This is a genomic window from Halopenitus salinus (assembly GCF_055397165.1).
Genome location: NZ_AP043853.1, coordinates 224,139 through 663,556, shown reverse-complemented (window position 1 = coordinate 663,556; position 439,418 = coordinate 224,139). Strand labels below are relative to the sequence as shown.

The 439,418-nt window shown below is 66.6% G+C and carries 441 protein-coding genes, 4 tRNA genes, 1 other RNA gene and 10 pseudogenes (2 of these 456 cut by a window edge); 225 read left to right on the top strand and 231 right to left on the bottom strand.

What is annotated here, in order from left to right; translation table 11 throughout:
• Positions 1-723, bottom strand: the beginning of a protein-coding gene (locus ACZ5YD_RS05110; RefSeq protein ID WP_379744826.1) for an acyl-CoA mutase large subunit family protein. Its footprint begins 960 nt before the window's first position; 723 of the gene's 1,683 nt are visible here — the first part of the coding sequence; its start codon is at positions 721-723; its stop codon lies beyond the left edge, outside the window.
• A 143-nt stretch (positions 724-866) separates the two neighbouring features.
• On the opposite strand from ACZ5YD_RS05110, the gene ACZ5YD_RS05105 reads away from it, so the two are divergent.
• Both ACZ5YD_RS05105 and ACZ5YD_RS05100 read left to right on the top strand, forming a co-directional pair.
• On the top strand, positions 867-1,259 hold the full coding sequence (locus ACZ5YD_RS05105; protein WP_379744829.1) for a nascent polypeptide-associated complex protein: 393 nt from the start codon (positions 867-869) through the stop codon (positions 1,257-1,259).
• On the top strand, positions 1,256-1,999 hold the full coding sequence (locus tag ACZ5YD_RS05100; protein WP_379744832.1) for a 50S ribosomal protein L11 methyltransferase: 744 nt from the start codon (positions 1,256-1,258) through the stop codon (positions 1,997-1,999). The genes ACZ5YD_RS05105 and ACZ5YD_RS05100 overlap by 4 nt, the downstream gene beginning before the upstream one ends.
• A gap of 61 nt (positions 2,000-2,060) precedes the next feature.
• Here ACZ5YD_RS05100 and ACZ5YD_RS05095 read toward each other — a convergent pair whose 3' ends face one another.
• Positions 2,061-2,387, bottom strand: a complete 327-nt coding sequence (locus ACZ5YD_RS05095; protein WP_379744835.1) for a transcription factor S — start codon at positions 2,385-2,387, stop codon at positions 2,061-2,063.
• Positions 2,388-2,489: 102 nt separating this feature from the next.
• Between ACZ5YD_RS05095 and ACZ5YD_RS05090 the strand changes: the two genes are divergently transcribed.
• The 3 genes from ACZ5YD_RS05090 (at position 2,490) to ACZ5YD_RS05080 (ending at position 7,762) form a co-directional block, all read left to right on the top strand.
• Positions 2,490-4,598, top strand: a complete 2,109-nt coding sequence (locus ACZ5YD_RS05090; protein WP_379744838.1) for a hydantoinase/oxoprolinase family protein — start codon at positions 2,490-2,492, stop codon at positions 4,596-4,598.
• Complete coding sequence (locus ACZ5YD_RS05085) at positions 4,595-6,262, top strand: hydantoinase B/oxoprolinase family protein (protein ID WP_379744841.1); 1,668 nt, start codon at positions 4,595-4,597, stop codon at positions 6,260-6,262. Before ACZ5YD_RS05090 ends, ACZ5YD_RS05085 begins: the two co-directional genes overlap by 4 nt.
• Positions 6,263-6,454: 192 nt before the next feature.
• The gene (locus ACZ5YD_RS05080) at positions 6,455-7,762 is read left to right on the top strand and encodes an MFS transporter (RefSeq protein WP_379744844.1); all 1,308 of its coding nucleotides are present in this window, start codon (positions 6,455-6,457) and stop codon (positions 7,760-7,762) included.
• A gap of 57 nt (positions 7,763-7,819) precedes the next feature.
• On the opposite strand, the gene ACZ5YD_RS05075 is transcribed toward ACZ5YD_RS05080, so the two are convergent.
• Positions 7,820-8,224: a CBS domain-containing protein gene (locus tag ACZ5YD_RS05075; RefSeq protein WP_379744847.1), complete on the bottom strand. Its 405-nt coding sequence runs from the start codon at positions 8,222-8,224 to the stop codon at positions 7,820-7,822.
• Between the two features lie 126 nt (positions 8,225-8,350).
• Positions 8,351-9,124 carry an enoyl-CoA hydratase/isomerase family protein gene (locus ACZ5YD_RS05070; protein WP_379744850.1) on the bottom strand — a complete coding sequence of 258 codons (774 nt, stop codon included), beginning with the start codon at positions 9,122-9,124 and terminating at the stop codon, positions 8,351-8,353.
• Positions 9,125-9,321: 197 nt separating this feature from the next.
• Between ACZ5YD_RS05070 and ACZ5YD_RS05065 the strand changes: the two genes are divergently transcribed.
• Positions 9,322-9,828 (top strand): DUF5797 family protein, encoded by a 507-nt coding sequence (locus tag ACZ5YD_RS05065; protein ID WP_379744853.1) that lies wholly within the window; start codon positions 9,322-9,324, stop codon positions 9,826-9,828.
• Between the two features lie 48 nt (positions 9,829-9,876).
• Here ACZ5YD_RS05065 and ACZ5YD_RS05060 read toward each other — a convergent pair whose 3' ends face one another.
• From ACZ5YD_RS05060 to ACZ5YD_RS05050, 3 genes are all read right to left on the bottom strand, one after another.
• Positions 9,877-10,869 carry an ornithine cyclodeaminase family protein gene (locus ACZ5YD_RS05060; RefSeq protein ID WP_379744856.1) on the bottom strand — a complete coding sequence of 331 codons (993 nt, stop codon included), beginning with the start codon at positions 10,867-10,869 and terminating at the stop codon, positions 9,877-9,879.
• Between the two features lie 82 nt (positions 10,870-10,951).
• Positions 10,952-12,136, bottom strand: coding sequence for an MFS transporter (locus ACZ5YD_RS05055; protein ID WP_379744859.1), 1,185 nt, complete (start codon positions 12,134-12,136; stop codon positions 10,952-10,954).
• 7 nt (positions 12,137-12,143) lie between these two features.
• A complete protein-coding gene (locus ACZ5YD_RS05050; protein WP_379745602.1) occupies positions 12,144-13,358 on the bottom strand; it encodes a M24 family metallopeptidase in 1,215 nt (404 codons plus the stop codon).
• 153 nt (positions 13,359-13,511) lie between these two features.
• On the opposite strand from ACZ5YD_RS05050, the gene ACZ5YD_RS05045 reads away from it, so the two are divergent.
• The 4 genes from ACZ5YD_RS05045 to ACZ5YD_RS05030 all read left to right on the top strand — a co-directional run bounded on the left by ACZ5YD_RS05045 (position 13,512) and on the right by ACZ5YD_RS05030 (position 18,450).
• Entirely contained in the window at positions 13,512-13,904 is a 393-nt protein-coding gene (locus ACZ5YD_RS05045; RefSeq protein WP_379744862.1) for a winged helix-turn-helix transcriptional regulator, read from the top strand.
• Between the two features lie 269 nt (positions 13,905-14,173).
• Positions 14,174-15,139, top strand: a complete 966-nt coding sequence (locus ACZ5YD_RS05040; RefSeq protein ID WP_379744865.1) for a transcription initiation factor IIB — start codon at positions 14,174-14,176, stop codon at positions 15,137-15,139.
• 164 nt (positions 15,140-15,303) lie between these two features.
• Positions 15,304-15,780, top strand: a complete 477-nt coding sequence (locus tag ACZ5YD_RS05035; protein WP_379744868.1) for an NUDIX hydrolase — start codon at positions 15,304-15,306, stop codon at positions 15,778-15,780.
• Between the two features lie 177 nt (positions 15,781-15,957).
• The gene (locus tag ACZ5YD_RS05030; RefSeq protein ID WP_379744871.1) at positions 15,958-18,450 is read left to right on the top strand and encodes a DUF7527 domain-containing protein; all 2,493 of its coding nucleotides are present in this window, start codon (positions 15,958-15,960) and stop codon (positions 18,448-18,450) included.
• A gap of 129 nt (positions 18,451-18,579) precedes the next feature.
• Here the strand turns inward: ACZ5YD_RS05030 and ACZ5YD_RS05025 are convergent, their stop codons facing one another.
• Complete coding sequence (locus ACZ5YD_RS05025) at positions 18,580-18,885, bottom strand: hypothetical protein (RefSeq protein WP_379744874.1); 306 nt, start codon at positions 18,883-18,885, stop codon at positions 18,580-18,582.
• 125 nt (positions 18,886-19,010) lie between these two features.
• Positions 19,011-19,532, bottom strand: a complete 522-nt coding sequence (locus ACZ5YD_RS05020) for a DUF7523 family protein (protein ID WP_379744877.1) — start codon at positions 19,530-19,532, stop codon at positions 19,011-19,013.
• 160 nt (positions 19,533-19,692) lie between these two features.
• On the opposite strand from ACZ5YD_RS05020, the gene ACZ5YD_RS05015 reads away from it, so the two are divergent.
• Entirely contained in the window at positions 19,693-20,565 is an 873-nt protein-coding gene (locus ACZ5YD_RS05015) for a CbiX/SirB N-terminal domain-containing protein (RefSeq protein ID WP_379744880.1), read from the top strand.
• 4 nt (positions 20,566-20,569) lie between these two features.
• The gene (locus tag ACZ5YD_RS05010; protein WP_379744883.1) at positions 20,570-21,877 is read left to right on the top strand and encodes a DR2241 family protein; all 1,308 of its coding nucleotides are present in this window, start codon (positions 20,570-20,572) and stop codon (positions 21,875-21,877) included.
• 18 nt (positions 21,878-21,895) lie between these two features.
• On the opposite strand, the gene ACZ5YD_RS05005 is transcribed toward ACZ5YD_RS05010, so the two are convergent.
• Entirely contained in the window at positions 21,896-22,480 is a 585-nt protein-coding gene (locus ACZ5YD_RS05005) for a DUF7524 family protein (protein ID WP_379744886.1), read from the bottom strand.
• Between the two features lie 139 nt (positions 22,481-22,619).
• Here ACZ5YD_RS05005 and ACZ5YD_RS05000 point away from each other — a divergent pair, with 139 nt between their 5' ends.
• Positions 22,620-24,044, top strand: coding sequence for an APC family permease (locus ACZ5YD_RS05000; RefSeq protein ID WP_379744889.1), 1,425 nt, complete (start codon positions 22,620-22,622; stop codon positions 24,042-24,044).
• Complete coding sequence (locus ACZ5YD_RS04995) at positions 24,044-24,784, top strand: universal stress protein (protein WP_379744892.1); 741 nt, start codon at positions 24,044-24,046, stop codon at positions 24,782-24,784. The genes ACZ5YD_RS05000 and ACZ5YD_RS04995 overlap by 1 nt, the downstream gene beginning before the upstream one ends.
• A gap of 54 nt (positions 24,785-24,838) precedes the next feature.
• On the opposite strand, the gene ACZ5YD_RS04990 is transcribed toward ACZ5YD_RS04995, so the two are convergent.
• From ACZ5YD_RS04990 to ACZ5YD_RS04960, 7 genes are all read right to left on the bottom strand, one after another.
• On the bottom strand, positions 24,839-25,984 hold the full coding sequence (locus ACZ5YD_RS04990; RefSeq protein WP_379744895.1) for an ABC transporter permease: 1,146 nt from the start codon (positions 25,982-25,984) through the stop codon (positions 24,839-24,841).
• Positions 25,981-26,643, bottom strand: a complete 663-nt coding sequence (locus ACZ5YD_RS04985) for an ABC transporter ATP-binding protein (RefSeq protein ID WP_379744897.1) — start codon at positions 26,641-26,643, stop codon at positions 25,981-25,983. The genes ACZ5YD_RS04990 and ACZ5YD_RS04985 overlap by 4 nt, the downstream gene beginning before the upstream one ends.
• Positions 26,640-28,142: a COG1361 family protein gene (locus ACZ5YD_RS04980; protein ID WP_379744900.1), complete on the bottom strand. Its 1,503-nt coding sequence runs from the start codon at positions 28,140-28,142 to the stop codon at positions 26,640-26,642. The genes ACZ5YD_RS04985 and ACZ5YD_RS04980 overlap by 4 nt, the downstream gene beginning before the upstream one ends.
• Positions 28,143-28,716: 574 nt before the next feature.
• A tRNA-Ala gene (locus ACZ5YD_RS04975) sits at positions 28,717-28,788 on the bottom strand.
• Positions 28,789-28,872: 84 nt separating this feature from the next.
• Positions 28,873-29,451, bottom strand: coding sequence for an SRPBCC family protein (locus ACZ5YD_RS04970; RefSeq protein ID WP_379744903.1), 579 nt, complete (start codon positions 29,449-29,451; stop codon positions 28,873-28,875).
• Between the two features lie 121 nt (positions 29,452-29,572).
• Positions 29,573-29,803, bottom strand: a complete 231-nt coding sequence (locus ACZ5YD_RS04965) for a hypothetical protein (protein ID WP_379744906.1) — start codon at positions 29,801-29,803, stop codon at positions 29,573-29,575.
• A gap of 41 nt (positions 29,804-29,844) precedes the next feature.
• Positions 29,845-31,101, bottom strand: a complete 1,257-nt coding sequence (locus ACZ5YD_RS04960) for an LEA/WHy family protein (protein ID WP_379744909.1) — start codon at positions 31,099-31,101, stop codon at positions 29,845-29,847.
• Between the two features lie 209 nt (positions 31,102-31,310).
• Here ACZ5YD_RS04960 and ACZ5YD_RS04955 point away from each other — a divergent pair, with 209 nt between their 5' ends.
• The 4 genes from ACZ5YD_RS04955 (at position 31,311) to ACZ5YD_RS04940 (ending at position 33,212) form a co-directional block, all read left to right on the top strand.
• The gene (locus tag ACZ5YD_RS04955) at positions 31,311-31,493 is read left to right on the top strand and encodes a DUF7525 family protein (RefSeq protein WP_379744912.1); all 183 of its coding nucleotides are present in this window, start codon (positions 31,311-31,313) and stop codon (positions 31,491-31,493) included.
• 66 nt (positions 31,494-31,559) lie between these two features.
• Positions 31,560-31,790, top strand: a complete 231-nt coding sequence (locus tag ACZ5YD_RS04950; protein WP_379744915.1) for a DUF7123 family protein — start codon at positions 31,560-31,562, stop codon at positions 31,788-31,790.
• Positions 31,791-31,838: 48 nt separating this feature from the next.
• Positions 31,839-32,303 (top strand): CoxG family protein, encoded by a 465-nt coding sequence (locus tag ACZ5YD_RS04945; protein ID WP_379744918.1) that lies wholly within the window; start codon positions 31,839-31,841, stop codon positions 32,301-32,303.
• Between the two features lie 90 nt (positions 32,304-32,393).
• Positions 32,394-33,212 (top strand): nitrilase-related carbon-nitrogen hydrolase, encoded by an 819-nt coding sequence (locus ACZ5YD_RS04940; RefSeq protein WP_379745605.1) that lies wholly within the window; start codon positions 32,394-32,396, stop codon positions 33,210-33,212.
• Positions 33,213-33,898: 686 nt separating this feature from the next.
• Here the strand turns inward: ACZ5YD_RS04940 and ACZ5YD_RS04935 are convergent.
• From ACZ5YD_RS04935 to ACZ5YD_RS04925, 3 genes are all read right to left on the bottom strand, one after another.
• Entirely contained in the window at positions 33,899-34,978 is a 1,080-nt protein-coding gene (locus ACZ5YD_RS04935) for a transcription initiation factor IIB (RefSeq protein ID WP_379744921.1), read from the bottom strand.
• A gap of 290 nt (positions 34,979-35,268) precedes the next feature.
• A complete protein-coding gene (locus ACZ5YD_RS04930) occupies positions 35,269-36,519 on the bottom strand; it encodes an asparagine synthase C-terminal domain-containing protein (protein ID WP_379744924.1) in 1,251 nt (416 codons plus the stop codon).
• Positions 36,516-37,199, bottom strand: coding sequence for a PHP domain-containing protein (locus ACZ5YD_RS04925; RefSeq protein WP_379744927.1), 684 nt, complete (start codon positions 37,197-37,199; stop codon positions 36,516-36,518). Before ACZ5YD_RS04925 ends, ACZ5YD_RS04930 begins: the two co-directional genes overlap by 4 nt.
• Positions 37,200-37,387: 188 nt before the next feature.
• On the opposite strand from ACZ5YD_RS04925, the gene ACZ5YD_RS04920 reads away from it, so the two are divergent.
• The 4 genes from ACZ5YD_RS04920 to ACZ5YD_RS04905 all read left to right on the top strand — a co-directional run bounded on the left by ACZ5YD_RS04920 (position 37,388) and on the right by ACZ5YD_RS04905 (position 42,978).
• Positions 37,388-37,699 (top strand): hypothetical protein, encoded by a 312-nt coding sequence (locus ACZ5YD_RS04920; RefSeq protein ID WP_379744930.1) that lies wholly within the window; start codon positions 37,388-37,390, stop codon positions 37,697-37,699.
• 128 nt (positions 37,700-37,827) lie between these two features.
• The gene (locus ACZ5YD_RS04915) at positions 37,828-39,255 is read left to right on the top strand and encodes an FAD-dependent oxidoreductase (protein ID WP_379744933.1); all 1,428 of its coding nucleotides are present in this window, start codon (positions 37,828-37,830) and stop codon (positions 39,253-39,255) included.
• Positions 39,256-39,355: 100 nt separating this feature from the next.
• Entirely contained in the window at positions 39,356-41,599 is a 2,244-nt protein-coding gene (gene purL, locus ACZ5YD_RS04910; protein ID WP_379744937.1) for a phosphoribosylformylglycinamidine synthase subunit PurL, read from the top strand.
• A 149-nt stretch (positions 41,600-41,748) separates the two neighbouring features.
• Positions 41,749-42,978 (top strand): ABC transporter ATP-binding protein, encoded by a 1,230-nt coding sequence (locus ACZ5YD_RS04905; RefSeq protein WP_379744940.1) that lies wholly within the window; start codon positions 41,749-41,751, stop codon positions 42,976-42,978.
• A 131-nt stretch (positions 42,979-43,109) separates the two neighbouring features.
• Here ACZ5YD_RS04905 and ACZ5YD_RS04900 read toward each other — a convergent pair whose 3' ends face one another.
• Positions 43,110-43,256, bottom strand: a complete 147-nt coding sequence (locus ACZ5YD_RS04900) for a DUF7550 family protein (protein WP_379744943.1) — start codon at positions 43,254-43,256, stop codon at positions 43,110-43,112.
• A 121-nt stretch (positions 43,257-43,377) separates the two neighbouring features.
• Between ACZ5YD_RS04900 and ACZ5YD_RS04895 the strand changes: the two genes are divergently transcribed.
• Entirely contained in the window at positions 43,378-44,103 is a 726-nt protein-coding gene (locus ACZ5YD_RS04895) for a uracil-DNA glycosylase family protein (protein WP_379744946.1), read from the top strand.
• 31 nt (positions 44,104-44,134) lie between these two features.
• Here the strand turns inward: ACZ5YD_RS04895 and cyaB are convergent, their stop codons facing one another.
• Positions 44,135-44,734, bottom strand: a complete 600-nt coding sequence (gene cyaB / locus ACZ5YD_RS04890) for a class IV adenylate cyclase (protein ID WP_379744949.1) — start codon at positions 44,732-44,734, stop codon at positions 44,135-44,137.
• A gap of 183 nt (positions 44,735-44,917) precedes the next feature.
• Between cyaB and ACZ5YD_RS04885 the strand changes: the two genes are divergently transcribed.
• The 3 genes from ACZ5YD_RS04885 to ACZ5YD_RS04875 all read left to right on the top strand — a co-directional run bounded on the left by ACZ5YD_RS04885 (position 44,918) and on the right by ACZ5YD_RS04875 (position 47,319).
• Positions 44,918-45,889, top strand: coding sequence for an FKBP-type peptidyl-prolyl cis-trans isomerase (locus ACZ5YD_RS04885; protein ID WP_379744952.1), 972 nt, complete (start codon positions 44,918-44,920; stop codon positions 45,887-45,889).
• Positions 45,890-46,012: 123 nt separating this feature from the next.
• Positions 46,013-46,273, top strand: coding sequence for a hypothetical protein (locus tag ACZ5YD_RS04880; RefSeq protein ID WP_379744955.1), 261 nt, complete (start codon positions 46,013-46,015; stop codon positions 46,271-46,273).
• A gap of 2 nt (positions 46,274-46,275) precedes the next feature.
• On the top strand, positions 46,276-47,319 hold the full coding sequence (locus ACZ5YD_RS04875) for a sodium:calcium antiporter (protein ID WP_379744958.1): 1,044 nt from the start codon (positions 46,276-46,278) through the stop codon (positions 47,317-47,319).
• A gap of 44 nt (positions 47,320-47,363) precedes the next feature.
• Here ACZ5YD_RS04875 and ACZ5YD_RS04870 read toward each other — a convergent pair whose 3' ends face one another.
• From ACZ5YD_RS04870 to ACZ5YD_RS04850, 5 genes are all read right to left on the bottom strand, one after another.
• The gene (locus ACZ5YD_RS04870; protein WP_379744961.1) at positions 47,364-47,993 is read right to left on the bottom strand and encodes an RAD55 family ATPase; all 630 of its coding nucleotides are present in this window, start codon (positions 47,991-47,993) and stop codon (positions 47,364-47,366) included.
• A 23-nt stretch (positions 47,994-48,016) separates the two neighbouring features.
• Positions 48,017-48,775, bottom strand: a complete 759-nt coding sequence (locus ACZ5YD_RS04865) for a MinD/ParA family ATP-binding protein (protein WP_379744964.1) — start codon at positions 48,773-48,775, stop codon at positions 48,017-48,019.
• Positions 48,776-48,849: 74 nt separating this feature from the next.
• Positions 48,850-49,620, bottom strand: coding sequence for a creatininase family protein (locus tag ACZ5YD_RS04860; protein WP_379744967.1), 771 nt, complete (start codon positions 49,618-49,620; stop codon positions 48,850-48,852).
• 47 nt (positions 49,621-49,667) lie between these two features.
• On the bottom strand, positions 49,668-50,042 hold the full coding sequence (locus tag ACZ5YD_RS04855) for a YlbF/YmcA family competence regulator (RefSeq protein WP_379744970.1): 375 nt from the start codon (positions 50,040-50,042) through the stop codon (positions 49,668-49,670).
• A 79-nt stretch (positions 50,043-50,121) separates the two neighbouring features.
• On the bottom strand, positions 50,122-50,802 hold the full coding sequence (locus tag ACZ5YD_RS04850; RefSeq protein ID WP_379744973.1) for an alpha/beta hydrolase: 681 nt from the start codon (positions 50,800-50,802) through the stop codon (positions 50,122-50,124).
• Between the two features lie 128 nt (positions 50,803-50,930).
• Here ACZ5YD_RS04850 and dph2 point away from each other — a divergent pair, with 128 nt between their 5' ends.
• Positions 50,931-51,974 carry a diphthamide biosynthesis enzyme Dph2 gene (gene dph2, locus ACZ5YD_RS04845; protein ID WP_379744976.1) on the top strand — a complete coding sequence of 348 codons (1,044 nt, stop codon included), beginning with the start codon at positions 50,931-50,933 and terminating at the stop codon, positions 51,972-51,974.
• Positions 51,975-52,044: 70 nt separating this feature from the next.
• Here dph2 and ACZ5YD_RS04840 read toward each other — a convergent pair whose 3' ends face one another.
• The 4 genes from ACZ5YD_RS04840 to ACZ5YD_RS04825 form a co-directional block, all read right to left on the bottom strand.
• Entirely contained in the window at positions 52,045-52,509 is a 465-nt protein-coding gene (locus tag ACZ5YD_RS04840; RefSeq protein ID WP_379744979.1) for an SLOG cluster 4 domain-containing protein, read from the bottom strand.
• A gap of 66 nt (positions 52,510-52,575) precedes the next feature.
• Complete coding sequence (locus ACZ5YD_RS04835; RefSeq protein ID WP_379744982.1) at positions 52,576-53,208, bottom strand: DUF7504 family protein; 633 nt, start codon at positions 53,206-53,208, stop codon at positions 52,576-52,578.
• Positions 53,209-53,283: 75 nt separating this feature from the next.
• Positions 53,284-53,661, bottom strand: a complete 378-nt coding sequence (locus tag ACZ5YD_RS04830; RefSeq protein ID WP_379744986.1) for a DUF5798 family protein — start codon at positions 53,659-53,661, stop codon at positions 53,284-53,286.
• 120 nt (positions 53,662-53,781) lie between these two features.
• The gene (locus tag ACZ5YD_RS04825) at positions 53,782-54,378 is read right to left on the bottom strand and encodes an AsnC family transcriptional regulator (protein ID WP_379744990.1); all 597 of its coding nucleotides are present in this window, start codon (positions 54,376-54,378) and stop codon (positions 53,782-53,784) included.
• 121 nt (positions 54,379-54,499) lie between these two features.
• Between ACZ5YD_RS04825 and ACZ5YD_RS04820 the strand changes: the two genes are divergently transcribed.
• A complete protein-coding gene (locus ACZ5YD_RS04820) occupies positions 54,500-54,703 on the top strand; it encodes a heavy-metal-associated domain-containing protein (protein WP_379744993.1) in 204 nt (67 codons plus the stop codon).
• Between the two features lie 51 nt (positions 54,704-54,754).
• Here ACZ5YD_RS04820 and ACZ5YD_RS04815 read toward each other — a convergent pair whose 3' ends face one another.
• Complete coding sequence (locus ACZ5YD_RS04815) at positions 54,755-55,270, bottom strand: macro domain-containing protein (protein ID WP_379744996.1); 516 nt, start codon at positions 55,268-55,270, stop codon at positions 54,755-54,757.
• 119 nt (positions 55,271-55,389) lie between these two features.
• Here ACZ5YD_RS04815 and ACZ5YD_RS04810 point away from each other — a divergent pair, with 119 nt between their 5' ends.
• Together ACZ5YD_RS04810 and ACZ5YD_RS04805 are read left to right on the top strand one after the other, a co-directional pair.
• The gene (locus ACZ5YD_RS04810; protein WP_379744999.1) at positions 55,390-56,550 is read left to right on the top strand and encodes a thiolase family protein; all 1,161 of its coding nucleotides are present in this window, start codon (positions 55,390-55,392) and stop codon (positions 56,548-56,550) included.
• Positions 56,547-56,987 carry a PhlB family protein gene (locus tag ACZ5YD_RS04805; protein ID WP_379745002.1) on the top strand — a complete coding sequence of 147 codons (441 nt, stop codon included), beginning with the start codon at positions 56,547-56,549 and terminating at the stop codon, positions 56,985-56,987. Before ACZ5YD_RS04810 ends, ACZ5YD_RS04805 begins: the two co-directional genes overlap by 4 nt.
• Positions 56,988-57,005: 18 nt before the next feature.
• Here ACZ5YD_RS04805 and ACZ5YD_RS04800 read toward each other — a convergent pair whose 3' ends face one another.
• The 3 genes from ACZ5YD_RS04800 to dpsA (ACZ5YD_RS04790) all read right to left on the bottom strand — a co-directional run bounded on the left by ACZ5YD_RS04800 (position 57,006) and on the right by dpsA (ACZ5YD_RS04790) (position 59,748).
• Positions 57,006-57,938, bottom strand: coding sequence for a DUF7547 family protein (locus ACZ5YD_RS04800; protein ID WP_379745005.1), 933 nt, complete (start codon positions 57,936-57,938; stop codon positions 57,006-57,008).
• Positions 57,939-58,002: 64 nt separating this feature from the next.
• Positions 58,003-59,085, bottom strand: a complete 1,083-nt coding sequence (locus ACZ5YD_RS04795; RefSeq protein ID WP_379745008.1) for an NADH:flavin oxidoreductase/NADH oxidase — start codon at positions 59,083-59,085, stop codon at positions 58,003-58,005.
• A 114-nt stretch (positions 59,086-59,199) separates the two neighbouring features.
• A complete protein-coding gene (gene dpsA / locus ACZ5YD_RS04790; protein WP_379745011.1) occupies positions 59,200-59,748 on the bottom strand; it encodes a DNA starvation/stationary phase protection protein DpsA in 549 nt (182 codons plus the stop codon).
• A 199-nt stretch (positions 59,749-59,947) separates the two neighbouring features.
• Here dpsA (ACZ5YD_RS04790) and ACZ5YD_RS04785 point away from each other — a divergent pair, with 199 nt between their 5' ends.
• Together ACZ5YD_RS04785 and ACZ5YD_RS04780 are read left to right on the top strand one after the other, a co-directional pair.
• Positions 59,948-61,285 carry a HEAT repeat domain-containing protein gene (locus ACZ5YD_RS04785; RefSeq protein WP_379745014.1) on the top strand — a complete coding sequence of 446 codons (1,338 nt, stop codon included), beginning with the start codon at positions 59,948-59,950 and terminating at the stop codon, positions 61,283-61,285.
• A 276-nt stretch (positions 61,286-61,561) separates the two neighbouring features.
• The gene (locus ACZ5YD_RS04780) at positions 61,562-63,145 is read left to right on the top strand and encodes a phospholipase D-like domain-containing protein (RefSeq protein WP_379745017.1); all 1,584 of its coding nucleotides are present in this window, start codon (positions 61,562-61,564) and stop codon (positions 63,143-63,145) included.
• Here ACZ5YD_RS04780 and ACZ5YD_RS04775 read toward each other — a convergent pair.
• Positions 63,142-65,232: a DHH family phosphoesterase gene (locus ACZ5YD_RS04775; protein WP_379745020.1), complete on the bottom strand. Its 2,091-nt coding sequence runs from the start codon at positions 65,230-65,232 to the stop codon at positions 63,142-63,144. The two genes, ACZ5YD_RS04780 and ACZ5YD_RS04775, sit on opposite strands and share 4 nt — an antisense overlap.
• A gap of 159 nt (positions 65,233-65,391) precedes the next feature.
• Between ACZ5YD_RS04775 and ACZ5YD_RS04770 the strand changes: the two are divergent.
• From ACZ5YD_RS04770 to ACZ5YD_RS04750, 5 genes and pseudogenes are all read left to right on the top strand, one after another.
• Positions 65,392-65,871, top strand: a pseudogene (locus ACZ5YD_RS04770) (Mov34/MPN/PAD-1 family protein); the annotation flags it as partial.
• Between the two features lie 140 nt (positions 65,872-66,011).
• Positions 66,012-66,509: an FAD synthase family protein gene (locus ACZ5YD_RS04765; RefSeq protein ID WP_379745023.1), complete on the top strand. Its 498-nt coding sequence runs from the start codon at positions 66,012-66,014 to the stop codon at positions 66,507-66,509.
• Positions 66,510-66,554: 45 nt separating this feature from the next.
• A complete protein-coding gene (locus ACZ5YD_RS04760) occupies positions 66,555-67,994 on the top strand; it encodes a heme o synthase (protein WP_379745026.1) in 1,440 nt (479 codons plus the stop codon).
• Between the two features lie 96 nt (positions 67,995-68,090).
• Complete coding sequence (locus ACZ5YD_RS04755; RefSeq protein WP_379745029.1) at positions 68,091-69,191, top strand: ABC transporter ATP-binding protein; 1,101 nt, start codon at positions 68,091-68,093, stop codon at positions 69,189-69,191.
• On the top strand, positions 69,188-69,943 hold the full coding sequence (locus tag ACZ5YD_RS04750; protein WP_379745032.1) for an ABC transporter permease: 756 nt from the start codon (positions 69,188-69,190) through the stop codon (positions 69,941-69,943). The genes ACZ5YD_RS04755 and ACZ5YD_RS04750 overlap by 4 nt, the downstream gene beginning before the upstream one ends.
• A 70-nt stretch (positions 69,944-70,013) precedes the next feature.
• Here ACZ5YD_RS04750 and ACZ5YD_RS04745 read toward each other — a convergent pair whose 3' ends face one another.
• The 3 genes from ACZ5YD_RS04745 to ACZ5YD_RS04735 form a co-directional block, all read right to left on the bottom strand.
• Positions 70,014-71,726 (bottom strand): PH domain-containing protein, encoded by a 1,713-nt coding sequence (locus ACZ5YD_RS04745; RefSeq protein WP_379745035.1) that lies wholly within the window; start codon positions 71,724-71,726, stop codon positions 70,014-70,016.
• Positions 71,723-72,187 (bottom strand): PH domain-containing protein, encoded by a 465-nt coding sequence (locus tag ACZ5YD_RS04740; protein WP_379745038.1) that lies wholly within the window; start codon positions 72,185-72,187, stop codon positions 71,723-71,725. Before ACZ5YD_RS04740 ends, ACZ5YD_RS04745 begins: the two co-directional genes overlap by 4 nt.
• Positions 72,188-72,263: 76 nt before the next feature.
• On the bottom strand, positions 72,264-72,692 hold the full coding sequence (locus ACZ5YD_RS04735; protein WP_379745041.1) for an EamA family transporter: 429 nt from the start codon (positions 72,690-72,692) through the stop codon (positions 72,264-72,266).
• Positions 72,693-72,873: 181 nt separating this feature from the next.
• Between ACZ5YD_RS04735 and ACZ5YD_RS04730 the strand changes: the two genes are divergently transcribed.
• Positions 72,874-73,290: a DUF7548 family protein gene (locus ACZ5YD_RS04730; protein ID WP_379745044.1), complete on the top strand. Its 417-nt coding sequence runs from the start codon at positions 72,874-72,876 to the stop codon at positions 73,288-73,290.
• Positions 73,291-73,364: 74 nt separating this feature from the next.
• Positions 73,365-73,677: signal recognition particle sRNA (gene ffs / locus ACZ5YD_RS04725), an RNA gene on the top strand.
• A gap of 59 nt (positions 73,678-73,736) precedes the next feature.
• Here ffs and ACZ5YD_RS04720 read toward each other — a convergent pair.
• Positions 73,737-74,045 carry a hypothetical protein gene (locus ACZ5YD_RS04720; protein ID WP_379745047.1) on the bottom strand — a complete coding sequence of 103 codons (309 nt, stop codon included), beginning with the start codon at positions 74,043-74,045 and terminating at the stop codon, positions 73,737-73,739.
• Positions 74,046-74,260: 215 nt separating this feature from the next.
• Between ACZ5YD_RS04720 and ACZ5YD_RS04715 the strand changes: the two genes are divergently transcribed.
• From ACZ5YD_RS04715 to ACZ5YD_RS04695, 5 genes are all read left to right on the top strand, one after another.
• A complete protein-coding gene (locus tag ACZ5YD_RS04715; RefSeq protein WP_379745050.1) occupies positions 74,261-74,539 on the top strand; it encodes a zinc ribbon domain-containing protein in 279 nt (92 codons plus the stop codon).
• A gap of 62 nt (positions 74,540-74,601) precedes the next feature.
• On the top strand, positions 74,602-74,919 hold the full coding sequence (locus ACZ5YD_RS04710) for a DUF7111 family protein (protein WP_379745053.1): 318 nt from the start codon (positions 74,602-74,604) through the stop codon (positions 74,917-74,919).
• A gap of 53 nt (positions 74,920-74,972) precedes the next feature.
• Complete coding sequence (gene gatC, locus ACZ5YD_RS04705) at positions 74,973-75,308, top strand: Asp-tRNA(Asn)/Glu-tRNA(Gln) amidotransferase subunit GatC (RefSeq protein ID WP_379745056.1); 336 nt, start codon at positions 74,973-74,975, stop codon at positions 75,306-75,308.
• The gene (gatA, locus tag ACZ5YD_RS04700) at positions 75,309-76,589 is read left to right on the top strand and encodes an Asp-tRNA(Asn)/Glu-tRNA(Gln) amidotransferase subunit GatA (protein ID WP_379745059.1); all 1,281 of its coding nucleotides are present in this window, start codon (positions 75,309-75,311) and stop codon (positions 76,587-76,589) included.
• A 79-nt stretch (positions 76,590-76,668) separates the two neighbouring features.
• Positions 76,669-77,223 carry an OsmC family protein gene (locus ACZ5YD_RS04695; protein ID WP_379745062.1) on the top strand — a complete coding sequence of 185 codons (555 nt, stop codon included), beginning with the start codon at positions 76,669-76,671 and terminating at the stop codon, positions 77,221-77,223.
• A gap of 28 nt (positions 77,224-77,251) precedes the next feature.
• Here ACZ5YD_RS04695 and ACZ5YD_RS04690 read toward each other — a convergent pair whose 3' ends face one another.
• From ACZ5YD_RS04690 to ACZ5YD_RS04680, 3 genes are all read right to left on the bottom strand, one after another.
• The gene (locus tag ACZ5YD_RS04690; protein WP_379745608.1) at positions 77,252-79,813 is read right to left on the bottom strand and encodes a heavy metal translocating P-type ATPase; all 2,562 of its coding nucleotides are present in this window, start codon (positions 79,811-79,813) and stop codon (positions 77,252-77,254) included.
• A 178-nt stretch (positions 79,814-79,991) separates the two neighbouring features.
• Positions 79,992-80,780, bottom strand: a complete 789-nt coding sequence (locus tag ACZ5YD_RS04685; protein ID WP_379745610.1) for a sulfite exporter TauE/SafE family protein — start codon at positions 80,778-80,780, stop codon at positions 79,992-79,994.
• Between the two features lie 66 nt (positions 80,781-80,846).
• Positions 80,847-81,290: a cupredoxin domain-containing protein gene (locus ACZ5YD_RS04680; RefSeq protein ID WP_379745065.1), complete on the bottom strand. Its 444-nt coding sequence runs from the start codon at positions 81,288-81,290 to the stop codon at positions 80,847-80,849.
• A 216-nt stretch (positions 81,291-81,506) separates the two neighbouring features.
• Here ACZ5YD_RS04680 and ACZ5YD_RS04675 point away from each other — a divergent pair, with 216 nt between their 5' ends.
• The 5 genes from ACZ5YD_RS04675 (at position 81,507) to ACZ5YD_RS04655 (ending at position 87,322) form a co-directional block, all read left to right on the top strand.
• A complete protein-coding gene (locus ACZ5YD_RS04675; protein WP_379745068.1) occupies positions 81,507-82,271 on the top strand; it encodes a protein sorting system archaetidylserine synthase in 765 nt (254 codons plus the stop codon).
• Between the two features lie 135 nt (positions 82,272-82,406).
• Positions 82,407-83,834, top strand: coding sequence for a glycerate kinase type-2 family protein (locus ACZ5YD_RS04670; protein WP_379745071.1), 1,428 nt, complete (start codon positions 82,407-82,409; stop codon positions 83,832-83,834).
• A gap of 102 nt (positions 83,835-83,936) precedes the next feature.
• Positions 83,937-85,457, top strand: a complete 1,521-nt coding sequence (locus ACZ5YD_RS04665; protein WP_379745074.1) for an aldehyde dehydrogenase family protein — start codon at positions 83,937-83,939, stop codon at positions 85,455-85,457.
• Positions 85,458-85,569: 112 nt separating this feature from the next.
• Positions 85,570-86,772 (top strand): methionine adenosyltransferase, encoded by a 1,203-nt coding sequence (locus tag ACZ5YD_RS04660; protein ID WP_379745077.1) that lies wholly within the window; start codon positions 85,570-85,572, stop codon positions 86,770-86,772.
• A gap of 97 nt (positions 86,773-86,869) precedes the next feature.
• Positions 86,870-87,322: a DUF5804 family protein gene (locus ACZ5YD_RS04655; protein ID WP_379745080.1), complete on the top strand. Its 453-nt coding sequence runs from the start codon at positions 86,870-86,872 to the stop codon at positions 87,320-87,322.
• Between the two features lie 56 nt (positions 87,323-87,378).
• Here ACZ5YD_RS04655 and ACZ5YD_RS04650 read toward each other — a convergent pair whose 3' ends face one another.
• The gene (locus ACZ5YD_RS04650; protein WP_379745083.1) at positions 87,379-88,311 is read right to left on the bottom strand and encodes a PLP-dependent cysteine synthase family protein; all 933 of its coding nucleotides are present in this window, start codon (positions 88,309-88,311) and stop codon (positions 87,379-87,381) included.
• A 116-nt stretch (positions 88,312-88,427) separates the two neighbouring features.
• Between ACZ5YD_RS04650 and ACZ5YD_RS04645 the strand changes: the two genes are divergently transcribed.
• On the top strand, positions 88,428-88,817 hold the full coding sequence (locus ACZ5YD_RS04645) for a thioredoxin family protein (RefSeq protein WP_379745086.1): 390 nt from the start codon (positions 88,428-88,430) through the stop codon (positions 88,815-88,817).
• A gap of 25 nt (positions 88,818-88,842) precedes the next feature.
• Here ACZ5YD_RS04645 and ACZ5YD_RS04640 read toward each other — a convergent pair whose 3' ends face one another.
• Positions 88,843-90,096, bottom strand: a complete 1,254-nt coding sequence (locus tag ACZ5YD_RS04640; RefSeq protein WP_379745089.1) for a Glu/Leu/Phe/Val family dehydrogenase — start codon at positions 90,094-90,096, stop codon at positions 88,843-88,845.
• Between the two features lie 123 nt (positions 90,097-90,219).
• Positions 90,220-91,131, bottom strand: coding sequence for an HpcH/HpaI aldolase/citrate lyase family protein (locus ACZ5YD_RS04635; RefSeq protein ID WP_379745092.1), 912 nt, complete (start codon positions 91,129-91,131; stop codon positions 90,220-90,222).
• Between the two features lie 96 nt (positions 91,132-91,227).
• Here ACZ5YD_RS04635 and ACZ5YD_RS04630 point away from each other — a divergent pair, with 96 nt between their 5' ends.
• Together ACZ5YD_RS04630 and cdd are read left to right on the top strand one after the other, a co-directional pair.
• Entirely contained in the window at positions 91,228-91,704 is a 477-nt protein-coding gene (locus ACZ5YD_RS04630) for a MaoC family dehydratase (protein ID WP_379745096.1), read from the top strand.
• A 72-nt stretch (positions 91,705-91,776) separates the two neighbouring features.
• Positions 91,777-92,190 (top strand): cytidine deaminase, encoded by a 414-nt coding sequence (cdd, locus tag ACZ5YD_RS04625; RefSeq protein WP_379745099.1) that lies wholly within the window; start codon positions 91,777-91,779, stop codon positions 92,188-92,190.
• Positions 92,191-92,224: 34 nt separating this feature from the next.
• On the opposite strand, the gene ACZ5YD_RS04620 is transcribed toward cdd, so the two are convergent.
• The 3 genes from ACZ5YD_RS04620 to ACZ5YD_RS04610 form a co-directional block, all read right to left on the bottom strand.
• A complete protein-coding gene (locus ACZ5YD_RS04620) occupies positions 92,225-93,187 on the bottom strand; it encodes a mechanosensitive ion channel family protein (RefSeq protein WP_379745102.1) in 963 nt (320 codons plus the stop codon).
• A gap of 142 nt (positions 93,188-93,329) precedes the next feature.
• Positions 93,330-94,457, bottom strand: a complete 1,128-nt coding sequence (locus ACZ5YD_RS04615; protein ID WP_379745105.1) for a pyridoxal phosphate-dependent aminotransferase — start codon at positions 94,455-94,457, stop codon at positions 93,330-93,332.
• A gap of 130 nt (positions 94,458-94,587) precedes the next feature.
• Positions 94,588-96,447 carry an SLC13 family permease gene (locus ACZ5YD_RS04610; protein WP_379745108.1) on the bottom strand — a complete coding sequence of 620 codons (1,860 nt, stop codon included), beginning with the start codon at positions 96,445-96,447 and terminating at the stop codon, positions 94,588-94,590.
• 242 nt (positions 96,448-96,689) lie between these two features.
• Between ACZ5YD_RS04610 and ACZ5YD_RS04605 the strand changes: the two genes are divergently transcribed.
• Positions 96,690-98,060, top strand: coding sequence for a geranylgeranyl reductase family protein (locus ACZ5YD_RS04605; RefSeq protein ID WP_379745111.1), 1,371 nt, complete (start codon positions 96,690-96,692; stop codon positions 98,058-98,060).
• 47 nt (positions 98,061-98,107) lie between these two features.
• Here ACZ5YD_RS04605 and ACZ5YD_RS04600 read toward each other — a convergent pair whose 3' ends face one another.
• Positions 98,108-99,403: an amidohydrolase gene (locus tag ACZ5YD_RS04600; protein ID WP_379745114.1), complete on the bottom strand. Its 1,296-nt coding sequence runs from the start codon at positions 99,401-99,403 to the stop codon at positions 98,108-98,110.
• A gap of 140 nt (positions 99,404-99,543) precedes the next feature.
• Here ACZ5YD_RS04600 and ACZ5YD_RS04595 point away from each other — a divergent pair, with 140 nt between their 5' ends.
• From ACZ5YD_RS04595 to ACZ5YD_RS04570, 6 genes are all read left to right on the top strand, one after another.
• Positions 99,544-101,343: a histidine kinase N-terminal 7TM domain-containing protein gene (locus ACZ5YD_RS04595; RefSeq protein WP_379745117.1), complete on the top strand. Its 1,800-nt coding sequence runs from the start codon at positions 99,544-99,546 to the stop codon at positions 101,341-101,343.
• A gap of 49 nt (positions 101,344-101,392) precedes the next feature.
• On the top strand, positions 101,393-101,599 hold the full coding sequence (locus tag ACZ5YD_RS04590) for a DUF5800 family protein (RefSeq protein WP_379745120.1): 207 nt from the start codon (positions 101,393-101,395) through the stop codon (positions 101,597-101,599).
• A gap of 116 nt (positions 101,600-101,715) precedes the next feature.
• Complete coding sequence (locus tag ACZ5YD_RS04585; RefSeq protein WP_379745123.1) at positions 101,716-102,903, top strand: redox-regulated ATPase YchF; 1,188 nt, start codon at positions 101,716-101,718, stop codon at positions 102,901-102,903.
• 136 nt (positions 102,904-103,039) lie between these two features.
• Entirely contained in the window at positions 103,040-103,849 is an 810-nt protein-coding gene (dacZ, locus tag ACZ5YD_RS04580) for a diadenylate cyclase DacZ (RefSeq protein ID WP_379745126.1), read from the top strand.
• Complete coding sequence (locus tag ACZ5YD_RS04575) at positions 103,849-104,736, top strand: mechanosensitive ion channel domain-containing protein (RefSeq protein ID WP_379745129.1); 888 nt, start codon at positions 103,849-103,851, stop codon at positions 104,734-104,736. Before dacZ ends, ACZ5YD_RS04575 begins: the two co-directional genes overlap by 1 nt.
• A gap of 65 nt (positions 104,737-104,801) precedes the next feature.
• Positions 104,802-105,065, top strand: coding sequence for a DUF8106 domain-containing protein (locus ACZ5YD_RS04570; RefSeq protein ID WP_464384462.1), 264 nt, complete (start codon positions 104,802-104,804; stop codon positions 105,063-105,065).
• A gap of 74 nt (positions 105,066-105,139) precedes the next feature.
• On the opposite strand, the gene ACZ5YD_RS04565 is transcribed toward ACZ5YD_RS04570, so the two are convergent.
• The gene (locus ACZ5YD_RS04565) at positions 105,140-105,733 is read right to left on the bottom strand and encodes an acyltransferase (RefSeq protein ID WP_379745134.1); all 594 of its coding nucleotides are present in this window, start codon (positions 105,731-105,733) and stop codon (positions 105,140-105,142) included.
• A 142-nt stretch (positions 105,734-105,875) separates the two neighbouring features.
• On the opposite strand from ACZ5YD_RS04565, the gene ACZ5YD_RS04560 reads away from it, so the two are divergent.
• Complete coding sequence (locus ACZ5YD_RS04560; protein ID WP_379745137.1) at positions 105,876-106,886, top strand: DUF7544 domain-containing protein; 1,011 nt, start codon at positions 105,876-105,878, stop codon at positions 106,884-106,886.
• 63 nt (positions 106,887-106,949) lie between these two features.
• Here ACZ5YD_RS04560 and ACZ5YD_RS04555 read toward each other — a convergent pair whose 3' ends face one another.
• The gene (locus ACZ5YD_RS04555; protein WP_379745140.1) at positions 106,950-107,207 is read right to left on the bottom strand and encodes a hypothetical protein; all 258 of its coding nucleotides are present in this window, start codon (positions 107,205-107,207) and stop codon (positions 106,950-106,952) included.
• A 91-nt stretch (positions 107,208-107,298) separates the two neighbouring features.
• On the opposite strand from ACZ5YD_RS04555, the gene ACZ5YD_RS04550 reads away from it, so the two are divergent.
• Complete coding sequence (locus tag ACZ5YD_RS04550; protein WP_379745143.1) at positions 107,299-108,231, top strand: hypothetical protein; 933 nt, start codon at positions 107,299-107,301, stop codon at positions 108,229-108,231.
• A 155-nt stretch (positions 108,232-108,386) separates the two neighbouring features.
• On the opposite strand, the pseudogene ACZ5YD_RS04545 reads toward ACZ5YD_RS04550, so the two are convergent.
• The 3 genes and pseudogenes from ACZ5YD_RS04545 to ACZ5YD_RS04535 all read right to left on the bottom strand — a co-directional run.
• Positions 108,387-108,608, bottom strand: a pseudogene (locus tag ACZ5YD_RS04545) (DUF7539 family protein); the annotation flags it as partial.
• A 69-nt stretch (positions 108,609-108,677) separates the two neighbouring features.
• The gene (locus tag ACZ5YD_RS04540) at positions 108,678-110,147 is read right to left on the bottom strand and encodes an MATE family efflux transporter (protein ID WP_379745146.1); all 1,470 of its coding nucleotides are present in this window, start codon (positions 110,145-110,147) and stop codon (positions 108,678-108,680) included.
• Between the two features lie 266 nt (positions 110,148-110,413).
• Positions 110,414-110,845, bottom strand: a complete 432-nt coding sequence (locus tag ACZ5YD_RS04535) for a VOC family protein (protein ID WP_379745149.1) — start codon at positions 110,843-110,845, stop codon at positions 110,414-110,416.
• A gap of 108 nt (positions 110,846-110,953) precedes the next feature.
• Here ACZ5YD_RS04535 and ACZ5YD_RS04530 point away from each other — a divergent pair, with 108 nt between their 5' ends.
• Together ACZ5YD_RS04530 and ACZ5YD_RS04525 are read left to right on the top strand one after the other, a co-directional pair.
• On the top strand, positions 110,954-111,421 hold the full coding sequence (locus ACZ5YD_RS04530; protein ID WP_379745152.1) for a DUF5799 family protein: 468 nt from the start codon (positions 110,954-110,956) through the stop codon (positions 111,419-111,421).
• 82 nt (positions 111,422-111,503) lie between these two features.
• Positions 111,504-112,901: an eIF2B alpha/beta/delta subunit family protein gene (locus ACZ5YD_RS04525; RefSeq protein WP_379745155.1), complete on the top strand. Its 1,398-nt coding sequence runs from the start codon at positions 111,504-111,506 to the stop codon at positions 112,899-112,901.
• Between the two features lie 48 nt (positions 112,902-112,949).
• On the opposite strand, the gene ACZ5YD_RS04520 is transcribed toward ACZ5YD_RS04525, so the two are convergent.
• Positions 112,950-113,099, bottom strand: coding sequence for a DUF7557 family protein (locus tag ACZ5YD_RS04520; RefSeq protein ID WP_379745158.1), 150 nt, complete (start codon positions 113,097-113,099; stop codon positions 112,950-112,952).
• A 43-nt stretch (positions 113,100-113,142) separates the two neighbouring features.
• A complete protein-coding gene (locus ACZ5YD_RS04515; RefSeq protein WP_379745161.1) occupies positions 113,143-113,640 on the bottom strand; it encodes a metal-dependent hydrolase in 498 nt (165 codons plus the stop codon).
• Between the two features lie 115 nt (positions 113,641-113,755).
• Between ACZ5YD_RS04515 and ACZ5YD_RS04510 the strand changes: the two genes are divergently transcribed.
• Positions 113,756-115,372: an HTTM domain-containing protein gene (locus ACZ5YD_RS04510; RefSeq protein WP_379745164.1), complete on the top strand. Its 1,617-nt coding sequence runs from the start codon at positions 113,756-113,758 to the stop codon at positions 115,370-115,372.
• Positions 115,373-115,552: 180 nt separating this feature from the next.
• Positions 115,553-116,869 carry an MFS transporter gene (locus ACZ5YD_RS04505; protein ID WP_379745167.1) on the top strand — a complete coding sequence of 439 codons (1,317 nt, stop codon included), beginning with the start codon at positions 115,553-115,555 and terminating at the stop codon, positions 116,867-116,869.
• On the opposite strand, the gene ACZ5YD_RS04500 is transcribed toward ACZ5YD_RS04505, so the two are convergent.
• Positions 116,844-117,986 carry an acyl-CoA dehydrogenase family protein gene (locus ACZ5YD_RS04500; RefSeq protein WP_379745170.1) on the bottom strand — a complete coding sequence of 381 codons (1,143 nt, stop codon included), beginning with the start codon at positions 117,984-117,986 and terminating at the stop codon, positions 116,844-116,846. The genes ACZ5YD_RS04505 and ACZ5YD_RS04500 overlap by 26 nt on opposite strands.
• A 146-nt stretch (positions 117,987-118,132) precedes the next feature.
• On the opposite strand from ACZ5YD_RS04500, the gene ACZ5YD_RS04495 reads away from it, so the two are divergent.
• A complete protein-coding gene (locus ACZ5YD_RS04495) occupies positions 118,133-118,999 on the top strand; it encodes an RIO1 family regulatory kinase/ATPase domain-containing protein (RefSeq protein WP_379745173.1) in 867 nt (288 codons plus the stop codon).
• 49 nt (positions 119,000-119,048) lie between these two features.
• Here the strand turns inward: ACZ5YD_RS04495 and ACZ5YD_RS04490 are convergent, their stop codons facing one another.
• Complete coding sequence (locus ACZ5YD_RS04490; RefSeq protein ID WP_379745176.1) at positions 119,049-119,408, bottom strand: acylphosphatase; 360 nt, start codon at positions 119,406-119,408, stop codon at positions 119,049-119,051.
• Positions 119,409-119,460: 52 nt separating this feature from the next.
• On the opposite strand from ACZ5YD_RS04490, the gene ACZ5YD_RS04485 reads away from it, so the two are divergent.
• The 5 genes from ACZ5YD_RS04485 to ACZ5YD_RS04465 all read left to right on the top strand — a co-directional run bounded on the left by ACZ5YD_RS04485 (position 119,461) and on the right by ACZ5YD_RS04465 (position 123,146).
• Entirely contained in the window at positions 119,461-121,029 is a 1,569-nt protein-coding gene (locus ACZ5YD_RS04485) for a phosphohexomutase domain-containing protein (protein WP_379745179.1), read from the top strand.
• 79 nt (positions 121,030-121,108) lie between these two features.
• On the top strand, positions 121,109-121,561 hold the full coding sequence (locus tag ACZ5YD_RS04480; RefSeq protein WP_379745182.1) for a hypothetical protein: 453 nt from the start codon (positions 121,109-121,111) through the stop codon (positions 121,559-121,561).
• Positions 121,562-121,648: 87 nt separating this feature from the next.
• Entirely contained in the window at positions 121,649-121,927 is a 279-nt protein-coding gene (locus tag ACZ5YD_RS04475; RefSeq protein ID WP_379745185.1) for a ribonuclease P protein component 4, read from the top strand.
• Positions 121,928-122,007: 80 nt separating this feature from the next.
• On the top strand, positions 122,008-122,256 hold the full coding sequence (locus tag ACZ5YD_RS04470; RefSeq protein ID WP_379745188.1) for a YhbY family RNA-binding protein: 249 nt from the start codon (positions 122,008-122,010) through the stop codon (positions 122,254-122,256).
• A complete protein-coding gene (locus tag ACZ5YD_RS04465) occupies positions 122,253-123,146 on the top strand; it encodes a mechanosensitive ion channel family protein (RefSeq protein WP_379745191.1) in 894 nt (297 codons plus the stop codon). The genes ACZ5YD_RS04470 and ACZ5YD_RS04465 overlap by 4 nt, the downstream gene beginning before the upstream one ends.
• 52 nt (positions 123,147-123,198) lie before the next feature.
• On the opposite strand, the gene ACZ5YD_RS04460 is transcribed toward ACZ5YD_RS04465, so the two are convergent.
• Both ACZ5YD_RS04460 and guaB read right to left on the bottom strand, forming a co-directional pair.
• Positions 123,199-123,810 (bottom strand): response regulator transcription factor, encoded by a 612-nt coding sequence (locus tag ACZ5YD_RS04460; RefSeq protein ID WP_379745194.1) that lies wholly within the window; start codon positions 123,808-123,810, stop codon positions 123,199-123,201.
• Between the two features lie 154 nt (positions 123,811-123,964).
• The gene (gene guaB / locus ACZ5YD_RS04455) at positions 123,965-125,461 is read right to left on the bottom strand and encodes an IMP dehydrogenase (protein ID WP_379745197.1); all 1,497 of its coding nucleotides are present in this window, start codon (positions 125,459-125,461) and stop codon (positions 123,965-123,967) included.
• A gap of 365 nt (positions 125,462-125,826) precedes the next feature.
• Between guaB and ACZ5YD_RS04450 the strand changes: the two genes are divergently transcribed.
• From ACZ5YD_RS04450 to ACZ5YD_RS04440, 3 genes are all read left to right on the top strand, one after another.
• Positions 125,827-126,021 carry a hypothetical protein gene (locus tag ACZ5YD_RS04450; RefSeq protein ID WP_379745200.1) on the top strand — a complete coding sequence of 65 codons (195 nt, stop codon included), beginning with the start codon at positions 125,827-125,829 and terminating at the stop codon, positions 126,019-126,021.
• Complete coding sequence (locus tag ACZ5YD_RS04445; RefSeq protein WP_379745203.1) at positions 126,022-126,933, top strand: DUF5794 domain-containing protein; 912 nt, start codon at positions 126,022-126,024, stop codon at positions 126,931-126,933. It abuts the gene before it with no gap.
• A gap of 90 nt (positions 126,934-127,023) precedes the next feature.
• Positions 127,024-127,776, top strand: a complete 753-nt coding sequence (locus ACZ5YD_RS04440) for a DUF7289 family protein (RefSeq protein ID WP_379745206.1) — start codon at positions 127,024-127,026, stop codon at positions 127,774-127,776.
• Positions 127,777-127,803: 27 nt separating this feature from the next.
• On the opposite strand, the gene ACZ5YD_RS04435 is transcribed toward ACZ5YD_RS04440, so the two are convergent.
• Positions 127,804-130,923 carry an FAD-binding and (Fe-S)-binding domain-containing protein gene (locus ACZ5YD_RS04435; RefSeq protein WP_379745210.1) on the bottom strand — a complete coding sequence of 1,040 codons (3,120 nt, stop codon included), beginning with the start codon at positions 130,921-130,923 and terminating at the stop codon, positions 127,804-127,806.
• 119 nt (positions 130,924-131,042) lie between these two features.
• Positions 131,043-131,303: a UPF0058 family protein gene (locus tag ACZ5YD_RS04430; RefSeq protein ID WP_379745213.1), complete on the bottom strand. Its 261-nt coding sequence runs from the start codon at positions 131,301-131,303 to the stop codon at positions 131,043-131,045.
• Between the two features lie 198 nt (positions 131,304-131,501).
• On the opposite strand from ACZ5YD_RS04430, the gene ACZ5YD_RS04425 reads away from it, so the two are divergent.
• The 7 genes from ACZ5YD_RS04425 (at position 131,502) to ACZ5YD_RS04395 (ending at position 140,903) form a co-directional block, all read left to right on the top strand.
• The gene (locus tag ACZ5YD_RS04425) at positions 131,502-133,394 is read left to right on the top strand and encodes a 2-oxoacid:acceptor oxidoreductase subunit alpha (RefSeq protein ID WP_379745216.1); all 1,893 of its coding nucleotides are present in this window, start codon (positions 131,502-131,504) and stop codon (positions 133,392-133,394) included.
• A 2-nt stretch (positions 133,395-133,396) separates the two neighbouring features.
• Complete coding sequence (locus tag ACZ5YD_RS04420; RefSeq protein WP_379745219.1) at positions 133,397-134,335, top strand: thiamine pyrophosphate-dependent enzyme; 939 nt, start codon at positions 133,397-133,399, stop codon at positions 134,333-134,335.
• 101 nt (positions 134,336-134,436) lie between these two features.
• Entirely contained in the window at positions 134,437-134,865 is a 429-nt protein-coding gene (gene lrpA1 / locus ACZ5YD_RS04415) for an HTH-type transcriptional regulator LrpA1 (protein ID WP_379745222.1), read from the top strand.
• 73 nt (positions 134,866-134,938) lie between these two features.
• Positions 134,939-136,324 carry a DNA polymerase Y family protein gene (locus ACZ5YD_RS04410; RefSeq protein ID WP_379745225.1) on the top strand — a complete coding sequence of 462 codons (1,386 nt, stop codon included), beginning with the start codon at positions 134,939-134,941 and terminating at the stop codon, positions 136,322-136,324.
• Between the two features lie 36 nt (positions 136,325-136,360).
• Complete coding sequence (locus ACZ5YD_RS04405; RefSeq protein WP_379745228.1) at positions 136,361-138,040, top strand: hypothetical protein; 1,680 nt, start codon at positions 136,361-136,363, stop codon at positions 138,038-138,040.
• 84 nt (positions 138,041-138,124) lie between these two features.
• On the top strand, positions 138,125-140,293 hold the full coding sequence (locus ACZ5YD_RS04400; RefSeq protein ID WP_379745231.1) for a helicase HerA domain-containing protein: 2,169 nt from the start codon (positions 138,125-138,127) through the stop codon (positions 140,291-140,293).
• 133 nt (positions 140,294-140,426) lie between these two features.
• Positions 140,427-140,903, top strand: coding sequence for a VOC family protein (locus tag ACZ5YD_RS04395; protein ID WP_379745234.1), 477 nt, complete (start codon positions 140,427-140,429; stop codon positions 140,901-140,903).
• Positions 140,904-140,911: 8 nt separating this feature from the next.
• Here ACZ5YD_RS04395 and tpiA read toward each other — a convergent pair whose 3' ends face one another.
• The gene (gene tpiA / locus ACZ5YD_RS04390) at positions 140,912-141,556 is read right to left on the bottom strand and encodes a triose-phosphate isomerase (RefSeq protein ID WP_379745237.1); all 645 of its coding nucleotides are present in this window, start codon (positions 141,554-141,556) and stop codon (positions 140,912-140,914) included.
• Between the two features lie 111 nt (positions 141,557-141,667).
• On the opposite strand from tpiA, the gene ACZ5YD_RS04385 reads away from it, so the two are divergent.
• Positions 141,668-142,396, top strand: a complete 729-nt coding sequence (locus tag ACZ5YD_RS04385; protein ID WP_379745240.1) for a DICT sensory domain-containing protein — start codon at positions 141,668-141,670, stop codon at positions 142,394-142,396.
• An 82-nt stretch (positions 142,397-142,478) separates the two neighbouring features.
• Here the strand turns inward: ACZ5YD_RS04385 and ACZ5YD_RS04380 are convergent, their stop codons facing one another.
• Complete coding sequence (locus ACZ5YD_RS04380; protein WP_379745243.1) at positions 142,479-143,021, bottom strand: multiprotein bridging factor aMBF1; 543 nt, start codon at positions 143,019-143,021, stop codon at positions 142,479-142,481.
• A gap of 128 nt (positions 143,022-143,149) precedes the next feature.
• On the opposite strand from ACZ5YD_RS04380, the gene aroA reads away from it, so the two are divergent.
• Together aroA and msrB are read left to right on the top strand one after the other, a co-directional pair.
• Complete coding sequence (gene aroA / locus ACZ5YD_RS04375) at positions 143,150-144,475, top strand: 3-phosphoshikimate 1-carboxyvinyltransferase (protein WP_379745246.1); 1,326 nt, start codon at positions 143,150-143,152, stop codon at positions 144,473-144,475.
• A 69-nt stretch (positions 144,476-144,544) separates the two neighbouring features.
• Positions 144,545-145,039 (top strand): peptide-methionine (R)-S-oxide reductase MsrB, encoded by a 495-nt coding sequence (msrB, locus tag ACZ5YD_RS04370; RefSeq protein WP_379745249.1) that lies wholly within the window; start codon positions 144,545-144,547, stop codon positions 145,037-145,039.
• 43 nt (positions 145,040-145,082) lie between these two features.
• Here msrB and ACZ5YD_RS04365 read toward each other — a convergent pair whose 3' ends face one another.
• Complete coding sequence (locus ACZ5YD_RS04365) at positions 145,083-145,805, bottom strand: MBL fold metallo-hydrolase (protein WP_379745252.1); 723 nt, start codon at positions 145,803-145,805, stop codon at positions 145,083-145,085.
• Positions 145,806-145,885: 80 nt separating this feature from the next.
• Positions 145,886-147,655 carry an ATP-dependent DNA ligase LigA gene (gene ligA, locus ACZ5YD_RS04360; protein WP_379745255.1) on the bottom strand — a complete coding sequence of 590 codons (1,770 nt, stop codon included), beginning with the start codon at positions 147,653-147,655 and terminating at the stop codon, positions 145,886-145,888.
• A gap of 95 nt (positions 147,656-147,750) precedes the next feature.
• On the opposite strand from ligA, the gene ACZ5YD_RS04355 reads away from it, so the two are divergent.
• The gene (locus tag ACZ5YD_RS04355) at positions 147,751-149,301 is read left to right on the top strand and encodes a glutamate-cysteine ligase family protein (RefSeq protein WP_379745258.1); all 1,551 of its coding nucleotides are present in this window, start codon (positions 147,751-147,753) and stop codon (positions 149,299-149,301) included.
• Between the two features lie 24 nt (positions 149,302-149,325).
• Here the strand turns inward: ACZ5YD_RS04355 and psmB are convergent, their stop codons facing one another.
• Together psmB and ACZ5YD_RS04345 are read right to left on the bottom strand one after the other, a co-directional pair.
• Complete coding sequence (psmB, locus tag ACZ5YD_RS04350; RefSeq protein WP_379745261.1) at positions 149,326-150,045, bottom strand: archaeal proteasome endopeptidase complex subunit beta; 720 nt, start codon at positions 150,043-150,045, stop codon at positions 149,326-149,328.
• Between the two features lie 65 nt (positions 150,046-150,110).
• Positions 150,111-150,272 (bottom strand): hypothetical protein, encoded by a 162-nt coding sequence (locus ACZ5YD_RS04345; protein ID WP_379745264.1) that lies wholly within the window; start codon positions 150,270-150,272, stop codon positions 150,111-150,113.
• A gap of 372 nt (positions 150,273-150,644) precedes the next feature.
• Here ACZ5YD_RS04345 and ACZ5YD_RS04340 point away from each other — a divergent pair, with 372 nt between their 5' ends.
• Complete coding sequence (locus ACZ5YD_RS04340; protein ID WP_379745267.1) at positions 150,645-151,004, top strand: DUF555 domain-containing protein; 360 nt, start codon at positions 150,645-150,647, stop codon at positions 151,002-151,004.
• A 101-nt stretch (positions 151,005-151,105) separates the two neighbouring features.
• Entirely contained in the window at positions 151,106-151,645 is a 540-nt protein-coding gene (locus tag ACZ5YD_RS04335; RefSeq protein WP_379745270.1) for a CBS domain-containing protein, read from the top strand.
• Positions 151,646-151,826: 181 nt separating this feature from the next.
• Here ACZ5YD_RS04335 and purM read toward each other — a convergent pair whose 3' ends face one another.
• From purM to glmU, 6 genes are all read right to left on the bottom strand, one after another.
• Entirely contained in the window at positions 151,827-152,822 is a 996-nt protein-coding gene (purM, locus tag ACZ5YD_RS04330; protein ID WP_379745273.1) for a phosphoribosylformylglycinamidine cyclo-ligase, read from the bottom strand.
• Positions 152,823-152,905: 83 nt separating this feature from the next.
• On the bottom strand, positions 152,906-153,574 hold the full coding sequence (locus ACZ5YD_RS04325; protein ID WP_379745276.1) for a zinc metalloprotease: 669 nt from the start codon (positions 153,572-153,574) through the stop codon (positions 152,906-152,908).
• Positions 153,571-155,328 (bottom strand): TraB/GumN family protein, encoded by a 1,758-nt coding sequence (locus ACZ5YD_RS04320; protein WP_379745279.1) that lies wholly within the window; start codon positions 155,326-155,328, stop codon positions 153,571-153,573. The genes ACZ5YD_RS04325 and ACZ5YD_RS04320 overlap by 4 nt, the downstream gene beginning before the upstream one ends.
• A 109-nt stretch (positions 155,329-155,437) precedes the next feature.
• Positions 155,438-157,270, bottom strand: a complete 1,833-nt coding sequence (glmS, locus tag ACZ5YD_RS04315; protein WP_379745282.1) for a glutamine--fructose-6-phosphate transaminase (isomerizing) — start codon at positions 157,268-157,270, stop codon at positions 155,438-155,440.
• Positions 157,270-158,511, bottom strand: coding sequence for a sugar phosphate nucleotidyltransferase (locus ACZ5YD_RS04310; RefSeq protein ID WP_379745285.1), 1,242 nt, complete (start codon positions 158,509-158,511; stop codon positions 157,270-157,272). Before ACZ5YD_RS04310 ends, glmS begins: the two co-directional genes overlap by 1 nt.
• Before the next feature lie 75 nt (positions 158,512-158,586).
• On the bottom strand, positions 158,587-159,774 hold the full coding sequence (glmU, locus tag ACZ5YD_RS04305) for a bifunctional sugar-1-phosphate nucleotidylyltransferase/acetyltransferase (RefSeq protein WP_379745288.1): 1,188 nt from the start codon (positions 159,772-159,774) through the stop codon (positions 158,587-158,589).
• A gap of 158 nt (positions 159,775-159,932) precedes the next feature.
• Here glmU and ACZ5YD_RS04300 point away from each other — a divergent pair, with 158 nt between their 5' ends.
• Entirely contained in the window at positions 159,933-161,093 is a 1,161-nt protein-coding gene (locus ACZ5YD_RS04300) for a pyridoxal-phosphate-dependent aminotransferase family protein (RefSeq protein WP_379745291.1), read from the top strand.
• A 100-nt stretch (positions 161,094-161,193) separates the two neighbouring features.
• The gene (locus ACZ5YD_RS04295; protein WP_379745294.1) at positions 161,194-161,307 is read left to right on the top strand and encodes a zinc ribbon domain-containing protein; all 114 of its coding nucleotides are present in this window, start codon (positions 161,194-161,196) and stop codon (positions 161,305-161,307) included.
• A 241-nt stretch (positions 161,308-161,548) separates the two neighbouring features.
• On the opposite strand, the gene ACZ5YD_RS04290 is transcribed toward ACZ5YD_RS04295, so the two are convergent.
• Positions 161,549-161,622 (bottom strand) — tRNA-Lys (locus ACZ5YD_RS04290).
• A gap of 191 nt (positions 161,623-161,813) precedes the next feature.
• On the opposite strand from ACZ5YD_RS04290, the gene ACZ5YD_RS04285 reads away from it, so the two are divergent.
• A complete protein-coding gene (locus ACZ5YD_RS04285; RefSeq protein WP_379745297.1) occupies positions 161,814-163,280 on the top strand; it encodes a DHH family phosphoesterase in 1,467 nt (488 codons plus the stop codon).
• An 85-nt stretch (positions 163,281-163,365) separates the two neighbouring features.
• Here ACZ5YD_RS04285 and ACZ5YD_RS04280 read toward each other — a convergent pair whose 3' ends face one another.
• Positions 163,366-163,659 (bottom strand): PRC-barrel domain-containing protein, encoded by a 294-nt coding sequence (locus ACZ5YD_RS04280; RefSeq protein ID WP_379745300.1) that lies wholly within the window; start codon positions 163,657-163,659, stop codon positions 163,366-163,368.
• A 194-nt stretch (positions 163,660-163,853) separates the two neighbouring features.
• Between ACZ5YD_RS04280 and ACZ5YD_RS04275 the strand changes: the two genes are divergently transcribed.
• Positions 163,854-165,692, top strand: coding sequence for a MutS-related protein (locus tag ACZ5YD_RS04275; protein WP_379745303.1), 1,839 nt, complete (start codon positions 163,854-163,856; stop codon positions 165,690-165,692).
• Positions 165,693-165,767: 75 nt separating this feature from the next.
• Here the strand turns inward: ACZ5YD_RS04275 and ACZ5YD_RS04270 are convergent, their stop codons facing one another.
• On the bottom strand, positions 165,768-165,962 hold the full coding sequence (locus ACZ5YD_RS04270; RefSeq protein WP_379745306.1) for a cold-shock protein: 195 nt from the start codon (positions 165,960-165,962) through the stop codon (positions 165,768-165,770).
• Between the two features lie 225 nt (positions 165,963-166,187).
• Here ACZ5YD_RS04270 and ACZ5YD_RS04265 point away from each other — a divergent pair, with 225 nt between their 5' ends.
• The 3 genes from ACZ5YD_RS04265 (at position 166,188) to ACZ5YD_RS04255 (ending at position 167,717) form a co-directional block, all read left to right on the top strand.
• A complete protein-coding gene (locus ACZ5YD_RS04265; RefSeq protein WP_379745309.1) occupies positions 166,188-166,382 on the top strand; it encodes a DUF7501 family protein in 195 nt (64 codons plus the stop codon).
• Between the two features lie 111 nt (positions 166,383-166,493).
• Positions 166,494-166,892: a methylmalonyl-CoA epimerase gene (gene mce, locus ACZ5YD_RS04260; protein WP_379745312.1), complete on the top strand. Its 399-nt coding sequence runs from the start codon at positions 166,494-166,496 to the stop codon at positions 166,890-166,892.
• Positions 166,893-167,066: 174 nt separating this feature from the next.
• Positions 167,067-167,717 carry a phosphate ABC transporter permease gene (locus tag ACZ5YD_RS04255; RefSeq protein WP_379745315.1) on the top strand — a complete coding sequence of 217 codons (651 nt, stop codon included), beginning with the start codon at positions 167,067-167,069 and terminating at the stop codon, positions 167,715-167,717.
• A gap of 63 nt (positions 167,718-167,780) precedes the next feature.
• Here ACZ5YD_RS04255 and ACZ5YD_RS04250 read toward each other — a convergent pair whose 3' ends face one another.
• The gene (locus ACZ5YD_RS04250; RefSeq protein WP_379745318.1) at positions 167,781-168,638 is read right to left on the bottom strand and encodes a 3-hydroxyacyl-CoA dehydrogenase family protein; all 858 of its coding nucleotides are present in this window, start codon (positions 168,636-168,638) and stop codon (positions 167,781-167,783) included.
• Between the two features lie 132 nt (positions 168,639-168,770).
• On the opposite strand from ACZ5YD_RS04250, the gene ACZ5YD_RS04245 reads away from it, so the two are divergent.
• The 3 genes from ACZ5YD_RS04245 (at position 168,771) to ACZ5YD_RS04235 (ending at position 171,203) form a co-directional block, all read left to right on the top strand.
• Complete coding sequence (locus tag ACZ5YD_RS04245; protein WP_379745321.1) at positions 168,771-169,391, top strand: DUF7409 domain-containing protein; 621 nt, start codon at positions 168,771-168,773, stop codon at positions 169,389-169,391.
• Positions 169,392-169,473: 82 nt separating this feature from the next.
• Complete coding sequence (locus ACZ5YD_RS04240) at positions 169,474-170,292, top strand: class I fructose-bisphosphate aldolase (RefSeq protein WP_379745324.1); 819 nt, start codon at positions 169,474-169,476, stop codon at positions 170,290-170,292.
• Positions 170,292-171,203, top strand: coding sequence for a class 1 fructose-bisphosphatase (locus tag ACZ5YD_RS04235; protein WP_379745327.1), 912 nt, complete (start codon positions 170,292-170,294; stop codon positions 171,201-171,203). The genes ACZ5YD_RS04240 and ACZ5YD_RS04235 overlap by 1 nt, the downstream gene beginning before the upstream one ends.
• Positions 171,204-171,212: 9 nt before the next feature.
• Here ACZ5YD_RS04235 and ACZ5YD_RS04230 read toward each other — a convergent pair whose 3' ends face one another.
• Genes ACZ5YD_RS04230 through ACZ5YD_RS04220 form a run of 3 tightly spaced genes read right to left on the bottom strand, consistent with a single transcriptional unit; the run spans position 171,213 to position 173,198 of the window.
• On the bottom strand, positions 171,213-172,034 hold the full coding sequence (locus ACZ5YD_RS04230) for a fumarylacetoacetate hydrolase family protein (protein ID WP_379745330.1): 822 nt from the start codon (positions 172,032-172,034) through the stop codon (positions 171,213-171,215).
• 37 nt (positions 172,035-172,071) lie between these two features.
• Positions 172,072-172,416, bottom strand: coding sequence for a cupin domain-containing protein (locus ACZ5YD_RS04225; RefSeq protein WP_379745333.1), 345 nt, complete (start codon positions 172,414-172,416; stop codon positions 172,072-172,074).
• Positions 172,413-173,198, bottom strand: a complete 786-nt coding sequence (locus ACZ5YD_RS04220; RefSeq protein ID WP_379745336.1) for an SDR family oxidoreductase — start codon at positions 173,196-173,198, stop codon at positions 172,413-172,415. The genes ACZ5YD_RS04225 and ACZ5YD_RS04220 overlap by 4 nt, the downstream gene beginning before the upstream one ends.
• Before the next feature lie 177 nt (positions 173,199-173,375).
• Here ACZ5YD_RS04220 and ACZ5YD_RS04215 point away from each other — a divergent pair, with 177 nt between their 5' ends.
• The 5 genes from ACZ5YD_RS04215 to ACZ5YD_RS04195 all read left to right on the top strand — a co-directional run bounded on the left by ACZ5YD_RS04215 (position 173,376) and on the right by ACZ5YD_RS04195 (position 179,264).
• Positions 173,376-174,593, top strand: coding sequence for a mandelate racemase/muconate lactonizing enzyme family protein (locus ACZ5YD_RS04215; RefSeq protein WP_379745339.1), 1,218 nt, complete (start codon positions 173,376-173,378; stop codon positions 174,591-174,593).
• Positions 174,594-174,717: 124 nt separating this feature from the next.
• Complete coding sequence (locus ACZ5YD_RS04210) at positions 174,718-176,511, top strand: acyl-CoA carboxylase subunit beta (protein WP_379745342.1); 1,794 nt, start codon at positions 174,718-174,720, stop codon at positions 176,509-176,511.
• A gap of 112 nt (positions 176,512-176,623) precedes the next feature.
• Entirely contained in the window at positions 176,624-177,538 is a 915-nt protein-coding gene (locus ACZ5YD_RS04205; RefSeq protein ID WP_379745345.1) for an MOSC domain-containing protein, read from the top strand.
• A 33-nt stretch (positions 177,539-177,571) separates the two neighbouring features.
• Positions 177,572-178,378 (top strand): SDR family NAD(P)-dependent oxidoreductase, encoded by an 807-nt coding sequence (locus ACZ5YD_RS04200; protein ID WP_379745348.1) that lies wholly within the window; start codon positions 177,572-177,574, stop codon positions 178,376-178,378.
• A 4-nt stretch (positions 178,379-178,382) separates the two neighbouring features.
• Complete coding sequence (locus ACZ5YD_RS04195; protein WP_379745351.1) at positions 178,383-179,264, top strand: amidohydrolase family protein; 882 nt, start codon at positions 178,383-178,385, stop codon at positions 179,262-179,264.
• Between the two features lie 7 nt (positions 179,265-179,271).
• Here the strand turns inward: ACZ5YD_RS04195 and ACZ5YD_RS04190 are convergent, their stop codons facing one another.
• Positions 179,272-180,102, bottom strand: a complete 831-nt coding sequence (locus tag ACZ5YD_RS04190; RefSeq protein WP_379745354.1) for an ATP-binding cassette domain-containing protein — start codon at positions 180,100-180,102, stop codon at positions 179,272-179,274.
• A gap of 234 nt (positions 180,103-180,336) precedes the next feature.
• Here ACZ5YD_RS04190 and ACZ5YD_RS04185 point away from each other — a divergent pair, with 234 nt between their 5' ends.
• On the top strand, positions 180,337-181,269 hold the full coding sequence (locus ACZ5YD_RS04185; RefSeq protein ID WP_379745357.1) for an ABC transporter permease: 933 nt from the start codon (positions 180,337-180,339) through the stop codon (positions 181,267-181,269).
• 200 nt (positions 181,270-181,469) lie between these two features.
• Positions 181,470-182,528: a substrate-binding domain-containing protein gene (locus ACZ5YD_RS04180; protein ID WP_379745360.1), complete on the top strand. Its 1,059-nt coding sequence runs from the start codon at positions 181,470-181,472 to the stop codon at positions 182,526-182,528.
• A gap of 15 nt (positions 182,529-182,543) precedes the next feature.
• Here ACZ5YD_RS04180 and gfo6 read toward each other — a convergent pair whose 3' ends face one another.
• Positions 182,544-183,626, bottom strand: a complete 1,083-nt coding sequence (gene gfo6, locus ACZ5YD_RS04175; protein WP_379745363.1) for a D-xylose 1-dehydrogenase Gfo6 — start codon at positions 183,624-183,626, stop codon at positions 182,544-182,546.
• A gap of 140 nt (positions 183,627-183,766) precedes the next feature.
• On the opposite strand from gfo6, the gene ACZ5YD_RS04170 reads away from it, so the two are divergent.
• The 3 genes from ACZ5YD_RS04170 to ACZ5YD_RS04160 all read left to right on the top strand — a co-directional run bounded on the left by ACZ5YD_RS04170 (position 183,767) and on the right by ACZ5YD_RS04160 (position 184,701).
• Positions 183,767-183,991, top strand: coding sequence for a DUF5795 family protein (locus ACZ5YD_RS04170; RefSeq protein WP_379745366.1), 225 nt, complete (start codon positions 183,767-183,769; stop codon positions 183,989-183,991).
• A gap of 140 nt (positions 183,992-184,131) precedes the next feature.
• A tRNA-Trp gene (locus ACZ5YD_RS04165) sits at positions 184,132-184,304 on the top strand.
• 211 nt (positions 184,305-184,515) lie between these two features.
• Positions 184,516-184,701, top strand: a complete 186-nt coding sequence (locus ACZ5YD_RS04160) for a DUF7333 family protein (RefSeq protein WP_379745369.1) — start codon at positions 184,516-184,518, stop codon at positions 184,699-184,701.
• A gap of 162 nt (positions 184,702-184,863) precedes the next feature.
• Here the strand turns inward: ACZ5YD_RS04160 and ACZ5YD_RS04155 are convergent, their stop codons facing one another.
• Entirely contained in the window at positions 184,864-186,204 is a 1,341-nt protein-coding gene (locus tag ACZ5YD_RS04155) for a cytochrome P450 (RefSeq protein ID WP_379745372.1), read from the bottom strand.
• 158 nt (positions 186,205-186,362) lie between these two features.
• A complete protein-coding gene (locus ACZ5YD_RS04150) occupies positions 186,363-186,815 on the bottom strand; it encodes a hypothetical protein (protein WP_379745375.1) in 453 nt (150 codons plus the stop codon).
• Between ACZ5YD_RS04150 and ACZ5YD_RS04145 the strand changes: the two genes are divergently transcribed.
• Entirely contained in the window at positions 186,816-187,022 is a 207-nt protein-coding gene (locus ACZ5YD_RS04145; protein ID WP_379745378.1) for a hypothetical protein, read from the top strand.
• Between the two features lie 23 nt (positions 187,023-187,045).
• Here the strand turns inward: ACZ5YD_RS04145 and ACZ5YD_RS04140 are convergent, their stop codons facing one another.
• The 4 genes from ACZ5YD_RS04140 to ACZ5YD_RS04125 form a co-directional block, all read right to left on the bottom strand.
• Positions 187,046-187,468: a hypothetical protein gene (locus tag ACZ5YD_RS04140; protein WP_379745381.1), complete on the bottom strand. Its 423-nt coding sequence runs from the start codon at positions 187,466-187,468 to the stop codon at positions 187,046-187,048.
• Between the two features lie 107 nt (positions 187,469-187,575).
• The gene (locus ACZ5YD_RS04135) at positions 187,576-187,767 is read right to left on the bottom strand and encodes a methytransferase partner Trm112 (protein WP_379745384.1); all 192 of its coding nucleotides are present in this window, start codon (positions 187,765-187,767) and stop codon (positions 187,576-187,578) included.
• A gap of 45 nt (positions 187,768-187,812) precedes the next feature.
• Entirely contained in the window at positions 187,813-189,165 is a 1,353-nt protein-coding gene (locus ACZ5YD_RS04130; RefSeq protein WP_379745387.1) for an adenylosuccinate synthase, read from the bottom strand.
• Between the two features lie 95 nt (positions 189,166-189,260).
• Positions 189,261-189,842: a GNAT family N-acetyltransferase gene (locus ACZ5YD_RS04125; RefSeq protein WP_379745390.1), complete on the bottom strand. Its 582-nt coding sequence runs from the start codon at positions 189,840-189,842 to the stop codon at positions 189,261-189,263.
• Between the two features lie 208 nt (positions 189,843-190,050).
• Here ACZ5YD_RS04125 and ACZ5YD_RS04120 point away from each other — a divergent pair, with 208 nt between their 5' ends.
• Entirely contained in the window at positions 190,051-191,199 is a 1,149-nt protein-coding gene (locus ACZ5YD_RS04120; protein WP_379745393.1) for a mandelate racemase/muconate lactonizing enzyme family protein, read from the top strand.
• Positions 191,200-191,470: 271 nt separating this feature from the next.
• Positions 191,471-191,872, top strand: coding sequence for a type IV pilin domain-containing protein (locus ACZ5YD_RS04115; protein WP_379745396.1), 402 nt, complete (start codon positions 191,471-191,473; stop codon positions 191,870-191,872).
• An 89-nt stretch (positions 191,873-191,961) separates the two neighbouring features.
• Here ACZ5YD_RS04115 and ACZ5YD_RS04110 read toward each other — a convergent pair whose 3' ends face one another.
• Both ACZ5YD_RS04110 and coaBC read right to left on the bottom strand, forming a co-directional pair.
• Entirely contained in the window at positions 191,962-192,708 is a 747-nt protein-coding gene (locus ACZ5YD_RS04110) for a hypothetical protein (protein ID WP_379745399.1), read from the bottom strand.
• A gap of 35 nt (positions 192,709-192,743) precedes the next feature.
• Positions 192,744-193,970 (bottom strand): bifunctional phosphopantothenoylcysteine decarboxylase/phosphopantothenate--cysteine ligase CoaBC, encoded by a 1,227-nt coding sequence (gene coaBC, locus ACZ5YD_RS04105; RefSeq protein ID WP_379745402.1) that lies wholly within the window; start codon positions 193,968-193,970, stop codon positions 192,744-192,746.
• A gap of 153 nt (positions 193,971-194,123) precedes the next feature.
• On the opposite strand from coaBC, the gene ACZ5YD_RS04100 reads away from it, so the two are divergent.
• Positions 194,124-194,345 carry a PLDc N-terminal domain-containing protein gene (locus ACZ5YD_RS04100; RefSeq protein WP_379745405.1) on the top strand — a complete coding sequence of 74 codons (222 nt, stop codon included), beginning with the start codon at positions 194,124-194,126 and terminating at the stop codon, positions 194,343-194,345.
• A 52-nt stretch (positions 194,346-194,397) separates the two neighbouring features.
• Here the strand turns inward: ACZ5YD_RS04100 and ACZ5YD_RS04095 are convergent, their stop codons facing one another.
• From ACZ5YD_RS04095 to ACZ5YD_RS04055, 9 genes are all read right to left on the bottom strand, one after another.
• Entirely contained in the window at positions 194,398-195,267 is an 870-nt protein-coding gene (locus tag ACZ5YD_RS04095) for an FAD-binding protein (protein WP_379745408.1), read from the bottom strand.
• 178 nt (positions 195,268-195,445) lie between these two features.
• The gene (gene psmA / locus ACZ5YD_RS04090) at positions 195,446-196,258 is read right to left on the bottom strand and encodes an archaeal proteasome endopeptidase complex subunit alpha (RefSeq protein WP_379745411.1); all 813 of its coding nucleotides are present in this window, start codon (positions 196,256-196,258) and stop codon (positions 195,446-195,448) included.
• Between the two features lie 6 nt (positions 196,259-196,264).
• Positions 196,265-196,744, bottom strand: a complete 480-nt coding sequence (locus tag ACZ5YD_RS04085) for an Rpp14/Pop5 family protein (RefSeq protein ID WP_379745414.1) — start codon at positions 196,742-196,744, stop codon at positions 196,265-196,267.
• Positions 196,741-197,508 carry an RNase P subunit p30 family protein gene (locus ACZ5YD_RS04080; protein ID WP_379745417.1) on the bottom strand — a complete coding sequence of 256 codons (768 nt, stop codon included), beginning with the start codon at positions 197,506-197,508 and terminating at the stop codon, positions 196,741-196,743. Before ACZ5YD_RS04080 ends, ACZ5YD_RS04085 begins: the two co-directional genes overlap by 4 nt.
• A gap of 88 nt (positions 197,509-197,596) precedes the next feature.
• Complete coding sequence (gene folP, locus ACZ5YD_RS04075) at positions 197,597-200,209, bottom strand: dihydropteroate synthase (RefSeq protein ID WP_379745420.1); 2,613 nt, start codon at positions 200,207-200,209, stop codon at positions 197,597-197,599.
• Between the two features lie 48 nt (positions 200,210-200,257).
• Positions 200,258-201,799, bottom strand: a complete 1,542-nt coding sequence (locus ACZ5YD_RS04070) for a TrkH family potassium uptake protein (RefSeq protein WP_379745423.1) — start codon at positions 201,797-201,799, stop codon at positions 200,258-200,260.
• A 145-nt stretch (positions 201,800-201,944) separates the two neighbouring features.
• Complete coding sequence (locus tag ACZ5YD_RS04065; RefSeq protein WP_379745426.1) at positions 201,945-203,480, bottom strand: TrkH family potassium uptake protein; 1,536 nt, start codon at positions 203,478-203,480, stop codon at positions 201,945-201,947.
• Complete coding sequence (trkA, locus tag ACZ5YD_RS04060; protein WP_379745429.1) at positions 203,481-204,821, bottom strand: Trk system potassium transporter TrkA; 1,341 nt, start codon at positions 204,819-204,821, stop codon at positions 203,481-203,483. It lies immediately after the preceding gene.
• Between the two features lie 108 nt (positions 204,822-204,929).
• Positions 204,930-205,082: a hypothetical protein gene (locus ACZ5YD_RS04055; RefSeq protein WP_379745431.1), complete on the bottom strand. Its 153-nt coding sequence runs from the start codon at positions 205,080-205,082 to the stop codon at positions 204,930-204,932.
• Between the two features lie 343 nt (positions 205,083-205,425).
• On the opposite strand from ACZ5YD_RS04055, the gene ACZ5YD_RS04050 reads away from it, so the two are divergent.
• From ACZ5YD_RS04050 to ACZ5YD_RS04030, 5 genes are all read left to right on the top strand, one after another.
• Entirely contained in the window at positions 205,426-205,893 is a 468-nt protein-coding gene (locus ACZ5YD_RS04050; protein WP_379745433.1) for a 30S ribosomal protein S15, read from the top strand.
• 37 nt (positions 205,894-205,930) lie between these two features.
• On the top strand, positions 205,931-207,196 hold the full coding sequence (locus ACZ5YD_RS04045) for an exonuclease RecJ (RefSeq protein WP_379745613.1): 1,266 nt from the start codon (positions 205,931-205,933) through the stop codon (positions 207,194-207,196).
• Positions 207,193-207,570 (top strand): KEOPS complex subunit Pcc1, encoded by a 378-nt coding sequence (locus ACZ5YD_RS04040; protein ID WP_379745436.1) that lies wholly within the window; start codon positions 207,193-207,195, stop codon positions 207,568-207,570. Before ACZ5YD_RS04045 ends, ACZ5YD_RS04040 begins: the two co-directional genes overlap by 4 nt.
• Entirely contained in the window at positions 207,567-208,208 is a 642-nt protein-coding gene (locus tag ACZ5YD_RS04035; RefSeq protein WP_379745438.1) for a 30S ribosomal protein S3ae, read from the top strand. Before ACZ5YD_RS04040 ends, ACZ5YD_RS04035 begins: the two co-directional genes overlap by 4 nt.
• A 128-nt stretch (positions 208,209-208,336) precedes the next feature.
• Positions 208,337-208,615 (top strand): DNA-directed RNA polymerase subunit L, encoded by a 279-nt coding sequence (locus ACZ5YD_RS04030; protein ID WP_379745441.1) that lies wholly within the window; start codon positions 208,337-208,339, stop codon positions 208,613-208,615.
• Between the two features lie 158 nt (positions 208,616-208,773).
• Here ACZ5YD_RS04030 and hisF read toward each other — a convergent pair whose 3' ends face one another.
• On the bottom strand, positions 208,774-209,589 hold the full coding sequence (gene hisF, locus ACZ5YD_RS04025) for an imidazole glycerol phosphate synthase subunit HisF (protein ID WP_379745444.1): 816 nt from the start codon (positions 209,587-209,589) through the stop codon (positions 208,774-208,776).
• A gap of 96 nt (positions 209,590-209,685) precedes the next feature.
• Positions 209,686-210,162 carry a DUF5793 family protein gene (locus tag ACZ5YD_RS04020; RefSeq protein ID WP_379745447.1) on the bottom strand — a complete coding sequence of 159 codons (477 nt, stop codon included), beginning with the start codon at positions 210,160-210,162 and terminating at the stop codon, positions 209,686-209,688.
• A gap of 120 nt (positions 210,163-210,282) precedes the next feature.
• On the opposite strand from ACZ5YD_RS04020, the gene ACZ5YD_RS04015 reads away from it, so the two are divergent.
• From ACZ5YD_RS04015 to ACZ5YD_RS03995, 5 genes are all read left to right on the top strand, one after another.
• Positions 210,283-210,795, top strand: a complete 513-nt coding sequence (locus ACZ5YD_RS04015) for a DUF7549 family protein (protein ID WP_379745450.1) — start codon at positions 210,283-210,285, stop codon at positions 210,793-210,795.
• 147 nt (positions 210,796-210,942) lie between these two features.
• Positions 210,943-212,568 (top strand): type II/IV secretion system ATPase subunit, encoded by a 1,626-nt coding sequence (locus tag ACZ5YD_RS04010; protein WP_379745453.1) that lies wholly within the window; start codon positions 210,943-210,945, stop codon positions 212,566-212,568.
• A gap of 10 nt (positions 212,569-212,578) precedes the next feature.
• Positions 212,579-214,738 (top strand): type II secretion system F family protein, encoded by a 2,160-nt coding sequence (locus tag ACZ5YD_RS04005; protein ID WP_379745616.1) that lies wholly within the window; start codon positions 212,579-212,581, stop codon positions 214,736-214,738.
• Between the two features lie 60 nt (positions 214,739-214,798).
• Positions 214,799-215,218, top strand: coding sequence for a hypothetical protein (locus tag ACZ5YD_RS04000; RefSeq protein ID WP_379745456.1), 420 nt, complete (start codon positions 214,799-214,801; stop codon positions 215,216-215,218).
• Positions 215,219-215,301: 83 nt separating this feature from the next.
• Positions 215,302-215,628, top strand: coding sequence for a hypothetical protein (locus ACZ5YD_RS03995; RefSeq protein ID WP_379745459.1), 327 nt, complete (start codon positions 215,302-215,304; stop codon positions 215,626-215,628).
• Positions 215,629-215,659: 31 nt separating this feature from the next.
• On the opposite strand, the gene aglJ is transcribed toward ACZ5YD_RS03995, so the two are convergent.
• The 4 genes from aglJ to ACZ5YD_RS03975 form a co-directional block, all read right to left on the bottom strand.
• Entirely contained in the window at positions 215,660-216,577 is a 918-nt protein-coding gene (aglJ, locus tag ACZ5YD_RS03990; protein WP_379745462.1) for an S-layer glycoprotein N-glycosyltransferase AglJ, read from the bottom strand.
• A 104-nt stretch (positions 216,578-216,681) separates the two neighbouring features.
• Positions 216,682-218,634 (bottom strand): threonine--tRNA ligase, encoded by a 1,953-nt coding sequence (gene thrS, locus ACZ5YD_RS03985; RefSeq protein WP_379745465.1) that lies wholly within the window; start codon positions 218,632-218,634, stop codon positions 216,682-216,684.
• 132 nt (positions 218,635-218,766) lie between these two features.
• On the bottom strand, positions 218,767-220,443 hold the full coding sequence (locus tag ACZ5YD_RS03980; RefSeq protein ID WP_379745468.1) for an aldehyde ferredoxin oxidoreductase family protein: 1,677 nt from the start codon (positions 220,441-220,443) through the stop codon (positions 218,767-218,769).
• 109 nt (positions 220,444-220,552) lie between these two features.
• The gene (locus ACZ5YD_RS03975; protein ID WP_379745471.1) at positions 220,553-221,698 is read right to left on the bottom strand and encodes an acyl-CoA dehydrogenase family protein; all 1,146 of its coding nucleotides are present in this window, start codon (positions 221,696-221,698) and stop codon (positions 220,553-220,555) included.
• Between the two features lie 157 nt (positions 221,699-221,855).
• On the opposite strand from ACZ5YD_RS03975, the gene ACZ5YD_RS03970 reads away from it, so the two are divergent.
• The 3 genes from ACZ5YD_RS03970 to ACZ5YD_RS03960 all read left to right on the top strand — a co-directional run bounded on the left by ACZ5YD_RS03970 (position 221,856) and on the right by ACZ5YD_RS03960 (position 223,809).
• Entirely contained in the window at positions 221,856-222,923 is a 1,068-nt protein-coding gene (locus ACZ5YD_RS03970) for a phytoene/squalene synthase family protein (RefSeq protein WP_379745474.1), read from the top strand.
• A gap of 92 nt (positions 222,924-223,015) precedes the next feature.
• Positions 223,016-223,231, top strand: coding sequence for a DUF1918 domain-containing protein (locus tag ACZ5YD_RS03965; protein ID WP_379745477.1), 216 nt, complete (start codon positions 223,016-223,018; stop codon positions 223,229-223,231).
• Positions 223,232-223,344: 113 nt separating this feature from the next.
• A complete protein-coding gene (locus ACZ5YD_RS03960; protein WP_379745480.1) occupies positions 223,345-223,809 on the top strand; it encodes an RNA-binding protein in 465 nt (154 codons plus the stop codon).
• A 51-nt stretch (positions 223,810-223,860) separates the two neighbouring features.
• On the opposite strand, the gene ACZ5YD_RS03955 is transcribed toward ACZ5YD_RS03960, so the two are convergent.
• A complete protein-coding gene (locus ACZ5YD_RS03955) occupies positions 223,861-224,424 on the bottom strand; it encodes a thioredoxin family protein (RefSeq protein ID WP_379745619.1) in 564 nt (187 codons plus the stop codon).
• A 172-nt stretch (positions 224,425-224,596) separates the two neighbouring features.
• Here ACZ5YD_RS03955 and ACZ5YD_RS03950 point away from each other — a divergent pair, with 172 nt between their 5' ends.
• Both ACZ5YD_RS03950 and ACZ5YD_RS03945 read left to right on the top strand, forming a co-directional pair.
• Positions 224,597-226,156: a uracil-xanthine permease family protein gene (locus ACZ5YD_RS03950; protein ID WP_379745483.1), complete on the top strand. Its 1,560-nt coding sequence runs from the start codon at positions 224,597-224,599 to the stop codon at positions 226,154-226,156.
• A gap of 2 nt (positions 226,157-226,158) precedes the next feature.
• The gene (locus ACZ5YD_RS03945; RefSeq protein ID WP_379745486.1) at positions 226,159-226,710 is read left to right on the top strand and encodes a hypothetical protein; all 552 of its coding nucleotides are present in this window, start codon (positions 226,159-226,161) and stop codon (positions 226,708-226,710) included.
• 36 nt (positions 226,711-226,746) lie between these two features.
• Here the strand turns inward: ACZ5YD_RS03945 and hflX are convergent, their stop codons facing one another.
• From hflX to ACZ5YD_RS03925, 4 genes are all read right to left on the bottom strand, one after another.
• A complete protein-coding gene (hflX, locus tag ACZ5YD_RS03940) occupies positions 226,747-228,090 on the bottom strand; it encodes a GTPase HflX (RefSeq protein WP_379745489.1) in 1,344 nt (447 codons plus the stop codon).
• Positions 228,087-228,404: a DUF2209 family protein gene (locus ACZ5YD_RS03935; protein WP_464384461.1), complete on the bottom strand. Its 318-nt coding sequence runs from the start codon at positions 228,402-228,404 to the stop codon at positions 228,087-228,089. The genes hflX and ACZ5YD_RS03935 overlap by 4 nt, the downstream gene beginning before the upstream one ends.
• A gap of 108 nt (positions 228,405-228,512) precedes the next feature.
• Complete coding sequence (locus tag ACZ5YD_RS03930; RefSeq protein WP_379745492.1) at positions 228,513-229,376, bottom strand: SMP-30/gluconolactonase/LRE family protein; 864 nt, start codon at positions 229,374-229,376, stop codon at positions 228,513-228,515.
• A gap of 121 nt (positions 229,377-229,497) precedes the next feature.
• Positions 229,498-230,136, bottom strand: coding sequence for a hypothetical protein (locus ACZ5YD_RS03925; protein ID WP_379745495.1), 639 nt, complete (start codon positions 230,134-230,136; stop codon positions 229,498-229,500).
• A gap of 154 nt (positions 230,137-230,290) precedes the next feature.
• On the opposite strand from ACZ5YD_RS03925, the gene fdhF reads away from it, so the two are divergent.
• Positions 230,291-232,447, top strand: a complete 2,157-nt coding sequence (gene fdhF / locus ACZ5YD_RS03920; protein WP_379745498.1) for a formate dehydrogenase subunit alpha — start codon at positions 230,291-230,293, stop codon at positions 232,445-232,447.
• 12 nt (positions 232,448-232,459) lie between these two features.
• On the opposite strand, the gene moaC is transcribed toward fdhF, so the two are convergent.
• The gene (gene moaC / locus ACZ5YD_RS03915; RefSeq protein ID WP_379745502.1) at positions 232,460-232,966 is read right to left on the bottom strand and encodes a cyclic pyranopterin monophosphate synthase MoaC; all 507 of its coding nucleotides are present in this window, start codon (positions 232,964-232,966) and stop codon (positions 232,460-232,462) included.
• The gene (locus ACZ5YD_RS03910) at positions 232,959-234,482 is read right to left on the bottom strand and encodes an NAD(P)H-hydrate dehydratase (protein WP_379745505.1); all 1,524 of its coding nucleotides are present in this window, start codon (positions 234,480-234,482) and stop codon (positions 232,959-232,961) included. The genes moaC and ACZ5YD_RS03910 overlap by 8 nt, the downstream gene beginning before the upstream one ends.
• A 127-nt stretch (positions 234,483-234,609) precedes the next feature.
• Here ACZ5YD_RS03910 and ACZ5YD_RS03905 point away from each other — a divergent pair, with 127 nt between their 5' ends.
• Both ACZ5YD_RS03905 and ACZ5YD_RS03900 read left to right on the top strand, forming a co-directional pair.
• Complete coding sequence (locus ACZ5YD_RS03905) at positions 234,610-234,993, top strand: DUF5658 family protein (protein ID WP_379745507.1); 384 nt, start codon at positions 234,610-234,612, stop codon at positions 234,991-234,993.
• A 110-nt stretch (positions 234,994-235,103) separates the two neighbouring features.
• Positions 235,104-237,479: an ATP-dependent DNA helicase gene (locus ACZ5YD_RS03900; RefSeq protein ID WP_379745510.1), complete on the top strand. Its 2,376-nt coding sequence runs from the start codon at positions 235,104-235,106 to the stop codon at positions 237,477-237,479.
• On the opposite strand, the gene ACZ5YD_RS03895 is transcribed toward ACZ5YD_RS03900, so the two are convergent.
• Entirely contained in the window at positions 237,464-238,201 is a 738-nt protein-coding gene (locus tag ACZ5YD_RS03895) for a 2,5-diamino-6-(ribosylamino)-4(3H)-pyrimidinone 5'-phosphate reductase (RefSeq protein WP_379745513.1), read from the bottom strand. The genes ACZ5YD_RS03900 and ACZ5YD_RS03895 overlap by 16 nt on opposite strands.
• 138 nt (positions 238,202-238,339) lie before the next feature.
• Between ACZ5YD_RS03895 and ACZ5YD_RS03890 the strand changes: the two genes are divergently transcribed.
• From ACZ5YD_RS03890 to ACZ5YD_RS03875, 4 genes are all read left to right on the top strand, one after another.
• Positions 238,340-239,668 (top strand): Single-stranded DNA binding protein, encoded by a 1,329-nt coding sequence (locus ACZ5YD_RS03890; RefSeq protein ID WP_379745516.1) that lies wholly within the window; start codon positions 238,340-238,342, stop codon positions 239,666-239,668.
• Entirely contained in the window at positions 239,665-241,500 is a 1,836-nt protein-coding gene (locus tag ACZ5YD_RS03885; RefSeq protein ID WP_379745519.1) for a hypothetical protein, read from the top strand. Before ACZ5YD_RS03890 ends, ACZ5YD_RS03885 begins: the two co-directional genes overlap by 4 nt.
• An 8-nt stretch (positions 241,501-241,508) precedes the next feature.
• Entirely contained in the window at positions 241,509-242,270 is a 762-nt protein-coding gene (locus tag ACZ5YD_RS03880) for a metallophosphoesterase (RefSeq protein ID WP_379745522.1), read from the top strand.
• Between the two features lie 200 nt (positions 242,271-242,470).
• Positions 242,471-245,443, top strand: coding sequence for a DEAD/DEAH box helicase (locus ACZ5YD_RS03875; protein WP_379745625.1), 2,973 nt, complete (start codon positions 242,471-242,473; stop codon positions 245,441-245,443).
• On the opposite strand, the gene ACZ5YD_RS03870 is transcribed toward ACZ5YD_RS03875, so the two are convergent.
• From ACZ5YD_RS03870 to ACZ5YD_RS03850, 5 genes are all read right to left on the bottom strand, one after another.
• Positions 245,440-246,324 (bottom strand): hypothetical protein, encoded by an 885-nt coding sequence (locus ACZ5YD_RS03870; protein WP_379745525.1) that lies wholly within the window; start codon positions 246,322-246,324, stop codon positions 245,440-245,442. The two genes, ACZ5YD_RS03875 and ACZ5YD_RS03870, sit on opposite strands and share 4 nt — an antisense overlap.
• Positions 246,325-246,412: 88 nt before the next feature.
• Entirely contained in the window at positions 246,413-248,713 is a 2,301-nt protein-coding gene (locus ACZ5YD_RS03865; protein ID WP_379745528.1) for an AAA family ATPase, read from the bottom strand.
• 81 nt (positions 248,714-248,794) lie between these two features.
• Positions 248,795-249,496: a hypothetical protein gene (locus tag ACZ5YD_RS03860; RefSeq protein WP_379745531.1), complete on the bottom strand. Its 702-nt coding sequence runs from the start codon at positions 249,494-249,496 to the stop codon at positions 248,795-248,797.
• Positions 249,497-249,585: 89 nt separating this feature from the next.
• Complete coding sequence (locus ACZ5YD_RS03855; RefSeq protein WP_379745534.1) at positions 249,586-249,864, bottom strand: UPF0058 family protein; 279 nt, start codon at positions 249,862-249,864, stop codon at positions 249,586-249,588.
• A gap of 134 nt (positions 249,865-249,998) precedes the next feature.
• Positions 249,999-250,214 (bottom strand): DUF7120 family protein, encoded by a 216-nt coding sequence (locus ACZ5YD_RS03850; RefSeq protein WP_379745537.1) that lies wholly within the window; start codon positions 250,212-250,214, stop codon positions 249,999-250,001.
• Positions 250,215-250,392: 178 nt separating this feature from the next.
• On the opposite strand from ACZ5YD_RS03850, the gene ACZ5YD_RS03845 reads away from it, so the two are divergent.
• Positions 250,393-250,986 carry a sulfite oxidase-like oxidoreductase gene (locus ACZ5YD_RS03845; protein ID WP_379745540.1) on the top strand — a complete coding sequence of 198 codons (594 nt, stop codon included), beginning with the start codon at positions 250,393-250,395 and terminating at the stop codon, positions 250,984-250,986.
• A gap of 32 nt (positions 250,987-251,018) precedes the next feature.
• Positions 251,019-252,398, top strand: coding sequence for an isochorismate synthase (locus ACZ5YD_RS03840; RefSeq protein WP_379745543.1), 1,380 nt, complete (start codon positions 251,019-251,021; stop codon positions 252,396-252,398).
• Positions 252,399-252,445: 47 nt separating this feature from the next.
• On the opposite strand, the gene ACZ5YD_RS03835 is transcribed toward ACZ5YD_RS03840, so the two are convergent.
• Positions 252,446-253,186: a proteasome assembly chaperone family protein gene (locus tag ACZ5YD_RS03835; protein WP_379745546.1), complete on the bottom strand. Its 741-nt coding sequence runs from the start codon at positions 253,184-253,186 to the stop codon at positions 252,446-252,448.
• A 169-nt stretch (positions 253,187-253,355) separates the two neighbouring features.
• On the opposite strand from ACZ5YD_RS03835, the gene ACZ5YD_RS03830 reads away from it, so the two are divergent.
• The 5 genes and pseudogenes from ACZ5YD_RS03830 to ACZ5YD_RS03810 all read left to right on the top strand — a co-directional run bounded on the left by ACZ5YD_RS03830 (position 253,356) and on the right by ACZ5YD_RS03810 (position 258,543).
• Positions 253,356-254,285, top strand: a complete 930-nt coding sequence (locus tag ACZ5YD_RS03830; RefSeq protein ID WP_379745549.1) for an RsmB/NOP family class I SAM-dependent RNA methyltransferase — start codon at positions 253,356-253,358, stop codon at positions 254,283-254,285.
• Positions 254,282-254,839, top strand: coding sequence for a DUF7122 family protein (locus tag ACZ5YD_RS03825; RefSeq protein ID WP_379745552.1), 558 nt, complete (start codon positions 254,282-254,284; stop codon positions 254,837-254,839). Before ACZ5YD_RS03830 ends, ACZ5YD_RS03825 begins: the two co-directional genes overlap by 4 nt.
• 68 nt (positions 254,840-254,907) lie before the next feature.
• On the top strand, positions 254,908-255,810 hold the full coding sequence (locus ACZ5YD_RS03820) for a cation diffusion facilitator family transporter (protein WP_379745555.1): 903 nt from the start codon (positions 254,908-254,910) through the stop codon (positions 255,808-255,810).
• 108 nt (positions 255,811-255,918) lie between these two features.
• Positions 255,919-256,668, top strand: a pseudogene (locus ACZ5YD_RS03815) (ribonuclease H-like domain-containing protein); the annotation flags it as partial.
• A gap of 150 nt (positions 256,669-256,818) precedes the next feature.
• Positions 256,819-258,543: a flippase activity-associated protein Agl23 gene (locus tag ACZ5YD_RS03810; RefSeq protein WP_379745558.1), complete on the top strand. Its 1,725-nt coding sequence runs from the start codon at positions 256,819-256,821 to the stop codon at positions 258,541-258,543.
• Positions 258,544-258,673: 130 nt separating this feature from the next.
• Here ACZ5YD_RS03810 and ACZ5YD_RS03805 read toward each other — a convergent pair whose 3' ends face one another.
• Complete coding sequence (locus ACZ5YD_RS03805) at positions 258,674-259,624, bottom strand: transcription initiation factor IIB (protein WP_379745561.1); 951 nt, start codon at positions 259,622-259,624, stop codon at positions 258,674-258,676.
• Between the two features lie 183 nt (positions 259,625-259,807).
• Between ACZ5YD_RS03805 and ACZ5YD_RS03800 the strand changes: the two genes are divergently transcribed.
• The 3 genes from ACZ5YD_RS03800 to ACZ5YD_RS03790 all read left to right on the top strand — a co-directional run bounded on the left by ACZ5YD_RS03800 (position 259,808) and on the right by ACZ5YD_RS03790 (position 262,018).
• Positions 259,808-260,808 (top strand): IS630 family transposase gene (locus tag ACZ5YD_RS03800; protein WP_379801110.1). Its coding sequence is split into 2 segments (ribosomal slippage): positions 259,808-260,300 and positions 260,300-260,808, totalling 1,002 coding nucleotides; the frame shifts between segments, so codons are not numbered across the junction.
• A gap of 147 nt (positions 260,809-260,955) precedes the next feature.
• The gene (locus tag ACZ5YD_RS03795; RefSeq protein ID WP_379741804.1) at positions 260,956-261,357 is read left to right on the top strand and encodes a DUF7961 family protein; all 402 of its coding nucleotides are present in this window, start codon (positions 260,956-260,958) and stop codon (positions 261,355-261,357) included.
• A 1-nt stretch (position 261,358) separates the two neighbouring features.
• The gene (locus ACZ5YD_RS03790; protein WP_379741801.1) at positions 261,359-262,018 is read left to right on the top strand and encodes an METTL5 family protein; all 660 of its coding nucleotides are present in this window, start codon (positions 261,359-261,361) and stop codon (positions 262,016-262,018) included.
• A gap of 25 nt (positions 262,019-262,043) precedes the next feature.
• Here ACZ5YD_RS03790 and ACZ5YD_RS03785 read toward each other — a convergent pair whose 3' ends face one another.
• Positions 262,044-263,825 carry a rhomboid family intramembrane serine protease gene (locus ACZ5YD_RS03785; protein WP_379741798.1) on the bottom strand — a complete coding sequence of 594 codons (1,782 nt, stop codon included), beginning with the start codon at positions 263,823-263,825 and terminating at the stop codon, positions 262,044-262,046.
• A gap of 245 nt (positions 263,826-264,070) precedes the next feature.
• On the opposite strand from ACZ5YD_RS03785, the gene ACZ5YD_RS03780 reads away from it, so the two are divergent.
• Entirely contained in the window at positions 264,071-264,595 is a 525-nt protein-coding gene (locus ACZ5YD_RS03780) for a TrmB family transcriptional regulator (RefSeq protein ID WP_379741795.1), read from the top strand.
• Positions 264,596-264,711: 116 nt separating this feature from the next.
• Complete coding sequence (locus tag ACZ5YD_RS03775; protein WP_379741792.1) at positions 264,712-267,426, top strand: PAS domain S-box protein; 2,715 nt, start codon at positions 264,712-264,714, stop codon at positions 267,424-267,426.
• 21 nt (positions 267,427-267,447) lie between these two features.
• Here the strand turns inward: ACZ5YD_RS03775 and ACZ5YD_RS03770 are convergent, their stop codons facing one another.
• Positions 267,448-269,664 carry a hypothetical protein gene (locus ACZ5YD_RS03770; RefSeq protein WP_379741789.1) on the bottom strand — a complete coding sequence of 739 codons (2,217 nt, stop codon included), beginning with the start codon at positions 269,662-269,664 and terminating at the stop codon, positions 267,448-267,450.
• A 169-nt stretch (positions 269,665-269,833) separates the two neighbouring features.
• Here ACZ5YD_RS03770 and ACZ5YD_RS03765 point away from each other — a divergent pair, with 169 nt between their 5' ends.
• Together ACZ5YD_RS03765 and ACZ5YD_RS03760 are read left to right on the top strand one after the other, a co-directional pair.
• The gene (locus ACZ5YD_RS03765) at positions 269,834-271,723 is read left to right on the top strand and encodes a hypothetical protein (protein ID WP_379741786.1); all 1,890 of its coding nucleotides are present in this window, start codon (positions 269,834-269,836) and stop codon (positions 271,721-271,723) included.
• Between the two features lie 172 nt (positions 271,724-271,895).
• Positions 271,896-272,654 (top strand): DUF7847 domain-containing protein, encoded by a 759-nt coding sequence (locus ACZ5YD_RS03760; RefSeq protein WP_379741783.1) that lies wholly within the window; start codon positions 271,896-271,898, stop codon positions 272,652-272,654.
• Positions 272,655-272,671: 17 nt separating this feature from the next.
• Here the strand turns inward: ACZ5YD_RS03760 and ACZ5YD_RS03755 are convergent, their stop codons facing one another.
• Positions 272,672-273,310 carry an RraA family protein gene (locus ACZ5YD_RS03755; RefSeq protein WP_379741780.1) on the bottom strand — a complete coding sequence of 213 codons (639 nt, stop codon included), beginning with the start codon at positions 273,308-273,310 and terminating at the stop codon, positions 272,672-272,674.
• A gap of 131 nt (positions 273,311-273,441) precedes the next feature.
• On the opposite strand from ACZ5YD_RS03755, the gene ACZ5YD_RS03750 reads away from it, so the two are divergent.
• The 4 genes from ACZ5YD_RS03750 to surE all read left to right on the top strand — a co-directional run bounded on the left by ACZ5YD_RS03750 (position 273,442) and on the right by surE (position 275,696).
• The gene (locus tag ACZ5YD_RS03750; RefSeq protein WP_379741778.1) at positions 273,442-273,636 is read left to right on the top strand and encodes a hypothetical protein; all 195 of its coding nucleotides are present in this window, start codon (positions 273,442-273,444) and stop codon (positions 273,634-273,636) included.
• A gap of 160 nt (positions 273,637-273,796) precedes the next feature.
• Entirely contained in the window at positions 273,797-274,048 is a 252-nt protein-coding gene (locus ACZ5YD_RS03745; protein ID WP_379741775.1) for a type IV pilin domain-containing protein, read from the top strand.
• Positions 274,049-274,384: 336 nt separating this feature from the next.
• Positions 274,385-274,756 (top strand): type IV pilin domain-containing protein, encoded by a 372-nt coding sequence (locus tag ACZ5YD_RS03740; protein ID WP_464384460.1) that lies wholly within the window; start codon positions 274,385-274,387, stop codon positions 274,754-274,756.
• Positions 274,757-274,835: 79 nt separating this feature from the next.
• The gene (gene surE, locus ACZ5YD_RS03735) at positions 274,836-275,696 is read left to right on the top strand and encodes a 5'/3'-nucleotidase SurE (protein WP_379741769.1); all 861 of its coding nucleotides are present in this window, start codon (positions 274,836-274,838) and stop codon (positions 275,694-275,696) included.
• Position 275,697: 1 nt separating this feature from the next.
• Here the strand turns inward: surE and ACZ5YD_RS03730 are convergent, their stop codons facing one another.
• A complete protein-coding gene (locus ACZ5YD_RS03730) occupies positions 275,698-276,441 on the bottom strand; it encodes a nucleotide exchange factor GrpE (protein WP_379741766.1) in 744 nt (247 codons plus the stop codon).
• 151 nt (positions 276,442-276,592) lie between these two features.
• Between ACZ5YD_RS03730 and menD the strand changes: the two genes are divergently transcribed.
• Positions 276,593-278,437, top strand: a complete 1,845-nt coding sequence (gene menD, locus ACZ5YD_RS03725; RefSeq protein WP_379741763.1) for a 2-succinyl-5-enolpyruvyl-6-hydroxy-3-cyclohexene-1-carboxylic-acid synthase — start codon at positions 276,593-276,595, stop codon at positions 278,435-278,437.
• Positions 278,438-278,481: 44 nt separating this feature from the next.
• On the opposite strand, the gene ACZ5YD_RS03720 is transcribed toward menD, so the two are convergent.
• Both ACZ5YD_RS03720 and ACZ5YD_RS03715 read right to left on the bottom strand, forming a co-directional pair.
• Positions 278,482-279,549 (bottom strand): NAD(P)/FAD-dependent oxidoreductase, encoded by a 1,068-nt coding sequence (locus tag ACZ5YD_RS03720; RefSeq protein WP_379741760.1) that lies wholly within the window; start codon positions 279,547-279,549, stop codon positions 278,482-278,484.
• Between the two features lie 135 nt (positions 279,550-279,684).
• On the bottom strand, positions 279,685-280,479 hold the full coding sequence (locus tag ACZ5YD_RS03715; protein ID WP_379741756.1) for a sulfurtransferase: 795 nt from the start codon (positions 280,477-280,479) through the stop codon (positions 279,685-279,687).
• A 285-nt stretch (positions 280,480-280,764) separates the two neighbouring features.
• On the opposite strand from ACZ5YD_RS03715, the gene ACZ5YD_RS03710 reads away from it, so the two are divergent.
• The 3 genes from ACZ5YD_RS03710 (at position 280,765) to ACZ5YD_RS03700 (ending at position 282,723) form a co-directional block, all read left to right on the top strand.
• Positions 280,765-281,631, top strand: coding sequence for a sulfurtransferase (locus tag ACZ5YD_RS03710; protein ID WP_379741753.1), 867 nt, complete (start codon positions 280,765-280,767; stop codon positions 281,629-281,631).
• A gap of 48 nt (positions 281,632-281,679) precedes the next feature.
• Positions 281,680-282,315, top strand: coding sequence for a rubrerythrin family protein (locus ACZ5YD_RS03705; RefSeq protein ID WP_379741750.1), 636 nt, complete (start codon positions 281,680-281,682; stop codon positions 282,313-282,315).
• A 123-nt stretch (positions 282,316-282,438) separates the two neighbouring features.
• A complete protein-coding gene (locus ACZ5YD_RS03700) occupies positions 282,439-282,723 on the top strand; it encodes a DUF357 domain-containing protein (protein WP_379741747.1) in 285 nt (94 codons plus the stop codon).
• Between the two features lie 103 nt (positions 282,724-282,826).
• Here ACZ5YD_RS03700 and ACZ5YD_RS03695 read toward each other — a convergent pair whose 3' ends face one another.
• From ACZ5YD_RS03695 to ACZ5YD_RS03685, 3 genes are all read right to left on the bottom strand, one after another.
• On the bottom strand, positions 282,827-283,381 hold the full coding sequence (locus ACZ5YD_RS03695; RefSeq protein ID WP_379741744.1) for a DUF2062 domain-containing protein: 555 nt from the start codon (positions 283,379-283,381) through the stop codon (positions 282,827-282,829).
• A 70-nt stretch (positions 283,382-283,451) separates the two neighbouring features.
• Positions 283,452-284,993, bottom strand: coding sequence for a cysteine--tRNA ligase (cysS, locus tag ACZ5YD_RS03690; protein WP_379741741.1), 1,542 nt, complete (start codon positions 284,991-284,993; stop codon positions 283,452-283,454).
• A gap of 81 nt (positions 284,994-285,074) precedes the next feature.
• Positions 285,075-285,758, bottom strand: a complete 684-nt coding sequence (locus tag ACZ5YD_RS03685) for a haloacid dehalogenase type II (protein ID WP_379741738.1) — start codon at positions 285,756-285,758, stop codon at positions 285,075-285,077.
• 236 nt (positions 285,759-285,994) lie between these two features.
• On the opposite strand from ACZ5YD_RS03685, the gene ACZ5YD_RS03680 reads away from it, so the two are divergent.
• From ACZ5YD_RS03680 to ACZ5YD_RS03670, 3 genes are all read left to right on the top strand, one after another.
• Entirely contained in the window at positions 285,995-286,345 is a 351-nt protein-coding gene (locus ACZ5YD_RS03680; protein ID WP_379741735.1) for a hypothetical protein, read from the top strand.
• A gap of 122 nt (positions 286,346-286,467) precedes the next feature.
• The gene (locus ACZ5YD_RS03675; RefSeq protein WP_379741732.1) at positions 286,468-286,965 is read left to right on the top strand and encodes a hypothetical protein; all 498 of its coding nucleotides are present in this window, start codon (positions 286,468-286,470) and stop codon (positions 286,963-286,965) included.
• Between the two features lie 217 nt (positions 286,966-287,182).
• On the top strand, positions 287,183-288,292 hold the full coding sequence (locus ACZ5YD_RS03670) for an MFS transporter (protein WP_379741815.1): 1,110 nt from the start codon (positions 287,183-287,185) through the stop codon (positions 288,290-288,292).
• Between the two features lie 39 nt (positions 288,293-288,331).
• Here the strand turns inward: ACZ5YD_RS03670 and ACZ5YD_RS03665 are convergent, their stop codons facing one another.
• From ACZ5YD_RS03665 to ACZ5YD_RS03655, 3 genes are read right to left on the bottom strand one after another with little or no spacing between them, the layout of a single operon-like run.
• Positions 288,332-288,637: a DUF6360 family protein gene (locus ACZ5YD_RS03665; protein WP_379741729.1), complete on the bottom strand. Its 306-nt coding sequence runs from the start codon at positions 288,635-288,637 to the stop codon at positions 288,332-288,334.
• Between the two features lie 9 nt (positions 288,638-288,646).
• Positions 288,647-290,440 (bottom strand): nitrite/sulfite reductase, encoded by a 1,794-nt coding sequence (locus ACZ5YD_RS03660; protein WP_379741726.1) that lies wholly within the window; start codon positions 290,438-290,440, stop codon positions 288,647-288,649.
• A gap of 47 nt (positions 290,441-290,487) precedes the next feature.
• A complete protein-coding gene (locus ACZ5YD_RS03655) occupies positions 290,488-290,838 on the bottom strand; it encodes a DUF8134 family protein (protein ID WP_379741723.1) in 351 nt (116 codons plus the stop codon).
• A 216-nt stretch (positions 290,839-291,054) separates the two neighbouring features.
• Between ACZ5YD_RS03655 and ACZ5YD_RS03650 the strand changes: the two genes are divergently transcribed.
• The 4 genes from ACZ5YD_RS03650 to ACZ5YD_RS03635 all read left to right on the top strand — a co-directional run bounded on the left by ACZ5YD_RS03650 (position 291,055) and on the right by ACZ5YD_RS03635 (position 294,137).
• The gene (locus ACZ5YD_RS03650) at positions 291,055-291,180 is read left to right on the top strand and encodes a hypothetical protein (protein WP_379741720.1); all 126 of its coding nucleotides are present in this window, start codon (positions 291,055-291,057) and stop codon (positions 291,178-291,180) included.
• Positions 291,177-291,413 carry a hypothetical protein gene (locus ACZ5YD_RS03645; RefSeq protein WP_379741717.1) on the top strand — a complete coding sequence of 79 codons (237 nt, stop codon included), beginning with the start codon at positions 291,177-291,179 and terminating at the stop codon, positions 291,411-291,413. Before ACZ5YD_RS03650 ends, ACZ5YD_RS03645 begins: the two co-directional genes overlap by 4 nt.
• Positions 291,414-291,750: 337 nt before the next feature.
• On the top strand, positions 291,751-292,182 hold the full coding sequence (locus ACZ5YD_RS03640) for a type IV pilin domain-containing protein (protein WP_379741714.1): 432 nt from the start codon (positions 291,751-291,753) through the stop codon (positions 292,180-292,182).
• A 113-nt stretch (positions 292,183-292,295) separates the two neighbouring features.
• The gene (locus ACZ5YD_RS03635) at positions 292,296-294,137 is read left to right on the top strand and encodes an SLC13 family permease (protein WP_379741711.1); all 1,842 of its coding nucleotides are present in this window, start codon (positions 292,296-292,298) and stop codon (positions 294,135-294,137) included.
• Positions 294,138-294,160: 23 nt separating this feature from the next.
• Here the strand turns inward: ACZ5YD_RS03635 and ACZ5YD_RS03630 are convergent, their stop codons facing one another.
• Entirely contained in the window at positions 294,161-295,261 is a 1,101-nt protein-coding gene (locus ACZ5YD_RS03630) for a two-component system sensor histidine kinase NtrB (protein ID WP_379741708.1), read from the bottom strand.
• Positions 295,262-295,443: 182 nt separating this feature from the next.
• Between ACZ5YD_RS03630 and ACZ5YD_RS03625 the strand changes: the two genes are divergently transcribed.
• Positions 295,444-296,826: an MEDS domain-containing protein gene (locus ACZ5YD_RS03625; protein ID WP_379741705.1), complete on the top strand. Its 1,383-nt coding sequence runs from the start codon at positions 295,444-295,446 to the stop codon at positions 296,824-296,826.
• A 72-nt stretch (positions 296,827-296,898) separates the two neighbouring features.
• On the opposite strand, the gene ACZ5YD_RS03620 is transcribed toward ACZ5YD_RS03625, so the two are convergent.
• Complete coding sequence (locus tag ACZ5YD_RS03620) at positions 296,899-297,675, bottom strand: GTP cyclohydrolase III (protein ID WP_379741703.1); 777 nt, start codon at positions 297,673-297,675, stop codon at positions 296,899-296,901.
• Between the two features lie 142 nt (positions 297,676-297,817).
• Between ACZ5YD_RS03620 and ACZ5YD_RS03615 the strand changes: the two genes are divergently transcribed.
• Positions 297,818-298,621 (top strand): HAD-IIA family hydrolase, encoded by an 804-nt coding sequence (locus tag ACZ5YD_RS03615; protein ID WP_379741700.1) that lies wholly within the window; start codon positions 297,818-297,820, stop codon positions 298,619-298,621.
• 92 nt (positions 298,622-298,713) lie between these two features.
• Here the strand turns inward: ACZ5YD_RS03615 and ACZ5YD_RS03610 are convergent, their stop codons facing one another.
• Positions 298,714-299,112, bottom strand: coding sequence for an OsmC family protein (locus ACZ5YD_RS03610; RefSeq protein WP_379741697.1), 399 nt, complete (start codon positions 299,110-299,112; stop codon positions 298,714-298,716).
• Positions 299,113-299,231: 119 nt separating this feature from the next.
• Complete coding sequence (locus ACZ5YD_RS03605; protein WP_379741812.1) at positions 299,232-299,951, bottom strand: metal-dependent hydrolase; 720 nt, start codon at positions 299,949-299,951, stop codon at positions 299,232-299,234.
• A 206-nt stretch (positions 299,952-300,157) separates the two neighbouring features.
• Here ACZ5YD_RS03605 and hisC point away from each other — a divergent pair, with 206 nt between their 5' ends.
• The 4 genes from hisC to ACZ5YD_RS03585 all read left to right on the top strand — a co-directional run bounded on the left by hisC (position 300,158) and on the right by ACZ5YD_RS03585 (position 302,749).
• Positions 300,158-301,252 carry a histidinol-phosphate transaminase gene (gene hisC, locus ACZ5YD_RS03600; RefSeq protein WP_379741694.1) on the top strand — a complete coding sequence of 365 codons (1,095 nt, stop codon included), beginning with the start codon at positions 300,158-300,160 and terminating at the stop codon, positions 301,250-301,252.
• Complete coding sequence (locus tag ACZ5YD_RS03595; RefSeq protein WP_379741691.1) at positions 301,252-301,785, top strand: adenylate kinase family protein; 534 nt, start codon at positions 301,252-301,254, stop codon at positions 301,783-301,785. Before hisC ends, ACZ5YD_RS03595 begins: the two co-directional genes overlap by 1 nt.
• Before the next feature lie 56 nt (positions 301,786-301,841).
• On the top strand, positions 301,842-302,444 hold the full coding sequence (locus tag ACZ5YD_RS03590; RefSeq protein WP_379741688.1) for a CDP-alcohol phosphatidyltransferase family protein: 603 nt from the start codon (positions 301,842-301,844) through the stop codon (positions 302,442-302,444).
• A 68-nt stretch (positions 302,445-302,512) separates the two neighbouring features.
• Positions 302,513-302,749 (top strand): DUF7120 family protein, encoded by a 237-nt coding sequence (locus ACZ5YD_RS03585; RefSeq protein ID WP_379741685.1) that lies wholly within the window; start codon positions 302,513-302,515, stop codon positions 302,747-302,749.
• Positions 302,750-302,787: 38 nt separating this feature from the next.
• Here the strand turns inward: ACZ5YD_RS03585 and ACZ5YD_RS03580 are convergent, their stop codons facing one another.
• The 3 genes from ACZ5YD_RS03580 to ACZ5YD_RS03570 form a co-directional block, all read right to left on the bottom strand.
• Positions 302,788-303,111 (bottom strand): hypothetical protein, encoded by a 324-nt coding sequence (locus ACZ5YD_RS03580; RefSeq protein WP_379741682.1) that lies wholly within the window; start codon positions 303,109-303,111, stop codon positions 302,788-302,790.
• 156 nt (positions 303,112-303,267) lie between these two features.
• A complete protein-coding gene (locus ACZ5YD_RS03575; protein WP_379741679.1) occupies positions 303,268-303,876 on the bottom strand; it encodes an RAD55 family ATPase in 609 nt (202 codons plus the stop codon).
• A 181-nt stretch (positions 303,877-304,057) separates the two neighbouring features.
• Positions 304,058-304,906, bottom strand: a complete 849-nt coding sequence (locus ACZ5YD_RS03570; RefSeq protein ID WP_379741676.1) for a geranylgeranylglycerol-phosphate geranylgeranyltransferase — start codon at positions 304,904-304,906, stop codon at positions 304,058-304,060.
• A 100-nt stretch (positions 304,907-305,006) separates the two neighbouring features.
• Between ACZ5YD_RS03570 and ACZ5YD_RS03565 the strand changes: the two genes are divergently transcribed.
• Positions 305,007-305,081: transfer RNA gene (locus ACZ5YD_RS03565), tRNA-Arg, on the top strand.
• Between the two features lie 328 nt (positions 305,082-305,409).
• On the opposite strand, the gene ACZ5YD_RS03560 is transcribed toward ACZ5YD_RS03565, so the two are convergent.
• From ACZ5YD_RS03560 to purD, 5 genes are all read right to left on the bottom strand, one after another.
• Entirely contained in the window at positions 305,410-306,168 is a 759-nt protein-coding gene (locus ACZ5YD_RS03560) for a DUF4013 domain-containing protein (RefSeq protein WP_379741674.1), read from the bottom strand.
• 112 nt (positions 306,169-306,280) lie between these two features.
• The gene (locus tag ACZ5YD_RS03555; RefSeq protein WP_379741671.1) at positions 306,281-307,276 is read right to left on the bottom strand and encodes an alpha-ketoacid dehydrogenase subunit beta; all 996 of its coding nucleotides are present in this window, start codon (positions 307,274-307,276) and stop codon (positions 306,281-306,283) included.
• On the bottom strand, positions 307,276-308,316 hold the full coding sequence (locus tag ACZ5YD_RS03550) for a thiamine pyrophosphate-dependent dehydrogenase E1 component subunit alpha (RefSeq protein WP_379741668.1): 1,041 nt from the start codon (positions 308,314-308,316) through the stop codon (positions 307,276-307,278). The genes ACZ5YD_RS03555 and ACZ5YD_RS03550 overlap by 1 nt, the downstream gene beginning before the upstream one ends.
• Before the next feature lie 182 nt (positions 308,317-308,498).
• A complete protein-coding gene (locus ACZ5YD_RS03545) occupies positions 308,499-309,764 on the bottom strand; it encodes a mandelate racemase/muconate lactonizing enzyme family protein (RefSeq protein ID WP_379741665.1) in 1,266 nt (421 codons plus the stop codon).
• A gap of 114 nt (positions 309,765-309,878) precedes the next feature.
• Positions 309,879-311,162, bottom strand: coding sequence for a phosphoribosylamine--glycine ligase (purD, locus tag ACZ5YD_RS03540; RefSeq protein ID WP_379741662.1), 1,284 nt, complete (start codon positions 311,160-311,162; stop codon positions 309,879-309,881).
• 178 nt (positions 311,163-311,340) lie between these two features.
• Between purD and ACZ5YD_RS03535 the strand changes: the two genes are divergently transcribed.
• Together ACZ5YD_RS03535 and ACZ5YD_RS03530 are read left to right on the top strand one after the other, a co-directional pair.
• Positions 311,341-313,509 (top strand): thioredoxin domain-containing protein, encoded by a 2,169-nt coding sequence (locus ACZ5YD_RS03535; protein ID WP_379741659.1) that lies wholly within the window; start codon positions 311,341-311,343, stop codon positions 313,507-313,509.
• A gap of 117 nt (positions 313,510-313,626) precedes the next feature.
• The gene (locus ACZ5YD_RS03530) at positions 313,627-314,937 is read left to right on the top strand and encodes an HAD family hydrolase (protein ID WP_379741656.1); all 1,311 of its coding nucleotides are present in this window, start codon (positions 313,627-313,629) and stop codon (positions 314,935-314,937) included.
• Between the two features lie 42 nt (positions 314,938-314,979).
• On the opposite strand, the gene ACZ5YD_RS03525 is transcribed toward ACZ5YD_RS03530, so the two are convergent.
• The 4 genes from ACZ5YD_RS03525 to ACZ5YD_RS03510 all read right to left on the bottom strand — a co-directional run bounded on the left by ACZ5YD_RS03525 (position 314,980) and on the right by ACZ5YD_RS03510 (position 317,910).
• Positions 314,980-315,852, bottom strand: coding sequence for a glycoside hydrolase family protein (locus tag ACZ5YD_RS03525; protein ID WP_379741652.1), 873 nt, complete (start codon positions 315,850-315,852; stop codon positions 314,980-314,982).
• A gap of 306 nt (positions 315,853-316,158) precedes the next feature.
• On the bottom strand, positions 316,159-316,629 hold the full coding sequence (gene pyrI / locus ACZ5YD_RS03520) for an aspartate carbamoyltransferase regulatory subunit (protein ID WP_379741649.1): 471 nt from the start codon (positions 316,627-316,629) through the stop codon (positions 316,159-316,161).
• Positions 316,626-317,543, bottom strand: a complete 918-nt coding sequence (gene pyrB, locus ACZ5YD_RS03515) for an aspartate carbamoyltransferase (RefSeq protein WP_379741646.1) — start codon at positions 317,541-317,543, stop codon at positions 316,626-316,628. Before pyrB ends, pyrI begins: the two co-directional genes overlap by 4 nt.
• Before the next feature lie 40 nt (positions 317,544-317,583).
• A complete protein-coding gene (locus ACZ5YD_RS03510) occupies positions 317,584-317,910 on the bottom strand; it encodes a 2Fe-2S iron-sulfur cluster-binding protein (protein WP_379741643.1) in 327 nt (108 codons plus the stop codon).
• Positions 317,911-318,027: 117 nt separating this feature from the next.
• Here ACZ5YD_RS03510 and mvaD point away from each other — a divergent pair, with 117 nt between their 5' ends.
• Positions 318,028-319,020, top strand: a complete 993-nt coding sequence (mvaD, locus tag ACZ5YD_RS03505; RefSeq protein WP_379741640.1) for a phosphomevalonate decarboxylase MvaD — start codon at positions 318,028-318,030, stop codon at positions 319,018-319,020.
• Between the two features lie 91 nt (positions 319,021-319,111).
• On the opposite strand, the gene ACZ5YD_RS03500 is transcribed toward mvaD, so the two are convergent.
• Positions 319,112-319,474, bottom strand: coding sequence for a hypothetical protein (locus ACZ5YD_RS03500; protein WP_379741637.1), 363 nt, complete (start codon positions 319,472-319,474; stop codon positions 319,112-319,114).
• 258 nt (positions 319,475-319,732) lie between these two features.
• Here ACZ5YD_RS03500 and ACZ5YD_RS03495 point away from each other — a divergent pair, with 258 nt between their 5' ends.
• Entirely contained in the window at positions 319,733-321,073 is a 1,341-nt protein-coding gene (locus ACZ5YD_RS03495) for a DEAD/DEAH box helicase family protein (protein WP_379741634.1), read from the top strand.
• 47 nt (positions 321,074-321,120) lie between these two features.
• On the opposite strand, the gene ACZ5YD_RS03490 is transcribed toward ACZ5YD_RS03495, so the two are convergent.
• A complete protein-coding gene (locus ACZ5YD_RS03490) occupies positions 321,121-321,522 on the bottom strand; it encodes a hypothetical protein (protein WP_379741631.1) in 402 nt (133 codons plus the stop codon).
• Positions 321,523-321,639: 117 nt separating this feature from the next.
• Between ACZ5YD_RS03490 and ACZ5YD_RS03485 the strand changes: the two genes are divergently transcribed.
• Positions 321,640-323,142: a DUF790 family protein gene (locus ACZ5YD_RS03485; RefSeq protein WP_379741628.1), complete on the top strand. Its 1,503-nt coding sequence runs from the start codon at positions 321,640-321,642 to the stop codon at positions 323,140-323,142.
• Positions 323,143-323,325: 183 nt separating this feature from the next.
• Here the strand turns inward: ACZ5YD_RS03485 and ACZ5YD_RS03480 are convergent, their stop codons facing one another.
• The 6 genes from ACZ5YD_RS03480 to ACZ5YD_RS03455 form a co-directional block, all read right to left on the bottom strand.
• Positions 323,326-324,360, bottom strand: coding sequence for a tyrosine-type recombinase/integrase (locus ACZ5YD_RS03480; protein WP_379741625.1), 1,035 nt, complete (start codon positions 324,358-324,360; stop codon positions 323,326-323,328).
• Complete coding sequence (locus ACZ5YD_RS03475; protein ID WP_379741622.1) at positions 324,353-324,754, bottom strand: DUF5805 domain-containing protein; 402 nt, start codon at positions 324,752-324,754, stop codon at positions 324,353-324,355. Before ACZ5YD_RS03475 ends, ACZ5YD_RS03480 begins: the two co-directional genes overlap by 8 nt.
• 1,275 nt (positions 324,755-326,029) lie before the next feature.
• Positions 326,030-326,875: a phosphogluconate dehydrogenase C-terminal domain-containing protein gene (locus ACZ5YD_RS03470; RefSeq protein ID WP_379741619.1), complete on the bottom strand. Its 846-nt coding sequence runs from the start codon at positions 326,873-326,875 to the stop codon at positions 326,030-326,032.
• Between the two features lie 52 nt (positions 326,876-326,927).
• On the bottom strand, positions 326,928-328,094 hold the full coding sequence (locus ACZ5YD_RS03465) for a C45 family autoproteolytic acyltransferase/hydolase (protein WP_379741616.1): 1,167 nt from the start codon (positions 328,092-328,094) through the stop codon (positions 326,928-326,930).
• A gap of 249 nt (positions 328,095-328,343) precedes the next feature.
• Positions 328,344-328,997 carry a lactate utilization protein gene (locus tag ACZ5YD_RS03460; RefSeq protein WP_379741613.1) on the bottom strand — a complete coding sequence of 218 codons (654 nt, stop codon included), beginning with the start codon at positions 328,995-328,997 and terminating at the stop codon, positions 328,344-328,346.
• 212 nt (positions 328,998-329,209) lie between these two features.
• Complete coding sequence (locus ACZ5YD_RS03455) at positions 329,210-330,250, bottom strand: NAD(P)-dependent alcohol dehydrogenase (protein WP_379741611.1); 1,041 nt, start codon at positions 330,248-330,250, stop codon at positions 329,210-329,212.
• 112 nt (positions 330,251-330,362) lie between these two features.
• On the opposite strand from ACZ5YD_RS03455, the gene ACZ5YD_RS03450 reads away from it, so the two are divergent.
• Together ACZ5YD_RS03450 and ACZ5YD_RS03445 are read left to right on the top strand one after the other, a co-directional pair.
• Complete coding sequence (locus ACZ5YD_RS03450; RefSeq protein WP_379741608.1) at positions 330,363-331,424, top strand: amidohydrolase family protein; 1,062 nt, start codon at positions 330,363-330,365, stop codon at positions 331,422-331,424.
• A gap of 2 nt (positions 331,425-331,426) precedes the next feature.
• Positions 331,427-332,260, top strand: coding sequence for a metal-sulfur cluster assembly factor (locus tag ACZ5YD_RS03445; RefSeq protein ID WP_379741605.1), 834 nt, complete (start codon positions 331,427-331,429; stop codon positions 332,258-332,260).
• Between the two features lie 45 nt (positions 332,261-332,305).
• Here ACZ5YD_RS03445 and ACZ5YD_RS03440 read toward each other — a convergent pair whose 3' ends face one another.
• The 4 genes from ACZ5YD_RS03440 to ACZ5YD_RS03425 form a co-directional block, all read right to left on the bottom strand.
• Positions 332,306-332,458, bottom strand: a complete 153-nt coding sequence (locus ACZ5YD_RS03440; RefSeq protein ID WP_379741602.1) for a hypothetical protein — start codon at positions 332,456-332,458, stop codon at positions 332,306-332,308.
• A gap of 123 nt (positions 332,459-332,581) precedes the next feature.
• Positions 332,582-333,487 (bottom strand): hypothetical protein, encoded by a 906-nt coding sequence (locus ACZ5YD_RS03435; RefSeq protein WP_379741599.1) that lies wholly within the window; start codon positions 333,485-333,487, stop codon positions 332,582-332,584.
• A gap of 68 nt (positions 333,488-333,555) precedes the next feature.
• Positions 333,556-334,983, bottom strand: a complete 1,428-nt coding sequence (locus ACZ5YD_RS03430) for a hypothetical protein (RefSeq protein ID WP_379741596.1) — start codon at positions 334,981-334,983, stop codon at positions 333,556-333,558.
• A 155-nt stretch (positions 334,984-335,138) separates the two neighbouring features.
• A complete protein-coding gene (locus ACZ5YD_RS03425; protein ID WP_379741593.1) occupies positions 335,139-335,969 on the bottom strand; it encodes an MBL fold metallo-hydrolase in 831 nt (276 codons plus the stop codon).
• 172 nt (positions 335,970-336,141) lie between these two features.
• Between ACZ5YD_RS03425 and ACZ5YD_RS03420 the strand changes: the two genes are divergently transcribed.
• Positions 336,142-337,122 (top strand): PLP-dependent cysteine synthase family protein, encoded by a 981-nt coding sequence (locus ACZ5YD_RS03420; RefSeq protein WP_379741590.1) that lies wholly within the window; start codon positions 336,142-336,144, stop codon positions 337,120-337,122.
• Between the two features lie 33 nt (positions 337,123-337,155).
• Here the strand turns inward: ACZ5YD_RS03420 and ACZ5YD_RS03415 are convergent, their stop codons facing one another.
• A complete protein-coding gene (locus ACZ5YD_RS03415; RefSeq protein ID WP_379741587.1) occupies positions 337,156-337,626 on the bottom strand; it encodes a cupin domain-containing protein in 471 nt (156 codons plus the stop codon).
• A gap of 101 nt (positions 337,627-337,727) precedes the next feature.
• On the opposite strand from ACZ5YD_RS03415, the gene ACZ5YD_RS03410 reads away from it, so the two are divergent.
• Positions 337,728-337,949 (top strand): hypothetical protein, encoded by a 222-nt coding sequence (locus ACZ5YD_RS03410; protein ID WP_379741584.1) that lies wholly within the window; start codon positions 337,728-337,730, stop codon positions 337,947-337,949.
• Between the two features lie 35 nt (positions 337,950-337,984).
• Here the strand turns inward: ACZ5YD_RS03410 and ACZ5YD_RS03405 are convergent, their stop codons facing one another.
• The 3 genes from ACZ5YD_RS03405 to ACZ5YD_RS03395 form a co-directional block, all read right to left on the bottom strand.
• A complete protein-coding gene (locus ACZ5YD_RS03405; RefSeq protein ID WP_379741581.1) occupies positions 337,985-338,401 on the bottom strand; it encodes a CoA-binding protein in 417 nt (138 codons plus the stop codon).
• 91 nt (positions 338,402-338,492) lie between these two features.
• Positions 338,493-339,428, bottom strand: a complete 936-nt coding sequence (ddh, locus tag ACZ5YD_RS03400; protein ID WP_379741579.1) for a D-2-hydroxyacid dehydrogenase — start codon at positions 339,426-339,428, stop codon at positions 338,493-338,495.
• Positions 339,429-339,508: 80 nt separating this feature from the next.
• Positions 339,509-339,928 carry a metal-dependent transcriptional regulator gene (locus ACZ5YD_RS03395; protein ID WP_379741576.1) on the bottom strand — a complete coding sequence of 140 codons (420 nt, stop codon included), beginning with the start codon at positions 339,926-339,928 and terminating at the stop codon, positions 339,509-339,511.
• A gap of 377 nt (positions 339,929-340,305) precedes the next feature.
• Here ACZ5YD_RS03395 and dpsA (ACZ5YD_RS03390) point away from each other — a divergent pair, with 377 nt between their 5' ends.
• Genes dpsA (ACZ5YD_RS03390) through dpsA (ACZ5YD_RS03380) form a run of 3 tightly spaced genes read left to right on the top strand, consistent with a single transcriptional unit; the run spans position 340,306 to position 341,999 of the window.
• On the top strand, positions 340,306-340,851 hold the full coding sequence (gene dpsA / locus ACZ5YD_RS03390; RefSeq protein WP_379741573.1) for a DNA starvation/stationary phase protection protein DpsA: 546 nt from the start codon (positions 340,306-340,308) through the stop codon (positions 340,849-340,851).
• Positions 340,852-340,863: 12 nt separating this feature from the next.
• Positions 340,864-341,439: a DNA starvation/stationary phase protection protein DpsA gene (gene dpsA / locus ACZ5YD_RS03385; protein ID WP_379741570.1), complete on the top strand. Its 576-nt coding sequence runs from the start codon at positions 340,864-340,866 to the stop codon at positions 341,437-341,439.
• A gap of 2 nt (positions 341,440-341,441) precedes the next feature.
• Positions 341,442-341,999 (top strand): DNA starvation/stationary phase protection protein DpsA, encoded by a 558-nt coding sequence (gene dpsA, locus ACZ5YD_RS03380; RefSeq protein ID WP_379741567.1) that lies wholly within the window; start codon positions 341,442-341,444, stop codon positions 341,997-341,999.
• Positions 342,000-342,051: 52 nt separating this feature from the next.
• Here the strand turns inward: dpsA (ACZ5YD_RS03380) and ACZ5YD_RS03375 are convergent, their stop codons facing one another.
• Positions 342,052-342,237 (bottom strand): hypothetical protein, encoded by a 186-nt coding sequence (locus tag ACZ5YD_RS03375; protein ID WP_379741564.1) that lies wholly within the window; start codon positions 342,235-342,237, stop codon positions 342,052-342,054.
• Between the two features lie 86 nt (positions 342,238-342,323).
• Between ACZ5YD_RS03375 and ACZ5YD_RS03370 the strand changes: the two genes are divergently transcribed.
• Complete coding sequence (locus ACZ5YD_RS03370) at positions 342,324-343,628, top strand: acetamidase/formamidase family protein (protein WP_379741561.1); 1,305 nt, start codon at positions 342,324-342,326, stop codon at positions 343,626-343,628.
• 6 nt (positions 343,629-343,634) lie between these two features.
• Here ACZ5YD_RS03370 and ACZ5YD_RS03365 read toward each other — a convergent pair whose 3' ends face one another.
• Complete coding sequence (locus ACZ5YD_RS03365; RefSeq protein ID WP_379741558.1) at positions 343,635-343,895, bottom strand: ubiquitin-like small modifier protein 1; 261 nt, start codon at positions 343,893-343,895, stop codon at positions 343,635-343,637.
• Between the two features lie 134 nt (positions 343,896-344,029).
• On the opposite strand from ACZ5YD_RS03365, the gene ACZ5YD_RS03360 reads away from it, so the two are divergent.
• Entirely contained in the window at positions 344,030-344,791 is a 762-nt protein-coding gene (locus tag ACZ5YD_RS03360) for a LamB/YcsF family protein (RefSeq protein ID WP_379741555.1), read from the top strand.
• A gap of 65 nt (positions 344,792-344,856) precedes the next feature.
• On the opposite strand, the gene ACZ5YD_RS03355 is transcribed toward ACZ5YD_RS03360, so the two are convergent.
• Entirely contained in the window at positions 344,857-346,362 is a 1,506-nt protein-coding gene (locus ACZ5YD_RS03355; protein WP_379741552.1) for an amidase, read from the bottom strand.
• A 151-nt stretch (positions 346,363-346,513) separates the two neighbouring features.
• Between ACZ5YD_RS03355 and ACZ5YD_RS03350 the strand changes: the two genes are divergently transcribed.
• Positions 346,514-347,098 (top strand): NAD(P)/FAD-dependent oxidoreductase, encoded by a 585-nt coding sequence (locus ACZ5YD_RS03350; RefSeq protein ID WP_379741549.1) that lies wholly within the window; start codon positions 346,514-346,516, stop codon positions 347,096-347,098.
• A 34-nt stretch (positions 347,099-347,132) separates the two neighbouring features.
• Here the strand turns inward: ACZ5YD_RS03350 and ACZ5YD_RS03345 are convergent, their stop codons facing one another.
• The 7 genes from ACZ5YD_RS03345 to ACZ5YD_RS03315 form a co-directional block, all read right to left on the bottom strand.
• Positions 347,133-347,396 carry a lipoyl domain-containing protein gene (locus tag ACZ5YD_RS03345; RefSeq protein WP_379741546.1) on the bottom strand — a complete coding sequence of 88 codons (264 nt, stop codon included), beginning with the start codon at positions 347,394-347,396 and terminating at the stop codon, positions 347,133-347,135.
• Positions 347,393-348,448 (bottom strand): alpha-ketoacid dehydrogenase subunit beta, encoded by a 1,056-nt coding sequence (locus ACZ5YD_RS03340; protein WP_379741543.1) that lies wholly within the window; start codon positions 348,446-348,448, stop codon positions 347,393-347,395. Before ACZ5YD_RS03340 ends, ACZ5YD_RS03345 begins: the two co-directional genes overlap by 4 nt.
• Positions 348,445-349,461 carry a thiamine pyrophosphate-dependent dehydrogenase E1 component subunit alpha gene (locus ACZ5YD_RS03335; protein ID WP_379741809.1) on the bottom strand — a complete coding sequence of 339 codons (1,017 nt, stop codon included), beginning with the start codon at positions 349,459-349,461 and terminating at the stop codon, positions 348,445-348,447. Before ACZ5YD_RS03335 ends, ACZ5YD_RS03340 begins: the two co-directional genes overlap by 4 nt.
• A gap of 174 nt (positions 349,462-349,635) precedes the next feature.
• Positions 349,636-350,190, bottom strand: coding sequence for a DoxX family protein (locus ACZ5YD_RS03330; RefSeq protein WP_379741540.1), 555 nt, complete (start codon positions 350,188-350,190; stop codon positions 349,636-349,638).
• 109 nt (positions 350,191-350,299) lie between these two features.
• Positions 350,300-351,376, bottom strand: a complete 1,077-nt coding sequence (locus ACZ5YD_RS03325; protein ID WP_379741537.1) for an AAA family ATPase — start codon at positions 351,374-351,376, stop codon at positions 350,300-350,302.
• Positions 351,373-353,598 (bottom strand): acetate--CoA ligase family protein, encoded by a 2,226-nt coding sequence (locus tag ACZ5YD_RS03320; RefSeq protein WP_379741534.1) that lies wholly within the window; start codon positions 353,596-353,598, stop codon positions 351,373-351,375. The genes ACZ5YD_RS03325 and ACZ5YD_RS03320 overlap by 4 nt, the downstream gene beginning before the upstream one ends.
• A gap of 112 nt (positions 353,599-353,710) precedes the next feature.
• Complete coding sequence (locus ACZ5YD_RS03315; RefSeq protein ID WP_379741530.1) at positions 353,711-354,388, bottom strand: helix-turn-helix domain-containing protein; 678 nt, start codon at positions 354,386-354,388, stop codon at positions 353,711-353,713.
• 99 nt (positions 354,389-354,487) lie between these two features.
• On the opposite strand from ACZ5YD_RS03315, the gene ACZ5YD_RS03310 reads away from it, so the two are divergent.
• From ACZ5YD_RS03310 to ACZ5YD_RS03295, 4 genes are all read left to right on the top strand, one after another.
• Positions 354,488-355,126 carry a methyltransferase family protein gene (locus ACZ5YD_RS03310; protein WP_379741527.1) on the top strand — a complete coding sequence of 213 codons (639 nt, stop codon included), beginning with the start codon at positions 354,488-354,490 and terminating at the stop codon, positions 355,124-355,126.
• Between the two features lie 77 nt (positions 355,127-355,203).
• On the top strand, positions 355,204-355,374 hold the full coding sequence (locus ACZ5YD_RS03305) for a hypothetical protein (RefSeq protein ID WP_379741524.1): 171 nt from the start codon (positions 355,204-355,206) through the stop codon (positions 355,372-355,374).
• A 37-nt stretch (positions 355,375-355,411) separates the two neighbouring features.
• Positions 355,412-356,665 (top strand): M20 family metallopeptidase, encoded by a 1,254-nt coding sequence (locus tag ACZ5YD_RS03300; RefSeq protein ID WP_379741521.1) that lies wholly within the window; start codon positions 355,412-355,414, stop codon positions 356,663-356,665.
• Positions 356,634-356,900, top strand: a complete 267-nt coding sequence (locus ACZ5YD_RS03295; RefSeq protein WP_379741518.1) for a DUF1641 domain-containing protein — start codon at positions 356,634-356,636, stop codon at positions 356,898-356,900. The genes ACZ5YD_RS03300 and ACZ5YD_RS03295 overlap by 32 nt, the downstream gene beginning before the upstream one ends.
• A gap of 26 nt (positions 356,901-356,926) precedes the next feature.
• On the opposite strand, the gene ACZ5YD_RS03290 is transcribed toward ACZ5YD_RS03295, so the two are convergent.
• Both ACZ5YD_RS03290 and ACZ5YD_RS03285 read right to left on the bottom strand, forming a co-directional pair.
• Entirely contained in the window at positions 356,927-357,499 is a 573-nt protein-coding gene (locus ACZ5YD_RS03290; RefSeq protein ID WP_379741515.1) for a DsrE/DsrF/DrsH-like family protein, read from the bottom strand.
• Between the two features lie 2 nt (positions 357,500-357,501).
• Positions 357,502-357,747 (bottom strand): sulfurtransferase TusA family protein, encoded by a 246-nt coding sequence (locus ACZ5YD_RS03285; protein ID WP_379741512.1) that lies wholly within the window; start codon positions 357,745-357,747, stop codon positions 357,502-357,504.
• A gap of 249 nt (positions 357,748-357,996) precedes the next feature.
• Here ACZ5YD_RS03285 and ACZ5YD_RS03280 point away from each other — a divergent pair, with 249 nt between their 5' ends.
• The 6 genes from ACZ5YD_RS03280 (at position 357,997) to ACZ5YD_RS03255 (ending at position 363,003) form a co-directional block, all read left to right on the top strand.
• Complete coding sequence (locus ACZ5YD_RS03280) at positions 357,997-359,190, top strand: MBL fold metallo-hydrolase (protein WP_379741508.1); 1,194 nt, start codon at positions 357,997-357,999, stop codon at positions 359,188-359,190.
• Between the two features lie 8 nt (positions 359,191-359,198).
• On the top strand, positions 359,199-359,756 hold the full coding sequence (locus tag ACZ5YD_RS03275) for a YeeE/YedE family protein (RefSeq protein WP_379741505.1): 558 nt from the start codon (positions 359,199-359,201) through the stop codon (positions 359,754-359,756).
• Positions 359,757-360,215, top strand: coding sequence for a YeeE/YedE family protein (locus ACZ5YD_RS03270; protein WP_379741502.1), 459 nt, complete (start codon positions 359,757-359,759; stop codon positions 360,213-360,215). It begins immediately after the preceding gene.
• 25 nt (positions 360,216-360,240) lie between these two features.
• Complete coding sequence (locus tag ACZ5YD_RS03265; protein ID WP_379741499.1) at positions 360,241-361,431, top strand: inorganic phosphate transporter; 1,191 nt, start codon at positions 360,241-360,243, stop codon at positions 361,429-361,431.
• A gap of 347 nt (positions 361,432-361,778) precedes the next feature.
• Positions 361,779-361,931 carry a DUF7512 family protein gene (locus ACZ5YD_RS03260; protein ID WP_379741496.1) on the top strand — a complete coding sequence of 51 codons (153 nt, stop codon included), beginning with the start codon at positions 361,779-361,781 and terminating at the stop codon, positions 361,929-361,931.
• 64 nt (positions 361,932-361,995) lie between these two features.
• A complete protein-coding gene (locus ACZ5YD_RS03255; RefSeq protein ID WP_379741806.1) occupies positions 361,996-363,003 on the top strand; it encodes a sulfite exporter TauE/SafE family protein in 1,008 nt (335 codons plus the stop codon).
• Positions 363,004-363,060: 57 nt separating this feature from the next.
• Here the strand turns inward: ACZ5YD_RS03255 and ACZ5YD_RS03250 are convergent, their stop codons facing one another.
• The 3 genes from ACZ5YD_RS03250 to ACZ5YD_RS03240 form a co-directional block, all read right to left on the bottom strand.
• Entirely contained in the window at positions 363,061-363,663 is a 603-nt protein-coding gene (locus tag ACZ5YD_RS03250) for an LURP-one-related/scramblase family protein (RefSeq protein WP_379741493.1), read from the bottom strand.
• 293 nt (positions 363,664-363,956) lie between these two features.
• Entirely contained in the window at positions 363,957-364,769 is an 813-nt protein-coding gene (locus ACZ5YD_RS03245; RefSeq protein WP_379741490.1) for a nucleoside phosphorylase, read from the bottom strand.
• Complete coding sequence (locus tag ACZ5YD_RS03240; protein WP_379741487.1) at positions 364,766-365,026, bottom strand: glutathione S-transferase N-terminal domain-containing protein; 261 nt, start codon at positions 365,024-365,026, stop codon at positions 364,766-364,768. The genes ACZ5YD_RS03245 and ACZ5YD_RS03240 overlap by 4 nt, the downstream gene beginning before the upstream one ends.
• Positions 365,027-365,248: 222 nt before the next feature.
• On the opposite strand from ACZ5YD_RS03240, the gene ACZ5YD_RS03235 reads away from it, so the two are divergent.
• Entirely contained in the window at positions 365,249-368,125 is a 2,877-nt protein-coding gene (locus ACZ5YD_RS03235) for a PAS domain S-box protein (protein WP_379741484.1), read from the top strand.
• Between the two features lie 43 nt (positions 368,126-368,168).
• On the opposite strand, the gene ACZ5YD_RS03230 is transcribed toward ACZ5YD_RS03235, so the two are convergent.
• A complete protein-coding gene (locus ACZ5YD_RS03230; RefSeq protein WP_379741481.1) occupies positions 368,169-369,491 on the bottom strand; it encodes a divalent metal cation transporter in 1,323 nt (440 codons plus the stop codon).
• Positions 369,492-369,601: 110 nt separating this feature from the next.
• On the opposite strand from ACZ5YD_RS03230, the gene ACZ5YD_RS03225 reads away from it, so the two are divergent.
• Both ACZ5YD_RS03225 and ACZ5YD_RS03220 read left to right on the top strand, forming a co-directional pair.
• Entirely contained in the window at positions 369,602-370,042 is a 441-nt protein-coding gene (locus ACZ5YD_RS03225; protein ID WP_379741478.1) for a universal stress protein, read from the top strand.
• Between the two features lie 118 nt (positions 370,043-370,160).
• Positions 370,161-371,264, top strand: coding sequence for an AI-2E family transporter (locus ACZ5YD_RS03220; RefSeq protein WP_379741475.1), 1,104 nt, complete (start codon positions 370,161-370,163; stop codon positions 371,262-371,264).
• 66 nt (positions 371,265-371,330) lie between these two features.
• Here ACZ5YD_RS03220 and ACZ5YD_RS03215 read toward each other — a convergent pair whose 3' ends face one another.
• From ACZ5YD_RS03215 to ACZ5YD_RS03205, 3 genes are all read right to left on the bottom strand, one after another.
• Entirely contained in the window at positions 371,331-372,503 is a 1,173-nt protein-coding gene (locus ACZ5YD_RS03215) for an MFS transporter (RefSeq protein WP_379741472.1), read from the bottom strand.
• Entirely contained in the window at positions 372,500-372,628 is a 129-nt protein-coding gene (locus tag ACZ5YD_RS03210; RefSeq protein ID WP_379741469.1) for a hypothetical protein, read from the bottom strand. The genes ACZ5YD_RS03215 and ACZ5YD_RS03210 overlap by 4 nt, the downstream gene beginning before the upstream one ends.
• A gap of 154 nt (positions 372,629-372,782) precedes the next feature.
• A complete protein-coding gene (locus ACZ5YD_RS03205) occupies positions 372,783-373,622 on the bottom strand; it encodes an NAD-dependent epimerase/dehydratase family protein (protein WP_379741466.1) in 840 nt (279 codons plus the stop codon).
• A gap of 115 nt (positions 373,623-373,737) precedes the next feature.
• Here ACZ5YD_RS03205 and ACZ5YD_RS03200 point away from each other — a divergent pair, with 115 nt between their 5' ends.
• Positions 373,738-374,901, top strand: a complete 1,164-nt coding sequence (locus ACZ5YD_RS03200) for a mandelate racemase/muconate lactonizing enzyme family protein (protein WP_379741462.1) — start codon at positions 373,738-373,740, stop codon at positions 374,899-374,901.
• Between the two features lie 286 nt (positions 374,902-375,187).
• Positions 375,188-376,012: an SDR family oxidoreductase gene (locus ACZ5YD_RS03195; protein WP_379741459.1), complete on the top strand. Its 825-nt coding sequence runs from the start codon at positions 375,188-375,190 to the stop codon at positions 376,010-376,012.
• Between the two features lie 552 nt (positions 376,013-376,564).
• On the opposite strand, the gene ACZ5YD_RS03190 is transcribed toward ACZ5YD_RS03195, so the two are convergent.
• Entirely contained in the window at positions 376,565-376,930 is a 366-nt protein-coding gene (locus tag ACZ5YD_RS03190; RefSeq protein WP_379741456.1) for a sensor histidine kinase, read from the bottom strand.
• A gap of 182 nt (positions 376,931-377,112) precedes the next feature.
• Here ACZ5YD_RS03190 and ACZ5YD_RS03185 point away from each other — a divergent pair, with 182 nt between their 5' ends.
• Complete coding sequence (locus tag ACZ5YD_RS03185) at positions 377,113-377,490, top strand: YccF domain-containing protein (RefSeq protein WP_379741453.1); 378 nt, start codon at positions 377,113-377,115, stop codon at positions 377,488-377,490.
• Here ACZ5YD_RS03185 and ACZ5YD_RS03180 read toward each other — a convergent pair.
• Both ACZ5YD_RS03180 and ACZ5YD_RS03175 read right to left on the bottom strand, forming a co-directional pair.
• Complete coding sequence (locus tag ACZ5YD_RS03180; RefSeq protein WP_379741450.1) at positions 377,487-378,482, bottom strand: M48 family metallopeptidase; 996 nt, start codon at positions 378,480-378,482, stop codon at positions 377,487-377,489. The genes ACZ5YD_RS03185 and ACZ5YD_RS03180 overlap by 4 nt on opposite strands.
• 381 nt (positions 378,483-378,863) lie before the next feature.
• A complete protein-coding gene (locus ACZ5YD_RS03175; RefSeq protein WP_379741447.1) occupies positions 378,864-379,373 on the bottom strand; it encodes a hypothetical protein in 510 nt (169 codons plus the stop codon).
• 424 nt (positions 379,374-379,797) lie between these two features.
• Here ACZ5YD_RS03175 and ACZ5YD_RS03170 point away from each other — a divergent pair, with 424 nt between their 5' ends.
• The 3 genes from ACZ5YD_RS03170 (at position 379,798) to ACZ5YD_RS03160 (ending at position 382,316) form a co-directional block, all read left to right on the top strand.
• Positions 379,798-380,463, top strand: a complete 666-nt coding sequence (locus ACZ5YD_RS03170; RefSeq protein ID WP_379741444.1) for an AIM24 family protein — start codon at positions 379,798-379,800, stop codon at positions 380,461-380,463.
• Positions 380,464-380,760: 297 nt separating this feature from the next.
• Entirely contained in the window at positions 380,761-381,597 is an 837-nt protein-coding gene (locus ACZ5YD_RS03165) for a hypothetical protein (RefSeq protein WP_379741441.1), read from the top strand.
• Positions 381,597-382,316, top strand: a complete 720-nt coding sequence (locus tag ACZ5YD_RS03160) for a hypothetical protein (RefSeq protein WP_379741438.1) — start codon at positions 381,597-381,599, stop codon at positions 382,314-382,316. Before ACZ5YD_RS03165 ends, ACZ5YD_RS03160 begins: the two co-directional genes overlap by 1 nt.
• Here ACZ5YD_RS03160 and ACZ5YD_RS03155 read toward each other — a convergent pair whose 3' ends face one another.
• The 4 genes from ACZ5YD_RS03155 to ACZ5YD_RS03140 form a co-directional block, all read right to left on the bottom strand.
• Entirely contained in the window at positions 382,317-382,562 is a 246-nt protein-coding gene (locus ACZ5YD_RS03155; RefSeq protein WP_379741435.1) for a PRC-barrel domain-containing protein, read from the bottom strand.
• A gap of 60 nt (positions 382,563-382,622) precedes the next feature.
• Positions 382,623-383,651, bottom strand: a complete 1,029-nt coding sequence (locus ACZ5YD_RS03150) for a hypothetical protein (RefSeq protein WP_379741432.1) — start codon at positions 383,649-383,651, stop codon at positions 382,623-382,625.
• Positions 383,652-384,028: 377 nt separating this feature from the next.
• Positions 384,029-384,757 (bottom strand): hypothetical protein, encoded by a 729-nt coding sequence (locus tag ACZ5YD_RS03145; RefSeq protein WP_379741429.1) that lies wholly within the window; start codon positions 384,755-384,757, stop codon positions 384,029-384,031.
• A gap of 423 nt (positions 384,758-385,180) precedes the next feature.
• The gene (locus ACZ5YD_RS03140; RefSeq protein ID WP_464384459.1) at positions 385,181-385,321 is read right to left on the bottom strand and encodes a hypothetical protein; all 141 of its coding nucleotides are present in this window, start codon (positions 385,319-385,321) and stop codon (positions 385,181-385,183) included.
• Positions 385,322-385,449: 128 nt separating this feature from the next.
• Between ACZ5YD_RS03140 and ACZ5YD_RS03135 the strand changes: the two genes are divergently transcribed.
• Both ACZ5YD_RS03135 and ACZ5YD_RS03130 read left to right on the top strand, forming a co-directional pair.
• Positions 385,450-385,776, top strand: a complete 327-nt coding sequence (locus ACZ5YD_RS03135; protein WP_464384458.1) for a hypothetical protein — start codon at positions 385,450-385,452, stop codon at positions 385,774-385,776.
• A 54-nt stretch (positions 385,777-385,830) separates the two neighbouring features.
• Positions 385,831-386,382 (top strand): hypothetical protein, encoded by a 552-nt coding sequence (locus ACZ5YD_RS03130; RefSeq protein ID WP_379741423.1) that lies wholly within the window; start codon positions 385,831-385,833, stop codon positions 386,380-386,382.
• 9 nt (positions 386,383-386,391) lie between these two features.
• Here ACZ5YD_RS03130 and ACZ5YD_RS03125 read toward each other — a convergent pair whose 3' ends face one another.
• A complete protein-coding gene (locus tag ACZ5YD_RS03125) occupies positions 386,392-386,898 on the bottom strand; it encodes a GbsR/MarR family transcriptional regulator (protein WP_379741420.1) in 507 nt (168 codons plus the stop codon).
• Positions 386,899-387,034: 136 nt separating this feature from the next.
• On the opposite strand from ACZ5YD_RS03125, the gene ACZ5YD_RS03120 reads away from it, so the two are divergent.
• Positions 387,035-387,373: an ArsR/SmtB family transcription factor gene (locus ACZ5YD_RS03120; RefSeq protein ID WP_379741417.1), complete on the top strand. Its 339-nt coding sequence runs from the start codon at positions 387,035-387,037 to the stop codon at positions 387,371-387,373.
• 32 nt (positions 387,374-387,405) lie between these two features.
• Here the strand turns inward: ACZ5YD_RS03120 and ACZ5YD_RS03115 are convergent, their stop codons facing one another.
• The 3 genes from ACZ5YD_RS03115 to ACZ5YD_RS03105 all read right to left on the bottom strand — a co-directional run bounded on the left by ACZ5YD_RS03115 (position 387,406) and on the right by ACZ5YD_RS03105 (position 390,325).
• Positions 387,406-387,825: a hypothetical protein gene (locus ACZ5YD_RS03115; RefSeq protein ID WP_379741415.1), complete on the bottom strand. Its 420-nt coding sequence runs from the start codon at positions 387,823-387,825 to the stop codon at positions 387,406-387,408.
• A complete protein-coding gene (locus ACZ5YD_RS03110; RefSeq protein WP_464384457.1) occupies positions 387,818-389,047 on the bottom strand; it encodes an outer membrane protein assembly factor BamB family protein in 1,230 nt (409 codons plus the stop codon). The genes ACZ5YD_RS03115 and ACZ5YD_RS03110 overlap by 8 nt, the downstream gene beginning before the upstream one ends.
• A gap of 168 nt (positions 389,048-389,215) precedes the next feature.
• The gene (locus ACZ5YD_RS03105; RefSeq protein ID WP_464384456.1) at positions 389,216-390,325 is read right to left on the bottom strand and encodes a hypothetical protein; all 1,110 of its coding nucleotides are present in this window, start codon (positions 390,323-390,325) and stop codon (positions 389,216-389,218) included.
• Between the two features lie 354 nt (positions 390,326-390,679).
• Here ACZ5YD_RS03105 and ACZ5YD_RS03100 point away from each other — a divergent pair, with 354 nt between their 5' ends.
• Positions 390,680-391,807: a DUF8173 domain-containing protein gene (locus ACZ5YD_RS03100; RefSeq protein ID WP_379801127.1), complete on the top strand. Its 1,128-nt coding sequence runs from the start codon at positions 390,680-390,682 to the stop codon at positions 391,805-391,807.
• Positions 391,808-392,024: 217 nt separating this feature from the next.
• On the opposite strand, the gene ACZ5YD_RS03095 is transcribed toward ACZ5YD_RS03100, so the two are convergent.
• Complete coding sequence (locus ACZ5YD_RS03095; protein WP_379741402.1) at positions 392,025-392,633, bottom strand: hypothetical protein; 609 nt, start codon at positions 392,631-392,633, stop codon at positions 392,025-392,027.
• Between the two features lie 179 nt (positions 392,634-392,812).
• Positions 392,813-393,913, bottom strand: coding sequence for a PQQ-binding-like beta-propeller repeat protein (locus ACZ5YD_RS03090; protein ID WP_379741399.1), 1,101 nt, complete (start codon positions 393,911-393,913; stop codon positions 392,813-392,815).
• Between the two features lie 273 nt (positions 393,914-394,186).
• Here ACZ5YD_RS03090 and ACZ5YD_RS03085 point away from each other — a divergent pair, with 273 nt between their 5' ends.
• On the top strand, positions 394,187-394,708 hold the full coding sequence (locus tag ACZ5YD_RS03085) for a hypothetical protein (RefSeq protein ID WP_379741396.1): 522 nt from the start codon (positions 394,187-394,189) through the stop codon (positions 394,706-394,708).
• 127 nt (positions 394,709-394,835) lie between these two features.
• Here the strand turns inward: ACZ5YD_RS03085 and ACZ5YD_RS03080 are convergent, their stop codons facing one another.
• The 3 genes from ACZ5YD_RS03080 to ACZ5YD_RS03070 all read right to left on the bottom strand — a co-directional run bounded on the left by ACZ5YD_RS03080 (position 394,836) and on the right by ACZ5YD_RS03070 (position 397,669).
• Positions 394,836-395,201, bottom strand: a complete 366-nt coding sequence (locus tag ACZ5YD_RS03080) for a hypothetical protein (protein ID WP_379741393.1) — start codon at positions 395,199-395,201, stop codon at positions 394,836-394,838.
• A 78-nt stretch (positions 395,202-395,279) separates the two neighbouring features.
• The gene (locus tag ACZ5YD_RS03075) at positions 395,280-396,896 is read right to left on the bottom strand and encodes a hypothetical protein (protein ID WP_379741390.1); all 1,617 of its coding nucleotides are present in this window, start codon (positions 396,894-396,896) and stop codon (positions 395,280-395,282) included.
• On the bottom strand, positions 396,893-397,669 hold the full coding sequence (locus ACZ5YD_RS03070; protein WP_379741387.1) for an ABC transporter ATP-binding protein: 777 nt from the start codon (positions 397,667-397,669) through the stop codon (positions 396,893-396,895). Before ACZ5YD_RS03070 ends, ACZ5YD_RS03075 begins: the two co-directional genes overlap by 4 nt.
• Before the next feature lie 226 nt (positions 397,670-397,895).
• Here ACZ5YD_RS03070 and ACZ5YD_RS03065 point away from each other — a divergent pair, with 226 nt between their 5' ends.
• Positions 397,896-398,759 (top strand): halocyanin domain-containing protein, encoded by an 864-nt coding sequence (locus tag ACZ5YD_RS03065; protein ID WP_379741384.1) that lies wholly within the window; start codon positions 397,896-397,898, stop codon positions 398,757-398,759.
• A gap of 293 nt (positions 398,760-399,052) precedes the next feature.
• Here ACZ5YD_RS03065 and ACZ5YD_RS03060 read toward each other — a convergent pair whose 3' ends face one another.
• Together ACZ5YD_RS03060 and ACZ5YD_RS03055 are read right to left on the bottom strand one after the other, a co-directional pair.
• Complete coding sequence (locus tag ACZ5YD_RS03060; protein ID WP_379741381.1) at positions 399,053-399,829, bottom strand: CPBP family intramembrane glutamic endopeptidase; 777 nt, start codon at positions 399,827-399,829, stop codon at positions 399,053-399,055.
• Between the two features lie 208 nt (positions 399,830-400,037).
• A pseudogene (locus ACZ5YD_RS03055) lies at positions 400,038-400,834 on the bottom strand (alpha/beta fold hydrolase).
• 339 nt (positions 400,835-401,173) lie between these two features.
• Between ACZ5YD_RS03055 and ACZ5YD_RS03050 the strand changes: the two are divergent.
• On the top strand, positions 401,174-401,860 hold the full coding sequence (locus ACZ5YD_RS03050; protein ID WP_379741378.1) for a helix-turn-helix domain-containing protein: 687 nt from the start codon (positions 401,174-401,176) through the stop codon (positions 401,858-401,860).
• A 60-nt stretch (positions 401,861-401,920) separates the two neighbouring features.
• Here ACZ5YD_RS03050 and ACZ5YD_RS03045 read toward each other — a convergent pair whose 3' ends face one another.
• Together ACZ5YD_RS03045 and ACZ5YD_RS03040 are read right to left on the bottom strand one after the other, a co-directional pair.
• Positions 401,921-402,349: an RDD family protein gene (locus ACZ5YD_RS03045; RefSeq protein WP_379741374.1), complete on the bottom strand. Its 429-nt coding sequence runs from the start codon at positions 402,347-402,349 to the stop codon at positions 401,921-401,923.
• A gap of 62 nt (positions 402,350-402,411) precedes the next feature.
• Positions 402,412-404,187 (bottom strand): hypothetical protein, encoded by a 1,776-nt coding sequence (locus ACZ5YD_RS03040; RefSeq protein ID WP_379741371.1) that lies wholly within the window; start codon positions 404,185-404,187, stop codon positions 402,412-402,414.
• 64 nt (positions 404,188-404,251) lie between these two features.
• Here ACZ5YD_RS03040 and ACZ5YD_RS03035 point away from each other — a divergent pair.
• Positions 404,252-404,383: pseudogene (locus ACZ5YD_RS03035) on the top strand (TRAM domain-containing protein); the annotation flags it as partial.
• 76 nt (positions 404,384-404,459) lie between these two features.
• Here ACZ5YD_RS03035 and ACZ5YD_RS03030 read toward each other — a convergent pair.
• The 4 genes from ACZ5YD_RS03030 to ACZ5YD_RS03015 form a co-directional block, all read right to left on the bottom strand.
• Positions 404,460-404,696: a DUF8066 domain-containing protein gene (locus tag ACZ5YD_RS03030; protein ID WP_379801217.1), complete on the bottom strand. Its 237-nt coding sequence runs from the start codon at positions 404,694-404,696 to the stop codon at positions 404,460-404,462.
• A gap of 109 nt (positions 404,697-404,805) precedes the next feature.
• The gene (locus ACZ5YD_RS03025; protein WP_379801125.1) at positions 404,806-405,252 is read right to left on the bottom strand and encodes a DUF8162 family protein; all 447 of its coding nucleotides are present in this window, start codon (positions 405,250-405,252) and stop codon (positions 404,806-404,808) included.
• A 121-nt stretch (positions 405,253-405,373) separates the two neighbouring features.
• Positions 405,374-405,577, bottom strand: coding sequence for a helix-turn-helix transcriptional regulator (locus ACZ5YD_RS03020; RefSeq protein ID WP_379741364.1), 204 nt, complete (start codon positions 405,575-405,577; stop codon positions 405,374-405,376).
• 5 nt (positions 405,578-405,582) lie between these two features.
• A complete protein-coding gene (locus ACZ5YD_RS03015; protein ID WP_379741361.1) occupies positions 405,583-405,900 on the bottom strand; it encodes a DUF2178 domain-containing protein in 318 nt (105 codons plus the stop codon).
• Between the two features lie 472 nt (positions 405,901-406,372).
• On the opposite strand from ACZ5YD_RS03015, the gene ACZ5YD_RS03010 reads away from it, so the two are divergent.
• The gene (locus ACZ5YD_RS03010; RefSeq protein ID WP_379741358.1) at positions 406,373-407,185 is read left to right on the top strand and encodes a DUF3267 domain-containing protein; all 813 of its coding nucleotides are present in this window, start codon (positions 406,373-406,375) and stop codon (positions 407,183-407,185) included.
• A 188-nt stretch (positions 407,186-407,373) separates the two neighbouring features.
• Here ACZ5YD_RS03010 and ACZ5YD_RS03005 read toward each other — a convergent pair.
• Positions 407,374-407,799: pseudogene (locus tag ACZ5YD_RS03005) on the bottom strand (DNA-binding protein); the annotation flags it as partial.
• A 1,167-nt stretch (positions 407,800-408,966) separates the two neighbouring features.
• Between ACZ5YD_RS03005 and ACZ5YD_RS03000 the strand changes: the two are divergent.
• The 3 genes from ACZ5YD_RS03000 to gdhB all read left to right on the top strand — a co-directional run bounded on the left by ACZ5YD_RS03000 (position 408,967) and on the right by gdhB (position 411,498).
• A protein-coding gene (locus ACZ5YD_RS03000; protein WP_379801110.1) for an IS630 family transposase occupies positions 408,967-409,967 on the top strand; the annotation gives its coding sequence in 2 pieces (ribosomal slippage) (positions 408,967-409,459 and positions 409,459-409,967; 1,002 coding nt in all).
• A 77-nt stretch (positions 409,968-410,044) separates the two neighbouring features.
• Complete coding sequence (locus ACZ5YD_RS02995) at positions 410,045-410,188, top strand: rubrerythrin-like domain-containing protein (RefSeq protein WP_379746577.1); 144 nt, start codon at positions 410,045-410,047, stop codon at positions 410,186-410,188.
• A gap of 2 nt (positions 410,189-410,190) precedes the next feature.
• Positions 410,191-411,498, top strand: a complete 1,308-nt coding sequence (gene gdhB, locus ACZ5YD_RS02990) for a glutamate dehydrogenase GdhB (protein WP_379801123.1) — start codon at positions 410,191-410,193, stop codon at positions 411,496-411,498.
• 154 nt (positions 411,499-411,652) lie between these two features.
• Here the strand turns inward: gdhB and ACZ5YD_RS02985 are convergent, their stop codons facing one another.
• The 4 genes and pseudogenes from ACZ5YD_RS02985 to ACZ5YD_RS02970 form a co-directional block, all read right to left on the bottom strand.
• The gene (locus tag ACZ5YD_RS02985) at positions 411,653-412,486 is read right to left on the bottom strand and encodes a bile acid:sodium symporter family protein (protein WP_379801163.1); all 834 of its coding nucleotides are present in this window, start codon (positions 412,484-412,486) and stop codon (positions 411,653-411,655) included.
• 256 nt (positions 412,487-412,742) lie between these two features.
• Entirely contained in the window at positions 412,743-413,036 is a 294-nt protein-coding gene (locus ACZ5YD_RS02980) for a hypothetical protein (protein ID WP_379746198.1), read from the bottom strand.
• Between the two features lie 170 nt (positions 413,037-413,206).
• Positions 413,207-413,501: pseudogene (locus ACZ5YD_RS02975) on the bottom strand (hypothetical protein).
• Positions 413,502-413,726: 225 nt separating this feature from the next.
• Positions 413,727-414,148 (bottom strand): annotated as a pseudogene (locus ACZ5YD_RS02970) (hypothetical protein).
• Positions 414,149-414,303: 155 nt separating this feature from the next.
• Here ACZ5YD_RS02970 and ACZ5YD_RS02965 point away from each other — a divergent pair.
• The 6 genes and pseudogenes from ACZ5YD_RS02965 (at position 414,304) to ACZ5YD_RS02940 (ending at position 420,517) form a co-directional block, all read left to right on the top strand.
• A pseudogene (locus tag ACZ5YD_RS02965) lies at positions 414,304-415,195 on the top strand (mechanosensitive ion channel family protein).
• A gap of 911 nt (positions 415,196-416,106) precedes the next feature.
• A complete protein-coding gene (locus ACZ5YD_RS02960; RefSeq protein WP_379746201.1) occupies positions 416,107-416,892 on the top strand; it encodes a DUF7847 domain-containing protein in 786 nt (261 codons plus the stop codon).
• On the top strand, positions 416,889-417,560 hold the full coding sequence (locus tag ACZ5YD_RS02955) for an SdpI family protein (RefSeq protein WP_379746204.1): 672 nt from the start codon (positions 416,889-416,891) through the stop codon (positions 417,558-417,560). Before ACZ5YD_RS02960 ends, ACZ5YD_RS02955 begins: the two co-directional genes overlap by 4 nt.
• The gene (locus ACZ5YD_RS02950) at positions 417,557-418,393 is read left to right on the top strand and encodes a hypothetical protein (RefSeq protein ID WP_379746207.1); all 837 of its coding nucleotides are present in this window, start codon (positions 417,557-417,559) and stop codon (positions 418,391-418,393) included. The genes ACZ5YD_RS02955 and ACZ5YD_RS02950 overlap by 4 nt, the downstream gene beginning before the upstream one ends.
• Before the next feature lie 330 nt (positions 418,394-418,723).
• Positions 418,724-419,176: a hypothetical protein gene (locus ACZ5YD_RS02945; RefSeq protein ID WP_379746209.1), complete on the top strand. Its 453-nt coding sequence runs from the start codon at positions 418,724-418,726 to the stop codon at positions 419,174-419,176.
• A gap of 144 nt (positions 419,177-419,320) precedes the next feature.
• Positions 419,321-420,517 (top strand): DUF6498-containing protein, encoded by a 1,197-nt coding sequence (locus tag ACZ5YD_RS02940; protein ID WP_464384455.1) that lies wholly within the window; start codon positions 419,321-419,323, stop codon positions 420,515-420,517.
• A gap of 92 nt (positions 420,518-420,609) precedes the next feature.
• On the opposite strand, the gene ACZ5YD_RS02935 is transcribed toward ACZ5YD_RS02940, so the two are convergent.
• Together ACZ5YD_RS02935 and ACZ5YD_RS02930 are read right to left on the bottom strand one after the other, a co-directional pair.
• Positions 420,610-422,271, bottom strand: a complete 1,662-nt coding sequence (locus tag ACZ5YD_RS02935; RefSeq protein ID WP_379746215.1) for a sensor histidine kinase — start codon at positions 422,269-422,271, stop codon at positions 420,610-420,612.
• 623 nt (positions 422,272-422,894) lie between these two features.
• Positions 422,895-423,767 (bottom strand): SDR family NAD(P)-dependent oxidoreductase, encoded by an 873-nt coding sequence (locus ACZ5YD_RS02930; RefSeq protein ID WP_379801117.1) that lies wholly within the window; start codon positions 423,765-423,767, stop codon positions 422,895-422,897.
• Positions 423,768-423,887: 120 nt separating this feature from the next.
• Between ACZ5YD_RS02930 and ACZ5YD_RS02925 the strand changes: the two genes are divergently transcribed.
• On the top strand, positions 423,888-424,487 hold the full coding sequence (locus ACZ5YD_RS02925; RefSeq protein WP_379746221.1) for an LURP-one-related family protein: 600 nt from the start codon (positions 423,888-423,890) through the stop codon (positions 424,485-424,487).
• A gap of 21 nt (positions 424,488-424,508) precedes the next feature.
• Here the strand turns inward: ACZ5YD_RS02925 and ACZ5YD_RS02920 are convergent, their stop codons facing one another.
• The 3 genes from ACZ5YD_RS02920 to ACZ5YD_RS02910 all read right to left on the bottom strand — a co-directional run bounded on the left by ACZ5YD_RS02920 (position 424,509) and on the right by ACZ5YD_RS02910 (position 426,764).
• A complete protein-coding gene (locus ACZ5YD_RS02920; RefSeq protein WP_379746224.1) occupies positions 424,509-425,348 on the bottom strand; it encodes a DUF7847 domain-containing protein in 840 nt (279 codons plus the stop codon).
• A 62-nt stretch (positions 425,349-425,410) separates the two neighbouring features.
• Positions 425,411-425,863, bottom strand: a complete 453-nt coding sequence (locus ACZ5YD_RS02915; protein ID WP_379746227.1) for an ArsR/SmtB family transcription factor — start codon at positions 425,861-425,863, stop codon at positions 425,411-425,413.
• Positions 425,864-425,954: 91 nt separating this feature from the next.
• The gene (locus ACZ5YD_RS02910) at positions 425,955-426,764 is read right to left on the bottom strand and encodes a DUF7847 domain-containing protein (RefSeq protein WP_379746230.1); all 810 of its coding nucleotides are present in this window, start codon (positions 426,762-426,764) and stop codon (positions 425,955-425,957) included.
• 311 nt (positions 426,765-427,075) lie between these two features.
• On the opposite strand from ACZ5YD_RS02910, the pseudogene ACZ5YD_RS02905 reads away from it, so the two are divergent.
• From ACZ5YD_RS02905 to ACZ5YD_RS02895, 3 genes and pseudogenes are all read left to right on the top strand, one after another.
• Positions 427,076-427,710: pseudogene (locus tag ACZ5YD_RS02905) on the top strand (IS6 family transposase).
• A 58-nt stretch (positions 427,711-427,768) separates the two neighbouring features.
• Positions 427,769-428,707: a dihydrodipicolinate synthase family protein gene (locus ACZ5YD_RS02900; protein WP_379746233.1), complete on the top strand. Its 939-nt coding sequence runs from the start codon at positions 427,769-427,771 to the stop codon at positions 428,705-428,707.
• Positions 428,708-429,124: 417 nt separating this feature from the next.
• Positions 429,125-429,496, top strand: coding sequence for a cyclophilin-like fold protein (locus tag ACZ5YD_RS02895; protein ID WP_379746236.1), 372 nt, complete (start codon positions 429,125-429,127; stop codon positions 429,494-429,496).
• Positions 429,497-429,520: 24 nt separating this feature from the next.
• On the opposite strand, the gene ACZ5YD_RS02890 is transcribed toward ACZ5YD_RS02895, so the two are convergent.
• The 12 genes from ACZ5YD_RS02890 to ACZ5YD_RS02835 all read right to left on the bottom strand — a co-directional run.
• Positions 429,521-429,655, bottom strand: a complete 135-nt coding sequence (locus ACZ5YD_RS02890) for a DUF7128 family protein (RefSeq protein WP_379746239.1) — start codon at positions 429,653-429,655, stop codon at positions 429,521-429,523.
• 44 nt (positions 429,656-429,699) lie between these two features.
• A complete protein-coding gene (locus tag ACZ5YD_RS02885; protein ID WP_379746242.1) occupies positions 429,700-430,785 on the bottom strand; it encodes a mandelate racemase/muconate lactonizing enzyme family protein in 1,086 nt (361 codons plus the stop codon).
• A 53-nt stretch (positions 430,786-430,838) separates the two neighbouring features.
• Positions 430,839-431,885 (bottom strand): mandelate racemase/muconate lactonizing enzyme family protein, encoded by a 1,047-nt coding sequence (locus ACZ5YD_RS02880; RefSeq protein ID WP_379746245.1) that lies wholly within the window; start codon positions 431,883-431,885, stop codon positions 430,839-430,841.
• 30 nt (positions 431,886-431,915) lie between these two features.
• A complete protein-coding gene (locus ACZ5YD_RS02875; protein WP_379746248.1) occupies positions 431,916-432,854 on the bottom strand; it encodes a 1,4-dihydroxy-2-naphthoate polyprenyltransferase in 939 nt (312 codons plus the stop codon).
• Between the two features lie 180 nt (positions 432,855-433,034).
• Positions 433,035-433,346, bottom strand: a complete 312-nt coding sequence (locus tag ACZ5YD_RS02870) for an AzlD family protein (RefSeq protein ID WP_379746347.1) — start codon at positions 433,344-433,346, stop codon at positions 433,035-433,037.
• Positions 433,339-434,076 (bottom strand): AzlC family ABC transporter permease, encoded by a 738-nt coding sequence (locus ACZ5YD_RS02865; protein WP_379746251.1) that lies wholly within the window; start codon positions 434,074-434,076, stop codon positions 433,339-433,341. Before ACZ5YD_RS02865 ends, ACZ5YD_RS02870 begins: the two co-directional genes overlap by 8 nt.
• Positions 434,077-434,195: 119 nt before the next feature.
• Entirely contained in the window at positions 434,196-434,594 is a 399-nt protein-coding gene (locus tag ACZ5YD_RS02860) for a DUF7347 domain-containing protein (protein ID WP_379746254.1), read from the bottom strand.
• 97 nt (positions 434,595-434,691) lie between these two features.
• On the bottom strand, positions 434,692-435,603 hold the full coding sequence (locus tag ACZ5YD_RS02855) for a 1,4-dihydroxy-2-naphthoyl-CoA synthase (RefSeq protein ID WP_379746257.1): 912 nt from the start codon (positions 435,601-435,603) through the stop codon (positions 434,692-434,694).
• 67 nt (positions 435,604-435,670) lie between these two features.
• Positions 435,671-435,901: a hypothetical protein gene (locus tag ACZ5YD_RS02850; RefSeq protein WP_379746260.1), complete on the bottom strand. Its 231-nt coding sequence runs from the start codon at positions 435,899-435,901 to the stop codon at positions 435,671-435,673.
• A gap of 60 nt (positions 435,902-435,961) precedes the next feature.
• A complete protein-coding gene (locus tag ACZ5YD_RS02845) occupies positions 435,962-436,990 on the bottom strand; it encodes a PhoU domain-containing protein (RefSeq protein WP_379746263.1) in 1,029 nt (342 codons plus the stop codon).
• A gap of 195 nt (positions 436,991-437,185) precedes the next feature.
• Entirely contained in the window at positions 437,186-438,307 is a 1,122-nt protein-coding gene (locus ACZ5YD_RS02840; protein ID WP_379746266.1) for an ATP-NAD kinase family protein, read from the bottom strand.
• Positions 438,308-438,406: 99 nt separating this feature from the next.
• Positions 438,407-439,418, bottom strand: partial view of a mandelate racemase/muconate lactonizing enzyme family protein gene (locus tag ACZ5YD_RS02835; protein WP_379746269.1) — the 3' portion only. Its footprint extends 158 nt past the window's final position; only the last 1,012 of its 1,170 coding nucleotides appear in the window; its start codon lies beyond the right edge, outside the window; it ends in the stop codon at positions 438,407-438,409.

The window sequence follows — 439,418 nt, the reverse complement described above, 5'->3', positions numbered from 1 at the left end:
GATCGAGATCGTGTTGAAGTTCGGGGTCTCCGCGGCGCAGAACTCGAAGACGTCGGTGATGAGCCGCATCGAGGGCTCGGGCGGGTAGATGTAGAGGTTCCGGGCGATGTACTCCTTCATGATGTCGTTTTGGATGGTCCCGCGAAGCTGCTCGCGGGGGACGCCCTGCTGGTCGCCGATTGCGACGTACATGGCCAACAGGACGGCCGCGGGCGCGTTGATCGTCATCGACGTCGAGACCTCGTCGAGGGGGATCCCCTCGAAGACGCGCTCGAAGTCGTCGAGGGTGTCGATCGCGACCCCGGACCGGCCGACCTCGCCCTCGGCCATCGCGGCGTCGGAGTCGTATCCCATCTGCGTCGGGAGGTCGAACGCCATCGACAGTCCCGAGGACCCCTCCTCGATCAGGTAGTGGAACCGCTCGTTCGTCTCGCTCGCGGTTCCCATGCCCGCGTACTGGCGCATCGTCCAGAGCCGTCCGCGGTGCATCGTCGAGTAGACGCCGCGGGTGAACGGCTCCTCGCCGGGAAAGCCGAGATCCTCCTCGTACTCGAGGTCGGCGACGTCGTCGGGTGTGTAAAGCGGGTCGATCGGCTGGCCCTCGGTGTCCGTCTCGAAGGCGTCCTCGCGCTCGCCGAAGCGGTCGACGGTGGGTCCGTAGGTCTCCTCCTCCCACTCGTCTTTCGCCTCGCGGATCGCCTCCAGCTCGTCCGGATCGTACATTACCGATCCCTCGGCGCGTTCGGGACTTAACTCTTGGAGGGTGAGGGATCGCCCCCGGTTCCGGCTCGAGGCCGAACGATCGGGCTCGAGGTCGAACGATCCGGTCCGTCACCCTTTTCCAATCAGGCGTCGACTCTCGGCGTATGCTTGGAGGCGGCGGGATGAACCCGCGGAAGATGAAACAGATGATGAAACAGATGGGGATCGACGTCACCGAACTCGACGTCGAGGAGGTCGTCATCCGGACCGACGAGGAGGACCTCGTCTTCGACGGCCCCCAGGTCACCCGGATGGACGCCCAGGGCCAGGAGACCTACCAGGTCGTCGGCGAGCCCGAGTCCGTCGAGGCCGGAACCGGCGGAAGCGGCGGATCCGCTTCCGGTCCCGACGGAGACGACGAGGGTGACGCGTCCGCGATCCCCGCAGACGACGTGGCGATCGTCGCGGAGCGGGCCGGCGTCCCCGAGGAGGACGCGATCGAGGCGCTCGAGGCCGAGGACGGAGATCTGGCCGCCGCGATCGCCCGTCTCGAGTGACCGACCCGGCCTACCTCCTGGTCGGCGACGGCCGGGAGTACCTGCTCGAACCGGGCGCGGAGTTCGGCACCGACCTCGGCGTCATCGAGGTCCCGGAGGACGTCTCCGGCGGCGACGTCGTCGAGACCCACCTCGGCGAGACCTTCGAGGTCCGCGAGCTCCGGCTCGCCGACCTCTTCGACCACCTCGATCGGACTGGGGCGCCGATGATGCCCCGGGACGTCGGGCTCGTGATCGGCCACGCCGGGATCGGCCGTGGCGACCGCGTCCTCGACGCCGGAACGGGGACCGGAATCCTGGCCGTCGCCATGGGGCGTGCGGGCGCCGAGGTGACGACCTACGAGCGTGATCCCGACTTCGCCGACGTCGCCCGCGAGAACATGCGTATCGCCGGGGTCGACGACGTGGTCGACGTTCGAACCGGCGATCTGACCGCGGAGGTCGACGCGCTCGTCGAGTCGGAGCCCGACTTCGACGTGCTCACGCTCGATACCGGCGACGCCGCGGACGTCGTCTCCCGTGCGCCGGAACTGCTCGTTTCCGGCGGCTTCCTCGCCGCCTACTCCCCGTTCGTCGAGGGGACGCGCTCGGTCGTCGAGACCGCCCGAGAGGCGGGCCTCGAGGGAGTGGAGTCCCTGGAGACGATCCAGCGGGAGATGGACTTCTCCGAACGCGGCTCGCGCCCCTCGACGGCCGGCGTCGGTCACACGGGCTATCTCACGTTCGCGCGGCGGCCCTGAGTCGGAGTCGGTTGGCCCTGGGGCCCGGCGTCCGGATTCTCGCGACGCGGTCTCGATCGCCTCAGTGGTCGTCCTCGCGCCACTTGTGTTCGCACTCGGTACAGACGAAAAAGCGCGTCTCCGACTCGTCGGCCGACCGGATCTGCTGCATGTACCAGTAGGCGGTGTCGTTGCCGCATTCGGGACAGTGCGCGGTGGTCGTCGGCAGCCCCTTGTCCTCGGCGTCGCTGACGTCGACGATCTCCGAGGACTCCTGGCCCTGGGTCGTGACCATCGTGGCCTCGGCCTCCTCGTCGCGCCCCTTCTCGAACCCGCAGGACGAACAGACCCAGTGGTCCTCGCCCTCGCCGGCCTTCATCATCGATCCGCACTCGTCGCAGAACTCCATGCCCGGTGAAAGCCACGCCAGGGTATATAAACGACGGGATCGTCGTGTGCGTCGTGACCCGGACGCAAGCAGCCATCGACTCGACCACGCGCGGGAGCCGACATGGTTCCTGAGGGGGCGACTCGATCGGACGCCACCGAGGGGTCGGAGCCCGACGGCTCGCGGCGGATCGGCGTCGACGTCGGCGGCACGTTCACGGACGTCGCGCTCGCGGTCGACGGCCGGCTCGTCACCGCCAAGGTGCCGACGACGGACGATCAAAGCGTCGGCGTCATCCGCGGCATCCGCGAGGCCTGCGGTCGCGCCGGAATCGAGCCGGAGTCGATCGACGAGTTCGCCCACGCGATGACCGTCTCCGTCAACGCCCTCCTGGAGCGAGCCGGCGCGCGGACCGCGCTCGTGACCACGGAGGGGTTCCGCGACGTCCTCGAGATCGGAAGACAGGACCGCCCGGCGCTGTACGACCTCGACGCGGAGAAGCCGGAGCCGCTCGTCCCCCGCGATCTGCGTTTCGAGATCGACGAACGGGCGACGCCTGAAGGCGTCCTCCGACCGGTGGATCCGGAGGACGCGGCCGACCTCGCCGGGACGCTTCGCGAGCGGGGGATCGAATCGGTCGCGATCTGCCTGTTGCACGCCTACGCGGACCCGGAGAACGAGCGCGTCCTCGCGCGAACGCTGCGGGAGGAACTCGACGTTCCGGTCTCGACGTCCCACGAGGTCCTCGCGGAGTTCCGCGAGTACGAACGGACCGCGACGACGGTCGTCGACGCCTACGTTCGCCCCGCGATCGACGACTACGTCGGTCGGCTCGTGGAACGCGCGCGTGAGATCGGCCTGCCGACTCCGCGGATCATGCGGGCCAACGGTGGAACGGCCGCCCCCGAGACGGTTCGGAACCGGGCGGTTGCGACCACGCTCTCGGGCCCCGCCGCGGGCGTCGTCGGCGCGGCGGCGACCGTCGATTCGGGATCGGACGGTAGCGGCGATGACGAGGATGATTCCGTCCCCACGGACGACGTGGATCCGCGTTCGGGACTGATCACCTTCGACATGGGAGGGACCTCGAGCGACGTGAGCCTCGTTCGCGACGGCGAGGTCGAGCGGACGACGGACTCCGCGATCGACGGCCACCCGATCCGGACGCCGATGGTCGACGTCCACACCGTGGGCGCCGGCGGCGGGTCGATCGCGTGGGTCGACGCCGGCGGCGCCCTTCGCGTCGGCCCGCGCTCCGCGGGCGCCACTCCCGGTCCCGCCTGCTACGGTCGCGGCGGAGCGGAGCCGACCGTCACCGACGCGAACGTCGTGCTCGGATACATCGGCCCGAACGCCTCGCTCGGCGGCGAGGTGGATCTCGACGCCGACGCCGCCCGCGAGGTCATGGCCGACCTCGCCGAGTCGGCCGGCCTCGAGGGTCCGATGGAGGCGGCTCGCGGCGTCCATCGCGTCGCGAACGCGACGATGACGCGGGCGATCCGGACGGTGACCGTCGAGCGAGGACACGACCCGCGGACGTTCTCGCTCGTCGCCTTCGGCGGGGCGGGACCGATGCACGCGACGGCGCTCGCGGATGATCTCGGCGTCGATCGCGTCGTCGTTCCGCGCTCGGGTGGAGTGCTTTCCGCGTTCGGCCTGCTCGCGGCCGACGAGACCTACGACGCGGCCCGGACCGTCGGGACGAAACTGGACGGGGCGGATCCCGGATCCCTGGAGGCCGTCTACGGGGAACTCGAGGAGGTGGTCCTCGCGGACGCCTCGGCGGGAGCCCGGACCGAGCGCGCCGCCGACTGCCGCTACGTCGGACAGAGCTTCGAACTCACCGTCCCGGTCGATGAGCCGGTCGATCCGGCCGCGATCACGGAGCGGTTCCACGAGGCCCACGAGCGCGCTCACGGCTACGCCCTCCCGGAGACGATCGAGATCGTCACCCTCCGAGCGACGGCCACCGTTCCGGGCGAGACGCCCGGGCTCCGGCACGAGGGCGGAGGTGATCCACGGATCGGAACCCGGGCGGTTCGGTTCCCGGACGCCGGGCGATGCGAGACCGACGTCTACGACCGAAGCCGACTCGCGCCCGGCGCGTCGATCTCGGGGCCGTCGATCCTCGAACGCGGCGAGAGCACGACGGTCCTGCCGCCCGGGTGGGGAGGCGAGATCCTCGCCGACGGCGCTCTCGTGGCGACTCACGAGGGGGTGGACGAACGATGACGGATCGATCGGAGCCGGGGCGAACGGAATCGGAACGATCGGCGTCGGAACGGATCGACCCGGTGACCCTCGAGGTGTTCCGAAACCGCCTCGAGGGGATCACGGAGGAGATGGGCCGGACCCTGATCCGCGGTGCCTACTCGCCGAACATCAAGGAGCGGCGCGACTGCTCGACGGCGCTCTTCGACGCCGCGGGACGGATGGTCGCCCAGGCCGAACACATCCCCGTCCACCTCGGCGCGATGCCGGCGGCCGTCGCGGCGGTCCGCGAGCGCGATCCGGCCCCTGGCGACGTCTTCGTGCTCAACGACCCGTTCACGGGAGGGACCCACCTGCCGGACGTGACGCTGGTGTCTGCGCTCGCGCCCGGGGCCGGAGAGGAGATCGTCGGATACGCGGTCTCGCGGGCCCACCACGCGGACGTGGGCGGGATGACGCCCGGAAGCATGCCCGCCGGCGCGCGGGACGTCCACCAGGAGGGGCTTCGGATCCCGCCGATACGGCTCGTCGCGGACGGGGAGATCCGAGAGGAGGTGCGGTCGCTCGTGTTGGCCAACGTCCGAAACGCCCGCGAGCGGCGCGCGGATCTCCGAGCCCAACTCGCCGCGAACGAGCGCGGCGAGCGCCGCCTCGGCGACCTCATCGAGGAGTACGGCCGCGAGGTCGTCTCGGCCGGATTCGACGCCGTGATCGACTACTCGCGCGACCGGATCGAGGCGGCGATCGCCGAGCTGCCGGACGAGACCTACGAGGCGACGGACGTCCTCGAGGGCGACGGCGTCACGGACGAGGACGTCCCGATCCGGGTCGCGGTCACGATCGACGGCCGGTCGATCGAGGTCGACTTCGCGGGGACGGCCGGACAACTCGAGGGGAACCTCAACGCGCCGAGCGCGGTCGCTCACAGCGCGGTCTACTTCGTCGTCCGGTGTGTCACCGATCCGGACGTCCCGCCGAATCAGGGCTGTTACGACCCGGTCTCGGTCCGGATTCCGGATGGATCGCTTCTCGATCCCGAGCCCCCGGCGGCGGTCGTCGGCGGCAACGTCGAGACGAGCCAGCGGGTCACGGACGTCGTGTTCGCGGCGCTCGCGAGGGCCGCACCGGACCGCGTTCCGGCCCAGGGCCAGGGGACGATGAACAACCTCACCGTCGGCGCGCGCGACGGCTCGTTCGCCTACTACGAGACGATCGGCGGCGGGTTCGGCGCCCGTCCGGACCGCGACGGAATGGACGGCGTTCACGTCGGCATGACGAACACGCTCAACACGCCGGTGGAGTCGATCGAGAACGAGTATCCGATGTCGGTCGAGCGGTACGCGCTCCGGCCCGGAAGCGGCGGCGACGGCGAGTTCCGCGGGGGGCTCGGGCTCGAGCGTGTGCTCAGACTCGAGGCCGACGCCACCGTCTCCGTTCTCTCGGAGCGTCGCCGTCGCGCTCCGCGAGGGGTCGCGGGCGGCGCGGACGGCGCCGTCGGCGAGAACCTGATCGACGGCGATCCGGTCGCCTCGAAGACGACCGTGGAGGCCGACGCCGGCACGACGGTGACGATCCGGACGCCCGGTGCCGGCGGACACGGCGACCCGGCGGATCGGGACCCGGATATGACGGCGAGGGATCGACGCGAGGGGAAGACCGAGGAATCGGCGGATCAGAACTCCTAACGTCCGCGGTCTGATCCGGTCGACCTCCACGGTCCATCCGCGTTCAACCGTCGGCCGTTGCGCCGCTGCGGCGCTGCGCTGTTTCGACGATCCGTCCGTCCTCGCCGTTTCGACGGGCCCCGTCCTCGCCGCTTCGACGAGCCGCGTTCGGTCCAGAAGGCCCTTTAGGTCGACACCCGAACCCGACCGTAGATGGGTTCGTTGGGAGCGGCGACGTCGGCGATCACCGACGCGGACAGGCGCGTGATCGTGCTCGCGCTGGCCCGGATGGTCGGCGCGATCGGCAACTCGTTTTTGATCGTCGTCCTCCCGTTGTACATCGCGAGCGGCCTCGTCGACGTCGAGGCGTTGCTGGGAACCCGCGTCGGGATCGCCGGCGCGTCGATCGCGGTCACGGAGCCGCTCCTCATCGGCGTCGTCCTGTCGCTTTTCGGCTTCCTCAACAGTCTCTCACAGCCCTGGACCGGTCGCCTCTCCGATCGGACCGGCCGTCGAAAGCCGTTCGTCCTCGCCGGGATCGCGCTTCTCGGAACCGCGAGCGGCCTGTACGTCCTCGCGAGCGAGTACTGGATGCTCGTCGTCCTGCGTGCCGCCCAGGGACTCGGCGCCGCGTTGACCATCCCCGCCGTCGTCGCGCTCGTCAACGAGTACGCCGCGAGCCCGAGCGAGCGCGGCGGGAACTTCGGCGTGTTCAACACCTTTCGCCTGATCGGCTTCGGATTCGGGCCGATCCTCGCCGGGATCATCGTCGAGCGGGGACCCTACGATCTGGGCGTCGTCGGCCTCGACGGAAGCCTCTCCGGATTCGACGCGTCCTTCGTCGCCGCGTGTGCGGGTGCGTACCTCTCGTTCGCGTTAGTGTACCTCCTCGTCTCCGACACCGAGGAATCGGCGCGAGCCGCCGGGACCGACGTGTCGATCCGGATCCGCGGCGAGGACCGGCTCCTCGATCCGGTCTTCGTGCTCGGGCTCGCGACCGTCGCGATGGGCGTGTGCATCGCCCTCTTCGCCACCCTGCAGAACCAGGTCAACGTCCGGCTCGACCAGGCGCCGGTCTGGTTCGGCACCCAGTTCGCGGCGGTCACGATCACGAACGTGATCCTCCAGGTCCCGGTTGGGCGGGCCTGCGACCGGTTCGGCCGCCGGCCGTTCCTGCTCGCCGGGTTCGTCCTGCTCGTCCCCTCGACGCTGTTTCAGGGGATCGTCCTCACTCCGGAGGCGATGCTCGTCGTACGGCTGATTCAGGGGGTCGCGGTCGCGCTCGTGTTCGCTCCCTCCCTCGCGCTCGCCGGAGACGTGGCTCGCGAGGGTGAGTCCGGATCCACCCTCTCGATCCTCACCATGGGGTTCGGATTCGGCATCGCTCTCGGCCCGCTCACCTCCGGGATCCTCGTGAGCTACGGCTTCGTCGTTCCCTTCGCGGTCGGCGCGTTCCTCGGGGTCGTCGCGCTGGTCATGGTGATCACGCAGGTCGAGGAGACGCTCGGCCACGCGACGTGAGCGCGGTCGTCGGGGTGGCGACCCGGAACGGGAATCGAACGCACCGTGCGGTCCGCCTCAGACCGTCCGCTTCGTCTCCAGACCGGAGAGGTACTCCGCCAGGTCGGTGGTCGAGACGATCCCGATGACCCCGCCGTCGTCGTCGACGACGGGCAGGTGGTGAACGCCGAGGTCGACCATGCGATCCGCGACCTCGATGATCGGGTCCTGGGCGCTCGCCGTCGTCACGTCCGTGCTCATGTACCGCTCGACGGTCGTCTGTGCCTTCGGCTTGCTCGCGGCGACGATGGCGACGAAGTCGGTCGAGGTGAGAATTCCCTCGAGACGCCCGTCGTCGTCGACGACCACGAGCGATCCGACGCCCCGTTCCAAGAGCAACGAGGCCGCCTCCTCGACGAAGGTGTCCGGGTGGACGGTGATCACGTCGCTCGTCATCACGCGGCCGACGAGGATGTCTTCCATGTCCGTTCGCATGCCATCGGCTCGCATAAGGGTGTCGGGAGCGCGTCGCCCCGGTCGATCAGGTGGGTTCGGTCGGTCCCGTCGATCCGTTCGATCCGGCTCGATTGCGTGTCGTCGTCCCGGCCCTCACTCGAAGTCCGGATCGCGCTTCTCGAGGAAGGCGCTCATGCCCTCGCGCTGGTCGTGCGTGCCGAACAGCCCCGACCAGGTCCGACGCTCGAACCGCAGGCCGGACGCGAGGGGCTGTTCGTGGACCGCATCGAGCGCCCGTTTTGCGGCCGCGAGCGCGAACCGCGGCTTCGAGGCGAGTTCCGCGGCGATCTCGGCGACGTGTTCGTCGAGTTCCGCGTGGGCGACGACCTCGCCGACGAGCCCGATCTCGTGGGCGTCCGTCGCGTCGAGTCGGTCGCCGAAGAACACGAGTCTGCGGGCGGTCTCGTCGCCGACGATCCGCGAGAGCCGCTGCGTGCCGCCCCAGCCGGGGATGATCCCGAGGTCGATCTCCGTCTGACCGAGGGTCGCTCGCTCGGAGGCGACCCGAAGGTCGCACGCCAGCGCGAGCTCGCAGCCGCCCCCGAGGGCGTGTCCGTTGATCGCGGCGATCGTCGGGCCGGGAAACGACGCGATCGCGTTCGTCACGCGATGGCCCAACTCGGCGTACGCCTGCGCCTCCGGCGTCGTCAGATCGCGCATGTATGAGATGTCCGCGCCGGCCACGAACGCCGTGTCCCCGGCGCCGGTCACCACGAGGACGCGCGCCTCGGAGTCCGCCGCCTCGTCGAGCGTGGTCTCCATCGCCTCCAGCGTCTCGACGTCGAGCGCGTTGAGCGCGTCCGGGCGATCGATGGTGAGCGTTGCCACGCCGTCCTCCCGCTCCAGCCTGATTGTCTCGTCCGCCATGGATACCGTCTCTCGCGGCTCGGTCAAAACCGTTCCCCAGCCGCGCGGCCGTTGTACCCGTTCCTCGATCCGGCGGGATCGTCTTCGATCCCACCGAGGCGCCTCGATTCCCTCGGGCGCTTCGATCTCGTTGAGGCGCTTCGATCCCACCGAGGCGTTTCGGAACGTCCTTACAGACGCGAACGATACCCCACCCCATGAGTCTCACCGACGAGGAGTTGGCCCGGCTGGCCGACGTCGTGCGGTTACAGCCGACGAAGAACGCGGCGCTGCAGGAGGCGTGGGACATGGAGTCGGGAAGCGAGGTCCACGGCTACCTCGAGTCCCACCTGAAGGACCACTACTACCGCGACGACGACAGTCTCATCCGCGCAACGCCCGAGGCGGCCGACCTCGTCGACGTCGAACCCGGGATCGAGGCGGACGCGAACGATCCGAACGGCACGCCGAGCGTCATCCGCGTCCCCGAACTCGAGGCACGCGTGTTCGACGTCGTCGCCGGACCCGACGAGCGCTCCGAGTCGGTCGTGAGCGTCCTGCGAAAGGTCCGCGAGGAGTTCGACCTCGATCCCGACGTCGAGGACGTCCGACGCGCGCTTCGGAGCCTGGAGCGCAAGAACGTCGTCGAGACGGTCTACCGGACCGTGCCGACCTTCCGACTCGCCGTCGAGCGTGCGGAGATCGACGTCGAGATCGCGGAGTAGGAGGATCGACGCCGCTTCTGGCCACCGCGCGTACGTCGCGAGCTGAGACTACAGCCCGATCTCGGTTCCGACGCCCGCCGAAAGCGCCGCCTCGTGGAGGTGTTCGGCCGCGGCGGCATCGAGCACCGCGGTCCCGACGGACTCGACGACGATGACCTCCGAGTCCGTCTCGCGTCCCGCCGCTCCCGACAGCGCCGACGAGAAGGGGATCAGCTCGTCGGCGAACGCCGACGGCACGTCGCCCGTCTCGGCCGCCTCCGAGGGGACGTCCGCGAAGATCCGGTCCGCGCGGCGCATCGTCCGCTCGTCCAGTTCGCGCATGGACTCCGTGTAGGCACCGATCGCGACCACGAGCGCCCCGTCCCGCAGATCGCGGCCGTCGAACACCGAACTTCGCGCCGTCGTCGCGGTGACGACGACCGTGGCGTCCGTCACGGCCGCCGCGGCCGACTCGACGGGGACCGCGTTGATGCCCTCCGCCTGCAGGTCGCTCGCGCACGCGACTCGCGAGTCGCTCGGGGAGTACACCCGAACGCGCTCGAGGTCGGTCGCGGCGTCGATGGCGCGCGCCTGCCACCGCGCCTGCTGGCCGGCCCCGATCAGCCCGAGCGTCACCGGCCCCTCCGGCGCGAGCGCCCGTGCCGCCAGGCCGCCGATACAGCCGGTTCGGGCGTTCGTCACCCGAGATCCGGCCATGTAGGCGACCGGCTGCCCGGTGGCCGCGTCGGTCACCGCGATCGTGGCGTTGACCGTGGGGAGTCCCCGCTCCGCGTTCCCCTCGTGGACGCCCACGAGCTTCGTGGCGTAGGTGTCCGCGCCGTGGATGTACGCCGGCATCGCCAGCCCGGTCCCGAGCGGCTCGTCGCTGGCCGCGCCGTCCGGATCTCCCGGCGGGACGAGCCCCTTCCCGACCGGGAAGTGCGGGCGTTCGGGACGTTCGACCTCGCCGCGACCCTGACGCTCGAAGGCCTCCTCGACGACCGCGAGCAGCTCCGTGAGATCGAGCACCGACTCGACGTCGGAATCGGAGAGTACGCGCATACCGTCCCCACGGACGGGGCCGAAATAACGCTCCCGGCCTCACGGTCCGCCTCCCGGCACGTTTCGTCCCGGATCGCCCACCTCACAGTCCGAGTCTCCCAATCCGGTTGATCGCGAGCGCGGCGAGGCCGAGCCCCATCACCGCGGCCAACAGGCCGAACGCGGCGAGCCAGCCGGAGAGATCCGAGACGGTGCCCACGATCACGCTCCCGCTCGCGCCGAGGATCATGTAGACCGTGCGGACGAGCCCGAATCCGGCCCCCCGCTCGGCGTCCCCGAGGAGGTCCATGAACCGCGACTGGATGGGCGCTCCCCACGACATCGCCACCCCCAACACGATCGTCGACGCCACGAGCACCGGCGGTCCGGCATCGTTCGCGGCCGCGTACACGAACCCGCCGAATCCAACCACGCCCGCGCCCATCGTGACCGTCGCCGTCACGTCGCGTCCCCACCGGTCCGAGAGAGCGCCCGTCAGGGGCTGGGTCCCGCCGTGGACGAGGAAGTACAGCGAGAACAGCAGGCTCGCCGACGCCGTCGAGAGCCCGGCCGCGTCGGTCAGGAACGCCGGCAGAAACGACGCCGTCGCCTGCCAGCAGAAGGCGCCGACCATGGAGAGTCCCGTCGTGTAAGCGATCGACGGGCGGGAGAGCAACTCGAGGAGCGGTCCGAGCGCGAACCGCTCGCGGATCGACTGGTCGGGACGGAGCGGCTCGGTGGGCCGAACGCGCCGGGCGAACAGGACGAACACGGGGATCGCGACGACCGCGCCGAGTCCCATCGCCCACCGCCATCCGTAGCGGGCCCCGACGATGGCGGCGGCGGGGGGCGCGAGCAGTCCCGCGATCGGGCCGCCGGACACGTGGACGCCGATCGCGCGTCCGATGTCGTCGAACTGCCGGGCGAGAAGCGTCGTCGCGACCGAGTAGTGCAGTCCCGCACCGGCTCCCAACACGACCGTGAACGCGATGAACGCCGCGATCGTCGGCGAGATCGCGAGCAGAACGGCGGCGGTCGCGGTGGCGCCGACCGCGATCAGGATGAGCCGTCGCTCGCCGTATCGCTCGCCGAGAACGCCGGAGGGGAACTGCGAGAGCGCGTAGGCGGCCCACATCGCGGACAGGGCGAGGCCGATCGTCGAGTAGCTGACGCCGAAGTCCGCCGCGATGAGGGGGACGACGGGGCTGATCGCGAGCCTCGCGACCATCGTCGCCGCGAACGCGAGCGTACAAAGCGAGAGGACGGTGTGCTCGTACCGCCAGTTCACCGCACGTCTACACCTCCAGTTCGATCGGATAGTCGGTGAGGGTCTCACACCCGTCCTCGGTGACGACGAGGAGGTTCTCGATGCGGACCCCGCCGACGGCCGGATCGTACAGCCCCGGCTCGACGGTGACGACGTGACCGGGTTCCAGTTCGCCGGCGCCCGGCGACAGCCGCGGGAGTTCGTGGATATCGAGCCCGACGCCGTGGCCCGTGGAGTGGATGAACCCCGTCTCCGTGTCCGGATCGCTTCGAAGCGTCGGGATCCCGGCCGATTCATACACCGCACAGGCGGCCTCGTGGACCGCCTCGCCCGTCACTCCCGGTTCGACCGCGTCGGTCGCCTCCCGAAGCGCCTCGTGGGTGAGATCGTGCCACTCGCGAACCGTCCCGTCGGCCTCGCCGCGCAGGAACGTCCGGGTCATGTCCGCGAAGTACTTCGTCGCCTTGTCGCGCGGGAAGACGTCCACGATGATCGGTTCGCCGGCGAAAAGCGGGCCCGATCCCCGATCGTGCGGGTCGGCGGCCTGCGAGCCGCAGGCCACGATCGTCTCCTCGAGCGCACAGCCTCGTTTCAACAGCGCGATCTCGATCGCCGTCTTGACGCGCTCGCTCGTGAGCGGCTCGCCGTCGTGAACCAGCGTCCCGGGCTCGATCGCCTCCTCGTCGGACCCGATCCGGGTCCTGGAGTCGTCTCCGTTCCCGTCGGTTCCCGCGATCGTCGACGACGCGATCAGGTCCTCAGCGGTAGCCATCGCCTCCTCGGTGGCTCGCTGGACCGACCGGACGTTGTCGATCTCCGCGTCCGTCTTCACCGCTCGAAGCTCCTCGAGGACCCCCGTTCGGTCCACGACGACCTCGATACCCCGTTCGCGCAGCCCGTCGGCGGTCCCGATCGGCCCTCGGGGGGGCATCGACACCGATCCCACCTCCCGACGCTCGAGGAAGGCGGCGTACATGTCGAGGCGGTCATCGCGGTCGCCGTAGTCGTACCCGTAGTCGGCGTATCGCTCGACGACGTCGGCACGCGACCGTCGACTCGCGCGTCCGTACTCGAGTCCCGAGACGAGGAGGTGGGTCCGCCCGTCCGCGTACAGGCTCAAGAACGGGTCCGGCCCGGTGAACCCCGAGAGGTAGAGCTGGTCGGGATCGTCCTGGGAGGCGTCGATCAAGTACCCGTCGGTCCCTGCCTCCGACAGCGCGTCCGCGAGCCTCGACGCGTCGATCGCGCGGTCAGCGGTCATGGAACGACGTCCGTCGGCATCCGGTATAGTGGTTGGCTTCGCGGAGAGTCTGCTCTCCCTCGGCGTCCCGGATCACGTGTCGCCACCCGGAGTTCGCACGTAATCGTTATCGATCTACGGGTTCAATTCGGGAATATGAACGACCGCACGCAACGATCGGAGGAGATCGGGGAGCTCGAGGTCTGGTGTGCGGGCGAGGAGTGGTGTCCGGTGACGACGACGTCGTCGCTCATCGGCAAGAAGTGGCACCCGGTGATCATCCACCGGCTCCTCGATCACGGCCCGAGCGGGTTCAACGAGCTGCAGACCGCGGTCGACGGCATCTCGAGCAAGGTCCTCTCGGACAGCCTGGAGGACCTCGAGGAGAAGTCGCTCGTCGATCGCGAGGTGATAAGCGACAAGCCGGTCCGCGTCCGGTACTCGCTCACCGACCACGGGCGATCCCTGCAACCGGTGATCTACGCGATGCGTGACTGGGGGCTCGAACACCTCGCGGACCCATCAGAGACCGATTCCCCGCGGGAGTGACGGGTCGGAGTGTACCCGAACCTCGAAGATCCACGGTCACCGATCCGTAACCATTATATACTCGTCGCTGGCCATCGATCGGCCGATCGATAAGAATCCCGGATCGATCGAATGCTGGATGATCGAGGCGTATCAATCCATTTTCCGATCTGAATAGTACAGAAAATTACCGATATGCTTATATGTCTCGGGCCCCTACATTATGGTGAAGGACGCGGGATCGAGACGCATCTCTCGGAGCCGATCGACGCCCGCCCGGTCACCAGCCAATGAGCGAAAACCTACGAAACGAGACCCGCGATCGAACCGAGAAGGAACGCGAGGAGGACGACGAGACCCTTCGCTGTCCCGAGTGCGGGGGCCACCTCGAGACAGACACCGAACACGGCGAGACCGTCTGTTCGGACTGCGGCCTCGTCGTCGAGTCCGACGAGATCGACCGCGGTCCCGAGTGGCGCGCGTTCGACTCGCGCGAGAAGGACGAGAAGTCGCGCGTCGGCGCCCCGACGACCGAGATGATGCACGACAAGGGCCTGTCGACGAACATCGGCTGGCAGGACAAGGACGCATACGGCCGGTCGCTGTCGAGCCGCCAGCGCGAGAAGATGCAGCGGTTGCGGACCTGGAACGAGCGGTTCCGCACCCGCGACTCCAAGGAGCGCAACCTGAAACAGGCGCTCGGCGAGATCGACCGCATGGCCTCCGCGCTCGGCCTCCCCGAGAACGTCCGCGAGACCGCCTCCGTCATCTACCGGCGGGCGCTCGACGAGGATCTCCTCCCCGGACGCTCCATCGAGGGCGTCGCCACCGCGTCGCTTTACGCCGCGGCCCGCCAGGCCGGGACGCCGCGAAGCCTCGACGAGATCGACGCCGTCTCGCGGGTGGAAAAGGACGAGATAGCCCGGACGTACCGCTACGTCGTCCGCGAGCTCAGCCTCGAGATCCAGCCGGCCGATCCGGAGAGCTACGTCCCCCGGTTCGCCTCCGACCTCGGCCTCTCCGACGAGGCCGAGATGCGCGCCAGGGGGCTGCTCAAGACGGCGAAGGAACGCGGCGTCCACTCGGGGAAGTCGCCGGTTGGACTCGCCGCCGCCGCCGTCTACGCCGCCGCGCTGCTCACCAACGAGAAGGTCACCCAAAACGAGGTGAGCGAGGTGGCGAACATCAGCGAGGTCACGATCCGAAACCGGTACCACGAGCTGCTCGATGCCGAAGAGGACGTCGCGATGCCGTGACGTCCGGTCGGATCGTCGCCCCCGACTTCATCGGCCCCGACTTCGCCGCCATCACTTCATCGGCCCCGGCTTCGCCGCCATCACTTCATCGCACCCGAGTTGATCACCATCGACTTCGCCTCGCCGATCGCGGTTTCCAAATAGCTCCCCGCCGAGGCGACGGTATGGAGACGACCCGCCACTTCACCGCGACCGTCTACCTCGTCAACGACGGCGCGACGGCTCTACACCGACACGACCGGCTCGGGATCCGCGTTCCGCCGGGCGGACACGTCGACCGGGACGAGCTCCCCCACGAGGCCGCGATCCGGGAGGCCCGCGAGGAGACCGGCCTCGAGGCCGATCTCGTCGCCGACGTGACCCCGATCGAGGGGCCGAACGGACGCGGAATCCCCGAGCCGGCCCACCTCATGCTCTACGACATCAACGTCGATGCCGACGGCCGGGTCGGCCACCAGCACGTCGACCACCTCTATTTCGCCCACGCCGACGCGAGAGAGGTCGACCCGACCGGCGACGACGAGGTCGGCGCCGACGGGTGGGCGTGGTATACGCCGGCGGACCTCCGTGCGGGTTCGTTCGACGACGACGTCGTCGAGCTCGGTTGTGAGGCGATCGAGACGGTGATGGCGACGCGATGAGGCGTCGCCGGCCGGGATAACGCACCCCCGCCGGTCGGGATAACCCACCACCGCCGACCGACGCGATGATTCGGCGACCCGTATTCCACGAAAACGGCCGATCCACGCGGGCAGGCGTCAGACGAGCGTCGTTCGCCTCCGGAAACTATTTGCCTCGCCTCCGGTGACGTATCGCCAATGGATGCCGACCGTATCGACGTCGTGACCGAGTGGGAGGGCGAGACCATCTCGGACGGCTACGCCGGGCTGCGGCGCCTCGCCGACCGCGGGTTCTCCGGTGTCGTCACCGACGGCGCCGCCTGGCTGTTCATGTTGAACGGCCGCATCGTCGGCGTTTCCGACGGCGACCTCTCGGAGTTCGAGGACGCCTCCGGGACGGCCTACGAGGCCCCCCACGAATCGCTCCCGCTGCTGTTCGCCATGCAGGAGCGCGGCGGCGAGGTGCGAACGAAGTACTACACGAACGACACGCCCGTTTCCGAGGCCGACCGAACGCTCTCGGCCGGCAACTTCACCGGGTACATCGAGCTCTCGGAGAACGTGCTGTCGGGGGACTACTACGTGGCCTACTACGGCGGCGAGTCGCTGTCGGCCGCCTTCGTGGGCAACGCCCGACAGGTGAAGACCGGATCCGAGGCGTTCGAACTCGCCGACGACGAGGTCGGGATATACACGGTCTACGAGGTCGACCTCGACGTCAGGGAGGTTCCCGAAGCGAACGGGTCCGGGCCGGGTGGCTCCGCCGCCGCGGCCGGAGCGGCCGGAGCGGCCGGATCGACCGCGGCGGCCGGATCGGTCGACGAATCCGACTCGAGCGGATCCGAAGGCGGGATCGAAATCGGCGGAACGGACGCCGGGACCGATCCGGGCGGCGCCGATCGGGGCGATTCCGCTGATCCGCCCGACACCGGACCGTCGAGCGACGTCGACGAGTCCGCCGCGACCGATCCGGCCGAAGCCGATGAACCGGCCGGAAGCGACGACGTGCGCGACGACGCCCACTCCACCGCGTCGACTTCCGCCGAGGCATCTCCCGACGCCGGCACGAACGGTTCCGATCCGGCTGAGGAGGTCGAAAACACCGGGGAAGAGGACGTCGCGAGAGAGGAGAACGTCGCCGGAGAGAAGGACGTTGCGGGTGAGGGAGAAGATCCCGATCGCGCGGATTCGACCGGCGACTCGACCGGCGATCCCGCCGCTTCGACGCCCGATCGATCCCGGAACACGTCCGGGACTTCGCGGCAGACGCGAGCCGGATCGGATTCCGAACCTGACCGGGCACCCTCCGATTCCAAATCCGACCGGGCTCCATCCGGCTCCGGGCCCGACCGAAACCCCGGAACGCGGGCACGGTCGGGCGACGACTCCGATGTGCCGGACGACGAGGACGTCTTCTCGGAGGAGGCGGAGTGGCGGGAGGCGAAGTCCATCCCGTCGCTCGATCCCTCGGAGTCGCGACCACGTCCGCCGGAGGACGCGCGATCGGGGTCGGGCGGAAACGGCGAGCGTGGCGGCCGCTCGACGAGCGCGAGCGCCGCATCGGGAGCGACGTCGAGATCGGAGTCGAAGTCGGGATCGGAGACGAAGTCCGGATCGCGCTCGGGGAGCTCCGATCGGTCCTCGACGAGCGGGGACGAGCCGTCCCCGCGGACGACCTCGACCGCCGAGGAGCCGAGAGAGGGCGCGGTGACGGAGCGCGATCGGCCCTCGGTCGAGCGGAACCGACTGAACCGCGAGATCAATCGCCTCGAGAGCGAGCTCACGCAGGCGACGGAGGAGCGTGACGAGCTGGCGGCGGAGCGCGACCGGCTCGTCGAGGAACGCGACGATCTCGAAGCGGAGACGCAGCGTCTCGAGGAGCGCGTCTCGGAGCTCGAGGAGGAGCTCGATCGGGTTCGAACCGAGCTCTCGAACGCCCGCTCCCAGCTCCCGGAGGGGGAGCGAGTCATCTCCGCGGAGGAGGCCATCGCGGAGACGAACCTCTTCATCCGGTACGACTCGAAAAGCGGCGCCACGCTCCAGAAGGTCCACGCCGGCGAGGCCGACCGCGACGAGCTCGTCTCCAACCTCCGGATCGAACACCACACGAGCTTCGAGGACGACGACGTCGTCGTCGAGGGACAACCCTACCGGGAGTTCCTGACCTCGACGATGGAGTACGGGTTCACGAACTGGCTCGTCACGGAGCTGCCCTTCGAGATCCGCGAGACGGGCGCGATCGGCGGCCTGCAGGACCTCTATGAGGTGCTTCCGGAGATCGACCGCAGCGAGATCGGCGGAACCGTCTCGGTTACCTTCACCGAGAACGGGGAGGAACACCGCGAGCAGCGGACCTTCGATCTCGTCTTGCGCGACCGGATGGGCAACCCCCTCATCGTCGCTGACCTCAACGACGGTCGGGATCCGACCGTCGAGAGCTCGCTCAACGACCTCGTCGAGAACGGGAGTCGGATCGCCGAATCGAGCGAGGAGTTCGCCGCCGGCTTCGGGGTCACCTCGAGCTTCTTCGAGCCCGAGGCGTTGGAGGCGGCCGGCGACGCGACCGGCGGCGGATTGTTGAGCCGATCGAAGAAGCGAAGCTACGTCAAGATATCCAGAAAGCGCGGGTTCCACCTGTGTCTGGCCGAGTCGCGCGACGGCGGGTTCCACCTCACCGTTCCGGAACTGTAGATCGGCTCGTCCGGACACCAACCCTCGAGATCATCGCATTCTCGCGAACGCGGTCTCCTTGTGAGTACGGTACGGCGGCTCTTCGTGCCCCCGAGTCGTCGGACGTAGAAACGAACCGTCGCTGCCGTGTCAGTTCTCGACTTCGGCCGCGGAGTCGATCCGCATCTCGCCGAGCTTGTCGACGATGTCGTCGAGCTTGTCGTCGAGCTCGTCGACGAACTCCTGGGTGCGCTCGGTCGTGATCGCTCCCTGGCTCGACGGCTCGATGAGGTTCTCCTCCTCGAGCACGCGAAGGGAGTACCGGACCTTGTGATGTGGGTATCCCGTCTCGTTAGACATCTTCACGATGCCGATCGGCTCGTTGCCGATCACCATCTTGAGCACCTGCAGATGTCGTTCCAGCATGTCGACTTCCTTCTCAAGTCGGTCTATCATGACACATGTTAACTTGTCATGCCCCGATTTAAAAGTTGCTGTCCGAGGCGGAACGGGGTGTGTTGCCACGAACTACCACGCACGAGGTCTTAACCGTTCCGTTCGGATCGATCCCGATCGACGGTTCACGACCCGACGACCGACGGAACCGCCTCGATCGCGTCCTCGATCGTCCGGAGGGCGGACACGCCCTCGCGGCGGCCGACGAGCACCAGACACGTGCCCTCCGCGATCCCGGCCGCCTCGACCTCGATCCCGTCGATCGCGAGCCGGCGGAGGACGTACGCGAGCGCGTTCGCGTCCAGGTCGCCGTCGGCGACGATCGCGGTCGCGGAGCCGCCGCGCTCGAGGCCGATCCCGGCGATGGAGAGGACGTCGCCGTCGGAGTCGTCCCCCGAATTCGCCACGGAGACGCCGCTTCGCATCGAGACGCTGGCGGACGTCGGGACGCGGTCGTGCTCCGGGAGGTCGGCCTCGAACCGCCGCAGCGCGGTCGCGACCGCCTCCGGCTCGTCGGGGAGGTCGAGTTTCGGATCGTCGATCAGCCACGTCGCGGCGGCGGCGTAGTTGAGCACGCCGGCACACAGCCCGGCGTGAACGAACGGCCTGGCCCGGACGGCCTCGCGAGCGTCGGCAGCGAGCGACATGTGAAAACACGGGCGTCCGTGAGGTATAGGTCTTCGCGGTCGTCCTCGAACGCGGGGCGCGGCTGCGGTCCTCGCCGTCGTCCCCGCGGCCGCCACGACCGACGCGAGAACCGTCGTCGTCTCCGAAGTCCCTAAGGCCGACGCGGCCCCAGATCGACGCATGCAGTCGCTGGTCATCGTGGCCCACGGGTCACACCTCAATCCGGACTCGAGCGCGCCCACACACGACCACGCGGACACGATACGCGAGGTCGGCGCCTTCGAGGAGGTGCGAACGGGCTTCTGGAAGGAGGAGCCCCACCTCCGCGAGGTGCTTCGAACCGTCGAGGGCGAGGAGGTGTACGTCGTCCCGCTTTTCATCTCGGAGGGCTACTTCACGGAGCAGGTGATCCCCCGCGAGCTTCGGCTGTCCGGATGGGACGTCGACCGCTGGGGATCCGACGGGCTCTCGGCCGACCAGGCGACGCTGGCCGCCGCCGACACCGGACAGACGGTCCACTACTGCGGCCCGGTCGGGACCCACGAGGCGATGACCGACGTGTTGGTTCGACGCGCCGAGACGGTCACCGGGGATCCGGACGTCGGCGAGGGATTCGCCCTCGCCGTCGTCGGCCACGGGACCGAACGCAACGAGAACTCCGCGAAGGCCATCGAGTACCACGCCGACCGGATCCGCGATCTCGACTGCTTCGAGGAGGTGCAGGCCCTCTATATGGACGAGGAGCCGGAGGTCGACGACGTCACGGACCACTTCGAGACCGAGGACGTCGTCGTCGTCCCGCTGTTCATCGCCGACGGCTTCCACACCCAGGAGGACATCCCCGAGGACATGGGGCTCACCGACGACTACAGAACGGGCTATTCGGTCCCCGCCGAGGTCGACGGCCACCGGATCTGGTATGCGGGCGCGGTCGGGACGGAGCCGCTTTTGGCCGACGTCGTCCTCGAGCGCGCCGCCGACGCCGGCGCCGACGTCGGCGACTCGCTTTCGGCCGTCCGCGAGACCACCCGCGTCGCGACGGGGGATGACTAGCCCGATGGACGCGCGTACCGACGCGAACGCCGACGGCGATGCCGGCGATGAACGTCCTCACGATGAACGCACTGGCGACGACACGCCGAACGACGTGCCCGCCGTCGCCCTCCCCGACGCCGCCATCGACGCCCTTCGGGCGGCGGTCGACGCGGAGGAAGGCGATGACGCTACCACCGCCGATCGTGGTACGACGCTCGTGGCTCCTGGCTTCCGCCTGGCGCGGACCGCCGACGGATACACCCTCGAGATCGACGGGGACACGCACGCGGACCTCTCGGCCGACGAGTTGACCGACCTCGCACGCGATCACCCGATTCCCGTCTCCGACTGGTACTTCCACGAGCGGATCGTCGACGACGCGGGACCCCGCGGATCGTTTCTCCGGTGGCTCGAGGGGGTCGATCCGTTCGACGATGATGTCGATGGGGGTGACGACGGCACGGGCGGCGGGACGCGGGACGATCACGCGGGAGCCGCCGAGGTGCTCCGCGACCGCTACGCGGCGCTTGCCGACGGCGTGGTCCGCGAGTGGGGGGAGCTTCGGATCGGGACGACCCTCGAGAGTGACGGCACGCGCCGGTACGAGATCCGCCACGTCGACGCCGCCGACCTCGAGCGCGAGCATCTCGAGGCCCACCACGATCCGCTTGCGGCACGCGGTATCGCGACCTACGACGAGGACGATCGATACCGGCCGCTCAAGACCGCCCCGTCGCTTCCGACCGGCTGGGTCTTTCCGGACCTCGAGGCCCGCGACTGCTATGAGACGGTCGAGACGTTCTACCCCGCCACGATCGCGAACTGGTACCGGGAGGGTCGAGGCGAGCTGGACGTCACCCACTGGCACGAGGCGATCGAACGTCAGACCGGGATCTACGGCGTCATCGAGACCTGGGACCGCGGCGCGGGCCACGAACACGTCGAGTGGGTGGCGGAGACCTGCTGTGTTGACTCCCAGTGTCTCAAGCGGCGCGAGTGGGACTACGACGCGGAAACGCCGCTCGACGTCGACGGCGGCGACGGCGCGTTCCCGTGCCGTGAGCCGTGCTCGCTCGTGATCTCGGCGGCTCGACAGTGGACGAAACTGGAGGGCGAGCGGGAACGCACCTACGAGTTCGATCTCACGCCGAGCGAGAAGGAGCAGGTCGAAGCGATCATCGACGCGGTCGCGGACGGACGCGTTCCGGAGATCCGCGAGGCGGACGTCTACGAGGGCGCCAACCGATATCGGACGCGGTTCCTGCGCGCGAAGCGGTTCGACGAGGACGGCAACCTCTGTGGCGTGGAGACGGATCCGGACGCGGAGTGATCGACGGTCGGCTTCGGCCTATCGGAACAGGACCACCGTCGCGGCGACGACCGCGACGAGCACGACCGCGGCCCCGAGGATGACCGCCGGCGTCTGGACGGTCACGCCGACCGCGACTGCGACGATGGCGGCGATGGCGGCGACGACGATCGCGGGGAGGATGCTCCCGTCGAGCGTCGAGTCGACCGTCCCGGCCGCGCGTTCGACGGCGGAGGGTTCCGGATCGCGGTCGGGGGGCTCCGCGAGGGACTCGTCGACCACGACGGACCGCTCGCGCTCCGGCGGCGGCTCGACGATGACCGTCACGTAAGTGCTTCCGGATCCGTGGCCGACGACGAGCTTGAGCTTCCCGCGCACCGTCGTCTCCGGTCGGTCGGGGTCGACGTCGACGTGGACGATCCGCCGCGACTCCGCCTCGAGGTAGTGGTTCGTCGTCGCCACTCCCGCCACTCGCGAGAGGTCGTCGTCGACGTTGAGGTGGACGTGTGCGGCCTGTCCGCGGTTGTCGATGGCGACCTCGAAGGGACCGTCCGTGGTGATCCGATCCGGTGCGTCGATCGAATGGACCCCGTCGCCGTTCACCTCGACCGGGAGCGTCTGCACGCACACACCTGGGAGGCCACGGTAGAAAAAGGTTGACGCCGATGGGCGCTCGTTCCCGGTCGACGAGGGCGCGAGCGAGACGGAACCGCGTTCATTTTCCCGCAGCTATTTGTCGACTGGCCGTGAGGTACGCTCCCGTATGAGCGACGAACCGGGCGGGACCAACATCGAGGGGGACGCTCCCGTCGTCGAGACCGTCGTCGAAACCGATTCGGCGACGATCACCGACGATTCGGAGCTCGAACGGACGCTCGGGTTGACCGGCGGGCTCGCGATCGGCATCGGGACGATGATCGGCGCGGGGATCTTCGTCTTCCCGGGGCTCGCGGGCGCCGCGGTCGGCACGGCCGCGACCGCCTCGTTCGCGGTCGGCGGGGTCGTGGCGCTGCTCGTCGCCCTACCCGCCTCCGAGCTGGCGACCGCCATGCCGAAAAGCGGGGGCGGCTACTACTTCATCTCCCGCGGGCTCGGTACGCTCGCGGGGACCGTCGTCGGGCTCTCGCTCTGGCTCGGGCTCGTGTTTGCGACCGCGTTCTACCTGGTCGGACTGGGGTTTTACGCGCTGGATGCGCTCTCCATCGTCGGGATCTCCGTCGGGGCCGATCCCGGCGTCCTCGTCTCGGTGATCGCCGTCCTGTCCGGGATCGGCTTCACCGTGGTGAACCTCACCGGGACGGAGAACGCGGCGCGGATCCAAAACGCCATCGTGGTCCTCCTCCTGTCGATGCTCGTGGCGTTCCTCGTGTTCGGCTTGCTCGACGTCGCGGGGTTCGTCGGCGACGAATCGACGGGCGGGACCGAGGCCGATCGCTGGACGGTCTTCCCGATACTCTCGACGGCCGCGCTCGTGTTCACGTCCTACCTGGGGTTCGCCCAGATCGCGACCGTCGCCGGCGAGATGAAACGCCCCGGTCGGAACCTCCCGCTGGCGATGATCGGGTCCGTTCTGGTCGTCACGGTCATGTACGTGTTGACGATCCTCGTCGCGACGAACGTCTTCGATCGGACGCAACTCGGCCAGCTCGGCGAGACGGCGATGGTCGAGATCGGCCGCGAACTGCTCGGCGTCGGGGGCGCCTTCGTCATCGTCGTCGGCGGACTGCTCGCCACGATGTCCTCGGCGAACGCGTCGATCCTGAGCACCTCCCGGGCCATCTACGGCGTCTCGAAGGACGCGCTCCTCCCGCGGTGGGCCAGCCGGATCGACCTCCGGTACGGGACGCCCTCCGTCGCGCTGGGAATGGCCGGCGGCCCGATCATCGTGCTCGCGGCGACCCGACAGGTCCAGCTTCTCGCGGAGGTCGCCTCGTTTCTACATCTGGTGTTGTACGGGCTGATCTGCGTCTCCTTGGTGGCGATCCGCAGGGACGCCCCCGAGTGGTACGACCCGGACTTTCGCGTCCCCGGCGGACCGACGATCCCCGTCCTCGGCGCGATCGCGAGCTTCGGACTCATCGCGTTCATGGATCCGGCCTCGATCGGCGTCGGCCTGTTCGTCATCGTCGGTTCCGCCGGGTGGTACCTCTATTATGCCCGCGACGTGACTCTCAAGGGGGTCCTGTAATGACACGCGTGCTTGTTCCGGTGGCGGTTCTCGAGGGGGAGGCGGTCTCTCCCGGCTTGATGTCGCTTCTCGGGAGCGTCGACGTGACCGTGCTCGGCTATCACGTGTTGCCCGAACAGACGCCGCCGGATCAGGCCCGCCTCCAGTACGAGGACCGAGCGACGGACGCGCTGGTGGATCTGAGCGAGGAGTTCCGATCGGCCGGCGGTGCCGCCGACCATCGACTCGTGTTCACACACGATCGCGAACGGACCGTCGAGCGGGTCGCCGAGGAGATCGACGCGAACGCCCTGGCGATCACGGGAGTGACCGGGGACGTCGACCGGCTCCTGGTCTCGATTTCGGGCGACGTTTCCATCGACCGCGTCATCTCGTTCGTCTCGGATCTCGTCGATGGCCGCGACATCGGCGTAACGCTGTTTCTCGCCGCCGACGAGGCCGAGGCGGGGACCGCCGACGAACGGCTCCAGTCGGCCGCGGCACGGCTCCGAAGCGAGGGGATCGACGTTCGGACGTCGCTCGCGATCGGAGCGTCCCCGATCGAGGGCCTCCTCGGCGAGGTGTCCGGACACGACGCGATCGTCATGGGGGAAACGGCGCCGTCGCTCAGCTCGCTCGTCTTCGGGGACGCGTCCGAGCGCGTCGCGTCGGCGTCCGTCGGACCCGTGCTCGTCGTTCGAAACGACGGGACCGTTGACGACGGGACTATTGACGACGAGGGCGTCGACGACGGGGCGTAACGACACCTCGAGGGGAGGACCCGCTCACCCGACTCGGGCCGATCGCCCGATCCGCTAATCGCGAAGCAGCTCCACCGGCCGCTCGTTTGCGGCCTTCCAGGCCGGGTAGAACCCGCTCAGCAGGCTCGCGACGATCGCGAACCCGAATCCGTAGACGAGGTATCGAAACGCGTTCCACTCGAGAACGAGGGTCGCGTCCTCGAGGAGGACGTGATTCAACACGAGTCCGACCCCGAAGGAGACCACGACGCCGACTGCGCCGCCGATGACGCCGAGGAAGACCGACTCGGCGAGGATCATCCGCAACACCTCCCCCCGCCGGATCCCGACGGCTCTGAGCACGCCGATCTCGCCGCGGCGCTCGATCGTGCTCATCAACATCACGTTGAGGATCGCCACGCTCGCGACGACGAGCGAGATGGACCCGATCCCGAGGAGCGCGAGGTTGAGCGTGTTCAAAAACGAGTCGACGCTCTCCTGGATGCTGGCGGGGGTGGTGGCGCTCACCATCTCCTCCCCGCGGTCGTTGATCTGCGTTTCGATCGTTTCCGCGAGTCGCTGTGCCGTCTCGCCGTCCTCCGCGAGAACGGTGACGCTCGTGTAGTACTCCTCCTCGCGCAGCGCGTCGATCGGCACGACGACCTGGCCGCCACCTCCCGGACCGAACCCCTGTTCGGACTCGAGGATCCCCCGAATCCGGTAGAGTCGGCCGTCGTACGAGATTGGATCGCCGATCTCGAGCCCGAGCTCGTCGGCGACGTCCGCGCTCACCAGCGCGCCGGCGGTGAGCCGGTCGGGTACCTCCCCCTCCTCGGCGTCGTAGAGCGCGTCGGCCCGCTCGACGCCGGTCACGCTCACCCGCGCACCCTCCCCGTTCGCCTCGAGGATCGTGTCGCTCGACTTCCGGGGAATCACCGCCTGGCCGGCCACGACCGTCTCGATCTCGCGGACCTGCGCGTCGGTGAGGCCGTCCTCGAGGTTGTCCTCGCCGGTCGTGACGGTGACCTCGTTCGTCAGGCTCCCGAGGTCCTGTGTCGCCTGGTACTGGATGGCGGCGCCGGCCATCCCGAGCGAGGCGATCGCGATCACGCCGATGGCGATCCCGAGCGCCGCGAGTCCAGTCCGGACGCGATTTCGACCCAGGTTCCGCCACGCCATCAACACGCTCGGGAACCGCCAGAGCCGTTCGATCGGGTTCATCGTATCTCCCCGTCGACGAGGTTGACCGTTCGGTCCGCGTACTCGACCAGCTGTTCGTCGTGTGTCACCGCCACGATGGCGACGTCCTCCTCGTTTTTGAGCCGGGTGACCTCGTCGAGGATCGTCGCCCCGGTGTCACGATCGAGGTTCCCGGTCGGCTCGTCGGCGAGCAGCAGGTCGGGTTCGTTGATGAGCGCCCGGGCGATGGCGACGCGCTGGCGTTGTCCCCCCGACAGCTGATCCGGCGTGTGTCGGAGCCGGTCGCCGAGTCCGACGCGTCGAAGCAGATCGATCGCCCGGTCGTGGCGGTCGACGTCCGTCTCCCACATCGACGGGAGCTCGACGTTCTCGACGGCGGTGAGCATGGGAAGCAGGTGGAAGTCCTGGAAGACGAACCCGATCTCCGATCGCCGTTCCTCGGTGAGCTCGTCCCCGTCGAAGTCGGTCACGTCGCGTCCGTCGATCCTGACCGTCCCCGAGGTCGGCGTGTCGAGCAGGCCGATCACGTTCAACATCGTGCTCTTCCCGGACCCGGATGGGCCGATCACCGTGACCATCTCCCCGCGGTCGCCGTGGAAGTCGACCCCCTTCAGCGCCTCCACGGTCTCCCCGCCGCTTTCGTACCGCTTTCGCACGTCCGTGAGTTCGACGACGCTCATCTCGACTCGTCGGATGAGCCGCCGCGTCGTCGCCAGATCACGGCGCCGATCCCGATCGCGGCTACGAGGGCGACCGCTGCGAGGGCCGGCAGGCCGATACCCGGCGGCCCGCCCGAACCGGACCCCTCGGAGTCGGCGGCCTCGGCCGCCCCGGGATCGCCGACGTCGACCTCCACGATCCGCGAGAACTCCTCGCCGTCGACGGCGTACTGGACGCGAATCGGGAGCGTCTCGACGCCCGCGGAGGCGTTCGCGGTGAGTTCGAAGGTCCCGAACTCGCTCGCGTCGATCGCGCCGATGAAGTACTCGCGGTTCGGCGGGACCGGGCGGACGCCCTCGGACCCGACCACCTCGACCCGCACCGACCGTGCGTCGCCGCTCCCGACGTTCGCGGCGTCCCCGGAGACGACGAGCGTCGACTCCTCGCGGTCGAACTCGAGGCCGGAGAGGACCACATTGGACGCGGATTGCGGGGCGTACCGCATCGTCTCACTCGTCGTTCGCCGCTCGCCGGCGGCCGTGTAGTCGGCCTCGATCGACACCTCGCCGGGCGGCACGTCGTCACCGGGAAGGACCGCCGTTCGCGACTCCTCCGCGGGCACGTCCTCAAGGAGGGCCCGCTCGACGGTTCCTCCGTCCGCGACCGCTCGGAGCCGTACGTCGCGGAGCTCCGCGTTCCCGTACTCCGCGAGCGTGGCCTCGATCACGGTGCTTCCGTTTTCGACCCCGATCGACGTCGTCAGATCGGCGTCGACGGTCGCCGGCTCGACCTCGGTCGTGATGGTCCGGTTCGCCGTCCGAGTCGTCCCGCCGGCGACGTCGTACGCGAGGGTCGCATCGAGCGTTCCGGTTCCCGAGTCGGGATACGTTACACGATAGGTGTAGGTGACCTGCGCTCCCGATTCGACGGTGGCCGCCACCCGTTCTGCGTTCTCGACGCGTGCGTCCCCGCCGACTTCGAGCCGCGCGTTCGAGATGGCGCCCGACCCGCCGTTGGAGACGGTGACGTTCATCTCCGTCTCCTCGCCCGCGACCGGGTCGACCTCGTCGGGGTCGGCCACGGAGAGGACCACGTCGTCCGGCTCGGAGACGTCGACGTAAAGCGGGAACCGCGCGTGGCTCGGGCTCCCGTTTTCGGTCCGTCCGATGGCGTGGACGGTCAGACGCTTCTCGCCGCGCTCGTCGATCCGGACCGGAAGCGGAACCCGTATCGACTCGCCGGGCGAGATCGCGCCGACGTCCTCGGCCCTGGCGTACTCGGTCGCGCTGTCCGTCTTCCGTATGTAGACGTCGGTCACCGCGACGGCCTTCCCGTTGCCCTGTGGATTTGCCACCTCGGTGGTCACCGTGAACGTCTCGCCGGGCGCCGGTTGGTCGATCGAGGCGTTCGCCGACCGGATCGAGACGTCGGTCGGTGCGGACCCGGCGACGCTCGCACCAACCGAGATCGAACCGACCACGAGGATCGCGGCGATCGCGAGCGGGACGGTTCTGGTCATCGCGATCGCGGCGAGACGTCGGTTCGTGGCGCCGGACCGTTCGGCCGTCGATCGCTCGAGGGAGGATCGTCCGTTCCGCCGGGGCGTCGCGGGAACCGTGGAGGGGGTGTCGTCGTCACGTGTTCGGACACGGTCCGTAGGTACTTATCGGTGACCGTGGGGCCAATCGAGTCTCAACGGGTGATCCCTCCAACGAGAACCGCCGGGATCTCCGAAACCGCAACGGAACGATTGTGAGACGTCGGATCACAGTTCCGGCATTCGTCGGAGACGTTGGCCCCCATCTCCATCATGGGTGGCGCCTCCCCTCGTCGAGGGCGGGACAACGATCGAGATCCCTGCCGATCGGACGTCCACAAAATTCACAGCATACCGGCTTTATGACGGCGTTTTCGGATTCCGTCATCGCAGATCTTCCCTTAGACGACCGCCGTACGGCGACGACCCGCGTTCGGATCCGAAAGCTAATCGGTTAACTGTGGGGAAGATCTCGAAATTCGATTCTGCCGATAATTGGGCGTACAGAGGATTTACCGTTGGTTTAACAATAATCGACACGACAGATGAATCGGGATGGACTCGCCGGGATTTGAACCCGGGGCCTCTCCCATGCCAAGGGAGTGATCTACCACTGATCTACGAGCCCGCTCCGCGACCGATCGTATCCCCGGTTCCATCATAAGGGCTTCGAATCGGCCGTCTCCCGGGAGTCCCTCACACGGCGATCGCCTCATAGCCGTTCGGAGTCGATCGTGACCTCGAGATCGACCTCGCGTTCGCGCCCCTCCAGGTCCGCCACGGCACGCTCGACGATCCGAACCGCCTCCTCGCGCACGAGCGGGATCACCCGCCGGAGGACCCACTCCACGGAGACGAACCGTGGAAGATCGAGCGCGTCGGAGTTCGCCGAATCGGGATCGAAGCGGACCGAGAACTCCACCTCGCAGACGTCGGCGTGGGCCGCGGTGTCGTCCTCGTCCGTGACATCCACGCCCGCGGTGTCGGCCTGCTCGACGTCCCCCTCGATCGCCGTGATCCCCCAGTGGCCCGTCGCGTCGATTCCCTTGCGGATCGCCCAGTTGATCCGCTCCGGCGGGGCGATCTCGGTCACCTCCGAGCGAACCGTGTAGGTGAGCCGCCACCAGCCGAAGGTCAACGCGTACCGGGTTCCCGGCCCGCCGTCGCCGTCGATCCGGCGAACGTGTTCCAGGTGTTCGGAGTAGCGGGCGTACCGCGGGAAATCCACGAGAAACTCATAGACCGCCTCCGGCTCGGCATACACCGTCGTCCGGACCACGAGTTCGTCCACGGACGTCGTTACCCCGGACGAGTCTTAAAACCGGCCGTCGAACGAACGGGACGCCACGACCTCGGTGTGCGGCCCGTCGCCCATCACTTGGGCGGCCCGACCGCCTTCCACCGACCGCGTTCTACGTCTGCTCGCGTGAGCCGATCTCCCGGTAGATCCACATGGCGGCGAGGTAGGACGCCACGAAAAGCAGGAATCCGACCACGAACCCGAACAGCCGGCGACGGCCCAGCCCGCCGGGGACCAGGTACGCCAACCCGGCGAGCGCGATCAAAAAGACGAGGACGCTGAAGGCTCCCGAGAGGAGATAGACGCCGAGATCGGAATCGAGTCGGTCGCGCAAATCGCTCACGAGGAAAGGTTCGCCGGGCGTCCTCAAAACCTCCCCGGTCCTCACGTCGTCCGGGCGTCGACGGCCTCCAGTTCGAGGAGCCCGTCGTCCTCCGTTTCGGTCCCCGTTGGCGTCTCCGTCTCGGTGGCTGTTTCCGTTTCGGTAGTCGCCTCCGTCTCCGTCTCGGTGGCCGTCTCCGTTTCCGTTCCGATGATCGGGTCCTCCGTTTCGGTCGGTGTCGGCGTTGCCGTCTCGGTCGGCGTGTCGGTCCCGTCGCTCGTCCCGGTCTCGCCGCCGGACGTTGTCGTGCCCGTGGGCGTTTCCGTCCCGTTCGTTCCGCCGCCGTCGGTCCCGCTCTCCCCGCTCGCGTCCTCGCCGAAGATGTCCGTCTCGATGGTACGCTCCATCGTGTCGAGGGGGATCCGGACCGTCGATCCGCCGCCGTCAGACAGGTTGACGCGCAGGTAGAAGTCGGCTTTGAGCGTCGTAACCTGTTCGTTCTGGAGGTGGCTGACCCACCACTCGTCGAGGTGCTGGTTGTCGAGGCGGAAGGTGGCGTCGATCGTCTCCTCGCCTCCCGGCGGAATGACGTAGGGACCCCCGCTTTCACCGCTTCCCATGTCGATCCCGTTCATCCCGATGTCGTAGCCGATCGAGGAGATCGTGACCGGGAACGACCGCGGGTTGTACACGACGAACTGCATGCGGATCTCGGTCTCGTTTTCGGTGACCGTTCCCCACTCGCCGCGGGTCTCGCGCACGATCAGTACGGGATCGGGAACGATCGCGCTATCGGCGTTCAACTCGCGGTCCTCGTCGGAGTTGAACGCCTCGATGAGGTCGGTCTCGATCTGCCGTTCGACTGCCGGCGCGTCGAAGGACCGGCCGAGAAGCGAGGAGTGGACGTCGGCGTGAACCGTGAGCGTCGTCCGCTCGTCCGCGCGCAGGTGGCTCACCCACCATGCCGGAATGCGCGTGTTGTTCATCTCCGAGGTCGTAGAGAGCGTCGAGTTTCCGCCCTCGATCGAGACGCCCTCGCGGGTTCCGTTGGCCATCGGAATGTCGTTCAGACGGACCTCGTAATCCACCGTGAGCCCGCCGGCCGTCACGCCGATCGGGTTGGGGTTGTGGAGGTGGATGTCGGTCTCGATCTCCGTCACGTTCTCGGTGACGTTGCCGAACCCGTTGTCCACGCCGGTCACGCTCGGCGTCCCGAGAATGCCGAGGGCGACCGCGCCCCCGACCAGAAGCACGATGCCGCCGATGCCGACGAGGAGGAGCCGCCGCCGGCCGACCGATGGGATCCAACTCGGTGCCATGCTGTCGTACGCGGAGGTTGCGGCGGGACCGTATAAAGGTGGTCGACGCGTGACGGTCGAAGGACGGGGCTGACGGTGAGCCGGGACGGGACTAGCGGCCGAACCAGGACGGGACTATCGATCGAACGGGACGGAACCGACGTCGAACCGAGACGGGATCGACGGCCGCGTTGAGACAGGACTAAGTGTCGCGCCGCGAACGTCCGAGCATGACGGCTGGTATCACCGGATCGGACAAGGGACTCGGCGTCGGACTGGCGTTCGCGGCGATCGTCGTGCTCGGAGCGGTGCTCATGTACGTCGGACCGTCACAGATCAACCGTGCGGCCGGCTTCGGCGTCGCGATGGTCGCGGCGATCATCGCGGTCTCCGCGTTCCACCTCTTCGAGTGACTCGGCGGGAGCGATCGGTCGCCCCGCCTCGTTCCGTTTAAATATCGCCGACACGTAATGTCGACAATGACGGAGTATACGGAGGAGGAAAAACGGATCCTCGCGTACCTCCACGATAGCGTCTCCCGCGGCGAACAGTACGTTCGCTCGAGGACGATCGCCGACGCGATCGGGCTCACCGCCAAGCAGGTCGGCAGCCGGCTCCCGAACCTCGCCGAGAAGTCCGAGGAGGTCGACATCGAAAAGTGGGGCCGCGCCCGCTCGACCACCTGGCGGGTCACCCAGTCCGCACCCTGAGCCCCGGGATCCACCCTTTTTTAACCATCCCCTCGCGTAGCGGTGAATATGACCGTCCGTGTCTCGCGGACCTTCGAGTTCGACGCCGATCCCGACGACGTGTGGGCGTTCATCTCGGATCCGGGCAAACGAGCCGACGTGATAAGCGTCGTCGAGTCCTACGACGTCCACGACGACCGACGCGCCACCTGGCACATCAGCCTCCCCATCCCGATGGTTCGATCCACGATCGACGTCGAGACGAGGGAGGTCGAACGCGACCCGCCGACCCGGGTGAAGTTCGTCGGGAAGTCCCGCGCGCTTCGAGTCACCGGCGAACACACGATCGAGGCCATCGAGGGCGGCTGTCGGCTGCGAAACGAGTTCGTCGTCGAGGGGGCGCTCCCCGGCGTCGAGACGTTCTTCAAGCGCAACTTCGAGGCGGAACTCGACCGGCTCGAGCGCGAGCTCCGCTCGGATCTCGGCCTCCCCGCGGGCGCCGAAAGCGACACCCCATCCCGGACCGACGGCTGATCCGACCCGATGACTGAACGCGATTCACCGACCGCTCCCGCCGCGGACGCCCGGTCGACCCCGATCGATCCCGGAGCCGAGGCCGACCCGATGCGGATCGCCTGCGTCCAGCTCGCGATCGAGGGCGGGGACGTCGCCGGGAACCTCGAGCGCGCGCTCGCCGCGGTCGATGACGCGGCCGATCGCGGCGCCGACCTGATCGCACTCCCCGAGCTCTTCGACGTCGGATACTTCGCCTTCGACGCGTATCCCCGTGCCGCCGTGAGCCTCGAGAGCGAGCGGCTCGAACGGTTCCGCGCGCGGGCGGCGGAGCACGGCGTCGCCGTCCTCGCGGGCACGATCGTCGAGGACCTCGGCGCCTCCGCCGAGGCGGGACTCGCGGTCCCGGACTCGACGGGGCTGGCCAACACGGCCGTGCTGTTCGATTCGACCGGCGAGCGGCGGCTCGTCTACCGCAAACACCACCTGTTCGGCTACGAGTCCGCGGAGGCGGAGCGGCTCGTGCCCGGCGAGCGGCTCACGACCGCGGAGCTGTCGGGCGTCCGGATCGGCGTCACGACCTGCTATGACCTCCGGTTTCCCGAGCTGTATCGACGGCTCCTCGAGGAGGGCGTCGACCTCGTGATCGTGCCGAGCGCGTGGCCCTACCCGCGGGTCGAACACTGGCGCACGCTCGCACGAAGCCGTGCGATCGAGAACCTCGCGTACGTCGCCGCCGTCAACGGCAGCGGGAGCTTCGACGGCGGCGACACCCTCCTCGGTCGCACGACCGTCTACGACCCCTGGGGAACGCCCGTTTCCACGACCGACGACGCCCCGGACGTGGTCTACGCCGACGTCGATCCCGGCCGAGTCGCCTCGATACGCGAGGACTTCCCCGCCCTTCGCGATCGACGCAGCGATCGGTGAGAAGTACGAGCTGACCGTGAGGGGAAACGCGAGGTGGCCCGGGAAGGAAACGGCGCGACGGACGGAGAAGGAAACGTCCAGACGTATCCTCGGTTCCATACATTTATTCGGGAGCACGCAGTAATACCCCTCGCCGGTGTTTCGGCGCTTTTCTCGTCGAAACGTCGGTATCGATCCGCTCCCGTCCCGACCGTCGGGTGATGTGGACGGACCGTGGCTGGATCCGCCACGTCCGTCCCGCCCGCGCACATCACCCGTCACCGCTCCCGTCGTTCGTGAACGAACGCCGACGCTCGAGACGTATCCCCGCGATTGGAGAACTAATTCACGATCATCGTCATACGTCCGTGAAATTGATCGAAAGACGTGAATCAGTCGGCATCTCCGCATCGATATTCACTCATCGAAAACTTCGATGGACGTCCGTCGCTAGTTTTGACGCGAAGAGGCCGGTTATATCGCCTCGAGCGATGATCATCTATCGGCGTCCGCGTTCCGCGATCGACGCCGACCGTCGGACGCCGCCTGTGGACTAGTGCTCCCACAGTGGCTTGGTCAGTCACCGGCCCGATCGATCGTTCGCTCGCCAGGAGCGAACGATCGTTTGTGTACGTCGTAGCTGGACTTTGTACGCCGTGGCTGGACTCGGATCCGATCTCCGTCAGAACACGTCAGTCGGTACGCGATCAGACGCCGGCGGCCTCGGCTTCGGCCTCCGCGTCACCCTCGGCGAACCCGGGGAATCGGGCCTCCTCGGCCTCGAGCAGCTCCTGATACCGGTTTCGGATCGTGACCTCGCTCATGTCCGTCGCGTCGCTCACTTCACTTTGGGTGAGATCGACGTTCGTGAGCTTGCCGGCGGCGTAGATCGCGGCGGCCGCGAGCCCGACCGGCGACTTGCCGCTGTGGACGTTCTGCCGTTTGCCCTGTTCGAGCAGCTGGCGGGCGTACTGTTCGGTCTCGTCGGGCACCTCGAGCTCGCTGGCGAACCGGGGCAGGTACTCGACCGGGTCGGCCGGCTTGATCTCCAGTTTGAGCTCGCGGTTGATGTAGCGGTAGGCCCGCTTGAACTCCTCGGCGTCGACGCGGCTGACGGCGGCGATCTCGTCGATCGACCGCGGCACCTGCTCCATCCGGGCCGCGGCCTGCAGGCTCGCCGTGGCGATCCCCTCGATGGATCGGCCGGGGAGCATGTCGTTGTCGAGCGCCTGCCGATAGATGACGGAGGCGGTCTCGCGGACGTTCTCGGGGAGGCCGAGCGCGGAGGCCATGCGGTCGATCTCGCCGAGCGCCTGTTTCAGGTTGCGCTCCTTGGAGTCGCGGGTGCGGAACCGCTCGTTCCAGGTCCGGAGCCGCTGCATCTTCTGGCGCTGATTCGAGGAGAGCGCGTTGCCGTAGGCGTCCTTGTCCTGCCAGCCGATGTTCGTCGACAGGCCCTCGTCGTGCATCATCTTCGTCGTGGGGGCGCCGACGCGCGACTTCTGGTCGCGCTCGCTCGAGTCGAACGCGCGCCACTCGGGACCGCGGTCGATCTCGTCGGACTCGACGACGAGTCCACAGCCCGAACAGACGGTCTCGGCGCCGTCGTGTTCGAGCCGGCTCCCGCACTCGGGACAGGTCGTCTCGGATTCGGTCTCCGTCGTCGATTCCGACTCGGCCGTGGCTCGCTCGCCGGTGGTCCTTCGCTCGTCGGTGGTCCTTCGCTCGTCGGTGGTCGATTCCTCGTCGGTCGTGCGCCGGTGGGCGCGGAAGGTGGTCTTACTCATGTGTTGAACTGAACGGACGTCGTCGCCCTGTACGGGCCGCGATGAGGAGGACGAAAGCGATATAAAATCCCGACCTCGCTCGTTCCTTCACTCCGAGTTAGGAACTAAGAGTATATAAATATGTCGTGGTATGATATCACAATCGAATGTACGATGTCTCTAACCGGGGTTTAGAGAACCAATATCATCCATTTATATGACGTTCGTTCGCCCTCCGACTTGGGTCGCCCGCGATCATCGTTTCACCGGGGTCCGGCGTCGATCCTTCACCCGAATCCGACGTCGATCCCTCATCCGGGTCCGGCGTCGATCCCGGCGTCCTCGAGAAGCGACGCCACGTACTTGCCGACGTGGTCGTCCATTCGCCGTTTGAATCCGGCTCGACGTGCGAGCCGGTCGAGCTCCCGCGAGACGTAGGTGCCGTACTGGAGCGCCTTCTTGTCGGCTTGCCGAACCGGATCGGGGACGAGTCCCGACGCCGCCCGCCTGAGCGCGATCTTCCGCTCGTCCGGCGTCGCGAGCAGTTCACCCGGAAGTCGGAGCGCGGCGTCGACGACCGGGTCGGCCAAAAGCGGCGTAACGGGCTCGATCCCGGCCACGCGGATCGCGGGGACGTCCCGCGCGAGCTGGCCGGGAAGCGACCCCACCGTCTCGTCGCGTGCGCCGCGTACCGTCTCCGCCTCGACCCGGTGGTCGTCGGCCGGCTCGACCACCTTGCTGTATCCGCCGAACAGCTCGTCCGCGCCCTGCCCGAGAAGGAGCCGATCGTGTCCGTCCGCGGCCGCCGCACGACCAACGAGGTAAAGGGGGATGGCGATGGAGAGGTCCATCGCGTTCGTCCGCCCCGTCGCGGCGACCAGCCCCGGGACGGCCTCGACGAGGTCGTCGTGTGTCACCTCGACGATCCGCAGGTCGTCCTCGCGTCCCATCGCCCCTGCGGCCTCCCGGGCCGCCTCGACGTCGTGACACCCCTCGAATCCGGCGACGTAACACGGCGCGTCCGGGGCGCCGCTCGCGACGAGCGCCGAATCGATCCCGCCGGAGAAGGCGACGGCGACGTCCCCGCCTTCCACACCGAATTTGCCCCCGCTATCGGTTCCAGGGTCGCCGGAGCGACCGATCGCCGCCCGAACGGCGTCGTCGACCGCCGCCTGCGCCGTCTCCGGGGGAGCGGGGGCCGGCTCCGGGAGCGTCCAGATCGTCCGACTTCCGGACGCGGTCACGACGCTGCCCGCCGAAACCGGAACGGGCGACTCGAGCGCCCGTCGATCGAACGCCCACGCTCCCTCAGCCGTCGGATCCGGGCACTCCGCCTCGACGAACAGGGGTTCGCGTCCGAGGACGTCGCGGACGAGCGCGGGTTCCTCCGCGCCGTGTTCGTCTCCACGATCCGTTTCGGGCTTCAGGACGAGCCGGCCCGCGAACCCCCTCCCGCCGGGGAGCGGGTCGGCGTCGTCGATGGCGTCCTCGATCGCCTCGGCCGTGGCGCCGCGAAGCCGGGCGTCGTCGGAGCCGGTCGGTCGGTCGGCGTGTGCCGTCATCGCACCGACCGCAGTCGGCGGAGCACGCGGCGTTTCGCCCCGCCGGCCGCCTGCCGGAAGGAGACGTGCCAGGGCGTTCGGCTCCCGACCACGCTGGTTCGTCCCTCCGCGATCGCCTCGAGGATCGCCTCGGCGGACGGCTCGTCGGCGTCGACCTCCGTGACCGCCTGTCCGACCATCTCGGAGATGTGTGCGTCGCTGCCGGCGGTCTGCGGAAGGTCGTGTTCAACCGCGAACCGCTCGGCCTTCCGATTGGCCCGGCCCGTCAACAGCCGCGAGTTGTACACCTCGATCGCGTCCGCGCTCGCGAGCTGTTCCTCCGTGACGTGGGCTGCGACCCCGTGACGGGTCTTCTGGAAGGGGTGAGGAACGACCGCGATTCCCCCCTGGTCGTGGATACGCGCGAGGGTTTCGTCGTAGGAGAGCCCCGCCGGAATCGCACGGTCGATGCCGAACGCGAGCACGTGGCCGGCCGCACACGTCACCTCCATCCCGACGATCCCGACGAGTCCGTGTTCGGCGGACAGCTCCGCCGCGGCACGGGAGGCGTCGATCTCGTCGTGGTCCGTGACGGCGAGGGCGTCGAGGCCGACCGCCGCCGCCTGCTCGACGAGGAGGTCGACCGGATCGCGGCCGTCGTGGGACAGCTCCGAGTGGGTGTGCAGCTCGACCGATAACACGCCCGACCGTACGCGAGTGGTCCACAAAAGAACCCCGGTCTCCTCACCGAGGGCATCGCCCCGGTCGTCGATGCCTTCGGTCTCCCCACCGAGGACATCGCGGTCTCCCCACCGAGGACATCGATCCTGTCGTCGACGTCTCCGGCCCCGCCGGTACGATTATGCCCCGCGACGTAGTCGGGCCACACATGACGGACGTCGATGACGCGCTCGCGGACCGGACGGTCGGGTTCGAGGCGGCGTTCGCCTACGCGTTGAGCCCCGACATGCGCCGGCTGATCGTCGTCTTCCTGTTCGGCTGGCTGCTGTTGCCCGTCGGGCTCGCGGTCTTCTTCTCGCCCGAGTTCCTCGTGGGATTCAGCGGGACGATCCGGGAGGCGACGGGGATGGTCATCGGGCTCGTCGTGGTGGTGATCGCCGGGGCGCTGCTCTTCGGCGGGCTGATCGGCGCCCTCTTCAAGACCATCGCCGACGCGAACCGATACGCGAAGGAGACCTGATCGCCCCTCGAACCGGAGTCGGATCGATCCTCAACCCGGAGTCGGATCGAACTGAAATCGAAGCCGAACGGGGCGGTTAGTTCGGGGTAACTCGAACAGTTAGGTGACGGGGGTACGAACGTCCGGGCATGGCCGATCCGTTCGTGATCGTCGGCGGTGACGCGGCGGGGTTGAGCGCCGCGAGCAAGTTCAAACGCGAGGCACCGGACCGCGAGGTCGTCGTTCTCGAGCGGGGGCGATGGGTGTCGTACGCCCACTGCGGGATGCCCTACTACGTGAAGGGCGAGGTCGAGTCGCTGTCGGATCTGCTGTCGCTGTCGCCGGCGGAGATCGTAGAGCGGGGGATCGACCTCAGGCGGGGGCACGAGGTCACGGGCGTCGATCCGGACGCGAAGACCGTGCGCGTTCGAACCGACTCGGAGCGGTACGATCAGGCGTACGGCGACCTGCTCGTCGCGACCGGCGCGCGCGCCGTCGACGGACCCATCGACGGGGCCGACCTCGAGGGCGCGTTCACGATGCACGACATGGACGCCGCCGCGGCGGTTCGGGCCTTCCTGACGCCGCCGGCGGAGATCGATCCCGACGCCGTCGACGGCGAGTACGTCGATCGCGACCGCGTCGAGACGTACGCGACCCGCGAACCTCCGGAGGCCGTCGCGGTCGTCGGCGGCGGATACGTCGGCGTCGAGATGGTGGAGGCCTTCGAGGCGTACGACCTCGACGTCCACCTCCTCCAGCGGCCGGATCGCCTGTTGCCCCCGTTCGGCGAGACGGCCAGCGAGCGGGTGATCGAAACGCTGCGCGAACGGGGAGTCCGTGTACGCCTCGGTACCGCGGTCGACGAGATCGTCGGCGACGGGCGAGCGGAGGCCGTCGTCGCCGGCGACGAGCGGATCCCCGTCGACCTCGCGCTGATCGGGATCGGGATCCGACCCAACACGGGGCCGATCGAGGATGCCGGCGTCGAACTGGGGGACTCCGGCGCCATCGCCGTCGACGACTACGGGCGGACGAACCGGGAGCACGTCTACGCCGCCGGCGACTGCGCGGAGATGTGCCACGCCGTCACCGGCGAGCCGGAGTGGGTCCCCCTCGGGCTGACCGCCAACCGTGCCGGGCGTGCGATCGGTGCGACCGTGGCCGGCGACCCGACCCCGGTCGGGGAGATCGCGGGGACGGCCGCGGTGAAGGCCTTCGAGACCGAGTGCGCTCGAACCGGGATCGTCGACCGCGACCGGGCGCGCGAGGCCGGGTTCGATCCGGTCTCCGAGACGATCACGGCTTCCTCGCGGTCGGGATATTACCCCGGCGCCGCCGAGACGGCGGTCACGCTGGTCGCCGATCGGGAGACGGAACGACTCCTCGGCGGAGCGATCGTCGGAACCGACCGTGCCGCGATACGCATCGACACGATCGCGACGGCGCTCGAGGCCGGGATGACCGTGGCGGACGTGGAGCGGCTCGACCTCGCGTACGCGCCGCCGTTCAGCCCCGTCTGGGACCCCGTGCTCGTCGCGGCCAAGGTTCTCAACGGGTCCCTCGACGCTCCGTGAGGGTCCGATCGCCGTCTACGGCGTGCTTCCACTGCCGGAGCCTATCCACGTACGTGCACATGAAAAAGCATTAGAACGCACCAAGTGACCATACAGGTGAATGAGCCTGTCCGATCCGGACGCCGATCTCGTCCGCGCGGAGCTCGGCCGCGATCCCACCCCGGCCGAGGCCGCGCTGTTCGAAAACCTCTGGAGCGAACACTGCGCGTACCGGTCCTCGCGGCCGCTGCTCGGCGCCTTCGAGAGCGAGGGAGACGCCGTCGTCGTCGGTCCGGGCGACGACGCCGCCGTGTTGGCCCTGCCGACCCCCGAGGCCGCAGACGACGCCCCCGGCGACCGCGACGCCGACGACTACGGCGACACCTACGTCACCTTCGGGATCGAGAGCCACAACCATCCCTCCTACGTGGATCCCTTCGACGGCGCGGCGACCGGCGTCGGCGGGATCGTCCGCGACACGATGAGCATGGGCGCCTATCCGATCGCGCTGCTCGACTCGCTGTACTTCGGCGCGTTCGACCGCGACCACACGAAGTACCTGCTGGAGGGCGTCGTCGAGGGCATCTCCCACTACGGCAACTGCATCGGCGTCCCGACCGTCGGCGGCAGCGTCGCCTTCCACGACGGCTACGAGGGCAACCCGCTCGTGAACGTGGCCTGCGTCGGCCTCACGAACGAGGACCGTCTCGTGACCGCGGTCGCGGAGGAGCCGGGCAACAAGCTCGTGCTCGTCGGCAACGCCACCGGACGGGACGGCCTCGGCGGCGCCTCCTTCGCCTCCGAGGACCTCGCGGAGGACGCGGAGACCGAGGACCGGCCCGCGGTGCAGGTCGGCGACCCCTACGCGGAGAAGCTGCTCATCGAGTGCAACGAGGCGCTCGTCGACGAGGACCTCGTCCTCGCCGCCCGGGATCTGGGCGCGGCGGGCCTCGGCGGCGCCTCCTCGGAGCTCGTCGCGAAGGGCGGACTCGGCGCCCACATCGAGCTCGAGCGCGTCCATCAGCGCGAGCCGAACATGTCGGCGCTCGAGATCCTCCTCGCGGAGTCCCAAGAGCGGATGTGCTACGAGGTCGCCCCCGGGGACGTCGAGCGTGTCCGCGAGCTGGCCGACCGGTTCGACCTCGGCTGTTCGGTCATCGGCGAGGTGACGGAGGGGAACTACACCTGTACCTTCGAGGGCGAGACGGTCGTCGACGTTGACGCGGAGTTTCTCGCGGACGGCGCCCCGATGAACGACCTCGAGTCCGAGCAGCCTTCGGAACCCTCCCGCGATCTCCCCGACGTCGAACTCGAGGCGGCCTTCGAGGCCGTCGTTGCGGCGCCCTCGACCGCGAGCAAGCGGTGGGTCTACCGCCAGTACGACCACGAGGTCGGCACCCGGACCGCGCTGCGTCCCGGCGACGACGCGGCGATCATGGCGATCCGGGAGGCGGCCGGCGACGCCGGTGCGGACGACGACGTCGGAGCCGGCGATGGCCCCGATTCGACCGACGACGCCGAGGGCGCGGGCGTGGGACTCGCGCTCTCCTCGGGCGCCAACCCCGACTGGACGGCGGCCGATCCCCACGGCGGCGCCCGCGCGGTCGCCCTCGAGAACGCGACGAACCTCGCGGCGAAGGGCGCCGTCCCGCTCGCGGCCGTCGACTGTCTCAACGGCGGTAACCCGGAGAAACCCGACGTCTACGGCGGTTTCGAGGCGATCGTCGACGGATTGGCCGAGATGTGCGACTCCCTCGAGACTCCCGTCGTTGGCGGGAACGTCTCGCTGTACAACGACAGCGTGGCAGGACCCATCCCGCCGACGCCGACGCTCGCGATGATCGGCACGAAGCGCGGCTACGACGCCCCGCCGGCCGCGCTCGATGCGGACGTGGCCGAGGAGTCCGATCTCCTGCTCGTGGGCGAGGGCGGCGGTGCGCTCGGCGGGTCGCAGTATCTCGCGCGAGCCGGCGGAAGCGACCGTTTCCCGGCGCTGTCGGAGAACCCGGCCGATCTCGTCGACACGCTCGCGCGGATCGCGCGCGCGGACTCGACGGTCGCCGCCCACGACGTGAGCGACGGCGGGCTCGCCGTCGCCCTCGCCGAACTCGTGACCGACGACGCGGGCGTCGACGTCGAGCTGCCGGACCGCGTGGCCGCCTTCGAGGAGACGCCCGGCCGGCTCGTCGTCCAGACAACGGACCCCGAGGCGGTCGCCGAGCTCGCCGGGGACGTGCCCGTCCTCCGGCTCGGATCGGTGACGACCGACGGACGACTCGCGTTGACCGTTGGCGAGGACCGCCTCGAGGCGACGGCCGAGTCGATCCGGAGCCGACGCGACGTGCTCGAGCGCGAGATCGCGTGAGGAGACTCGGAGACTGGTCGCCGATTCGACCGACTCCGCCGCGTCCGTGCGCTCGCCGCGGATTCGTTGACCGCGAGCGACACGTTTTTAGGGTTTCCTAAAAGATCTTCGGGCAACGACCACGCGGATTCCGTGGTGGGAACTCGTCCATGTCACAGCAAGGGTCACGAACTCGCGGGGCAGTCGACGCCGACGTCGCCTCCTCGTCGAAACCGGACGCCGGGTCGAGTTCGAACGCCGCATCGAGTGCGACCTCGACCGCGGGATCGGAGCCGGCGGGAGCGGGCTCGGAGACCGCGTCCCGACCGATCGCCGCCGGCAGCGAGACGGTGTTGGCCCTCGATGGGGTCCACAAGCGGTTCGGGTCCGAATCCGCGGTTTCGGGCGTCGATCTGGCCGTCCGTGACGGCGAGCTGTTGACCCTACTCGGACCCTCCGGCTGTGGAAAGACCACGACGTTGCGGCTCATCGCCGGACTGGAGACGCCGAGCGAGGGGCGGATCACGATCGGCGGCTCCCGAGTGGCCGACCCCGACCGCTGCGTCGATCCGGAGGACCGCGACGTCGGGATCGTCTTTCAGGACTTCGCGCTGTTCCCGCACCTCTCCGTGCGCGAGAACGTCGCCTTCGGCCTCACGGACGCCTCGAGCTCGGCGACCGAGAGGCGGGTGGACGACCTGTTGGATCTCGTGAACATGTCCGATCACGGCGAAAAGACCCCCGATCAGCTCTCGGGGGGCCAGAAACAGCGCGTCGCGCTCGCCCGATCGCTGGCTCCCGAGCCGGACGTCCTGCTCCTCGACGAGCCCTTCTCGAACCTCGACGTCCGGCTCCGCGTGGAGATGCGCGAGGAGGTCCGCCGCATCCTCAAGGAGGCCGGCGTCACCGCCGTCTCCGTCACCCACGACCAGGAGGAGGCGCTCTCCATCTCCGATCGGATCGCCGTGATGTCCGACGGGAAACTCGAGCAGATCGGCACCCCGGAGTCGGTGTTCGAACAGCCGGAATCGAAGTTCGTCGCCTCCTTTTTGGGCCGGGCGGCGTTCCTGAAGGGCCACCTCCGCGACGGCGCCGTCGAGACCGGCGTCGGCCGGTTCAACGCCGCCACCCTCGAGGGGTACGACACGGTCTACGACGGCGCGCCGGTCGACGTGCTCGTTCGACCCGACGACCTGCGAGCCTCGCCCACGAGCGAGGAGACGGCCGACGGGACGGTCGTCTCCAGGCAGTACGTCGGTCCCTCGTTCATCTATCGCGTCGAGTTGGACTCCGGCGAGTCCGTTCACTGTCTGCACAACCACTCCGAGGAGTTCGACCTCGACGAGTCCGTCACCGTCGATCTCGTGGCCGACCATCCGCTCGCGTGGTACCCGCGATAGTGGGGAAACGGCGTGGTTCGGATCGCGGTAGGGAGAGCCGTAGTCGTTCGGGTCTCGGTCCTCGGGAGACGCGTCGTTCTCGGGAACGTCGACTCAACGCGGGGGCGTCGGCGTCGCTCGGACGCCCGGGCTCACAACAGAAGCGCCGGAACGAGGTAGGCGACTGTCAGTCCCACGAGCAACACCACGAGCCCGGTCGTGACCTCCGTGCGGCCGAACTCCTGCATCGGGGAGGTCACGCGCGCGTTCGGGTCGGGTTCGTCGGAGTGATCGGTCATGTCCCGAGGTTGCGAGCCGACACACAAAAGCGCTCCCGATCCGCCGCGATCGCTTCCGGCTCGCGATCGCGTCCAACCCGCGATCGAACCGGTTTTGGCGTCCGGTCGCCTATTCGCCCGCGTGAAGAACGTCACCGACCGAACGCGAAACCCCTTCGGGATGACGCCCGACTGCCCGGCGTCCGTTCCGGGGTTCGGCGACGCCAACGCCGACTTTCACGTCGTCGGCGACCACCCGGGCGTCCACGGCGGAACCGCGACCGGCGTTCCGTTCACCGGGGAGCCCTGGTCGTCCGCGTTCCTCGAGGCCCTGGCGGAGGCGGGACTGATCCGGTCGATCGACGACGGGAAAGCGGCTCCCGCCGGAACAACGGTCGACGACCCGACTCCCGCCCAGACGACCGACGGCGGCGTGTCGACTCCCTCACACGACGGCGACGACCCGTTCGTCGTCGACCGGACGTTCCTGTCGTACCTCCACATGTGCGTGTCCGACGGGGAGCCGACCGAGGACGACTACGCCGGGATGGAGCCCTTCTTCGACGCGGAGCTTCGGGCGATCGCCGCCCACGTGCTCCTTCCGGTCGGCAGGCGGGCGACGGAACACGTCCTCGAAGAGTACACCGCGCGGGCGCGCTCGATCGACCTCGAGATGGACGCGCTCCACGGAACGGAGATCCGCGGCTCCGGCTGGCTCGTCGTGCCGGTCAAGGACCCTCGCGAGTGGACCGATTCGGACGCCGAGCGGCTGGTGGCCGGGCTTCGCGAACTCCGGCGCACCGACTACCGCCGCGTGACGGATCTCGGACGGTTCATCGCCGGCGACGACCCCTATCTCGTTCGGTGAACACGGACGGGACGCTCGCCGTTTCGACGAACTACTCCCCCTCCTCGGTGTTCCTCGAGGCGAGCAACAGGCCGAGGTAGGACGTCCGGATCTGCTCCTCCGGGTCGAGTTCGAGCGTCTCGAGGATCGCCTCGGCACTCTCGCGGGCCGGTCCGACGTCGGATTCCGCGGCGACCTCGCGTTCGATCTCGATGAACTCGCCGACGTCGCGAACCCGGTCCAGCGTGAGCGTGTACCCCTCGAGCGCGTATCGTTCCCGGCGCTTTTCGACCGTCGCCGCGGACGTGTATCCGAGCCCCTCGAGAATGGCCGCCGCCTCCGTCCCGTCGTCGACGCCCGTCTCGTGTTCCTCGCGGCTCTTCGAGCCCGCGTCGATCAGCGGACCCTTGTAGGTCATCCGGACGGACTCCTCGGCGTCGGATCGATGGTCATCTTCGGAGGAATCGGGGTCCTCGAGGGGACGTTCCACGCGGATCCGAAGGGCCTCGTCCGTCTCCGCGAAGTCCCTGTCGGGTGCGTCGTAGTAGGTGTCGACCTGTCGGACCGTCTCGAGCCGTTCGGCCCCCCGTTCGCGAAGCCGCGAGCGCGTCCTCGCGGCGTCGACCGCGACCTTCAACTCGACCTCGTACATGTCCCATCGAGCGCCTCGACGGCGTAAAAACGCGCCGCTCGTCGACGGGCACCCGCGAACTCGGCCTGCTCGGCGGCCGAACGTGACCGCGAGTCGAGACGGCGGATCCTCGGACGTGAACGGCTCACACGCGAACGAGGTGGAACCGTGCGCCTTAAGGGTGCAACGGGAGATGATTCGGGCATGAGCGATCACGAGCAGGCCGACGAGACGGGAGCCGACACCGAGGCCGACGCGACCGACGCCGAGGCCGTCGAGGCCGACGAGCAGGACGGGGACGCGGCCGGCCTGCAGGACGCCGATTTCGTCCGCATTGCCTACACGATCCGGACGCTCGACGACGGACAGGTCATCGACACGACCGACGAGGAGACGGCCGAGGAGGCCGACATCGACACCGACGAGTACGACTTCGAGCCGCGGATCATCGCCGTCGGCGCCGGCCACGTCTTCGCGACCGTCGAGGACGCGCTCATCGGCGCCGAGGTCGGCGACGAGGGGACGGTCGAGATCCCCGCCACGGAGGCCTTCGGCGAGTACGACCCCGACGAGGTCGAGACGGTGAAGGCCGACAAGATCGGCGAGGACGAGCGCTACCCCGGCGCCCAGATCCAGATCGACGGCCGCCAGGGTCGCCTCGAGACGATCATCGGCGGCCGCGCACGCGTCGACTTCAACCACCCGCTCGCGGGCGAGGACCTCGAGTACGACTACGAGATCCTCGAGATCATCGAGGACCGCGGCCAGAAGGCCCAGGGACTCCTCGGGATGTACCTCCAGGAGGAGCCGGAGGTCCGGATCGAGACGGTCGAGGAGGACGAGGAGGTTCCGGCCGACGACGAGGACGGAGAGCCCGAGACCGAGACGGTCGAAAAGGACGTCCTCTACATCGAGGCCTCCCCCGGCATGCAGATGAACCAGCAGTGGATGTTCCAGAAACAGCAGGTCGCACAGGACCTCATGGACCGGCTCGACCTCGACCGCGTCGTCATCGAGGAGGTCATCGAGGGCGGCGGCATGGGCGGTCTCGGCGGCATGATGGGCGGCATGGGCGGCGCCGGTGCCGGCGACATCGAGGACGCCCTCGAGGACGTCGACGTCGACGCCGACGAGCTGGCCGAGGAGCTCGAGGACGTCGAGGCCGACGAGGCGTAGACGCCCGGACCGACCGAGCTTAGACGCAAAGAGATCCGGTTCGAACCCGGATCGAATCCGACTCGAACTCGGTTCGAACCCGAAACCGGGATCTTTTGATTCCTCGCGCGCCCAGCACCGGGTATGGACCTCGACGACGCTCGCGAGGACGTGACCGTGGCCGCGACCGTCGCGGTCGCGACCGTCGGCGTCACCCTCCTCGTTCGATTCACCGCGGTCCCCGACCCCGGAACGTTCCACCGGCTCTCGCCGATCGCCGTCTACCTCGCCTACCTGTTCACCCGGCGGGGCGGACCCTACGGCGAGCTGGACACGACGCGAAACTGGGCGATCCTCGCCGTCGTCGTCGCGGTCGCGACGATCGCATACGCGCTTTTGGGGTGACCATGGCGTCCGAGGGACTACTTTTGGGATCGACCGCGGGCGCGCTCGTTCTCATCGCGCTCGCGACGGGTGCCATCTGGATCGCCAGCGGGTGGCTCGAGCGGTCCGCGGACGCGCTCGCCGGGTACTACGGCCTTCCGCCGGTGATCCAGGGATCGATCGTCGTCGCGGTCGGCTCAAGCTTCCCCGAGTTCTCGAGCGTGGTCTTCACCGCGCTCGCCGGCACCTTCGACATGGGCGTCGGCGCGATCGTCGGCTCCGCGATCTTCAACGTGCTCGTCATCCCCGCGCTGTCGGGACTCGCCGCCGACGGCGACCTCGAGGCGAACCGGGAGATCGTCTACAAGGAGGCCCAGTTCTACATGATCGCGGTCTCGGCGCTCGTCGTGACCTTCGCGCTCGCGGTCATCTACGCGCCGGCCACCGGCGAGACGGGCACGACGCTGGTCGGAGAGATCACGCGCCCGCTCGCGGCCATCCCGTTGGCGCTGTACGGCCTGTACCTGTTCATCCAGTGGCAGGACGTCGAGGACCACGAGGTCGTCCCCGACCGGGAGGGGGTCTCGGTCCGTCGACAGTGGATGCTGCTTTTCGCCGGGCTGTTCGCGATCCTGGTCGCCGTCGAGCAACTGGTCGCGGGCGTCGAGTCGATGGCCGCGACCTTCTCCGTCTCGGAGTTCCTGGCCGGCGTGACGATCGTCGCGGCCGCGACCAGCCTCCCGGACGCGATCGTGAGCGTCCGGTCGGCGCGGGCCGAAAACGGCCTCACCAGCCTCGGAAACGTCTTCGGGTCGAACACGTTCGACCTCCTCGTTGCGATCCCCGCCGGCGTCCTGATCGTCGGGACCGTGACGGTGGATTTCGCCGTCGCCGCGCCGATGATGGGGGTCCTCACGCTCGCGACGGTGTTCCTCTTCGCGCTCGTCAGGATGGATCTATCCGTGAACGATCCGGAGTCCTACGCGCTGTTGGCGGCCTACGGGCTCTTCGTCGCGTGGGTCATCGCGGAGACGGTCGGCGTGACCTCGCTGTTGCGGCCCGCGTGATGAGGCGGGTGATGAGGCGCCTTATCGGCCGTCGCCCCCGTGGTTCACGCGATGTCGCGGCTCGTGTCGATCGTGACCGATTCGGCGAGCTTCAGCTTCACCGGCTCCTCGAGTGCCGATCCGCCGCGGAACTTGGGTACCGCGAGCCGGTTTATCACCTCGTTCGACGTGACCTCCGTGTGGAGGTCGAAGACGACGTCGGCGACGTGTTCGGTCAGATCCCTGTTTTGGGGAACGTCCCGCCCCTTCATCGCGTGGAGGACGGCCACGCTTCCGGTGTTCATCATGTGGGTCTGCAGCGAGTTGAGGAACCGTCGGTATCTCGAGGTCTCGTGGCGCTCGAGCGGGTCGACGGCGTCGACGACGAGGTTCGCCTCCTCGGGCAGCGTGCCGATGAGGTCGTTGGCGTGATCGAGATCGAGAGCCGTATCGCCGCCGATGTCGCGGATCGTCGGCGATCCGACCTGCGTCGTGGTTCGATCGAGTCCGTCCCTGACGGCCTCCTCCGAACGGATCGTCGTCAAGTACAGCGTCCCGCGGGCCGCCGTCAGCTCGTAGAGGAACAGCTCTGCCTGGCTGGCCGGCCGCGCGGTGAGCGCCACGATGCTTCCGCTCGGGATCCCGCCGCCGAGCTCGCGGTCGAGCACGGAGATTCCCGTCGGAAGCCTGGCCATACGTTCCACGAGGCGTCCCAGCGTTAATTGCTTATCGGCGAAGCGCGCCCCTTTCGGCCGGTACGTCCGTCGGACGTCGGCCGTGCGTCATGCGTCCGGGATCCGGTCGCTTCCGTGGTCTCGATGGCGTCGGGGGTTTCGATGACGTCGACGATCCGACTCGCGACGGATCGATACGCCTCACGGACGCGGGGATCGCTCACGACCGGCGGCGCCACGGCCGGAACCGTCCCGAGAACCGGCACGTCGAGGACCGCGGCCGTCCCCTCGGGTGCGTCGCTCGCGCGTGTGACGGCCACGCCGAGCGGGGGCGCCCCGAGGCGTCGCGCCATCGCCGCCGTCTTCACCGTATCACACAGCGCCGGCGGCGAGAGCGTCGTCACCAGAAGCGTCCGGTCCGCGACCGCAAGCGGCGCGGCGGCGTCCGGGCTCGCGCCCGCGGGGGCATCGATCAGCACCGTTTCTCGCGGTCGGTTCGCGAGACGGGCGAGGTGGCATCGGGGATCGGAGTCGAGCCGTTCGGTCCCGGAGGTCGTGGGAACGGAGGCGATCCGAACGTCCCACCGCGTCTCGATCGGGATCGTTCCGTCCCGGCTCTCCCCGGTGGGATCGCGTTCGCGTGAGACGCCCGCGAGCGCGTGGAGGTTCGGCAGGTCGCGATCCCCGTCGATCGCGAGGACTCGCCCGGGGAGCGCGCGTGCGAGCGCGAGCGTGGTCGTCGTCTTCCCACAGCCCCCCTTTCCGCCGGCGACGGCGATCGTGGGACGTCGAGGTCGGCTCACGGGTCAGCTGGGTCGGAATCGGATAAAAGGGTTCGCGACCCGTGGGGCGTGAGTACCCTGGTTCGGGTCCCGACTTACACGTGGTCTCTCGGCAGCAGATCCTCGAAGTCCCGACCGGCGAGCCACTCCGCGAGTTGGACGAGCTGGTCCGTCGCCGCCTCGAAGAGCCGTTCTCCCTTCTCGGCGGTCGCGTCCGTCTGGTCGCCGAGGACGCCGTTTTCGGTGTTGTCGGCCGCATCGAAGAACGTCCGCGACCCGTGTTTGACCGTCTCGGACGCCTCGACGCTCGCCACGCCGCCGTCGCGTGCGTCCTCCAACCGGTCCTCGTGGACCAACTGCGGGTCGAGATACTGGATCATCGACGTCTCCTTCGGCCCGCCGTGCGGGCCGTTCTGCTCGAAGAGATCGTCGACGAGGTCCGGAATGCTCTCGTCCCACATCCACTCGATCGCATACAGCACTTCGTCATCACGCAGTCGCCTCCCGACCTCACGGAGATGCTCGACGTTCCCCCCGTGGGCGTTGACGTAGATGACCCGGTCGATGCCGTGGTACGCCAGATTTCGCGTTATCGACTCGACGTAGTCCCGAAAGACGGGAGCGTCCGCCCACATCGTCCCGTGGAACTGCTTGTGGTGAGGACTCACGCCGACGTTGATCGTCGGTGTACAGAGGTAGCCGGTCCTGTCGGCGGCCTCCCGTGCGAAGGCCTCGGCGATGAGGTGATCCGTGGCTTCCGGGAGGTGCGGACCGTGCTGCTCGGTCGAGCCGAGCGGGACCAGGGCCAACGACTCCGTTTCGAAGTACTCCTCGAGGTCCGGCCAGGCGACGTCTCCGAGGTACATCGTACTACCCACTCACGCGGGAGGCCAAATACGTTATCCGGTGGTGATCAATCGTGACAGCAGCCGCCGGCCTCGCCGCCGAAGTCGACCGCGAGGGGCTCGGAGATCGCCTCGTTGATGCGCTCGAGCCGGTCGGAAAGCGCCGACTGCGCCGCCAGGTACTCCGCCATCGCCGGCATCGAGTGGAGCTCCTGTTGGGCGCGTTGGACCTTCTGGAGCCCCGTCTTCGTCGCCTGGTCGGTCTGGCGTGCGGCCGTGAACTCCTGGCGGAGCCGCTCGAACTCGTCGATCTTCTCTTGGACCGCCTCGTCGTTCTCGACGGCGGTGCGGGCCTCGTCGAACCGCTCGTACTCCGGAAGCTCCGCGATCCGCTCGCCCAGTTCGCGACCGAGATCCTCGATGGACGCCGATTCGACGCTCATGGTTCTCCCTTCGGCGCGAGTCGGTTTCAACCTGCCGGACGCGGCGGCGGGAGGCGGCTTTTCGATCGCCTCGACCCCCTCACCGATTCGACTCGAGGAACGCGACGACGTCGGAAAGCTCCCCGCGACCGACGCCGTGGCCGCCGGGGTAGCTCCCGTAGGTGACGTCCGCGCCGATCGCTTCCAGTCGGTCGGCCGCCGCCCTCGAACGGGACTCCGGGATCACCCGATCGCCGGCGCCCGCGCCCACGAAGACCGGCTTGTCCGCGATCCCGTCGGGCTCGAGGTCGGCGTGCGACTCCGGAAGGTAGCCGTGTAAGGCGACCACCCAGGCGAACCGCTCCGGCTCCTCGAGCAGGAGGCTCATGCTCGTGATGGCGCCCTGGCTGAACCCCAACACCCCGATCGCGTCGGGGTCGAGGTCGTAGGCGTCGATCGCGGCCTCGACGCTCTCGTCGATCAGATCGAGGCTCCGACGGAAGTCCTCGGCGTCCGGCTGGCTGTTCTCGAGCCCGCCCGCGGACAGATCGAGCTCGTACCAGGTGTAGCCACCCTGTAACGGATCGGGCGCGCGCAGGCTGATCACGTGGCGGTCGTCGCCGAGTTCGTTCGCGATCGGGAGGAGGTCCTGCTCGTCGGCGCCGCGACCGTGGAGGACGAAGACCGCCGGCGCGCTGCCGGCGTCGCTGTCGGCGGAGCCGTCCGAACCGGCTGGCTTCTCGGGTTCGATGTGGACGTGTTCGAGCGGAAGATCGGCCATGGGGACCGATTGGCCGCGACACGGGATGTGCCTATCGGCTCGCGACGGGCGATCCCGTGGGGAACGTCGAACCGGCGCGTCGCCGTCGAACGCGCGATTTAACCGTCGTGGGGCGCTATCGAGCGAACATGAGCGGCGGGTCAACGGAGGGCGATCTCACGCGGACCGGGATGGCTCTCAAACACGATCGGGAGTGGGACTACGAGCTCGAGCGCGTCATCGACGCGATCGAGGAGCGGGACGCCTCGAAGGTCGGGCTGCAGTTCCCGGAGGGGCTCAAGCGTCGCGGTCCGCGGGTCGCCGACGACCTCCGCGAGCTGGCCCCCGACGACGTCACCTTCATGATCTCGGGCCAGCCGTGTTACGGCGCCTGCGACCTCGACACCTACCTGATGCGGCGGACCGACGTCTTCGTCCACTTCGGCCACACGCCGATGAAGGAGTCGGACCAGATCATCTACGTTCCCCTGTTCTCGAACGTGGACCCCTTCGACATCATGGCGGAGTCGCTCGAGGAGCTCGCGGACCCCGCCGAGGACCCCGACGTCGGGCTCGTGACCACCGCCCAGCACATGAATCGGTTCGAGGAGATGACCGAGTGGCTGGAGGCCCGCGACTACGAGGTCCACACGCGTCGCGGCGACGACCGGCTCACGAAGGAGGGACAGGTCCTCGGGTGCAACTACGCGTCCGCGGACATCGACGCCGATCAGGTCCTCTACGTCGGCGGCGGCAAGTTCCACCCGCTCGGGCTCGCGATGGAGCATCCGGACAAACGCGTCGTGATCGCGGATCCGGTGAACAACGTCGTGAAGATCGCGGACCACGAGAAGTTCCTCAAACAGCGGTACGGCGCGGTTCACCGCGCGATGGACGCCGACAACTGGGGCGTGATCTTCTGTACGAAGATCGGCCAAGGTCGCTGGGAGCGGGCCCAGGAGATCGTCGACGCGAACGACGACGCCTACCTCATCACCATGGACGAGGTGACCCCGGACCGCCTGCGCAACTTCGACATGGACGCGTTCGTCAACACCGGGTGTCCCCGGATCACGACCGACGACGGCCCACAGTTCCACAAGCCGATGTTGACGCCCGGCGAGTATGAGGCCGCGATCGGCGAGCGGCCGCTCGACGAGATCGAGTTCGACACGTTCCACGGAACCTGGTAGCCCGCCTCCGGCTCGCCGCGGTCGGAAGGGACGCTCCCTCCCGGGCGTACTTTTCGTCTACGCCTCCCGCCTACGCCTTCCTCGAGTTCCCCACCGCTTTCTCCAGGAGATCGACTGCCGCGACCGGCGTTTCGACCGCCTCGACCCACGCCACCTCGTGTGTCCCGATCCCGGCGATCGGCCTGTCGTAGACCGCGCCCATTCCGATCTCGGAGAGGGTTCCCGGACCCCCGTCGAGGGCGACGATCGCGTCCCCATTCATCGCCACGAGGGCGTTTCTCGCGTGGCCGATCCCGGTCGCGATCGGCGTCGTGACGAACGGGTTCGCCGCGTCCCGGCGGTCGCCCGGAAGGATCCCGATCGTCTCCCCCGGGTCGTCCGCCGTCCTGGCGCCGCGACAGACCGCCTCCATCGTTCCGCCGAGCCCGCCACAGACCACCGTGTGTCCGCGATCGGCGATCTCGCGGCCGACCGCCTCGGCCGTCGACTCGGCCCGCTCGTCGATCGAACTCCCCCCGATGACGCTCACGCGCATGCCCGGCCTCGACGTGCGCGCGGCTTAGCCTCTTCGACCCGGATCATCGTCGTCGGTCGTCCTGGGTCATCGTCTTCGAACCGTCCACTCCCCGTCGGCCACCTCGAAGAGCGCATCGAAGAGGCCGTAGAGCCGCTCCAGCGTATCCTCGTCGTGGGCGTCCGCCGCCAGGTGGTACCACGCAAGCGCGTCGACGGCGACACACCGTCCGGTCACCTGGTCGAGAAACCGGCAGGTCCGATCGAGGTCGACGTACTGCAGGAGCGTCGAGATCGACTCGAAGCGGACGACGATGGGGACGTCCTCGTCGTGCCACTCGCGTAGCGCCTCGGTGATTCGCACGCCGAGAGTCGTCAGGTCGCCGACGGACCGGACGGTCACGACCTCGAAGGGCGATTCGTCGACGATCGGATCCGGATTGTCGATCCCGTCGCGCTTCGGGGTCACGATCCGACCCGCCTTCGGTTCGAACTTGAAGGTGTCATTCCACTGCTCGATGCACGCGCGCGGCGTTCGAACGAGGGAGACCCAAAGAACGTGCGCGTCGAGCGGAGTCGACGACGACCACACGTCGGACGGTGGCGAGGAGGGCGGGCGGGCGTCGACCGGCGGATCGACGACCAGCGCGTTCTCGCCGGGATCGATACCCGGCGCACGCGTTCGTTCGTCGGGTCCGCCCGGTTCGGAGTCGGGGGACATGGTTACACATCGAGCCCGAACGGTAAGAAACGGATCCCGTTCGGCCCGCCACCGCCCGCCCGGTCCGCGGCTCGCTCAGGCGCCGTCTCCCGTGTCGTCGGCCGGTGTGTCGGTAGCTGTTGTGCCGTCAGCCGTCGTGTCTCCTGCAGTTCCGGTCGATTTCGGCGTGTCGGCGCCGTTCTCCGCTTCGTTCGTCGGCTCCTCCTCGGCCTCGTGGATGTGTGCGTCCGTGCTGACCGCCTCGAGATCGACGCCGACCTCCTCGGCGACGGCGTCCAGGACGGCGCGCTGTTCGGCCATCTCGGTCTCGAGGTGACCGACCCGCTCTGCGGTGTCGGTCACCGTCCGTTGGGTCTCCTCGACCTCGTCGCGCAGGTCGTTGAGTCGCTTGTACGTCTGTTCGGCCTTGTCCGCCAACGTCTGGATCTTCTTGGCCGTGCCTCCGAGTCCCATACCCACCGATGTTCCCGAGGCCTTGAGTGCGTTTCCGTTCTCGAAGGCGGTGGTGAGACGGCTCGCGACCCACCGATCACGTGGGTCTCGAAGAGCGGGTCCTCTCCCTCGGTCGCCGACTTAGGCCCCCTCCTCGATCCGCTCGAAGCGCTCCTCGAACCGCGAGCGACACGAGCCACAGCAGAAGTGGTACAGCGTCCCGTCGATCCGAGCCGACTCGCCCTCGCTCGTGACCGTGTTGCCGCACTCCACGCAGTCGATCGCGAGTTCCACGTCCGAACCGATCGTCGAGTCCCACGCTCGCGAGGCGAGCAGTTGTACCTCGAGTTCGCGAATCGCGTCGGGATCCGAAAGCGCCTCCGAGAGCAGCCCGTCGACGGACCCGGGGTCGATCGTCGCCGAACAGACGACCTCGCCGTCCGCGGTCTCGAAGGCGTGTTCGACCCGATCGTGGTCCGCGAGCCCGCGGTAGGCGTCCTCCGCGACCGAGATCGGCAGGTCGATCCGGAGGAGGACGCCGATCCCGCTCGAGAGCGTCCCGTGATCGACCCGGATGGTGAACCCCTCGATGACGCCCATCTCCCGGAGTCTGTCGACGCGGTCGGAGACGGCGGGCGCCGAGAGGCCGACGCGATCGGCGACGTCGCTGAAGGGGCGGCGTGCGTCCTCGCTCAACAGCTCGAGTATCTCGCGGTCGGTCTCATCGAGCGTGCGCATACCGCGGTTTCGACCCCGTGGCTGATAACGGATCCGACGACGGGGATCCGAATCCTCCCCCCACATCGTCTTTCGAATCGAAAGGGAAATTCGGATGAACCGGGGGTGCCTACGAACACACATGGTGGAACTGAACGTCGACGGCATGGCGTGTGACGGGTGTGAAACCGCGGTCGTCGAGGCGCTCTCGGAGGTACCGGGCGTCGAGGAGGCGTCAGCCGACCACGAGCGAGGGATCGCTACGGTGAGCGTGGCCGGAGGGACCGATCGCGAGGTGCTCGCGGCGGCGGTCGAGGAGGCCGGCTACGAGGTCGTCGACGACTGAGGGTCTCGAGCCCACGGATCCGTATCGTCGACCGTCGCTCCACGCCCGCGATCACGGCTCCCCGGAACGAACGTCCTCGGCGACGCGTCGAACGGTCTCCGCCTCGGACTCTCCGTAGGCGATGAACCGGACGTCCGCGAGCGACTCGGGACGGAAGGCGTCGATCTCCGAGGCGATGAGACGTGCGCCCCGTTCGAGATCGAAGCCGGCGACCCCACAGCCCAGCGCGGGCATCACGAGCGAACGGTATCCCTCCCGATCGGCACGCTTGAGCGCGTTATGGGCAGCGAGCCGGACGCTCGCGGCGGTGGCCTTTCCGTCGCCGTAGTGGGGCATCGCGGCGGCGTGGACCACGATCTCGGCGTCGAGATCGTAGGCATCCGTGACGGCTGTCCCGCCAAGATCGACGGGGCCCTTCGAGACGGCCTCCTCGTTGATCGCGCGGCCGGCGCCGCGCCGGAGCGCGCCGGCGACGCCCGAGCCCATCCGGAGGCTGGTTCCGGCCGCGTTGACGAGCACGTCGGCCGACCGTGCGGCGATGTCGCCCTCGATGACGTCGAACTCCATGGCCGATCCGACGGGGGCGAGGGTCATGAAGGGACGTGCCGCATGCGGCGATCGCGCAACGCGAGACGGGAAAACACGAAAAGGGGAAGGTATACGACGGGGGCGCCGCATCCACGGGTATGGAACGCGTCGCGATCATCGGCGCCTCGATGACGCGGTTCGGCGAGCGCGAGGGGTGGGTGCTCGACCTGCTCTCGGAGGCCGGCGAGGCCTGCCTCGCGGACGCCGGCGTCGAGGCGAGCGATCTCGATCACCTCTACGTGTCGAACATGGCCAGCGGCGAGTTCGAGGGACAGACGGGGATCTCGAACGCGCTCGCACACGACCTGGCCGCGATGCCGGCCTACACCGCCCGGATCGACCAGACCTCCTCCTCCGGGGGCGCGGGCGTCTACGCGGCCTGGCAGTCGGTCGCCTCCGGCGCCTCCGAGTTGACGATGCTCGTCGGCGGCGAGAAGATGACCCACCGGAGCACCGCCGAGGCGACGGACGTGATCGCCTCGCTCACCCACCCGGTCGAGTACAAACACGGCGTCACGCTCCCCTCCTTCGCGGGGCTCACCGCCCGGCTCTACCTCGACACCTACGACGCGCCGCGGGAGTCGCTCGGCAAGGTCGCCGTGAAGAACCACCGCAACGGCGTCGACAACCCCCACGCGCAGTTCCGCAAGGAGGTCGACCTGGAGACGGTGCTCGAGTCGCCCATCGTCGCCGACCCGCTTCGCCTCTACGACTTCTGTCCGATCACGGACGGATCGGCGGGGCTCCTGTTCTGTCCGGAGTCGGTCGCCGCAGAGTACGTCCCCGAGGACGAGTACGTCACGGTCGCGGGGATCGGCGGCGCGACGGACACCCACGTGGTCCACGAGCGCGCGGACCCCACGACGATGGGCGGCGTCGTCGAGTCGAGCGGGACCGCCTACGAGATGGCCGGGATGAGCCCGGAGGACGTCGACGTCGCGGAGCTTCACGACATGTTCACGATCCTCGAGTTCCTCCAGTCGGAGGACCTCGGCTTCTTCGAGAAGGGCGAGGGCTGGCGGGCGGTCGAGGAGGGCGTCACCGACCGGGACGGCGAGTTGCCGATCAACACCTCGGGCGGGTTGAAATCGAAGGGCCACCCGCTCGGTGCTTCCGGCGTCGCACAGATCCACGAGATCTTCGCGCAGTTGACCGGTCAGGCGGGGGCACGTCAGGTCGACGCCGACGTGGGTCTCGCGTGTAACGTGGGCGGGTTCGGAAACTGCGTGACGACCACGGTCATGGAGGCGGGCCGATGAGCGGATCGAACGGAACTTCGGACGACGGGAAACACGAGGAGGGACGTGGAGACGACGGCGCTCCGGTCTTCGAGGCCGCACGCTACGCCGACGGGACGGTCACCTACCCGCCGCACCCGGTCGGGCCGAACGGCGCGAAACGCGTCGACGCCGTCGACCTCGCCGAGCACGAGGCGGAGGTGGTCACCTGGACGGAAGCGACGGCCACCCCGCCGGGCGTCCGCGCGCCGAACACGCTCGCCATCGTGGAGTTCGACCTCGATCTCGACGACGCCCCGCCGGTTCGCGCGATCGGACAGGTCACGGAGGACGCGGACGTCGAGATCGGCGATACGGTCGTACCGGTGTACGCCGAGGAGCTTCGCGATCCCGACGCCGGCATCCGCGAACCGGACAGCCAGGAGTGGGACGGCTTCCGCTTCGAGCCGGCCGAGTAGTCGGCACGCTCCCCGGATTCAGGCCGCCGGATCGTCGCCCGCCGTCGTATCGTCGGCATCTGATCCGTTCGCGCTTGCCTCGTCGCCACCGGGCTCGTTCCCGCTTGCCTCGTTGCTCCCGGTTTCCTCGCCGTCCGGTTCGGCCTCGTCCGGCTCTTCACCCGCTTTTTCGTCTCCGTTCGTGTCGTCGTCCGCGAGTTCGTCCTTGATCGACTCGAGTTCGGCGTCGACGTCGACCGCCGGCGGCGACGCATCGTCCGCCGTCCCCGAACTCGACGCTTCGGGGTCCGAGTCCTCGTTCACGGTCGACGCCGAGTCCGAGTCCTCGTCCGCGGTCGACGTCGACTCCGAATCCGAGTTCGGGCTGGAATCGGGATCACGCACGTCGATCGAGACGCCCTCGCCAGGGTCCGAGCGTCGGTCGGTCGAATCATCCGGATCGATCCCGTTCTTCGTTCCCGGATCGGTCGAGAATTCGGCCAGCAGCTCGTCGATCTCCGCGGAGAGCGTTCGCGCGTCCTCCAGCAGCTCCCTGGAGGTCGCCTCGCGTGGGAGGTCGGCCGCCGAGAGCGCGGTCCGAAGCTCCGAGAGGCTCCGGCGAACGCCCGCGGCGGTTCCGTCGCGGACGTCGGCGAGCCGGTCGCTCGAACCGTCCGTGTCCGGTCCGTCGACGACGCCTCGACGTTCCGGATCCGCGAGTCGAAGCGTGGCTCGAAGCAGCTCGAGGGAGCGGATCGCGGCCTCCAACAGCGCGATGACGGTCGGGAGGGTGTATCGCTCCGTGAACCGGAGCAGCTCGGCGGGGCTGGGTGGTCTGGGGACCCGACTTCGAGTCCCGACCTCGTCTCGAAGATCCGAGCGAAGCCGGGAGAGCACGTCCTCGAGTTCCGCGAGACGCTCCCGAAGGTCCTCGTCGCGATCGCGATCCGCGGGTCGATCGCCGTCGGTCATTGCCGGGACGTTCGCCCTCCGAACGCAAAAACGTACGTACGCTTTGATTTTGCCGCGGCGTGCGTCACTCGAAGCGACCGCGGCGATACTGGACCGGCCACTCGAGGTCGACGCCCAGCTCGTGGGCGGCCTCGAGGGTCCAGTAGGGGTTTCGAAGCAGCTCCCGGCCGAGCGCCGCCAGGTCGGCGCGGTCGTTGCGCACCAGCGCGTCCGCGTGTGTCGGATCGGTGATCTTGCCCACCGCCGCGACCGGCACGTCGGTCTCCAAGCGGATCGACTCCGCGAACGGCACCTGGTAGCCCGGCCCGGGCTTCTCCAACTGCTGATCGGGGTGGGTCCCGCCGCTGCTGACGTCGATCAGGTCGGCGCCGGCCTCGGCGAGGAGCGGCGCGAGCCGGATCGACCCCTCGAGGTCCCACGACTCCCGGTCGGGGAGCCAGTCGGTCGCGGAGATGCGCACGAACACGGGCGAGTCGTCGGGCCAGACCTCACGAACCGCGGACGTCACCTCGCGGACGAGCCGAGCGCGGTTCTCGAAGCTGCCGCCGTACTCGTCGTCCCGGTCGTTCGAGACGGGCGAGAGGAACTCGTGGAGCAGGTAGCCGTGCGCGGCGTGAACCTCCGCGATCTCGAAGCCCGCGTCCCGGGCTCGCCGGGCGGCGTCGCGGAAGGCCTCGATCACGGTCTCGATGTCGTCGTGATCCATCTCGCGTGTCGGCGGCGCCTCCGCGTCGGGGTACGGGTACGGTCCGCTCGGAGCTATCGTCTCCCAGCCATCGCCGTCGGGAAAGAGCGGCTCGCGACCCTCCCAGGGTCGCGACGTCGACGCCTTTCGGCCCGCGTGTGCGAGCTGGATCGCCGGGGTCGCTCCCTGTGAGCGGACGAACTCCGCGATCGGGGTGAGCGCGTCGGCGTGCTCGTCCGACCAGATCCCCAGGTCGCCGGGGGAGATCCGACCGCGGGGTTCGACCGCGGTCGCCTCGACCATCACGACGCCGGCGCCGCCGACGGCGCGCGAGCCGAGGTGGACGCGGTGCCAGTCGTCCGCGAAGCCGTTCTCCGCGGAGTACTGACACATCGGCGACATCATGACGCGGTTTCGGATCTCCGTGTCCCGGATCGTCATCGGGGAGAACAGCGTGGCCATGTCCACGGAAACGCTCCGGTCACGCTAATCGGCTACGGTCCACGAACCCGGGGTCGTCGAGTTCGGTTCGACCCGCGGAAGCGGACGTCGGTCGAAACACTCGTTCCGGGCCGATCAGGCCATCGAGTCCCCGGTGACGAGGGTGTCGTCCTCGAGATAGTGTTCCAGATGGTGTGCGTGCTCCTCGACGTCCACCAGGACATCACGGAGCTGTTCCTCGGTGGTGTAGTCGCCGAGGTCGTTCGCGAGCCGGACGTGCTCGCGAAGCGACTCGATGACGTCGCCGAAGATCTCCATGTCGTTTTCGAGCGACGTCCGGACGTCGTAGGCGTCGGCGTCCTCTCCCGAGACGGGCGCGTGTTCCTCGTAGTTCGCGCCGCCCGAAAGCGGGACTCCGCCGAGCGCCTGCGCGCGCTCGGCGATGACGTCGGCGCCCTCCTCGAGGTCCGCGGCGACCTCGCCGAGGTAGACGTGGAGGTCACGGAACTCCGCGCCCTCGACGAGCCAGTGGTGTTTCTTGATCTGGTGGTACAACACGTACGTCGACGCGAGATCGGTGTTCAAGGCGTCGACGAGCTGCTCGGCCTTCTCCTCGGGGATCCGAAGCGCTTCGCTCTCTTCGACCGTTCCGTACTGCTGTCGGACGTGTCTCTGGGTACTCATCTCGTCCTCCTATTCGTCCGTATTCCACTTAAACATTCATATTACGGAATTTTATTTTCCCATCTAAAAACACATTTTTTTCATATTGGAACTCCCCACCCGATCGGCTACTGTCCGTCTCCTCGACCGAAGCGTCTCCGGGCGGGCGAGCGCGCACGAAGGGAAACGACTTAATGGACCACACACGCAGATTCACGGTATGAGCAACGGCGAGGACGAGCCGGAGGACGCCCCCGAAGAAACGGACGCGGAGTCCCCGACTCTTCCGGGAGACGTGACCGAGGAGTCCCTGAGCGAGTATCTCGACGAGGTGGAGAGCAAGCTCGAGGCGGCCGAGACCGAGGCCGACCTCGACGACGTCGAGGCCCTGCTTTCCGACGCCGAGTCGTCCCTCTCGGAGGCGGACCTGCCGGACCCCGAGGACGAGGACGAGGAGAACCTGCGTGAGGCCCTCGAGTCGCGGATCGAGGACCTTCGATCGTCGCTGTCGGACGCGCGCGGTCCGTACGCCGAGGACGTGATCGACGACGTCGAGGCGGCGATCGACGACATCGAGAGCGCCGAGTGGACCGAGACGGGACTCGAGGAGGTCGAGGCGGCGATCGAGGCGTTCGCGGCCCACGTCGCGGAGACGCTCGGCGTCGATGTCGAGCCCGAGACGGACGACGTCGACGCGCTCGTCCTCACCCTGGAGTCGATCACGGAGGCGATCGAGGACGCGGACCTCGACGCGGACGCGGACGCGGAGACGATCGCGACGCTCGTCGAGGGCGCCGAGACGCTTTCGGCGGACCTCGAGGACGCCGAGCGGTGGGAGGACCTCGGAACGAACGAACAGCTCCTCGCCGAGGGCTTTTTCGACGTGCTCGGCCACTACAAGGACTACCCGGTCGAGTGGTCCGCGCTGAAGGCCCACGAGGAGGCGGGCAACGTCGACATGATCCTGCTCGCGCTCGATTCGCTCCAGTCGGATTTCATGGAGCGCCACTGCATGGAGGCGTTCGAGCGCATGGGCAAGCGCGCGGCGACCGAGGCGGCCCTCGATGAGCTGCTCGGTCGCGCGGAGAAACGCGAGAAGGTCGCGATCCGGATCCTCGGCAAGATGGCCGCGGACGAGGCCACGGAGACGCTCCTCGAGTACGTCGACGAGGACTCCGACCCGCAGCTCCAGAAGGCGACGTTCAAGGCGCTCGGCGAGATCGGCGCGTCCGAGGCGGTCCAGCCGCTCGCGAACAAACTCGAGATGGAGGACGACAACGTACGTCCCTACGCGGCCCGCGCCCTCGGCCTCATCGGCGACGCACGAGCCGTCGATCCGCTCGCGGAGACGCTCTCGAGCGACGAATCCGCGGACGTCCGATCGGCCGCCGCGTGGGCGCTCCGACAGATCGGCACCCGCGAGGCTCTCGAGGCCGTGGCCGAGCACGACGACGAGCGCGTCTTCATCGTCCAGACGGAAGCCGAGAAGGCAAAGGAGACGCTCGACGCAGGCACGGATACAGGCACCGACGCGGACGCCGACGCACCGACCGCCTGAAGGGTCGCCGTTCGTCGAGGTCGTACCGGTTCCTCGTTCTACGGCGGTTCGCCCGTTCTACCCACACGTGTCGATCCGTCGCCTCGTTCGAATCCGCACCCGGAGGGTTATATATCGGAACGAGCCAGACGTCCCGTGCGTCGAATCGCGTCACTTCCCGACGATCGATCCCTCGTTTGCCTCCTCGTCGTCGGTCTTCTCGCGGGAGCCCTCCTGGCCGTTCCGACAGTCGCCGGGGCGGGTGGGGCTGGCGTCCACGGTCGTCCCCCCGCCGACGTGGGCGGAACATTCCCGAACGCGCCCTCGTCGTCGGGTACCCCGAACGAAACGCCCTCGAACGGGACGATCGTCGAGCTGTACCCGAATCCGGTCGCCGACGGTGACGTCGGCGAGTACCTGATCGTCGACCTCCCGGTCGCGGGAAACTGGTCGCTCTCGGACGGCCACCACGAGACGCCGCTGCCGAGGAACGCCTCCGGGCGGACGATCCTGAGCCGTAACCCCGAGGCCGCAGCTGCCCACGTCGACGACGAGGTGCTTCGACTTCCCGGATACCTCCCGCTCGCGGACGACGGCGACCGAATCACGCTCGCCTTCGAGGGGATCGCCGTCGACTCGGTGCGCTACGAGCGAGCCCCCGAGGCGGAGGTGTGGAACCGCGAGTGGGAGGGGGGCGGCTACGGAACCGGCCGTGGCGGTTGGCGACCCTACGGCTATGAACCCCACGACCTGCCCGGACCGCACGGTCCCGCGGACGTCGACGTCTTCGTCCTGCCGGACGCGAGCGAGGCCCCTCACTCGGCGGTGACCGGAGCCGAGGAGCGCATCCTGCTCGCGGGCTACACGTTCGAGTCGGCGCGCATCGCCGAGGCGCTGATCGCGGCCCACCGCCGCGGGGTGACGGTCCGGGTACTCGTCGAGGGACGCCCCGTCGGCGGGTTCTCCGGGGGAACCGCTCGAACGCTCGATCGGCTCCTCGAGGCCGGGATCGAACCGCGCGTCCTCGCCGGCGACCGACGGCGGTTCTCCTTTCACCACCCGAAGTACGCGGTCGTCGACGACCGGGCGGTGGTGCTCACGGAGAACTGGAAGCCGTCGGGCACCGGCGGCGCCGGAAACCGCGGTTGGGGCGCGGTCGTCCACGACGGGGGGTTCGCCGCCGATCTCGCGGACGTGTTCGACCGGGACGCGAGCGCCGGGGACGCGATCCCGTGGCGACGTGCCCGATCGAATCTGACCACACACGGGTCCACGCGTTCCACCGAGGAGTACCCGACCCGGTTCGAACCGCGGCGAACGACCGCTAACGAGGTGGAGCTCCTGTTGGCGCCGGAGAACGCCGCCGATCGGCTCACCGAGCGGATCGACGCCGCGGACGACCGGATCCTCGTGATGGTTCCGCGAACCGCCGGGCCGGAGTGGCGGCTCCTCGAGGCGGTCATCCGTGCGGCCGACCGCGGCGTCGAGAGCAGGGTGCTGCTCTCGAACGCGTGGTACGACCGCGAGGAGAACGCGGCCCTCGCCGCTCGGCTGAACCGACGGGCCGACCGCGAGGGCCTCCCGCTTTCGGTGGCGGTGACCGAGCCGCGTGGTCGCTACGGCAAGATCCACGCAAAGGGGATGGTGATCGACGATTCGGTCGTGATCGGCAGCCTCAACTGGAACGAGGCGGCGGCGACGACCAACCGCGAGGTTCTCGTCGTGCTCGAGAGCCCGCAGGCCGCCTCCTACTTCGAGGCGACCTACGCCGCCGACTGGCGCGGCGGGGGCGTCCAGCTCCCGATCGGGCTCGCGGGAGGGGTCGCGATCGCGGCGGCGACGGTCGCGGTCGTCGCCCGCCGGGAGGTGTCGTTCGTCTAGTCCTCCAGCACGGTCGCGGACGAGAGCGCCTCGTCGATCTCCGCGTCGGCCATCTTGCCCACGAGCGTCTCGATGACCTCGCTGCGGCGTCCCTTCACGAACTTGATCGAGCCGACGACGAGGTGGCCGCCGCCGGAGACGCCGGCGCCGGGAAGCTCCTCGTTGAGCTCGGTTACCATGGTCGGGATGTCGAGTCGGACCCCGTCCGAACGGAGGACGGCGAAGTCCGGACCGTATCCGATCGTGATGACCGGATCGCCCGTCTCCTCGACCTTCGTGTCGTGGAGCTTGCCGGTCGTCTTTCCGGGCGCCGGATAGGTGAACCGGTGTGCGTACTCGTCGAGGTCGATCCGGTAGAGGCGAGCCCCGGAGGCAAGCCGCTCGTGTTCGACGTGCTCCTCGACCGCGTCGATCTGGCGTTCGACGTCACGTTCGGCCCGTTCGGAGAGGAACTCGACGAGCTCCCCGTGACGATCGGGGTCCGGACAGTTCACGTCGAGGACGTCGTTGACGAGGGTCTTCCCCTCGGAGTAGCGCAGCCAGTGGGCGGCGTAATCGAGCGCCTCGCCGATGTCGAGGACGTGCGAGCGGTCGTATCCCGCGTCCGCGGCCAACGAGAGGTACTCCGACATCGCATCCGCCTTCGATCGGTCCGAAAGCCCCGCGACGGCCGGGACGTGGTCGAGTTCGCCGTCGATCGTCGGGTCGATGAGTCGGGCGAGTTCGACACACATCATGCCGGTCGTGATCCGGTAGTCCTCGCCGTGGAGGTAGGGGTTGACGTGGGCGTCGAGGAGGGGTTCGACGGCCTCCGGGTCCGGGTGGTGGTGGTCGACGGCGACGATCGGGATGTCGTAGTGGGCGAGGTTCTCGTAGGCGGGGACGTCCTCCTCGGTCGAGCCGTTGTCGAGCATCAACAGAAGCGGAAGCTTCTGGCCGTGCCTCGCGCGGCCGCCGAGCGCGAAGTTGAGATCGCGAGTGACGTCCTCCATCTCGTAGTACGGGGCCTTGCTCGGGAGTCGCTTGAAGAGGTGTCGCGGCGCGTCGGCGTCCTCGTGGACATCGCGGATGAAGTTCTCGAGCGCGTACTGGACCGGGATCGCGGCGCACATCCCGTCGCCGTCGGCGTGGTGTCGCGCGCGGATCGGTCGCCCCTCGAGGACCGTCCGCCGGAGCCGCCTCGCGACCTCGATGAGGTCCTCGCGGATCGGCTCGAAGGCCTCCCACTCGATCAGCGGATCGACGTCAGCGGGCTCGGAGCGCTCGGCGAGCGTCTCGTCGATCCGTTCGCGAGCGGACCGCGCGCGTTCGTCCTTGAGGGGCTGCATCGAGTCGACCTCGATCTGGAGCGCGTCCTCGCGCGTCTCGACGTCGCCCTCGACGCGAACCAGATCGCCGACCTCGATGTCGGGATAGGCCCGTACCCCGGCCTCCTCGAAGGCGGCACACGAGACGATGCCCGTCGCGTCAGAGACCGCGAAGATCGTGGGGCCCCCGGTCTGTTTGGCCTGGACGATCTCGCCCTCGACGGTGACGTTCTCGGCCGGCTTGAGCCCGCGGATCCGGGCGATCGTCGGCTCGTGTTCGACGATCTCGGTCCGGTAGTCCTGTAGATCGACGTCGTCAAAGGCGACGTCGCCGTTCTCGCGAACCTCCTCGAGCTTCACCACGAGCCGGTCGCCGACCTCGTAGGACCCCGAGAGGTTCGACTCGTGTACGAGTCCGGAGACGGAGTCGGAGACGTCGACGAAGACGCCGTAGTCCACGACGCCGTTGACCTCGGCGTGGTAGTGGGCGCCGACCTCGACGTCGGCACGGGTGCAGTCGGGGGCCAGATCGTGGACGACGGGACGGTCGTCGTCCGACTCGTCCGACTCGTTCGGGTCGTGGGTCTCATCGACCGGATCGGTTCCGGCGTCCGCCGGATCGTTGCTGGCGTCAGCCGAACCGTCGGCGTCGTCGGATCGTTCGGCTGCGGCGGCTTCCTCGACGTACTCGAAGCTGTCGGCCTCCGTCGAGCCGTCGGCGTCGGAATCGGGACTCGAATCGTCCCGGGTGCCGGAATCCCCGGCAAACTGATCGGTCATGGAAAGCGGTTCGCGGCCGGCGCGTGTTAAGCTTGTTATCTCGATCTCTCGGCTTCCCCAACCGTCGACCCCGTGGTCGATCGGTCGCCGACCTTCGGGATCGCTTCATCGGAGCCGTCGTCCGGAATCCCTTTGAGTCGACGGCGCCCAGTGTCGCCCATGCGCCTGTTCCGGTCGAAGGACCTCCTGGGGATCGCCCGGGAGACGATGGAGTTCGTCCTCGAGGCCTGCGAGGACACCCACCCGAACGAGTACATGGGGTTCCTGCGGGCGGAGGACGCGAGGAAACTCGATCTCGACCGGAACGGACAGGTGATCACCGACGTGCTCGTCATCCCCGGGACGGAGTCGAACCCGGTCAGCGCGACCGTCCGATCGACGATGAAGCCGAACGACCTCCGGTCCGTGGGATCGGTCCACTCTCACCCGAACGGCGTGCTCCGCCCGAGCGACGCCGATCTGGCCACCTTCGGCCAGGGCGAGGTCCACCTCATCGTGGGTGCGCCCTACGGCTGGAGCGACTGGAAGGCGTTCGACAACGAGGGACGGCCGACGACGCTCGATGTTCTCGACGTCGATCTCCCCGAGTCGCACTTCTTCGATTTCACCCAGGCCGACATCGACCGCGAACTGCGCGAGGAGGGACGCGAGATCGATCGGGACGTCGACGACGGGAGATGGGACGATGGACGCAGAGAGGGCGGGAGACGGAAGGAGGGGGGCGACGGCGGACGTCGAGATGAGCAGGACGACGGCGGATCGATCCTGGGGTGGCTGCGATGACCCGCGTCCTCGCGCAGGGCACCTTCGACCTACTCCATCCCGGACATCTCCACTACCTTCGCGACGCGGCCGGCCACGGCGACGAACTCCACGTGATCGTGGCACGCCCCACGAACGTCACCCACAAGCGACGGCCGATCCTCCCGGCCGAGCAGCGCCGCGAGATGGTCGCCGCCCTCGATCCGGTCGACGAGGCACACTTGGGCCACGAGTCGGACATCTTCACGCCCGTCCGGCGCCTCGATCCGGACGTCATCGTCCTCGGATACGACCAGCATCACGACGACGAGGCGATCGCCGGGGGTCTCGCCGATCACGGGATCGATTGCCGGATCGAGCGGGCGACACCCCGAGAGAAGCGCTACGAGGGCGAGCTGCTCTCGACGGGACGCATCGTGGATCGCGTCCTTTCGGAACGCGGAGGCGAACGCACACCGGACGACGATTCCGAACGTGATGACGGAGTCGACGGAGTCGACGGTCCGCGTGCGTGAACCGAAGCGCGGAAGCTATATGTCGCGGTTTCCAACTCCAGAACGGTGACTCGCCAGGACCGATTTCCGGCGTTGCTCGCGGCGACGACGATGGGCGTGTACCTGCTTCTCGTCGTCGGCGCGACGGCGACGCTTTCGGACGCGGCGACCGCGTGTGCCGCCTGGCCGGCCTGCGGTGACGGATACACCCTCCCCGCGGAGACGGTCGGCTGGATAGCGATCGGCCACCGTCTGGCCGCGCTCGGCGTCGGTGCGCTCGTGGTCGCGACCGTCGTTTCCGCGTTCCGCCGGTCGACCTCCCGCCGGGTTCGCGCGTCGCTTTCGGTCGTGTTTCTCGCCTATCCCGTTCAGGCGGGACTCGGCGCCTACGTCGCGACCGCCGACGCGTCCGCCGTGACGTCCACGCTCCATCTCGGCGTCGGGATCGCGATCTTCGCCGCGGCCATGGCCGCGTTGACGTGGTGGTTGGAGGCGGAGACCGGCGACCCGGACGAGTCGGTCGACGCCGTCGGCGACGCTGACGCGGTCGCCGACCTCGACTACGTCGACGGGACCATCGACGGCACCGTCGAGCCCGCCGGCGACGCGTCCTCCCCGGTTCCGGAGTCGGGGCTGCCGCGTCTGCGGGCGACCGCCGCGGCCTATTTCCGGCTGATGAAACCCCGGCTGATGTGGCTTTTGTGTCTCGTCGCCGCCGCGGCGATGGCGCTGGCTGGCGGTCCCGGATTCACGCCCCGGACGGTCGCGTTGACCCTCGCCGGCGGTTCGATCGCCATCGGGGCGTCGGGGACGTTCAACCACGTGCTCGAGCGCGACGTCGACCGGCGGATGCAGCGGACGGCCGACCGGCCGCTGGCCGTCGATCTCGTCTCGGTCCGCCGTGCGACGGCGTTCGGGCTCCTGTTGACGGCCCTCTCGGTCGGGCTGTTCTGGCTCGTGAACCCGCTCGCGGCGGGACTCGGACTCCTGGCGATCGTCTTTTACAGCGTGGTCTACACGCTCGTGCTCAAGCCGAACACCGTCCAGAACACCGTCATCGGCGGCGCCGCCGGCTCGCTGCCGGCGCTCATCGGCTGGGCGGCGGTGACCGGCGAGGTGGGCGGCGGGGGGCTGCTTTTGGCCGCGCTCATCTTCCTTTGGACTCCCGCCCACTTCTACAACCTCGCGCTCGCCTACCGAGAGGACTACGCGCGCGGCGGCTTTCCGATGATGCCCGTCGTCCGCGGGGAGACGGCGACGCGTCGCCACATCCTCTGGTACCTCGGCGCTACGCTCGTCGCGGCCGCGATCCTCGCCGCCACCGCCGACGCCCTCGGGGTGCTCTACGTCGGGGTCGGGGTCGTCCTCGGCGCGGTCTTCCTGTGGGCCGTGGTCAGGCTCCACTACGAGCGCACCGAGTCGGCCGCGTTCCGGGCGTTTCACGCCTCGAACGCGTACCTCGGCCTCCTGTTACTGGCCGTCGTGATCGACTCGATGGTCGTGTGATCGCCGCTCGCCGTGGCTGCGATCGCCGACCGCTATGGCCGTGATCGCCGATCCCAAAGAGGAATCCTTAGGCGCGTTCGAGACCGACCGGGATCCATGACCGGAACGTCCCGCGCGGACGGGGTCGGCGACGACGGCAGCGACGGTCGAGACGGAGCGGTCGCCGCCGGCGCGGACCGCGACCACGGCGACGGTGACGACGATGGCGACGGGCCGGCACGGCGGGCGCTCTCGGCGACCGACGTTCGAAAGGCGTACGGCGACGTCCGCGCGCTCGACGGCGTCGACCTCGCGGTCGACCGGGGAGAGGTGTTCGGGCTCATCGGCCCCAACGGCGCCGGCAAAACCACGCTCGTCCGGGGATTCACGGGGACCACCGACGTCGAGGGGACGGTCGAACTGCTCGGCGCGGATCCGACCGACGCCGATCCCGAGCGGATCGGCCTGCTTCCCCAGTCGTTCGACCCCCCAGCCCGCCTCACGGCGCGTGAGCTGCTCGAGTACTACGCCGGACTGTACGCCCAGGCGCGATCCGTCGACTCCGTGCTCGCGGACGTCGGGCTGTCGGACGACGCTGACGCGTGGTACGAGACGCTCTCCGGGGGTCAAAAGCGTCGCGTCTGTGTGGGTACGGCCCTCGTCAACGACCCGGAGGTGCTGTTCCTCGACGAGCCGACGACGGGGATCGACCCCGCGGGCCGCCGCGACGTCCATCGACTCGTCCGCGATCTGGCCGCTGGCGGAACGACGGTGCTCGTGACGAGCCACGCCATGGACGAGATAGAGCGGCTGGCGGACCGTGTCGGGCTCATCCGCGAAGGGCGGATCGTCGCCGTCGGAACGCCGTCGGAACTGATCGCCGAACACGGGGGCGAACCGACCCTCTCCGTGCGGCTGTCGGATGGCGCGGCGGCGGACGGAGCCGAGACAGCCCTGCGGGCAGTGACCTCGCGAACGCGTTTTTCGGCCGCACGGGGTCGAGACGGGGCGTCCGTGGGTAAAACCGCGGACCTCGTCGTTTCGGGGGTCGAACCGGCGTCGATCGACGCGGTCGTCGAGGCGCTTGCGGCGGCCGGCGTCGAGGTGGAGTCGCTCTCGTGGAGCGAGCCGACGCTGGAGGACGTCTACCTGGAACTCACCGGGGAGACCTATCGTCCGACCGCTCTCGAAATGGCCGAAAGCGGAGGGGATCGATGAGTCGCATTGGACGCGTTCGATCCGAAGCGCTCGCGGCAACGCGGTCGTTCCTCCGGCGGCGGACGGCCGTCTTCTTCACGTTCTTCTTCCCGGTCATCCTCGTGGTCATCTTCGGCGCGCTCGTCCGGACCCAGCCCACGGGCGGCGGCCTGTTCGCGGAGCCCGCCGGGTACTACCTCCCCGGATACGTCGGCGTCGTCGTGTTGTTCACTCCCCTCTCGCGCGTCGGCTCCGAGATCGCACGCCACCGCGACGGCAACCGCTTCGAGAAGCTGGCGACGACGCCGCTGTCGCGCGGCGAGTGGCTGTTCGCACAGACGCTCGTGAACGTCGGGATCATCGGCGTCGCGAGCCTGCTCGTCTTCGGCCTCGTCGTGGCGATCACCGACGCGACGGTGCGCGCGAGCCCGTCGCTTCTGGCGCTCCCGGCGTTCGTCGTCGCGGGGGTCGCGACGTTCTGCGGGGTCGGCGCACTCATCGGCTCGTTCGCCGACACCCAGGACGGCGTCATCGCCGCGAGCAACACGATCGCGTTGCCGATCCTCTTCCTCTCGGAGACCTTCGTCCCGCCGGCGCTGCTTCCCGGCTGGTTCCTGCCGGCCGTCGACGCCTCGCCGCTCACCTACTTCGCACGCGGCGTGCGGGCGATCACCTACGACGGCGGCGCGTGGGGACTCGAGCTTGCGGTGCTCTCGGCCCTCGCGGTCCTCGCGCTCGCGCTCGGGGCGAGGGCTCTCCCCCGGACGGACTGAACCCTGCTGTGCACGGATCCTTCCGCGGACGGATCGATCGTCGATCGTCCCCGGTGAGGGTGCCAGCGGGTCAGCGATCGGTCCCGTCCGGTTCGTCCGATTCGTCCGGTTCGTCCGATTCGTCCGGTTCGTCCGATTCGTCCGGTTCGTCCGATTCGTCCGGTTCGTCCGGATCGCGTTTCCGGTGCTCGTCGAGCCCCTCGATCGGATCGCCGGAAGCGACCTCCGCCCCGGGATCGATCTCCGCCCCAGACTCTGCCGTCGGGTCCGCCCACTCGAATCCCTGCGTTCCACGGGAGCCTTCCGCCTCCCGGCGGTCCGAAAGCGATCGCTGCAGCCGCGTTTCGAGTTCGTCCCGAATCAGGTCGGCGTCGCTCGCCTCGACGTCGAGCGCGGCCGCCTCGTGGCCCAGGAATCCACCGGACCCGGCGGTGTCCGCGACGACCGTGGCCACGTTCCATCGCCGCTGGAAGACGGTTCGGGTGTCGACGACCGTCTGGATCCGGTAGTAGGGGACGACCCTCGTTCCGCGCCTCCAGAACCCGGATCGCGTGAGGAGGTGGTCCTCGCCGAGCCAGTACCCCCGATGGGCCCACTTGTAGTGGGCCGCGAGCGGCGCGAGGACGGCGAGTCCGGCGACGCCGTACCACGGCAGCGACGCCGCGACGTAGCGATCGACGCCGAACGCGATCGCCGCGAGAACGGCGACGACCGCCAGATACCGGATCGCATACCGAACTCGGACCCGGGAGGGCGGTCGCTCGAACTCCGGGTCGCCGAAGGTCTCGATCTCCCGTGCCAGGTCGAGAACGCGTTCACGTCTGGCGATCGGGATCGCTGCCTGGCTGCCGTAGTCGCCGCCCCCGCCGGGCGCGTAGCCCGCGGTCTCGATCGTCAACGTCGCGTAGTCGAGCAGTCGCTTGGCCGGGTTGTCGGTGATGTGGAGGGTCTGGACCTTGCCGGTCGGGATGGAGCCCGAATACTGCCGGAACAGCCCGCGGTCGTAGCGCAGTTCGTCGCCGGCCCTGCTCAGCGTGAAGCCGTAGTAGTTCGAGATCGCGATCGCCGCCCCGAGGAGCCAGGAACCGACGAACAACGCGGCGACGACTCCGAGACCGGCCATCGTGACCGCGATCGCCGTGAGATCGGGGAGCATGCTCGAGAGGACGGGAACCGACCCGGACGCGAGGAAGGCGAGCAGCCCGATCAGGCGCGCATCGAACGAGAGCGCGCCGACCAGGGCGAGTTCCGTGGACGAGAGTTCGAACAGGACGGTTTCCGATTCGTCCGCCGACACGCCCCCGGCGGCGGCTTCCGTCGCACCGCTCGACGCCGGGGAGTCCCCGTTTTCCGTCTCGTTCTCCCGTTTTCGCCGTTGGATCTCGGATCTGAGCCAGTCGGCGCGCTCGGCGGTGACGTACCGGATCGCCCCCTCCGTCGAGGATCCGCCGGCGGTCTCGAGATCGACGGCGGCGATCCCGAGCAAGCGCTGGAGGACGCTTCTGGAGACGTCGACGTTCTGGATCCGTCGGTACGGGATCTCCCGGTCGCGGCGCGAGATCACCCCGGATCGAACGTCGAAGGTGTCCTCCGTCAGCTCGTACTCGAAGCGGCGATAGCGAGCCACCTCGTAGGCGAGCGCCCCCGCGAGGGCGACGGCCGCGGCCCCAAACGCGAGGGCCGTCTCGAAGCTTCCGGCGGTTCCGATGAAGACGACGGCGACGAGCAGGCTCGAGACCCGCTTCACCGCCCGGTAGGGGATGGAGACCGGCGCGAGCCTCACACCGCGTCCTCCCCCTCCGCGCGGATCGCGAGCCGCTTGAGCCGCTCGCGGAGGTCGTCCGCGTCCCCCGGCGAGAGCCCCGGAATCCGGACGTCGGCGCCACGGGATCCGGCCGTGTAGACGACACAGGAGGCGAGTCCCGCGATCCGCTCCGTCGGGCCTCGGCTCGAGTCCACGTGCTGGATCCGAACGAGCGGGACCACCGTCCGGACCTGCGTGATCACCCCGCGTTCGAGGTAGAGCGCGTCCTCGCGGATCTCGAAGCTCCACCGCCGATACCGAAGGAACGCGTGCGTCCCCGCGAGGAGGAGGACGACCCCTCCGACCGCGAACGCGATCCACTCTGGAGCGTCGAGGACGGCCGTCGCGGCGAAGGCGATGGACGACAGGATACCGGCCAGCAGGACCGCCTGAAACAGCCAGAGCACGCGGATCCGCGGGTGTAGCTTCCGATCGGTCACCGTTCGTCCTCCCGGAGGACTGCGAGCATGGCTCCCGATTGTGCGTCGTCCGGTATAAGTCTCCGTGGCGCGGGGTTCACGCCGTCGAGACGAGGTAGACGCCGCCGATCGCGAGCAGGATGCCGATCGCCTTTCGCGCCGTGAGCGACTCGCCGAGCGCCAGAATGCCGATGATCGACGAGAACACGAGGAAGGTCGCGAAGATGGGGGTCACCACGCTCACCGGTCCGAGCGCCAGCGCGCGGTAGTACGCGAGGATGCCGACCGCCAGACAGGCACCGGCGGCCACCACGTAGCCCACCTTCGGGCTCGCGAGGTGTGCGGCGACGTCGTGTCCTCCCGCGACGGCGATCGCGAGCGCCGCCGCGACCAGGATCACGTTCGAGATCGCGGCGGCAACGTCGCTCGGGATCGCGTCGGCGCCGGAGGTCGCAACGCGCATGAGCGGAGCGACGAGCGCGTACGCGGAGACGGCCAGAAGCGAGTAGGGAAGGTACGGCTGCATACGCGTCGATTCTCGAGCGGAGACTTAAACGACCCCGTCGCTTCCGGGTTCCACAGGTTTATGGCGTCCAACTGACGTCCGGACGCCGGTCGACTCCTTGAGGCTTCGCGTCGCCAACGGACGTGAAGCGCGTCGTGCCGGAATCGTCCCGTTTTAACCCTCGCGGCGGCGACGGACCGACATGGAACGCCGCCAGATCGCCCCCCGGATCGGCGCGCTCGCGTCCGTGATCACGGCGGTCGTCGCCGCCGCCCCGTTCGTCCTCGTCGACGGCAACACGCAGCTTCTCGCCGCCTACTACGGGTCCGGCCCGGTCGGACTCACGGCCGTCGTCGCGTTCACGCTCGTCGGGGCCGTGGGATTCGCCTCTGGCGAGCGAGGAAACGTGGACCCGGAGGCGATGGCGGGCGGCCTCGTCGTGCTCGGCGTGGTCGTCGTCGGACTCGTCGGACTGTGGTGGGCGTCGATCGACGAGACGGTCCTCTACAGCTTCCCGAGCGGCTATCGGTGGATCGAGTGGCATCCGGTCGCCGTCTTTATCGCAGCGATCGCGGTTCTCGTCGCCGCTGGCGTCTACGCACGTTCGGTCCTCGAGTGAGTCGACCGCACGTCCTTGGGTTCCCGCTGCGCCCCGAACAACGAAAGGCCCTTATGTCAAAGCGGGCTATCGAAGGACGGACTAGGTCGGGCGGTTAGGCCCCGCTCGCAACCCGTGAGGCAGTCTTCAGCGGGGACCGAACGCCGGGGGAGTCCGGGCCGGACCGGCCCGGGCCCCGGGAGCCAACGTGGAAGCCTCGTCCGACGGGGACAGCGGTCCGCGGCGCCCGCTCGCAGGAGCGGTCCGTCGTGGTTGGTCGATGGTACCGGGTCAGGCGCGGAAGCGAGCAGCCCACCGTCGAACGTGCGTCGCTCGTCGGGTCGCGGGGTGGAGGAGGCAACCGGGACTCCCCGTGCCGGAACGCCGGGCGATCCCGGTCGTCCACCATTCATACGTCGTCTCGCACCGCCAGCCGTGGCCGTGGGTCGAATCCTCCACGGACGTTTTCACTCTTCGTTGCCTTCGCCCTCTTCGATCTCTCCGCGCTCTACGACGCCGGCGAGGACGTCCCGAAGCCGTCTCGCCTCCTCGGGGGTGACTTCCACGCTCGCGATCCCGGTTCCGTGGTCGCCCGCCGTGGTCTCGATGCTGAGGGTGAGGCGCTCGCCGTCCGCGGTCTCGACGTCGATCGCGGCGTAATCGGGGGACTCGCGCGGCGCGCCCACCGAGAGGTCGCTCTCGCCGACGCTGACGTCGATCGACGCCCGGTCCGCCCGCTCGAGATCGATCGTGCTCCAGGGGTCCTCCTCGCTCATGTGGCGACCTACGCCGTGGACCACCTTATGAATGTGGTACGTCAACACACCGTCCGCGCTTCCGCGCCGACGCTCCGGCCGGCGAGCGACCCCGACTCCGCTCCTGGCTCCGTTCCGCTCCTGATTTCGTTCCGATCCTGGCTCCGTCCCGCTCCCTGCCCCGTTGCGATCCTGACACCGTTCGTTTCTTCCGACCGCGGTCTGAGGCTCCACGCGTGCCCGGTGGACGCTCCGTCCGTTGTACGACCTGCGACCGCGTCATCGACGAGGACGTCCGCGTCTGTCCCCACTGCGGCGAGCTGCAGCCGTCGCCGATCCTCGCGGCCGCCCTCGGCGGGCTCGGTGCGGCCTCGATGCTCTTCGGAGTGCCGCTCGCGGCGTTCTCCGTCGGCCTCTCGCGGTGGATCGGGTTCGCGCTCGCCGTCGTGGGGATCGGGCTCGCCTTCGGGGGATACACGAGCTATCTCGACGCGAAGGCACGTCGTCGGGGATGATCGGTCGCCGGAATCCCCGTCAGGATCGACAGGTACGAGGGACCGCCGGGCGAATTCCGTCCATGAGCGACACCGGGGTCGACGATCCGGAAGGCGGGGAGGCGGGCGAGGAGCGGGTCGCATCGAACGGGGCTATCACGGCGCGGTACGTCGAGGCGAACGGGGAGCGCGTTCTCACCTTCGAGCGGGAGGGACGGACCGCGACGCTGGCACAGAACGCCGATGGATACGCGATGGTGTCCGTACGCGAGGGCGCGGACGGCGAGGAACTGGAGCGGTACTACGGCTTCGACATGGCGCTCGATCACGCCGCCGAGCTGCTCGCCGCGTCCCCGAACGAGCTTCCGATCCCCGAGGCGGCCGCCGACATGGGGATGTGACCGACGGTCTCGCGATTCGAAACCCTTACTCCCCGGCCGTAACACCCCTCTGTATGAGCGATTCGTCCGACGACCGGTCCGGACCCGAGGGAGACGTCGCGTGCGACGGCGGCGAGGACGCCGCCGTCGACGTCGAGGAGGTCGAACACGTCGCGGAGCTGGCCCGCGTCGACCTGGATCCGGACGAGCGCGAGCAGTTCACGGAGCAGTTCGCGGACATCCTCGGGTACTTCGAGACCCTCGATGAGGTCCCCGAACACGACCGCGAGGAGGAACTCGTCAACGTGATGCGTCCCGACGAGGTGGAGGAGGGGCTCACGCGCGAGGAGGCGCTCGCGAACGCGCCGGAGAGCGAGGACGGCCACTTCCGCGGCCCGCGGGTGTCGTAGATGGCCGACGCGGACCTCAACGCGTTCATCACCGAGGAGTCGATCGAACCAACCGGCGAGGGGCCGCTGGACGGGGCCACCGTCGCCGTCAAGGACAACATCTCGACGGCCGGCGTCGAGACGACCTGCGGGTCGCGGATGCTCGAGGGGTACGTCCCGCCGTACTCCGCGACCGTCGTCGAGCGGCTCACCGACGCCGGCGCGACCATCGTCGGAAAGAGCAACATGGACGAGTTCGGGATGGGAACGACCACGGAGACGTCCCACTTCGGTCCCACCCGAAATCCGGTCGACACGGAGCGCGTGCCCGGCGGATCCTCGGGCGGCTCCGCGGCCGCCGTCGCGGCCGACGAGGCCGACCTCGCGCTCGGCTCCGACACCGGCGGCTCGGTCCGCTGTCCCGCCGCGTTCTGCGGCGTGGTCGGGATCAAGCCGACCTACGGTCTCGTCTCGCGGTACGGACTCGTCGCGTACGCAAACTCCCTCGAGCAGATCGGTCCGCTCGCGCCGACGGTCGAGGAGGCGGCCGCGCTCCTCGACGTGATCGCGGGTCCGGACCCGAAGGACGCCACGACGACCGACGCCGGCGCCGGATCGAGCTATGCCGACGCGGCCGACGGCGACGTGGAGGGAATGACGATCGGGATCCCCGAGGAGCTGTTCGAGGGCGCCGACGAGGGCGTCGTCGAGACGGTCGAGGACGCCATCGACGACCTGGTGGCACGGGGTGCGGAGACGACGTCGGTCTCGCTGCCCTCGGTCGAACACGCGGTCCAGGCGTACTACGTGATCGCGACCTCGGAGGCCTCCTCGAACCTGGCGCGTTTCGACGGGGTGCGGTACGGCCACTCGGCGGACGGCGACGGCGACTGGAACGAGTCGTTCGCCCGGACGCGCGAGGAGGGCTTCGGCGCCGAGGTGAAACGGCGGATCCTGCTCGGGACGTACGCGCTCTCGGCCGGCTACCACGACAAGTACTACAGCAAGGCCCAGGACGCCCGGGCGTGGGTCCGATCGGACTTCGAGTCCGCCTTCGAGGACGTCGACGTGATCGCCTCGCCGACGATGCCCGTCCCGCCCTTCGAGCTGGGCGAGGGACTCCAGGACCCCCTCACGATGTATCTGGCCGACGCGAACACGACGCCGGCCAACCTCGCGAACCTTCCCGCCATCTCCGTTCCGGCCGGCCGCTCCGAGGGACTTCCCGTCGGCCTCCAGCTCGTCGGGCCGAAGTACGGCGAGGAGACGATCGTCCGCGCCGCGAGCGCCGTCGAGGAGTGACGGAGCGACGGCCGATCCGAACACCGGCGAGAATTGACGTCTTCCACATCGGTTTTCGCACGCTCGCGAAACTCGATCCATGTCCGACGCCGACGCCAATTCCGACGCCGATACCGACTCCGAGACCGATCTCCGCGAGGCACAGGAGCCGCTGAAGGAACAGTACGAGGAGGATCCCGAGGCCGCCAAGGTGACCCTCTCCGCGAGCGGCGCCGAGCAGGCCGAGGAGGGCCGCGCCTGCAACGTCGACATCGGGCGGGCGATCTACGAGGCGGAACTCCACGAGGGGGCGGGCGGCCCCGGCTCCGGCGCCTGTTCCGGCGACCTCCTCCTCGGCGCGCTCGCCGCCTGCTCGCAGCTCACGGCCCAGGCCGTCGCCGAGAACTTCGGCATCGACGCGGACGTGAGCGTCGACGTCGAGGGCGATCTCGACCTGCGCGGAACGATGGGGGTCGACGAGGACGTCCCGGTCGGCTTCGAGGACATCCGCCTCTCGGTTACCGTCGACGCCGAGGAGGACGAGATCGACCCCGACACCGCGGCCGCCTTCGAGCGGGCGACGGAGAAGTACTGCGTCGTCTACCAGACGCTCGTCGATCCGCCGGCAATCGAGACGAACTGGAACGTCGATTGAGGAGGAGCCCGCCGGCCAGACAGGCGGTCTACTTCGCGTCGTCTATCAGCGCGCGCGAGGAGTTCGCGACGACGAGCAGGCTGCTCGCCCCCATCGCGACGGCCGCGAAAAGCGGGTTCAACAGCCCGGCGAGCGCGAGCGGGATCGCGATCGCGTTGTAACAGAACGCCCAGCCGATGTTGCGTTTCACGCGCGCGCCGGCCGCCGTCGCCAGGTCGAAGACCGTCTCCACGGACCGGAGGTCGTCGTCGACGATCGCCACGTCCGCCGCGTCGGCGGCCATGGCCGTGCCGCCGCCGAGCGCGATCCCGAGGTCGGCGCGCGCGAGCGCCGGGGCGTCGTTGGTTCCGTCTCCGACCATCACGGTCGTCCCCGACGCGGAGAGACGCCCGACCGTCTCCGCTTTCCCCTCCGGGGGGACGCCGGCGAAGACCCGCGAGACCGCCTCGTGGTCGGCGAAGACGCCGGTCGCACGCTCGTCGTCGCCGGTGAGGACCACGACGTCGATCCCGCGATCGCCGAGCGCGTCGAAGGTCGCCTCCCACTCCCCGCGCAACTCGTCGCCGACGACGATCGTCCCCCGCGCCTCGCCGTCGCGGCCGACCGCGACCGGGACGCGCCCCACCGCGCGGGCCTCCTCGATCGTCCCGGCGACGTCCTCGGGAACCGTCCAGCCGCGCTCCGCAAAGAGGTCCGGATGCCCGACCATCACCGGCACGCCGTCGACGACGCCGGAGACGCCGGTCCGATGGCTCTCGAAGGAGTCGATGCGGGATCCGGACGTCGCCCCGTCGTTCGTGGTCCGTGTCGCTTCTTCGAGCGTTCCGCCGTCGGGGGCCGCCGTCCCTCGCTCGTCGCTGGCCTCCGCGATCGCGCGTCCGACCGGATGGGCGGAACGCTCCTCCAGGACCGCCGCGAGGTCCAACAGCTCCGGATCGACGTCCGCCTCGAGCACGCGCATCTCGCCGGTGGTGAGAGTGCCGGTCTTGTCGAAGACGACCGTCTCGGCCTCGCGAACCCGCTCGAAGACGGTCTCGTCGAAGACGACGATCGACCGCTCGAGGGCGTCGCGGATCCCCGAGGCGACGGCCAGGGGGGTCGCGAGCCCGAGCGCGCACGGACACGAGACGATGAGGACGGTCAGTCCGACGAGCATCGCGTCGGCCGGACTCGCCCCGGCCAGGAGGTATCCGACGGTCGAAACGGCCGCGAGGGCGAGCACGACCGGGACGAAGACGGTCGCGAGCCGGTCGGCGAGCGCCTGGATCCCGTGGTTCGAGCTCTGGAGGTCCCAGACCAGCTCCGCGATCCGATCGAGGCTGCTCGTCGCGTCCTCGCCGACCCGGACCACGAGCGCGCCGTCGGCGAGGACCGACCCGCCCACGACCGCGTCGCCGGGGCGTTTGTCGACCGGGAGGGACTCGCCGGTCACGACCGCCTCGTCGACGGCGCCCTCGCCGTCCACGACCTCGCCGTCGACCGGCACGCGTTCGCCCGTTCGCACGAGGATCCGATCGTCCTCCTCGAGAGCGTCGATCGCCACTGTCTCGGCGCGCTCGGAGTCGTTCGTTCCGACTGATTCACTCGTTGGATCCGCTCCGTCCGCTTCAGCCGACCCGTCCGATGCGTCCCCGTCGACTATCCGGCGCGCCTCGTCGACCTGCACGGTCGTGAGATCCGAGAGGAGTTCCGTCGCGCGCCGTTTGACGGACGTCTCGTAGTGGTTCCCGATCGTCACGATCACGAGGATCGCCACGGTCACGTCGAAGTAGACGTGCTCCGCGCCGACCGCGATGGCGAGCACCGAGTAGGCGTACGCGCTCACGGCCGCGAGCGCGACGAGGAGGTCCATGTTCGGCGAGCGCGTCCTGAGGCTCACGTAGGCGCCCCGCAGGATCGGCCGTCCGGTCACGACGAGGACGACGGTCGTGAGGATGCCGACGAAGCCGTAGAAGTAGGTGCTCGACCCGTGGCTCAACGCGTCCGCGAGGAACTGCGCGGTCCGCTCGCCGTAGAACAGCCCGCCGAAGTAGGTCGGATAGATGATGACGACGTACTGTAACATCACCATCATGCCGACGAGGACGCCGACCGCGAGCCGCACGGTCGCGAGCGCGTCGGCGCGACGCCGCCTGAACGCGTCGTCCCTGGCGTAGGCGTCGTATCCGAGTCCCGAGACCGCCTCCCGGAGATCGCGCTCGGAGACGGCCTCCGGGTCGTGGTCGATCCGGACGGTCTCCGTCACGTAGCTCGCGCTGGCGGCGCTCACGCCCGATTCGGCCTCCGCCGCGGACTCGATGAACGCCTCGCAGGTCGCACAGTGCATCCCCTCGACCTCGAGGAAGGTCGACTCGTGGTCCTCGGGGACCGGGTCGGGGTCGTTTCCGGCTCCCGTTCCCGCACCCTCCGTGGACGCCGCCCGCTCGCGAACGTCGGCGGCGTCCACGTCGTCGACCGAATCGAGCGCCTCGTGGACGTCCCGACAGCCCGGACAGCAGAAGTGGTTGCCGGCTCCATCGGTGACGTCCCTCGCCGGGAGGTCACAGAGCGTGCACGTCGGGGAACCGGCGTCGGTGTCTGGCTCGGTCATCGTCGGTCGGTAGGTCGATCGTCGGCCGCCGTCTCCGGGAACGTTCGGCCGCGACGTGGATGACTGTTGCGTCTCGCCGTCGATCGGCGGGGGTCGCTCTTCCTCGAACACTGGGGTCCGCTCTCCTCCGATCGACGAAGCACGCTCTCCCCCGAACGTTCCATCTCCGTTCCCACGATCAGACATGGCCTCCGGACCCGCTCAAGGGGTCGTAGAACGGGAACATCGGGTGGGGGACCGAGATCCCGAGGCTCATCAGCCCGTGGGCGAACAGGACGTATCCCAACACGACGAAGACGGCGCCGAGAAGCCGGTGGAGCCGGCGCCGGTGGACGGCGTCGACCGCCTCGATCACGGTGCCGTAGGCGAAGACGGCCGGGATCGTCCCGATTCCGAGCGCGGCCAACGCGATGGCACCCGCTTTCGGCGACCCCGTCGCGAACGCGTAGAGGTAGGCCGGATAGAGGATCGGACACGGCAACAGGCCGTGGAGTCCGCCGAGGACGACGATCCCCGGGCCGTTCGCGAGTCGGTCCACGTACGACAGGAGCCGGCCGGTCACGCGATCGAGGCCCGGCACGTGGATCCCGGCCGACGCCCTGGCGAACAGATAGCGCAGGCCGATGGCGACCACGAACAGCCCGACCGCGATCCCGACGACGCCGCGAACGAGGCCGGCGGCCGACGCCAGCGAGTCGGCGGTGACGAGGAGCGCGCCCCCGAGCGCACCCACGAGCGCGCCGATGAGGGTGTAGCTCGCCGCGCGTCCGACGTTGAAGAGGGCGTGCTGGCGGACCTCGTAGGGCGTGAGGTGTGACTCGCGTCCCCGGTCGGTCGGGTCGTCGGCCATTCGATCGGAATAGACCGTGACGAGCGGGCCGCACATCCCGATGCAGTGGGCGCCGCCGAGCAGCCCGACGAGCAGGAACAACGCGACGTCGACGCCGAGGAGATCGGCAGACGAGATCTGTGCGACGGCGGTCGATGGCGTGAGAGTGGACGGCGGCGTGACCATGGCCGGAGTGACCATCGGTCACTCCTCGACGACGACCGCTCCGATCATCCCGGCCTGTTCGTGGGGGATACAGACGTAGTCGTACCGTCCCGCTATCTCGAAGGTGTGTGAGAACTCCTCGGCGTTCTCGAGTGCGCCGCCCCGGTCGCTCCACCACTCCTCGCGTGCGGTCTCCTCGTTCCCGTACCCGCCGGTCGCGAAGAACTCGGCCTCCTCGGGGATCGCGTCCTCGTAGGCCGTGACGGTGTGGGTCCGCGCGCTCGTGTTGCGCCAGGTGACGGACTCCCCGACGGAGATCGTGATCTCCTGGGGACGGAAGGTCGTGGCGGTCATGCCGACGTCGTAGGCGTCCTCGCCGTCTCCGCGTCCTCCGCCGAGGCTCCCGAGACAGCCCGCGATCGAGACCGTCGACGCCGCGGCCGCCGCACCCCCGACGCGAGCGAGGAACCGTCTGCGCTGCATGATCGGGGATCGGGGACGACCGGGTATATGTACCGTGGTCCGATCCCGGCTCGTGGGAACACGACCTGGGGTTGGGTCGATCGGAGGGATTGGGTCGATCGAAGGTGATGGGCCGATCGGAGGGGGCCGGCTCCCGCCACGGCGTGTGGTCGGCGTCGCGCTCCGGGAGGCCGACGGATAATAAAACGTAAAGCCCCGCTGGCCGACCCGACGGATATGAAGCCGCGGTTCGCCGGGCGGTTCGGACTCGCCGACGCCGTCACGGTCACGAACGCGGCGGTGGGGTTCATCGCCGTGATCGCCGCGACGATCGACGTCGAACTCGCCGCTCGGCTGGTGCTGTTCGGAGCCATCGCCGACGCGCTCGACGGGATCGTCGCTCGCGCACGCGGCTCCTCGGCCGCCGGGGAGCACCTCGACTCGCTGGCCGACGTCGCCTCCTTCGGCGTCGCGCCGGCGACCCTCGTCGCGGTCACGGTCGTCGAGTCGGGGGCCACGTTTCCGGACCCGTTTTTCGTCCTCGGGATCGCGATTCCCGCGGTCTACGTCGCGATGGCGGTCACCCGCCTCGGGCTGTACGCCGCCTACGACCTCGAGAGCGAGGAGACGGAGGGCGTCCAGTCCACGCTGGCCGCGACGCTCGTCGCCGCCGCGGTGCTCGCGGGATACACCGACCCGGCCGTGCTCGTCGCGGGTACCGCGGTGCTCGCGGCGCTCATGGTCTCGCGGGTGACCTACCCCGACTTGCACGCCCAGGACGCCGCCGTGATGGGGGTCGTTCAGGCCGTGGCCGTGCTCCACACGGGCTACTGGGGACGCGTGTTCGCGTTCGCGCTGCTGTTTCTGGCCGGGGGATACCTGGTCTTCGCCCCGTGGTTCTACTGGCGCGACCGACTCGACGTCGGCGCCCTCTGGGGCGGGGACGGCGCCGGTAACGCCGGAGGAGGACCGAACGATCCCGGCCGACGTGACGACGATTGAGCGGATCCCTCGACGCGACCGTCGAAGTACCGACTCCGACCCGCACGGTCCAAACGCCGACTCCGAACGCCTGGTCAACACGCCGGTTCCGACCGGTTGCACGACGTTTATGTCCCCGCCGGTCACTCTCCCGGTATGAGCGAGGATTCCGCCTCGGAGAGCACGCCGGAGGGCGTTCGAATTCGCGACCGCGAGGAGCACGCGCGTTCGCCGGCGCACGCGCTCGCGTTGAACTGCCTGGCGGCCGGCATCGACGCCGCACATCCCCGGCGAGTGGTTCACGACTCGATCGGACTCGACGGCGAGACGCTTTTGATCGACGGGAGCGAGTACGACCTGGCGGACTACGACGATATCGTCGTCCTCGGCGGCGGGAAGGCCACCGCGACCGTGACGGTCGAACTCGAGTCGATCCTCGGGGACCGGATCACGGACGGCGTCATCGTGACGAACGACCCACGAGACAGCGAACGCGTCCGGGTCGAGACCGCGAGCCATCCGGTCCCCGACGAGGCCGGGGTCGCGGGCGCCCGCGCCGTGCTCGAGCGCGCTCGGACCTGCGGCGACCGGACGCTCGTGCTCGGGGTCATCACCGGGGGTGCGAGCGCGCTCCTGCCGGCCCCCGCGGAGGGTATCGACCTCTCGCAGCTGCAGGAGACGACCACCGCGCTGCTCGAGGCTGGCGCGACGATCGACGAGATCAACGCCGTCAGAAAGCACCTCTCCGCGATCAAGGGCGGACGGCTGGCGGCCGCCCTCGGTGCCGAGGTCGGTGGGTCGCCCGACGTCGCGTGTCTGTTGTGTTCGGACGTCGTCGGCGACGATCCGGGAACGATCGGGAGCGGCCCGCTCGTCCCCGACGAGACGACCTTCGAGGACGCCATCGAGGTTCTCGACCGGTACGGGCTGGACCTTCCGGACGCGATCCACGATCGACTGGAGCGCGGCGCATCCGGCGAGGTTCCGGAGACGCCGAAACCGGGCGATCCCGTCTTCGACCGCGTGTCGATCCATCTGATCGCCTCATCGCTCACCGCGTGTCTTGCGGCACGGGACGAGGGTAGGGACTCGGAAGCGATCGAGGGAGCGGATCGGGAGTCGATCGTCCTCTCCTCGCGAGTTCGCGGCGAGGCCGCGGAGGCCGCGATCTCCGCGTCCGCCGTCGCCGAGGAGATCGCGGCCTCCGGGAACCCTGTCGAGGCGCCCGCGGTCGTCGTCTCCGGCGGAGAGACCACCGTCTCGGTCTCGGAATCGGGCGAGGGCGGCCCCAACCAGGAGTTCGCGCTGTCGGCCGCGCTCGAACTCGACGTGGACGGGGTCGTCGTCGCCGCGGTCGACACCGACGGGATCGACGGCCCGACCGAGTACGCGGGCGCGATCGTCGACGCGGGGACCGTCTCCGACGCGGGACCGATATCGCCGACCGAGGCCGAGGGGGCGCTTTCGAGCAACGACGTGACGCCGGTCCTCGAGCGGGCCTCGGCGACGATCGAGACCGGCAAGACGGGAACCAACGTGAACGACCTCCGCGTGATCGTGATCCCGGAGGACGCCGACGAGTAGTCCACCTCCGCCGTTCCGCTTCGCCCTTTGAGGGGTCCGTCTCCACCGTTTCGTCCCGCGAGCCGCGGATAGGTTTTGAACGTGGCCGTCCTACGATCGCTCATGAGTGAGGCGTATCCACACTACATCGACGGCGAGTGGGACCACGGAAGCGGCGCCGAGACCTTCGAGAGCGGGAATCCGGCGACGGGCGAGACGCTTGCGACCGTCGAGCGCGGGACGCCTGCGGACGTCGACCGCGCCGTGGCGGCCGCGGAGGACGCCTTCGAGGAGTGGCGGGAACTCTCGCGCATCCAGCGCGCCGAGTACCTCTGGGAGGTCCACCGACAGCTTCGCGATCGAACCGACGAGCTGGCCGAGGTCGTCACGCGCGAGTGCGGCAAGGAGATAAGCGAGGGGCGTGCCGACGTCGTCGAGGCCGCACACATGGTCGAGTGGGCCGCCGGCGACGCCAGACACCCGAAGGGCGACGTGGTACCCTCGGAGATCCCGAGCAAGGACGCCTACATGCGCCGCAAGCCGCGCGGCGTGACGGGCTGTATCACGCCCTGGAACTTCCCGATCGCGATCCCGTTTTGGCACGTGGCGATCGCCCTCGTGGAGGGCAACACCGTGGTGTTGAAGCCCGCCGAACAGACGCCGTGGTGCGGCCACCTGATCGCGGAGCTGTTCGCGGACGCCGGGATCCCGAACGGCGTGTTCAACCTGGTCCAGGGGTTCGGCGACTCCGGAAACGCGCTCGTCGAGAACGACGCGGTCGCGACGGTGCTTTTCACCGGGTCCGCCGAGGTCGGCCGCGGGATCCAGGAGACGCTCGCCGGCGTCCCGGGACGCCGGGCCGCCTGCGAGATGGGCGGAAAGAACGCGATCGTCGTCACGGAGTCGGCCGACCTCGATCTCGCCGTCCGATCGGCGGCGATGTCGGCGTTCAAGACGACCGGCCAGCGCTGCGTCTCCGCCGAACGGGTGATCGTCCACACGGACGTCTACGAGGCGTTCAAAAAGCGGTTCCTCGAGGTCGCGGAGTCCGTCTCCGTCGGCGATCCGCTCGAGTCGGAGACGTTCATGGGTCCGCTCATCGAGGCGGATCACCTCGAGACGGTTCGGGGGTACAACGACCTCGCGGTCGAGGAGGGCGTGCGGGTGCTCCTCGACCGAAGCGACCTCGCGGCCGAGGAGATCCCGGCGGGCCACGAGGGGGGCAACTGGACCGGCCCGTTCGTCTACGAGGCCGATCCCGACGCGGACCTGCGGTGTACCCACGAGGAGGTCTTCGGTCCGCACGTCGCCCTCCTCGAGTACGACGGCGACGTCGACCGTGCCATCGCGATCCAAAACGACACCGAGTACGGTCTCGCGGGGGCGATAATCTCGGAGGACTACCGCCAGATCAACCGCTACCGCGACCGCGCCGAGGTCGGGCTGGCCTACGGGAACCTCCCGTGTATCGGCGCCGAGGTGCAGCTGCCCTTCGGCGGGCTCAAACGCTCCGGGAACGGGTACCCGAGCGCCCGCGAGGCGATCGAGGCGGTCACCGACCGCGTCGCCTGGACGCTCAACAACGCTCGCGACATCGAGATGGCACAGGGGCTCTCGGCGGAGATCAAGACCGAGGAGGAGTGATCCACCCGGTCCGGATCCCGGGATCGTTCCCCTCGGATATGCGTGTCGGGTATTACCCGGCATGAAACTCTTTCCGCAAGTTATACCGTATCGCGTGTGATACCGGAGGGTAATGAGCAGGAACATCCAGGTCAGCCGTCTCGACCGCCGGGCGGTCGAGGACCAGGAGGTCGAGATCGTCGAGCGGAAGGGGGTCGGCCATCCCGACTCGATCAGCGACGGGATCGCGGAATCGGTCTCCCGGGCGCTCTCGAAGCTGTACCTCGACCGCGTCGGAAAGGTGCTCCACTACAACACCGACGAGACGCAGCTGGTCGCGGGCACGGCGGCCCCGGAGTTCGGCGGCGGCGAGGTGATAGAGCCCATCTACATCCTCATCGTCGGCCGCGCCACGAAGGAGTACGAGGGAGCACACCTGCCGGTCGATTCGACGGCGCTCGCGGCCGCACGCGAGTACCTCGCCGAAACCGTCCCCGAACTGGAGTACGGGACCGACGTGATCGTCGACGTCAAGCTCGGGGAGGGGTCCGGCGACCTCCAGGACGTCTTCGGCGAGGACGAAAAGCGGGTTCCGATGGCCAACGACACCTCCTTCGGCGTCGGCCACGCGCCCCGCACCGAGACCGAGCAGATCGTCTACGACGCCGAACGAGAGCTCAACACGACCTACTACGCCGAGCACCCGGAGCTCGGCCCCGACGTGAAGGTGATGGGCAAACGCGAGGGCGACCGGATCGACATCACCGTCGCGGCCGCGATGGTCGACCGCCACCTCGATGGCCTGGAGGCCTACGACGACGCCGTCGAGTCGGTCCGCGAGTTCGTGACCGACCTCGCTCGCGATCGGACGAACCGGGAGGTCGTCGTGGACGTCAACACCGCCGACGACTACGAGGAGGATTCCGTCTATCTGACCGTGACCGGAACCTCCGCGGAGATGGGCGACGACGGCTCGGTCGGGCGCGGCAACCGCGCGAACGGGCTCATCACGCCAAACCGGCCGATGTCGATGGAGGCGACCTCCGGCAAGAACCCGGTCAACCACATCGGGAAGATCTACAACCTGCTGTCGACGGAGATCGCGGAGTCGGTCACGGCGCGGGTCGACGGCATTCGCGACCTGCAGGTTCGGCTCCTCTCACAGATCGGCCGCCCGATCGACGAGCCGCACGTGGCGGACGTCCAGCTCGTCACCGCCGACGGCGTCGACATCGCGGACATCGAGGACGACGTGATCGCGATCGTGGACGAGGAGCTGGCCGACGTGACCGGCGTGACGAAGCGGGTCATCGAGGGCGACGTCTCGACGTTCTGATCGACCGCCGGCAGCCGACTCGGACAGCCGACTCGGACGTCCGCTCGAACCGCCGAGGACCACAACCGATTTGCCCGCAGGCCGACTTCTCTCCGGCATGACGACGGTGTGTCTCGTGGGAAAGCCGGACGTGACCCTCGCCTACGAGCTGCTCTCCCGTGAGACCGCCCGCGACGCGCTTTCGACCTACGAGATCGACGAGCCCTTCGAGAACGCCATCGCGGTCGAGACCGTCAGCCTCGGCGCGGCCGTCTCGCTTTGTAACGACCTGAAGTGGTACCGCGACCGGTTCGTCGCTGAGTCGCTCGTCCGTGACCCGTCCGTCGACCCCGACGAGTGGCTCTCCGCGGCGCTCGCCCGCCGGGTTCGCGACGGCGAGGTGCCGCCCGAACAGACCGACCGACGCCTCGCGGTCTTCGGGGTTCGGGACGGACGGCTCGTCGATCCCCGGTACGTCCTCCGCGAGCAGGGGACCGTCCCGAAGCGCGAGGGCGACGACGTCGAGGAGACGGTGGTCGTCCGCGTCACCGCCGAGGAGTTCGAGGGATGAGGGGTTCGGACGTCGGATGACGGAATCAAGACGCCGTTCGTCACGGCGACCCTCCGTCACTCCCGGGCGGAATCCGGATCGAACATGCCGGTCGACATGTACCGTTCGCCGCTGTCCCAAAAGACCGTGATCACGAGCGGCTCCGTGCCGGCGTAGTCGTCGGATTCGCGGAGTTCACGTACGACGGCCTTCGCCGCGAGGTTCGAGGCGCCCGAGGACTGACCGACGAAGATCCCCTCCTCGCGGGCGAGGCGGCGACACTCCGCCTCCGCGTCGGACAGCTCGACCGTGTGGACCTCATCGAGGAGGTCGACGTCGAGGTTCGGGGAGACGAATCCGGGGCCCATTCCCTGAAAGGCGTCCCCGGTGGGCTCCTCGCCGGAGAGGACGGCACTTTCCGCGGGCTCGACGGCGTCGACACGGAGGTCCGGGAACTCCTCGCGAAGGCGTCTTCCGATCCCCGTGATCGTCCCGCCGGTTCCGACCCCGGCGACGACGGCGTCGATCGGACGGCCGTCCCGCTGTTCGAGGATCTCGCTCGCGGTCGTCTCGTAGTGGGAGCGCGGATTTGCGGGGTTCTCGAACTGCTTCGGCTGAAAGAGTCCCTCCTCGGCCGCAAGCTCGTCGGCCCGGTCGTTCGCGTCGGAGATGTCCCCTTCGACCAGCTCGATCTCCGCTCCGTAGGCGCGCATGATCTCCCGTCGTTCCGGCGACTTCGACTCGGGCATCACGATCGTGACGTCGTAGCCCTTTACGGCCCCGACCGTCGCGAGCCCGATCCCCGTGTTCCCGGAGGTCGCCTCCACGACCCCGTCGTCGGGCGAGAGATCGCCCCGTTCCTCGGCGGCCTCGATCATCGCGAGCGCCGGGCGGTCCTTCGCGGACCCGCCGGGGTTCTTCGATTCGATCTTCGCCGCTACCGTGGTTCCCTCGGGGGACGAGACGCGGACCAGAGGCGATCCGATGGTCTCGAGGATGTCGGCGTCCATCGCCGACGGCTACGGCGAGGGCGCCTAAACGCCCTCCGGTCGCGGCGCCGGCGTCCTCGAGAACTGCGGCGACCGGCGACGCGCGGCTTTTAACGGGGGCGTTCCTAAAGGCCGCCATGACGCTTCGAACGATGCAGCCCAACGCGGCGTGGAGTCCGGCCGGGTACGAGGACGCGATCGAGACGCTCGGCGACGACGAGTACGTCTTCAAGGTGTGGGGCGGCGACTGGTGTGGCGACTGTCGAAGCCAGCTGCCGGACTTCGCTGCCGCCCTCGAGGCCGCCGACGTGCCCGACGACCGGATCGAACACCACCCGGTCGAGAAGAACGACGACGGCTCGAAGCGCGGCCCCGGCGTCGAGGAGTACGGGATCGAGTTGATCCCGACGGTCGTCGTCGAGCTCGACGGCGAGGAGGTCGCGCGGTTCGTCGAGGAGGAGCCGGTTCCGATCGCCGTTCACCTGGCCGGACAGCTCGACGACCTCGAGGCCGACGCGACCGCCTGAGCGGAACCGAAAACGGAGCCGAGTCCTACGGCCAGTTGCCGGCCTGTTCGTAGGCGTCGACGACGCGCTGGAGGGCCACGACGTAGGCCGCGGTGCGCAGGTTCGGCAGGTCGTGTTCCTCGTAGGCGTTGATGAGCCCGTCGAAGGCGTCGGTCATGACGCGCTCGAGCTCCTCGTTCACCTTCTCCTCGCTCCAGTGGAACCGCTGGCGGTTCTGGACCCACTCGAAGTAGGAGACGGTGACCCCGCCGGCGTTCGCGAGGATGTCCGGGACGACCCAGACGTCTCTGTCGGCGAGCACGTCGTCGGCACCGGGAGTGAGCGGCCCGTTCGCGGCCTCGACGATGACGTCCGCTTGGACCTGTTCCGCGAGTTCCGCGTCGATGGCGTTCTCGAGGGCGGCCGGAACGAGGAGGTCGACGTCGAGGGTGAGCAGTTCCTCGTTCGTAATCTCGTCCGCGTCGCCGTAGCCGACGACGCTTCCGGTTTCGTCCTTGTGTTCCTTGACTGCCACCGCGTCCAGTCCGCGCGGATCGTGGACGCCGCCCGAGGAGTCGGAGACGGCGACGACCGAGGCGCCGAGGTCCTCGAGGAGGTCGGCCGTGATCCAGCCGGCGTTCCCGTAGCCCTGGACCGCGACCGTCGCACCCTCGATGCCCTTCCCGATCCAGTCGAACAGGTCGCGTGCGGCGAGCATCGTCGAGCGGCCGGTCGCCTCGACGCGTCCCTCGGATCCGCCGGAGTCGATCGCCTTCCCCGTGATGACGCCGGGCGCGGTCGTGTTCTCGAGGGTCTCGTAGGTGTCCTTGATCCAGTTCATCTCCCGCTGGCCCGTGTTGACGTCGGGCGCGGGCACGTCACGGTCCTCGCCGATGATGGGGCGAAGCTCGGTCGCGAACGCGCGCGTGATCCGTTCGAGTTCGTCCTCGGAGTACTGCGCCGGGTCGATGCTGATCCCGCCCTTCCCGCCGCCGTAGGGGATGTCGACGACGGCGCACTTGTAGACCATCCATCCCGAAAGCGCCTTCACCTCGTCGCGGGTGACGTTCGGGTGATACCGGATCCCGCCCTTGTAGGGACCGCGGTCGCCGTTGAACTGCGATCTGTAGGCGCGCACCGTCTCGAGGCTCCCGTCGTCGAGCTCGACGGTCAGGTTGGTCTCCAGGATCCGTTCCGGGTTCCGAAGCCGCTCTACGACGCCGTCGTCGAGGTCGAGATGTGCGGCTGCGTCGCCGATCTGCTCTTGAAGGCTCTCGAACGGATTGGCATCGTTCGACATACGCGATAAAGGTATATGCGTGTGGTTAACTGTACCGTCTCAAATCGATCGTCTACATATCCACCAATACCCCTTATATGTCATGAATTCCAGGGATCCTGCCGATCGAATAACCCATTTTCCTCACCGGATACCGGAATCACGTGCACGTTCGATCACCCGTTCTGCCTGCTCGAGCAGGGGCGCGTCGATCATCTCGCCGTCGACCTCGAAGGCGCCCCGCTCCTCGTTCGCCGCGTCCTCGCCGGCCGCGAGCACGCGTTCGGCCCACGCGATCCGGTCCGCGTCGGGCGTAAACGCGTCGTTGATGATCGACACCTGTGCGGGGTGGATCGCGATCTTCCCGTCGTACCCGAAGCCGGCCGCGGTTTCGGCCGCCGCGGCGAGTCCGTCTTCGTCCTCGAAGTCGGGATGGACCGTGTCGATCGCCTGGACGTCGGCGGCGGCGGCCGCGATCACGACGCGCTGGCGCGCGTAGATCATCTCGGTTCCCTCGGCGGTCCGCATCGCGCCGACGTCCGCCGCCAGATCCTCGGCGCCGAAGACGAGCGCGCTCGTCGCGTCGGCGGCGGCGATGGACGCGGCGTTCACCACGCCCGCGGCGGTCTCGACCAGCGCGAGGACCGCCGGATCCAGACCCCGATCGGCAAGCGCCGCCCCGATCTCGTCGACGCGTCCCGCGGACTCGACCTTCGGGAGCATCACGGAATCGAGCCGGATGTCCGACGCGTCGTCGCCACTCGTCCGCTCGCCACTTGCCCGCTCGCCACCCGTCCGCTCGCCACCGACGGCCCCGACGATGGCGTCGAGATCGACGAGCGGTTCCGACGCGGTCAGCCGCACGCAGACCTCGGCGTCGGGGTCGAAGGCGGGATCCGCGAGGACCTCCCGAACCGCCCGACGCGCGGCCGCCTTGTGCCCCGGGGAGACGGCGTCCTCCAGATCGAAACAGATCACGTCCGCGTCGGTCTCGGCCGCCTTCCGGAGCATCGCCGGTCTGTCGCCGGGTGAAAAGAGCACGCTCCGTCGAACCATGCCCGGCGTTGGCCGTGAGGATTAATAAGTGATCGCCGGAGTAGACACGTATGGCGGGTAGATACGCATGACGGGACGGTACTACGAGGAACACGCATGACGGGACGGTACTACGGGGAGTTCGAACCCGGCGAGACGATCGATCACGCGAGACGCCGAACGGTCAGCGAGGCTGACAACCAGCGATTCTGTGACCTGACGATGAACGCACAGCCGCTGCATCTGGACGCCGCCTTCGCCGCGGAGACGACCTTCGGCGAGCGGATCGTCAACGGCCTGTACACGCTCTCGCTCGCTGTCGCGCTCACCATCCCCGAGACCACCGACGGGACCATCGTCGCGAACCTCGGGTACGACGCCGTCGAGCACCCGAACCCGGTCTTCCACGGCGACACCATCCGGGCCCGCTCGACGGTGACGGACAAACGCGAGACGAGCGACGGCGATCGGGGGATCGTCACGATGCACGTCGAGGCCTTCGCGATCCGGGACAGGGATCGTGAAAACGACCGCCTCGTCTGCGAGTTCGATCGGACGGTCCTCTCGAAGAAGCGCCCGGACGACGACGAGTGAGTTCGCGTCCGACGGAAAGCGGGACCGATCGCGTCCTCACCCTTTATCCGGGCCGTCGTCGATCGAACGGACATGGACGTCGATCCGCTGATCGAACGGGCTCGCGACGCGCTCGAGCACGCGCACGTACCGTACTCGGAGTATGCGGTCGGTGCCGCGCTCCGGGCCGCCGACGGAACCGTCTACACGGGCTGTAACCTCGAGAACGCCAACTACTCGAACAGCCTCCACGCCGAGGAGGTCGCGATCGCCAAGGCCGTCACCGGGGGACACGAGTCGTTCGACCGGCTCGCCGTCGCCTCCGACGCGCGGGACGGGGTGACGCCCTGTGGCATGTGTCGCCAGACGCTCGTCGAGTTCTGCGAGCCGGACCTGGAGATCGTCTGCGACGAGGGCGACGGGAAGTCGACGAGCTACACGCTCGGCGAGCTGCTCCCGGCGGCCATCTCCGCCGACACGCTCTCCGCGGCCGAGGAAGGCGAGTAGGCGGACCCGCGGCGAGCCGATCCCTGCTTCCCGGTCAGCGATTCCGTCCGACAGGGAAGGCGATCCGGTCGGGGTGCTCGCCGAACCGCTCGAGCACGCGCTCGTAGAGTTCGTTCTTCACCCGCTGGCCGCGGCGGGGATGTGCGAGATACCGAAGGCGCAGCTCCACCCAGCTTTCGCGCTGGGCGACGTTCACCGTGGGGCGGTCGGTCACCTCGAGTTCGACCGGCGTCTCCGCGAGCGCCTCGCGGTAGGCCGCGACGTGGCGGGCCATCTCGTCGCCGAGATAGGCGTCCGCCTCCTCGCGCAGGAGTTCGCGCGCGAACGCGAGATCGGTCTCGTAGGCCACCTGCACCGCGATCTCGTTCCAGACGTACGGCGACCCGCCGCCGCCGAAGTTCACCACCTCCGAGGAGAGAACGAGCCCGTTCGGCACCGTCACCACGCGTCCGGACGGCTGGTTCGAGGAGACGAGCTCGCCGTTTATCTCCCAGATCGTCGTCGCGAGGAAGTCGACGGCGATGACGTCGCCCTTCGCCTCGCCGATCCGGACTCGATCGCCGACCGAGTAGGGACGCCGGACCAGGATGTACAGCCAGGCGACGAGCGAGGAGAGCGGCTGCTGAAGCGCGAAGGTGACCGCGAAGCCGACCACGCCGAGCGAGACGAGCAGCCCGAGCCACTGGCGGGTGAGCACCGCGAGCACCGCAAGCGCGCCCGCGAACCCGAACGCGAGCCGGAGGACGTTCCGCAGGTCGTGTCGCCGGCGCTTACTCGCGTTGTGTGAGAGCACGGCGAGGACGAGCGCGTAGAGCCCGAAGGCGACGAGCGCCACCCCGATCGCGAGCATTCCACGGGCGACGAGCGTCCCGACCGGCCAACCGAGGACGGGCGGGAACGACTCGATCGGGTCGAACGCGGCGATCGCTCCGGCCGCGATCCCGCAGGCGATCCCGGCCGCGAGCGCGGCGATCGCCGTGACCCTCGTTCGGTTCACTGTGCGGATATCCCGCCCACCCGACTAAACGGTTGTGCCGACACTCATGTCGTGGTCGTTCGTGTGTCTCCCCACTTCACTCTTCGCCGCCGGGGAGTCGGGGCGTCTTCGAGATCGTCTGAGCCGAGCGTGATCGTCCCGCTCAGACGACGGCGTCGTAAGCCTCGCTCATCCGCTCGATCGCCTCCTCCAGCTCCGACTCGTCGGTCGCATACGAGATCCTGGCGTAGCCCTCGCCGTGTTCGCCGAACGCCTCACCGGGAACGATCACGACGCCGCGGTCGAGGCACTCGTCGATGAAGCCCTCGGGGACCTCCGGCATCGCGTAGAAGGCGCCGCTGGGGCGCGCACATTCGAGGCCGATCTCCGCGAAGCCGTCGAGGACGAGATCGCGGCGACGCTCGAACGAGTCGGTCATCTCCTCGACGACCGACTGGTCGCCGGTGAGCGCCGCCTCGGCGGCGAACTGCGCCGGCGCGGACGCGCACGCCTGAACGTACTGGTGGACGCGCAGCATGCGGTCGATCCGCTCGGAGCCGGCCGTGACCCACCCGAGCCGCCAGCCGGTCATCGAATAGAGCTTCGAGACGGAGTGGACGACGACGACGTTTCCGCCGGCGTCGAACTCCATCGGCGAGCGGTGTTCCCCCTCGAAGACGGTGTACTCGTAGACCTCATCGGAGATGCAGAGGACGTCGTGTTCGCGGGCGATCCGGGCGAACTCCGCGACGTCCTCCGGGTCGGAGACGGCGCCGGTCGGGTTCGCCGGCGAGTTGACGATGAACGCGCGCGTGTCCTCGGTGATGGCCTCCTCGATGGCGGCGGGATCGATGGTCAGGTCCTCGCGAAGGGGGACCGAAACCGGCTCCGCGCCCGTGAGCGTGGTGAGCGCGGCGTAGGAGACGAATCCCGGATCGGGGACGAGCACCTCGTCGCCGGCGCCGACGTGCGCCTCGAGCGCGAGGTGGAGCGCCTCGCTGCCGCCCGCGGTCGCGATCACGTCGTCCGGATCGATGGAGACACCCTGGTCGCGTTCGTGTTTGTCGACGATCGCCTCCCGCAGGGGCGAGATCCCCCGGTTCGGCGTGTATCCGTCCGCCTTTCCGGCACGGATCGCCTCGACGGCCGCCTCCCGGGCGTGGTCGGGGGCGGGAAAGTCCGGCTGGCCCAGCCCGAGGTTGATCGCGTCCTCGCCGGCCGCGTCGAACACCTCGCGGATGCCGCTGGCCGGTATCCGCTCGATCCGGTCCGAGAAGGTCGGTGTGGACATACCTAACGGAGGGATCCGCCCCCGAATAATTCTTGTCACACGCCCCGCGTGACGGCAACTCCCTAACGTCCGGAAGTGGACGGTTCGAACGCCGGGAGGCGGGCGACTCAGACGTCCGGGAACGAGCGACTCAAACGCCCCACCAGTGGACGATCCCGAGCGTCGTCACGACGGTGAGGATCGCCTGCAGCGGGGCGCCGACCCGGATGAAGTCGCCGAACCGGTAGCCCCCCGGCCCGTAGACCATCAGGTTCGTCTGGTAGCCGATCGGCGTCATGAGCGCCGTCGAGGCCGCGAAGGTGACGGCGAGGACGAACGAGAACGGCTCGGCGCCGATCGCCTCGGCCGTGTCGACGGCGACGGGGATCATCAACACGACGCTCGCGTTGTTGCTCACCACGTTCGTGATGAGCGAGGTGAACAGATAGAAGACGCCCAACACCACGATCGGCGCCAGGCCGGCGGTCCCGACGACGACCACGCTCGCGAGCCACTCCGCGCCGCCCGTTCGCTCCATCGCGACGCCGAGCGGGATGAGCCCGGCCAGCAGGAACACGACGCTCCAGTCGACCGACTCGTACACCTCGGTCGGCTTGACGCAGCCGGTCGCGACCATCGCGACCATGCCCGCGAGCGCGCTGATGAGGATGGGCATCACCTCCAGCGCCGCGAGCGCGACCACCCCGAGAACGATCCCCACGGCGACCGGGATCCGGCTTCGTCTGAAGTCCGGCCGCGTCAGCTCGCGGGCCAACACGAAGTTTCGGTCGTTCCCGAACCGCCGGATCGTGTCGTCGGACGCCTGGATGAGGAGGGTGTCGCCGCCGCGGAGCCGGCGTTCGTCCATGCGGGCGTGGATGACCTGCCCGCCGCGGCGGATCGCGAGGACGGTCGCGTCGTATCTGTTCCGGAAGTTCGTCGTCTCGAGCGTCTCGCCCACGATGGACGCCTCCGGCGAGAGGACGACCTCGACGAGGCTCTGGTCGTCCTCCGGCTCCATCGCCGCGTCCTCAACGTCGAGGGTCTCCTCCGTGACCTCCGCGTCCGGGGCCAGATCGAGGCCCTCCGCGTCGAGCAGCTCGAGCAGGCTCGAGCGGTCCGTCCGGATGACGAAGACGTCGTCGGGTCGCACCTCCTTTCGCGCCAGCGGCTCGGAGAACACCTGGTCGCCCCGGACCAGCTGAACCACGTCGACGTCGAGGTCCGTGTCCTGGAGGACCTGGTTGACGGTCCGACCGACGAGCGGGGAGTCCTCCCGCACGACCACCTCCGTGAGGTACTCCGCCATCTCGAACTCCTCGATCAGCTCCTCGTCGACGGTGATCCGTTCGGGGAGGAGGTACCGTCCGATCGTCGCGATGTAGACGGTTCCGGTCACGAGGACGAGCACGCCGAGCTGGGTGAACTCGAACATCGAGAACGGGTGGCCGATGAGCCTCGCGGAGACGTCGGAGGCGAGGATGTTCGTCGAAGTTCCGATCAGCGTGAGCGTGCCGCCGAGCATCGCCACGAACGAGACCGGCATCAGCAGCTTGGAGGGGGAGATCCCGGTCTTCTTCGAGATCGTGTTGACCATCGGGATCATGATCGCGACGACCGGCGTGTTGTTGATGAGTCCCGCCGTCCCTCCGGAGATCCCCAACACGGCGAGCAGCTGTTTGAGGTGGCTGTCGCCGAACCGCTCCGCGACCGCGGCGCCGACGATGTTGATGAGCCCCGAGCGTCGGATCCCCTCGCTGAGGACGAACATCGCGAGGACGGTGATCGTGGCCGGACTCGAGAACCCGCTCACGCCGGTGGTCGGATCGACGCGCGTCCACGGCTCGAGGACGACGAGCGCGACGAGGACCCCCACCGCGACGATGTCGATCGGCAGCGGCTCGGCGACGAACAACACGAGCGCGACGGCGACGATGGCGAACACGAGGAGGATCCCGGGCGTCACGGGCGGGATCGACGCGCCCGTCTGTCCGAGAACCGAGGTCCACATCGTGGATGGCTCCGCGGCGGGGCCCGATAAAACCTTGCTGAAGGCTCCGGGCGAGGCGGGACCGATGGGGTTGAACGACGGAAGGGCGATAGTCGGCGGAGGACGATCGCCAACGGAGGGCCGTGGGAGTGCAACGACGGGATGGAGCCGGAAACGAACCGGGACGAATCCCGGATCTGATGCCGACGAGCCGACGGAATCGGGATAAAGAGTTTTGCCGGCGCGCCGGCGACGGGTAGTATATGACCAGCCACGAGTACGACGTCGTCGTCGTGGGGGCCGGCACCGCCGGGTGCTATGCGGCGACGACGATCGCGAAGGAGGGCCTCGACGTCGCCATTGTCGAGCGGAAGGACGAGACCGAGGCCGGCCACATCGCCTGCGGCGACGCGTTGAAGGGCGCCGACGCGTTCCCGGAGGCGATCCCCAAAACCCGGATCGAGCCGGCCTTTACGAACACCGGCGTCGACCACGGCCGCTTCGAGATCCCACAGGAGGACACCGTCCTCGAGATCCCGGTTCCCGGCGAGCTCGCCGTCATCGACCGCTGGGAGTACGGTCGCCGGATCATCGACGCTGCCGCGGACGCCGGCGTCGAGTTCCACTACGAGACGGTCGTCGGCGACGTTCGCCAGGACGACGACGGGCGAGTGACCGGGATCCGCGGGAAGCGCCGAGGCGAGGCGATCGACTTCGAGGCCGACGTGGTGATCGACGGCGCGGGGTCGCTTTCGGTCCTCCAGGACAAGGCGGACTTCTCCGGGACCACCTTCGATACGAACGTGCGGTACTCGCAGTTCTGTTCGGCCTACCGCGAGATCGTCGAGGTCCCGGAGCCGGTCGAGTGGGACGACGCGCTCGTGTTCAAGCCGACCGAACGGGCCGCGGGCTACCTCTGGTACTTCCCGCGGACGGACACGGAGATCAACGCCGGACTCGGCTTCCAGATGAACGAGGAGCCGATGAAGCTCGTCGAGTCGCTCAAACGCGACCTGCGGCGGCGTCCGGAGTTCGAGGGCGCCACCGTGACGGACAAACTCGGCGCGGCGCTCCCGACGCGGCGCCCCTACGACTCCGCGGTCGCGCCGGGATACATGGCGGTCGGCGACGCCGCCGGCCACGTGAACCCGACCACCGGCGGCGGGATCGCGGGCGCGGCCTACGCCGGCAAGTACGCGGGCGAGCAGGCCGTGCGGGCGGTGAGCGAGGGCGACGCCAGCGAGGAGTCCCTCTGGCGGTACAACGAGCGCGTCATGGACCACTTCGGCGGACGATACGCCGGCCTCGACGTCTACAACGTCCTCTCGACCGCCGTCGACGTCGACGACCTGATGGGCCTGCTCGCGGCGCTTCCCGGCGAGAAGCTCGCGGAGGCGTTGTACGAGGGCTCGACCTCGATGTCCTTCGCGCTCAAGCTGAAGTGTGCGATCAGGAGCTTCGGCTACTGGGGGACGATCTGGAACTTCTACGAGACGAAGCGGCTCGCCGACGAACTGCTCGACCACTACGACCGCTATCCGAACTCCCCGAGCGCGATGGCCGAGTGGACGGACGACAGGGACGAGATCATGGACCGGATCTACGAGACGACCGGCGCCGACGCGAAGTACTGATCAGGCGACCTCGCGGAATCCGATACGCCTTCGGGGGATCTCTCGACTCAGGTTGAGACGTCGCGAACGCCGTCGCGTCCGACCCGCTCTATCGCGCCCGAGAGCACCTCGATCGCGATCCGCAGGTCGTCCTCGACGAGGTCGAACGTCGCGGAGTGGTGAGCGCCGGGGTGGTCGGTCCCGACGCAGACGTAACAGGCCAGTCCGCCGCGTTCCTGTACGTGACGCATGAGGTAGGTCGCGTCCTCGCTCCCGCCGAGGTCGTCGCGGTCGCGTATCGCGGTCACGCCGTCGACGGCGCGTGCCACCTCGCCGACGACCTCGGCGAGTTCCGGGTCGCTTTCCGCGCTCGGGGCGCCCCCGGTCGTCTCCATCGAGGCCTCACAGCCGTGCATCTCGGCCGCGCTCGAGACGACGCGTTCGGCCTTGCGGTACATGTAGTCGGCCAGTTCGGTCGTGCTCCCGCGGACCTCCCCCTCGAGGAACGCCTCCTCGGGGATCACGTTCGTCGCGGTCCCGCCACCGACGACCCCGGCGTTGACGCGGGTCTTCCCCTCGGCGTGCCTCGGGATCGCATACAGGTTCTCGACGGCCGCGGCCATCGCCTGCACGGCGTTTCTGCCCTGCTGGGGACTCGCGCCGGCGTGTGCCGTCTCCCCTTGGAACTCCGCGCGTAGGTGTCTGACCGCGAGGAACTCGTCGATCCCGCAGACGACCTCGCCGGATGGGTGATCCAGCCCGAGGTGGAGCGCGAACAGGTACTCGACGTCGTCGAGGCGACCGGAGGCCGCCATGGGCTCGCCGCCCGCGACCGTCTCCTCGCTCGGCTGGAAGCAGGCGATGAGGGTGCCGTCGAAGTCACCCTCCATGACCGCGTCGATGGCGCCGAGCCCGATCGTCATGTGACCGTCGTGTCCGCAGGCGTGCATGTACCCCTCGTTCGTCGAACGGAACCCATCGGCGGCGGGTTGGTGGTCCGCATCGTCGCTTTCGCGCACCGGGAGGGCGTCGATGTCGACCCGAAGCCCCACGATCGGCCCGTCGCCGAACTCGAAGGTCGCGATACAGCCCGTGTGGCCTCCAGCGGTCCGCTCGAGGACGGACTCGTCCGCACCCGCCTCGCGTGCGCGTTCGGTCCACTCCTCGAGGACGGACTCGTCGGGAACTCGGGTCCGCTTCTCGCTCGCGAGCGCCTCGCGGCCGACGTAAATCGCGTCCGGATCGCGTTCCTCGAGCGCCTCCACGAGTCGGGCGGTCGTGTGGAACTCACACCACGCGGGCTCCGGGTATCGGTGGAACTCGCGTCGAAGCTGGCGATAGCGCTCGAACTCGCTCGCGTGCATATCCCCGAAAGCACCCGCGAGCGGATAAATATGTAGTCGGGAGGGATGGACACGTCTGATAGCGGAGGAACCGAGGGCTTCCGCTTTTCACGCCGACCCGTGATGGGGTTTTATGACGGCAGGAGGGAGTCGTTCCGACGATGGCACTCGAGGCGGGAACGGTCGGGATCGGCTACCTCGTGATGGGGTCGCTGCTCCTCTTCCTGCTCGCGGTCCCGTTGCGGCGTGCGGAAAAGCCCGGAAGTCGCGGCTTCGCGCTCGCCGTCCTCGGGGTCGCGTTGTGGCCGATCGGACTCGGCGTCAGCTACCTCACTTCGATCGGAGGGCTCGTCGTCGCCGCCTGGAACGTGCGTCTCTTGGCCTCCTCGCTGATCGCGGTCGGCTGGCTCCTGCTCGCGGTCGAGGTGACGACGGGACGGTGGCCCCCGAACCGGAAGCTCGTCCCGTTCGTGGCCTATCTGGGCCTCGGGCAACTCGTCACCTGGTCGAACTCCTATCACGGGCTGGTTCTCGCTCCCGACACCGCCGTTCGCCGATCGGTGATCGTCGCCTCCTATGGCCCCGTCTTCTGGGCGCAGACGGGAGTCAACTACCTCCTCGTCCTCTCCGGCACCGCACTTCTCGCCGGCGAGTGGCTTCGGTCGCGGGGCATACGCCGCCGCCAGGCCGCGATCCTCACCCTCGCCGTGGTTCCCCCGATCCTCGCCAACCTCGCGATGCACTCCGGACTCGTCTCCTCGCCGTACGATCCGACCCCGATCGGACTCGTGGGAAGCGGCCTCTTTTTGGCCCACGCGCTGTATCGGACCGACTTCCTCGACGTCGTCCCGGTCGCACGCGAGGTCGTGATGGGCGAGATGGAGGACGCGGTCGTGACGATCGACGGACAAGACCGGGTGGTCGACTACAACGAGACCGCAGCCGCGCTGTTCGTGCCCGAGGATGCTCGCGTCGGCATGGACGTTCACGACTTCTTCGAGACGGTTCCGCCGGCGATCGACGACCGGATCTCCGGTGTGCGATCGAGCGACACGGAGGTCTCCTTCCGGATCGACGGCTCCGAGCGGCACTTTTCGGTCTCCGTCTCGTCCGTCCAACAGCCGGGAAACGGGACGGCACAGGTGTTCGTCCTCCGCGACATCACGCCGATCAAGCGGCGCGAGCGCGAGCTGGAGGACCGCGAGTCGGAGCTCGAACTGCTTCGACAGGTCCTCTCGCGGGTGCTTCGCCACAACATCCGGAACAAGCTCACGACGATCCGGGGGAACGCGGAGCTGCTCGAGGACGACCTGGACGAGTCCGAATCGATCGAGCGCGTCGAGTCGATCCTCGAGGCCAGCGAGGAGCTGCTCGGTCACAGCGAGAACGCCGGCGAGATCGAGCGGATCATCGAGCGACGGGGGCGAACGGTCGTCTACGAGCCGCTCGAGATGGTCGAGAGCATCACGGCGGATCTCTCCCGGCAGTATCCGGACGCCGAGTTCCACGTCCGGGGCGGCGATCCCGCGTCGGTCGCCGGCGGGCCGGGCCTGGAGACGGCGCTTCGGTGTCTCATCGAGAACGCCGCGATGCACAACGACGCCGATCGCCCCCGCGTGTGGGCCACCGTTCTCGAGGACGGGGGCGGCGTGACCCTGTCGGTGGCGGACGACGGTCCGGGGATCCCGGACCACGAGCTGGCCGTTCTCGACACCAACGAGGAGACGCCGCTTTCTCACGGCAGCGGCGTCGGCCTCTGGCTCGTCACCTGGGCGGCCGACTCGGTGGGCGCGGAGTTGACCTTCGAGACCGAGCGGGGCGGCTCGATCGATACGGATGTACACGACGACTCTCGACCGTACCCGGCGGCGGCCGTTCCACGGGACCGGCAGGCTTCCACCGTCGTTTCGCTTCACGTCCCTCGCTCGGGCGACGATCCGGAACCGCGATCGGACACGTGAACGAGGCCGGAGCCGCACGCTTATACGTTCACCCGGCCTCGGGTCTGACATGACCACGATCCTCTCCATCGAGGACGACGGCGTCGACGTCGTCTACGAGGGCACGGAGTTCCGGCTCGACCGCGACCTGATAGAGGAGGCGACCGAGAAGGGGTACCCGGACGTCACCGACCACGAGATCCTCCAGATCGTCGAGTCCGACCCGGACCTGAGCGGCGAGCCGAAGCGCGTCGGCGACGTGCTCGCCGGCGCGTAGATTCGGATCAACCGGTATCGTATCGAATAGTTCCGTATCGTATCGAATCGTATCGAATCAAATCGAATCGGGTCGGACCGAAAGGCGCTTTCGACCCCGCGAAAAAACCACGCGTCATGATCACCGTCGCGCTCGCGGGGAAGCCGAACGCGGGCAAGTCGACGTTCTATACGGCCGCGACGATGGCCGACGTGGACGTCGCCAACTACCCGTTCACGACGATCGACGCCAATCGCGGCGTGACACACGTCAGAACGCGGTGTCCCTGCCTCGACCGCGAAACGCGGTGTGGCAACGAGAACTGCCGGGACGGCAAGCGCTACGTTCCGATCGAACTCCTCGACGTCGCGGGGCTCGTCCCGGGCGCCCACGAGGGTCGCGGGCTCGGGAACCAGTTCCTCGACGAGTTGACGAACGCGGACGTCATCCTCAACGTCGTCGACGCCTCCGGCGGGACGAACGCCGAGGGCGAGCCGGTCCCGGTCGGGACGCGCGACCCCCTCGAGGACGTGACGTTCATCGAGCGTGAGATGGACCTGTGGCTCGCCGGGATCGTCGATCGAAACTGGGAAGCCGTAGAGCGGAAGTCGCGATCGCCGGAGTTCGACGTCGACGAGGCGATCACGGAGCTCCTCACGGGGTTTGGCGCCTCGGAGGCGGACGTCGCCGCCGTCCTCCGAAACGTGGAGTACCCCGAGGACCCGATCGCCTGGGAGGACGAGGACCGCGAGCGGCTCGCCCGTCGTCTCCGTCGGCGGACCAAGCCGATCGTCGTGGTCGCGAACAAGGCCGACGTGGCCCCGCCCGAGAACCTCGAGCGGCTCCGAACGGAGACCGACGGCTCCGTCGTCTTCGCCACCGCCGATGGCGAGCTGGCGCTTCGACGAGCCGAGGAGTCAGGCGCGATCGACTACGACCCCGGCGACGACGACTTCGAGATCCGCGCGGACCTCACGGACGCACAGCGCGAGGGGCTCGAGACCGTCCGTGAGGTGATGGCGAAGTTCGACGGTACGGGCGTCCAGACGGCGCTCGATGCGGCCGTCTACGACCGGCTCGATCGCTTTACCGCCTATCCCGTCCAGGACGCCTCGAAGTGGACGGACGCGCGGGGGAACGTCCTCCCGGACGCCGTCCTGCTTTCGCGCGGGTCGACCCCGCGGGACCTCGCGTACGCGGTCCACACCGACATCGGGGAGGGATACCTCCACGCGATCGACGCGCGCTCGAACAGGCGGATCGGCGAGGACCACGAGCTCTCCGAGGGGGACGTGGTGAAGATCGTCTCGACGGCGGGACAGTAGCCGTCGCGTCGGCGACGATCGGTTCTCGTCTCGGCTCTCACTCTCGGCTCTCACCCTCCTGACGGCTCCTTCGTCGGACGCACGCGTGACGACGGCACAACTGCTTTATATACGGCCTCGGACGATTTAAGTAACGATGACGACCCTCACCGACCTCCTCGACGACGTGGTCGACGACGTCGACGACGTCTTCCTGTTCTCCCCGAGCGGTTCGTTCCACGATCGGTTCACCGAGGCCGACGTCGACGTCGTGGTCGTCGCGACGGACGACGTCGTCGAGGCCGACCGGTTCGTGGAGCTGCCGCTCGAGTTCGACAACGTCCGCGATCGGATCCGGTTCGGCATCGAGGGCGCGATGGACCAGGGGATCATCGAGGAGGGCGACACGATCGCCTGCTCGGTCGCGATCTTCGACGACGATCCGGACTCCGTCGTTCGGGTGCGTGCGACCGAGGACATGGGAACGGGGATCTACGACCTCTTCGTCGACTCGCGGGCGGAACCCGGGGTCATCCGAGACGTCTTCGAGGTGGCCATCGAGCTCGGCAAGAAGGGCCAAAAGGGCAAGCCGGTCGGCGCGCTCTTCGTCGTCGGCGACGCCGGCAAGGTGATGAACAAGTCCCGGCCGCTCAGCTACAACCCCTTCGAGAAGAGCCACGTCCACGTCGGCGACCCGATCGTGAACGTGATGTTGAAGGAGTTCTCCCGGCTCGACGGCGCCTTCGTCATCTCCGATTCGGGGAAGATCGTCTCCGCGTACCGCTACCTCGAGCCGGCCGCCGAGGGCGTCGACATCCCGAAGGGCCTCGGCGCGCGCCACATGGCCGCCGGCGCGATCACGCGTGACACGAACGCGACCGCGATCGTGCTCTCCGAGTCCGACGGCCTGGTTCGGGCGTTCAAGGGCGGAACCTTGATCCTCGAGATAGATCCGGAGGCGTACTGATGATCCGGGTGGGACTCGGCGGGTACGGTTTCCCGGCCGCAAGAACGGGCTTTTCGGCCGCGGAGACCGGCTCGGCCGCGGGCGAAGCGGCGCGCGTGCCGGCGCTCGTACAGGGAACGGTCGAGGAGGCGTTTCGGCTCGTTCCGCCCCGGATATGGCTCGCGCTGTTCATCGTCGTCCTCGGTCTCGTCGCGGGGTATCTGGTCCAGATCGTCAACCGCCGGCTCCTCGAGCGGGCCGGCGTGCCCGAGGCGATCGAGGGAACCGCCTTCGAGAGGACCAGCCGCGAGTTCGGCCTCTCCACGGTCTCGATCATCGCGAAGCTCTCGAACTACTTCATCGTCGGCCTCTCGATCCTGGTCGCGCTCTCGGTCGCCGAGATCCAGTACGCGGAGCTGTTCTGGATCGACATCGCGACGTTCGTCCCCCGGGTCTTCGTCGCGCTCGTCGTCCTCGTCGTCGGCGTCGTCGTCGGCGACAAACTCGAGTTGTACGTCGCGGAGCGACTGAAGGGGGTAAAGCTCCCGGAGACCGGGATCATCCCGACGCTCGCGAAGTACAGCGTCGTCTACGTCGCGGTCCTGATCGCGCTCTCGCAGATCGGCGTCGCGACGCTCGCGTTGATCGTGCTTCTCGCCGCCTACGCGTTCGCGCTCGTCGTCCTCACGGCGATCGCGACGAAGGACCTGCTCGCGGCGGCCGCCGCGGGCGTCTTCCTGCTTTTGTCACAGCCGTACGGGATCGGCGACGAGGTGAAGGTCGCGGGACGTCGCGGCATCGTCCAGGAGATCGACCTGTTCGTGACCCACATCGACACCGACGGGGAGGAACACGTTCTCCCCAACCACCTCGTCTTCCGTGAGGGGATCGTCCGGATCCGCGAGTGAGCGTCCGAGTTCGAAAGCGATCAGACCCGCGTCGGCGACGGATCGAGGTTCGGACGGAGTACGACATGGTTATGCCCGTCTGGGGCGAAGGTATGGGAATGACGCCCTCCACATCCACTGCCGAGCGCCAGCCTCCCGACAAGGCGACGCTCCACTGTCCCGAGTGCGGTCACGAAAGTCGCATCAACGGGGACTGGATCATCCGCGTACGCGCTGATTCTCTCACCTACGCGTGCCCCAATTGTGACACGGTGATCGATTCCCGCCGGAATCGAGAGGAGTTGGCCGCGGGAAGTTGCGGATCGCTCGGCTTCGCGGTCGAGAACTGACTCGCACGTGGTCGTCCCGGTGTTTCGCTCCCGGTGTTCGGTCACTCCGTCTTCGATCCCGTCGCTTCCGCGGTTCACTCCTCCGTTCCGCTGACCCGTTCCGACCCGACTTCACCATCGCCCCCCGACCGCGAGACGACCGTGGCCGGAACGCCCGCGACGGTCGCCCCCGGAGGCACGTCCTCGACGACGAGCGAGTTCGCGGCGACTTGCGCCCCCTCGCCGATCGTCACTCCCGGCAGGACGATCGCCCCGGCGCCGATCATCGCGCGTCGCTCGATCACGACGTCGCCGAGGCGGTACTCTCCCTGGAGAAACTCGTGGCAGAGGATCGTCGCGTCGTATCCGACGATCGCGTCGTCCTCGACGGTGATCCGCTCGGGCCAGAACACGTCGGGCGTGGACTCGAGGCCCCACGAGACGCCGCGGCCGACCGTCACCCCGATCCGGCGGAACAGCCAGTTCTTCAGCCGGAGGCTCGGCGAGATCCGACACAGCAGGACGACGAGGTAGTTTCGGACGACCGCGAGCGGCGAGCGCCGCCTCGGCCAGTTCCAAAGCGAGTTTCGCGGCCCGTCGACCGGGACGCGCTCGAGCCGGTCGTGGCGGCGTCCCGACGCGGACCCCTCCCCCTCCGGCTCGTCGGTTTCGCTGTCGTCGTCCGTCACGTCCGCCGATCGGCGGCCGGTGAACATAAAGACTCCCGCTCGACGATTCCCGATCGAGGCGTGGCGCCGCCCACGCTCCTCCTCGTCGGAGGGTCGACCGTCCCGCCAGAAGTTCTATGTCGGTCGTCCGTCTCCATCCGATATGGCCCTCCACGCCGTAGACGACGTCGACGACGCCTTCGAGGCGACGCGCGCGTTGCTGTTCCCGATACGGATCCGCCGCTGGCTCAAGCTCGCCCTCGTGGCGTTCTTCATCGGGAGCGGGATGAACGTCCCGACCGCACAGTTCAACAGCCCCGGTACAACCGGGGGAAACGGCGGAACCGGCGGAACCGGCGGCGGAATGCCGAGCGAGCTCCCGCCGGCGCTCTCGGAGAACGTCCTCGCGATACTCGCAATCGCCGCCATCGTCCTCGTCGGGATCTGGGTGACGTTCGCGATCGTCGGCGCGATCATGGAGTTCGTGTTCGTCGAGTCGCTGCGCCGGGAGCGCGTCTCCATCAGGGAGTACTGGAGCGACCGATGGACGCAGGGGCTTCGACTCTTCGGGTTCCGGATCCTCATCGGACTTCCCGTGATCGCCGTGGCGGTGGGCTGGCTCGCGCTCCTCGTTGCGCCGTTCGCGCTCGGCGTGATCGACCCGGTCCTCTCGGTCGCTGGGCTCCTCGTCGGTATGGCCCTCCTGTTCGTGTTCGCGTTGCTCCTCGGGTTAGTGAACGGCTTTACGACCTCGTTCGTGGTTCCGATCATGATCCAACGGGACGTCGGCGTCCTTTCCGGGTGGCGGACGCTTTGGGGATCGATCCGCTCCGACTGGAAGGAGTACGTGGTCTATGCCGTCCTCGCCGTGGTGTTGAACGTGGTGGCCGGCCTCGTCGCCGCCCTCGCCGTCGGCGTGGTCGGAATGGTCCTCCTCGTTCCGCTCGTCGTCCTCGCCGCCGTCGTCCACCTCACGGTCTCCATCGGCTCGACGATCGGGGTCGCGATCCTGGCGGTGCCGGCCGCCCTCTACGCGCTGGTCATGATCGTCGTCTGGGCGACGGCCCAGGTCCCCGTGCTCGCGTACATGCGGTACTACGCGCTGCTCGTGCTCGGCGACGTCGACGAATCACTGGACCTCATTCCCGATCGACGGGACGCGATTCGGTCGTGAACGATCGGGGAAACGACCACGCCGCTCCGTCAGTGCGGCGTTTTCCCGCCACCGTCGCCGCGACTATTCCGCGCCCTCGGAGTCTATCGCCGCCTCGAGTTCGTCGATCCGGCCGCGCAGCCGCTCGTTCTCCTGCGCGAGCCGTGTGAGCGTCTCGTCGATGCGGGCGAGTTCGTCCGTGATCTCGATGAAGGCGAAGCCGGCGCCGAGTCCGACGAGGAGCCCGATCACGCCCGCCGCGAGGAACCCGGCGACGAGCGCGACGAGGAGGACCACGGCGTCGATAACGTCCTGTGCGTCGATGAGGAGGGCGATCGGCATATCGGAGCGTGTTCACCCCGGAAGAAAACGGTTTCCACGCTCGGGGATCACCTCGCGGAACGTTTTGTACCTGGAGGTCGAACCCCCCGGTATGGCTCTTCGTGAACGTGCCGCCGCGAGTCCCGGGTCGACGCATCCGGTCGCCGCGGAGTTCGGGATCGTGGCCGTCATGCTGACGGGATTGTTCGTCCTCCAGCGAACGGTCGCGGAGGTCATGGCGGTTCTCCTCGCGCCGCCGCCGGCGGGGGACGGAATCCTCGTGAGCGGCCTCCTTCGCGGGCTGCTTCTCGTCTCCAGCGTCGTCGTCTTCGGGTACGTCTACGTTTCAGCTCGCGGGATCGCAGTCCGGCGATCGGTGCCGACGCGATCGGACCTCCCGACGGTCGCGTTCGCCGCGGCCGTCCCCCTCGGGCTCGCCGGCGTGACGAAGTTGGCCGGAAGCCTGACGGGAGTCCCGTACAACGGCCTGGTGATGGCGTCGTACGCCGCGGACGCCTCGCCGCTCCCGATCGCACTCGTGGCCGCCGTCGGGATCCTTACGAGCGTCCCGATCCTCGTCGTCGTCTCCCAGATGCTCCTCCAGGGGAGCTTCGAACGAGTCATGGCCACCGACGAGGCGATCGTGGCGACCACCGTCGTCGCGAGCGTCGTGTTCACCAGTTCGACGGGGAGCGTGACCGCCATTCCGGAGCCCGAACGCGTCGTCGTGATCGGCTGTTTCGCGCTCCTCGGCGCGCTCGCCGTGTACGGAACCGACCGGTTCGCGGGACGGGACCGGCGTCGGTTCCTCGCGTTCGTGCCGCTCGCCGCGTTCTCGCTTCTCGCCGTGCTCTCCGCGATCGCCGCGATCGGGTCGATCACCGAGGGACTGTACGCGATCGCCCACCTCGCGACCTTCGGCGTCGCCGCCTACGCTTACGACCGGACCGACTCGCCGATCGCGCCGGCGATCGCCTACGTCAGCCTCCTCGTCGCCAACGTGGCCATCGTCTACCTCCTCGAGGCCGGAATGCGGAGTTGGTGAGGGCGCGGTCGACGGCGGTCGGCGTCGTCGATCCGGAACGTCGTAGAACACGTCGTACGGTGTCGTTTTCGCAACTTTGCGGATGAATCGGTCGTTGGAACGGCCGTGTGAACCGACGAGTCGGTCGCCAGCAGCCTCCCGACCGCCCACTGCTGTTGGGTCCCCCGGAGGAACTCCTCCAGCTCGGGCTCGACGAGTGCTGTGACACGATCGCCGTACTGCCAGCGCGCCGCGTTCAGTCGTTCCTCGGTCTCGTCACCGAGGTCGTCCGGGTCCCGGAGGACCGAGTCACTGGTGATCTGCGGGTGATAGACGCAGACGACGCCGAGTGAGGTGTCCGAGGCTGACGTTCCGGCACCGTGAATGCCGTATTCGTCCCGCGTACTCGCCATGATATCTCGATCGGCACCTGCCCCGATGTCCTGATCGGCACCTGCAGTGGCGTCTCAATCGCCGCCCGTCGTGGTCTCGACGGCGGGGTCCTCGAGGTCGACCCTGGTCTCCGTGAGGTCGCTTTCGCGCCACGTTCCGCGCCGATACCACGCGTAGGCGATGGCCGCGCCGACGACGTTCGAGACGGCGAAAGCGACCCAGATGCCGGACTCGCCGAGCGGCCCGGCGGCGAACCATGCGATCGGGAAGCGAACGATGCCGAGCATCAACACGGAGATGGCGGCCGCGGTCAGCGTCTTACCGGCCCCCCGGAAGCTTCCGGTGTAGGCCCGCATGACGCCGATGAACCCGAAGGTCAACGCGACGTATCGGAGGAACCTGGTCGCGATGTCGACGACCTCCGGATCCGTCGTGAACAGGTCCGCGATGGGCGCCGCCGTGAACCACACGAGGATCCCCGCCAGGGAGAGCACGCCGAAGAGGACGGTCGCGGCAAGCCCCGCCGCCCGCGCGGCGCGGTCTGGCTCGTTCGCGCCCATGTTCTGTCCGGTCATCGTCTCGACGCCGCGCGCGACTGCGATGGCCGGCAGGAAGATCACGGAGAACACCCGGGTGCCGATCCCGTAGGCCGCGACGACCGTGTCGGGAAACAGCGCCACGATGACCAACAGCAGGTTCATCGACAGTGCCCGGCCCGTGCCCTCGATGGAGGCGGGCAGGCCGATCCGGACGAGCCGCCGAAGGTACGAGCGGTCCGGCGTCATGTCCCGGAGGCAGATCTGCACGCCGCGGTTCCCCCTGAACATGATCGCCAGACCGACGACGAGCGCGAGCGCGCGCGAGAAGACGGTCGCGATGGCGGCACCCTCGATCCCGAGTTCCGGGAAGGCGACCGTCCCGACGATCGGCGCGTTCTCGACGACCGTCCACCCGAAGATGAGGAACGGATCGAGGACGATGTTGAGCACGACCGACCCGAACATGACGAGCATCGGCGTGATCGTATCGCCGTACCCCCGCATGAGCGCGATGAAGACGAAGAAGCCGAACATGAAGACGAGTCCGAGCGAGATGACCTCCATGTAGCTGGCGGCCATCGGCAGGACGTCCGTTGAGGCCCCGAGGAGCCCGAGGAACGGCTCGACGACGAAGTACCCCGAAACGCCGAGCAGGATCGACGCCAGGATCGCGAACGTCACCGTCTGGGAGGCCGCGTACTCCGCCTCCCGCTCCCGTTTTGCGCCCGTGTACTGGGCGACGAGGACGCTGCCCGCCACGGAGATGCCCATGCCCAACGAGATGAGCAGAAAGACCATCGGGAACGCGAAGCTGATCGCCGCCAGCGCGTCCGTCCCGTACTGGCCGAGCCAGAAGGTGTCGGCGAGGTTGTAGGCCGTCTGAAAGAGGTTCGTGACCACGATGGGCATCGACAGGAAGAACAGCGGCTTGCCGATGCTCCCGGAGGTGAGATCGAACTCCTCGGGACCCTTGAAGGCCGAGCGAACGCGACTGCGAAGCCCCATCAGCGGCCGCCCTCCGCCCGCCCGCTCATGGGGGATCGCCTTCGGGCGTCATTGTGTCCTGTCTGATCGCGTCGCTCCGTCGAGGCTTCGTCGGAGCAGTCCACGCCGGCGTGTGGATACGCGTCGTCACGTCGCAACTGGGTGCGTCGGGGCGTCCCCGAACGCGTCGTCGATGAGTCGTCGTCCATGTCGGTCGATACGGTACTTACTGACTAGTTAGTCAAATAGCTTGTGAACCGGGGGGTCACCGAAAGTGTCGACGTTCCTCACTCGGCGTCGAGGGCCTCGCGAAGGGGTTTCGACTGCTCGACGATCTGCATCATGACGACGGTGTCGTTCTCGATCGTCGCGACCTCCCAGGCGCCGTTCGGACCGGGTCGCGGATCGCCCTCCTCGAACTCGATCCCGCGGGCCGCGAGTTCGGCCATGCGCTCGCGCACGTCGTCGACCTCGAAGGCGACGTGAAACAGCCCCTCGCCGTTGTCCCGGATGAACTCGTGGGTCCACCCCTCCTCGGAGAGCGGCGAGATGAGTTCGATCAGGCTCTCGCCGGCGAAGTACATCGCGATCTCCAGATTGAAGTTCTCCGTCATGGTTCGTGAGTGGGCGAGTTCGAGACCGAAGACGGACTCCATCTGCGTGCGTGCGGCCTCCATGTCCCGGAGCGCGAAGGCGATGTGGTGGACGTTGTCGAACACGGTACTCGGTGTATACCCGCTGCGGTCCGATAGGTGTGCCGGCGATCGAGGCGTTCGAGGGTCCCCGGTGACGCAACGCTCTTTTGAGTCCTCCACCTACCGAGCTCCATGAGCGACTGGACCGATTCGATCGTCGGGGACCGAATGGCCGTCGATCGGGAGTTCAACGACCGCGTGCTCGACTCGCAGTTCTCGAGCCAGGAGTGGGGACTGATCATGACGGCGACCGAGTTCGAGATCGAACACCCCGAGGATCCCGACCGAGCCCGGATCGTCGCCGACACCTCGAAGCTTCCCCAGATGATGCCGGAGATCGAGAACATCCGCGAACGGATGCCCGCGGCCGGCGGGGGAGCGGGCGATAGCTCCGGCGGCGGTCTCGCTGGGGGCTCCGGAGGCTCGGGCGGCCTGTTCGACTCGATCCGAAACGCCCTCGGTCTCGGCGGCTCCGACGGAGTCGACGACGACCAGCTCGAGGCCGCAGAGCGGTTGGTCCAGGAGTACGCCGACGCGCTCCAGGAGCGTCTCGAGTCGAAGGGGTCCTTCGAACAGGTCCGGATCGCCTACCAGGAGTGACCGGCTTTGACGGTCGCTCCTCGCCAAGAGTGACCGGCTTTGACGGTCGCTCCTCGCCAAGAGTGACCGGAGTGTTCGGACGATGACTGACGGCGAGGACGGGATCCGAGATCGAAACGGAGACGGTCCGACGGAGACCCACGTCGTCACCGTCTTCTTGCGCCACGACGCCGACGTGCTCCTCCTGTGCCGCAGCGACGAGGTCGGCTCCTACCGTGGCCGCTGGGGCGCCGTGGCTGGCCACGCCGAGGGCGATCCGGACGCCGCGGCTCGCCGGGAGATCCGCGAGGAGACCGGATTGGATCCGAGCGCCGATGTCCGGTTCATTCGACGTGGGGACCGCTTCGCGGTCGTCGATGCCGACCTCGACAGGCGGTGGATCGTCCACCCGTTCCTGTTCGCGGCCGGAACCCGCGCGGTCGAGACCAACTACGAGACGACCGCTCACGAGTGGGTCCAGCCGACGGCGATCCTCGACCGCGAGACCGTGCCGGACCTGTGGCGGTCCTACGATCGCGTGCGTCCGACCGTCGAGACGGTACGTGACGACCGTGAACACGGGTCCGCGGCGCTCTCGGTGCGCGCGCTCGAGGTCCTTCGTGACGAGGCCGCGATCGCGGACGATCGGGGAAGCGGGGACGGAACGGCAAACGACGGCGCGGGCGATAGCCAAAACTGGACTGACCTCATTGCGACGGCACGCGCCCTCCGCGACGCGCGTCCCGCCATGCCGGTCGTCGCGAACCGGGTGAACCGTGTGATGGCCGACGCGAGCGAGCGGAGGACTCCCGCCTCCCTGCTCCGTGCCGCGATCGAGGGGATCGACCGGGCGCTCGACGCGGACGAGCGGGCGGCCGCCCGCGCCGCGACCCGACTCCCCGACCGCGTGGCGACGCTGTCGCGCTCGGGCACCGTCCTGTCGGCGATCTCCCGATCCGACCCCAAATTCGTGCTCCTCCCTGAATCACGCCCGGGTCGAGAAGGGGTCACTGCAGTCGAACGGATCGCGGTCGAGATCGAGACCGACGAGACGGAGATCGACGAGACGGAGATCGACGAGACCGACGCCGGTGTGACGCTCACGACCGACGCCGCGTTCGGGGAGACGTTCGCCGATCGGGACGTCGAAGCCCTCGTGGTCGGTGCGGACGCGATACTCGCCGACGGTCGAGTCGTAAATAAGGTCGGAACCCGCGGGGCCACGGCGATCGCGGCTGCAGAAGGGGCGGACCGCTACGTCGTGGCCGCCGCCGACAAGGTCCGGCCGGCCGACTCCGGAGCCGAATTCGACCGGGAGGAGCGCGATCCAACGACCGTCTACGACGGCGACGCCGATCTCGAGGTCGTCAATCCGACCTTCGGGGCGACGCCGACGGAGCGGTTCGACGCGGTGATCACGGAGGACGGCACGCTCGATGCGGCCGGCGTTCGGGAAGTCGCCGCGGCCCACCGCCGGCGTGCCGGTTGGGACGTGAAGTGAACGGTCCGTCTCGGCGTCGTAGTTCGGATCCGGCCTCCGCTTTCGACCTCACTCCGCGTCGCCGCTGTGAAACAGCGTCAGCTCCTCGGCCTCGTAGATGTTGATCAGCTCGTTGATCAGGTCGTCGTACTCCTCGTCGTCGACGCGGAGCCCGTCGAGCCGCGCGATCGTCTCCTCGTCGAGGTGGATCTGGGGCATACCCGTCCCTTCGCCGGGAGCGGGCATAAGTGATCGGAAACGATCAGAATCCGACCAGTCGAGCAGCGGCGGTGAAGACGCCGATCGCGGTCACGACGCCCGCCGCAAGGAGTCCGTAGTTCGCGATCGCGTTGTCCGCACGCCACAAGTAAAGCGAGTGGGTCCGACCCGAAAGCGGCCACAGAAACGGCACGCCGGCGGGCGTCATCGCGTCCGCGAGCAGGTGCGCGAGGATGGTAACGAACCCGACGACGAACCCGAACGCGCCGAGACCGACCGCGGCGACGACGCCCAGCTGCGAGGCGGCGATCGTCCCCGCCGCCGCCCCCACGCCGCCGGCGAGGAGGGCGAACGCGAGGCTGTGTGTCGGCCCGCGATGGGGAACGATCGGGAGCCGGTGGTCGACGTCCGGCAGCATCGTGAACCAGCACATCACGGCGCCGGCGAACACCGCGAGCGTGTCGGCGCCCACGACGAGCAGTCCCGCTCCGATCGGCGCGTAGACGGCGATCGAGACGCCGAGGTGGCCCGTTCGGTACACGCCTCCCGCTCCGGGTTCGGGAACGAAAAGCGGTCGGGTTTCGACGCCCCGATGGGCGCCGAGACGACCCGGCTCCACAAAGCCTATCCACGGGAGCGCGATAGTTCGCGACAGGATGGTTCGTCTCCCCGGTCGCCGCCTCGGTCCCCCACTCGACCGGATCCGAACCGCGGTCCGTCGCCGAGCCGGAATCGACCGGCGCGCGCTCGCGGCGTTCCGGATCGGGCTCGGGACCGTGATCCTGCTCGACCTGCTGTTGCGGAGCCGGGCGCTTTCGGCGCACTACACGGAGTCGGGAGTGCTCTCGCGCGAGGCGCTCGCGAGCGCGTATCCGCCCCTCGCGCGCTACTCGCTTCACGTTCACGCCGAATCACTCGCAGGGACTGCCGGCGTTACGGGGCTGTTCGTGCTGGCGGCGATCGCGGCGGCCGCGCTGCTCGTCGGCTACCGGACACGGATCGCCGCGCTCGTCTCGCTCGCGCTGGCGCTGTCGCTCCAGGCGCGAAACCCGTTCGTGCTCAACTCCGGCGACCTGCTCCTGTGGCAGCTGCTCCTGTTGTCGATCTTCCTGCCCACCGGGTCGCGATGGTCGGTCGATTCGCTTCTGGAGCGGACTCGAAGCGGGCGCGGCGGCGAGGGGCCTCACGAGCTCGCGGATGTCGGTGGGGATCGCGATGAAGACGGCGTCGTCGATCGCGACAGGGTGGCCGTCGCGTCTCTCGCGACGGCCACCCTCCTCGTTCACGTCACGCTCGTGTACGTCTCGAACGCGATATTCAAACTCCGCGGCGATCACTGGATCGCGGGCGAGGGTGCCGCGATCGCCTTCAGCATGGACCAGTTCACGATCCTCCTCGGACCCCGGATCGCCGAGGTGCCACCGCTCCTCGTCGCCATCAACTACCTCTGGCTCGGCCTGCTCCTCGCGTCGCCGCTTCTCGTCCTCTCGACCGGGCGCCTTCGGACCCTCCTCGCCGCGGGCATCGCCGGCGGCCACCTCGGCATGACGGTGACGATGGCGATCGCGATCTTCCCGCTCGTGTCCGTCGTCTCGCTGCTCGTCTTCCTCGGTCCCGGCGTCTGGGACCGGGTCGAGGGACTCCTCGATCGCGTCGGGGGGTTCCTCGACCGAGTGGTGGGACCGGCTGGTTCCCGCCTCCCGATTCACCGATCGAAGGCCGGAGGGAACGCATCGAAAGAACGAATCGGTGGATCCACGACCGACCCACGACCGTCGACCGGTAGCCGTCTTCTCCGGGCCGTTCCGACGGCCCTCGTCGCCTGCCTGCTCGTCGGGTCGCTGGCGTGGAACGCGGCCGCACTCGGTTACGTCGACCTCGGGGGCGGCGGGATCGATCCGGCCGAACACGGGTGGGAGATGTTCGCGCCCGATCCTTCGGGCGTCGATCGCTGGTTCGTGATCGAGGGGACCGCGACGGACGGCGAGCGGTTCGACGGATTCGGACGGGCGTCGGTCACGACCGATCCGCCCCCCGACGTCGCCGCGACCCACCCCTCCGCGCGGTGGCGCAAGTACATGATCGCGATCGCCGTCGAGGACGACCCGACTGTCTCGGGCTCGACCGCGGCGCACTTTTGTGACCGGATCGAGGACCGGACCGGACGGCGAGTCGAGACCGTGCGTATCACCTACGTCGAACAGCAGGTCTGGCCGGAGCGATCGACGGAGACCGGCACGAACGAACTCGTGACCCACGAGTGTAGTGGGTAGCGATTAGCGAGACGGCGTCGGTAGCGTCTTGCGAGGTGAGACGGCGACAGCGCTTGAGGAGACGACGACTGCGAGAGGTGGGACGGCGAGTACGCTAAGCGAGCGCGCTCAACGCGGCGACGAACGACTTTAGGTCCCTGGCACGGATCCTCCGTGAGTGATCGACCGGAGGTTCGGCACGTGAGAGAACGGTGGCTCAACGCGTGGGGGACCGGCTACGCCGCGGTCGGCGCGGCCTCGCTCTCCCTCCCGCTCCGGGCGATCGAACTCGGTGCCGGCGCGTTCCTCGTCGGACTCATGGCCTCGACCGCCGCGTTCGCCGGGGTGCCGGGCGCGATCGCGTGGGGGCGACTGGCGGCTCGCACCGGCCGACGGCGACCCCTGATCCTGATCGCGCTCGGGTCGGTCGCCGCCGTGCTCGCGGTCGTTCCGCTCGCGAGCTCGCCGTGGACGCTGTTGGTCGCCAACGCCGCGTTGTGGTTCGTCGTCTCCGCGGCCGCCCCCGTGTTGAATCTGATCGCGATCGAGGGCGTACCGGACGCGGAGTGGGACGCGCGGATCGCCCGACTCAACGCGGTCCAGGGGTACGGCTGGGTCGCGGGGCTCGTCGTCGGCACCGTCTGGACGGCCGCCGCCACGCGGCTCCGCCCCGGCGCGTCGACCCAGGAGCCGCTCTTCTACCTGCTCGCCGCCACGGCCGGCCTCGCCTTCCTCGCGACGATCCGGTGGTACCCGGCGGCGCCGACCACGAGCATGGAGCGATTCGACCGCGTCTTCCATCGGCTGGAACGGCGCGAGTGGGGCGCCGGCCGCTTCATTCGATCGGCACCCTACGGGTCGACGCGGCTCTACTGGTCGGTCCGCGAGTGGCTCAACGCGAGACGGCGCGGCCGTCGTCCGGCGTCGGGGTTCGACCGGTCGCTTCGTCGATACCTGCTCGCCGCCACGCTCTTTTCGGTCGGGTTCGCGGTCTTTTGGGGGCCGATGCCCGCGTATCTGACCCAAGCCGGCTTCGCAACCCAAACCGTCTTCGTGGCGTTCCTTCTCGCGAACGCCGCCAGCGCCGTTTGCTATATGCCGGTGGGACGGCTCGTCGGAACCTACGGTCCCTACCGGATCCAGGCGCTCGCGCTGGCCGGTCGGGTGGCGCTGTTCCCGGGCGTCGCGTTCGTCGGGGTCGCGTTTCCGGCCGTCTCGCTGGCGGCGATCGCCCCCGCATTTCTGCTCATCGGGGTCACCTGGGCGATGATAGCCGTGACGGCGACCGGGATCGTGACCCGGCTGACCGCGGGCGATACGCGGGGCTACGCGCTCGGGGCCTACACCGCGCTCGCGGGAGTCGGAACGGGCTTCGGCAGCGCCGCGGGCGGCGCGCTCGCCGCGGCCGTGGGGTATCGGATCGCGTTCGTCTGGGCTGGGCTCGTCGTCGCCGTCGGACTCGTCGTGGTGGTCGGGACCTTCCCGGGCGACCTCAAAGTCCCAGCTCGCGGCCGATGATGAGCCGCTGGATCTGGCTCGTCCCCTCGCCGATCTCCATCAGCTTCGCGTCGCGGTAGAACCGCTGTGGGGCGAACTCCTCCGTGTAGCCGTAGCCGCCGAGCACCTGCACCGCGTCCTCTGCGACCTCGCGGGCCGCCTCGCTGGCGTCGAGCTTCGCGAGCGCGGACGCCCGCGTCACGGGTTTCCCCTCGTCGCACCGCCAGGCCGCCTCGCGGGTGAGGAGGCGCGCGCGCTCGATCCGCCGATGCATCTCCACGATCATGTCGCGGACCGCGTCGAACTTCGCGATCGGTTGCCCGAACTGCTCGCGCTCGCCGGCGTACTCCGATGCGGCCTCGTAGGCGCCCCGGGCGAGCCCCGTCGAGAGCGCGGCGATGGATATCCGACCGCCGTCGAGCGTCTCCATGGTCTGTGCCCACCCGTCGCCCGCCTCGCCGAGGAGGCGATCGGCCGGGACGTGGACGTCGTCGAGGACCACCTCGCAGGTGGGCGAGCAGTTGAGTCCCATCTTCTTCCAGACCTCCGTCACCTCGAAGCCGTCGTCGGCGTCGGGATCGAGGATGAACGTCGAGATTCCGTCCTCGCCCGCCTCCGGGTCGGTGACGGCCTTCACGAGCACGGAGTTCGCGACGGTCGCGTTCGTGATGAACTGCTTCGTGCCGTTCAACAGGTATCCGTCGCCGTCGGGCTCGGCCGTGGTCGCCATCGATGCCGCGTCCGACCCGCTTTCGGGCTCCGTGAGCGCCCAGGCGCCGATCCCTTCGCCCTCCGCGAGCGGGCGCAGCCAACGCTCGCGCTGTTCGTCGGTCCCGAACCGCTCTATCGGCTTCGCGCCGAGCGAGACGTGGGCCGCATACGACAGGCCGATCCCGCCCGAAACGCGGCCCAGCTCCTCGACGACGAGCGCGTACAGCAGCTGGTCGCCGCCGAGTCCGCCGTACGCCTCGTCGATCGGGACGCCCATCACGTCCAGGTCCGCGAGCCGCGAGAAGATCTCCTCGGGGAAGCGGGCCTCCTCCTCGATCTCCTGGGCGATGGGTGCGATCTCGGCCTCGCAGAACTCCCGTACCGTCTCGCGGATCATCCGGTGTTCGGCGGGCAACTCGAAGTCCATGGGTGCCTCTGGGTCGAGCGGTCCCATAAATCACGCGGCGGACCGCGGATCTCGAGACCGGACCGTGGGAGACCCGGAGTCGCGACCGTCGAGGTCCGCGGTCCGCCGGAACGACAATTTATCCGCCTCGGAGCCGTTGGCGGCGTATGGAGCTTCGACGACTCGTGCGTGGCCGGATCGATTGGCCCGACATCGAACGAGTCGTCGCCGAACTCGCCGAGCGATACGGTCGCGAGGAGGTCCACGTCCGGTTTCTGGACGCCGACAACTGGCTGTCGACGCCGATGGTGCTCGACGACGACCTGTTCGTGAAGGTGATCACGCGCCAGAACACGCTCGTCCACGCGCTCTTTACCACCGGCCGAAACCTGGGGGCCTTCTCCTCGGGAACCGAGGGCTTCTTCGAGCGCTTCGAGACGCCCTACGAGATGGCGCGACACGAACTCGAGGCGACCGAACGGATGCGCGAGCTGGGGGTGAACGCCCCCGAGCCGATCGAGGCCGTCGAGATCGACGGCATGGGCGTTCTCGTCTCGGAGTACCTCCCGGAGTTCCGTCCCCTCGACGAGCTCGACGAGGAACGCGAACGCGAGCTGGCCCCGGAGCTGTTCGCCGCGCTCTCGGTCCTCCACGACGCCGGCCTCGCACACGGCGATCTCCGTGCGGAGAACGTGTTGATCCTCGACGGCGTGCTCCACTTCATCGACGCGACGAACGTCGACGGCGAGGCCCGCGAGGACGCGCGTGCCTACGACCTGGCGAGCGCGCTCGCGTCCCTCGAGCCGCTCATCGGATCGCGACGGGCCGTCGAGGCGGCGCTTTCGGTCTACACGCCCGAGGAGCTGCTTTCGGCCCGACGCTTCCTCGATTTCGTCTCGATCCGGCCGGACCACGACTTCGACGCGACCGGGCTGAAAGGCGAGATCGAAAAGCGTGCGACCGCGGATCCCGGAGGAGCCGGAGAGCGGTTCGAGGGACGTGGCGGCGATACGACCGGAACCCCTCCACAGTGATTCCCTCAACAATCATCTCCTCCACCGTGGCCCGGCCCGGTTCGGGCTCTCACCGGCGGATCTCGAACCCCTCGATACCCTGCGGGTCCTCGCGTTCGACGCTCACGTCGTCGACGGACGCCGCCGGACTGCCGGCGTGACACCACTCGATCATCGCCTCGACGGCGTCCGGGTCCCCCTCGAAGACGGCCTCGACGCGTCCGTCATCCAGGTTCCGAACCCATCCGTCGACGTCGCGATCGTGGGCGGTATCTCGCGTCGTCGCCCGGTAGTAGACGCCCTGTACGCGTCCGGAGACGTGAACGTGTGCGCGAACGCGGTCCGTGTCGGGGCCGTCTTTCGGGACGTCCGTCGATTCCTCCTTTGATCCCCCTTCAGTCCTTGATCCCCCTGCGGATCCGGTGTCCATACGCGCGCAACGAACGGCCGAGATATATACCCGGCGACGACCGAGGAGGTGTATGGACCTCTTTGGAACCGCGGGGATCCGCGGCGCCGCCGAAACGCGAGTGACGCCGGATCTCGCGCTCGCGGTCGGCCGAGCCGTGGCACGCGAGGTGGCCGAGGAACGCGAGCGGTCAGGGGGATCGACGGCATCGACGGCAGCGGCGGAAGCGTCGAGGGCGTCGGAGCGGACGGAGGCGCCGGATCTACCGGAGATCGTGATCGCCAGGGACGGGCGCGTCACGGGCCCGGCGCTCGCGGACGCGGCCGCCGCCGGCGCGAGTTCCGCGGGTGCAGAGGTGCGTCGCGCGGGCGTCCTTCCGACCCCGGCGCTCGCGTACGCTGCCCGCGATCGCTACGGGATCGCCTTCACCGCCTCGCACAACCCGCCGGCCGACAACGGGATCAAGCTCTTCCGGAACGGCGTCGAGTTCGACCGCGACCTGGAGACGGCGGTCGAAGAGCGCGTCGCGGGGAACGGCGAGCCGGCCGAGTGGGACCGGTGGACGACCCCCGAGTCGATCGAGGTCCTCTCCGACTACCGGTCGGCGGTCGCGGAGTACGCTCGCGGGTTCGGGGTCCCGGCCGACGGGCTTCGGATCGTCGTCGACTGCGGCAACGGCATGGCCTCGCTCGCGACCCCGCAGGTGCTCGGCGCGCTCGGGGCCGAGGTGGTGACGCTCAACGCGAACGTGGACGGCCACTTCCCGGGACGCGGGAGCAAGCCGACCCCGGAGACCATAACCGACCTCCGGGAGTTCATCGCGGACGCCAACGAGGGTATCGACGAGCCCGGACGATCCCCGGACGGCGGCGAGGATACGGAGGGGTTCGCCTTCGGAATCGCCCACGACGGCGACGCGGACCGGATCGTGATCGTCGACGCGGACGGCGAGATCGTCCACGAGGACACCGTGCTCGCGATCCTCGCGGAGCGCTACACGCGAGCGAGCGACGCGGACGATCCGGTGGTCGTGACGACCCCGAACGCCTCCGGGCGGATCGACGAGCGGGTTCGTGCGGCCGGCGGCCGGACGGAGCGGGTCCGGCTCGGCGCGCTCCACGAGGGGATCGCCCGAGTTCGTGCGGAGGCGGACGCACGACCCGGCGGGGATCCCGATCCGGACCGTGAATCCGACCGTGACGCGAACGAGCCCCGCTCGACCCGGGTCGTCTTCGCCGCCGAGCCGTGGAAACACACCCACGTCGGCTTCGGCGAGTGGATGGACGGCGTCTGCTCGGCCGCGGTGCTCGCGCGGCTCGTCGCGGAATCGGGACTCGATGCCCTCCGCGAGCCCGTGACGGAACGCCCCTACCGCAAGGTGAGTCTCGAGTGTCCCGACGCCCGCAAGTCCACCGCGATGGCTCGCCTCGAGGGCGCGCTTCCGGAGGCCTTCCCGGAGGCCTCCGTCTCGAGTGAACACGGCGTCCGCCTCGAGTTCCCGGACGCGAGCTGGCTGCTCGTGCGTCCCTCCGGAACCGAACCGTACGTCCGGCTGTACGCGGAAAGCGACGACGTGGACGCGCTCGTCGAACAGGCTCGGTCGGTCGTCGGGGAAGCGATCGATCGAGCCGACGACGCCTGAAGGTCGGGTCTCGGAGCGCGTTCAGCATCGGTCGGTCACGAGCAACAACCCTTTTCGGACGCGAACACGAAGCGCGGGTATGGCAGACGACGAACCGGCCGACGGCGGCGAGGAAGTGGGCGACTCAAACGGATCGGCGCAGGACCCGAGCGAGGGATCCGACGAGGAGAAGTCCTTCCGCGAACGCGTCGAGGAGATCCGCGAGCGCCGCGAGCAGGAGCGTGAGGAGGGCGAGGGCGAGGGCGAACGCCCGAGTCCCGAGGAGATGATGGGCGGCGGTCCGGGCGGGCCGGGCGGCATGGGCGGAGGCGGCGGCAACCCGTTCGCACAGATGATGTCGGGCATGATGGGCGGCGGTCCGGGCGGACCGGGCGGCATGGGCGGCGGCCCCGGCGGACGTCCCGACGAGCGAGGCGGAGACGAGGGTGCCGGCAACGAGGAGCTCGTTCGCGAGGTCCGACAGCTGCGCGACGAGGTTCGCGACGCCACCCGGCAGCTGCAGCGGATCGCGCAGGCGCTCGAGGACGACTGAGGCGGCTTCCGGCGCGGACCGCCACGCGGGGTCCGATCGACTCCGACGCTTCGCAACGCCTTTGAATCGAGGCGTCGGCCATGCTGTATGGGGATTCCCGAGGAGCGCATCGACCGGCTGTTGACGCTCGCGCGGGAGGCGGTCGTCCTCGAGGAACTCGATCGTTCGCGCGAACTCGTTCGGCGCGCGCGCCGAATCGCGGAGCGAAACCGGTGTCCCGTTCCCCGGGAGTTCGAACGCCGTACCTGTGACTCCTGTGACGTCTACCTCCGTCCGAGCGTCACCGCGCGGGTCCGGACTCGTCCCGGCCGCGTCGTCGTGCGCTGTCTCGAGTGCGGTGCGACACATCGGTATCCGTTCTCGTGACGGTTCGGGACGCTTTGTGTGGCGTCGCGATACGCCCGCGATTCTCAAGTTTCAACTAGCGTCGCCCCGTCGATGGTTACATGTCGGACCAGGAACTGCGCAAGGAGGCCCACGACGTGGACGTCACGGTCTGGGTCGGCAAGGCGGGGATCGAGGCCGTGATCGACGAGCTGTCGGACCAACTCGAGGACCGCAAGCTCGTGAAGGTGAAGTTCCTCCGGTCGGCCCGCGGCGGGACCACCGTCGAGGAACTGGCCGACGAGCTCGCGACGGCGGTCGAGGCGGACCTCGTCGAGACGCGCGGAAACACGGCAGTGTACCATCGATGAACGTCCCGGCGGTAGCACAGATCCAGCCGGTCCAGGACGCGTTGACGCCGTTTCTCGGCGTGGAGTTCGCGGGGACGGTCACCTCGGCGATCGTCTTTCTGGCCGTGGTTCTCGCGGTGCTCGTGATCAACCGGACGCTTTTGACCCCGATCGTCGAGCGGGTCCTCGACAGACGCGGACTCGAGGAGCACGCGCGACGTCCGCTGAACAAGATCGCCTCGATCGTCGTGATCTTCGCCGGGATCGCGGTGGCCTTCGGCCTCGCGGGCTACGGGAGCTTCCTGCAGTCGCTCGCGACGATCGCCGCCGCGGCCACGCTCGCGGTCGGCTTCGCGCTTCAGGAGGTGATCCGGAACTTCGTCGCCGGCGTCTTCATCTACACGGACAGACCCTTCCGGATCGGCGACTGGATCGAGTGGAACGGAAACTCCGGCGTCGTCGAGGACATCTCGTTTCGCGTCACTCGCGTTCGAACCTTCGACAACGAGCTTCTCACCGTCCCGAACTACGAGTTGACGAACGGCGTCGTCAAGAATCCGGTCGCGAAGGACACCCTCCGGCTCAAGTTCGTCTTCGGCATCGACTACGAGGACGACATCGACCGCGCCACCGAGATCATCGTCGAGGAGGCGGAGGCGCACGCGGAGATCCTCGAGGACCCCGCGCCGTCGGTCCGACTGAACGAACTCGCGGACTCCTACGTCGGGCTCCAATCGCGCGTCTGGATCGCGAATCCCTCGCGGGCCGACTTCGTGAGGACGCGCGCCGAGTACGTCCAGTCGGTCAAGGAGCGGTTCGACGAGGCCGGCATCTCGATCCCGTTCCCCCAGCGGACCGTCTCCGGCCGCGACGCCTGGGAGGACCCGGTTTCCTTCGGCGGCGATCCCTGATCACGGTTCGCCGACGCGTCACAGGACGACCCGAATCTCGCCGGGCGGCGGATCAACCGTCGTCGGGATCGCCGACGTCCTCGGGGACGTCCGCGTCCGTCCGGAACTCCCGAAAGAGGTTCTCGAAGTCCGCGTGGCTGTCCATGCTCGTGATCGCCTCGTCGAGCGAGCCTTTGAGCTCGTCGAGACGCTCTGTGAGTTCGTCGTACTCCTCGCTCTCCTCGAGGGTTGCTCGTCCCTTCTCGGACTCGAGGACGGCCCGCTTCGAGGCCAGAGAGAAGAACTCCTGAACCCCCGCGTCGTACTGGCTGCGGCGGTTGAGCTCCTCGACGGTCTCCCGGAGGGCCTCCTTCGTGACCGGCTTCACCAGGTAGTCGTCGAACCCCATCTCGACGATGTCGAAATCCGGCTCGACGGCCGTCACCATCGCAACCCGACAGTCGATCCCGCGCTCGCGGACCGTCTCCAACACCTCGTCTCCGGAGAGTCCGGGCATTCGTCGATCCAGGAGGATCACGTCGATGTCCTCCGAGAGGGCGTCGAGCGCCTCCTGGCCGCCGTAGGCAGTTCGGACGCGGTACTCGTCGCCGAGCCACGCGGCGTATAGATCCGCCAGATCAGGTTCGTCCTCGACCACGAGGACGAGCGGGGGTTCCTCACTCATGGGTCATCGAGTTGGCGACAGAGTCGCTTGCTCGAAGGTTGTGTCGTCTTTGCATATCAAAATACCCCTTGTGGATCGGTTTCGCTGGTTTCTCCCGATCGGGGGGATGGCTCCGGGCGCCGTCGAGTACGGATCGCGTCTCGAGAGGCCGCGATCACTCCTGCGGGCTGTAGTTCGGCGCCTCGTCCGTGATCATCACGTCGTGCGGGTGGCCCTCGGTCTGGCCCGCGGCGGAGACGCGGACGAACTCGGCGCGCTCCTTCACGCCCGGGATCGTCTCGGCGCCGACGTATCCCATCCCGGAGCGCATCCCGCCGACGAGCTGGTAGAGCTCGGAGGCGAGAGAGCCCTTGTAGGGCGTCGCGGCCTCGACGCCCTCGGGGACGAAGTCCTCGTCCTCGTCGGCGTCCTTGAGGTATCGGTCGCCGCCGCCGGACTGCATCGCGCCGACCGAGCCCATCCCGCGGTACTGCTTGTACTTCTTGCCGTTCATCGTGATCACGCGCCCCGGCGCCTCGTCGGTGCCCGCGAAGTAGGACCCGAGCATGACGGCGTCCGCGCCGGCGGCGATCGCCTTGATCGCGTCGCCCGAATAGCGGATCCCTCCGTCGGCGATGACGGGGACGTCCTCCTCCGAGGCGACGTCCGCGACCTCCGAGACCGCCGTGATCTGGGGCATCCCGGCGCCGGAGACGACGCGGGTGGTACAGATCGATCCCGGTCCGATGCCGACCTTGAGCCCGTCCGCGAAGTCGACGGCGGCCTCGGCCGCCTCGCGCGTCCCGACGTTTCCGACGACCACGTCGGCGTCCACCGTCTCGCCGATCGCCCGCGCCGAATCGAGCACGTTCATGTTGTGTGCGTGCGCGCAGTCGATGAACAGCACGTCCGCTCCGGCCTCGTCCGCGGCCACGGCGCGGTCCTCCTCGAAGGGCCCGACGGCGACGCCGGCGATCAGACGGCCCTCCGCGTCGCGGGCGGCCTGTTCGTGCTCGCGGCGCTGGAGGACGCCCTGCATCGTCACGAGGCCGACGAGCCTGTCGTCCTCGTCGACGACCGGGACGCGCTCGATCTTGTGGTCGTACATCAGCTCCAGCGCCTCCCTGGCGGTCACGTCCTCGTCGGCCGTGATGACCTCGTCGGTCATCGCCTCGCGGACGGCGTCCTCCTCGCCGACCTCGAGGTAGGGACGGATGTCCGTTCCCGAGATGATGCCGAGGACGACGTCGTCGTCGTCGACGACCGGGGCGCCGGAGACGCCCTCGCGTTCCATCGTCGCGTCCGCCTCGCGAACGGTCATCTCCGGGGTCACCGTCACGACGTCCTCCCGGCGGATGACGAGTTCGTGTGCGCGTTTGACCTGCTCTACTGCCGCCGCCGTCTCCTCGACGGTCATGTTGCGGTGGAGCACGCCGAGTCCCCCCTCGCGAGCCATCGCGATCGCGAGTTCGGCCTCCGTGACGGTGTCCATCGCCGCGGAGAGGACGGGGACGTTGATCTCCACGTTTCGCGAGACGCGCGAGGAGACGTCCGCCTCGTCGGGCTCGACCCGACTTTCCTTGGGTCGCAAGAGGACGTCGTCGAAGGTCAACGCCTCCGGGACGCGGAGCTTCTCGGAGAACGGGCCGCCGGTGGGAGAATCCTTCGCCATATAAATCGTCGTTGCGTCGCCAGCAAAAACGTTGCGAGTCGTCACCGTCGTGTATCCGATTGCCAACCGACGACGATGAATGACCAGCTTCGTGGATCGATCCGTGAAGCGACCGCCGTGGCTTGACCTTCGTGGGTCGACTTCCGTGGCTCGACCTCCGCCACCCTCCGTGGCCGATCGCGGGTTCGGGTGGTCCCGATGGCGTCGCGATCGAATGACTCCGTCGTTCGCCGGACATCGAGGCGGACGAACGATCGAAAACGTCCACGAAACCCCCCGATCACACGCGAACGATCGCGATCGAGGATCGGTATGTGAATGCGGGTCGCACAACGTTTATCAGCGATCCATCTGTAACTACGAGTATGGACTCCGACAGTCCCGCCAGTGTGAGTGTTGCCGGACGGCCGATCGCGTTCGCGAAGCCCGGCACATTTACATTTACTGTTACTGGGGACTGCACGGACCGCTCCGGACTCGACGCCACGCGCGTGCGCCGCGGCTATCGTGGCCCGTCCGGACACCGCCGTTTGCCCGACGGTGAGGGCGTGCCGGCCTGAATGAGCGTCTCCAGGCACCCGGTCGCGCTCCGTCTCGAGGAGCGCGTCGGCGGCGCGACCAGACTGCTCGCCACCGTGATGGCGCTTCCGCTCATCGACGGGATCTTCCCGGCGCTCGTGTTGGCCGGCGCCCTCTCGACGTTCGTCGGCGTCGTCGAGACCGGACTGTTGATCTTCGGCGGCTCCGCGACCATGGCGGTCATCCTCGCCGAGATGGACGGAACCAGACGCGAGCAGGTCCGGTCGGTGCTCGCGATCGGCGCGCTCGTCGTTCCGGTCGCCGCGCTTCAGGCCGCGATCGCGCCGACGATCGCCGGACTGCTCGATCTGGCGGTCTTCCAGCGGTTCGCGGGCCTCGTGATACTCACCGTGGCCGCGAAGACGGCCTCCTCGAAGGTCGGGGACGTGTTACCGAACCCCAGCGTGATCATCGCGCTCGGGCTCGTCGCGAGCGTCTCGCCGGCGGGCGCCGAGGTGGCGTTCTCGAGCGACCCCGAGGTCGTCGTCCGTGGCGCCGCGGCCGCCGCGGTCGGCGTCGCGTTCGCGCTCGCCGTCGCTCTGGCGGCGCCTCGACTCCGCGGACAGGTGGACATCGACCGCTTTCGGTTCGGCTCCGCTGTCGCGCTCGGCGTGCTCGCGTTGCCGATCCTCGGCCTGCTCGAGACGGACGCGCCCATCGCGCTCGCGGTGCTCGTCGTCACCGCCCTGTTCGCGTACGACCCGACGGATACCGTCGAGACGTCGACGCCCGCCGCGTCCGCCGAGGACCAAACGAACGAGGACGGGACGTCCGAGATCCCGAGCGGAGACGACGCGTCCGTGACGGGACCCGAGGCCGACGTCGAGCCCTCCCGTGCGGAGACGGACCCTGACCCGGTCGACGAGGGCGCGACCCGCGCGCCCTGGCTGTGAGCACGGGACGGTCCGCTCCACGCACGGTCCGCTCCACAGGACGGCCCGCCCGAGGACATGCTTATTGGGACGGGGGCTGTTCGACTCCGTATGTTCCGCGAGGATCGACGGGGGGTGAGCGAGGTGATCGGGTTCGTGCTCGTCTTCTCGCTCGTGGTCGCCTCCGTCGGGATCGTCTTCACCGTCGGGCTCGGCGGCCTCCAGGACGCCCGCGACACGGAGCGGGTGACGAACGCCGAGCGCGCCTTCGACGTCCTCGCGGAGAACTACCGAGACGTGCTGGCCGGCACGCCCTCGCGGTCGACCCAGATCCGGCTTTCGGGCGCGGACATGCGCGCCGGCGACGACGTCGAGTTCGAGGTCCGCGACGGCGACGGCAACACGACCGCCTCCTGGAGCGTGACGTCCATCGTCTTCGCGGTCGACGACGAATCGATCCGGTTCGTCAACGGCGCCGTGATCCGCGAAAGTCGCGACGGGGCCGTCATGATTCAGGATCCCCCCGGGTTCGTCGGGGCCGATCGCGCGCTGTTTCAGGACGTGGCGTTCAAAAACGGCGGTCCCGCGGGCGTCGGCGGCGATCGGACGGTCCAGGTCCGAACCGAACACACGAGCAACTCGGACAACATCGGGTCGAACGTCTACGAGAACACGACCGGCCGGGAGCTGTGGATCGTGACTCACAATCCCGAACCGTGGAGAACCTACTACGGCGACCGGGGATTGTCCTGTGGGGTGACGGACCTCGCGGACGACGACCGCGATCGCGTCGAGTGCGAGCTCGACGGTCTCGACCGGTTCGTCGTGGTCGATCAGGGCTCGATCACGTTCTCGTTCGAGTAGGCTTCCCGGCTCGCCGAGCGCGCCTCCTCACTTCTCGAGCGCGTTTGCGACCTTCTCGATCGGATGGGGCGGCTCGCCGTCGGTCTCGACCTCGAGGTGGTCGAGCTGCGACCGACAGGACGCCCCGGGAGCGACGACCGTCTCGCCGGAGCTGTCGCCGACCTGCTCGGCGAGAATTCCCCCGATCGACTCGCTCATCGAGAGGTGTTCCGCCTCGTAGCCGAAGGACCCGGCCATCCCACAACACGTCGAATCGAGCGGGTCGACCGAATACCCAGCCCGTCGGAGGACCCCGACCGCGTGGTGGTCCTTCGTCGTGGACTTCTGGTGGCAGTGGCCGTGGTAGACCAGGCTCTCGGCGGGCGCCTCGAGCGGGAGGTCCTCGTCCAGCCGGAGGACGTCGATGAACTCACAGACCCCGTAGGCGTTCTCCGCGACGCGGACGACCGACTCGTCGTCGCTGCCGAGGATGTCGAGGTAGTCCGACTGCAGCATCACCGCGTCCGAGGGCTCGACGCTCACGACGCTCCAGCCGTCCTCGAGGTACGGATCGAGTTCGTCGACGGTCGCGCGCGCGGTCTCGCGAGCGCGATCGATGAACCCCTTCGAGTACGCCGGCCGGCCGCTCCCGTCGACGTCGGGGATCGCGACGTGGCAGTCGGCGGCCTCGAGGACCCGTATCGCGGCCTTTCCGGCGGCCGGGTGCATGTAGGTCGTGTAGACGTCCGGCAGCAGGAACACGCGGTGGGCGGCCTCCTCGACCGGAACGGCGGCGCCGCCGCGTGCCTCGAACCAGTCGATCAGGCTCTCCGATCGGAACCGGGGGAGGTCGCGCTCGCTTGCGATCCCGACCGTCTTCTCCATCGCCCAGCTCGCGCCGGGGAGGTTCGGAAGCGCGTTCGCGATCGGCGCCAGGGTCGAGCCGATCGGCGCGAGCGTCTCGATGCTCGCGAACAGTCGGTCCCGGAAGCTCGATCCGTGCTCCTGGTGGCGGGCGTGTGCCACCTCGGCTTTCAGCTTCGCCATGTCCACCTCGCTCGGACAGTCCTTCGAACAGCCCTTACAGCCGATACACAGATCGAGGACCTCGTTCGCGAACTCGTCGTCGGTCGGGTCCTCGGGGAGATCGCCGGACATCGCCCCGCGGAGCATGTTCGCGCGTCCGCGGGTCGCCTGTATCTCCTCGTCGGCGGCCCGGTAGGTCGGACACATCACGCCCCCGGTCGTCTCCTGGGGACCGCGACAGCCGCCACAGCCGTGACACAGCTCCACCATCCCCTGCATCCCGTTCTCGTTGGCCCACTCGAGGGCCGGATCGAATCCGGCCTCGAAGTCGTACTCGGGGGAAAACCGGAGGTTCTCGGTCATGTCGATGTCGCCACACACCTGGCCGGGGTTCAACAGCCAGTCGGGATCGAAGGCGGTCTTCAGCTCGCGGAACGCGGTCCAGAGGTCCTCGCCGTAGAGCTTCCGGTTCCACTGGGTCCGCGCGCGTCCGTCGCCGTGCTCGCCGGAGATCGACCCGCCGAGGCTCACGACCACGTCGGAGACGGCCTCGGCGATCGACTCCATGGTCTCTACGCCCTCGACGGTCTTCGTGTCGATGAGCGGCCGAACGTGTAGGACGCCCGGACCGGCGTGCGCGTAGAAGGCCGCGAAGGTGCCGTGGTCCTCGAGGATGCGCTGGAACTCGCGTGCGTACTCCGGGAGGTGTTCGGGCGGGATCGCACAGTCCTCGATGAAGGAGATGTGCTTGGCGTCGGAGGTCCGGCCGAGCAGGATCGGAAGCCCCGACTTGCGCATCTTCCAGAACCGCTCGCGGGTCGACTCGTCGTGTGCCTCCATCGCCGCGACCGCGTTGTGCGGCGCGTCGGTGATCCCGGCGGCGCCGTCGCTCGGGTCCGCCTCCGAGTCGCCGTCCGGAACGCGGTCGGCGATCAGGTCGGCCACCTTCCGGCGTCCCTCGGCGTCGTCGTCGGCGTAGAACTCCACGAGGAGCGCGGAGTCGGTCCCCTCGGGCAACATCCCGACGACGTCGCCGAACTTCTCCGTGTCCCCGGCCAGTCCGAGCAGCACGTCGTCCATCACCTCGACGGCGGCCGGATCGTGTTCGAGGATCGGGGCCACGTCCTCCATCGCGTCCACGAGGCTCCCGTAGGTCAAGAGCGCGACCGCCTTCGTCTCGGGAACCTCCTCCAGGGAGACGGTCGCGCGGGTCACGACCGCGAGCGTCCCCTCGCTGCCCGCCAGCAGTCGCCCGAGGTTGACGGTCCCCTCGTCGCCGTACTCGCCGCGGTACTCCGCGAGCAGGCGGTCGAGGTTGTACCCCGAGACGTTGCGTTTCAGCTCCGGGAAGCGCGCGTCGATCTCCTCGGCCTCCTCGTCGATGATCCGGACGACCGCGGCGGCGATCCGTGCCTCGAGATCGACGTCGTCGCTCGTCCTCTCCCCGACCTCGGAGTCGTCCGGAGGGCCCGCTCTCTCGAGAGCAGCCTCCGCCTCGTCCGCCCGTTCGCGAAGCTCCTCGACGGCGACCTCGCCGAAGGTGGTCACGGTGCCGTCGGCCAGGACGACCTCCAGCTCCTCGACGTAGTGGTCGGTCTTGCCGTAGACGAGCGAGTGCGATCCGGTCGAGTTGTTGCCGATCGCTCCCCCGATCGCCGACTTGTCACGCCAGGCGGGATCGGGCGCGAACTTCAGTTCGTCCGTCTCGAGCTCGCGGTTGAGATCGCCGATGTACGCGCCGGCGTCGACGGTCGCGGTGCGCCCCTCGACGTCGATCTCCCGCACCTCGTCCATGTGTCGCGAGAGGTCCAACACGACCGCCTCGTTGACGGTCTGGCCGGCCAGCGAGGTTCCACCGCCGCGCGGCAGGACCGGAACGCCCTCCTCGAAGCAGTAGGAGACGACGGCGGCGACGTCCGCCGTCGACCGGGGCAACACCACCCCGATCGGCGTCACCTCGTAGGCGGACGCGTCGGTGGCGTACAGCTGTCGGGTGTAGGCGTCGAACCGGACCTCGCCGTCGACGCGGGCCGAAAGCGCCTCCATCAGCTCCGGTCGCTCGAGCTCGCCGCCCCGGTAGTCGAAGTCCGCGTCGACGAGCGGGTCCACCTCCCCCGTGGATCCGTCCGCGTGTTTGCTCATACGCCCGGGTGGAACTCCGGCGACATAAAGCGTGCTCACCGCCTCGACGGAGTTCGACGGCGAGGTCGAAGAACGCGATCGAAAAAAGCGGTCCGCGGATCGAGTTGCGTTTGCGGTGATCAGGCGGTAACGGCCCGCTCCGGCTCGTCCTCGAGCGTTTCCTCGCTTTCCGTCCCGTCGGTGACGGCTCCGGCGAGGGCGCCGGCGAGTTCGATCACGGCCTCGGCGTGTTCGGCCCGCGAGCCGTGCATCGTCATGGGCGACGTGCCGAGTTCACGATAGGTCCGGAGGTCCTCGGACTCGAGGATCCCGTTCTCGTGGAACTCCCGCGAGATCGTACCGAGCAGGTTGTGGACGTGGATGAGTTCGTTCTTCTGCATGTCGATCCGATACGGGATCCACACGGGTAAATCCGTCGCCGATCGAAGGACAGTATCCGGCGACCCCCCGGAACTATCACCTTCGATCCTTATAAATCAACGATCCCAAAGGATCGTTAATTGTGAATCCATAGCAAGCCCTAATAGGTGGCCGTTGCAACCTTTCACCACTCGGCCTACGGAGGGCCAGACCCACCAATGACTGACAACGAACTCATCTGGCGAATCTCCGGGGGATCCGGCGACGGGATCGCCTCGACGAGCCAGAACTTCGCGAAGGCCCTGATGCGCTCGGGGCTTCACGTGTTCACACATCGGCATTATCCGTCGCGGATCCGCGGTGGCCACACCTACACCGAGATCCGCGCGAACGCCGATCCCGTCCGCTCGCGCGGCGACGGGTACAACTTCCTGCTGGCGCTCGGCGACTCTTTCGCCCGCAATCCCCAGGAGGAGGCCATCTACGGCAACGAGGAGATCAAACCCCTCTCGGAGAACCTCGACGAGCTCCGCGAGGGCGGCGTGATCGTCTACGACGAGGGGCTCTTGGATCCCTCGGAGATCCCCGACTTCGAGGAGCGCGCGGCGGAGAACGACTGGCACGTTTATCCCCTCGATCTCCGCGGACTCGCCCGCGAACACGGCCGCGAGATCATGCGCAACACCGCCGGCATCGGCGCGACGTGCGCGCTCATCGGGATGGACCTCGACCACGTCGAGGACCTGATGCGCGACGCCATGCCCGAGAAGATCCTCGAGCCGAACCTCGAGGTGCTCGAGATCGCCTACGATTCGGTCCGCGAGGACTACGACGTCGACGCCCACGACGTCTCGGTTCCCACCGGCGAACACGACGAGGAGCAGGTCCTGCTTTCGGGCTCGGACGCCATCTCCTACGGAGCGATCGACGAGGGATGCCGGTTCATCGCCGGCTACCCGATGACGCCGTGGACGGAGGTCTTTACGATCATGACGAAGAACCTGCCCGAACTGGGCGGGATCTCCGAACAGGTCGAAGACGAGATCGCCGCGGCCGCGCTCGCGGTCGGCGCCTCACACGCCGGCGTCAAGGCGATGTCCGGCTCCTCCGGCGGCGGCTTCGCGTTGATGTCCGAGCCGCTCGGGCTCGCGGAGATGACGGAGACGCCGGTCGTGCTCGTCGAGGCGATGCGCGCCGGCCCCTCGACCGGCATGCCGACCAAGCCCGAACAGTCCGACCTCGAACACGTCCTCTACACCTCCCAGGGCGACTCCCAGCGCGTCGTGTTGGCTCCGGGGACCGTAGAGGAGGCCTACGAACAGAGCCGGCTCGCCTTCGAGCTCGCCTACGAGTACCAGATCCCGACGATCCTGCTTTACGACCAGAAGCTCGGCGGGGAGCTCGTCAACGTCCCCAAGAGCCACTTCGACCGCGAGCCGAACGCGAGCCTCGGCAAGACGCTCTCGGAGGCACAGCTCACGGAGGAGCCGCACTCCGCCGACGGCAAGTTCCACCGGTTCCAACACGACGTCGACGACGGCGTCTCGCCGCGGTCGATCCCCGGCCAGAAGGGCGGACGCTATCTGGCGACCGGCAACGAACACGGTCCGAGCGGACACATCAGCGAGGATCCCGACAACCGCGTCGCCCAGATCGACCGACGGACCCAGAAGCTCGAGGCGATCCGCGAGCGACTGGACGGCGAGGACACCCAGACCTACATGGGCCCCGAGGAGGCCGACTACGGCATCATGACCTTCGGCAGCCAGCAGGGCACCGTCCAGGAGGCCGTCGAGGTGCTCAACGCGGAGGGCCACTCGGTCAAGGCGCTCGGCGTCTCGGACATGCTGCCGTTCGCGACCGAGGAGGTCGAGGCGTTCATCGAGAGCGTCGACGAGGTGCTCGTCGTCGAGATGACCGCCTCGGGTCAGTTCCGCGGTCTCGTCCAGAAGAACCTCGGCCGGTACGGCGAGAAGCTCTCGAGCCTGTTGAAGTACAACGGAAACCCCTTCGAACCCGCGGAGATCGTCGAGGGATTCGAGTCGATCGTCGTCGACGGCGGCGATCTGGACAGTTCCACGACCACCTTCGTCCCCGCAGCAGGTGATTAATCATGAGCGCATTCTCAGCCATCGGCGAGGAACGCGAGATCGACCAAGACGAGTACACGCCCGGCGTCGAGCCGCAGCCGACGTGGTGTCCGGGCTGTGGCGACTTCAGCGTCCTCAAGTCGCTCAAACAGGCGCTTCCCGAGATCGGCCGCAGTCCCGAGGAGACGCTTCTCGTGACCGGGATCGGCTGTTCGGGCAAGCTGAACAGCTATCTCGACTCCTACGGCTTCCACACGATCCACGGGCGATCGCTACCGGTCGCGCGTGCCGCGAAGCTCGCCAACCCCGACCTCGAGGTCATCGCGGCCGGCGGCGACGGCGACGGCTACGGGATCGGCGGGAACCACTTCACCCACACGGCCCGTGAGAACCACGACATGACCTACATCGTGTTCAACAACGAGATCTTCGGGCTCACGAAGGGACAGACCTCCCCGACGAGCCCGAAGGGCCACAAGTCGAAGACGCAACCCCACGGCAGCGCCAAGGAGCCGGTGAAGCCGCTCTCGCTGTCGCTCAACGCCGGCGCGTCATACGTGGCGCGAACGGCCGCGGTCAATCCCAACCAGGCCAAGGAGATCCTGATCGAGGCGATGGAACACGACGGGTTCGCCCACGTGGACTTCCTCACCCAGTGTCCCACCTGGAACAAGGACGCCCGCCAGTACGTCCCCTACATCGACGTCAACGACTCCGACGACTACGACTTCGACGTCCACGACCGCGTCGAGGCCGCGGAGATGATGCGGACCACGGAGGAGGCCCTCTACGAGGGCGAGGTCCTCACCGGCCGGTTCTACGTCGACGAGGAGCGTCCCTCCTATCAACAGGAGAAGCAGGCCATCGGCGAGATGCCCGAGGAGCCGCTCGCCGAGCGCTACTGGGACGACGACTACGAGTGGGAACGGTCCTACGACCGCTTCCTCGACAAGCACGCCTAATCGCTCCTGGCGTCTCCCGCGACTTCGCCGTCGGATTCGCTCTTGAAAAGACCGTTTACGTGTTCGCAAGGTATTTTTTCCGTGGCGCGAAACGTACGTCCATGAGCACCGCATCGACGGAGGAACGCATCCTCTCCGTGTTGGAGGAGGACGCACAGGCCTCCTACGCAGAGATCGCGGACCGCGCCGACGTCTCGAAGCCGACGGTCAGAAAGTACATCCGCCGGCTCGAGGACGAGGGCGTCATCGTCGGCTACTCCGCGGACGTCGACCCCAAGAAGCTCTCGGGGCAGTCGATCGCGCTCGTCGGCATGGACGTCGACAGCGGCAAGTACGTCGAGGTGACCCGGACGCTGAAAGATCTCCCGGAGATCGAGGCGCTTTACACCTCCTCGGGCGACCACATGCTGATGGCCGAGGTCCGCGCGAACGACGGCGACGAGCTCGGCGACGTCATCTCCGAGAAGCTGTTGGCCGTCGACGGGGTTACCGCCGCCCATCCCTCGTTCCTTCAGGAGCGGTTGAAGTAGGTCCCGACCGCCGTCCGACTCCGATATCGATCGGTGCTTAAGTCGATCGAGCACCGAGAAACGAGCATCGACGATGGACTCCGGCACCCTTCCCGGCGCGGAGCCGGACGACGCGGACGCCGAACGGGTGGTGCTCCACGTCGACATGGACTGTTTTTACGCCTCCTGTGAGCGGCTTCGCGATCCCGAACTGCGTGGCGAGCCCGTCGTCGTGGGCATGGGGTACGAGCCGGGCGAGACGATCGGCGCCGTCGCGACCGCCAGCTACGAGGCCCGCGAGTTCGGCGTCGACAGCGCGGACCCGATCTCGGCGGCGCTCGAGGCCCTCCCCCGCCGATCCGAGGCCGACCCCGACGATCCGGACGCGCCGGACCCGGCGGAGACCGCACACTACCGTACCGTCGACATGGAGCACTACAAGTCGATCGCGGCGGGGGTGAAGGAGGTCCTTCACGACTGTGCGGACGCCGTCCGCGAGGTGAGCGTCGACGAGGCGTATCTCGACGTGACGGAGCGCACGTCGTGGGAGCCGGTCGCGAGCGTCGACGACGCCGAGGTCTCCACCGAGAGCACGGCGTCGGGTCCAGCGGAGCGTCGGACGCTCGCGGAGGGATACGCCAGATACGTCCGCGACCGGATCGAGCGCGAGGCGGGGGTGCCAGCCAGCGTCGGCGTCGCGCCGAACATGTCGGCCGCGAAGATCGCGAGCGACCACGACAAGCCCGAGGGGCTCGTCGTCGTTCCCCCCGGCCGGGTCGGCGAGTTCCTCGCGCCGCTCCCGACGGAGGCGGTCCACGGCGTCGGTCCGGTCACCGCACGCACGCTCTCCGGGATGGGTATCGAAACGGCCGGCGACCTCGCGGAGGCGGACCCCGCGGAGCTGGAGTCCGAACTCGGCGAGCGCGGCCGCGAGCTTCACGAGCGAGCCCGCGGCGAGGACGACCGCGAGGTGACGCCCACGGGGCTCCCCAAGAGCCTCTCGCGGGAGTCCTCCCTCCCGCCGACCGACGACGTGGGGACGAAACGCGAGCGCGTGAGGGCGCTCGCGGCCGACGTGAGCCGGCGTGCCGGAGAGCGCGAGTGTCTCTATCGGACCATCGGGATCAAGGTCGTCACGCCTCCCTACGACGTGAACACCAGAGCGCGGAGCCTCCCCGGCCCGGTCGACGACCCGGAACTGCTCGAGGAGGTGGCGCTCGACCTCTTAGAGGAGTTCGAGGAGGATCGGGCCCGCAAGCTCGGCGTCCGCGTCTCGAAGCTCGACTTCGCCCGCGGCGACCAGGCGACCCTCGGCGGGTTCGAGATCGCCGGCTCCGACGCCGAGGAGAGCGGCGGCGGGCGGGACGGCGACGAACGCGATTCCGAGAGTCGTTCGCCGGGGGTGAACGGGACGGGCGAGGAAAGCACCGCCCGGAACTGCGACGGACAGACCTCGCTCGTCGAGTTCGACGCCGAGTGACCTCCGCTTAAGTGTGGCGCTGCTGATCGGGGACGTGTGTTCGCCCTCCGTTCCCCCCTCTCCGTCGCGCTGAACGACACGCGGCTGGTCGCCGTCGCCGTCGTGGTTGTGCTGGTCGAGACGACCGTCAGGGTCCTCCTCGCCGCGCTGTGGAACCCGCTCGTCGCGCTGGCGGCGCCACCGCTGGTCACGGCCGCCGGTCTCGGCGCGGTCACGCCGCGGAATCCGCCGGACGCTACCCCTTCGAACTCCGGTCGTTCGGACATCACCCGTTCGATCGCAAACGGAAACGCGGCTGCCTCCGCGACCGGCGTCGTACCGATCGGCTTCGTCCGCGACCGCCTTCCCCGCATCGTTGCGATCGCGACGATCGGCCACGCCGTCGCGCTAGCCGGCGGTCTCGCCCTGTTCGTGCTCGTCGACACGCCGGCGAAGGCCGCGATCTACTGGCTGGGGCGCGGTGACGTGCTCGGGATCGGATGGCTCGTCGCGTGGCCCACCGTGGGCGTTACCGCCGGGACGTTCCTCGCGTGGAGCGCCGTCGCGGGTGCGGTGACGGACGCCGCGCTCGAAGCGGAGGAAGTGGAGACGAGGGGTGAGAAGCCACCGCTTCGCGGAGCGGTCGAACGCGTCGCGACGGCCGTCGTCCGCTCGCTCGCGGCTCCCCGGTCGACTGCCGTCGTCGTCGGCTGTCACCTCCTTCCCGTCGTGATCGGAGTTCTGGGGGCGGCGACGATCCTCGTGCTTGGTAGCCCCCGAATGCGGGAGAGCGCCGGTATCGCGCTGATGGCGGCCGTCGCGCTCGGGGCCATCGCGCTGATCGGGATCTCGATGGCGTTTCTGACCGCCCTCCACGCACACCGAAGCGTTCGGGAGGCCGTGAACGCGGACCCGGACGGGGGTTCGACCGTCGAATCGCTGCCGGTTCGGCGCGTCGCGCTCGCGCTGCTCGTCGTCTCGGCGCTCGTCGTCGGGGCGGGTGCCGTGCGCGTCACCGAGACCAGACCGGTCGACGCCACACCCGAACCGCTCCCCGAAGATCCCGACGCGCTGTACGCTACCGCGCTAGCGAACACCGAGCGGGCCAGTCACGACTACCGCGTCGCGGTGGACGCCGGGTCAGAGGAACCGTTCATCGTGGGGCACCGGATCGATCGTGAGGATCGACGCTACCGGCAGTATCTACGCGGCGAGGCGGTCGGTCCGGAGGTGTACGCCTCGACGGGAGTCGGGAGTCCGCCGCCGCGGACCGGCGTGGCCGCCTACGCGCTCGGGACGCGCACTGCGCCGGAGACCGACCAGTCGGTCGCCGCGCTCCCCGCCTACGTCCACTGGGACGTCCGGTACGAGTGGGAGGCCGGCGGACTGAACCCGCCGGCGGCGGTCGAGGGGTGGGAGGTGATCGACCGCGGAGACGACCGTCTCGTCCTCGAGCTCGCCGACCCGGAGGCGGTGTACTACGCCGCGCAGGGACGACGTCCGAGCGACGTCACCGACGTGTCGTCTTCCCGGATCCGCGCGACGGTCGATCGCGATCGCGGGACGCTCCGATCGGTCGACGTGCGGCTGAACGCGACCCTCGTCCACGACGGGGAGTCACGGCGATACGACGCGGACGTCCGCCACGAGTTCACGGTCGATTCGGACGTCGAACGCCCGGATGAACTCGGGTCCCCGTCGCTCGGCGAGTGGATCTGGCGTCTGTTGGTTTTCTGAAGGTTGGTTCGCTCGAGGAAGCACGTCAGACGAGCGTCTGACGCGGGCGAAGGTCTTTGAGGACCGGCCGGCGTCCTTACGGTAATGAGCGAGGAGGACACGGAGACGATCCACGTTGCGGAGGTGAGCGACGGGAGGGGCGGCGACGCCGACGCCGACCCCGGCGATCCCGTCGAGTTACCCGTCGTCGACGTGTTGACCGGGCGGTCGTTCATCACGGGAAAGAGCGGATCGGGCAAATCGAACACCGCGTCGGTGCTCATCGAGAACCTGCTCGACAACAGCTTTCCGGTGTTGATCGTCGACAGCGACGGGGAGTACTACGGGCTCAAGGAGGAGTACGAGATCCTCCACGTCGGCGCGGACGACGAGTGCGACATCGTCGTCTCGCCGGAACACGCGGAACGGATCGCCACGCTCGCGCTCGACGAGAACGTCCCGATCATCCTCGACGTCTCGGGATATCTCGAGGAATCGGTCGCCTCCGAGTTGATCCTCAACGTGGTCAAACACCTCTTCGCCAAGGAGAAGAAGCTCAAGCGGCCGTTCCTGTTGGTGATCGAGGAGTGCCACGAGTACATCCCCGAGGGCGGCGGGATGGACGAGACCGGAAAGATGCTGATCAAGGTCGGAAAGCGGGGGCGCAAACACGGCCTCGGGATCGTCGGGATCAGCCAGCGGCCAGCCGACGTGAAAAAGGACTTCATCACCCAGTGCGATTGGCTCGTCTGGCACCGTCTCACCTGGGACAACGACACCAACGTCGTCAGTCGCATCCTCGGGTCGACCTACGCCGACGAGATCGAGGACATGGGCGACGGCGAGGCGTTCCTCATGACCGACTGGGACGAGTCGATCCGGCGGATCCAGTTCCACCGCAAGCGGACCTTCGACGCGGGCGCGACCCCCGGGCTCGACGACTTCGAGCGTCCGGAGCTGAAGTCGGTCTCCGGCGACCTGATAAGCGAGCTCGAGACCATCTCCGACGAGCAGGAGCGGCGCGAGTCGGAGCTGGCCGACCTCCGGACGGAACTCGAACGCAAGCAGGCGCGGATCGACGAGCTCGAGCGCGAGCTGTCGGACGCGAAGGACCTCTCGCGCATGGCCGAACGCTTCTCGCAGGCCCTGCTCGGGCGCGCCGAGGCGCCCTACAGGGGCGGAGACGGCCGGAACCTCGAACGCGAGCGTCCGGACGACCAGTCCGAACTCCACGACTACGAGCCGGAGCGCGAACCCGGACGAAACGGGACGGGGAGCGACGAACCGAGCGGGGAGTTGGACGAAACGAACGATCGGCTCGACGAGACGGACGGCCTGGGCGAAGGCGAAGCCGGCGGAACGGCCGAACCGGGTGAAACGGACGAATCGTCCGACTCGGCCGAATCCGCCGAACCGGCCGAACCGTCCGACGCCGCCGGAACCGTCTCGCCGATCTCCAGGGACGACGTCGCCGAGAGCGCGCTTCGGTTCGACGAGACGGTCGATCTGGGGACCCGCGAGGCCGTGATCGCGGAGCTTCGCGGGCGCGTCGAGGACCTCCCGGAGCTGTCGACCGCGATGCTGTGCCACTACCGCCGCGAGGGCGAAAGCGACCCGATCGCCGCCCACATCGACGCCGGCGGCGACGGCGATACTGAACACGCCTACGCGCGAAACCGGCCGCTTCGTCGAACGGGCGTGATCCGCCACGCCGAGCGGGGGCGTTACGAGTACGCGATCCCCGCGCTCGTCCGCGAGGCGTACGCCGACCGGCTCGACGACGAGGAGGTCTCGCGGATGGTCGCGGAGATCGAGGCGGCCTTCGTCCCGGCGGGCGAACGGGAGTCCGAGGACGAAAACCCGGATACAGACGGGGACGCGGACGCGGGCGACGGATCCGAGTCGGAATACGTGTCCGACTCCGAGCCAGTGTCCGAGCCCGAATCCGTGATCGAGGAGATGCTCGATCAGGCCGCCGAGTCGAACGGCGACGTCGCGGGATCCGTCCACTCGGACGATCGAAGCGTCTCGGAGATCGCGAGCGGCCTGAGCGAGGTGGCACGAGCGCTCGCGAACGGCGGACACCTCTCCTCGCGATCGGGTACCCCGGAGGAGACGGGGACGTCGACCGCCCCCGTTGACGCTGAGGGTACCGATGCTGCTGACGCCGACGAGTCCACGTCCACCGACGGGGATGGCGAACCGAAGGACGACGCCCACGATCCCCTGGACCCGGCGGCCGACGACGCGGAGTTCATCGACGCCGACGGATGACCGGAAATGCCGACGGATGACCGGAAACGCCGACGGGTGATCGAGAGCGTATCTCGAGCGAGGCGTTGAACCGAACCGAAGTCCCGGCCGCGAACGGGCGGGATATATGTCCGTCGGACGCCTTCGTTCGGACATGACCGACACGACAGGCGGAGACGTCCCGCGATCGGTCGGACACGTCCACCTCAAGGTTCGGACCCTGGAGCCGGCGGTCGAGTTCTACACCTCGCTTTTCGACCTCGAGGTCGCGGAGCGACACGCCCGGTTCGCGTTCCTCTCGTGGGGCGAGCGCCATCACGACGTCGCCCTGCAGGCCGTCGGCGCGGACGCGCCCGGCCCCTCCCCCGGCGTCGGACTCTATCACGTCGCCTTCGAGGTCCCGGACGCGGAGGCGCTCGCGTCGCTCTACGACCGACTGCTCGAGCGAGGGACCGACGTCTCGCCGGTCGATCACGGGATCAGCAAGGCGCTCTACTTCGACGACCCGGCCGGAAACGGCGTGGAGGCCTACGTCGATACGCGTGAATCGTACGACCGATCCGAGTGGCGGGGACGAAACGACTACTTCGATCCCCACCGGCTGGTCGAGCGCTCGGACGACGCCGAGTGACGGCCCCCTCAGATTCCGCTGACGAGGTCCTCGAGCGCCGATCGCGGGTCGGCGGCCTTCGCGACCCCGGAGGCCAGGAGGACGCCCGTCGCGCCGAGGTCGCGTGCCGCCTCGACGTCGTCGCCGGTCGAGACGCCGGCGCCACAGAACAGCTCGACGTCCGGATCGACGGCGTTCACGGCCGCGACCGCGCCCTCGACGATCTCCGGATCGGCGGTGGCGACCGAGACGTCCCCGCCGATGAGCGCCGGCGGCTCCACCGCCACGGCGTCGGGGGAGAGCGCCGCCGCGGCGCCGGCCTGTTCGGGATCGTTCGCACAGACGATCGTCTCGAGGTCCGTCCGTCGGGCGGCGGCGAGCGCGTCGTCGACGGCCGCGAGGGTGACCCGCCGCTCGGAGTGGTTGATCAGGGTTCCCTCCGCGCCGTTGGCCTCGACCGCCTCCGCCAGCGTCGAGCCGGTGTGGGAGCCGTGTTCGACGGGCGAGACGTGTTGGGCCCACGTCTCGACGCCGGTCGCCTCGACGCGAGCCAGGTCGGCCGCCTGCGGTGCGACCGCGATCCGAACCCCGTGTGCGTCCGCGACGTCCCGGGCTGCACGCGCGACCGCGACCGGATCACAGGGGTACGCCTTCAGGTTGACGAGGATGAACACGTCGGATGGGTGGGACGACCCGACCAAATAGATTGTCACTTCCGTCGCTCCGGTCGGCGAAAGCTACAAACTCGACGGCACCGTACTCGCGTGCGAGTCACTCTCGATCGAATGTCGCTCATCGAACTCATCTCCGGGGTCGAGTCCCACGCGGCGACGCTCACGGTGGTCAACGCCGATCCGGACGTCCGCGACGAGCTGGCCGACCGCTTCGCCGAGCGGAACCTGGTCGTCACGGCGGACACCCTGCCCGGCGGTCCGCGGGAGTTCGCGGTCCTCTCTCGGGACGGTGAGTTCCTCACGGCGGTCCCGGTAGCGGATCTTCTCGCGCCCGGCGAGGAGACGTCGCCCGGGTTCGACCGGCGGTCGTATCAGCCCGTCCTCGACCACCTCGATGAGACGATCTTCACCTCCTACTCGACCGCGCGGATGGTGGCGGCCTCCCGCGAGATCGAGGACCGCGCCTGGCGGACCGGTTCGGGGGAGCTGCACGCCGGGTTTCAGACGCTCGAGACGCTCTCGCCCACCGTCCCGACGTACAACCGCCTGAGCGAGCGCGGGGGCCTGACGGTACACGCCTACGCGAGCCCGGAGGGCGAGGCGCCCGACGCGGCGTTTCCCGTCCACGTCGAGCGTGCGCCGGAGATCCGCGAGACCTGGTTCGTCGCCTACGACGGCGGCGGCACCGACGCGAACAAGTGCGCGCTCCTGGCCGAGGAGCGCGAGCCGGGGCGATTCTACGGGTTCTGGAGCTACGCACCCGAGACCGTCGACCACGTGATCGACCACCTCACCCGTACCTACGGGCTCATGCGAACCGACGGCGAGGAATCGGGGTGAGGGTGATGCCTCCACGGGGTGACGCCCCCGGATCGAACGCTCGTGACGCGCGTCGTTCGAGGGGCGAGATCGGCTCCGGGGACTAGTCCTTTCGCTTGACGACGTCGCCGAGCGTCATCGTCGAGGAGTCGCCGGAGTCCCACTCCTCGTCGACGTCGGACCCCTCGACGAGGGTGATCTCGAGGGTGTTCTCGAGCTTTCGCTGGACGTCGTCGGACGGGAGGATGTCCCCCCGTTCGAGCTTCCGGATGAGGCTCGCCTTCTCGTTGAGCTGGTCCGCGAGCTCCTCCTGGCTGAGCCCGCGGGACTCGCGGGCGTTCCGGATGCGGTCGTCGTAGTCGGCCGCGACCTCCTCCATCTCGTCGAACATGTCGCGGCGACGACCGCCGCCGGAGGAGCCGCCGGATCCGGACCCGGAGGACCCGGACGATCCGGAGCCCGAACCCGACGAGCTGCGGCCCGAACTCGAGGAGGTGGAGTACTTGCTCGTGGTCGTGGAGTCGGGCTCCTCGCGGACCTCCGTCCCGAAGTCCGTACAGGAGTCACAGAGCTCCAGTTCGGCGCCTTCGACCTTCGTCGTCGTCAGCGAGGCCTGCTCGGCGCCACACATCTCACACTGGGGCATACCTCCGCTAACGCGTCCGCTCGTATAAACCGTACGCTGGAATCGTGCGATGGGAATACCGGGCGACGCCGGACCGATGCGCTGGCCCGCTCCGGTACGCTGATACACGAGGCGACGTAGGGTCCGGTATGGACGCACACATCACCCCCGGATCGGTCGACGGGCGGGTCCGAGCGCCCCCCTCGAAGAGCTACACCCATCGGGCCATCCTGGCCGCGGGCTACAGCGACGGGGCGATCGTTCGCTCCCCGCTCGTCAGCGCGGACACGCGTGCGACGGCCCGCGCCGTCGAGGCGTTCGGCGGCGACGTCGACCAGGCGAACGACGGGAGCGCCTTCGTCGTCGACGGGTTCGCCGGCGTTCCCGACGTCCCGGCCGACGTCATCGACTGTGCGAACTCCGGCACGACGACGCGACTCGTGGCGGGCGCGGCCGCGCTCGCGGACGGCGGGAGCGTGCTCACCGGCGACGCCTCGCTCCGCTCGCGCCCGCAGGGGCCGCTTCTGGAGGCCCTCTCCGATCTCGGCGCTCGCGCCGAATCGACCCGCGGCAACGGCCAGGCCCCGATCGTCGTCTTCGGTCCGATCCCGGGCGGAGAGGTGGCCATTCCCGGCGACGTCTCCTCGCAGTACGTCACCTCGCTGCTCATGGCCGGGGCGGCCACCGCGGACGGGATCGAGGTGTCGTTGACGACGGACCTCAAGTCGGCGCCCTACGTCGACATCACCCTCGACGTGTTGGACTCCTTCGGGGTGACGGCCGAGCCGATCGGAAGCGAGACGGCCGACGGCGCGTCGGGCTTTCGCGTCCCCTGCGAGCAACGCTACGAGCCCGCCGACGGCGAGTACGCGGTCCCCGGGGACTTCTCGTCGATGTCGTACCTCCTCGCCGCCGGCGCGGTGGCCGCGGACCCGGACGGGGAGGTCGTCGTCCGCGGCGCGGCCGAGAGCGCACAGGGCGACGCCGCGATCGTCGAGATCCTCGAGCGGATGGGCGCGGAGATCGACTGGCGGCGATCGGAGTCCACGATCGTGGTTCGGCGCTCGGAACTCTCCGGCGTCACCGTCGACGTGGGGGACACGCCCGATCTCCTCCCGACGATCGCGACGCTCGGCGCCGTCGCGGACGGGGAGACGCGCATCGAGAACTGCGAGCACGTCCGCTACAAGGAGACCGACCGGGTGTCCGCCATGGCCGAGGAGCTGGGGGCGATGGGCGCGAGCGTCACCGAGGAGGCGGACGTGCTCACCGTCCACGGGGGCGAAAGCGATCTGCAGGGGGCCGTCGTCGACGGCCGCGGCGATCACCGGCTCGTCATGGCCCTCGCCGTGGCGGCGCTCGTTGCGGGCGGGGAGACCACGATTCGCGGCGGCGAACACGTCGACGTCTCGTTCCCCGGGTTCTTCGACGCGCTCTTCGACCTCGGCGTGTCGGTCGATCTGCAGGATCGGTAGTCGATATCTCCGGTTCCCTCCGCTCCCGCCGGCGAAACGCCCTTCGCCGTGGGGCGTCTAAGGATCGCCATGACCGATACGGACCGCCGTGAGTCGACCCGAGCGGGGAGCGACGTGAGCGATCCGGCGGAGCGAGACGTGAGCGACCCGACGGAGCGCGACGAGGACGAGTGGCGCGAGCGACTCACGGACGAGGAGTACCGAGTCCTCCGGGAGAACGGCACGGAGGCGCGGTTCTCCGGCGACTACGTCGATCACGACGAGGACGGGGTCTACCGGTGTGCGGGCTGTGGCGCCGTCCTCTTCGACTCGGAGACGAAGTACCACTCCGGCTGCGGGTGGCCCGCGTTCTACGCCGCAGCGGACGACGCGGTCACGACCCGGATCGACGAGAGCCACGGGATGCGCCGCACCGAGGTCCGGTGTGGCTCCTGTGACTCCCACCTCGGTCACGTCTTCGAGGACGGCCCCGATCCGACGGGCAAGCGATTCTGTATCAACTCCGTGGCGATGGACTTCGAGGACGATCCGACGGACTTCGAGGACGATTCCCACGACGTCTGAGGGCTCTTGCGGCCGTTCGGGGGGTTCGCGTTCGGCCGCCTCCTCACTGGTTCGCCGAGCGCTCGTCGAGCGCGACCGGGATGGACCGCGAGGCGACGTCGGCGGCGAAGGCCGGCCCGTCCGCGGCCAACTGATCGAAGGTGTCGTAGTGGATGGGGACGACGAGGTCCGGGTCCATCCGCTCGGCCAGGTCGGCCGCCTCGTGTCTATCCGAGACGAGCCCGCCCCCGCCGATGTTCGCGAGGAAAAGCGAGACGTCGAGCTCCGCGAAACCGTCGAGCGCGTCCGAGTCGCCCGGCCAGAACACGGTCGTTCCGCCGATCGAGAGGAGGAATCCACAGCCCGTCCCCTCCGGGTGGACGACCGACCCGTCGTCCGCCGCGTTCGGGCCGTCTGGGTCGTTGTACGCCGGAACCGACCAGACGGTCGCACCGCCGACCGAAAGGCGGTCCTCGTCGGAGACCCGGATCACCTCGAAGTCCTCGGCGAGCGCCTCGACGGGTTCGACGTCGCGGTCGATCCGTCCGGCGTCGACCGCCTCGTGGATCACGACGGTCGCGCCGTCCGTCGCGACGGAACGGATCCCGTCCGAGCTGTAGTGGTGATCGTGGGTGACGACGACGAGGTCGCCGTCGCGCGCCCAGTAGTCGTCGAGAACGCCGTACCGCCCGGGATCGGTGTAGACGACGGCCCCGTCGGTGGTCTCGAGGCGCGCCGTCGCGTAGCCGAGCCACTCCACCGTCAGATCGTCGTGTCGAACCGTCATGTGCGGGGAGACGGTCTCGGGGGCTTTGAGCGTACCGACGGCTCGAGTGCTGGGTCGTCGTTCGGAAACCGCTCCATCCCTCACTCGCCGCCCACCAAACGCTCGAGCCGCGAGAGCGTGTCGGCGTCCGGGACGTCCTTGTCCTCGCGCACCCCGAGGAACCGCGGGAACCGCAACGCGTAGCCGGACCCGTAGGTCGGCGACTCCTGGATCTCCTCGTAGCCGACCTCGATCACGACCGCGGGATGTATCTCGACGTCCGTGCCGTCCTCCGATCTGACGTGGGGGTTGAGCCGGTCGGAGAGCGACTTGAGTTCCGCGTCGGTGAGCCCCGTCGCGACCTTTCCCACGGGCTCGAAGGTCGAATTGCCGTTCTGCTCGCCCGCGCGGACCGAGACTTCGAAGGTCCCGAGGGTCGAGGCGCGGCGTCCCTCGCCCCACTCCGCGCCCGTCACGACCAGATCGAGGGTCTCAACGTCCGGCTTGCGCTTGAGCCACCGACGGCCGCGGTCGCCTGGCGTGTAGGCCGCCTCCGGATCCTTGAGCATGACCCCCTCGTGGCCCTCGGAGAGCGCGTTCGCCTCGATCGCCTCGATCGCTTCGGCGTCCTCGACGACGGACGTCGAGGAGCTCCGCTCGGGGAGCATCGACTCCAGACGATCGTGTCGACGGCGGAACGGCGCGTCGAGGAGGTCCTCGCCGTCGGCGTGGAGGCAGTCGAACGCGTGTAGGCGGAGTTCCACCTCCTCGCGCATTCGCTCGACGTCGTGTTTGCGCCGGAAGCGTCGAAGCACCTCCTGGAAGGCGAGCGGCTCCCCGTCGGAATCAACCGCCACGACCTCCCCGTCGAGGATGACCGGCACGTCCACTCGCGCCTCGATCAGCTCGCGGATCTCCGGGAGCGCGTCGGTGACGTCGTCCATGTTCCGCGAGTACAGCTCCGGGCCGATCCCCGCCGCCGGCGCGTAGTGGATCTGGACGCGAGCGCCGTCGAACTTCGTCTCCACCGCGGCCCGTTCCCACTCCGCGATCGCGTCCGCCGCCGTCCCGGCCTGCGCGAGCATCGCCTGGACGGGCCGGCCGATCTCCAGTCCCTCCTCGCGGAGTCCCTCGCGCCCGCGATCGCGTGCGAGCGCCGCGACGCGGCCGTAGTCGTTCGTCACCTGCAACGCACGCTCGACCACGTCGGCCGGATTCGATTCGTCGGCCGTCTCCGCGTCTCCCGTTTCGCTCGATCCGTCCACGTCGTCCGTCTCCGGGGCTGCCTCCACGAGAAAGGCCTCAGCGATCGCGTCACGGACCGTTCCCTCGCCGACGCCGATGCGCATCTGTGAGAGCACGAGCCGCGCGAGGATACGTGCCTCCGGCGGATCGCTCCGGTTGAACAGGCCGAACAGCTCGTCGAGCTTCGTGTCCTCGCTTCCCCCGCCTTCGGCGGCGGCGACCGACCGCAGCCGACGGTCCACCTCGGCGATCGTGAGTGGCTCTCCCGGGCCGGTCGAACCGTCCGCGGAGCCGCCCGCGAACGCGCCCAGTCCGCGTTGGCCGCCGAACTCGTAGGACGCCGCGACGGCGCCGATCTCCCCGATGTCCGCGAGGCGATCCTCCACGTCGTCCGAGTCCACGTTCGGTCCGGCGGCCCTGGCGATCGCCTCCCGGCAGAGCGCGGGACCGATCTCGAGCGTCCGCGTGTCGTGAGCCGGAAAGACGCGCCCGAGGAGGAACCGGACGACGGTCTCGAGGTCGTCGCCCGCGCCCGCGAGCAGGTCGGCGACGAGCCCGACCGTCTCGAGGTCCGCCGGCGTCTCCTCCATCTCGATGGCCCGGTCGGCGAACGCCGCGAACTCCATACCCGGAGTCGGCGATCGCCGAACAAAAACACGCCGATGGACCGTCGCCGTTCCGGGTCACGGATATTTATACCGCGGTAGGCGTGTAACCCGGTATGGACACCGATCACGAGCTCTCCGAACGCGTTCGGGAGGTCCTCGACGTCGACCGGGGCGCGTTCGCCGATCGGGCCGCCGAGGAGGCCGAAATCGTCAAGCAACGGCTTCGGGAGGGCGCCTTCGACAACCACCAGTCGATCGTCGGCTTCGAGTACGAGTTCTACGCCGTCGCCGACGGGCGCTGGAGCGCGGAGTCGCGGGCGGGCGAGTACGCGCTCATGCGCGTGCCGCGTCGCCTCCTCGAGTTGATGGGCTTCGAAAAGGAGCTCGGACTCCACAACGCCGAGATGTCGACGAGCCCGCAGCCGCTCTCGGATCACGGCCTCGAAGCCCAGCTCTCGGAGGTTCGCGCCCGGCTGCAGGCCGCACTCGAGTGCACGTCGGCCGAGGGGATGCGGCTCGTCTCCGACGGCCTCTGGACGATCCCGCCGGCCGGCGAGACGGCGGCCGAGTACCTCGACGACAGCGTCGAGATCGACGGGATCCGGATCGCGACCAACATGAGCGAGGCCGTTCGCTACCACGCGATGGCGAACGCGATCGGCGAGGGAAGCGGCGATCGGCGCACCCGGCTTTCGGCCCCCGGCGTCTCCATGACGACCGCGACGGTCATGCCCGAGAGCCTGATCACGTCGATCCAGCCGCACTATCAGGTCGCACAGGCGGCGACGCTGCCGATCCACTTTCGATACGCCCTCCGCATCGCGGGGCCTCTCCTCGCGCTCGGCGTCAACTCCCCCTTCTTCCCGCCGGAGCTGTACGACGAGGACTGGGACGGCGAGCGGATCCTCGCAGACGGCGCACGCGAGAATCGGATCCACGTCTTCGAGTCGGTCCTCAACGGCCGGACGGACGAGCCGAAGGTCCGGTTCCCCGACGATCTGGAGACCACGGAGGAGGCGGTCGACCGGATCGCCGCCGACGAGGCGTTCGTGCCGATGGACCCGGAGCCGGGGACCAGGTTCGACGACGACTTCGCGACCTTCCGGACGAAACACGGCACCTACTGGCGGTGGGTCCGTCCGGTCTTCGACGGCGCGACCCGTTCTGCGGCCAACGCGCGCATCGAGTTTCGACCGATCGCGGCCCAGCCGACGGTCCGCGACTCGGTCGCCTTCCAGGCCGCGTTTGCGGGGCTACTGGCCGAGCTTCCAAAACGCGAGCATCCGGTCGTCAACCTCCCGTGGGAGCGTGCGCGAGACAACTTCTATGCGGCCGTCGAAGGGGGGATCGACGCCGACCTCGAGTGGATCGCGAACCACGGCGACCTCACGACCGATCACGAGGAGATCTTCGAGGATCTGTTGAACCACGCCGTCGCCGGCCTCGAGTCTGCCGGGTGCTCGCCGGCGGAGGCCGAACGCTGGATCGCGCCGCTCCGCTGGCGCGCACACGAGCGGGTGACCCCGGCGAGCTGGAAACACGACCGCGTGCGCGAGCGACTCGACGACGGCGAATCGTTCGATGCGGCAGTCGAGGCGACACAGCGCGAATACATCAAAAACCAGTCGGAGACGCTCGTCGACGGCGGATTCTCCGAGTGGTAGCGACTCCGAACGGGTCGGAAGGGCCTACAGCAGTTCCTCGAACTCCTTGTGGCGGGTGATCTCGACGCCCTCGTCGGTGACGACGGCGACGTTGATCCCGTTGCCGGACGCGAGGTCCCGCTCGACGGCGGACTTGATCGAGCGCGCGGCCACCGTCTTCGCGTCCTCCAGCGACATCCCCTCGTCGAACTCCTGTTCGAGGACGCCGAGCGCGTACTGGGAGCCGGAGCCGGTGACGGTGTACTCCTCCTCCGTCGTGCCGCCGAGGGCGTCGATGGAGTAGATGTGTGCGCCCTCCTCGTCGACGCCGCCGAGGATCGGCTGGACGACGAAGAACGCGCCGGAGCGGAGCAGGTTGCCCGTCAGCGTCGAGAGCGCCTCCATCGACATGTCCTTGCCCCGGCGCGCCTCATAGAGGTTCGTCTCGGCTTTGAGCGTGGAGATGAGCGACTGCGCCGCGGAGACGGACCCGGCGATCGTCAATGCGCCGGTGGGGTGGATCTGTTCGACCTTCTGGACGTCCTTCGAGGAGACCATGTATCCCATCGAGGCCCGCATGTCCGTCGCCAGGACGACGCCGTTCTCGGTGGTGAGACCGACGGTCGTGGTTCCGGTCTTCATGCCCTCCTCCTCGCCGGCCTCCGCGGCGCGCCGCTCGCTCTCGGAGAACTCGCCGAGTTCCGGTCCGAAGACCGGCCGGTCGTCGGACAGCTCAGCCGTGAGATCGCCTGTCGGTGTTCGCATTAGGTACGCGTTCGCCGGCGGCGCAGATAAAGGCAACCCTTCGACCACAGGTCGAAACCGCGTCCTCACTCGGCGGCGCCGGTCGCCTCGACGAGCCGCCGAACGGGACCCGAGAACGGCAGTCCCGCCCGCTGTGCTGCGAGCGCGATCGGGAAGACGGCGATCCCGAGCGCGATGGTCAACTGTGAGAGGCCGGTTCGGAGGGTTCGGTGCAGGCGGCTGATCATCGGTCTTCGATACTCGCCAGACTACGCCAGTATATATACTTTCCGTACGGCACCCGCAGTTGAACCCGGCGCAGTCCTGCGATCGTCGTGGAGCGACCGTGGGTGGCGACGGACGACTCCGGTCGACCGCTCCACGCTGGATACGATGGTTTGGTGTGGCCCACGAACTGCATAACTTATGAGAATGGGTTCCCGGTCGTGCGCCTATCCATCGCCATTGACGACCCGCGGAAAGTGGGTCTCGACGACCCGCGGTGAGTTCGCGGGAGCGGATTCTGACGCCCCCCTTGTCGACCCGGACGTCCTCCCCGTCGGCGGCGGACGTCGCGCGGAAACCGCAAAGCACGAAACCCCCGACCCCGACTACCGTGTATGAGCAACTACTTCGTCGCGATGGAAGCCGCGTGGTTGGTCCGTGACGTGGAGGACGTCGACGACGCGATCGGCGTCGCCGTCAGCGAGGCCGGAAAGCGACTCAACGAGACGGACAAACAGTACGTCGAGGTCGAGGTCGGCGCGACGCCGTGTCCCGCCTGCGGCGAGCCGTTCGACTCGGCGTTCATCGCCGCCGGAACGGCCCTCGTGGGGCTGCTTCTCGAGATCGAGATCTTCAACGCCGACGGCGAGGAGCACGCCTCGCGGATCGCCAAAAGCGAGGTCGGCGGGGCGCTTCGGGACGTTCCCCTCGAGGTGATCGAGGTCGTCGAGACCGAGGACGACGAGGACGAGTAGCCTCCCCCGTCGCTGGACGGCGTTCGTTCCCGGCGACACGTGACGCCGACGGCGGGATCCGACGCCGAAAGCTTTTCTAATAACCTTTAGTTATAGGGGGTATGGAGCTACCCACCCCACAGGACCTGCGCGAGCGCCGCAACGCGTTGGGCCTCACACAGAGCGCGCTCGCCGACGCGGCGGGCGTCTCACAGCCGCTGATCGCCCGCATCGAGGGCGGGGACGTCGACCCGCGGCTCTCGACGCTTCGACGCATCGTCAACGCGCTCGAGGAGGCCGAAGGCGAGGTCGTTCGCGCGGAGGATCTGATGCACGAGACCGTCGTCAGCGTCGCGCCCGACGACGCCGTCAGCGACGCCTTCGATCTGATGGACGAGGAGGCGTACTCGCAAGTTCCGGTGCTGCAAAACGGCATCCCGGTCGGATCGCTCAGTCTCTCGGACATCAACGAGGCCGGCGAGGACGTCGGCACACTCCCGGTCAGCGAAGTCATGAGCGAGTCGTTCCCGACGGTCGCACGCGACGTCACCGTCGACGAGCTCCGAAACCTTCTCGATCACTACAAGGCGGTCATGGTGACCGACGGCGGCGAGACGGTCGGGATCATCACCGAAGCCGACATCGCGGCGCACCTCTCCTGAGTCGCATTTCGCGTTCGGTCCCGTCCTTTCCCTCGAGTTTTTATCCGATACCGAACCAGCCACCGCGTGCGCTAACCAACTCGACCATCTTCGGCCCGGGCGGTCGTGGCACACGCCGGGATGGGACGAGACTCGACGTGCCCTGTTCGCCAGCGTTTCGAAGCGATCGCCGTCCCGACCGTCACGCTCGGAGGTCGAGTCCGCGGATCGCGACGCCTTCCCCTTCCTCGACGTGTCCGATCACGCGTCCCTCGGTTTCGTCGGCGAGTGCGTCGGCGGCGTCGGAGTCGATCGCGGCGACGAACCCGGTACCCATGTTGAACGTTCGGTGCATCTCCTCGGCCGGGACGTTCCCCTCCGTCCGGACGAACTCGAAGACCGGCTGTGGCTCGTAGGGGTCCTCGATCACGTAGCGGTTCTCCCCCAACCGCTCGAGGTTCGTCCACCCGCCGCCGGTGACGTGTGCCGCACCGCGGACGCCGTGATCCCGCATGGGATCGAGGAGTCCCGTGTAGATACGAGTCGGCTCCAGGAGCGCCTCCCCGACCGTCTCGTAGTCGCCGAAGGGACACGGGTCCGTGTACTCGTGATTTCGGGTGACCGCCTCACGAGCGAGGGTCAGCCCGTTCGAGTGGATCCCCGAGGAGGGCCAGCCGACGAGCGCGTCCCCCGGCTCGGCGCCCCCCTCGAAGACGGCGTCCTTCGCGGCGAGGCCCGCACAGGTTCCGGCGAGGTCGAGCCCCCGGATCACCTCGGGCATCACGGCGGTCTCGCCGCCGACAAGCTCGATGTCCGCGCGTTCGGCGCCCGCGGCGAGCCCCTCGCCGACCTGTTCGGCGAAGCCCTCGTCCGGCTCGTCCACCGCGAGGTAATCGACGAACGCGACCGGCCGAACCCCCGCGGCCACCAGGTCGTTGACGTTCATCGCGATGCAGTCGATGCCGATGGTGGAGTAGTCGCCGAGCGCCTCCGCAACGAGCAGCTTCGTTCCGACGCCGTCGGTCGCGAGCGCCAGGTATCGATCGCCGATGTCGAGCAGTCCGGCGTAATCACCCTCGGAGTCGCCGACGGCATCGATGAGCGCCGCCGTCGCGGCCTCGCTCGCGTCGATGTCGACCCCCGAGTCCGCGTAGGTGAGCCCCGGTTCCTCCTCGTCCGTGGTCGCCTCGTCGCTCATAGTGGTGAAGGCGGCTCGCCGGAGGAAAAACACACCGCTTGCCGGCTGTAGGACCCAATCGGAATCGGAGTGCGCTCGCCGAGTCAGAACGCGTACACGCCAGCGCCCGAGAGCAGGAATCCCGCCGTTGCGGCCGCCGAGACGATGAAAGTGGCCGCCCAGACGGGTTTGCTCCAGGTGATCACCGTCCGGCCGTCGAGGGGTCCGTACGGGATCAGGTTGAAGGCGGCGAGAAAGAGGTTGATCGCCACCCCGCGAGCGCCGAGTACGGCCAGCACGTCCGAGGCGATCGCGAATCCGACGAGCAGAATCGGCGCGAAGACCAGGCTCAACGCGAGGTTCACGGCCGGTCCGGCGAGGGCGATGTGTCCGTGCTCGCGGGGGGTGATCCGTCCCTGATGGTGGACTGCGCCGGGGGCGGCGAAGATGAACCCGAGGAACGCGGACATCACGGCGAGGAACAACATTCCGTGGTCCGCTCGGAACTCCGCGATCTGGTCGTAGCGAACGGCGACGACCTTGTGAGCGATCTCGTGGAGCAGGAACGCGACGCCGGCGGTGGCGAGGCTGACGAACAGGAGGACGACGCCGCCGGCCGAGAGCAGCGCGCCGATCGCGCCCGCGCCACCCTCGAAGAAGATCGCGAAGGCGACCCCGAGAGCCAGCCACGCGACGAGGAGGTCCGTAAGCTCCGTGCGGCTGAACTGCAGTCCGGCGATCCGAACGCCGGCGGAGCGTGTGCCGGGCGTCATCGTGCCGCGAGCACCTCCCATATCGTCTCCGCGCTCTGGCGTGCCCCCTCGATCATCAGCCTGGAGACGCCGTCGATGCCGCCGAGTTCGGCGCCGAACATCGGGAGCAGGTACGTCGCGAACAGGAAGCTCGCAACGATGCTGCCGACGTTCGTCATCGCAACGATCATGATGAGCCGAAACAGAGGAACGTCGAACATCTCGGAGAGGATCCGACTCATCGGCTTCGTCTCGTCGGAGATGAGCTCGTTGAGCGTGGCGATGTCGCTCACGTTGACCGAGAGGCTCCGAAGCTCGACCCAGCCGGCGAACCAGCCGGGCGCGAGCATCGGATTGATCGACGTCATCCACGCCACCGCCCCGCCGACGCCGGCTGACGTCCAGCGCGCCCCGGCGAGCTTCGCGAAGGAGAACGCGAAGAACGCGTTGATCGCGAACCACGCGGCGAACACCCGCAGGAGATAGCCCTGCTGGACGCCCGCCATCGCGAGCAGCAGGAAGAACCCGACGAAGACGACGGTGACGCCGTATCCGAGGATGGTCCCCCACGGGATTCCGCGTCCCGTGTTCCGCTCTCGGCCGACGAGGGTCTCCATCGCGGGGAGCGTGGCGGGATCCTCGAGGTACGATTCGATCCCGCGTCTGTGTCCGGCGCCGACCACGGCGACGACGTCGAATCCACGTTCGCGAAGCGCGACCAATCGGTGGGCGATGAAGGCGTCGCGCTCGTCGATCAGGGCCTCGGCGCCGCCGGGCGAGAACTGTCGAAACTCCTCCATCATCACGGTGACGACGTCGGCGTCGGTGAGGTCCTCGACTTCCAGTCCCTCGATCCCGCCTTCCGCCTCGGGCTCGTCGACGCCGAGAAGGCCGATGATCGCGGCGACGGCGAGTCCGATTCCCGCCCCGCAGAGCAGGCCGAGACCCAGGCTCCCGATCGCGCGGACGGTGAACGGGCTGAAGACGGCCTCGATCGGGCCGTCGACCACGCCGGTCGCCGCCACCGCGATGGCGGTCGCGATGCCGCCCCCGAGCGCGAGCAGGAGTCGGTCGTCGGGGTTGGAGACGAGCGGTCCAGTTCGTTCGAGAAGGTACGCGACCCCACCTCCGAGGAGAACGCCCCCGGCTACCCTGGTGAGAAGCAGCTCGGAGACGCCGAGCGAACCGCCGAACAGCGCGATCGCGGGGCCGACCAGGCTCCCCGCGATCACGCCGATCGTGACGCCGACGATCCGGGGATCGGTGATCCCGAAGGCGAGCCCGCCGACCATCCGGAGCTTCTCGAGGATCGTCATGCGGGCCCAGAACCGCTGTATGGTCGTCTGGATGTCCCGATCGACGAGGGCGACCTCGATGCCGAGCGACTGGGCGGTTTCGACGGCCGCCATCATGTCGGCACCGGGCTCGATGTCGAACCGCTCGCCGAGTTGCGACTGGACGTACGAGAGCATCCAGTAGGCGAGGAACTGGAAGACGGTGTTTCCGCGCAGGAGGTCGCTCGCGTCGAGGTCATCAGGCGTTCCGCCCTGCAGTTGCCGGTACCGCCCCTCGTCGAGTTCCACGGCTACGACGTCCGGACGTTCGCGTTCGATCGTCTCTTCGACCTCGGCGACGCTCTCGGAGGAGACGTGAGCGGTTCCGACGACGGTCACCGATCCCGGCTCCGATCCGTCCGGGGGTGATTCGGGGGTGGACGGCGGGTCGTCCGGGGCGTTCACGGACGAGTCCCCGGATCGATCCGGCGTTTCGGGCATTGTGCCCCGGTAGTCGATCACGCCGTATAGGGGTTGTGAGTCGACCGCGTGGGTTCCCGCGCGGTCGGGCCGCGCGAGATCACTCCGACGGTGACGTCCTTTGGGAGCTTCACTCCACCGTGACGCTCTTGGCCAAGTTTCGCGGCTTGTCGATCGGGCGACCGAGGTCGTTGGCGAGGTGGTAGGACACGAGTTGGAGCTGCACGTTGGCGAGGACCGGCGCCGTGAGCGGGTGTGTGTCCGGAATCTCGAGGACGAGATCGGCGTACCGGGCGGCCTCGGAGCGTCCGTCCGTGACGACCACGACGGGCGCGTCGCGCGCCTCGACCTCCTTTATGTTCGAGATCGTCTTCCTCGCTCGCTCTCCGTCCCCGGTGACGATCGCGAACACCGGCGTCTCGGACGTGACGAGCGCCAGCGGGCCGTGTTTCAGCTCGCCGGCGGCGAACCCTTCCGCGTGCTCGTAGCTTATCTCCTTGCACTTCAACGCGCCCTCCAGCGCGACAGGGAACTGTCCGCCGCGGCCGATGAAGAAGAACGCGTCCGATCCCGAGATCTCGGCGGCGACCTCGCGGGCGTCGGTCGTATCGAGGACCTCCTGGACCGCGCCGGGGAGGTCGCGTAGCGCCTCGATGAGGGGGTCGAGATCGTCGACGACGTCGACGAGATCCTCGACCAACAGGAGGGACGCGACGAGCTGTGAGGAGAACGTCTTCGTCGCGGCCACGCCGATCTCGGGACCCGCGCGAATGTAGACGACGTCGTCGCACTCGCGAGCCGCGGTCGAGCTGACCTGGTTCGTCACCGCGAGCGTCCTCGCCCCCCTCGCGCGCGCCTCCCGCAGCGCGGTGAGGGTGTCCGCGGTCTCCCCGCTCTGGGAAATCCCGACGACGAGCGTGTCCTCCGCGAGCGGTGCGGGCGCGGTCGCGTACTCGCTCGCGAGGTGGGCAGCCGCGGGCACCCCGGCCTCACGCAACAGCGTGGCCGCGTACATCGCGGCGTGGTAGGAGGTCCCGCAGGCGACGAGGTGGACCGATCCCGGCGCCGGGAGATCCGAGAGCTCCTCTATCTCGATCGTTCCCTCGAGTTCGTCGAGCCGCCCCGAGAGACACTGTCGGAGCGCGTCCGGCTGCTCGTTGATCTCCTTGAGCATGTAGTGATCGTAGCCGCTCTTTCCGGTCGCCTCGGCGGTGTACTCGACCGTCTCGATCGACACCTCGGCCGGGGATCGATCCGCGTTTCGAACGGTCCACCGGTCCGGGCGAAGCTCGACGCGCTGTCCGTCCTCCAGGTAGACGACGTCGCGCGTCCGTTCGACGAACGCCGGCACGTCGCTCGCCAGGTACGTCGCGCGCTCGCCGACCCCCATCACCAGCGGGGATCCCTGTCTCGCGGCGAAGATCCCCTCGTGTCCGTCGATCGTGGCACACAGCGCGTAGCTACCCTCCAGGCGATCGACGACCGCGTGGAAGGCGTCCGCGGGATCGATCGAGGACGATCCCCCAGCCGCCGCCGTACCGTCCGAACCGCGCCGGAGTTCGCGTGCGATGAGGTGCGGGACGACCTCCGTGTCCGTCTCGCTCGTGAAGGTGACGCCGTCCGCCTCCAGCTCGTCGCGGATCGCCTGGTAGTTCTCGATGATCCCGTTGTGGACGACGGCGACCCGTCCCGACTCGTCGGTGTGGGGGTGGGCGTTCCGGTCGGCCGGCGGACCGTGCGTGCTCCAGCGCGTGTGTCCGATCCCGAAGTCGCCGGCCGGCGGATCGGCGGAGACGGCCGTCCGAAGCTCGTCGAGCTCGCCCGCCCGCTTTCGGACCTCCAGGTCGGGTCCGAGCGCGACCCCGGCGGAGTCGTACCCGCGGTACTCGAGGTTTCCGAGCCCCTCCATCAGCGTCTCGAGCGTCTCGTTCGGGCGACCCATACAGCTGACGATCCCGCACATTACCGGACCACCTCGCTTCCGTCGTCGATCTCCCCGCCGACGGTCGCGCCCGGACCGACCCGCGCGTCGTGTCCGACGATCGTCCCCGGTTCGGCGACTGCTCCCCCGCCCAACTCGGCGCGGTCGGCGAGAACCGCGCCGAGTTCGATGTCCTCGTGAACGGTCGTTCCACGCCGAACGTCCCCGGGGCCGCCCGAAACGGTCGCGCCGGCGCCGACGCGAACGCTCTCGCCCGACACGAGATCGACGACGGTCGCGTTCGCGCCGATCCGACAGTCGGCATCGATCACGGTGTCGCGAACGACCGCTCCCGTTCCGACCGTGGATCCGGTTCCGATCGCGGCGTTCGGGCCGACCACGGCGCCGGCACGGACGACCACGCCCGCGTCGATCGCGACCGGCGGGACGAGCGTCGCGCTCGCGTGGATCCGCGCGTCGTCCGCGACGTAGACGTTCCGGCGAACCTCCGGAAGCGACACGTCGCGGTTCGAGAGCACCTCTCGCGTCAGCGTCCGGAGGTCCCACGGATAGGTCGCGTCCCGCCAGTAGGCGTCGGTCCGAACCGCTCGGACCTCCGAGCCGGCGGCGATCCGCCTCGCGACCGCGTCGGGCAGCAGGATCGCTCCGTCCCTGCGGTCGACGGACTCGAGGGCCTCGAAGACGTCCGGGTCGAACGCGTACACGCCCGCGTTGAGCAGCCGGTAGTCGTCCCCGCCCGGCTGCTCGACGAGATCGCTCACCCGATCGCCGTCGAGCGAGACGGCGCCGTACTGTGGGGCCCGGTCGGCCTCGACAACCGCCATCGTGGCGCCGGTCGAGCCGCGTCCGTGGTCGCCGTCGCGTCCGTGACCCCGTCGGACCTCCTCGACCATCTCCGTGTCGACGATCTGGTCGCCGTTGACGACGAGGAACGGCGCGTCGATCGCATCGCGGGCCTGGAGGAGGGCGTGGCCGCTTCCGAGCTGGTGGGTCTGTTCGTGGTAGGCGACCGCCAGTCCGCGGTACTCGTCGCCGACGTGCGAGCGCACGCGGTCGCCGGCGTAGCCGACGACCAGGTGGACTTCGCGCACCCCCGCGTCGACGAGGGCGTCGAGGACGTGCTCGAGGATCGGCCGCGTGCCGGCCGGCAGCATGGGCTTCGGCCGGTGTGCGGTGAGCGGGCGAAGGCGTCGCCCCTCGCCGGCCGCGAGCACCACGGCGGTTCGAGGGCCCGGGTCCGGCCCGGAGGGGTTCCGTGACATTGTTCGGTTCACGACAGGCGAGAGCGGGCCATATATCTGGTGGGAGGCGAGCGGGCGATTTCGACTCCTCGTCCCTCACCGATCCCTGGTGACGGTCTCTCCGGGCCCGGTCGTCGTGTCCGCGTCCAGTCGGACGCCGGCGTCGATCGACGTGTCGATGCCCGTCTTGACGCGGTCACCGCAGACGACGCCGAACTTGCGGCGTCCAGTCGAGACGCGCTCGCCCTTCACCGTGAGTTCGATCGGCTCCCCGTCGTGGCGGAGGTTCGCGACGTCGGTTCCAGCCCCGAAGTTCACCTCGCGGCCGACCACGCTGTCGCCGAGGTAGGAGAGGTGGCCGACGCTCGATCCCGAATCGAGGACGCTGTTTTTCACCTCGACCGCGTGTCCGACCTTCGCGTTCGGGCCCAGATACGTCGCTCCGCGCACGTACGCGTTCGGCCCGACCGTCGCGCCCGATGAGACGTACGCCGGCCCCTCGATCACGACGCCGGGTTCGATCTCGGCCCCCTCCTCGATCACGACGTCGCCCGTGATCGTCGCGTCCGGATGGACGCTGCCTCGAACGCCCGTTTCGAGTTCCGCGAGCTTCCACTCGTTGGCCTCGAGAAGCTCCCACGGTCGGCCGACGTCGAGCCATCGTTCGACCGGAACGACCTCGACGTCGACGGACTCACAGGCGCGCTGGAGCACGTCCGTCAACTCGCGTTCGCCCCGTTCGCTCTCGGGGACGTCGAGACGCTCACGGCTCGAGGCCGGGAAGACGTATGCTCCGGTGTTGATCAGGTTCGAGGGCGGGTCCGCGGGCTTCTCGATCACGCCCTCGAGGTACCCCCGTTCGTCGCGCGCGAGGACGCCGTATTCGGAGGGGTTGTCGACGCGGTAGGACCCGACCGCGGGGCCGGCCTCGAGGAGTGTTCGAAGGTCGTCCGCCTCGTAGAGCGCATCGCCGTTCAACACGGCGAAGGGGCCGTCATCGAGTTCGGGTGCCGCGGCCGCGACCGCGTCGGCCGTGCCGCGTCGCCGCTCCTGGGAGACGAAGGTCACCGGAACCCCGATCTCGGCGTCCTGGAAGTACGCTCGGACCGCCTCGGCCTCGTACCCGACGACGAGGACGATCCGGGAGGCCCCGGCCTCGATCGCCGTCTCGACGGTGTGGGCGACGAGCGGCTTGCCCGCGACCGGCAACATCGGCTTCGGTCGATCGGCGGTCAGCGGTCGCATCCGCGTGCCCTCCCCCGCGGCGAGAACGACTGTCTGCATGGTCCCCACTCCGCCGTGATGCTACAAGAAGCTCCGGGGTCTCCATCGGAACGGATCGAGGTCTCGAGCGAAAGGAGTCATCGACCAACCGGGCGAAACACGTCATATCGGAATCACTCTCCGTCGAACTTTTCACCCGTCGCTCGGTAGCCGAGGGTATGTCCGACTCACGCGAGACGCCGGAGGACGCGCCGCAGGTCGACGAACTCACGCCGCCGGACCGCACGTTGATGGGTCCCGGACCGAGCGACGTCCACCCGCGCGTGCTGCGGGCGATGAGCACGCCGCTCGTGGGCCACCTCGATCCCTCGTTCATCGAGATCATGGACGAGGTGCAGGAGCTGATGCGCTATACGTTCCGGACGGACAACCGCTGGACGATCCCGGTCTCGGGAACCGGATCGGCCTCGATGGAGGCCGCGATCGGCAACCTCGTCGAACCGGGGGACACGATGCTGGTCCCGACGAACGGCTACTTCGGCGGACGGATGGCCTCGATGGCGCGGCGGGCCGGCGGGGAGGTCGTCGAGGTCGACGCGCCGTGGGGCGAACCGCTCGATCCGGCGGACGTCGAGGCGGCGTTTAACGAACACCAGCCGGACGTCTTCGGGTTCGTCCACGCCGAGACGTCGACGGGCGTCCTCCAGCCGGAGGTCCCCGAACTCACGTCCATCGCGCACGAGCACGACGCGTACGTGATCGCCGACTGCGTGACCTCGCTCGGCGGCGTCGAGCTGCGCGTCGACGACTGGGACATCGACGTCGCCTACTCGGGGCCCCAAAAGTGCCTCTCGTGTCCGCCCGGCGCGAGTCCGCTCACACTCTCCGACCGCGCGATGGACAAAGTCCTCGACCGCGAGACCGATCCCCGGTCGTGGTACCTCGATCTCTCCCTGCTCGAGGGGTACTGGGGCGACGATCGGTCGTATCACCACACCGCACCGATCACGAACGTCTACGCGATCCGCGAGGCCCTCCGGCTCGTCGCCGAGGAGGGCATCGAGAACCGATGGGATCGACACCTGGAGGTCGCCGGCGGGCTGAAGGCCGGCCTCCAGGACATGGGTCTCGAGATGAACGCGCCCGACGAGTACTGGCTGCCCAGCCTGAACGCCGTCAAGGTTCCCGACGGCGTCGACGACGCCGCCGTGATCGACCACCTCATCGAGGAGTACGATCTGGAGATCGCCTCCGGGCTCGGCGACCTGGCCGGCGACATCTGGCGGATCGGCTGTATGGGCTACTCCGCGCGCCCGAAGAACGTCGAGTACCTGCTCGCCGCCCTCGAGGACGCCCTCGCGGAGCAGGGACAGCTCTGAGTCGTCGAGCCGTCTAAACCGACGACGGACGAGCATCGGGATCACAACACGCGGCTCGTGGCGCCACAACGTTCATTCCCAAGGACGAGAACGATCGGTCATGGGCGATCGACCGTGCGATCGGGTGTTCTGTCCGGCGTGTGATGCGCCGGCGACGACGAGCGACGCGACGTGTCCGGATTGCGGCGCTCCGCTGCCGGACGACCGCGAGTGAAGGGGTTGATCCTCGCCTGAGCGTTCCTGGTCGCTTGCTTTGCGAGCGGCGAATTGGCTGCGTCGGATTCCTTTACAGATCCACTCGACGGTTCGCGCCGATCGCCGTGGCTCGACGGTTCGGACGGGCCGGGAGGGATTTGAACCTCACTCGCACGGTCGCCTCGCTCCGCTCGGCGCTGCGTGCTCCCTGGTTCGAACCCTCCTCCGCGTTTTCACTGCTCGCTTCGTTCGCAGGAAAACGGGCCGGGAGGGATTTGAACCCCCGACCGACGGATTAAGAGTCCGTCGCTCTCCCTAACTGAGCTACCGGCCCTCATCGTCCCCTTTCCGGGACACCATAAAAGGACTTTCGTCTTCCCGTCCGTGCCTCCGAGATCCTCGACTATCGCTCCCGGATCACCGTTCCCGCCTGCGATCTGATCGACGCCGGCGCGAATATCGATCTCGATATCGAACCCGGCAAGCGCGTCTGTTAAGTGTCGTGCGATCCGAACGCGGGTACCTATGAGTGTAGGGGCGAGCGGGACCGCTCGAACGCGATACGCGATCCTCGGGTGTGGAAGCGTCGGCCACGCCGTCGCGGAATCGCTCACGGACCGCGACAAGGACGTTCTGATCCTCGATCGCGACGAGAGCCGCGTCGAGGCGCTCCGCGATCAGGACCTCAACGCCCAGGTTCAGGACATCTCCGAACCCAGCGTCGCCGACGCCGTCGCCGATCGCGACATCGTGTTGATCCTTGCCTCCGACGTCGACGCCAACAAGGCCGCCGTGGAGGCGGTTCGCGACGCGGGCGGCGACCACTACGTGGTGGTCCGCGCCTCCGATCCCGTAAGCGAGGACGAGCTTCGTGACCTCGGCGCCGACGTCGTGATCAACCCCTCCACCGTCATCGCCGACTCCGCGCTCCGGTCGCTCGAGACCGGCGAGCTCGAGTACATGGCGCGCCAGCTCGCCGACATCCTCTCCTCGACGGAGGACGGGATGGCGATCCTCACCCACGACACGCCGGATCCGGACTCGATCGCCTCCGCGACCGCGCTCCAGGCGATCGCCGACTCCTACGGCGTCGAGGCCGACATCCTCCATCCCGGCGACGTCGGCCACCAGGAGAACCGCGCGTTCGTGAACCTGCTCGGGATCGATCTCCTCTCGCGTGCGGAGGCGCGGCCGCTCTCGGAGTACGAGACGATCGCCGTCGTGGACCACGCAAAATCCGGCGATCCCGAGACCACCATCGACGCCGACGTGGACATCTACATCGACCACATCGAGGCGGAGACGGAACTCGAGGCCCGGTTCGTCGACATCCGGACCAACGTCTCCTCGACGTCGACCATCCTCACGAAGTACCTCCAGGAGTTCGACCTCTCACCCTCGGAGGCCGTCGCCACGGCGCTTCTCTACGGGATTCGCGCGGAGACCCTCGACTTCAAACGCGACACGACGCCCGCGGATCTGACCGCCGCCGCCTACCTCCACCCGTTCGCCAACCACGACACCCTCGAACAGGTCGAATCGCCCTCGATGTCCCCGGAGACGCTCGACGTGCTTGCCGAGGCCATCCAGAGCCGACAGGTCCAGGGAAGCCACCTCTTTTCGAGCGCGGGTTTCATCCGCGATCGCGACGCGCTCTCGCAGGCGGCCCAGCATCTGTTGAACCTCGAGGGGATCACCACGACGGCCGTGTTGGGCGTCGCCGACGAGCACATCCACCTCGCCGCGCGCTCGAAGGACATCCGAATCAACATCGGAAACGTCCTCCAGGAGGCCTTCGAGGACATGGGCGAGACGACCGGCCACTCCACGCAGGGCTCCGTGGAGATCCCCCTCGGGATCTTCACCGGCATCGAGACGAACGACGAGAACCGCGACACCCTGCTGTCGCTCACCGAGGAGGCGGTGAGACGCAAGCTCTTCGACGCGATGGGCGTCGAGGGGACCTCCTCGGAGAGTTCGAACGGCTCTTGAGCTGTCGATCGACACCGAGACCGGCGTTCGTGATTCTTCGATCGACGACGAAGGGAACGACGCCGGTGTGAGAACGCTCCGCGGGTCAGGCGACCGCTTCGCCGGAGTCCTCCTCGTCCGATTCGAGCCGCTCTATCACGTCGTTGATCAGAATGACGTCCCCGACCGCCCGAACCCATCGATACGGAACGATGGCGCCCTCGCCGGACTGCACGCGGTTCCGGAAGAGCTCGCCGTTGAGTTCCGTGAGCGCGAGTCCGGTCACGGACCGGGAGTCGATGTCGAGCCGTACGTCCTCGACCTCGCCGACGAACACGCCGTTGTTCGAGTAGACCTCGCGACCGACGAGGCTCGTGATCTCATCTGCCGTCGATTGCATACCCGTGAGGTGGCGAGCGCGCCTATTAAGTATTGGTTGTCGGCGGACGGACGTCCGACGATCGCACGACATCGGACGCGAACGGGTCCGGTCAGTTCGAACGCATCCGCTTTCTCCGACGGTGGCCCGGACGTCGACGAATACGCGACCGGGTCGGACGAAAACGCCAAGACGCCGGGGGCGGACGATGAGGTATGCGACTGGAGGACTACTGGGGCGTCGGCCCGAAGACGAGCGAGCGGCTCGCGGAGACGCTCGGCCGCGAGCGGGCCGTCGAGGCGATCGAGTCGGCGGACGTTCGGGCCCTCGTCGACGCCGGGATCCCGCGCGGGCGGGCCACCCGGATCCTCCGGCGAGCGAACGGCGATGCGAGCATGGGACTTCTCGCCACGAGCGACGTCCGGACCGTCTACGACGACCTGCTCGCGCTCGCCGCGAGCGACGCGCTCACCGCCCACGCCGGCGACAGGATCCGAGTACTGACCCCGCTTTCGGACCCGGAGGCGATCCGGAATCGGCTCGAGAACGTGATCGCCGCCAGGGACGCCTGGGAGGCCCTGAACGACTCCGATCGGGAGACGGTGATCGACGCCTTCGAGGAGTACGACGCGGCCGGCGGAACGGATAGAGCCGCTGTCAAGGCGGCCCTCGCGCTCGAAGGTGTCGACGTCGAAAGCGGTCCCTTCGCCCCGCTGGCGACCCTCGACGGCGACGCGCTCCGTGAGGCCGCGGGAGCACTCGGGTACGTCCGCGGGCGTTCCGACCGTCGAGGAGGCGATCGCGACGACGAGGCGGTCCCTCCCACTGCCGCCGACCTCGAGGTCCTCGAGGGTGCGGACGAGGAGCTCGATCGGCTCCGAGACCAACTGGCCGCGGCCCGTGGTCTCGAGAACGCCGCATTCGACGTCATCGAAGAGGTCCGCGAGGGATCGGTGCGCGACTTCGAGTCGTTCAAAGGCGGCGTCGTCGACCACGTGGCCGATCGGACGGGCGTCGATCCGGGACGGATCCGGTCGGCCGCGCCCGGCGAAGCGGTCGACGCCGCGGACTTCGTCTCGGGGACGCTCCGCGCGCTCGTCGACGACCTCGAGTCGGCCGCGGATCGACGCGAGGAGACCGTCGCCGCGGACCTCCAGGAGCGAATCAACGAGGCCGGCGGGGACGTAGAGACCGCCGTCGAGGCGGTCGCGGACGCGGCCTTCGAGCTCTCCCTCGGCCGATTCGCCGCGGAGGAGGACCTCTCGCGGCCGGTGTTCGGAGGGGACGGAATCGCGGTCGTGGGTGCGAGACATCCCTTCCTCGACGGCGAGGTCGAACCCGTGAGCTACGCGGTCGGGTCGCACTCGCTGGCCGCGGACGGGGAGCAGGAAGCCATTCTCGAGGAGGAGAGATCGCTCACATCCCCGCCGTCCGGCGATCGAGTGACGGTTCTCACCGGCGCGAACTCCGGCGGCAAGACGACGCTCCTCGAGACGCTCTGTGCGGTCGCCCTGCTCGCGTCGATGGGGCTTCCGGTGCCGGCCGACCACGCCGAGGTCGGCCTATTCGATCGGATCGTCTTCCACCGACGTCACGCGTCGTTCAACGCCGGCGTGCTCGAGTCGACGCTCAAGTCCATCGTCCCGCCGCTCGTCGAATCGGGCCGAACGCTGATGCTCGTCGACGAGTTCGAGGCGATCACCGAACCCGGCCGCGCCGCCAACCTGCTGAACGGGCTCGTCGATCTGACCGTCGATCGCGGCGCGCTCGGCGTGTACGTGACCCACCTCGCCGACGAGTTGAGCCCCCTTCCCGATCGGGCGCGGATCGACGGGATCTTCGCCGAGGGGCTGACCGACGATCTCGACTTGCGGGTCGACTATCAGCCGCGATTCGGCACCGTCGGCAAGTCGACGCCGGAGTTCATCGTCTCGCGGCTCGTCGCCAACGCCGACGATCGGGGGGTTCGCGGGGGATTCGAACACCTCGCGGAGGCCGTCGGCGAGGAGGCGGTTCAGCGAACGCTCTCGGACGTTCGGTGGTCCCCCGAGTGAGTGATCGCGCGGCGGTGCCGTCGCTACGCTGCCAAGATAGAGTCGTTCGAGAAGCGATACCTCCCGCGGTCGGCGTTACAGTCGTTGCAGGTTCGTCGCTCGGGGACCCTTGTCGGCCTCCTCGATGTCGAATTCGACCTCCTGCCCCTCCTCGAGGTCCGGGCCGCCGACGTCCTCCATGTGGAAGAAGACGTCCTCGTCCGCGTCCTCGGTTTCGATAAAGCCGTAGCCGCCAGTGTCGTTGAAGAATGCAACAGTGCCAGTAGCCATTACTGCGTCTCCGGAGAGAACTGGGACGTCCGGATATTTATACTTATGGGACGAATTCGCACTTCGCCGTTCGTTCGACAGATAATTGGACGTATGGAGCTATCAATACTACCTATCGAGAATAATAGGGCATTCCCGAACCATTATAGAGCGATTAGATTAACAATCTCCGGAAATACTGTCCCATCGTAAAATTATAAGTCACAAGGGATCGCATGATCGCGTATGTCAACGACCCCATCGACGACACCGACGCCGAACTGGAGCGACCCCAACGACTGCCCCTTCTGCGGCGAGCCGCTCTCGGATCCGGGTGCCGGGTTCGTCGATCACCTCGCGGAGAGCGATGCCTGCGAGGCCGGATTCGACGACTGGCGCGAGAACGTCGCCGGCGACATGGGCGGCGAGTGGAGCGGATGACGCGGTAGGCGCTGCCGTTCGAACCCTCGCCCGCGGTCCGGTGTTCTTTGCGGCCGAGATCGAGGTCCTCATCGCCGAGGGATTTTACCCGCTCGAGCGCGGCCCATCGTCATGGAGTTCGATCACGTCGGGATCGCCACGCGGGACGCCGGAGCCCTCGCGGATCTCTTCGACGACCTGTTCGTTGCGCCGATCGCTCACGAGGAGCGATTCGACGGCATGCGCGTCGTGTTCTTGGAGCTCTCCGGCGGCGGATACCTCGAGCTTCTCGAACCGGGTGACGGCGGCCCGGTAGCCGACTTTCTCGATCGGTCGGGGCCCGGTATCCATCACGTCGCCTTGGGGACCGAAGACGTCGCTGCAGCGCTCGATCGGGCCCGTTCCCTGGGCGTGGAGCTGATCGACGAGGAACCTCGGCCCGGTGCGTGGGGACACGACGTTGCGTTTCTGCACCCCCGTTCGACGGGTGGGGTTCTCGTCGAGTTCGTTGAACGGACCGACGGCCAGTAATGGGCCGTCGGTCCGTCTCCCGGTGGCGGCCAGTAATGGGCCGTCGGTCCGTCTCCCGGTGACGGCCAGTAATGGGCCGTCGGTCCGTCTCCCGGTGGCGGCCAGTAATGGGCCGTCGATCCGTCCCTCGATGACGATCGGGTTTTTAACCGATGGCGACCCAACCCGGGTCGTATGGTCGCGATCGAAGCGATGGACGTCGGAGTCGTCCTGATCGGGTTGGTGTTGGCGTTCGTCGGAGCCGCGGTCTCGGTCTACGCGGTCACGCTCACGGGGTTCCTCATCGGAGCCGGCGTCGGCCATCTCGCCGCGCCGAACCTCGCGGGACTGCTCGGCGTCGAGGGGCTCCTCGCCTCCGCGGCCGCGGTGGCGATCGGCGGCGGGATCGGCGCGGTTCTCGCGTACGTCGGGCTCTCCTTCGCCGTGATGGGGATCGGTGCGATCGTCGGCGCGTTCGTCGGCCGGTTCGTCGTGGGGCCGCTCTACGTCGAGGGAACGATCCTGCTCGTCGGCGCGACGCTGGCGGGGATGGCCGTCGGTGCGATCGTCGGTATCGTGCTCACGCGGACCACGCTCGTGTTCTCGACCGCGTTCATCGGCGCGGCGCTCGCCTCGCGATCGCTCACGCCGGGCGATTTCGAGGCGGCCACGGACCCGATTGCGCTCGAGGCGCTCGTCATCGACCCCACGGCGCCCGCGTTCCTCGCGGTGTTCGTCCTCGGTGTCCTCTCGCAGGTGGGGCTGTTCAAGTTCGGGTACGTCACGAAGCTGGCGGCGATCGTCCCGGGTGCGGGACGGTGGACGGCGAGCGACGACGGCGGGTGACCCGTCGACGCATCCGGCCTATCCGTGAACCCTCGCCCGCCTACTCGTACTCGTCTCGCCCGCCTACTCGTACTCGTAGAACCCACGTCCCGACTTTCGCCCGAGGTCGCCGGCCTCGACCTTCCGTTTCAGCAGGTACGCCGGCGTGTAACGATCCCCGAGCTCCTCGCGAAGCGTCTCGCTCGCGGCGAGGACGACGTCGAGCCCGATCTGGTCGGCGAGTTCCAACGGTCCCATCGGGACGTTGGTTCCGAGCCGCATTCCGGCGTCGATGTCCTCCTTCGAGGCGACGCCCTCGTCATAGGCGCGGATCCCCTCGTTGAGCCACGGCATCAGGATTCGGTTCGTGACGAACCCGGGTTTGTCCTCGGACTCCCAGGTGGTCTTGCCCAGGTCCTCGGCGAACGCGTGGGCGAGATCGAGTAGCTCCGGGTCCGTTCGTTCGCCGCGAACGACCTCGACGCCCTCCATGATCGGGACCGGATTCATGAAGTGGAGGCCGACGACGGCGGCCGGCCGGTCCGTCGCGCTCGCGATGGACGTGATCGAGAGCGTGGAGGTGTTCGTCGCCATCGGGACATCGGATTCCACGACGTCGTCGAGATCCGAGAAGACCTCCCGTTTGACCTCGAGGTCCTCCACCACCGCCTCGACGACGAGGTCGGCGTCCGCGAGGTCCTCGAAGTCCGTCGTCGTGACGATGCGATCGCGGATCGCGGACGGGTCCTCCTCGAGCGAGTCCCGTTCGGCCAGCCGGTCCAGGCTTGAGTCGATCCGCTCGAGGCCCTCCTCGAGGAGTTCGGTCTCCACGTCACGGACCACGACCTCGTAACCGGCGGTCGCGGCCACCTGCGCGATGCCCCCGCCCATCGTTCCGGCCCCGATCACCCCGACGGCGTCGATCTCCTCGAGTTCGTACATACCGACTCCTACACGGGGCGGCGTGTAAGTGTGGCGGGCGTCGCCGACCGCTCCGCAGCCGCGGTCGACGGCTCGGTCGAGGGCCGGCGGAGAAACCTTCAAGTCCCTGATCCGCAAACGCGTCGGTATCCGGTGACCTCGCTCGTGTCAGATTCCGATACCGCGGACGTCGACGACGAGTCCGACCGTACCGACCTGCGGTGGATCGGTCCCGCGACCGCCCAGGTGCTCGAGGCGGCCGACATCGACGCCGCTGACGTCCGCGCGAAGCGGGTCGCCTACAGGACCCTCGTCGAGGCGGGCGTCAATCCCGGCGTCGCGGCGAAGATCCGCCGTGAGCACTCGCTGTCGTGGTCCTTCGAGGCCGGCGAGGGACTGCGGCGTCGGTCGACACAGATTCGCAGCCTCGGAAGCGACGAGGCGGAGTGGATCGCCGCCTCATCGGGCGACTGGGCGGATTCGTCGGAACGGACCGGGACGGGTTCGGGATCGACTCCGGGAACGGAGGCGGAGGCCGACGGAAGCGGCGATCCCGTCTCCGCGGAGTCCGCCTGGCGCGATCGATCCCGTCCCACGCCGCCGACGGATCTCGATCCCGTCTCCGAGGCCGACGCCGACATTCTCGCGGAGGCCGGGATCACCTCGGTCCGCAGCCTCGCCACCGCGGACCCCGAACACGTGGCGGACGTGCTGTCGATCGAGCCGGAGCGCGTCGAGCGATGGCACGAGGCGGCCGAACGGGCGGCGGAGTGAAGTAGACTCCGTCGTCGGTCACCTTCATCCTCCGTCCGCGTTACCGCAGTATTTTTGATGGTCGTTGTCGGAACGTGAAACGATGAAACAGAACGCGGCGGACGCCATCACGCGGGACGGCAAGGTCTTGATCCTCGCGTACGACCACGGGCTCGAACACGGCCCCGTCGACTTCGAACCGAACCCGGCGACCGCGGACCCCGAGCGGATCTTCGATCTCGCCACCCACGACGCGGTCACGGCGCTCGCGGTACAGAAGGGACTCGCGGAGGCGTACTATCCCGACTACGAGTCGGACGTGACGCTGCTTTTGAAGCTCAACGGGACCTCCAACCTCTGGATGGGCGAGCCCGACAGCGCCGTCAACTGCTCCGTCGAGTACGCGGACGAGATCGGCGCCGACGCGGTCGGGTTCACGCTCTATGGCGGATCGAACCACGAGGTGGAGATGGCCGAGGAGTTCCGCGACGCACACGAGGACGCCCGCGAGCGCGACCTCGGGGTCGTGATGTGGTCGTACCCCCGCGGCCAGGGCGTCAAGGACGACACGAGTTCCGGGACGATCGCCTACGCCGCCAGACAGGGACTCGAACTCGGCGCCGACGTCGCCAAGGTGAAATACCCGGGCTCGCCCGAGGCGATGGCCGAGGCCGTCCGGATGGCCGGCCGCACGAAGGTGGTCATGTCCGGCGGCTCGAAGACGGACGACCGGCAGTTCCTCGAGACCGTCGAGGCGGCCGTCGACGCCGGTGCGAAGGGGCTCGCAGTCGGGCGAAACGTCTTCCAGCGTGAGAACCCGACCGAAATTCTCGACGCGCTCGAGCGGGTCATCTTCGAGGAGCGCTCCGCGGAGGAGGCGCTCCGTCTCACCCGCGAGGACGCCGAGGCCTCCCCCGAGTGATGTCCGGATCCGATCGCCTCGAGGCGTCCGTGATCGAGTCGGTGTTCGACGCGGTCGCGGAGACCGCCCCCGAGATCCGCGCGGCCCTGCCGGGGCGGCGCGTCGAAAGCGACAGGGAGAACCCCTCGGGAGAGACGGTGATGGCCGCGGACGTCCACGCCGACGAGCTCCTCGAGGAGCGGATCGGGCTTATCGACGGCGTCAGCGGGTACGCGAGCGAGGAGCGTGAGACCGTCGTTGACGTGGGCTCCGAACCGAAACTCGGCTCCGAGTCCCGCTACGCGGTCGCGGTCGATCCCCTGGACGGCTCCTCGAACCTCCGATCGAACAACGCCATGGGGACGGTCGTCGGCGTCTACGACGGATCGCTTCCCGCGCGCGGCAGGGACCTCGTCGCCGCCGGATACGTCCTCTACGGTCCGATCACCACCATGGTCGTCGCGACCGCCGACGGCGTTCGCGAGGAGGTCGTTACGCGTGGTGGGGATGAAGGAGTCGAGCGATCGGTCGTTCGCGAGTCGATCTCGCTTCCCTCCGATCCGGTCGTCTACGGCTTCGGCGGCCGGGTCCCCGACTGGACCGACGGCTTTCGCGTGTTCGCCCGCGAGATCGAATCCGAGCTGAAGCTGCGGTACGGCGGCGCGATGGTCGGCGACGTCAACCAGGTGCTCACCTACGGCGGGATCTTCGCGTACCCCGCGCTCGCGGACGCCCCGAACGGCAAGCTCAGACTGCAGTTCGAGGCGAACCCGATCGCCTTCATCATCGAGCGGGCGGGCGGAGCCGCCTCCGACGGCACCGAGGCGATCCTCGATGTGGATCCCGAGGAGCTTCACCAGCGTGTTCCGCTCCACGTCGGGAACGAGCAGCTCGTCGATCGGCTCGAGGCGGCGGTCGAAAGCGGTCAATAACCGCCGGGGCTATCGAGTCACCGACGCCTCGACGGTGCCGATCGACTCGACGACGGAGCGGACTTCATCGCCCGGCTCGATCGGTTCGGCGCCGGGCGTGCCGGTGCTGAAGAGGTCGCCCGGACGGAGGGTCATCACCTCGGAGTGGAACGAGACGATCTCCCGAGGCGGGAAGGCCATGTTTCGGACCGCGTTTTCGGCGGCGACCTCGTCGTTGACGATCGTCCGAACCCGGACGTCCGTGAGATCCATCGGCTCCTCGGGGACCGCGATCGCCGGGCCGACCACGAGGAACGTGTCGTAGCTCTTCGCGCGGGTGAGGAATCGCGGATTGCGCTGGAGGACGTCCTCCGCGGTCATGTCGATCACCGGGAGGAAGCCGGCGATCACGTCGTCGACCGATTCCTCGTCGACGGAGCGACACTCGCGGCCCATCACGACGGCGAGTTCCGCCTCGGCGGTGACTCGATCGCTTTGTGTGGTCGGCGGGAGCCGGATGGGTCCGCCGGGACCCGTCAGGACGCTCGGGGGCTTGAGGAAGCTCGCGGGCTCCTCCGGGCGGTCCTCCTCCAGGTCGCCGGCGTGTTCGAGGTAGTTCAACCCGATCCCCCACAGCTTTCCGAACCGGTCGAGCGGCGGCCCGAACGCGACGTCGTCCGGGGCGATTCGATCTGCGGTCGCCGACTCCGGTCCGGCCAGGGTACCAGCGGCGGCCTTCGGCAGGGCGTCGCGGACGCTTTCGAGTCCCGGATCGGCCGCGCTGAGCGGGCAAAAGCCGTCCTCGTCGCCGACCAGCGGACGGCCCTCTCGGGTTCGAGCGAGGTACTTCACGGCCGCTCCTCCGACCGGGGGGAGTGCCTCGGTCCCCTCATTCCCGGTCCGTCCAGAAGTCGAACGAGCGTCCCGGGGCGAACACGTCGAGCCCGACGGCCCGCTCGTCGCCCGTGTTCTCCACGCGGTGGGCCTCGTTGGACTCCAGGTGGACGGAGTCGTGTTTGGAAAGCGTCACCTCGTCGTCCTCGGTGGCGACGGTGAGCTCGCCGGCCAGACAGATGCAGACCTGCTCGTTCTCGTGGTCGTGCATCGGGGAGCTGTGTCCCGGCGGCTTCTCGAACCACTCGAAGCTGAACTTGTCGCTTCCGGCCATCGCGACGCGACGCCAGCCCTCGTCGGGCTCGTAGGTCTCCGCGTCGTCGAAGGAGACGGGGTTCATAGGTTCGACCCCGACGCGCCGCCGTCGATCGTCACGGTCTCGCCGTTTATGAACCCGGAGCGCGGCGAGGAGAGGAACGCGACGGTGTCGCCGAGCTCCATCGGGTCGCCGGTCCGGCCGAGCGGGTTGCTCGCCCAGTTCTTGATCCCCTCCTCGTAGGAGTCGTACTCGCCGCGATCGACGGCCTGGTTGACGAGGTCCTGAATGCGCGAGGTCTCGTGCGGGCCGGGGAGGACGGCGTTCGAACGAACCTCCGGCGCGAACTCCTTCGAGAGGGTCTTCTCGAGGCCGATGACGCCCATCCGGACCGAGTTCGAGAGCACGAGGCTGTCGATCGCCTCCTTGACGCTCCGGGAGGTGATGTTGACGATGGTGCCGCCGCCGTCGGAGAGGTGGGGTTCGGCCTCGCGCGCGAGGCGGACGACGCTCATCACGAGGAGGTCGTAGGCGTGGTACCAGTCATCGTCGTCGGTATCGAGGAACGCGCCCGAGGGCGGTCCCCCGGCGCTCGTGACGAGGTGGTCGATCGTCCCGAACTCCTCGACCGTCCGATCGACGAGCGCCGTGACGTCGTCCTCGTCGGTCAGATCCCCGGGCTGTGCGACGACGTCGCCCGTTGCGACCTCCTCGATGTCGGCTTTCGCCTCCGCGAGTCGCTCCTCGTCTCGACCGTTGATCACGACGTTCGCGCCCTCGCGGGCGAGCGCCTTGGCCGACGCGCGTCCGAGACCGCTCGATGACGCCGTTACGAGTGCCGCGTTGCCGTCTATCCGTAGATCCATGTCCGTTCTGAGGGATCACAGGCGCGACCGAAAGCGTTTCCCTATCGGCAAGTTGGCTGTCATATTTGGCGGCGATCCCGTCGGGTTCGACGACGATCCGTCGCTCGAACCGCGGCGGCGCTCCACGGCAAGTTATATCACGACGTGGGGTAACGAGGGGGACACGGAGCACCACGGATGCGAGACTATTCGAACCACACGAGCCGCCGGGCGGAGGCCCGGGACGTATCGATCACCGACATCAAAAGCTGCGTCGTCGAGGGGAACTTCGAGTGGAACCTCGTGAAGATCGAGACCGACGCCGGGGTGACCGGAATCGGCGAGTCCTATCGCGGCGGAGCGGTCCCGGAGATCATCGAGTACACGGAGCGATTTTTGATCGGCGAGAACCCGCTCGACGTCGAGCGGATCGTGAGACGGATCGTCCAGGAGATGTCCGGCCACGGCGGGACGACCGGCAAGGTCGTGACGGCGGCCTCGGGGATCGAGATCGCCCTGTGGGACGTCGCCGGCAAGATCCTGGATCTCCCGGTCTACCAGCTGCTCGGATCGAAGTACCGCGACGAGGTCCGCCTCTACTGTGACTGTCACGCCGGCGAGGCCTTCGAGACCGAGGACGGCTACACCGCCTACGCCGACGAGGACGCCTACGCGCCGGGGGCATACGCCGCGGAGGCCGAACGCGTCGCGGGGATGGGCTTCGACGCGCTCAAGTTCGACCTCGACGTGCCGATGGACAACGACCCGGACCCCTACAACGGCCGGCTCTCCAACGCCGCGATCGAGCACAAGCGGCGGGTCGTCGAGGCGGTTCGCGACGCGATCGGCTACGAGATCGATCTCGCCTTCGACTGCCACTGGGACTACACCGTAGAGAGCGCGAAGCGGCTCTCCCACGAGCTCGCCGAGTACGACCTCATGTGGCTCGAGGACGTCGTTCCGCCGGAGAACATGGACGCACAGATCGAGGTGACGGGGTCGACGCGGACGCCGATCGCCACCGGCGAGAACCGGTTCCGGGTCCACGAGCTCTCCGAGCTGATCTACGAACACGGCGTCGACATCCTGACGCCCGATCCGACCACCGTCGGCGGGCTCGCGGAGACGATGCGGATCGCCGACCGCGCGGAGGAGAACTACATGCCGATCTCCCCGCACAACGTCTGTAGCCCGGTCGGAACCGTGGCCTGCGTCCACCTCGGCGCCGCGATCCCGAACTTCGACTACCTCGAGTACCACGCCCTCGAGGTCGACTGGTGGGACGACCTGCTCGTCCGCGACGAGCCGCTCATCGAGGACGGACGCATCGCGGTCCCCGAGGAACCCGGACTCGGGATCGAGCTGGACGAGGCGGTCGTCGAGGCCAACCTGCACGCCGACTCCGACGGGTTCTGAGACCGGAGGTCGCGCGGGTGAGACGGGAACTCACGGGCGCTGTTCGGGCGCGTCGCAGGGGTGCGGTCCCCGTGGCGGCCCCGATCGGGGAAAGCCATTTGCGATCAGCACCCACACTCCCGGTATGCGGGTCCACGTCGGACAGGCGGCGACGGCCGAGGAGGCGACCGCGATCGCGCGCTCGCTCGCCGAGCACCTGGGGACGCCGATCGAGGTGTACGTCGGCGAGGCTGACGAGCCGGCCGCGACCGCCGATCCCCCGGACCGCGACTACCCGATCGAGGACGACCTCGGACCGACGGAGCGGGAGCGGGCCCTCAAAGCGGAGATCGCGGACATCCTCGAGGGGGGACCAGAAAAGTACAAAAAGCGGCTCTCGGAACGGGGCAAGCTGTTCGTGCGCGATCGCCTCGACCTCTGGTTCGGCGGCGAGGACGGGACCGGCGGAACAGGCGAGGCGGGCGAGGAGCCGCCGGCGGGGGTCCGCTTCGAGGACGGCCGATTCGCAGCTTTCGACGAGTGGCACGAGAACGGCGCGAACGTCGACGACTACGACGAGAACGTGCGGCTTCCCGCGGACGGCCTGTTGACGGGGGCCGCGACCTTCGAGGGACGCGACGTCCACTTCATGGCCAACGACTTCACCGTCAAGGCCGGATCGATGGCGGCCCGCGGCGTCGAGAAGTTCCTTCGGATGCAGCGGCGGGCGATGAAGACGCGAAAGCCGATCCTCTATCTGATGGACTCCTCGGGCGGCCGGATCGACGAACAGACCGGATTCTTCGCGAACCGCGAGGGGATCGGCAGGTACTACTACAACCACTCGATGCTCTCGGGGGTCGTCCCGCAGATCTGCGTCCTCTACGGGCCGTGTATCGCCGGGGCGGCCTACACGCCGGTCTTCGCCGACTTCACCGTCATGGTCGAGGGGATCTCCGCGATGGCGATCGCCTCCCCGCGGATGGTCAAGATGGTCACCGGCGAGGAGATCGACATGGCCGACCTCGGCGGGCCGGCCGTCCACGCCGAACACACCGGGTCAGCGGACCTGATCGCGGAGGACGAGGAACACGCGCGCGAACTCGTCGCCGACCTCATCGGGTATCTCCCGGACCGAACCGGCGAGGATCCGCCCCACGCCCCGACGCGCTCGCCGACCCACTCGCCGGCGGGCATCGACGAGGTGGTCCCCGCGGAGCCGAACCGCGCCTACGACGTTCGGGACCTCCTCGTCCGGATCGCCGACGCGGAGTCGATCCTCGAGCTCAAGTCCGAATACGCCCCCGAGATGCTCACGGCGTTCTGTCGGATCGACGGGCGGCCGATCGGCGTCGTCGCGAACCAGCCGGACGTGCGGTCGGGAGCGATCTTTCCGGACTCGGCCCAGAAGGCCGCGGAGTTCGTCTGGACGTGTGACGCCTACGGGATCCCCCTCCTGTACCTGTGTGACACGCCGGGGTTCATGGCCGGATCGCAGGTCGAACGCGAGGGGATCCTCGAGGCCGGAAAGAAGCTCATCTACGCCACCTCCACCGCGACGGTTCCCACCCAGACCGTCGTCGTCCGCAAGGCCTACGGCGCCGGGATCTACGCGATGGGCGGTCCCGCCTACGAACCCGAGAGCGTGCTCGGGCTCCCCTCGGGAGAGATCGCGATCATGGGCCCCGAGGCGGCAGTGAACGCCGTCCACGCACGCAAGCTCGCCGAGATCGACGACCCCGAGGAGCGCGAAGCCCGCGAGCGGGAGCTGCGCGAGCAGTACCGCGAGGACATTGACGTCCACCGCATGGCCAGCGAGGTGGTGATCGACGAGCTCGTCGAGCCCTCCCGGCTGCGCGAGGAGCTCGCGGCGCGGTTCGACTTCTACGCCGACGTCGAGGAGGACCTGCCCGACCGGAAACACGGCACGGTGTTTTGATCGGCGTTCGAACGGTCCCGATCGGCGTTCGTACGAGCCCGATCGGGGGTTCGCGCTCTCGATCCGGAATTCGCGCCAACATCTATGCAACCCCGTCCCCAACGGTCGGCCGATGGCAACGCTCGAGCGGCTTCGCGTGTATCCGATCAAGGGACTCTCGGGGATCGACGTCGAATCGGCACGGATCCTCGAGGGCGGAACGCTGGCGCACGACCGGGAGTTCGCGCTCTTCGATGCGGACGGCGAGGTGATAAACGGCAAACGGACCGACCGCGTCCACGATCTGTCGGTCGAGTTCGATCCGGGGACCGCGGTCGTGACCGTCGAGGACACGGCCACCGGGGAAGACACGGCGACCGGGGGCGGTTCGAAACGGTTCGATCTGGACGACGAGACCGATCGAGATCGGGCCGAGCGATGGTTCGGCTCCGTCTTCGACCTCGAGGTGGCCCTCGAGCGCGACCGCTCGCTGGGATACGTCGACCGACGGGAGATGGGCCCCTCCGTGGTCTCGACGGCCACCCTTGAGACGCTCGCGTCGTGGTTCGAGGACATGACCGTCGAGAGCGCGAGACGACGGCTCCGAGCCAACGTCGAGATATCCGGCGTCCCCGCGTTCTTCGAGGACCGGTTCGTCGGCGAGGACGCGCCCGCGCTCTCCGTCGGCGACGTTCGGATCGAGGGAGTCACGCCGTGTGGACGCTGTGTGGTCCCCCAGCGCGACCCCGACTCCGGCGAGGAGACGCCCGACTTCCGCGAGCGTTTCCTCGAGAAACGCCGGGAGACCTTCCCCTCGTGGGCGGACCCGGACGCGTTCGATCACTACTACACGCTGATGATCATCGGCGCGATCCCGGAGTCCGACCGCGGCGGGAAGCTTTCGGTCGGCGATCCGGTCGCGGTCGTCGACGAATCCGGAACCGAGGTCGGGGTTGACGGGGCCGAGGACGGAGACGGGAGCGAGGACGGGGACGGGAGCGAGGACGGTGACGAGGACGAGGACCGATCCGCGCGGACCCATCGGTAGCTCTTTTTGACGCGACGGAGTAGGATTCGCGGTATGACTGGCCATGGAACATTCGACTACGCCGGCGAGTCGGCGATCGTCACCGGCTCCACGAAGGGTATCGGACGGGGCATCGCGAAGGGACTCGCCGAGGCGGACGCGAACGTCGTCGTCAACTCCCGGACCGAATCCGACGTTCGCGAGACGGCCGAGGAGCTCTCCGAGTGCGGGGCGGGCGAAGTTATCGGCGTCGCGGCGGACATGGGCGTCCCCGAGGAGATAGAGGGCCTCGTCGACGAGGCGATCGAGGCGTTCGGGGAGATCGACCTCCTCGTGAACAACGCCGCGGTCTGGCCGCGGGAGGGAACCCTCGTCGAGTCGTCGATCGACCAGTGGGACATGGCGATGGACGTCAACGTGCGGGCGCAGTACTACGCCTCGAAGCTCGTCGCCGAGCACATGATCGACCACGACGTGGCGGGGAACATCATCAACCACACGAGCCAGGCCGGCGACAGGCGGACGGACGCCTTCGGCCTCTACGGCATCTCGAAGACCGCGATCAAGGGGCTGACCTGGCGAATGGCCCAGGAGCTCGCCGAGGAGGGCATCCGGATGAACGCCATCTCGACGGACGTCACGGAGACCTACCAGACGCGCCACGAGGCGGAGATGGAGGCGGCCGAGGACCCCGATCGGACCGCCGAGGAGATCCTGCAAGCGCGCGGCGAGGCGCGGCCGATCGGTCGGCTCGGACAGCCCGAGGACCTCGCGGACGCCGTGTTGTTCCTCGCGAGCGACAGGGCCTCCTACGTCGTCGGCGACATCCTCCGCGTGAGCGGCGGCGGCAACCTGGAGTGATTCCATGCGATTCGTCGATACACACACCCACACGTGGGGACCCGACACCGACGAGCTGCCGTGGCCGGCCGAGCTGCTCCCGCCGGGGTGGGAGGGACCGTACACGGTCCACCAGCTGATCGCGGACATGGACGCGGCGAGCGTCGACGAGAGCGTGATGGTCACGACCCCGCTTTACGGGCGCGGGATCCGCGCGAACGAGTACACGATGCGGTCGATCGAGGCGTACCCCGACCGCCTGTGGGGCGTCGGGCTCATGGACTTCTTCCGGGACGATCCCGAGCAGGTGCGCGCGGATCTGCGGCGCGTCGTGGGACACGACCGGATGCTCGGCGTTCGGATGCACGCCTGTTTGACCTACGAGGAGCACTCCTCCGAGCTCGATCGGACCGCCGACTGGATCCTCGATCCGGAACTCGAACCGGCGTGGTCCGAGGCGGCACGCCAGGACGCCGCCGTCTTCATCTTCCCGAAGGCGGAGCAGCTCTCGATGATCGGGACGCTCGCCGATCGCCATCCCGACGTCACGATCGTCGTCGACCACATGGCGTATCCGGACGAGCGGACGGATCCAAGCGAGGAACCCTGGACCGACTTCGAGACGCTCGCCGAACATCCGAACGTGGCGGTGAAGGTCAGCTCGCTCCCCCGTTCGAGCGAGACGGGCTGGCCCTACGAGGACCTGTGGGAGTACCTGCGGCGGCTCCTCGAGTGGTTCGGTCCCGAGCGGCTGATGCTCGGATCGGATTACCCCTGGATGGACGGCTGGGCGAGCTACGAGGAGTGTCTAAACTGGATCGAGGAGGTGACGTTCCTGTCGTCGCGTGACCTCTCGTACCTCTCCCGGCGGAGCTTCGAGCGCGTTCACGGCGTCGACGTCGGTTGAGACGGTCTCAGGCGCTCACGGCGTCGCCGGACTCGTCCTCCTCGGATCGTCCGTCCTCCTCGACCCGCTCGTCCTCCGGGAGTCCGGCGATCATCCGGCTCACGATCTCCTCCCTGTCGACGTCGCTGTCCTCGATGACGCCCGCGTCCTGGCCGTGATAGAGGACCTGGATCCGGTCCGCGGCGCGACGGACGTAATCGAGGTTGTGCGAGATGAGGATGATGGAGATGCCCTGGTCCTGCATCCGACCGATGAGGTCGAGCACCCGGTCCGCGCCCTCGACCGAGAGCGCGCTCGTGGGCTCGTCCATGATGACGATCTTCGGTTCCGAAAGCAGCGTTCTTGAGATGGCCACGAGCTGGCGTTCCCCGCCCGAGAGGTTCGAGACCTTGGCGTCGACGTCGACGTCGATCTCGAGGTCCTCGAGCAGCTCGCGAGCGCGCTCGCGCATCGAGCCCTTGTCGAGGATCCCCAGGATCGAGTCCGGCCCGGTGACCTGCTCGCGCCCGAGGAAGATGTTCTGGGCGACGGTGAGGTTTCCGGCCACCGCGAGGTCCTGGAACGTCGTTTCGATCCCGCGGCGTTTGGCGTCCCGGGGCGATTCGATGGTCACGACCTCCCCGTCGATCCGAATCGTCCCGGAGTCGGGGCGGAGCGCGCCCGCGAGACACTTGATGAGCGTCGACTTCCCGGCGCCGTTGTCGCCCGCGAGCGCGAGCACCTCGTTCCGTCGAAGCCGAAGCGTGACGTCCTCGAGCGCGACGACCTCGCCGAACCGTTTCGATATGCCCTCCATCTCGACGATGTGGTCGGTCGGCCGACCGTCTCCCGATTCCATGGTGGTAGGTCATGACGTGTCGATAAAAGGGTTCTGTCACGCGCCCGAACTCGCCGTTCGTCCCGGGCCGCACCCCTGGCCTCTCGGACCGCGGCCCCGTCCGTCCCGGACCGCCTCCCGAGGATCCAACCCATCCGGAAACCGTCTTCCAAAGGTATAATATATCGCCGTGGAAAGCGATGTCACATGTCCCATTCGGCGGTCGATATACGGAGGATAACCGGCCGGCTTCCATTGGATCGGATCAGTCGGTACGGTCCGATCATCGGTCTCGTCGGACTCTACGTCGCGTTCTCGGTTTTGAACGACCGATTCCTCACCGTGGGAAACCAGATGAACGTCCTGCGGCAGGTCTCGATCATCGGGATCATGGCGATCGGCGTCACCTTCCCCATCCTCTGTGCGGAGATCGACTTGAGTATCGCCCAGGTGATGGAGGTCGCGGGCTTGACGATCGCGACGCTCGCCGTGGGCGCCCGGCTCTTCGAGGACTTCCTGCTTCCGGTTCCGGTGGCGATCCTGATCGGGCTGCTGTTCGGCGCGCTCTTCGGTACGATCTCCGGATACGTCACCGCCCGGTTCGGCGTGCCGTCGTTCATGACGACGCTGGCGATGCTGTTCCTCGCCGACGGGCTCGGACTGATCGTCTCGGGGAACCGGCCGATCACCGGGCTTCCGGAGTCGCTCACCGCCATCGGCGGAGCGCGAATCCTCGGGCTTCCGAGCCTCGTCGTCGTGTTCCTCGCGCTACTGGTCGTCTCGCAGTTCATTCTCTCGTACACCAAGTTCGGACTCTACATCTACGCGATCGGCGGCGATCGCCAGTCGGCAGAGCGGATGGGGATAAACGTGATGGCGGTTCGGATGGGGACGCTCATCATCTCGGGCCTGTTCGCGGGCATCGCGGGGCTCGTGATGCTCGGTCGCCTCGGGAGCGCGGTTCCGACGATGGGCGCCAACATGCTGCTTCCGCCGATCGCCGCGGTCATCCTCGGCGGCGCCGACCTCTTCGGCGGATCGGGCAACATGATGGGGACGCTCGTCGGCGTCCTCATCCTCGGGGTGCTCCAGAACGGACTCAACCTCATGGGCGTGGGCCCGTCCGGCCAACTCGTCGCACAGGGGATCGTCTTGATGCTGGCGGTCCTCGCGAACGTCCGCAACTAGACGGTCGACACCGTTTATCGGTACGATCCCGTTCACCCGGACTACCTCACTCCCCGATCCGACCCGGAGACATCGACTGGTTCCGGCAAATCAACGGTTAGTTTCCGTGGAGCAGGGACGAACGCACGCGATCGCGATTCCGACGATCGGTCGTCCTCGTGCGACACCTCTTTTACCCGAGCGGCGAAAATAGGTAACGCATGTCACGTAACATCGACAGGCGGACGTTCATTCGCTCGGGAGCCATCGCGGGTACCGCGATGCTCGCCGGCTGTAGCGGAAACGGTGGAAACGGTGGAAACGGCGGTAATGGCGGAAACGGCGGAAACGGTAACGGCGGCGGCAACGGTGACGGTAACGGCGGCGGAAACGGCGACGGTGACTCGCCCCCGACGGTCGCGTTGGCGGTCCCGTCCCTCGAGTTCACGTTCTTCGCGCGCATGGAGAACGCGTTCAACCAGGCCATCGAGGACGGCATGATCTCCTCCGAGTCGTCGTTTTATGACGCCGGAAACTCCCAGAGCACGCAGGTCTCCCACATCGAGACCGCGGTCTCGAACGAGGTCGACCTGCTCCTGCTTTCCGCCATCACGGCCGAGGGCGTCATCAGCGCCGTCGAGGACGCCAACGACGCCGGCATCCCCATCGTCGCGATCGACCGGAACATCTCCGAGGGCGAGACCGTCTCCTACGTCGCCTCGGACAACGTCCAACTCGGCCAGCGCTCCACGGAGCTGTGTGTCGAGTTCATGGAGGACCAGGGCGACGCCGACACCTACAACGTCATCCAGCTCGAGGGCACGCCGGGCGCGAGCGTGACCAACGACCGCGGCGAGGGGTTCCAAAGCGCCGTCGACGCGAACGACTCGCTGAACAGCCTGGCGAGCCAGACCGGCGAGTTCTCCACCCAGGAGGCGTTGAGCGTGATGGAGGACTTCATCACGGAGTACGGCGACGAGATCGACGGCGTGTTCTGTCAGAACGACCTGATGGCACTCGGCGCCCAGCAGGCGCTTCAAAACTCCGATATGTCCGTGCCGATCACGGGCATCGACGGGACCGAGGCGTGGGTCGAGGAGTTCTCGGACAACGAGTACTACGGCACCATCGCACAGCTTCCCGAGGAGATGGTCACCACGGCGATCCAGACCGGTACCGACTATCTCGCCGGCGAGGACGTCGAGGACTCCATCACGGTCGAGGGGCTCGAGGTCACCCAGGAGAACGCCTCGGACTACCTGAGCGAGTACTTCGGGTAGCGTTCCCTCCCGTTTTCACTCGATATCGATCGTCGCTCCCGACTCGGCGGACGCGTAGACCGACTTGATCGTCTCGATGTCGACGAGACCGTGTTCGCCGTCGGCGTACGGCTCCGTGTCGGTCAACAGACAGTGTGCGAAGTACTCGAACTCCTCCTGCATCTGGTCGACCTGCTCGAACTCGATCGTCAGCTCCGAACCGCCGTGTGAGACGTGGAGCTTCCGTTCGTCCCACGGGTAGAACGCGGGCTCGACGCGAACCTCGCCCTCGGTTCCGGTCACCCGGATGTGACTCGACATGTGGGCGTTCTGGCTTGCGGTACAGTGTGCGACGACGTGGCCGGGGAACTCGAGCTGGAAGGCGGCGTGTTCGTCCGGGACGTCCTCGAACTCCGGCTGTACGGAGGCAACCGATCCGGAGACCGACACCGGGTCCGAATCGAGCAGATAGCGCGCGGTGTTGAGCGAGTAGATCCCGATGTCCATCGCCGCACAGCCGCCCGAGAGGTCCCAGTCCAGCCGCCACTGGTCGGGATCCGGAACCAACTCGAGGATCGGCTCGGTCATGTTGCCGTGGACGAAGACGGGATCGCCGACGTACCCCTCCTCGATCAGGTCTCGCGCACGGCGGACCGCGGGCTCCGTGTGCATCCGGTAGGCGATCATCAAGGTGACGTCGTGGTCCGCACATCGTTCGACCATCCGTTCGGCCCGCTCGATGCTCGCCTCCATCGGCTTCTCACAGAGCACGTCCTTGCCGAGCGAGGCGGCCGTCTCCACGAACGGGAGGTGTTTCGCGTTCGGGGTCACCACGTACACCGCGTCGTAGGCGTCGGCGGCGACGCCCTCGTGGAACTGCTCGTAGGTGATCGCGTGCTCGACCGTCTCCGAGTCGTCGGCGACCGATGCGGCCTTCTCCGTGTCGCCGCTCACGAGCACGGTCGTCTCACACAGCTCCGCGGCCGCGACCGCCGGCATCGCCTGCTCGCGGGTCCACCATCCCACGCCGATCATGGCGATTCGGACGGGGTCGTCCGTCTCGGTCACGGTCTGCCAGTCGCGTCGATCGAACTCCTCCGTCAGCGCGTCAAGCTCCATGTTCGCCATTCGTCGGGCGATCGGCAAAGAGCTACCGGGAATCGACGACGGACGCGCTCGCCCGGCATTCTGCGAGTCCCGGGTGGACGGCGTGAGAGTCCGACCGTCGCGCTTTAGGCGTCCCGAGCGTCAGTGGTCGTATGAGCAATCGCGTCGTTCAGGGACGGATGGTAACGCCGGAGCGGCTCGCGGAGCTGATCGAGGGCGAGTCGGTGCTCGAGGCTGAGTCGATCGAGGACGCCGACCGCGAGTGTCCCGACTGCGGCGGCGACGTCGTTCGGGTTGGCTACATGCCCTCGGTCACCGCGTTCGTGACCGGCTACAAGTGCCAGGAGTGCGACTGGTCGGAGACGGACGCCGAATAGCGGCGAGGGATGCCGAGCCGGCTGGACGGGACGTCGAGCGGGATCGATCGGCCGACCACACCACATCGACGTCCGTCGATCGCCGTTCGATCGAAACCCCTTTAGAGTCAGATGGTGAACGCTCGGATGCGAGATCACGAGGGGCTGTGGCCAAGCCAGGCATGGCGACTGACTCCAGAGGTGACGCCCGGTGACGAACTCCGGACTGATATTCCGAGCGGACGACTGATCATCGCCCGCGTTGACGACGTTCTGGAGTACCGAGGCAGCCGGAGATATCAGTCGATCGGGGGTTCAAATCCCTCCGGCCCCATACCGGTCTTTACTCTAACTGTTTCGTTCTGAGAGGTCACTACTTAATCCAATAGAGTTCTTTAATCGAAAGAAGTAGGTCGTATGATTGATGTAGCACGAGGACGTCCGTGCTGCACCGCTGGATCGTTTCCGGGCGCAGCTCGTCGCGGCCGCGTCAATGTCCACCGCGACCGGGTCGGGTTTTTGTTCGTCCGGCCACAACGATGGGTATGAAGTTCGACTTCACACGGTCGGTGGTTCCACTCGTCGTGATCGTCGCCGTCGCGACGGTCGCGCTCACGAACGTGATGACCTCCTCGACGGTCTTCATGATGGTCCTGCCCTCGATGATCGTCTTCTCGATCATCGCGTTCTTCCTCGGGATGAAACACGGCGAGTTCCGCGCCAGCCCGTAGTACCCCGGCTCGATCGCTGATTCCGCGGGAGCAGGGTCGATGCTCGCTCCGAGGGATCGAAGCTCCCTCCGCCGACACCGAGTAACTCGCCCCGCTGACCCGTCGAGCCGGCACGTCGTGGCCTTTTCGGGGGCGAGCCCTGCTCGACGTGGACCGTATATCCTACCGCCGTCTGACCCGCACCTTCACCGCTCCGTCCGGTCGCAGCGTGATCGACGGCGAGAACGACAGCTCGTCGGTCACGGGTTCGAACTCCCACTCCTGTGCGATCGTGGCGAGTACCAGCCGCGCCTCCAGCTTGGCGAGGTTCTCGCCGATACAGCGCCGTGGCCCGCCACCGAAGGGGAAGTACGCAAAGCGCGGGAGCGAGTCGCGGAACTCCTCGCTCCACCGCCCCGGCCGGAACGCGCCGGGGGCTTCGTAGAACCGAGGATCACGATGGAGTACCCACTGTTGTACCGTCACTACGGTTCCCTCGGAGAGCTCGTAGCCGTCGAGTTCGACCGGTTCCGTGGTTTCGCGTACCAGACTCTGTACCGGCGGGTACACGCGCATTCCCTCCCTGATCGTCCGTTTCGTATACGGCAACTCCTCGACGACGTCCATCGACAGCGGGCCCCCGTTCACCTTCTCGTCGAGTTCGGCTCGCAGCCGATCCGCTTGCTCGGGGTTCGTTGCCAGCAGGAAGAGGGTGTAACTCAACGCGAGCGCGGTCGTCTCGTGGCCCGCCAACAGCAGCGTCACCACCTCGTCTTTTATCTGCTCCTCGTCGATCCCCTCCACACGTGATTTCGCCTGCAGGAGCCGCGAGACCACGTCGTCTCCGTCGGCGTCGTGCGCCTCGACGATCTCCGATGCGATCGCATAGAGCGTCGAGAGCGCGTGTTTGTACCGCCGGTTGCCGGGCGTCGGGACGCTATCGGGAATCTCGATGGGACGCTCGAGTCGTTTCTCCGACCGGTTCATCACCGCCTCGAGGGCGTCGGCGATGTTGGACTCGTACTCCCGAATGTCCACGTCGAACAGGGCCTTCGCCGTGATCTCGACGGTGAGGTGCATCATGTCCGCGTGGATGTCCCGGACCTCGCCGTCGCGCCAGTCCGTCAGTAACCGCTCGGTGTATTCGACGATCAGCGGCGTGTAGTCCGCGAGTGCCTCGGGATGGAAGGCCGGCTGCATCCGGTGACGCTGTTGTCGCCAGAGTTCGCCTTCGCTGATCAACAGGCCGTCGCCGATGATCGGGTTGAGAATCCGTCGATACTCCTCTCCTTTGTGGAACCTGTCGTTCTGGTGGACCAACACCTGCTCGACGAGGTCGGGATCGCTCAACTGGTAAAACTCCCTCCCGCCGAGTGTGTACCGTGCGATCGGCCCGTACTCGCGTGCCACCTCCTCGTAGAACGACAGCGGATCGGACGCGAACTGGTAGATGTTCCCCACAAACGGGAGGCCCGACGGGCCCGATGGTTCGCCACCTCGTTCCGTTCCCTTGCGATCGTCCACGATGCGTAGTGTGTCGGCACTCGTTACAATATAATTTGCCCATGTTCCTCTCCGAGCGCGGCATGTCGTCGAATCCGTTCGTTTCGGCGAGTTCGAAATGGCGGTGAGTCCGGGCGGTTCGACGAGTCCGGAGGAAACGGTCAGTGGGCTCCCGACCGTCACCCGTGAGACGTCCCCGTCTCGATCGTCTCCGACTCGTAGTCGATCCCGGCCTCGTCGAGAAACGACTCCAGCGTGGACATTCCGCGATCGAAGTCGAATCCGACGCCGTCGATGTGGGGGTTCCCGTTCTCGGTCGGCTCGAGCTCCCAGTGTGCGTGGAGTTCGATCCGGTCGTCGTCGCCGCGCCAGCCGCGGAGGTGGGTCTGCCACCAACGGTAGGTCGTCCCCTCGACCGTCTCGCGTTCGTACACGACACGGGCGAGATTCAAGACCTCGCCGCGTTCGTAATAGGAGAACTCCCAGTTCGGCGCGAAGCTGTACGCGCCGAGTTCCGCCTCGAGATCATCGACGGTCCGATCGACGACCAGGTACTCCCCGGACGGCCGCGGTGCCGTGAAAAGCGCTTTCCGCAGCTGGCGATAGCCGGTCCGAACGGCGTCGAACGGCACGTGAACGACGTCCCAGAGGTCGACTCCCGTCATCTTCCGCTCGACGAACGACGGGACGTCGGAGCCGACGCGAGCGTCGGGGTGGGTGTCGAGGCGAACGTTGGAGTGAGCGTCGAGGCAAACGCTGGGGTGAGCGTCGAGGAGATCTCGGCTCCCGTACGTATCCACTTCGTGTGCATAGGTACCATTGATCTCGAACTCACTTAGGGCTTCGTTCCCGGACCGCGAGTTCACGGCGGCAGGCTCACGCGCCGTTCGAGCACGTACGAGTATCTCGAGTCGGCCGTCCACTCCTCGACGCTCGTCTCGTGGACGCGGCCCGAGGAGTACACGCGCTCGTCGTCGAAGGCGATCACGTGTCGCGGCCAGGGGTAGGGCCACTCCCAACAGAACCCGAGCCCGACGTCGTCGCGGTCGTGTGCGGCCGCCCACGAGAGCGCGACGAGCGCGTAATCCTCACAGTCACCGCGACCGGTCTCGACGCACTCGCGCGGACGCCGCGCGAAATCACGAACGCCGTTCCAGGGGTCCTCCCGCCAGGAGTACTCCGAGCGCGACCACTCGAGGAGGTCGAAGGACTGCCACCAGTCGTCGCGGTCGACGTAGCGGGCGGGCGCGATGAACGTGAACGGCGTCCAGCGACGGACGTCCATGGACGTCCATACGCTCGCCGAGGGTAATAGTGTGGGTGGTGTTCTCACCCACCAAGGATGTGCGGGGTTCGCCGACGCGGCACGAAGTCACCACGTCACGGGGTCGTTCAGTCGGACTCCTCGCGCATATCCGGGGGGAGGAGGTTCGGGATGCCGTCCTCGATCGGATAGACCTCGCCGCAGTCGCTACAGGTGAGCGTTCCCTCGAGGATCTCCTCGTCCGTGCGGTCCTCGACGTCGAGCTCCAGATCGTGTTTGTCGAGCGGACAGCAGACGACGTCCAGAAGCGACTCCTTCATGCCCGGCGGTACGCGAAGGGACGCAAAAAGCCTGCGGGTTGGCCCTCACTCGTCCGACGAAAACGGGTTCGCGAGCTCGATCGTCTCCTCGCGGCCCGGCCCGACGCCGACGGCGTAGACGGGCGCTTCGACCTCCTCGCTCACGTACTCGAGGTACGCCCTCGTTCCCTCCGGAAGCGCGTCGTATCCTTCGCGTGCGACGGCCCCGGAGTCGAACTCCGGCCAGGGATCGAACTCGCGGAAGACCGGCTCACACCGACCCCACTCCTCGGTGGTCGCGGGCATGACCTCGAGCCGCTCGCCGTCGAGCTCGTAGGCGTGACAGACCTTCAGCTCGTCGAGCCCGGCGAGGACGTCGACGTGATTGACGGCGATCCCCGTGAATCCGGAGACCCGGGAGGCGTGTCTGAGCATCGGCACGTCGAGCCAGCCGATCCGACGCGGCCTGCCGGTGACGGTGCCGAACTCCCCGCCCTTCTCGCGGATGAAGTCCGCGAGTTCCTCCTCGCGGTCGGTCGCGTCGAGTTCGGTCGGGAGCGGGCCGGTTCCGACCCGCGAGAGGTAGGCCTTCACGATCCCGACGACCTCGCCTTGCCCGACGACCGTCGGACCGACGCCGGAGCCGACCGCGGCGCCGCCGGCGGTGGGGTTCGAGGACGTGACGTACGGGTAGATCCCGTGGTCGATGTCGATGGAGGTCCCCTGTGCGCCCTCGAACATGATCCGGTCGCCGGCCGACCGGCGGGCGTGGAGGAACCGCGAACAGTTGATCGCCATCTCACCGGCGGCGAGCCGCTCGCCGTATTCGACGTACTCCGACACGAGCGCGTCGACGTCGAAGGCATCGGCGCGATCGCTCCCCTCGAGGTCGAGCCCGTAGATGTCCTCGGCGATCGCCCGCTTTTGGGGCACGACGTATTCGAGGCGCTCGCGAAGCACCTCCGGGTCGAGCAGGTCGCCGATCCGGATCCCGCGTCGGCCGGCCTTGTCCTCGTAGGTCGGGCCGATGCCGCGGCCGGTCGTGCCGGCGTCGAGGTCCGAATCCGACTTCGCCTCCTCCTCGATCCCGTCGAGCACGCGGTGGTACGGCAGGATCGCGTGTGCGCGCTTGGCGACGCGGACGTCCGGATCGAGTCCCCGCTCGCGCAGGCCGTCGATCTCCTCGAAGAGCGTTCGTGGGTTGACGACACAGCCGTTTCCGAGGACGCCGACCTTGTCGCGAACGGCGCCGCTCGGCACTAACGATAACTTGTACTCGTCGCCGCCCTGGACGACGGTGTGGCCGGCGTTGTCGCCGCCCTGATAACGGACGATCACGTCCGCGTCCCCTCCCCACCGGTCGACGAGGGCGCCTTTCCCCTCGTCTCCAAGCTGGGAGCCGACGATGGTGACAGTCATACACCCGCCATTCTACAGGCCCTGCTAAACCGATTACGGTCCGGACCGGTGACCCGAAGCTCGCCGGAGCCGGCTCCGGATCCGTTCCCCGCCGCTCACCCGCCGGTGTCGTACTTGTAGGTCGCGGAGTCCGGATCGATGCCGAAGTCCTCCGGCGACTCCTCCGATTCGGAGCCGTCGGTCTCCTCCGGCGCGGCGTCCTTGAACGCCTTGCGGGCACCGGACGGGATCTCGAAGTCGTCGACGTCGAGCCGCAGCGCGACCACGTCCTCGTCCACGGTCGAGCGCTTCTCCGCGAGACGCTCGCCGAGGCGGTCGGGGAGGGTGTCGTCGTCCACGCGATCGAAACCGAACCGCTCGAGGTAGCCCGGCTGGTCGGTGAGCGTGTAGACGGTCGAGAACTCCTCGGCGTCAGCGGTTTCGACGAGCCGTTCGATCACGTGCGCGCCGACGCCCTGGTTGCGCCAGGCCTCCAGGACGCCGATCCCCGTGAGCTCACAGAGTTCGGGGTCGCCTTTGTGGATCCGGAGCCGCCCGAAGCCGACGCGTTCGTTCGACTCCTCGTCGACCGCGATGACGTAATCGCGCGACCGGAAGGCGGCGTCGTCGAGGCCCATGTCCTCGATGTGGTCCAGAAGCCACGCCTCATCGCGGTTCTTGGCGTCGCGGACGTACATACCCGACCTAAGCGTCCCCACCGTGAAAACCGTTCCCCGGATCCGGGCCCGAATTCGCCATCGCTCCCAGTGACGACGACGTTTCCATCACCCATCGCCGTCACCTGCTGCCGTCGCCGTCAATCCGGAGGCTGGCGCCGACGACGACGCGGCCGGGGGCGCCGGGGACACAAGAACTAATGGACCCGACCGCCTCGGTCGTGGCGTCATGTCGACCCCCACGATCCGGTCCGTCGAGACCGTCCCGCTCCGGTCCACCCTGGAGGAACCGTTCGGCTACGCCCAGGCGTGGGTCGGCGAGCGAACCGCCCTGCTGGTCCGCATCGAGGCCGACGACGGAACCGTCGGCTGGGGCGAGTGCTGGGGTCCGATCGCCGGCACGCGCGAGACGATCACGGACCTCCTCGCGCCGATGATCGAGGGCGAGGACCCGACTGCCGTCCGACGGCTCCACCGCGAGATGTACGATGCGACCCGGGCGGCCTACCAGTCGATCGTCCCGCTGCCCGCGATAAGCGGCGTCGACGTCGCGCTTTGGGACCTCCGGGGGAAGCTCGCCGGCGAGTCCGTCGCCTCGCTGCTCGGCGGCCGCCGCCGTGAGGACGTCCGCGCGTACGCGACCGGCCACTACTTCAAACACGACGCGTCGCTCGCGGAGCAGTACGACCGCATCGCCGCGGAGGCGGCCGAAAACGCCGATCGACTTGGCGCCGTCAAGGCGAAGATCGGCCTCTCGCACGTCGGGTACGGACCAGAGGAGGACATCGAACTCGTCCGTCGGATCCGCGAGGCGGTCGGCGAGGACGTCCACGTGATGGCCGACGCCAACTACGCCTACGACGCCGCGACGGCCCGCCGCGTCGGTCGGGCCCTGGAGGACCTCGACGTCTACTGGTTCGAGGAGCCGGTCCCGCCGGAGGACCACGACGGCTACGCCGCCCTCAGCGACGCCCTCGACGTCCGGGTCACGGGCGGGGAGTGTCACACGCCCGCGGAGATCGCGGACCTCCTCGCCGCCGGCGCCCTCGATATCGTTCAGCCCGACGTCTGCAACGTCGGCGGGCTCTCCTCGGCGTCGGACGTCGCGACGCGGGCGGAAGCCGCCGGGACTCCCGTCGTCCCCCACGTCTGGGGAACCCCGGTCGCCATCGCCGCGAGCCTCCAGCTCATCGCGACGTTCGACGGGCAGGCGGAGCCCTGGCTCGAGTTCGACAACTCCTCGAACCCGCTTCGCGAGGACCTCGGCATCGGCGGATTCGACGTAAGCGACGACGGACGCGTCTCCGTCCCCGACGGACCCGGCCTCGGCATCGAGATCGACCGGGGCGGGCTGGAGAAACATCGGATCGAGGAGTGAGACTCGGGATCTCGAACGTCGGTTTCTCCCGTTATCTCCCGTGACGGCGTCAGACGCTCGCAATACCCCAAAACGTCAAACATTACGTATCTCTCAGTTGTCCGTTCAACCACAACGACAGGCAACACGGGCGATCGGGGGGACACGTCGGGGGAACGGAAGTCGTAACCGGACCTTCGCGTGCGATCGACTTTCTCGCGATCCTTCGACAGCCCGTTGTACGAATCATGAATCCGAAACAACTCTTCATGGACGATCGAGCGGTCAGTCCGTGATCGGCGTGATTCTGATGGCCGCGATCACTGTGATCCTCGCGGCCGTGATCGGTACCTTCGTGCTCGGTCTTGGCGACGACTTGCAGGATCAACAGCCGACCTCGAGCTTCAATTTCGACTGTAATGCCGGCAACACCGGAAGCGTAGACATCACTCACACTGAGGACGATACGATCGACGCAGACACGAATACGGTTACGGTAACTGCCTCTGAAGGTTGCATAGCCTCACCGGACACTGGCAGTAACCAGTGGCCAGCGGAAGAGATTTCTGCGGGAACGTCACGCACGTTCAACCATGATGCTGGATCTCGGTCTGGCCAAACCGTGAACGTCAACTGGGAATCCTCCTCCGGCGGATCCTCAGCCACGCTCGCCTCGGACACCGCGCCCGAATAGCTAACTCGCTTTCGGGTCACTCTTGACCCACTTTTTTCACACTCGCCAGAACCATCTCCGTCCCTACGGATCCTCTCAAGAACCCCGCCTCAAACCGGCACGTCCTCGGGTCCGATCGACTCCCGCTCCGGTCCCTCGCCGATCGACACGTCGCCGTCGGACTCGCTCGCTTCGTCGCCGGGCGGTCGCAACACGATCGTCGCCCCGCAGGTCAACGGCGCGATCAGTCCCGCGACCACGGTTCCCGGCCTGGCCAGGGAGTCGCGGACGACGACGCGGGAGTCCGGATCGAGCCCGTAGCGTTCCACGAGGCTTGCCGACGCCGAGAGCGCCTCGCCGTGGGTGACGCTCCGGCCCTCGCCGCGATCGGCGTCGGGAGCAGTACTCACAACCAGCGGATCGTCGGGGTCGAGGTCGGTCGGCGGGAACGCGGGGTTCTCGCTCCAGACGTCCGACTCCCAGTGGGTGATTCGCGGGTCCTCGGGCGGGTCGCCGACGGCGACGATCCGGGTCCCCGGCGACGCGTCGAGGGACTCGGCCTCGGCGGTTGGCACGACGAGCGCCCGCGCGCCCGCGTCTCGGCTGGCGGGGACGTCGAACCGAACGTGTGCGCCGAGGAGTCCGGCGCCGAGGAACGCGAGGACCGAGGGCAGGTCGGCGACGGGAGCGATTCCCACCTCGCTGCCGTGGCGGACGCCCTCGTGGCGAAGCGCGTTGCCGCCGCGGTAGGCGTTCGTGATCACCTCGCGGTAGCTCCGCTCGCGTCCGTCCGCGGTCACGAGCGCGAGGTCGTCGCTGCGTCGATCGCGGGCCAGCACGTCCGCGAGCGTCTCCATGCCGGACACTCGCGGCGAGGCGAGCATAAAGGTCGTTATCTCTCCGGCTCGTCGCCCTCCGTGCCGGTCCCGGTCTCGATGTCGGCGTCGCTCCCGCCGTCGAGAACCCTCGCCAGGCGCTCGGCGACGCGACCGGCCACGACGTCCTTACCGCCGCGCGCTTCCTCGACGTCGGCGGGGTCGTCCTCGCCGGCGACGAAGAGCACGCGGGTGTCGTCCTCGCCCATCACGCTCGCGTCGTTGGCGACGACGAAGGCCAGCCCGACCCGATCGCGAATGCGGTTCGCCTCCCGAACCATCGCGGCGTCGTCGCCGGACGTCTCGGCTTTGAACCCGACGATCGGGAGGTCGGGGTGGTCCCTCCGCACGGAGTCAATGAGCTTCGGCGTGGGCTCGAGTTCGACCGACAGCGGGGAGCCGGAACGGATCTTCTCCTCGACCGCGTCCGCGGTGAAATCGGAGATGGCCGCCGCCGAGACCAGCGCGTCCGCGGTGACGCAGGCCTCCGAGACCGCCGCGAGCATCTCGTCCGCGGTCTCGACGCGTTTCACGTCGGCGTACTCGACGTCGGGGCCGTCGTGGACGAGCGTGACGCTCGCGCCGCGGACGTAGCAGGCGCGCGCGACCGCCCGTCCCGTCCGACCCGACGCCCGGTTCGTGAGGATCCGGATCGGGTCGATGTACTCCGTGGTGGCGCCGGCGGTGACGACGACGTGTCTGCCCGCGAGCGTCCGTGGCGTGGTCGCGCGCGCGAGCGCCGTGGCGATCGCCTCCTCGCTCGCGATCTTCGCCTTCCCCTCCTCGATCCGCGGGTCGACGAGGTCGACGCCCCACGACTCGAGGGTCGCAAGCGCCTCGAGCACGCCGGGATGGTCGTACATCGGCTCGTGCATGGCGGGCGCGAGGACGACCGGGACGTCGGCGCCGAGGGCCGTGGTGGCACAGGTCGTGACCGGCGTGTCGTCGATCGCGGCGGCCATCTTGCCCGCGGTGTTGGCCGTCGCGGGCGCGACGAGGAACACGTCCGCCCAGCCGTCACGCCCGCAGAGCGCGACGTGCTCGACGTCGCCGGTGATCTCCTCGACGACCTCGTGGTCGGTCGCGAACGACAGCGCCCACGGATGGATGATCCGCGTCGCCGCGGGCGTCATCACCGCACGGACGCTCGCCCCGTGGCGTCGGAGCTCGTGGGCCAGTTCGACGGTCTTCACGGCCGCGATGCTGCCCGTGACGCCGAGCGCGACGTTGACCCCCGAAAGCATCGTGTGCCCGATTCGGCGGTGTGGGTTAAATACCCTCCCGAAACGACGACCGTCGACGCTCCGGAGGGTGAGTGCCGGGAGAGGAGTCCCGGGACGCCGCGTCCGGATTCGGCCACCGAAAGACCCTTGCCTCGAGGGGTGAATCCGCGTGATATGTTCCCCGCGACGGACATCCTGCTTCAGCAGGGCGGCGCCGCGATCGCCCTTCTGTTCGGACTGCTCGCCCTCCTCGTCCAGCTCGCGCTCGTCGTCTGGACGTACATGGACGCGAAGACGAACAGCAGCCACCCGGCGTTCCTGTGGGCGATCGTGATCTTCCTCGCGCCGCTTCTCGGGATCGTGTTGTACGTCCTGCTCGGCCGCGACCAAGCGTGAGACGCGAGCGAGACACGGATCGGTGACCTGGCGAGAGAGCCTGGCCGGCGCCTCACTCCTCCGGGACGCGCCCGAGCTCATCGTCGACGAGGCTCGGGTGGGTTCGCTGGCGCTCGCCGTGCGGCTCGGCGAAGTGCTCGCGCATCTCCGCCATCGACTCGCGCTCGCGGGCCAGCCGTTCCTCCTCCGTGATCTCCTCACATCCCGGCGGAACCTCGCGACCGCGGTCGGTGAAGTATCCCTCCGGCGCCACCCAGTCGTGGTAGAAGGGGACCTCGGCGTCGTGGATCAGCGTGATCGCCGTTCGGGCCCCGTCGCCGGCCGCCACGACCGCCTGGTGGTACCGCTCGGCGAGCCGCCCCGCGGCGTAGATCCCCTCGACGGAAGTGCGGCCGTGTCCGTCGTCCTCGACGTACGTCTTCGAGCCCGCGTCCCGGAGGTCCGCGCCCGCCGGCTCGAGGTACGACGCGTCCGACCACGAGGCGGCGACGACGCGGTCGGCGACGATGGTCGAGGGATCCGAGTTCTCCTCCGAGCCCGTCGACGACCCCGCCGGCTCCACGGTCGCGAGGAATCCGGCGTTCGCGCGGTCGGTCGATTCGATCGCGGTCACGCGGACGCGTCGCAGGTCGGCGCCGTTTCGTGTCGCCTGCGAGCGCTGCAGATCTAAGAGAAGACGAGGGTTGATTCCGGCGGGGAACCCGGGGACGTTCTCGACGTGTGCGTTCCGCTTCAGGATCGACTCGCCGGCCGTCGCGACCACCGTCTCCAACCCGGCGCGTGCGGTGAAAGTGGCCGCCGAGAGTCCCGCAACCCCCCCGCCGACGATCAGGACGTCGACGACGTCGTCCGCCGTTCGATCGTCCGCCGTTCGATCTCCCTCCACGTCCTCGTCCGCCGTTCGTTCCGGTGAACCGTTCATGCCGGTGGCTGGCGGAGTTCGTACATATATCTCCCGGGTTCGATCGTCGACGAGCGAAAAGGCGGGAAGTCGGACGGCGGTTCGGTGCGGCCAACGGGACGTCCGAAGCGTTCGACGGGGACGTCCGAAGCGTTCGACGGGGACGTCCGAAGCGTTCGATCGAAGCCGTCCCGGATCGCTACTCGTCGGCGCCGCCTTCGTCCGTTCCGCTCTCGTCAGCGTCGCCCGTGGCGTCCTCCGCAGCGTCGTCCTCCTTGCTCGCGAGCAGGTCGTGATCGGCCAGGATCGACTCCTTTTCCTCGGCCGAGCGCTCGTGGAAGTCCTCGTCGTCGACCTCGATGGTCGCGACGCCGACGCCGTCGGGGGTGAGCCCGTCGTCGTCGTTCACCTCGGCGAGCGCCTCGAGGGCGAGGCCGATCGCCGCCTCGATCCCGATGTCCTCCGAGTAGTTCTCCTCGAGGAACTCGCGGACGTCGGAGCGGTTCGCGCCGATGGAGAGCGCCTGCCACTCGTAGGGCGTTCCGGAGGGGTCGGTCTCGAAGAGGCGCGGCTCGCCGTTCTCGATGCCGCCGACGATGAGCGCGACGCCGAACGGACGCGCGCCGCCGATCTGGGTGTACTGTTGGATGTGGTCCGTGATCTCCTTTGTCAGCGTCTCGATGCCGATCGCCTCGCCGTAGCGCAGCCGGTTCACCTGCGCCTGCCGGCGCGCGAAGTCGATGAGCTGTCGCGCGTCGGCGACGTGGCCGGCGGAGGCGACTCCGACGTGGTCGTCGGCCTTGTGGATCTTCTCGACGCTCGCGGGCTCCATGAGCGGCGAGCGTGCGCGCTTGTCGGCGACGAGGACGACGCCGTCCTCGGCGCGGATCCCGATGCTCGCGGTGCCGCGTTTGACGGCCTCGCGCGCGTACTCCACCTGATAGAGCCGACCGTCGGGGGAGAAGATCGTGATGCCGCGGTCGTACGCCTGCTGTTGGGCTTGTCCCTGCATGTAGTATCACTCGAGGTCGAGTCGCGTCGCGCCGACGTGGCCGCCGTCGACCGACACGTCGACCGCGTCCTCCCGGACGACGGCCGGTCGATCGCCACCCTCGAACGCGACGTCTCTCTGTGGCGTGATTCGGCTCGCCCGACCCATATATCTTTCCTCACAGGCCCGAACCGTTCCCGAGACGCCCCGGACGTGGACGCCGACCGGATCGCCGTCGACCTCGGAGACGCAGGCGATCGCCGCCCGTGCCTCCTCGAGGTGGCCGTGTCGGACTCGAACGACCGCCTCGCCCGTGCCGTTCTCGAAGGAGAAGGACAAAACCGACAGGACCGCGTCGGCGCTTCCGGGGTCTCCGAGCAGGTTTCCGGCGGCGTACCAGAGAGCCCGCTGGAACTCCCGCCGTCGGACCGTCGCGTCCGGCCACGCCTCGATGCCGACCGCGACGTATCGCCATCGCGGTCGCAGGTGTTTCGGGAGGTGTTTCACTCCGAATCGCCTCCCGCCTCTCGATCCCCATACTCCTCTCGATCGGATACCGGTCCCTCGTATCGCCCCAGCCGAACGCCCGGCTCGACGAACGCGTCCGAGAGCCGGTGGCGGTTCCGATCCGTGATCGTCTCCCACGCGTCGAGCCCCTTCCGGATCGCCTCGTGCGAGAACCCGATCGCCTCGCCGACGGCACACAGCTCGCGGGGCGCCCGGAGCTCCAGATGCGATCGCGCGTTCGCGCTGACGACGTAGGGAGAGTCGTAGTGGTCGAGGATCTCACGGAGCTTGCGCAGCCGCGAGAGCACCTTCACGCGTTTTCCGCCGCTCTCGCGGAGAACGGGGCCCAGATCGAACTCGACGTGAACGTCGTGTTCGCGTGCCGCCTTCGCGAGGACGTGGTTGAACCCGCCGCCGCGGTCGGTGGGTCGCGAGAGCACGTCGACGCGGTCCGACTCGACCGCGAACCGGTTGAGCCCGTCCGATCCGCCCCGCACGGAGAGCACGGGGAACTCCGGTCTGAAGTTGCCGACGGAGCCGCTTGCGCTCGATCGATCGTCCGACTGCACCTCGACGCCGGCCACCACGTCGATCCCGTACTCCTCGCGGAGCGCCTCGAGGTCGCTCGAGACGTTCGATCCCGGATCGCTCGTCGCCGCCCGCGTGCGAACGACGATCCCGTCGTATCCCATACGCGCCGCCGTTTCGGCGAACCGGGCGACGGTCGAGTCGCCGTCGGGATACGCGTGGACCGCCTCGTACATGCCCGCGGATTCGCCGGCGGGGGATTTGGGGGTTGCGCTTGTCGCCGCGTCGGAGGCGATGGATGGATAGATCGTTCCCGGAGAGGCCTCACCCCTCGAGTTCGTCCGGATCGCGTGCGGCCTCGACGACGTCGACCGCGGCGCGGTTCTCGGCCACGTCGTGGACGCGCACGACGTCGGCGCCGCGTTCGACCGCGACCGCCGTCCCGGCGACGGTCGCGTGTTCGCGATCGTCGGGTTCGTAGCCGGCCGCGCCGTACATCGACTTGTGGGAGTGGCCGACCAGGATCGGACAGCCGAGCGCCGCGAACTCGTCCGTCCGTCCGAGCAGCTCGAAGTTCTCCGCCGCGGACTTGCCGAACCCGAGGCCCGGATCGACGATGACGTCCTCGCGGTCGATCCCCGCGGCCTGCGCGCGCAGGATTCGTTCCCCGAGGTCGTCTATCACGTCCTCGACGACGTCGTCGTACTCGACGTCGGTCCCCGGATCGACCGGCGTCTCCACGCTGTGCATGATCACGACCGGACAGCCGGCCGCCGCGACCACCTCCCGCATCTCCGGGTCCTCGAGGCCGGTCACGTCGTTTATCAGGTCCGCTCCCGCCTCCAGGGCCGCCGCCGCGACGTCGGGTTTTCGCGTGTCGACGGAGAGTGCCACCTCCCCCGCCGCGACCGACGGAAGCGACTGCAGCGCCTCGACGACCGGGACGACGCGGTCGACCTCCACCTCGACCGAAACCGGATCCGCGCCCGGCCGCGTCGATTCGCCGCCGATGTCGATGACGCTCGCGCCGTCCTCGATCATCCGGCGGGCGGCCTCGACGGCCGCCTCCGGCGAGTCGTGCTCGCCCCCGTCGTGAAACGAGTCGGGCGTGACGTTGAGGATGCCCATCACGACCGGCCCCTCCTCCCAGGGACGGTCGCGGCCGTCCCCCCCGGCTTTCGAATCGGTCTCCGGTTCGATCCGGGCGCGGATCGAGTTCGCGATCCCCGAGAACTCCGGTCCGGTGGCCGCGAGCGACTCGATCGTCTCCCGAAGCTGCGCGAGGGTGCCCGAGAGGACCACGTCGATGAGCTCGCCGTCCGCGCCGCCGGAGACCGCACACGACCCGCCGGCGGCGATCACCTCACGACGAACGGTCTCCACGCGGGAGCTGGCGAGCCGAAGCGTCACGACGCGGTGTGGAATCTCGCCGCGGCGTCGGTCCCGTTCCGTCGTCGGCACGTTCGCGTCCTCGAGGACCGCCTCGGCGTCCGAAAGGGACGCGACGCGTTTGGGTACGGCGTGTCCGGTGTAGCCGGATCTGGCCTCCGCCACGGCGAAAAGCGATCCGGTGAGGAGCACGCAGTCGTCAGTATCGGCGCGGTGCCGTGCGGCCGCGAGCGCGGCCTCGACCGACTCGACGGCCTCGACCGACCCCGCACCGACGTCCGAGAACGCCGCTGCGAGCACCTCCGGGTCCTCCGCCCGCGGCACGTCCGGCGCGCAGGTGTGAACCGAGGTCGCCTCCGGCAACGCGTTCGCGATCCCCCGGTGGTCCTTCTCGTGCATCGCCGCGAGAACGATGTGGAGGTCCTCGTAGTCGTACTCCGCGAGCGTCCCGGCCAGTCGCCCACATGCGTCCGGGTTGTGCGCCCCGTCGAGGACGACCAGGGGGTCCGTCCCCACGACCTCGAACCGACCGGGCCAGTCGGCGCGCGCGAGCCCCTCCAGAACGTGCTCGTCGGTGAGTGTGACTTCGTGATCGCCCGATTGCTCCGCATCGAGTGCCTCCCCATGTCCCGGTTCGATCCGATCGACCGTCTCGTGGGCGAGCGCGGCGGCGATAGCCGCGTTCGTCGCCTGCGCCCTCCCGACGAGCGGGATTCGGGCGTCGTAGTCCCACTCGTCGCAGCGGATCTCGATCCGGGCGTCCGTCGGGCTTTTCGCTCCCGTACGGGTTTCGAACCTGCCGTGGTAGACGGCCGTAACGTCGGCACGTTCGTCGGGGATCGAGCCGTCGCTCACCGACTCACCCGCCGTCGAGTTGCGTCCCGCATCGGCCACGGTCGTCACCGTTCCGCCGGCGTCGGCGACCACCTCCCGGACGACGGCGAGCGCCTCGCCGTCGCAGGCGGTGACGAGCGGAACCCCCTCGGCGGCGATCCGCGCCTTCGTGCGGGCGATCTCCTCGATCGTGTCGCCGAGGACGTCGGTGTGTTCGAGCGAGACGTTCGTCACCGCCGTCGTTATCGGGTCGACCGCGCTCGTCGCGTCGTGTTCGCCGCCGAGGCCGACCTCGAGGACGGCGACGTCGACGTCCCGGCGTGCGAAGTCCCAGATCGCCATCGCCGTGACCACCTCGAAGAAGGTGAGCGGGTCGCCGTCGGCGGCACGATCGACGAGCCACTCGCGCGTCTCGGAGATGAACGCGGCGACGGCCGCCTCGCTCATCGTGCGGCCGTCGACGCGCACGCGCTCCGTGAGGTCCTCGAGGTGCGGCGAGGTGTACAGCCCCACGGAGAGGCCGCTTCGTCGGAGGATCGACTCCGCGATCCGCGCCGTGCTTCCCTTCCCGTTCGACCCGGCTATCTGGACGAACGCCAGGTCGTCCTCGGGGTTCCCGAGGTGATCCAGGAGCGCTCGAACCGACGCCGTCCCGGGATCGACGGAGAAACGGCGGAGGCCGAACAGGAAGTTCGATGCCTCGTGGTAGTCCATACGTCCGGGGTGGCCCGGGGTTCGCTTGAGGGTGACGGTGTGGGATCGTCACCGTCGCCAGAACCCGCCGGTGAAGACGACGAGGGCGGGCAGGATCTCCAGGCGGCCCACCCACATCAAAAAGACCATCCACAGCTTGGTCGTCGCCGGGAGCGCCAGATAGGACCCGAACGGACCGAGCCGGCCGAACGCCGGACCGATGTTCCCGATGGCGGCGAGGCTCGCGCCGATCGCCTCGAGGGCGGTCAACTCGAGCCCCACGCGGGCGGCGTCCAGCGCGATCACGAGGACGCCGAGCGCGAACAGGACGATATAAAGCAGGGTGAAGCCGATCACGCCGCGGATCGCGTCCTCGTCGACGACGTGGCCGCCGAGGCGGATCGGCTGGACGACGTCCGGGTGCGCGGTCTCCAAGAGCTCGCGGCGAAGCACCTTGAAGACGATGAGCCATCGGACGATCTTGATCCCGCCGCCCGTCGACCCGGCGGACCCGCCGACGAACATGGCGAAAAGCAACGTCAGCTGTCCGTAGGTACCCCACTGGGCGAAGTCGCTCGTCGCGAACCCGGTGGAGTTCAAAAGCGAGCCGATCTGGAAGGCGGCGTGTCGAAGTGCGGGCTCCGCCGTCCCCTCGGTGGTGCCGCCGATCTCGAGCGGCGGCGCGACGCCCGCGTACAGCAGGCCGAAGACGACCGCGACGAACGTCGCGACCGCGCCGGCGTAGGTCCGAAGCTCCGTGTCGCGCATCAGATCGCGCGTGTCGCCCGCGAGCACGTGCCAGAACAGCGCGAAGTTGACCCCCGCGACGACCATGAACGGGATGATCGCCCACTGGACCGCGGCCGAGAAGGCCGCGATGCTCTCGGACTGCGGGGAGAACCCGCCGGTCGGCATCGTCGAGAAGGCGTGGGCGACGGCGTTGAAGAGGTCCATCTCCGGCGCGAACCCGAGGAGGTGGAGCCCGTACAACACGACCGCGAGCCCGACGGTGAACGCGAAGTAGACCTTCCAGAGGACCCGCGCCGTCTCCTGGATGTGCGGGGTGAGCTTCTGGAGCTGCGGTCCCGGCGCCTCGGCCTGGATCAGGTCGGCCCCGTTGACCGCGAGCTCCGGAAGGATCGCGACCATGAGGACGATGATCCCCATGCCGCCGAGCCACTGGGTGAGCTGGCGCCACATCAACAGCGCGTGCGAGTGGCGGTCGGTCGAGATCTCGCCCATCACCGTCGCGCCCGTCGTCGTGAACCCGGAGGTCGACTCGAAGAGCGCGTTGACGGGATGTGCGAGCGTCGATTCCGTTCCGTAGCCGGCGAGCAGGTAGGGGATCGTGCCGACGACCGCGACCGCGAGCCACGCGAGCGCGACGAGCAACAGCGCCTCCCTCGGGCCCAGATCCGGGTCCGGATCGAGCCGTTCGAGCAGGGCGCCGGCGGCGAGGGTACAGAAGATCGACGCGCCGAAGACGAGGAGGTCCTCGCCGTAGACGAGCGCGACGACGAGCGGGATCGCCATCGCCACCGCCGTGTACTTGACGACGGTCCCCGTGACCGCCACGCTCGTCCGCCACTCGACCTTCAGCGACGCGGACATACGTCCCTCCGCCAACGATGGTCGTTCCGGCGACCGCGATCGGCGTTCGACTCCCCGCTCATACCCCATCCGACCGAAGGAACGGGCAAGAATCCATCGGGTCGCGATCGACGCCGTCTAGCCGGGAGCGGCTGGCGACGGCGTCTCAAGAGCGCCAGTAGCCGGGGGTCAACAGCACGAAGACGGGAATGATCTCGATCCGACCGACCCACATCAACGCGATCATCGCGAGCTTCGTGAGGTCCGAGAAGGGGTGATAGCTGCCGAACGGTCCGGCGATCCCGAACGCCGGACCGATGTTGAAGAAGGTCGCGGCGGCCGCGCTCATCGCCTCGAACTCCGTCAACTCGAGTCCCGTTCTGGCGCCATCCACGGCGATGAACGCCGTGAGCCCGAAGAAGATCACGATCGACACGAGCGTGTAGGCGTAGACGTCCCGGACGGTCTCCTCCTCGACGACCCGGTCGCCGAGTCGGATCGGACGGATGGCCGAGGGGTGGGCGGCCGTAAAGAGGTCCCGGCGAAACCCCTTGAGGACGATGATCCATCGCAGGAGCTTGATCGAACAGGTCGTCGATCCGGCCATCCCGCCGAGGAACATCAACAGGAACAGGACGTGTTTGGAGGCCGCCGACCAGCCGTTGAAATCGATCGTCGCGAACCCCGTGGTGGTGAGGATGGAGACGACCTGGAAGCTCGCGTGGCGGATCTTCGCCTCGATCGGCAGCGACGTCTCGGGATCGACGAGCAGGAGCAGCGCCAAAAGGACCGTCGTCCCGATCACGACGCCGACGTAATAGCGGAACTCCTCGTTTCGAACCGGACGCAGCCAGTCGCCGCGAACGAAGTGGTAGATGAGGATGAAGTTCGTCGCCCCGATGAACATGAACGGAATGATCGTCCACTGGGCGGCCCGCGAGAACGCTCCGACGCTTCCGGGGTCCGGCGAGAACCCCGCGGTCGCCACGGCGGTGAGCGCGTGGGCGAGCGCGTTGTACGGCGTCATGTTCGGCGCGACGCCGAGGTGGGAAAGCGCGTAGAGCGTGCCCGCACACGCGAGGGTGATCCCGGCGTAAAGCGACCACAACATTCGCGCCGTCTCCTCGATGTGCGGGGAGAGCTTCTGGACGTCCTGGGTCTGCGTCTCCGTCTCCATCAGCTGGGTGCCACCGATGGAGAGCTGGGAGAGCACGGAGATGGCGAGCACGAGGATCCCCAGCCCGCCGAGCCACTGGATGAGTTGCCGCCACATCAGGATCGATCGGTCGTGGACCGAGAAGTCGACGAGCACCGTCGCGCCGGTGGTCGTGATGCCCGACATCGACTCGAAGAGCGCGTCGATCGGGTGGGCGATGACGCCGTTCCCGGCGACGAGAAAGGGGATCGCACCGATCAGCCCGACCGCGAGCCACGCGAGCGCGACCATGAGGAACGCCTCCCGGCCGCCGATGTCCGCGTCCCCGGAGAGTCCCTGGAGGCCCCGTCCGACGACGAGGGTGACGGCGATCGCCGCGAGAAACGGACGCAGCGGCTCGCCGTAATACGCCGCGAGCAAAAGCGGGAACGCGAGGGGCGCCGCGAGCCACAGGAGGATGCTCCCGACCACGCCGAGGCTGGCGCGCCAGTTGACCCTGACCGGGCGGCGTCGAAAGCGGGCGATCCGGCCGAGAGGGTCGGGCATCTACAGCTTCTCCGTCGCCTCCTCGAGCACCGACGTCTCGATGAACGCGACGACGTGGTCGCCGGGGTGGATCTCGGTGTCGCCCCGGGGAACGACGAACTCGCGATCCCGTGTGATGGCGCCGATGACGACGCCATCGGGGAGGTCCGCGACCGCGTCGCGGATCGCCTTGCCGGCGAGCGCGCTCGAGTCGTCGATCTCCACCTCGATCACCTCGGCCTTGTCCGACTCGATGAACGCGATGTTCTCGGCGGATCCCGACTGGGTGAACCGGGTGATCTCCTCCGCGACGACCTCCCGCGGGGAGATGCCGACGTCGACCCCGACGGTCTCGAAGAGGTCGACGTAGGAGCCCCGATCGACGACGGCGACGGTTCGTTCGACGCCGAGGCGACTCGCGAGCAGACACTCGAGGAGGTTCTTCTCGTCGGAGTCGAGCGTGGAGACGAGGATGTCGGCGTCGCCGACGTGCTCGCGCTCGAGAAAGCCCATGTCGGTCGCGTCGGACTCCATCACCACGGTCCCCGGCAGCTCCTCGGCGAGCGTCCGCGCGCGGTCGTGATCCTGCTCGACCAGCCTGGGGGACAGCCCGCGCTCCTCCAGGAGCCGACAGACGTGATAGCCGATCTCCGATCCGCCGATGACGACCACCTCCGCCGACTTCTCTGGCGATTCCTTCGGGGCGATCTCACGCGCGAACGTCTGGACGCTGCGCGGCGAGCCGATGACGACGACCCGGTCGCCCGCGAGGATGCACGCGTCGCCGCGCGGCACCTCCACGTCGCCGTTCCGAAGGATGGCGGCGAAGGTGAGCGAGTCGAACCGGTCGGCCTCCTCGACGGTCTGGTCGACGATCGGCGACTCCTCGTCGATCTGGAACTCCGCCATCTGGACGCGCCCGCCGGCGAAGACGTCGGCGTCCCGCGCCGCCGGCAGGCCGACCACGCGGACGATCGACTCGGCGGTGAGGAGGTTCGTACACACCATGAGGTCGATGCCGAACGCCCCCTCGTCGTGCTTCCAGGTGCGGAGGTACTTCGTGTGTTTGATACGCGCGATCGTGAACGCCTTCTCACAGAGCGCCTTCGCCGTCGAGCAGGCGACGATGTTCGTCTCGTCGTCGTCCGTGGTCGCAAGAACCATGTCGGCCTCCCCGACGTCCGCCTCCTCCAGCGTCTCCACCTCAGTCCCGTCGCCGGTGATCGTCAACACGTCGAGCGAGTAGGTCAACTCGTCGGCACGCTCGTCGCGGCTCTCGACGACGACGACGTCGTGGTCGTGTTGCAGATCGGCCGCGATGCTCTCGCCGACCTGGCCCGCGCCGATGATGACTACGTGCACGGACCGGTCCCCTCGGGTCTCATGCGCCGGCGTTCTCGCGGAGGGGGTAAATGGGTTACCTTCGCGAATCACGCCGTCGCGGCGCTCCTCGTCTTCGATCCCCCCCGATCACTCGCAGTTCGGACACTCGAGATGCTGGACGCCGTCGACGTCGAGCGTCCACTCCAGGGTCGCACCACACTCCGAACACGTCTTCGAGTCGTCCCGATTCGCCTCGGCGGCCTCGGACCGCTCGTCGTCCGCTCCGGGTGCGGGTTGCATACGTGAAATCGGCGGCGGCTCGCGGAAAAGGCTGGCGGCGATCCACGTCGAGGGTTCGGAGGCGGCGGTCCGAAGGGAGCGGTTCGACGTCGACGGTTCGATGCCGACGATTGGACACGCTTAAGAGTGCCCACGAGGAGGATACGGTGGGAACAGCACAGCCGTAACTCCGACTCGCCGAGGTCGCCACGCGACCCACGGCTCGGGATTGCGGCAGTGCACCGCCGGCTCCCACGGCGCGATCACCGGTTCGACGCTCGCGGTCGTCGCGAGCACCGATCGCCGGTCCGCCGCCGGGAGTCGCGGTCACGCTTTTGCGGTTGTGCCGTTCCAAGGACAAACGATGGCACGAATACACACACGACGCCGCGGCTCGTCCGGTTCGGACAAGCCCGTGGCAGACGACCCGCCGGAGTGGAGCGACGTCGACGCCGACGCGATCGAATCCCGCGTCGTCGAGCTGGCCGACCAGGGATACGACCCGAGCCAGATCGGCATGAAACTGCGCGACGAGGGCGTGAAAGGGACCTCGATCCCGGACGTCAAGCTCGCGACCGGAAAGAAGATCACGGAGATCCTCGAGGAGAACGACGCCGCCGGCGAGGTGCCGGAGGACTTCTACAACCTCCTCGAGCGCGCGGTCCGCCTCCGCGAGCACATGGACGAGAACCCGCAGGACCACCAGAACAAGCGGGCGCTCCAGAACACCGAATCGAAGATCCGCCGTCTCGCCGACTACTACCGCGGCGACAAGCTCGACGAGGAGTTCAACTACACCTACGAGACCGCGGCCGAGATCGTCGAGGACTAAAGACGCGTCCCGAGCGCGACTCCCCGTGACCACGACAATGCCCGGAACCACCGCCGCCGAAACCACGACTGGGACGCTCGCCGACGCCGTCGGTGACGCGCCGTTCGTTCGGCTCGTCGCCAGCGACGACGGCGACGCGCTGGCAGCGGCGGCGCTGCTCGCCCGGGTCGCACGCGCTATCGACGTTCCCTACCAGGTCCGCGTGAACGCGGACCCGATCCGCGCGCTCCGTTCGGTCGCGACCGAGGGATCCGAGGCCGAGTCGGCGGACGTCTCGATCGCGATCGGCTCCGGCGCACGAACGGCGGACGTCGACGTGGGATCCGACTCCGGGATCCGCGCCATTTCCGGGACCGACTCCGCAGCGAGCGCGAGCGCGTTCGCGGTCGCACGGAAACTGGGACTCGATCCGGACCCCGTCCTCGCGCTCGCCGGCGTCGTCGCCTCGGACGGCCCCTCCGACTCCGACGAGGTCGGGGACGTCCTCGAGGCCGGCGAACGGCGTGACCTGGTCGAGCGACGACCGGGAGTCGCGCTGCCGTCCCTCGAGTCCGTCGAGGGGATGGCGACGGGACTGGCCGCCTCGACCCTGATCTTGGCGCCCACCTCCGGCGATCCGGAGGCCGCGCGAGAGGTCATCTCGGAGGCCGGGATCGACGAGACGACGGCGTCGGGATCGATGCCAGTCGACGATCACAGGCGGCTCGCCTCGTTGCTCGCGGTCGACGTCTGCGGCGCGCCGAGCGCGAGCGACCGTTCGGCGACCGCACTCGATCGCGTGCTTCGTCCCTACGCGATCGCCGGCTCCGCTCCGTTCGCGACCGTCGGCGGCTACGCCGACGTGCTTCGAGCGCTCGCTCGGGAGGCCCCCGGAACGGGAATCGCGCTCGCCATCTCCGAGAGCGACCCCGACGAGGGGCTTCGCTCGGCCGCGCTCGAGACGTGGCGGTCACACGGCATGGCGGTCCACCGCGCGCTCGACGGCGGGACGGCGAACCGCTACGACGGGGTCTACGAGGTCCGCCTCGAGGCCCCGGACGGCGTCCTCGCGACCGCCGCCGAGGTGGTTCGCGATTTCCGCTCGCCGGAACCGATCGCGATCGCGGCGGACGTCGACGGCGGCCGGATCGCCGTCGCGGCGACGCGATCCGACGGCGTCGGGAACACGCTCCGCTCCGTGGCCGACGAGTTCGACGCCGCGGGTTGGGGCGGCCCGGCGCGCGGCGGCGTTCGAGCGACGGACGCCACCGACGTGGCGCCCGCGGAATTGCTCGAGGCGACCAGGGAGGCGCTCCGCGGATGAGCGAGCCGACCGATTCACACGACACGTCGGACGAGCCGCGACGGACGGCGACGGTCAGAACCCGCCACGACGACCCCACGGTCGTCGACGCCGCGGTCGCCCCGGACGACACCGAGTCGATGGACGGAACCGTCGACGGCGACGCCACGGTCGTCCGCCGGGTGGACCGCGAGACGACCGGCGGCCTGCAGTCGACGGTGGACGACTACCTCCGGAACCTGCACGTCGCCGATCGCGTCGCGGAACGCGGTCGTTCCCACGCGAGCGCATCCGACGGGACGGACGGCGGCCGGAACGCGGACGGGGGAGGCGCGGACGCGGTGGCGAACAGACACGCAGACGAACACGACACCACACCAACACACGACACATGAGCGAACGATCCGTATCCAGACAGAAACAGGGGAAGCGATGGTACTCGGTGCTCGCGCCCGAGCAGTTCGACAGGGCCGAGATCGGCGAGACCCTCGCCGAGGAGCCCGAGCAGGTCGTCGGCCGGACGATCACGACCACGCTCGGCGAACTGAACCAGGACAGCGGCGCGAACAACACGAAGCTGACGTTCAAGATCACGGACGTCGGCAGCGACACGGCCTACACCGAGTTCGTGAAGTACGAGCTGACGCGCGATTACCTGCGCTCGCTCGTCCGTCGCGGCTCCTCGAAGGTCGAGGCGTCCATCACCGTGTTGACGACGGACGACTACCGCGTCCGCCTCCAGCCCGTCTCCTTCACGACGAAGAAGGCCGACCGCTCCCAGGAGCAGGCCATCCGCCGCGTGATGATCGACCAGGTCCACGAGGCCGCCGCCGAGCGGACCTTCGAGGACCTCGTCGACTCCGTGGTCGAGGGACGGCTCTCCTCTGCGATCTACGGCGACGCGAAGACGATCTATCCGCTTCGCCGCGTCGAGGTCCAGAAACTCACCCTCGAGGCGCGTCCCGAGGAGGTCGCCGCCGAGGAGGAGGCCGCGGTCGACGTGGACTCCGAGGACGTCGCCGTCGACGAGTAGGCGACGACCGCACCGCGACCCGATTCTCGTTTTTTTTTCGGCTCGATAGCTACGCCGGCGCGACCGCCGCCGTCGATCGCCGACCCGGAGACGAAACGTTGAAACGCCGCTCCGGCCTACCCCAGGCCATGGAACTGCGGGTCATCGACAAGAGCGAGCAGGAACTCCGCATCGAGATCGCCGGCGAGGACCACACGTTCATGAACGTCCTGAAGGGCGCGCTGTTGGAGACCGAGGAGGTCACCGCGGCGACCTACGACGTCAACCCCGAGCAGTCGGGCGGCCAGACGGATCCGGTTCTCACGGTCAAGACCGATGGCGCCGACCCGCTCGACGCCGTCGCGGACGCCGCCGGGTCGATCACGGACCAGACGACCGCGCTCGCGGACGCGGTGCGGGCCGCCTGAAGCCGGCGCCCCACCTGAAGCCGCGGAGCGCCTGAGGCCGCGATCCCCTCATAGCTACGGCCCGTCCGACCGTCCGGATCCGAGTGCTGCCCGACGCTCGCGGCGGATTCGATTCGGCTCGACTCGCGGACCGCTTCTCGCGAGATCGTGGTCCCCATCTACAGTCGAACCGGGACGCCCCGCTCGTCGAGATACTGTTTGACCTCCTCGATCGTGTACTCGCCGAAGTGGAATATCGACGCCGCCAGCGCCGCGTCCGCGTCGGCCTCCGTGAACACCTCGTAGGCGTCTTCCGGGCCCCCACACCCGGAGGAGGCGATCACGGGCGTCGAGACGCTCTCGGTGACGGCGCGCATGAGCGGGACGTCGTAGCCGTCCTTCGTCCCGTCCCTGTCGATCGAGTTGATGAACAGCTCGCCGGCGCCGCGCGATTCGGCCTCCCTCGCCCACTCGATCGCGTCGATGCCGGTCCCCTCTCTGCCGCCCTTCTTCGTACACTCGAACCAGACCGACTCGCCGTCGACCTCGACGTAGTGTTCGCCCCCGTCGTCGTGGCGGCGGCGGGCGTCGATGGAGATGACGATGCACTGCGAGCCGAAGGCGGCCGCCCCCTCGTCGATGAGTTCCGGCCGCTCGAGGGCGCCGGTCGTGATGGAGACCTTGTCGGCGCCGGCGCGCAGGGTCTCCTTGATGTCCTCCGTCGTCCGGATGCCGCCGCCGACCGTGAGCGGGATGAAACACTCGTCGGCGACGCCGCGGACGACGTCGAGCATGGTCTCCCTGCCGTCCGCCGAGGCCGTGATGTCGAGGAAGACGAACTCGTCGGCGCCCGACTCGTTGTACTTGCGCGCCAGCTCGACGGGGTCGCCCGTGTACTCCAGGTTCTCGAAGTTGACCCCGGTGTAGACGGCCGCGTTCCCGTCCTCGTCGAGGTCGACGTCGATGCAGGGGATGATCCGTTTCGTGAGTCCCATTCGTTGCCGACACTACCCGCCGGATGGGTTAAAAGGGTCCGGGGTCGGCGGGCTGGAGCGAACGGACGGCGGTCCCGACTCGACGGGGAGTGACGGTCAAAGCTCGACGCCGGAGGGGATGAGGCTCTCGCCGCGGAGCAGGTTGCCGTCGGGGTCGTAGACGAGGAACGTGCGCTTGTCGTACGTGACGAGCACCTCGCCGTCGATCGCGATCTCGACGCGGTAGCGTCCCTCCTCGTCGTCGTCAGTGGCCCGCCCGTACTCGCGGGCGGCCCGAATGAACCCGAGGACGTCCTCGGCCGCCTCGTTCAACTCGAGGACGAACTCGCCGGTGACGCGGTTCGTCACGGCGACGACGCCCGTCGCGGACTCATCCTCGATCGGCTCGCGAAGCCGAAAGGCGACGTCCGTCTCCTCGGCCGCGAGCAGATCGCCGTCGGGACCGGTGAGCCGGTCCGTCAACAGTCCCTCGGGGCCGTGAAAGTCGATCCGCACGAACGGCTTTCGCGGATCGCCGTCGCCGCCGTCGCGCTCGACGCCCTCGACCGTCAGTTCGAAGTGGTCCCGCCGCATTTCCCGTTCGACGGTTGGCGGTCTGTGGGTATGAACGTAACGCCCGACGGGTTCGACGCCCGACCGGTTCGACGCGCACCCACCGGTCGTTTTAACCTCCCCTCCGCGTTCGGTAGGGACATGGTCTGGGTCCGCTCGGAATACGTCGGGGAGCTCGCGGTCGTCTCCGCGTGGCTGGCCGCGTTGGTCCCCTGGAACGTGACGTACGCCTCGATCCCGGGGTACGGGAACGCGCTGTTCCTCCGGTATCCGTTCCTCGAGGTGCAGTACCTGATCGGCTGGACGATCGAGGAGCGGTCGTTCTTCCTGCGTCCCATCGGTCGAGCCATCCGCACGCAGGCGGGAGAGGTCGTCTACGACGCCTACATTGCGTGGGCGATCGGCTCCGCGCTGATAGCGCTCGCCGTGTTCGTCTCGATCCTCTATTACCTCGAGGAGGAGCGTCTCGAGGCCGGCCCGGTCGACCCCGCGAAGGTCATCGGCGCCGCGTTGCTCGCCGCCGGTATCGTCCTCGGCGTGACGAACTACCTCCTCGTCGCCCTCGGCGTGCCGGGGATCCCGATCCCAGTTGGGACGGTCCTCGTCATCGGCCTCGGAGGCACGTTGCTGCTGGCCGAACGACGCGAGGAGTGATCCGTCCGACGGATCTCCGGCGGTCCGGTGGTGGATTCTCGGCCGTCTGGCTGCGGGTTCTCGGCGTGCTATCGGCGCCTTCCCGCCCGCGCCCGATCGACGGGACGCCTTTATGGTCCCGGATGGAGTACGCCACACGCACGAAGGATGTCGGGGGAAACGCTCGCCGGCGGGATCGAGGGGCGCATCGAGACGCTTCGCCGCCGCGCGAGGTACACCTGGGAGCTGCTTCGCGGCGTCGACGTCGCGGTGCGTCCGTTTCGACCGGGCGAGGACGGCCCCCTCGGGTCGTTCTCACCGCCGGCGGACGAAACCGAAGTGGACCGCTACTGGGTGAACGCGCCGTTCGCCTACGTCGTCATCACCCACGACGACGAGGAGAGCGAGTACCGGTATCACGCCGTCGAGCCCGACCTCGACGAGTTCGCGGCCTCGCTGCTCGAGCGCATCGTCGAGGACATCCGCGATCCGCTGTTGTACCGCTCGGGAACCGACGCCGCCGAGGAGGAGACGCTCCGCGAGGAGCTCGAGTCGCTGCTCGAACAGTACGGCACCAACGTCGACATGGCCACGTTTCACGCCCTGTTTTATTACCTCTACCGCGACTTCCGGGCGTTCGGAAAGGTCGACCCCCTCCTGAACGACGCCCACATCGAGGACGTCTCCTGTGACGGCTACGACCTGCCGATATTCGTCTATCACGACGACTACACCGACCTCGAGACGAACGTCACGTACGGTCGCAAGGAGCTCGACAACTACGTGATCCGCCTCGCCCAGCAGTCCGGCAAACACATCTCGGTCGGCGAGCCGATCGTTGAGACGACGCTGCCGGACGGCTCGCGGGCCGAGCTCGCGCTCGGCGAGGAGGTCACCCCGCGCGGGTCCGCGTTCACCATCCGCCAGTACGCCGAGGAGCCGTTCACGCCGATCGACCTGATCGACTACGGGACCTTCTCGATCGAGCAGATGGCCTACTTCTGGCTGTGTATCGAACACAACAAGTCGCTCATCTTCGCGGGCGGGACCGCGTCCGGAAAGACCACCTCGATGAACGCGGTCTCGATGTTCATCCCGCCGCGAGCGAAGGTGCTCACGATCGAGGACACCCGCGAGCTCTCCTTGTACCACGACAACTGGCTCTCCTCCGTGACCCGCGAGCGGCTCCACGAGGGGACCGACATCGACATGTACGACCTGCTCCGGTCGGCGCTGCGTCACCGCCCGGAGTACATCCTCGTCGGCGAGGTCCGCGGCGAGGAGGCGGTGACGCTGTTTCAGGCGATGAACACGGGCCACACCACGTTCTCGACGATGCACGCGGACTCGATCGAGACGGTCATCAACCGCCTCGAGAACGACCCGATCAACGTCCCGCGGGCGATGGTCCAGTCGCTCGACATGTTGTCGGTTCAGACGCTCGTCCGGTCGGACGACGAGCGCGTTCGGCGGGCGAAGGTGATAGGCGAGATCGGCGGCATCGACCAGCGGACCGGCGAGCTGGACTACTCGTCCGCCTTCGAGTGGCGGCCGGGAAGCGACGCGTTCGTCGCCAACGACTCCGAGCTCCTCTCGGAGATCCAGGAGGAACGGGGCTGGAACCGCGGGTCCCTCCTCTCGGAGATCCGCCGCCGGGAGCGGTTCCTGGAGATCCTGGTGGATCTGGAGATAACCGGATACAAGCGTTTCACGGCGCTCGTAAACGAGTACTACGCGAACCCCGATCGGGTGATGAACCGCCTCGAAACGGAACTCGAGGGTGCGGACGCATGAGAACGCCGCCGTGATCTGGACCGTCCCCCTCCTCGTGACCGTGGCCGTCCTCGGCGTGCTCGCGCTCTCGTTCGTCCACCGGCGGGTGAACCTGTTCGTCTCGCGGATCGCGCTTTCGGCCTTCGGCGACTACGTCGTCGACTCTCCACGCTCGAACCGGCAGCGCGACCGCATGCGTGCGGCCCACGCGGGCGGGACACATCGGGTGTACGCCGCCCGAACGCTGTTTTACGCCGCGGTTCTCGGCGTCTCCGGGAGCGTTCTCGGGATCTATCTCGCGGCCGGAACGCTCGTGTTCATGGACGTCAACGCCGAAACGATCCGGGGGACGCTACCGGAGCCGCTCTCCTTTTTGGGCGAACTCGCCCGGTTGTCGGCCATCGAACCGCTCGAGCTGTTCGGTCTCCTCCTCCTCTCGTCGGCGACGATCGGCTCCGGGCTGGCGATCGGCGTCTACGTCCTTCGATGGGGCCTCCTGTCGGAACGCGCGAGCTCCCGCGCGGCGGCGATCGACGCCACGCTGCCGCGGACGGTCGCGTTCGTCTACGCCCTTTCGCGGTCCGGGATGGCCTTCCCGACCGTGATGCGGACGCTCGCGGAGAACGAGGACGTCTACGGCGAGGCCGCGACCGAACTCGCCGTCGCGGTCCGTGACATGAACACCTTCGGGACGGACGTGTTGACCGCGCTGCGGCGGACCGCACGCCATACGCCGAGCGAGAACCTCGAGGAGTTCGCGGAGAACCTCGCGTCGGTGCTCGGCTCCGGGCGGTCGCTACCGGAGTACCTCCACGACCAGTACGAGCGGTACCAGGAGGAGTCGGAGTCGAGACAGGAGCAGTACCTCGAGCTGCTCTCGACGTTCGCGGAGGCGTACGTGACGGTCCTCGTCGCCGGACCGCTCTTTTTCATCACCATCCTCGTCGTCGTCGGCCTCGTCCTCCAGGACACGATCCCGATCCTGCGTGTGATCGTCTACGCCGGCCTCCCCCTTGCCACCGCCGGCTTCGTCGTCTACGTCGACAGCGTCACACGCACGATCGGGACCGACCGAACGTCCCTCTCGGACGCGACGGACGCGATCGTCCCGGGGCGATTTACCGCTCTCGGGGCGATCCGTGGCGGTTCCGGCTCGAACGTGGGCGCGACCGACGGAGGAGTCGAGGACTCACGGACCGGCGGCGAACGACGAGCGCACGACCACCAGCGCGAACGGCTCGAACAGTACGACCGCCTCCGACGGACGTTGGGATGGGCACGGCGGCCGGGGGAGCTACTCCTGCGGCGGCCGATCCTCTCGCTCGCGTTGACGCTCCCGGTCGCGGGCGTGTGGATCTGGACGTCCACGACGCCGCTTTCCGCCACGTCCCCGATCGGCGTCGTCCGGGCCGTCGACGACGCGGTCGTTCAGTCGACGATCCTCGTCGGGCTCGTCTACGCGGCGCTCTATGAGGTACAAAAGCGGCGGACGCGTCGCATGGAGTCGGCCGTCCCCGACTTCCTTGATCGCCTCGCGTCGGTCAACGACGCCGGGATGACCGTCGTCGAGAGCCTCGAACGCGTGGCCGACTCCGACCTGGACGAGCTGACGCCGGAACTCGAGCGGACCTGGCGTGACGTCCAGTGGGGTTCGGACGTCGAATCGGCGCTCTACCGGCTCGAGCGACGCGTTCGATCCCCGCTCGTCTCCCGATCCGTCGCGCTGATCGTCAACGCGATGAGCGCGAGCGGCGACGTGGCGCCGGTGCTTTCGATCGCGGCCGACGAGACCCGAGCCGCCCGGCGGCTCAGACGGGAGCGCCGGCAGGTGATGTTGACCTACCTGATCGTGATCTACATCTCGTTTCTCGTCTTCCTCGGGATCATCGCCTCGCTCACGCTCGCGTTCATTCCCGCGATCGAACAGGCCGCGGGATCCGGGGTGGGCGAGGGCATAAGCGGCGGAACCCCCGGCGGAGTCGGCGGCGTCGGCAACATCGCGGAGGGATTCGGGGACGTCGACATCGCGGGCTACGAGCTGATCTTCTATCACGCCGCCATCATCCAGGGGATCTGCTCGGGAGCCGTCGCCGGACAGCTCGGCGAGGGCGACCTCCGGGATGGCGTCAAACACGCCGTCATCCTCCTCGTGTTGACCTTCGTGTCGGTCGTCGCGATGGGCCTCGCGTGATCGGCGGCGGTTCCCGTTTCGTCGCTACCACTTATGCACGTCCGGGCCGTCACTCGATCCGTGGTCCACCTCACCCGTGATCTGTTGGCCGTCCTCCTCGAACACGCGGCGGAGGCGGAGCCGACGTCGACGAACGTTCTCCTCTCCGCGACGCCCGCGGAGGAGCTGATCGGGGAGACGGACGATGTCGACCCGGGAACCCCGGTCTTGACGCACTTCACGCTGCCGGACGTCGGGAGCTCCGTGAACTCGGTCTTCGGGATGGATCTCTCGACGCCCTCCGAACGCGGCCGTGCCCGCTTCCTGTCGCACCCGGCCGGCGGGCTCCGGATCGACGAGACCGACGATCTGTCGGCGGTCGTGATCGTGGCGGTGCCGCCGTGGGAGGCGGACTGCGTCGCGGCGTTCGATCGGGCCGGTCGAAAGCTCCCGTTGACGATCGTCGATGCGGTCCCGCCCGAGGAGTCGATCCCGGAGTGAGACCCGTGGGGACGGCTCGTCCGGACGGTCGCTCCGGGACGAGTCGCCTGGATTTTTGAGGCAACGGATCGAACGGGGACACAATGGCTGTCCGGCCCCCAGGAAACGACGACGAGACGCCGGAGGCGATCGAGTTCGGGATCGCGGCGCTCGACGCCCGCCTCGAGGAGTCGGACCTCTCGTTCCCGGCGACGAGCGAGGAGGTCCTCCGGGGCATCCCGGCTCGTGAGATCCCCTACGACGCGTCCGGACATACCCTCGATCTTGGTGACGCGCTCGAGCGTGCGGGTCCCGAACGGTTCGAGACGAAGAGCGAACTGATGAACGCGTTACACCCGATCTTCGAGGAGCGTCGCCGCCGGGGCGGCGGGTCGATCCTCGAGCGGCTCCGCGACGCCTTGCCCTTCTAACTCTGAGACGTGGTGGACGCGGTCTGCTCGCTCACTCCGATCGACGGTCACGTCCCTCGATCTCCTCGCGGTGAAGCGTGAGGATCATGTCCGCGAGCACGCCGAACATCAGAAGCTGAATCCCGAGTAGGATGCCGGCCGCCGAGACCACGGCGAGGATCTCGTGGCCCACGCTCCGAGTGATCCACTCGTAGAGGACGTAGGCCGCCACGAGCGCTCCCGAGAGCGTCGCCGCCAGACCGACGCTGCCGAAGTAGAAAAGCGGGTTGTTCGTCTTCGCCTTCCGGTAGAGCTCCAGGAAGATGATCCCGCCGTCGCGGACCGGACGCAGGTTCGTGTCCGACCCCTCGGGACGCGGCCGGTAGGTGATGTCGACGACGGCGACCGAGACGTCGTGTTTGACGCACTCGACGGCCATCTCGGTCTCGATCCCGAACCCCTCCGCGGTGAGGTGGAGGCGCTCGAAGGACTCGCGGGTGAACGCGCGGTAGCCCGAGAGGATGTCCCGGTAGTCGGTCCCGTGGATCCGGGCGAACGCCCGGTTGATGATCCGGTTTCCGATCCGGTTGAGCCGGGTCATCGCGCCCGGCTTCATGTCGGCGAACCGATCGCCGATGACGTGTTCGGCCCGCCCGGAGCGGAGCGGCTCGAGCATCGTCTCCGCGTCTTCGGCGTCGTACGTCGCATCCGCGTCCGCGAGCAGGACGAACTCCGCGTCGACGTGATCGCGGACCGCCTCCCGGACGGCCTGTCCCTTTCCCTCGCCCGACTGTTCGACCACGCGCGCGCCGGCGTCCGCAGCGAGGTCCGGGGTCCCGTCGGTGGAGCCGCCGTCGATCACGAGCACGTTCTCGAAGCCACACTCGCGGTACTCGCGGACGACGTCGGCGATGGTGGCGGCCTCGTCCATCGTCGGGAGAAGCACGCACACGTCCGGGGACCCCGTCATCGTCGAATCGTGGTCCGTGTGGGTGGTTAAGTATGCGGGTTCCTCGTCGACGGTCCCCGAACGGGGGTCCCGTTTTCACCGCCGGAGCCGCGGTCCCTCGTCGTTCACGCCTCGATGAAGTCCGGCTCGGTGCGCTTCTCCTCGCGCTCGCTCCGGAGGTGCTCGATGAAGTCGTCGAGGTCGACGTCGCCGCGCTCGTTCTCGAAGCGGTCGCGCACCGAGATGGTTCCGGCCTCCGCCTCGTCGCCGCCGACGACGATCATGTACGGGAGCCGGTCGTCGTGCGCCTGGCGGATCTTGCGACCGACCGTCCAGTCGCGGTCCTCGACGGAGACCCGGAAGTCGGCGTCGTCGATCGCGTTCTTCACGCGGTGGGCGTACCCGAGCGCGTCGTCCGAGACGGGGAGCACGCGGACCTGCTCGGGCGCCAGCCAAAGCGGGAAGTTGCCCTTGAAGTGCTCGATCGTCACGCCCATGAACCGCTCGATGCTGCCGAGCAGCGCCCGGTGGATCATCACGGGGTGGTGTTCCTCGTTGTCCTCGCCGGCGTAGGTGAGATCGAGGCGTTGCGGAATGTTGAAGTCGACCTGGACGGTGCCGATCGTCCACTCGCGGCCGATCGCATCGCGGGCGTCGAGGCCGATCTTGGGGCCGTAGAAGGCGGCCTCGCCCGCCTCGACGTCGTACTCGAGCCCCTTCGACTCCAGGGCGTTCCGGAGCGCGTCCGTGGCGTTCTCCCAGATCTCGTCGCTCCCGACCGAGTTCTCGCCCTGCGTCTCCAGCTTGTAGATGATCTCCAGATCGAACTGCGCGTAGACGTCCTCGATCACGCCGATCGTCCGGCGGATCTCGTCTTCGATCTGGTCGGGTCGGACGAACGCGTGGCCGTCGTCCTGGGTGAGCCCCCGGACCCGGAGCAGCCCCGAGAGCTCGCCCGACTGCTCGTTGCGGTAGACGGTTCCGAACTCGGAGTAGCGAAGCGGGAGGTCGCGGTAGGAGTGCTGGGAGTCGTCGAAGACGTGCGCGTGGTTCGCGCAGTTCATCGGCTTGAGGCCGTACTCCGTGTCGTCCTGCTCCCACGCGAACATCTCGCCCTCCTCCTTGAACGCGTCGTAGTGGCCGGTCGGCTTCCACAGTTCGGCCTTGTTCAACTCGGGCGTCCAGACCTCCTCGTAGCCCAGCTCGTCGTTCTTCTCGCGGATGTACTCCTCGAGCTCGCGGCGGATCCGCATCCCGTTGGGATGGTAGTGGGCACACCCGGGCGAGTGGTCGGGGATGGAAAAGAGATCCATCTCCCGGCCGATCTTCCGGTGGTCGCGCTCCTCGGCCTCGGCGCGCATCTCGATGAACTCCTCGAGGTCCGACTCCGACTCGAAGGCGGTCCCGTAGACGCGCGTGAGGCTCTCGTTGTCCTCGTCGCCGCGCCAGTAGGCCGAGGAGATGTTGAGGAGGGTGACGGCGCCGATCTCGCCGGTCGAGTCGACGTGTGGCCCCTGACACAGGTCCTGCCAGTCGTCCTGGACGTAGAAGCTGACCGTCTCCTCGCCGGCGGCCTCGGTCTCGAGGATCTCGCGTTTGAACGGGTTGTCGGCGTAGATCTCGAAGGCCTCCTCGCGGTCGCGTTCGACGCGATCGATGTCGTAGTCGGCCTCGAGTATCGCCTCCATCTCCGCTTCGATCGCCTCGAGGTCGTCCTCGTCGAGGTCGACGCCGGTGACGTCGTAGTAGAACCCGTCGTCGGTCGGCGGGCCGATCGTGAGCTTCGCGTCCGGATACAGCCGCTGGAGCGCCTGCGCGAAGACGTGGGCCGCCGAGTGGCGCAGGACCGTGAGGTACTCGTCCGAGTCCTCGGTCACGATCTCGATCTCCGCGCCGTCGTGGACCGGGTCGTGTTTGCTCGCGAGTTCGCCGTCGATCTTCCCCGCCACGGTGTCGCGACCGAGCCCGGGGCCGATCTCGTAGGCGACGTCCTCGAGTGTCGACCCGTCCGGCACGGTCAACCGCGATCCGTCCGGAAGGACGACCGTCACGTCGGCCTGCGCATCGGTCTCGCTCATACGTTCGGGAAGCCGGAGGATCGGGATAAGTGTTGTTGGATGGCGGGACGCCGACGAATTCGCGGACCGGAGGTCGACCGCCACGCCCTCGATTTTCGATCGCGCCTCGGTTCCGCAGTCGCTGGGACCTACTTACGCCTCGGCGCCGTAGTCGGCCGGCAGGCCGTCCTCGGGGACGACGCCGTCCTCCCAGCCGCGGGCGTCGTAGTACTCGTCGATCGCCGCCTCGAGATCGGGGATGTCGTAGGGGAGCGTGTCGTCCTCGCCGTCGACGCCGCGCCGGTTGTTGAAGTGACGCTCGAGGGTCACGATTCGGGCGCCGACCGCGAGGAGATCATCGAAGTCCTCGCCGAAGAGCGCCTCGTACCGCTCGGGGTTCATGTAGTCGCGAGAGAACTTGCAGACGACGCCGGCGTCGTTGAGCGCCATCAGGTTCTCGCGTTCGACGAGCCGGCCGGCCTTCCCGAGGGTCCCCTCGGGATCGAGGGCGTCCTCCTCGGGGACGAGCGGGTACTCCACGGAGTAGAAGGTCGCGTACATGTGGTCCGCGCCGCGGTTCGAGACCGCATACGAGAGCCCCTGTCCGTGCAGGACGCGGCCCTCGTGGGCGGCGAAGTCCATTCCCTTGACCGACCAGTTCTCGACGCCGAGCTCGTCGTGACACCGGTCGATCCCCTCCGCGAGCAGATCGCCGATCCCCTCCCGACGAGCGATCCTCTCGACGGTCTCGTGGATCAACTCGACGTCGCCGAAGGCGTCCTCGCTCGCGAGGTAGGCAGCCACCGTGTTGCCCGCGGAGATGGCGTCCAGGCCGTACTCGTCACACAGCCGGTTCGACTCCATCACGTCGACGATGTCGTCGACACCGGAGTTCGACCCGAACGCCATCGCGACCTCGAACTCGGGGCCCTCGGTCTCGACGCCGCGCTCCTCGTCGCGGGTCGGCAGCTTGCAGGCGAACGCGCAGGCCGAGCAGGTCCCCTTCTTGTACTTCTTCTTCTCGACGGCGTCGCCGTTTATCCCCTCGACGCCCGCGAACTCCCGCTCGGAGAAGTAGTAGGAGGGAAGCCCCTCCATCGCGTTCGCGAGGTCCATCACGGCGACGGTTCCCTGCCGTTTCATGATGTTGTCGTCGGTGGCGGCCTCGCGGTGGATCTCCGACTGGGCCGCGGGGATCTCGATCTCCGGGGCCGAGTCGCCGTCGAAGGTGATCGCCTTGACGTTCTTCGCGCCGAGGACCGCGCCGAGCCCGCCGCGGCCGAACGCGCGCTCCTTCGTGGTCATGATCGACGCGAACCGGACCCGATTTTCCCCGGCCGGGCCGATGATCGCGGTCTGATCGGGCGAGATCCCGCGCTCCTCCTCGAGGTGATCCGCCGTCTCGCTCACGGTCGCGCCGGCCAGATCGGGGATCGCCTCGAACTCGACGCCGTCGTCGCGGACGTGGATCGCGAGCAGCTCGTCGCTCTCGCCGGCGATCTCGACGGCTCCGTAGCCCGTCGCCGCGAAGTTCCGCGACATGAACCCGCCGGCGTTGCTCGAGAGCAGGCCGTCGGTGAGCGGCGAGACGCCGGTGCAGTTCATCCGGCCGGTGAAGCTCATCGTCGACGCCTGCATCGGGCCGGTGGCGAACACGATCCGGTTTTCCGGGCCGAAGGGGTCGACGTCGAAGGGGATCCGCTCGTGGGCGAGCCGGGTGCAGACGCCGCGCCCCCCGATGTAGCGCTCGTGGATCCCGTCGATGTCCGTCTCCTCAGTCGACTGATCCCCGACGTCGACCGTCAACAGCGGACCGCGATTGTGGAGCATGGATCGATCTTGCCCCGGATCCATCAAGAAGTCACCGGACGGAGGGGACGCGTCACCCCGGCCAGGTGGCGCCTCAGCTGCCGCGAACGATCCACGTCAGGTGTCGCGATCACTCCGAGAGCAGTCGTCCGGCGATCGTGTTCTTCAGGACCTCGGAGGTCCCCTCGTAGATCTCGTTGAGCTTGGCGTCGCGGTAGTATCGCTCCATCGGGAACTCGGTCGTGTAGCCGTAGCCGCCGTGGATCTGGATCCCCGCGTTCGCGACCTCCCGGGAGATCTCGGAGGCGTACAGCTTCGCCTGGGCGGCCGCCTTGACGTACGACTCGCCGCGCTCCTTGCGGTCGGCGGCCTCGTGCATGAGAAGCCTCGCCGCCTGCACCTTCGTGTCCATCTCCGCGAGCTCGTGTTGGATGGCCTGGAAGTCCGAGATCGGTCGGTCGAACTGCTCGCGATCCTGCGAGTACTCGAGGGCGTCCTCCAGCGCCGCGCGGGCGATCCCGACTGACCGGGCCGCGATCGTGATCCGGCCCGCGTTGAGCGTTTTGAGGGCGTGCCGGAATCCCTCCCCCTCCGCGCCGATCAGTCGGTCCTCGGGGACGTACATGTCCTCGAAGCGCAGCTCGGCCGTCGGACAGCCCTTGTCGCCGAGCTTCGATTCAGTTCCCTCGACGTGGAACCCCTCGTCCGTATCCGGCCGCACGAGGAACGTGGAGATGCCCTCCCGGTCCGCGTCGGGATCCGTCTTCGCGAAGACGACGATCGAGTCGGCCACCGAGCCGTTCGAGATCCACACCTTCCCCCCGTCGATGACGTAGCCGTCACCGTCGCGCTCCGCGGTGGTCGACATCGCGGGAACGTCGGAGCCGGCCTCGGGCTCCGAGAGCGCGAACGCGCCGAGGTCCTCCCCGCGATTCAACGGCGGGAGGTACTCCTCGCGGACGGACTCGTCCGCGAACTCGAAGACCACGTTGCCGGCGAGACTCGTGTGGGCGGCCACCACCGTCGCGAGCCCGCCCGATCCACGGGCGATCTCACAGAGCGCCAGCGCGTAGGCGTGGTAATCCAGTCCGGCGCCGTCGTACTCCTCGGGAAACGGCATGCCGAGGAACCCGAGTTCGCCCATGCGATCGACGAGGTCGGCGGGGAACTCGTCCGTCTCGTCGATGTCGGCCGCTCGCGGGACGATCTCGTCGTCGACGAACTCCGAGACGGCCTCCCGCATCCGCTGCTGTTCCGCGGAAAGGGACAGATCCATGTCCACCCATCGACGAGCCGGGACTTAGTGGTTTTGCGCTTCCGCGCGTTCGCCTTCTTGACAGTTCGTTGAATAGTCCCGCGTCTGGGAGCCGCGAAGTCGGGCGAGCAACCCCACGAGACTTTTTATCCTCCGTTTCATAGAGGAGGACAGTTGAATGAGCGGACGTGATCCATCTACCGGCGAGGCCGACCTCGAGTGGTGCTACGAGGCGGTCCAGGGCGTCTCCCGCACCTTCGCGTTGACCGTCGACGTGCTCGACGAGCCGATGTCGAGCCACATCTGTCTCGGCTACCTGCTCTGTCGGGTCGCCGATACGGTCGAGGACGCCGGACACGTGCCGCCTGCGGCCCAGACCGAGCTGCTTTCGACCTACGATGCGGTCCTCGACCCGGAGGACTCAACCGAGGTCGAGGAGTTCCGGGCCGCCGTCGACGAGTGGATCCCGGAGGAGTCGGAGCGGAACGCGGACTGGGAGGTCGTCGCCCGCTCGCCGACGGTCATCGCGACCTTCCTGTCCCTCCCCGAGGACGTTCGCCGGGCCATCGTCCCGCCCGTCCGCGAGATGGTGGACGGGATGGCGATGTTCGTCGAGCGGCACGCCGACGCCGGCGGCCTCCGGATCGACGACCGCGCGGAGCTCGAACAGTACTGTTACTACGCGGCCGGGACGGTCGGCAACCTGATCACGAACCTGTTGACCCGCGCCGACGTCGACGACGAGCGGGTCCGTCGCCTCTACGATACCGCCGAGGAGTTCGGGTTGCTCCTCCAGCTCGTGAACGTCTCGAAGGACGTCTACGACGACTACGAGGCGGAGAACAACGTCTACATCCCCGCGGAGTGGCTCGACGACGAGGGCGTCGACCAGGACGCGATCGTCGACCCGGAGAACCGCGAGTCCTCCGCTCGCGTGGTCGACCGGACCGCCGAACACGCACACTCGTTCCTCGACGATGCCCAGGCGTACCTCGAGACGATGCCGCTCGAACACGGAAACACGATGGCCGCCTGGAGCGTGCCGTACCTCCTCGCGGTCGGGACGCTGCGGGAGCTCCGATCGCAGCCCGAGGACGCGCTCACCGAGACGGGCGTGAAGGTGTCCAGACAGGAGGTCTTCGCCGTGATGTCGGCCGCCAGCGAGACGGGCCGCGACTCGCTCGCCGAGCTTCGCGAGACGATCGCGAAAAAGCCGTTCCACCGCGTCTCCGGCGTCGCGGAGTAGGCCGAGGTGACTGCCGCCCGATCGTGTAACTGACGCCCAAGCCACCGGTCCGGATCCGCGTCCTTTTACCTGCGCCGTTGATACCGACGGACATGAGCTTCGAGAAAGACGACCGCGTCGTGTTCCGCGACGAACACAGCGAACACGACGGCGAGGTCGGCACGGTGACCCAGAAGATGGAGACGATGTTCGGCGAGGCCACCTACACGATCAGCTTCGAGGACGGCCAGGAGACCGGCATCGCCGCGGACGCGTTGGAGGAGGCCGACGAGGACGACGTCGACGCTGCGGACGCCGACGCCGAGTAACCGCCGGGTCGATCCGGAGCGACCGCCCGCACGAGACCGGCGAATCGATCAACTCGCGACGAGCCGAACCGCACGCCGACCGAACCCCGATCCCAGAGAGGAAACCGAACCGCATGGCCAGGGTCCCGCTGCACTACGTCGACCTCCGCACGTTCAGCTACGCCACCGAGGACGAGAAACGCGTCAGGCAGGCGCTCGAGACGTTTCTGCCGGAGGACGCGTCGATCGATCGCGCGGAGAGCGTCGGCCACCACGGCGACCGGATCGTCGTCCTCTCGGCGCGCGTCGAGAACGCCGACGACATGCGACACGTCCTCGATCGGTTCGGCGAGCTCGACGATCTCGATCGCGTGATCGAGGAGCTCGACGATCGGGTGGACGACAACTGTTCGTTCTTCTGCCGGCTCGACAAGCAGGCGGCCTTCCGCGGTGACGTCCGGCTCGGCCCCGGCATCACGCTACGCGCGAAGGTGGAGGCCTACCCGGCCAAGAAGTCGGCCGCGGTGGAGAACGCGCGGGAGTTGCTCTCGCGACACGACGCCGATTCGGGCGACGCGACCGACGCCGAGACGCGATGACGTCGGAATCGGGACGGCCGGTCGGCCTGCCGCCCGATCACCGCCTCCGCCCTATGAATCGCCCGGCCACTTGATCGAACAGCCTCTGGAGGGCCGATCCGGAATCTCGACGTCCTCCCCCGCGAGCACCGACTCGATGGCGTCGCGGACGTGGATCGTCGTCGGTTCCGCGTCGGGGTTCAACGCGTCGTCGAGGCGGCCGTGGTACGCGAGCGTCCAGGCGTCGCCCTCGTGGGAGAGCAGGAACGGGTCGGGCGTACAGACCGCGCCGTAGGCGTCCGCGACCGCGGCGGACTCGTCGCGCAGGTAGGCGTCGTAGGCGATGGTGCCGTCCTCGACGAGCTCGCGCATTCGATCGAAGGAGTCGTCCGGATACTCCTCCGCGTCGTTGGGGTTGACTCCGACGACGGCGACCTCGTCGTAGTCGGCCGCGAGCTCGTTGAGGAGGTCGAACTTCGCCTGCGCGTACGGACAGTGGTTACAGGTGAACACGAGCAGGATCGCCTCCGCGTCGAAGGAGTCGAGCGAGTACGTCCCCCCGTCGACGCCGGGGAGTTCGAAGTCGGGAACCGTCTCGCCGCGGGCCAGCTCGGAGTCGGATTCCATGGCGACCATGCCCGACGGTTGACTCGCCAGGAGCAAAAGCGACCGGGTGGCGTCGAGATCGTTCCACGACGCCCCCGAGTCGGGGATCGCCGGCGGACGCGGTGATCGCGAGTCGTCGTCTTTATGTGTGTTCTGGCGACACACACCGTCAATCGCCCGCAGGCCGCGGGCGGGATCACCAATGAGCGCAGACACCACGGACACGACGACTGACGGGGGGACGAGCGCCACGCCGGAGGGCGGCCGGGCCGGCGAGCGCGAGGCCGCCTCGTTCGTCGAGTACGGGATCGAGGACCGCCCGCCGGCCGGGGAATCGTTCTTCCTCGGGATCCAACACTACCTGACGATGGTCGGCGCGAACATCGCCGTGCCGCTCGTGCTCGTCAACGCGATGGGCGCGAGCGACGCCCAGGCGACGACGCTCATCGGGACGTTCTTCGTCGTCTCCGGCGTTGCGACCCTGCTCCAGACGACGGTCGGGAACCGATACCCGCTCGTACAGGGCGCCTCCTTCGCGCTTTTGGCGCCCGCGGTCACGATCGTCGCGGCGGTCGGCGGCCCCTTCGAACTCGCGATGCGCGAGCTACAGGGGGCGATCATCGCCGCCGCCGCGGTCCAGGTGCTCGTCGGCTACTCCGGGCTCATGGGCCGGATCAAGCGGTACCTCTCGCCGGTCGTCGTCGCGCCGGTGATCGTGTTGATCGGCCTCTCGCTCTTCAACGTCCCGCAGATCGTCACCACCGAGCAGAACTGGTGGTTGCTCGGGTTCACCCTCGTCTCCATCGTCGTCTTCTCGCAGTACCTCGAGTCCTACACCCGCTACGCGCGGCTGTTTCCGGTCCTGCTCGGCGTGATCGCGGCGTACCTCCTCGCCCTCGTGTTGTCCCTCGCGGGGATCTACGGGCCAGAGCAGGTCGGCTTCGTCGATCCGACCACCGCGGCGGACGCGCCGCTGGTGTTGTCGATCACCCCGCTGCAGTGGGGAACCCCCTCGTTCACCGGCGCGTTCATCGTCGGCATGTTCGCCGGCGTCGTCGCCTCGATGATCGAGAGCTACGGCGACTACTTCGCCGTCGCCCGCCTCGCCGGCGTCGGGGCCCCCTCGAAAAAGCGCATCGACCACGGCATCGGCATGGAGGGGATCGGCAACGTCTTCGCCGGGATCATGGGCACCGGCAACGGCTCGACCTCCTACTCGGAGAACATCGGCGCGATCGGCATCACCGGCGTCGCCTCCCGGTACGTCGTCCAGGTGGGCGCGGTCGTGATGTTGATCGTCGGCTTCTTCGGTCCGTTCAGCCAGCTCATCGCGACGATTCCACAGCCCATCATCGGCGGCCTGTTCATCGCGATGTTCGGCCAGATCGCGGCGGTCGGGCTCTCGAACCTGAAGTACGTCGACCTCGACTCCCAGCGCAACGTGTTCACGATCGGCCTCGCGCTCTTCGCCGGGCTCGCGATCCCGGCGTACTTCGGCGCGGTCGACGCGGCGGGCGGCATCCAGGGCTTCCGCGAGGGAATGGCCGGTGTCGCGGTCATCGGCCCCGTTCTCGGGAACCAGATCGTCGCCGACACCGTCTTCGTGATCGGCTCGACCGGAATGGCCGTCGGCGGCATCATCGCGTTGATCCTCGACAACACGATCCCGGGCACCCGCGAGGAGCGCGGGCTCGACCAGTGGGAGGCGATCTCCGAGGAGGAACACGAGTTCCAGACCGCCCTCGAGCGGTACTCCGAGTGAGGGTGACGGGACGAGACGTCGACGCGAATTCGTCGGAAGGGGATTCGTGGGAGGAGGACTCGCCGGACGAGGATTTATCGGATACAGATTCGCCGGACGCGGGTTCGCCCGATTCCGTCGAACATCGCGACGCCGGCCGTCTCGGTGGCAGCCTCCGGGTGAGCGACGGTCGGATCGTCGTCGACCCGGCGGGAACCGATCCGATCCTCGTCGATCCGTCGACGGTCTCGGAGGTCACCCATCGATCGATCGCGTGGTTTCAGCTGGTCATGGGCGTCGGGATCGTCGCGTTCGGTCTCCTCTCCGTCTCCCGGCACCTCCTCGGCGCGTTCGCGTTCGTCCTCGCGGGGGCCGCGGTCCTCCTCGTCACCTGGCGGCGACGCGATCGCGTCCGGATCCACGTTCACGGGCGGGCGAAGCCGCTTTCGGTGTATCCCGAGGAGCCGGAGACGTTCCTGTCGGCGGTCGAGGAGGCGTTGGAGGAGGCCTCACCTACGGAGGAGCCCTCCGGGGATTCACCGCCCGCGGAGACCCGGTCTCCGGAGGAGTTGTGACCCCGTTGGGTCGATCACGCGCGGACGGGCGTCAGATCACGCGTCGACGGGCGTCAACTCGCCCGCCTTCGAGCGCGCCTTCGAGACGATGGCGGGCTTCGCCTCGAACTCGACGGTGACCTGATCGCCCGCGTACGACTCCGTCTCGACGTGGCCGTGATCGTGGATCCACGAGACCACGCTCATGGTCTCATCGGTCATGGGCAACACGAGCCGCTCGCGCTCCCAGTCCGGAAGTTCCGCCTCGACGCGCTCGCGGAGGGCGTCGATCCCGGTTCCCTCCGTCGCGGAGACGGCGATCGGGTTCGGAGCCAGCGTCGACAGCGCCGAGCGCTTCTCGGCGAGTTCGCCCTCATCCAGGCGGTCGACCTTGTTGAACACGGTGCAGATCGGCGCCCGGTTGCGCTCGTGGAGCGTGTCGTGGCAGGTCACGAGCTTCTCGCGCATCTCCCGGACCGGCTCGCTGGCGTCGACGACGAGCAACACGAGGTCGGCCCGATAGACCGAATCGAGCGTCGACTCGAAGGACTCGACGAGCCAGTGGGGGAGATCGGAGATGAACCCGACGGTGTCGGTCAAGAGGACGTCCCGCCTGTCGAGTTCGGCCCGCCGGGTGGTGGTTCCGAGCGTCGTAAACAGCATGTCCTCGGACTCCGCCGTCGTCCCGAGGTCCGGGTGGCGGTCCGCGTTCTCCTCGACGTCGAGTTCCGCGGCGAGCCGCCGCATCAGGGTCGACTTGCCGGCGTTCGTATAGCCCGCGAGCGCGACGAGATCGAACCCCGAGGCCCGACGTTCCTCGCGGCGGGCCCGCTCCGTCTTCGCGATCGACGACAGCTCCTCGCGGATGTCGGAGATCCGCCGTTTGATGTCGCGCTCGACGCTCTCGTCGTACTCGCCGAGACCCATGAACCCGGGGCGCTCGTCGCGTTTCGCGAGGCTCGCCTTCGCCTCCGCTCGCGGCAGCTCGTAGCGGAGTTCGGCCAGTTCGACCTGTAGCTGCGCCTTCCGTGTCCGGGCCCGCTCGGCGAAGATCTCCAGGATGAGGGTGAACCGATCGACGACCTCGACGCCCTCCGGGAGCTTCTTCCCCACGTTGAACGTCTGGTAGGGACCCATGTCGTTGTCGACGACGACGTGGGTCGCGTCGGTCCGCGAGACGAGCTCGGCGAGCTCCTCGACTTTCCCCTCGCCGAGGAGATAGGCCGCGTCCTCCTCGCGGGTCTGTGTGATCCGCCCGGCGATCTCGTAGCCTGCCGCCGCGGCCAGCTGTTCGATCTCCTCCAGGTCGGCCGTTCCGGCGTCGACGCGCTTCGCGAGGACGGCGCGTCGGTTCGCGTTCGTCTCCCGTCCGTTCGGACGGTCCGCGTGCTCGCCGCTCATCGTCGAAGGAGCTCGCGAGCGGCGTACGCGGCGTGGTGTGCTGCCTGCACTGTTTCGCGTTCGCCTATGGTCTCGACGTATTTAAACTCCTCCTGGAAGTGTAGCCCGACGGTTCCCTCCGGCTCCTCGTAGAACTCGCCGCGCTCGGAGACGACCGGTCCGGACGGAACCTCCGGGAGGGACCCGACCGCACGCGCGACGAGATCGAGGACCGCATCGAGGGTCGGCCCCTCGCGAACGCTCGCGAGCCCCATCCCCTCGATCGAGACGATCCGCGTCGAATCGATCCGGGCGTGGACCGCCGCCGCGACCATCTGGTACTCGCCGTCCTCCTCGTGGCGACCGCTGACGTCGACGCCGACGATCTCGGGGATGGATCGGTCACCTCCGTTGGCGGCCGGTCTCCACGACCTCGATCGACGTCACGGCTCGATCTCCGAGGTGAACTCCGGCGTGCCATCGACGCCGGGATCGAGGCGGAACAGCGCGCCGGCGTGTTCGTCCTCCGGATCGGCGTCGATCGCGGCGCTCGTCACGTACATGTCCGCGAGCGACTCGCCGCCGAAGGTGGGCGCTGTCACGAACTCGGCCGGGATCTCGAACCGCTCTGCGATCCCGCCGTCCTCGTCGTGTCGCACGACGGCGTTTCCCTCCCAAAGCGCCGACCAGACGCGTCCCTCCGAATCGACCGTGAGCCCGTCGTACATGCCCTCCCCGTCCGGAAGCTCGGCGAACGTCTCGGGGTCGGAGATCTCGCCCGTCTCCTCGTCGTAGTCGTAGCGGTGGATAACGTTCGCGTTCGATTCGGTCAGGTACAGCCCGCTTCGATCCGGAGTGAACCCCATGCCGTTCGGCAGCTCGAGCGACTCGACGACCTCCGTGATCGTCCCGTCGGGGTCGATCCGGTAGAGGCGTCCGACCGAGAAGTCGTCCATGTCCATCGTCCCTGCGAAGACGCGTCCCTGCGGGTCCGCGATGACGTCGTTGAAACGCATCCCCTCCTCGCCGGCGATGCCGTCGATCACGGTCTCCATATCACCGTTGCGAAGGACCGCGACGTGGCCCTCGGTCAGAAACAACGCCAGCGACCCGTCCGACTGGATCGTGAACCCGCCGACGGACTCGCCCTCGTAGAACCGCTCTACGTCGCCGGTTTCCGGATCGTACCGGTGGAGGTGTCCCGCCGGAATGTCCGTCCAGTAGAGGCGCTCGTCGGCGACGTGCCAGAGCGGTCCCTCTCCGATCTCGAAGCGTCCGTCGACGACCGCCGTCGCGTCCGTTGGCATGCGCTCACGTATCACCGGGGGCGGCATAATACATGCGGGTCCACACGCTCGACGTCCCGTTCATCGTGGTTTTGTCTCTCCCGTCCATCGCGGTCCTGCTTCTCCCGTTTTGTCCTTCCCTTCATCGCGTTTCGTGCGCGTCGCGGTCGTCCGCCGTGAGCCGCCAGAGCGCGCGCCGGACCGTCCAGGGATCGCGGTCGGTCCCCTCGGCGATCGACAGACATGCGGACAGGTACTCGCGATATTCCTCGACCGTCGGAGGATCGGGATAGGAACGATCGAGGTAGCCGGCCTGCCGAAGCGCCTCCCACTCGCGGGCGCCGCAGACGACGCATCCGTCTGGATCCATGAACGCGAGGAACGCGGTGGCGACCGGGACGTCCACGCCGTCGAGGGCCGTGAGCCGATCGATCGCCGCCTCGAGGTCGCGATCATCCGCGTCCCCGGGGGCGGTCGTGTCCGCGTCCCCGGTGTCGCTCGTGACCGCGTCCTCTGCCGCCGCAGTGATCGCCTCGAGGACGTCCCCGAAGGGGTTGTCGGCGAACCGCTCCTCGATCACCCGCCGCTCGGCGTGCGACTGTTCCCCGAGGTGCCGCCGGAAGTACCACCGGACGACCCACTCCGCGTCCCGTCTCCCGAACTCACCGCGCCGGAGGACCCTCGGCAGGGTCTCCTGCTGTTCGCGTTCGACGGGATAGAACGGCTCCCGCTCGCGATATTCCTCGGCCAGTTCGTCGACGTCCGCGGGCGTGAGAACCATCCCTGTCGGAGGATCGAACTCCGGACGCAGAACGGTTCCGGTCCGCTCGACTCCCCCACGCCACCTACCAACGTCTTCGTCAATCACCAACACACTCATACGCGGAGAGCGAGATGATTCGGGCATATGCACTCGTTCCCGGAGGGGTCCTCGGATGTCCAGTGAGGACGCGGAGCCGACGAAGACCATCTGTCCGTACTGCGGCGTCGGATGCGGGATCGCGATCGACCGCGAGGCGGGCGGCGACGACGTGCAGTTCCGACCGTGGGGTGACGCCCCCGTCAACGAGGGACGGATCTGCATCAAGGGCGGCGCGGCGACGCAGGTCGTCAACCACGAGGACCGGCTGACCGACCCGCTGATAAAGGAGGACGGCGAGTTCCGCGAGGCAAGCTGGGAGGAGGCGCTCGGACGTGTCGTCGAGGAGCTCTCGCGGATCCGCGAGGAACACGGCCCCGACGCCATGGGGTTTTACGGCTCCTCGAAGACGATGAACGAGGAGAACTACCTCCTCCAGAAGCTCGCGCGGCGGTACGGCACCAACAACGTCGACAACTGCACCCGGATGTGTCACGCCTCGACGGTCTACGCGCTGCGGACGAGCCTCGGCACGGGCGCGATGACGAACAGCATGGCCGACCTGGCCGAGGAGACCGACGTCTTCTGGATCCAGGGGGCCAACCCCGGCGAGCAGCACCCGATCGCCAACAGCCAGTACTTCCGCCAGGCGGTCCTTGAGGGCGCCACCGTCATCCAGGTCGATCCACACGCGAACAAGACGACCCGGTCGTTCGAGATCGACGAGACCGACCGGCACATGCACCTCCAGCTGGAGCCAGGGACGGACATCCCGCTCCTCAACGTGGTCCTCAAGACCGTCCTCGAGCGCCACGAGGAGGAGCCCGAGGCAGGCTGGATCGACGAGGCGTTCATCGAGGAGCGCACGGAGGGGTTCGACCACCTGACGGAGACGCTCGCCGACTTCGATAAGGAGGCCGCCGCCGAAGAGTGCGGCGTCCCCCTCGAGGACATCGAGCTTGCGGCCGAGAAGTACGCGAGGGCGGACAACGCCGCCATCTTCACCGGAATGGGGATGAGCCAGCACACCTGCGGCGTCGACAACGTCCAAAACGAGATCAACCTCGCGCTCGTCACCGGCAACCTCGGCAGGCCGGGCACCGGCGTCAACCCGCTTCGCGGCCAGAACAACGTCCAGGGGACCTCCGACGTCGGCGCGATGCCGAACGTCCTGCCCGGCTACCAGCTCGTCGACGACGACGAGGCCCGCGAGAGCGTCGAGGACGTCTGGGGCTTCGAGGTCCCCGACGAACCGGGACTCACCAACGTCGAGATCTCCCACGAGGCGGGAAAGTCCGTCCACGGGCTATACGTCATGGGCGAAAACCCCGTGATGTCCGAGCCGGACGCCAACCGCGTCGCGGAACGCCTCGAGCGACTCGATTTCATGGTCGTCCAGGACATCTTCATGACCGAGACCGCGGAGTACGCCGACGTGATCCTGCCGGCGACGACCTGGGCCGAACGCGGCGGCACCGTCACCAACACCGACCGGCGCGTCCAGCGGATGCGCGGGGTCGGAAAGATCCACGAGAACACGAGACACGACCTGGAGATCGTCTCGGAGGTCGCCACGCGCCTGTTCGGCGAGGACGCCGGATTCGACTTCGAGGACCCCGAGGCGGTCTTCGAGGAGCTTCGGGAGGTCTGTCCGATCTACCACGGGATGACCTACGACGGCCTCGGCGAGGTGGGCCTCCACTGGCCCTGCTACGAGGAGGGCGACGAGGGCGACCCCTATCTGTACGCGGACACCTTCGACACCGAGAGCAGCCTCGGACGGATCGAGGGCGTCCGCCACCAGCCGCCCAAGGAGACGCCCGACGAGGAGTACCCACTGATCCTCACGACCGCGCGGCTGGAGGAGCACTACAACACGGGGACGATGAGCCGGCGCTCCCCGCGGCTCAACGACCGACACCCGGAGAACTTCGTCGACGTCCACCCGAACGACGCCGAGCGGTACGGGATCGAGGACGGCGACTACGTGCGGATCACCTCCCGACGCGGCGAGATCGAGGTGAAAGCGCAGGTGACGGAGGACATCAAGGAGGGCGTCATCTGGACGACGCCGCACTTCGCGGCCGCCTCCGGAAACGTCCTCACGAACGACGTGCTCGACGAGCGGGCGAAGATCCCCGAGTACAAGGCGGCCGCCGCGGAGATCGAGGTCGCCGTCGGACCCGGGTCGAACGAGGAGAACGCGGAAGACGCCGAACCCGCCGACGACTGATCGGCTGGCCTGTCACTGAACAGCCGTTTTCTCCTTGTCGCGGACCTCGACGCCGGCGATCCGCGTGTCGGGGTACTGTCCGTCGTCGTCCTTCTCCGCGGCCTTCACCATGTCCCAGACGACGTTGAGGCCGGTTGTGACGCCCTCCAGCGCCTCCATCTCACAGCCCGTCTTGCCGGTCGTCTCGACGGCGACGGTGAGCGTGACCCGATCGCCCGCGACCTCGAAGTCCGTCTCGACGTTCGTGATCGGTATCTGGTGACACATCGGGATCGTCTCCCAGGTGTGTTTGACCGCCTGGACCGCTCCGATCCGGGCGGTCGCGAGCACGTCGCCCTTCCCGATCGCGTCGGCCTCGATCGCCTCGATCGTCGAGGGGGTGAGACGTATCTCGCCGCGAGCGACCGCGCGCCGCTTCGTGTCCGGCTTGTCCCCGACGTCGACCATCTGGACGTCGCCGTCATCTGTCGTGTGTGTCAACTCGTCGGTCGCCTCGGAGTCCGCCGGGCCCTCACTCATCGGTACGAAGGGCCTCCGGGAGCCGGTCGATTAAGTCCGTCGCCACCAGTCCGTACCCCCGCTCGTCGACGACCAAGTCCCCCGCTCGACCGTTCGCGTAGGCGCCGATCGCCGCGGCCTGAAGCGGCGACTGGGTACACGCGAGCGCGCCGACCGCGCCGGCGAGCACGTCGCCGGTCCCGCCGACGGTCATGCCGGGATTCCCGGTTCGGTTGACGCGAAGGGCCTCGCCGTCGGTGATGACGTCGTAGGCCCCCTTCACGAGGACGGCGTGTCCGAGGTCGGCGGCGAACGACCGGACGAGGTCCGCACGCTCGCGCCAGTCCTCTGCGCTCGGCCCGCCCATCCTCCGGAGTTCGCCCTGGTGTGGGGTACACACCAGCGTCGCGTCCGTCTCGACCTCGGGAACGACCTGTAGCGCGTCGGCGTCGACCACGGCGCGTCCGTCGTAGGCTCCGAGGAAGCGCTCGACGAACTCGAGGGTCGCGTCGGCGTCGCCGAGTCCCGGTCCGAAGACGACGACGTCCCTGCCCTCGGCGAGTTCGGAGATGCCATCGAGGTGGGACGGAGCCAGCGTCTCGCCCGCGAAGCCGTGAACGATCAGGTTCTCCGAGAAGCCCTGCACCTCTCGGGCGACCGACTCGGGGCAGGCGACCCGAACGAGGTCGGCGCCGGCACGTAGGGCGGATCGCGCGGCGAGCGTCGGCGCGCCGGTGTAGGGACCGCCGCCGACCACGAGCACCTCGCCGTGGTCGCCCTTATGGCTCTCCGGCTCGCGTCCGAGCGCGAGCAGGTCGCCCGGCCCGGTGAACAGCTCCGCCGCCTCCGGGATCCCGATGTCCGCGACCGTCACGGGGACGCCGAGAGTTGCCAGTCCGGGCTTGCCGTCGTGGAACGTGACGACGCGATCCGCCTCCACCGCGAGACGCTCGCCGTCCGGACCGGGTTCGACCTCGCCGGTATCGGCGTCGACGCCGGAGGGGACGTCCACGGCGACGACGGTCGGCGCGCGCGCGTCGGCGTGGGACCCGCTCGTACTCGCGTCAGCATCCGATCCGCGACCGCCGCCGACCTCGTTGATCCGTCGGATCACGGTACGCTCGGGCTCGCGCACGGCGCCGGTGACGCCCGTTCCGAGCATCGCGTCGACGATCACGTCCGATCCCTCGAGATCGAGCGACGCGGGCTCGGCGGCCGGCGCGGCGACCGCCCGTGCGTCGATCTCGGCGGCCGAAAGCGCATCCCAGTTCTCGCGGGCGATCCCGGTCGAGACCGATTCGCGACGGCCGAGCAGGCGCACGCGAACCTCGAAGTCGGACAGGAAGCGAGCGGCGACGAGGGCGTCGCCGCCGTTGTTTCCGCGTCCGCACACGAGCGTCACGGTCGATCCCGGATCGGCGATCGAACGGATCTCGCGAGCGATGGCGTTGCCCGCCGACTCCATCAGCTTCGCGCGGGGGACGCCGAGGGCGGCGGCGTTGGCGTCGACCGAGGCCATTCGCTGTGCGGTGATCATTCAGGGTTCGCTTCGGCGGCATCCGAATTAAACGTGGGGTGTCCACCCTCCGGTCCGCAACCACTCCGTTCCCCGCTGCTCCGCTCCGCACACAATCTTTTCCCCGGTGCCCTCGCGAAGAGGGATCATGGGACCATCGCGTCCGATATCGCCGTGGATCCGCGAGTTCTGGGGATGGACGGGCGCGACCCTGTTCGTTTTGATCACCCTCGATCTGCTCACCACGATCTACGCCGTCGCCGTGGTGGGGATCGAACACGAGTCGAACCCGGTCATGGCGTGGCTGCTCTCGCGTTCGCTCGTCGTTCTCGTCGGGGTTCACCTGCTCGCCGTCGTGCTGCTCGCCGTGTTGTTCTACGGTCTCGCCGAACTCGTCCGGGAGACCCCGGAACCGTATCGGCGTGGATTGAAGCGCGCGATCGAGGCCTTTCTCGGGATCCTGCTCGCGATCGGCCTGTTCGTGTTCGCGAACAACCTCGCCGTGATCGTCCACGGTCGTAGCCTGCTTTGAGGGCCACTTCCTGGATTGCCGGCCGCCGTCGGTTCGGTCCGACCGCCGTGCCATCGATCGCCGTCCCGTTCCGCGAGGGTTTAAACCGGAAACCGAACAAGCCTCTCCCAGTGAGCACCGACGCACCCTGGTCGGACGTCTTCGGCCACGAGACGCCCTACCCCGAACAGGCGGAGGGGATCGACGCCGCGATCGAGGCGGCACGGGACGGCGGGTTTCTCGCGTTGGAGGGCGCCTGCGGCACGGGCAAGACGATGCTCGCGTTGACGGCGGGGATCGACCGGGTTCGGGATCCGGACTCCCCGTTCGAGCGCGTGTTCGTCCTCACGAGCGTCAAACAACAGTTGCGACAGTTCGAGGACGACCTCGAGACGATCAACGCGAACCTGCCCGACGACTACCGACCGGTCTCGGGACTGACGCTCGTCGGGAAGGCCGACGTCTGTCCGTACGCCCGCGAAAACCGCGGCGGGATCGACCGCGAGAACGTCTACGACCGGTGTGAGGGGCTACGTGAACGAACGCGGAACCTCGTCGGCGACGGCGGAACGACCACGGCCGGCGCGTTGGCCTCGGAGGCCCGAAGCCAGCAGGTGGGGCTGGCCGATTCCGGCGCGAGCTCCGGCGGTGCCGGAACGGATTTCCTCGAGGTGGACGGCGAGGCGACCCCGTATCGACCCGACACGGAGGAACACGAGGGGACCGAATTCTGCCCGTTCTACGCCGGGTTCCTCGAGGACCTCCCGGAGGACGGCGACCCGGTCGAGGCGGTGCCCTTCGATCTGACGTCGCGCGGTCACGTCGACCCCGGGGAACTGGTCCGACTCGCCGCCGGCGCGGGGTCGTGTCCCCACTCCGTCATGGGCGCGCTCGTTCCCGCGGTCGAGGTCGTCATCGGCAACTACTACCACGCCTTCGATCCCACGACGACGGGGACGTTCACCGGCGCCCTGCTCGAGGAGTCGACGTTCGTCGTCTGTGACGAGGCGCACATGCTCGAGCCGCGGGTTCGGGATCTGGTGAGCGACGCCGTCGCCGATCGAAGCCTCCGGGACGCGACCAACGAGCTCACCCGCGTCGTCCAGCCCGTCCGGTTCGACGAGGAGGGGAGGCACAACGACGACGCCGAGGTCGTTCGCGCGGAACTCGCCGACAGCGACGTCTCGATCGAGGAGGTCGAGCGAGTTCGGGAGTTCTACGAGGATCTGCGCGGGGAGCTCGACCGCCGCGTGACGGCCCACCTCGACCGGGAGCGTCCGGACTGGAGAGCGGATCCGAACCGGCTCGAGGACGCGGAGATCCCGCTTCGCGATCCCGAGTCGCCGGGCGTCGACGAGATCTCCGAATGGGCGAGCGAGGAGGGATACGGCGACCGCGTGTGGTCCCGCGCTCCGGCGGTCGGGGCGGTCGCGGAGCGCATCCTCCAGGAGCTGGAGGGCGAGGACCAACAGCGGGCCGCGCCGGGGGTCGGACGCACCGTCTCCGCGTGGTACCGGGAGGACCACGAGACGTTCTTTCGGGCGATAGATCTCGAGCGGACCTGGGACGAGACCGAGCCTCCAGACAGCTGGCGGCGCGCGTACAACGCGCGGTACGCGCTGTTCAACTGCCTGCCGAGTCGAGCGATCGGCGATCGGCTCGACGAGTTCGGCGGCGGCGTGTTGATGAGTGCGACCCTCGAGCCGATGGACGTCTTTCGGGAGGTGACCGGACTCGAACACCTCGCCGAGTCCGGCCGTCCCGTCCTCGAGCGCACGCACGGACTGACCTTCCCGCCGGAGAACCGCGAGAGCCTCGCGGTCGACGCGCCGAAGTTCACCCACGACAACCGCGGCCAGCCCGGCGAGGAGACGGAGACCCGGCTCGCCCACCTCGATGCGTCGATCGAGGTCGCCGCTCGACCGGGGAACGTCCTCGTCGGCATGCCGAACTACGCCGAGGCGCGGTGGATGGCCGGCGAGCTATCGGAACGCCTGGATAAGCCGGTCCTGCTCGACGAGTCGTCCGGCGATCGCGTCACCGAGTCGCTCAAGGACGACTTCTTCGCCGGCGACGGGAAGGTACTCGTCACGAGCCTGCGCGGCACGCTCACTGAGGGCGTCGACTACCGCGGCGACCGGCTCCACGCGGCGGTGGTCTGTGGCGTTCCGATCATCAACACCGCCCGGCCGCGGACGCGAGCGGTCGTCGCGGCCTACGACGAGCGGTTCGGCGACGGGTTCGAGACCGCACTCACCGTTCCGGCCGTTCGAAAGGCCAGACAGGCGATCGGTCGAGTCATCCGTGGTTCGGACGAGCGCGGCGTCCGAGTGCTGCTCGATGCGCGGTACGCTCGCGACACCTGGGACGGCGTCAGGGAGTACCTGCCGGAACACGAACGCGAGGAGTTCCAGCCCGTGAGCACCGACATGCTCGAGTTCGCTCTCGATCGGTTCGAGCGGGGCGATCGTGGGACGTCCAAAGGGGACGATCAACCCACCTCGTAGGAGAGGACGACCCCGTCGTCGATCCGTTCCGTCTCGACCAGATCGAGCGTCGGGAAGTCGTCGATGAACCCCTCGCCGTCCGCCAGCGTCGGCGCCTCCCGTCCGCCGATCACGAGCGATCCGACGTAGACCGACAGCTCGTCGACGAGGCCGGCCTCGAACAGCGAAAAGATCACCTCGCCGCCGCCCTCGACCATCAGCCGGTCGACGCCCCGCTCCCCGAGGGCGTCGAGGCCGGCGACCAGATCGACTCGCTCCGATCCGGAGCGTCCGGTCTCCCGAGCGTCCTCCGTCGACGACTTCGCGTGGGCGTCCTCGTCCGATCGGGGGTCGGTCCCCGCGACGATCACCTCGGCGCCGGACGACTCCAACCGCTTGCGTCGATCGTCGGGGGTGGCTCCGCCGACCAGCAGATAGGTCGTCGCCTCGTCGTCGAGGATCCGGGCGTCGGTCGGGGTTCGGCCCGCGGAGTCGACCACGACGCGGGCGGGATTTCCGGGACGTCCGTTTCGCAGCCGCTGGACGCGACGGTCCTCCTCCTCGAGCGTGAGGTGTGGATCGTCGGCGAGCACCGTTCCGACGCCGACGAGAACGGCGTCCGCCGCCGCCCGAACCCTGTCGACGCGGTCGAAGTCCTCGGGACCGGAGATACGGAGCTGCTCGCGTCGACGCGTCGCGAGCTTCCCGTCGACGCTCTGGGCGGCGTTGACGACGACGTGCATACGCCGGCGTCAGCCCGCGGAATCATGGGCGTTACGGTCGTCTCCGGTGGCAGCCCCTCGATCTTCTCCGTGTGCTGTACGAAATCTCCGGTGTGCTGCGAGCAACCCTTTTGTGCGGTGGCGCCGAATCCCGCCCCGATGGACGTAGACAAGCATGCCGAGGAGCTCGCCTCCGCTCTCGGCGTCGACAAAACGGAGGTCAAAGCGGATCTCGAGAACCTACTCGAGTACAGCGTGCCGATCGACGAGGCCAAACAGAGCGTCCGACGCAAACACGACGGCGGCGGTGGCGGGTCCTCGCCGACGCCGGAGTCCGTCGATCTGGACGAGATAACGACCGACCACGGCAACGTCACGGTCACCGCACGGGTGCTTTCGGTCGGGACACGAACGATCCGGTATCAGGGCGACGACATCACGATCCGCGAGGGTGAACTCGCCGATCCGACCGGGACCATCTCCTATACCGCCTGGCGCGACTTCGGCTTCGAGCCGGGCGACTCGGTGACGATCGGCAACGCCGGCGTCCGCGAGTGGGAGGACGCGCCCGAGCTGAACCTCGGCGACTCGACGACCGTCGCCATGGCCGACGAGCCGGTCGAGACGGACGAGCCGATCGGCGGCGACCGCTCGCTGATCGACCTCGAACCGGGCGATCGGGGTCGAAACATCGAGGTCCGCGTACTCGAGGTCGACTCGAAGACGATCTCCGGCCGCGACGGCGAGACGCCGATCCTCGAGGGCGTCGTGGGCGATTCGACCGCGCGGCTCCCCTTTACGGACTGGCAGCCGCGGTCCGAAATCGAGGAGGGTGCCGACCTCCGGATCGAGGACGTGTACGTCCGCGAGTTCCGGGGCGTCCCGTCGATCAACCTCACCGAGTTCTCCGCCGTCCAGCCGCTTTCGGACCCGGTCGCGGTGAACGACGACGCGCCGCGGCTGTCGATCGCCGAGGCAGTCGATGCCGGCGGCATGTTCGACGTCGAGCTGGTGGGGACCGTTCTCGACGTCAGGGACGGATCGGGATTCATCGAGCGATGTCCGGAGTGCGGTCGCGTGCTCCAGAGCGGCCAGTGTCGCAGTCACGGCGAGGTCGACGGCGAGGACGACCTCCGGACGAAGGCCATCCTCGACGACGGCACCGCGACGGTGACCGCGATCCTGGACCGGGAGCTCACCGCCGAGATCTACGGCGGCGGCATCGAGGCAGCCCGCGAGGCGGCCCGCGACGCGATGGACCGGGAGGTCGTCGCGGAGGCGATCGCCGAGGAACTCGTCGGTCGTTCCTTCCGCGTGCGCGGCAGTCTGTCGGTCGACGACTACGGCGCGAACCTCGACGCCTCGGCGTTCGAGCCCGCGACGGAGGATCCGGCCGCGGTCGCGAGCGACGTGCTCTCCGATCTTCGCGAGCCCGCAGCCGCGACGGACGGCGGGGCCGACGCCGCAAGTCGGGGTGGTGAGCGATGAGCGAGTCCCCGGGGACCGCGGGAACTCGCGAGGTCGCCTTCCGCGTCTTCGCCGCCGAGTTCGACGACGCGACGGTTTCGTACTCACAGAGCGACGAGGAACGGGCGCCGAACTACGTCCTCACGCCGCTCGGCGCGCGTGTCAATCGGCTGTTCGCGGTCGGCGTGTTGACCGAGGTCGAACGCGTCAACGAGGAGACGCGTCGCGGTCGGGTGGTCGACCCGACCGGCGCGTTCGTCACCTACGCCGGCCAGTACCAGCCGGACGAGCAGGCGTTCCTCGAGCGCGCGGAGCCGCCGGCGTTCGTCGCGTTGACCGGCAAGGCGCGGACCTTCGAGCCGGAGGACTCCGATCGCGTGTTCACCTCGGTCCGTCCGGAGAGCCTCAACGCGGTCGATTCGGACACCCGCGATCGGTGGGTCGTTCGGGCCGCGGAGACGACCCTCTCGCGGCTCGCGGTCTTCGCCGCGGCCCTGCAGTCGGATCTCCGGGGCGAGGAGCTTCGCTCCGCGCTCGAGGCGGGCGGCGCGGCCGAGGCGCTCGCGGAGGGCATCCCTCGCGCGATCGACCACTACGGGACGTCCGCGGCGTACCTCGAGGCGACCCGCCGGATGGCCGTCGATGCGCTCGAGCTCGTCGCCGGCGAACGTGACGACGTCCGAGCGCCGGAGATCGAGCCCGGCGAGGACGCCCCCGCCGAGATCGGCCCGCTCCCGGAGACGGACGTGACGATCGCGAAGCCGAGTTCGGTTGGCGACTCGGCGATCGACGATTCGCCGACCGACGACTCGCCGACAGACGGCGAGAAGCCCGCTTCGACTGGGGACGGCTCCGTCGAATCGTCGGGAGGGGACGCCACGATCCGGAGCGCGGACACGGACGGGGACACAGACGCGCAAACGGATACGGACGTCGACGCGGACGCGGTCGGATCGGGCGACGTGGACGAACCGGGCGCGGCCGACGAACCCGAACACGACTCGGCGTCCGATTCCGGCGTGGAGGCGCCATCCGGCTCGAGCACGTCGATCGAGGAACCGGAGCCACGGGACGAACTCGGGGATGTGGACGACGACTCTTCCGAGGATGTCGGCGACGGAGCCGCCGGAGGGGACGCGAGCGCCGACGGGCAAACCGGCGGACTCGGCGACTTCGCCGACCCCTCCGAGACGGGTGATTCGGGTTCGACGACCGATTCGGACTCAACGACCGGTTCGAGTTCGACGGATCCATCGAACGAATCCGCCGACTCAATGGACCCGTCTCCCGCCGGCGGATCGTCGAACACCGACGAGATGTACGAGATGGACGAGGAGGAGCGCTCCGAGGTCCTCGAGGAGTACGGAACGGACTTCTCGACGGGGACCGAGGTCGACGACCCCGGCGAGGCGGACATCGACGTGCCGGACGCGGACGAACTCGCCGACGAGGACGTCCGGAATCCCGGCGCCGACGGGACGGGACCGACCGACGACATCGACGTCGACGCGAGTCCGTCCGAGGGGGACGAATCCGCCGCGTCCGAAACGCCGGAGACGGATACGCGGGCGCAAGCGGATGACGAGCCCGGGGGCGACACCGAGTCGGAGAGCGAAGCGGGGAGCGAGGGTGAAGCCGAGACGGAAGGCGGAGAGGACGTCAACCTCACCGAGGCGGCGATCGACGCGATGGACGACCTCGACGAGGGCGACGGCGCGGACCGCGACGCCGTGATCGCGGCGGTCGTCGACCGGGTCGGAGGTGACCCGGACGCCGTCGAGGAGGCGATCGACGACGCGCTCATGAGCGGCAAGTGCTACGAGCCGACCGAGGACCGGCTGAAGGCGATCTGAGCGGCCGAATGTCCCTCGTCGATCCCGTCTCGAACGCGCCGGCCGCGGTCCTCGATCTCCCCGACGAGCGCGCGCTGGCTATCGCCGATTACCACGCCGGCATCGAGGCCGGACTCCGGTACGAACGCGGCGTCGAACTGGAGAGCGCGGCCGCGAGACGCCGAGAGCGCCTGCTCGACCTGCTCGATCGCACGGACGCGGACCGGCTCGTCGTCCTCGGCGATCTCGCCCATCGCATCTCGGCACCCGAGGGAACGGAACGGACGGAGATCGACGCGCTTCTCGACGCCGTTGCCGACCGCGTGACGGTGACGCTCGCGGCCGGCAACCACGACGGCGGCGTCGCGGAGGCGTTCGGGGACCGATTGGAGGTCCTCCCGCCCGCCGGAGGGCGGATCGGTCCGGTCGGGATCGTTCACGGGCACACCTGGCCCGACCCGTCGGTGCTCTCGGCCGAGGTGGTCTGTGTGGGACACGAACACCCCCGGATCCGGCTGGTCGATTCGGTCGGAGGCGGGCGAAGCGAACGCGCCTGGCTCCGGGGATCCCTGCGCGCGGAGCCGTTTCGCGCGGAGCTGGGCGAGGCGATTGACGCGCGGTGGGCCGACCCGGACCTCGTCGTCTTTCCGGCGTTCAACGATCGCTCGGGGGGGACGTGGATCAACGTCGAGGAGGAGTCGTTCCTCTCGCCGTTCCTCCCGGCGGCCATCGGGGACGGCGAGGCGTACCTCCTCGACGGGACGCGGCTGGGGCCGTATCGAGCCGTGTGACCCCCCGGTGCGACGCGTTTAATCGCGTCGATCCCCAAACGCGATCGATATCGATGCCGGAGGGTAGCTCCGCGAACGCAGAGGAGGATCCCGAGCGTGGCGAGCGTACCACGGAGGCGGACGCCGAGCATGTCGGCAAGGTAGACGCCGAGCATGCCGGCGGGACGGACGCCGAACGTGCCGGCGAGACCGACGCCGGGATGGACGCGTTCACGCACCTCGGATCGACGGTTCGGGAGGCCCTCTCGGAGCGGGGATTCACGCGCCCGACGGAGCCACAGCGCAAGGCGATTCCCCCGCTCGCCGAGGGACGAAACGCGCTGGTGCTCGCGCCGACGGGGACGGGAAAGACCGAGACGGCGATGCTCCCCGTCTTCGACCACCTCGTTCGCGCACGCGACGACCCGGACGACCCTCCTCGGTCCGGGATCTCGGCGCTCTACATCACCCCGCTTCGGGCGCTCAACCGCGACATGATGGACCGCCTGGAGTGGTGGGGCGACAGGCTCGACCTCGAGATCGCCGTCCGACACGGGGATACGACCCGGTACGAGCGATCGAAACAGGCCGACGACCCGCCGGACGTCCTCATCACCACCCCCGAGAGCCTCCAGGCCATCCTGACGGGATCGAAGATGCGAACGGCCCTCGCTTCGGTCGCGCACGTGGTCGTCGACGAGGTCCACGAGATCGCCTCCGCGAAGCGCGGCGCACAGCTCACGGTCGGCCTCGAGCGGCTTCGGGAGCTCGCCGGTCCCTCCCAGCGGGTCGGGCTGTCCGCGACGGTCGGGTCGCCCGGGGAGGTCGGCCGCTTCCTCGTCGGACACGGAGAACCGGATCCCTCGGTGCCGAACGACCGATCGTTCGACGTGGTCGAGGTCGATGTCGGGACGCGCATCGACGTCACCGTTCACCGTCCCGAGATAACCGAGGTGGACGCCCGGCTCGCGGGGCGGCTCGCGACCACGGAGGAGATCGCGAGCCACGTGCGGGCGATCCGCGAGATCGCCGCCGAGAACCGATCGACGCTCGTGTTCGTCAACACCCGACAGACCGCGGAGGCGCTCGGATCGCGGTTCAAGGCGCTCTCGTCCGACGGTGGGGAGGAGACCGGGGCGGAAGGCGAGGGGACCGGAACGGAGGGCGAGAAGACCGGGACGGAGGGCGAGGAGAGCGAATCCGGCGACGCGATCCCGAGCGTCGACGTCGAGGTCCACCACGGCTCGCTCTCCAGCGACGTCCGGGTGGACGTCGAGGACCGGTTCAAGGCGGGCGAGATCGACGCGCTGATCTGCACCTCCTCGATGGAGCTCGGGATCGACGTCGGGCGCGTCGACCACGTCGTCCAGTACGGAAGCCCCCGCGAGGTCGCCCGGCTGCTCCAGCGCGTCGGACGCGCCGGCCACCGGAGCGATCTGGTCTCGCGTGCCACCGTGATCGCGAGCGATCTCGACGACACCCTGGAGGCGATGGCGATCGCTCGACGCGGGGAGGCGGGGCTGGTCGAGCCCGCGAACGTCCACCACGGGAGCCTCGATACGGCGGCCAACCAGATCGTCGGGTTGACCATGGACTTCGGGGAGCTGCACGCGCGCAGGGCCTACCGGATCCTCACGCGTGCCCACCCGTTCCGGGAGCTGGACGAGGACACGTTCCGCGAGGTCGTCCGCGAGCTGGACGGCAACCGCGTGGTCTGGCTCGACGAGGAGGCCGACTCGATCGAGCGGTCGGGCGGCACCTGGCAGTACTTCTACGCGAACCTCTCGATGATCCCCGACGAGGCGACCTTCGAGGTCCACGACCTCTCCTCGCGGACGCGGATCGGGACGCTCGACGAGCGCTTCGTGCTCGATTTCTCGGGTCCCGGCGAGACGTTCGTCCAACGCGGCGAGATGTGGCGGATCGTCGACGTCGACGAGGAGGACGAGCGCGTGAACGTCTCGCCGGTCGAGGACCCGGGCGGCGAGGTCCCGGCCTGGGTCGGATCGGAGATTCCGGTTCCGCGGCCGGTCGCTAACGAGGTCGGTCGCCTGCGCGGCGAGGTCGCGGCGCGGATCGCGGAGGACGCTCCGCTCTCGGCGACCGCCCGCGGACTCGCGGAACGATATCCGGCCGACCCGTCGACGATCGAAGCCGCCATCGAGCCGATCGTCGATCACGCCGAGACGGCCCATCCCGTCCCGACCGACGAGCGGATCGTCGTGGAGGGTGCGGGCCGGTCCATCGTCGTCAACGCCGCGTTCGGTCACCGGGTGAACGAGACGCTCGCCAGGCTGCTCGCCGCGCTCGTCGGCCAGCGAACGGGATCGTCGGTCGGCATGGATGTCGATCCCTACCGGATCGAACTGGAGGTCCCCCGGTCGGTCGATCCGGGAACGGTCATCGAGATCCTCGAGTCGACCGACCCGGACCACCTCGAGGCGTACCTCGAGCTGGCGTTGAAGAAGGCCGACACCCTGGCGTTCACCCTCGCGCACGTGGCCGCGAAGTTCGGGACCCTCAAGCGCTATCGCGAGGGGAAGGGACGGTTCGGCGGCGACAGGCTCATGGCGGCCCTGGAGGGAACGCCCGTCCACGAGGAGGCGCTCCGTGAGGTGTTCCACACGGATCTGGCGGTCCCGGAGACGGCCGCCCTCCTCGAGCGGATTCAGGACGGGACCGTTGCCCTCGTCGCCGCCCGCGATCGGACTCCGATCGGGACCGCGGGCGACTCCTCGGGCCGGGAGTTCCTCGTGCCCGAGAACGCGGACGCGAGCGTCATCGAGACCATCCGCGAGCGGATAGCGGATGACTGCGTCCTCCTGTGTTGTCTGCACTGTCACGACTGGACCCGCCGGACCATGGTCCGACGCGTCGGCGAGCAGCCGACCTGTCCGGAGTGCGGATCGACGCGGATCGCGGCGTTGAATCCCTGGAACGACGAGGCGGTGAAGGCGGTTCGAGCGGACGGGAAGGACGACGAACAGGAGCGACTCACGGAGCGGGCCTACCGGTCCGCGAGCCTCGTGCAGGCCCACGGTAAGCGGGCCGTGATCGCGATGGCCGCGCGGGGGGTCGGCCCCGACAACGCCGCCCGGATCATCTCGAAGCTCCGCGAGGACGAGGACAACTTCTACCGCGACCTGCTCGAACAGGAGCGGCGATACGCTCGCACGCAGTCGTTTTGGGACTAGGGCGAGACCGGGTCGGAGCACGACCCGGACAGTCCGACCAACGCCAGCGAGACGGCGAGCCCGACCACGTATCCCGCGAGGTGTGCCCACGCGTTCGATCCCATCGGAACGATGACCATCGATCCGAGCAGTCCGGCGAGGAGGACGCTCGCTCCGACGACGAGGACGAACTCCGGGACCGGATCGAGAGCGACCCGCCGTGGAACCGCGCCCGCACGAACCAGCACCACCGCGATGACGGCCGCGAACGCGAGACACGCCGCGGCGACGCCGCGAAGCGGCGGGAAGTACGCGACGGTCTCGGGCGCGGCGAGGACGGCGCCGACGGAGGCCGGCGCCGCGACGAACGCGAGCCGCCGATCGACGGCTCCCGCGGTGAGGCGTTCGGCGGCGGCGAACCAGACGACGAGGAGGTAGCCGAGGAATCCCGCGTTCACGTCCGAAAATCCCGATGACGGGACGTCCGTGATCGCACCGAGGGTCACGAGCGAGGTCCACGCCGAGGCGAACGGAACGACGAACAGACAGCACACGGCGATCGACGGGAGTCGACGCCGCCAGCCGGCAAGCATCGAAAGCGGGTAGGCGACGCCCATCACCATGAGGTAGGCGGCGACGTTGTTGAGCAGGTGTCCCGGATGCGTGTGGACGTAACTCGACGCGAACGCGGTCCAAAGCGTCCAGCGGTTCGACAGGAGGCTCTCGGCCCCGAGCGACAGCGACCACGCGTCGGTTCCGGGAAGGAGATATAGCCCCGTCAAAATCCCGGGAACGGCGAGATAGACGATGGCGAACTCGATCGCGGAGATCGACCGAACGGCTTGGCCGACTGCGGTCCGGATCTCCGCGGCGACCTCCCGAAGCGACGGATCCTCGCTCACGGACGCCGATCGACGCTCGAGGGGCAAAAGCGCTCCTTCGTCGTCGATATGGGCACAGATCGAGAACGGACCTCGAGGAGGGGGACCGCTACGAGCGCGACCCGGAGACGGACTTCACGGCCGCCTCGTAGTGGGCGGCGGTCACCTCGAGCGCCTCCGGGTGCTCGGCGGCCTCGTCGCCGTGTTCCCGGGCGACGTCCTCGATCGCTGCGAGCGCGGCCTCGCGGCAGACCGCGGCGAGTTCGGCCCCGGAGAACCCCTCCGTCGCCTCCGCGATGGCGTCGAGATCGACGTCCTCGCTCCGGGGTTGGCCCCGCGCGTGAACTCGCAGGATGGTCTCGCGGGCGTCCCGATCCGGGAGGGGAACCTCGAGGTGGGTCTCGATCCGGCCGGGGCGAAGCAGCGCCGGATCGAGGGCGTCCTTGCGGTTCGTCGCCGCGATCACGGCGAGGTTCGGGTTCCCGGCGGCGCGATCGAGCTCGGTGAGGAGCTGTGAGACGACCCGCTCGCCCACCGCGGAGCCGCCCCCGCCGGATCCGCCGTCCCGAGCGGTCGCCACGGCGTCGATCTCGTCGAGGAAGACGATCGCTGGCGCGGCCTGCCTCGCGCGCTCAAAGACCTCGCGGACGGCCTTTTCGGACTCGCCGACGTAGCGGTCCAGAAGCTCCGGGCCGGCGACCTGGATGAAGTTGACGCCGCTTTCCCCCGCGATCGCTCGCGCGAGGAGCGTCTTGCCGGTCCCCGGCGGACCGAAAAGCAGGAGCCCCGTCGGCGGGTCGGTGTTCGCCGCCTCGAAGAGCGGCGCGTGGGAAAGCGGCCAGGTGACGGCGCGCTCGAGCCGCCGTTTGGCCTCCTCGAGCCCGCCGACGTCCGCGAAGGTCGTCTCGGGGGTCTCCGCGACGTACTCGCGCATCGCGCTCGGCTCGACCCCGGCGAGCGCCCGGTCGAAGTCCGACCGGGTCACCTCGATGCCCTCGAGGTACTCGTCCGTCTCGCGAGCGCGACGCAGCGATGTCATCGCCGCCTCCTGTGCCAGACTCTCGAGGTCCGCGCCGACGAACCCGTGGGTGCGACCGGCGATGCGATCGAGGTCGACGTCGTCGGCGAGCGGCATGTTCCGCGTGTGGACCTCGAGGATCTGTCGGCGCCCCGCCTCGCCCGGGACGCCGATCTCGATCTCCCGATCGAAGCGCCCGCCGCGACGCAAGGCCGGATCGAGGACGTCCACGCGGTTCGTCGCGCCGATGACGATCACCTCGCCGCGGGCGTCGAGGCCGTCCATGAGCGAGAGGAGCTGGCCGACGACGCGGTTCTCGAGGTCGCCGCCGTCATCGCGTTTTCCCGCGATCGAGTCGATCTCGTCGAAGAAGACGATGGCCGGCGCCGACTCGCTGGCGTGCTCGAAGACCTCCCGGAGCCGCTTTTCGCTCTCGCCTTTGTACTTCGAGGTGATCTCCGGCCCGTCGATCGTGATGAACTCCGCGTCGACCTCGTTGGCCACCGCCCGGGCGATGAGCGTCTTGCCGGTCCCCGGGGGGCCGAAAAGCAGGACGCCCTTCGGCGGGTCGACTCCCAGGCGTCCGAATGTCTCCGGCTCGGAGAGGGGCAACTCGACCAGCTCACGAACGAGGTCCAGCTCCTCGTCGAGGCCGCCGATGTCCTCGTAGGTCGCGCCGCGACCGCTCTCGCTTCCGGCCGGGCGATCGTCGGTCCGGACGGTCGTGCTCCCGTCGCCCGACGATTCCGATCGGTTCGGGGAGCCGCCGCCCGTTTCGTCGCTCGTCTCGTCGACCGTCCCGTCGCCCGCACTCCCGTCCGTGCCGTGGGCCGCCCCTACGTTTGTCGTCCCTGTGTGTGTCGTCCCTGTGTGTGTCGTCCCCGTGTTTCGGTACCGTACCGAGAGGTCCGTCCTCTCCCCCACTCGAACCGTTCCCTCGGGGTCCGTGGCCTCCACCTCGAACCGGAGTCCGCCGAGGCGCTCGACGTGGACCGCCTCCCCGGCCGTGAGCGGGCGATCACGGAGCGCGCGAGCCAACGTCCGCTCGAGGGAGGCGTCATCGACGTCGAGCTCCCCACGCTTTGCGGGTACCTGAAGGGTCACGGACCGGGCGTCCTCGACGTCCACCGGTGCGACGGTGACCGTGTCGCCGACCTTGACGCCGGCGTTCGCCCGAGTGTCGGCGTCGATCCGGACGGATCCCGGCTTGGCGTCGGGACCGCCCGGCCACACCTTCGCCACGGTCGATCCCGCTCCCTCGATGCGGACCGTATCGCCGCTCAAGATCCCGAGTTCGCGCCTCGCGTCCTCGGGGAGCCGGGCGATCCCCCGGCCGGCGTCGCGCTTTGCGGCCGCCCGAACCGTGAGATCGACGTCCGCGAGATCGTTCATGCGGGTCCGTTCCACGCGGCCGGTCTTGAGGCTTGCCCGGTGGCGGCACCGTCGGGCGATGCGTCCCCGGGTGGCCGACCGTCACTCGATCCGGAACGGAGCCACGTACTCGACCCGGGTCGAGTCTTCGGATTCCGATCCGACGGTGCCGACGATCCCGAAGACGTACGTTCCGGGGTCGAGCGCGTGGGCGATCGGCATCGGTCGATCCTCGCCGCCCCCGTCCTCCGGCGGCGTCCGGTCTTCACTTCCGGCGGGCGTCTGGTCTCCATCCTCTGAGGGCGTCCGGTTCCCGGGCCACAGCTCCCACGCGTAGCTCGAGCCGGGCTCGATCGTCGTCCACGGTTCCACGTGCGCGTCCGGCGCCACGTGCTCGTACCCCTCCTCGGTCCGTCTCTTGATCGCCCACGCGTAGGGGTTCAACCCGACCGGCGTCTCGGAGCGGTTGGACAACACGAACTCTATCGACGCCGGTCCGTCGCCGGAATCGAGATCGAGGACCGCCGGCGAGGGCACGAGCCGGATCGGCTCGGCGTCCCGATCGCTCGTGTGCCAACAGACCGTCCGGTCGGCGTTCTCGGCGAAGGACGGACACTCGATGTCATCGAAGATCTCCTCGTTCCTGTTCCCGCCATCGTTCCCATCTCCGTCGCCGTTCCCGTTCCCGTTCCCGTCGCCGTTCTCCGGTGGGGATCCCGCACTGGGCGCGAGACAACCAGCCGCGGCGACCGGTGCCGCGGCTAACGAGCTACCGATCGCGACCAGGGCCCGTCTCCGGTTCATGTACCTACGGAGGGCCCCGACGGGAAACTGCGTTTCGGAGGCTCAAACGGACGCTTGCGTCACGAGGGGATCACAGCTTCCCCTCGGGATCACATCTTCCCTTCGGCGTCGTCGGCGAGCTCCTCCATTCGCTTGCCGACGCGGCCGGCCGCCGAGAACTCGTCCTCGCTCATCGCCGCGGCGAGCGCGTTGCCGAGCACGAAGACGGCGTGTTTGTGCTCGCTCTTCGATTTGTGGACGTGTGAGGGATCGATGTCGAGCTGCTCGTAGGGGTCGAACAGCTCCGAGTCGACGTCCTCGCGCTCGCGAAAGTGTTCCATGATCGTGACCATCTGCTCGTGAAGCTCCAGAAGCTCGTCTTTGTGCATAATCGTGGTAGGACCGATGTCGGTTTAAGCGTTTTTGGCGATCCGTGCCATAGACGGGACGATACCACGTTTCGAACGTCACCGTCGATCCGCGTCTCTCGGATCGAAACGGGCCGGCGTCGACGTCGCCGTGATCAAAAGACGTACTCGTCCTCGTGGCCCATCATCCCCTCGTCCTCGAACCCGGGGCCCTCCTCCTCGTCGGTCGGTCCGCTCGTCTTGTACGCCTTCATCCCGGTCGAGAGGAGTTCCTCTATCGCCTCCTCGCGGTTGAGGAACTCGCCCTGCTCGACCATCTGGGCGATCTGCATCTCGAGGTGTTCCGGGACCGTTATTTCGACTTTCGGCATTCTCTATCGGGTCGTTATGGCAGGGGATATATAAACTTACGGTCGTTCTCCCGGTATCCGGAAAAACGAATCGGCGATCGTTGGAAGTTTCATTCGTGATATCCAAAGAACGATTCCGTTTCGGGAAGTTCTATCGGGACATCGGTAACCATAGGTAAATCGACCCCGTACGGCCGTCATGGTCGAAGACGTCACGGACCTCTATCGGGAGTTCGGCTCCGATCGTCTGCCGCCCGGACAGCGGCGGACCGACCGGTTCCCCGTGCTCTCGAAGGGCGAGACGCCGTCGTGTGATCCGGAGGAGTGGCGCTTCGAGGTGTTCGGCGCCGTCGATCGCCGGCTGGAGTACGACCTCGAGGAGTTCCGGGACCTGCCGGCGACCACCCAACAGCAGGATTTCCACTGTGTAACCGGCTGGAGCCGGTTCGACTGTGCGTTCACCGGCGTTCCGTTCCCCGAGATCGAGGAGCGTGCCGGCGTCGACGACGACGCCGTCCACGTGCTGTTTCACGCCCTCGACGGCTACACGACGGACCTCCCGCGTTCCGACTGCTCGCGCGGTGAGGTGCTTTTCGCCTACGGCCTCGACGGCGAGGACCTCCCCGCGGACCACGGCGGGCCGGTCCGCGTCGTCACCCCCCACAAGTACGCCTACAAGGGCGCGAAGTGGGTGACCGGCGTGGAGTTTCTGACGGAGCCGGAACGGGGTTACTGGGAGAAACGCGGCTACTCGGGCACGGCGAACCCCTGGAGAGAGGAGCGGTATAGTTAGGGTAAAGGCCCTCGCTCCCCGAGGACGTGTCGATGGATCCCTCACCCGCCGCCGACGCCGTGCGGCTCGTGAGCCGTACCCGCCGGATCGACCGGCCGGCGTTCCGGGCGGCCTTCGAGGCCGTTCCACGCCCGCGAACGGTCTGGGGGGCCCCGACCGAGGCGACCGTGGTCGCCGGCGGCAGCGCGGCCACGCTCACCGCCTCCGGCCCCGACCGGTTCGCGTCGCTCCGGGAGGCGGCGGCGGACGTCTTCTCCTCCGGCGACGTTCACGCGGGGACCGAGGCCGCCTGTCCCCGGCTGTTCGGCGGGTTCGCGTTCCACGAGGCGGCGACGGACGGGGACCCCTGGGGTTCGTTTCCGGAGGCCCGTTTCGTCCTCCCGCGGGTGCAGGTGACGGAGGCCGAAAACGGGACGTGGCTCACCGTCAACGCTCTCGATCCGGACGCGACCGCTGTGGACGTCGAGGAGCGCCTCGATCGGGCCGTCGAGACGTTCGACCGGCTCCGACGGTCGGGTGAGCTCGATCGGCGGCCCGACCGTCCCGGAATCGCCGGGCTCCGTCCGACGACGAGCCGGGAGGAGTGGCGACTCGGCGTCGAGTCCGCGACGGACCGCATCCGGGAGGGCGAACTCGACAAGGTCGTGTTGGCACAGGCCCTCTCGGCCGATCTCCGCCGTGATATCCCCCTCGCCGCCACGCTCGAGCGGCTCCGCGAGACCCACCCGAACTGTTACCCGTTTCTGATCGAGACCGACTCGGATTCCGACACCAACGTCGACAGCAGCCCCGATTCCGACGGAACCGCGTTTCTGGGAGCCACTCCGGAGCGGCTCGTCTCGCTTCGCGGACGGACCGTCGAGACCGACGCGCTCGCGGGCACCACCGGGCGCGGCGAGACGCCGGAGGAGGACGAGTGGCTCGCCGCCGAACTGGCCGCCGACGCGAAGAACGTCCACGAACACGACCTCGTCGTCGAGGCCATTCGCGAGCAGCTGTCGCCGATGGCCGCGTCGATCGCCGCCGGCGACCGCCGGGTGAAACGCCTCGCGACCGTCCAGCACCTCCACACGCCGATCACGGCCGAACTCGAGGGGAACGCCCACGTCCTCTCTCTCGTCGAGGCGCTCCACCCCACGCCGGCCGTCGGCGGGCTCCCGCCGGCGGCGGCGCTGTCGACCATCCGGGAGACGGAGCCGTTCGACCGTGGGTGGTATGCGGCTCCGATCGGCTGGTTCGACGCCGCCGGAAACGGAACGTTCGCCGTCGGAATCCGTTCCGCGGTCGCCGAGGGCGATCGGGCCACCCTCTTTGCCGGCGTCGGGATCGTCGCCGACTCCGACGCGGAGACCGAGTGGGACGAGATCCAGCTCAAGTACCGGCCGATCCTCGACGAGCTCGAGGCCGGCTGACTCCGCGACGGTCCACCCGAATGGGGACGCCCGCGGATCGAGTCATCCTACTGGTACATCCGGAGCGGACGCGCCTCGGTGCTCTCGTTCTCGACGTTCTGCATGCGGCGGGCGAGCTCCTCCTTCGCGCGCTGGATCTCGTCGGCCCGATCGACGAGGTCGTCGGTCGGGACGTCGACGTCCGCGAGCGGTCCGATCGCGTTGGCGAGAAGGGCCCTGGCGCCTTCCGGATCCGGAAACTGCGGGTCCGACTCCACGACGAGACCGACTGCCGTCGTGTCGTGTTCGACCGCGTGCGAGAGGAGTGCGCCCGTCGGTCCGCTGATGAGTCCCATCTCCGTGGGCGCATCGAGCCCGATCCGTTCCAGGTGGGCCCGTCCCCCGCCGGCCGCGATCCCGTAGAGTGACGGGGGTTCGGCGCCCTTATCCGCCGGGCGTCCGGACAGGTACACCGGCGTGACGCCGCGGTCGTCGAACCACCCGGACAGGCAGTCCGCGAACTCGATGGCGGCAGGGGGAGCGATCGGGATGTCGCTTTGTAACACGAGCAGGTCGCGGTCCGTGTCGGCGTAGACGCGGACGGGAGTCGTGAGTTGGGAGTTCCCCTCCATGTAGGTCACCACCGGGGGGATCCCCTCACAGTGGACGTTCGCGTAGTGGACCATCTCGAACGTCTCGACGAGGTGGTCCGACGCGATCTTGCCCACCAGGCCCACACCCGGCAACCCCTCGATCAGGAACGGGGCGTCCAGCTCGAGGTCGTCTTCGAGAACGTTGATCCGTGCCATGGCGGATCGTTTCGAGCGGAACTACTTATAAGCGGCCGCGTCACCCCGCGTCGGGCCGCCTCGGCGAACGAGCGGCGTTGGACGCGTCGACGATCAGCCGCAGTGTCGCGCAACGGTGACGGCCGACCCGAGTCGAAATGGACAAACCCGGCGTCCCCGAAGGAGCGGTATGAATCCGCTCGAGCGGTACCTACCGCTCGTCGACGACGAGGAGGCGTTTCTCTCGGCCTGCGATCGGGCGCTCCCGTCCGTGGTTCGCGTCAACACGATCAAGGCGACGCCGGATCGCGTTCGACGGGCGCTTCGCGAGGAGGGGATCGACGTCGATCCCGTCGACTGGCACGAGGGGCTGTTTCGGCTTCCCGACGGGAGCCCGGGACGAAACTGGCCGTACGTCCACGGTTGGATCCACGGTCAAGAGGAGGTGTCGGTCCTGCCGGCGCTCGCGCTGGAGGCGGAGCCGGGCGATCGGGTCCTCGACGCCTGTGCCGCGCCGGGGAGCAAGACCACCCAGATCGCGGCGGCCGTCGACGACAGGGGGACCATCGTCGCCAACGACAACAACCTCGGTCGGCTCTCGGCGCTTCGACACAACGCGGAGCGTCTCGGCGCGACGAGCATCGCCGTCACCAACCAGGACGCCCGGAACGTCTCGTTGTCCCCCTTCCCGTTCGAGGCGTTCGACCACGCGCTCGTCGACGTCCCCTGCTCGTGTGAGGGGACCTGCAGAAAGAACCCCGACGTCCTCGAGGAGTGGACCTTCGAACACGTCGAGGCGGTCGCTGGCGTACAAAAGGGGATCGCCACGCGCGCCGTCCAGGCGACCCGGCCGGGCGGCACCGTGGTCTACTCGACGTGCACCTTCGCTCCCGAGGAGAACGAGGCGGTCCTCCAACACGTCCTCGAGAACGAATCCTGCGAGCTCGTCGAGTTCGACCTCCCGGTCCGGACCGAACCCGGGGTCACCGAGTGGGACGGCGAGCGCTTCGACGACGCGATGGAGCTGGCCCACCGGGTCTACCCGCACCACAACGACACCGGCGGGTTCTTCTGTGCGAAGCTGCGCGTCACCGACGACGAGGGGGTGACCGCGGGATGAGCCAGGACGGCGGCGACGGCGCGGGCGGAGACGCAAGTGACGCGCCCCCGACCAACGACGGGCAACGGTTCGACCGGCTTCCGGCGACCGACGACGACCGGGACGTTCCGGGACGACCCACCCGCGAGGAGGTGCTCGAGTGGTGGGAGACGCGCTTCGGCGTCGACCCCGCCGTCTTCGAGCCCTACGACTTCTACGAGAAGGGTGCCGGGAAGATCTGGGTGTACGCGGGCGAGGCCACGAACCCGGCCCGGATCGAGGCGCTCGGCATGACGCTTTTGCGGACGCGCCAGGAACACTGGAAGCCGACGACCCGCACCGCCTCCCGGTTCGGCCGCCACGCGAGCCGGAACGTGATCGACCTCGAACCCGAGGAGGCGACGTCGTTCCTCGCCGGGGAGGACCAGCCGGTCGAGCGGTGGGACGGCGATTGGGGGTACCTCATCGCAACCCACGAGATCGCGGGGGACGCGGAGCCGATCGGCGTCGGGCTCTACCTCCACGGCGAGCTTCGATCTCGGGTTCCGAAGGGGAGCCGCCGGGATCTGGCGTAGTCCGAGCCGGACTGGTCGGCCCCGCCGAGACGCGATCGCTTAAGAACTCCCGGCCCGCGAGTGGAGGTATGACGAGCGAGGGCCGTCGCTTCAAGCGCGCGGCCGGGGTCAACATCCTCGGCAACGCCGTGAAGATCGTCGTCGAGGGGGCGGTCGGGTTGACGTTCGGGAGCGTGGCCCTCGTCGCCGACGCGGCCCACTCGGTTGCGGATCTCGTTGCGAGCCTCGTCGTGTTTCTCTGGGGGGGCTCGGCATACACCGCACCGGACGAGACCCACCCGCACGGCCACCAGCGGATCGAACCCCTCACCGCGCTGTTCGTCGGCTCCGTCATCGTGTTGCTCGGCGGCAACCTGTTGTACGAGTCGGCCACCGCGCTGCTCGTCGGCCCCGACGTCGTCTTCGACGTCCTCCTGCTCGGCGCGCTCGCGTTCTCGATCGCCGATATGTACCTGCTGTATCGCTACACGATGCGGGTGAACGCCGATCTGGGCTCGACCGCGCTCGACGCGCTGGTCGCCGACAGTCTCAACGACATCTACACCTCCATCGCGGCCGTCGTCGGCGTCTTCGGCGTGCTCCTCGGCGTTCCCGTGCTCGATGCGATCGCCGGCGGGCTCGTGAGTCTGCTCGTCATCCACGAGGGGATCCGCATCGCCCGCGAGAACGTGGGGTACCTGGTCGGCGCGGCCCCGCCCGAGGAGGACGCCGAACGGATCCGAAGGGTCCTGCGGTCCACCCCGGCCGTCGAGGGCGTCCACGACCTGCGGGTGTTCTACGACGGCACCGACATCGAGGTCGAGGTTCACGTGGAGGTCGACGGCGAGATGACCCTCCGGGAGGCGCACGACCTCGAGACGGAACTCATCACCCGGCTTCGCGACGACCCGGAGGTCGGCGACGTCCACGTCCACCTCGACCCGTCGGGACTCGGCGAGTGGAAGGACGCCTCCGAGGGACTGCTCGAGTAGCCCAAGGGACCCCTCACGGGGCCCGATTCACGACACGAGCCGTCTCGGCGGTCGGAACCCCGGCGTCACGTCGCGAGGTTCAAGGGGACGGACCGCCCGGATGAAGACGTGCGCATCGAGAACAGCTTCATCCCCGTCCGCGGCGTCGGGGAGGCGACGGAACGGCGGCTGTGGGAGCGGGGGATCACCGACTGGGATGCCTTCGATCCCTCGATCGACGTCCGGGGCGTCGGATCGACGACGGCCGACCGGATCGAGACGTTCATCGACCACGCCCGGGCCCACCTCGTCGAGGGGAACGCCCGGTTCTTCGACGACGCCTTCCCCGGCTCCGAGCGCTGGCGGCTCTACGAGGACTTCCGGTCGGAGACCTGCTTTTTCGACATCGAGACGACCGGCCTCGACGAGCATCGCGACCGCGTGACGACGGTGAGCTTCCATCACGACGACGAGACGACCACGCTGGTTCGCGGCGAGGACCTGACCGCCGAGGCGGTCCGCGAGCGGTTCGCGGAGGCGTCGCTCCTCGCGTCGTTCAACGGCGCGCGCTTCGACGTCCCCTTCCTCGAGACGTCTCTCGGGATCGACGTCGACACGCCCCATCTCGACCTCATGTATCCGTGTCGCCGGCTCGGACTCTCGGGCGGGCTCAAGTCGATCGAATCCGAGATCGGGATCACGCGCGACCGTCCGGACCTCTCCGGTCGCGACGCCGTCCGGCTGTGGCACGAGTACGAACGCGGCGACGACGAGGCCCTCGAGACGCTCGTCTCCTACAACCGGGCGGACACGCGAAACCTGGAGGCGCTCGCGGATCGCGTCTGTTCGTCGCTCCACCGCGACGTCTTCGAGTCGGTGACCTACGACCAGGCGGAGGATCCGTCGGAACCGGTGGACCCGGCGGACTCGGAAGACCGGAACGATCCGGTGGACTAGGCGGGGGCGACCCGTTCTCACGGCGGGGAGTGAACCGAAACGTTCCTGCCGCGGGGGGCCGAGACCACCGGTATGTCGAGCGATCCGGACCGAACGCGGCTCGCCGTCCTCGCCGTGGTCGCGGCCGCCGTTCTCGTTCGAGTGGCCGGACTCGGTGACAGACCGTTCCACTGGGACGAGGCCCGGGTCGGCTACTGGACGCTTCGATACGTCGAGACCGGCGTCCACGAGTATCGCCCGATCGCGGGCGGGCCGCTCGTCTACCTCCTCGGCGGACGAACGCTCGCCGTGTTCGGCGCCAGCGATTTCGTCGCCAGGCTGCCGGTCGCGATCGCCTCCGGGCTGGTTCCGGCGGCCGCGCTCGCCTTCAGAGAGCACCTCCGGGACGACGAGACGGTCGCCGTCGCGGTCGTGCTGGCGTTCGCCCCTCCGCTCGTTCGATACGGTCGATTCCTCCGCGGCGACGTCCTCGCCGCCGGTGCCGCGCTCGTCGCCGTCGGCTGGCTGCTCCGATGGGTGACCGTCTCGACCGACGGTCGGGAAGCAGACAGCGAGGACGCCTTCGACGCCCTCGGCCCCGATCGCCACCTCTACGCCGGCGTCGCGGCGTGGGTGATCGCGTTCGGGTTCTCCGGGTTCGCCGTCGCGACGTTGGTTCTCGTGCTCGCCGGCGCGCTCGTCGCCGTCGACCACGATCGGATCGACGGCGGCGACACGTCCACGGGACTCGCGGAGCGATCGGCTGCGGCCGGACGGTGGCTCCACGCGCGAGCGACGCCGCTCGCACGCGCGGTCTTCGTCCTCCTCGGCACGTGGGCCGTGGTGTTCGCCCCGCGCGGTGACGGGGTGGCGAGGGCGCTCGCGAATCCGATCGGCTTCGCCCGGACGACGTTTCGAGAGCCCGTGGCGGTCTTCGTCGGCGTTCGCGTGCTCGGGCGGGAGGGCACGGAGTTCCTCCCGTTCGTGACGGACGCGATCTCGACCGCCCTCGTCACCGCGGGGCCGCTCCTCGCGGTCGCAGTTGGTGGGCTCCTCGCCGACCGATACGGACTCATCGAGCCCGCGAGGCGACGACACCGTCGAGTCGTCCTGTTCGCCTCCGCGTGGGCGGGTCTCGGGCTGATCGGCTATCCGGTCGTCGCCACCGTCGCCGCGCCCTGGACGAGCGTTCACGTCCTCGTTCCGGCGGCGATCCCGGCTGGCGTCGGACTGGCCGCGATCTATCGGTACGGTCGAGGAGAACGCGGGTTCACTCGATCGGAGGCCGACGGAGATCGCCGCGCCGCCCGAGCCGCGGTCGCGACGCTGCTTCTCGCCGCGGTCGCGATCCACGGGGCCGTGGTGGTCCTCGACGACGTCGCAACCTCGCCGTCCCCGGACGGCCGGTTCGCCCAGTACGGCCAGCCGGCCGACGACCTCGAACCGCTCGTCGGGGAGATGGAGACCGCCCTCGCGAGCGTCGACTCGCCGAACGACCGGGTCGTGTGGGTCGGCGAACGGTACGTCGCGAGCGACGAGTCGGCCCTGGACCGGCCGCCGATCGAGGCTGAATCGGATCGCGCCGCCTTCGGCGAGCGGCTGCCGATGGCCTGGTACGTCGAGCGAACCGGTGCGGAGACGGCCGCGGTCGCACGCCCCGGGGACCTCGAGGGCGAACCGGCGGTCGTGATCGCCGATCCGGCCCACGAGGGTACCCTCTCCGAGCGGCTTTCGAACCACCGGACGCGGACGGTCCGGCTGGGGTTGTGGAACCGGGAGGTCGTCGTCTTCCTCGCGGGTTCCGGGCCGGGGTCGTGATGCGGTCGGATATTTCGGCGAGGACTGTGGTGACTAATGTGACGATCACCCAGGAGTTCCGCTCAGATCGAGGTGATCGCGAACACGTTCAAGCGGTACCGTTCGTCACGGCGTGACGGTAGGGATTCCTTCAGCGGAACCCCATCGCCTCGATCTGCTCTTGATACCGGTTGCGGATGGTGACCTCCGTCACCTGGGCGACGCTTGCGACCTCGCGTTGGGTCTTCTTCTCGTTGCACAGAAGCGAGGCGGCGTAGATCGCCGCCGCGGCGAAGCCGGTCGGCGACTTCCCGGAGAGCAGCCCCTCCTCGGCGGAGACGTCGATGATCTCCGTCGCCTTCGTCTGGACCTCCTCGCTGAGGTCGAGCGCGGAGGCGAACCGGGGGACGAACTGCTTGGGATCGACCGGCTTGAGTTCGAGGCCGAGCTCCTGGGAGATGTACCGATACGTCCGGCCGATCTCCTTTTGCGGGACGCGTGAGACCTCCGCGACCTCGTCGAGCGACCGGGGGATCCCCTCCTGTCTGCAGGCGGCATACAAAGCGGAGGTGGCGACCCCCTCGATCGACCGCCCGCGAATGAGGTCCTCGTCGAGCGCCCGCCGGTAGATGACCGACGCCACCTCACGAACCGACCGGGGCACCCCCAGCGCCGAGGCCATGCGGTCGATCTCGGAGAGCGCGAACTGCAGGTTCCGCTCGCCCGCGTCCTTCGTGCGAATGCGCTCCTGCCACTTGCGCAGTCGGTGCATCTGCGAGCGCTTCTCCGAGGAGAGCGACCGGCCGTAGGCGTCCTTGTCCTTCCAGTCGATCGTCGTCGTCAGCCCCTTGTCGTGCATCGTCTCCGTGATCGGGGCGCCGACACGGGATTTCGACTGTCGCTCCGAATGGTTGAACGCCCGCCACTCGGGACCGCGGTCGATCTGGCGTTCGTCGATGACCAACCCGCAGTCATCACACACCAGCTCGTGGTCGGCGTCGGCGACGATCTCCGCGGAGCCGCACTCCGGACAGGACAGCGTTTCCTCGGCCTCCTGTTCGACGTCCCGTTCCTGCTGTCGCTGTCTGCTCGGACGTTCCATTATAAGGTTTGTGGTCGGTGGTGCATTTAAACCTTGGTGACGGATCGAAAACGTGCATCCGTGATCGATTCCAGTCACATGACTGGTTCCCTGGTTGATCCCGAACGAGTGGCGTGCCGGGACGAGCGTGCCGAGCTATAGTAGCCGATAGAATTTTTTACTCAGAGATTAATATAGTATCTAATGGATCACCTCAACGAGATCTCCGTCGAAGAACTCCAAGAGGCGCTTGACAATGTTGACGGAAACAAGCCGACACAACGGTTGTTAGCCGCGATCGCGTACAAAAATGGTGTCACGCAAACCGAACTTGCCGAGTGGTACGATACAGAACGAAAAACGATCTATAACTGGCTCAAGCGGCTCGATACTGACGAGCCGTTTGAACAGGCTGTTTCTGATGCTCATCGATCTGGACGAAAGCGGAAACTTTCAGAAACAAAGCAACAAGAGTTTGAGCAAACAGTCCACGAATCACCCCAAGAGGTCGGCCTTGACGCGCCGGCGTGGACGCCGGCGCTCGCACAACAATACCTTGAAGAAACCTACGGCGTTGAGTACTCAGTCCCGAGCTGTCGGCGGTTGTTGAAAGAGGCTGGGTTGAGTTATCAAAAACCACGCCGTTCAGCCGTTGAATCCGACGATGACGAGCAAGACGAGTTCTACAACGAGATCAAAAAAAGCGGCGGGAAATGGACGCCACAGTAGTCTGTATTGATCAAACCAAGAAATCCGTCCAAGTTGAGCCGCGTGCCGCGTGGTTTCCGCGCGGCACGCGGCCGTCTGTCGAATTATCCGGCCAACGGGATTGGACGTGCTTGCTCGGCGCGATCACCGAAGATGGTGATCGCTTCTTCTCTCGGTTCACAGAATACATCACTGCCGATCACGCAAAACATTTCATTTTAGCATTATGTGAAGAATTCAAAGATGACTTGATCGTCGTTCTCGATGGAGCACCGTACTTTCAGGCGTCGGCCGTCACGGACCTCGCGGCCCGTGACGACCTCGCGTTTGTGACGCTTCCGTCGTATTCGCCGGAGTTGAACCCAGTCGAGGAATGCTGGAGACAGCTTCAAACAGCGCTCAGCAATCGTTTCTTTGACTCACTCAACGAGCTTACAACAGCGATTGACACCGCTCTTGAACAACTCTCTATTCCAAAAGTGAGTAACTATTTCTAACATCTACTATATTGAGATCGTGAGAGTGATCGGGAACTGATGGGGGCCGGGGGCGCTCATCGACGTCAGGTAACCGTTCATCGACGGGCGGTTATTACTATTGGACATTTACAAACATATATGTATAACCAGGGAATATGTAGAAACATGAGCACCACCGATTCCGCCGCCGTCGAGGGGCCGATCGCGGAGTGTCGACCCGCGGACGTCGAGCCCGTCGTCATCGACGGCGCGGAGCTCGAGAGCACCGCCCCCGAGTACCTCCGCGATCTGAAAGGTGAACTGTCACGGCGCGGCTACCAGCCCGCGGGCCTCGACGTCACCGCGTGTTTCGCGGAGGACTGCTCGCTCGCCACCCAGGCGGAGGCCGACAGGCTGCGCGGGCTCGTCCGGGCCGCGGCCTTCCTCGGCGTCGGCCGGATCGACGTGACGGTCGACGAGGTCGAGGATCCGGACCGCGTCGAGCCCGCGCTCGCGGCGCTCTCGGAACGGGCCTCGCGGGAGGGCGTCACGTTCCGTGTGACCGGCGAGTCGACGCTCGCCGAGTGAGATGGCCTCGAAGCGCTCGCTGGCGACGAAGCTCGGCGTGGTCGCGGGCTTCGAGCGACCTGACGCGTCGCTCGAGCAGTACCCGACGCCGCCCGAGCTGGCCGCCCACGTCGTCCACCTCGCCGACCTCCAGGGCGACGTGGAGGGTCGAACCGTCGTCGACCTGGGCGCCGGAACCGGTATGCTCGGGCTCGCGGCCGCCCTCCGCGGCCCGGCACGGGTGATCGGCGTCGAACTCGACGCGGGACCCATCGAGACGGCACGGGCGAACGAGCGGCGCGTCGGGACGAACGCGCCGGTCCACTGGATCCGCGCGGACGCGACCCGTGCCCCGCTTTGTCCCACGGAGCGAACGACCGTCCTGATGAACCCGCCGTTCGGCGCCCAGGACGGGAACCGCCACGCCGATCGCGGATTTCTCGAGACCGCGAGCTCGATCGCCGACGTCTCCTACTCCGTCCACAACGCCGGCAGCGAGTCGTTCCTCCGATCGTTCGCCGCCGACCACGGCGGCGAGGTCACTCACGCGTTCGCGGCCGAGTTCGACGTGGACGCCCAGTTCGACCACCACGAGTCCGAGACCGAGACGATCGACACCGAGGTCTACCGGATCGAGTGGTCGACGGGCACGGACCGATCCGATTCGACGGGATCGCCGTAGCTCTCGTTCGGGGCTGCTCGTCGCCCTACTGGTTCCGGAGCCGCTCGCGGCCCTCGTGACGCTCAAGCTCGAGTACGCGAACGCGGGTCCCGTTCGATTCCGCGTAGATCCGTCGATCCTCGCGCACCAGCGTCAGCCCGTTCAGCTCGACCGATTCGTTTTGTCCCGGTAACGGCGCCGTCTCCGCCGTCGGGCCCGCTCCGAACGCGTCGTCCTCCACGTCCAGGGACGGGTTCGTTCCGTTTCCGCGGCGCACGGCGACCTCGAACCCCTCGTCGACCGCCGCGACCGAGACGGACCATCCCTCGATGGTCGGCTCCGCCGTGGCGGGTTCCGACCGGAAGGCCGTTCTCCGCTCGCCGTCGTGTTCCAAGTCGACGCGATAGGCGGTCCCGCCACCGACCGCGTTCCACCCGGTTCGTGTGGCGACGACCGTCTCACGCCAGCCCGTTCCCCCCACGTCCACGGAGCGCGAGCCCCAGTACTGGAGGTTCCCGCGCGAGACGGCGGTGATCCAGATGCCGCGGTCGGCGTTCTTGACGATCACGCCCGAGGTGTTCACCCGCGTCGAGCGGTCGAACGCCTCGATGTCCACGACGTTCACCATCTGGTTCGACACGTTCTCGGCGTAGGTCACCTCGTAGCCCTCTACCTCGATCGGGTCGCCGGGCAGCTCCTCGTCCGTCACGGCCAGCAGGTTCGGGGCGATGGCGGGTCCGGCGAGCATGCCCAGGCCGAAAAGCAGGAGCACGAGTCCCGCCGACTGCGGCGACGACGATCGAACCGCGTCCCGAAACGTCTCCGGGTTCGGAACCGACCACGAGGGGACGATGGGCTCGCGCCGCCCCGCCACCGCGAGAGCGACGAGGAGCGCGAGGAGGACGATAAGGCCGATCCCGACCGCTCGATAGAGCACGTACCGCTCGTTCCCGAGGTACCAGTAGACCGCCCACAGCGACCGCGAGGAGGCGAACAACAACACGCCGGAGAAGACGGCGAGCGCCGAGCGTGAGGGCCAGCCGTCACGTCCGACTTCCGGATCCACGCTCCGCCCGCGGCGGCGACGCAGGAGCGCCGCACCGACGAGGACGCCGAGGAGGAACCCGATCGCGTGTCCCTGGATCGAGATGTTCGCCCACCAGGGCCCCCCGTAGGACGGGCTGGCGGCCGACTGCACCACCGGATCTCGAAGCGCTTCGTACACCAGGTTGAGGAGCGAGACGCCCGCCAACGCGACGATCGATCCGAGCGGATAGTGGACCAACGAGAACCCCCACAGCGCGAAGACGACGCCCGAAAAGCCGATCACCGGTCCGATCGCGAAGACGCTCGAGAGGATCGCGCCGGCGACGATGGCGACCGGAACGACGAGGAACGCGCGAACGAACGGGTTCTCGAGCGGCGTCCGAAAGGAGATCCCTCCGCGTCGCCGCGGAAAGTGGCCGTAGGCGTACTCGGCCAGACTCCCAGCGACGAGCGTGGCGAGCAGGTTGCCGACGACGTGGCCGAGGCTCGCGTGCGAGAGCCCGGAGAGCAACATCCCCTCGGGGTAGAAGAACGACCACGCACGAAACGGGATGACGACCGGGTCGGTCGGGTCGTCGATCCCCCGCTGGACGAAGAGGTAGACGCAGACGACGACGGCGACCGCGACGAGCGTTCCCCACGGAACGCCGAGGAGGAACCGCGACCGGAGCCGCCGCCCCCACGAACCGCGGGGGCGGTCGATGGCCACGACGACCGCGAGCGCGGCGGCGAACGCGACCGGAATGGCCAGCCGGTGAAGCGGCAGCCAGTCGGGGAGCATACGCCGGTGTCGGTCGTCGTGCCTAATGAACCTCCGGGTGACGCGGCGGTTCGATCCGTCGGAGTCGGTCGGCGGGTTCGGCCCTGTGGAGTCGGTCCGCGAAGTCGTCCCGTCGGATTTGGTCGGCGATCCGGAGACGGCTCCGTTCGATCGTGGACCCCGATCGAGCGGCGTGGGGGATTCCCACCAGTTCACAATCGAGTGAACACTTATCCGCGTTCGCGCCGATTCCATAGACGAAACCAATGGAAACCGCGGAGCTCTCCAACACTCACGAACGGATCCTCGTCGCCCTCGTGAACGAATACCGACCGGAGGAATCGCCGGTCAAGGCTCGCACGCTCGGCCGACGGATCGACAGGAACGCGGGGTCGGTCCGCAACCAGATGCACACGCTGAAACAGCTTCGACTCGTCGACGGGGTCACGGGGCCACAAGGCGGGTACGAGCCGACCGACCGGGCTTTCGACCTTCTCGATCGCGAGAAGCTGGACGACGCCGAGTCGATGGTGCTCTCGCGGGAGTACGACCGGATCAGCGTCACGGTGGACGACATCGACTTCATCAACGTGGATCACCCGACGGAGTGCAAGGCGTACGTTCACTTTCGACAGGTTGTAAGCGATCTCGAGGCGGGCGACCCGATCGTGGTCGGACCGACGCCGGTCTCGCGACTCGGGCTCGTGGGGCGTGTTACGGCGCTCTCCGATACGTCCGATACCGTGCTCGTCGACGTCGAACGGATCGAGGCGCCGCTCGAGGACGGGTGAGGTCCACGCGGAACGTTCCCGACGGTCGTTCGCTCCGTGGGACGCGCCATTCGAGGTCCCGCCGGGGTACTTCTTAAGGCCCGCGGCCGTGTGTTCGAACCAACGAGCAGCGTTCCATGACCGCCACCATCGACACGATCGACGTGCTTCACGTCGACGACGAGCCCGAATTCGCCGAGTTGGTCGCCACGTTCCTGCGGCGGACGGACGACCGGTTCGCGGTGCGGACCGTCGAGAGCGCCGAGGAAGCGCTCGACGAACTCGACGAACTCGACGAACTCGACGGCGTCGATTGTGTCGTCTCCGATTACGACATGCCCGGTCGAAACGGGATCGAGCTCCTCGAGACCATCCGCGAGGACGATCCACAGCTCCCGTTCATCCTGTATACGGGCAAGGGGTCCGAGGAGATCGCGAGCGAAGCGATCTCGGCCGGAGTGACCGATTACCTCCAAAAGGAGACCGGAACCGAACAGTACGAGCTGCTCGCGAACCGGATCGAAAACGCCGTCGAGTCCGCCCGCTCACGCGAGCTGTTGGCGGAGCGAACGCGGCGACTGGAGACGCTCGTCGACACCCTCCCCGGGATGGTCTATCGGTGCCGAAACGAGTCCGGCTGGCCGATGGAGATCGTCGACGGGGAAGTCGCGGAGCTCACCGGCCATTCCGCGGACCGGATCGCACGAAACGAGGTGCTGTGGGGCGAGGACGTGATCCATCCGGCGGACCGCGAATCGACGTGGGAGGCCGTCCAGGAGGGGCTCTCCGCCGACGGCACCTTCGAGATCACCTATCGGATCGTGACCGAGGACGGGACCACGAAGTGGGTCTGGGAGCGGGGACGCGGCGTGTACGACGACGGCACCGGCGAAGGGAGCGACGACGGCCTGATCGCCCTGGAGGGGTTCATCACCGACGTCACCGAACGCAGGGAACGCGAAGCGCGCCTCGAGCGAACGACGGCCCGTCTCGAGGCGCTCTTCGAGCGGTCTCCCGACATGATCGACGTTCACACCGCCGACGGAACCATCGTCGACGTGAACCGTCGCTTTCGGGAGGTGTTCGATCAGCCGAAGGACGAGCTCGTCGGCCGGAAGGTCTGGGAGATCGACCGGGAAGCCGATCCCGACGAACTGCGCGCCATCTGGAGCGGAATGGACGTCGGAGACCGGATCGAACTCGAGACGGAGTTTCGCCGTCCGGACGGGGAGCCGTTTCCGGTTCGGGTACACGCCACCCGGCTCCCCGTCGACGACGGGGATCGGTTCCTCGTCATCTCCCGTGACGTCTCCGAACAGAAGGATCGCATGCGTGAGCTTCGCGAACTCAAGGACCGCCTCCAGCTCGCGGTCGAAGGGGCGGATCTCGGCGTCTGGGACTGGGATCTGCGCACCGACGAGGTGGAGTTCAACGATCGATGGGCGCGAATGCTCGGCTACTCGCCGGCGGAGATCCGGTCACACATCGACGCGTGGGAGCGGCGCGTACACCCCGATGACCTCGAGCGGGTCGAGGCCGCCCTTGAGGCCCACATCGAGGGGGAGACGGCCTACTACGACACCGAACACCGGATGCGGACCGCGGATGGCGACTGGAAGTGGATCCGCGACATCGGCAGGGTCGTAGAGCGCGACGACGCCGGCGATCCGGTCCGCGCGGTTGGGATCCACCTCGACATCGACGAGCGCAAGGAGTACGAGCGGGAGCTCGAACGAAAGACCGAGGAGCTCGCCGAGTTGACGAGACAGCGCGAACAGCAGTACCGGACGCTCTTCGAGGAGGCGCCCGTGATGGCGGTGATGACCCGAAGCGAGGAGGGACGCCCGATCGTCGAGGACTGCAACCAGCAGTTCCTCGAGACGCTGGGATACGACGCGGAGGACGTGGTCGGACGGGACCTCGCCGAGTTCTACACACCGGACTCCAGGGAGGCGTTGCTCGACGGTGGCGGATACGAGCGGGCGCTCCGGGGGGAGTTCACGATGGAGCCCCGCGAGTTCTCGTCCGCCGACGGGGAGGTCGTCGAGACGCTGTTGCGAGCGGTTCCGCTCCGTGAGGTCCCCGACGCGCCCGACGCCTCCGATACGGCGTTGGCGATGTACGTCGACGTCACGGAACGCGAGGCGGTCAAACGTGCGAACGAGCGGCTCGAGCAGTTCGCGAGCATCGTCTCCCACGACCTCCGAAACCCGTTGAACGTCGCGGAGGGACGACTGCGGCTGGCCCGCGAGACGCTCGATGGGGACGGGAAGGGAGCTGACGACCACCTGGAGGCGGTCGAACGGGCCCACGACCGGATGCAGTCGTTGATCGACGACCTGCTCACCCTCGCTCGGGAGGGGGACGCCGTGACCGAGACCGAACCGGTCGACCTCGGGACGGTCGCGAGGGAGTGTTGGGAGACCGTCGAGACCGCCGACGCCTCGCTCGAGGTGAATGGGGAGACGGTGGTCCGTGCCGACCGGACCCGGCTCAAACAGCTGTTCGAGAACCTGGTTCGAAACGCCGTCGAGCATGGCTCGACGAGCCCCGGCTCGAACGCTCACGGGGACGCGATCGAACCCGGCGCCGAACACGACGGTCCCGACCTCACGATCTCCGTCGGTCGGATGGAGAGCGGATTCTACCTCGAGGACGACGGAACCGGGATTCCGGAGGGCGAACACGACCGCGTCTTCGAGGCCGGCTACTCGACGAACCGGTCCGGAACCGGGTTCGGACTAAGCATCGTCGAGCGGATCGCGGAGGCACACGGCTGGGAGGTCCGCGCGACGGAAAGCGCGGCCGGCGGCGCGCGCTTCGAGATAACCGGCGTCGAGTTCGAGTCGTGAGTCGTCGCCGGGTTCGAACGGCTACCCGAGCTCGGTCGCGAGCGCCGTCTCGGCACGGACGATCGCCGGACCGATCCGGTTCGAGAGCGTCTCCGTTGCCGGATCGTCGTAAGAGCCGGACCGGCCGCTCGCGAGGATTTCGAGCGTCTCCTCGAACAGAGAGACGACGCGGGAGAGCCGATCGTCCGTCGCGGAGGCGTCCCCGCGTTCGGCCAGCCCGCTCGCGGCGTCGGCCTCCTCCAGCGCCCGGGAGAGGCGCTCCGTGACCTCGTTCTCCGAGTCCACGTCCTGCGAGTCCGAATCCGTGTTCGCGTCCGATTCGCGAGCGGCGAGCGCCCTCGCGAGGTCGACCAGCCGCTCGGCCTCCCCGACGAGCGTCTCGGCGAGGGGTGCCTTGCCGGTCTCGACGGGCTCGCGGACCGCGTCCGTTCCGTCCTCGAAGTCCTCCGGACCGACCCGGTAGGCGCCGGGACGCCCTTCGGAATCGACCACTTCCACGGTATAGCGTCCCTCGGAGTGGACCGCCACGGCGAACCGGTCCTCCTCGATCGGCCGTCCCTCGTAGACGACGCCGACATGATCTTCGATCACGCGGACGCGTTCGATCCCGGTCGCTTCCCGGCCGTCGCCGCGGACCCAGCCGGCGTCCTCGTTCGCGACGACCGTCAACACGCCGTTCGCGCCGACTCGGCGGAGACCTCCCTCGTGTTCGAACCCGAGGGCGAGCGGTGCGATCCCCGGAGCGTTCACGACCAGTTCGTGCTCGCCGGGAACGACGTGGAGATATCCGAACTCGCCTCGACGGGTGACCGTCGCGACCGGATCCTCGCTGGCGAGTCGGACGGCGCCCTCGACGGGCACGTCGTACATCGAGACCGGGATCGATCCCGAGAGCGACTCCCGGGCGCCGTCCGCGACGCGTCCGAGATCACCGTCGTATCCGGCCCGCAGGTGGCGAACGTGTCCCACGACGCGGTTCGTCAGTCCCGGCGGTCGCTCCCCGTCGATCCGTCGTCTGTGGCCCGGATCCGTCACGTCCGCGAGGGGATCGTCGTACCGCTCCTGTTCCCACGGAATTCCCACGGACGTGATGTGGCTCGCGTATCGGTCCTCGAGGAATCCCGGGATCGCGAACTCGAAGCTCAACTGGGGGCCGACGAAGTCGTCGACGGCGTCGCGGACGGCCTCGATGGGTTCCAGCGCGTAGGTCAGTTCCGTCCCCGTTCGACTGCTCTCGTGGGCGAGGACCGGTCCCGGTTCCCGGAGCGGAACGTCCGCGGGCGGGCGCGGGAGCCCGCGCCAGGAGTCCACGGTTACCCGCTCGTCGATGAAGTCCCCCCGATCGACCGATAGCCCGGGGTGTCGATCGAGGCGATGCCCGTCGAGTTCCGGCATCACGAAGGGAAGACGCGCCCCCTCATCGCGCGGGAGCCCGTAGGCGAACGGCGCCGTCACACCGGTCGTAACGTCGAGGACGTCGTTGGTAACGTCGGACCCCCACTCGTCGTCGGGGAGTCGCTCGAAGCTCGGGACCCGGTCGTTGACCTCGCTGGCGCTCGAGTGTGACCCGACCTCCGAGAGGATCCCCACGCGACGACCGTCGCTCACGTCGGGCTCGAGGAACTCGTTGTTCGGGCTGGCGCGCGAGTGCGCGCTCGCGGAGACCAGAAGCGGCGTCCCGCTTTCGCGATCGACGAAGACCTGCAGCAGCTCCCAGTCGTGCCAGTGGAAGTTGACCGTGAACTGGTCGAAGACGGAGTAGAACCAGTACTGGATCGCGTCGACGCCGTCCGCGGCCTCGACGATCCGGTAGAACGCGGTCGGCGCCGGCGGGGTGTCGGTTTCCGCGAACGCCTCCGAGTACCCCTCCAGGGCCGTGAACCCGTCCACGACGGTCCTTCCGTCGCTCTCCACCGTGTACAAACGTGGATCGGCGGGGAACCACTTCTCGAGGGCGCCGAAGTACAGGTCGGGGGCGTGTCGGACGACTATCGAGGGGACCGGCTGAGTGTCGTCCACGCCGTCCTCGTCGTCGGGAGTGGGTGATCGCGAAGGGGTCGGGGACGGCTCCACGGGCCCCGATCCGGACCCCCTTCCGTCATCCGGACGCGAGACGGCCCACGCGCCGGCGACTCCGCTCGCACCGACCGCTCCGAGCCCCGCGTAGATCAGGAGCCGGCGCCGTCGTTCGTCGGGAGGCGGGCCGTCACCGGCTCCGTCCCCGTTCGTTTTGGACATGTGGGTCTCGCTCCGACGTCGAGATACGCGGTCGGAGTATATCCGTCTTCCTCGCGATCGCCGCCGTCTCCGGATGGTTCCGAGGGATATTCGAGCGTTTCAGCCCTCGAGCCGCCCCTGCGACGCGTTTTGCCGTAACGTTTTTACAAAATAGACAGATCTTTTAGGTATGGGTTGGGGGAACAAGTCACTCAGATGGCTGGGAACGCTGGGGGGCATCGTGGCGTTGATCAGCCTCGGGATCACGGCGGCGATCGTCGTCGGGCTCTACGTGGTGAGCTTCGAGTCGTTGAACGTTCCGATCGGACTGGCGGAGCTTCTCGTGCCCGCGCTCGTGGCGGTGGTCGGGTTCGTGATCTGGGCCCTCTCGAGGATCACGCTTCGGTTCACCGACGACTCCGGGTCGGGTTCCGAACCGGCCGGCGTCGACGACCCGGAGGTCTCTGGCGATTCGACGGCCGCCGGGAGCGGGGAGTCGATCCCGGAGTCGAGAGCCCGCCTTCGGGAGTTCAACCGGGCGAACAAGTACGTCGCGGCGATCTTCGGGCTGCTCTTCGCCCTGGCGGTCGCCTCCTCGGCGCTCGTCGAGGCGGCCTCGGGAACGCCCTTCGGGATCGTCGTCGGATTCGTGACCTTCCTCACGGAGGCCACCGGCGGGACGACGAACCACCTCCTGACCGCGGCCTGGTTCGGGGGCGCCTGGTACGGCATCCGGAAGTACGAGGCCACGGAGGCGTGGGTCGCCGGGCTCGTCGGCTGGGGCCTGCTCACGATGGGCGGAGTGTACCTGCTCACCGTGAGCCTCGGCGCGATCGCGATCGTCGTCGCCGGCCTGAAGGTCCTGAACGGCGGGCTGAGGGCGAGCGGCGAGACCGAACTCGTGTTCCTGGACGAGTACGTCGACGAGTTGGACGAGGGGGGTACGCTCACTGCGAACGATGCGAACGATGCGGACGGCTCGAGCGACGTGGGCGACGCGGGCACCTCGGCCGCCTCGAGCGACGCCGGTAACGCGACCGGCACCGGTAACGCGACCGACGCCGGAAACGTGGTCGGCCGTTCACGGAGCCGATCCGACGACGGCAAACAGTCGATCGCCGGGATCCGGGACCAGCTCGAGGGTGCGGAGATCCGAGGTCCGAGCGACGTCCGGGACGTCCTCGAGGTCGACCCCGAGTTCGTCCACCCCCGTGAGGCCGGAAACGACCGGATCGCGTACTGGAGCTACCTGAGCTACGCGCTCGGCGGGCTCCTCGTCCTCTCGTCGCTTCTCGTCGGCATCCAGCTGTGGGGGTTCCCCGCGCTCGGACTCTGGGGCATCCCGATCGGCGCGGTGTATCTCGGGCACGCCTTCGGCCTCCCGCAGCGCTCGCCCGTCGTCCACGTAGCGGGTGCGGTCTGGTACGTGTTCGGCCTCCTCGTCTCCGTCGTGACGTTCAGCCCGCTGGCGATTCTCGCGAACGCGGCGGGCGTCTACCTCGGCTGGACGTCCACCGCGGGCGTTCCACAGCCCGACGAGGTCCTCACGGACGTCCAAGGCGGGTCCACGGCGGACGGGCGATCCGACGCGTCGTTTCCGGAGGACCTTATCGGCGGCGGCATCGTCGCCGGAGCGATCCTCGGCGCGGTCCTCGGCGTCGTGGGCGCCGTCCTGTTCGCGTGGATCTCGGTTCGAACCCGGACGGTGTACGGGCTCCTTTTGATCCTCCCCGCCGTCGCCGCCGGGTTCGGCGTCACGCTCGGCATGGGCGAACGCGGAGACGTGGTCAGCGGACTCGTCGGAGCCGGGTTGGCGGTGCTCTCGATCGTCGTCGGATTCAGACTCCTCAACCGATGGATGCCGCCGGGCTACGAGCTGCAGCCCGGGCTGCTTCTCGCGGTCGTCCCGCTTTTGGGCATCTACCTCGCGTACCGGATCGCCGCCAGTTCCGAGAGCGAAGGCGGAACGCGGGAGGATGCCGACGGAGCGACGGACGGAGCCGACGGCGATCCTCCGGAGTCGGCCGGGCGATCGACAGTCTCGGGAACCCCCCGTGATCGGCCCGATTCGTCGGAGTAGGACTCCCGCGTCCTGGAAGTGACGCCACCTACGTTCCGGGAGTGACGCCACCTACGTTCCGGGAGTGACGCCACCCGCGTTCCCGCGGTGATCACGTTGGGGGCGTTGAACCGGACGCCAATTTCGGTCCGCCGTGCCCGGGTTTTATGTGGAACGGTGGGGATTTCCCGATGTGCCCTCCACGAAGATAGCACTCGGCGACGCCCTCGGTTACGGGGCCGATCGCCTCACGACACGCGGTGGAGCGATGCTCATCGGTGCGTACGTCGTCTTCCAGATAGCGAGCCAGGCCAGCTTCCAGTCCCTCTTTGCGGGACTGGTTCCGAACACGATGCCGTCCGGCGCGGCTGGCCAGGTGTATCCCCTGGCGATCGACCTGCCGATGCCGGTCAGCGCCGGACTCGTCGTTCTGTTGATGATCCTCGGAACGGTCCTTTCGATCGTGGCCATGCGGGCGATGTACGCCGACATCGACGACGTACCGTCCGCGGATCACACGCGGCGGCTCGCCCGGACGACCGTCGTGACGATCGTCGTCTCGATCATCACGTTCGTGGCCATCTCGATCGGCACGGTGTTCCTCATCCTGCCGGGGATCTTCCTGGCCGTCAGCCTGGTTTTCGCACAGCTCGCCGTCGTTCTCGAGAACGCCGGCGTTATCGAGGCGCTGCAGCGAAGCTGGGGTCTCGCGCGGGGGAATCGACTTCGACTGTTCGCCCTGGGACTCATCATCGCCGTCGTCGGCGGGATCGCCGGCGGCGTCTTCGGCTTCATCGGGGTGTTCTTCCCCCTCGCCGGCGCCGTGGCGTCGGCGATCGTTACGAGCGTCGTGACCCTCTTCGGGATCGGCGTGCTGGTCGGCTGTTACAGACAGATCGCGGAGCCCGGAGCGGCTGAGACGGGCGCCCGCGGCGCGACAACCGGACTCTGAAACGGTCGCCCCGTCGGTCACATCCCGGCGCGGTTCATCGCGTCCGCGAGCGACACGCCGTTTTCGACGTGTTCTCGAACCGCCCCTTCCGTCTCCTCGATCGCTTGCGCCTCCTCGAGAACCGCGTCCGCGTTCTCGGGATCGACCACCGTGACGCCGGTCTCGTCGCCGATCACGACGTCGCCGGGTGAGACGAGCGTGCCGCCGACGGCGACGGGCACGTCCGCCTCCACCTCGCCGTCGCCGCTCGGGCCGCGGGGGGTTCGGGCGGGCGCGAACACGGGGAACTCAAGTTCCCGGATGTCGGCGATGTCGCGGACGGCCCCGTCCGTGATCATCCCGACCACGCCGCTTTCCTTCGCGTACGTCGAGAGGAGCTCGCCCCAGACCGCCTCGCGGACCGCCCCGCCGGCGTCGACGACTAGGACCTCGCCCGGGTCGGCGTCCACGACCGACTCGACCGGCGGCCAGATCGCCTCGGGGTCCACACGCGTCGTCTTCGCCGTCCCCACCAGGGAACAGTCGCGATGGATCGCCCGAATCGAGCCCTCCAGTACCGCGACGTCCTCGCGTTTCGTGTCGGCGACGACCGCGGAGGACAGATCGCGAAACCCCTCGAGGACCGTCTCGTCTACCGGATCGACGTCCGTCGTCATACGACCTCCCACGAACAGGCGGTATAAATATACACCGGCGATTCCACTCGCCTCCGCCCGGAGGATCGTGTTACCACGTACCACAAACTTATGTACGTCCGTGGGATCGGTTCGAATAGGGAGGCACGAGCATGGCCGAGCACGTACGGGTTCGGGGGGAACCGAATCGTGACTACGAGCGGGAAGCCGAACGGCTGGTCGACGAGTTCGCCGACCGGGGCCTGATCGACCGCGACGTGCGTCGGGAGACGGAACGGCTCCTCCGGAACGATAAGCCGCTTGAGGCGCTTCGTCGGATCACCGAACACCGACGCAACCACCGCTGAGAGGTATCGGAGGGCGTACAACACGGCCGTCCAACGCGGACGCGGAGCGTGGACGTGAGCGGTGTCGGTCGAAACGCGATACACCGTGATTCGGCACACCGCCACGCTCGGACCTGTTGGTTCACCAAACAGTTTTGTGCCGCTGGAGCGTATCACGGATATGCTCGGAACCGTCGCCCGTTTGCTCGTTCTCGCGGAGGGCGTCCTCGGGAGTTTGAAGGTGCCGATCGACGCCACCGGGACCGATCGAGCCGCCTCGGCCCCGATCGGCATCATCCTGATGGTCGGACTGACCGTGATCGTCGCCGGGGTCCTGGCCACCACCGTTCTCGGGATCGACGTCGCCACGATCGCCGACCGGGCGGGAGAGATCCTGACGGGTGACGGCGACGCCGACTACTCGTTCGTGTAGACCCCCTAACGGAACATTCCGGATCGGTCCCGTTTGACGGTTCGCATCGAACTCATCGATCCACCCACGGATCCACCGTCTCACCGTTCCGTCCGCGTCTCTCCTGTGATCGTCTTCCGAGACGACGGGGAGCCGAGCATCAGATCTCATAATTTAGTCATTCTCCTTATGTATCCCCGTCCGATAGTTTCGATCGTCAGTCCACGGGAGGGGGATCCCGATCGAGTTGCTCGATCGGGGCCATCCGACGACTGTCTGATCACCATGCAACCCACGGACATCAAGCGACTGTTCACGGAGGATCGCGCGGTCTCACCGGTTATCGGAGTCATCCTGATGGTGGCGATCACGGTCATTCTCGCGGCCGTGATCGGCACCTTCGTGCTCGGCCTCGGCGACAGCCTTCAGGACACCCAGCCGACGGCGAGCTTCGACTTCGAGTTCGATTCCGCGGATGGGGTCACGATCACGCACTCAGGAGGGGATACGATCGACGCGGATACGAATACCGTGACTGTAACTGCTACCGGCGGTGGGGATGCAAGCATTAACAGCGGTGACTGGTCGGGGAGCCTCTCAGCGGGCACCTCAAAGGAATTCACAGCGAGCAGCAACTGGAACGAGGAAACCGTCTCCGTGAACTGGCAGGCCTCCAGCGGCGGCTCCTCGGCCACGCTCGGATCGAGCACCGCGCCGGACAACAGCTAAACACCCCACTCCTTCGGCCCTCCCGCGGCATTCGTCGTGACGGCGGAGCGCTTTTGAAGTCGCCGGCCCTGCAAGCGGTATGAGCGTCGATCGGATCCTTCTCACGAACGACGACGGGATCGATACCGTCGGCTTCCGCGCCCTTCACCGCACGCTGTCGAAGCGTGGCTACGACGTGGTGGCCGTGGCCCCGGCCGCGGACCAGAGCTCCGTGGGGCGGTCGCTCTCGACGGACGTCGTCGTCCACGACCACGAACTCGGCTACGCCGTGGAGGGCACGCCGGCCGACTGCGCGGTCGTCGGGCTCAGCGAACTCGTCCCGGACGCCGACGTCGTCGTCGCCGGGTGCAACGAGGGCGCGAACCTGGGCGAGTACGTCCTCGGCCGCTCCGGCACCGTCTCCGCGGCGGTGGAGGCGGCCTTCTTCGACGTCCCCGCCATCGCGACGTCGATGTACGTCCCGGCCGGCGAGGATCCGTCCGAGTGGTCGCTCGACCTCCGGGACTTCGCACACGCGAGCGCGACCACCGGATTTCTGGTCGACCACGCCGTGGGCGCCGGCGTCTTCGAACAGGTCGATTACCTGAACGTGAACGCGCCGATGGCCGACGGCGAGACCGGCCCGAATCCCGCCGAACGGGCGCCGATCGAGGTGACCGAACCCTCACAGCTCTACGAGATGGACGCGAGCCGAACGCCCGAAAACGGCGTCCGACTCCACGACCGGATCTGGGACCGCATGGAGACCGGCGACCTCCCGGACCCGCCCGGAACGGACCGGCGTGCGATCGTCGAGGGGCGCGTCTCGGTCTCGCCGCTCACGGCGCCGCACACGAGCGGCCACCACGAGGCCCTCGACGGGCTCGCGGAGACCTACGAGAGCGTCGACGCCGGCGTCGAGATCGATGCCGATGTCGGGACCTCGACGTCCGAGAACTGAGCTACTCCTCGTCGCCGCTTCCGTCGCTGACGGTGACCTGCGCCTCGCGGATCACGGAGTCGCCGATCTCGTAGCCGGGCTGGTAGACCTCGGCGATCGTCCCCTCCGGCTCGTCGCTTCCGACCCGGAGCATCACCTGATGGCGAACGGGGTCGACGTCCGATCCCGGGTCCGGCTCGATCGCCTCGACGTTCTCCTCCTCGAGAACTCGATCGAACTCCTCGAGGGTCGACTCCACGCCCGGGCGCAGGTCCGCGCCCTCCTCCTGTTCGAGCGCGCGAACCAGGTTGTCGCGAACAGGAACGATCCGCTCGATCAGGTCCTCGGCCGCCCGCTCTTTGATCTGTTCCTGCTGTCGTTTCGCGCGCTGTTTGTAGTTCTGGAAGTCCGCCTGCTTGCGCTTCAACCGCTCCCTGAGGTCGTCGATTTCGTCCTCGCGATCCTCGAGTTCCGCCTCCAGCGTCTCGATACGCGCTTCGCGTTCCGCGAGGCGCGCCTCCAGGTCGGCCGCCTCGTCGGCGAGATCGTCGACACCCCGGGCGTCGAGCTCCGCGATGCGCTCGGCGAGACCGAACTCGCCGGACGCGTCGGGACTTCCGCTTTCGCCCCGGGCGGCCGCATCCCGGCCGTCGACGCCGACCGTCGGGTCCCCGTCGACCGCATCGTCCGCGTCGTCCGCATCCGACGTCGAGGGGGTCGCGTCCTCGTCCTCGAACTCGATCTCGACGGCGTCGTCCTCGCTCATGGTCGATCGGTGGGTCCCGGCGGGCATAAGGCTTGCAAAAACGCTTCGAGAGACGTCTTCCGCTCCGCGCGTTCGCCATCGTTTTGGTGCCGGAGGGAACGTTCGCGGGAACTTTCGGGAGTTTATAATCCATCGCGCGGGAAGGGGGTCCATGACCGCGCCGAATCGGAACGTGCTCTGGGCGAACGCGATCGTCGACGGGCTGGCGAGCGCCGGCGTCTCGGCGGCCGTGATCTCGCCGGGCAGCCGTTCGACGCCGCTCGCGATGGCGTTCGCGCGCCACGAGGAGGTCCACGTCTTCTCACAGCTCGACGAGCGCTCGGCGGCCTACTTCGCGCTCGGGCGGGCCCGCCGCACGGGAGCGATCACGCCGCTCGTCTGCACCTCCGGGACCGCCGCCGCCAACTACCACCCGGCCGTGATGGAGGCCGACGAGGGGCGCGTGCCGCTGCTCGCGCTCACCGCCGACCGCCCGCCGGAACTCCGGGATTCGGGAGCCAACCAGACCGCCGACCAGGAGAAGCTCTACGGCGACGCGGTCCGGTACTACAAGGACCTCCCGGAGCCGGCGGCCCACGACCGAACGCTCGCCTCGCTGCGGACCACGGTCGCGCGGGCGGTCGAGGCCGCCGAGGGCGTCGACCCCGGCCCCGTTCACCTCAACGTCCCGTTCGCGAAGCCCCTTGAGCCGACTCCCGTCCCCGGGGACGTGCCCGACGACCTCGACCCGGCGTCCGAGACCGGCCGAGAGGGCCCCTACGTCTCCCGAACGGGCGGCGCCACGAGGGTCGACGATGGAGACCTGCGCTCGCTCGCGGAGGCGCTCTCCGTCGACCGCGGACTGATCGTCGCCGGACCGGCCGATCCCCCGGGTCTCGATCCGGAGGCCGTCACCGCGCTCTCACACGCCACCGGCCACCCGGTTCTCGCCGACCCGCTCTCGGGAGTCCGTTTCGGCGGCCACACCCGCGTCGCGCCCGTGATCGGCGGCTACGACGCCTACCTCTCGGCCGACGCGGCCGGGGACTCGGCGCCGGCGTGGCGCGATCCCGAGGTGGTTCTCCGGCTCGGTGCCTCGCCGACCTCCAAGCGACTTCGAAAGTACCTCGCTGCCACCTCCGCCGACGAGTACGTCGTCGATCCGGCGGGGCGGTGGCGCGAGGCGGAGTTCGCCGCCACGGACCTCGTCGTCGCCGAGCCGAATCGGCTGTGCGGCGACCTCTCACGGCTGGTCGCCGGCGGCGGGTCGGGCGAGTGGCGCGCCCAGTGGGAGGACGCCGACGAACGTGCCTTCGGGGTCCTCGAGGAGTCGGAGGCGTTCTTCGAGGGTCGTGCGGTCGCGACCATCGCCGAATCCGTCCCGGATCCCGCGACGATGTTCGTCTCCAACTCGATGCCCGTTCGCGATCTCGATCGGTTCGCCCGCCCGACCACGCGGAGCCTCACCGTCTGCGGTAACCGGGGCGTCTCCGGCATCGACGGTATCGTCTCCGCGGGACTGGGTGCCGGTTCCGCGACGACCGACGACCTCACGCTCGTGGTCGGCGACCTCGCGTTGTATCACGACTCAAACGGCCTCCTCGCGCTCGACCGGCTCGACCTCGAGGCCACGGTCGTCGCGATCAACAACGACGGCGGCGGGATCTTCCACGCGCTGCCGATCGAGAGGTTCGAACCGGAGTTCACCCAACAGTTCAAGACGCCACACGGCCTCGAGTTCGAAGCGCTCGCCGATCTTCACGGCCTCCGTTACGAGCGGATCGACGCCCGCGTAGAGGGTGGGGACGGCGACGGAAGCGGCGTGGCTGACGGTGACGGGAGCGGCATGGCGGACGACCCACGAAGCGCGCTCGCCGCGACCTACCGGGAGGCGCGCGAACGCTCCGGAAGCACCCTGATCGACGTTCGGTTCGATGCCGAATCGAGCCACCGGACGCGCGAGCGACTGCGCGATCGGGCGGTCGAGGCGGCTCTCGGGGCGGAGTCGGGAGAATAGCGAAGCGATCCGACCGGAAATAGTGATTCAGCGGCGGCTCGCGATCAGTCGTCAGCCGCGGCCGGGCTCGCGTCCGGCTCCGCGAGTTCGCCGGCGCGTTCGAGCTCCGTGAGGTACTCGTCGGCGTCGATGGCCGCCTTGCTGCCCATGCCCGCGGCGGTGACGGCCTGCTGGTAGTGATAGTCGACGACGTCGCCGGCACCGAAGAGCCCCTCGACGCCGGTCCGGGTCTGTCCCGCGCCGGCGCCGTCCTCGGTCCGGAGGTATCCCTCCTCGTTCAGCTCGACGCCGGTTCCCTCGAGGTAATCGGTGTTCGGCGTGTGGCCGATGGCGAAGAAGACGGCGCCGACCTCGAAGTCGTACTCCTCGACCTCGTCGGCGGTCGCCGGATCCTCGAGCTTCTCCTTGGGGTGGCCCTCGGGGTGTTCGACGAGCGTCACGTGGTCGATGCCGTCCTCGGGCGTGCCGTGCAGCTCCGTGACCTCCGTGTTCCGGAGGATCTCGATCTCGCCGTCCTCCACCTTCTCCATCACGCGGTCGATCCAGACATCCTCGGCGCGGAACTCCTCGCGGCGGTGGGCGATGTAGACGGTGTCGGCGAACTTGGTGAGGAAGTTCGCCTCCTCCATGGCCGCGTCGCCGCCGCCGACGACGAGCATGTCCTCGCCGCGGAAGAACGCGCCGTCACAGGTCGCACACGTCGAGAGGCCGTAGCCCATGAGCTCGTCCTCTCCCGGAATGCCGAGCGTCCGTGCGGACGCTCCGGAGGCGGCGATGAAGGCGTCGCAGGTGTAGACGTCGCCGTTCGTCAACTCGACGCGGAACGGGCGGTCCGAGTCCGCGACCGACTCGACGACGCCGTTTTTCGTCTCGGCGCCGAACTTCGTGGCCTGCGCTTTCATCTCGTTGATCAGGTCGGGCCCGGAGATCCCCTCGGAGAATCCGGGATAGTTCTCGACGTCGGTAGTGAGCGTCAACTGCCCGCCCGGCTCGTCGCCCTCCAGGATGAGCGGCTCGTTGTTCGCGCGGGCGGCGTAGATCCCCGCCGTGAGCCCGGCGATGCCGGTCCCGGCGATGATCAGCCGTCGGTGTTCGACTACGTCCTCGCTCATGGCTGAGGGTTGGCGATCGGGGCCTATGTAGGTTGCGCCATGGAGGCCACGGACCCTTCCGTCGGAGTCGTCGCGACGATTTTACGACTCGAACGATTCACCGTTCGGCGGGTTCACGACTCGACGGCTCGGAGCTCACGACTCGACGAGCTCGCCCTCGCGCTCGCGCCATTCGGTGAGGCTACCCTCGTAGATGTGGACGTCCTCGAAGCCGAGCCACCGGAGCGCGACGTACGTGTGTGAGAGCCGGCGCGCGGTGTTACAGTAGAGCACGACCGGCCGGTCCGGCGTGATCCCGCGTTCCTCGAATCGCTCGCGGAGGTCGTCCTTCGCGCGCAGCCCGCGCGTCTCGGGATCGACCGCCTCGGTCCAGTCGAATCGGACCGCGCCCGGGAGGTGCCCGGCCGCGTACTCGTCGGCGTCCCGGGTGTCGACGAATATCACGTCGCGCTCACGGTCCTCGAGCAGCTCGATCACCTCGTCGTATCCCACGATCGGCGAGTCCGCTCCCTCGACGCGACGCGCCTCGATCGTCGTCTCCTCGAGGGAGACGGGATCGCTTTCGATCGGGTAGTCGCGCTTCCAGGCGCTCAGATCGCCGTCGAGGAGGTGGACGTTCTCGACGCCGTAGACGAGCGCCGTGACGAGAAACCGCGCCGCGAAGACCCCGTTCGTGTCGTCGTAGGCGACGAGGACGTCGTCCCGGGAGAGGCCGGCAGCGCCCAGACGCTCCGCGAACGCCTCGGCGCCCGGAAGGTGGCCGACGTCGCCACCCTCGGCATCGCGGAAGTCCTCGAAGGGAACGTTCACGGCACCGGGGACGTGTCCGAGCGCGTCGTACTCCCAGGCGTCGCGGACGTCGACCGGGCGCACGCCGGGGTCATCGAGGTGATCGGCGAGCCACTCGATCGGGACGGTGATCTCGGTCATCGGTCCTCCCTTCTACCTCCGGACGGTTTATTCCGCTGACCCGCGCCGATTCGGCCGGGCCTTCCGGATACCGGCAACATTTGAAACCCCCGCGGCGATCGCGGCCTCGATCCTCTCGGACCGTCGATGATCGACGGCGGGCATCCGGGCGGTACGACCCGACGATCGACGGGCGGCCGACAGCTCCGGACATGAACCGGCAATAATCTCCCCCGATCCGAACGAGAGGCGGGTATGTCCGTGGTGTTGGGGACCTTATAGGTCGAACACGTAGGGGGAACTGCTATGGGAGATTCCGATTACGCGAACGACGTGCTCGTCTCCGCCGACTGGGTGGAGGCGCGGCTCGACGAGTTCGAGAGCGACGACGACGACCTGCGGCTCGTGGAGGTCGACGTCGACACCGAAGCGTACGACGACGCGCACGCGCCGGGAGCCATCGGCTTCAACTGGGAGAGCCAGCTCCAGGACCAGACGCAGCGTGACATCCTCGAGAAGGAGGACTTCGAGGCGTTGCTCGCCGAACACGGCATCAGCGACGACTCGACGGTCGTCCTCTACGGCGACAACTCGAACTGGTTCGCGGCCTACGCCTACTGGCAGTTCAAATACTGGGGCCACGACGACGTGAAGCTCCTCGACGGCGGCCGCGAGTACTGGGTCGAGAACGACTATCCGACGACCGACGAGGTCCCCTCCTTCCCCGAGGTCGACTACGAGGCGGGCGGCCCCTACGAGTCGATCCGCGCCTACCGCGACGACGTCGAGAAGGCGATCGACCGCGGCGTTCCGCTCGTCGACGTGCGCTCGCCCGAGGAGTACCGCGGCGAGATCCTCGCGCCGCCGGGACTCCAGGAGACCGCCCAGCGCGGCGGCCACGTCCCCGGCGCGAAGAACATCTCGTGGGCGGCCGTCACGAACGATGACGGCACGTTCAAGACCCGCGATGAGCTCGAGGAGCTCTACGCGGAGGAGGACATCGACGGCGACGAGACGACGATCGCCTACTGCCGCATCGGCGAGCGCTCGTCGGTCGCCTGGTTCGCGCTCCACGAGCTGCTCGGCTATGACGACACGATCAACTACGACGGCTCCTGGACCGAGTGGGGCAACCTCGTCGACGCGCCGATCGAGACCGGCGACGGCGAGTGAGCGGGCGGACGATACAGCGTTAAGTCGGTCCGCGGCCTTCCGTTTTTCATGAGCGCAGACGACGTACACGAGCGCGTCCGGTCCGAACTCGCCACCGAACTGTCCAGGCTCGGCTCCTCGAAGGCGCTCTATGCCGCCACCGAGGGCGAACTGAACGCCGATCGCGTCCTGCGGGCGGCGGCCGACGCGGAGCTCGCCGCGGCCGAGACCTTCGAAGCGTGGGCCGGGGACGAGGAGAACGACGCGGCGGCGGAGGTCTTCGCCGCGATCGCCGCGGAGGAGCGCGACCACTTCGATCGCGTCCGCGAGGAATTGGACGACTACGACCCCGATCTCGGCGAGGACCTGCTCGCCATTCCCTCCCACCTCCGCTCGCTCGATGACACCCTCGAGCGGGCTGGCGCGCTCCTCGGACGGATCCTCGTCGCCGACGAGTCGAAGTCCCAGTACGTCGGGTACTTCGTGGGCGACGCCGATCCGCAAACGGCCGCGGTCTTTCGTGATCTCCGCGGGGACCTCGAGGGACAGCGCGAGCGCGCTCTCGAACTGATCGACCGCGTCGGAGCGGACGAGGCCGACCTGGAGGTCGCGAGGGAAGCCGCCGCCGCGGTCGTGGAGATCGCCTACGAGGAACACGTCGAGACGCTGGAGTCGCTCGGCGTCGATCCGAAGCCGGTCTGTTGAGGCGTCGACGCATTCGCCGGGCGATCGGAGTCGCTTGCAATCGCTGAGCGATCGGAGCCGCTTGCGATCGCCGGAAACGAACGGACGGACAGTCCTTTGTGACTCCGCTGCGGAGCGACGCGCATGCCCGCGGACCTCGATGAGAAGACCGATCGCTACGAGCGGATGCTCGCGGACGCGCTCGCGGAGGCGGAGGCGGCCGCGCCGGCGGGAACGCCGCTCGGCGAGGCGGCCGCGGAGTGTCGCGAGATGGCCAAGTCGTACCTCGAGGACGGGAGGCACTTCCGCGAGGACGGGGATCCGGTCAACGCGCTCGCGTCGTTCTCCTACGGGTACGGCTGGCTCGACGCCGGGGTCCGTTTCGGGCTCTTTTCGATCCCAGAGGACACTGAGCTGTTCACGACGTAGCGTTCGTTCGCTTCGTGTGAGTCTGATCCGCATCGATCGCTTCGTGTGACCCACACCGCTCGCTCTGTGAGACCCACGTCCAGGCGTCACACGAACCGTTCGTTCACGAACGGGCCGGATCGTCCCCGGAGTTCGCCGTCGACTCGCCCTCGGGGGCCACGACCGACTCGATCTCCGAGACGATCTCCACCGCCGGATCGCGGGCCCGGTAGGTCTCGACGAGTCGGTAGCAGACGACGTAGCTCGGAACGATCGTCGCCACGGAGAGGATCACGTTTCCGAGCAGGATCCGAACGGCGATGTCGCGTCCCGCCGAAAACGACGCCCCGGACAGGCTCGCGCTCGTGACGGTCGCGCCCTCGACGGGCCCGAGCAGGAACACGCCGATCGCGAAGCTCGCGACGTAGACGCCGGACTTCACGACCGGATTGATGAGCAGGGCGGAGGCGACGAACGCGAGCTTGCTCACCCCGTCGGACAGCCACGCCAGGGCGACGAAGACGAGCAGCCCCACACCGACCGTCGGCAACATCGTGACGAAGACGCCGAACGAGAAGCTCCCGGCGATCTGGTGGGGCGTGTGCGTCTCCGCGAAGGCGTCGTGGAGTCCCTTCCGGAGCCGCCGTCGCCACGTTCCCGCTCGCGTTCGGATCGTCATTCGGTCTCGGTGGGTGATAGCACGCCGGAGGGAAAGTACTTACCGGCGTCACTCCCGGACGCAACGATGATCACTCGAAGCGGTAGGTCGGCCCCTCGGGCCCGTCCTCGACCTCGACGCCGACCGCCGCCAGCGCGTCGCGAAGCTCGTCCGCGCGCTCGTACTCGCCCGCCTCGCGAGCTGATTCGCGGAGATCGAGGACGAGCTCGACGAGTTCGTCGGCGAGTTCGACGTCCCCGTCGACGCCCTCTCCGGCGTCGAACCGAAGTCCCAGTACGCCCTCGCCGAACTCCTCGAGCGTCTCGATCGCCCGACGCAGGCCGCGGTAGTCGTACCCGGTTTCGCCGCCCTCGCCGTCCTCGTCGCCTTCGCTGCCCTCGCCACCCTCGCTGCTCTCGACGCGATCGAGGTGTCGGTTGACGGCGTCGGTGAGTTCGAGCAGCGCCGCGGTCGCCTCCCGGACGTTGAGGTCGTCGTTCATCGCGGTCTCGAAGTCCTCCCGGGCGACGTCCACGGCCGATCGGAGGTCCTCGTCCGTGGCCTTCGTGTGTGCGTCCACGGAGTCGAGCGCGTCGACGCCGCGTTCGTGAGTTCGCAAGAGACGCTCCCACCGCTCTTCGGCCTCGGCGATCGTCTCCTCGGTGAGCGCCTGCTCGGAGCGGTAGGACGCGCCCGCATAGAACGTCCGGAGGACGTTGACTCCCAGTTCCTCGAGGGCGTCGGGCACCGTCCAGAAGTTCCCGATCGACGAGGACATCTTCTCGCCCTCCATCGAGAGGAGGCCGGCGTGCATCCAGTAGCGGACGAAGGGCTCGCCCGTGGCCGCCTCCGACTGGGCGATCTCGTTTTCGTGGTGGGGAAAGACGAGGTCGCGTCCGCCCATGTGGACGTCGAGCGTCTCGCCGAGGTGCGTCATCGACATCGCCGAACACTCGACGTGCCAGCCGGGTCGCCCCTCGCCCCACGGCGACTCCCAGGTCTCGCCCTCGGGCAGCGGGCCGTCGTGGTCGTGTTTCCGGTGTTCGCGGACGGCCGTCTCGCTCACCCCGCCGGCCTTCCAGAGCGCGAAGTCCGCCGGGTTCCGCTTTTCCGAGCGCTCGTCGGGCTCGCCTTGCGCCTCGAGTTCCTCGACGTCCTGGTTCGAGAGCCGTCCGTACTCCTCGAAGGTCGTGACGTCGAAGTAGACGGAGCCGTTCGACTCGTAGGCGTAGCCGGCCTCGACGAGCGACTCGACCAGATCGAGTATCTCCGGGACGTGCTCGGAGACGCGGGGATACACCTCCGCGCGAAGCAGGTTGAGCCCGCGCATGCTCTCGAAGACCGTCTCGGTGAACGTCTCCGCGACGTCGGGTTCGCCCGTCCACTCCTCGCGTTCGCCGACGCGTGCGGCGATCTTCTCGTTGACGTCGGTGACGTTCTCGACGTGACGGACGTCGTATCCGAGGTGGTCGAGCCATCGGTGGAGGACGTCGGCGTGGACCCACATCCGGGCGTGACCCAGGTGGGGGTCGTCGGAGACCGTGAGCCCGCAGACGTACAACAGCACGTCGTCGCCGTCGACCGTGAACTCCACGCGCTCGTCCCGCAGGGTGTCCGTCACGGAGAGGGTCATCACGGCCGGATTCTCGTGGCGAGCCTTTCAACGCGTCGATCGGAGCAGTTCGAGGGATCTGACCGGTCCGGTCAGTATCTCTCAGACGCCCAGCGCGTCCGCCAGGTCGTGGAACGAGTCGATCGTCAGGTCCGGCTCCTCGCCGAACGACTCCCACGGCGTGTCCTTTCGATCGACACGAATTCCTTGCATCCCGGCGTGTCTCGCCCCCATGACGTCGAACCAGCCGGCGGTGACGTGGGCGATCTCACGGATCGGCGTTCCCGTCCGCCCCGCGGCGTGGCGGTATATCTCGGCGGCGGGCTTGAACGTCCGGACCTCGTCCGCGCTGATCGCGTCCTCGATGAGGTCCCCGATGTCGGCGTGTTCGATCATGGAGGCCAACATCTCGGGATTCCCGTTCGAGACGACGTAGCAGTCGTACCCTCCCTCGCGAAGCCGTTCGATCCCGTCTCGAACGTCCTCGAACACGTCGAGTTCGTGGTAGACGGCGAGGATCTCGTCGCGTTCCTCGGGCGAGACGTCCACCCCGTGAGCGTCGAGCGCGTACTGGAGGGCGTCGCGGTTCATCTCGTAGAACGGCTGGTAGGCGTCGATCTGGTTGGCGACGAACGTGTACTCGAGCGATCGCGCCCGCCAGAGCTTCGAGATCGGCTCCGGGTCGTCGACCCGTTCCGCGAGCGCTCGTTCCGCGGCGTCGACGTCGACGAGCGTGCTGTAGGAGTCGAACGTGATCGTGGTGACGCGGTCGGCATCCAGGGGCATCGAGTTCCACCACACGCTCGCGTCAGTTAGCACTAGCGGCGGAGCGCCTCCGGTTCGACTCCCCGGATCCCCGACTTTCGAGCATTCGGAGCCCGACCACTCATTAGGGGTGCGTGCGATCGTGAGGTATGATCTCGAACACCCGGCTTTACGCCGCCGCGATCGCGTTCTCCTCGGGCCTGTACTCGATCTGGAGCGCGTCGACGGCATCGCGAATGACCTCGAGCGGACTGCTCATGGGGGTCCTCGGGGCGATCGTGATCGTCCACGGCGCGGTTCTGCTCACCGCGCATGCGGACCGGCTCGCGGGCTGGAGCGGTCGGCTCATGATCGGATACGCCCTCGTGATGCTCCTCAACCAGCTCCTCGTCGGAACCGGGATGGTCGGCGGGTCGGGGACGATGGGAACGGGCGGAGCAGGAATGACCGGCGGCATGGGAGGTTCCGGCATGGCCGGATCGGGCATGGCGAGCGGCATGGGCTGGGATCCGGGAATGGTCGCGCTCGCGGCGTTGATGCTCGCAAGCGGCGTGATCATGGCGTGGGGCCCCCGGATGGACGACGAGGGGAGCGAAATGCACGGTTAATCGTTGGGACGTCGAGGAGATGTGCTGGAGGAGGGGTGCCCGAGGAGGTGTGCTGGAGGTAACCCGGTTACCTTTCGCTCAGATTACACTTATCCGCCGCGGCGTCCATGGTGTGAATACCCATGGCAACCGAAACGCGATCGACGGACGTCACGGTCGAGGTTACCTCGAAACAGTGGGTCGCCGGAGCCGTCGGCGGGTTCATCGGCAGCGTTCCGTTCGGGCTCATGATGATGTACGTGATGCCGCCGCCGCTTCTGGAGGTCGTGATCCCGGCCATGTACGGGATCGAGGGGCCGGCGCTGCTCGCCGGGTGGGCGATCCACCAGTTCCACGGCGTCGTGTTGGGGCTCGTCTACGTCGCGCTCGTTCAGACGGGACCGCTCCGCCAGACCGCTCGATCGACCGGCGGCGCGATCGGACTGGGGGTCGCATACGGAATCCTCACGACGGTCGCTCTCGCGGTGGTCGTGATGCCGCTTTGGCTCGGGGCCGTCGGCTTCCCGAACGCGCCGCCGTTCCCCAATTTCGCGATCCCGGCCACGATCGTCTCCGGGATCGGCCACGTCGTCTACGCCGTCCCGGTCGCGCTTCTGTACGCGAGATCGTTCGCGGAGTGAGCGAGGACTGTTCCGGATCGATTCATCCGGTTCGTGACGACCGCACCGGATTCCGGCGGATCGGCGCCGCGACCGAGTTCCGGCAGAACGTCCGCCGATCACAACCCTTTCGCCGACCCGTCGGGTACCCGTCGACGTGAGCACACGAAGCGATCGGTCGACGGAATCACCCGACGGCCGCCGGAGTTGGCTCGTGGCGATCCTCGGCGCGGTGGGGATGATCTTCACCTTCGGGACGCCGCTCTCCTACGGGGTTCTCCGCGACCCGCTCAGCGAGACGTTCGCGATCTCGCCGGTCGCGCTCTCCACCGTCTTTTCGGTCATGCTCTTCACCTTCTTCATCGGGTCGGGAACGATCGGCGTCTTCTCCGCACACCTCCCGGCCCGGGGGGTGCTCCTCGCCTGCACCGCCGCGACTGCGCTCGTCTCCCCCGCGCTGTTTTTCGTCGAGTCCTACGCGGGGCTGCTGGTCGTCTTCGCCGTGCTCGGGATCGCGTTGGGAACCGTGTTCGTTCTGCTCGCCTCCATCGTCCCCCGGTGGTTCGACGAGCGGCGCGGCGCCGCGACAGGGCTCATCTTCGTCGGAAACGGGCTCGGACTCTTCGTGTTGCCGCCGGTCTGGGAGTACGCGATCGCCACCGTGGGCATCCGCCGCGGGTTCTTGACCATCATGTCCGTGACGGCCGTCACCTTCCTGTTCGCCGGGATCGTCTGTCGCCGGCCGCGATGGGCCGACCAGTCGTCGGCGACGGCGGGCGAGCTCCTGGAGTGGGTCGCCGGGCTGGCGCGGACGCGGCGGTTTCAGCTGCTCTTCGTCGGGATCGGGCTCGCGTTCGCGTGGTACCAGCTGCTCGCGGCGTATGCGATCGACTTGTTCGCCGCGCGCGGACTGGCCGGCGCCACGGCCTCGGCCGCCTTCGGCGCGATCGGCGGCGTGAGCATCGTCTCGCGGATCGGCGGCGGCTACGTCGCTGACGTGGTCGGGGCCAGACGCGCCTTCCTCGCCTCGCTCGGCTGTTCGGCGGCGGGGATCGCGGTGCTGCTCGCGCCCTCGCTGCCGGTCATGGCGGTCGGGGTGATCCTCGTCGGCCTGGGGCTCGGCGGCTGTGCGACGATCTACATCCCGCTTTTGATGGGCGTCTACGACCCCGAGATGGACACCGCCATCATCGGCGTGTTCAACGTGGCCGGCGGGGTGGGCGCGCTGGCGATGCCGCCGCTCGGCACCGCGAGCGTCTCCTACACGAACGGCTACGTCGCCGCCATCCTGTTGACGCTCGCCGCGACGCTCGTCGCGTTCGTCGCAATCGCCGTCGGAACCAGGTAAGAACGGTGGAAATCCGGCTCGTGTTCGAGCCCTTCGACCCTACTCCCCCGTCTCCTCGTCGGCGTCCCGCTGGGCCGCCTCGACGCGGTCGGCGTACGACTCCAGCTCCGCGGCCAGCTCGCGCGCCTGCGCGGCGGAGAGGGTCACCCGGTCGGCGTGGGCGGGCAGTTCGGTCAACTCCGTGTTGTCGAGTTCCAGCTCGAGCGTGAGGTGATCGGGGTCCTCGCGCGGGGCGGTCACGTTGAGGACGGCGTAGGCCTCCTCCTCGAAGTCGTGGCCGGTCGCGACCCCGTCGAGCAGATCGAAGGTCGTGTAGGCGTTCACCCGGATGAGTCGGTCGGGCATCGACGGGACTCAGTCGTCGCTCGCAATGGGCGTTCCGTCCGCGCTGGCCGGCGCGGGGCTCGCGTCCATGTCGTCGTCCGCGGCGTAGGGGTACCACGTCATCTTCGTGTTGTGCATGTAGGGGTCCTCGTAGCTCGTCTCCTCGGGCTCGATCAGCTCCTCGAGTGCTCCGTCTCCGTCGTCCCCGTCGAGGCGCTCGATGAACTCGCGGAAGCTCTCGCCGTCCTCGCGGCGCTCGTCGTACCGCTCGATCAGGTTCGAGATGGCGCCGGGGACCTCGTCGGCGGGGACGCGCTGGCCGACCCACTCCGCGAAGCGCGGGTCCTCGCCGAGCCCGCCGCCCAGGCCGATATCGAGCGCCTCGACCGGCTCGCCGTCCTTGCGGGTCTTCATCCCGCGGAGGCTGACGTCGGCGATCTGCGGCTGGGCACAGGAGGCGGTACAGCCGGACAGGTGGACGTGGAAGTCCTCGACGTCCGCCGGGAGATCGACGTTCTCCTTGAGCCAGCGGGCGTACCGGACCTGCCGGTTCTTCGTCTCGACGATGGAGAGCGAGCAGAACTCCGTGCCCGTACAGGCGATGGAGCCGCGCATGAACGGGTGCGGGTCCGGCGAGTAGTCCTCCAACAGCGGCTCGGCGAGCAGGTCATCGAGTGCCGACTCCGGAACGTCGGTGATGAGGACGTTCTGGCGCTGGGTGATCCTGATCTCGCCGGAGCCGTACTCGTCGGCGACGTCGGCGAGTTCGTGGACGTCGTCGACGCCCATCCGGCCGACGAGGACGTTCAAGCCGACGTAGTAGTTCCCGTCGGCCTGTTCGTGGACGCCGACGTGGTCGCTGTGGCCGCCGGTCGGGAGGCCCTCGGAGGACCGGCCCGCGTTGTAGGTGTACTCCTCGCGCAGGTCCTCTCCCGCCGTCTCGAGCTCGAAGTCGACGAACTCCTCCTGGAGGACCCGCCGGATCTTCTCGGGCCCCCACTCGTCGACGAGGAACTTGATGCGCGCGGAGTAGCGGTCCTCGCGGTCGCCGTACTCGCGAAACAGCGCCGAGAGCCCGCCGGCGACCGCCTCGGCGTCGTCGGGCTCGACGAAGACGTCGATGTCGCGAGCGAGCCTGGGCTCGTTGCGGGCGAGCCCGCCGCCGACGCGCACGTTGAAGCCCTTGCGGCCGTCCTTCCTTGCGGGCTCGAGCGCGAGGTCGTTGATGTCGCCCTGCCCACAGCCCTCACGGCAGCCCGTGACGCTCACCTTCCACTTGCGCGGCAGGTTCGAGTGGTCGTCGTTGCCCTTGAAGGTCTCGTGGAGGTCCATCGCGACCGGCAGCGCGTCGACGAACTCGTGGCGGTCCTTGCCCGCGACCGGACAGCCCACGATGTTGCGCCAGGAGTCACCACACGCCTGCTGGGTGGAGAGGCCGTTCGCCTCGAGCTTCTCGAAGATCGCCGGGACGTCCTCCAGGCGGATCCAGTGGAGCTGGATCGACTGGCGGGTCGTCCAGTCGCAGTAGGCGGCGCCGAACTCCGGGTTCTCGCCGGGGCCGCGGGCGTACTCGTCGGCGATCTCGGCCACGACGCGCACCTGTCCGGGCTCCAGCACGCCGTTCGGCGTGCCGATCCGCATCATGAAGTAGGACTCCTGGCCGTTCCGCTGGTGGTAGAGCCCCCACCACTTGAACCGCTCGAACCAGGCGTCGTGTTCGTCCTCCGGGATCGACTCCCAGCCCCGCTCCGCGAACTCGAAGAGGTGCTCGCGTATCTCGTTGCCGTACGTCTCGGACTTCCAGCGCTCTACGTCCGTGGGCATCTCTGGATGTCCCTGCGTGTCCCGTCCCCCTAAAGCGCCCCTCGGCGTCAATTCTCCCCAGTGGTTCGCGATACCGGAGAGTGTTTCCGTCCGCCGAGCGGCCCGCCCGGCCGTCGAACCGCGTTCGTCGCGAGCGGCTCGTAGCTCCCCTCTCGCACCCGCCCGATCGGGATCGGCTTCGTCGACGTCGCGTGCCCACATCGGATGCACCGGCCGTACGTCTCGGCGGCGACCGTTCGCCCGTCGACGGAGACGTCCGTGATCCCCTCCACGACGAAGTCGGCGATCGAACACCCGCAGATCCCCCGCACGTACCAGAGTTCGCTCGTTCCGGCGCGACGCTCGTCGTTCAAGGACACCCACGCGCCGTCGTCGAGCGTTCGCAGCGAGACCGTCATGATCGACGGAACGAGCCCCGCGGGGGAAACCCCGTCGGCGCCCGTAACCATCGACACGATCCGTGACGCCGCAATTCGCGACGATCGACGGACGGGACCCGATCCGGGTTCACACGGTCGACCGAGATACCTGCAAGGACACCCGGTGTCGGCGAGCCTCGGTAGTGCTTGTTCGGGGGGACCCGTTTAATCCGATGGAGTACGTACGGACGGGTGATGACCGGACTAGCCGACACGGAACACGCCTCCGCGGACGTCGCACCGGAGCTGTTCGACCGCCGCGACCGCCGCGATCTCCGAGGCGGCCGCGCCCCACCGACCGTGGAGGGGGACGCCGAATGAGCGAGGACGGCGAACACCTCCGTGAGATCCCGACGGGCGCCGGCTGTACCGAGATCTGGGAGAAGCTCAGCGAACAGCGCGAGGAGGGACGGAACGTCGATCGCGACTCGGATCCCGATCCGGCTTCCGATCCCGACTCCGATCCGGATCACGGCACTCGTTCCGACCTCGGCGCGGACGCCGCCGTCGATCTCACGGACGCGGAGTGCTCCCGATCGGACGACGACCGCTGAACGACCGTGGTCCGTCCCGGCGAGCGAGACCCTCCGCCTCCTCTCGTCCTTTTTTGTCTCTTTTCGTTTCCTCTCCCGTTCCCGAATACATCTCAGCGATCCGTAAAATATGCGATAACGTCCACCACACTATCGACTGAAAATCCAGATAATAGCGGTTTAAATGCCCGAGATCCGTTTCTCGTCCGTGCGTGAGAATACGTGTCACCGAGAAAGTATTAAGTAGTCAACGGCCCAATATATGAGCGTAACCGCAACCCTTCAGCGTCGGGATGCTGAACGCGATTCGACGTCGCGTTCGGGAGTCATCGCCGCCTCCGGTTCGGATCACCATATCATGAACATCAAGACACTCTTCAGCGACGAACGTGCGGTCTCGCCGGTCATCGGCGTCATTCTGATGGTGGCTATCACCGTCATTCTCGCGGCCGTGATCGGCACCTTCGTGCTCGGTCTCGGCGACGACCTCCAGGACACCTCGCCGACGGCGAGCTTCAACTTCGAGTACGAGGACGGTGCCTCTCAAGATAGCGTTACAATCACGCACGCCGGCGGTGACACGATCGATGGGGCGCTCTTGAGCGTTACCGCGGACGGGACTGATCTGAGTGCAAGTTGGGCCAGTGATGTCTCCGCCGGATCCTCGACGACTGTCGACGCACCTTCGAGCGATTGGACAGGCGAGACCATCCGGGTGAACTGGGAGTCCGAAACCGGCCAGTCGTCGGCGACGCTCGCCACCAGCACGGCGCCCGACTACTCGGGCTGATCGCAGGCTGATCGTTCGGATCGGTAGCCGCGGCCCGGTTTCGTTTTTCACGCTTCGATCGTCGAAGCCACGCCGAGGGGAACAGTAAAGTCGGATAGCTCACACAACGGTGTATGTTCCTCTCGCAGGTTCCGGGGATCGCGGTGGTCTTTCTCCTCATCCTCGGGACCCTCCTGGCCTTCCTCACGGAGGTCGTGCCGAACGACGTCACGGCGATCGCGGTCATGGCCAGCCTCGTCGTTCTGGAGCCGTGGACCGGCGTCGGCGCCCGCGAGGCGATCTCCGGGTTCGCGAACCCCGCGACCGTCACGATCATCGCGATGTACATGCTGAGCGCGGGCATCCAGGGAACGGGGATCGTCGAACGGCTCGGCGTCCATCTCGCCGACTTCACGGCGGGAAAGCGGTACCGCGCGCTCGTCGCCACCGTCTGTACCACGGGGCCGATCGCGGGCTTCGTGAACAACACGCCGGTCGTCGCCGTCTTCGTCCCGATGGTCACGACGCTCGCCGAGGAGTCGAAGCTGAGCCCCTCCAAGCTGCTTTTGCCCCTGTCGTACGCCGCGATCCTCGGCGGCACGCTCACCCTCATCGGAACGTCGACGAACATCCTCGCGAGCGACTTCGCCCGGATCCTGATCGACGGCCGCGACGGGATCGGGATGTTCGAGTTCACGGGACTCGGGGCGGTCCTCCTGCTCGTCGGGCTCGCGTATCTCCTGACCGTCGGGTGGTGGCTCACCCCCGCCCGGATCCCGGTGGACGCTGACGCGGTCTCGGAGTTCGACCTCGAGGACCACCTCGCGTTCATGCGGGTCCGTCCGGACTCGCCCGCGGTCGGTCGCCCCGTCGACGCGCTCGACGCGGAGCACCCCGACGTCCGGGTCCTTCAGGTTCGCCGCGGCGAGGAGGCCTACGCCGGACCGGGATCCGACCACCGCCTCGAGGCGGACGACGTGCTCGTGGTTCACGGGTCGCTGCAGGCGGTAAACCGGTTTCGCGAGGCGGCCCACCTGAGCCAGCGCGTCCGCGAGTCGGTCACGGACGAGACCTTCGAGGCCGCCGCGACGGACGGCACCCTCGCGCGGGCGGTCGTTCCCGAGGGCTCACGCTACCTCGGTGAATCGATCGCCGAGACCGGACTCGAGGAGTACCACCGGACGACCGTGCTCGCTCTCCGCCGCGGGGGCGAACTCGTCCGGGAGGGGCTCGCCGACGAGACGCTCCGGACCGGCGATCTGCTGTTGGTCCGCACGACGCCGGCGTCGATCCGGTACTTCACCGATACCGGCGAGCTGCTCGTGGCGGACGACGACGCCATCGACCGGATGGCGGACGCGGAGCCCGCCGAAGTCGCGCCGGTGTCGTCCAAGGCGCCCGTCGCGGTCGGAATCCTGGCCGGCGTCGTGTCGCTCGCGGCCCTGGACGCGCTCCCCGTCGTGATCGCCGCGCTGGCCGGCGTGGTGGCCATGGTCCTCACGGGCTGTCTGCGGACGGTCGACGCCTACGACGCGGTCTCCTGGAACGTCGTCTTCCTGCTCGCCGGGGTGATCCCGCTCGGGCTCGCGCTGGAGGAGACCGGCGGAGCCGCGGTGGTCTCGGCGTTCGTCGTCGCCACATCCGACGTCCTTCCCCTCGTCGGCGTGTTGTTCGTGCTCTACGTCGTCTCCGGGGCGCTCGCGAGCGTCATCACCCCGGTCGCCACGGTGGTGCTCATGATCCCGGTCGGCGTCGACGCCGCCGCACGTCTCGGCGCCAACGAGTTCGCGTTTCTGCTGGCCGTGATGTTCGCCTCCGCGACGTCGTTCATGACGCCGGTCGGCTACCAGACGAACCTGATGGTCTACGGCCCCGGGGGCTACGAGTTCTCCGACTTCCTCCGGGTGGGCGGCCCGCTCCAGCTGCTTCTCGCCGTGGTCGCCACGGTCGGAATCACCGTCGGCTGGGGGCTGTGAGGTGCCCTATCGGGGTCGCGTCCTCACTGCCGTCCCGAGGTGACGGCGTCGTGTGGGACCGTCTCGACCCCGGTGAACTCGAAACGGGCGCCGCCCTCCTCGTCGGCCGTTATCTCGAAGGTCCACCCGTGTCCCTTCGCGACGTCGGCGACGATGGCGAGGCCGTAGCCCGTCCCGTGCTCGCGGGTCGTATAGCCGTGTTCGAGGACCGCCTCGCGTTCGGACTCGGGGATCCCGGGACCGTCGTCGGCGACGTAGAACCCCTCCAGTTCTCCGTCCGAGCCTTCGATCGGGCCGATCCGAACGCGCACGTTCGGACCGGCGTGTTCCACCGCGTTCCGGAGGAGGTTGCCGAGCAGCTCGCGGAACCGCGTCTCGTCGGCCCGAATCGGTCGGCAGTCGTCCGCCACGGACAGCGTCGCGCCGTCGGCGTCGATCTCCGACCACACCTCCTCCGCGAGGGATCCGACCGCGACCGGCTCCACGTCCCCGACGCTCACGCCCCGCCGTGAGAGCGCGAGGACGTCGTCGACGAGCTCCTCGATCCGATCGAGCGACTCCGCGACGCGCTCCAGCTCCGGCGTGTCGTGTTCCTCGCGAGCCAGTTCGGTGTATCCCTTCGCGACGCCGAGGGGGTTCTTGATGTCGTGGGAGACGATGCCCGCGAACTCGTCGAGCTGCTCCTTTTGTCTGCGAAGCTCGCTCTCCCGGCGGCGGCGCTCGGAGACGTCCCGGATGATCCCGGTGAAGTACCGCTCGCCGCCGATCTCGTGTTCCCGCAGGCTGATCATCGTGGGGACCTCGTGACCGTCGGCGTGCAGCGCCGGCAGTTCGACCCCGTCCCAGTCTATGTTGCGTTGGCCGGTCTCGACGTACGCCGCGAGCGCCCTCGCGTGCGTCTCCCGAAGGCGTTCGGGAATGATCCGCATCTTCGAGCTGCCGATGAGCTCCTCGGGCTCGTACCCGAGGATCCGGGTGATACCGGGGTTCGCATAGACGATCCGGCTGTCCGCGTCGATCGTCAACAGCCCCTCCGAGACGTTCTCGACGAGCGTCTGGTAGAACCCCTCCGAATCCGCGAGGGGAATGTCGGGCCTCGGGGACGACGTCGACGGATCGCTCATTGATCGCTACACGGGAGCGAGGGTTAAAACCGAATCCCAAAATTTCACTCGATCGGCGGCGGATTGATCCCCCGCCGACGGATCGACTCCTCCGTTCATTGACGCCCTGCGTGTGACGCCGTCGAGGAGCGGGTGCGACACACAGCAGAAGCCCTAATGGCGAGCGGCACGGACGGAGCGACATGTCCAAACCGGAGGTCGGATCGGGATCGGACGACGTCGCGGTCGACGCTCTCCGGTATGAGACCCTGCGTACGTCCCTCGAGCGCGAGGACGTCGGCCGACACCTCGCGCTGTTTTATGACGCCCCGGCCGAACAGCGGCGAGCGGCGGCCGCGTTCGTCGAGACCGCGCTCCGGCGGGGCGATCGCTGTCTCTACCTCGCCGACACGAACGACGTCCCCGCGGTCGAGCGACTCCTCGAGACGGCGGGAATCGGCGTGGATCGCCACCTCGAGGACGGGACGCTCGAGATACACCACGCATCCGAGGTCTACCTCGAGGACGGATTCGACCCGAACCGAATGGCGGACCTGCTCGCGGACCTCTCCGAGGAGAGCGTCGACGACGAGTACGCGGGACTCGCCGTCGCCGGGGAGAACTCCTGGAGCTTCGGCGTCGACGCGGAGTTCGACGAGATCCTCGAGTTCGAGGTCGCCTTCGACGACCGATGTCCGGACCGTCCCGTCACCGCGATGTGTCAATACGACATGAACCGGTTCGACGATCGGTCGATCGCGAAAGCCCTCTGGACCCACGAACACGTGATCTACCGTGACACCGTCTGTGAGAACCCGTTTTACGTCCCGCCGTCGACGTACTCGCCCGCGACGAAGGCACACGACGGCGTTCGGCTACAGCTCGAACAGACCCGGGAGCTGGCCCGGGTCCGAAACCAGCTCTCCGAGCGCGAACAGCGGCTCGCCGTCGTCGATCGAACGCTGAGACACAACATCCGAAACGAGCTGAACGTCATCCTCGGCCACCTCGAGCTGTTGCAGACGGACCTCGATCCGGGTTCCGAGGCGCTCGAGTCCATCGAGATCTGTCTGGAGTACGCCGAACGGGTCGTCGATCTCTCCGAGAAGGCCAGGTACATCCAGGAGACCCTCTCGGAGGACACCGTTCACGCGACTGAACTCGTCTCGGCGGTGGAGGACGCGATGGCCGACGTGCGTGAACTGCATCCGGACGCACGGATCGAACTCGAGGGCGACGGACCGATCCGGGTCCTCGCCCACGTGAACCTCGATGCCGCCCTCGCGGAGACCATCACCAATGCCGTTACCCATCAGGACCACGACCCTCCCGCGGTCTCGATCCGGATCGACGAGACCGGCTCCAACTCCGGGACGGTGTCGGTCGCAAACCCCGGCGATCCGATCCCCGAGGACGACAGAAAGGCGCTCTTGGGCGGCCAGGAGACCCCGCTCGAACACGGCGGGGGGATCGGCCTCTGGCTCGTGAAGTGGGTCGTGGAGGCCTCTAACGGGACCATCTCGTTCCCCGAAAACGCGGACGAGCGCTCGGAGATCCGCCTTTCCCTCCCGCTCATCGATCGGTGAGTCCCGATCGGCCGAGGGTCACCTGGGATTTCCGGAGTTGACGATCGCTCGACCGATCGGTCGCCACCACGATCACTCGGGGGTCGCGGAGGTCGCCCCGGCGAACTCGACGGTCGTCCCCTCGTACCGGCAGTCCTCCAGGGCGTGTTTCGCCGCGAATCCGGCCTCGTGGGCGGAGCGACCGTGTCCGACGCCGACCTTCAGATCGACGTCAGCGGCCTCGTTGACGTGGTCGATCGCCGCGCGATAGTCCGCCTGATCGAGGTCCGGACAGGCCGCGATGACGTTGTCTCCCCCCACGAAGAAGGACAACGCGCCGTGTTCCTCGCGCATGTAGCGCATCAACGCGGCGTAGCCCTGCTCGATCCGGATGAACGAGTCGAACTCGTTGAGCCGGTCCGTGTACTTGCCCGTCGCGTTGTTCACGTCGAAGTGGGCGATGGCGACGTCGTCGTCGTCGCTCTCCTCGCGATAGGTCCCCGCGAGCACCTCCCGGCGGTCACCGTCCTGTGCGCTCCCGGCGTTCTGGACCCTGCCGGTGGCCGTCTCGAGGGCGTCGATCGGTCGCTCCGCGACGTCGACGCCGAGGCTGACGGTGACCGGATACCGGTTCCGGACCGTGGCCTGCAGCCGCTCGTGGGCCGCCGAATCGAGGCCGTTCGTCACCGCCACCATGTTGTCGAACCGCGTGAAGAAGACGTATCCGTCACGCGATCCGACGAACTGTGCCAGGTCGGCGAACAGCCGCGACTGCATCGTCTGGAGGTCCATCTCGCGGCGCGGATCCGGAGTGACCGTCCAGGGCCCGTAGTTGTCGATCTGGACGAGCGTTACCTGGGTAGTCGTCACGATGTTTTCGTGTGGGACCTACCGCCGCTTGAGGGTTCCGTTATCCGATCCGTGAACGCGATCTCGAATTCGTTATGATGTGCGGAACCACCGCGTCGTTTCGTCCCGGAACCCCTACTTGTCTGGCGCGCCTCCCTCGAACATGGACTACGAGGGGATCGTCCTCGACGTCGACGGAACCGTCGTTCGCGGCGACGAGCCGATCGACGGCGCGTCCGAGGGATACCGGATCGCGGCGGAGGCGGGACTGGAGCCGCTTTTCGTCTCCAACAACCCGACGAAGCCGCCCGCGGCCTACGTCGACCGGCTCGGGTCGGCCGGGTTCGCCGTCGACGCCGATCGCGTGATAACGGCCGGAACGGTCACGGTCGAGTACCTGAAACGCCACCACGCGGACGACGAGCTGTTCGTGATCGGCGAGTCGGGGCTCTTCAAGCTGCTCTCGTCGGCCGGCCTCTCGACGACGGAGTCGATCGAGGACGCCGAGGTCCTCCTCGCCTCCCTGGACCGGAAGTTCGACTACGAAGACCTCTCGCGGGCGCTTTGGGTCCTCGAGGACGGGATCCCCTTCCTCGGGACCGACCCGGACGTCGTCATCCCAGCGCGCGAACGCGACGTCCCGGGATCGGGTGCGGTCATCAACGCGATCGCCGGCGTCGCGGAGCGTGAGCCGGATCTCGTCTGCGGCAAGCCGTCCGACCCCGCGATCGACCTCGTCACGCGACGGATCGGGGTCGCCCCCGAGGACTGTCTCGTGGTCGGCGACCGCCTCGATACGGACGTCGCCCTCGGCGAACGCGCGGGCATGACGACGGCGCTCGTGACGACCGGCGTCACGGACGAGGCCGACGTCGCGGACAGCCCGTACGATCCGGACTACGTGCTCGATTCGCTCGCTGACATCGATCGGATCCTCCGAGTGGATCGTGGACCTCGGTCCGGGTGAAGGCGCGCGGGTGAAAAAATCCGAGTTCGAGCGGGGTCACCGGCGCCAATCCGCTCGTCGATACAGCGTCAACGTAGATGTCGCGTCGGCGTCTAGAACGCGTCTCCGTAGGCCGAGATGTCGGCGCGAAGCCCCTCACGAAGCGCCGAGTGGACGTGACAGATGTCCTCGCCGCGCTCTACGATCTCCGCGAGCTCGTCGTCGTCGAGGTCGGCCTCGACGTGGAGGTCGAAGGCGATGGACGCGAGGTCGTCCTCGTCGTCGAGCTCCGCCGACGCGTCGATCTGTACCTTCCCGAGGTCGTCGACGCCGCGCTGTTGGCCGCCGACGCGGAACGCCGGGATGTAACAGGAGGCGTAGGTGGCCACGAGCGTCGAGTTCGGGTCAGGACCCGTCTCGCCGGTCGCATCAACCTGCAGGTCGAAGTCGCCGACCTGGCTCGTACACGCGTAGCCCTCCTCGCTCACCGTCGTGGTCTCGATGTCGGACATGACGTCCCCATCTCCGTCGGAGACGTCCTAAAGCGTATCGGCCTCGATCGACGGCGGCCCGGCCGGGACCGGCCCGACCGCGAGCAGCTTGATCGAAAGCGGCCGGACCGCGAGCGACGTCACAGTTCGTAGGTCTCGTCGCCCTCGAGGATCACGGCCTCGCTCGGACCGGCGGTCGCCTCGACCTCGCGGACGAAGTCGTCGGTATCGATCTCGATCGGCGGGAACGAGTCGTAGTGCATCGGGAAGGCGACGTCCGCGCCGACCCAGTCGGCGGCGATCGCGGCCTGTGCCGGCCCCATCGTGAAGTGGTCGCCGGCCGGCAACGCGGCGGCGTCGGGCTCGAGGAACGGGCCGATGACCTCGCGCATCTCGACCATCAGGCTCGTGTCCCCGGCGTGGTAGAACGTCGAGGTGTCGGCGTCGGACTCCTGGGTCGGCTTCGAGTCGGAGATCACGAACCCGGCGGGCATCCCGGCGGACGCGCCGTAGTCCGTCTCGATGCCGTTCGAGTGGTCCGCCCGGACCATCGTCACCCACGCGTCGCCGCACTCCACGGTCCCGCCGAGGTTCATTCCCATTCCCCCCACGGCCTTATCGTGACCGAAGGTGTCCTGAAGATACGACGCCAGCTCCGGCGTCGCGACCACGGTCGCGTCCTCGTAGCGGTCGGCGTCGCCGATGTGATCGGCGTGGCCGTGGGTCAAAAGGAGGTAGTCCGGATCGAGCTCCTCGGGTGAGACGTCCGTCTTCGGGTTGTCGAAGAACGGATCGATGAGCAGGTCGGTTCCGCCGACGGAAACGTGCCACGTGGAGTGGCCGTGCCAGGTGAGCTCCATGGTCACCTACACCGTCGGTCGGATACCTATTAAATGCCGCCGCCGACGGAACGAGCGTAAGGCGAAAGTGGAGCGAACGCCAACGTCCGGCTCCGGAACGCCACAACCGCCGGCTCCGGAACGAGGTACTCTCGGAGTCCGGAACCGTGCAATACCCAACTCCCGAAAGCTGCACCCTTAAGGGCGACGCACGCCCACGGGACCATATGCAACCACGGGACCTCTCGGATCACTCCCCGTACGTGCCCGGCCGCGGCGACGAGGAGGTCGCCCGCGAGCTCGGGATGGACCCCGAGGAGCTGATCACGCTCTCCTCGAACGAGAACCCACACGGCGCGAGCCCCGACGCCGTCGCCGCCATCCGCGAGCACGCGGAGGCGATACGTGTCTATCCCAAATCCTCACACGCGGACCTGCGTGCCCGTCTCGCCGACCGGTGGGACGTGAGCGAGGAGCAGGTCTGGGTGTCCGCGGGCGCCGACGGCTCGATCGACTACCTCTCGCGGGCGATGCTCGAGCCGGGCGACCGGGTGCTCGTGCCCGAACCCGGGTTCGCCTACTACGGCATGTCCGCGAAGTACCACCACGGAGAGGTCTCGACGTACTCCCTGGACCGGAGCGATTCGTTCACACAGACCGCGGAGACCGTCCTCGACGTCTACGAGGGCGAGCGGATCATCTACGTCACCTCCCCGCACAATCCCACCGGCTCGACGATGTCGATCGAGGAGGTTCGCCTGCTCGCCGACGCGACGGCCGAGGAGACGCTCGTCGTCGTCGACGAGGCCTACGGCGAGTTCGCGGAGCTGACCTCGGCTGTCTCGCTGCTCGACGACCGCGACGACGTCGCCGTGCTCCGGACGTTCTCGAAGGCCTACGGGCTCGCGGGTCTGCGCGTGGGATACGCGCTCGTCCCCGAAGCCTGGGCCGACGCGTACGCCCGGGTCAACACGCCCTTCGCGGCGAGCGAGTTGGCCTGTCGAGCCGCACTGGCGGCGCTCGACGACGACGATCACCTCGAGCGATCGATCGAGTCGGCCCGGTGGGGACGCGAGTACCTCCGGGAGACCCTCGACGCGCCGACCTTCGAGTCCGCCGGCAACTTCGTTCTCGCGGCGGTTGGCGACGCCGATCGGGTGACCGAAGCTCTCCAGGAGGAGGGCGTCATCGTCCGCGATTGCACCTCCTTCGGACTGCCGGACTGCATCAGGATCACGACCGGGACGCGCGAGGAGACGCGGACCGCCGCAGAGCGGATAAACGGCGTCCTCGAGCGGATCGAACCCGAGGTGGACGCCTGATGCGCGTGGCCGTCACCGGAACACCCGGAACCGGAAAGACGTCGGCGACGGAGCGACTCGCGGACGAGGACGGATCTCGAGAGTCCGGGGAGGACATGAACGTCATCCACCTCAACGAGCTGATCGAGTCCGAGGCGGACCTCTGGACCGAACGCGACGAGGACCGCGGGTCGCTCGTCGCGGACCTCGAGGCGATCTCCGACCGGCTCGGTGACTGGGACGGGATCCTGGAGTCACACCTCGCGCACCACTTCGAGGCCGATCGCGTCGTCGTGCTTCGGTGTGCGCCCGAAGTCCTCGAGGACCGACTCCTCGAACGCGGAGAGCCGGAGGCGACGGCGCACGAGAACGCCGAAAGCGAGGCCCTCGACGTGATCCTCTCGGAGGCGGTCGAGCGGTTCGGCCGCGAGCACGTCTACGAGATCGACACGACCGACCGCGACCCCGACGCCGTCGCGGCCGAGATCGAACGAGTTCTCGACGGGGACCGCGACCCGAGCGTCGGGACCGTCGACTTCACCGGGTACCTGTAGATGGGGGGAAAGGCCGATGACGTCGGGAGGAGACCGATGACGTCGGGAGGAGACCGATGACGCTCGACCGACTGCGGCCCCTCGCGGACCGACTGCTCGGCCCCTGGGTGACCGCCGCGGACCGGGTCGGACTGACTCCCGACTGGGTGAGCGTGATCGCCTTTTTCGCCGCGATCGCGGCCGGTCTGGCCTTCTCGCTCGCGACGACGGCCGGGTACCTCGCCGGCGCGCTTCTCGTCTTCGCGAACGGCTGGCTCGATCTCGTCGACGGCGCGCTGGCGCGAGAGCAGGGCATCGAGTCCTCCGGCGGCGACCTGCTCGACCACGTCCTCGACCGCTACGCCGACATCGCGATCCTCGCGGGGCTCGCGGCCGGGATCGGACGGTACGGGCTCGGTCTCGCCGCCGTCACCGGCGTGTTGATGACCTCCTACCTCGGGACGCAGATCCAGGCGGTCGGGCTCGGCCGCGAGTACGGTGGACTGCTCGGTCGAGCGGACCGGCTCGCGCTCGTCGGGATCACGGGCGCCCTCGCCGCTCTCCACTCCGGATCGATCGTCGCCGACGTCGGGATCGTCGGCGCGCTCCTCGCCCTGTTCGCCGTCGTCGGTCACCTCACCGCACTCCAGCGGTTTTGGGGCGCCTGGTCGGATCTCTGAGTGCGGGAGTTCCCGCGATATCGGCGGCGAGCCAAGAGCTTAAAAGGAGGCACGGGATAGATCCGACCATGCCCACCTTCGAGTTGTCCCTCTCCGACGACGTCTACTCCGAGTTCCAACAGCTGGCCGAACAGGAGTTCGTGAGCGAGGAACAAGCGGCCGAGGAGCTCATCTCCTCGGGAATCGAGGCCTACAACGTCAGCATCGTCGACGACGAGCCGCGCGACGAGATGATGGAGAGCGCGGAGAACAACATGTTCGACACCGCCCAGGACCCAGGAAGCATCGAGGACGACCGCCTGTAGCCCTTTCTTGCGGATTCGGTCCCAATCCCGGTCCCGAATTACGCCGTTCGCCGCCAGGACGCCGCCGCCTCCAGCTTCGAGAGCGCCGAACGAGCCTCCGATCGCAGGGTTCCGTAGAACCGCTCGCGTCCTGCAGGCGTCCGGACTCGAACGACGACCGTCCCCTCCGTCACCCGGAAGACGGAGAGATCCCACGAACTTCCGTCGTGTCTCCAGACGCCCTGGAGGGTGGTCTCCTCGTCGTCGATCACGCGTGATCCCCACTCCCAGCGCAACCGGTCGGGTCGAACCAGATCGAAGGGAAGCAGTTGCGATCCCTCCTCTCGAACCTCCCCGTCGAGGTCGGAGTCGTGGGTAGACATACCACGTGGATCGACGCTGGTCGATAAAAGCGTGGCCATCCCGACCATGCAGGGCTTCATGCGGTCGTGTTCATGCGGTCGTGTCTCCGTGTCTGGTACTTGCGGCGGACGGGCCGTACGCTTCACGGCGACGAGTCGCGACGACGTGTGCGATCCTCACCGCGCGAGCCGAACGGTCGGTTCCGCGTCCTCGTTCGTGGTGATGATCCCGTCGAACAGCTGTTTGAGCGTGTTCATCGTCTGGTCGTCGTGGGCCGTCGAGTCGATACAAAAGAGCCCGAGCCCGTCGACGCTCTGCACCCGGCCGGTGAAGACGTGGAGAAACCGGAACACCGTCTGCAGCTCCGCGTACATGAGAAGCGTCGACAACGAGTGGACCATGATCCGGTTGCGCTCGATCCCGCGGTCGGTGTAGAATGCCTCCAGGAACTCCGAGAGCTTGATCCCGATCCCGGTCATGTCGACCGGCGAGGAGGCGTACTTGATCCGGTCGTCGTCGCGGACGTCGTCGACTCCCTGCTGGCGGGAGACGCAGTCGACGACCGCCACCGGCCGGTCCTCGTAGTCGATCCGCTTTCGGTAATCCTTCAGGACGCGATCCGCGCCGTCCTTCGTCGTCACGATGATGGAGGAGTCGCCGCCCCGCGTCCCCTCCGCGAGAACGTCGAGCACGAGGCTTCGTTTTCCGGTCATCGCCGGACCGCTCACGAGGAGGTTCGTTCCCGGATCCACCTCGGCGTCGAGGTGTGGACGGAGGTCATACATCTGTGGGCCCCGCGTCTCCCGCTTCGAGCCGCGGGCATGCGATCGATCGGCGCACCGTCCTGCCGGGGTTCATCAGGTGTCAGTAGGATGAGTCGTGCGGATAATATTCTTTTTGATCACCGTCAGACGAATCCGCCGGGCGCCGGCGGGGCGGGCTCCATCGGACGGACGTCGACGGTCCTCATCCGAACGGCGCCGCCCGCCCGGCGATGAACGCCACCACCGCGAGAAGCATCCCCGCCTTCAGCCGCCGCTGTGCGCTCGCCGGGTCCCGAAGCGACCGTACGGCCGCGGCGAGCATCACGAGATCGGCCGGGACGATGACGAGGAGGTACGCCGTCCCGAAGTCGCCGCGGAAAAACGGGAGCGCGCTCGCCGCCACCGCCGTCGCGAGGATGGCGATCCCGATCCACGTCGCGTTCCGCTCGCCGATCACGATCGGGAGCGTGTTGAGTCCCTCCTCGCGATCGCCGGCGACGTCCTCCACGTCCTTTATGATCTCCCTCGTGATCGTCGCGACCGCCGCCAGCACGAAGAGCACGCCGGCCCCGAACGGGGACCCAACGGCCGCGCCGCCGAAGAGGAACGTGGAGCCGGTGAGAAACCCGACGACGACGTTTCCCACGCCCGGAAGCCCCTTGAACAGTTCCGTGTACGCGAGCAGCAACGCGAGGTTGAACACGGCGATCCCGATGGCTGCGGGCGGCAGGAGGAGCGCGGCTCCGATCGCGCCACCGAACAGGACGATGGCGAACGCGAGCGCGCCCCTCGCCGAGATCGCGCCGCGTGGGATCGGCCGATCCGGTCTGTTGACTCGGTCGATCTCCCGGTCGAAGTAGTCGTTCACGGCGTTCCCGGCGCCCGTGGCGAGAACGGTCGCGCACACGGCGGCCGCGACGGCGGGCGCGTCCCCGGCAAGCACCTCGCCGCCGGCGACGTACGCGCCCGTGAACGTGAGGACGCCGGCGGAAACCGCGTTGAGGGGCCGCGTCAACTCGAGTGCACCCCGTGCGGTCCGGCCCATCGACATACGTCACCACGAGACCGCGACGGCTTAAAAGGGATGGCGGTTCCCGATCGCGATCCGGATCGCGGGACTTAAACACCCGACCGGACTACCCAGGTATCGAGGGCGCTTAGCTCAGCCTGGACAGAGTACTTGGCTTCGGACCAAGCTGCCGCGGGTTCAAATCCTGCAGCGCCCATCCTGTCACGACACGATTCGCGGCTAAACTCAAATACCTTTTAGAGACCTCTTACTCGCCGATTTACGGAGAATCGCGTGTTTGCGGAAGGGCTCTAAAATTGGATCCCAACTCGTCACGAGTTGCGCCCCCGTCACGTCGTGCAATAACCTCCGCAAACGGAGGGGATTTCCGTGGATAATCGCTGGTATCTCGCCTACCGGCGGTACCACTGCCACGCCTGTGGCGAGGCATGTCTCTTGAGGGATGGGGTGGGTCCGTGCCCCCGGGAACTGCGATCGCGACGTCGCCGTACGTCGGCGCTCGAAGGTCACCGATTCACCGCACCTCACCGACCGTCGTGAGCGGCGACCGGGAAGTCCGCCCAGGCGCGGCCGATGACCGAGTACGCGGCGACCGCGAAGTAGAACCCGACGAACGCCCCGGCGATCGTTCCGAGGATCGGAACCACGTTGAGGACCCCGACGACCAGTCCGCCGATCAAAAACACCAGGATCATCGTCACCCACGCGAGGGCGTACGGTCGGGACGTCCAGATCGTAGACAGCGTCCCGAAGTCGAACCCGGCCCCGATGGACTCCGTTCGTGCGAAGTTGGCCAGCGCCGCCGGAAGCAGGTAGGAGACGAGCAACGCGAGGCCACCCCACAGGAGCCCGCCGAGGATCACGCCAAGGACGCCGATGCCGGCCAACGGTCCGTCCCCTCCGAGACCGATTCCGACGCCCCCGAGGAGGACGACGCCGCCGCCAACGATGGCGGGAAGGAGGGCGTAGACGAACCCGATCACGGCCGCCTTCACGCCGGTGATCGCCAGCTCCCCCCACTCCTCGAAGGCCGGCGGAACGTCGTCGCCGTCGGCCGTCCGGTCAAGGACTCGAACGAGGTAGCCTGAAAGGAGGAAGATCGGGACGACGAGAAACGAGAATAACGAGAGCAGGCCGCCGATGACGACGATCATCGCGACGTCGTCGCTCTCCGTGGGATATCGGATCGCCGTTTCGACCGCCCCGACGATGCCGTCGTCCCGTCCGTCGTTCGCCCCGTCACGTCCCGTCCGGATCCCCGGTTCTTTTTCTTCCGTTGTCATGTCTGATCGGACGAGACGACGCGGCGAATGCCTATAGTTACGATGGGACTACCGGACCCCGAACGAGACGTGTGTGGCCGACGTGTGTGAGTGGTCCGACTCGAGTGGTGACTCAGAGGACGCGATGGACCGCCCGTTCGACGTCGGGAGCGCTCGGCAGCACCTCGGCTTCGAGGTCCGGTGCGAACGGGACGGGCGTGTCCGCGACCCCGACGCGCTGTGGCGGCGCGTCGAGCGAGAAGAAGCCGTCCTCGATCACCCGAGCCATCACCTCGGCGTGAAATCCGTACGACATCGGGCTCTCGTCGGCGACGACGAGACGGCCGGTTTTCGCCACGCTGTCGAGAATCGTCTCGGCGTCGAGCGGGTACAGCGACCGCGGATCGATGACCTCCAACTCCGCGGTGCCCGCGAGGTCGTCGGCGACGGCCATCGCCTCGCCGAACAGCCGCTGGGTGGCAACGACCGTGACGTCGTCGCCCGCCCGCTCCACGCTCGCCTCGCCGAGCGGGACCGTTCGGTCGCCGGTCCGGACCTCGCCACGTTCGCCGTAGATGGCCTTGTTCTCGAAGAACATCACCGGGTCGTCCGACCGGACGCTCTCCTTGATGAGTCCCTTCGACGCCGCCGGCGTCGCGGGAGCGACGACCTTGATCCCGGGCAGGTGTGAGACGAGCGTGTGGACGGTCCCGGAGTGCTGGGCGGCGGCACCGAGGGTTCCCCCCTCGGTCGCGCGAAGGACGAGCGGCACCTCGCTTTCCCCGCCGAACATGTATCGGGTCTTGCCGACCTGGTTCATGATCTGGTCGAAGCAGACGCCGATGAAGTCCGAGAAGCTGAGTTCGACGACCGGTCGAAGGCCAGTCGCCGCCGCACCCACGGCGGCCCCGACCTGCGCAGCCTCGCTGATGGGCGTGTTCCTCACGCGTCGATCGCCGAACTCGTCGTGGAGTCCAGCCGTGACCTCGAAGGACTCGCCGTCGCGCTCGTCCTGTCCGTACAGCATCACGTACTCGTCGCGCTGCATCTCCTCGCGAAGCCCCTCGCGGATGGCCTCACGGATGGTCATCCTGTCGGCGTCGCCATCGCACGCGTCGGCCTGCACCATCAGTACGTCCCCCAGCTCGATTCCTCGCGCGCCAGTCTACTTCTGTGGGCCTCGACGTCGGGCGCGTCCTCGACGAAGACGTCGTCGTACGCCGCGCTCGGAGGGGCCTCCTCGCTCTCCCTGGCGAACGTCACCGCCTCCTCCATGACCGCCTCGACCTCGCTGCGGAGCGCCTCGTGGTCGGCTTCGGAGAGGATTTCCTCCTCGAGGAGCTCCTCCGTGTAGTTCCGGATGGGATCGCGGTTTTCCTTCCACTCCTCGACCTCCTCCTCGGTCCGATAGGGCTGCGGGTCGCCCTCGAAGTGCCCACGGTAACGGTATGTCTTCGCCTCGATCAGGGTGGGTCCGTCGTCGAGGGCCCGCTCTTTGGCCTCGGCCATCTCGTCGTGGACCGCCTCGACGTCCTGTCCGTCGACGACCTCGCCCGGGACGCCGTAGCTCGCGGCCATGTCGACGAGGTCGTCGACGTTGTGCTGTTCGTCGAACCGCATCCCCTCCGAGTAGCGGTTGTTCTCGATGACGAACACGACCGGCAGGCCCCAGGTGGCCGCCAGGTTGAACGCCTCGTGGACCTGTCCGGCGGCGGTGGCGCCGTCGCCGACGAACGCGACGGCGATCCAGTCCGCGTCCTCGTACTGGGCGGTGAGGCCGGCGCCGACGGCCAGCGGGGCGCTCGCCCCGACGATGGGTTGTGCGCCGAGCATCCCCTCGTCGAGGGACGCCACGTGCATCGAGCCGCCCTTTCCGTCGCAGTAGCCCGTCTCCTTCGCGTACAGTTCGGCCAGTGCACGGTCGGGGTCGAGCCCCTTCGCGATGCTGTGACCGTGGGCCCGGTGTGTACTGGTGATGTAGTCGTCGACGGTGAGCGTCCCGCAGACGCCCACCGCGACGGCCTCCTGGCCCTGCGAGAGGTGTACGAACCCGGGGATCTCGCCGTCCGCGAACCGGTCCTGGACGGTGTCTTCGAACTCCCTCACGAGCAACATCCGACGGAGTGCCTCGATCTTACCGTCGTCCGTGTGAATGTCAATCTCTGTCACTGGTGACGCGTTGCCTACATTCGGACATAGTTGTTTTGATGGTGGGAGTCTCGGGACGACGGGCGCTTGAAGTCGATCGGTGAAGTCCGGAACCGGACGAGAGTGGTAACCTGCCGAACGTGAAGAAGTCGCCGTCGAGGGCGTTCGGCTGTAGGGAGCGGACGATACAGCTCGAACAGCCGCTACAGCTCGAACAGCTCCTCGCCGGGCGCGAGGTGGGCTTCGACCGTGTCGGGATCGAGCGTGACTCCGAGTCCGGGTTCCTCCGGCACGTCTATCGCGCCGTCCTGGATGAGGTCCGCGTTCTCGGTGTGCATGTCGTCCCACCACGGCACCTCACGCGCGTGCCACTCCAGCGCGAACGCGTTGGGGACGGTGGCACAGACGTGGACGCTCGCCATCGTGCCGATCGGACTCGAGATGTTGTGTGGCGCGATGGGCACGTCGAAGGCGTCGGCCACGGTCGCGATCTTCCGGAACTCGAGCAGCCCGCCGCACTTTTGAATGTCCGGCGCGGCGACGTCGAGGGCCTGCTCCGAAAAAAACGGGAGGAAGTCCTCGACACGGGTGAGGTTCTCCCCGGCGAGGATGGGCGTCGACGTGCTTTCGGACACCTTGCGGTGGGTCTCGGCGCTCTCCGGCGGCACCGGGTCCTCGATCCAGTCGAGATCGTACTCCTCGACCTCCCGTGCGATCTTGGTCGCGGTCTCCACCGAGAAGTTCCAGTGGAGGTCGAACCCGAGCGTCGGCTCGTAGCCGATCTCCTCGCGGACGGCGCGAACGATGTCGACCTTGTGCTGGATGGCCGGACGCGACAGTCGCCGCGTCGCGGTGTCTGCGTCCTCGATCTTCACGTCGAGGTCGAACTTCAACGCCCCGAAGCCCTCGTCGATGACCTCGCGTGCCGCCTCGGCGTACGACTCCGGCGAGTACACGTCGCGGGGGTCCTGTGAGGTGGCCTCCGCCAGGTTCTCGCCGGCGTGGCAGTCGGCGTAGATCTGGACCTCGTCGCGGTACTTCCCGCCGAGCAGCTGGTAGACCGGCAGTCCCGTGAGCTTCCCCGCGATGTCCCAAAGCGCGATCTCGATCCCCGAGACCGCCGCCTGGGAGTATCCGGTCGACCCGCCCAGGCCCGAAAGCAGCTGGGTCATGTGCTCGGTGAGGCGATCGATGTCGAGCGGGTTCTGGCCGACGAGACCGGGCTTGAGGAACTCCACGTGCTCGCCGGCCGGGCCGGGGAACGCCTCACCCAACCCGTACACGTCGGCGTCGGTCTCGACCTTCACGAGCACCCACGGGAAGTTCCCCTCCACGACCGCCGTCTTGATGTCCGTGATCTCCACGTCGCGGTCCGGCGCGCGACGCTGATCCGTCTCGCGTAGATCGCGCCATCCGATGCCGCCCATCATGTCCGCGACGAGCTGGCGATATTTCGAATCGTTTGCCATACCGTTTCACTCGACACTCACCACTATAATGAAACTTGTTGCGCGTCCTGGCCTCGGACCCCGGTCGGATCAACCGTACCCGCCGTCACCGGCAGCCGGACTCTCTGGACCGTCTCACCCGCGAAGCGTTTCCATGTGGTCGATCCGGCGTTGGACGAGGTCGCGCGTTCCGATGTCGTGGCGGATCCGAACGCGGTCGCCGGCGGCCGCGAGCGCGTCCTCGGCGGCGCTCTCCGCGGCGGAGATGGAGTCCCCGAGGCCGACGACGGCGAAGGCCCGCGAGGTCGTCGTGTAGATGCCGTCCTCGCGGGCGTCGACGCTCGCGTAGAACAACAACGCGTCCCCGACGCTCTCCTCGTCCACGTCGATCCGCGCGCCCGAGTCGGGGTCGGTCGGATAGCCGGCCGGAACCGCGTACTTGCAGACGGTGGCCTCCCCGGTGAACTCGAGTTCCGGGAGCGGCTCGCCGTCCCGCGCGGCGGTGATGACCTCGAGGAACGGCGTCTCGAGGACGGGAAGCGTGTTCATCGCCTCGGGGTCGCCGAAGCGGGCGTTGAACTCGACGACCCTCGGACCCTCGGCGGTGAGCATGAACTGCCCGTAGAGGACGCCCTTGTATTCCGGCAGGGCGTCGACGACCGCCTCGATGATGGAGACGGCGTCCTCGTAGTCGCCGTCGTCCATGAACGGCAGCGAGAACCCCGTATCCGAGTAGGACCCCATCCCGCCGGTGTTCGGCCCCTCGTCGCCCTCGTAGGCGCGCTTGTGGTCCTGGACCGCGGGCGTGGTCCGCACCTCGCCGTTCGCGACGAACGCCTGGATCGTGAACTCCTCGCCGACGAGCCGCTCCTCCAGGACGACCCGGTCGTAGTCCGACTCGCGGAGGTACGTCTTCGCCTCCTCGTCCGTGACCTGGTCGCCGATCACCTTCACGCCCTTGCCGCCGGTTAGTCCGGCCGGCTTGACCGCGAGGTCGCCGTCGTAGTCGTCGATGTATCGGCAGGCCGCCTCCATGTCCTCGAAGGTCTCGAAGTCCGGACAGCCGGGAACGTCGTTCTCGCGCATGAACCGCCGCTGGTAGGCCTTGTCCGTCTCGATCCGGGCCTCCTCGGCGCGCGGGCCGAAGGTGTAGACTCCCGCGGCGTCGAGCGCGTCGGAGACGCCCGCTTCCAGGCCCGACTCGGGGCCGACGATCGCGGCATCGGCGTCCACGGACTCCGCGTACTCCACGATGGCGTCCGCGTCCGTCTCGTCGATCGACTCGAAGCCGGCCGCGGCCCGGACGATGCCGGGGTTCTCGTTCGCCGCACACGCGTACAGATCACAGTCGTCCACGAGGGCACGCGCGATCGCGTGCTCGCGGCCGCCGCCGCCGACCAGCAGGACGGTCTCGGTCATACGCGGGAAGTTTGCTCACGGTAGTGTAAACCTTGTCCTTGAAAACCGCACGACGATCCACGGATGTGGGGATATCGGAGACCCCGTCAACGTGTATCTCCTCGTGCGGCTGAAGCCGTGGATTCCCTTCGCGGACCTCTGTAGGACGGCTTTTCCCCGTCGAGGCACAACTCCGTCCATGACCACTCCGACCGATCGAAACCGGCTGACGGCGGAGGCGAGTCCGTACCTGCGCCAGCACGCGGACAACCCCATCAACTGGCAGCCGTGGGACGACCGGGCCTTCGAGATCGCGGACGATCACGACGTGCCGGTGTTCGTCTCCATCGGCTACTCGGCGTGCCACTGGTGTCACGTGATGGAGGAGGAGAGCTTCTCGGATCCCGACGTCGCCGAACTGCTCAACGAGTCGTTCGTCCCCGTCAAGGTCGACCGGGAGGAGCGGCCCGACGTCGACTCGGTGTTCATGACGATCTGCCAGCTCGTCACCGGGGGCGGCGGGTGGCCGCTTTCGGCGTGGTGTACCCCGGAGGGCGACCCCTTCTACGTCGGCACCTACTTCCCGCCGGAGCCGACCCGCGGCCGGCCGGGATTCACACAGCTCTGTGAACGCATCGCCGACTCCTGGAGCGACCCAGACCAGCGCGCGGAGATGGAGTCACGCGCCGAGCAGTGGCGGGCCGCGGCGCGCGACCGCGTCGAGTCCGTGCCCGACCAGCCGGGCGAGTCGCCGGGCGAAGCGATCCTCGAGGAGGGCGCGGCCGCGGCGGTGCGTGGATACGACGAGGAACACGGCGGGTTCGGATCGAGCGGCCCGAAGTTCCCGCAGCCGGGGCGGATCGAACTGCTCTCGCGTGCGTACGCGGTCTCCGGCCGTGACGCGTTCGCGGAGGCGATGACCGGAACGCTCGACGCGATGGCCGCCGGGGGCGTGTACGACCAGATCGGCGGGGGATTCCACCGATACGCGACCGATCGGTCCTGGACGGTCCCGCACTTCGAGAAGATGCTCTACGACAACGCGGAGCTCCCGCGCGTCTACCTGCGGGCCCACCAGCAGACCGGCGATCCGCGATACGCCCGGATCGCTCGCGAGACCTTCGCGTTCGTCGAGCGGGAGCTGTCGGACGGGGACGGCGGTTTCTACGGCACGCTCGACGCCCGAAGCGTTCCCCCGGAGTCGCGCCCGTCCACGAGCGGTGACCCCGAGGAGGGCGCCTTCTACACCTGGACGCCCGAGGAGGTCGACGCTGTCCTCGAGGAGCCCGCCGCCTCCCTGGCTCGCGATCGCTACGGAATCTCCCCGGGCGGCAACTTCGAGGGCGGCACGACCGTCCCGACGCTCGCGGCGTCGATCGACGACATCGCGGCGGAGTACGACCTCGATCGGAGTTCCGTCGGCGAACGGCTGATGGACGCACGCGTGGCGCTCTACGAGGCCCGCGAGGAACGCCCTCGCCCCGCACGCGACGAGAAGGTCATCGCCGGCTGGAACGGACGGATGATCTCCGCGTTCGCGGCCGGCGCACGGGTCCTCGATCCGTCGCTCGCCGACCGGGCGGAGTCGACGCTCGCCTTCCTCCGAGAACACCTCTGGGACGCCGAGGAGGGCCGACTCGACCGGCGCATCATCGACGGCGACCGCCAGGGACCCGGCTACCTCGGGGACTACGCGTACCTGGCTCGCGGCGCGTTCGACACCTACCAGGTCACCGGGGAGATCGACCACCTGGCGTTCGCGATCGAACTGGCCGACCGCGTCGTCGACGCCTTCTACGACGAGGACGCCGGGACGATATACACGACGCCGGCACAGCCCGAGGACGGAACGGCGGGGAGCCGTCTCTCGGTCCGCCCGCGCGATTTGACCGACCGTTCGCTCCCCTCGAGCGTCGGGATCGCCGCAGGCCTGCTCGCGGATCTGGACGGCTTCGTCGGCGGCGATTCCGGCCGTCCGTACCGCCGGATCGCCGAACGAGTGGTCGAGACGCACGCCGACCGGATCGAGGCGAGCCCGCTCGAACACGTCTCGTTGGCCCTCCTCGCGGACCGCCTGGAGCGCGGCGGAACGGAGCTCGTGATCGTCGGCCCGGAGCTGCCGACGGGGTGGTGGGAGACGCTCTCCGAAACGTATCTCCCGAACGCGACGGTGGCGCCCCGTCCGAGCGACGACGATCGCCTCGACGAGTGGACGGAGCGCCTCGGACTCACGGAGGTCCCGCCCGTCTGGGCCGGCCGCGACGCGAGGAGCGGCGAAACGACCGTATACGCCTGCCACGGGTTCGCCTGCTCGCCGCCGGAGACCGACCTCGAGGACGCCCTCGAGTGGCTGCGAGCGCGCGAGTGAGGCGATTTCGCTGGGGGCTTCGTGAATCCGTCTGCCCGCCCCGGCCGGAGCGGGCGGCGATCGCGGCGCCGCTTCGCGGTTGGGTACGTTCTTAACCCCGGAGCGAGACCCGAGCGTATGGAACGGTACGACCTCCTGTATCGCCTCTACGAGGAGTTCGATACGGAGACGTTACGCGAGTACCAGTTCTTCGTCGATCTGTTTCCGCCCGTCGACTCCCGCGTCGCGCTCGAACACTGGGAGGAGGCCAGCGACGAGCTCGACCGACGGAAGTCCGCGATCCGCGAGGCGTTCCCGGCGGGCGCCACCTTCGCGGAGATCGCCGCCTACGCCGACCGCGAGACCGCGTTCTCGGGCCTCGATCTCCTGAATCGATACGGACGTGCGGTCAACGCGCTCGTCCTCGACGTCGACGAGACCCTTCGATCGGCCGGCGGGACGGACAACGAGATCCCACGCGAGACGCTCTATCTGCTCACGGAGTTCCACGAGCGGGGCGTACCGATCGTCATCTGTACCGGACAGACTCTCGAGAACGTAAAGGGGTTCATGATCCAGGGACTCGGAAACGAGCTCGTCCACTCCGGGACCCTCTCCATCGTCTACGAGGCCGGAAACGGCGTGTTCACGCCCGGACACGGCTCGCGGACCAAACGGCTCCTCTACGAGTCCCTCGACGACGACGTTCGCTCCGTCTTCGAGTCGGTCCGAACGCGAATTCTCTCCGAGGCGCCCGAGGCGGTCCGGCGCGGCTGTCACCTCCAGGGCAACGAGTTCAACGTGACGCTCAAGCCGAACTTCGAGACGGGGAGCGCGGACGCCGAGACCGTCATCGACCGCGGGCTGATCCACCTGATCGACCTCCTCGGGGAGGCCGTCGTCGACGTCCGATCCGGCGCCGATGGCGAGATCGAAGATGTGGGGATCGATGCCGACTCCACGGATGGTGCCGACGACGACGCCGATACCAACGTCGGCAGCCAGTGGGCGCGCGCACACTACGGCCACCTCGATCCCGAGATCAGCGAGGTTCTCGAGGCCGCGGGCGAGACGAGCGACCGCGATGTCGAATCGATCCCCGGTCCGATCTCGGACCTCCTCGAGAGGGTCGACGTCGGCTACTACCACGCCGACGCCGCCGAGATCAGCTCGCTCGAGCTCAACAAGGTCGAGGGCATCACGGCCGCCCTCGACGTGCTCGGGATCGACGACCCGTTCGTGCTCGTGATGGGCGACAGCAAATCCGACCTCCGGATGATGCGGTGGGCCGAGGAGAACGGAACCGGAATCTCCGCGGCCCCGGACCACGCCTCGCGCGACGTGCTCTCACACGTCATGGGCACCGACGAGCTCACGTTCAAGGCTGGCCAGTCCGCACGCATGCTTCGAACGATCTACGTACTCAACCTCCTCGCACGGCTCGAGTGAGGGCTCGAAAACCGCCCGTTCAGGCGGTAGCCGACCGGCTGTTCAGGAGTCGTCGGGATCGGGGCGATGGACCTCGCCGTCTCGCGAGTCGGCGTCCCGGCGTCTGAGGGCGGCGGCCGCATTCGAGGCGTCGTAACCGAAGAGCACGTCCTTCGTGTAGACCTCGGCGACCTCGGTGGCGTGAACGAGCGCGTCGACGTCGACGTCGACCGCGTACAGCTCGACCGAGAAGGGCGTTTGCGGCGGAGCTCCGTGGACGTCGTAATCGCCGCCCAGTCGCGATCGGAACCCGCGTGCGATCGTTTCGAGCCAGTAGGTGGTACCGTACTCGACGTCGTAGAGGGGAACGACGAACTCGTCGACGTACTCGACGAGCGCGTCGAGATCCAGCCCCGAACGCGCATACAGGTGTCCGGGATGCGGGTCCGGATACAGCGTGAGGTACGTCCGGCCGGGAATCCGCTCGCTCGCGTCGGCGACGAACTCCGTTATCACCTCGGCTCGCCAATCCTCCCACCGTTCGTGATCGCTGTCGGCGAAGTTCCGCTCACAGCGGTCACACTGGCAGTAGCCTTCCCGTGGGAACCCGACGTCGTCGAGCCGCACGTCGGGATGACGCTCGCCACAGTCCTCGATTATCTCCAACAGCCCCTCGCGGTAATCGGGATGGGTCGGGCAGATGTAGGCCCAATCGAAGTGGGTCCGATCGCGGGTCGCGGGCTGGCCGCGGTCGTTGACGGGGACCAGATCCGGATTCTCGCCGGCTGCCGCGTTGTCGCCGAAACACGAGACCATGTTCACGGCGTCGTCGATCGGTTCGGACGCGCGGCCGGTGACGTCCTTCACCTCGTAGAAGCCGCGATCGAACTGGTCCATCGAGACGTCGTCGGCGTTTCGCGTGACGATACCGTACATGTCCGTGGGTACTCGACGAGCGGTGTTAAAAAGGACGTTCGCGGACGAGCCCGCGTCATCTCGGCGTTTCGTGCGGAAGTCGGTGGGTCCGCACGAACTCGGCCGTCCTGTTCCGGGTTTGGATCGCGCTACTCGACCTCGACCGGCTCCTTGTCGCCGGAGACGAGGAAGTACACGACTGCTACGAGGACCAGTGCGACCACCAGTTTTGCTTTCGAGCTCATGGTCGTCCCTCGGTCGGGGAGCGGCTAAAAACTACCGGGAAGGTTTCGTGTCGATTCCTCGACCACGATCGCAATTCCGGGTTCAAACGTCGATGTGTTCGGCGATCCGATCGCGGATGATCTCGGAGCAGTAGTCACAGCGGACCCCGTCCTCGAGCACCTCGAATCGGGTCGCGACCGGTTCCGAATCGTTCGAGATGCAGTTCCGGTTCGGACACGAGAGCACGCCGACGACCTCCGACGGTCGTTCCACGCGGTTCTTCTCGACGACGTCGTACTCGCGGACGATGTTGATCGTCGCCTCCGGGGCGATGAGCGAGAGCACGTCGACCTCAGACTGGCTCAGCTCGCGGCCCTCGACTTTGAGGATGTCCTTTTGACCGAGACGGTCCGAGGTGACGTTCATCCCGATGGAGACGCCGAACCCCTCCGAGCCATCGATCCCGAGGATGGCGAGGACGTTGAGTGCCTGTCCGCCCGTGATGTGGTCGATCACGGTCCCGTTTCGGATCTTCGAGACGCGGAGTTCGTGGTCGGTGGGATCGGCGCTCATCGGTCCGTCCCCCCGAGAAGGGCGTCCAAAAGCGCCATCCGAACGGGGACTCCGTTGTGCGCCTGCTCGAAGTAGCGGGCGTGGTCCGTCTCGTCGATCTCCGGGGCGATCTCGTCGACGCGGGGAAGCGGGTGCATGATCGTCAGGTCCTCGCGGGCGGACGAGAGCGTTTCGGCGTCGATCTGATACTGGCCGGCGACCGATCGGTACTCGTTCTCGTCGGGGAATCGTTCGCGCTGGATCCGGGTGACGTACAGGACGTCGAGTTCGGGAAGGACTCCCTCAAGCTCGGTGTGTTCGCGGACTCGTGCACCCGACTCGTGGAGATCGAACCGGACCGATCGCGGGAGCCGAAGCGACTCGGGGCTGATGAAGTGCTGTGTGGCGTCGAAGTTCGTCAACGCCGCCGACAACGAGTGGACCGTCCGACCGTACTTGAGGTCGCCCATGACGCCGATCGTGAGGTCGTCGAGGCCGTGTCGCTCCCGGATCGTGTACAGATCGAGGAGCGTCTGGGAGGGATGTTGGCCCGCGCCGTCGCCGGCGTTTATGACCGGCACGTCGACGAACTCCGAGACCATCTTCGCGGAGCCCTCGCTCGGGTGGCGCAACGCGATCGCGTCGGCATACCCCTCGATCACCCGGGCGGTGTCGGCGAGCGACTCGCCCTTCTTCACCGACGACGACTCGATCGATCCCATGTCGATCGTATCCGCGCCGAGCCGCTTTGCCGCCGTCTCGAAGCTCATCTTCGTGCGCGTGCTCGGCTCGAAGAAACACAGCGCGAGCACGGACTCCGAATACCGGTCCGCGAACGTCGACGGCGAGTCGTCGATCGTTCGCGCCCGGTCGAGCACCGCCTCGATGTCCGCCCGCGAGAGTTGGGTCGCGGTGATGAGGTGGTCCTGACGCATCGTCTATCCCGCCGGTTGGAACCGTCTTGAATCCGTCGGGTCAGTCGTCTGCTGCGGACGGTCCTCCCTGTGACGTTGCGCCCTCGATGCTCGGCGGATAGACGCCCCGATCGAGCCGGAGGTCGGATTTCGGGCGCGCCATGCAGGTCAACGCGTACCGCTCGGCCTCCTCGTCGGTGAGGCCACGCGCGGCCGGTTGAGTCACCTCGCCGTCGACGATCTCGGCCGAACAGGCCAGACACATCCCGACCCGACAGGAGTACTCCTGGGCGATGCCCTCCTCCAGGCAGGCGTTGAGGATCGTCTGCGTGTCGGACACCTCGATCGTCTCGCCGGTCCCGACGAACTCGACGGTGTACTCGGCCATACCGATCCGATCCGCGCACGGTCGGCAAAACTCTTGTCATGGGTCCGGATCGCCATGTCGGTACCTCCACGCCAGTCATTCGCAACGCTAATCCCGCGTTGCCCGAACATACCCGGTATGAAGGCCACGGCACGGGCGCATCCGATCCAGGGACTCGTCAAGTACCACGGCATGCGCGACGAGGAACGGCGGCTGCCGTATCACGACTCCATCAGCCTCTGTACGGCGCCGACGGCCACCACGACCACCGTCGAGTGGGAACCGGACGGCAGCGAGGACGTCTTTCGGATCGACGACGACGTCGTCGAGGGGCGTGCGGGAGAACGAGTCGAGGCGGTCGTGGATCGCGTTCGGGCCTTGGCCGGGTTCGACCACGCCGTTCGGTTCGAAAGCGAGAACTCCTTCCCCTCGAACATCGGGTTCGGGTCGTCCTCCTCGGGATTCGCGGCCGCGGCGACCGCGCTCGTGGAGGCGGCCGGCCTGGATCTGTCCCGCCCGGAGATCTCCGCGGTCGCCAGACGTGGATCGTCCTCGGCGGCCCGCGCGGTGACCGGCGCCTACTCCATCCTCGAGACCGGGCTCAACGACGAGGACTGCAGAGCCCGCCGGCTCCCGGTCGGCGAGGGCGAGGACGGATTCGATCCCGAATCCGACCTCCGGATCGTCGCCGCTCACGTTCCGTCCTACAAGGAGACGGAGGAGGCCCACCGGGAGGCGGAGGCGAGCCACATGTTCGACGCACGGATGGCCCACATCCACGGACAGCTGGCCGAGATGACCGACGCGCTACGTGCGGGATCGTTCGATCGGATCTTCGAACTCGCCGAACACGACTCGCTGTCGCTGACGGCGACGACGATGACCGGACCGGCCGGCTGGGTCTACTGGCAGCCGGAGACGATCGCGGTGTTCAACGCGGTGCGGGAGCTCCGCGAGGAGGGCGTCCCGGTGTACTTCTCGACGGACACCGGTGCGTCGGTGTACGTCAACACGCGGGAGCCGTACGTCGACGAGGTGGAGTCCCGGATCGCGGAGATCGGGATCGAGACCGACGTCTGGTCCGTCGGGGGCCCAGCGCGAATTCTGGACCCGAGCGAGTCGCTCTTTTGAGGCGAGTCCGCGTTCCGAATCGTATTCGGCGTCGACGACGGGTTTCGGGACACCTCGATCGCCGACATCGCGATGCCCAACTCGTGGGAATTCACAAGTAGGTGGTCGAGGTGAACGGCACGCCGAAGGCGTCGATGCCGGCGAACGGCAGGACGGTCAAAACGAGTATCGCCGCCGCCCACGCGAGAAAGCCCATGATCGCGGCGTTGATCCACGAGGCGGCGTATCGCCACTTGATCACGGCGATCCACGCGAGAAGCGGCAACAGCTCGCCCACCAACGGGATCCCGGTGAACCAGCCGGCGATCGTCTGGGCGATCGCCGCGATCACGGCGGTGACGAGCGCGTGCTCGTAGCTCCGCGAGTCGACCACGATGCTCGCGGCGACGAAGATGGAGAGGCCTCCCACGAGCAAGCTGACGAGGAAGACCGCGATCGAATCGATGATCGGCATGTCTACCGATCGGACGGCCGTTCCCTTTACGCTGGCGAACAGGCGGTACGGGCTATGAACCCGGAATTCTCGACGCGTCCGTACCACACACCCGCGTTCCGCGTCGAGCCGATCGGGATTTCACGGGGGCGATGATTCCCGCTCCGATTTGAACCTTCGCCGTCGATCGATGTCGATGTGGAGGTAGCGGTGATCGATGTCGGGGTTGGATGGCGGTGTGTCTTTATATGTGCGTCCGCGAGTGAGTCGCGTGCGCCGATGACCGTACGGCTCAGCTACGAGGACGGGACGATCCGGATCGAGGCCGACGAGCCGCTGCCGCCGCTTCCCGGGGTGGAACACGACGACCGAGGAGACGTGGAGCGCGCTCCGGCGGCTCGCTACGCCGAGATCCTGAACGCGCTCGAGGTCGCCGGCCTCTCGGTCGTGGACGACGTGTTGGATCTGCCCGCGCTGTCGCTGTCGACGGACTACCGGCTTCGGGAGTACCAACGGAAGGCCCTGGAGGCGTGGCACGAAAACGACGACCGCGGCGTCCTCGAGCTGCCGACCGGAGCCGGAAAGACCGTGATCGCGATCGCCGCCATGGCCGAACTCGGCGTGGCGACGCTCGTGGTCGTGCCGACGATCGACCTCCTCGAACAGTGGGTCCGAGAGCTCGAACGGGAGTTCGAGATGCCCATCGGTCGGTTCGGCGGCGGCACCCAGAAACGCGAGCCGATAACCGTCTCGACGTACGATTCGGCGTACCTCAAGGCCGACGACGTCGGGGACGACTTCGGGTTCGTCGTCTTCGACGAGGTGCACCATCTCGGCGGGGAAGGCTACCGTGACGTCGCCCGGTTCCTCGCCGCACCCGCCCGAATGGGACTGACGGCCACCTTCGAGCGACCCGACGATGCCCACCGCGTCGTCGAGGATCTGATCGGACCGAAGGTGTACGACGTCGCTGTCGACGACCTCGCGGGCGAGCATCTGGCCCCCTATGACGTGCGACGGATCGAGGTCGAGTTGACCCCCGAGGAGCGCGAACGGTACGAGAACGTACAGGGAACGTTCGTCCAGTATCTCCGTGATTCCGGGCTCACGCTCTCGAGCGGGAGCGACTACCGGAAGCTCGTCATGCGATCGGGACGGGACCCCCGCGCACGCGAGGCCCTGCTGGCCAAACAGGAGGCCCGCCGGGTGATGATGAACGCGGAGAACAAACGACGCGAACTCGCGGAGATACTGGACCGCCATCGTGACGACCGCGTCATCGTTTTCACCGCACACACGGACCTCGTCTATCGGCTGTCCGAGCGCTTCCTGTTGCCGGCGATCACGAGCGAGACTGGGACGAAAGAGCGCCGTGAGACCCTCGAGCGGTTCCGCGAGGGAACCTACTCGCGGATCATCGCCGCGAACGTCCTCGACGAAGGCGTCGACGTGCCGGACGCGAACGTCGCCGTCGTCCTATCCGGGTCGGGAAGCGAACGCGAGTTCACCCAGCGGCTCGGGCGGATCCTCCGTCCGAAAGATGACGGCGGTCGGGCCGTTCTCTACGAGCTCGTGACGGCCGACACCGCCGAAGAGCGGGTGGCCGATCGTCGGCGTTGATCGAACGAGGAGAGGACGAGATCCGGCGTTCGAACCCGCCGGAGGAGTCACGTCTCGATGTCGAACGAGAGACTGCCGCCGTTTATGAACTCCCCGTAGGTGAGTTCGAACTCGACCGCGACATCGATCTCCGATCCGGGATCGACCTCGAGGTCCCGGGTTTCCGTCGCTTCCTCTTCTGGCGTCGTCGCCGTGACCACGAGCGTTCCGGTCCGCGTCTCCGACGCCGTGTTCTCGATCGTGGCCTCGACGAGGAGCCCCCCGTTCTCACGTTCGGAGAAGTCCCGATCCGCGAGTCGTAATCCGGGAGAGGGTGTGGCGGTCTCCGGGCCGGAACCCGGCGGCGTTCCGCCACTCGGGGGATGTCGTGGGCCTGAGGGAGGGCGTTCCCCGAGACAGCCCGCGACCACGGTCGACAGCGCCGCGGTCAAGAACCCCCGTCGTCGCATGTGCGAGGGTTCGCTCGGGGATACAAATGCTTGTCCCCATCCGCGGGGCGAAGCGGTCCCCGCTTCGACACCGGAGCCAGCCGGTGGGTTTTACGGGATCGCAACCGAGGTACGACCGTGCTTCGAAAGGACCACCTCCGCGTTTCGCGAGCGGGCGGAGGGTACGCGCCGACGTTCACCGACGAGGGTGACCGACCGCTCGCCGAGCGGCTCATCGGGACCTTCCGCGAGCACGTCGGAGACCGACGCGCGGAACTGGAGGCCGGCCTCTCGGATCTCGAGGCGGAGGCCGCCGACTTCAAGCTCGTCCGGGGGCTGGCGGCGCTCCTGGAACGCGAGGCCACCTTCGAGACGCGCTCGCCGCTCCCGCCGGAGCGGGCGCGAAGAAAGGCGTTCGAGGCCGCCGAATCGGTCGGCGTCGCCTCCGAGGAGGAGCGGGAACGAGCCCTCGAAGTCGCCGCGGACGGACTCGGGGTCGCTCCGACCGCGGTCGAGGAGTCGCTTTACGCCGACCGCGAGGCCGAGCAGGTAATGGTCGGGTTCGAGCCGCGCTGGGACGTGGAGACGCTTCTCGAGCGGTACGACCTCTCGCTCGCCCAGACGGCGCTGTTCGATGCGACGGAGGTCCGCGTCCGATCGGCCGACCCGAAACGGCTCGTGAGCGCCACGAAGCGGCTGGGGTTGATGTACGAGATCGAACGGACCGACGAGGGACGCGAGGTCGTCGTGACCGGCCCCGACTCCCTGTTTCGTGGCACCCGCCGGTACGGCACCGCCTTCGCCCGCCTGCTCCGGTCCGTCGCGGAGGCGCCGGAGTGGCGACTCACGGCCACGATCGACGACCGCGGCACGGAGCGGACGATGACGCTTTCCGAGGGCGACGTGACCGTTCCCGGCGTCGAGCCGCTCGCGGAGCCGACCTTCGACAGCGGCGTCGAGGCCGACTTCGCCGGACGGTTTCGATCCCTCGATCTCGACTGGGCCCTCGTTCGCGAGCCCGAGCCCCTGGAGACGGGAACGAGCGTGATGATCCCGGATTTCGCCTTCGAGTACGACCACGGGGACTTCAGCGTCTTCTTCGAAGTGATGGGCTTTTGGACCCCCGAGTACGTCGAGAAGAAGCTCTCTCAGCTCGAGACGGTCGAATCCGTCGAGCTGATCGTCGCGGTCGACGAGTCGCTCGGCGTCGGCGAGGAGATCGCCGCACGCGATCACCGGGTCGTGACCTACTCGGGGACCGTTCGGGTGAAGGACGTCGTCGACGTGCTCCGAGAGTACGAGTCGGAGCTCCTCGCCGAGGCGGCGTCCACGCTTCCCGACGTGCTCCGCCCGGACGAGGACGTCACGACGATCGAAGCCCTCGCGGCCCGACACGGGGTCGCGACCGACGCGCTCGACGGGATCTCCGTTCCGGAACACGAGCGGCTCGGGGGAACGCTCGTGCGCCCCGACGTCCTCGAGCGCCTCGACGATCGGATCGAGTCCGGGATGTCGTTAAACGAGGCCGAGTCCGTCCTGTCGGAGGTCGACATCGACGACGCGAGCACGGTACTGTCACGCTTGGGTTACCGCGTCGAGTGGGACGGGCTCGCCGGCGGAACGCTCCGTGAACGGAACTGAACCGCCTCGAGAGACTCTCTATCGGCGATCGAGTGCGCGTCGAGTGATCATCGAGCGATCGGCTCCGGAGTAGCATTTCTATATAGCGAAATGTGATTCATTCGTCTCCCGTCGATCCGCTACCGTATCGCCCTCGAACTTCTCGAGGTCGAGAGGGATCGATGAAATATTCGACGAGCGATCCTACACCAGTCGATAGACGTTCGCCTCGTAGATCCGGCGGACGCGGTCGCCCCAGTTGTGGGTGTAGGTGTCGATGATGTCGTCGGCGACGTCGCCACGGAGGTACTTCACGACGCCGCGATCCCCGGTCCGCTCGCGTAGATGCGTGGTGAAGAAGTGCCGGAAGTAGTGGGGAGTGACGTTCTCGCTCGCCCCGCCGCCGGTGTGGTACCACCCGTGATCGCGGGCGTATTGCTCGATCACGTGACGGACGGACTCGGGGTCGATCCGCTCGCCCCAGCCGTCGGCGGTGGAGACGAGGAGGGGTTCTGCCGGCGAGACCGCGTCGGGACGGACCGCGAGCCACGCCTTCAACACGGTCGCCAACTCGTCGTCGATCGGTATCACCGTATCCCGTTTACGCTTGTTTGCGGCGGTCCGAACTTCCCCGTTTAGCGACTGGCCGACGCGTGCATCCCCGGTGACGTACAGCGAATCGGGGCGTCCATCGAGGGCCGCCCGCGTTCCGACCTCGTATGTGGCCTCGACGTTGGGATCCGAAAGCGCGACGTCACGCAGATCGAGGTTACACAACTCGCCCACGCGAACGCCGGTCTTCAACAGCGTAACCACGATGGCCCGATGGAGCGGATGTCGAATGCCGGCGACGAAGGTCCGCATGCTCGAGACGTCGATCTCGCGGCGGGACGGGTCCTTGTCGATCGACTCGTCCATCTCCTCCATCACGAGCGTCATCGGGTTCGCCTCGAAGACGCCTATCTGGGTCATGTAGGCGTAATAGCGGTGGAGATACGCCGCGTACGTCGCAACGGTGCTTTCCGCGAGATCGCCGCGCAGGGAGTGTACGAACGCCATACAGTCACGATGGGACGCTTCGGACGTGGACGTCCCTCGTTCGCTCAAAAACGCCTCGAAGCGGCGCAGAACGCGCTCGTAGGAACCCCTCGTCCGTTCGGTCTTTCCGTGATAGGTCAGGTCCTCGAGGAAGTACCCGATCGGGTCCTTGGGAGCCGGCTCCGTCTCCTGGCTACTCATCGATCAACACGTAGCCTCCCTCGCGGCCGCGATAGCGAACCGCGCCCTCGTCTTGGAGCCGGTCCAGCGTCTCCTCGAGTTGCGTCTCGATCTCCCCCGTGACCTCCTCGAGGAGGTCGTTCCAGGAGATCACCCCTTCCCGTTCGAGGATCGTTTGGATCCGGTCTTCGAGGTCGCCACCCCCGGGGTCAGGGTGCTGATCAGCGGGTTCCTCGACGGTCCGATCGTCGCCCCCGTCGAGGTCGAACCCGCGACGTCCCGCCTGCACCATCGTGCGGACGAACTCGCTTTGGGACATTCCGAGCTCGTCGGCGTGTTCGGACCATTCCTCCTTTTGATACGCCGGAACGTAGGTCCGCACCGACGTCCGATCCGTGTTCGGATCCTCGCTCATCGTCACTCGACGAGTCTCGCCGTGGGATAATCAATCTATCCCTATTTCCACGGATAAGAGCCCTTATCCAGAATAGTAGGTCCATATCTCCTCGCACATTGGTGCATATGGACTCGGATAAGCACTATTTAGTGCGATATATTCGGATAATCAAATGAGTCGAGTGTGGTGTTACGATCCCGTATAAGTCGATGAATGTCGATCGTCGAGATGTTCCGGTGGGATTTCAAGTTCCGATTCCGCGCTCGTCTTCGGTTCGAACCCTCGTTGGCCTCGCGTTCGATCTCACGTTCGAACCACCGCAGGCCGGGTCGGGTTCGCCGGCCGACTCGATCGACTGGAGAGGCGCGGATCGGTTCTCCGATGTGTCGAATCATTGGACCCCAAACTGGGCCTGGTTCGAGTGGATCGAGGAGATCGTCGCCGGAGGGAGGATACTCGATGAGGACACGGGGGGAAACGTCCGATATCCCGTCGTGGAGCAGTGTCCCGTCCGGCGTCCCGAAGGGGAGAAAGGCTTCCTACGGGGTGTGGTGATGGCGGGAACGTTCTCATGAGGTGATGCCGACCGCTTCGTTCAGTCTCGACACGCATTTGGGTCCGTTTTGATCCGCCCGGAGCCGATCCGATGTCCCGTCCGTAAACGAGTGTACCATCGGCTCGACGATCGGGAGACGTGCATCGATCGAGACCTCAACCGTCGATGGGCGTGATGTTCGGGGAAGATGGGCCGATTGATGGCGTGTGATACAGCAGTGACGGCGATACCTTCACGGGCGATACCGTCGATCCAGGTGCCATTCTCCGCCTCCACGTCGGCATGATCGCCTCGGAGGTCAAACTGTCGTTGGGAACCCGCGGAACGCGTTTCAGAATCACGGGCCGTCGCGATCGGCGTGGCCAGGGTAGTTCGAATTCGGCTTCGGGCAGCAGGTGATCGAACTGCGTGTGATCCATCGAGCGTCGAATCGTGGGCGACACGGTGGACGATCGGTTGTGCGCGACCTCACACCCTCTCGGTCTCGTGGGGTCTCGGGAGTCGATCGACTTCTCGAGGCGATCGATCTCGAACTCATAAATTATATTTCGCTATACTAAATCACCCCCCTGGCAGGCAGATCTTGGCGACGATCTCGTCGACGACACAGTAGCTGGCCGGGTAGCTGCAATCATTCAGTATCTCGCCAAGGACGTCCGTCATGGAGCGTTCGCCGGGGAAGCCGGCTGGCGATCGTTCGACGTTAGCCGACGGAGGATCCCGCCGGTTCGACGCGGTCATTTCTCGGTTAGCTCTCGAGTGCTGTCCTCGACGCTCTCGGCCGTGAAGACGCGCTCCTTCCAGCCGTCCCGGAACAATTCCTCGCGGCCTTCCTCGACGGCCTCGAGCGCGGCGTCCGAGAGGGGATACTCCACCTCATCGAAGATGACCGCGCTCTCGGTCCGGACGTGGCCCAGGACGAAGTCCCGTGCGGCCTCCTCCGGAATGCCCGCCTCCTCGACGACGTAGTCCATCGCTTCGCGGATCGCGTACAAACAGGTCGCGGTCACCGTCTCGACGAGAGCGGGTTCCATAAACGCCATCTGTTCGGTGGTGACCCGGTGTGCGTCCATCACGGGCGCGTAGATGTCGCGAGCGATCTCCTCTCCGCGATCGTAGTCCGATTCGGGCCCCTGGTGGAGCGCACAGACGATGTTCTGTTTTGCGAGGTCCTGACCGCCGAACAGGTCCCGTTTTGCCTCCGGGTCCGTCTCGTCGTTGAACAGGGGCGGGTGGCACGGGTGTGTAATGAAGTATGAGACGTCCTCGCGCGCGGGAAGCCCACCAGCGTAGGCGGCTGCGGGATCGAGCAGGATCACCATGGTCCCGGCGTCGAGTTCCGGAACGACGTCGTCGCAGACGTCGTCGATCACCGTATCCGGGACGGCCAGGATCACCACGTCGGCGCCGTCCAGTGCGGTTTCCTGTGATACTGCCGAGACGCCCCGATCGTCGAGCCGCTCGCGTCCCTCCGGTGCCGGCTCGACGTAGCGCATCTCGTAGTCGGAGTGATCTTCGAGCCGATCGACGATACGGAGCCCCATCTTCCCGCCGGCGCCGAGAAGTGCGGTCGCAGTGGACATGGTCCCGATTCACGGAAGGGGGACTTAGGGTTTGTGCGACGTTCACACCTAATCAGGGATGGCGGCCGTCGACTGCACCCTGTGGCTGAGAGGACGAGCTACCGACCTGAAACTCGACGTACTCGTGTTCACAGGGCGGACCGTTGGTTCCGAGCAGGCGCTTTTCGGTGAGATCCATCACGAAGCTGCCGCCGGTCTCGAGGCGATCCAGTTCGGGATCGTCCTCGTTGGGATGACGGCAGATGCTGTTCGGATGGTCGAAGTGATCCCGGAGCGCCTCCTTGATGTCTCCTTCGCCGATCTTATCGGCGTCCTCCGTCAGCAACCGTCGGAGTCTGGGCGCGCGACACAGCGTATCGGGGATGAGTCTCTCGAACTCGCTATTCATCGAGCTGGAGTCTTCGACGTGGTTGGTGTGAACGAGAAGACCGTCGTCGGGGTAGAGGTAATTGGCCGTCTCGGGCGAGAGTTCGAGGTCGATCATCTCCCCGCTCTCGTGGCCGACGATGACGTTCGCTGAACAGGCCCTATCTCTGGCGATCAGGGATTCGATGGCGGCATCCATTCGCTCGGATGCGAGTACTTCGCGGAACCGAACGTGGTACGGCTTCCGGAACGGTTCCTCTCCGTCGTGTTCGGTGACGAGTCCGTTGAGCGTCATCGCGAGACCCGCCTCGTTCACGCCGATCTTGCCGCCGACGATCCCGGCCTCGGTCATGACAACGTGATCGGCACCGTCCTCGAGTTCGACGTCCATCACGAACGTCTCCAACCCCGGCATCCAATCCCAGTTCTGGCCGACGTACGTGTGCCCGTCGTCCGAAAGCGAGTTCCGAACCCCGAAGGCCGTACACGCGTCCGGGAGCCCCTCGTTAATCTCGTCCGCGGCCTGCTTGAACGCGCTGTACATCACCTCGTACCGCGCGTTGAGGATCGTTACGTCCTCGATCGACAGCCCGCTGCCTTCGGCGACGCCCCGCATCTCTTCGGCATACGCCTCGTTTTCGTCCTCGATCAGGGGAACGAACTGCTCGGCCTGCTCGTAGACGGTCTCCTCGTCGGAGCCCTTGTGCTCGAACACGTCGAGGTAGATCTCGAGGTTCCGTTCGATCTCGTCCGCGAACTCCTCCCCGTGAGTGAGGCCCCGTTCGCGTGGTGAGCCAGTGAGCTTCAGACCCCGAATCGGACCGTCCTTCGAGGAACGTGCTTGCTTGGACATTACACACCACACGTCCGTCCGTAGGCATAAAGTAGTATTCCGGAGAGCGGAGTCGAGACGTCCGGATCCGGTATCCAAGCATCACGAAACCCGTCGTGTTCTCGAGTTCCGATCCCTCCGGAAGTCGTCGAAACGGGACGACCGAGGGGGACGATCGAGAGACACGATCGAGAGGGCAGACTGAGCGGAACGACAGAGAGGAACGACCGGGGTGGCAGAACCGATCCGCGTGGATGCGGCTCCGCGGTCTCAGTAACCCAGCCGTTCGCGAACGAGGACGACGGTCGTTCGTCCCTCCTCGAGCTCCTGGCGGAAGATCAGCTGTTTGGCGACGGCGCTCTCCACGCCGTAGGCGTCCTTCGCCCGTTCGTTCTCCAGGGGATAGGCGACCGATTCGAGCCGGTCGAGCGCGGCGTCGAGGTCGTCGACGATCTTGTTCACGCCGCTGACGATGACCACGTTGCCGGCAGCGAAGGGGTAGGCGCCGATGCGGCTCCCCGAGCGGTCGGCCGCGACCAGCTCGCCGGTCCCTGCGATCGCGTTGATACCGCCGAGGAAGTAGTCGGCCGTCTGGGACTCGCGGCGAGCGGCCTGCCGCTCGGCGTCGTCGTCGATGCTCCAGATCTCGTCGGGGAGGCTCTCCCACTCGTGGTCGCCCTCGCTCAGGTATTCGTCGAACCCGATCTCCTCGAGGGTCGTCGAGTGGCCGTTCATGACCGAGGCACCCGCCGGAACGTGCGACTGGATGGTCTCGAGGGCCCCCTCGGCGCTCTCGACGACGACGACTTCGAAGCCGTTGGCCTCGAGGTTCGCCACCGTCTCGTCGATGGCGTCGTCGTCGGGTAGGTCGTCGAGCGATGCGTCGATCTCGGTCTCGTCTACGTAGGTTGATTTTTGCGACATGGGGAAACGGTCGGGTCGTGTGCATCCATCGGTAGTGGCGGACGACGCATAAGCGCTCGCGGACGCCGGTGTCAGGTAGTGACCCGAGTGTTACCGACGGAGCCTGGGAATGGAGACGGGAGCGATCGGGGGGCGTTCGGGGAACGATCGGAAAGCGTCCGGAAAACGTTCGGGAAGGAACAGGAACCGACCGGGAAGCGATACGGAATCGGTCAGGGCGTGATGACCGCGCGGCCGTCGATCTCGCCGTGTTCGAGCTTCTCCGCCACCGTGTTGATCTCCGCGAGATCGTAGCGGGTGGTGTGGAGGTCGACGTCGCCGCGCTCGACGAGCCGCACCAGCTCCTGCAGTTCCGTGTAGCGCCCGACGAGGGTGCCACGGTAGGAGAACTCTCCGTCCACGAGGGCCTGTGACGGCTCGTGAACGTGCCCACCGTATCCCACCACGTGGTGATCGGCGCCGGGTGCGACGATGTCGGGGGCGTAACCGGTGGTCGCGTCTGCGCCGACGAAGTCGATAACCTGTTCGGCGCCGTGGCCGTCCGTGAGGTCGTCGATCACGCTCGGAACGTCCTCGCTCGTCGGATCGACGGTGTGGCGGGCGCCGAGCTCCTCGGCCAGCTCGCGCGCGCTCTCCTTGACGTCGAGCGCGATGATGTCGGCTGCGCTCATCGCGTCGAGACACTGGAGGCCGATGTGACCGAGGCCGCCGACGCCGATGACCACCGCCGGATCGCCGGGATTCAACTCGTCGACCGCCTTCTTGACGGCGTGGTAGGCGGTGATGCCGGCGTCGGCGTGGGGGGCGATGTCGATCGGCTCGACCCCGCCCGGAAGCGGGATCGTCGCGCGCTCGCTCGTGAGCAGATACTCCGCGAACCCGCCGTCGGTCGTGAGGCCGGGGAAGGCGAGGTTCTCACAGTACATGTCCTCGCCGAGCCGGCACTGTCGACACTCGCCGCAGGTCATCACCGGGTGGCAGATGACCGGATCGCCGACCGAGACGGTTTGCACCTCCTCGCCGACCGCGACGACCTCGCCCGCGTTCTCGTGGCCGAGCGTCATCGGAAGGTCCTGTTCGACGTAGTCGGTCCACATCCCCTCGATGATGTGGTTGTCCGTCTGGCACCAGCCGGCGCCCTGCACCCGAACGACGACGTCGTCCGACCGTGTGACCTCGGGACGATCGACCTCGTCGATCGAGAGCGCCTCGGACATCTCCTCCGTGTACTCGTGGAGTCTCGCGGCTTCCATGGACGTCCGTAGGTGGTCCCGGAATTTACATAAAAGTTCGCTATAGATCCGCCAGCTAACTAAATGATAAACGATGATGTTTATGTGTTATCAGCACCCATGATACGTCGAGATGTACCAGACAGACGAGGGAGAGGACGTGTTCGTCATCGACTCCCACGTGCACTTTTGGGACGCGAGCGAGGAGAACATCGTCCACGAGGGCGGCGAGGAGTTCATCCGCTGTTTCTACGACTATCACACGGGCTTTACGCCCGAGGATCGCGAGTGGAGCCTGGAGGAGTACCGCAAGTACTCGAGCGATCGGATGCTTCGTGACCTGTTCGCCAACGGCGCCGTCGACATGGGCATCTTCCAGCCGACGCACCTCCACGAGTTCTACGACGAGGGGTTCAACACCGTCGACGACAACGCCGCGTTGGCCGCCGATCACCCCGAGCGGTTCATCACGAACGGGCGGTTCGATCCCCGCGAGGGTGAGGCGGGGCTGCACGAGCTCGAGCGACAAAAGGAGGAGTACGACATCGACGGCGTGAAGCTCTACACCGCCGAGTGGCGCGGCGACTCGAAGGGGTGGCGTCTCGACAGCGAGGAGGCGTTCCGCTACCTCGAGAAGTGTGCGGACCTCGGCATCGAGAACATCCACCCGCACAAGGGCCCGACCATCCGTCCGTTGAACCGGGACGCCTTCGACGTGGCCGACGTCGACGACGCCGCGACGTCCTTCCCCGAGCTCAACTTCGTCGTCGAGCACGTCGGCCTCCCGCGGCTCGACGACTTCTGTTGGATCGCCGCCCAGGAGCCGAACGTCTACGGCGGTCTCGCCGTCGCCGCGCCGATGGCACAGAACCGCCCGCGGAAGTTCGGAGAGATCATGGGCGAGCTCCTCTACTGGCTCGGCGAGGACCGGCTGCTGTTCGGCAGCGACTACGCGCTTTGGAACCCCGACTGGCTCGTCGAGTGCGTGATGAACGCGGAGCTCACCGACGACCAACGGGACGAGTACGGCGTGGATCTCTCGCTCGACGTGATGCGGAAGATCATGGGCGAGAACGCCGCCGACCTCTACGACATCGACATCGAGGAGCGGAAACGGCAGTTCCGCGAGGACGGCGTCACGGAGGCGTTCGGCCTGGAGTCCCACTACGCCGAGACCGGGTCGGCGGCCGATTGATCATGTCGAAGCGATCCACGCGGGAGGACGACTCCGCACCCGAGGACGGCACACTCGGGAGCCCCGAATCCGAGAACGACGCCACTCAGGAGGGCGATCGTCCCTCCCGCGAGCGCGTGCGCGAGGCGCTCGCGTCGGTGACCGATCCCGAACTCGACCGATCGATCGTCGAGCTGGAGTACATAGACGAGATCCGGTTCGAGCCGGACGGGACCGTCCGCGTCGCCTTCACGCTGCCGACGGCGTGGTGTTCGCCGGCGTTCGCGTGGATGATGGCGGGCGACTCCCGGGACGTCGTCGAGTCGTTGCCGGGCGTCGATCGGTGTCGGATCGAGCTTCGAGAACACATGCACGAGCGGGAGGTCAATCGTGGGATCAACGAGGGGATCGACTTCGCGGAGGCGTTCCCGGACGCCGAGGACGGGATCGCGGACCTCCGTGAGACCCTCGACGAGAAGGCGGTCCTCTCCCGGCAGTACCGCGCGACGGAGGCGCTTCTCGCCGCCGGCCTCGATCTCGAACAGATCGCGCTCCTCGAGCGGTCGGACCTGGATCGCGAGATCGCCGACAGCAGGATCGCGGTCGCCGTCCCCGACCGGGGCTTCGAGGTGACCGTTCCCGCCGAGCCGCTGGAGCGGTACCTCGAGAAGGCCGCGGCGCTGGACCGCTTCGAGCGGAGCGAACGGCTGTTCCGGACGCCGGACGGGGACGCGATCGATCCCGACGACGCCGAACTCGTCCACCGGCGCGCGCGACTGGCTCGGGTGAACATGGACGGGCAGGGCGGCGTCTGTGACGCGCTCCACGAGTCGCGTCAGTCGGCGCTCGCCGAGTGATTCGGGGTCGGATCGGGTCGAGAACGATCGGGTTCGGCGAGGCGTTCAGTCGTCATCCCACTCGCCGGTTCCGGGGCGGGCCAGACCGTACCGGCCCCGCTCCCGGAAGGCCTCGCTGTCCCAACCGCAGTTCGGACAGCTCCCGCGGTCGTACTCGAAGTCGTTGCCGCACCGGAGGCACCGGTCGTCGTCGCTCATGTGTGTGGGATGGTGCCACGGGACGGTAACTGTTGTGGCGACTCCGACTGTTGTCGTGGTCGTGGTCGTTCGCACAGATCGCGCCCGTGGCACGGTAGCGGCGGTCGACCCCGCGGTCCGGCCTCACACGGAGAGCGCGGAGGCGGACTCGGGGCGAACGAGCCGGTCGCGCACGCGGTCGATCGCGCCCGAGGTCTCGGCGGCGTTGCGCATGAGGACGGTCTCGCTCGGAAAGAGGTGCTCGCCGAGAACGAGTCCGTGCTCGCGCGCGGTCGACCCCGTCACGGTCAGGTAGACGCCGAGGCCCGTCTCGGCGATGGCGGCCTCCTCCTCGCCGTGGTCGGGATCGGGATAGGTGAACGTGAGGTCGGCGGTCGCGTCGGTGCCGAGCACCGCGGTCACGAGCCGCTCGTAGCGCGGCGAGATGCAGAAGTCGCCGCCGAAGTCGGTCACGAACGAGCGGTCGAGGTCGGCGCCGGCCGGCAGCAGTTCCGGCGTGGCCATGAGCGTGTGATACACCGTGTCTCCGAGGCCGGTGACCACGCGGACGTCCGACTCGCGGGGATCGATGCGGTCGTTCACGTCCGCGAGCCCCTCGACGCCGGCCGGGCGCAGCTCGACGACCTCCTCCAAGACGAGGTCGGCCGAGTCGAACCCGAGCGCGAACTCGTGGGTCCGAAGCGAGCGGAACGGCTCCTCGCGACCGATCAGCTCGACGGGAACCCCGTCCACGTCGACCCGGACGGCGTCGAAGACGATCCGGCGCGGCATTCCCTCGCGATCGTCACGAAGCAGGGTGTACTCGGGGGCGTAGGGATCCGCGGGCGTCGAGTAGTCGGCGAGCCGCTCGTAGGGTCCTCGGTCGGCGGCGAGTTCGCCCTTCGTCACGGCCTTCTCGTAACGGAGCGTCGAGGTGACGTCGTCGGCGAGCGTCGCCACCTCGAGGCCGGCCACGTTCGCGAAGCGGTCGAGGACGGCCTCGAGCGGCCGTCCCTTTCGGGGGACCGCGATCGGTACCGGCGTGGTCATCGTCGCCACTCCGGGCTGGAGGTTCAAACGGATTGCGTTCCGACCCGAGGCGGCGAGTGCGGGTCGCTTTAGGTCCCGAAGGCGTCGTTGAGGCGTTCGCGGAACTCCTCGAGTTCGGCGAGCTCCCGGTCGATCCGCTCGATCTCCGACTCGAGGTCCGCGACGTCGTCGCCGGCGTCCTCCACGTCCCGGACCCGTGAGTCGAGGTCCGCGAGGTCCTCGCGCACGTCGCCGATCTCCGTATCGAGGCCGTCGACGGTTCCCTCGAGGTCCTCGACCGTTTCTGCGAGCCCGTCGAGCTCCGCGAGCTGCGCTTCTGCGTCGTCCATCCGATCCGTCGCGGCGGAGAGATCGTCGGCGATCGAGTCGATCTCGTCCTCGAGATCCGCGAGACCGTCCTCGAGCCCGGCGCGCTCGTCGGCGGCCTCGTCGGCTCGCCCCTCGAGGTCGTCCATCCGGTCCGAGACTTCCTCGACGCGCGATTGGGCCCGCTCGAGAACCTCCGAGGCCGTGCCCTGCTCGTCGATGAACTCCTCGAGGGCGTCGGAGTAGGCGGCCAGGTCCTCCATGCGCGACTGGAGGCGGCTGATCCGAACGTCGACGCTTCGGGGGACCTCTACGTCGGCGTCGTCCGAATCGAGATCGAGTTCCGAACGCAGGAGTTCCAGATCGGCGTCGTCAATCTCTCCCGCCCGGATCTCGGCCGCCAACGCGGCCGCGACCGATCCGGACTCGGATAGATCCTCGTCATCGGTTCGGGTCTCGGATTCGTCCGTCCCGGCCTCGGATTCGTCAGCGTCGTCCGCCGACGATTCGCGGGAACCGGCCGTCACCGCGGGGCTCGTCCCGGCGGAATCGACCGGACGCGGGTCGGGCCGCGGGGACGTCTCGTCGTCTCCGGCGTCCGCCGCCGCGGCATCGACGGTCTCGTCGTCCTCGCCGTCGGCGGTCGCCGCGTCGGCGTCGGTTACGGACGAACCGTCGGATGAGGACGAATCGTCGGTCGTCGACGAACCGTCGCTCGAGGGTGACTCGTCCGTCGAGTCCATGCCCGGAAGCGACTCCCGGTCGCCCGAGATGACCTCGCGAACCGGAGCGGTCCCGTCGGCGCCCAACACGTCCTCCATGGGCTCGCCCTCCGGGACGTGATCGACGGACGGCAGCGAGAGGAACGACTCCGGATCGATCCCGTCGCCGCGGATCCCGTAGACCGTTTGGACCGTCTCGCCGGGCTCGAGGAGCCGCTCGAACTCGACCCGGTGGTCGCTGTAGGCCGTCCAGTGTTCGCTCTCGAACTCCGGGTGGAAGCCGACCCGCTCCATCGGGAACGACTCCGGGATCGTGTCGGTCACTCGGATCCGAACCGGCTCGTCCCGCGTGGACTCGAAGTGGAACGTGACCGCGGGAACGGGGAACTCGTCGGTGGAAAACGACTTTCGGACCGAGATCCCGTCCTCCTCGAGAACGCGCTCCGTCGTCGACTGCGAATCGCTCATGGAACATCGGTTCGCGAGTAGCCTCTTAAAACGTGGGGGCCGAATATCACGCGGGAGAATCGATCGCCTCGACGGTGCCCTCGTTCGCGGCGCGCGATCCGGTCAGCCAGGGGACGTGATCCGGGTGGCGATCGGATGTGACGGGTTCGATCCGGTTACAGATCCACGCGATCGCCGATCTCCGCGATCCGAAGCGACCGCGGGTACTCGAAGCTCCGCACGTGCGGGTGCAGCGCGGTCGGGTCGGCGGTGAGCCCCTTCCACATGTCCCAGTGGGTGGGCAGGAGGCGGTCGGCACGGATCGCCCTGGCGGCGTCGACGACCTCGTTCTCGTCCGCGTACCACTTGGTGTAGGCGGGCTCGCGCGTCTCCTTGTCGGGGATCGTCCCGGCCGAGCCGAACGCGAGGATGCCGAGATCGACGTCGTATCGCTCGCCGACGGCCTCGAGCACCGCCGAGTGTTTCGTATCGCCGCCGTGGAAGATCGCCGCGTCGTCGTGGCGGATCACGTACCCGACCGGGTGGGTCGCGTCGGGGTCGTGGACCTCGACGACGTCGACCGCGAACCCGCCGACTCGAACGGTGTCCCCCTCCTCGATCTCGGTGAACTGGTCGTCGGAGACGTCCCACCGGTCGGTCCAGTTCTCCTCGCGTGCGACCGCGAGCGAGTCGTCCGGGCCAATGAGGTCCGCGTCGGTGCCCGCGAGGATCGGCGCCTGCGAGGGGCCGTGAACGTGGTCGGTGTGCTCGTGGGTGACGAACAGCGCGTCGGCGTCGGTCACGTCCGCCGGATCGAATGGAACGGGGATCATCCGGGTCGTCCGCGGCGGGTCGCCGGTCCCCAGGTACGGATCGATCCACAGGACCGTCCCGTCGGAGCCCTTGATCGCGAAGCCGTTGCAGCCGAGGTACCAGAGCGCGACCGTCTCGGGGTCCGCATCCGCGACGGCGCGTGGCAGCCAGTCGCCCCAGTCCGAGTGAACCATGTCCCGGCATCGAACCGGCGGCACCCTAACCGTTGCGGAGACCGGAAGGGGATCGCTCCCCGTCTCGAAACGACCGTTTCGGAGGAGGACTCCGTTTCCCCGGCCTCGAAGCCGTCCCCGCCATCTCCAAACGATGGAAACCTACACAAGGGGTCGGGTAGACCCTCCGGACATGAGTCCCTGCCGCGAGCCGGTCTCGTCGGTCAACGAGACGATCGGCGAGACGCCCCTCGTTCGCGTCCACGCGTCCCCGGATTCGGTGCCGGTGTACGCGAAGCTCGAGTCGTTCAACCCGGGCGCGAGCGTCAAGGACCGCATCGGGAAGTACATCCTCGAGCGGATGCTCGATCGCGGCGACCTCGAACCCGGCGGCACCGTGATCGAGCCGACAGCGGGGAACACGGGGATCGGGATCGCGGTCGCGGCCGGCCAGCTCGACCTGCAGGCCGTCTTCGTCGTCCCCGAGCGCTTCTCCGTCGAGAAACAGCAGCTGATGCGCGCGCTCGGGGCCGACGTGATCAACACGCCGAGCGAGGAGGGGATGGGCTACGCCATCGATCGCGCCCACGAGCTCGCGGACGAGCTCGACAACGCCGCCGTTCCCCAGCAGTTCTCGAACCCGCTCAACGTCGAGACGCATCGCGAGACGACCGCGCCGGAGATCGACGACGCGCTCTCGGGCGAGGTCGGCGCCATCGTGATCGGCTGTGGCACCGGCGGGACGCTCATGGGGCTCGCGGAGTACTTCCTCGAGCGCGAGCCCGACACCCACGTCGTCGCGGTCGAGCCCGAGGGGTCGGCCTACCGGGAGTTCCTCGGCGAGGAGGTCGAACACGAGGCGTACAAGACCGAGGGGATCGGGACTCACGACGTCGAGACGAACGACCTGTTCGATCCCGACCTGGTCGACGCCATCGAGACGGTTCCGGACCGGGAAACCCACGAGGAGATGTCGCGGCTCGCCGCGGAGGAGGGCCACATCGTCGCCTCCTCGTCGGCGGCGAACTGCGTCGCGGCACGGACCGTCGCGGAGCGCATCGATCGCGGCGAGCTCGACGTTCCCCACGACGCCGTGGTGACGATGTTCCCCGATTCGGCCGAGCGGTACCTCTCGAAGGGCGTCTACCGGTCCTTCGAGGAGTGGACGTCGTGACCGCGGTTTCCCGGTGGCGACTCCTTGCTGCGGTCAGATCGCCGATTCCGCACCGCAGTCGGGACACTCGAGCGTCGGGGTTCCGTCGACCATCGCGAACCGGAGATATTCGCTCTCGCCGCACTCCTCACACGGGCCGGCGACCCGAACGTCGGTCGACTCCTGTGGGGTGCCCATCGCGAGCGCGCGGAGGGGCTCGTCCGACTCGTTGCGCCCCTGCTGGTACTCGCCGGGCTCGAAGCGGACCAGCTGTCCCGCGCTCACGGTGACCGTCTCCGTCTCGGCCGTCGGACTCGGGGCCGTCTCGAAGGTCGCCTCGCCCTCGAGGACGAGGAACGTCTCCTCCTGGTCGAGGTGCGCGTGGAGGCCGCCGGTGAACGCCTCGCCCGGATCGAGCGCGTAGTAGTTCATCGCGAAGTCCTCGGCGTCGAGGGGCTCCGAGACGCTGGCGCGGTTCTGCGGGCCCTCTGCGGCATCGAGGTCGTCGACGTCGATCGTTTGCATGCGGATTCGAATACGGCCCGGAGCGTGAACAAGGTACTGCACGGAGGTGTGGGTGAGCAACTCCACGAAACGTTTTCGGTGATCCCTCCCGTGAGGCGGGTATGTCCACGACGATCACGACACCGGACGCGGACGAGACGTGTGCGTACTGTGGGTCGCGTATCTTCGATCACGACCCGATCTGCGTCCGCGATTGTGAGGACGACTGTGGGTCGCCTCGGTATTTCTGCAACTACGCCTGTCTCTCGGCCCACATCGACGAGAACGAACTCACCACGGGCGATGCGTGTGAGTGGAATCCGGACGAAATCGGGTGTTGTTAGCTCCGTGTGAACCGCTGTGAGCAGTCCGTGTGCACCTACCTGAGCCGGCCGTGTTCGACCTTCATACAGCGGTCCTGGACGACCGCGATCCCGGCCGCCTCCGCGCGCGCCGCCGCCTCGTCGTTGCGGATGCCGAGCTGGAGCCAGAGCCCGGCGACGTCGCCGGCGGCATCGCGCCTGGCGAGGACGCCGTCGACCACCGCGGGGACGTCCTCGCTCGGCCGGAACACGTCGACGACGTCGATCTTGACGTCCGCGGGGACGTCCGTGAGCCGGTCGTAGGCCGTCTCGCCGAGGATCGACTCGGCGTTGGGGTTGATCGGCACGATCCGGTAGCCGTGTTCCTGGAGGTACTTCGGCACCCGATGGGCGGCCTTCTCGGGCGAGCGCGAGCAGCCGACCACGGCGATCGTCTCCGCGTCGAGCAGGCCGTCGATGACGTCGTCGCTCATGGGCGAACCTACGCGACCCCGGGTGAAAAATACACGCCGGCGGGGTCGGGGACGCCGCACCATCGATGCGACCGGCGAACGCTCCGACTCCTCAGACGACCCGGTTCGCGAGCGCCTCGTCCGCCTCGAGCCGCCTGCAGTTCTCGCGGACGATGGCCGCCACCCGGTCGACGTAGTCGCGCGTCGCGGCGGCGGCGTGGGGGGTGACGACGACCTCGTCCATCTCCCAGAGCGGAGAATCGTCGGGCAGCGGCTCGGGATCGGTCACGTCGAGGGCGGCGCCGGCGAGCCCGCCCGCCCGGAGTTCCTCGACGAGCGCGTCCTGGTCGACGACCCGGCCGCGCGCGACGTTGACGAGGTAGGCGTCCTCGGACATCGCCGAAAGCTCGTCGGCCCCGACGAGCCCGCGGGTTCGCTCTGTGAGCGGGACCGTCAGGACGACGAACCGCGCGTCGGAGACGGCCGCGTCGAGCGCGTCCGGGGCGTACAGCTCGTCCACGTGTTCGACCGGAACGGGCGTCCGCCGCACGCCGACGACGTCCATGCCGATCGCGTCGGCGCGGGTCGCCACGCCGCGACCGAGGGTTCCAAGCCCGACCACGCAGACGGTCTCGCCGCGGAGCGTGAACGGGACGTTCCAGTCGGGGTACTCCCACTCGCGCGTCGCCTCGGCGTCGCGGTGGTCGTGGAGCCGCCGGGCGAACTGCAGCATGTAGCCGAGGACGGTCTCGCCCACCGCGTCGCCGTGAATGCCGGTGCTGTTGGTCAACGCGACCGAGCGCGCCTCGAGGTCTCCGAGGGGAAACGTGTCGACGCCCGCGAGGACGCAGTGGACCCAGTCCGGGTCGGCGGCCAGCAGGTTCTCGCGGTACTCGAAGGTGACGAGCGCGTCGTACTCGCCCGGAGCCGCGTCCTCGGGGAGCGTCTCGAAGCTCACGGGAACGTCCTCGAGACGCTCGGCGAGCACCTCGGGAGGAAACAACTCGCGTACGGACGGGTCGATCGCGATCGTCTGCGGTGGCTGCATGCCTGCGAGTGCGGCCGAGACCGACATAGTCGTTGTCCCGCCGGCGAGATCGCATCCGGTCGGCGCGCGCCGGGAGGTCCTCACTCCCCCATGTGACCGCACCGACCCGACTCCTCGTCGAAACAGCGTGGACACTGCGAACGACGATCGATGAGCGTCGACAGCCGCTCCGCGACCTCGGGGTCGAGAACCGGCTCGATCGCCTGCGCCTCCTCGCGGTATCCCTCGACGTCGAGGACGTCCCGCAGGAATCGCTGGAGGATACACGAGTTCTCGAGAAGCGATCGACCTCGGGCGCGACCCCGCTCGGTCAGCCGCACGCCCTCGTACTTCTCGTACCGGAGCAGATCCCGGTCGTCGAGCTTGGCGAACATCTCGGTCGCGCTCGAGGGGTGGACGTCCAGCACGTCCGCGACCGCGCCCGTGGTGACGTGTGTGTCCCCCTCCCGTGATCGCTCGAGAGCGTAGATCGCCCTCAGGTATCGATCCGGCGAGCTCATGACCGGAGCGAACGCCCCATCGTTCTCGGGAGGGTTCGGTCAACCGCGGGACCGGACGATCGCCAGATCGAACGCATCGGTTTTAGGTTCACCTAAATCCATATGTATCCTTCGCTTCCGGCGGGTATTCGCGGGGGTCCCGGGCGAACGAACACGGAGCGGCCGGCGACGGTCCGCCACCGGATCGAACGCGCCTGAATGTCCTTTGAGTATCATTTCGTGGTCGATCGAGAGTCTCGCATCGCGCCTCCAAAACGGCGGAATACCGACGCTCAGAACGCTGAATCCGGGTCTGACCGGGTTGAGATGGTTTTGGGCGTGCCTAAACTATACGTATTCTGACAAGATTTATGTGGATGGGCCACCAAGGAGGAGGTATGAGCACCAAGGAGACGCTCCGTCGCGAGGCGGGAACCGTCGAGGAAAACGCCGTCAGGATCGACGTCGAGAAGGCCGAACAGGTGATCGACGCGTTGAACACCGACCTCGCGGCGACGTACGTCCTCTACCACCAGCTTCGCAAGCACCACTGGAACGTCGAGGGCGCGGAGTTCGAACAGCTCCACGACTGGTTCGGCGACGCCGCGGAGGACGCGGAGGACAACGCCGACGACATCGCAGAGCGGGTCCAGGCGCTCGGCGGCGTTCCGATCAGCGGGCCGAGCACGCTCGAGTCGCACGCGCCCGTCGAGTTCGAGGGCGAGGACGTCTACGACGTCCGCACGTCGATGGAACACGACCTCGAGATGTACGGCGACGTCATCGAGTCCGTGCGCGACCACGTCTCGCTGGCCGAGGACCTCGGGGACTACGCGACCGGCGAGCTGCTCCGTGACGTTCTCGAGGACCTCGAGGACGGCGCCCACGAGATCGAACACTTCCTCGAGGACGACACGCTCGTCCTCGAGGAGGCGACCCACTGAGATGCGAGGACGATGACCGACGGACAGATCGGTCTGATCCGCGAGCCCGACGTCGGCGAGCGACGCCAGGAGTGGGGAACCGTCGGCGACAACGAGCTCCGGCTCGACCGCGAGGAGGCCGAACGGGTGATCGACGCGCTCAGCGTCGACCACGCCGGGTCGTTCAACCTGTTTTACCTCCTCCGCAAGCACTACTGGACCGCCGAGGGCGCCGAGTTCCACGAGGTGGCCGAGTTCCTCGAGGACGCGTACGAACGCGTCCGGTCGATCAACGACGACCTCGCCGTTCGGATCGTCGAACTCGGCGGGGTCCCGCCGAACACCCCGCCGACCATCCAGGACCACGCCGAGGTCCACCTCGAAGCCGAGGACCTCTACGACCTCCGGGCCTCGCTCGAGGGTGATCTCGAGGGGTACGCGACGCTGGTCGCGAGCATGCGCGAGCACGTGGGACTCGCGGAGGAGCTGGGAGACTCCGGGACCGGAGAGCGCCTCCGGGATCACCTCCGGGAGCTCGAGGCGGACGCCGACGAGATCGAACAGATGCTCGAGGACGACACGCTCGTCCGGGAGGGCGCACTCGGATAACCATGGCGAGTACACCACACCTTCGGAGACCCGAGGCGGGGCGCGTCCGCCGCGAGTGGGACACGGTCGGCGAGAACGACCTCCGACTCGATCGGGAGACCGCGAAACGGTCGATCGACGCGTTGAACGCCGAGCTGTCGGGGCTCTACCTCCTGTTCAACCAGGTTCGCAAACACGGCTGGCTCGTCGAGGGGGCGGAGTCGAACGACGTCGGCGACTTCCTCGAGGACGCCGCCGACCGGCTGAGCGGGATAACCGACGACTTCGCGATCCGCGTCCACGCGCTCGGCGGCGTGCCGGTCTGCGGTCCGATGGGGATCAGACAGCACGCGCCCATCCACATCGAGCCGGCCCACCACTACGACGTGCGGTCGTCGCTCGAACGCGATCTGGACGGCTACGCGACGCTCGCGGTGCGGATGCGCGAGCACGTCGAACGGGTGGAGGAACGCGGCGACGAAACGACCGGCGAGCTGCTACGCGAACACCTCAAAACGCTCGAGGAGGACGCACACGCGCTCGAGAGATTCCTCGCGGACGACACGCTGGTTCGACGCTGATCGGAGGGCAGTTCGAAAGTCGGTTCGGAATTCGATCGGAGGGATCGGGCGCTCAATCCGACGGCGTGACCGTCGTGTCGCTCGCGATCCACCCGTCGGTGTTGCCCGGTTCGGTGAGGACGGTCCGCTCGGAGTGAATTTCGTAGACGTTCAACTCGGGAGCATCGTCGATCCGGGAGTCGTCGGCCGAATCACTCGCCGCGTCGGCGTCCGACGGCCGGCTGCGAGACGTTGTCATCGATTCGTTTAGGGAGGCCTAAAAAGAAAAAGGTTCGGATAGCGGTGGACAGGGTTAAGCCGATCTCGGATCAATGATCGTGTAGTATGTCCCAACAGGTAGCTTCCGAACTCGAGGTCGACGAGTACACGCTCGGTCTTGTCGGGCCCGACCAGGAGTGGGCCGGAACCGTCGCCGACGGCGGGATCGTCCGGACGCACACGCCGCCGGCCTGCTGGGGGCCGATGATCACGCCGAAGTTCCGCGGCGGCCACGAGGTGACGAAGCCGATCGCCGTCGAGGGTGCCGAGGTCGGCGACGCGATCGCCATCACGATCCGCGACATCGAGGTGACGAGCGTCGCGACGAGCACCGGGTCGATGGAGGAACGCGAGGGAGCCTTCGGCGACGACCCGTTCGTCGACCACAAGTGTCCCGAGTGCGGCACGGAGTGGCCCGAAAGCGTCGTCGAGGGGACCGGCGAGGAGTCGATCCGGTGTAGCGAGTGCGGCGCGAACGCCTCATCGTTCGCCTTCGAGTACGGCATCACCGCCGTCTTCGACGACGACTACGAGGTGGGGATCACGGTCGACGAGGAGGCCGCCGGAGAGCTGGCGGAGAACGCGGCCGAGGCGATCGCGCTCCCGGAACACTCCAGACAGCACCCGATCCTGCTGTACGGCCCCTCGGAGATGCCCGGCACGCTCGGCCACCTCCGGCCGTTCGTGGGGAACATCGGGACGACGCCGCCGATCGAGATGCCCGACTCCCACAACGCCGGCGACTTCGGGCAGTTCCTGATCGGCGCCGGCCACGACTGGGGGCTCGCCGACGAGGACGAGCTCGAACAGCGGACGGACGGGCACATGGACGTCAACGCGGTCCGCGAGGGCGCGGTCCTGATCTGTCCGGTGAAGGTCGACGGTGGCGGGATCTACGTCGGCGACATGCACGCCAACCAGGGCGACGGCGAGCTCGCCCTCCACACCACGGACGTGAGCGGTCACGCGGAGTTCGAGGTGGAGGTCATCCAGGGGCTCGACATCGACGGTCCCCTCCTTCTGCCCAACGAGGAGGATCTCTCGCACATCGCGAAGCCGTACAGCGACGAGGATCGCGAGCGCGGCCGCGCGCTCGGCGCGGAGTACGGCGTGGACGTCGAGACGGACATGGGTCCGATCCAGGTGATCGGCTCGGGCGCGACGATCAACGACGCCACCCAGAACGCCTTCGACCGCGCGGGCGACCTGCTCGGGATGAGCGAGGGCGAGGTTCGCACCCGGTGTACGTTCACCGGCGGGGTCGAGATCGGTCGCCTGCCGGGCGTCGTCCAGCTCACGATGCTCGCGCCCATGGACGTCCTCGAGGACCGTGGGATCGGCCACCTCGTCCGCGAGCAGTACGACCTATAAGCGGGGTCACCCGCCGCGCATCGCCGGGTGAACGCCGATCGTGGCGTCCGCCGAACAGGTGTCCTCGAGCGCCGCGGACTCGCCGTCGATCGAGACGCGGACGCTCGATTCGAACGCCCCGTCGTCGTCGACGAGATGCGGCTTCGTCCGAGGGTACGCCTCGATCAGCGCCTCGAGCGCCTCCGCGACCGTCCCGCCGTCGAACTCGACGTCGACCCGCTTGCCGCCGGTCGCGGCGCGAAGCGGACCGTAGACGGTGATCTCCATGGTGGACCTTGCGCGTCCGAGATGATAAACTGGGGTGGGGAGGATCGAAATCCCGGACCGCGGGCCGAGTCGACGAGACGCCGGCTCCCCGCGACCGGGGAAGGTTCATTGTCACCGGTCGTCACGGGTCGAGCATGGTCCGGATCGACGTCAACTGTGATATGGGCGAGAGCTTCGGAAACTGGTCGATGGGGCGCGACGAGGAGGTGATGCCGTACGTCACGTCGGCCAACATCGCGGGGGGATATCACGCCGGAGACCCACACGTCATGCGCGAGACGGTAGCGCTCGCGGCTGAGCACGACGTGGGGATCGGCGTCCATCCGGGACTACCCGACAAGATGGGATTCGGCCGTCGAACGATGGACGCGACGCCGCGGGAACTTCGGGAGTACGTCGTCTATCAACTCGGTGCACTGTCGGCGTTCGCCGAGGCGAACGGATCGTCGATCCAACACGTGAAACCCCACGGCGCGATGTACTCGATGCTCTCCGAGAGCCGGGAACACGCTCGAGCCGTAATGGAGGGTATACTGGAGGTGGACCCGGACCTGATCTACTTAGCAACCGATATGAACATCTACGAAGTCGCGGAGGAGATCGAGGGGCTACGATGCGTATTCGAGGGATACGTGGACCTGACCTATCGGGCGGACCGCAGCCTCATCGTCGAACGTGAGAAGCGGGGTCTCGATCCGGAACTCGTCGCGGACCGCTTTGTGAACATCGCCCTTGAGGGACGAGTGGAGGCCGCCAACGGCGAGACGATAGACGTGCCGGCCGACAGCATCTGTATCCACGGCGATACGCCGAACGCGGTGGAGATCCTCGAGACCATCCACGATCGTATCGAGGCGTACGACGTCGAACTGGCCCCGCTGTCGACGATCGTTTGAGCCGTCCGAGGTCGTGGGCGTCGAGCGCAAGCCACCACGGGACGGCGGCTTGCGGCCACACGACGCTACTCCTCGAGGGGTGGAGCCGTCTCCGGTGGTCGCCTCGGCTCACTGCGCTGATCGAAGGCATGAGCCAGGGAGAGTATCGTCGCCTCGTCGTACGGTTTTCCGATGAACTCGACGCCGACCGGAAGACCGTCGTCCGTCAGTCCGGCCGGCACGGAGACTGCACACAGACCCGACTGTGAGGCGAGGACGGTGTTCGTCGGGAACGTCAGCGTGTCGAGCTCTCCGGACTCGATCTCCGAGGCCTTCGGCGGAACGACCTGCACGTCCGGACAGAGCAGGGCGTCGAGGTCGTTCGCGGCATAGACGTTGAGGACGTCACGCTGGAAGGACAGCTGTGCGGCCACGCTTTCCCAGTATTCCGGGTCCGATTCCGGATCGTCGGGACCGTCCTCGGCGATGCCGATGAACAGGTCCAGGATCTCGTGGTACTGTCCCGACTCGTAGAGATCGGCGACGGAGTCGACGGGCGCATCCTCGCGAGCGGCGAAGAACTCGTTCAGGTCGCGTTTCGACTGGAGGATGTACAGCGAGGTCGCCTCCAGGTGCTCGTCGAGGTCCGGAACGCGAACTGGGTCCACGATGTCGGCGCCGGCGTCTCCCATTACCTCGATCGCTTCCTCGACGCGCCGTGTAACGGGCCCACTTTGGGGATCGTCCGGGTCGCCGAAGGCATCCCTGAGGATCCCGATGCGTGCACCATCGAGCGCGTCAGGGTCCAGGTCGTCGACGTAGGAGCCCGCATCATCCGTGAGCTCCGTCGCCGCCGTGTACTCGTCGTCGGGGTCGTACCCGACCGTCGCATCGAGGACGATCGCGAGCTCCTCGGCGGAGCGTGCCATCGGTCCCGGCGTGTCCTGGGAGGCGACGAGCGGCGACATGCCGGTTCGGCTGAGCAGGCCGGGCGTCACGCGGATCCCGAAGAGGTTGTTGAACGAGGCCGGGAGCCTGATCGACCCGCCCGTGTCCTCGCCGATTCCCACGGTCCCGAGGTTCGCGGCGACGGCGGCTCCGGTTCCGCTGCTCGATCCGCCCGGGTCCCGCTCGAGGTCGTAGGGGTTCTTCGTTCGACCGTTGGCCGAGGAGTAGCCGAACCACGAGGTCGCCCAGTCCGGAAGGTTCGTCTTCGCCAGAATGACGGCACCTTCCGCCCGAAGCCGCTTGATGAGCGTCGCGTCCTCGGCCGGCAGATAGTCGGAGAACGCCTCGGAGCCGAACGTCGTGGTGACGTCCGCCGTCTCGACTTGGTCCTTCACGACGAACGGGATCCCGTGTAGCGATCCGACGAACCCGCTCTCCTCGAACGCCGCATCGAGTTCCGCCGCGCGCTCTCCGACGTCCGGATTGACGTTGATGATCGCGTTGAGCGCCGGGCCGTTCTCGTCGTACGCCTCGATGCGATCGAGATACGCATCGACGAGCTCGACACAGGTGAGCTCGTCGGCCTCGTAGGCCGCGTGTACGTCCGCGATCGTCGCCTCCTGTAGGTCAAATGATCCGGTCATGGATTAATACGGCCGTGATAACGCACCACGTCAGTATAATGGTACTGCAGTTCGTGGACGAATCACTCACCGCGGTTCGCGAACGGAAGTACCGCAGCAGCCGAATTCCGCTTCACGGAGGTTTATGGCCACGGACGACGATCGATGGATCATGGCTGACGTACTCGTGATCGGCGGCGGCCCGGCGGGACTGACCGCGGCGCTTTTCACCGCGAAGAACGGCCTGGAGACGGCGGTCTTCGACGGCGACGACACCTGGATGCACAAGGCCCACCTGTTCAACTATCCCGGGATCGGGTCGATCGACGGGTCGGTCTACCTGGACACGCTTCGCGACCAGGTCGACGACTTCGGCGTCGAACGTCACCAGGGGAGCGAGGTGACCGACGTCTCCGGGGCGGACGACGGGTTCGTCGTTTCTGCCGACGGCGAGGAACACGAGGCCGACTACGTCGTCCTCGCGACCGGCGCGAACCGCGACCTCGCGGAGTCGCTCGGCTGTGCGTTCACGGACGAGGACGTCGTCGACGTCGACGTGACGATGGAGACGTCCGTCGACGACGCCTACGCGACCGGCGCGATGGTGCGCGCCGAGGAGTGGCAGGCGGTCATCTCGGCGGGCGACGGCGCCGCGGCGGCCCTCAACGTCTTGAGCAAGGAGAAGGGCGAACACTACCACGACTTCGACGTGCCCGCGGACGCGGACCAGCTGTTCGGATCGCTGGTCGAGGAGTAGGTCCCGAAACGAACGGGCATGTGTTCGCTCGTGGTCACTTCGGACGGATCCACGCCGCGATCGCCCCGCGTTCGAACTCGGCGTCCTCCGGCAACGCGATCTCGACGAGCGTGCCCGAGACCGGCGCGGGGACGTCGACGCTCACCTTCTCGACCTGGAACTCGAGCAGGTCCGCGCCGGCCTCGACGCGGCTTCCCTCGCTCGCGAACCAGTTGACGACGACGGCCTCCTCGGCGTCCGCGTCCTCGGGCCAGACGTCGGCGGTGTCGACGGGAACGCGGTCGTCGTCCCCGCTCATCGCTCGCCCGCGGCCGACCGGATCGCCGTCTCGACGTCCTCGACGTCCGGGATGACCTCGTTCTCCATCGGCCGGGCGTAGGGGATCGGAACGTCGGGCAGGGCGACGCGTTCGACCGCCGCCAGGTCCTCGAGGCCCTCCTCGGCCACGCCGGCGATCACCTCGCCCGTGAGGCCGAACGAGCGGTAGTCCTCGTCGACGACGACCAGCCGGCCCGTCCGCGAGACCGACTCGCGAACCGTCTCGATGTCGAGGGGAACGAGGGTTCGAAGGTCGATCACCTCGGCGTCGATCCCCTCGTTCGCGAGCGATTCGGCCGCCTCGAGCGCCCGGTGGACGTGCAACCCGAGGGTGACGACGGTGACGTCCGACCCCTCGCGTTTGACGTCCGCGCTGCCGAAGGGAATGGTGTAGTCCGTCTCGGGGACGTGCGTCTTCGGCCCGTCGGGGGCGGGCATCCACCCGATCCCCATCAATCGCTTGTGGAAGAGGTAGACGACGGGGTCCTCATCGCGGATCGCGTTGTGCATCAGCCCCTTGGCGTCGTAGGCCGTCGAGGGGACGACGACCTTCATGCCCGGCAGGTGGGCGAAGGTCCCGTAGAGCGTCTGTGAGTGCTGGGCGGCGTCGTTGTAGGTGCCGCCGACGGCCGCCGTGAGCACCATCGGAACGGAGACGTTCCCGCCGCTCATGTAGGTGTTCTTCGCCATCTGGTTGTAGATCTGGTCCATCGCGACGCCGAAGAAGTCGACGAACATGAGCTCGGCGATGGGGCGCATCCCGGCCTGGGCGGCGCCGACGGCCGCGCCGAGGTAGGCCGTCTCGCTGATCGGCACGTCGACGATCCGGTCGTGGCCGAACTCATCAAGGAGCCCCTGGGTGCTGTCGAAGATGCCGCCGTAGTCCGCGACGTCCTCGCCCATGTAGAAGACGTCCTCGTCCGCGCGCATCTCGTCGCCGATGGCCTCGACCATCGCGCGGCTTATCGTCAGGGGTCGCTCGCCGCCGTCGGTCACCGCATCGGCGCTCGGAGTCGGATCGGTTCCGCTCATCGCTCCTCACCTCCCGTGTCCGCGAAGGTGGGCTCCGTGTCTGTCACGCCCGAAGGGGGATTCACGAACGCGTCCATGTGAGCGTCCTCCGGGGCCGGCTCCGGCTGGTCCTTCGCCCACTCGATGGCCTCCTCCACGCGGTCGTGGGCGCGCTCGCGGATGGCCTCGAGTTCCTCGTCGTCGACGCCGTGTCCGCGCAGGTCCGCGGCGAGCCGCTCTATCGAGTCGCGTTGGGTCGCCGCCTCCCGGTCCGGCTCGGAGCGGTACTCCTGGGGATCGCCCATGAAGTGACCCATCCGGCGGTGAACTTGAACCTCCAGCAGCGACGGGCCGTTCCGGTCGCGGGCGCGTCCGACCGCCTCGCGGGCCGCCTCGTAGACGGCGACGGCGTCGTCGGCGTCGACGCGGGTGCCGGGCATGTCGAACCCGTCCGCTCGCTCGGCCCCGTTCTCGACGTCGGTGACGCGCTCTTTGGGCATGCTTATCGCCCAGTCGTTGTCCTCGATCACGAAGACGACGGGGAGATCACGAACGCTCGCGAGGTTGAGCGACTCGAGGAAGCCGCCCTGGTCGATCGCCCCCTCGCCGAGGAAGGCGACCGCGACGTCGTCCGTGTTTCGCCGCCTCGCGGCCATGCCCGCGCCGACCGCCGGAGGACAGCCCTGCGCGATGATCCCGCTGCACGCGAAGTTGACCTCGGGGTCGAACAGGTGCATGTGCCCGCCCTTGCCGCCGGAGAGTCCGGTCCGTCTCCCGAATATCTCGGCGGTCATCCGCTTCAGGTCGACGCCCTTCGCGATCGCGACGTGGTGCGGTCGGTGGGGCGCCGTCACCGTATCGGAGTCGCGGAGGTGCTGACAGACGCCCGCGCCGGCGGCCTCGTGGCCCGCCGCGAGGTGGAGCTCGCCGGGGATCGGGCCGGCGGAGATGTCGAAGGCCGGCTGTTTTCCCTCCAGATACTCCTCCTGGAGGCGTTCCTCGTAGCGACGCGCCGTCACCATGTGCTCGTACATCTCCTCGAGATCCGTGGTTGGTGCCATGGTTACCCCTCAATATACGTTGCCATGTAACATAATAACTCTCCTCAAAAATTTGAAATGACGGCGGAACCACGCCGCATCGAACGACCGTCCCCGAATCTATGGTTTCGAGGGTCCTCCCACGGAATTTCGGGTGGAGGCGTCACCTCACCCGAGGACGTACCGAAGGATCGGATACCGATCGACGAGCGGCTCGCCGCCGACGTCGTACTGCTCGATGTAGGCGTCGACGCCGAGGATCCGACCCGCGCCGAAGGCGGCCACGGAGAGGAACACGAGCATGTAGGCGAAGTCCCCGTTGATGTAGCCGTGACCGATGTCCCAGTTGCCGAGGTAGAACAACAGCATCATGAAGGCGCCCCAGAAGGCGGCGAATCGGGTGAGCACGCCGAAGATCAGCCCGAGGCCGATCGCGACCTCTCCCCACGGGACGGCGACGTTGACGAACTCGACGAACCACGGCGTGTTCCCCATGGCCACGAACAGGTCCGCCGCCGGGCTACCGTTGCTCGGGACTCCCTGAGTCAGGTAGCCGCCGGCGCTGAACCCGCCCGAGAGGACCTTGTCGAACCCGCTCTGGAAGAACGCGATACCCATCATCAGCCGGAGCGCGAGGATGAACCACACGCTCAGGGTGTGAAGCTGTCCCTCGGCCGTGAAGCCGCCGACCGTGCTCCGGAGAGTCACCTCGTTGGATGCCATATCCGATATTTGACAGTCGGGGTATATATAGGTACGTCACGCTCTCGAGCGGCGGGACGCCGCGAAAGGCCTTCGGGTTTCGCGGGTCACCGAGAGGTGTCCGAGGAGGTCACTCCGGCGGGTCGTCGGCATCGTCCAACAGCGCGTCGACGTCGGCGTGCGTCTCGAGCAGCTCCCGCATGCGTTCGACCGTCCGCTCGTCGCGGGTTCGACCGCTCCGGATCACGTCGTCCGCACGCTCGATCGTAGAGCGGGTGTCGCCGTCGACGAGCAGGATCGGAACCCCGCGGTCCTCCGCGAGCCCGATCACCGCCTCCGAGGGGCGCGTGCCGCCGGTGAGACAGAGACACCGCACGCCGGAGGCCTCGAGGGCCGTCGTGTGGACGTCCGATCGGTCCCCGCCCGTGATGACGACCGCGTTGCGCGTACGCCGGAAGTACCGCAGGGAGGCCTCGGCCCCCATCGCGCCGACGAGGAGGCGCTCCAGGTAGGCATCGGTTGGCGCGTCTGTCAACACCTCGGCGCCGAGCTCCTCCGCGAAGTCGCCGACCGTGGTGCCCGCGAGCTCCGTCACCCGTGGGAGGACGCCGGGAACGGGGATTCCCCGCCCCTCGAGGAACGGCGCGACGTCCGACTCGACGTCGTCGTGGGTCCCCTCGTCGATCCGGTTGAAGAGGACGCCGGCGAGCCGGTCGCCGATCGTGTTCGCCGCGGCGAGCACGTCGTCGACGTCGCCGGGACGATCGTGGTCGCTCACGAGCAGGAGCCGCGCGTCGAGCAGGTCCGCGACCTCCGGGTCGGTGAGGTCGATGACGCCGCCGGTCGAGAGCCGTCCCCCGCCCTCGATCACCATGAGATCCCGGTCCGCCGACAGTTCATCGAACCGATCCCGGACCGTCTCCGCGAGCCGGTCGGGGTCCTCGCGGCCGCGCATCGCGCCCTCGACGAACGTGGGCGAGTAGACGATCGGCTCGAGGTCGGCGACCCCGGCCTCGAGATCGAGGATCTCGCGGGCCAACATCGGGTCGGTGTCGAGTGTCTTGCCGACCACGCTCTCGAGGCGGGTCCCCTTCGGCTTCATGTACCCGACCGAGAGCCCGCGGTCGCGCGCGATCGCGGCGAGCCCGAGGGCGATGGCGGTCTTTCCGGTGCTCTCTGCGGTCGCGGTGACGAGTATCGATGTCATTGTGGTGTCTCCTGGTCCCGCTCGCGGGCGTCGCCCTCGACGGTCGTTTCCGTCCCCGTGGTTGCGTCCGCCTCCGTGGTCGCCTCGGTCCCCGCCGCATCCGACTCCGCGTCCGCCGCCTCGAGCGTGGCGCGGAGGTCGAGGGCGATGACGCCGTCGGGGCTCGCAACGAGCGGGTTCACGTCGAGCTCGAGGATCTCCGGGTGGTCGGTGACGAGCTGTGAGAGCCGCTGGATCGTCTCGACGATCGCGTCGATCGCCACCGGCTCGCCTCCCCGGGCGCCCGAGAGGAGCGGATACGCGTCTATCCCCTCGACCATCTCGCGCGCGTCGCGATCGGCGACCGGCGCGACCCGGACCGCGGTGTCCTCGAACACCTCCACGAAGACGCCGCCGAGTCCGAACAACACGAGCGGGCCGAACTGCGGGTCGCGATTCACGCCGACGATCGTCTCGACGTCGTCCTCGAGGTCGACCAGCTCCTGGATCTGGACGCCCTCGACGGTCGCGTCAGACCGGTAGGCGTAGGCCCGCGAGACGAGATCCTCGTAGGCGTCGGCGACGTCGGAGCGCTCGACGCCGACCTTGACTCCGCCGATGTCCGTCTTGTGGAGGATGTCCGGGCTGACGATCTTCATCACGACCGGCCCGCCGATCCGGTCGACCGCCTCGACGGCCGCCTCGGGGTCGGAGACGATCTCCGAGTCGGGCGTCTCGATCCCGTAGGCCTCGAGCAGGTCCATCGCCTCGACGCCGAGGGTCGCGCCGCCGCGCTCGCGGGCATCCGAGACGATCGATTCGGCCCGCTCGCGGTCCACCTCGAAGCTCGTGGGGGTCGAGCGCTCGCGCGTCGTGACGTCGCGATGGTCCGCGAGCGTCTCGAGGCTGCGGACGGCCCGATCCGGGTCGAAGTAGTTCGGGACGCCGGCCTCCCCGAGGATCGCCTCGGCGTTCGCGACGCGATCGCCGCCCATCAGGGAGGCGACGATCGGCTCGTCGTGTTCGGCCCTTCGGTCCGCGATCACCCGCGCGAGCGCGTCGTAGGAGACCGTGGCGGTCGGCGCCGAGAGGACGGCCGCGGCACCGACGTTCGGATCGTCGAGAACGATCTCGAGCGCCCGGTCGAACCGCTCGGCGTCCGCGTCGCCGATGACGTCGACGGGGTTGTACCGGTTCGCGCCCGCCGGCAGCGCCTCCTCGAGTGCCTCGACGGTCTCCTCCTCGAAGGTCGCCCGCGAGAGCCGCGTGTCGCCGATGGCGTCGGTCGCGAGCACGCCCGCGCCGCCGGCGTTCGTGACGACGGCGACGCCGTCGGAATCCGGCAGCGGCTGGTCGGCGAGGACGCGCGCGGCGTCGAACAGCTCCTCGAGGGACCCGACCCGGAGGACGCCCGCCTGGGCGAGCCCGGCCTCGTAGGCGCGCTCGCTGCCGGCGATCGCGCCGGTGTGTGAGGAGGCCGCCTTCGCGCCCGCCTCAGTGCGTCCGGATTTGAGCAGGACCACCGGGGTCTCCCGGGTCACCTCGTCGACCCGATCGAGGAAGCGGCGCCCGTCGTCGATGCTCTCGAGGTAGCCGATGATCACGTCCGTATCGGGGTCGTTTCCCCACGTCTCGAAGAAGTCGGTCTCGTCGAGGACGGTCTTGTTGCCGAGCGAGACGACGTCCGAAAAGCCGATCCCCTGTTGGGCCGCCCAGTCGAGGACGGCGGTGACGATGGCGCCCGACTGGCTGGCGAACGCGATCGATCCGGGGAGTGCGTTGCCGGGTGCGAACGTCGCGTTCAGGCCCGCGGGCGTGCTTATGATCCCGAGACAGTTCGGACCGACGAGGTTCAATCCGTGCTCGTTCGCGACCCGCTCCAGCTCGCGCTCGCGGGCGGCGCCCTCGCTGCCTGCCTCGCCGAAGCCCGCCGTGATGACCACGACGTTCTCGACGCCCGCCTCGCCGGCCTCGCGGACCGCCTCGACCGCGGCACCTGCCGGCACGACCACGACGGCCAGATCGACGTCCCCCGCCTCGCCGATCGAGGACGCGCACGGCTCGCCACACACCGACTCGCGACTCGGGTTGACGGGCACGACCGTCCCCTCGAAGTCCGCGAGCAGGTTGGTCATCACCGCCCGCCCGACCGAGCCGTCGCGTTCCGTCGCGCCGATCACGGCCACGCGCGAGGGATCGAAGAGGCCGGACAGATCCTTCGTCGGTTCCGAGAGATCGCCCATCGATCCCCGATGCGTCCGGCGGGTGGTTAAAATTATCCTCGAACGCGGGAACGCGTGCGATCCGTCATCGAGAGGTGCGGTAGCGTGCGTCGATCGATGCCGAGTTCCGGCATCACTCGTCGATCGGACGCCACGGGACGTCGGTCGCTTTTCGCATCGTCCGCCGTTCGGCCTTCCGGAGGTGCTCAGCCGCGGTGCTCGTCGCGACGTCGAGGCGCGTCGCGACCTCGCCGACGGTGCCGCCGCGCGGCGAATCGTAGTAGCCCACCGCGAGGGCGGCCTCGACCGCCTCCCGCTGACGTTCGGTGAGCCCCTCGGCGGATGCGCCGGCCCGGCCGTCGTATTCGGTGACTGCTCGGACCTCGGTGGAAACCGCGTCGGGGACGGCCGCGAGTGAATCCTCGATCGCCGGACCGGCGCCGAGAAAGGTGAGATCGACGCTCCGGTCGGTGTTGTACCGAACCGGGAGGCGCACGACGACCCCCTCGACGCCGAAGGCGTTCAGATACGTCCGGTCGCGTTCGGGGGGACGCTCGGTGAGCAGACAGGAGAACAGTCCCTCCTCGACCGGCGCGACGGTGAACGACCGCGTCGCCTCGCGTTCTTCGAGGACCTCCCGATAGACGTCCGGATCGCCGGCGACCCGAAGAACGAAGGTGGCGACGTCCCCGCGCCCGGGGTTCCATTCGACGAGCGCCGAGCCGTGGAAGTCCTCGTGGCGCGCCTCGAAGTCGTGGACCGGATGGATCGTCTCCTCGGTGTGGACGATCCGGAGGTCGATACGCTTCATCCTCGTTCGGGATCGGTTCGTACGGAGGTGAACATAAATCAACCCCACGAATGCGGCAGCGATCGGATGTCGATCCGGACCGTAGGACGAAACGAACCGATGTCACCGCTCGATCCGACGACGCACGTTCTCGTGGATTGGGCCCTCGCGATCGCGGCGATCGCGGCCGCGGGGGTCTACGGAACTGTCGGCGTGACGCTACTCACCGACCTCCGGTTCTGGCCGCCAGGCGATGCCGACTGGAAACGCCGGCTCCACTGGACGTTCGTCACCGCGTACACGATCGCGATGGCGGTGGTCGCGGTCGCCGACTGGAACGGGTGGATGCTCGCGAGGCCGATCTCGCTCGCGGTCGGCGCTCCGATCGCGCTGGCCGGGGGCGCGGTCTTTCATCGCGGCGCGAACGCGATGCGGACCGCGGAGGTGGCGGGCGTGACCGGCGATCTGTACACCGACGGTCCCTACGCCTACAGCCGGAATCCGCAGTACGTGGGGATCGTGTTGGGCATGCTGGGAGCCACCCTCGCGGTGAACTCGGCCGTCTTCGCTCTCCTCGCCGCGCTCCACGTCGGGTGGGTGCTGCTGTTGCCGATCGCCGAGGAGCCGCACCTCCGTTCCGCGTACGGCGAGGAGTACGATCGGTACGCCGAACGCGTTCCCCGGTTCGTCGGCCGGGAGACGCTCCGTCGTCTCGGTCGCGAGATCGCGGCTGGGGATTCGCGAGCGACCTCGGAGTGACTTCGGGGGCGCGAGCCGCCGCGAGGCGACCCGATCGGGGGTACAGTTAAGCGGGCGAGAGCCGTAGTTTCGCGGCGATGAGCGACGCGAACGGCGAGCCGATGGCGGAGGCGAACGGGGAATCGACACCCCGGTGGCGCCGGGTGGCGGCTCGAAGCGTCGATCGGATCGTCGCGGCGGGCCGGTGGCTGCTCGACACGTTCCGGGGGTACTCCGGCGTTCGCGATCTGGAGGAGCGGCGCCGATGAGCCGTGATCGAAACGTCGGTTGGGAACTCGACCGCCGATGAGCGACGTGACTCCAGCCGAGTACGTTCGGGCACACGACGAGGAGCTGATCACGCTCGCCCTCGATCTGCTCGCGATCGACACGTCCAACCCGCCCGGCGACACCCGGGAGATCGTCGCGGAGATCGAGCGATTTCTCGATCCGCTTTCGGTCGACCACGAGCGCTTCGCGGTCGATCCGGCGAAGCCGAACCTCCTCGTTCGAGTACCCGGATCGTCGGAACGAACGCTGTCGTACAACGGCCATCTCGACACCGTGCCGTTCGACGCCGACGCGTGGACTCACGACCCGCTCGGGGAACGCGTCGACGACCGCGTCTACGGCCGCGGTGCGACCGACATGAAAGGCGCCGTCGCGTCGATGCTGTTCGCGATCCGGGCGTTCGAGGCGACCGGCTCCGAACCGCCGGTCGACCTCCTCGTCGCCCTGGTGAGCGACGAGGAGGTGGGCGGCGATGCCGGCCTGCCCGCGCTGTTGGAGTCCGGGCGTCTCGGCGCCGACGCCTGCGTGATCGGCGAACCGACCTGCGAGGCGGGACGCCACTCCGTCACGATCGCGGACCGTGGCAGCATCTGGCTGACGCTCGAGGCACGCGGCGAGGGGGCCCACGGCTCGCGCCCGGTCCTCGGCGTCAACGCGATCGACCGGCTCTACGAGGCCGTCGAGAGACTGCGCGAACGCGTCGGGTCCCGACGGCTCGATGTCGATCCGGGCGTGGAGGCGATCGTCGAGGAGTCCGTCGAATACTACGCCCCGTCGATGGGCGAGGACGTCGCTCGCGACCTGTTCCGGTACCCCTCGATCAACCTCGGCGTTCTCGAGGGCGGCGACGCGGTGAACAGCGTTCCACAGTCCGCTCGCGCCGAGATCGACGTTCGACTGACCGCGGGAATCCCCACGCCGGACGTCCTCTCGGAGATCCGGTCTTGCATCGCCGACTGCGAGGGAATCACGATCGCCGACGTCTCATGGAGCGTCGGGACCGCAGAGGATCCGGACAGCCCGCTCGTCGAAGCGGTCGCGTCGACGGCGGCGGACGTCACGGGAGAACGCGTGTTCCGACGGAGCGCCACCGGTGGCGGCGACGCGAAGGCGCTTCGAAACGCCGAGGTCCCGACGGTCGAGTTCGCCCTCGGGACCGACACCGTTCACGCTCCCGACGAGTACGCGCCGATCGACGCGCTCGTCGACAACGCCGTCATCTACACGCGGATCCCGGATGCATGGGCGTCCTCGACGGCGGGACGGTAGGCCATCGGTCCGATGGCTGGACGGCTCGTTCGTTTGGAGGGATGGTCGACTCGTTCGTTTCGGGAGGTGGTCGGTTCGATCGGTTCGGGGACCGGAGGGTACGACCGACTCGGGGGTCTGGTGGGTCGATCTGGTTCGCGAACTGCGCGATCCGGACGTGCAACACGGACTCGGATATCCGTTAGCGATAGCGGGCGCGATCGGTCGCGAACGCGCCGGCGACGACTCGCGGTGACCTCGCTCGTCGGCTGAAAGAAAGGCTCAGACGAGAAGCTGGATGTCGGAGTCGGCCATGTCCTCGAGGGCCGTTGCCGCGCCGACGCCCGTGGTGACGCCGTCGTAGAAGTCGTCCTCGTCGTAGCCCATCAGGTCGATGGTCATCTGACAGGCCTGGAATTCGACGCCCATCTCGAGGCTCGTCTCCAGCAGCTCCTCGATGGTGGCGGTGTCGTTGTCCGCGATCTTCTTTTCCATCATTCGCGTCGTCACGCGGTCCATGCCGGGAAGCGCGGCGACGACGTTCGGGACGGGCATGTTGGGGTTGCCGACGGAGCTGAGCTTGAGGTTCCTCGAGCGTTCCTCGTGCAGAACGTCGAGCCCCCAGAACGTGTGGAAGACGGTCACGTCGTAGCCGAACGCGGCGGCCGTGCTGGCGAGGATGAGCGGGGGATACGCCATGTCCAGGGTTCCCTTCGTGGCGATGATGCTCATCTTCCGTGTGTCGTCCTCGCTCGTGGCCTCGGCGAGCGCGTCCTCGAGTTCGTCGACGCGCGCGGCCAGCTCCGCACGCGAGGGCACGTCGTCGGACGCCGCCTCGGATGTATCCGTGCTCATCGTCACTCGGTCTTGCGGACGTAGTGTCTGTACACGCCGTCGCCCTCCTCCTGGTCGAGGAGTTCGACGCCCGCGGTCCCCGAGGCCCAGCCGTCGATGTCGCTCATGCTCCCCGAGTCGGTCGCCAGCACTTCGAGGACGTCGCCGGAGGCGAGGTCGTCGATGGCGGACTTCGTTTTCACCACAGGCATGGGACACGATGCGCCTTTCACGTCGAGCGTCTCCGTGATGTCGAATTCGGCAGTCATGGGTTAGCTGCTCCGATCGTCCGTATTGGAGCTATCACACAATACCATTCCACGGATTAAAAGATTGTCGATTCTTGTGGACAGCACAAACAACTGGTACCAGAACTACCGCTCATTAGAACTCAGAAGCGCGAAATACAGCCACTTTACGGGTTTTCTGACATTCGGCCCATCCAATAGTCTTGTTAAAATTGTGAATTACTATCCGAACGCTTTTGTACGTCCGGGCGGTAGAAACGGGCACACGAGATGAACCCAGACGACTTCCCGACTCCCGAGATCGACGTCGAATCGATCCATCCGGAGTCGCTCAGAGATCGCATCGAGGGCGGCGAGGACGTCACGCTCCTCGACGCGCGTATGAGTTCCGACTACGAGGAGTGGCACATCGACGGCGAGAACGTCACGTCGATCAACGTCCCGTACTACGAGTTCCTCGAGGAGGAGATCGACGAGGAAGTCCTCCGACGGATTCCCGACGACCGGGAGGTGACCGTCCTGTGTGCGAAGGGGGGTGCAAGCGAGTTCGTCGCGGGCGCGCTCGCCGAGCGCGGCTACGACGTCAACCACCTCGAGGACGGCATGAACGGTTGGGCGAGCATCTACGAGGCCGTCGAAGTCGAGCGCTACGACGGCGCCGGCACGCTCCTCCAGTACCAGCGCCCCTCCTCGGGCTGTCTCGGCTACCTCGTCTACGACGACGGCGAGGCCGCGATCATCGACCCGCTTCGAGCGTTCACCGACCGGTACCTCGAGGACGCCGACGACCTCGGCGTCGACCTGAAGTACGCCCTCGACACCCACATCCACGCGGATCACGTCTCGGGCGTGCGCGAACTCGCCGAGGAGGGCGTCGAGGGCGTCGTTCCCGAGCCCGCCGTCGACCGCGGCGTCACGTACGCCGAGGAAGTGACCACGGCCGAGGACGGCGACGCCTTCCGGGTGGGCGACGCCGCCATCGAGGCCGTCTACACGCCCGGCCACACGACCGGCATGACCTCCTACCTCGTCGACGGAGGACTGCTCGCGACCGGCGACGGGCTCTTCGTCGAGAGCGTGGCTCGACCGGACCTCGAGGAGGGAGACGAGGGCGCACCCGAGGCCGCACGCATGCTCCACGAGTCCCTCCAGGAGCGCGTCCTGACGCTTCCGGACGACACGCTGATCGGCGGGGCACACTTCAGCGATTCCGCCGAACCCGCCGCCGACGGTACCTACACCGCGCCCATCGGCGAGCTCGTCGAGCGGATGGCCGCGCTCTCGATGGACGCGGACGACTTCGTCGAGTTGATCCTCTCGGACATGCCGCCGCGGCCGGCCAACTACGAGGAGATCATCGAAACGAACCTCGGGCAACACGACGTCGACGACGAGAAGGCGTTCTCCCTGGAGCTCGGGCCGAACAACTGCGCTGCGAGCCAACGGTCCCTCGCGGGTGAGTAACCTCGGCGATGGTGAGCGATCCACTCCTCGTGCAGCTGGGCGCCGAGCTGTTCCCGAACGGGATCAGCCGCTATCTCGTCGGCGGACTGCTCGTCGGTCTGGGCACGGCCGTGATCTACGTCGGGACGGGCATCCCGGCGGGCGCCAGCACGTTCCTCGAGTCGACGCTGTCGTACGTCTCGGGCCGATCGCGGTTCCGCCGGTACGTGGACTCGCGCGACTGGCGCGTCGTGTTCACGCTCGGCATCGTCCTCGGAGCGGCGGCCTTCGCGGCGACGGTCCAATCGGGCGTCGTCACGACGTCGCTTTATGAACCCGGAACGACCGGCCACCTGTACGAGGTCGCCGGCGTGACCCTCTGGTCGACCGACGTCCAGCCGTGGCGGCTGTTCGTCGGCGGGGTTCTCGTCGGGATCGGAACCCGGATCGGGAAGGGCTGTACCTCGGGCCACGGCGTCTGCGGCGTCGGCTCGGCGTCGAAGACGTCCATCGTCGGCGTTATGACGTTCCTGCTCGTCGCCATCGCGACCGCGGGAGTCATCGCAGCGTTGGGGGTGAGCCCGTAGATGTCCGACCGTCATCCCCTGTTCATGCCGCTCGTCCTGCTCGGCGGCCTGATATTCGGGTTCGGGCTCGGCTTCAGCCAGATGGCCCGGCCGGAGGTCGTGTTGAACTTCCTCCAGTTCGAGGACTTCGGCCTGTTGTTCGTCATGTTCGGCGCGGCCGTCGTCTCCGGGATCACCTTCGCGGTGATGCCGCGGGTTCGGGAGGCCGCGCCGTTGACCGGCGATCGGTACGAGCGTCGGCTGAAGTCCTTCGACCGGAACGTGCTCGTCGGGGGGGCCGTCTTCGGCGTGGGCTGGGGACTCTCGGGCATCTGTCCCGGGGCGGCCTACGCCAGCCTCGGCGTCGGCAACCTCGCCATCCTCTGGGGGATCGCCGGCATGTTCGTCGGCGCGTACCTCCAGGGATACTGGCGCAGCGACGCGAGCGATTCCGGCCACGCCGGCACGCGAGCCGACTGAGACGGAGCCCGTTTTTCGTCCCCCCATGAGTCCGTCAGTGATCGCACTGTTCGTGTTCGCGAGCCTCGCCAGCCTGTTCATGGCGTGGGTGATCGGTGCCGGCTCCAGCGGCGCGACCCCCTTTGCGCCCGCGGTCGGGGCCAACGCCATCTCGACGATGCGCGCGGCGTTCGTCGTCGGCGTCTTCGGCTTCGCCGGCGCGGTCGTCCAGGGCGCGAACGTCTCCGAGGCCGTCGGTCACGGCCTCGTCGGTGGAGTTACCCTGCCGGCCGCGGGCGTCATCGTCGTCCTCGTGATCGGCGCCGGCCTCATGGCTCTCGGCATCAAGACCGGGTATCCGATCGCCACCGCCTTCACCGTCACCGGGGCGGTCATCGGCGTCGGGATCGGGCTGGGCGGCACGCCCGTCCCGTCGAAGTATCTCCAGATCGGCGCGGTCTGGGTGTTGACGCCCGTCGTCGGCGGTGGTATCGCCTACTGTATCGCGAGCGTCCTCCCGCGCTCCGACGTCCCTGAACGATACAGCGTCGCGCTCCTCGCGGCGCTGGTCGCGGCGGCGTTGGCGAACGTCGAGTTCGCCCACCTCGGTCCCGGGAACTCGATGGGCTCGGTGACCGGATTCGTCCGGCGAACGCTCGGAGCCGACGGGGTCGCGGTACCGATCGCCGTCTCGTTGCTCGCGGCGGCGTCGGTCGCCGCCCTCGTCCGGTGGGACGTCGACCGCGACATCGACGGCGGTCTGCGACGGGTCCTGCTCGCGCTCGGCTCGCTCGTCGCCTTTTCGGCCGGCGGGAGCCAGGTTGGCCTCGCGGTCGGGCCGCTGCTCCCGCTTTTCGACGACTTGGAGGCGATTCCCGTGCTGGCGGTCCTCGTCGGCGGGGGCTTCGGCATCCTGGTCGGGTCGTGGACGGGCGCCCCCCGCATGATCAAATCGCTGTCGCGGGACTACTCGTCGCTGGGGCCGCGGCGCTCCATTTCCGCGTTGGTTCCGTCGTTCCTCATCGCCCAGTTGGCCGTCCTGTTCGGCGTGCCCGTCTCGTTCAACGAGATCGTCGTCAGCGCCATCATCGGCAGCGGAGCGGCCGTCGGCGGCGGCGACGCCGTCGACGCGAACAAGATCCTCAAGACCGTCGGTGCGTGGGCGAGCTCGCTCGCGTTGGCGTTGGCGCTCGGCTATGGCGCCGCCGTCCTCCTGGCGGTCGTCTCCGCCGCGTGACGCCGGTCTGATCGTCTCTGTGGTGTGACGGCGACCTGATCGTCCCCGTCTGGCGTCGTTCGTCTCTACGGCGTGATCGTCCCTTCGTAGACGTCGCGACCGCCTTCAGGTGACGTTCGTCCGGTCGCGACGACGACGCCTCGCGTCGGATAATCCATCGACCCGGACGCCGGAGTTCGCTTGGGTCCATAACTTTTCTATACGTTATAGAAAGTGCCGGGGAGGTGATGGAGATATAGTATTGTGCAATAACTCCAAAACCGTTATGAGCGTCGGTCGGATAGAGGAAACCGAACGGAAATGTGCCAGCACCGAAATACCGCGTTGGAACGTCGGAGTGGGAACTGATGGCCGGGCTCGCGATCCCCACGTGGGACCCGGAGACGGCCCTACTCATCGGAACGATACTGCTGGAGGCGATCGTGCTGTACGTCGGCTACGGAGGGCTCGAGCGGATCGTGGGTCCTCGGCTTTTGAAACTGGTGGTTGGTGGTGAGTAGTATTCCCAATAGCACACTCGAATGGTTGGGTGACGGACTCGACGTGCTGAACACGAGCCCCGAGATGGCGGCCCTGTTCGTCGGGTTCGGACTCGTGGTCGGGATCCTGTTCGGGTTCTTCGGGATGGGCGGGTCGTTCCTCGTCACTCCCGCCCTGTTGATGCTGGACTACGAGCCCTCGGTGGCCGTCGGGAGCGGGATGGCCTTCGTCTTCGGGACCGCGGTCATCGCCACCCTGAAACACCACGACCTCGGCCAGGTCGACTACAAGCTCGGGGCGATCATGATCACGGGGACGACGATCGGCATCGAGGCCGGACGCGCGAGCGTCTACTATCTCCAGTCGGTCGGGCTCGCCGCCGCCCTCATCAGCGTCGCCTACGTCGTTCTGCTCGGCGGGGTCGGGGCGATGGTCACCCGTGACGCGCTGAAAGGGGACGGAGACGGCGGCATCGATCACGACGCCGACGACGAGGACCTCGGCGACCACGAGGTCCCGGACGTCGCCAGGTGGATCCAGGAGACGGTTCGGATCCCGCCGATGGTGACGCTGCGCGGCGGCGTCCGCGTCTCGGTGTGGGTCATCACCGCGGTCGCCTTCGCGACCGGTCTCCTGTCGGGATTTCTCGGCGTGGGCGGCGGATTCATCCGGATGCCCGCGATGATCTACGCGATCGGCGTCCCGGTGCCCGTCGCCGTCGGGACGGATCTGTTCGAGATCGTCTTCTCCGGCGGTCTCGGGAGCTACCTCTACGGGCAAAGCGGCGGCGTCGACCTCGGCATCGTCGTTCCCCTGCTCTTCGGGAGCGCGCTCGGCGCCAGGATCGGCTCCGCCGCCACCGCGATCGTCGACGCGGACGGGATCAAGGTCTACTTCGGCGGGATGTTGCTCGTCGGCGCCATCGCGGTCGGAGTCGGCGAGATCGGCTCCTACCTCTCGATTCCGACCCTCGAGACGGTGGGCCTGGTGCTCGTCGTCGGTGCGGCCGTCGTCGTCGCCGCCGCGATCCTCTATACGTCGGTTCGCTCGCTTCGAACGACGCGCAGCAGACAGACCGCGGGCACGGAGTGAGGTGCGGCGTGGGCAGAAACACGGCGTGGGGCGGGGAGTGGGACGCGGAGCCGGGGCTCACTGGTTTTCGAGGGCGTCGAGGATACACGCGGCGGCGATCACCGCCTCCTTCGGGACGCCACTGGCGTCGTCGATGGTGACCGTGTAGGCGTCCCGAAGCGAGAACGCACCCTCGATGTCGCCGACGTGGGCGCCGTGTGCGTCGAAGATCTCGTATTTGTTCGGGATCAGGTTCGCGATCCCGACGAGGTGCCGGAGCACCGACAGCGGCTTGCTCTTCGATCGAATGGTCGCGAGCGTCTCGCCGGTCTCGGGGTCCCGGATCGTCCAGTTCTCCACGAAAAGCGAGAAGTCCTCGTCGAGGACGACCACCTCCTCGCCGGTGCCGGCGTCCGTGATGGCGTAGTTTCCCGCGATGTCCATGATCCCGCCGGCCTTGACGGTGAACGCGTCCGCGCCGTCGCCGGTGACGAACGGGAACTCCTCTTTCATCTTGAACAACTTCTGCTTGCCGCGCAGGACGACGTCGCCGCCGGCGTCGCGGACGACGTATTTGTTCCGGACCATCGACTGTTTGACCTCGTAGCGGTCGCCGTCGAGATCGACCGTGGAGATGTCGTACGTCTTCGATGCCGAACCGGACGTGAAGGGCTCACTCATGGGTAACAAAGAGATCCACGTCCGGCAAAAAGCCTTCTACACGTGGGAGACAGCGTTTTCGGGTCGAACGTCCAACCGGCGCCACGGGCGGATCTGAACGCATCCGTCACCGGGGACCCTCGACGCGGCGATCGAACACGTCGAGGAGCGACTCGGGGTCGCGTAGGTGCGGGAGTGGAAGTCGTCATCGAACTCCGAGGGCCGAGGGGGACAAATATCTGGCCGTCTCGGACCGTAGAGATCGGGAACGCGATCCACAACTGATGGGAGATGCGTCGGCCGTTTCGGGCTCCTCACTCGCTCGCGTCCGAGGACTTCCAGCCATCGATCGCGGACGCGATCACCTCCAAGGCCGCAGCACTCCCGTTCGCGTCGCCCTTCTCGAAGTCGCCGTCCCCCCGTCCCATCTCGTTGGTCACGTGAGCGAAGCACACGACCGGCTCGTCCCGCTCGGCGGCGAACGTATAGAGCGCGGCAGCTTCCATCTCGACCGCGAGGATGCCATCGGAGCGGGCCCGCTCGATCGCCGATTCCGTCTCTCGAAACGGTGCGTCCGTGGTCCACGTCGTCCCCGTATAGACCGGTCTGGTGGTGGAGTCACACGCCGACTCGACCCGCTCGCGGAGTTCGGGATCGAGCGTCGCGTATCGGTCAGGCGATCGATAGTGGTGGCTCGTTCCCTCGTCGCGCAGTGCTCGGTCGATGAGCACGAAGTAGGGCGGGTCGTCCTGCGCTACGATCTGACCGGAGGAGGTCACGCTCACGAGGAACTGACACCCGGCGGCGAACAGCTGTTCGGCCACGAGGACTGCGAACGGTCCGCCGACCGCACACCCGACGATCCCGACATCCACGCCGTCCAGTTCGAACCGATAGAGGTCCGTGTGGTACCCCGGCCACGTCGTATCCGCTTCGGCACGGCCGGTCGAGGTCAGGTGACGGACGAGGTCCCCGTCGGGATCGAGGACACAGACGTCGGGGACGGGCCGGTCGGGGAGGTCCTTTTGACGACGCGCCTCACGGATCAGGGACCCCGGCGTGAAGACCGACGGCTCGTCGTATCGTTTGGCCTCGAAAAGTGGCGAGTCGGATCGATCCCCACTCACGCGTAGTGTTCTTCGAGATAGTCGACGATGTCGCCGCTTTCGTACATCGCAACGCCGCGGTCGGTGTCGACGAGATACGGGATCTGGTCCTCCCCGCCGGCCGTGAGTTCCTCGTGGGTGAGATCGTTGGTCACGTCGCCGCCCTCATCGCCGGGGAGACGTGGATTGTGGACGACATACGATACGCCGTACTCCGACAGCTTCTCACGGACCTTCGCACAATACGGACACCCCTCCGACTGATAGAGTTCCAGCATCGTTACGATGGAGCGAACGTTTCGGATGGACTAAAAGATACTCCCGAAGGCTCGACCACCTGCCACCCGGTGTCACCACGATTCGCCACTGGGGGCCATCATCCGCGCCGGTTCCTCGTTCGAGATCTCGAGGGTCGCCGGATCCCCTCTTCGAACGGAGAGAACGGGCCGTTCCGGAGTGTCGGGGCAACATTCACTAGACCGGGGCCGCTATCTCGGTCCATGACCGAACCGATCCGGGTCCTCCACGTCGACGACGACGCGAGCTTCGGCGAGCTCGCCGCCGACTTCCTTGAACGGGTGGACGATCGGTTCGAGGTCCGGACAGCTCATGACGCGTCCGAGGGACTGGATCGAATCACGGAGCGGACGCCGGACTGCATCGTGAGCGATTACGAGATGCCGGGACCGGACGGACTGGAGTTCCTCGAGAACGTCCGCGAGGAACACCCCGATCTCCCCTTCATCCTCTTTACCGGCAAGGGGTCCGAGGAGGTCGCGAGCGACGCCATCTCCGCGGGCGCCACCGACTACCTCCAGAAGGGATCGGACACCGAACAGTACGAGCTGCTGGCCAACCGGATCCGAAACGTCGTCGAACAGAACCGTTCACAGAGCGCGCTCGAGCGGGAGCGATCCCGCATGGAGTTCGCGCTTCGATCGACGGACGCAGCGGTCTGGACCCGTGATCTCGAAACCGACGAGATGGAGATCCATCCGAGCGAGTGCCCGGTCTTCGAGACGTCGATCGACTCGTTCGAGGACTTCCTCGAGCAGGTGCACTCCACGGACCGACGGACCGTGGAGGATCGGATCCGCTCTGCGGCCCGCTCGGGGGAGTCCTACTCGGTTCGGTTCCGGTTCGACGACGGAACGCGGTGGGGTGAGATGAACGGACGGACGGTCAGCGAGGGTGGAGACCCGGCCGTACAGACCGGGATCACCCGGGACATCACGGAGCGGGTGGAGCGCAAGCGTCGGTTCGAGACGCTCACGAGCAACCTCCCCGGAATGGTCTACAGATGTCTGAACGAGTCGGGGTGGCCGATCGAGGAGGTCCACGGCGACGTCGCCGAGTTCACGGGCTACTCGGCCGACGATCTGGAGGCCGACGGCCGGCTGTGGTTCGAGGAGGTCATGCATCCCGAGGACAAAGGCGAGACCCGAGAACGGATCCGCCAGTCGCTCCGGACGGGCGACTCCTTCGAGGAGACCTACCGGATCCGGACGGCCGACGGGGACGTCCGATGGGTCCGAGAGCGCGGTCGCGGCGTCTACGGACCCGAGGGGGAACTCGAAGCGTTCGAGGGGTTCATCACCGACGTCACCGAACACCGGGAGGCCGAATCGCGGCTCCGCGAGACGAACCGGCGGTTCGAGGCCGTCCTCGACACCGTCGAGGCCGCGATCTTCATCAAGGACGCGGAGGGACGCTATCAGCTGGCCAACCCGGCGTGCCGTGACGTCCTCGGCGTCGATCCGGGGACGGACGTGACCGGGCTGACGGATCACGACCTGTTTCCCGATGCCGTTGCCGACCGGCTCCGCGAGGACGACCGCCGCGTACTCGAGGAGGGACGGACCATCGAGTTCGAGGAGACGATTCCGGGGACGGACGAGGCCAGCACGCGATTGACCCTGAAGTCCCCGCTCTACGACGATGCGGGCGCTCCGATCGGGATCTGTGCCGTCTCGACGGACATCTCCGACCGCAAGCGACGCGAGCGGGAGCGGCGTCGCAACGAGCGTCGGTTCCAGGCGATGTTCGACGACCCCAACATCCTCGTCGGGCTGTTGGAGCCGGACGGAACGGTCGTCGACGTCAATCGGACGGCCATGGGATACGTCGATGCGGACCGCGAGGACGTCGTCGGACGTCCCTTCCCCGAGACGCCGTGGTGGCGTCCCGAACACGAATCGGCGCTGCGCGAGTGGATCGATCGGGCGGCGCGCGGCGAATACGTCGAGTACGGCGTCGAACATTCGGGCTCCGACGGCGACACCTTCAGCGTTGAGGGGACGATCATGCCGGTGACCGACGACGGGGAAGCCGTCGAGTCGCTCATCGTCTCCGCCCGTGAGACCACGGAGCGGGACCGACGCGAGCGGGAACTCGAGCGGATCCGAGACCGCATGGAGTTCGCGCTCGACCGGACGGACTCGGTCATCTGGGAACGGGACCCCGGGACGGGGGAGATAACGACGTATCCGGATCCCTGTCCGGTTCTCGAGGCGACGATCACCTCCCTCGACGACTACCTGGAGCGAGTGCACCCGGACCACCGCGATCGGCTTCGCGAGACCCTCGGGCCCGTTCCGGATCCGGGGGAGTCACGAAGCGTCGAGGTCCGGACGATCCCCGAGGTGGAGGCGGAGTGGGTCCGATCGCGGGTGCGGCCGCACACGGACGAGGAGGGAACGATCTCACACGTCGTCGGGGTTTCCCGGGACGTCACGGCGTTCAAACGGCGAGAGCGGCGGCTCGAGCGCCACAACGAACGGTTCGAGAAGCTCGCGAGCGTCGTCTCACACGACCTCCAGTCGCCGATCCAGGCCGTTCGCGGACGGCTGGAGTTGGCGGCCGATACCGGGGACCAAGCCCACGTCGAGGCCGCCCTGTCGGCCTTCTCGCGGCTCGAGGAGATCCGGACCGACCTCATCGAGATGCTGCGGACCGGCGAGGTCGTCACCGAGACCGAACCGATCGACGTGGGCGCGCTCGCCGAGGACGTCTGGGATCGCGTCGCCGCCGCGGACGCCTCGACGTTGGAGGTGGTCTCCAACCCCCACCTGGAGGGCGATCCCGGCGCCACGGAACGGCTCCTCCAGAACCTCCTCTCGAACGCCGTCGAGCACGCCGACGGGGAGACGACGGTCGAGATCGGACGGATCGAGTCGGGGTTCTATCTGGAGGACGACGGGCCGGGCATCGATCCCGAGGACCGAACGCGCGTCTTCGATCCGGGATTCACCACCAAGTCATCGGGCCAAGGGATGGGGATGGCGAGCGTCCGTCAGATCGTCGACGAACACGGCTGGACGATCGACATCACCGACGCGGAGTCCCTCGAGGGGGCCCGATTCGAGATCAGGACGTGATAATAGTTATCACGATTTCGGGCGAACAAGCCGACCGCGAGCGCTACGTCGAACGCTCCTCGCGGGCGTACTTGCCGATGAGGAGTACGCTCGCAACGGCGAGTGCGATCCCGAAGAGCGTGACCGCTCCCGAAAGCGGCCCGACGCCGGCGGCGACCTGCTCGCGGAGGAAGTTGGCCGCGAGGGCCCCGGAGACGAGGAACAACGCGACTCCGCCGACGTTTGCGAGGGGTGGCGTCGGACGCGAGACCGCGTCGGCGTTGAGCAGGTAGAGGACGATCGCGATGGCGAAGGGGGTGCCGACCGTTCCGACCGCGAGCACCAAGACGAGCTGGCCGAGGACCTCACCGCCGATGAACGCGCCGGGGGCCGACGCCAGCGCGACGGCCGCGAGCAGAGCCCGATAGCGGGAATCCGCCACGGTCGTTCCCCACCCGAGCTTGTCGGCGAGGAGAAATGGCGGCACGATCGTGTTTCCGCCGAGCGTCGAGACCGCGGCGCCGCCGAGCCCGAGCAGGAAGAGCCACTTCGCGCTCTCGCCGACGAGCGGGCCGAGCGCGGTCGCGGCGCTCACGGTGGTCAAGGCCGGATCCGAGAGGACGCTCGCCGCGACGAGGAAGATGGCGACGCTGTAGATCCCGAAGGCGACGAGCATCGACGCGCCGACGTCGAGGGTCGCGAGGTCGTAGTCGTCGTCGGTCCAGCCGCGAGCGCGCATCGTGTAGGAGTGCATCGTGATGAGCGTGATGTGGACGGCGCCCCCGAGGATGCCCGCGGCGACGAGCGCGCTCCCGCCGGGAAGCGACGGGACGAGCCCGCGAGCCGCGGCGCCGGGGTCGATGGGGACCACGAACGCGGAGGCGACGAAGGCGATCACGACCGCGGTGACGAGCGCCTTCGCGAAGATCTCGAGGAACCGGTACCCGCGGCCGGCGAGTCCGATGGCGAGCGCGAGCGCCCAGACGACGCCCCAGACACGGGCGTCGATCCCGGTCATCGTCGCGGAGACGGCCGCGACGGTGTTCATGATCACGAGCTGTGCCACGCCGGCGGCGATCACCGCGTCCGCGACGAGCACCCACGCCCATCGCTCGCCGAGGTGGTCCTCGACGACGGCGACGATCCCGCGTTCGGTGAGCAGCCCGAGCCGCATCGCGAGGTACTGCGCCAGCGCGCCGGCGACCGCGGAGAGGACGACCACCCAAAGCAGGTCGTAATCGAAGCTCGCACCGGCCGTGATCAGGCTCGCCATCGTCGCCGGGCCGGCCGCGATGGAGCCCGCGACCCACGAAGGCCCCATCTCGCCCACGAACCGACGGAGCGTCCCGAGACCGATCCCGCTCGAACCGTCGTTAGTGTTGACCATACCTTCGTGGTATCACTCGAGAATAAACCGGTGTCGGTTCGCGGACGACGAGGAGTCGCTTCGGCGCGAGGATTGATATCGTCGGGGCTCGCAGGCCATTACGAGGGACGATGTACGAAACGCTTCTCGTACCCACCGACGGAAGCCCCGGATCGACCGTGGCAGCCGAGGCGGCTATGGTTCTCGCCGACCGTTTCGACGCCGAGGTGCACGCGCTCTTCGTGATCGACGAACGATACGTTCCGACCGAGTTCGACATCCCCGTCGAGGCGGCCGAACGCGAGGGGGAGCGAGCGGTCGAGGCGGTCGAACGGCTGGGCGAGGAACACGGCGTCCACGTCGAAAAACACCTCCGTCGCGGCGTTCCCCACACGGAGATCCTGGAGGCGATCGACGAGTACCCCGCCGAGATGGTGGTGATGGGAACCCACGGGCGGACGGGGATCGAACGGCTCGTCCACCTCGGCGGAGTCACCGAACGCGTGATCCGGTCGAGCCCCGTCCCCGTCGTGACGATCCCGTTGGACATCGAAGGCGATTCCGAACGGTAGATGGGGAACGGGAAACGGGAAACGGGGCGATCCGAGAACGATAAGTCGGAAACGAGAGACGCGGCGAGTCGAGTGAGTCGGAATAAACTATATACTCCGCGGCCGAGACTCGCGACGTATGGACGAAAAGCGGTTCGTCGTCGCCCTCTTCGGTCTGGTCGTCGCCCTCATCGCGGGCTACATGGCTTACCGGTTCGTCGCGGCCTTTACCGTCGCGGTGTTTCTGTACTACTCAACGAGGCGGTTTTATCGAATGCTCGAGCGGTTCCGACTTCCGCCGCGGATCCGCGCCGGGCTGGCGCTCTCCGTTCTCGGCGTCCCGCTCGTGTTGTTGTTGAGTTACACCGTCGTCCTGCTGGTCGTCGAGGCGCGCCGGTTCGTCCAGCGGTATCCCGTGATGGAGGCGGCGGCGGAGAACGTCGACTGGCTCGATCCGGCCGCGACGCCGCCGGAGTTGACCTTCGACGCGATGGTCGAACTGTATCGGTCCGGGGGGTTCGACCCCCTCATCGACTTCGGGCTCGAACACGCGGGGTTCGTCACCGCCCTGCTCTCGAGTTTTCTGTTGAACATGCTCATCATCGTCATCGTCACCTACTACCTCCTCATCGACGGCTCGAAGGCCCACGAGTGGCTTCTCACCTTCGACGACGACGCGATCGTGCGCGAGTATCTGGAGGCGGCCGACGAGGAGCTGGAGGCGGTGCTGTTCGGCAACCTGCTCAACGTCATCGCCATCTCGATCATCGCGGTCGCCACCTACATGGGGTACAACGTCGTCGCCCCGTCGGCCGTCGAGGTCCCATATCCCGCGCTGGCCGGCGCGCTGACCGGCATCGCGAGCTTGATCCCCGCGGTCGGAATGAAGATCGTCTACGTTCCGCTCGCGGCGGTGATGGCGATCCCGCCCGCGCTGTCCGGGGAGGGCGGGCTCTTCGGATACGTGGTCGGGTTCCTTCTCGTGACCATCGTGATCGTCGATACCGTCCCCGATCTGGTCTTGCGCCCCTACTTCAGCGGCGAGACGACCCACGTCGGGCTGTTGATGCTCGCGTACATCCTCGGCCCGGTCGTCTTCGGCGTCCACGGACTGTTCCTGGCGCCGATCATCCTCGTGCTCGCGCTCACGTTCGCCTACACCGCGCTGCCGCGGCTGCTCGGTGCCGACCCCGACGACGATCCGGAACTGCCGGGCGATCAGCGTCGGATCGACGAGTTCTGAGTCCGGCCTCCCGCCCATGACGTGAGATGGAGTACTCCCGTTCAGTACCGGAGCTCGCGCCCCCGTTCAGTACCCGAGTCCGAACAGCTCGTTGACGGCGATGGCCGAGACCGCGAGGGTGAACAGCCCGCCGAGCACGAGAAAGGAGACGCCCCACCCGAACGTGTCCGCGATGACGCCGGCACCGAGCGATCCGGCCGAGCCGACCACGGTGTAGGCGGTTCGAACGAGCCCGAATCCGGCCCCGCGTTCGGCGTCGCCGAGCGCGTCCATGAACCGGGGGTCCATCGCCGAGAAGAAGCTCGTGCCGACGCCGGCGAGGACGATCCCGACCGCGACCCCGAAAAGGCCGGGAACCAGGACGAACGCCGACGTTCCGATCCCGCCCGCCAGCAGGGCGCCCCCGATGGCGACGTCGCGACCCACGTCGTCGGAGACCCGTCCGATCCCGATCTGCGCGCCCGCCCGAACGAGGAAGAACGCGGAGAAGGCCGTCCCCGCGGCCGCAGTCGAGTAGCCGCGAAACGAGACGAGGAAGGTGGGCAGAAACGACAGGATTCCCTGGGCGACGTACGTTCCGGTCATCGCGAGCGCGAGCGAGAACAGGATGGAGGGACGCGAGAGCAGCTCGAAGAGGGGTTCCAGCCGGACCCGCTCGCGCATCGGCTGGTCGGGGCGTCGCGGTTCGGTCGGCCGAACGCGCCAGTAGAAGACCGCGGCGCTCGGGACGCCGACGACGGCCGCGAGCGCGACCGCGGGCCGCCACCCGTAGCGCGTGCCGACCCACGCCGCGGCGATGGGGGCCGTGAGCCCGGCGAGCGGTCCGCCCGCGGAGTGGATGCCGATCGCGGTCCCGAGGTCCTCGAAGGTGCGCGAGAGCAGCGTCGTCGCGACCGCGTAGTGGAGGCCGGCCACGAGCCCGAGCAGGATCGCGGCGAGCCCGAAGGCGACGAGACCGGGCGCGAACGCCAACACCACGCTCATCACGGCGGTTCCGGAGACGGCGGCGAGGATGACCGGGCGCTCCCCGAACCGGTCGGCGAGGACGCCGCTCGGGAACTGCGAGAAGCCGTAGGCGAACCACATCCCCGAGAGGGCCAGCCCGATCGCCGTGTTGGAGGCCGCGAAGTCCTCGACGATCAGCGGAACGACCGGGCTGATCGCGAGCCGCGCGAAGTAGGTCACGAAGAACGCGAGCATACAGAGCGTCAAGACGGTGTGGCGGTATCGCCAGTTCACGCGCGGTCTCCCCCCTCACGCTCGGCCGGGGGGATGGCGCGCTCCGAGTTGGTCGGTGCGGTGACGTGACCCGACCCGACCGAGGCGACGTTCCCCCGAACGTCGCGAACCGCCTGCGGATGCATACGACGGGCTTCCGCCCGGGGGACCATGTACGTACTGGTCGGGGGCGATGGATCCGGAATCGGTGACCGTTCCCGACGAGTGTTCACCGGGCGAGACGCCAGGGTCGACCGATACCGATCCGGTCTTTCCTCCACCGACGTCCTCGTTCGTTCATCACTCCGGCGGGGCGTCCCACGTCTCGGCGTTGTCCTGCGGCTCGTATCCGAGAACCTCCCTCGCGTGCTCGATATCGAACCACCGTCGATCGTTGTCGCTCACCCCGCTGAAGATCCCGAAGGAGACGTCGTCGTCGCGGAGACACCGATCCACGAGCTGGGCGAAGTCCCGTCTGGAGTGCCAGGTCGCCTTCATTCGATTCACTTCCCGACGGTATTCCGCGGATCCACGCTCGATCCGTCCCTCCTCGACGGCGGCCTCGGCGTCGCCGTAGGGGTGATCGTACGCCTCGTGTCGCACCGAACAGATCCGCAGCGCGTAAAACTGGTTCGGGAACTCGTAGTTCTCGACGTACTGGCGGCCGATCGCCTCGCCGAACACCTTGCTCGTCCCGTAGAGCGAGTCGGGACGAACCGGATCCTCGTGGGTGAGTTCGAGGTCGAAGTCGGGCTCGTAGAGCTCCGGCGCGAACTCCTCCTCGTACATCCCCATGACGTGGTTCGTCGAGGCGAAGACGACGGACCCGACCCCGGCGTCACGGGCCGCCTCGAGCACGTTGTAGGTTCCGACGATGTTCGGTTCGAGCACGTCGTTCCATTCCCCGTCGACGAACGGATACGCGGCGAGGTGGACCACGGCGTCCATTCCCTCGCAGGCCGATCGAAGCGCCTCGTAATCCGCGACGTCGGCGACGACCGTGTCGTATCCGCCGTAGGGGTGATCCTCGTCCCTGTCGGAGCGGTTCAGATAGGTGAACTCGTGGTCCGGATCGTCGTGGAGGTGATCGAGGATCGCCGTCCCACAGCGGCCGTATGCGCCGGTGACGAGTACGTCCATACCCACGGGTTGGGCCTCGATATGATAAATACGGGGGAATAACCGACGATGACGGACGATCCCGTTCGGCTCGACCTCCAACAAAGGTTTTACACGGCGGAGTACCACACCGCCCATGGACGTTCGATCCATTGAGGCGATTCCGCTCTCGTACGCGCTACCGGACGATCGCGGCTTCGGGGGAACCCGAGGCATAACCCACAGCCGGGCCGTAACGCTCCTCAGGCTGGAGACGGCCGACGGGGCGGTCGGATGGGGCGAGGCCTCCGCTCCGCCCCGGACGGTCGCCAGGGCGATGCAGGAGGTCGTCGCGCCCTACCTCGAGGGGCGCTCCCCCCACGACGTCGAGACGCTCACCTCGGACGTCTACGCGGGCGACTACCACATGGGTCGGGGACCGATCGTTCACAGCGCGGTCAGCGCGGCCGACATCGCGTTGTGGGACCTGAAGGGCAAGGAGATCGGCGAACCGATCCACCGACTGCTCGGGACGTCGGACGACGATCGCTTCATCGACGGGTCGGATCCCGCAGACAACGTCCCGTACGCCTCGACGATGTACATCACGGAATGGGGACAGGACCCGGCCGAACCCATGGAGGACGCCCTCGAGGAGGGATTCAACGCCGCGAAGATCAAGATCGGCCGCGGGATCGACGACGACGTCGAGCGGGTGCGAACGGCCCGCGAGACGCTCGGCGAGGACGCCCACATCATGGTCGACTACAACGGGAACTACCGACCCAAACAGGCCGCACGGGCGATCGAGGCGATCGAGCCGTTCGACATCACCTGGGCCGAAGAGCCGATCCCGCCGGAGAACGAGTCCGGGTATCGCCAACTCTCGCGGACGACCAACGTCCCTCTCGCTGCGGGAGAGGCCCACTACAGCCGATTCGAGTTCAAACGACTCGTCGACGATCGCACCGTCGACATCGTCCAGCCCAACCTGACCCACTGCGGCGGGCTCTCGGAGGCGCGATTCATCGGCAAGCTCGCGACGACCGAGAACGTCGGGGTTCGACCTCACGTCTGGAACGGGGCCGTGGGGCTCGCCGCCTCGCTGCACTTCGCCGCGTCGATCCCGGCGTATCCCCACTCGGGAGCGCTTCCCGAGCCGGTCCTCTTCGAGTTCGATCGCAGCGAAAACCCGCTTCGCGACGAACTCCTCGTGGACCCGATCGAGCCGGACGACGGCTCGGTCGCGCTACCCAGCGATCCGGGGCTCGGAATTACGCTTGATGAGACCGCAGTCGAGCGATACCGAATCGAGGAATGAGCGGTTGGGATCGAGGTGGAAGCGGCCGGACGCGGGACGGTCGCGGCGTCACATGGTCGGACGAACGACGAACGCTTCCTCGGCATCCCTATTTGGTCGGCCTGGAGGGAGGGACGTGAGTGCCAGAACGAGGGCTACCTCCGGAGTCCGCCCCTGACTGCGAACGGTAGTCCGAGAACGAGACGCTGACGGGTGAACCACTTCGTCCACCACCACCACCACCACCACGTCCGTCGAAAACGCGAACATACATACACCCACGCCACGGCGTGGGTCGTAGGAAACGATGACTGTCGCAAACGACTTTGAGATGGACGAGACGGTCTGTGTGATCACCGGCGGATCGGGCGTCCTCGGTTCCGAGATGGCGAAGGCGATCGGCGAGAACGGCGGCAAGGTCGCACTCCTCGCCCGTGGCGAGGAGGAACTGGAGGAGACGAGTACCGAACTCACGGAACGGGGGATCGACAACATCACCATCCCGGCATCGGTGCTCGACCGTGCCGAACTGGAAGCGGCCGCCGAGACGGTGGTCGACGAGTACGGGCGTATCGACGTTCTGATCAACGCCGCCGGCGGGAACCACCCCGACGCGACGACGGGGGCGGAGACGTCCTTTTTCGACCTCCCGAAGGAGGGACTCGAGACCGTCGTGAACGTCAACTTCGTGGGGACGGTCCTCGCCTCCCAGGCCTTCGGCGAGTACATGGTCGACCGGGGAGAGGGGACGATTCTGAACGTCTCGTCGATGAACGCCTTCACGCCGCTAACCAAGATTCCGGGGTACTCGGGCGCGAAGGCCGCCGTTTCGAACTTCACCGAGTGGTTGGCCGTCCACATGGCACGGCAGTACTCCCCGGACATCCGCGTGAACGCGATCGCGCCCGGGTTCTTCCTCACCGAACAGAACCGGTATTTGCTGATCGACGAGGAAACCGGGGAGTACACCGACCGTGGGCAGGCGATCATCGACCAGACACCACAAGGTCGGTTCGGCGATCCCGAAGACCTCTCGACGACCGTTCTCTGGCTGATCGCACCCGGCTCCGAGTTCGTCACCGGGACGGTGATCCCGATCGACGGCGGCTTCTCCGCGTTCAGCGGTGTCTGAGGAATCGCCACGTCGCCTCTGCTCGAAGTTTACGGTTTCCGAACGAGCTGCTCCGCGGGATCTGACCTGCACGGTTCGACGAAGCCTGCCGTATGAATCGTTCGTTCGTACCCGGCCTATCGAACGCTCAGGCGATCGCCCGGTTCGGATCGAACGTGGATACGAACCGTTCGTTCTGGGAGAACGATTCCAAATGCCTCGACGCAATATAATTACACAAGTATCTGTGTAATACCGTCCGTGTCCCCCGTCGCGTTCACCGAGAGGTTCGACTGTGTGCACGGTTGCTCGATCGAAAAAGACGTTTTCATGTGGGGAGGATCGGGGTCGAAGCGTCAACCGACGAAGCCGCCGTTCTCGAGCGTGACGAGGGGTTCTAACCGATGCGAGATTCGTTCTCGAGAGGGGAACGCCAATCTTAGACGTCCTCCTCCGCTAACCCCGGAGGAATCCCGATCAGTCGGATAGTAGGGTTGGCAATCTCCTCGTTCCCTCGGTGTGAACCGTCCGATCTCGCGGTCGGACAGGAAGACTCGGGGCTGCACCTAGCGATCAGTCAATAATCTCGACGCCGGTGAATTCGAAGCGTGTACCGCCAGATTGCTCTTCACCTAATTCGATCGACCAGCCGTGACGGTTCGCGATACGACCAACGATGGTGAGTCCGACTCCGTTACCGCCATACCCCGTCGAGAATCCGTGCTCGAAGACGACTTCGCGCTTCTCCTCTGGAATTCCTGTACCGGTATCTTCTACGTAGAGCCCATCCTCAACAGGTCCGATTCGAATCGTAACGTCATCGCCGCCGTGTCCGATCGCGTTTCGGAACAGATTCTCGAAGAGGGCTTGCAACTGCCCGCGATCTGCCTGTACTCGAATATCAGTGACATCCAAAGATGCGTCGCGGGTCTCGACCATCTCCCACGCATCTTGGGCGACGGTGCTGAGAGCGGCGGTCTCGGTGGGGCCTGGAACCTCGTTGGATTGTGCGAGGTCTATCGAGTCCTGTGTGTGACACCGGCCTGCAGATTAGTCCGAGCGCAGTATCGACCGCCAGGATCGGCGATACGGATTAACCTCCCGGGAGTCTATCGGTAATGATGACACAACGATCCGTTCTGGTTCGTGCGCTGTGGTTCGTGTTCGTCGGTTGGTGGGTCACACCAATCGTCGTGAACACTGCGTGGCTGCTCAACGTCACGGTCATCCTGTTGCCGATCGGTATCAAGCTGATCAACCTCGTGCCGACGGTGCTCACGCTCGCGGAGCCGCGGTCCCTTTCGGAGCCTGAATCGGCGCGAGGACAACGCTCGCTGGCCGTCCGGGCGATTTACTTCGTCCTCGTCGGCTGGTGGCTCAGCCTGCTGTGGGCGAACGTGGCGTCGTTCCTCGCACTCACGGTCGTGGGGGTCCCGGTCGCGATCTGGATGCTCAACCGACTGCCCTACGTCACGTCGCTGTACCGGTTTCACGGCTAATTGTCGCGCTCTTGGGCATCCATCAACTCCCGAAGCCGTGTGATGCGTGTCTCTAGGTTTGGGTGCATCCGGACGATTGGTTGGAACCATCTCTGCAGTGAACCGAATGTTCCGTTCGCCTCGACATCCGGGGAGACGATCGTGAATGCACCGATCTCCGCGCGTGGGACGGTCGTGGCTGGTCGCTCATTGACCGCGTTCTCGATCGTTCGAAGTCCGGTTGCGAGCGCTGCTGGCTCCCCAGTGATCGCCGCCGCGCCCCGATCGGCGGCAAACTCCCGTGTCCGTGAAAACGAGGCGGACAACAGCAATGTACAGAGTCCGATCGGAAACCCAACCACGAGACCGACCGTGAGAAGCGCGTCGGCGTAGTCTGCACGACTTGCGAATCCGTGCTCGACGCCCGCCGTCGGTCCTGCCAACAAACTCCCGATACGACCGGCTGCTGCCAACGGTAGCGCGACGCCAGTCATGACTGCAGCGTCCCGGTTCTTAATGTGTGCAACTTCGTGCGCGACGACTGCCTCGAGTTCCGTATCGTCTAGGAGATGAACGAGTCCCTCGCTGACGAGCAGATGCGCATCCTGCGGGGTGAATCCGGTAGTTAGCGAAATTGGTTGATCTATCTGGGCAACGTAGACGTCCGGAATGGGCGCATCGGCTTGGTGGCTTACGGATCTCACCGCCGCTAGCAATGCGGGATATTCATCCGTACTTGCGCGGCGTGCTCCGGTTGCGTCGATCACGTACGACGGCGCATCGCGTTCCCCCCACACGACTGCGGCGAGAACTGCTACCGTTGCGATTCCAACAAGTCCATTCGTAACAGACGTCCCAAACTCCAAGGGCATCGGAGTAAAGAGGCTAAAAAATGCGACGCTCAGGACGACGGCGGTTCCGCTGGCGATCGCAGCGGCGAGAACGAGGAGTACGAGTCCGAGTAGCGACACGACCATCTGCAGTTGGAGGCGACGATTTGGGGACCACTCCATCATTCCTACGAGTCGATCCAAACGGAGGAAAACGCGTCGAAAAATCTTCGTTGGATGTCACGAGTTTGTGTGTGACATCAAGATCCTCCGCTCGGTCGGCTCGTCATTTACGAATATGTCCACCCGTTCACGGTACTGTGTCGCGAGTCGACCGCCGAAGTACGTTTGACGAGTTAATTCCGACTCGATATCTTCAAAGATCGTATCTCCTCCGACCGGTGGATCCCGTTCCTCTGGTGAGAGTACTTGTACTAACACAACATCATTTCGAGCGAGTGAGGCGATTCCTGTCTCAAGTCCGTTGGGATCTCCAATACAGTCCGTTATCACGACGATTAGTGACCGCGATTGGATCGACGCATATACGCCTCAAGAGCTGTCTCAACTTTCCCGTCTAGCGAAGTACCATTCGTATCCGTATCCCACAAAAGCCCCTAGAGGGGCTGCAATGGGGAGAGTAATGATTCCCCCGAATAGAGCGATTACAGCAGTGATGAAGATGAACTCGGAGACCGCACTGACGAGTGAGCCAGCGGAAAACTGACTTAGAGAGAACATGAGGCCTATCAGAGTTGCGAATATGAAGAGCGATCCGAGCGCTGAAACGACACCTGCTACCGCACCGAAGACCGAGTTCGGTTCATCCGGCATCATCAGACGCCAGATGACGGTCGCTACGATGAGGGCGACGACCGGTGTGACGATCGTCCCGAGGAAAATGATCTCACTTCCTCGTCGATACCCTGCTAGGCTCGCGGAGTCAAATCCTCGGGGCCTGAACGTCTGGAAAAAGTTCCAGAGGTTAATCATAACGGCAACGAGGAGCGCCGACACGCCGGCGGCGAGGCCCGCCCCGATATCTCGCCGGGACACACCTAGATAGTCGGTCATACTCCGATCGACGAATGCTTGCGGTCACTCGGTAATAAACGTTCGACGACCGATCCTCTCACCTGACACCGCTCACTCGTGACCGACTCGCGTCCTCTATTCAGCACGCCGTTTGTATCAGCCGCTGAGGATTTCAACGGAGTCCTGGAGCTGGAAATTCGTGGAATGGGATCGAAGCAGTATGCTCGTCCATCGTCGAACTCCTATGCCATCTCGTTGGGTCCGTTGAGACTGCTTATCCAACTCGGCGGCTGGTCGTTTCCGGAATGACGGTCCGATCTGTGAAAAACGCTCATGTACTAGCGTTGATGGACGGAGACGTTTAGTTTTGCTCACCCATTCTAGCTCAGAAACACCACTCCGTTCTTTATGTTCTTGCCCGTTGAATTACTAATGAAGCCGCCCTAAACTGGCTTCATAACCCATGGATATCGACCAATTTGCCTCCGAACACGGAACAACAGAGACTGATGCACCGTTCCAATTGGAAAACGGTTATACGCTTGATGTCGCAGTCGATGGATCAGTTTTAGCAAAAGCCGGTTCGATGGTCGCTTTCACGGGTGACCTCTCATTCACCGGTAAAAGCTCGGCTGAAGGCGGGATCACGGGATTCATCAAGGAAGCTGCGACCGGTGAGGGGACACCGGTCATGTCCATCGAAGGTCAAGGGCATGTGTATCTCGCTGATAATGAGAAAAAAGTTCAACTTCTTGAACTTGATGACGGCGAGTCGATTACTGTCAACGGTGAGGATGTTCTTGCGTTTGACCCTGACGTCTCATACGAGATCTCCTCAATGGATACACTAGCTGGCGCATTCGCTGGAGGATTCACGAACGTTTTCCTTGAAGGACCCGGATATGTCGCAATCACTACTCATGCTGATCCCATTGTCCTTGAACCGCCCGTCTCAACAGATCCGAGTGCCACAGTTGCTTGGAGTGGAACGTCTCCGAGCGTCCAAGTTAATAGAAATCTCTCCGACATGATCGGCCAAGAATCCGGCGAACGCTATCAGATGAACTTCGCCGATGATGGTGGCTTCGTCATCGTTCAGCCGTACGAGGAACATGCCGGCGGACAGTAGATGTAAGTGACAAACGAGAAGACACGACTGGGTTTCCCAGCCGTGAAGTCTACATCGTTTGCGACAGGTGCTTCGGCCCTCCAGTCGAAGCCCCAACGGCAACGAACAGCGGGAGTCGAATAATTCTTTGTGTGGTCGCTTCGCTGTTTGAGACTAAAGTGGTTCATGAAGTGTACAGAACCTTTTCGGCGCATCCCGACGATCGGTTGGACTGTGCGCCGCCGCCAGTACCTCGCGACGACCGCCCTCCTCACAGCACCGCTCGCCGGATGTGCACATCCATCCAACGTTTTGGATATGCAGGAAGCGACGTCCGATCGACTTGCTGATGAAGCCTCACGGTCCGTCTCGTCCGAGTCGGACGACTATCGGATACTCCAGAACGCGGTCGAAAACGGCTCGGCGACTGCATCCGGGACCACACCACCGATCGACGTTGACGAGCCCGTCCGGTTTCAGGGCGGATACTACGACGTCTCCGCGACCGAAACCGCCCGTCGAGAGCGAACCAGTTACGACATTCGCGTCGACTACAACCCGGATTCCCCGGATACGGCCGACTCGATTGCGTATGCCGATCTCCCGGAGGAAGACAGGAACGCGCTCGAGGGATTGATCCCGCCGCGGGACGATCCACCGCAACACGACGGGTTCGATATGGGGACGCGATACGTCTATCCCGAGAACGCTACCGAATCATCGGTCCTTGTTCCGACACAACAGTACGAATACATCCGCTATAAGGAGTCGACGTATCGCGTGCAGTTCGAACGCGGAACCGTCGACGAGATCACCTACCAGTATGCGGTCACGGAGATCGCCCCCAGTACCGAAGCATACGCCGAACAGCTCCGATCGACCTACCAGTTCACCCTTTCGGGGCTGTCGTCCGCCGAACGGGAGATCGTCGAGGAAGCGATCGAAGGCGGGTACTTCGACGGCGCGAGTGACGCGTTTCGGTCGGTGATCTCCAGATTACGAGCGCATCCTGGCCTCGAAACGAGCGACTCGTACGGGACCTGGCTCCCCGAGTACGAAGGGACGGCGTACATCACTTACGCCGAGTTTCCCTCCGATGTGACGCCGGCGGGACGGGAGCCCGATGCGGACGACAACGTCAACTCCTCCAACTGATGCTGCTCACAGTTCTGGGCGTCGTCTTCGTCGCCCTCGGCGTTGCGATCGGCTGGTACGGACTCCGTCGGCTCGCTGTCGTCCCGCGAGTGCTCCGTTCGGACGTCGTCGATCCGGACGCGGTCACGGACGAGGATTCGTTCGTCGTGTGCCGGGGGATCGCCACCGAGTCGACTGAGGGTCTTTCGGCACCGTTCACGGGATCGCCGTGCCTCGGCGTCGAGTTCGAGGTCACCGAGAAACAGCCGTTCGGGATCACGCTCCCGTGGGTGCAGGCGCATCTCGACGACGGCGTCGCAACACGTCCGTTCACCCTCGACGGGCCGAACGGCAGCGTGAACGTCCGTCCGTCTCCGAAGCGATTCGGCCTCGACACGGAATCGACCGTCATCACGGTTGGCGCCGACGAGACACCACCCGACCGCATCCGGCAATTCGTCGACGTCAGAGAGGAGCTCGAACCGGTGGCGGATTGGATACGCATACTTCCGGGATTTGGAACACGGCGCTACGTCGAGCGGCGGATCGACCCGGGTGAGGAATATCTCGTGGCAGGACCCACGGAACGGAGACAGGGGGAAGTGGCTCTCAACGGGAATCTCGTGGTTACGGACCGCTCTCCGAGACGGTTCGCAACTGAACGACTTCGAGATGCGGTGTTTCCGTTGAGTGTTGGACTCATCTTCATCGGTGTAGGACTGTTTGGCATCGTCACGTGATCACGGTTCTCGTGGTTCCACGAGGAGATAGTCATTTTTCGCGGTAACTGCATGAGCAGGGATAAGCAATTGGCCATCCTCGGTTCGTGTGAATCCCGCATCAACATTCGCAGCTGGCTCAACACGAAGGTGTTGTAACTCACCCGTTTTCGGATCAAACGAGATATTCTCCAAGACGCCCAACTCAAGCCCGGTTGTCGTCATCACGCTGTCTCCGCTGATGGTGGAGGCGAGGACCTGTTCCATACGGACACGTGGTGTCCCATGAGGATAAATTCACGAATAGGTGAAATGGATATCTTAGCTTCACTTCTCCAACTGGGCCCCTGCGTCCTCGAACGTGTGAGTCGCCTCTGGAATGACTCCAACCAGGACCGATATCCATCGGTAGTCCGTGTATGCCCTCGTGAGCGACCGTTGGTCGTTCTCGGATTGTCCCTCAATAGCGGTTCGTATTTTCGAATCCGGCTCCTCGAAAGTCGGAATTAATCGACGGCCCATCCATCGCTCGAGATCAACATCCGATCGACAAAGGGTTTCGACAGCGTCGATCGCATTTGAACGGGCTTCCGCGATCGCGTCTCCATCGGATGGGCTGAACGCTGTCCCCTCCTCGAGACGGTTGCCCACGACATCGAACGCGTTGAGGTAGCAGCACATCCGGTATGTGCGGCGAAAGGTCGTTGCGGGATGGGTGGGCGAGTACCCCGGCAGAGCGATCGGATCAAACCGTGCATCGTCGAAGAACTCGCCCATTCGTCGAGAGAGAAGCCGTGCACTGGGTGCATCGTCAGGAAGATCCGACCGGTCGAGATATACGTCGGAGTCGGGATACCGTATCGGCCGCTTCAACTCGTCACCCTCATCGGCACCGTGTAGCGCTCGTAATCGCTCCTCGATTTCGGGTGCGATCGACGCCAACGTCTCTTCGAGGGCACGCTCCAGTTCACGAGCGGAAAGCCCACCGTCAACCATCTCCACATATCGCGAAGTGAGGTATCTCCCCAGATCGATCTGTGCCTGTACCCGTTCGATGTCGCCGACCATTCTCCCGGTACGAACCGGATTCGGTTGCTCCGCGACGGTTCGTGGTCCGCCAACGAGCGTCGATCGACGGGCAACGTCGAGCCACCGTTCGATCGCTCCGTAGATGGTTGCCCCCTCGCCAATGGTTCGTCCCGGTCCCGGGAGGGAATCACCGAACGACTCGATAGTCTCGAGGACGGCCTGGACCGATCGGGCGATCGCTGTTGGCGAGCCGGATTCCGTCACTGCCGCCCACGTTCCAACGGCGATCGCTGCCTCCGATCGTGCCGTGACCAGTCGCTCGATCACTGACAAAGCCGGGGGATTCCCACGATGGCGGCGGAGGTTTGCCAATTGCTCGAGTTCGCGGCGTGCCCGATCACGGCTCTCGACGATCTGTGTCCGGATCGTTGCGTTCGGGAGCGTCTCGTCGGAAAGTGGATCCGGAATCGGCTCGAGGAGATTCTCGATCCGCTCCCGGTGTCGGGAAACCGTCGATTGCGTCAACGAGACGGGAGTGATTGCCGGGCGGGTTGGGAGCGATCGATGGAGGGCACTGTCGAGTCCATCAGTGGTAAACTCGGGAGGATTCTCCCAGTACGACCGCTCACGTTCCGTACAGCCTGCGATCGCCGCGGCGCCGACGGCGGAGAGGAGTTCCCGTCGGGAGAGTGAATCGACTCGACTCACGCGTCCTCACCCGTCTCTACCGGCGTAGTTCGGATTCTCGAAGAGTCATTCGCTCCCGTGATCGTACGTGAACCCTCAACCGTCACGTTCGCATCGATTTGGCGGTAGTCAGTGTCCGTCGCATCACAGGGAGAGTGCCCGCTCGCGCCCGTGCCCGAGAGATCCGTATTGAGAGCTGCCGGTATGCGTATGAATAGTCCAACTGCCTCCCACCTGTCGGCTGCACACGTGTGAGTTGGCGGGCGAAGCTCACGACAAAACTCGTACTCTACGTGACCAGGTTCCCACGAGACGGACTGGATCCGGTACCGCTGACAGGATTCGGTCCTGACGGTCCTGAAAAACACCGACTGATCGTCGAAATCCGTTTCCTGAAGGAATGATTTGGCTTCGTCGACGTCGCGTTGTGAGACCCCATCAGCGAAGGTTACCTCCGAGACGTCTTCGTCATCGACGAAAAGCGTCTGAATAACCCTGTGTTCGGTAGAAGACGTGTGGCTACCGGATCTCTCCGTTTCAGTCCCGTTGCGGGTGAGCAACACGACGTTTTCAGCCGGGTTTCGGGGCTTGCTGACTGCTGGCTTCGTGATGGACCCGGATCGTGTTTCGCGATCCGGCGGAGAACGTTGTGGGGACGGGGGTTCACTCGACGTCGAACAGCCGGCTACACCAGCCATACCTGCAGAGACAACCATCTGGAGGAGGGAGCGGCGCGTCGGGGACATACCTACAGAGACTTCGAGTTGGTGACAAAGGGTTTGTGGAAGAAAATGTGTGTTCCGCTATGGACGCGCGGTTCCTCTCCTCACGGAGCAACCGGCAATAGGTGTGCTCGGTAGGATGAGGGCAATTCCTAACGAGTTACGGACTCAGAAACACGAGTCCTCCTTTTACCGCTTTGAGGTTCCAATCCGAGTTATGGAAATCAATTTCAATGGTCCATCTGGAGCGCTCCATATCGCCCTCGCACTGCTCATGGGATTAACATGTGCAAAACCTCGCCCTTCAGGGCGGGGAGGATGTCAGACTGGGCACCCTCGTTTCTATCTTCCGAAGGTGAACTATCCACCTCACAAGGTGTCACAGAACAGTTCACTGGTATTGATCTCCATATTTTTGAGGCATATCAGCGGGTAAGTAGATTGTGCTTACTGATACACCCGTCCGAGGATAGATTGTGTGACGATTATGACAACGACGACAATTGCGACCCTTGATAACACCCCTAAGTTCGTAAATGCCCGTAGAGCGAAAAGAACAATGAGGGCTATCGTGGCAGAGGTGACCATTACCTGATTTTCGCGGGAAACCATATTGCAAATCAAGGGAGTTGAACCATGAATTGAACGAAGTACCTACCGAAAGGTGGTTCCCCTTCAGCGACCAGCTGTTTCAGTTGCTGGGTGACGATCTTCTGGTGACGAATGAGGACCGGCTGGACAGAGCGATCGAACACAACGCGGCGAATGCCGTGCTAGTCAAGCCGAACCAGGCCGGTACGATCACGCGAGCGATCGACGTCGTTCACCACGCCAAAAATGCGGGATGTAACCCGGTCGTCTCGGCTCGATCCGGAGAGACGTGCGATAGCACTATCGCCGACCTCGCGATCGGGTTGGATGCGGGCCAGATCAAGATCGGCTCGCTCGCCCGCTCCGAGAGGCTGGCCAAGTACAATCGTTTGCTCGAGATCGAATCGGAGACGACCCGTAACTTCGCCTCGTTCGCGCTCCCGTCCGTCTAACGAATCGCGGTGTTTCTCACGGTTTTATACGCCTTGAATGACTTTTCGGATCCAATGACTCCGTACGAGGCCTTCGACGACGAGACCGAGGTTCGTGGTCAGGTCGTCCGTACCATCGTCACGGAAGCGATGGGGAAGTTCTCCGACGAATATCGTGATCGAGCGATGGATGCGCTCGCTGATGAAGGAATCGTTGATCCCGGGCCTGATGAGTGGTATCCACAGCAAGCGTGGCTCAACGCGTTCGAGGTGATCTCGGATGATCTCGAGACGCACGTACTCGATCGACTCGGTCAACAGATCCCGTCGGTTGCTGACTGGCCGACCGATCCGGAGACCGTCCCGGAGGGCTTGAAGTCGATCGACGATGCGTATCAGCAAAACCATCGAAACGGAGGGATCGGATACTACCGATTCAAACAGACTGGCGATCAAGTTGGCACCGTTACCTGTCGGAATCCATACCCGTGTCCGTTCGATCGTGGACTCATCCGTGGTGCCGCTCAAGAGTATGCACCCGTCGATAGCTTCGTGTTCGTCGAGGAAACCGGAACGGAGTGTCGTCGGAACGGCGGAGATGAATGTGAATTCACCGTCTACTGGTAGCACTCTCCGTTAGGAATCGTATTCTTCGAGCGCATTACGGAGTTCCTCGGGTGAAAATTCGGCGGCCAGACGAACGACCACCTGTAGGTCTTCATAGGTTTGACGGAGATTCCGGATCCGCTCTTGGGCGTTCGGATTTTTTTCTTCTTCAAGATCGGACTCGGCCTGTCGAAGCGTGCGGAGCGTTGACTGCATCTCGCGTTGGAGATACTGTTGAAAGACGTCCTGGAGGATGAACCAGATCTCGTGTTCCGCCTCGAATCGTACCCGCCTCCCGCCTCCACGCGACGATCGTCGATGGATCAATCCGATCCGTGTGAGCTGGCGAGTAACGGTACTGATGGTCGATTTTGCATAGCCGGTTCGTTCGACCAGCTCGGGGATCGATAGCGGCTCCGAGGCGAAATACAATACGCCATACACGCGTCCCGCGCTCCGACTTAATCCGTATACCTCCGCGGATTGTTCCATCGATTCGATGACTCGCTCGGTGACGTCCGTGTGCTCCCCGGTCATAATGTAGGTATGTCCCCCCGCTCCGTATGAGAACCCTCTTGATCCACACCAGCCTTTTTCATTCCGTAATCCTTAAACCGTTTGGTTTGTTTGTTCGGAATGTACCGAACAAGAGAAACGGCCGTCCCTCCACCCAATGTCAAGCGCATTTCCACACCAGACGCCGGTCGATCACACGCCAAAAGACGCCGATAACGTGGTCGTTCGTCGGAACGATTCGACCGACGTTTTCGAGGTGCTCTCCTCGGACACCGCGCAGGCGATCGTCGCTACGCTCCGTAACGAGCCCCACACCACTTCCGAAATCGCGGAGTCGATCGGCACCTCCATCCAAAACGTCCAGTACCACCTCGAGCGGTTGGAGGGAGCTGACCTCGTTGAAACAGCAGGTACGTGGTATTCGGCGCGCGGCAAGCCGATGACGGTTTTCGCACTGGCGAGCGAACGGATCGTCGTGACGTTTGAAGAGGATTGATCGACGCTCCGATCACGATCGGTAGTGGTGAGTCACGAGCTTCGAATACGGTCCCAGTCGACGTAGAACACGACGACGAGCGCGAGACTTAGTGCGGCCACGTACAGCAGTAGTTCTGCAGTCAGTATCCGGACGTTCCCCACCACGTGAACGTCCGTGAGGGCGGTCGCTCGAGTAAGTATGCTCCACAGGAGTTGCGTGAGGACTCCCGTAATGAACACCGCCCCGTATCGGCGCTCCTCGTACGCTGCGAGCAATCCCGCGATCGGCGCCACGATCATCGTCGGTGCGACGATCCACGACAATTCGTCGGCGCCGACGAGTACCGCCACGTGTTCGAAGATTCCCCCCAGTGGTCCGACGATCGGCGTGAGTACGACGAACAGTAGGAGGGCTCGACCCGCATCATGTAACCAGGAGTCGGAATCGGTGCCGGAGTCGGAGTCACTCATCGTCGCTCACCCGATAGACCGTGTCACCGGCAATCCCGTATACCGTCCCCTCGTCGATCACGGGCGTCCATCCATGCCCTGGTGTGTCGGCGACGTCGACCGCAAACACGCTCTCGTCCGTCTCCGGATCGAGTGCACTCACTCCGGATCGTCGAGCCACGTACACGTGGTCGGCGCCGACGCTGATCCCGTGTTCTGCTCCTATGAACTCGCGGTCCCAACCGATCGCTCCAGACCGGTTCACACGAAGGACGCGGTCCACGTCCGGTCTGACCACGAAGACGTCGCCGTCGACGGCGATCCGATCGAGAAACGTCGACTCCTCGTCACCGAGCGGGACGTCCCACTGGTGGCGGCCATCGTCCCGGTCAAACGCACGGAGCGTTCCCGAATCCGTCACGAAGAGCGTGTTCTCGCCGATCGCGACTCCGCTTCGACGTTGCCGATGTCGTCCCTCCGAGAGCGTCTCGTCGCTCGTCCATTCTCGTGTTCCCGTTTCCGGATCAAACGCGACGAGTCGGGATTCCTCGCTCCGTCCTGTAGGTGATCCAACGACGATCGCGTCCTCATCAGCTGCAAGCGGTACGTACTGTCCATCGGTTCGCCAACGCTCGCGACCGGACGTTACATCCAGTGCGACAAGTCGATGCTCACCATCGAGCAGCGCCGAAACGTACGCCGTGTTCCCGAGTAGCGTCAGCCCGTCGGTACTGCTGTTCAACTCGAACCGCCACCGAGGGTCACCGCTCGCGATGTCGATCGCGTACACTGCGGACAGGGACGCGACCAGGCACAGATCACCGTGAACCCGTGGGGCGCTATCGAGTTGGTGGTGTTCACGGCGCCGATCCGTGGGCAACGTAATCGACCATCGTGTATCGCCCGTTTCGCTCGAGAGGGCACGGAGTCGATCGTGTGCCGGGACGAGCAGTCGATCGTTGACGAGCGCGCACCCCTCGAACCGGAACAGGTTCGACTGATCGAACCGGCGAGTCCACGTGGTGTCGGGAGCGCTGGGTCCGGTTTGTGCGATGCTCGCCGTGTTTCGTGGGTTTGCACGTGGATGGTTCCAGGCATCCATCTCTGCGGAATCGTGGGCCGTCCCGCTCGCTCTCGGAAGGAGGGCTCCGCCGACGGCCGACGCGCCGGCGAGGGCGAGGAGACGACGTCTCGTGATGGAGGGCGGCATTTCGTCGACATCACCTTTTCGGCGTGTCCCCATAATCCATGTGGACCGTCGAACGCGTACTGTACCTCTCCACCCGGGTGTTAGATCAGGTTCGTCCGACGCGGCCCGACGTCCTCCTCTCACATGATCAGAATCGATTCAGATGACCGACCGTCGTCGACTGATCGTCGCCACCGGGAGTGGATACCCACCAGAGGGCCCTCAGTCACGGCGAGATCGAATTGCGTATACTGACACGACGACGAGAGCGACGACGGTGGCTATGGGCCCGAATCCGGGCTCCTCAACGTCCGTCGTTCGAGTCGGAGCCTCCGTTGGTGTGGCGGTATCCGTCGGCGACGTGGTCGCTGTTGGTGGTTCTGTTGTAGGTGTTCGTTCGGGTGATGTAGTTGGGGTTATCGTTGGTGAATCGGATGGTGTCGAAGTCGGTGTGGCGGGGTCGGTTGGTGTGGCGGTCGGCGTTGCAGTCGGCGTCGTGGTCGACGTGTCGTCCGTTCCGACGTCGATCCGGATGGTTTCACTCGCTTCGCCGGCCGTTAGATCGTCGACTCCCTCGATACGGAGCGTGTAGGTTCCCTCGTCAACCTCGGTGAAATCGAACAACCAGTAGGCCGTACGATCGTTCGTCGTTCCGAGTCCCTGAACCTCCCGAGCGAGAACGTCCTCGTCGACGTCTTCCGGGAGACGATCGGATTGTGCGTCCGTTGGATTCGCCGAGAGCACTTCCCGCTCTATGGAGATGTTCCCCTCGTGGCTGACCAGGTCGACCTCGAGGTCCTCGGCCTCGACGTAGTTCCAGTCGACGATCACCAACAGCGATTCGTCTCGCTGCAGCTCGGACGTGTCGTCGAGTTCCGTTCCGACGCTGTTGTAGAGCGTGACGGTGCTGATCCGAGGCTCTTGAACACGTACCGTGAGATCCTCACCGGAGTATCGGCCGGGCGTCTGATCGGCTTGGATCGACCCCGATAGACGAAGCGGTTCTCCCTCGTTCCGTCCCGTCTCTCCCTCCAGAACGGTTTCAGAGACGTCCGTTCCGGATGTATCACGCCACGTCCGGATGTCCTCTTCTCCCTGGAAGACCGTGTAATAGCTCTCGTTGTCAAGGATGATCTCACCGGTTCCCGTTGAGGAGTTCCATCGCCCCCGTGGTGCCAACGCTTCGAAATCGGGTGACTGTGCTGATGCCTCTACGACCGGACTGGTCATCCGAGCTGTGTCGGTTGGGGTACTTGCCGGAATCCCCAACCCACCGGATAGTCCGATCACTAGGAGGGCACTTACGATGAACCTGAGCCACGCTCTCGCCATACTTGTGGTACGATTGGTGAAAATATGAATCTGACTGGGTGGTGGCTCCTCCTCGGTTCCGGACACCTAAGGAACTCCACGGTCGGACGCTCAACGCACGAGGGCAACTCGCACGTTGGTGAAAACACGGTATGAGTCTCCTCCGGTTTTATCTCGGTCTATCACCGAATGACCCGTATGGCCCTCCAACTCGGCCGAACGTTCAGTGACGGTATCGATCGGTTCCTCGCTCGAGCTGGTGGTGTTCTACTCCGAGACTGCGACACGCGAGGGATCAATGCCCCCGGCTTGCCCGCATCCCCTCGTGGTGGCTCGCTCGTCGAACGGTAACGTGCCTATCTACCTTCCCCACTCATGCAACTCACACTTCGCCCCTCTCGAAATCGACTGACACGGGGAATCGTCCTCGCCATCGTGTGTCTTCTCTGCCTCTCGCTCGTCGGGGGTGTTGCGAGCGCACAAAGCGATCGGACGGGCGGGACGGTCACGATCGCGTCCGATGAAACACACGACGGTGACCTCGAGGTGACCGGTGGTGACGTCCGGATCGAGGGGACCGTCGACGGCGATCTCACCGTGACGGGTGGGTCGGTATTCGTCCCCGGAAACGTGACCGGAGATCTGACCGTGACGGCAGGCACCGCGAACGTTAGCGGGGATGTCGGCGGCGCTATAACGGCCACTGGTGGCACTATCCACGTCCGTGAGGGTACCACGGTCGGCGGACCCGCCGATATAACCGGTGGAACGATCACGATCGACGGTTCGATCGACGGGAACACACGTCTCGACGGCGATTCCGTAACCGTCGGACCGACTGCGAGCATTGACGGTGACCTCACCTATCGCGCTGATCGCGCCGAGATAGATGATTCCGCCACGATCACCGGGACGGTTACCGAGCGTGAGGACTCCGGTATGGGTCCCTTCTCCGATACGTCACTTCCGGACGTCCCCGACTTCGTCGTGACGCCCCTGCTCGGTGCGTATCTCTTTCTCGCGAACTTCCTGCTCGGGGCAATACTCCTTCTCGTCGCTCCGAGCTTCAGCGAGAGCGTGTCCGATCGGGGAATCGATCGACCGGTGGTATGCGGGGGTGTCGGCCTCGTCAGCCTGTTTGCGGCACCGATCGTCCTCGTGATGGTGTTCCTCTCGGTGATCGGCATTCCCTTGGCGTTCTTCGCGAGCTACAACATCATCTTCGCGGTGTGGATCGGACTGGTCTATGGGGCCTTCGTTGTCGGCACCTACACCTTGTCGCTGTTCGATCGTGTTCATCGATGGGGGGCGCTCGCGGTCGGTCTCGCCCTCGTGAGCATCGCGAACGCGCTTCCATACGTCGGGTGGGTGCTCGTGTTGTTCACGCTTCTCGGAATCGGTGCGATCGTGCGTTCGCTCTATGACCGTCATGTCCGCGGAAAAGAGGATGGGGAAGCTCCAGATCATCCCGATCCAGCTCCGCCGGTGAACGAAACGAGGTAGTCGGATCCCTTCCACGGCTAAAGCCGTGGGCATCCTCCGTGAATCTCTGTGATCTTGATGCTGGACGGAGATCACGCTCCGACGTTTTGGGATTTCCTTGAGGCGGTGCATCACGACTTCGATCGACCAACGGATGCGATCGGGGATCCCACACGAGCGAGATGTCGCATCCGTCACCTGCCGACCACGCAGACGAACGGACGTCCCAACTCCACAGTCACGAGGTGACCGAACTATCCGAATACCGTTCGTAGAGGACCACGAGCGCGACGGAGTGAACGGGACCCACGACAGCTGCGGAGAGCAAGACGCCGACGGCCGGCAATTCGGCGAGCCAGCCCGCCCCGAGACCGAGCGTCACGATCAGGGCGGCCAACGCGAATCCGTGGGAGACGGACCGACTCCAACTCGTCCGAATGGCGGCGAGGATCCCTGGCTCCAGAAGAAGCGCGATCGGGAGGAAGAACGTTCGTACGGCGATGAAGACGACGATACCGAGTGCCGTGACTCCAACCAGGAGCGACCCGGGGGAGTACTCCAAGGAGATCGCAGTACCCACCCGTTCCGTGAGGTAGAGCCCACCGACACCGACGAAGTACACGAACGAGCCGTGTGGGGAGAACGACACGTCGCTCGCCCACGTCATCGTCAGCCAGCTTGCAGCCGCCACCGCGCTCACCGCGACGAGCTCGACCATGAGGGCGTACACGAACACCTCCGCGGGAAGATCCACGAGCGCATCGAGTGTCCGAACCGTCCCCGGCGCTCCGGTCGGATAGGGCGTATAGACCACCTGCAGCGTCGATCCGGATCCCGGTCGCCTCACCGGAAGCGGATCTCGGAGACGGAGCCGATCCAAAACGGTCCAGAGACAACCGACGATGACGAAGGGCACCCAGAGACGAACGCTCGAACGGAGCGTGGCCAGTATCTCCTTCGGAACTGACTCTGGATCGCACTCGCCATCACTTCGTTTGGATCCACGATCCCGAGTTCCGTTTGCGGTCATGTGGATTCCTCCAGGGCGATCAGGCGACTTCGATTGACGACGAGTAGCCGTCCGTCCCCGACGATCGGTGGGGAAAGCGGTACCTCGGACGGTTCGTAGCGGAACCGCTCCTCGCCGCTCTCGACATCGAACGCGACCAGCGACGCGTTTCGCTCGACCGCGTAGACGACGCCGTCGGCGACGACGGGTTCGGTTTCTCCCTCGAGGGGAGCCGACCAGTCCACCTCGCCCGTCTCGAGGTCGAGCGCGTGAAACTCCTCGAGGCCGTCGCTCACGAGGACTCGCTCCGTGGTTACCGCTCCAGCACCCTCGGTCGCGTTCCCATCGAGGTCGCGTTCCCAGATCGGCTCGCCATCGTCGGTGTCGAGTAGCGCGACGCCCCGTCGTGTCGTCACGACGAGACCGGCGTCGGTGACGGTCGTGCTCAGCTGCATCTGTTCGTCACGGTCGCGTTGCCACAGTTGTGTGCCGTCCACACGATCGTATGCGGAAACCCGATTCGGCCAGTTCGCGAGGTACACCGCGTCGTCGTCTACGGCCGGTCGCCCGAACGACGCGCTGATCACCTCGTCGTCGACGACGGTCACCCGCCAGTCGACGGACCCGTTGTTGGCGTTTACCGCCGCGAGATCGTTCGTCCCGACGACGGGCGCATAGATCGTTCCGTCGGCGGCGACCGGATTCGTCGTCGGTGCGTGGTCGATCGTCGGGCGATACTCCGCTCGGGGAGGACCGCTCCACCGTTGGGCTCCGATCCGTCGATCGGAACCGGGAACCTCGATTCCGCCCCCGGCGTTCAGACCGTACAGGCCTCCCGTCGAGGTGGCAGCGAGCGTGGACGTCCGATACGGAGAGGCGTTCGCAGCGGCGAGACTCGACGTGTAGGGTCCCTCGTGTGTGAACGCCCGCGTGCCGTCGGCGGCAGCACAGGCGAGCAGTCCCCCGCCCGTCGCATACACCGTCTCGCCGAGGCGGACGGGCGCGCTGGCGCCGCGGAACCAGGCGGGTGCCTCGTGAATCCAGGCGGGCTCCACGTCGCTCGTCGGCCCCGAAACGTCCGGATTGTGGCCCGTCCCCGCAGGGTCGTACCGAGGCATGGGCCAGTCGAGTGGCGACGACGTCGGTTCGGTGGGGGATGCAACTCCCCGGGCGCCGGCGGCTGTGCCGGCGAGGAGCGTCCCCACTCCTGCAAGAAAGTGTCTTCTGGAGGGCATTCGGCTTCGATCCGTACCTTCGGGCCCGCACAAATGGGTCTACCGGTACCACGTGGCGGTGCCACCGGGCTCGGACATCGAGCGCAAACACACATTTCAACCCCGTTCGAGACGGCGAAGGGTCGAATTTTTACAGACGGGAGTCGATCGTGGTGTATGGTCTCGCGGCGATCCCTCCTCGTCGGTGGGGGCCTCCTCGTCCTCACGTTGGTGCTCACGAGCGGAGTCCTCGGAGTCGGAACCCCCGAGCCGGTGGTGACGCTCGAAAACGAGGACGACGCGACCTACCACGTGACGGCGTACACCGTGACGGATGCGGACGCGGCCGGATTTCTCAACTTCGAGGTGACGACGGAGGACGGACAACGACGGCTCGTCACCTACGAGGAACTCGTCTGGCCCGGCGAGTATCGGAACGTGACGCTCGTCGACGACGGCGTCGACACGCACTCGTTCACCGTCGAGCCCGGGGAGACGACCACGGGGACGATCGACGGCTGGTCCCGAGGTGACGCAACCGTGTATGTCGTCGAACGTGGCACCGAGAGGGAACACACGAGCTCGCGAGCGATCACCTGCAAGCGGCGTGGCCAGACGCACTCGCTCACGTTGGAACCCTCCGGATCCGAGGGATCGTCGACCTGTGCCGGCGGGATCGGGTGGCTCCTCCGCGGATAGCCGATGATTGATGACGACGTCCACCACCTCTCGAAATCTGGCCGGAACTGACGGTGGAACTATATTATATTAAATCGTTATCCGAGGATCTCATAAAGCATCAGATAACCACAATTTCCAGATAGTACTAGAAAAGACCCTGCGTGATGGAGAGTATTCCATTACCTAGTTCGATCACTGCGGTTTTCTCGGGCTGAGTGCCGATATCGATCTCAAGCTGTTCTTCATGTATGTCGTCACATTGAACTGAAATCACGTACGTCCCTGGTTTGAAAGCGTCAGATACGCTCTTGATCCCTTGAGGTCGTACTACGTATTTATTCTCAAACACCTGTTGCCCATTCTTGTCTCGAAGGGCGACTTTGATACGGTGGGGATCGTTGGTGTCGTAGTTCCGAATAAGTATGTCCTCGCTCTCAGTTGATCGATCACGGTGCTGTTCGGTACTATCGAGTCCAGAATTCGTAGCCATTTTCTCGACTTCGATCGGCATATCTACAGCTACATAGCGAACACAAGAATATCCGCTTATGAGTCAAACTGGAGTTTGAGTGTCAACTCGATAACTCCTCTACTGTTGGTCGATGGTGTATCGTTCGTATCGAACCTGCCCGTATCGGTAGGAACCGTACGACACACCCGCAGTGATGAGCAGATAGATACCCGACCCGACCCAGATCGCTGGACTCGATCCGATCCCGTTCGAGAGGTGATACCACGTCAGTATTAACCCGATCACCGTCCCCCCCGTGACGACAACGAGATAGCCGATCATCACGAGGGTGGATGGAACCACCGTTTCTGTTCCCCAGAATTTGCGCTTCTCGTAGATGGGGTAGACCGTCCCGATCCCGATCGAAAAGAGGGCCGCGGTGAGACACATTCCAAGCCCGACAGTTGCGAACACGATCGCACTCATCGGCGCGGTGCCGAGCAGTATCGAGCCAAGAGGAATGCTCACCGCAATCGGAATCCCGACGGCGAGACTGGCACACATCCGCCCTCGAAGGATCGTTTGGGGGTTGGTCGGTGTGAGTAGGAGAAGCGGTAGCTGTGGTCGATCGTCGCCGAGTGGATTCAATCCGAACGTCGCCCCCGAAAAGTATGCACCAAGTCCGACGCCCATCCCAGCAACGAGTAGACCGAGCGCATCGTGAGATGACTGGGCAAGCGTCGTTCCAAATGGCCCGATGATGAACACGATCATTACGAGGTGACCGAATTTCCCGGGATTGCGAACTCCCCGGACCAGTAGTCCCCACGCAATACGTCCGGACTTTCGCCACGCAAACGGCCGTGGGACGGTGAATTTCGAAGTCGAGATCCTTCTCTTAGCTGTTCCTCCATGAGATACTACGTCCGTGAACCACAGCTCCGATGCCTGGAGTGTCGCGATATGGAGACCAACAGGAATCATTACTCCGAGCCCACAGAGGACAGCGATTGCTCCCGGCGTGACCGTTCGTGCTAGATGTGTCCCAATAAACACTAACGCCACGTAGTCAGTCAGCGGCGATAACGCGATTCCCTCGAGAATATCTTGTATCAATTGTCCCTCCTCAATGATTAACGGGCCGATGAATTGGGACACCACGATTAACCCGACCATTGCGAAAACGCCTACCCCTTTCAGAACGCGTCGAACTGTCGGAAGACGCCGAAACACCCGAAGAACGACAAGTCCTCCTGCATATCCCCACACGGCAGTCCAACAAACTAAGGGAACCATAAGAAGGCTGACCGTCATGGGTAGCGTTGGTGCTCCGAGTCCGAGTGAAAACGCGACGAGAAGCGCCCCTAATGGAACGCCGAACCACGCAACCATTCGTGCGACCTCTGCGGTGACGAGCCCGATGACGACCGCTCGCGGATGAACCGTCGTCAAGAGGAGATCCTCCGTGTCACTACTGCCGATTCGTTCCAGGGTTCTGAGTATCGCAAGGAGTAGTAATCCAACCGGCAACACTGTGGTGGCAGGGGCAAAATACGGAAGGGTATCGATAGTGCGTACCGTTCGTCCCAGGATGAACGCTGTGGGGAGCATAAAGAGCAGGCTCCCGCCGAAGAACAGAATCGCCAGGATGAGGCCAAGAAGTCGGCGATTGTTGTGAATCTGCTGTCGAACGCTGCGACGAAACTCCGCACGTCCGATGCGTAGCCCGTGATGAACGTCTCGAAGGAGACTCATACTCGGTCCGTCGAAGTGGCCACGGTGTCCTCGCTGGTCACGGCCAGGAAGGCGTCTTCGAGCGATCCGCTTTCAGCGGTTTCCGCACGGGATCGGAGCTCTGCAGGCGTCCCCTCGGCGACCAGTTGACCGTTATACAGCACGCCGATCTCGTCGGCGACTGCTTCGACAACCGGCAGGACGTGCGTTGACAGGAAGACCGTGGTCCCTTCTTCGGCAAGGTCGACAATTGACTCGCGGATCCGGCGAGCAGCCCGCGGGTCCAGCCCCGACGTTGGCTCATCGAGAAAGAGAACCTCCGGATCGTGAAGGACACACTGGATGAAGGCCGTTTTTTGTTTCATCCCTTTCGAGTAGTCCTCGATACGCCGATCGGCGTCGTCGTGTAGATCGAACTCCTGGAGGTAGTGTTCGATCCGCTCCGAAGCATCTTCACCAGGAATATCACGAAGATCGGCCACGTACTCGAGTTGCTCGCGGGCGGTGAACTCTTCGTAGAGAGGTGGTGTTTCAGGAAGGTACCCAATGAGTGGCGCGATCGCGCGGCGATCTTCGACGTCGACGCCACAGATCCGACGCGTCCCGGAGGTGGGATTCGACAGTCCAGTCAGCAACCGCATCGTCGTGGTCTTCCCAGCACCGTTCGGCCCGAGAAATCCGTAGACGGTGCCGATCGGGATGGTAAGCGATACCCCATCGAGAGCGACCTCGGATCCGTACGTCTTCCGAAGGTCGCTCGTCTCGACGGCGACATCCGTATTCGAGGAGGGCATATCCGTATTTCCCTTCAACAGCTGTTTGCCTAAGAGTTTAGGTTATCAAAATTGTGATAGCTGATGCGTTTGTGCAGGGCTTGAACTTGAGGTACTCCACTTGTGCCCTCAGGGATTGACCTCTAGGTGGGTGATTCTATACCTGAGCGAGTCCCATGAAGCCAATTCTAAGTGACTGAAAACTATCCCCTCTTTTGTATGTGTTCCATGCCAACACCTACACGGAATGCCCTCCACCAATCGCCGTACATTTCTCGGCGCAGGCATAGCTATTGGACTCGGCTCTTTGACTGGGTTCAGTAATGTAAAAGCACAGGACGCTGATTCGACTTCTTCCGCCGGCGAAAACGATGACGAAGAGTCATTGGATACGTGGCTTGCAACTGCGAATGATCCACAGACGCATCAGGTTCGCGATCACCGGTATGATGAGCCACCGACAGTCTACCTTGGTGTGTCGAATACGAAATCATTCTCGCCGCCCGCGATCAAGATCGCACCTGACACAACGGTGACGTGGGAGTGGATTGGGGACAACGAAGAGCACAACGTCGTAGCTACTGATGGCACCTTTGATAGTGGTCTACCTGCTTCGGAGTCAGGAGAGACTTTTGCGTACACATTCGAAGAGCAAGGGACGTACAAATACGTCAGTGAGCCACACGCCGATGCCGGAATGAAAGGTGTCGTTGTGGTCGATTCTGCACCGTCGAGCGAGTACCCGACTGTTGACAAGTGGCTCGCTGGAACGAACGAATATGATGGAACAATCACCGACCGTATGGGTACGGACCTTGTCGAGATCACCACTGGAGCGAAGGGGAACGATGGCCATTTTGCGTTTGAACCGCATGCAGTGAAAGTCTCGACCGGAACTACAGTTCGGTGGTCGTGGACCGGGAATGGTGGTGCTCACAATATTGCATTCCAAGACGCCGATCTAGACGGTGAGACTATCCACTCCGAGTCTGGTGTTCATTTCGAAGAAACGTTCACCGAGACTGGCGTCTTTAGGTATTCCTGTGAACCTCACCACGCTATCGGACAGCGTGGTGCCATTATCGTTGAGTCTGATTCCTCCCACGGCTGAAGTCGTGGGCATCCTTCTCGTTCCTCTGTGAACTGCCTCGGGGTCAAGTGGTTCGAGACGCCGAAGGCGTCTCGTCATCACGAGAGAGCTTCGCTCTCCCGAACGACCCCGAGGCACTCGGCCTGTTCCACCTGTAGAGAAGGGAAACAACGCGACAACCGCGAATCTGGACAGCCAATAGTAAAATCCGGCTCTGTTGAAATCCTCAACTGGTGACATGTTTTCGGCGTCCTGCTGAATACAGAGCGCGACTGTAGCAGCATAAACTGTCAATCACTATTGATCGACAAGCCTCACAAGAGTGCCAGCAACGCGATTCCGATCCCGATTGAATTGAGAATCCCGTGGATAATGCTAACGATCAACAGACTTTCAGTCCATTCGTAAATGGCACCAAGGACGAACCCACCGGCGCCGATACCCAATAGCGCTCCGCCGACGGAAACCGAGACGAGATCAGATCCGCCGAACCAGTAACTTGGGATATGCCCAAGTGCAAATCCGATCGATGTAATAGAGATTGCGGCGACGGGACCGAACGATTCGCGTAGCCGACCTTGAATGACACCGCGGTAGAGGAATTCTTCGATTGGGGCGATGAAGACGAGATTGCCGATGAGGAATACCGTGTAGATTACCAGAGGATTCGAGACGGCTGCCGCGGACGAAATGGTCGTCGCCCCGCCATCCCCGAAGGGTATGACGACGATCTCGACGAGGACTGCGACGATAACGGACAGGGTCACACCACCGACGATCCAGCCTGCGTCACGGAGTGTTGGCCATCTGATCCCGTAGGATACTCTTACCGGTCGAAACCAGAGATACGTCAAGCCGAAGATCGCCAACCAGAGAGTTGCCAACCCACCGCCGACGAGGAAGGTCAGCGCAAAACTCGCGAAGCCTAGTTCTATCTGGAGTAACTCGAATCCCTGAATGATGAGGAAAGCACCTGTGGCGGAAACCGCAAGGAGCGCACTGCCAACAAGCAACGTGCGGCTCGGATTGGACTCTTTGCCCGAGGCGGGTGGGTCTCCAGACGTGATTTGGGAGACAGGTGATGGATCCATTATGTATAGCCATCATCTCTATTCTAGGTCTGGATGCTTAGTTATGTGTGAACAATTATCTCAAGATTGCAGTTGATGAATTCTCCAGCCGGTGATAGGTTACGAAGGCTTGCTGCATACATCCTCTGTAGACAGTACGGAATTTCTATCAATCTCTGACGATTTCAACAGAGCCATTTAGATGGGAATTTGCCTGGCGAAATGGAATTCAACAGATCTGGAGGAACGTTTTCACCTCTGCGGCGATCACGTCTGGTGCCTCGGCAGGACCCGAATGGCTGAGGTCGTTAAACTCGACGAATCGACTTGTTTCGAGTGCATCGTGAGCAGTACGTGCGCTCTTGCGGAGAAATTCCGGTCCATCGGTACCCGACATCACGAGAACGGGGACGTCGCCAGCTTGTCCGGAAGCCGGTATCGTTCGACGGCGCGATTCATTCGGATTACCTCCTCTGCGAGGTCGACACACTCAGGCCAAACTGGCCACTCCGCGAGCCACGCGTCGAGATCCGTGATCCCTTCCGGATGAAGAACCCTCTCGATGTATCGTTTCACCGCCTCGCGACGATTTCCATCCTCCAGGAGGGCTTCCATACGATCGGCGAGATTGGCGGTTTCGCGGTACTGTTCGGGAAGGATCGCCGGTTCGTACGCGACGACGGCTTCCACACTGGCGGTCGGCTTGACCGCCGTTTCGATCGCGGTGAGCGCCCCGTAGGAGTGACCAAACAGAATTGGAGTACCATCAACTGCTTTCGCGAGAGACCGGACATACCGCGTCTCGCGCTCCAACACTTCGTCGGCACTCGTCTCGTCGACGGTATCGAGACAGGTACCGAAACCAGGCCGTTGAGGGACGATGGCGGCATATCCCGTGAGGGCAGGAATCACGTCGTGCCAGTACTCTTTGGGAGCCATCCCGCCGTGGAGGAGTATCAACGGTTGCCCGTCACCATATCGTTCATACGCTATCCCGGTCTCATCTTGCGATCGTGTTCGCTGCATGCATTTGTCGTTCGATCGACGACGCGGTAACTCGTTCTCTCAGCCATCCGGGCGTTTAAATATCGGACGCCGCCAAACGCTGAAGAGCCCACACCTCGAACACTCGATCGGACGATGATTCGATGTCTTCTCTCTCACCTCCGTGATCGGTTTTCGGTGGGGGATCCCGAAGACCGCATCGAGGGATCCGGAGAGGCGATCGTCTCACCACAACACCGACGATCGGCGAGCGCTGACCGACTCCTTGCCGACACAAAGGACGAACGAGGAGCGAATGAACGAGAGCACTCCGAAAGAAGCCCTAACGAGTGACTAATCGTGTTGATTGGTGAGTGATCGATGGGGCTCGTCGCCGAATTCGAGATACACTGTACGGATCTTCCGCTCGTGTCGTCTATTGGAGATCTCGGCGATGTAGATGCCACCCTGGAACTGCAGTATAATCACGGCGATCGTCCTCTGTTCCTCGTCACCGTGACGGGGAGTACTCGACGTCGAATCGAGATGGCGTTCACTGAGGCTTACGACGTCGAGGACTGGATGCTGATCGGAGAGGCGGATGAGACTCGACGGTATCAGGCGATTCCGGCACTCAGTCTCGAGGAACAACTGGGAGAGTCGATCGCGAATTTGGAGGACCTCAAGACATTGGCCAGAACGGACGCGATCATTGAGCGTATCGAAGTGACGTCATACGGGTGGTGTCAAACCGGCTGGTTCGCCACTCGGGACACCTTCAAGGAGTTCTCCTCCTTCTGGCGAGAAAACGCAGGGTTTCGATTGCTCCGGCTCACTCGTGGCGGTGACCCAGAATCCCCCGGAGAAGGGCTAACAGATCGTCAACGCGAAGCGCTACGGACGGCGTACGAGTTGGGATATTTCGATATCCCCCGTCGAACGTCATTTGAGGAGATCGCCGACGAGCTGGATGTGTCGTCTTCTTCGGTGTCTGAACGGCTCCGGCGTGCACAAACACAACTGATCGAAGAAACCGTTGGACCGACGTGGCCACCCCTTCCAGAGTGAAGCCGGTTCTCACTGTCGGTCATTTTGTGATTTAGTCAACCAGAAATCGATCGGATTCGACTAATATCGTTTGACGACGATCGTATCCGCGACGAGATCGCCGACACGTTGGTTGTCGTCCGTAAACAATATCAACACCATCGCAACGATGTTTGCGGTCGGAAGTGAATCGACGATCCACAGTAGATTCCGGAGGATCGACGCACCGATCGTGCAGTTCGACCCGTCGGATTTGACTACCACTAATCCCAGCAAGTACTTTCCAGGGGTGTATCCATAGAGCCCCTCGAGAAGAAAGACATAGATCAGAATCGCAACCGCTCCGAGTAGCGCCAGTACCAGAAACGCAATATCGCCGAGAGCAGACCCAACGAACACGACTCCACCCCAGAGAAGCCCGACGAGGATTCCGTCGATAAAGAACGCGAGTATCCTGTGTAAGATTACATCTCCAGTTGTCCCGAGTTGTGGTTGCGGATGTTTCTCCATATTTCACCCGTAACTACTCCATATTATATTATTGTTGAAATATTGTAGCAGTTAAGCCGTGTTTATATGATTCTGTAGAGCTTCCATTGAGAATTCTCTTTCATCATCTCGATATCCCAATTAAATGTAATCGACCCATCTGATTCTTTGTTTTTGAAAACAACCATCAATGAAACAACATAGTGTTTATTACGTATATCCACATCGATAGTTTGGATTACATATTTCCCATTGCGAGCAGTATTGTAGGTGGATTTAAAGTTTGTTTTGGCTTCACTATGGGTTACAGCAGTAGCTGCATCGAAATTATTCCGATCGAGCGCGTTGATGTACTGAACGACCGGTTTGGCCAGACTTTTTTTAGCAGTCTCCGACGGTTCTGATTCCCAACTGACTTGTGAATCTGTTGGAGATTCGGAATTCCCACCAATACCTACGGTATGGTGTTCGACCTCACCCACTTTCAATTCATATTTTTGCGGAATATCGTACTGATCGCGGTTGAGGAATAGTTTGGGATCATTCGGAACGGAGGTGCTTGCGGGTTCCAAAACGTTCTCTTCTAACCATCCATCAAGTCGCTCACCAGCGGCTTCCGCGACGAAGTCCGCAAACAAGTCGTAACTAATCGTCCCATTATAATCGTTCATTGATCGGAAGACAGCGGCTAATGTCGTGTCTCCACTACTTGTCCTAATTTCGGCATCGAGAGCGCCTAATAGTGCCCCCGCACCGTATGCCATAGCATGTGTTGGGTCTGATATATCAGACACAGCTTCAGACCACGAAAAATTTGAAACGAATCTATAGAATCGAGAGTACTCGAAAGATCCCAAATAAAGCCCGACCAATTCTTCAAAATACGTCGCACTTGCTTCTTTAAACCAAATAAGGTCATCACCAAGATTGAATTGTTGTTCGAGATGTAGATACTCATGGAACCATGTACCAAGATCTCTCGTCGCAGTAAACTCGCCGATGTCATCTTCTGTCCCATACGCGCGTCCAGCTACATTCTCCTGTGGAATAGTCCAACCGTGTGCTTTCTTGATGCCACCACCTAGTCGGAGTGTTTGGCGAACGTTATGAAGTGACCTAGCTATGGCAACCGGGCCGTGTCCGTCGGGGAAAAAGTCTGGCAGTCCAACAGTATATAATTCGAAATCATCATCAGATAGTCGGACGCGTTCGTGGGGTCCAAATACAACAAATGCCTCGGAATGACGAGAACCAAATCCCTGGTCCTCCAACATTATATCTATCTCTACCGGGATATCCGTGGTAGCTCCATCTGGAATGTCAAGTTCGTCGTTCGGCCGATACTGTGCGTTGAAAGACGCCGGTACGCCGTGAACGTGCGATCCGTATGATGCAAATACCGTTGATTCGTATGTTCCGTAATTGATCCCCGCCCGCTCACCAATCTCAATATCCACAGTGAGGTTTGGAGCGTTTGACTGCCCGTTCCACTTCCAGATACCCTGTCTAATTTCTTCGAAGCCGTCGCTATCTACGTGGTGGAGTGTATCAACACTAGCAGAAAAGGGAGTAAAATCGCTAACGGCGTCCAGAACCAGATTCACAGATCCATACTTCCCGGATGGGGGAATAGAGATGATGTCCAAAGCGGCTCGGAGATCCGCCTCTGTTGACTCTGATCTGGCAAATCGTGCTTCAATTACCACCGGGTCTTTAGGCGTATCATTTTCGAACTTTTGCAGATTAGATGGTTGGTCCGAATCAGAATTTTTGTTTGATGAACCAATAGCAGAACAACCTGCCAACACGCACCCGAGGCCAACAGTCGTCGTACGGAGAAATTGACGCCGTTTTGCCATCCTCAGTAGTTAGTTCTATAACCTGGTTTTGCATAAATCACCGGTAGCCAATTATATTTATCAACTGAATCGTGTTGAACGCGGGTTTGTCGTTATCGTTCCCGACACCAAACAGAGCGAGCGTGTTACTATCGAGATAACAGATGTGGGTGCGAATGTCGCCTTCGCGGAAGTTGTGGAGCGTGTGAGTTATTATCACCAGTGGAAGGCAAACGTAATTGTTTGTACACTCTTACCTAACCTTCGAAGTACCAATCCACGTCTTGTGATGGTCACTCGGTATCATCTTCGCCATCGTGGTTGGCGATCCGCTGCTGGGCGTCGGCGATCGCCTCGACGGCGATGACGAACCGCCACAGAAGGTAGATCACGAGGAGGATGAGACCGGGAAGCACCCCGAGTAACAATCGACCGGCGATAACTATCGAATACGCGAGGAGCAACGCGTACAGTACCACGATCGTAACAAGCCAAGACCGTGAGAGGGCTGGAGAGGACCAATTAGCCATAGAACCGCAAATGGCTACAAACAACTTAGGAATTGCTCATACTGGAGGTTCGGAACGAATGCACTCGCGATGTTCACTTTTCATGGTCAGCCGAACAGTCCCAGCTGTTTCACCCGGTTGGTAGCGCGAGGACGAACGCGAAGAACGCTAACGGTATGACGAAGACCGCAGCGTACCACACCATCGCACCGACGAGCAACAGCCACGTCCCGACTCCGTAGTCAGCCGGGTCCCAATCGAGACCGATCCGCGGCAGCCCCACGCCCGCGACGAGGGGGAGTACGATCACGTATGCGATCGTGAGCAAAAAGACCACGTTCAATAGCGCATTCGAAAGCCCAGCTCCCCCCATACTCATCGTCGCAAACACGAACCCGGTACCGATCACGAACGGGAGCGATAGCCCAACAGCGACGAGGAGGTAACTTGCGATCATCGATCGGGCGGGCGGCAGTCGATCGAACAACGAACGGAATCGGCCGATGAGCAGGATCGGACTCCAGAGGATCGACGCGACGATTCCGGGAGTGAACACGAACGCGAGCGTGTCAAACATCGATCTGGAGGCTTGCGGTGAACCCACGTCTCCACAGTTCGAGGTGGTACATGGGCCATATACGAGTCCGTGCGTGAAAACCGTACAGGAGACTCAAAACACGTTTTGAATAGTCTCACGCCTACTCGTCGTCGACGTTCGGCTGGAAGATGTCCTCGATATTGCACTCGAAATGTACTGCGAGTTTGAAGGCGAGTTCGAGGGACGGGTCGTATCGCTCGCGTTCGATGGCGTTGATCGTCTGGCGGGTGACGCCGACCGCTTCAGCCAGTTCGCCCTGGCTGAGTCCCGCCGCCTCGCGTCGTCGTGGAAGGTCGTTCTCCATGGCGATCAGCGTCGTTTGACGATCCCGTAGGCGACTCCCCACAGTAGGAACAGCCCGGAAGCGAGCAGTACCGCCCCGTTCACTTCCGGCGGCGTCTCGACACGTTCCGCAGCTTCGAGTACGTAGATGGCGGGGATGACCGAGAGTCCAACCACGAACAGGACGCCGAGCGTCAATCCGCTTGCACGGTTGTAGAGATCACTGTCGCGCTCGTCCTGAAGCGGCATCTCGGTGAGTTTTGGTGCGAGAAACGCGATCCCGCCGCCGATCCATACGCCGACGGCATAAACGATCGTTCCGACAAGTTCGCGTCCCGTGCCCATTCCAGCGAGTAATCCGACGATCGAGACAGCCACGATAGCGTATACGACCCCATAGTACACGCGTCGGGCCCGTCCCGGAGCATCCACGTTGGGGATCATGGTGTCAAGCATGCTTTACAGTAAAGCAAACTTTACATGCAAATGAATCTTTGCCTGCTGGCTCACTCTCAGATCGCTCCGAGGAGAATGAGTAGCTCGAGGGCGATCGGCAACCCCAGTGCAGTGATCACGATATCGATTACCCACCATACTAGCCAGTCGCGTACTCGTGGTCCATCGGGACGGATACCGAATCGATCTGGGAGACAGCGAACGATCACCACCCAGGTAACCGCCCACATTGTTGGTCCGGTACAGTTATGCCGTTCATTGAGAGTCATTCGATAGACCTTGGTGAACGGTAACGCACACAGATACTGACACGGAGACGGTCCTCGCGGAGCTCGAACTGACTCGTGGGCTCACGATCCAGATGACGGCGCTCGGGACGCTGGGGCTAGCCGTCGCCGTGGGCGTTCTCGCCGGCCTGTATGAAACGGTTACCGGACAGCCAGTGACGTTTCAGTTTGCGCCCGCCGGCGTCGGCTGGTGGACCGAAGCGGTGAATCTCCTGGTGATCCTGCTGCTCGCGACGGTCATCCTCGTTCCTCATGAGTGGTTACACGGTCTCGCAATCCGGTATTACGGCGGTGAGCCGACGTACGGTGTCGGCCTCGCTCACTTCATCCTCCCGTATGCGTACGCGACGACCGACCACGAGTTCACCCGCGATCAGTTCATCGTCGTTCTGTTGACGCCGCTCGTAGTGATGACCGCCATCGGCGTGCCGCTCATGCTCGTGTTCGAGTGGGAGTGGCTCATCGTGCCGCTGGCTGCGAACGCTGCCGGGGCGATCGTCGATCTCTGGATGACGCTGACGTTGTTGGGCTTTCCCGCCGACGTTCGGCTTGAGGACCACCGCGATGGAGTGAGAATTCTCGGTCGGGAGCGTGATCGACGTCGTCCGCTATCGGTGACTGCACTCGTCTGGGATGCGCTCGCCGGCGCCGCCGTCGCGGCAGTCGGACTGTTGCTCCTGTTGGCGATCGGTGGCCCGCTCGTTCTGGACCGTCTCGGGATCCGATCGTTCACGATAGGCACCCCAGAAACGATCACGTTCCTGTTCGCCTTCACAAGCTCGCCAACCGAGATCTCTCTAAGTGTCGGTCCTGCAGTCTTCATCGTTGGAACCGTGATAGGGCTTTGTTACGCCTTCGTTCGAAGTTATCAACGTACGAGGAGTTGATCTGAAGACATTCAATTGACGCGGTGGCGTAAATCCCATATCTAGAGCTCTTTGACGTTTGAGGAGTGTTGCGAGCAAGGTCGTGGCTGCGCGCGCAGCGACCGGAGGGAGCGAGCACGGAGCGGTGGGTGGGGAGGTGGGGTTTGGGTCGGCGCCCGGCATTAGCAAAAAGGGGTGCGACGACCTGGCTACTCCCACCACCGATCGCGCTCGGGGAAATGGACGGTGCTCCACCCGGTCAGCGCGAGTGAGACGCGCCCCTCGTACCAGTTTCGGGCCGCCCCGTAGATGCGCACTCGTTCGCCCTCGCGCATCCACGGTTGCTTGGACGCCTTCCACACGGTCACTCGAGTCGTTCCACTGTCGTCACTGATGAGTCCGACCTACGCGATCTTCCGATTCGACGGCTCCCACAACGTCTCGATGCGCCCCTCAACCGCCACCTCTCGTCGATCGACGTCCTCGAGCTTCTCGATCGGCACGATCCGTCCCGGCCCCATCCGGAGCTCTTCGAAGACCCAGATGACCGCAGCCATCCAACTCGTTCCACGCACCAACTCATCGGCCACTCGCCGACTGAGCGCCGCCCGCGTCCAGCCACCCAGCTGCTTCGCGGCACATGCACTTTAGGAACGGGCGCTCGCTGTGCGGAGAGCGCCCGCACGCCCGGAATGGTCGGTCGTGAGAGACGCGAGGCGCGACTTTGGGAGCGCCTCGGTGCGCCGGGCGGTAGGCGGCGAGCGGGGCGATCCGTCTCGTCATATCCGTCCAACCGACCTCGACGATCAGTACCAAGTACGATATCTTGGGGTGTCTTCAGTGGTTAACCGATACTTCATGGAGGATATCTTCAGACATGGAATAAGCTGAAACAACTGGTCGCTAAGGAGTTCGAACCTACCGACCAAAGAAAATGTTTCGTCGTACCAACAGAAGAGTGATCACGACCATTGGGACTGATAGGTAGATGATCAATACCTCAAATGGAATATATATTCTCACAGCCCGAATCACACAAACCATTGCCGCTACGAGTGTTCCGTACCAGCCAATAGGCCTTTGCAGATACACAAACCCCGCCAGTATACTAAGTACAATCCCTACCGCACTCCATTGAAGACCAGCGACAGTTTGGGGACTGACCCCGGTTTCAACAACTGGCCCTGATAACTGAGATAGTGCTGCAAACAGGAATGAGAGAGCTGAGAACACCGCTAATACGGCTACAAGACCGAGAACATCTACTGGTGGGCGTCCCTCACCCTTCTTTTCAAAAAGTTTCAAAGGGGTTGTAATCCCGGTGTTGATTTAATAGACACGATACGACGAGGTAGGTAGTTGTAGATCCACGCCACAGACCGTCGGGAGAGGAAGCCCCGTATGGGCCAAAACGTTCAGTACAGCTGATGTACTGATCACCACCGGATCAGAATCTATCATTAGACGAGAATTCCAATAGAACCGGATGGTTCCGTGCGCCCGATGGCAATCCGTTGCGTGTTCGTTTACAATTTTGGCGAGCGTGTTCTTCCCCCCGGAGTTGGCGTTCTGCGAGGAATTCGTCACATCGATTGATACCCTGCTTTTACCGCTGGATCGATATCCGATCGTTTCGGTGATCCCCGAGTGCTGCCGACGAGGTTGTAGAAGTTCGAATAGACTCGTACTCGCGATGGTTGTATGTTTGATACCACACCCGAGATTGGCTCACACGTGTGATATCACATGCATAAATATAGTAGCCGATAGAATTTTTTACTCAGAGATTAATATAGTATCTAATGGATCACCTCAACGAGATCTCCGTCGAAGAACTCCAAGAGGCGCTTGACAATGTTGACGGAAACAAGCCGACACAACGGTTGTTAGCCGCGATCGCGTACAAAAATGGTGTCACGCAAACCGAACTTGCCGAGTGGTACGATACAGAACGAAAAACGATCTATAACTGGCTCAAGCGGCTCGATACTGACGAGCCGTTTGAACAGGCTGTTTCTGATGCTCATCGATCTGGACGAAAGCGGAAACTTTCAGAAACAAAGCAACAAGAGTTTGAGCAAACAGTCCACGAATCACCCCAAGAGGTCGGCCTTGACGCGCCGGCGTGGACGCCGGCGCTCGCACAACAATACCTTGAAGAAACCTACGGCGTTGAGTACTCAGTCCCGAGCTGTCGGCGGTTGTTGAAAGAGGCTGGGTTGAGTTATCAAAAACCACGCCGTTCAGCCGTTGAATCCGACGATGACGAGCAAGACGAGTTCTACAACGAGATCAAAAAAAGCGGCGGGAAATGGACGCCACAGTAGTCTGTATTGATCAAACCAAGAAATCCGTCCAAGTTGAGCCGCGTGCCGCGTGGTTTCCGCGCGGCACGCGGCCGTCTGTCGAATTATCCGGCCAACGGGATTGGACGTGCTTGCTCGGCGCGATCACCGAAGATGGTGATCGCTTCTTCTCTCGGTTCACAGAATACATCACTGCCGATCACGCAAAACATTTCATTTTAGCATTATGTGAAGAATTCAAAGATGACTTGATCGTCGTTCTCGATGGAGCACCGTACTTTCAGGCGTCGGCCGTCACGGACCTCGCGGCCCGTGACGACCTTGCGTTTGTGACGCTTCCGTCGTATTCGCCGGAGTTGAACCCAGTCGAGGAATGCTGGAGACAGCTTCAAACAGCGCTCAGCAATCGTTTCTTTGACTCACTCAACGAGCTTACAACAGCGATTGACACCGCTCTTGAACAACTCTCTATTCCAAAAGTGAGTAACTATTTCTAACATCTACTATATATCCTTATACACCTATTATTACTTAGCGGAGTGTCCACTCTGATTTCGGCACTCATAGATGCATCATGAAAGACATCGAAATTGACTCAAACGAAAAATCGGAATACGAGTGCTTTTCGTGTGGCAAGATCGTGATCGCTGAAAATCGCCCCAGTCAATGTCCTGACTGTGCTGGTGAAATGCGAAATCGACAGGTTTCTGTTGAATAACGATGGTATCACAATCCAACCACTCACAAAGCGAAGAGGGAGCAGTAGCAAAATCCGCTGAGACGGAGATTGAATCAGCCTTGGAGACCGCTCGTCGCCAATTGCAACATGCTGCTGATCACCTCGATATCAATTCGAATGTGGTTGACCGCCTCAAACATCCAAAGAAGGTTCACGAAGTTACGGTCCCGATCGAACGTGATGACGGGACAGTAGAGGTTTTCACCGGCTATCGGGCTCAACACGATAGTGTCCGCGGTCCGTACAAGGGCGGGCTGCGGTATCATCCCGAGGTTACCAGAGACGAATGTGTGGGCCTCGGGATGTGGATGACTTGGAAGTGTGCTGTGATGGATCTCCCCTTCGGTGGTGCAAAAGGGGGAGTTGCGGTGAATCCAAAAAAATTGAGCGATGATGAGACGGAACGTCTCACCCGGCGGTTTGGTGAGGAAATTCGCAGCGTTATCGGTCCGACCGTGGATATTCCGGCGCCCGATATGGGGACGGGGCCTCAGACGATGGCCTGGTTGATGGACGCTTATTCGATGCAGGAAGGCGAAACGGTTCCTGGTGTGGTCACGGGGAAACCGCCCGTTATCGGGGGAAGCAAGGGACGTAATGAGGCTCCTGGTCGGAGTGTCGCCATTATTGCTCGAGAAGCGATAGAGTACTACGAGAAGGATATTAAGACGACGACCATCGCTATTCAAGGCTATGGCAGCGTCGGATCAAATGCTGCTCGCCTCCTTGATGACTGGGGTGCAAACGTCGTCGCTGTCAGTGACGTCAACGGTGGCATATACGATACAAACGGTCTTGACACACATGCGATTCCGTCTCATCACGAAGAACCAGAGGCGGTGATGCGTCACGATGCGCCGGAAACGGTTACGAACGCAGAATTACTCGAACTCGATGTCGATGTCCTGATTCCAGCTGCGCTCGGTAATGTACTGAAAGTCGAAAACGCTGAAGAGGTAATGGCGGACATTATCGTTGAAGGTGCAAACGGTCCAACAACGAGTGCGGCAGATCAGATATTTACAGATCGAGGGATTCCGGTTATTCCAGATATTCTCGCGAATGCAGGTGGCGTTACCGTCAGTTACTTCGAGTGGTTGCAGGACATCAACCGCCGAGCATGGTCGCTTGAACGGGTTCACAATGAACTCGATGAAGAGATGTTGAAAGCGTGGGATGTGGTCGAAACGGAATTTGCTAATCGTGATGTGACGTGGCGAGATGCTGCCTATATTGTCGCACTCTCGCGAGTCGCGGAGGCCCACGAGGTACGAGGGCTGTGGCCATAGTAATGGGGCACCTCGAATAATCACTTGGCAGTGGTCTTCATCGATCGTTTTGGGTTGAATCTACTTCGGTAAACCCCTAAGTTTGGCCATCTTAGGCCTATTGGTCGGGAACCCTCGACGGTTTGAATATTCATCGTCGAAGTTACCCACCGAGCTATCGCCACGCGCCCGCGAGTGTGCCGGCACCAACGACACTGACGAACGAGAATCCAAGCACGACTGTGAGAACGTCCGGATTCGAAAACCCAGCGGTTGCGATAAACAGCGCAATCGCGGCGTTGCGTGCGGCCGTCGTGGTCGCCAACACCTCACGCCGTTCCCGGACCGGCCCCCCAAAGAGGTACCCGAGTGCTAATGAGAGACCGACAGCGACCGCCGAGATGGCGAGCATCTCTGTTCCGATGAGCGATCGCAACTCGCCGCTATAAACTACAACTAAGAGGACGATCAGTCCGACGAACGAGATGTCGGACAGTCGCTGTATGGGCGCGTACATCCGGTCACCGAATGCGGGATACAGGTAGGATAACCCAAGCCCCGCGAGTAGTGGTACAATCTGAATTTCCAGCACCATCCGTCCGATTGCGACGGGATCGACGACGACATCACCGGGTGCGAGCACTACCAGTGAGATTGGGATCGTCACAACCGACAGGAGACAGAGAATTGCCATCAGACCGCTGGCAAACGCGATATCACTGTCCGACATTTCGGCAAATTTTGGGCCGAACGGTGCGCCGGGCGAGACGGCAAGTAACAGGAAACCAGTCGCGTACGCCGGGCCGACCGGAACCATTCGGATGAGAAGGTAGGCGACGACCGGGACGGCTACGAGATTCACCACGAGGGATTTGCTCAACAGTTGCCGGTCACGGAGAGCACCGAACAGTTGTGTGACCGAGAGTTTCAGCCCCATCGAGAACATCGTCGAGAGAACAAAGACCGTCGTTACAATCTCAACGACTGCATCTCCAGATATCGCCTCCATTGTCGGTCGTACAGTCGCAAGTTCGAGGTAGTACCATTTGTTAGTGGCGTATCGAAGATCTAGAAGTGGTTCCCATTGATTCATTCACCCTCTGTATCTTGTACTCTATTTCTGATAAGACTCGGGTAGATCAACTGGCGTACTGGTGCGTGAGTCTCCTGTACTGAGTGATTCGTGAGTCCTCTGAACAGACCGCAGTCATGTCAAAACTCATCCGCTACTGAATTTTTAATAGAACTGCCACTCCCACACTGTCTTACTCCCCACTATCGATATACTCATTAATTAATATCGGTACAACCACACCGACACCCAGTATCACAGCAACAGAAAGCCATGGTGGCGGCTCAGTTACGCTATCAAGCCCAAACAACAGCACTATCGCCAGTGCGATAAATCCGATTCCGACCTTGTTTTCGCGGGAGACCATAGAGTCAAATTTCTCGTGCATTCGATAAAACTGGATCGCCAGTCCACCAAGACTCGCGCCAGATTCTCTACCCTCGTTGGGTTGATCGACTTCGGCATCATGTTTGGCGATCGTTAGCACTAACAGCGTCGCAATCCGTCGGCTGTGGTCGATGACGGATCGTTGCCCACACGTCACCGACGCTGTTCCGACACGGAGGAATTCAACGTGGGTTGAATGGGTGACGCATCGTCGATCACGGTGAATCTCTCTTCCATGTCCTCACCAGAAATGGTGGCGCGAAGGCGGACTCATAGGTCGACATCTTCTCCCGTCTTCGCATCGACGTCGAGGGGTGCAGTCCAACCACGGTGGAACACTGCGAGCTGGACGATCGAGTTGAATGCCACGTCGCTTGGCTCGTGGACGAGAACCCGTTCGTTAGGAACCGGCGTCGTCGACGAGGGTGTTGACGAGAAGGTGGGCTTCCCTGTCCTCGACGTCCGCTATCACCACGTCTTCAGCACCGTGATCCTGAGCGAAGCGTTCCGCTTCGAACCGTTCGTAGTCGGGTGATACATCACCAAATGTGTCTGTACCGTTCATCATTATCACACGAGTGCACCGTAGAGCGCCTCAACCATTCAGGTGCACAGAAACTCCGCGCTCGTTAGTCTTAACCAACACTACGGAGTGAACTGTCTCGTTGTTGGTTAACTGTGAAACCGGATGCCGAGGCGCCGGCCGGTCGTCGACGTCCAATGGGTCGGCGGATTCCTGCGAACGTCGATCTCCGCTGTTTCGTCTGTCGAAGTGTGGATTTGTATCCTCTCAGGGAGTCTCCGTCTGATCGACGGTGATGGTCAAGTCGCCCGACTCGTAGTCGGCGTCAAAGTCGACGACGAACGCGTCTGATTCGTAGGCGGCGTGGTAGACGCGATGGCGCTCGAGCGAGCCGGTCGCCTTGAAGTGAAAGAACACCGCCGCGGTGTAGGGCTTGCTCTGTGTCTCGATCTGTGTCCCAACGGAGGCGGAAAGGACAATCTGTGGAGTTTCCGTATCGATACTTGCTGCGAACATTTCGCTTCTTCGACAGTCGTTTGTGAGTGGATCGGCGTTTCCCCAGTCAACACGTTCACCGGCCTTGCCGTCACGTCGGTGAACAGGACGTCTTTGAACGTGCGTGTTCCGAGGACATCCTCGGGTTCCAACTCGCAATCGTCGAATGGATCGTCGTCTGATTGTTTAGTCACCAGATCACGAGCCTATGTCGGGCTCGTCTCTTTCAGCCAAAAAATAGCTACTCTCTCAATGTGAAGCACGTCGAGACCAACTTCCGAGAATGCCGTATCCATAGAGCGAACAGCCAACAAGAGGGATTATTATCTATGTGAATGCAACTCAATGCATGGTCGGTCAGGTTCCGCCGACGGAATGGTTGACTGAGACACTATTTGCGTACAATCAGGTACTCTTAGATTTATTTTGGTTTGTGGTGGGACTAGGAATCGTCTATCTCGTAGGGCAGATATTTCTCATCCCACTTGCGGTCCGAGTCGTTCGCTCCCGTAATCGAAACAACCCGACCATCCAGTCCGCAACGGAGACGTACTTACGGGTGGCTCTGATCGGGATTGCAACCCTCACTGGCATGATCGCTGCAGGGTATGGCCACGTACTTGCTGACACGGCAATCATCATCGCGGCCATCACATTCGTCTTCGGAATCGCCGGTCAGCAAGTGTTTGGGTCGCTTATCAGCGGGATGTTTCTCGTCGTCGATCCCGACTTCAACGTTGGTGACTGGATCGAATGGTCAGGGGGACAAGGGACGGTTGAGGCGGTCGATTTTCGTGTCACACGGATCCGAACACCGGACAATGAAACCGTTACTGTTCCGAATACTGAACTCACAACGAACGCGCTAACCCGTCCATACGGACGAGATATATACAGAATTACGGAGGAGGTCTAACGTCGCCTACTACGAAGACACCGAACAGGCCTTGTTGGAACTCCAACAGATTGCTGTGAATCACGAGTCGGTTCTTGATGAGCCGGAACCGAAGGCCCGGATCGTTGACCTCGGAGAAAACGCAATCACGGTACAAGCGGAGCTGTGGATCGATGAACCTTCGAACAGCGATATTTTGACACTGCGATCTGATTTTCGACGTCTGGTGAAGCGTCAGTTCGATGAGGTGGGCCTCACGCTTGCTCCCCCCTCCGCACAGCTACTTTCTGGTGAAATTGCTGTGGAGGAGCGTACAGTCGAGTCGCCAGCCACGGATGGCGAGTAAGCTTTGTTGAATCATCCGGCAATTGAGATATTCTAATGATTCCGGTTAGTACAGAGCACTAACGGGTCGATCAGTACAGATGATTCTCCTATAGCTCGATTTAGTATTCAAGACTCACAAAAAGTCAGGTAGAGGGAGTACTTCTCCGCCAGCATTTTTTCCGACTAGAAGATTAGACCGGTGTATGTCCCCGTCTCTCCGTTCCAGCCTTCTGGGCACTCAACAAACTAGCCGCCACCGGTATAGAGTACTAGGCCTTGCTCTCGGAGTCTTTGTGACCTCCTTTGTGGCGTATTCGCTAGGGATCTTCTCCGTCTCGGGAGGACTTGTCTGGATTCCAATGTATGCGGTGATCGTCGGGATGATTGCGGGATGCTGGGTAGGCTACTCTCAAAGTGGGCTTCTGTCCGCTTGGGTAGTCACATACACGTCGTTGCTGGGGTATCACGCAGACCATGCTGTGTCCCAGTTGTCGGGCTTCACCGAGCAATTCGTATATTTTGTTCGCCCAGATGGTCTGGTGTTCCTCGGAGTTGAAGCGATAGTATTCGGCACGTTTGCGTTCCTCCTCGGTTCTCTCATGCGTTGGGGAATTCACTTGTTGCGAAGTGAGACGACCCTCTCTCCTTCCAACAACGGGTAATCGATACATTCGCACCTTTCACTGACCAGCTGTTTCTGCTCATTACATGTTCGAAAAATAAAATTCCAACAGAGTCTTCGCGGCAAAGGATATGAAAAAGCGAGCGTAGAGCTAGGGACGCCTGGCCGCAAACGGGGACCGTAGGAACGTTTGATCCTCACGCTCAAGTGGGCCTGTTTTCCTGCTCCACCACCAAAGAGCTCACAGCGGAACGGATCTCCGCGAGTCATGATCAGGATTTATACAGATCGGGGAGAAGCATCCCCATATGGCCGCCCTGAAGTCCCTCCGCCCAGCCGTTAATGCACTCGTTCGAAATCCGATTCTCGCCGTATTGATCGGGTTGTTCGGCGTGGTACAGTTGCCGCAGTTCGCCCTCCAGTCCTCGCGACCGTTGGTGGCGTCGATCGTTTCGCTCGGGATCTCGGGGGCCATGATCTTGGTGGCTCCGTTCTTCCAGGGCGGGATCCTCGGGTTGGCCGACGAGGCGCTGACCGGTCGGACGAGTTTCGATCGATTCGTCTCCTCGGGCAAAGCGAACTACGTGAGTCTCCTCGTCGCGTATCTCGCCGTCTTCGCGGTGAATCTCGTGATCGGATTCGTCGCGATGGTCGGCGTCATCTTCGGCGGGATCGGGTTGTTCGCGGGCGGTGGGGAGCCGAACCTTGCGGTGCTCGGTGTGCTCGTCGTGATCGGGCTCCTGTTCGCGCTCGCGTACCTCCTCGTGTCGTTCTTCATCCAGTTTTACGCGCATGCGATCGTTCTATCGGAGACCGATCTCGTCGAGGGGTTCAAACGGAGCGTGAGCCTCGTTCGCCATAACCTCGTGAGCGTGCTCGGCTATACCGCGATCCTCCTCGTTGGGAGCGTCGTTCTCGGCGGGGTGAGCGGCGTCGCCTCGCTGCTCTTCACGCCACAGACGACGGGACTCCCGCTGCCGGATCCCTCGACCGCCGTGCTGGTCGTCGCAGCGATCGTCTACGTCGTCTCGATCGCGGTCCTCGGCGGCTTCTACGCGACGTATTCCGTCGCGTTCTACCGGTCGATCGAATGAAGTCTCACCACCGGTTCCTCATCGCTGCGATATTCGTCGGCGTCTCTGCAGCTTTGAGTGTACTTGCGGCGCCGGAATTGCCGACACGAATGGCGACACACTGGAACGCAGCGGGCCAGCCCGATGGTACGATGTCGAAGCCTGCTGCACTCGTGTTGATCCCTGCGATGACCGCCGGTCTGCTCATCGTTTTCGCACTCATTCCACGTGTCGATCCGCTTCGAGCGAACATCGCCTCGTTCCGTTCCGTATATGACTGGTTCGTCGTCGTGTTCACCGCGTTCATGACGGTCATCCACGGTGGAATCATCGCGTTCAACCTCGGCTACGAATTCGACTTCACACTGCTCGTCCTGGCAGCTGTCGCGGGCTTGTTCTATTACGTTGGAGTGCTCCTCACGCACGCGAAACGCAACTGGTTCGTCGGCATTCGGACACCCTGGACACTCTCGAGCGACGAGGTCTGGAACCGAACCCATCGTCTGGGCGGTCGTCTGTTCAAACTCACCGCACTCGTTGCCCTTGTTGGACTCTTGTTCGGTGAGTACGCGATCTATTTCCTCGTGGTACCTGCCCTCCTCACCGCCGGAATCACGATCGTGTACTCGTACTATCTCTACGAGCAACTCGAACGCGACTCAGAGCGAGACCCTACGAACTCACCGTGACTCCATCCGCTCAAAGCGTAGATGGCGAAACGATCGACTGGAAACTCGACGTCGACGATTCCGCCCTCCTGCTCGCGCTCGCGTACGTCTTTCCGAGTGTCTTCGGTGGCGCTATCGTGCTGGTCTGCGGACTGCTGATATGGCTCATCGGAGCGGCACTCTGGGCCGGTGATTTCGGACGCGCCATCGGGATCGTCGTCGTTGCGGTACTTGCGCTACTCTCCCGGCGCTATCTCCCGGCCCTGCTCGAGACAAACGTGGCGACCCCGTTCTTTGAACGATTCTCACGTCGTGGACTGCTCGTCGGAAGTCTCCTCGGTGCACTCGCTCTCCTCGGGAGCGTGCAGGTGCATTCTTTCGCACCATACGCGGTGTTCATCGCCAGTTGCGTTCCGCTCGTCCTCACAGCCGCATTTCCGACGAGTGGGCACGCAGCTGTGACGATGGAAACCCTCGTCGTCGACGATACCGAGATACACCTTCAAGAAGTACGGACGTTCCGGACTCTTTCGGTAGACACGTTCGCGGTATGCCGGCTCTCGTATCGCCGGGGGACACCGTCTGCGCCTCGTATCATCATACTCCCATCTGACTACGTCAATGTGGTTGCGGGTCTGATCGAGAGTGTTCGGGAGTCCTCGAGAGAGGAACACACGACGATCGACCGGACAGAACGGTTCATTGTCGGTATCTTCGGACTAGGAATGGTCGCGATTGGCCCACTTCTCTGGTTGGCCCTTCCGCCAGGGGATGGACAGGTAATTGCACTGTATGCTGGAGCGATGTTCGGACTCTTTGGGGCACTACTGCTCCGGTACGCGTACACCGCATGAAGACTTAGATACAACGTGTCGTAGTACCTTCGACCATCCCAAGGACTCGATCTACCTTCTTTTCGAAAAGTCTCCAAGGACTTGTACTTGGTATATTCATTCATCAATATGTTGAAATCCTCAGTGGTTGATAGTTTTGTACCTCCAATCGTTCGGTACAGGGAATTCACCAATCAGGCGATAGAGGAAGCTAGCGGTAGCGATCAAGACGACAACTGCCAGATACAAGAACTGTTGAACTCACCCCAGAGATTTTACTGATTTCGTCATATGGGAAGGTATGAACCGACGTGCGCTCCTCACTAACCTCGCGATTGTGCGTTCTTTCTCGTGTCCGGGTGTGTTCGTGAAACGGAGCCCGCCGAAACTGAAAACGAGACTGCGGAGTCCGCACAGGACCATGAGCCAGCAAAAACCAATAAAACGGAAGCCGACATAGAAAACACTGAGGGCGAAGGGTCTTCCCCAGACAGGGAGATCGAGGATGTCGAAGACATTGAGATCGTTCTCACCAATTATATAACCTCGAAACGGAGAGGCAAACTCACGCTCACGTCGGATACCAAGACAACCGCCGAAGAGGAATTCGAAATAGAGATAGAGGATCAACAATCAATTGAGACAGAGATCACCGAGACCGGCCAGTACGAACTGTCAGTCACGACCGAGGCAGGCTCTGAGACATCGTTTCCATTCAGTATAGACGAGTATGATCTGAACGCGGGATCGAATCTCATCGTCGAGTTTGATGATAAGGAAATTATGATTATGATGCAAGAGTAAGTGAAACATCGCATCTCACTTCTAGATCCGTAGAAACAGTCACAGCATACTCGATCAATGATCTCCCGTAACACCCTACAGGACCACAGCCCACCATCTGAGACGAGTGCCGTTGTCATTGCGAACGTACTTCCACTCGTTGGTGTGGTCGCGTTTGACTGGAATCTCGCAGCTCTTGTCTTCCTCTACTGGCTCGAACTCGGGATCATCTCGTTTTGGGCGCTGTTGAAAGCGGTGTTTGCAGGACGACCGTCCGAATTCGATTCAAATCCCCTAATTGGTGGTGCGCTGGCACGCAAGCGAACGGCGATCCCGGTCCCGTTCACTGGTCTCGGGATTCAGCTGTCGACGCTCCCTGTCCTCGTCGTTGCTGTCCCTGTCCTCTCTCTCGTTTGGTTCTTCGTCGGAGTCACCACCATCGGTGTGATTGGCGCTAAAATACCCGAACAGAGCGCGCTTGAGCTGGTAGTGCTTTCTTCGTTCGGCATCTTTCTCAGTCAAGGAGCTTCGACGCTCGTCGAATACTTTTATCAGGGAGATTACCGCGATCACAGCGCTCAGACGGCGATTCAGGGGATCTTCATGCGTGGTGCGGTGATCGGGGTCGGCGGGCTGCTCACGGCGACGTTCGTCGGGCTCGCCGCGGACTCGGTATCTGGTGATGATCCGATCACGGCAGTCGATCCGACGATCGTGGGCCCGCCGATCTTGGTCGGAATCGTTCTCGTGAAGTTCAGTTTCGACCTCGGCGGTCTGTACCGTGACCGACTCGCCGCTTTCGATGAGTCGTCTTCCTTTGAACTCGGATGGGCATACGAACCACCAACTCACGAACCGATCGAATCGGTGAATACGGTGAACGAGCGAATTCGGCCGTCCGTTTTCGGCAGGCTGTTCGGCGGCCTAACTCCCGCAAACGTCAGACGGCATCCTGGTGTGTTGTTCGTCGGTGGATTCATCCTTCTGATTTCGCTCCTCTTTGCTATGGGCCGCGTTTGGGACATCGTTCTCAGCCTCGTCGGCGTCAGTCTCGTCGTTCCAATAGGGCTTCTCATGGTCGACTATGGGTTACGGTACGGTGGTGTCGTGTTCCGTGTGTCCGACGAGGCGATCGTCGCGTACGATAGCCTGTTCCGGACGCGATTGTGGCGGATCGAACCGTGGGACGAACGCGGCTTGCGGGTTGAACGAGATCGACTCCACGAGTGGATCGGCACGTCAACGATCGTCATTGAGAGTGCTGATCGAGAACTTCGGGTCCCACACGTGTATGACCCTGCACCGATCATTGACATGTTCGATCGACAGCCAACGGGTCTAACCACGAGAACAAGTAAATGACGGGGAACCTAAACTGATACAGAAGAGATCCATTCTTTGCTGTCCCGAATCGGGCTGCGTACTTCAGCATTCATGCGGATGATCTCATCCGACTACTCTACTGAATGAATAGGTAATTCGACAGTGAAGATCGCGCCGTTGGGATAATTATCTTCAACCCATACGTTGCCATCGAATTGGTCGGTTAAGACCTGGACGAGATACAGGCCAATACCAGATCCTGGACTGTCTAACCCCTTTTGTCCCTTTCCGAAGATTTGTTCTTTCTGGTTGTCAGGGATACCCGGCCCATTATCTTCTATCCGGACGCGAACGGTTTCTGGATGCTCTTCACAGGTAACTGTGATTTCGGGAGTCTCTTTGTCGTTGTGTCGGACGGCATTTTCGAGGATGTTTCGGAAGATCGAAGAAAGCATCTCGTTTGCCAGTACCAATACGTCGGGAACGTCACCTGACACCTGAAACCGGGCGTTTGGGAATGAATCTCCGACAGCGGCGAGTTCCGCATTAAGAATCGACCGTAGCTCAACCTCTTCTAATTCAACAGTCCCATCTTCTGAAAGCGATTCAACGAAATCTCTCGCTACCTCTGTGAATTGAATCACATGTCGAGATTTCTGTAAGACACGGTTGAGGGGTTCTTGTCCATCTTCATCGATATGATCTTCAAGGATCTCAGCCCATCCGAGAATCACAGCCATATCGTTCCGGATATCGTGCCGGACTACGCGATTTAGGGCTTCTAGCTGTTCGGTTCGTTCTTCGAGCTGCTTCCGGTACGATTCTCGCTCAGTCACGTCGGTAACTGTTACTAATTGGCCAGTCGTTACCTCGCCAGCCATGAATGGTGTGCTTGACACGTCATAGTATCGCGTCTCGCCGCCCTGAGGGATTTCCATCACTTCTTGTTTGGTGAGATGAGTTGCAAGTGCGGTATTCACAGCATCAAGCGGTTCACCAACCGATCCCTCAAGAGAGGGGAATAGTTTGCGAGCTGCATGGTTGTAATCTCGGACATAGGTCTCCTGATCGAGGAAAATCGCCGGTTTGTCCGACTCACCGGTGAGTCGGATCGCTTCAAACCGTTGTCTGTAGAAGAATAGCGTTCCAACAGCAAAGAGCGCGACACCGGGTGGCTCATACATTAACGGGAGGAGCCAGTCGACGTGACCGCCGATGATCGTTGCGACAGCAGGGAGGCCTGAAAGCCCAACAAGAACCACGATCGGGCGACTGTCACTGCCAGTATGATAAAATCGCTCCATGAGCATGAAGAATCCCACAGCGATCGCGGCATATGACAGTCCTAGAACGATCCAGTAGAGCAGTTCGTGGTGAATAACGAGGTGCGGAAACGGGTTAGTGGTCCATTCGGTTGTGAAATAGAGATCGTGGAGTGGATTCGTGATTTTGAGAGCAGTAAAAAAGAGGAAGATCCCGAGGATGAGATTTCGGAACGGTGCGTGTCGCGGTGGGCGGCCGGTATAGGCAGCACAAAAGTAGAGCCACGCCCCGACAGCGACGAACGCAAAGACGAACCCGAAAATATAGAATGCGAGCTTTCCCTGACGCGATGGTGAGATGAGGTAGCCGAGGTACCCGCCAGCCCACAGAGCAACTGATCCGAGGAAGACTACGAGTCCCTCTCGTGTCCCTTGGTGCTGGATCGCTCGTGCCTGTGGAATTGTCGCCACGCAGGCAAGCGCAGACAGCGCGAAAATTATGATGTGAGCGATTAGAAGAGGCTCCATCATTCAGTTGTAAGCCAGTTATCAGGCTGTCAAATAACTGTTTGGAAGAGTGCTAAATTCAGAGAGTAGTTCTACTGGCTCTGTTGAATTCTCTTCTTCAGACATGAACTCAGCTAAAACAGCTGGTCGCGGAAGGGTGCTTATTGAGTAAGGAATTCAACGCTAAAGTCGGGTGTTAAACTGATAATTAGAGATTCGCTCTTTTCACCAGTAGGGGACCACTGAGTCGTATGGCTCCCACTTTCTTGATCTGTTTCTATCGCTTCGAATTCAACTTGTACCTCATACGTTCCTGGAGGAGCGACATCAGTGAGCGTTGAGCGATAGCTCTCTGTCGGCGGTGTCTTCGTTCTTGTATCGTACACGGTCCTTGATTCCGAGAAGAACCCGCTTTTTCCCTGAATGGTAATTTTCTTCCATACCGCTTGGTCAGTCTGATTTGCAACCTGAATATTTCCACTCTCAGTCCGGTTGCACAAGCATCCCGAAAGAGGAAGAGCGACAGCAAACGAAGCAAGTACTGACCGTCGATTCATAACATGATACTCCACAGTCCATTACTAAGTGGTTGTCTGTATGGAGCAAATTGAGAGACTCAGGCGATCATCTCAAATTAGAACTACCGGTCACGGCCAGTCAGACTCAATGCCGACGAGATCGGCGCTGGTCCTCCAAAGTCGCTCTCGATTCTCCGGGTCGGCTGCTGCTTTGGAAGGGGACGTGGGTCCGTTCCCAGTGACGTAGGTACCAGTTTGCTCTCCGAACTCCGGAGCCGTGACGAGTTTGCAGAGTCGCCGAGCGCCTTCCTGCGGAGTGGTACCAATACCAGGGATAATGGCTGCGGCACGTATCATAATACGTGTCCAGATGGGGGAATCACGGAACAAGTTCGTGGATGGAACAAAGCCAGGGTGAAAGCAGTTCGCTGTGATCTCGGTGTTGTCAAGTCGATCTGCAAGTTCGAGTGTGAACGCAATTGTGGCCAACTTCGACCGAGCGTACGCTTGGAGGGAATCATAGTCGTTCGTGAATTGTAGATCGTCGAAATCGAGTGTGGCGCGGCGATGGATGTCTGAGGCGGTGACGACAACTCTAGAGGGTGCCGAGATTCGAAGCCGATCGAGTAGTTCGTATGTCAGAAGATACGGGGCGAGCTGATTAACCGCAAACGTGAGTTCGAGACCGTCTTCGGTTTCCGTTCGATTGCGAGATGAGAGTCCAGCGTTGTGGACGAGTGCGTCGATCCGGTCATACGTGTCACGGAGTTCCGCACCAAGCGAACGAACAGTTGCCTGCGTTGCGAGGTCAGCTTGGTGAAATCGAATATCGCCGTCGAGCGCGGTCGCGTCAGCGACGAGCGTCTCACCGCGCGTCCGATCTCGACCGATAACCGCAACGGTAGCCCCCTGTGCAGCGAGGTCCGATGCAGCGATGCGACCAATGCCGCTCGTTCCGCCGGTCAGCACCACGATGCGCGGTGTGTCCTCACTGGCTGTCACGTATGGTTACAGGATTCAAACGGCAGCTCCGTGTGAATTTCGGTAGCCTGTGCGATCGGAGCAGGTGGTCGTACCCTCACAAGCGGTAGTTACTTTTGCCAGGGTTCAACACGTCAGATTATGACATCTCCACAACAGTATGAACTCTCTGCGATTGATCTCTCCGGAAGCCAATATACCGTCGAACAGACTGGGCGTGATGGAAACTTCCGCCCCGAGTATGAAGCGAGGAATGTTACAGGTGACACGCTTTTTCGCACCACGTACCAGATGTACGAGGGAAAAGACGAGTTTCCATTCGTCGATGCCGATGGGACTGAGATCTGTCGTGTGAAAGCGGTCGATACGTGGGATATCGCTGGCGATTACCTTCTCACGGACAGCCATACTGACGAAGAACTCGTTATCTTCGACAATGACCTTTCGTTGTTGCAAGACACGTGGCGACTCCGCGACGCTGATGATGGATCGCTTCTTGCCGAGATCAGCTCACGTGGCGCACTCTTCACCCTCGCACGAAAAATCCTGCCAGCCGGCCAAGGAATCGCTCATAAGTACGAGATCGCCGATTCAGAAGGCAATCGAGTCGGCTCAATCAAGGGTGAATTCGCGTTATTTGACTTCGATCAGTACGAGATTACGCTGACCGATACGAGCTCGATCCCAACAGAGCCGGTCGTGATCGCAGCGATCGTCATCGATGCGATTCAGGGGAATTGAATCCTCGGCACAAACCTCGGTTCACGACACAACCCCCTCAACGTAGATGTGGGCATAGGCGCTTGCCCACACGATAGAAAGTAGTTCACTGATACTCGATGAGATCATGCTCAAAACCGGGTTCAACGAAGCCAAACTCGTGCCCATCTCGGGGAAATATGTTGGCAGATAGAGGCTAACTGCACTTCCGATAGCGATCAGTCCGATAAGTACGAACTTTCCTCGGTAGTTCGTCGTGATGCGCCAGCTCACTCGGAGTGATTTGAGCGGGCCGTACTGACCGATAACGCATGCTTCAGGTGCAAACCAGAACTTGAACAAGAGGAACAGAAACGGCACGGCGAAGGTGATTCCACCGATCGCTGCAGCGACGGGGAATCCTACGATCTCTACGGGGTTCCCTGGAAACATACCGGCCAGAACCAGGAGTGGAAGAAACACGAGGAACGGGATCGTCATCGCGGAAAACACGACGAAAAGTATGACGCCGACTAACGCCGGTGTTCGAGAGAGGCTTCGACGGAGCCCATCGCGTATCGTGACGGGGTCGCCGGTCAGTTCCCCAGCGACGATCGTTCCCACGTAAGCGCGAATCAAGACGATGAACGCAAACGACGTTAATACCTCGAACACGCCGATTGCAGGCATCGGGAGGAGGTTGATGCCGTCCGTCTCGAGAAGGCGGTTAGCGAGGATAATCACGACAGCGAAACCGAGGATCGACGGATAGGATCGAAACAGGCGAACCGACCACACGAGCGCATCGAGGACGGTTCGATTGGTGGTGATCGTCTCGATGTTGCGGCATTCGAGACACCCACAGCCATCGACGTCGTCTCTAACCTTGATCGTCGGTGCCACGTCACCTGTGGTTGTGTCGGCGGCCGAAGAAGTCCTTCGGACCGTTGCGTCGTTATGTTCACTCATTCCGCAGTAACGAACTGGGAGATTGATTCGCCGGCGGCGAGCAGAATCGACGGGGGACCAAGCAACGAGGCAAAGGATTTGAACGCGCGTTTGAGACTCGGCCGGTCGTCCTCAGTACCGAGAAAAAGCAGCGTCGGATCCTCCGAAACGACGAAGACGTTCATCTCACGGCCCTTCTCCGAATAGCAGGTGTCGGTGACTGCGATCACGCCAGCTGATTCGAGCTTTTCCAAGTGATACGTAACGTTCTGTATGCTCTGATCAAGTTGTTCAGCGATCCGCGACGGCGTCGCCGGCTTCTCATTGAGCAGCCGAAATATCTCGTAGGCGGTTTCGGAAGACAATGCTTCGATCACGTCTCGTGTCGCGTTGTCGTCGAGACTCAGGACGGCTGGGGTATCGCTACGTTCGACAGTGGCGTCAGTTTGTGTGGGGAGGAGTCGTGCCATACGTTCGGGTTGGTTCTTTGGGTGGTAGGCGCGGGGGTCTGATTTGGTCGGGGATCGTTCGAAACTGTCGTTCGTATTTGTTGGCAGGTGTTTATGTTGTTTCCGGGACAGCTGGTGAGACAGCGATTAATCGCATATAGTAGGCCGTATACACGGTATAGAAGTATGCGAAGCCGATCGCGGAAAGGGCGATTCCGAGCGGAAGCAAGAAAGCGATCGGAATCCCGAGATCGATCGGTAATACCTCAGCAGGGCCAGCGTCCGATATTGTCATTTGGATTAGGTATTCGGGAATGAAGAAGACGTTCATGAGGACGACCCACGCCAGCGAGAATCCAGCGACGCTTTTCAGGTTCGAACGGACGATCCAAACACTTCTCCGGAATGCATCAGTGACGCTCTTGTTCTCAATGACTATCGCGGTGTCGTAAAATTGCACGAACATCATAACAACGAGAATCGACATCAGCCAAATAAGCAGAGAAATGACGCCTGCGACGAACGCAGCCATCTCGTTAATTGCAGCGAGTGCCATCGACCCGATACCGAGGACGAACCCGATGAATCCGAGTCCGATAGCCGTTCCAAACACGAGTAGCACAAATAATACACTTGCAAGGAGCAGTCGGAGGTAATGAGTCCGGGCTGCAGTGAAAAAGTGAGTAAACGATGCGTCTGCTCCATCGATCGCAGCTCGGGCAGTGCCGATGAACCCGCCGATAACGAAGGGGAAGACGATCAACCAGGCGAGCGACATGCCTGCCGAGAGAAATGGTGATTCAATGAGGCGATCGACGTATTGCAGCTGGCTGCCCGCCCCGACGAGGAGGCCAGCGACGAGCAGGATCGGATTCGCTCGGAGGGCGGTGAATCCATCTTTAAATGCGGAGACTGTGACCATCGTATCTACGGATTACCGCTATCACATATTAGGTCGAACGTAGTATCAAAACCAGATTTAACCATTTTGAGACCTTCTGTCATCTGTTTCGTGAATACGACGCAAAGCACAGTTCCGATTTGAGATATCGAGATTTTGAAATATCCTGCTTGGAGATACTGACTACTCGTGATAATACGTTAGCATCATGAATTGTTCAAGCAGAAGATCACGCCCCACATGCCTCCAAGCGTCGAAATATCTTCATCGGGGACTGGAGGTGGTGTTTAGTTAAGCGTGCAAGGTGAGGCGGGAGAATTTCTTGCTGGTTCATGACAGAAATCGCCCGCCTCAGCGGTAGTAGAGAGTGGATTGATTTGGATTTTGTGGAGCGCGAGCGGACATCCGAGCCAGCGATGGCGCTGGGTATTCAAGTACACGTTGCGAGGCTTTCACTGCCGAATACCGTCGATTTGCTCGATGCTCTGGGTGTCCAACGGTCGCGGAAAGCGATCCACGATTGGATGCAGAAAGCCGAGTTACAGCCAGACTCTGGGCGGTCTCCGAATCAGATCGCGCTCGACGAAACAGTGATTCGGATCAACGATCAGCAGTTCTGGCTGTACGCCGCTGCTGATCCACAGACGAACAAACTGCTTCACATCCGCTTGTTCTCGACGACTACGACCGCTCTCACCGAGATGTTCCTCCGCGAACTTCAGCAAAAACACGATGTCGAAACTGCCGTCTCTCTCGTCGATGGCGCTCAACACCTCCAAACAGCACTACAACGAGCTGGGCTCCGATTTCAGATGCGTCGCCACGGAAATCGGAACGCTGTCGAACGGATTTTTCGAGAACTAAAACGACGAACATCGTCGTTTTCGAACTGCTTCAGCCACGTTAAACCTGAAACCGCCGAAACGTAGTGCAGAGTTTCGCTCGCTGGCATAATGCTCCAAACTAAACACTACCCCCCTGCACCCACCGTAGGTTTAATATTGTAGAATCGAACTCATTCGACGATGACCACAGCAGCTGAGAGGGTGAGACGGCGGCTTCGCGGGGTCGCCGTCGGCCTCCTCACCCCGTTCGACGAGGAGGGCGCGATCGACTACTGGAAGATCGACGAGAACGCGCAGGCCCACTACGACGCCGGCATTCGTACGTTTCTTTCGGCCGCCAACATCAGCGAGTACCACTCGCTCTCACAGGACGAACGGATCGGCGTCGTCGAGCGGAGTCTCGACGCGGTGCCGTCGGACGCGTGCGTACTGGGCGGGGTCGGAGGGAGCCTCGAGGACGCCCGCGAGCTGATCGAGGGGTACGATCGGGCCGGCGTTGACGCGATGATGGTGATGCCCCCCGATCACACCTACGTCCACGAGCGAGGACTCATCGAGTACTACCGCAGGCTGGATGAGATGAGCGAGGCGCCGCTCGTCCCCTACGTTCGGCGGTTCGATCCCTCCGTGGACTTCCTCGCCGACTTGACCCGTATCGACGGCGTCGTCGGGATCAAGTACGCGTTGAAACAGCCCGTGACCCTCGCGGAGGGGATCGAAGCGGGCGACGACGACGTGGTGTGGGTCGACGGGCTCGCGGAGCCGTACGCGGTGTCCTACTGGGCGGAGGGCGTCGAGGGATTTTCGGCGGGGGTCAGCAACTTCCGACCGGAGATCGGGCTGGAACTCTTCGAGGCCCTCTCCGAGGAGAACTGGGAGCGCGCACGAAAGCTCCGAAACGTCTGTCTGCCCTACCAGCGCTTCCGCGATCGGACCGGCTCGGAGAACACGATTCCCGGCGCCGTGAGCGTCCCTGCGGTGAAGAAGGGACTCGATCTGGCCGGCCTCCACGGCGGCGAGGTCCGTCCCCCGATCCGACCGCTGGCTCCCGAACAGGAGCGGGCCGCGGAGGAACTCTACGAGCAGCTCGACGACGGCGTCGAACGCCTGATCGAGTGAGCCGCGGGACGACCCTCCCCGCGGAACTTTATCATATTTAAATAATACTAATATATTAGATATATCATCAACCATACTAAACGGACAATCCGTTCGCCGAGACGATTCGTGAGTTCGGCGTTCGGCCGCGACCGGTCTTCGTCGTGTCCAAGTCAACCAGTGAACCGCGATATATCGACCGGATAACCGTCACTCAATGTAATAACCGATAATGGATCCAACCTGAGGAGAACGCGGTGGGTCAGACTCGGGAACCGGCAGGGGCACACTCGGAGGTCGAGGAGATCGAGGAGATCGAACACGTCGACGATAGTTTCGTATCCAGACATATCCTCTGAATATTCTGATTCTCGAAAAGATCGTGTGCCGGGACCCGCCGCCGAAACTCGTATGTCACTCGAACACACAGGGAGCCCCATGAGCGAGTTGACCGTCGTCGTCGACGGACGGGAGTTCGCGGCCAGCTGGACGAACGAGAACCCGAAGACGCGTTCGGCGATCGCCGACGCGCTTCCCCTCGAGGGGAGAGCCTCGCGGTGGGGCGACGAGCTGTACTTCTCGAGCGACGTCGAGGCCCAGATCGAGGACGCCCGCGAGACGGTCGAGGAGGGAACGCTCGCCTACTGGCCCCAGGGGCAGGCGATCTGTCTCTTCTGGGGTCCGACGCCGGCGAGCACGGACGAGCGACCGCGGGCGGCCTCGCCGGTGAACGTCTTCGCCCGAGTGGCGGCTCCGAGCGCGCTCGACGACGTCGACGGCGGGGCACGAATGCGGCTGTCGGCGGAGTAAGATCGGTCGGATCGGTCTCGCGAGTCACTGCAGGTAGGACGGATCCTCGCCGTCACAGGACTCCTCGTGGCGACGCGCGTCCTCGCGATCGTCGAAAAGCATGCCGCAGACCTCACACGCGAACCAGGTCGATCCGTCCCGTTCGGTCGTAGTGACCATACCTCACGATCGTCTCGAGGAGACTTGTAGGTTGTCCCGATCGGTCACCGCTTCGCGTACCGCTCCAGCCCGTCGAAGACGACGCCGTGTCCGGGGGTCTCAGATGGCCTAAAGCCCCCGTCGACCAGTTCGAGCGGCGTCTCGACGACCTCGTTGAGCACGGTGGAGTGATGTTCGATGAACGGGACGTTTCCGAAGGCGGCCGCGAGGTGGACGTGGATCGGCTCGACGTAGTGCGGCGAGACGGGCGTGTTCCAGAGGTCGGCGGTCTCGGCGACCGTCACCCACGGCGTGATCCCGCCGACGCGGGCGACGTCCGGCTGGAGGAAGTCCGCGCCGCCCGACGCGAGCACCTGCTTGAACTGGGTCGTGTTGTAGACGTTCTCGCCGAGCGCGATGGGGACGTCGACGCGGTCGCGAAGCTCCGCGTAGGCGTCGAAATCGCCCTTCTCGAGCGGCTCCTCGAGCCACGCGATCGGCCGATCGAGGGCGTTGACGAACCGGCGAGCCTCGGCGACGGTGAACGAGCAGTTCGCGTCGACGAAGAGGCTGGCGTCGTCGGGCAGCTCGTCGTGGACGGCGCGGATCCGGGCCGCGTCCTCCGCGTGGCCGCGGCCGATCTTCATCTTCATGCCCGCAAACCCCTCGCGATCGACTCGCCGGGCGTTCTCGCGGAGACGGTCCTCGTCGAACTGGATCCATCCGCCGTTGGTCTCGTAGGCCGGGACGTGCTCGCGCGTTCCGCCGAGCAGGTCGTATAGCGGTCGGCCGGTCCGCTTGCCTTTCAGGTCCCAAAGCGCCGTGTCGACCGCGGCGATGGCGATCTCGGAGATCCCCTCGCGGCCCACGAAGGTGGTCTCGCCGCGAAGGTCGTGGTAGACCGCCCGCGGCGCGACCGGCGATCCCTCCACGATGGGCGCGAGGACGTCCGTCAGGAACCGCTCGACCGTCGAGCCCCCCTCGCCGATCGTGTAGGTGAATCCGACTCCGCGGTCGCCCTCGTTCGTCTCGAGCGTCGCGGTCACGAGCTCCAGCTCGTCGAACGTCTGTGTCGCGTCCTCGAGCGCCTCCTCGTTGGGCACGCCGTAGAGTCCCGTCTCGACCGATTCGATCGTGGCTTCCGTGGACATTCACTTCGGGGTCCTCCCGGTTCGAGATAAAGGTGTGGGATGTGCCGACGCAGTCACTCCCCGAATACGACCTCGTCGAAGGCCGCTCCCGCGATCCCCGGCCCGTCCGGGACCTCGATGCGTCCGTCCTCGACGGGCGCCGGGTCCGGGGAGAGGTCCTCGCGCAGAAGCGACCCGGTCGCCAGGCCACAGGGAAGAACGTCGGGGATCGCGGCGGCGGCGTGGACCGCGGCCGTGCGCGCGATCGCGGCGTCGATGGTGGTCGTCACGACCGGCTCGACGTCCGCCTCGCGGGCCGCACGCGCCGTCTCGACCGTCCGCTCGACGCCGCCGAGTACCATCGGCTTGCAGACGACCACGTCCGCCGCACCCGACTCGAGGACGCGGTCGATTCCCACCTCGGCGATCGACTCGTCGAGCGCGAGGTCGATGCGACACTCCTCGTGGAGCGCCCGATGACCGCGCAGATCGGCCGCCGGAAGCGGCTGTTCGACGTAGCTGACGCCCATCCTCGCGAATTCGTGTAGGGCTCGACGCGCGGTCGCACGGTCCCACCCGCCGTTGGCGTCGGCTCGGAGTTCGATCGCCGGTCCGACCTCGCGTTGGACCGCACGCACGCGCTCGAGGTCACGTTCGAGCGCGCCGGCTCCGACCTTCACCTTGAGCGCACGGGAGCCGTCCTCGACGGCGAGTCGCGCCTCGCGTGCGGCCGCCTCCGGGTCGCCGTCGCCGATCGTGGCGTTGACCGGAACGTATCCGGCGGGCTCGGAAAGCCCGGCACGTTCGGCGAGGAGAGCCGCGAGCGACGTTCCCTCGAAGCGGGCGGCCGCGTCCGCGCGAGCCAACGTGACGCCGTGGCGGGCCGCCGGCGTCTCGAGGGTCGGATCACGATTCCCGTCCGCGAACGCGAAGAGCGCGCTCCGACAGGCCTCGTACGATTCGGTCCATCCGGGAAGCGGCGTGGCCTCGCCGACGCCGCGCGCCGAGACGTCGTCCTTCTCGGGAGCGACGCCGATGGTCCAGCCGCGGCGCTCGAGGACCTCCGTGCGAGCGGTCCCGAGCGGGCTGTCGAGTTCGACGGTGAACGGGGTCGTGCGCATTGGTGGTGATGGGTGGGCGGGAGGCGAGCCTCAGATCGCCAGCCCGATCGCGAACAGGACGGCGTGAGCCGCCAACAGCTTTCCGGTGCGTTCGAGGGCCGGGTTGAGGGCCTCGCCGCCGGTCTCGGTCGCGATCGTTCGAACGAGCGGGACGGCGAGGGGGACGGTCGCGAGCGGCGCGAGCGCCGTGAGGCCGTATCCGTCGGCGCCGAACGCGAACCAGACCGGAACGAGGTAGGCGAGCGCGGTCAACGCGGCGAACTGTATCCGGGAGAACCCATACCCGAACCGGACGGCGAGGGTGCGCTTTCCGGTCGTCGCGTCCTCCTCGCGGTCGCGGACGTTGTTGACGACGAGGACGTTCGTCGAGAGCGCGGCGACGGGCAGGCTCGCGATCACGGCCTGCAGCGTGACCGTTCCGGAGGGGATCGAGACCGGAAACGCGGGGGCGAGAAGCGCCGCCGCCTGCACGTAGTAGGTCCCGGTCACCGCCACGAGGCCGAAGAAGACGAACACGAAGACGTCGCCGAGCCCGTGGTACCCGAGGGGATAGGGCCCGCCGGTGTAGGCGATCCCGGCCGCGATCGACGCGATCCCGACGACGAGGATCGGGACCCCGCCGACTCCGACGAGGTAGATCCCGACGAGGACCGCGAGTCCGAAGACCGCCCACATCGCACGTTTGACCGCCGGCGGCTCGATGATGCCCGAAGCGGTGACCCGGGTGAACCCCTCGCGGTCGGGAGTGTCCGCGCCGCGAGCGGCGTCGTAGTAGTCGTTCGCGAAGTTGGTCCCGATCTGGATCAACGCGGCGCCGAGGAGGGCGGCGAACGCCGGAAGCGGCGCGAACACGCCGTCGTGGGAGGCGATCCCGACGCCGACGATCACCGGGGCGGCCGCCGCAGGGAGGGTCTGGGGGCGGGCCGCGAGGATCCAGGCCCTGGCTCGCGAGACCTCCGTGGTTCTCATTGCCGGTGGTTCGGGAGGGTCGTCCCTGAAGGTTGCCATCCGCCCCGCTCGGTGTCACTCGATCGTCGATCGGCGAACACCGGCCTCGAAGGCACCCGAGCGCTCGCGAACGAGAGTGGGGAGACCCCGTGGCTTTATGCATGGGACGGGCGCCAGGATTGACGGCCCACGGCGTATTCCTCAGAGGACGCCTCTGAAGAGCAGGACCGCAGAAACACCGGAGATGAGGGCGAGAAGGACGTTCTCGCTGCGCCACATCACGAGGAGGACCACCACGGCTGCGCTCCACTCCGCGGGGCCGGCGCTCGTCAGCTCGGGACCGAGGATGGAGACGATGATCGCACCGGGAAGCATCTCGAGTCCGGATTCAACTCGATCCGAGACGGTGAGACGTCCGAGAAGCCACAGTCCTCCCGCTTTCGTCGCGTAGGTCGTAACGCTCATCGCGAGGATGACGGCCACGACGAACGGTTCCAGCTGGAGTCTACCGATCAAACCGGATCACCTCCACGAGGCTGCCCGCGACTCCCCCGAGAAGGATGTACCACCGTCCGGGTAGATGCTGTGCACTGACGACGGCGACGCCGAAGGCGGTTATCCAGGGTAGCAGATTCGATTTACCCTCCCAGATGCCGACCGCAATGGCGATGAAGACGGCCGTGAGGACGAAATCGAGCCCGTACCGTGAGGGGTCACCGATCACACCGCCGGCGATCGAACCGACGACTGTCGCGGCGATCCAGAACGACCAGATCGCGAGCCCGCTTCCGAGGAGATACGCACCCTGTCGGCTCCCGGATTTGAGCTTTCCCATGGTGAGCGCCCAGTTTTCGTCCGCGGTAAAGAAGACGCTCCCGTACGCCTTCGACGGGGAGAGCTGACGGAACCACGGTCGCAGCGCAGCCCCCATCAGCACGTATCGGAGATTGACGACGAGCGTCGTCCCGACGACGGCGATCACGGGGATCGGAGTTTCCCAAAGCGTAATCGCGATCAGTTGGGCAGCCCCCGCGAGAACGGTCGCGCTCATGAGGGCCGCTTCCGCGACGGTTAAGCCGGCCTGTCGGGCGAGGACCCCGAAAACGATCCCGTACCCGGAAACGCCGAGCGCGATCGGGATACACTCGATGAAACCGTCCCGCAGGCCTCCAGCGGAAAATCGCATGGTCGGCTCGCTTCGTGTCTCCGTCCGATCCGATCCGTCTGTCGTCTCAGAGCTCATTCCTTCCATCCTCCGACCAACGCAGCCGGTTGTCAGTCGTCGACACCACGGTCACGACTCGGGTACGAGGTGAAATCGCCTAAAAGCTCGGAGAACTCGATTTCTCCTCGAGCGACGACCTATTCGTATCGGTGAATTCGACCTTCGGAGAGCACGCTCCCGAACAACTCCTCACCGCGCTCGGATAGCGTATACGACCCACCCTGGTTGTGAACGAACCGGTCAAGCTGACGGAGGTGGTAGTTGAGTTTCCCCTTATCGTCGATCGAGATCGAGTCTCGAAGCTCCGTGTAGGTGATCGGGCTCGATCGGTCGTGTAGGGAGACGAGGATCTCCAACCGGGTCGTATTCGAGAGAACTTCGAACACGGTGGTCGCATCCTCGATCTCGGACGTTTTGAGGGGCTCACTCGAGCGCTGAATCTCGCGGCCCCTAAAGTCACTATCGGGCCAGAGCCATTCGGGGATAGCCATGGTAGAACCGTTCTCGACGATGAATAATAAATCATGCTCGGTCATTCGTGGCTTCCGGGCGATCGGCCTCCGTTGCCCCCGAATCACTCGAGGACCAAAGCGGGATTCGGCCGACGATCCGGACCGACGTATCTCGATCCCGTTAATAGTGCCAGGGATACTCGCGGAACTCGGGTTCTCGACCCTCGAGGAACGCGTCGCGTCCCTCCTCCGCCTCCTCGGTCATGTAGGCGAGCCGGGTCGCCTCGCCGGCGAACAGCTGTTGGCCGACCATCCCGTCGTCGGAGAGGTTGAACGCGTACTTCAACATCCGCATCGCGGTCGGACTCTTTTTCGTCATCTCGTCGGCCCACTCCAGCGCGACCGTCTCGAGGTCCTCGTGGGGGACGACCTCGTTGACCATCCCCATGTCCGCGGCCTCCGTCGCCGAGTAGGTCTTCCCGCGGAAGAACACCTCCCTGGCGCGCTTTTGGCCGATCTGTTTGGCGAGATACGCCGACCCGAACCCGCCGTCGAAGGAGGCGACGTCGGGGTCGGTCTGGAGGAACTTCGCCTCCTCCTCGCTCGCGAGGGTGAGGTCACAGACGACGTGCAGCGAGTGGCCGCCGCCGACGGCCCATCCCGGAACGACGGCGACCACGGGTTTGGGCATGAAGCGGATCAGCCGCTGGACCTCGAGAACGTGGAGTCGGCCGGCCCGTGCCTCCCGGACGAGGTCGTCCTCCTCCTCGCCGGCCTCGTCGTCCTCGCGGTACTCGTAACCCGATCCGCCCCGGACGGACTGGTCGCCGCCGGCCGAGAATGCCCAACCGCCGTCCTTCGGGGAGGGGCCGTTTCCGGTGAGGAGCACACATCCCACGTCCGCCTGCTTGCGGGCGTGATCGAGGGCCGCGTAGAGCTCGTCGACGGTTCCCGGCCGGAACGCGTTTCGGACCGCGGGCCGGTCGATCGCGATCCGGACCGCCGGAACGTCGACCGCGCGGTGGTAGGTGACGTCCTCGAACTCCTCTGTCACCGGCTCCCAGGCGTCCGGATCGAAGATCTCCGAGACCATATCCCACCTGGGTCGGGGGAGATGTTAAAACTCGCCGGGTTCGCGGCTCGCGAGCGTCGCGCGGAGGCTATCCGTCGTCCCGATCCACGTCTCCGTCCCCGTTCGCGTCTCCATCTCCGTCCCCGTTCGCGTCCACGTTCTCCTCCAGCACGTCCCGAAGCGCGTCGATGTGCCCCTCGAGGACCGAGAGCGTCGCGTCGGCGTCAGCGTAGCCCTGGTCGTACTCCCCCAGCGTGACGTCGGCGTCCTCGAGGAACTCCTCGATCGCCCGGCGCGGATCGCGGGTATCGCCGCTCATGGACGCGACTCGGAGCTGGAGTCCGTTAAAGACGCCGTTCGGACGCCACGTCGATCGATCCTACCGGATCTCGACGTGTTCGGACTCCTCGTTGAGCGCGAGGTTGGCCGCGATCTCCGCGTTCCGCATCGCGTACTCCGCGGTGTGTTGGAGGCTGACGAGTACCTCTCTGACGCGCAACACCTCGTCGTTGTCCAGCTCGGGGAGGTCGTTGAGGATGTCCGACTCGCGGTCGCTTATCTCGTGAAAGAGGGCGCGACACTCCACGGTGAGGTCGTAATCGCGCTCCGCGACGGAACGGACCGCCATCGCCGTGAGCTCGTCGACCTGGTCCGTGAACTCGCGGATCCGCCGCATCGTGGACTGGTCGATGTCGAGGGTGTGGTTCTCGGTGTCGATGACGATCTCCGCGATGTCCTCCGCGTTGTCGGCGGTGAGTTCGAGGTTCTTCGCGACCGAGCGGTAGCCGATGAGGGGAAAGCCCGAATCGAGACCGACGGCCCGGGTCAGGTTCGGGTTCTGGTAGGCGGTGAAGATGAGCCGCAACATCAACACGAATATCTTGTTCGCCTGCCGTTCGCGGTTCAACGCGCGCTGGGCGAGATCGGTGTTGCCGTGTGCGAGCGCCTTGACGGCCTCGCCGCGCATCGTCGAACCCGTGTTCTCGAGCCGCTGCATGAGGTTGTCGAGCGTGAAGTCCTCGGGGTCGACCGAACACCGGATCGCGATGCTTTCGGGCGTCTCCTCGATGACGCCGAGACCCATGAGCTGGGTCTCCGCGCGGTAGACCGCGTTGATGTGGTCGCTTCCGAGCGGGCCGTCGCTCTCGACGTGGATCACCCGCCGTCCGAGCACGTACTGGGCGACGATTGCCCGCTCCAGGGCGCCCGAATCGAGGTTGTCCGCGAAGATGGTCGCCTCCGATTCCTCCGTGCTCGCCGACTCGGGGAGCACCGTGAGCGTTCCCTTCCCGCCCATCCGAAGCGAGACCTCGTCGCCCTTTTCGACGTCGTGTTCGCTCGCCCACTCGGCCGGCAGCGTCATCGCCAGCGTCGAGGGACCGAGCCGCTGGACCTTCCGCGTTTCCATACCGTGCCGTATTGTTCCAGTGACCTTAACCCTATCCCTATGTACATTATACACGATCCCAGAAATACAAGGTATTGAACGCCGATCGTAAAGAAGTCGCTCGAGGAGCGTGTGTTCCCGTTTTGAGGGCGGGGCGTGTCGCTCTCACGCGATGATCCGCATCGTCCAGGTCACCCCATGGTCCGAATCGTCCGGTCACGCGACGATCCGCATCATCCGCGTCTCGAACGCGCCGACGCGGACACGCGTCCACCCGGCCAGCTCGGCGTCGAGGTCCGGATCGTCGGTGTCGACCCGCAGAACGCGGAGATCGTCGAGCTTGCTCCTGGAGGCCACGATCGTGACCGAACACCGCCGGATCACCGCGGGCGACAGCTGCGGGTTCCCCCGGCCGAAGACGAACCCCTGACCGCCGATCGGCGAGACGACGATCTCGTTTTCCTCCCCGAGCGCATCCAGGATCTCCGACTCCGCGGCGTCGCGGGCGAGCACCTCGCCGTCCCGCCACACGTCGACGCCGAGCGGGGAGGGGTCGATCCCGAGTTCGTCCTCGATCGCGGCGACCGTCGATCCGGGCCCGAAGACGTAGGTCACCGCGGGATCGACGTCGGCGGCGAACCCCTCGGTGAGGGCCTCGACCGTGCCGCCGCCGAGCTGTTTGGCCGACTGCAGCTCGTCGGCCACGGGGACGGAGACGACGGCGCGAAGCTCGGGGGAAACCGTGCCCTCACGGTAGGCGTCCTCGTCGATATCCATCACTTCCCGTCGTTCGGTGCGCTCGAAGGAGACGACGACCGAGGCGGCGTCCTCGGGCGAGACCGCGAAGACCGACGAGTAGACCTTGACGCCGGCCGGGATCCCGAGCATCGGCGTGTCCGTCTCCTCGAGCACGCCCGCGACGTCGGTCGCGGTGCCGTCGCCGCCGACGAACGCGACGAGGTCGACGTCGGCATCCAGAAGGGCGGAAACGGCCGATCGGGTGTCCGCCGCGGTCGTCCCGGGATCCGCGTACGGGTCCTCGGCATCGTCATCACCGTCAGCGTCCGCCGACGAGGCCGCCGACGGATCAGGTCGATAGACGACGTCGGGGTCGAATCCGGCCTCCCGAACGAGACGCTCGCCCATCGGATCGCCGGCGGTCGAGATCCGGAGATCCGGACGCCTCTCGTGGAGTCGCACTAAGGCGCGTCGCGCGCGATCGGGCGCCCTCGGGGAGGCCCCGCGTTCGCGCGCCTCCGCGAGCTTCCCGTCCGTCCCCTTCAACCCGACTCGACCGCCCATCCCGGCGATCGGATTCACGACGACCCCGACGTGCATACCTCCCGTAGCTCCGCGGGAACATTAAAAGGGAGGAGGACGGAACCTGACGGAACGTGCGTGGCCAAAAGCGGTGACCCTGGCGCCCTCGGGTCGCTCTCACTCGGTCGGCGGATGTTCCTCGAGCGCCGCCTCGTCGGGCTCACAGCCCCATCCGGGTTCGTCGGGGAGTTGCAGGTTCCCGTCGCGGTATTCGGGCGTCCTGGTGAACAGATCGTCGTCCCAGGGCAGCCGCTCGATATCGGTCTCCATGGTGCGGAGGTTGGGCACGGCCGCCGCCCAGTGGGCGTTCATGAACGTCCCGAGGTGGCCGTAGTAGTTGTGCGGCGCCACGTGCAGCTGGTGGGCGTCGATCATGGAGGCGATCTTCGTGGTCTGTTGGACGCCGTTCCAGAGGGCGTCGATGATGACGACGTCCATCGCCTGCTCGCGCAGGAAGGGCACGAACGCCTCGTGGGGGACGAGCGCCTCTCCGGAGCTGATGGGATGGGGACTCTCACGCCGAACGTCCGCGAGCGCCGCCGCGTTCGGGGAGTCGATCTCGACCCAGAACAGGTCGACGTCCGAAAGCGCCTGCAGGGTTCGGATGTACCCCTCGGGCTTCATGTTGTAGTTGAGATCGAGGAGGATGTCGACGTCGGGGCCGGCGCCCTCCCGGAGCGCCTCGAGGTACTCCCGCTGTGCCTCGAGCTGATCGTCCTCGACGGTGAGAGAGGGGTGAAACGGCCGGCCGAATCCCGGCGCCCAGCCGGTCGGCTCCTCGCCGCGGAAGTCGAAGAGGTTGGTCTTGAGGGCCGAAAACTGGCTGTCGCGCACCTCGCGTCCCATCTCGACGACGTCCTCGAGGGTCTCCACCGGCTCGTACCACTCCGGCCGGGTGATGCGGTAGGTGCCACAGTGGGACCAGTAGACGGGGATCTCCTCGCGGACCGCCCCGCCGAGGAGGTCGACGCAGGGGACGCCGAGCGATTTCGCCTTCGCGTCGAGCAGCGCGTTCTCGATGGCGCCGAGCGCCATCGCCCCGACGCCGGTGTAGGACTGTCGCACCTCCGGGATGAGACGGGCGCGAACGCGCTCGATGTCGCTCACCGACTCGCCGACCACGATCGGC

What these genes read in the sequence shown, in the direction of transcription:
- ACZ5YD_RS04355 (WP_379745258.1), top strand. Translation starts at nt 147,751, where the DNA reads ATGGACACCGATCACGAGCTCTCCGAACGCGTTCGGGAGGTCCTCGAC.
- ACZ5YD_RS03335 (WP_379741809.1), bottom strand. Translation starts at nt 349,461, where the DNA reads ATGTACGAGCACATGGTGACGGCGCGTCGCTACGAGGAACGCCTCCAG.
- ACZ5YD_RS03140 (WP_464384459.1), bottom strand. Translation starts at nt 385,321, where the DNA reads ATGGTCACCTCTGCCACGATAGCCCTCATTGTTCTTTTCGCTCTACGG.
- ACZ5YD_RS03115 (WP_379741415.1), bottom strand. Translation starts at nt 387,825, where the DNA reads ATGAGTGACTCCGACTCCGGCACCGATTCCGACTCCTGGTTACATGAT.
- ACZ5YD_RS04990 (WP_379744895.1), bottom strand. Translation starts at nt 25,984, where the DNA reads ATGAACCCGATCGAACGGCTCTGGCGGTTCCCGAGCGTGTTGATGGCG.
- ACZ5YD_RS03615 (WP_379741700.1), top strand. Translation starts at nt 297,818, where the DNA reads ATGGACTACGAGGGGATCGTCCTCGACGTCGACGGAACCGTCGTTCGC.
- ACZ5YD_RS03555 (WP_379741671.1), bottom strand. Translation starts at nt 307,276, where the DNA reads ATGGTGCAGGCCGACGCGTGCGATGGCGACGCCGACAGGATGACCATC.
- ACZ5YD_RS04400 (WP_379745231.1), top strand. Translation starts at nt 138,125, where the DNA reads ATGAGCGAGGAGGACACGGAGACGATCCACGTTGCGGAGGTGAGCGAC.
- ACZ5YD_RS04550 (WP_379745143.1), top strand. Translation starts at nt 107,299, where the DNA reads ATGGCTCTTCGTGAACGTGCCGCCGCGAGTCCCGGGTCGACGCATCCG.
- thrS (WP_379745465.1), bottom strand. Translation starts at nt 218,634, where the DNA reads ATGAGCGAGACCGATGCGCAGGCCGACGTGACGGTCGTCCTTCCGGAC.
- ACZ5YD_RS03160 (WP_379741438.1), top strand. Translation starts at nt 381,597, where the DNA reads ATGCTGCTCACAGTTCTGGGCGTCGTCTTCGTCGCCCTCGGCGTTGCG.
- ACZ5YD_RS03605 (WP_379741812.1), bottom strand. Translation starts at nt 299,951, where the DNA reads ATGGAGCTCACCTGGCACGGCCACTCCACGTGGCACGTTTCCGTCGGC.
- psmA (WP_379745411.1), bottom strand. Translation starts at nt 196,258, where the DNA reads ATGCAGGGACAAGCCCAACAGCAGGCGTACGACCGCGGCATCACGATC.
- ACZ5YD_RS04220 (WP_379745336.1), bottom strand. Translation starts at nt 173,198, where the DNA reads ATGGATCTACGGATAGACGGCAACGCGGCACTCGTAACGGCGTCATCG.
- ACZ5YD_RS04860 (WP_379744967.1), bottom strand. Translation starts at nt 49,620, where the DNA reads ATGTACCTCGGAGACGTCGCCTGGCCGGACCTCGAGGAGTACTTCGAA.
- ACZ5YD_RS02960 (WP_379746201.1), top strand. Translation starts at nt 416,107, where the DNA reads ATGGCCGCCCTGAAGTCCCTCCGCCCAGCCGTTAATGCACTCGTTCGA.
- ACZ5YD_RS03850 (WP_379745537.1), bottom strand. Translation starts at nt 250,214, where the DNA reads ATGCCGAAAGTCGAAATAACGGTCCCGGAACACCTCGAGATGCAGATC.
- ACZ5YD_RS03235 (WP_379741484.1), top strand. Translation starts at nt 365,249, where the DNA reads ATGACCGAACCGATCCGGGTCCTCCACGTCGACGACGACGCGAGCTTC.
- dph2 (WP_379744976.1), top strand. Translation starts at nt 50,931, where the DNA reads ATGAGCGGCGGGTCAACGGAGGGCGATCTCACGCGGACCGGGATGGCT.
- ACZ5YD_RS03665 (WP_379741729.1), bottom strand. Translation starts at nt 288,637, where the DNA reads ATGCCCGACCGACTCATCCGGGTGAACGCCTACACGACCTTCGATCTG.
- ACZ5YD_RS04615 (WP_379745105.1), bottom strand. Translation starts at nt 94,457, where the DNA reads ATGTCCACACCGACCTTCTCGGACCGGATCGAGCGGATACCGGCCAGC.
- ACZ5YD_RS04675 (WP_379745068.1), top strand. Translation starts at nt 81,507, where the DNA reads ATGAAGCCGCGGTTCGCCGGGCGGTTCGGACTCGCCGACGCCGTCACG.
- hisC (WP_379741694.1), top strand. Translation starts at nt 300,158, where the DNA reads ATGCAACCACGGGACCTCTCGGATCACTCCCCGTACGTGCCCGGCCGC.
- ACZ5YD_RS03030 (WP_379801217.1), bottom strand. Translation starts at nt 404,696, where the DNA reads ATGGCTAATTGGTCCTCTCCAGCCCTCTCACGGTCTTGGCTTGTTACG.
- ACZ5YD_RS03925 (WP_379745495.1), bottom strand. Translation starts at nt 230,136, where the DNA reads ATGGTTCTCACGCCCGCGGACGTCGACGAACTGGCCGAGGAATATCGC.
- ACZ5YD_RS02935 (WP_379746215.1), bottom strand. Translation starts at nt 422,271, where the DNA reads ATGATGGAGCCTCTTCTAATCGCTCACATCATAATTTTCGCGCTGTCT.
- ACZ5YD_RS04275 (WP_379745303.1), top strand. Translation starts at nt 163,854, where the DNA reads ATGCGACTGGAGGACTACTGGGGCGTCGGCCCGAAGACGAGCGAGCGG.
- ACZ5YD_RS04950 (WP_379744915.1), top strand. Translation starts at nt 31,560, where the DNA reads ATGACGGAGTATACGGAGGAGGAAAAACGGATCCTCGCGTACCTCCAC.
- ACZ5YD_RS03845 (WP_379745540.1), top strand. Translation starts at nt 250,393, where the DNA reads ATGGTCGAAGACGTCACGGACCTCTATCGGGAGTTCGGCTCCGATCGT.
- ACZ5YD_RS04670 (WP_379745071.1), top strand. Translation starts at nt 82,407, where the DNA reads ATGAGCGAGGATTCCGCCTCGGAGAGCACGCCGGAGGGCGTTCGAATT.
- ACZ5YD_RS04585 (WP_379745123.1), top strand. Translation starts at nt 101,716, where the DNA reads ATGATCACCGTCGCGCTCGCGGGGAAGCCGAACGCGGGCAAGTCGACG.
- ACZ5YD_RS04170 (WP_379745366.1), top strand. Translation starts at nt 183,767, where the DNA reads ATGAGCAATCGCGTCGTTCAGGGACGGATGGTAACGCCGGAGCGGCTC.
- ACZ5YD_RS03470 (WP_379741619.1), bottom strand. Translation starts at nt 326,875, where the DNA reads ATGTCCACTGCGACCGCACTTCTCGGCGCCGGCGGGAAGATGGGGCTC.
- folP (WP_379745420.1), bottom strand. Translation starts at nt 200,209, where the DNA reads ATGGACTACCACGAGGCATCGAACTTCCTGTTCGGCCTCCGCCGTTTC.
- ACZ5YD_RS03300 (WP_379741521.1), top strand. Translation starts at nt 355,412, where the DNA reads ATGAGCGACGTGACTCCAGCCGAGTACGTTCGGGCACACGACGAGGAG.
- ACZ5YD_RS02900 (WP_379746233.1), top strand. Translation starts at nt 427,769, where the DNA reads ATGACCACAGCAGCTGAGAGGGTGAGACGGCGGCTTCGCGGGGTCGCC.
- ACZ5YD_RS04825 (WP_379744990.1), bottom strand. Translation starts at nt 54,378, where the DNA reads ATGCGCACGCTCGATGAGACCGACCGCGAGATACTCGAGCTGTTGAGC.
- ACZ5YD_RS03630 (WP_379741708.1), bottom strand. Translation starts at nt 295,261, where the DNA reads ATGAGCGATCCGTCGACGTCGTCCCCGAGGCCCGACATTCCCCTCGCG.
- ACZ5YD_RS03015 (WP_379741361.1), bottom strand. Translation starts at nt 405,900, where the DNA reads ATGGGCACGGGACGCGAACTTGTCGGAACGATCGTTTATGCCGTCGGC.
- ACZ5YD_RS04855 (WP_379744970.1), bottom strand. Translation starts at nt 50,042, where the DNA reads ATGAGCGTCGAATCGGCGTCCATCGAGGATCTCGGTCGCGAACTGGGC.
- ACZ5YD_RS04200 (WP_379745348.1), top strand. Translation starts at nt 177,572, where the DNA reads ATGACTGGCCATGGAACATTCGACTACGCCGGCGAGTCGGCGATCGTC.
- ACZ5YD_RS05065 (WP_379744853.1), top strand. Translation starts at nt 9,322, where the DNA reads ATGAGTCTCACCGACGAGGAGTTGGCCCGGCTGGCCGACGTCGTGCGG.
- ACZ5YD_RS04440 (WP_379745206.1), top strand. Translation starts at nt 127,024, where the DNA reads ATGTTCCGCGAGGATCGACGGGGGGTGAGCGAGGTGATCGGGTTCGTG.
- ACZ5YD_RS04720 (WP_379745047.1), bottom strand. Translation starts at nt 74,045, where the DNA reads ATGAGCGAGGAGGACCCCTGGAGCACGATCGATCTCGAGCGGGCGGAC.
- ACZ5YD_RS02860 (WP_379746254.1), bottom strand. Translation starts at nt 434,594, where the DNA reads ATGACCGAGCATGATTTATTATTCATCGTCGAGAACGGTTCTACCATG.
- ACZ5YD_RS03730 (WP_379741766.1), bottom strand. Translation starts at nt 276,441, where the DNA reads ATGAGCGAGGACGACGCCGTCGAGATCGAGTTCGAGGACGAGGACGCG.
- ACZ5YD_RS03320 (WP_379741534.1), bottom strand. Translation starts at nt 353,598, where the DNA reads ATGGGCGATCTCTCGGAACCGACGAAGGATCTGTCCGGCCTCTTCGAT.
- ACZ5YD_RS04380 (WP_379745243.1), bottom strand. Translation starts at nt 143,021, where the DNA reads ATGCCCCAGTGTGAGATGTGTGGCGCCGAGCAGGCCTCGCTGACGACG.
- ACZ5YD_RS04055 (WP_379745431.1), bottom strand. Translation starts at nt 205,082, where the DNA reads ATGCAACCCGCACCCGGAGCGGACGACGAGCGGTCCGAGGCCGCCGAG.
- ACZ5YD_RS03260 (WP_379741496.1), top strand. Translation starts at nt 361,779, where the DNA reads ATGGCCGGGCTCGCGATCCCCACGTGGGACCCGGAGACGGCCCTACTC.
- ACZ5YD_RS03060 (WP_379741381.1), bottom strand. Translation starts at nt 399,829, where the DNA reads ATGGATCCATCACCTGTCTCCCAAATCACGTCTGGAGACCCACCCGCC.
- ACZ5YD_RS03890 (WP_379745516.1), top strand. Translation starts at nt 238,340, where the DNA reads ATGGACGTAGACAAGCATGCCGAGGAGCTCGCCTCCGCTCTCGGCGTC.
- dpsA (WP_379745011.1), bottom strand. Translation starts at nt 59,748, where the DNA reads ATGAGTACCCAGAGACACGTCCGACAGCAGTACGGAACGGTCGAAGAG.
- ACZ5YD_RS04850 (WP_379744973.1), bottom strand. Translation starts at nt 50,802, where the DNA reads ATGGCCGATCTTCCGCTCGAACACGTCCACATCGAACCCGAGAAGCCA.
- ACZ5YD_RS04485 (WP_379745179.1), top strand. Translation starts at nt 119,461, where the DNA reads ATGGACCTCTTTGGAACCGCGGGGATCCGCGGCGCCGCCGAAACGCGA.
- ACZ5YD_RS03180 (WP_379741450.1), bottom strand. Translation starts at nt 378,482, where the DNA reads ATGGAGTGGTCCCCAAATCGTCGCCTCCAACTGCAGATGGTCGTGTCG.
- ACZ5YD_RS03490 (WP_379741631.1), bottom strand. Translation starts at nt 321,522, where the DNA reads ATGCGACGACGGGGGTTCTTGACCGCGGCGCTGTCGACCGTGGTCGCG.
- ACZ5YD_RS04010 (WP_379745453.1), top strand. Translation starts at nt 210,943, where the DNA reads ATGTCGGGGGAAACGCTCGCCGGCGGGATCGAGGGGCGCATCGAGACG.
- ACZ5YD_RS03910 (WP_379745505.1), bottom strand. Translation starts at nt 234,482, where the DNA reads ATGATCACCGCACAGCGAATGGCCTCGGTCGACGCCAACGCCGCCGCC.
- ACZ5YD_RS04065 (WP_379745426.1), bottom strand. Translation starts at nt 203,480, where the DNA reads ATGCCCGACCCTCTCGGCCGGATCGCCCGCTTTCGACGCCGCCCGGTC.
- ACZ5YD_RS04295 (WP_379745294.1), top strand. Translation starts at nt 161,194, where the DNA reads ATGGGCGATCGACCGTGCGATCGGGTGTTCTGTCCGGCGTGTGATGCG.
- ACZ5YD_RS02985 (WP_379801163.1), bottom strand. Translation starts at nt 412,486, where the DNA reads ATGGAGGCGATATCTGGAGATGCAGTCGTTGAGATTGTAACGACGGTC.
- pyrI (WP_379741649.1), bottom strand. Translation starts at nt 316,629, where the DNA reads ATGAGCGCCGATCCCACCGACCACGAACTCCGCGTCTCGAAGATCCGA.
- ACZ5YD_RS04730 (WP_379745044.1), top strand. Translation starts at nt 72,874, where the DNA reads ATGGAACGCCGCCAGATCGCCCCCCGGATCGGCGCGCTCGCGTCCGTG.
- ACZ5YD_RS04775 (WP_379745020.1), bottom strand. Translation starts at nt 65,232, where the DNA reads ATGACCGATCAGTTTGCCGGGGATTCCGGCACCCGGGACGATTCGAGT.
- ACZ5YD_RS03820 (WP_379745555.1), top strand. Translation starts at nt 254,908, where the DNA reads ATGACGAGCGAGGGCCGTCGCTTCAAGCGCGCGGCCGGGGTCAACATC.
- ACZ5YD_RS05000 (WP_379744889.1), top strand. Translation starts at nt 22,620, where the DNA reads ATGAGCGACGAACCGGGCGGGACCAACATCGAGGGGGACGCTCCCGTC.
- ACZ5YD_RS04985 (WP_379744897.1), bottom strand. Translation starts at nt 26,643, where the DNA reads ATGAGCGTCGTCGAACTCACGGACGTGCGAAAGCGGTACGAAAGCGGC.
- ACZ5YD_RS03545 (WP_379741665.1), bottom strand. Translation starts at nt 309,764, where the DNA reads ATGGCAAACGATTCGAAATATCGCCAGCTCGTCGCGGACATGATGGGC.
- purL (WP_379744937.1), top strand. Translation starts at nt 39,356, where the DNA reads ATGAGCCTGTCCGATCCGGACGCCGATCTCGTCCGCGCGGAGCTCGGC.
- ACZ5YD_RS03265 (WP_379741499.1), top strand. Translation starts at nt 360,241, where the DNA reads ATGAGTCCGTCAGTGATCGCACTGTTCGTGTTCGCGAGCCTCGCCAGC.
- ACZ5YD_RS04480 (WP_379745182.1), top strand. Translation starts at nt 121,109, where the DNA reads ATGGCAGACGACGAACCGGCCGACGGCGGCGAGGAAGTGGGCGACTCA.
- ACZ5YD_RS03255 (WP_379741806.1), top strand. Translation starts at nt 361,996, where the DNA reads ATGGCGGCCCTGTTCGTCGGGTTCGGACTCGTGGTCGGGATCCTGTTC.
- ACZ5YD_RS03430 (WP_379741596.1), bottom strand. Translation starts at nt 334,983, where the DNA reads ATGAGCGATTCGCAGTCGACGACGGAGCGCGTTCTCGAGGAGGACGGG.
- ACZ5YD_RS04930 (WP_379744924.1), bottom strand. Translation starts at nt 36,519, where the DNA reads ATGACGGCACACGCCGACCGACCGACCGGCTCCGACGACGCCCGGCTT.
- ACZ5YD_RS02845 (WP_379746263.1), bottom strand. Translation starts at nt 436,990, where the DNA reads ATGGAAACGCGGAAGGTCCAGCGGCTCGGTCCCTCGACGCTGGCGATG.
- ACZ5YD_RS05025 (WP_379744874.1), bottom strand. Translation starts at nt 18,885, where the DNA reads ATGATAGACCGACTTGAGAAGGAAGTCGACATGCTGGAACGACATCTG.
- aglJ (WP_379745462.1), bottom strand. Translation starts at nt 216,577, where the DNA reads ATGACGGGGTCCCCGGACGTGTGCGTGCTTCTCCCGACGATGGACGAG.
- ACZ5YD_RS03395 (WP_379741576.1), bottom strand. Translation starts at nt 339,928, where the DNA reads ATGAGCTCGCCGGATCGATACCTGAGGGCGATCTACGCTCTCGAGCGA.
- ACZ5YD_RS03225 (WP_379741478.1), top strand. Translation starts at nt 369,602, where the DNA reads ATGTACGAAACGCTTCTCGTACCCACCGACGGAAGCCCCGGATCGACC.
- hisF (WP_379745444.1), bottom strand. Translation starts at nt 209,589, where the DNA reads ATGGGACTCACGAAACGGATCATCCCCTGCATCGACGTCGACCTCGAC.
- ACZ5YD_RS04785 (WP_379745014.1), top strand. Translation starts at nt 59,948, where the DNA reads ATGAGCAACGGCGAGGACGAGCCGGAGGACGCCCCCGAAGAAACGGAC.
- ACZ5YD_RS03790 (WP_379741801.1), top strand. Translation starts at nt 261,359, where the DNA reads ATGGCCTCGAAGCGCTCGCTGGCGACGAAGCTCGGCGTGGTCGCGGGC.
- ACZ5YD_RS04610 (WP_379745108.1), bottom strand. Translation starts at nt 96,447, where the DNA reads ATGTGGACCTCGGTTCTCGGACAGACGGGCGCGTCGATCCCGCCCGTG.
- ACZ5YD_RS03365 (WP_379741558.1), bottom strand. Translation starts at nt 343,895, where the DNA reads ATGGAGATCACCGTCTACGGTCCGCTTCGCGCCGCGACCGGCGGCAAG.
- ACZ5YD_RS03710 (WP_379741753.1), top strand. Translation starts at nt 280,765, where the DNA reads ATGGGAGATTCCGATTACGCGAACGACGTGCTCGTCTCCGCCGACTGG.
- ACZ5YD_RS04650 (WP_379745083.1), bottom strand. Translation starts at nt 88,311, where the DNA reads ATGGACGCCGACATCCTCGAGACCATCGGATCGCCTCTGGTCCGCGTC.
- ACZ5YD_RS03830 (WP_379745549.1), top strand. Translation starts at nt 253,356, where the DNA reads ATGAATCCGCTCGAGCGGTACCTACCGCTCGTCGACGACGAGGAGGCG.
- ACZ5YD_RS04810 (WP_379744999.1), top strand. Translation starts at nt 55,390, where the DNA reads ATGGAACGCGTCGCGATCATCGGCGCCTCGATGACGCGGTTCGGCGAG.
- ACZ5YD_RS03190 (WP_379741456.1), bottom strand. Translation starts at nt 376,930, where the DNA reads ATGGTCGAGACCCGCGACGCATCTTTGGATGTCACTGATATTCGAGTA.
- ACZ5YD_RS03025 (WP_379801125.1), bottom strand. Translation starts at nt 405,252, where the DNA reads ATGTTTGACACGCTCGCGTTCGTGTTCACTCCCGGAATCGTCGCGTCG.
- ACZ5YD_RS03050 (WP_379741378.1), top strand. Translation starts at nt 401,174, where the DNA reads ATGGGGCTCGTCGCCGAATTCGAGATACACTGTACGGATCTTCCGCTC.
- ACZ5YD_RS04205 (WP_379745345.1), top strand. Translation starts at nt 176,624, where the DNA reads ATGGCAACGCTCGAGCGGCTTCGCGTGTATCCGATCAAGGGACTCTCG.
- ACZ5YD_RS03885 (WP_379745519.1), top strand. Translation starts at nt 239,665, where the DNA reads ATGAGCGAGTCCCCGGGGACCGCGGGAACTCGCGAGGTCGCCTTCCGC.
- glmU (WP_379745288.1), bottom strand. Translation starts at nt 159,774, where the DNA reads ATGCAGACAGTCGTTCTCGCCGCGGGGGAGGGCACGCGGATGCGACCG.
- cdd (WP_379745099.1), top strand. Translation starts at nt 91,777, where the DNA reads ATGGACGTCGATCCGCTGATCGAACGGGCTCGCGACGCGCTCGAGCAC.
- ACZ5YD_RS03080 (WP_379741393.1), bottom strand. Translation starts at nt 395,201, where the DNA reads ATGCCGATCGAAGTCGAGAAAATGGCTACGAATTCTGGACTCGATAGT.
- msrB (WP_379745249.1), top strand. Translation starts at nt 144,545, where the DNA reads ATGACCGATACGGACCGCCGTGAGTCGACCCGAGCGGGGAGCGACGTG.
- ACZ5YD_RS04690 (WP_379745608.1), bottom strand. Translation starts at nt 79,813, where the DNA reads ATGACCGAGCCAGACACCGACGCCGGTTCCCCGACGTGCACGCTCTGT.
- ACZ5YD_RS04695 (WP_379745062.1), top strand. Translation starts at nt 76,669, where the DNA reads ATGTCCGACGCCGACGCCAATTCCGACGCCGATACCGACTCCGAGACC.
- ACZ5YD_RS02880 (WP_379746245.1), bottom strand. Translation starts at nt 431,885, where the DNA reads ATGCGCACGACCCCGTTCACCGTCGAACTCGACAGCCCGCTCGGGACC.
- ACZ5YD_RS04270 (WP_379745306.1), bottom strand. Translation starts at nt 165,962, where the DNA reads ATGGCTACTGGCACTGTTGCATTCTTCAACGACACTGGCGGCTACGGC.
- ACZ5YD_RS03120 (WP_379741417.1), top strand. Translation starts at nt 387,035, where the DNA reads ATGTCAAGCGCATTTCCACACCAGACGCCGGTCGATCACACGCCAAAA.
- ACZ5YD_RS04955 (WP_379744912.1), top strand. Translation starts at nt 31,311, where the DNA reads ATGACGGCTGGTATCACCGGATCGGACAAGGGACTCGGCGTCGGACTG.
- ACZ5YD_RS04465 (WP_379745191.1), top strand. Translation starts at nt 122,253, where the DNA reads ATGAACGTCCCGGCGGTAGCACAGATCCAGCCGGTCCAGGACGCGTTG.
- ACZ5YD_RS03100 (WP_379801127.1), top strand. Translation starts at nt 390,680, where the DNA reads ATGCAACTCACACTTCGCCCCTCTCGAAATCGACTGACACGGGGAATC.
- guaB (WP_379745197.1), bottom strand. Translation starts at nt 125,461, where the DNA reads ATGGCGAAGGATTCTCCCACCGGCGGCCCGTTCTCCGAGAAGCTCCGC.
- ddh (WP_379741579.1), bottom strand. Translation starts at nt 339,428, where the DNA reads ATGCAGCCACCGCAGACGATCGCGATCGACCCGTCCGTACGCGAGTTG.
- ACZ5YD_RS02890 (WP_379746239.1), bottom strand. Translation starts at nt 429,655, where the DNA reads ATGGTCACTACGACCGAACGGGACGGATCGACCTGGTTCGCGTGTGAG.
- ACZ5YD_RS05095 (WP_379744835.1), bottom strand. Translation starts at nt 2,387, where the DNA reads ATGGAGTTCTGCGACGAGTGCGGATCGATGATGAAGGCCGGCGAGGGC.
- ACZ5YD_RS03660 (WP_379741726.1), bottom strand. Translation starts at nt 290,440, where the DNA reads ATGCCCACGGACGTAGAGCGCTGGAAGTCCGAGACGTACGGCAACGAG.
- ACZ5YD_RS02850 (WP_379746260.1), bottom strand. Translation starts at nt 435,901, where the DNA reads ATGAGCGGCGATACCCGCGATCCGCGCCGGGCGATCGAGGAGTTCCTC.
- ACZ5YD_RS03930 (WP_379745492.1), bottom strand. Translation starts at nt 229,376, where the DNA reads ATGCCAACGGACGCGACGGCGGTCGTCGACGGACGCTTCGAGATCGGA.
- ACZ5YD_RS04310 (WP_379745285.1), bottom strand. Translation starts at nt 158,511, where the DNA reads ATGTCACGGAACCCCTCCGGGCCGGACCCGGGCCCTCGAACCGCCGTG.
- ACZ5YD_RS04345 (WP_379745264.1), bottom strand. Translation starts at nt 150,272, where the DNA reads ATGATCAGCCGCCTGCACCGAACCCTCCGAACCGGCCTCTCACAGTTG.
- ACZ5YD_RS03340 (WP_379741543.1), bottom strand. Translation starts at nt 348,448, where the DNA reads ATGAGCGGAACCGATCCGACTCCGAGCGCCGATGCGGTGACCGACGGC.
- ACZ5YD_RS03065 (WP_379741384.1), top strand. Translation starts at nt 397,896, where the DNA reads ATGCCCTCCACCAATCGCCGTACATTTCTCGGCGCAGGCATAGCTATT.
- ACZ5YD_RS03770 (WP_379741789.1), bottom strand. Translation starts at nt 269,664, where the DNA reads ATGTCCAAAACGAACGGGGACGGAGCCGGTGACGGCCCGCCTCCCGAC.
- ACZ5YD_RS03775 (WP_379741792.1), top strand. Translation starts at nt 264,712, where the DNA reads ATGACCGCCACCATCGACACGATCGACGTGCTTCACGTCGACGACGAG.
- ACZ5YD_RS04050 (WP_379745433.1), top strand. Translation starts at nt 205,426, where the DNA reads ATGGCACGAATACACACACGACGCCGCGGCTCGTCCGGTTCGGACAAG.
- ACZ5YD_RS03040 (WP_379741371.1), bottom strand. Translation starts at nt 404,187, where the DNA reads ATGGCAAAACGGCGTCAATTTCTCCGTACGACGACTGTTGGCCTCGGG.
- ACZ5YD_RS03475 (WP_379741622.1), bottom strand. Translation starts at nt 324,754, where the DNA reads ATGAGCGAGGATCCGAACACGGATCGGACGTCGGTGCGGACCTACGTT.
- ACZ5YD_RS04905 (WP_379744940.1), top strand. Translation starts at nt 41,749, where the DNA reads ATGTCACAGCAAGGGTCACGAACTCGCGGGGCAGTCGACGCCGACGTC.
- ACZ5YD_RS03325 (WP_379741537.1), bottom strand. Translation starts at nt 351,376, where the DNA reads ATGACATCGATACTCGTCACCGCGACCGCAGAGAGCACCGGAAAGACC.
- ACZ5YD_RS03530 (WP_379741656.1), top strand. Translation starts at nt 313,627, where the DNA reads ATGGAACGGTACGACCTCCTGTATCGCCTCTACGAGGAGTTCGATACG.
- ACZ5YD_RS04130 (WP_379745387.1), bottom strand. Translation starts at nt 189,165, where the DNA reads ATGACTGTCACCATCGTCGGCTCCCAGCTTGGAGACGAGGGGAAAGGC.
- ACZ5YD_RS03720 (WP_379741760.1), bottom strand. Translation starts at nt 279,549, where the DNA reads ATGAGCGAGGACGTAGTCGAACACCGACGGCTGATCATCGCCGGGACC.
- ACZ5YD_RS03425 (WP_379741593.1), bottom strand. Translation starts at nt 335,969, where the DNA reads ATGGTTCACTCGGACTGGGGCGACTGGCTGCCACGCGCCGTCGCGGAT.
- ACZ5YD_RS05085 (WP_379744841.1), top strand. Translation starts at nt 4,595, where the DNA reads ATGACGGATCGATCGGAGCCGGGGCGAACGGAATCGGAACGATCGGCG.
- gfo6 (WP_379745363.1), bottom strand. Translation starts at nt 183,626, where the DNA reads ATGGAGCTTGACGCGCTGACGGAGGAGTTCGATCGACGCGACTGGCAG.
- ACZ5YD_RS04320 (WP_379745279.1), bottom strand. Translation starts at nt 155,328, where the DNA reads ATGCCCGAAACGCCGGATCGATCCGGGGACTCGTCCGTGAACGCCCCG.
- ACZ5YD_RS04430 (WP_379745213.1), bottom strand. Translation starts at nt 131,303, where the DNA reads ATGCAGAAGAACGAACTCATCCACGTCCACAACCTGCTCGGTACGATC.
- ACZ5YD_RS03705 (WP_379741750.1), top strand. Translation starts at nt 281,680, where the DNA reads ATGAGCGCAGACGACGTACACGAGCGCGTCCGGTCCGAACTCGCCACC.
- ACZ5YD_RS04475 (WP_379745185.1), top strand. Translation starts at nt 121,649, where the DNA reads ATGGGGATTCCCGAGGAGCGCATCGACCGGCTGTTGACGCTCGCGCGG.
- ACZ5YD_RS04995 (WP_379744892.1), top strand. Translation starts at nt 24,044, where the DNA reads ATGACACGCGTGCTTGTTCCGGTGGCGGTTCTCGAGGGGGAGGCGGTC.
- ACZ5YD_RS04240 (WP_379745324.1), top strand. Translation starts at nt 169,474, where the DNA reads ATGAAACAGAACGCGGCGGACGCCATCACGCGGGACGGCAAGGTCTTG.
- ACZ5YD_RS03185 (WP_379741453.1), top strand. Translation starts at nt 377,113, where the DNA reads ATGACACAACGATCCGTTCTGGTTCGTGCGCTGTGGTTCGTGTTCGTC.
- ACZ5YD_RS03645 (WP_379741717.1), top strand. Translation starts at nt 291,177, where the DNA reads ATGAGCGAGGACGGCGAACACCTCCGTGAGATCCCGACGGGCGCCGGC.
- ACZ5YD_RS04225 (WP_379745333.1), bottom strand. Translation starts at nt 172,416, where the DNA reads ATGAACCCCGTCTCCTTCGACGACGCGGAGACCTACGAGCCCGACGAG.
- ACZ5YD_RS04395 (WP_379745234.1), top strand. Translation starts at nt 140,427, where the DNA reads ATGACCGACACGACAGGCGGAGACGTCCCGCGATCGGTCGGACACGTC.
- ACZ5YD_RS03355 (WP_379741552.1), bottom strand. Translation starts at nt 346,362, where the DNA reads ATGACCGGATCATTTGACCTACAGGAGGCGACGATCGCGGACGTACAC.
- ACZ5YD_RS03330 (WP_379741540.1), bottom strand. Translation starts at nt 350,190, where the DNA reads ATGGCATCCAACGAGGTGACTCTCCGGAGCACGGTCGGCGGCTTCACG.
- ACZ5YD_RS04885 (WP_379744952.1), top strand. Translation starts at nt 44,918, where the DNA reads ATGAGCGATCACGAGCAGGCCGACGAGACGGGAGCCGACACCGAGGCC.
- ligA (WP_379745255.1), bottom strand. Translation starts at nt 147,655, where the DNA reads ATGGAGTTCGCGGCGTTCGCCGACCGGGCCATCGAGATGGAGGAGACG.
- ACZ5YD_RS03960 (WP_379745480.1), top strand. Translation starts at nt 223,345, where the DNA reads ATGGCCAGGGTCCCGCTGCACTACGTCGACCTCCGCACGTTCAGCTAC.
- ACZ5YD_RS04980 (WP_379744900.1), bottom strand. Translation starts at nt 28,142, where the DNA reads ATGACCAGAACCGTCCCGCTCGCGATCGCCGCGATCCTCGTGGTCGGT.
- ACZ5YD_RS03460 (WP_379741613.1), bottom strand. Translation starts at nt 328,997, where the DNA reads ATGTCGCAAAAATCAACCTACGTAGACGAGACCGAGATCGACGCATCG.
- ACZ5YD_RS03905 (WP_379745507.1), top strand. Translation starts at nt 234,610, where the DNA reads ATGGGACCATCGCGTCCGATATCGCCGTGGATCCGCGAGTTCTGGGGA.
- ACZ5YD_RS03640 (WP_379741714.1), top strand. Translation starts at nt 291,751, where the DNA reads ATGAACATCAAGACACTCTTCAGCGACGAACGTGCGGTCTCGCCGGTC.
- ACZ5YD_RS04945 (WP_379744918.1), top strand. Translation starts at nt 31,839, where the DNA reads ATGACCGTCCGTGTCTCGCGGACCTTCGAGTTCGACGCCGATCCCGAC.
- ACZ5YD_RS03715 (WP_379741756.1), bottom strand. Translation starts at nt 280,479, where the DNA reads ATGACCGAGATCACCGTCCCGATCGAGTGGCTCGCCGATCACCTCGAT.
- ACZ5YD_RS04285 (WP_379745297.1), top strand. Translation starts at nt 161,814, where the DNA reads ATGAGTGTAGGGGCGAGCGGGACCGCTCGAACGCGATACGCGATCCTC.
- ACZ5YD_RS03210 (WP_379741469.1), bottom strand. Translation starts at nt 372,628, where the DNA reads ATGCATCCGCAGGCGGTTCGCGACGTTCGGGGGAACGTCGCCTCGGTC.
- ACZ5YD_RS04555 (WP_379745140.1), bottom strand. Translation starts at nt 107,207, where the DNA reads ATGCCGATCGCCCTCCTCATCGACGCACAGGACGTTATCGACGCCGTG.
- ACZ5YD_RS04640 (WP_379745089.1), bottom strand. Translation starts at nt 90,096, where the DNA reads ATGTCGAACGATGCCAATCCGTTCGAGAGCCTTCAAGAGCAGATCGGC.
- ACZ5YD_RS03585 (WP_379741685.1), top strand. Translation starts at nt 302,513, where the DNA reads ATGCCCACCTTCGAGTTGTCCCTCTCCGACGACGTCTACTCCGAGTTC.
- ACZ5YD_RS04450 (WP_379745200.1), top strand. Translation starts at nt 125,827, where the DNA reads ATGGACTCCGACAGTCCCGCCAGTGTGAGTGTTGCCGGACGGCCGATC.
- ACZ5YD_RS05070 (WP_379744850.1), bottom strand. Translation starts at nt 9,124, where the DNA reads ATGGCGGACGAGACAATCAGGCTGGAGCGGGAGGACGGCGTGGCAACG.
- ACZ5YD_RS04665 (WP_379745074.1), top strand. Translation starts at nt 83,937, where the DNA reads ATGAGTGAGGCGTATCCACACTACATCGACGGCGAGTGGGACCACGGA.
- ACZ5YD_RS02995 (WP_379746577.1), top strand. Translation starts at nt 410,045, where the DNA reads ATGAAAGACATCGAAATTGACTCAAACGAAAAATCGGAATACGAGTGC.
- ACZ5YD_RS04900 (WP_379744943.1), bottom strand. Translation starts at nt 43,256, where the DNA reads ATGACCGATCACTCCGACGAACCCGACCCGAACGCGCGCGTGACCTCC.
- ACZ5YD_RS04095 (WP_379745408.1), bottom strand. Translation starts at nt 195,267, where the DNA reads ATGAACGGTTCACCGGAACGAACGGCGGACGAGGACGTGGAGGGAGAT.
- ACZ5YD_RS03170 (WP_379741444.1), top strand. Translation starts at nt 379,798, where the DNA reads ATGGATATCGACCAATTTGCCTCCGAACACGGAACAACAGAGACTGAT.
- ACZ5YD_RS04040 (WP_379745436.1), top strand. Translation starts at nt 207,193, where the DNA reads ATGAGCGAGCCGACCGATTCACACGACACGTCGGACGAGCCGCGACGG.
- ACZ5YD_RS03795 (WP_379741804.1), top strand. Translation starts at nt 260,956, where the DNA reads ATGAGCACCACCGATTCCGCCGCCGTCGAGGGGCCGATCGCGGAGTGT.
- ACZ5YD_RS03655 (WP_379741723.1), bottom strand. Translation starts at nt 290,838, where the DNA reads ATGACGGTCTCGCTGCGAACGCTCGACGACGGCGCGTGGGTGTCCTTG.
- dacZ (WP_379745126.1), top strand. Translation starts at nt 103,040, where the DNA reads ATGACGACCCTCACCGACCTCCTCGACGACGTGGTCGACGACGTCGAC.
- ACZ5YD_RS05045 (WP_379744862.1), top strand. Translation starts at nt 13,512, where the DNA reads ATGAACGACCGCACGCAACGATCGGAGGAGATCGGGGAGCTCGAGGTC.
- ACZ5YD_RS04935 (WP_379744921.1), bottom strand. Translation starts at nt 34,978, where the DNA reads ATGAGTAAGACCACCTTCCGCGCCCACCGGCGCACGACCGACGAGGAA.
- ACZ5YD_RS03315 (WP_379741530.1), bottom strand. Translation starts at nt 354,388, where the DNA reads ATGAAGCGTATCGACCTCCGGATCGTCCACACCGAGGAGACGATCCAT.
- ACZ5YD_RS04460 (WP_379745194.1), bottom strand. Translation starts at nt 123,810, where the DNA reads ATGAGTGAGGAACCCCCGCTCGTCCTCGTGGTCGAGGACGAACCTGAT.
- ACZ5YD_RS03155 (WP_379741435.1), bottom strand. Translation starts at nt 382,562, where the DNA reads ATGGAACAGGTCCTCGCCTCCACCATCAGCGGAGACAGCGTGATGACG.
- ACZ5YD_RS04595 (WP_379745117.1), top strand. Translation starts at nt 99,544, where the DNA reads ATGGCACTCGAGGCGGGAACGGTCGGGATCGGCTACCTCGTGATGGGG.
- ACZ5YD_RS04125 (WP_379745390.1), bottom strand. Translation starts at nt 189,842, where the DNA reads ATGTACGTCCGCGACGCCAAGAACCGCGATGAGGCGTGGCTTCTGGAC.
- ACZ5YD_RS03750 (WP_379741778.1), top strand. Translation starts at nt 273,442, where the DNA reads ATGGCCGAGCACGTACGGGTTCGGGGGGAACCGAATCGTGACTACGAG.
- ACZ5YD_RS03825 (WP_379745552.1), top strand. Translation starts at nt 254,282, where the DNA reads ATGAGCCAGGACGGCGGCGACGGCGCGGGCGGAGACGCAAGTGACGCG.
- gdhB (WP_379801123.1), top strand. Translation starts at nt 410,191, where the DNA reads ATGGTATCACAATCCAACCACTCACAAAGCGAAGAGGGAGCAGTAGCA.
- dpsA (WP_379741573.1), top strand. Translation starts at nt 340,306, where the DNA reads ATGAGCACCAAGGAGACGCTCCGTCGCGAGGCGGGAACCGTCGAGGAA.
- ACZ5YD_RS05040 (WP_379744865.1), top strand. Translation starts at nt 14,174, where the DNA reads ATGAGCGAAAACCTACGAAACGAGACCCGCGATCGAACCGAGAAGGAA.
- ACZ5YD_RS03570 (WP_379741676.1), bottom strand. Translation starts at nt 304,906, where the DNA reads ATGTCGATGGGCCGGACCGCACGGGGTGCACTCGAGTTGACGCGGCCC.
- ACZ5YD_RS04490 (WP_379745176.1), bottom strand. Translation starts at nt 119,408, where the DNA reads ATGGACACCGGATCCGCAGGGGGATCAAGGACTGAAGGGGGATCAAAG.
- ACZ5YD_RS03810 (WP_379745558.1), top strand. Translation starts at nt 256,819, where the DNA reads ATGTCGAGCGATCCGGACCGAACGCGGCTCGCCGTCCTCGCCGTGGTC.
- ACZ5YD_RS04755 (WP_379745029.1), top strand. Translation starts at nt 68,091, where the DNA reads ATGACCGGAACGTCCCGCGCGGACGGGGTCGGCGACGACGGCAGCGAC.
- ACZ5YD_RS03240 (WP_379741487.1), bottom strand. Translation starts at nt 365,026, where the DNA reads ATGCTGGAACTCTATCAGTCGGAGGGGTGTCCGTATTGTGCGAAGGTC.
- ACZ5YD_RS03220 (WP_379741475.1), top strand. Translation starts at nt 370,161, where the DNA reads ATGGACGAAAAGCGGTTCGTCGTCGCCCTCTTCGGTCTGGTCGTCGCC.
- ACZ5YD_RS04600 (WP_379745114.1), bottom strand. Translation starts at nt 99,403, where the DNA reads ATGCACGCGAGCGAGTTCGAGCGCTATCGCCAGCTTCGACGCGAGTTC.
- ACZ5YD_RS03935 (WP_464384461.1), bottom strand. Translation starts at nt 228,404, where the DNA reads ATGGTCGCGGCGGCGGTCCACGCCCGGATCGATTCGACGCGGATCGTC.
- ACZ5YD_RS03865 (WP_379745528.1), bottom strand. Translation starts at nt 248,713, where the DNA reads ATGAACGATCTCGCGGACGTCGATCTCACGGTTCGGGCGGCCGCAAAG.
- surE (WP_379741769.1), top strand. Translation starts at nt 274,836, where the DNA reads ATGAGCGTCGATCGGATCCTTCTCACGAACGACGACGGGATCGATACC.
- ACZ5YD_RS03145 (WP_379741429.1), bottom strand. Translation starts at nt 384,757, where the DNA reads ATGTCCCCGACGCGCCGCTCCCTCCTCCAGATGGTTGTCTCTGCAGGT.
- ACZ5YD_RS04960 (WP_379744909.1), bottom strand. Translation starts at nt 31,101, where the DNA reads ATGGCACCGAGTTGGATCCCATCGGTCGGCCGGCGGCGGCTCCTCCTC.
- ACZ5YD_RS03510 (WP_379741643.1), bottom strand. Translation starts at nt 317,910, where the DNA reads ATGGCCGAGTACACCGTCGAGTTCGTCGGGACCGGCGAGACGATCGAG.
- ACZ5YD_RS03685 (WP_379741738.1), bottom strand. Translation starts at nt 285,758, where the DNA reads ATGCCCCTGGATGCCGACCGCGTCACCACGATCACGTTCGACTCCTAC.
- ACZ5YD_RS02895 (WP_379746236.1), top strand. Translation starts at nt 429,125, where the DNA reads ATGAGCGAGTTGACCGTCGTCGTCGACGGACGGGAGTTCGCGGCCAGC.
- ACZ5YD_RS04140 (WP_379745381.1), bottom strand. Translation starts at nt 187,468, where the DNA reads ATGGACGTCCGTCGCTGGACGCCGTTCACGTTCATCGCGCCCGCCCGC.
- ACZ5YD_RS04530 (WP_379745152.1), top strand. Translation starts at nt 110,954, where the DNA reads ATGAGCGACTGGACCGATTCGATCGTCGGGGACCGAATGGCCGTCGAT.
- purM (WP_379745273.1), bottom strand. Translation starts at nt 152,822, where the DNA reads ATGAGCGACGAGGCGACCACGGACGAGGAGGAACCGGGGCTCACCTAC.
- ACZ5YD_RS04940 (WP_379745605.1), top strand. Translation starts at nt 32,394, where the DNA reads ATGCGGATCGCCTGCGTCCAGCTCGCGATCGAGGGCGGGGACGTCGCC.
- cyaB (WP_379744949.1), bottom strand. Translation starts at nt 44,734, where the DNA reads ATGTACGAGGTCGAGTTGAAGGTCGCGGTCGACGCCGCGAGGACGCGC.
- ACZ5YD_RS04020 (WP_379745447.1), bottom strand. Translation starts at nt 210,162, where the DNA reads ATGCGGCGGGACCACTTCGAACTGACGGTCGAGGGCGTCGAGCGCGAC.
- ACZ5YD_RS03745 (WP_379741775.1), top strand. Translation starts at nt 273,797, where the DNA reads ATGCTCGGAACCGTCGCCCGTTTGCTCGTTCTCGCGGAGGGCGTCCTC.
- ACZ5YD_RS02865 (WP_379746251.1), bottom strand. Translation starts at nt 434,076, where the DNA reads ATGAGCTCTGAGACGACAGACGGATCGGATCGGACGGAGACACGAAGC.
- aroA (WP_379745246.1), top strand. Translation starts at nt 143,150, where the DNA reads ATGGACGCACACATCACCCCCGGATCGGTCGACGGGCGGGTCCGAGCG.
- ACZ5YD_RS03610 (WP_379741697.1), bottom strand. Translation starts at nt 299,112, where the DNA reads ATGTCCGACATCGAGACCACGACGGTGAGCGAGGAGGGCTACGCGTGT.
- ACZ5YD_RS05075 (WP_379744847.1), bottom strand. Translation starts at nt 8,224, where the DNA reads ATGGAAGACATCCTCGTCGGCCGCGTGATGACGAGCGACGTGATCACC.
- ACZ5YD_RS04835 (WP_379744982.1), bottom strand. Translation starts at nt 53,208, where the DNA reads ATGTCCCCCGACTCCGAACCGGGCGGACCCGACGAACGAACGCGTGCG.
- ACZ5YD_RS04635 (WP_379745092.1), bottom strand. Translation starts at nt 91,131, where the DNA reads ATGGTTCGACGGAGCGTGCTCTTTTCACCCGGCGACAGACCGGCGATG.
- ACZ5YD_RS03575 (WP_379741679.1), bottom strand. Translation starts at nt 303,876, where the DNA reads ATGTATGACCTCCGTCCACACCTCGACGCCGAGGTGGATCCGGGAACG.
- ACZ5YD_RS04820 (WP_379744993.1), top strand. Translation starts at nt 54,500, where the DNA reads ATGGTGGAACTGAACGTCGACGGCATGGCGTGTGACGGGTGTGAAACC.
- ACZ5YD_RS03635 (WP_379741711.1), top strand. Translation starts at nt 292,296, where the DNA reads ATGTTCCTCTCGCAGGTTCCGGGGATCGCGGTGGTCTTTCTCCTCATC.
- ACZ5YD_RS04445 (WP_379745203.1), top strand. Translation starts at nt 126,022, where the DNA reads ATGAGCGTCTCCAGGCACCCGGTCGCGCTCCGTCTCGAGGAGCGCGTC.
- ACZ5YD_RS04800 (WP_379745005.1), bottom strand. Translation starts at nt 57,938, where the DNA reads ATGACCGACGGCGATCGACCCGCGGATCGCGATCGCGACGAGGACCTT.
- ACZ5YD_RS04425 (WP_379745216.1), top strand. Translation starts at nt 131,502, where the DNA reads ATGACTGACAACGAACTCATCTGGCGAATCTCCGGGGGATCCGGCGAC.
- ACZ5YD_RS04120 (WP_379745393.1), top strand. Translation starts at nt 190,051, where the DNA reads ATGTCGACCCCCACGATCCGGTCCGTCGAGACCGTCCCGCTCCGGTCC.
- fdhF (WP_379745498.1), top strand. Translation starts at nt 230,291, where the DNA reads ATGTCCAGTGAGGACGCGGAGCCGACGAAGACCATCTGTCCGTACTGC.
- ACZ5YD_RS03695 (WP_379741744.1), bottom strand. Translation starts at nt 283,381, where the DNA reads ATGACGATCCGAACGCGAGCGGGAACGTGGCGACGGCGGCTCCGGAAG.
- ACZ5YD_RS04135 (WP_379745384.1), bottom strand. Translation starts at nt 187,767, where the DNA reads ATGAAGGAGTCGCTTCTGGACGTCGTCTGCTGTCCGCTCGACAAACAC.
- ACZ5YD_RS04590 (WP_379745120.1), top strand. Translation starts at nt 101,393, where the DNA reads ATGACCACGATCCTCTCCATCGAGGACGACGGCGTCGACGTCGTCTAC.
- ACZ5YD_RS03525 (WP_379741652.1), bottom strand. Translation starts at nt 315,852, where the DNA reads ATGTACGGTATCGTCACGCGAAACGCCGACGACGTCTCGATGGACCAG.
- ACZ5YD_RS04880 (WP_379744955.1), top strand. Translation starts at nt 46,013, where the DNA reads ATGGACCTCGACGACGCTCGCGAGGACGTGACCGTGGCCGCGACCGTC.
- ACZ5YD_RS03625 (WP_379741705.1), top strand. Translation starts at nt 295,444, where the DNA reads ATGTCCAAACCGGAGGTCGGATCGGGATCGGACGACGTCGCGGTCGAC.
- ACZ5YD_RS04495 (WP_379745173.1), top strand. Translation starts at nt 118,133, where the DNA reads ATGGAGCTTCGACGACTCGTGCGTGGCCGGATCGATTGGCCCGACATC.
- ACZ5YD_RS04660 (WP_379745077.1), top strand. Translation starts at nt 85,570, where the DNA reads ATGAGCAGGAACATCCAGGTCAGCCGTCTCGACCGCCGGGCGGTCGAG.
- pyrB (WP_379741646.1), bottom strand. Translation starts at nt 317,543, where the DNA reads ATGCGTCAGGACCACCTCATCACCGCGACCCAACTCTCGCGGGCGGAC.
- ACZ5YD_RS04385 (WP_379745240.1), top strand. Translation starts at nt 141,668, where the DNA reads ATGTCGCTCATCGAACTCATCTCCGGGGTCGAGTCCCACGCGGCGACG.
- ACZ5YD_RS05015 (WP_379744880.1), top strand. Translation starts at nt 19,693, where the DNA reads ATGCAGTCGCTGGTCATCGTGGCCCACGGGTCACACCTCAATCCGGAC.
- ACZ5YD_RS03675 (WP_379741732.1), top strand. Translation starts at nt 286,468, where the DNA reads ATGGCAACCGAAACGCGATCGACGGACGTCACGGTCGAGGTTACCTCG.
- ACZ5YD_RS03765 (WP_379741786.1), top strand. Translation starts at nt 269,834, where the DNA reads ATGGGTTGGGGGAACAAGTCACTCAGATGGCTGGGAACGCTGGGGGGC.
- ACZ5YD_RS03670 (WP_379741815.1), top strand. Translation starts at nt 287,183, where the DNA reads ATGATCTTCACCTTCGGGACGCCGCTCTCCTACGGGGTTCTCCGCGAC.
- ACZ5YD_RS04875 (WP_379744958.1), top strand. Translation starts at nt 46,276, where the DNA reads ATGGCGTCCGAGGGACTACTTTTGGGATCGACCGCGGGCGCGCTCGTT.
- ACZ5YD_RS03410 (WP_379741584.1), top strand. Translation starts at nt 337,728, where the DNA reads ATGTCCACGACGATCACGACACCGGACGCGGACGAGACGTGTGCGTAC.
- ACZ5YD_RS04710 (WP_379745053.1), top strand. Translation starts at nt 74,602, where the DNA reads ATGAGCGACACCGGGGTCGACGATCCGGAAGGCGGGGAGGCGGGCGAG.
- ACZ5YD_RS03105 (WP_464384456.1), bottom strand. Translation starts at nt 390,325, where the DNA reads ATGGCGAGAGCGTGGCTCAGGTTCATCGTAAGTGCCCTCCTAGTGATC.
- ACZ5YD_RS03125 (WP_379741420.1), bottom strand. Translation starts at nt 386,898, where the DNA reads ATGACCGGGGAGCACACGGACGTCACCGAGCGAGTCATCGAATCGATG.
- ACZ5YD_RS03595 (WP_379741691.1), top strand. Translation starts at nt 301,252, where the DNA reads ATGCGCGTGGCCGTCACCGGAACACCCGGAACCGGAAAGACGTCGGCG.
- ACZ5YD_RS03590 (WP_379741688.1), top strand. Translation starts at nt 301,842, where the DNA reads ATGACGCTCGACCGACTGCGGCCCCTCGCGGACCGACTGCTCGGCCCC.
- ACZ5YD_RS03860 (WP_379745531.1), bottom strand. Translation starts at nt 249,496, where the DNA reads ATGAACCGGAGACGGGCCCTGGTCGCGATCGGTAGCTCGTTAGCCGCG.
- ACZ5YD_RS04500 (WP_379745170.1), bottom strand. Translation starts at nt 117,986, where the DNA reads ATGGACTTCGAGTTGCCCGCCGAACACCGGATGATCCGCGAGACGGTA.
- dpsA (WP_379741570.1), top strand. Translation starts at nt 340,864, where the DNA reads ATGACCGACGGACAGATCGGTCTGATCCGCGAGCCCGACGTCGGCGAG.
- ACZ5YD_RS04830 (WP_379744986.1), bottom strand. Translation starts at nt 53,661, where the DNA reads ATGGGACTCGGAGGCACGGCCAAGAAGATCCAGACGTTGGCGGACAAG.
- coaBC (WP_379745402.1), bottom strand. Translation starts at nt 193,970, where the DNA reads ATGCTTTCGGGGGTCAACGTCGCGCTCGGCGTCACGGGCAGCATCGCG.
- ACZ5YD_RS04015 (WP_379745450.1), top strand. Translation starts at nt 210,283, where the DNA reads ATGGTCTGGGTCCGCTCGGAATACGTCGGGGAGCTCGCGGTCGTCTCC.
- purD (WP_379741662.1), bottom strand. Translation starts at nt 311,162, where the DNA reads ATGACCGAGACCGTCCTGCTGGTCGGCGGCGGCGGCCGCGAGCACGCG.
- ACZ5YD_RS03280 (WP_379741508.1), top strand. Translation starts at nt 357,997, where the DNA reads ATGAACCCAGACGACTTCCCGACTCCCGAGATCGACGTCGAATCGATC.
- ACZ5YD_RS04630 (WP_379745096.1), top strand. Translation starts at nt 91,228, where the DNA reads ATGACGGGACGGTACTACGGGGAGTTCGAACCCGGCGAGACGATCGAT.
- ACZ5YD_RS03840 (WP_379745543.1), top strand. Translation starts at nt 251,019, where the DNA reads ATGGATCCCTCACCCGCCGCCGACGCCGTGCGGCTCGTGAGCCGTACC.
- ACZ5YD_RS03310 (WP_379741527.1), top strand. Translation starts at nt 354,488, where the DNA reads ATGTCACCGCTCGATCCGACGACGCACGTTCTCGTGGATTGGGCCCTC.
- ACZ5YD_RS04045 (WP_379745613.1), top strand. Translation starts at nt 205,931, where the DNA reads ATGCCCGGAACCACCGCCGCCGAAACCACGACTGGGACGCTCGCCGAC.
- ACZ5YD_RS03480 (WP_379741625.1), bottom strand. Translation starts at nt 324,360, where the DNA reads ATGAGTAGCCAGGAGACGGAGCCGGCTCCCAAGGACCCGATCGGGTAC.
- ACZ5YD_RS03200 (WP_379741462.1), top strand. Translation starts at nt 373,738, where the DNA reads ATGGACGTTCGATCCATTGAGGCGATTCCGCTCTCGTACGCGCTACCG.
- ACZ5YD_RS04815 (WP_379744996.1), bottom strand. Translation starts at nt 55,270, where the DNA reads ATGGAGTTCGACGTCATCGAGGGCGACATCGCCGCACGGTCGGCCGAC.
- ACZ5YD_RS04335 (WP_379745270.1), top strand. Translation starts at nt 151,106, where the DNA reads ATGGAGCTACCCACCCCACAGGACCTGCGCGAGCGCCGCAACGCGTTG.
- ACZ5YD_RS03950 (WP_379745483.1), top strand. Translation starts at nt 224,597, where the DNA reads ATGAGCGCAGACACCACGGACACGACGACTGACGGGGGGACGAGCGCC.
- ACZ5YD_RS05030 (WP_379744871.1), top strand. Translation starts at nt 15,958, where the DNA reads ATGGATGCCGACCGTATCGACGTCGTGACCGAGTGGGAGGGCGAGACC.
- dpsA (WP_379741567.1), top strand. Translation starts at nt 341,442, where the DNA reads ATGGCGAGTACACCACACCTTCGGAGACCCGAGGCGGGGCGCGTCCGC.
- ACZ5YD_RS04680 (WP_379745065.1), bottom strand. Translation starts at nt 81,290, where the DNA reads ATGCAGCGCAGACGGTTCCTCGCTCGCGTCGGGGGTGCGGCGGCCGCG.
- ACZ5YD_RS04735 (WP_379745041.1), bottom strand. Translation starts at nt 72,692, where the DNA reads ATGCAGCCGTACCTTCCCTACTCGCTTCTGGCCGTCTCCGCGTACGCG.
- ACZ5YD_RS03165 (WP_379741441.1), top strand. Translation starts at nt 380,761, where the DNA reads ATGCAGGAAGCGACGTCCGATCGACTTGCTGATGAAGCCTCACGGTCC.
- hflX (WP_379745489.1), bottom strand. Translation starts at nt 228,090, where the DNA reads ATGAGCGGCGAGCACGCGGACCGTCCGAACGGACGGGAGACGAACGCG.
- cysS (WP_379741741.1), bottom strand. Translation starts at nt 284,993, where the DNA reads ATGACCCTCTCCGTGACGGACACCCTGCGGGACGAGCGCGTGGAGTTC.
- ACZ5YD_RS04100 (WP_379745405.1), top strand. Translation starts at nt 194,124, where the DNA reads ATGTTCCCCGCGACGGACATCCTGCTTCAGCAGGGCGGCGCCGCGATC.
- ACZ5YD_RS03780 (WP_379741795.1), top strand. Translation starts at nt 264,071, where the DNA reads ATGGAAACCGCGGAGCTCTCCAACACTCACGAACGGATCCTCGTCGCC.
- ACZ5YD_RS04410 (WP_379745225.1), top strand. Translation starts at nt 134,939, where the DNA reads ATGGACTCCGGCACCCTTCCCGGCGCGGAGCCGGACGACGCGGACGCC.
- ACZ5YD_RS03435 (WP_379741599.1), bottom strand. Translation starts at nt 333,487, where the DNA reads ATGACCACGCCGGTACCGATCGCGGTCCCCCGAAAGGGACGGCCGCTC.
- ACZ5YD_RS04920 (WP_379744930.1), top strand. Translation starts at nt 37,388, where the DNA reads ATGACGGACGTCGATGACGCGCTCGCGGACCGGACGGTCGGGTTCGAG.
- ACZ5YD_RS04190 (WP_379745354.1), bottom strand. Translation starts at nt 180,102, where the DNA reads ATGGAATCGGGAGACGGTCGGCCGACCGACCACATCGTCGAGATGGAG.
- ACZ5YD_RS03560 (WP_379741674.1), bottom strand. Translation starts at nt 306,168, where the DNA reads ATGACAACGGAAGAAAAAGAACCGGGGATCCGGACGGGACGTGACGGG.
- ACZ5YD_RS04160 (WP_379745369.1), top strand. Translation starts at nt 184,516, where the DNA reads ATGAAGTTCGACTTCACACGGTCGGTGGTTCCACTCGTCGTGATCGTC.
- ACZ5YD_RS03345 (WP_379741546.1), bottom strand. Translation starts at nt 347,396, where the DNA reads ATGAGCGGGGACGACGACCGCGTTCCCGTCGACACCGCCGACGTCTGG.
- ACZ5YD_RS03680 (WP_379741735.1), top strand. Translation starts at nt 285,995, where the DNA reads ATGGGGGTCCTCGGGGCGATCGTGATCGTCCACGGCGCGGTTCTGCTC.
- gatC (WP_379745056.1), top strand. Translation starts at nt 74,973, where the DNA reads ATGAGCGATTCGTCCGACGACCGGTCCGGACCCGAGGGAGACGTCGCG.
- ACZ5YD_RS02855 (WP_379746257.1), bottom strand. Translation starts at nt 435,603, where the DNA reads ATGGTCTCGGAGATCTTCGATCCGGACGCCTGGGAGCCGGTGACAGAG.
- ACZ5YD_RS02955 (WP_379746204.1), top strand. Translation starts at nt 416,889, where the DNA reads ATGAAGTCTCACCACCGGTTCCTCATCGCTGCGATATTCGTCGGCGTC.
- ACZ5YD_RS04250 (WP_379745318.1), bottom strand. Translation starts at nt 168,638, where the DNA reads ATGTACGAACTCGAGGAGATCGACGCCGTCGGGGTGATCGGGGCCGGA.
- ACZ5YD_RS04510 (WP_379745164.1), top strand. Translation starts at nt 113,756, where the DNA reads ATGGTTCGTCTCCCCGGTCGCCGCCTCGGTCCCCCACTCGACCGGATC.
- ACZ5YD_RS03975 (WP_379745471.1), bottom strand. Translation starts at nt 221,698, where the DNA reads ATGGATCTGTCCCTTTCCGCGGAACAGCAGCGGATGCGGGAGGCCGTC.
- ACZ5YD_RS03375 (WP_379741564.1), bottom strand. Translation starts at nt 342,237, where the DNA reads ATGACAACGTCTCGCAGCCGGCCGTCGGACGCCGACGCGGCGAGTGAT.
- ACZ5YD_RS03455 (WP_379741611.1), bottom strand. Translation starts at nt 330,250, where the DNA reads ATGGAAGCCGCGAGACTCCACGAGTACACGGAGGAGATGTCCGAGGCG.
- ACZ5YD_RS04110 (WP_379745399.1), bottom strand. Translation starts at nt 192,708, where the DNA reads ATGGAGACGCTCGCGGACGTGCTGGCCCGCGATCGACGCAGCGACGAC.
- ACZ5YD_RS05020 (WP_379744877.1), bottom strand. Translation starts at nt 19,532, where the DNA reads ATGTCGCTCGCTGCCGACGCTCGCGAGGCCGTCCGGGCCAGGCCGTTC.
- ACZ5YD_RS04280 (WP_379745300.1), bottom strand. Translation starts at nt 163,659, where the DNA reads ATGCAATCGACGGCAGATGAGATCACGAGCCTCGTCGGTCGCGAGGTC.
- ACZ5YD_RS02915 (WP_379746227.1), bottom strand. Translation starts at nt 425,863, where the DNA reads ATGGCACGACTCCTCCCCACACAAACTGACGCCACTGTCGAACGTAGC.
- ACZ5YD_RS04325 (WP_379745276.1), bottom strand. Translation starts at nt 153,574, where the DNA reads ATGACGCCCGGCACACGCTCCGCCGGCGTTCGGATCGCCGGACTGCAG.
- ACZ5YD_RS03250 (WP_379741493.1), bottom strand. Translation starts at nt 363,663, where the DNA reads ATGAGTGAGCCCTTCACGTCCGGTTCGGCATCGAAGACGTACGACATC.
- ACZ5YD_RS04915 (WP_379744933.1), top strand. Translation starts at nt 37,828, where the DNA reads ATGGCCGATCCGTTCGTGATCGTCGGCGGTGACGCGGCGGGGTTGAGC.
- ACZ5YD_RS03700 (WP_379741747.1), top strand. Translation starts at nt 282,439, where the DNA reads ATGCCCGCGGACCTCGATGAGAAGACCGATCGCTACGAGCGGATGCTC.
- ACZ5YD_RS04215 (WP_379745339.1), top strand. Translation starts at nt 173,376, where the DNA reads ATGCGAGACTATTCGAACCACACGAGCCGCCGGGCGGAGGCCCGGGAC.
- mce (WP_379745312.1), top strand. Translation starts at nt 166,494, where the DNA reads ATGGAGTTCGATCACGTCGGGATCGCCACGCGGGACGCCGGAGCCCTC.
- ACZ5YD_RS03440 (WP_379741602.1), bottom strand. Translation starts at nt 332,458, where the DNA reads ATGAGCGACGACGACCGGTGCCTCCGGTGCGGCAACGACTTCGAGTAC.
- ACZ5YD_RS04080 (WP_379745417.1), bottom strand. Translation starts at nt 197,508, where the DNA reads ATGTACGAGGCGGTCCACGCGTATCCCGACGGCGACTCGACCGTCGCC.
- ACZ5YD_RS04235 (WP_379745327.1), top strand. Translation starts at nt 170,292, where the DNA reads ATGTCCGGATCCGATCGCCTCGAGGCGTCCGTGATCGAGTCGGTGTTC.
- ACZ5YD_RS04655 (WP_379745080.1), top strand. Translation starts at nt 86,870, where the DNA reads ATGACGACGGTGTGTCTCGTGGGAAAGCCGGACGTGACCCTCGCCTAC.
- psmB (WP_379745261.1), bottom strand. Translation starts at nt 150,045, where the DNA reads ATGCGAACACCGACAGGCGATCTCACGGCTGAGCTGTCCGACGACCGG.
- ACZ5YD_RS03955 (WP_379745619.1), bottom strand. Translation starts at nt 224,424, where the DNA reads ATGGTCGCCATGGAATCCGACTCCGAGCTGGCCCGCGGCGAGACGGTT.
- ACZ5YD_RS03445 (WP_379741605.1), top strand. Translation starts at nt 331,427, where the DNA reads ATGTCGAAGCGATCCACGCGGGAGGACGACTCCGCACCCGAGGACGGC.
- ACZ5YD_RS03130 (WP_379741423.1), top strand. Translation starts at nt 385,831, where the DNA reads ATGACTCCGTACGAGGCCTTCGACGACGAGACCGAGGTTCGTGGTCAG.
- ACZ5YD_RS03405 (WP_379741581.1), bottom strand. Translation starts at nt 338,401, where the DNA reads ATGAGCGACGACGTCATCGACGGCCTGCTCGACGCGGAGACGATCGCC.
- ACZ5YD_RS03535 (WP_379741659.1), top strand. Translation starts at nt 311,341, where the DNA reads ATGACCACTCCGACCGATCGAAACCGGCTGACGGCGGAGGCGAGTCCG.
- ACZ5YD_RS03500 (WP_379741637.1), bottom strand. Translation starts at nt 319,474, where the DNA reads ATGCCGATCATCGATTCGATCGCGGTCTTCCTCGTCAGCTTGCTCGTG.
- ACZ5YD_RS04340 (WP_379745267.1), top strand. Translation starts at nt 150,645, where the DNA reads ATGAGCAACTACTTCGTCGCGATGGAAGCCGCGTGGTTGGTCCGTGAC.
- ACZ5YD_RS03295 (WP_379741518.1), top strand. Translation starts at nt 356,634, where the DNA reads ATGCATGGGCGTCCTCGACGGCGGGACGGTAGGCCATCGGTCCGATGG.
- ACZ5YD_RS03045 (WP_379741374.1), bottom strand. Translation starts at nt 402,349, where the DNA reads ATGGAGAAACATCCGCAACCACAACTCGGGACAACTGGAGATGTAATC.
- ACZ5YD_RS04435 (WP_379745210.1), bottom strand. Translation starts at nt 130,923, where the DNA reads ATGAGCAAACACGCGGACGGATCCACGGGGGAGGTGGACCCGCTCGTC.
- ACZ5YD_RS02875 (WP_379746248.1), bottom strand. Translation starts at nt 432,854, where the DNA reads ATGAGAACCACGGAGGTCTCGCGAGCCAGGGCCTGGATCCTCGCGGCC.
- ACZ5YD_RS02925 (WP_379746221.1), top strand. Translation starts at nt 423,888, where the DNA reads ATGACATCTCCACAACAGTATGAACTCTCTGCGATTGATCTCTCCGGA.
- ACZ5YD_RS05010 (WP_379744883.1), top strand. Translation starts at nt 20,570, where the DNA reads ATGGACGCGCGTACCGACGCGAACGCCGACGGCGATGCCGGCGATGAA.
- ACZ5YD_RS03195 (WP_379741459.1), top strand. Translation starts at nt 375,188, where the DNA reads ATGACTGTCGCAAACGACTTTGAGATGGACGAGACGGTCTGTGTGATC.
- ACZ5YD_RS04470 (WP_379745188.1), top strand. Translation starts at nt 122,008, where the DNA reads ATGTCGGACCAGGAACTGCGCAAGGAGGCCCACGACGTGGACGTCACG.
- ACZ5YD_RS04210 (WP_379745342.1), top strand. Translation starts at nt 174,718, where the DNA reads ATGCGGGTCCACGTCGGACAGGCGGCGACGGCCGAGGAGGCGACCGCG.
- ACZ5YD_RS03360 (WP_379741555.1), top strand. Translation starts at nt 344,030, where the DNA reads ATGGTCCGGATCGACGTCAACTGTGATATGGGCGAGAGCTTCGGAAAC.
- ACZ5YD_RS04795 (WP_379745008.1), bottom strand. Translation starts at nt 59,085, where the DNA reads ATGGCCACGCTGTTCTCCCCGATGACGATCCGGGACACGGAGATCCGA.
- ACZ5YD_RS04765 (WP_379745023.1), top strand. Translation starts at nt 66,012, where the DNA reads ATGACCCGCGTCCTCGCGCAGGGCACCTTCGACCTACTCCATCCCGGA.
- ACZ5YD_RS03370 (WP_379741561.1), top strand. Translation starts at nt 342,324, where the DNA reads ATGTCCCAACAGGTAGCTTCCGAACTCGAGGTCGACGAGTACACGCTC.
- ACZ5YD_RS04805 (WP_379745002.1), top strand. Translation starts at nt 56,547, where the DNA reads ATGAGCGGATCGAACGGAACTTCGGACGACGGGAAACACGAGGAGGGA.
- ACZ5YD_RS04605 (WP_379745111.1), top strand. Translation starts at nt 96,690, where the DNA reads ATGACCAGCCACGAGTACGACGTCGTCGTCGTGGGGGCCGGCACCGCC.
- ACZ5YD_RS03650 (WP_379741720.1), top strand. Translation starts at nt 291,055, where the DNA reads ATGACCGGACTAGCCGACACGGAACACGCCTCCGCGGACGTCGCACCG.
- ACZ5YD_RS03965 (WP_379745477.1), top strand. Translation starts at nt 223,016, where the DNA reads ATGAGCTTCGAGAAAGACGACCGCGTCGTGTTCCGCGACGAACACAGC.
- ACZ5YD_RS03450 (WP_379741608.1), top strand. Translation starts at nt 330,363, where the DNA reads ATGTACCAGACAGACGAGGGAGAGGACGTGTTCGTCATCGACTCCCAC.
- ACZ5YD_RS03350 (WP_379741549.1), top strand. Translation starts at nt 346,514, where the DNA reads ATGGCTGACGTACTCGTGATCGGCGGCGGCCCGGCGGGACTGACCGCG.
- gatA (WP_379745059.1), top strand. Translation starts at nt 75,309, where the DNA reads ATGGCCGACGCGGACCTCAACGCGTTCATCACCGAGGAGTCGATCGAA.
- ACZ5YD_RS03980 (WP_379745468.1), bottom strand. Translation starts at nt 220,443, where the DNA reads ATGCTCCACAATCGCGGTCCGCTGTTGACGGTCGACGTCGGGGATCAG.
- ACZ5YD_RS03420 (WP_379741590.1), top strand. Translation starts at nt 336,142, where the DNA reads ATGAGTCCCTGCCGCGAGCCGGTCTCGTCGGTCAACGAGACGATCGGC.
- lrpA1 (WP_379745222.1), top strand. Translation starts at nt 134,437, where the DNA reads ATGAGCACCGCATCGACGGAGGAACGCATCCTCTCCGTGTTGGAGGAG.
- ACZ5YD_RS03970 (WP_379745474.1), top strand. Translation starts at nt 221,856, where the DNA reads ATGAGCGGACGTGATCCATCTACCGGCGAGGCCGACCTCGAGTGGTGC.
- ACZ5YD_RS04560 (WP_379745137.1), top strand. Translation starts at nt 105,876, where the DNA reads ATGGCCCTCCACGCCGTAGACGACGTCGACGACGCCTTCGAGGCGACG.
- glmS (WP_379745282.1), bottom strand. Translation starts at nt 157,270, where the DNA reads ATGTGCGGGATCGTCAGCTGTATGGGTCGCCCGAACGAGACGCTCGAG.
- ACZ5YD_RS05035 (WP_379744868.1), top strand. Translation starts at nt 15,304, where the DNA reads ATGGAGACGACCCGCCACTTCACCGCGACCGTCTACCTCGTCAACGAC.
- ACZ5YD_RS04255 (WP_379745315.1), top strand. Translation starts at nt 167,067, where the DNA reads ATGGTCGCGATCGAAGCGATGGACGTCGGAGTCGTCCTGATCGGGTTG.
- ACZ5YD_RS03785 (WP_379741798.1), bottom strand. Translation starts at nt 263,825, where the DNA reads ATGCTCCCCGACTGGCTGCCGCTTCACCGGCTGGCCATTCCGGTCGCG.
- ACZ5YD_RS04520 (WP_379745158.1), bottom strand. Translation starts at nt 113,099, where the DNA reads ATGCCCCAGATCCACCTCGACGAGGAGACGATCGCGCGGCTCGACGGG.
- ACZ5YD_RS04180 (WP_379745360.1), top strand. Translation starts at nt 181,470, where the DNA reads ATGTCACGTAACATCGACAGGCGGACGTTCATTCGCTCGGGAGCCATC.
- ACZ5YD_RS03230 (WP_379741481.1), bottom strand. Translation starts at nt 369,491, where the DNA reads ATGGTCAACACTAACGACGGTTCGAGCGGGATCGGTCTCGGGACGCTC.
- ACZ5YD_RS02910 (WP_379746230.1), bottom strand. Translation starts at nt 426,764, where the DNA reads ATGGTCACAGTCTCCGCATTTAAAGATGGATTCACCGCCCTCCGAGCG.
- ACZ5YD_RS03110 (WP_464384457.1), bottom strand. Translation starts at nt 389,047, where the DNA reads ATGGGGACACGCCGAAAAGGTGATGTCGACGAAATGCCGCCCTCCATC.
- ACZ5YD_RS04070 (WP_379745423.1), bottom strand. Translation starts at nt 201,799, where the DNA reads ATGTCCGCGTCGCTGAAGGTCGAGTGGCGGACGAGCGTGGCGGTCACG.
- ACZ5YD_RS03205 (WP_379741466.1), bottom strand. Translation starts at nt 373,622, where the DNA reads ATGGACGTACTCGTCACCGGCGCATACGGCCGCTGTGGGACGGCGATC.
- ACZ5YD_RS03290 (WP_379741515.1), bottom strand. Translation starts at nt 357,499, where the DNA reads ATGAGCACGGATACATCCGAGGCGGCGTCCGACGACGTGCCCTCGCGT.
- ACZ5YD_RS03875 (WP_379745625.1), top strand. Translation starts at nt 242,471, where the DNA reads ATGGACGCGTTCACGCACCTCGGATCGACGGTTCGGGAGGCCCTCTCG.
- ACZ5YD_RS03175 (WP_379741447.1), bottom strand. Translation starts at nt 379,373, where the DNA reads ATGACCGACTATCTAGGTGTGTCCCGGCGAGATATCGGGGCGGGCCTC.
- ACZ5YD_RS04420 (WP_379745219.1), top strand. Translation starts at nt 133,397, where the DNA reads ATGAGCGCATTCTCAGCCATCGGCGAGGAACGCGAGATCGACCAAGAC.
- ACZ5YD_RS04645 (WP_379745086.1), top strand. Translation starts at nt 88,428, where the DNA reads ATGACGCTTCGAACGATGCAGCCCAACGCGGCGTGGAGTCCGGCCGGG.
- ACZ5YD_RS05080 (WP_379744844.1), top strand. Translation starts at nt 6,455, where the DNA reads ATGGGTTCGTTGGGAGCGGCGACGTCGGCGATCACCGACGCGGACAGG.
- menD (WP_379741763.1), top strand. Translation starts at nt 276,593, where the DNA reads ATGACCGCGCCGAATCGGAACGTGCTCTGGGCGAACGCGATCGTCGAC.
- ACZ5YD_RS03270 (WP_379741502.1), top strand. Translation starts at nt 359,757, where the DNA reads ATGTCCGACCGTCATCCCCTGTTCATGCCGCTCGTCCTGCTCGGCGGC.
- ACZ5YD_RS02840 (WP_379746266.1), bottom strand. Translation starts at nt 438,307, where the DNA reads ATGCACGTCGGGGTCGTCGTGAATCCGATCGCCGGGATGGGCGGTCGA.
- ACZ5YD_RS03895 (WP_379745513.1), bottom strand. Translation starts at nt 238,201, where the DNA reads ATGCACGTCGTCGTCAACGCCGCCCAGAGCGTCGACGGGAAGCTCGCG.
- ACZ5YD_RS03880 (WP_379745522.1), top strand. Translation starts at nt 241,509, where the DNA reads ATGTCCCTCGTCGATCCCGTCTCGAACGCGCCGGCCGCGGTCCTCGAT.
- ACZ5YD_RS03020 (WP_379741364.1), bottom strand. Translation starts at nt 405,577, where the DNA reads ATGGAGAACGACCTTCCACGACGACGCGAGGCGGCGGGACTCAGCCAG.
- ACZ5YD_RS03465 (WP_379741616.1), bottom strand. Translation starts at nt 328,094, where the DNA reads ATGTCCAAGCAAGCACGTTCCTCGAAGGACGGTCCGATTCGGGGTCTG.
- ACZ5YD_RS03740 (WP_464384460.1), top strand. Translation starts at nt 274,385, where the DNA reads ATGGTGGCGATCACGGTCATTCTCGCGGCCGTGATCGGCACCTTCGTG.
- ACZ5YD_RS04195 (WP_379745351.1), top strand. Translation starts at nt 178,383, where the DNA reads ATGCGATTCGTCGATACACACACCCACACGTGGGGACCCGACACCGAC.
- ACZ5YD_RS04365 (WP_379745252.1), bottom strand. Translation starts at nt 145,805, where the DNA reads ATGACGGTTCGACACGACGATCTGACGGTGGAGTGGCTCGGCTACGCG.
- ACZ5YD_RS03070 (WP_379741387.1), bottom strand. Translation starts at nt 397,669, where the DNA reads ATGCCCTCCTCGAATACGGATGTCGCCGTCGAGACGAGCGACCTTCGG.
- ACZ5YD_RS03835 (WP_379745546.1), bottom strand. Translation starts at nt 253,186, where the DNA reads ATGGCACGGATCAACGTTCTCGAAGACGACCTCGAGCTGGACGCCCCG.
- ACZ5YD_RS04840 (WP_379744979.1), bottom strand. Translation starts at nt 52,509, where the DNA reads ATGCGCGTGAGCGTCATCGGGGGGAGTTCGATCGACGAGCGGGCCGAG.
- ACZ5YD_RS04575 (WP_379745129.1), top strand. Translation starts at nt 103,849, where the DNA reads ATGATCCGGGTGGGACTCGGCGGGTACGGTTTCCCGGCCGCAAGAACG.
- mvaD (WP_379741640.1), top strand. Translation starts at nt 318,028, where the DNA reads ATGAAGGCCACGGCACGGGCGCATCCGATCCAGGGACTCGTCAAGTAC.
- ACZ5YD_RS04540 (WP_379745146.1), bottom strand. Translation starts at nt 110,147, where the DNA reads ATGGGGCTTCGCAGTCGCGTTCGCTCGGCCTTCAAGGGTCCCGAGGAG.
- ACZ5YD_RS03855 (WP_379745534.1), bottom strand. Translation starts at nt 249,864, where the DNA reads ATGCACAAAGACGAGCTTCTGGAGCTTCACGAGCAGATGGTCACGATC.
- ACZ5YD_RS03805 (WP_379745561.1), bottom strand. Translation starts at nt 259,624, where the DNA reads ATGGAACGTCCGAGCAGACAGCGACAGCAGGAACGGGACGTCGAACAG.
- ACZ5YD_RS04525 (WP_379745155.1), top strand. Translation starts at nt 111,504, where the DNA reads ATGACTGACGGCGAGGACGGGATCCGAGATCGAAACGGAGACGGTCCG.
- ACZ5YD_RS04035 (WP_379745438.1), top strand. Translation starts at nt 207,567, where the DNA reads ATGAGCGAACGATCCGTATCCAGACAGAAACAGGGGAAGCGATGGTAC.
- moaC (WP_379745502.1), bottom strand. Translation starts at nt 232,966, where the DNA reads ATGAGTGAGGGCCCGGCGGACTCCGAGGCGACCGACGAGTTGACACAC.
- ACZ5YD_RS02885 (WP_379746242.1), bottom strand. Translation starts at nt 430,785, where the DNA reads ATGTCCACGGAAGCCACGATCGAATCGGTCGAGACGGGACTCTACGGC.
- ACZ5YD_RS03305 (WP_379741524.1), top strand. Translation starts at nt 355,204, where the DNA reads ATGAGCGACGCGAACGGCGAGCCGATGGCGGAGGCGAACGGGGAATCG.
- ACZ5YD_RS05060 (WP_379744856.1), bottom strand. Translation starts at nt 10,869, where the DNA reads ATGCGCGTACTCTCCGATTCCGACGTCGAGTCGGTGCTCGATCTCACG.
- ACZ5YD_RS03090 (WP_379741399.1), bottom strand. Translation starts at nt 393,913, where the DNA reads ATGCCTCGGTACGACCCTGCGGGGACGGGCCACAATCCGGACGTTTCG.
- ACZ5YD_RS04870 (WP_379744961.1), bottom strand. Translation starts at nt 47,993, where the DNA reads ATGGCCAGGCTTCCGACGGGAATCTCCGTGCTCGACCGCGAGCTCGGC.
- ACZ5YD_RS05090 (WP_379744838.1), top strand. Translation starts at nt 2,490, where the DNA reads ATGGTTCCTGAGGGGGCGACTCGATCGGACGCCACCGAGGGGTCGGAG.
- ACZ5YD_RS04265 (WP_379745309.1), top strand. Translation starts at nt 166,188, where the DNA reads ATGTCAACGACCCCATCGACGACACCGACGCCGAACTGGAGCGACCCC.
- ACZ5YD_RS03580 (WP_379741682.1), bottom strand. Translation starts at nt 303,111, where the DNA reads ATGTCTACCCACGACTCCGACCTCGACGGGGAGGTTCGAGAGGAGGGA.
- ACZ5YD_RS03075 (WP_379741390.1), bottom strand. Translation starts at nt 396,896, where the DNA reads ATGAGTCTCCTTCGAGACGTTCATCACGGGCTACGCATCGGACGTGCG.
- ACZ5YD_RS05105 (WP_379744829.1), top strand. Translation starts at nt 867, where the DNA reads ATGCTTGGAGGCGGCGGGATGAACCCGCGGAAGATGAAACAGATGATG.
- ACZ5YD_RS04300 (WP_379745291.1), top strand. Translation starts at nt 159,933, where the DNA reads ATGTCCGACTCACGCGAGACGCCGGAGGACGCGCCGCAGGTCGACGAA.
- ACZ5YD_RS04030 (WP_379745441.1), top strand. Translation starts at nt 208,337, where the DNA reads ATGGAACTGCGGGTCATCGACAAGAGCGAGCAGGAACTCCGCATCGAG.
- ACZ5YD_RS03275 (WP_379741505.1), top strand. Translation starts at nt 359,199, where the DNA reads ATGGTGAGCGATCCACTCCTCGTGCAGCTGGGCGCCGAGCTGTTCCCG.
- ACZ5YD_RS03755 (WP_379741780.1), bottom strand. Translation starts at nt 273,310, where the DNA reads ATGACGACGGACGTCGATCCGGTAGACGAGACGGTCCTCGAGGGGTTT.
- ACZ5YD_RS03995 (WP_379745459.1), top strand. Translation starts at nt 215,302, where the DNA reads ATGGCTGTCCGGCCCCCAGGAAACGACGACGAGACGCCGGAGGCGATC.
- ACZ5YD_RS04750 (WP_379745032.1), top strand. Translation starts at nt 69,188, where the DNA reads ATGAGTCGCATTGGACGCGTTCGATCCGAAGCGCTCGCGGCAACGCGG.
- ACZ5YD_RS04570 (WP_464384462.1), top strand. Translation starts at nt 104,802, where the DNA reads ATGGTTATGCCCGTCTGGGGCGAAGGTATGGGAATGACGCCCTCCACA.
- ACZ5YD_RS03010 (WP_379741358.1), top strand. Translation starts at nt 406,373, where the DNA reads ATGACGGCGCTCGGGACGCTGGGGCTAGCCGTCGCCGTGGGCGTTCTC.
- ACZ5YD_RS03085 (WP_379741396.1), top strand. Translation starts at nt 394,187, where the DNA reads ATGGTCTCGCGGCGATCCCTCCTCGTCGGTGGGGGCCTCCTCGTCCTC.
- ACZ5YD_RS03415 (WP_379741587.1), bottom strand. Translation starts at nt 337,626, where the DNA reads ATGCAAACGATCGACGTCGACGACCTCGATGCCGCAGAGGGCCCGCAG.
- ACZ5YD_RS03495 (WP_379741634.1), top strand. Translation starts at nt 319,733, where the DNA reads ATGACCGTACGGCTCAGCTACGAGGACGGGACGATCCGGATCGAGGCC.
- ACZ5YD_RS03285 (WP_379741512.1), bottom strand. Translation starts at nt 357,747, where the DNA reads ATGACTGCCGAATTCGACATCACGGAGACGCTCGACGTGAAAGGCGCA.